The organism is Bacillus sp. HMA207 (genome assembly GCF_003402455.1).
GTDB classification, from domain to species: domain Bacteria; phylum Bacillota; class Bacilli; order Bacillales; family Bacillaceae_G; genus Bacillus_A; species Bacillus_A cereus.
Map to the genome: position 1 here is coordinate 1515667 of NZ_BEZT01000001.1, position 461373 is coordinate 1977039.

A 461373-nucleotide genomic window follows, 5' to 3' on the forward strand; every position below is an offset into this window, starting at 1 on the left:
TTTCTTTACTGCTTTCGCTCGGGCTACTTGCCGGATGTGAAGAGGCAGCTGTAAAGCCTGAGAAGAAGGTAGAACCGAAGCAAGAAGAGGTAGCGAAACAAGAAGAACAAAAAGATGAAGTGAAGCCGGAAGAAAAAACAGAAGAAAAGCAAGCTGAATCAGAGCAAAAGCAGCAAGAAGAACAGAAAGAGAAACAAGAACAAAAAGTAGAAGAGAAGCCGAAAGAGGAAAAGCCGCAGGCACAACCAGAGGTAAAGAAAGAAGAGAAACAACAGGAACAACCGAAAGAACAGCCGGCTGTAAATAAGCAACCAGAGCAGCAACAAGCACAAGAAGAGAAACAACAACCGAAAGCACCAGAAGTAAAAGAAGAAGCAAAGGTTGTGAATCAGCCGAAAGAAACACCGAAGCAGGAGCAAAAAGAAGATCCGAATAAAGCGGAGAAAACGATACCGACTCCGACCGTTCCAAATTCTGAACAACGAAAACCAGATCCGGTTCCACCGCCTAAACCACAAGCAAAACAAGTAACAATCTCGGTAAAAGGAAATAACGGATATATAATGGGTGCGAAAAAGATGGATGTACAAGAAGGCGATACAGTGTATAAAGTATTGCAACGTACAGGATTAGATGTTGATGCAAGCGGATCTAGAGATAGTATTTATGTAAAAGGTATTAATGATTTATATGAAAAAGATATTTCGGATACTAGTGGTTGGAAATATCGTGTGAACGGTGCTTTTCCAAACCATAGTGCTGGTGTAGTTACGGTAAAACCAGGAGATACAATTGAGTGGGTATACGTATTACAATAAGAAAGGCATTCGGTAAAGGGCTATGAAAATAAGTTTTTCTTCTTTACATCCTTTTGTGAATTTTTTCTATTATATCGGGGTGATGATACTATGTACGATGTGTCTTCATCCTCTTTTTTTAATTGGAGCAATAGTATTAATTATTATGTTAAATGTGATGCAAGGAAATAGCGAAAAGATAAGAAAGATGCTACCGAGCACAATTGTTTTCTTTTTTATGGTAATTTTATTTAATTCGTTATTAACGCATAGAGGTCGAACTACGTTATTTTGGTTAGGTGATAGCCGTATTAAGCTTGAGGCGATTATGTTTGGAATAGTAATGGGGTTATTACTAGTTGCAGTTATGTTTACGTTTGCGTCATACAATGATATTATTTCCAGTCATAAATTTTTATATTTGTTTTCAAGAATTTCACCGAAAGTTGCATTGTTAACGATGATTACAGTGAGATTTGTTCCTTTGTTTATAAGACGATTAAAGAAAATCACACTCGTCCAAAAAACGAAAGGTGTGCAGGTAGATTCAGGTTCGATAATTGAACGCGTCAAAAATGGTATGCAATTGCTGCAAGTATTATTAATTTGTTCATTAGAAGATGCACTGCAAACGGCAGATTCTATGCAAGCTCGTGGATTTGGTGTAACGAAGCGTACGACGTATATTCGCTATAGAATGGAGAGGCGTGATTGGTATACGCTCAGTTATTTAATCATTTTATTTATAGCTGCTATTGTATGTAGTAATTATGGCGGAGGGAAATTGATTATTTATCCGAAAGTCGAATCTATTTTATTCCAGCAATACGATGGAATGATGTTTGTATTATTTACACTGTTTATTAGTTTACCAATTATGATGGAAGGGAGAGAATGGATATGGTGGCGCATGCAGAAATAAACAATTTATCATTTGTATATGCTGATGAAAACGAATACGCGTTACAGCATATTTCTCTTTCTGTTCAAAAAGGTGAGTTTATTGCACTTGCTGGAGGATCGGGATCTGGGAAGACGACGTTATTAAAACATTTTAAAAAGGAGTTACTTCCAATTGGTACGCGTTCTGGAGAGATATTTTATGAGGGTGTTTTAATAGAGGAAGTAGCTGATTTGTTATCTGCCCAAGAAATTGGGATGGTATTTCAAAACCCAGAAAACCAGATCGTTATGGATACAGTGATTCAAGAATTAGCATTTTCTTTAGAAAATATCGGATTACCATCACATATTATTCAAAAAAGAATAGCAGAGCTTATTAGCTTTTTAGGATTTCAAGATTTATTGCATCAATCTGTTCATACGTTATCTGGTGGGCAGAAGCAGCTTGTCAATTTAGCTGCGGTATTAGTTATGCAGCCGAAATTGCTATTATTAGATGAACCGACAGCGCAGTTAGATCCAATCGCTGCAAAAGAGTTTTTAGGATTATTAAAACGGATTAATGAAGAACTTGGAATTACGATTATTTTAAGTGAACATCGTTTAGATGAAGTTATCCCGCTTGCAACACGCGTTGTTTGTATGGATAATGGCCGTATTATGTATGATGGTAGTCCTAAAATTGTTATTACGGATATGTGGGGAGTAGAAACATTCCGTCCATTTATTCCGCAAATTCCAAGGCTATTTTTAGAGTGGAATGTGAGAGATATTCCGTTTACAGTGCGAGAGGCGCAAATGAAAATGAATGATTTTGCAGCGATATCATATGTAAATGACCCAATAGCACAAAGTGAAAAGCAAGAGGTAATTTTAAGCGCAGAGCATATTTCGTTCCAATATGAAAAAAATAGTCCGCTTATTTTACGTGATTTATCAGTTTCGATTGAAAAAGGAAAATGGGTAGCGCTCGTTGGGAAGAACGGTACAGGTAAGTCTACACTGTTAACGATTTTAGCAGGATTACAAAAAGCGAGAAGAGGAAAAGTAAAGTGGAACGGAAAAGTGATACATAAAATCGATTCGAAAGAACGGTTTAAAAGTATTGGGTATGTATCGCAGCATCCGTATTACCATTTTACATTTGATACAGTATGGGACGAGGTTTATGAACGTGCGCGTGAATTATATGGAGAACAAGGAAAAGAAATAGCAGAAGATACGCTAAAACAGTTTTGGTTGTATTCGCTTAAAGAACGCCATCCGCACGATTGTAGCGGAGGAGAGCAACAATTACTTGCGTTATGTACGACGTTGTTATCAAAGCCGACTTTATTATTACTGGATGAACCGACAAAGGGATTAGATCCATGGAAGAAAGAAAGAGTAGGAGAGCTATTTAGGAAGCTACAAAAAGAAGGTACAACAATTGTAATGGCAACGCATGATATTGAGTTTGCAGCGAAATACGTGGATCAATGTATGATGTTATTTGATGGAACAGTCATTATGAATGATGCACCGAAAGAATTTTTTAGCGGCAACTTCTTTTATACAACATCTATTAATCGATTCATTCGAAAAGAATTGCCATATGCATTAACGTGGGAGGATGTGTACGAAGCTTGTCCAAACGATATGTTGCATTCATAATATGTATCTTTGCAGTAATAATCGGCACATTACTCTTTACGACACTTGTCATGGACGGTTATTACATGTTAAGTAGTTTGTTTATATTAGCGGTTATTATGTTACCTTTCTATATCCGTTTTGAAAGAAAGGCGTTTGTTTCACGTGAAATTGTTCTCGTTGCTGTATTAGCGGCAATTGCAGCAGTAAGCCGGGTACCATTTTCTATTTTACCAAGTGTACAACCAACTTCTTTTGTCATTATCGTTTCTGCAATTGTATTTGGAAGTGAAACTGGTTTTATGATTGGTGCTACAGCAGCAATCGTATCTAATATTTTTTTGGGACAAGGTCCATGGACACCGTGGCAAATGTTTTCGTGGGGCATGATTGGTTTTATAGCAGGTTTACTTCGTAATACATTTTTTATGAAAAAGCTATGGGGGAGACTTCTTTACGGAGTAATTGTTGGCTTTTTATTTGGCTGGATTATGAATTTCTGGGGCCTTCTCGGTTTTATACGAGAAGCAACATGGGAAACTGTCATTTCGTATTATATCGCAAGTTTTTACTTTGATTTGAGCCATGCGATTTCGAATGTTATTTTCTTATTACTATTTAGTACTTCATGGATTACGATTCTTACAAGATTTAAAAAGAAATACGGTATATTAGATGAGCATAACGTGACATAGAAAAGCATACTCATATAAGGTAGGGTCGCGACTTACATATTCGTTTGCCTCTTTCATGCTTCTTACATAATGTAAGGAGCATTTTTTTGTCAAAAAATCGATTCAATATGCATCCGCTATTATATAAAATTATTTGTATAATTGTAGGTGAGAACTTTTTTCAAAAGGGAGGTGTATAGTTAATGAAGTTAGTTATTCCGAAGCAACATGGTGCATGGGCTATGCTTGTTATTCCTTTTTTATTAAGTGTCATACTTGGGAAACCTACTATTTATCATATTCCATTGTTTTTAGCGTGGTTCTTTATCTATTTAGCCACGTATCCATTTCTTACGTACATAAAGCAAAGACGAAAAAAAGAGTTTTTACAAGCTGCCATTGTTTATTTTATTATTGCGTTCCTATTTGGGACGATTTCTTTATTATATGAGTGGCGAATTCTTTTATTCGTAATAGTAATGATTCCATTATTTATAGTGAATATGTATTACGCTCGTCAAAAAAATGAAAGAGCACTATTAAATGATATTTGTGCGATTATTGTGTTTTGTATCGGTGGGTTAATTAGTTATTACTTTTCAATGAAGCAAATCGATCATACAGCTATATTTATTGCACTTATTTCATTTTTATACTTTTTAGGTAGTACGTTCTATGTGAAAACGATGATTCGTGAAAAAAATAATCCGAAGTATCGTCTTATATCTTGGGGATATCATATCGTATTAACGATAATTGTATTTGCGATTAATCCGTGGTGTTCTCTTATTTTTATACCAAGTGTCATTCGAGCAATTGTGTTGTATGGCAAAAAAATTTCTATTATAAAAGTAGGAATTTTAGAAATTGCTAATTCTGTATATTTTTTAATCATAACGGCAATAATTATGAAGTATGCCATTTGAAAAAACTTCCCATCAATTGATGGGAAGTTTTTAATCTTTTTCTAAAATGTGAACGGTGTACTCGCAACGTTGAATAGCTTGTTCAACAGCATAAAGTGATTGTTCAATACGAGCGCGATTAAAATCTTTTTCAACTGTTTCGAGCGCTTCTTCTAAACAATTTTTAGCTTCTTGTAATGATTGAAAAGAATCTTGTACATATCCGCGAGCATTTTGATGCATTTCATAATCCTCCTTGCATGTTCGTATATGGGTAGTATGAACAGTAAGGAAGAAAATATAATTTGTTATATTTATTATATTTGTTTGACAATTAAAGTGGAATTACGTATAGTAAGAATTAAGTGAATATTTTCTTATCCAGAGAGGTGGAGGGACTGGCCCGATGAAACCCAGCAACCGCGATGCAGGTGCTAATTCCAGCAGAACATATTTGTTCTGGGAGATAAGACGAAGATATATACGTAACTTCTTCTTATCGGAGAGGTTTTTTTATTGCAAAAAAACCGATTACGAAAATTTATATTAAGAAGAAAGGGGTTGCGCATTACTGTGACACTCGAAAAATACGTAAAACTGCGTAGTACAGTTTATGAATATATGATAGAGCAAGATAAGCCGATATCATTGTTAGATATTCAAGAACATATCGTTTCGCATCATGAAGGAAAATTCACGAAAAAGATGTTGCATCAATTTTATTTATCAAGATTATTAGACGAACTAAAACTGGATGGGAAAATTACATTAGCTGATGAATATCTCTATGCTGAAAAAGGGGTATTGTATAAGGCGAGAAAAGGGAGCTAAGCTCTCTTTTTTCTTAAAATAACGGAGTATGTAGAGTAAAAGACTGCTAAAGCAGCCTGATACAGGGAATGGTGTTGAGTGTGTAGTGTCAAAAATTGAATGTGCCTGAAAGAGGCAATTCATATCGGCTGCAAATGAAAAGAGACACCTTCGCCGAATAGGTGTCAGTCGTTTTGTCACGTAGACTTGCTACTTAACAGTAATTAGAATAACATGCAGGATTTTTGAAGTCAAAAGGGAATTAAAGGAAGGGGTACAATTATGTACGCTTACTTATTAAAAGATATAACGAAATGGATCCCAAAGTACATTGTAGATAAGGGATATGAATATTATGAAGATGGGCATGTAGAAGATGTTGAAATACAAGATAAAAAAGTGTTTGCTTTCGTTACTGGAAATGCAGGGAATTATGAAGTAGTTATCGATCTCGAAGATTTTTCAGAAAGTAACTGTGAGTGTCCCTATGAAAATTATTGTAAACATATGGCGGCAGTTGTTTATGATATGCAAGGTGCTGGTGAGAGTGCAGTTAAAGAGAAACTGAAAGATTTAGAAAAAGAAGAGTTACTTATATTATTAAATCGATTGTTGCAAAGTTCGAAAAACGTACAAATTGTAGAGAAGTTATTAAAGAAGGGGAAACTTTAACGTATAGAGGGAGTTGTTTTGTAGTGAACGTACTAATTATATATGCCCATCCTAACCCTTCAAGTTTTAACGCGGCAATTTTCAATCATGTGCAAAAAGGACTACAGGAAACAAATCATTCAGTTACCGTACTTGATTTATACAAAGAACAATTTGATCCAGTCCTCGTATTTAATGAAGAGAAGAAAAGACGCGATTTAGTAAATGAAGAGGAAACAGCTCGGTATAGAACGTTAGTAGAAGAAGCAGATACACTTTTATTCATCTATCCAATATGGTGGTGGGGGATGCCAGCAATTTTAAAAGGTTTTATTGATCGTATTTTCGTAGCTGGATTTGCTTATAAATATGAAGGGGCTCTGCCGAAAGGATTATTGCAAGGGAAAAAAGCGTGGGTTATTAATACGTTAGACTCGCCTCTATGGTACGTCGCATTGTTATATCGATCAGTAGATTGGATTATAATGAAGAGAGGTGTTTTACGTTTTTGTGGCATTCGCGATATAAAACGGTCAGTGTTTCAATCTGTGAAAACGAGTAAAGTATCAAAGCGTGAGAAATGGTTATTACAAATAGAAGAAAAGGCTCGTGCATTATGAATGAAGTCGATCGTATTATAAACTGTGTTCAGTATGATGGCGAACTTTTTCGGAAGTATGTTACATGTTTACTTCAATTGAAAAAATGTAGCGAAACATTTCAGCAAATTCAAATAGAGTTAAGAAATGATTATTTAATAAGAGGAATTTGTGAAAGAGAAGTTGATGAGGTAGTACGGGGAAGTAAAGAATATGAAATGCATTTTCTTCCTAAAGTATTACAGTGGAATTTTTTGAGGGGAAATCCACATCTAATTAAAAAAGTGTGCGAAGATTTTTTTGCATTTGAGTCATTACATCTTACGGAGTCAGGTGGGAGAAGATTATAAATTGCGTGGGAAATAAGTGATTTATTATGTAAAAAAGCTAGTATAAAACTAGCTTTTCGTTTAAATAAATAAGAAACATAGACTAATAATAAAACCCGCATATAGTAAGTTCACAACACAAAATCCCATAATGTCACGAGCACCTAAACCAGCTATCGCTAATGCTGGTAATGCCCAGAAAGGTTGAATTAAATTCGTCCAAGCATCGCCCCATGCAATTGCCATTGCTGTTTTTGCAGCAGGTACACCAAGTTCAGCGCCAGCTGGAATCATAATTGGTGCTTGCACAGCCCATTGACCGCCGCCAGATGGAACGAAAATGTTAACAATGCCAGCACTTAAAAATGTAAAGAGCGGAAAAGTCGTTTCATTTGAAATGCTAATAAAGAAATTAGAAATAGCTCCTCCAAGTGAAAGTCCTTCACTATTTACTCCAATCATCATGCCCATAATTCCTGCGTAAAACGGAAATTGAAGTAAAATGCCAGAAGCACTTTTCGTAGAGTCTGAAAAAGCACGAATATACTGAATCGGAGTACGGTGGAAAATAAGACCTGCAATTAATAACATAAAAATCACGATATCGAGAGTAAGGTTAAAACCTTTCGTATAAAAGTAATTGAAAATATAAATGAGACCTAACAATCCAACGCAAAGTGTAATAATAATGCTATTTTCCATCTTTTCAGCGAACGTATTTTTTTCTACTTCTTGAGCAGCAGCTTCTTCATGGAACACGCTAGGATCTACTGTAATCGTATGTTTTTCATCTGGATGCATCGCTTTATTAATGAGAGGCATCGTAATGAGAAAAATAATAACTGGAACGAGAGCGTATGGTGAGAATAACGTTTCTGTTATTGGAATCGCCTCTTTAATACTTCCAGCAGTCGTTTTAATTAACGTTTCACCGCCTGTTGCTAACGTAAGAGGGATAGAGGCAGAAAGACCGGCATGCCAAATGAGAAATCCAGAGTAAGAAGAGGCGATTGCTAGTCTATAATCTAATCCGTCCAGCTGCCTTGCCACTTCTTTTGCGTATAAAACAGATACAACAATTCCAAAGCCCCAGTTTATGTATGCACCGAGTAAACTTACAATTGAAATGGCAATAATGCCTTGTCCAGTTGTTTTTGGTAGTCTGGCAGCTTTCGTTAATCCTTTTTTAATAAGAGGAGCATTTGCTAAAGCAGATCCAGTCACGAGTACAAGTGCCATTTGCATAGAAAAGGCGAGGAGTCCCCAAATTCCATTACCTCAGTGATTAATCATTTCTACAGGTGTTTGGTGAGTCGCAAACATACCAAAGAAGATAACGAAAACAGTTAGTAAACATGATAAAATAAACGGTTCTGGCAAGAAGCGTTGCACTAAGGCGACGCAACCATTTGTAAAGGAACGAAACAAAATAGATCAACCTCCTTATGTATATGTATTACAATTATTCGAGGTTGTTTAGGAGATAACCTTCAATATAAAGAAAATTCAGATATTTACAGAGTGGTAATTTATTGATAGGTTGATATAGAGCCTTGTATCAAATTCTGCTTTTAATATACTAGAAGAAAACGGTTGGAAATGGGGTAGCACTTATAGGGATAGTATAGAGAAAGGTTACTAGTTGGCTTCAAAGCAACTGTTGCAAAGGGAGAGGAGATTCAATACAATAGTGTTGCATTACATGAGAAATATGTTTTAGCACAAATCTAGCTAAAAATGTTTATACAAATACATTTAAAATTGATGGGGGAATTATGATCAAAAGTTTTTATCTTTTAAAGCCTAAAATGTTTACGGCAGATATATATTATAAAGTTTTTATTACAGGTGACTGTATATATTTTATAAAGATTGGCGGACAGTTTCATAGCCGACATGCTTATAAAAAACAATTACCTGGTATTTCAGAGCTATTGTTTTTGTTTTGGTTCAAAAAAATTGAGAAAAAACAATTAAACTTAGAAACTGAAATAGATGTAAAAATACATACTGGCGATGTACATGAACTCTTGCAATTAAAGAATAACTTTTCAATTGAAATAAATATAATTGAAGAGGTACTATTAAATAAACGAGGAACGTTTCATACAGGTTTTAATGATAATGGAACGATTTCCTTCATGTTAAAAAATGGTCAAAAAATAAAGTTCATCATCCCGGAAGAAACTTTATTTTCATCTATAGAAGAAATTTTCGACCAATATGAACAGACAATCTTTGTAAGGGAAGTGTTTTAATACATTCTCCAAAAGATGTGGATGTATAAGTTAAACGCTCAATTAAAATTGTAAACTGCTTATAAAATTTTCGATAGGTGTATTTTAGGTAATTGTTTTTTCAATCTTTTCTAATAACGAAAAGATAATTGGTATAGTAGTGTAAATAATGTACTGTAATGAAAAAGCTTCCACTACTGTGGAAGCTTTTCTAAATGATGTGCAATATCAATATACATATTTGAGTAAACCGAATGTATTTCATTACTTGGCGTTGCGTTAGAAGAGAAATGAACGATCACCATATTTGTTTTTGGATCGATATAAAGTGTTTGTCCGTAACTACCTAACACTTCGAAAGCACCTTGTTCATTGTGCGGAATCCACCATTGATTATGATAAGAAATGGAAGCTCCAGGGCCAATTGCAAGTTCACCTTCTTGGACATTTTTTACACTTTCTGTAATAGAAGAAGGGAGAATGTGTTTTCCGTTATATTCCCCGTTGTTTAATAGTAATTGCCCGAATCTCGCCATATCTCTAGCAGTTGCATTTAATCCAGCACTAGCTTGTTCTACTTTTGTTTCATCTGTAACGTAATACGCGTTTTCTTCCATACCAATTTGAGACCAAATTCGTTCGCTTACATTTTCAGCCAGTGATTTACCAGTAATAGTTCTAATAATCCAAGCGAGCGTTTCTGTTGATCCGTTATTGTAAGAAAAGGCAGAACCAGGCGGTGCAGTTTCTTCGGCTTCCCGTAACATATCATAAATTTTCATCGGACCGTCGTAATTTTTGCCGCGGGGTAAAATATTGCTAGCTAAATATAATTGTGCATCTTGATTTTCTAGCCCAGGTTGCTCATATCCATGAGTAGGATATTCAGCTGAAACTTGCATGTCCATTAATTGCTGAAGTGTGGCATTACCGAACGGTGTGTTTTTTAATTCTTTTATGTAAGTGTCAGCTGTTTTCTCTAAATCGATATGATTCTCTTCAGCGAGAGATTGTATAATTGCCCCGGTAAAGACTTTTGCTAATGATGCCATACCATGAGGTTCATTCTGTTTATACCCATTGAAATATCGTTCGTAAACAAGTTGTCCATTATGTACAACGACAAAAGCATCTGTTTTGTTATCATCTAAAAGTTTTTTTAGAGGAGTTGTATTTCCGAATCTACGCTCCACAGCAAAATCGTCTAAGTTTTGCAATGCGGAAGGGAAGTGAGCAATTTGGTCAGGATTGTTTTTTACGTCATTAACTAAAGTGAATTCTTTCATGTGTGTGTACGACCAACGTAAGTAAGGGTCATTTAACCAGTTTTCTTTTGTCACATTATGTTTTGATGGGGGCGTTTTATTTTGTTTGAAGTAAGTAAACCCAAGCCCTGTAATTACAAATATGAATGTTAGTATAAGTAAGAGTAGGGGAGATTTTTTTAGTTTCATATATGGCCCTCCTTTTTATTTCTACTATAAGTATACGCTCGTCTTGAAAGAAATACAAAATAAGGAAAGTAAACGGGGAAGTTTACTTTCCTTATTAACGTTAAGCGGAAATTTTTCCGTCTGTAGGTTGTTTCTTGAATTTTTGTTTTCGTCCGTGTAATCCATAATATAAAAGTAAAGTGAACGCAACGATAATAGCTGCGATAAAATACATATTATGATAACTGGATTTCGCTGCGACAATACCTAAAATGAAAGAACCAAAACCAATACCACTATCAAAGAATGAGAAATACGTAGCTGTCGCAGAACCACGTCTATGGTTTGGAGCGGCAGAAATCGCAATCGTTTGGAAACTCGGAATTAATGTCCCGTAACCTAAACCGATTAGCATACCTGCGCCAAGGAACCAAAATGAAGTTTGTGCTTGGCTTAATATGAACATTCCGATTGTGAAAATAATGATAGCAGGGTAAACGAGTACATTTTCACCGAAGCGATCAAAAATCTTTCCTGTAAATGGACGAGAAATGACAACAACAAGTGCGTATAAAATAAAGAAGTAACTTGCAATTTCACTTAAACCGAGTTCTTTCGCATAAATAGGAATAAAGGATAAAATACCACTATAAGAAAAGGCTAAAACAAATCCTGTAAGTGCAATCGGAATAGAAGATGGTTCGATTAAGTCTTTCCATTTCATTTTTTCACGTTTTTGTTTGCTAACAGGTGCTTCGTGCGGAATATCTACAAGTAGTCCTAATAAAAATGCAAGTAATGAAAATACGGAACAAACGATAAATAATACAGTAAACGAAAAATGAGAAATAATTGTTAAACCTAAAAAAGGACCAATTACCATCGGCAGACTCATAAATACGCCGAAATATGCAAGCGCTTCGCCTCGTCGATGAGCTGGCGCAACATCAGTTACAATCGTACCAGTAGCTGTCGTTGCCATCCCGAACCCAATACCGTGCAAGAAGCGAAGGGCAAGTAATAAGAATAAACTTTGCGCACCGAAATACATAACAGTAGCGGCTAAAAATAATGAAAGTGAAATAAATAATATTTTCTTTCTTCCTAAATCATCGAGCCATTTTCCTGTGAATGGTCTACATAAAACAGAAGAAATAAGAAACACAGTTGCAACTAAACCAATTTCCTCAGGTTTTCCTTTTAGGCCGTCTATGACATAGACAGGCAGAGTAGTCATAAGCATGTAAAATGTTAAGAAAAGAAATAGACTACTAAAACAAGTTCCGAGGAAATCCTTCGTCCAAAGTTTCTCACTTTGCATCGTCATCCCTCCAATTTAATCTAAATTTTTAATAATTTGTTGTAACACTTGAAATGCTTGATGTAAATCATCTTCATTAATACCTTCTAGCGTTTTTTCTTCGAAAGTATCAACTTCTTCTTGCCATACTGGAATCATCTTTATCGCCGTTTCGGATAAAGAAATGAGCTTCTCGCGGCGATCTTTACCTTCTGTACGAATAATCCATCCCATCGTTTCCATACGTGTTAACGTACGAGTCATCGTTGGTGATTCAACATTTAAATACTGGCACAATTCTGTTTGCGTACAAGAACCAGTTTGATTAATGCGGAAAATAACAGCCCATTGCGCACTAAATAACCCTGTTGGAGATACACGTTCATTAAATTTCTTCGTAAACTTTCGAGAAGTCTGGCTGACGATGTGAAAAAAATGTTGTTTTTCGTCCATGTATTTTGATCCTTTCAAATTAGTTACCTAGCTAACTATATACTTTTTTATAATAATTGTCTAGTAATAGACATGTTGATTTATGTAAAAAATTCTTATAGGTTTTATGTTGCGAACGTATATTCTACGTGCTATTCTTTAATTAAGTAAAGAATTTTCTTTCTATTAAATAGAATGGGGGAACTTGTGATGATTAAGCCTGCAACAATGGAGTTTGTTTCACTATCGAACGGAGAAACGATTGCATATCAGGAAGTTGGAAGGCGAAATACAGATATTCTTGTACTCATTCACGGGAACATGACATCGTCACAACATTGGGATTTAGTTATTGAAAAGTTGCAAGATCAATACCATATTTACGCTCTTGATTTAAGAGGGTTTGGACAATCAACGTATAATCAGTCGATAGATTCATTACAAGACTTTGCAGACGATGTAAAATTATTTATTGACGAGTTAAAGCTAGAGAAATTTTCATTAATGGGCTGGTCAATGGGGGGTGGCGTTGCGATGCAATTTACAGCGAATCACCCAACTTTTGTAGAAAAGTTAATTTTAGTAGAATCAGTAGGAATGAAAGGATACCCAATCTTTAAAAAAGATACGAATGGGCAGCCGATTGTATCAAGTTTAGTAAAGACGAAAGAAGAAATTGCGCAAGATCCAGTACAAATCGCTCCAGTATTAGATGCGATAAAAAATATGAACAAACTATATTACCGTACAGTATGGAATCTATTAATATATACACATAATCAACCTGAACCGGATCGTTATGAAAAGTATTTAGATGATATGTTAACGCAACGTAATTTCGTAGATGTGAATTATGCGCTCATTACATTTAATATTTCAGATGAACATAATGGGGTTGTAGAGGGAAGTAAACAAATTCATCGTATTAAAGCGCCAACACTCGTCATACAAGGTGATAGAGATTATGTCGTACCGCAAGTAGTCGGTGAGGAATTAGCGAAACATTTGCCAAATGCAGAGTTGAAGGTATTAGAAGATTGCGGACACTCGCCGTTTATTGATTGTTTAGATGTATTTATAAAACATGTAGAGGATTGGTTAGAACAGAAATAATCCCCGAAATGAGAAGTGTTGCATATACTATAACATTTGTATGTATAAGGGGAGATTATCAATGCATAAACCATCCTTAATCGCTTATTCGCCATATAATCATCATATCTATACAAAAATAATGATAGATCCGATGTATATGCAAGTTTCACCAGCTGTAGTTCCTTTACAAATGCAGCAGCCACTAACAGCTCATATGCAACATTACTTATATGGACCTTCATTTTATGAAAATCCATATTTTAAACACTTTCATTACAATGTGAAAGCGCAAGTTTGGGAAGGATAAGATAACAAGCTAAAAGGTTCATTCTTTTAGCTTGTTTTTTATTGCGAATATTCGTACACGCATTTGAAGAAACAGTTTATAATGAAAAGTGGAAGCGTGAGAAGGAGAGGGACAGAGGATGTCAATGCGTTTTACTTTTTGGATTATGGTTGGGATTGTAGCAATCTCGGGTTTGTCACAAGGAATGCTCTTACCGGCCATTGCAATGATTTTTGAACAAGAAGGGGTTAGTTCAAGTATTAATGGTATTCATGCGACGGCATTGTACATTGGGATATTAGTTATTTCGCCGTTTCTTGAAAAACCGATGCAAAGGTTTGGAATGAAGCCGATTATTGTTATAGGTGGGTTTCTCGTTATTATTTCATTATTCTTTTTTACACAAACATTTTCATTTTGGGTATGGTTTATCCTTAGATTTCTAGTTGGAGTTGGAGATCATATGCTTCATGTCGGAACACAAACATGGATTACGACGACATCAGACCCAAGTAAAATAGGGAGACAAGTATCGATATACGGTGTATTCTTCGGAATTGGTTTTGCCGTTGGTCCGTATTTAGCAAGCACTGTGCAGTACGGTCTTGCAACACCATTTATTATATCTACTATACTTTGTTTAATAGGTTGGCTTTTACTACTTCCAACAAAAAATGCATTCCCAGCGCAAGATGAAAGAGAAGCGAAGAGTGAATCATCATTTTCTCGTTATAAACAAGTTGTTGGATTAGGATGGATTGCACTGCTGGGACCACTTGCATATGGCGTACTTGAAGCAATGCTAAACAGTAACTTACCAGTATACGCACTTCGTAAAGGGTGGTCTGTTTCAGATGTATCCTTCTTATTACCAGCATTTGCAGTTGGGGGTATTATTACACAAATTCCGCTCGGTATATTAAGTGATAAATACGGAAGGGACCGTATATTAACTTGGACGTTTAGCATAAGTACGGGCATTTTTCTACTTGCCGCCGTATTTGATCAATATTACTGGATTGTCTTTGCCTGCATGCTTTTAGCGGGTATGGTTATTGGATCGTGCTTCTCTTTAGGGCTTGGATTTATGACTGACTTATTACCGAGACACTTACTACCGGCAGGTAATATATTATCCGGAATCGCTTTTAGTTTAGGAAGTATTATGGGACCTGTATTAGGCGGCGTATTTATAGAAAAAATACAGTATACAAGCTTTTTTATTGCGGTTATGATTATAATGGGAATTCTCGCAATGTTATATATGGTCTACATGAAAAATCAATTCGCATCAAGAAAAATAGAAAGTAGGTTAGGGCATGACAAAACAACCTAATAAAAAGAAATTTGAAGTACTTGAAAATGAAACAATTACAGACTGCTTAGCACGTATGGAACAAGAAGGCTACGCTCCGTCTCGTCGTATGGAAGAGCCAATCTTTCATGAAGTAAAGAAAGACGGCAAAACAGTAGTTGAGCCGTGCGGTAGGAAGATTGTTTTTGAAGGGAAATTGAAGTAATCCAATAACAAATTCTCTTTATAGTATAGAGCCATCCAATAGTTGGGTGGCTTGTTTTTTTATTAATCAATGAAGGAATTGAATAGAATGAATCTCTCGTTCATTTCTCCTAATTGTCTTCTTTATATGGGGCAAAAGATTGCTACTTTTTTCGTATATTGGTAAAATAAGTTCTTGGGTCTTACTTATTGTTATCGGTATAATGTTTGTCGCTTGAATGAAAGAAATTAGTTGCAAAAATTTCGTACTATGTAAAGGGGTATAGCAACGATCCCTTTTTTTGGAGGCACCTTAAACATAAAGCGAGAGAAGAGGCTATATGAACGATTCTCCTATCTTGTTTAAATATTAAACGAGTTACTGCAATTGGAACAGGTATATCAAACTAGTCGACATCCTGATGGATCATCTTTTTCTAGTAATCTATCACTTCTGATGGAATCGATAGATTGCTAGAAAGCGGAAAACAATTATTCGTATATTCCGAAGCAGGTGTAACAGAGTGTCCTTCCATAATTAAGGGTAAAACCAAAATACGTTGTTGTAAAGAATGATTTGTTAGAACTAGTTATAAGGAATAAAACAGAAAAGAGGATCACATGTTAGATACTTTACAGAGAAGTAAAAAGTTTTTTTTAGTATGTCTTATTTTTTTAGTGCTTTTAACCGCTTGTGGTAATACTGATGTTAAGACATCTAAAGCTTCATTACCATCGGCTGAATCCAATATAGATACATCATTAAAAGCACCAAATTGGGTAGATAAAAGTCCTATCCAACAGTCTCCTAATTTTACAGAAGATAAAAAAGTACAATCGGTTGTGAATTTAATAGCAACGGGTGATAATTTATATCATGACGCAGTAATTAAAGATGGCAAACAAAAAGACGGTTCATATGATTATAATTATATTTATGAAAATATCAAAAAAGCTGTTAAATCAAGCGATCTTGCTATCGTGAACCAGGAGACTCCGATTGCCGGAAATAATTTAAAAGTACAGGGATATCCGACTTTCAATACACCTGAAGAAGTAGGCCAATCTTTAGTGGACACTGGATTCAATATAGTGACGCAAGCGACAAATCACGCTATGGATATGGGTATTAAAGGTGTTGCGAATACAAGAGAATACTGGAAGAAATATCCGGATGTTATCCCGGTAGGTATTAATGAGAGTCAAAACGAGCGTAATGAAATAAAAACGATTACAAAAAATGGTATTCGTTTTGCGTTACTCAATTATACATATGGTACGAATGGAATTAAAATTCCAGCTGATAAGTCTTGGGCTTTAAATTTAATTGATAAAAAAGCGATACAAAATGATGTGGAAAAGGCAAAGAGTAGCTCTGATATGGTGATTGTTATGGTGCATTGGGGAGTAGAATATACCTCAACACCTTCAAAGCAACAAAAAGAAGTTGCTCAATATTTAACAGATTTAGGTGTAGATGTAGTAATTGGAAATCATCCACATGTAATTCAACCAATTGAGTGGAAACAAAATAAAGATGGACATGAAACGCTAATCTATTATTCTCTTGGAAATCTTATTTCTGCGCAAGAAAAATTAGAAACATTAGTTGGAGGATTATCTTATGTACAATTTGTTAAGTATGAAGATAAAACTTTTGGTATACGACAAGCGGCAATCGTACCGACAGTAACCGACTATGCTGATGGTAAGAAACAATTTAAAATTCAATTTTTAAAAGATTATTCGGATGAAAATTCTAAAAAACATGGAATTAAAAAATTTGCCGGCCCCGTTTCTTTGAAGGATTTCAAGGAGATTCCTAGAGACGTGTTGGGAAATTGGTATAAAGACTAATAAACAAAAAGGGAATGAGATACAATTAAAAAATTTATAATTTTAGCATTGGTATTAGCAATGGGATGGAGTCTTGCTGCTTGTAGTGGAAAGCAAACATCTCAGGCAACTACTAATAATAACGATAAAAATAAAAATGAAATACATGCGAAGAAAAAAGATGTTTTACCTATCTCTGATGTTAATGATTGGAGAATTATCCTTGTAAATAGAGAGCATATGTTATCAAAGGAACTAGGAATTGAATTAACAAGTATCACTCAAAATGCGAAGCCAAATATGAAAATAGATAGTAGAATTGCAACTTCCTATCAGGATATGGTAGCAGCTGCAAAAAAAGAGGGAATCAATCTTTATTTAAGATCAGGTTATCGAGCTATAAAATTACAACAAACTTATTATGATGCTTCAGTTAAAAGCTATAAATCTCAAGGCTTGTCGGATAAAGAGGCTAGTGCTAAGGCATTGGAATATCTTCAGTATCCTGGTGCAAGTGAACATCATACTGGATTAGCGTTAGACATTATTTCAGTTGAATGGCAAAATACTGTAGAAGATTTAAATGCAAAATTTGAAACTACCGATGCATTCAAATGGTTAGATAAGAATGCTGCAGAATATGGGTTTACTCTCCGCTATCCAAAAGATAAAGAGAATATTACTGGCATTAAGTATGAGCCATGGCACTATCGTTATGTAGGAAAAGAAGTTGCCGTTTATCTAAAAGAAAAAGGGTTAACTTTAGAAGAATATAACGAAAAAATTAAGTCTGGTAAGTAAAAATATGCTTTAATTTTATTAAATATTATGCACTGCTACAGGAAAAGGTGAATCTGAGGATGTGTTAACCTTCTGCCTAGTATTGTAAAAACTGAGTATGATAATTTGAGCACGTATGAACCAGTTATCGTGTAAAAAGATGTATGTATTAAGAAATTAAAGTTAAGGATCTGATATTCATATCAGATCCTTTTTCTATCGTTCTTTTAAGAGCGACTGAGCCAAAATATTGGAATGAATATAGAAACAAAACAGCCCAAGAAATAGTATAACGAATCAGGGAGCCTACTCGTACGCTTCATTGGGATTATCCAGAAATAGTTGTTGATGAAATAAGAAAGAACTGGTGTTACTCTCAAGCAAGGATTTAATACGAATGAATTGGATAAAAGGTAGTAATAAATACATAGTCATATTGATTAAAGTTTCACTTTATTGAAGAAAAATGCGAAAGCCATTCATAAAATATGGAAATGTTAAAATCCCTTTGATAAAATAGCAATATGTAAAAATAATTATTTGTTAATTCTTAATGTAATGAATATTCATGTTTAAATATACGAATTTAACTACATAGTTATTGTGCTAAAGGGGGAGAAAGATGTTAGATGAATTGTACAATGCTTTTTTAAATGCGTCTGGTTTTACAGAAAGTGCGAGGAAACGAGATCGGTATGATGATTTACATGATTATTTAAAAGATAAAGAAAGAGAGTTAAAGCAATTCATTCAAGAGGCTGAATCAGCAAAGAGAGAGTATGAGAGTAAAAGTAATGGCTTAGAAGCTAATAAAATTCCGGCAGTTGAATTTGAACAAAAACGTCATGAAAAGGATGAAGACTTAAATACAGTATTATCCTATTTTAAAAGTGCATTAAGCGATATTGGATCTGCAAAAAGTACAGCTTATGCAAAGTATTTGGAATATAAAGCGAAAGCAGAATCGGAGAAAGCGTCAGCATACGCCGCAGCGACCAAGGCTTTTGAAGAAAAGAAAAAGGAATTTGAAAACTTTATCCATTAAGCATACAAAGAATGGAGGGAACCAACATGAGTGGTAAAGAGGTTGAAATTATAGGAGGTAACACTGCAAGTGCCATTTCTTACGCACAAAACATTGAAAATGGTATGCAGGATTCTTTAAACCAAGCGAAAGACTTAAAAGCATATGTCACAGGTGCGAAATGGAATGGAAAAACGAGAGATGCATTTTTAAGTTATCTTGATTTGATCATTCAATATAATTCAGAAATGGTAGAGGCATTTGAAGGACATACGAAAGCTTTGAAAGAGTTAGATAAAAGCATTCAAACGTACGGAGATAAATCGGAAGTAAGGGCGATAAAACAACTGTGATGGAGAAACGAGGGATAAAAGAATGGGGAAAGAAATGAGTTTTGCACCTGCTGAATTATATGTTCTCGCAGGTGCAGCTGGGGTTACCGATATATTTGGATTGCCAAACCGTGACGCAATTATTTTACTTGATGCAGAATGTGTCACGAAAGCAACTACGAGTTTAAAAGAAAAAGGCCTACTTACAAGTGAAAATGGAATTACCCCTGCAGCTTTTCAAATAATTGAACTATTAAAGGAATATGAAAATTGTCATGAATACACGAGAATGAATAATGTATTAATTGGCTTTTTAAAAGAGGATAAAGACCGAGTGGCTGTATTAACAGAAATAGAGCCAAATAAAAAATACGAAATTGACTACATACCAAAGCCAGACGTATATTTTTCCTTATTAACACGCATACCCTTCTTATTTAGAGAACCGAGGGAAATAGAAGATACATTTTTCTCAAAGAGAATGACAGAAGAAGAACAACAAACATTTGAGGAAAAAGATTTATCAAATAAAGACGTTATAGCGATAGAAACGTATACGAGGCCTCGAAGTAATAGAGGAGGAAAATGGGAATGTTTCTTATATTTCACTGAAGGAGAAGATTTCGTTCAAATCGATGTAGATCGTAATCGATATGACTGGGTGAGCCTCTATGCGGTTAATAAGAAATTGTATGACGTGTTAAAAATGCCATATAAAAAGTTAATTGACCCGAGACAATTCTCGTTAGGAGGTATTCAATAATGCAAGTATCAATGGGAGATAGTGGTTCTGGTGGTGGAGAAGAAGTATTAGTTAATTTTCAAGAACTACTTGATATAGTAATGAAGTTAGAAAATATATATAAAATCCATGTAGACGTCATTGGAACGAATATTGAGAGTTTATTAAGCTGTGATTTTTATCAAAAAGGTGAAGCGATGAGAGTAATTGAAAAATATCCTGATATATTACACAAAACACTAGAATTGGCTGAACACTATTCTAGGTCAGCGACAGTTGTAGGGAATGTATGTGTAGAAATGCTTGAAAAGGACGAACAATTACGTGAAATATTAAGTAAGTTGTAGAAATCACCATACGGCTGGGGGGATGAAAACGAGATGGATGTGAAATATAGACCTGAACCATGGCAAAACATGGGGGATGGTATGAATCGAATTACAAAAGATGCACTCATGAAATTACGGGAAGCAAATGAATCATTAAAAAGAATTGATGGAAGAATACGAGATTTAGACTCGGATGGTAGTATACATTTTAATCCTAAAGATCAATCGCAAAAAATCGGGGAATTACTTGATAGTTATACGACATTACAAAAATATTGCGGAGAAGCAGGGCAATTAGTCTCTGAACATATAGATAAACCTTTTTTAGTAGAAATGGATAAATTCGCTCAAAAAATGAGAGATACATCTATTCTCAGTTTTGAAACAAATAACCGAATTGGCTCTACAACAACGACAGTATTACCAGGTGCGCATGCAGGCTACGGAAGTGTACCACAAACAATACAGAAGAAGAAAGATAAAATAACAGTAGAAGATATTTTTAGAGATTCTCCTGCATTTGATAACGTACTTAGGGCAGAATACAAAGAACTAAAAAAACAAAATCCAGATGCAAAATTAAATTATGAAGAATACAAGAAAGTAGTCCCATCCACACGAGGATTTGAATACAAATCGATAGAAGATGAACAGAAAAAACTAGAAATGGTGCGAGACATAGGAATAGGCGTAGGAATCATCATCACAACAATCCTTTGTCCACCACTTGGGGCCGCTGCCGCAGTAGTATACGGAGGTGTACAAATAAAAAGCGGTATCGACGGAGAAGACTGGGGAACACATAGGAAATTGAGCCAAGAAGAGCGGGTAGGAAACATCATTTTTGGCGGATTAGATGCAATCCCAGTTGTTGGAGCAGTAGGAAAAGGAGTAAAAGCATTCAAAGGGACGAGTGAATTAGCTGATTTAGCCAAATTATTAAAATTCAAAGAAGGAATGCCTGGTTTTAATCCAAATTTGGGTAAAAATGTGGTACAATCGCTTAAGGAAAATAAGAATTTAAAAAATGCACTAGATGCTATGAAAAATACTCCTATTCCAGTAGCAGTTAGGACGGTGGATACTGGAATAGGAATGAAGCTTCCTTATATAGAATCTTCAACTGTTGGAGAAGTAGCTGGAAAGTTTTCAAAGGCAAGTACGGCAGCTAAGGATGACGCTTATCAACTTGCTAAGGGTACGGGTAATTCCAGTAAGATAGTCAATGAGGCTAATTTAAATAATATAGATGAATTTATAAATGGAACTAAGAAATTTGATGATGTTATTAATGATTATGTAAAGTTGTACAGTGAAAAAATTATATCAAATAAAACGTGGTCATGGAATAAGTCACTTCACGGTGGAGCTAATTTAACGGCTCGTCAAAAAAGAATGATTAAGGAAAAAGCAGTTGCAGATGGTTTGGTTCCTGATGTGAAGGTTATTAAAGCTGATGGAATGAGATACGGATTTGCCGATTTTAAGAGTGCTGGGCTTGTTGTAGAGACAAAGCAACTTCCAGAGAGGCTATGGTTAATGTCAGACGAAGAGCAATTTAAATGGCTCGATAATGCAATAGGTGGACGACCGGAAGGTATGACATGGCATCATACTGAAGTACCGGGTAAAATGGAGTTGGTTCCTTTTGGAATACACAATATTACGATTCACAATGGTGGAAGGTCGGCCGGAATGTGGGCCGATGCTCCTAGATAGTAAACTAAAGAAAGAGGTAAAAACATGAAAATAAAACAGGATACTATTGTAAAACCATTACCTTCAGAAGAGTTAATAAAAAAACATGAAAATTTTTGGAGATTAAAACTACCAGGTTCATTTTTGGATTTTATTAAAGTGTATAATGGTGCAGAAGTTGAAGAAGCTACATTTGTATGTGATAATCGTAGTTATGCGATAGAAAGGTTTTTATGTATGCTGGATGACATTGAAAATAACCCTAAAGGGATCTATGATATTGATGTTGTATTTTCACAGATAGAGGAAAGATTAACTGATAATGAAGATTTATTAGGTGCAGAGGTATTACCAATAGCTAGTATATTTGCAGGGGATTTTGTATGCTTGGATTTTAGAGAAAATAAAGAGAATCCATCGGTGTGTGTATGGTCTCATGAAGAGTCAGGAGAGTTTGAACCAGTGTTTTATAAAATAGTAGATAACTTTACTGAGTTTTTAGAGATACTACAATAAAACTTGGTACAATGAGTTTGTAAGTAATATAACAAGACTTAATATTTGGTATTAAAGTTAAAGACATATAAGAAAAGTGAAGAAAAAGAATGAATAAGCTGTTAAAAAGTAAGTACTCCATGATGGTTGTACCATCATGGAGTACTGTGTGCAATGATAGAATAGAAAACGAAGTACGAGCTTAGGCGAGATGACATTTTACATGGCGATGAATATAAACACATGGAATGCATATTAAACTAACGAACTCGTACAAACTCGTAAATTTTAACGTAACACTTGTCGCGATATGTAAAAGGTGTCATACTTGTGCTACAAAACTTACAAATTTACGCTACTTAAAAACATATGAACTTAAAGCACTTGATTGTCAAATAAAGGCAACAAGTGCTTTTTTACGTTTTAGCGTAGAAATTTAAAAGAGCGCTATAATTTTATAAGTGCATTAAGTGTTAAATTTTTATTGTTGTTTTATAGCCTGTAGTGGCTGTGGACAGTGTACGACGATAGTAGAGGAAAAAATAAAGGGTTGTGTTACTTTTTGAAGTCATCGTAAAGTACGTTTTAACGGATGGACGTTATGCACATGTTATCCGCAAAAAACGGGTAAACGTTACAGGGACTTTAATTGCTGTAACGGGAAGGGGCTCAATATGGGAGAGAAAGTAGTTGGTTATGTACGAGTTTCAACGGAAGGACAAGTGCGTGAAGGGTATAGCCTAACGTATCAAGTAGAAGAAATTGAGCGGTACTGCATCGAAAATAAACTACAACTGCTTCACATATACGAAGATAAAGGAATCAGCGGAGCGAAAGTAGATGAAGATGGATTAACAGTTGAACGTGAGGGATTAGAAGAGCTATTGTCGGATATGGCGTATCAACAAGTGAGTCAAGTTGTTGTACTAAATACATCTCGTTTATGGCGCTCAGACATGGCAAAAGTGTTAATACAACGAGAGTTAAAGAAATATGAGGTAGATGTGAAAGCAATTGAACAACCAAATTATAGTATATACACGCATGACCCAAATGACTTTTTAGTAAATGGTATGTTAGAGCTATTAGATCAATATCAACGTCTTGAGATTGCATTAAAGCTAAGTCGAGGTAGAAAGAAGAAAGCAGAACAAGGTGGATATGCGGGGGGCGGTGTGATGTTTGGTTATAGAGTAAAGAAAGGACAAAAAGTGTTAGAAGTAGATACGGAGAAAGCAGTGGTTGTACGTAGACTATTTGAGTTAAGACACTTTTTTAAACATTGGTCGCTGACTCAATTGGCAGAACGACTAAATAGGGAAGGGTATTGTACTGAGAAAGGAAAGTTGTTTACGAAAGTGCAAGTGAAACGTATGTTAGACCGAGAGAACTTTTATCGAGGGGTATATACATACGGGCAAATACAAACAATTGGGAAACATCCAGCAATTATTTTATAAACTCACTTAAAAAATTAGCTCATTTTACTATACATACTACTAGAGTGATGAAAATGGATAGGCTTGCGTACCTATGCGCATCGGAAGATGAACGCTCGAACTAAGGTTGCCGACATTTTTATATATGACTAAATCATTGAATAGAGGGATGAGTTATGCATCATAGGCAGAACTATTTGTATGTAGGAGTAGATTTACATAAAGAGCAGCATACGGCTGTTATTATTAATTGTTGGCAAGAGAAATTAGGAGAAATACAATTTGAGAATAAACCATCTGCATTTTCGAAGTTTTTATTAGAAGTAGAGACATATGTGAGTGATGGTTTATCAGTTGTATTTGGTTTAGAAGATGTTGGTGGTTACGGAAGAGCATTAGCGAAATATTTAGTAGATCACGAACAGGTAGTAAAAGAAGTAAATCCAGCTTTATCATTTTTAGAACGAAAAAGCCAAGTGATGATACACAAAAATGATAGTTGGGATGCGGAATGTGTGGCACGCATATTGATAAACAAATTTAATCAATTACCAGATGCAAAGCCAAACGATTTATTATGGTCAATACAACAACTGGTTTCAAGAAGGAATGCATTAGTAAAAGCACAAAGTGCATTAAAGAACCAATTACATATTCAATTAAACCATCATTATCCAAGTTATAAAAAGTTTTTCTCAGAATTAGATGGGAAAACAGCATTAGCGTTTTGGCAGCAGTATCCGTCACCGTCCTGTTTAGAAGGTGTTAGTATAAAGAAATTAACAGCTTTTTTATTAGATGTTAGCAACAATACATGTTCGGTAAAGAAAGCAAGCGACATATTAAAACTTGTAAAAGAAGATGGACAAACAATGAAAGAGTATCAAGAAATGCGAAACTTTTTAGTAAGAAGTATTGTACGGGAGATTGAGTTTAAAAAGAAGGAAATGAAATACATCGAAAGAGAATTAAAACAGCTAGTAAATCTACTAGATTATCAATTAGAGACGATGCCGGGAATAGAACTTGTGACTGCATCAGCATTAATTGCAGAAATTGGAGATGTAAGACGATTTCCAAATGCCAACAAATTAGCACGATTTGCGGGGATTGCGCCTGTTTACTTTGGTTCTGGTGGGAAAGGTAAGACACATAAAAGTAAACAAGGAAACAGGGCGCTACACGCTTTATTTTATAATTTAGCAGTACAGCAAGTGCAAGTAGCAAAAGGCAGTAAGAAGCCACGGAATCCAGTGTTTCATGCGTACTACCAAAAGAAATTAAAAGAAGGAAAAACAAAAGGACAAGCATTGGTATGTATTATGAGAAGGCTTGTAAACATTGTATATGGCATGATGAAATATAAAACAGCTTATGAATTGCCGGTAGTGGAAGAAAAAGAAGTAGTTTAATAAGGTTTTTCATGGTTTGCTTTTTTATTGTGAGAGTTTAAGATTACAACATAGGGTACGGGTGAAGGACCTGTAAAAGTAAACTATGGAGAACAATATGCTAGGGAAAAACGTAAAAAGATATTAAAGCCAAATGTTGAGTATACAAGTAAAGAAGGATATACATATACAACAGATAGTCAAGGGCGTGTTGCAAGTTGCGAGGGTAGCCTTCAATTAGGTGATGGTAAGCGGAATAACTACGCTCAGAGAGTGGTAGGTGGGAATGACCGTTTGGATGATGATGACGGCGGACATTTAATTGCAACTATATTTAAAGGCTCTGGTAATATGGATAATTTAGTTCCAATGAATAGTAACTTAAACAGAGGAGAATGGAAAAAACTAGAGAATGAATGGGCTAATGCTCTTAATGATGGTGATAAAGTTAGGGTGAAAATAACGCCGAATTATAGCGGGAATTCAAAACGTCCAGACAGTTTTGTTATTAGATATAAAATTGGTGATGAAGATAGATGGAGATTAAAGAATTTTGATAATGTACCAGGAGGAAAATTAGATGAATGATGAAAAATTAAGCAAGTTATACAATGAAATAGCAGAGGTTGTAATTGATACAATTCCAGAGAAGTGGTTTAAGGTTTACCTGTATGGTGAGGTTGGGGAAGGTGCTCAAGAATCATATTTTTATTACTACCCTGAAGAGAATAGTACTCCTATTTACAGTCATAGTATTTTTGAACTCTTTAATGTCCCAGAAGAAGAATATTTTAAGAAGTGGCATCGTTTGTTAGATTGTATTAAGAGAATGAAGAAAGAGTTTATTGATAATGATCAAGAAGCTTGGACAAATTTCACTATGATTTTTGATAATACAGGAAAGTTTAATATTGACTTTAATTATGATGACCTTTCAGATGAAAATTCCCACGAGAGAATGATTATTTGGGAATATGAACATCTTGGTCTTATGCCTAAAAGTAATTCAGGGAAAAAATACTTAGAAAAGCATCTTAAAAATCTTGAAGATACAAAAAATTGAGTGCAATACCATATATGATAAAAGTTTATAGTGGTTTAACGTAAACATGCATAAGCATATATGAGAAGTGGGTAGAAAAAGAAATGGCTATTTTGAAGAGTAAACTCCATGATGGTTGTACCATCATGGAGTACTATGTACAATGATAGAAAAGAAAAAGAAGTACGAGCTTTGGCGAGATGACATTTTACTGGGTGCTGAATATAAACACATGGAATATATATTAAACTAACGAACTCGTACAAACTCGTAAGTTTTAACGTAGTAGTTGTTACCACATATAAAAGGTGTCATACTGTTACTACAAAACTTACAAATTTATGCTACTTAAAAACATATGAACTTAAAGCACTTGATTGTCAATTAAAGGCAACAAGTGCTTTTTTGCGTTTAAGCGTAAAAATTTAAAAGAGCATTATAATTTTATAAGTGTATTAAGTGTTAAATTTTTATTGTTGTTTTATAGATTGTAATGGCTATGTACAGCGTACGACGATAGTAGAGGAAAAAATAAAGGGTTGTATTATTTTTGGAAATCATCGTAAAGTACGTTTTAACGGATGGACGTTATGCACACGTTATCCGCAAAAAACGGGTAAACGTTACAGGGATTGTAATTGCTGTAACGGGAAGGGGCTCAATATGGGAGAGAAAGTAGTTGGTTATGTACGAGTTTCAACGGAAGGACAAGTGCGTGAAGGGTATAGCCTAACGTATCAAGTAGAAGAAATTGAACGGTACTGCATCGAAAATAAACTACAACTGCTTCACATATACGAAGATAAAGGAATCAGCGGAGCGAAAGTAGATGAAGATGGATTAACAGTTGAACGTGAAGGTCTACAAGAGCTATTGTCGGATATGGCATATCATCAAGTGAGCAAAGTTATTGTACTAAATACATCTCGGTTATGGCGCTCTGATATGGCAAAAGTGTTAATACAACGAGAGCTAAAGAAACACAAGGTAGATGTGAAAGCAATTGAACAACCAAATTATAGTATATACACGCATGACCCAAATGACTTTTTAGTAAATGGTATGTTAGAGCTATTAGATCAATATCAACGTCTTGAGATTGCATTAAAGCTAAGTCGAGGCAGAAAGAAGAAAGCAGAACAAGGTGGATATGCGGGGGGCGGTGTGATGTTTGGTTATAGAGTAAAGAAAGAACAAAAGGTGTTAGAAGTAGATACGGAGAAAGCAGTGGTTGTACGTAGACTATTTGAGTTAAGACACTTTTTTAAACATTGGTCGCTGACTCAATTGGCAGAACGACTGAATAGGGAAGGTTATCGTACAGAGAAAGGAAAACAATTTACGAAAGTACAAGTGAAACGCATGTTAGACCGAGAGAGTTTTTATCGAGGGATATATACATACGGGCAAATACAAACAAACGGTAAACATCCAGCAATTATATAATAGTCGTACTTAAAAAAATCACTCATTTTACTATATGTACTTATGAAATTATGAAAATGGATAGGCTTGCGTACCTATGCGCATCGGAAGATGAACGCTCGAACTAAGGTTGCCGACGTTTTTATATATGACTAAATCATTGAATAGAGGGATGAGTTATGCATAATAGACAGAACTATTTGTATGTAGGAGTAGATTTACATAAGGAGCATCATACGGCTGTTATTATTAATTGTTGGCAAGAAAAATTAGGAGAAATACAATTTGATAATAAACCATCTGCATTTTCGAAGTTTTTATTAGAAGTAGAGACATATGTGAGTGCTGGGATAACTGTTGTATTTGGTTTAGAGGATGTTGGTGGTTATGGAAGAGCGTTAGCGAAATATTTAGTAGATCATGAACAAGTAGTGAAAGAAGTAAATCCAGCTTTATCATTTTTAGAGCGAAAAAGCCATGTGACGACACAAAAAAGTGATAGTTGGGATGCGGAATGCGTAGCCCGTATACTAATAAATAAGTTAAATCAATTACCAGATGCAAAGCCAAACGATTTATTTTGGTCGATACAACAACTAGTTTCAAGAAGGAATGCATTAGTAAAAGCACAAAGTGCGTTAAAGAACCAATTACATATTCAATTAAACCACCATTATCCAAGTTATAAAAAGTTTTTCTCAGAGTTAGATGGAAAAACAGCATTAGCATTTTGGCAGCAGTATCCGTCACCCTTTTGTTTAGAGGGTGCGAATATAAAGCAATTAACAGCTTTTTTATTAGATGTTAGCAACAATACATGTTCAGTAAAGAAAGCAAGCGACATATTAAAACTTGTAAAAGAAGATGGACAAACAATGAAAGAGTATCAAGAAACACGAGACTTTTTAGTAAGAAGTATTGTACGGGATATTGAGTTTAAAAAGAAGGAAATGAAATACATCGAAAGAGAATTAAAACGGTTAGTAAATCTACTAGATTATCAATTAGAGACGATGCCGGGAATAGAACTTGTAACGGCATCAGCATTAATTGCAGAAATTGGGGATGTAAGGCGATTTCCAAATGCCAATAAATTAGCACGATTTGCGGGGATTGCGCCGGTTTACTTTGGTTCTGGCGGAAAAGGTAAGACACATAAAAGCAAACAAGGAAACAGGGCGTTACACGCTTTATTTTATAATTTAGCAGTACAGCAAGTGCAAGTAGCAAAAGGAAGTAAGATGCCACGAAACCCAGTGTTTCATGCGTACTATCAAAAGAAGCTTAAAGAAGGTAAAACAAAAGGACAAGCACTTGTGTGTATTATGAGAAGGCTTGTAAACATTATATATGGAATGATGAAATATAAAATAGCATATGAATTGCCGATAGTGGAAGAAAAAGAAGTAGTTTAATAAGGTTTTACAGGGTTTGCTTTTTTATTGTGAGAGTTTAAGATTACAACATAGGGTACGGGTAAGAATAGTGAGATAACTGAAATAACAGGAGAAAATTTTGGGGAACACATCATTAAAGGGAAGAATGGAAGGAAAGAACTTGCACCAAACGTACGTTATATTACTGAGGAGAATTATAAATATACAACAGATGAACTTGGTAGAATAGTAGATGTAAATGCGGAAGAGCTAATACTTCAAAAAGGAACGCGAAACCCGGGAATGCAAGTGGCAGCAGGTCAAGAAGATAGGTTGTTTGATGATGATGGTGGACACTTGATAGGAACTCAGTTTCGTGGTTCGGGAGATATTGATAATTTACTTGCTCAGAATAGGCAAATTAATCGGTCTGGTGGAGAGTGGTACAAGATGGAGACTGAGTGGGCAAACGCCCTGAAAGAGATTCCACCAAAAAAAGTATCTGTAAAAATTAAGCCAGTTTTCGTTGGGACTTCATTAAGACCAGATTCATATAAAGTAGTTTATGAAATTGAAGGTAAAGGAATATTTAAGAAAACCATTGAAAATAGAGCAGGAGGTTGAGTATGGAAAAGGAAATGAATAGATTATATAGAGAGATAGCTGAAACAGTTAATGAAATGATTCCAGAAGATTGGAATAAATTTTATTTTTATGCTCAAATATCAGAAAATGGGGGAGGAACTTACTTTTTTTATAATACACTTGAAAATAAGCAATATAAATATAGTGTAGAAATCCCTTTCAAATATCAAATTGATGAAGATGAATTTGAGAGAAAAGAAGATGTTTTATATAAATTGAGTAAGGAACTTAGAAAGGTTTTTAAAGATAATGAGCAGGAACTTTGGTATTCTTTTACAATGTCCCTAGAGAGTAGTGGGAAATTTAAGTTACATTATGATTATACAAATTGGTTTGATACAGAATATAGTTTTAGTGACCAAATGATTATTTGGAAAAATAAATATTTAGGTGAAGTACCAAATGATGAAAATTATAAAGCATTAATTGATAAGTATTATAGTGAATTTCCGAATAATCCTATTTAACTAAATAAAAGACAGAAAAAAATAGGCTGTTAAAAAGTACATACTTCATGATGGTTGTACCATCATGGAGTACTGTGTGTAATGATAGAATAGAAAACGAAGTACGAGCTTAGGTGAGATGACATTTTACTGTGCGACGAATATAAAGACATGGAATGGACATAAAACTAACGAACTCGTACAAACTCGTAAGTTTTAACGTAGTAGTTGTCATGACATACAATAGGTGTCATACTGTTATTACAAAACTTACAAATTTAATGCTACTTAAAAACATATGAACTTAAAGCACTTGATTGTCAATTAAAGGCAACAAGTGCTTTTTTGCGTTTTAGCGTAGAAATTTAAAAGATCACGATAATTTTATTATGTAAACATTTTCTGTTTTTTTACATAATGTATACAACTAATAACGAGATAGATGTTCATCATTACTTTCATTCTAATTATAACGAATTCTACAATAGAAAACAGAACGTATATTTGGTATAATCAAAATATACTATATGAAACGATGTACATGAGTTTGAGATTTTTGAAAAAAGGTAAGTAATACATAATAATACATACGCTATAGGATTCAGTTCATGTTATACAAATCAATCGTTAGAAAGGAAAAGAAGTATGAATCAAATTTCATTCGAAGATTTATTTGAAGAAGAAAACAAACCAGAAAAGGTGGAGGTAGCTGAGATTCCCGTACCTTTATCGCCCCTACAAAAAGACATTTTAGAATTAATTGATTCTGAAGAAATAAGTGCGCTTGAGCTATGTGAACGATTAATACGATCTGGTAAAATATCAGATGAGAGATTCACAACGAATAAGCCTAAAGCATATGGGCAAGTATGCTTACTATTAGAAGGTTTTGTTAAAGAAGAAAAGCTTATTTTTGTCAAAAGTGATGAGAAAAGAGATAGAGTATATAAATTGAATGAAGAAGTTTTTAACGGATAAGGTGTACAAAGGGGAGTTCATTCATTTTTCTCATGAAAAAGGTGTCAATCTTACTTAGATTGGCACCTTTTTTGATAATTTAACATCTAACATATTTACGCTTAAAACCAAGTCTTCCTCTATCAAGTTCTTTCTGAATACTTTCAGAAGCATTTAACAAACTGCTTTTTTTCTTATCACGTTTGATTTCAACTATACCAACTTCTTTTGCAGTCTCAACTGCCTTTTCGTGTAGTGGTACATATGAAATTGCCACGGTGTTTAGGAAATTATTCATAGCGGATTTTGTTCGTTCTGGAGAATGATGAATTGTATCTTTCACCATTTCAAGCATATCGGAAATTTTACTTTCGGAAAATTCATTGTCTTTGCGATTTCCTAATAGCCAACAGTAGCAACTCCAGCCGGCAGACATTTTAAGCTCGTCCCCACTTGCAATCCATTTATCAGCAACATCTTGCGCAATATTTGACTCCGATAAAGTTACTGCCACTACATAATCAGATAGCATATAAAAATATGCCCCGTCTATCCAGCGATCAAAATCAGACTCACTCATAGCTTTTGGATCGGCAATAATACCTGCAAAGTACATAGCATCGTAGTTACCTGTGGCATAAAGTTCTTCAGCTAACTCTTGATTTAATTTTATTTTTTTAGCGATTGGTTTCATAGCACCTGTAGCTACTCCGAAAACCGGTTCGTGCGCACCGTTAGATATGTATATTTTTTTCGTTCGTTCCTTACCTAGAGCTTCAAGTTCTTGCATAACTGTTTTAAGATCCATAGTTGTGCAACTTCCTTTCTTCATGTGAAAGCCTTTTTAAGTCTTTCATATTTCTTATTTTAATACTAATTGTATTTAAGAGGTATGTCTACTTTCTAAAGGTATCGAAACTTGGTTTGAATTTTAGATGAAATAAAGAGCTAATTAAAAGGGTGGTATAATATAGAAAAAGTGAATGATGAACATCAAATAGGGGGTATTCAATTGGAAATAAAATTGAATCGATTATATAGAGAGATAGCGGAAACGGTTCATGCCATGATTCCAGAAGAATGGGAGAAATTTTATTTTTATGCACAAATATCAGAAGCTGGAGGGGGAACTTACTTTTTCTATAACAACTTCAGAAATAAACAAAATTATAAGTATAGTGTAGAAATTCCTTTTAAATACGAAGTTAATGAAGAGGAGTTTGAAAGGAAAGAAAATTCTTTATATAAATTGAGTAAGGAATTAAGAGATGTTTTTAAAGATAATCAGCAAGAGCTTTGGTACTCTTTTACAATGTCTCTGGAACATAGTGGGGAATTTAACATGCATTTCGATTATACCAATTGGCTCGAAACAGAATATAGTTTTAGTGATCAAATGATTATTTGGAAACGTAAATACTTAGGTGAAGTACCAATTAATGAAAATGATAAAGCGCTAATTAATAAGTATGATAATGAATTTCCGAATAATCCTATTTGACTGAAAGGAAAGAAGAAATGGTTTTTATAAAAATCATGAATTTTAAAGCGTAAGTTGAATGAGAATATATATTCATAATGGAGGACGCTATTAATGGAAGTACACGGAATGGTTTCAATATGGTTCGGTAATATGCAAACGCAAGATCAGTTGGATACATATATAGATGTTACGTATGATGAAGAAGGAGACTCTATACCAGCAAGATTTTTTGTTGATTTTAATATTGATATGATTGATGTAGATGAAGATTTTATTGAAAAGGAAGTGTTAGAAGAAGCGAGTGATGACATTTCTATGTTATTAACGGGATGTTCATATGATGATAAAATACTTTCTCGAATTAAGGAAGTAGTTAAATTAAATAAATCCTATAATTCTATCGTTTTAATTTATAATTTTCAATATGACAATTCAGTAAGTAATTGTGAAGGTTTTAATTTTGTAACTGCTACAAGTTATCTATAGTTAGAAGTAAAGTACAGTAGAATAAAAATGATTTGTATAGTTTTTCCAATAAATATTTGGTATGATGGTGAATGGGAAAAATATACAAGTTGTTAGTTTTTCAAAAAAGGGGGATTGAATTGAAAAGAACACCTGAATTTGTATTAGGTTTAATTGGTGGCATTTTGGGAATTATTATTTCCATAATATTAATAGTTGTAGCGTTTAATATTATGGAAGGTGTTGATTACGAACTTTTAGCTTATTACTCTATTATTTTAACGGTTCAAATAGGATTGTTCATTTTATCGTGTTTAGTAAACAAGGTTAATAATAAAGTTTATGGAGTTTGTATGATTGTGATTCCTATAGTTATGTTGTTTATGTCATTATTCTTTTTACTTATTCCGACAATTTTACAAATTATATCTGGTTCATTTGCATTTAGGACATTAAAGTTAGAATCTAATGTAAGCTAAATATGATTATCAACGTCTGAATATTCGGTTTTTTAAACATTTTCGTTTGCAGTTCAAATTAACATAAAGTACAAAGTTGTACGCTTTAGGAGGAGAAATAGATGATTATTTGGTCTGGTTGGGGTTTTTTAGTCGCAATTATTGTAATTATTAATACTCTTTTGGGTAAGGCTATCTTTGGATCTATAACGGGGGACGCTACATATTTTCAAGACCATAGTTGGCCAATGGCGGTAATGTTTATTATATCAGGGGTTATGTCTTGGTATTTAGGTAAATATATTAATAAGCCAGATGGGAAAGTTTATATAGATGCCGAAACTGGTGAAAAAGTTATGTTTAACAAAAAGCACTCATTATTTTTTATAAAAATGGAATATTGGGGACCGATTCTAGGAGTTATTGCGATTGTAACTTTAATTACAAGATAAAAAAAGAGGATGGGTATAGCAAGAGTAATCTATTCAAGTAGAAGGAGAAATCAGTCATGAATGCAAAGAAACTACTAGGGGTAGCAGTTCCGGTCATGTTGTTATTTGGTTGTGGAGTTTCTGAGAAAACGAACACTTCTAAACAGGAGAAAACGGAAGAGTCTAAAGTAAAAGAATCGAAGTCTAATAGTAAGAAAGAAAAAGTTTCAAAGGAAGACTATCCTAATAAAGTGTATAAATTAGGAGTAGAGTTTGATAAGTTGTTTGCGGAGCATAACAATATTACAAGAGAGGTTTTTGACGGTAAGAAAAAGAAATCAGATATAGTAGATAGTGTGAAAGAATTAAATAAAGTGTTAGATAAATTTGAGTCAATAGATCCCCCTACAGAGTATGTAAATCAACAAAAGGATTTTGAAAAAGCAATTGGTTATTTTAGAGAGTCTTTTTCTTTAATAAATGAAGTATTCACCCGAAAAGAAAAAAGAGAAAAAGGCGATAAGACTGATAAAGAGTTAATGGAGAAATCCGAAAAGTTAGTGAAAGAAGGAGATATTTACTGGCTTAAGGCATTCAAAGATCTTGAAGGGGATATTAAAATCGGTGACGGTACAGTATCTGTGAAAGATTTGAAAGAGTTAGATAAGAAAGCTGGAATTAATACGGATAACGTTATGAAGAATGTGAAAGATAGTACGGAATTAATCGGTAATTGGGGATTCAAAGGAACAGACGGTTTCATTATGTCACTTATTCTAAAAGGTGATAAGACATTTGAAACGTATGGTAAAGGTGAGTATCCAAATAAAAAGAATTATATTGAAGGCACTTGGGAATATGATAAGGAAGCTTTTACAATCTATTTACATCTCAATAAACGTTTAGTAGACGGTGTAGAAGATACAATTCAAAAAAAGAAAATAGCATATAAAGTTCAAGATTATGATGGGGAAAACTTGCAATTATTTAATGAGACGTCATTTCATACAATTAAGTATGTGAAGCAAAGTTAAAGTTATGTAGGACTAGGTTTAAATGGCCTAGTCCTTCATTAAAGTGCGAGTATGTAAAGAATATGTTATCTTTCGTTCTGTTTACTTAATATCATGTTATTCTTTAATAGAGTAATAAATGGAGTTTTGCATTAAATATATGAGGTTGGTTACAAATGATAAAGAAATTTACTAGATTCGTATTAATAGTGGTTATCCCAATCAGTCTTATTACAGGTTGTGGGACTGCTGAAAAAACTGAAGCACAAAAGCCGAAAGCGGTACAAACGGAGAAAAAGGACTATATGGATTACTCATATGGTAGCAAAGGTATATTAGTAAGTGGCAAAGCGAAAGAACGGCAACAATACGAGATTGGATATATGGATGATAATAAATTAATTGGGATTGATGAAAATATTGAAGACTGCATTATTTTAGATAATAAAGATGAAGCAGGTCTCATTTGGAAACAAATAGAGCGAGGATCTATTATTGAAGTGCAATACGGTAAGGATCGCAATGATATCGTAGGCGTGCAATTCGTAGGAGATCGTGAGTCATATGAAATTAGTGATAAGTTTGATCGGAATACGATAAATGAGATTGTTGAAAACGTTAAAGGGAATTTGTAATAGATGTATTTCGATAGTATAGGATCTCTTATTATGAAATTGTATGTCAGTTATTTGTCTAAGTTTAAATTGATTATTTTGACGGTATTTGTAATTAGTTGTAAAATAATGTTTGTTGATGGATTTTATAAAAAGTATGTTAGATGAAATTCATCTGTAGGGATGACATATAAATATTTTCTTAATGGATATAAAATATGTTAATTTAAATATATAAATAAAAAGAAAATATATTAGGAGTACATAGTAGATTCATATTTTTAAAAATTAATGTGACAATAAAGGGAGGTTGAGATACATACACGGTGGGAGTGTGTATGTATTTATTATAATAATGAATAAGACAATCAAACAACAAGTAATCGCACTATCAACAAGTCTAGTGATTTTAGGGAGCGCACCTTTATCAGCATCAGCAGAAGAGATCAACAAATCTCAAACTGATCAACTTAATATTGCCCAAGGAGAACACGGAACGAGCGGATTAAATTATTCTAATTTCAAGTTGGAAGTTCCTGATCATGTACAAATTAACGAAGCAGAAGTATCTGAAAATGAAAAAATGCTTTTAGAAGAATATAAGCATAAACATGATGAAACAGAAGAATTAAACAAAATGCAAGATGCTAAGAAGGGACAAGTAGCAGAAAAGGAAGCTATTTCAAACATTGAAAAGGCATTTGAATCTGTAGATGGTCGAAATGATGGATCTGATCGTCAAATGAAACCTGTTGCAAAGCCAAGAGGTATTCAATATAGTGCACAGAGTACGAAGAAATATGGAACACTTGCAGGAGTTCCATTTGTGGAGTGGATTGTTCCAGCAGGAAATCCTGATATTCGTCCTGCAAATCCGATGAAAGCACGTTACATTACAATTCATGAGACCGCAAATACAGCCGCTGGTGCTAATGCTGAAAATCATGCGAAATATTTATACAAGCAAGCAACTGAAGGCACTTTCCGAACAGCTTCATGGCATTTTACTGTAGATGATAGACAAATTTATCAACACTTACCAACAAACGAAAATGGTTGGCATGCAGGAGATGGAGATGGTTCAGGAAACAGGGAGTCTATCGGTATCGAGATTGCGGTTAACCAAGACGGTGATTACAATAAAGCGTTAGAAAATGCAAAACGACTTGCAGGTTATTTAATGAACAAAGAAGGAATTGGTGCAGATCATATTTACAAGCATCAACAATGGAGCGGGAAAAAATGTCCTGACATTTTAATTTCACGTGGTAATTGGGCTGGTTTCGTACAAGGAATTCAGTGGTATGCAAATATAAATGCGCAGATTGATACGCCTTTACAAGATAAAAATGACTCATTTAATCCAAATGAAAATAATCCAGCTGAACCTAGCATGGAACTAGTGGTAAATGGTAGTGGCATTAATGTACGTAGTGATGCGGGTATTGAACATCGTGTTGTACGTAAAGCTTCAAACGGAGATCGTTACAAAGTATTAGCCGTTAAAAATGGTTGGTATAAAGTAGGTAATGGAGAATGGATTTTCTATGACCCAAGTTGGATTAAAATTAACTACAATGTACCAAAGGAAGAAGTACAAAAACCAAAAGATGATATTACAGGTGGCTGGTTTGAAGGGCATATTCGTAAATTAAACAGTCTAGGTATTATGCAAGGCGAAGGTAATGGTGTATTTGCGCCATATCGAAATGTAACGAGAGCGGAGTTTGCGAAATTAATCTCGAATGCTCTTAAACTACCAGAGGGAAATAAGTCATTTGTAGATATTAATGAGGCACATCCATCACTTCATGACGGTATTAAACGTTGTGCAAGTGCAGGAATTATTAATGGTCGTGGTGAAGGGATTTTTGATCCTAACTCACCAATTACTCGTGAAGAAGTATCTATTATGATTGACAAAGCATTGCGATATAAAGGAATTACAGGTGAGTTAGTAGCATTACCATTTACAGATAAGCATTTAATAACATACAAAGAATCGGTTCAACGATTATACAGTCTAAAGGTAGTTAATGGTATTGGAAATAATGAGTTTGATCCTCGAGGTACAGCAACTCGTGGTCAGGCAGCTGCCTTTATTGTGAAGATGTTAGATTCAATGCAAAAATAAAATGAAACTTTAATCAGTGAGGGCCACTCGCATTGCAATCGAGCAGTTTATTCACCGAATTTTGAAATGAGAGTTTTACTGTCCGCAAATAGCAGAATAAATTGTATGTAGAAGCTGACATTGGTAGAAGTAAAAAATAAGAAGAATTTGAAAGGAGCTATCCAAAATAATAATTTGGAATAGCTCCTATTTAGTAGGAAGAACAAATTGTATTTCATAGATTGTAATGTAGAATGCCCTTCCAAGCCCCTTATAAGCCCCTACCAAGTAATAAATCACTAAGAAAAAACAAAAACAAAAACAAGAACAAAACAAGCGCGAAAAAATGAAACCGGCGTTGTAGTAGTAAAAAAATTGTAATACGAATGCCAAAACCATTCCCGTATGCCTATCTTTATAATGAAGGATTAAAATTTTCCTATTTACTAGCAAAGAGTGGAGGGAAACATATGGCGGTATACCGTAATGTGCAGGTGAACTTTTGGCAAGATGAATTCATATTAGATTTAACGCCAGAGGAGCGTTATTTTTACATATATTTGTTAACTGGTACGAAAACAAAGCAATGTGGTATTTACATATTACCGAAGCGTGTGGCAGAGCTTGAAACAGGTTATAGTATGGAGACTGTTGAGAAGTTGCTAAACAGGTTTGTTGAGTATGGAAAGATTTTATATGATACGGAAACGAAAGAGGTATTCATAATAAATTGGTTACACTATAACCCTATTTCAAATACGAATGTGGAGAAGTGCGTATTACGTGAGTTAAAGACTATAAAAAGTAATGAGTTCATACATATATTTTTACGTAAATGCCTTGAAGAAGAATACAAGATTCCATTATTATTGCAGCATTTTGGTATGCCAAAAGAAGAGGATAATAGTAGTTCACAAGTAGTTATTGAAGAGAAAGAAGAAGCGGAAGAGATAGAGGTGGAAACCATAGAAGAGGACGTTCCAAATAGTGAAGTTTATAAGTTTTATGAACAAAATATTAGTAGTTTATCCCCATATATTGTGAAGGAATTGAAGAATTGGATACAAAGACTTTCTGGAGAGAAAGTGTTAGAGGCACTTAAAATTGCGTTTGAAAATAATAAGAAAACGTTAGCTTATGTGAAGGGGATTTTGAGGAATTGGTGTAAGAAAGGACGAGTAGATTTTAGTGAAGGAATGCATAGGAGAGAAGTATTTGGTTCGTATGATCCATAGTTTGGATAAGGATTTTTTCTAGTCTAAAAGGTTCTTTTACTATAGAAGCGAATAGTGTGAGAAAGGGGTGGTTATATGGAAGTCGTTATAAAGAAGAAACGAAAAAGGGGAAAAAGAATTTTTATTTGGGCTAGTAGTATCGTTCTTTTGTTAGTTATTTCCGCTGCGATTTTTTTGAACATATATACGCTGAAATCTATGCCAAAGATAGATGGAACGATAAAGCTAGAGGATTTACAACAAGCTGTTACGGTGAAGCGTGATAGTAAAGGTGTACCGCATATTAAATCGGAAAATGCACATGATTTATATTTTTCACAAGGATATGTGCAAGCGCAAGATCGTTTGTTTCAAATGGATTTAAGTAGAAGACAAGCGTCTGGTATGTTAAGTGAAGTTGTTGGGGAAGCAGCTGTTGATCGAGATAAATTGTTTCGAACACTCGGTTTACGGCGAGCTGCCGAAGCTTCAGTTAGTCAATATGATGGAGAAGCGAAATATGCCCTGCAGTCATTTGCTGATGGGGTGAACGCTTTTATACGTGAGGCGAAAGAGGAAAAAAAATTACCAGTTGAGTTTACTATATTAGGTTATGAACCTGCTGAGTGGTCAATTGTTGATACTTTAACGATCGGGAAGTATATGGCGTTTGACTTAGGAGGACATTGGCACGGACAGGCATTTCGATATTGGGCGCTGAAAAATCTTCCGAAAGAGCAAGCGAATGAGCTATTTCCTGCATATCCGAAAGATGCTCCTAGATTGCTAGCTGAACTGAAAAATACAAATGTGGACGTAGCACAAAGTTTTTCAAAAACGATAATTCCGCCGGAGTTTAACGGTAGTAATAACTGGGTTGTGAGCGGTGAGAAGAGTGCGTCAGGTAAGCCAATTTTAGCAGATGATCCTCATTTATCTCTTGCGACCCCTTCTATTTGGTATCAAACGAGACTTGAAATGAAAGGTTTAAATGTGAGTGGCGTTATTTTCGCTGGAGTACCAGGTGTTATATTAGGACACAATGACAAAATAGCGTGGGGTGTTACGAATACAGGGCCTGATGTGCAAGATTTATATATTGAGAAGAGAAATCCTAATAATGAAAATGAATTTCTGTATAACGATAAATGGGAAAAAGCTACCGTTGTAGACGAGTCTATTAAAGTAAAAGGCGGGAAGACAATTCCTTATAACGTTACGATTACGAGGCATGGACCAGTAATTTCAGAGTTTGCGGATAAGGGGAAGGAGAAAACGAAAACAGTATTCTCTTTAAAGTGGACAGCTTTAGAACCGTCAGCTGAGTTAAAAGCTGTATTAAATATGAACAAAGCAAAAGACTGGAATGAGTTTGAAACCGCTCTTCAAGATTTTCATACACCAACCCAAAACTTTGTGTTTGCATCAAACGACGGCACAATTGCTTATAAAGCGAATGGAAATATACCAGTGCGTAAAAAAGGTGATGGTAGCTTACCTGTTCCAGGATGGACAGATGAATATGAATGGGAAGGGTATATCCCGTTTGATCAACTTCCAAAAGTAATTAATCCAAAACAAGGGTTTATTTCAACTGCGAATAATAAAATTGTTGATGATGATTATCCGTATCATATTAGCAATACGTGGGCGCAGCCATATAGGCAAATGCGTATTCAAGAATTTTTGCAAGAGAAGGAAAAGTATACGGTGAAAGATTTAGAAGAGTTACAGATGGATCAAAAGAATTTATATGGGAAAGAGTTTACTCCTATATTTTTAAAAGAGTTAAATAAAGCATCTTTAAATGAGGTAGAGAAAGAAGGCGTAGACCAATTAACAAAGTGGAATTTTTACGATAGTAAAGATGAAGCGGCACCATTAATATTCCATTTGTTAATGAAAGAGATTTCAAATACGTTATTTTCAAAAGAAATACCGAAAGATGTACTGGAGTTATTTGAAGGGAAGTCACAAGTTGTTGATGAATTGATTCGAAAAGAAGTAGCGGGAGAAAATAGCGTTTGGTTTACGAAGTACGGAGGTTTCACAAAAGTTGTGCATACATCGTACGAGAATGTAATGAAGAAATTGCAGAAGGAATATGGACCCGATGTTGGAGAGTGGAAGTGGGGCGATTACCATCAACTCGCTTTTACACATCCCATTTCGAAATCATCGAGTATGTTAGCATTACTCGCTTTTAATCGTGAGAAGCCAGTTCCAATTGGTGGGAGCCAAGTTACCGTGCAAGCAGCGAGTTACGGCGAAAACGGCATTGTAAATCACGGGGCGTCTTGGAGATTCATTATTGATACGAAAGATATGTCAAACGGTTATCATATCGTAGGGCCAGGACAGTCGGGCCATTTTAGAAGCGATTGGTATCATGATCAAATAGATGATTGGGTAAATGGCACGTATCATACGACTACATTGAATACGGAGGGGATAGAGGGGAAGGTATTAACTTTGCAGCCGAAGTGATAGTAAGTTCTTATTTGCAGATGGCCCAGCTTTATGAGGTAATACTCCTTCGGCTAATGAAAGTTTTGCTTTATACAAGAGACTCTTACGATTGTAAGAGTCTCTTTATTATGATAATGGATAAAATATCCTTTTTGTAAAGAAGCGACAAGTTTTGACAAAATATTATACAGAGACTTGTTATAATACCTTTTGGAATATTATGTTTATTAAACGGAGGATGAAGTAGTGTACAACAAGGAAAATTTCTTAATAGTTGCAGTGAAATCGAATAGGGGGATTTAATATGAGCGTTAAAGTAATAAGGGCAACAGGGATGATGGGCGGAGCAGCAAGAGTTGCTGTAAAGGTAGATAACGAAGTAGTAATGAAACTTGAGAATAACGAAGAATATACGCTTCCTTTTGAATTAGATGAAGCGAATATTAAAGTAAAACAATTCTTTTTTGGAAGTAAAGAAAAGAAAGTAAAGGATGGCGATGTAGTAGAAATTAAGATAAATAGTATTGCCATGCTATTACTAATAGTGTCAATGATAGCTGTTTTATTCGGTTCGTCAATTGGTATAAATATTGTTGTTTTTGGTGTGATAGGAGCTTTAGTTACGTTAGTATACGGATTGAATAACTGGTTTCGTTTAGAGGTTAAATAATTATTGTATATATATTTATTTCAGTTGATTTACTATACATGGGATGAAAATATTTTTAAGTGGGAAATGGAGAGAATCAGTATGAAGAAAATGGTTGTAATATCTAGTTTGGCGCTAATAGTAGGTTTAACAACTGGTTGTAGCAGTGAAAAAACAAGTGGACCTAAAACAGTATCTGTAAAAAAAGAAAAAGAGTTAGTAGCGAAAGATATTTTTAAAAAAGCAGCTGACGGATTAAAACAAGAGGAATATCTTACATTGACATCTCTTATGTCAATGAAGGGGAGCGGCCAATCAGAAGAAATTAAAATGAAAATACAGATGGAGCCGAAACTGAAGAATTCTAGAGCTGAAATGAAAATAAGTGGTACAGATATTGTAACGTATGAAGTAGATGGAAAGGTCGCTGCTCAAGTGAAAAACCCTGATACAGGAGAGTTAGTTACGATACCTAATGATCAATTTAATGTAAATGATGTAATGGTCAGTAAAAATTTACTTAATGAGTTAGATTTACCAGAAGCTTTGGCTAAGAAAATGAAGGCAAAGAAAGATGGAGACACATATAAACTTACACTTGAATTAAAGGGAAAAGAAGCGGTAGATACGTTACAAAAAATCAATGGAGATATGAAAAAATTAACGGAAGGATTTAATATGGATGCGTTTAACATTGAATATATAATAACAAAAGATTATAAATTTGAAGAGATGCGAACAACTATAAAAGTGAGTGAAAGTAACTCAGATAAAAAAGCTAGTACAGATAAGGAAAAATTGGATGCAGTTGTGAGTATAAAGATTGATTCATATGAAAAGTTTGATTCAATTAAGTTACCAGAAGGGATTCAATAATTTCAATCGTAAAAGGATAAAAAGGGGCGGAAATCTGCTCCTTTTTTATTTTTCCTACTATTTTTAGAAGATTTATATGAATATAGTTGAACGGCACTTCATTTTTTTCTGGAATAAATGTGAAACGTTGTATAAAATAATCAAGAAAGCCAAAAATTATAGGGGGAAAGTTGTGAAGAAAAATAAGAGTTTAATAAGTTTTTTAGGAGTGTTTATTATGTTGTTTTCTTTTTGTTTTCAAGGAAATGTACAGGCAGATGTAAATACTGTTCAATCTGGAAAAATCAAATCAGGAAACGTAACAGTATGGGAAGTTGGAAATGTAGCGAAAGTATTAGCGGATGTGGAGCGCTTAAATTTAAATACAGTAAATGTACCGATTCAAGTAGATATCCCAAATGTGACTTCTACTAACATGGTAATTAATCAAGCGCAAAAGCAACAAGCTATTATTTTAATTCAAGAATTATTAAAGCGTAATATTCAAGTTATAGTGGAACCGTTCCCGTATATTCAGCAGGGGAATGTTGGAGAGACAGAATGGAACCCAAGTAACATTAATGATTTCTTCTGGAATTGGAAGACGGTTATTCTGCAAGATATTTTTAATTCCATTACAAGTAAATACAATGTGTATGGACTAAAGATTGCTTCTAATTTCGTGAATATGGAGTATGCAGAAGGATACTGGAGCGATACAATTGATTTTGTTCGTAATCAGTATAAAGGAAATGTTTTGTATCAAATGAACTGGTGGTTAACAGCAAGCTGGGACCCTTCTTATGAAGCGAAGTTTGAAGAGAAAATCAATCGCCCGTATTTAAAAAAGGTGGATATTGTTAGCATAGACAGTTGGTTTGAAGTTTCAGGAAAAAGAAATCCAACATATGAAGAAGTGAAGCAAAGTTTATTTGCGACAACAGTATATAATCGTGGGCAAAATGTTGTTCAGCAATTGGAACAATTACATAATGCAACAGGAAAGCCAGTTTACTTCGGTGGATTTAACGTTCCAGCACGTGAACTTGGATTACAAAATCCATGGAATCCAGATGTTTCAAATGTGTTTTCGAAGGATGTACAATTAAATGGATGGCGTGCTTACCGAGATGTATTAGAACCGAAACCATATTTTAAAGGTTTTTCAATTTGGTTTATTGGCTCTAATGATAGTACACATGCGTATCAAATACATAGTAAAGAAGCAGAGGCAGTTATTAGCGGATGGTACCGAAAATAATTTTTATAAAATAGGTAAGTTTTAAAGTTTACTACATATATTTCTAGTGAAAGGCCTTTCACCATCTTATCACCTAGGGGGCAATCATAATGAAATTTTTGTCTTACCTTACAGTAATATTGGTGATTCTTGGCGGTTTGAATTGGTTATTGGTAGCGTTAGATTACAATGTAGTTGAGAAATGGTTTGGTTCTATGCCGGCGCTTGTGGACACTATTTATTGGCTCATTGGTCTTTCTGCTATTTATCAAATTTTTGATCGGTTCTTTACGAACGACTAGCTATTATTCTTTCATTATTAGAGTGTTAAGTACGATTATGTACTTAACACTTTTTTATATGTCCATAAAAAAGTCTGCACTTGCAAGCGATTCCATCGCGTCTTGCGCCCTAATAATAGAAAACAAATTGACCGTATATTATATTTTAGGTTATAATTCAGAAAGTTTAAAAATATCCAAATAAAAAATAGGGAGGTTATGAAGGTAATGGAGAGAGTCTATAATTTTTCAGCAGGACCATCAATACTCCCTTTGCCAGTTTTAGAGAAAGTGCAAAAGGAGCTATTAAATTATAACGGGACAGGCATGTCTATTATGGAAATGAGTCATCGATCTTCTTATTTTCAAAGTATTATAGAGGAAGCGAGTAACTTACTTCGTGAATTAATGAGCATCCCTGATGAGTATGAAGTTTTATTTTTACAAGGCGGTGCGTCATTACAATTCTCTATGATACCACTGAACTTAATGAATACGTATAAAAAAGCTGGATACGTACTAACTGGCTCATGGTCTAAAAAGGCACTGCAAGAAGCCGAAAAAGTTGGGGAAGTACAAGTGATTGCTTCTTCCGAGCAAGAGAAGTTTACTACGATTCCTAAACTGGACGGTTTACTAAGCGATGAAAAACTAGATTATGTACATATTACAACGAATAATACAATTGAAGGGACAAAATATGTGGGAATTCCACATGTAGAAAGAGTGCCGCTCGTTGCGGATATGTCTTCAAATATTTTGTCAGAACAATATGATGTTTCGAAGTTTGGTCTTATATATGCGGGGGCGCAAAAGAATTTAGGACCTGCGGGCTTAACGATTGCGATTATAAAAAGAGATTTAATCGGGGGAGCAGATCGCTCTTGTCCGACAATGTTAAATTATGAAACTTACAGTAAAAATAACTCCTTATATAATACACCGCCATCCTTTAGTATTTACGTAACAAAACTTGTACTAGAGTGGTTGAAAGAGCAAGGCGGAGTATCTGCGATTGAAGAACAAAATAGAATGAAATCTTCACTTATTTATCATTTTTTAGATGAATCTAAATTGTTTACTTCACCAGTTGATCCTGCGTATCGATCACTTATGAACATTCCGTTTACAACACCGTCAGAAGAACTTAACAATGAGTTTTTACAAAAAGCGAAGGAACGCGGCCTTGTTACGTTAAAAGGACATCGATCAGTCGGTGGTATGCGCGCTAGTATTTACAATGCGATGCCAGTACAAGGCGTACAGCAATTAGTAAATTATATGAAGGAATTTGAGCTTGAGAATAGATAGGGAGATGGGGATATGTTTCGTGTTCAAACGTTAAATCAAATTGCAGAAAAAGGTTTGCAAGTTTTTACTGAAGAACGTTATGAAGTAGGAGATAGAATCAATCATCCAGATGGAATTTTGCTTCGTAGCTACTCTTTACATCAAGAAGAGTTTTCAAAAGACTTAAAGGCGATTGCAAGAGCTGGCGCTGGTGTAAATAATATTCCTGTCGAGCGATGTACAGAAAAAGGAATTGTAGTATTTAACACGCCGGGGGCAAATGCAAACGCTGTAAAGGAACTCATTATTGCCAGTCTTATTATGTCTTCACGTAACATTATTAATGGTGTAAGTTGGACGAAAAACTTAGAGGGTGAAGAAGTACCACAGCTTGTTGAATCAGGAAAAAAACAATTTGTTGGATCAGAAATTGCAGGGAAACGTCTAGGTGTTATCGGACTTGGCGCAATCGGTGCTTTAGTTGCGAACGATGCGTTAGCGTTAGGGATGGATGTTATCGGATATGATCCTTATATTTCAGTTGAAACAGCTTGGCGTCTTTCTACACATGTGCAAAGAGCATTTAGCCTTGATGAAATTTTTGCAACGTGTGATTATATTACACTGCATATTCCTCTTACGAATCAAACGAAGGGGATTATTGGGGAACACGCTGTAGAGAAGATGAAAAGAGGGATGCGTCTATTTAATTTCTCTAGAGGAGAACTTGTAGATGAAAAGGTTCTTCAAAAGGCATTAGAAGAAGATATTATTACACATTACGTAACGGACTTCCCAAATGAAAATGTAATAAAGATGAAAAATGTAACAGCGACGCCTCACCTTGGCGCATCTACGTCTGAATCAGAAGAAAATTGTGCAGTAATGGCAGCACGTCAATTACGTGAATATTTAGAGACAGGAAATATTCGTAATTCAGTAAACTATCCAAACGTAGAATTGCCGTATATCGGAAAGAAACGAATTACAATTATGCATCAAAACGTCCCGAATATGGTAGGGCAAATTACAGGATGCTTAGCGGAACATCATATTAATATTGCCGATATGATTAATCGTAGTAAACATTCTTGGGCATACACAATGATTGATATCGATAACGGAATTGATGATATAATAAAAGAGAATATTGTAGAAAATATAAGTAAAATTACAGGTGTTGTAGCCGTTCGAATGATTGTGTAAAGGAGAGAGGAATGTGGCAAAAATACGACCGTTTCGGGCCATTCGTCCAGTAGAGGAAAAAGCGGCACAAGTGGCAGCTTTACCGTATGACGTATTAAATAGTGAAGAGGCAAGGGAAGTTGTAAAAGGGAATCCATATTCTTTCTTGCATGTTGATAAAGCAGAAATTGATTTAGATCCTGAACTGTCACCGTATGATGATCGCGTGTATGAAAAAGCGGGTGACAATTTAAAGCAATTTATACGAGAAGAAGTGTTCATACAAGATGAAGAGCCAGCGCTATATATTTATGAACTGACGATGCAAGGAAGAACGCAGTCAGGTCTTGTTGTTTGTACATCTATTGATGAGTATGAAGATGATACAATTAAAAAACATGAAAGAACACGTCATGAAAAAGAGCTAGATCGTATTCGCCACGTAGATGTGTGTGACGCCAATACAGGCCCAATCTTTTTAACGTACTGTACAAAAGATGAAGTAAAGCATTTAATTAGAAGCTGGAAAGAAGAACATGCGCCAATTTATACATTTACAGCAGAAGACGGTGTTAAGCATGTTGCGTGGAAGATTGCAGATGAAGATGTAATTACGACTTTAGTAAACGCATTTGAAGATATTCCTAATCTTTATATTGCAGATGGGCATCACCGTTCTGCATCAGCTGCAAAAGTAGGACTTATGCGAAGAGAACAATATCCAAATTACACAGGAGAAGAGGAATTTAATTTCTTCTTATCGGTTCTATTCCCTCATGATGAATTATCGATTTGGGACTATAACCGAGTTGTGAAAGATTTAAATGGCTTATCAGAGGAACAGTTTTTAAATCAAATTACGCAGTACTTTTATGTAGAAGAAGCACCTGTTTCTCCGTATAAACCAAATGAGCCAAAAACATTTGGTATGTATGTAAATGAGAAGTGGTATAAGCTTACTGTGAAAGAAGAAACATTTGATGCGAATGATCTTGTTAGAGGTTTAGATGTATCTATCCTGCAAGATCATTTATTAAGCCAAGTACTTGAAATACATGATCCGCGTTCTGATTCACGTATCGATTTTGTCGGAGGAATCCGCGGATTAGAAGAACTAGAACGCCTTGTGAACAGCGGCGAATACAAAGCAGCATTCGCATTATATCCGACATCTATGGAAGATTTATTAGCAATCGCAGATGCCGGAGAAGTCATGCCACCGAAATCAACGTGGTTTGAACCGAAACTGCGTAGTGGGTTGTTTGTCCATTCTTTAAAATAAATAGACTTCTTTAGTTAGAAAAACCGAAATGATTTTAGTTTCGGTTTTTCTTATTTTGGCTCAGTAAACGTTTAATGTTGATTTTAATGTTAAGATTGAAATATGTAACAACAGGTCGCTACAAAAAATGGAGGAAATACGATGAAAATGCAGCTGCAAAAAAGTTTTTATGTTGAATTGAAAAATGCAATTCGTTGTCATTATAACGAACTTTTAACAAGATGCGGTGTTGACACAATATACGGGTACTCCATATTAACAGACGATTGTGTCAATAGCATTGGACCAGTGGCAAATAAAGAAAGACTAATCAAAGTTAATAAATCGGACCCTTTATACAATTATTATAGATACGGAGCTGTTGAGTGGAGCGAATGGGACGATTTTGGAATGTTTGATGAAGTGAACAAAATTATTAAGAAATATCATAATATCGTCGAAGATGACTTTAACATACGAGTACATACACTGTTGAAAGAAACGTTAAATGTGTTAATGGAACTTGAATCAGAAGGGTTGTTTGGAGATAGAGATGATAATCGATTTATTGTCATTTGTGTAACTGATTCATCGAACGAAATCATGATTGAATCAGCTCGATTGCTTAATACATTAAAGACATACGAAGAATATGCTTCAGAATTTGCATAAGAATGAACATAAGTAAAACTGCGCTCTATAAGAGGCGATTTTCATTTAATAGAAAGTCACCAATTAATAGTAACCATTCGTTGTGACGTAACCATTGAACAATTAGAACCTGATGAAAAAACGTCCAAAGATAATTAAAATGTTTATATGTATGAATCAACTTGGAAAAGAAGTAATGCAGGGGAGCTTTTCAGGCATTATTCTTTGATTGGTAGGAAAAGTAATGAATAAGTGGGCCCCCGCTGCCTCTCAGGCTTAGAGTTTTAATTTCCCTCATAACGAAAATTTGATGTATCGTTGAATACTGATAATAAGACGTTATGTAATATACTCTGTTCTTTTCTTAACTATTAGAAAATAGGTGATGGATAAACTCGTCAACAAAAAGGACATTCCTAGTATTACAAGAAATGTCCTTTCCACTAAATTATAAGGTATTTTGCTGAAATTCAAACTCTAAAATTAGTTTACTAGTTTGACCTGTAAACTGATAATTATAGGATCCTCTCAGGTTTTCTAAGTTACCGGTAGCTTTAATAATTGTTCCTGGGGAATCTAAATTTCCTTTATCAAATATTCCTTGCTCTATAGCTGTAAATGTCCCTTGTTGCCCCTTATAAATTCCTTCAAAGTGTAAAAAACCAGAAATTTTAGCAGTAGCCAAGTGACCATCATTTATATTTGAGTCCAAATAATATAATAAGTATTCAACAAAAGCTTTTCCTTGTAATTCCCCATCGATATCATATTCAACATGAGCAATATTAATAGGGAAATCTTTTTTATTATCATCGATTGGTTTTTCATCCCACTTACTTACTGTAAATGTTACCTCCATACACGTAAATCCCCCTTTATCATTAGATAAGTAATCTCCATATCATTTAAAAAGTACTAATTCACAGTCATATCTTATAGGAGTGTTTTTATTTATTTAAGCTCTGTCATATCGTTATCTTATCTCAGAATCACCTGCGCTTCCCCATGAAGGACTTACTGTCGCCACGATATCTTCTGCTTGTAACCTCTTTGGTTTTATTAACATGTTAACTCCGCTGCTACAGAATGTAATGGACTACGATTATACAAACTGTATTATTGAAAAACATGATGTATGACATTAGTTTCTTCATCATCAATTCGTTTACCTGCTGGGATTCAAGAATTCAGTCTTAGTGTTGAATATAGGAATAACCAATTTATATTTGAAAATTACAGTATGCAACATTGTATGAGAAAGACGGTTGATATTTTCTGCAATCTGTAACTGTAATGATTATAAGTTGGTCGTATTCAATCCGAAAAATAAAATCATCATGAATGGAGAGGTTATAGCTTTTCCTGAACAAGAAAGCTATCGCCTTTAGGCATGGGAGGAAAGGGAGGTTTGATACGGATTGTCCCTAAAAATCGCAACGTTCGTGGTACTTTAAGTGTCCGAAGTATAGATAGATTCTTCGTTTTTTTTGATTTTTAGGGAATTATTCTTTAATTAGTAGATAGAGAGGTAAAATAAAAATACACCTAATTAATAGGTGTATTTTTTAGACTTGAAAACCACATATGTATTGGAGATTTCTCTTAGTTAGAATGTATCACAATAGAAATCATGTATATACATAATATTTGTTACATCGAATGGTTTCCTTGTAAGTATATGAAAATGGTAATCTAAATAGATTTTAATTTTGTTAACTTACCAACCTGTACTATGTTCAGAATTAGCAGGGGCGCCGCCAGTATTGCCATGAGATTCAACTTTCGGAGCAGGGAAATGTGTATGCCCTTCTTGTTTAGGAGCTCCACCAGTGTCGCCGATGTTTAAAGCAGGAGCGCCGCCAGTATCGTCACGGGAATCTAATTTTGGAGCAGGAGTATCACCAACATTTAAAGCAGGAGCGCCAGTATTACCATGCGCTTCTAACGTAGGAGCAAAGAAGTCAGCGTGACTCTCTTTTTTAGGAGCCATTCCTTCCCCATGAGTATTTGTATAAGAAGGAGCCCAAGTGTCGCCATGTGAATCTAATTTAGAGCTTAGATCAGCATGTGTCTCTAGTTTTGGAGCAGGAACATCGCCATGCTCTGCTTTTACAACGCCCCCATCCCCAATATTTACACCAAAAAGACCAAAGCTAAACACTGATAACCCTACAACAGCTGTACTAATTTTTCTTTTCAATCTATCTCTCTCCTTTTTATTGTTTTATTTCATTTTGTCTAAACGTGGTAGATAAAATGAAATGAATCGTAAAAAAATACAATTATATTACGATATACGAATAATTCTGTGTAATATTTTGTAAAACCTCCTTGAAATTTGAATTTTATGAAAATAAAATTCGACATGGTTCATTTTTCAACTAGTTGAATAGATTTTGATTGAGTTTTTATAAAGCTATTCATTAACCTTAGGACCGAAAGTAGATCTTAATTTCTTTATACCGTGGTCATAAGGTTATTTTAGCTTTGAATTAAATTAAAGCCCTCTTGCTTTATATTTAAAAAGTACAGTATGCATCATTGCATGAGAAAGAGGGTTGCTATTTTTTATATGCTGTAACTATAATAGTTACAGATTGGTCGTATCCAATCAAAAAAAATCATCATGAATGGAGATGTTTCATAATGGGTATGAAAAAAATAATTTTAGCAGGTGCTTTAGGGATCGCAGCATTATCAGGAACAAATGTACCAGGATTAGAACTAACAAAAGCGAGTGCAGCTTCTATTGAATCGAACTTCTCGACGTTAGAAGGACGAGTAGTAGAAGTAGATAACGGTGTAATTGTTGTAAAATCTCAGCAATATGAGGAACCTGTTAGTGTGTATATTGATTCACTTTCAAACGTTAAAGTAGGAGATGAAGTAAAAGCTACTGGATCTATGATGCGTAATTTTACAGAATATATGGTTGCAACTGCAGTTGAAAATACAACAAACAAGTTAGGTATGCATATGAAAGAAGATGGCTCACCTGATTATGTAATTGGAGAAGTAGCAAAAGAGTAGGAACGATGGAAGATGAGGGAGACGGTGCTACTAAATATGTCGTAGTTGAGTATCCATCGCTAAATGGGAAGAAAGATATTATTGATGTTTTCTTAACAAAGGGACAAGTATTTAATGTGGGTGAGAAAGTGAAAATTGATATGAAGTATGTAGGGTGGGGCGGAAGTTCTATTAACTGGAACACAGTTGATCATATCGAAAGAGTTCATGAAGCAAAGACGAACACTGAAAATAATGATGATGTATGGATTTGGTCTTAATAAGGCGAGTATAGGTCGTTATTTGCAATTTTCTCCAAACAATACATGTAAAAACTAAATGTATCATGCAGTACCCATCTAATTCTCATTGCGTATGACAATTAGATGGGTACTTTTTTATTTGAAATTTGTGCAAGTCAATGTTCAGCATTTCTTTTTAAGAGTAAATTACGGGTGAAATCAAAACTTTATTTGCAGTACATAATAAATAATGTTGATTTTTTATCCTATATTAAAATAAAAACAAACCACTGTTCGATTTGAATATTCCACGATATAATAGTGAGAGTTTATGGCAGAATAAATATTTACATAAGAAGTGAGGTACTGTATGAAAAAAAGAACGACAGACATTATTTTTATTATTATCGGTGCATTTCTTTTTGCGTTAGGTGTCAATTTATTTGTTATTCCGAACGAGTTTGGTGAGGGCGGGGTAACAGGTATCACGATTATTACGTACTATTTATTTGAGTGGTCACCAGGTTTAGTTAACTTAATTTTAAATGCGATTTTGTTAATAGTCGGTTATAAATTTTTAAATAAGATTACAACGATTTATACGATTATTGCTGTAGTGACCAACTCGCTATTTCTTCATTTAACAGAAGGCTGGACGATTGCTTCTGATGAAATGCTCGTAAATGCCATTTTCGGTGGAATATTTATTGGGTGTGGTATTGGTCTAATCATTCGTGTTGGCGGAACAACTGCAGGTACTACGATTTTAGCAAGAATGACGCATAAGTATTTAGGCTGGAGTATTAGCTATGGTCTACTGTTCTTCGATTTAATCGTTGCGTTTTCATCTTATTTCATCATTGGTGCAGAAAAACTGATGCTGACAATTATTATGTTATATGTAGGAACGAAAGTAATGGAATTTGTAATTGAAGGTTTAAATCCGAAAAAGGCCATCACGATTATTTCTGATAAACCAGATGAAATTGCTGGGAAGGTGACGACTTTAATGGGTAGAGGGGTTACTGTGTATTCAGGTCATGGCTATTACACGAAAACTCCGAAGGAAATTCTTTATGTTGTTATTAATAAGCAAGAAGTAGTGAAGCTAAAGCGGATTGTTCAAACTACAGATCCAGCTGCGTTCATCGCTATACACGATGTTCGTGATGTGTTCGGAGAAGGATTTGTTGATATTTCGAAGGCTTAGAAATTGTTTTTGATTAAAATAATCTTAATACTAAAACGTAAGAATCTATTTTGAATCATCTGTTTTCAAAATAGATTCTTTTTTAATTAAACGCCAGTCACTTTCAGTTCAATCTTTTACGTTCTAAAGAAAACCGCCGATAAAGCGCTCCAGTCTGTTCTTTAATTTTGAAATGTGAGAGTTGAATAACGATGGATTATATGTGATTTTTTAATCTACTCCCCATGAGTTTCGCCATTTGTTTTGCATCTGGATTTTCTTCATCGTACAATTTCTCAATAATGTTAATATAATCCGTCTCATTTCGATTTTGACTTAATTTATATGCAGCCTGGATGTCTCCCACCTTAACCTTAAATCCAACTATACCTTTCAGTTCATTTTCTAAGAGAGTAGGGGAAAGTTTATCCCATAATACTGGATTTTCACGATGCTCTTCATATTTTTTCAGCATTGTTGTTAATTCATCTATTAATTCCTCTTTATCTAAAATACTTGCTTTACCATATATATGGACAGCTTGATAATTCCATGTTGGAACTTCTTCATTTTCATACCAAGAAGAAGAGATATAAGAGTGCGGTCCCTGAAACATTATAAGAACATCCTCACAGGTTTCAAATGTTCTCCACTGGGGGTTCCCATAAGCCATATGTCCAGTAATAAAATAATCATCACCTTGTTTAGTTAACCCAAAAGGCAAATGAGTTGCGATTGGTTTCTCTTTTTTTGTTGTGACGATTGTTCCAAAAGAGTTTTTTTGAACAAAATCCCAAATTTCATCAACATTTGTGACTTTAAAATACTTTGGAATATACATAATAGCCCACCTCTCAAAAAAGTTATATGAGTGTTTTGATCATGATAAGGTCAACTTGTTCGTCATCGCCCATATAAAAGGAGTGAGAGCCAGCTTGTACAAAACCTAAGTTCTTATAAAAAGCAATAGCATTTTCATTTTTTTCCCATACGCCTAGCCAAATATTCTTTTTATTATTTGCTATTGCAATTTCAATAGCATTATTTAGTAGGTGTTTACCAAGACCATGTTTTTGAAAGGAGCTCTTTATATAAATTCTCTCGACTTCAAGTGATTCATCGCCCATTTCTTCAGACTGAGCATCATCAGTATTGATCTTCAGATACCCAGCAATTTCATCGTTGAAGTAGACAAAAAAGAATTGAGAAGAGTTATTGGATAATTCTTTTTCTAATTGCTTTAAGTTAAATGCCTTTTCCAAATAATGATGCATATTTTCGGGTGAATTTTGATGTTTAAAAGTTTCATTAAATGTTTCATAACTAATTTCTTGAAGTTTGTGTATATCTTTAAGGGTGCACTTTTCTATATGTGTAGTCATATTAATAGTTCGCTCCTTTATATAATCAATAATCTCTCTTATTTCCCTTTTTTACAAATTCCCAATCTTTTTCTATATTTTTTCTTACTCTTTGAAGAAGGTTAGAAATAGTTTCCGCTTCTGTTTCCGAAAATCCCTCTAATGCAACAGTATTTGAATAATCGTTTTCTCTTTTAATAAAAGGATAGACGTTTTTCCCTTTTTCTGTTGGGAAAAGTTTTTTGATTTTCTTGTTAGATTCATCTTCTTTCTTTTCGATAAATCCATTGAGTTCAAGCTTTTTGATAGCACGGGCTGCGGTTGTACGATCTACTTTTATCATCTCAGATAGCTTTTCTTGAATGATTCCTGGGTTTTCACATATTCGCACAAGGTACAAATACTGACCTTTTGTAAGCTCATATTCTTTAAATTCTATATTACTAATAGAATCTAATGCCCTTGCAATCATGCCAATTTCACGAAGAATTTCTTTCATAATGAACTCCTTATCTTTTATTTTTATTGCAAATGCAACAATTTGAAGTTACATTTAATATAAAATATTTTTATTGTAAATGCAACAAAAATAACGATGAAGAGGTTGATTAAAATGAAGTATGTTTTTTATGTATTAGGAATTTTAATATTAACCCTTGGTATTTCTTTCACAATACAATCAGATCTTGGAACGTCACCTTTTGATGCGCTTTTAGTAGGACTTTCTTTAAATGTGGGACTTACTGTGGGAAGCTGGGAAATAATAATAGCTTTATTATTAATATGTTGTAACTCAATTTTAAAAAGACATAGACCAGAGATACTAGGGTTGTTAACAGCATTCATAACGGGTATTGGTATTGATGTGTGGCTATTTTTATTACGCAATTTAATTACACCTGAAATATGGTACAGTAAAATGATTTATTTTGGAATCGGATTAGTTATTACAGGATTAGGAACTGCAATATATTTACAAACAAATTTTGCTCCCATTCCAATTGATCGATTAACTTTAATCATACAAGAATTAACTAGAACGAATATCTTTATATCACGAACATGTATTTACCTTATATTCTTAATAATGGCAACGATTTTACATGGACCAATTGGTGTTGGGACTATATTAACTGTTTGTTTAGGTGGGCTATTACTGAATTTCTTTATGCCACTTACTAAAAAAGTAATAGATCACTTATTCGTACACCAGAGTACAACATCACCAAGTTATAAGAGTAATAAAGCAGCTGACCACAATGATAACAAGAGTATCTTCTAAGGAATCCTTTTCTTTTTCTTGCAAAAAATCCAATTGTTTCTTAATGTAGTGATGTAGAAGGATGAACGAGAGAGGGTTTAATGAAGATGATACATATTTTATTAGCTGATGACGATAAACATATTAGAGAGTTATTGCATTATCATTTACAAAAAGAGGGGTTTAAAGTTTTTGAGGCGGAAGATGGAAAGGTAGCGCAAGACGTATTAGAGAAGGAAAACATTCATCTTGCGATTGTAGACATTATGATGCCGTTTGTTGATGGTTATACGTTATGTGAAGAAATTCGGAAGTATCATGATATTCCTGTTATTTTATTAACTGCGAAAGACCAGTTAGTGGATAAAGAAAAAGGATTCATTTCTGGTACAGACGATTATATCGTAAAACCATTTGAGCCAGCTGAAGTCATTTTCCGTATGAAAGCTTTATTACGTCGTTATCAAATGCTGAGTGCAGATATTATTACGTTGCACGGAACGACAATTGATCGAAAAGGTGTGGAAGTAAAGTGTAACGGTCAAACAATTTTGCTTCCTTTAAAGGAATTTGAGCTATTATCACAACTTGCTAGTTATCCTGGAAGAACATTTTCAAGAGAAGAGTTAATTGAACTAGTATGGGGAATGGATTTTGAAGGGGATGAACGAACAGTTGATGTTCATGTGAAAAGGCTCCGAGATCGTTTCTCAAAACGAACGGATGATTTTCAAATTACGACAGTACGCGGACTCGGATATAAGTTGGAGCTGAAATAAAATGAAATCACTATATTCTAGATTTGTATTTATGACGGTCGGTATTATGCTACTTAGTAGTATTATCGGCTTTTTATTAACGAACGTATATTATCAAGTGAAGTTAAAACCGTATAATAGTGAAAAGATTTTAAAGTATGCGGAAGAAGTTAAATCGTTATATGAAAAGCAAAGTGAAGAAAATCAAGAGACGTATTTGCATTCTATTGCAAAGTTAGGGTATGAAATTTATATTGTCGATGATCAAAAGAATGGGAAGCGTATCGGTAATGCGTTTCGTAAGACGTCTATTAGCGATGCTACTGTTCATAAAGTATTGCAAGGAGAAACGTTTAATGGTGTTTCTACGTATCCAACGCGTCTCTTTATTACCGGTTTTTTCGATAATGAATTAATAAATAGTGTCGGTGTACCAGTGCAACACGGTGATAAACAGTACGCTTTATTTATTCGTCCCGACATTCAGAACCAATTTGGCGAGATGCGAATTTTCTTAGCGGTATTACTTGGGTTTATCGTACTATTAAGCATTATCTTTATAGTGATTGCAGCAGGTTACATCGTTCGCCCAATTCGTAAATTTACGAAGGCTACGCAAAAAATTGCGAGTGGGGAATATGAAATTGAATTAGATGTAAAACGAAAAGATGAAATAGGAACGTTATCTACAAGCTTCCAAAAGATGACGAAGAGTATTAAAGAACTAGATGAAATGAGACAAGAATTTGTTTCGAACGTTTCACATGAATTCCAGTCGCCGCTTTCTTCCATACAAGGTTTTTCAAAAACGTTGCAAACAGAAAAGATGAGTGAGGAAGAAAGAAATCATTACTTACAAATTATTGAAGGCGAAAGTAAGCGAATGTCTAGTTTATGTAAACAGTTACTTACGCTCGCTTCATTAGATAAAGAAGAGAAAGTTTTACAAATAAAAGAATTCAATTTGCAGAAGCAAATTAAAGACGTCATTTTTATGCTCGAATGGAAATGGCGTGAGAAAGATATCGCTGTTGAGTTTGATGTGCCGGACATTACAATTAAAGGTGATGAAAACTTGCTTCATCAAGTGTGGAGTAATATTTTTACGAATAGTATTAAGTTTTCAAACGATGCTGGGACGATTGAGTTTTTCGTGGAAGAGTTAGAGTATAGTGTCATTATCTCTATATCCGATAACGGAATCGGAATGGAAAAAGAAGAGATGGAACGTATTTTTGATCGTTTTTACAAAGTAGATACAGCAAGGGCAAGAAACGTAGAAGGTAGCGGTTTAGGATTGTCGATTGTGCAGAAGATTGTTGAACTGCATAACGGAACTGTTTCAGTTTATAGCACGAAAGGGGAAGGGACGACTGTACGGGTGGAACTTCCTAAATAGATGGAAGAGGCTGTTTGAAAATAGCCTCTTCTTTTTTGTTGCTAGTATACGTGTGAAATGAAAAAATATGAGTCATTTTAATTGCATAATCGGATGAGTTTATGGAGTGGGATTAGGAGGAAGTTTATTTAAAAATGTAGAATCTCTACAGAGTTAGAGGGAGTGTATTAAAACTTGAACTGTGTAGGGAGGAAATTATTTTGAAACGAATTGACTTGTTATTAAATAAACTAGATTCAACATTCGATAAAGAGAGTTGGTATGCACCGTTTAAACATGCTATAGAAGGACTTACGGCCGAACAGGCTATGTGGAAACCATCTAGTGAGGAAACGAATACCATTTGGGAGAACGTTAATCATCTCATTTATTACAAAGAGAGGCTTGCTGCCAACTTGGAAGGCCGTGAATGGACACATAACCTTGATGGAAATGAGACATTTTATCTTACTAAGCAATCTAATGATGATATGGAATGGAAGAAAGTCGTTGAACGCTCTGAAAATGCTCAGCGTAATTTAAGACAGGTATTAAGTGCAATTTCTGAAAGAGAGCTTGAACAAAATTCACTTGAAGGTAAATTACTGGACATCATGCTTCATGATGCTTATCATACAGGCCAAATTATTCAATTAAGGAAAATGCAGGGGGCATGGCCATCAAAGCGTTAACGGAACCTTTTAGTTGGTGCTATTGTTGAATAAATTTTAGATATTCAAACGACTTCATTGTTATATTTTTAGTGAAGTATTTTACATCCAAAATGAAATAATTATATTTTTAACCCCGTCCCCAATTTAGAACGGGGTTATGTTTGTTCTGTTATAAAGCCGCACCTTTCCCGCACTCTTCTTTAAACCGAAGCTCAAAAGTATCCGCTGTAATTTCATCAGCTTTTGGAAAAGCCCGTAATTTCGGATGAAGTAGCCATACGAGGGAAATGAATAAAATCCCGATGCTAGCAAGCGCGAAAATGAGTTGGCTACTATATACATTCGCAGTGTATCCGCCAATTAAAGAGCCGAGTGGCATAGCAATTGTGCCCATGCTTCGTGTGACTGAATTGATACGCCCAAGATATTGGTTTGGAATTACAATTTGACCAATAGTCGCAAATAATATGTTGTTCGCACCAATTGGTATCCAAGCTAAGCCGAATAAAAAAATGGATAACCATTGAAACGGTACAACTGTAGAGAGAAACCAAAAGAAAGCGCCAGTCGCAAAGCTAATAATGGAGACACGGCCAACATTATGTTTACCAACCCATGAACTGAATAGCGCTCCAATTAAACAACCGGCGGATATAGCGGCTAAAAAGAAACCATATAATTTTACACCGCCTAAAGAATCAGCGAAAGAAGGGAGTATTGCCATCGTCATACCGATTGAAAAATTAGCGACTACTGAACCGATTAAGAATACGCCCATTAATGAACGAAAGACGATCGAAAAACCTTCTTTTAAATCAGTGAAATATTGTTTAGTTGATAGCGATGTATTGGTTTCTGTTTGCTTTGGCATTTTTAGTGAAAAGAACAAAAGGGCAGTAATCGCGAATGTAAAAGAGTCGATTACATATAAAGTAATTGCGCCAAATAGTGCTACTAATATTCCAGAAAGAGTCGTACAAATTAAATCAATGCCTTGATATGCAAATGAAAAGAGTGAGTTTCCTTTTAATAATTGTGTTTTATGCAGTAGAAGTGGTAAAGCTTTCGATTGTGCGGGATAGGCGAATTGTTCGATAAAAGCTACGATGGGCATGATGATGAGTAGTAGGTGGACTGTTAGTAGGTCGAAGTAGTGTGTAATTGGAATGATTAAAATAAGAATGCATTGCAAAACTTGTGTGATGACGAGGGTGTTTTTTATTGACCATCTATCGACGAATGGACCAGTAAGAAATTGTAATGCAGAAGGTAATAACGTAAGGAAACCAGCCAATCCAGAATAAAAAGGATTACCACTTAATTTGTATACGAGCCACATTGCTGCTACATAATACAAGCTATCTCCTATGTTTGTAAAAATTCTCCCTAAAAATAATAAGAGGAAATTCCGGTTTTTTAATATGTCCACTTTATCTACTCCTTTATAATAATTTTATTCGGTAAAATAAAATTGACCGTCTCGGTAAAAAAAATCGTATTACGATTTTTCTTCTTTTTTAATAAATTGCTGCATTGTTCTCTCAGCGATTTGAAGTGCAGTAGTAGAAATATAATAAGGTTTGCTATTCGGATCTTTATCTGCACCTTTTGTGATTTCGTTTAATTCAGCCATTAATTCATAAAACTTTTTCACCCACACTTGAAATTGTTCTGGCGTAGCATCAAATTCCCAGCAGGATGAAACGTAATTCCACTTAGCTGGATCTTCACTTGCATTTTGTAATGTAAAAGCTTCTTCTGGTGCAGCGAGAATTTGGCTTTTCGTTCTTTCTATCATTTGTAAAAAGATTTGGCGACCTGATTCGCTTACTATCTCTAAATGAGGTAATAGATCTGTAGCAGGGGTGAAGCCTTTCGCGACAGATTGATAAAACTTTTGAATAATCCCATTCTTTTCCTCTGTATAAACGATCTCTATAAGACCATTCTTTTCTAATTCTTTTAAATGATAATGAATTTTCGCCCTTGAAATGCCGAATTTCTCAGATAGTAATTGTCCAGTATAAGGACGTTCGCATAGACGTATCATCATTTCGGCACGTAGTGGATCGCTTAATGCTTTTAGTTGGCTATAAGTAGTTAGTGTTAATACGGGCTTCAAAATGATCAACTCCTTAAATGAAATTACTCGGTCAATATTATTTGACTGAATTGTATCAAGGATTTCAATTATTTTCAATACTTTCTGAAAATTAAATCTTACCCTCTGTAATCTTCTGTTCATATTCCGTTCATATTTCTTTTTTATGATAAGTGCATAGAAAGAAAGAGGAAGGAGCGAGCGAAATGTTTTTAGCTCTGCGTGAATTAAAACAATCAAAATTACGATACGGATTAATCGGATTGATTATGGTGTTATTATCATTTTTAGTCCTTGTTATTTCAGGATTAGCAAATGGATTATCATATGATAATGCTTCATCGATTCAAAATATGGAGGCAAATAAGTTCGTTTTAGCAGATGATGCGGAAAATAAATTACTTCGTTCACAAATTAAGAAAGACGATGTAGATAACGTAGTAAATCAAGTAGGTGACAAAGAGGCAGTTCCGTTTCGTGTGAAAGTTTCAACATATGAAAAGAAAGATAGTTCGAAAAAGGTTGATATCGCTATTTTCTCAAGCGAACGAGATTCATTTTTAGAACCGAACATTGTAAAAGGTGAGAAATTAGGTACAGCAAACAACGAGATGGTTGCTGACGAATCAATTACAGAAAAAGGAATTGATATTGGAGATACAATTATCGATCCTGTTTCAAAGAAAGAATTTACAATCGTTGGATTTACGAAAGATCAAATGTTTAGCCATACACCAGTCGTTTATGTAAATGAAGACGTATGGGGATCTATTTCACAACCAAACCAAAAAGATTATAGTGCAATTGCACTTAACACAGATAAAGAGATTAAAAATGCACACGTAATTGACAAAAAAGAAGTGCTACAAAGTATTCCAGGATTTAAAGAAGAACAAGGAACATTAACGATGATCATTGCGTTCTTACTTGTTATCGCTGCATTACTAATCGGTGTATTCTTCTACGTTATTACACTGCAAAAAACACAGCAATTAGGTGTATTAAAAGCAATCGGTACAAAGAACTCGTATTTAGCAAATAGCTTAGTCGTACAGGCGTTATTCTTATCAGTCGTTGCGATGGTAATTAGTATCGTTCTTGTACAAGGGTTAGAACAAATTTTACCAGCGGGTATGCCGTTCTTATTAACAACACCGATGATTGCACAATACGCAGCAATCTTTATCGTAATTAGTATTTTAGGAACACTTATTTCGTTATACCAAGTATTAAAAGTTGATGCATTAGAAGCAATTGGAGGCGGGATGTAATGACTTCATTATTAAAATTAGACAAAGTAAGTAAAGTGTACGGAGAAGGGAATACGGAAGTAACAGCCCTTCATCCGATATCGCTTGATGTGAAAGCCGGAGAATTTATCGGAATCGTCGGTCCTTCTGGATCAGGGAAAAGTACGTTATTATCAATCGCGGGTGCATTATTATCACCATCAAAAGGGGATATTTACATTCGTGAGCAAAATATTACACAGTTATCAGAAAAGGAAATGACAGACATTCGTTTGAAAAAAATCGGCTTCATTTTCCAGTTTGCAAACCTTGTTCCATATTTAAATGTGAAAGAACAGTTACTTTACATTGCAAAGCTAAAAAAAGAAAGTAAACAAGAATCCGAAAAGCGTGCAGATCATTTATTAGCGGCATTTGGATTAGGAGAAAGAAAGAATCATTATCCAAATCAACTATCTGGCGGGGAAAAACAAAGGGTAGCAATCGCTCGTGCGTTCATGAACAACCCAGATTTAATATTAGCGGATGAGCCAACGGCAAGCTTAGACTCAAAACGCGCACGTGAAGTTGTTGAAATGATGAAACGCGAAGTGAAAGAGAGCCAAAAAGCAGCAATTATGATTACACATGATGAAAGAATGCTTGATGTATGTGATCGTATATTGACGCTTCGAGATGGACAGTTAATATAAAGAAAAAGGCCAACCGTATATGCGGTTGGCCTTTGTATCATTGTTTTTAATAAGTATAATGGCTTTATTTTGAGAATAACGTTTTAATTTTATTGCGTGTTATTAATAAAATCCCGCCTAATACAGATAGCATTCCTAGAGCCATATTGTTTGATTGCTCGCTACCAGCGTTAGGAAGTTCTTTAGCGTTATTGTTTTTAGTACTATTATCTGCTTGCGTTTGTTTAGACTGTGACACTTCATTAATCTTGTTATCAACATTTTGCTTCGTTGTATGTAACTCAGCTAATTTGTCGTCAATTTTTTTCTCAGTATGCTTAAAGTCGTTGATTTTAATATCTAAGTCTTGTTTTTTCTTTGTTAAATCGTCTGAAACAGTTTGTTTCGATTGTTTAATTTCGTTAATTTTATTTAGTAAATCTTCTCTAGCCTTTTGTAATTCAGCTAGTTTGTTTTTTACATCTTGTTTAGCTAGTTCTAAGTTAGCGGAAAGACTGTCTAAATTGCCTTTAATTTTCTTAAGTTCCTCTAACGTGTTACCAGTATTCGGCTTGTTTTCTTTTAGTTCAGCGAGTTTGTCTTCAGCAGTTTGTTTCGCTTTTTTTAACTCAGCTAATTTTTCATCTACTTGTTTTTTAACTTCCTTAAGTTCATTAACCTTTTGATCAATGTTCTCTTTATGTTGCTTCATTTCATTCACTTTTTCATCGACAGTTTGTTTATGTTCTTTAATCTCATTCACTTTGTTATCGATATTTTGCTTATGCTCTTTTACTTCAGCAACTTTATCTTCCACTTGTTTTTTATGCTCTTTAATTTCAGCGATTTTATCTTCGGCGATTTGTTTGTCTTGCTGAAGTTTTGCATCTAACTCTTGTTTATGTTGTTTAATCTCGTTAATTTTTTCATCAGCAACTTGTTTACGTTCATGTAGTTCATTCACCTTCGTATCAACATTTTCCTTAACCTTGTTAAGTTCATTCAATGTTTGATCCACGTTTTCTTTGTGTTGCTGCAATTTCGCATCTAACTCTTGTTTATGTTGCTTAATTTCAGCTAATCGATCTCCCGTACTTTGCTGAGGAGTAGCATCATTTACTTCCGCATGAGCAGGGTTCGCGCCAGCAATCATTGCTAAAGCTAGTGTAGACGCAGCGATTGTTTGTTTTGTTTTCATATTTTTGTACCTCTTTTCTTTCATATGCATGAACTGTTTTGTGTAAAAATGAGCATATAGAAGTAGATTATCTTATTATTATATACTATGTTAGGCGCTTAGAGGAAGGATTTGCATAATAATCTATGATTATGTAATTTTTATAATCTCTTATTTGGGGTAGGGGATAAACCTTTAGCTAGATGAACAATTTCTTCTATAGTAAAGCTTACATCTTTATTATTGCGAATAACAAACAAATAATCAGCCTCGTTTTCTACAGGATCTACCACATTATCGTGAAGTGATTCAGTTTGTTGTCGATCAAGTACTTCTTTGAAACTAGAATATCCACCTCTAAAAATATTCGTACTTCGCGTGCTTCGAGCCACTCTTTCGTAAAGTACATCATCTGGAATGTCAAAATGAACAAATATGCGTACATATTCATTCTGTGGAAATAATTCGTTTAGTAAATAGAATCTTCCGTTTTTACTGCGATTGGAATTACAAATAATAAGGTGTAAATTTGTATGTTCTTTCGCATAATCAACAATGAATTTTGAAAGACTGTGCTTTAGTGTATTTGATCCTTCTGTCGGCTGTAATTTTTCATAATGCGTGTTAATAAATTCAGCTTGATTATCTTGATCCATAACGAAAGAGTGGGGTAACTCTTTTTCTAATGCTCTTGCAAATGTAGTTTTTCCACTGTGTGTTTTTCCAACTGTAATGATGACTAATCTTTTCATGACGCCCTCCATTTGTATTGTTATGAACTGGAATATTCGGTGTAGATCGAAATCTTCCTGCTAGAGATTACACAAATTGTTGGAGCGTTAGTAGGCTGGGAACTTGACAAAAAAACTTATTTATGCTATAATTTACCAATATAAAAATAAGGTGTATAATAGGGTTCTCCTGGCCAGGGGAACCCTATTTTTGTTGTGAAAATGAAGGAGAGTGTATGTGCGTGAAACAAGGTGAAGCAAGTGTAACGTCGTTAGTATCAGCTTTCAGCAGGGCATATCATAGTGAATTTGATAATCCGAAAATCTTTGATGATTATGTAGCTAAAGAGTTCATTTCGCCAAAAGAACGAATTAATATTGAAACGAATATGGTTCAAGGAATACATTTCTTCAATACAGACATTGCACAGCAGTTTCAAGATAATCCAAAAGAAATATTAAAATGGATTACGCAAGTTCAGTTATCACCAACACCTTTAGCACGTGCGGCATATTGTGAAAGAGTATTACTACATGAAATTACATTAGGAGCGAAACAATACGTCATACTCGGTGCAGGCTTAGATACGTTCAGTTTTAGACACCGAGAATTGGAAAATAAAATAGAAATATTTGAAGTGGATCATCCTTCTACGCAGGTGTTTAAGAAGGAAAGAATAAAAGAAACAGAACTTGAAGTTCCAAAAAACCTTCATTTTGTTTCAATGGATTTTACGAAAGGATTTTCCTATGAACAGTTAAGCAATGAAGGATTTGAACATAAAAAGACTTTCTTTAGCCTTTTAGGTGTTACGTACTATTTAACGAAAGAGGAACTTGCTAGTTTATTAGAATGTTTATTCGAGATGGTTCCGGCAGGTAGTTCTATCGTTTTTGATTATCCCGATGAAAACTTGTTTACAGAAAAGGGACTGTCCAATCGAGTTGAAAATATGGTGAAAATGGCTGCGGTAGGCGGAGAACCGATGAAATCATGTTATTCTTATGCTGAAATGGAAGCACTGTTAGAGAAGGCGGGCTTACTCATTTATGAGCATTTATCACCAGAGGATATTGATGTATTATATTTTGAAGGACGAAACGATTATTTGAAAGCCTTTGAGACGGTGCATTATGTGCATGCGGTGAAGAGGTAGAGGTTAGTAGGCATGGAGAGGAATCTCTGTGCTTTTTTGTGGAAAACAAGAGGATAGGGTTTATTGGGAAAGATAATGAAAAATATATTGCTATATAAGTTATTATATCTAAATGAACATCAGGAAGAGTTTTGGGTGTATTTGTCGGAAAACATAGAATATTCAACAGAAATCCATGATTATGTTATATAATGATTTTAATAAACCATATTTTAGAAATTACCCCCGATTGTGTAGAAGGTATATTTTGTTTTGATAAGCTAAAATGTTTAGCTAAAAGAACTTGTAGTGGGGCTTGCTACAAGTTTTTTATTTGTAAAATTTTTATTGGCTAAAATATGGAAAAAAGGAGGATGCAAGTTTGATAAGAAATTTAAAGAAAGCAGCACTTAATTCGTTAGATGGGAAATGGGGAGTAAGTATAGGGATATCGGCGTTATACTATTTTGTACCAACTTTAAGTGCATCAGCAATCGCTAGTTTTATATATTTAATATTTGGTTTGTTTATTGGGATAATTGGTTTGGATGTTTTCTTTATTTATTCAATGGGTGGGCAACTACAAGTAGATCTAACAGCACTAGTTTTACTTATTCTAAGTTATTTTTTTATAGGACTGATTTGTTTCTTAATTTACAGTGTCATACAAGGTATCTTTAATTATGGGTATTCTGTTTTCACCTTACGCTTAGGTAAAAATGAAGATGCTAAGGTGGACGATGTATTTGTGGGGTTTAGGAAAAATAATTTGTGTAAATCAATGAAATTAGGAGTGTTGCAGGCTGTTTTTCTATTTTTATGGAGTCTGTTATTAATTGTTCCAGGTATTATTAAATATTTTTCTTATTCAATGGCATATTATATTTTAATAGAGAATCCGGATTATACAGCAAGTGAAGCATTAAGGGAGAGTAAAAGAATAATGAAAGGACATAAGTTCAAGTTATTTGTTCTTTGGTTATCTTTTATTGGTTGGTTTTTATTAACTGCATTTATAGGCATGTTTACATTTAATCTGTCATTCATATTCATTTCCCCTTATTACAACACAACTGTCTCGCATTTTTACTTAGACTTAATTAAGAAACAAGATGCTAGAGAAGCGAAGGTAAGTATATAAAGAATATAATTAGTAAGAAAATATTATGTATAATGTATATTTTCTCGATTGTGGACATGCAATTAAGCATATCCCTTTTTAATGTGATATTGAAAGAAATAAAGAAGCTGCAATTGGATATGTTTTACTTATAATAATTTGGACAAGGATGTTATAACATTGGAGGAATTTAAAATGAGGAAGAGTAAAATGTTTCAGGATTTTAATTTTAAGTTAGTAGTAATTGAAGCTTTATTAGATAAAGAGCCACTATTTCTAAAAGAATTGAAAGACTTAATAGAAAAGCATACGAATTATTTTGAATGGTATTCAGGAGCTGGGCCAATTGTTGAAATCAAAGCTTTTTTAGAAGCGTTAACTTTGGAAATAAGTGATTTGGAAAAGATTGAGTCCCTTTGCTTTGATGGTGGGAATGAAATTTATCATATTTTAAAGCCTGATTGGGACGGTGAAGACAGTTTATTTGATGTTATATCTGTTGAAGGATTTCAAAATCTAAAAAATTTAAAAACAGTGGAATATATTTCAATGTGTTACCCGAAAGTATTAGAACCATTAAAACAGGCTGGAATAGAAGTTGAGGATTAATGAAGAGAATTTAAAATGGTAAAGTACTTTATTGAAATTGTGTAAAGGAAATTAAAACACAACATATTAAACGAAGTGATTTATTGTATAAATTTACATTCAGTTAATATTAGTAGGTTAATAGAAAAATTAGTGTTAATTGTTAAATGGGGCGTGTAAAAAAGACAAAATCTCTTAAAAAACACTTAATTTTTTACTCCATCTATCTTTACAATCCCTCTTTATAATGTGAATTGGACAAGCACCTAAGAGAAAGCAGAATATGTCAGTTTGTACTTTCTATTATTAGGGGGGAGAATTTGTATGAAAAAGACAGTTGCTTCGTTAGCAGTTATGGCGGCATTATTACCGACGTTTTCAGTGCATGCGGAAGGGAAAGAGCAAGCCCGAAAATCAGCTACAACTTTTAATGTTATTAGTGATATTCAAGGGGATTTAGGGGATTTTGATCATGTGCTAAAAGATATGAACAAAGTGACGCCACTTTCTAGAGCGCTTATTATGAATGGGGATATAACGCCGACTGGACAACAGTCACAATATGATGATGTAAAGCGTGTGTTAAATAAAAATAAGCATCCAGAAAATGTATGGTCTACTGTTGGGAATCATGAGTTTTATGCTGGTAAATGGACAGCGGATGGGAAACTCTCTCAAAGTACATGGCCAAATGGTGTAACTGAGGAAACTTTATTTAACCGCTATCTGAAATTTAGTGGACAAGAAAAGGTATATCATAAAAAAGAATTAGATGGTTATCCGCTTCTATTTTTAGGAACTGAAAAATATATGAAATACCATGATTCAAAAATGTGGGATGAAGTATATATGAGTGATGAGCAACTAGGTTGGTTAAAACAAAATTTAGAAGAGTACAGCCAAAAAGATAAAAATAAACCAATTTTCATTTTCTCTCATCACGTTTTACCCGATACTGTGTCTGGATCAAGACAATCACCATATTTACAAGACTATTTAAACGTTGATAAATTGTACGATATATTAAAAGACTATCCGCAGGTCGTTTTCTTTACGAGTCATACGCATTGGGATTTAAACTTACCGGACTGGGCTGGTAAAAAGAAAATTGCAGGCGGAGATAAAAAAGGATTTACTGTTGTAAATACGGGCGGGATTGAAACGGGCTGGATGTCAGCAGGACCAAATGGAGGAGAGAAGACTGCTCCTGATGGCTATTCATTTAAACAAGGGTTGCAAGTGAAAGCATATGGTAACGATGTAATTGTGACAGCTTACGATTACAAACGTGATAAGGATATAAAGAAGTTATTAATTAGTGATTCAAAAATTGCGCAGATGGCACCAAATGTAACAGCAGATGATAGTAAAAATATAATTGTCGGTGCAACTGAATATATGGAGTACACTATAGAAGGAACGAATGAGTGGCATACGTATAGTAAAGCAAATCCTCCGAAGTTTGATGGGGATAAAGTCGTATACGTACGCCATAAAGGTGAAATGAATTTAGAGCCGGGATTAACACAGTTACTTCGTTTTTCGGTAAATAAGTGATTGGAGGGAGTCTGCATTTGAATGTGTAGGCTCTTTTTTTGTTGATGAGAAAGGGGTTGCCTGTCTGTCGTTTTTTGTCGATAGATCGATATATTAAGAAAATCGTTGATATACTGCAAGTTACGATCGATATATTTGAAAAATCGTTGATATATTGTAAGTAATGAACGATATATTTAAAAAATCGTTGATATAAATTTCATGTACCGTAATTAAGTTAAAATCATTAATACGGTTTTACTTATCAAAATGAAATTCTAATACATTTTTAACCGAGAAAGATGACTTCACCATTTTTACGTGTAATAATAGTAACGTTACATATATTGTGAAAGAAGTACAAAAGGAGCGTTACAATGAATTTAGCTAAATTCCCGAGAAAAAAATATACAGAATCATATACACCAATTGAAAAGTTAAACAACTTTTCTGAAGCACTTGGTGGCCCGACTATTTATTTTAAACGAGATGATTTACTTGGTTTAACAGCTGGTGGCAATAAGACGAGAAAATTAGAATTTTTAGTTGCAGATGCACAGGAAAAGGGTGCAGATACGTTAATTACAGCTGGTGGTATTCAGTCAAATCATTGCCGCCTGACACTGGCAGCTGCGGTAAAAGAAAAAATGAAATGTATCCTTGTATTAGAGGAAGGGCTTGAGCCAGAAGAGAAGAGAGACTTTAACGGAAATTATTTCTTATATCACTTATTAGGTGCTGAAAATGTCATTGTTGTACCGAACGGAGCAGACCTGATGGAAGAAATGCATAAAGTAGCAAAAGAAGTAAGTGAAAAAGGGAATACACCATATGTAATTCCAGTTGGTGGATCAAACCCTACGGGCGCTATGGGATACGTTGCTTGTGCGCAAGAAATTATGGCGCAATCATTTGAGCAAGGAATTGATTTTAGTTCAGTTGTTTGTGTAAGTGGTAGCGGCGGTATGCATGCTGGGTTAATTACTGGTTTTTCTGGAACACAAAGCCATATTCCTGTAATCGGGATTAACGTAAGTAGAGGAAAAGCTGAGCAAGAAGAGAAAGTAGCAAAACTTGTAGATGAAACTTCAGCACATGTTGGTATTCCAAACTTTATCTCGCGCGACGCTGTTACGTGCTTTGATGAATATGTAGGACCAGGCTATGCGTTACCAACGCCGGAAATGGTAGAGGCAGTTCAGTTACTTGCGAAAACAGAAGGTATTTTACTCGATCCAGTGTATACAGGTAAGGCAGTAGCGGGATTAATCGACTTAATTAGAAAAGATAAATTTAATAAGGAAGACAATATTTTATTCGTACATTCAGGTGGTTCACCAGCTTTATATGCGAATACTTCTTTATTTGCGTAAGTGTAAAAAGCATTGGGTATCCAATGCTTTTTTGTTATATAATGGAATTGTTGGGAGGCGGGAGGATGATATGAATTCAAATTTAAAATGGATTATATATACGGTACTCGGCATTTCTATTCTATTAATCTTATTTGTGGCTTATGGGGTGTATTCTTATTTTATATTTTAAAAGCGTAATGGAAGTGAACCATAATGTAATGTATGTTATAGTTTGATATGTTAATTACTTACAATACTTTCTACAAGGAGAATACATAATGAGAGCAAAGAAACTAGTAACGTTAGCAGTTCCATTTATGCTGTTAGTCGGATGCGAGGTAGGAGATAAAGATTCTACTCATAAGACTGAGCAAACTAGTAAAGCAATAACGAAAACAGTAATTTCTGAACAACAGTATCCGTACTACATATGTGAGCAAGTGGTAGAGTTCCAATTTAAGAAGGATGAACTGTTACTAAACTTAGGAGAATCCTTAAAGGACAAAGAAAAAGCAAAAGCTGTTTTAAAAACATCAAACGAGATAGATAAAATTTTAGACAATATGGAACACATAAAAGTACCTGATACATACAAAGACATTCACAAATCCATACAAGAAGGGGTAACAGAGGTAAGAAAAGCAACGAAGTTAATTAAGGATGCTGGTAAAGAAGATAAACAGAAGATTCAAGAAGCTACAATGAAAGGTACTGAATTTTTATCAGGTGTAGACGGAGAGCATTGGAAAAAAGCAATTTATGAGTTATCACAGGAAAACAAAGATGCTTATAGTAAGGCACTTGATAAGAAAGTAAAGGAGCACTCAAAGTAAAACAGTAACTTTTAACAATACATATCCACCTAAAATTTCCGCGAATGCTATGCTAGGAAGTTAGGTGGGAGATTACTGTCCTTAAATGTGGCTGATTAAAGCTACAGCCACATTCTCCTGTTCTAATTAACTAAAAGAAGAACTTCCCCATCCCGATTAGACTACTGATCATTCCTATTCCACTCATGGTGCCTTTTCCTGCTGTAAGTAAGTTTCCAAGCATTCCTAGCTGACTGTTACCTCCGTTATTTCCCCATCCCATTGGGGCCCACGGACCACCCCATCCTGGAGAGTTTCCGAAAATACCCCCGTTATTGGTATTGAATTTAAAAGCCTTAGCTGGCGGCGATAGTAAAGCTGCGAGATGACCTTTTGCGAACATCCCTGTATGATTGAATGGTTGCGCCCAGGGGAAGGGAGGTTTTTGAAAATTAAAACCTGCATGACCTGGTAATGGAGTCCAATTAGCAGGGTGACCTTGTGGTAGTATCTCTGCATAATTAATTGGCTGCTGCCCCCAAGAGAAGGGAGGAGGTTGGGGATTGAACCCCGTATAATTGGCTGATGAATCCCAACTAACTGGATAGACTCGGTAACTCCAATTCTCAGGAAGCTTCAAATCATTCATTACCTCAGATGTAGTTATTTCGGGCTGTGAATATAATGAAATTTGGTTAGTATATTGTTGCCCATTTCCCTTTGAATTCAAATACCAATATTGGTCCATACGCTTATTCTCCTCACTTTAAAAATGTAATGTTAGACTTAGCCTATGTAATATTCCTTTTTATGGATGGTTACATAACTAGATCTACAAGCCTGTATTTAAAGGAATGGGTGCGTAGTCTTTTTGATTTTTCTCGCTGCCTGTAAAATTCTCATTGATTTAAAGCTTCACTTTATTTTAGAAGGGGATTTTCAGTTGCTTCTTTTTTGTATTTCAGCCTAATTTAAATTCCGTTAACAAACATTTTTATAAAGGTTTAATCAACAAAAAGATTTTAAAATGGTATGTTGAGCAAGTGGAATTGCTAAAAAGAGAATATCCATTCGAAGAGTTTGGCAAAATACTGCAAGGGTAATATTTTCTTGTGCAAATATGTAAACGATTTAAACGAATCAATGAAATTTATAATGAAGGGGCAATTAAATATATGAGTGAAACATTACATAAAAGAAAACCACCATATGTAATGCTTGTAATCCTTTTTATTGGGGCATTTGTTTCATTTCTAAATAACTCCCTTTTAAATGTAGCCTTGCCATCAATAATGAAAGATTTAAACATTCAAGATTATTCAACGATCCAGTGGCTTTCTACAGGGTATATGCTTGTAAGTGGTATATTAATTCCGGCCTCAGCATTTTTAATAACGCGTTTCTCCAATAGGAGCCTATTTATTACATCTATGGTGATTTTTATTCTTGGTACTGCCTTAGCGGCTGTAGCACCTAACTTTGGTTTATTACTTACTGGTCGGATGGTTCAAGCGGCAGGTTCTTCAGTTATGGGACCTTTGTTAATGAATATTATGCTAGTAAGCTTTCCAAGAGAAAAAAGGGGAACAGCAATGGGGATTTTTGGACTAGTTATGATTACAGCTCCAGCAATTGGGCCGACACTATCAGGTTATATTGTAGAGTATTATGACTGGCGTTTGCTTTTTGAAATGATTTTACCGTTAGCAATCATTAGCTTACTGTTAGGGATTTGGAAATCTGAGAATGTCATGAAACAAAACAAAAATGCAAAACTTGATTATCTCTCATTACTATTATCTTCTGTCGGTTTTGGCGGTTTGTTATATGGATTCAGTTCTGCAAGCTCCGATGGTTGGACAAATAAAGTTGTCTTAACAACCTTAATCATAGGCGCAATTGCCCTAATTGCTTTCATTATTCGTCAATTAAAAATGGATGAGCCGTTATTGGATTTACGTGTTTACAAGTACCCAATGTTTGCACTTGCGTCTGTAATTGCAATTGTCAACGCGGTGGCCATGTTTTCGGGTATGATTTTAACACCAGCTTATGTACAAAACGTCCGTGGCATTTCTCCGCTGAGCTCTGGACTGATGATGCTTCCAGGTGCGGTTATAATGGGGATTATGTCACCAATTACAGGTAAACTATTTGATAAATATGGTCCTCGGATTCTTGGCATAGTGGGGCTTTCCATTACAGCTGTTTCAACTTATATGTTGGCAAGTCTGCAAATTGACTCTAGTCACACACATATTATTCTTATCTACACACTGCGGATGTTTGGGATGGCGATGGTTATGATGCCACTTATGACAAATGGTCTTAATCAATTGCCAACTCGCTTAAACCCGCACGGTACAGCTGTTAATAATACGGCTCAACAAGTGTCCGGTTCGATTGGTACTGCTATTCTTGTTACGATTATGAACTCTGTAACAAAAACAAAAGCTGAAAGTTTAATGTCTCATATAGATCCAACAACCTTTACAGAAACTACGAAGGCAATAGTAACTCAGAAGGCTTTATTATCTGGAATTCAATATTCGTTTTATGTAGCGCTTGGCATGAATGTTGTTGCACTACTATTAGTTTTTTTCGTTAAACGTGTAGATACAAGTGCGGAAGCTGTCGAGAAGCTAAATCGGTAGAGAAAAATAAAACGCTTGATAATGATTCCTACAAGTTTTTTGCTGCTAAGGCGCCGGTATTTAAAGCTGGAAAAGAACTAAAAGAAGCAGGGAAATAATTATATAGTAAAAGAGGACCTGATGTTCATATCAGGTCCTCTTTCATTAGTAACACGGTATACTTGCTTATCGTATTGGTTTAACTAAACTACTGATTTTTCGAATACTACAATCTTAAGCTCGTCAACTTCTCTATTTTTGGGGTGTTTTAGAAGAAAATGAATCAAAATAATCGTTTTTATAAACAAATACAAGAGATGAGATCCGTTTGCAATTTCTCATAAACATTACAAGTTTAGATTATCTTTTAACACCAACATTAAAAGGCTCCAACTATATTTATTCGCTTCATTTTAATTTAGTATTTTTCTACAAGTTATAAATTTAATTGCCAAGCTTATACGTAATATCATAATCATGAATAGTTAGGGAAAAGATAAAATAAGGTAATCAATTACATATCTTTATCCCAGGCGATTAGTTGCTATTTCCTCTTTATTAAATGGGATATGTTATTTCATGCTTTTTTGAAAGGGTGTTTTAAATGGAAAAAAAAGTATCTGCCATTCCTCAGCCGAAAACATATGGACCGCTGGGTAATCTCCCATTAATCGATAAAGATAAACCGACCCTATCCTTTATCAAGATAGCGGAAGAGTATGGTCCCATTTTTCAAATTCAAACTTTAAGTGATACCATTATTGTCGTTTCCGGACATGAACTGGTAGCAGAAGTCTGTGACGAAACACGGTTCGATAAAAGTATAGAGGGTGCTTTAGCAAAAGTTCGCGCCTTTGCTGGAGACGGATTATTTACAAGCGAGACTCACGAGCCTAACTGGAAAAAAGCTCATAATATTTTGATGCCTACATTTAGCCAACGGGCAATGAAAGATTACCATGCTATGATGGTTGATATTGCTGTACAACTCGTTCAAAAATGGGCACGGCTTAATCCGAATGAAAACGTGGATGTTCCGGAGGATATGACTCGTCTTACGTTAGATACAATTGGTCTATGTGGTTTTAATTACCGATTTAATAGCTTTTATCGTGAGACCCCTCATCCTTTTATTACTAGCATGACCCGTGCTCTAGATGAGGCGATGCACCAATTGCAGCGGCTGGATATAGAAGACAAACTTATGTGGAGAACGAAACGTCAATTTCAGCATGATATCCAATCTATGTTTTCTTTAGTAGATAATATTATTGCTGAACGTAAAAGTAGTGGAGATCAGGAAGAAAATGATTTACTTTCCCGTATGTTAAATGTGTCAGATCCGGAAACTGGTGAAAAATTAGATGATGAAAACATTCGTTTCCAAATTATCACTTTTTTAATAGCTGGGCATGAGACAACAAGTGGATTGTTATCTTTTGCAATTTACTTTTTATTAAAGAATCCGGATAAATTGAAAAAAGCCTATGAAGAAGTAGACCGTGTTTTGACAGATCCTACTCCAACATACCAACAAGTTATGAAACTGAAGTATATACGGATGATTTTAAATGAATCACTGCGTCTATGGCCTACCGCTCCAGCATTCAGTCTCTATGCAAAAGAAGATACAGTGATTGGCGGGAAATACCCAATTAAGAAAGGAGAAGATCGTATTTCTGTTCTTATTCCACAGCTACATAGGGATAAAGATGCATGGGGAGACAATGTGGAAGAATTCCAACCTGAACGATTTGAAGAGCTGGATAAGGTTCCTCATCATGCTTATAAGCCATTTGGAAATGGCCAGAGAGCATGTATCGGTATGCAATTTGCACTTCATGAAGCCACTCTTGTAATGGGAATGCTTCTTCAACATTTTGAATTAATTGATTATCAAAACTATCAGCTGGACGTAAAACAAACATTAACGCTAAAGCCCGGTGATTTTAAGATTAGGATTCTACCCCGAAAACAAACTATTAGCCATCCTACTGCTCTTGCACCTACAGAGGACAAGCTGAAAAACGATGAAATTAAGCAGCACGTTCAGAAGACACCTTCTATTATTGGGGCCGATAATCTTTCACTTCTTGTTCTGTATGGCTCGGATACAGGGGTAGCAGAAGGTATTGCAAGAGAATTAGCGGATACAGCTAGTTTAGAAGGGGTTCAAACGGAAGTGGTAGCTCTTAACGATCGAATTGGAAGTTTGCCAAAAGAAGGAGCGGTACTTATTGTGACTTCTTCTTATAATGGAAAACCACCAAGTAATGCAGGGCGGTTTGTGCAATGGTTGGAGGAACTAAAACCGGATGAGCTAAAAGGTGTTCAATACGCAGTTTTTGGTTGTGGAGATCATAATTGGGCTAGTACCTATCAACGGATTCCAAGATACATTGATGAGCAGATGGCTCAAAAAGGAGCAACAAGATTTTCTAAACGCGGAGAAGCAGATGCAAGTGGTGATTTCGAGGAACAGCTTGAGCAATGGAAACAAAGTATGTGGTCTGATGCAATGAAGGCATTTGGATTGGAGCTCAACAAAAATATGGAAAAAGAGCGCAGTACTTTGAGTCTGCAATTTGTCAGTCGTCTTGGAGGATCTCCTCTTGCACGAACATATGAAGCAGTTTATGCATCTATACTAGAAAACCGTGAACTCCAATCATCCAGTAGTGATAGAAGTACACGACATATCGAGGTATCCTTGCCAGAAGGCGCTACATATAAAGAAGGAGACCACCTTGGAGTGTTGCCAGTTAATAGCGAGAAAAATATCAACCGAATTTTAAAACGTTTTGGATTAAATGGGAAGGATCAAGTTATACTGAGTGCAAGTGGACGAAGTATAAATCACATACCTTTAGACAGTCCTGTTAGTTTATTGGACCTTCTTAGTTATAGTGTTGAAGTTCAAGAAGCTGCCACTCGAGCACAAATACGAGAAATGGTAACATTCACAGCATGTCCTCCTCATAAAAAAGAATTGGAAGCATTATTAGAAGAAGGAGTTTACCATGAACAAATACTAAAGAAACGGATTTCAATGTTGGACCTTCTTGAAAAGTATGAGGCTTGTGAAATCCGATTTGAACGCTTTTTAGAACTTCTTCCTGCGCTCAAACCGCGTTACTATTCTATTTCAAGCTCTCCACTCGTTGCACACAATCGTCTGAGCATTACGGTCGGTGTTGTTAATGCGCCTGCATGGATTGGAGAAGGGACATATGAAGGCGTCGCTTCTAATTACTTAGCTCAGCGTCATAGTAAAGATGAGATTATCTGTTTCATTCGAACGCCACAATCAAACTTTGAATTGCCTAAAGATCCAGAAACACCAATTATTATGGTTGGGCCAGGTACTGGAATTGCACCATTCCGTGGATTCTTGCAAGCGCGTCGTGTTCAAAAGCAAAAAGGTACTAACTTAGGACAAGCGCATCTATATTTTGGTTGTCGTCATCCTGAAAAAGATTATCTCTATCGTACAGAACTAGAAAATGATGAAAGAGATGGATTAATCTCTTTACACACAGCTTTTTCTCGTCTAGAGGGACATCCAAAAACATATGTACAGCATTTAATAAAACAAGATAGAATCAATTTAATTTCGTTATTAGATAATGGAGCTCATCTTTATATATGTGGTGATGGAAGTAAAATGGCTCCGGATGTAGAAGATACCCTTTGTCAAGCGTATCAAGAAATTCATGAAGTCAGTGAACAAGAAGCAAGAAATTGGTTGGATCGTGTGCAAGATGAAGGGCGATATGGAAAAGATGTTTGGGCTGGTATATGAATGTTTCTTAATTAGTTACGTATTAACTAATGAATTTCTTTCGAATAAATTTCACTTTATTAGTATAGTGTATTTAGATGAATAGTGATTAACCGGACTATTTAGTATCTACTAAATAAAAAACAGGACCTGATATGCATCTATCGGGTCCTGTTTCACATAGATATTATACATCGATATTTTCTACACATTATCAATGTTTGTAATGTAGTTAGCCTTTTGGGTCAGCAATAAAATCAGATATTATTTTTTCGATATCGAAAGGAGTAATCCCTTTATCCAAAGAAAAAATGCTTTCTGCTTCTTCGATTTCTTGAACGAGTTCACCTCTAGCTTCAATATGTAATCGGAACAAGTCATATAAATTCGGTTTAACTAAATTAGTTAAAGCCTTTCCAACTAGTATCATACCTTTTTGATTAGCCTCGATGGTATTATCATAAGTTAGATCTCTTGTAAGAGACAAATCTGTCCAAATCAATTTTCGTTCCTTTAAGTCTAAAATAACTGGAATAGAGATTTGGGTGTCGGCAGTAATATCCACTTTATCTTGAACAGTAGAAGGTTCAAATACTTCACCTGAACCAGGATATTGACGAACCATCCAACCAGTAAAGCATTCTGGTAAATCTTTATATGGTTGGTCTGTGTAAGAAAGCAAAGTCATAACTACATAGCGTCCACCATATTTCAGCACAGACGGAATATCGAAATCAATGAATTCAGATGCTCCCTTTGGTGCAGAAGTAATATCTCCGCTATGGTAAGCTTTGAAATTTTTTGAACGTAAGTTCGTGAAGGATACATGTTCTTTGTATTGCCAATCTTCGTCGTACATTGCAGCAGACAAATCAATGTCAACACGTCCTGTATGTTGTCCATTCACATAGCCTTCTTTCCACCATAGGAAAAAACGAATCGTATCTCCTTCTGGCAAATCTACTTTACTTCCTCGAGATAATGTGCGAAGCGCTTTGCTGGCTGAACGTTGAGAGAAGGGAACTAAGTGATTTTTTAACTGTTCATCCAAAAATACTTTTCCAAGACTTGGAAGTTCTGCGAAGCGATTTTTTAAAGTATCTTCACACATTTTTACAATCATTAAACAAATATCCTCTGAGATAAATGGAAGTGTATTTTCAATACCTATAGCTTTTGCTACATTTCCCTTTGGAAAAAAGGTACGAAATTCATTTTTATCATTTCGATGCTTAAAATGAGCCGTGAGTTGAAGTAATACAGGAGTAGAAACGTTTCCTATTATACTTAGAAAATCTTCGAGAATATTGAAAACATCTGTTGACTTATTACTACATAAACGGATTAAATGATCCAAGCGTCTGGCAAATTCCCCCGGGCGAGTTTTTAAAAGATTTTTCGCTGTCATGATATCACGATTCAACAAAGCTGCTTCTATTTTTCCATTAAATGTTTCAACTTTAATGTTGTTGCGAAGCATTTCAAATGCTCGGTGGGTTTTTGGGAAACGAGTATGATATTCTGCTGGATGAAGAATTTCACCTAAACGAATCCAACGTTTTTTGTATCGAAGCATATCTTCTGTAATGTTTCCGCATTGCTCTAACAATCCTAAAAGGAAGCGTCTTTCTACTCGGTTAAACTTCTTGAATCGACCGGAAGATGCTAAACTCACATCGCCTTCAGATAAAGCAACTGCAAGGCGAAGAACATCAGTTGCTGTTTTAAAATACTTTGCAGCAGCATCGGCTGATATTTTTCTGTTTATTAATAAAACTCCAATTATAAAAGACATATTTTCCTTATGAGGAATTACATTAGGTAGAAAACAGGAAACATCTTCAGTGTGTGTAATAGCCCATTCTACATCTGTCTTATCAGTTGAGGAAATAGAGCTGTTTGCACTAATCAATTGAGAAATCATTTGATTGAAATCTTCTTCACTTCCTAAGTCAATAACTTTCAAATCAACGCCATCTAAAAGAGGAAGTCGTTCTTCTACTTTTGATACAGGTAGGCGCAACGTCACATAATGAATAACGGCATTGATGTATAAATCAGCGTCACTTAAATCCATCATTTGTTGCGGAAAGTTTGGATACATAGGAGTAAACTGAATATGTGCACCAACCATTTCTTTTAAATGTTTTACCAACTCTTTGTAAAACGATGTGAATGCATCAACCGAAAGTGTTTGCAACTCTTCTATTAAAGGCTCGGAAAAAGTAAATCCTAAACTTTCCAAGTTTTTTAAAACAGTGGCTAAATACATGTTCGGTAGTTTATTTTCTTCTCTTTTTATAATTACTTTCAAACTTCTTCTTATGTAAATAGAATTTTTCATGAGAACGCCGATTATTCACTCCTTATAAAAGAGGGGAATAGTCTGACTGTCCTCCTTTCAGTGGTAGATTTTTATTTTTACATGTATAAACACACTAATTGTAGAAAAATGCACAGAGGTTACATAGCTATTTTTTAGTGAAAAATTAGGGGTATAACATTTAGTTGTTAAGTGGTAATTTATTAATTAAGAAAAGAAAACCTCTACATCAATGGTTGATAAACTAAAGTTTATTCAATCCCAAAGAAGAAAGAGGTTTTATAGTCTAATTATTTTTCATAGGGAATTGACAACTCTAAAACAATTTGAAAATTCTAAAAAGAAGGAAGAATTGTCATAGCCTATGTGTTTAGCAGGAAAGTAACATCCCTATTTGGCCAAAGAAGTTAGAAGGAAGGAACGTCATAGCCTGCTCTATTAGTATATTCTCATGCGAAGAGCAATTCAAGTATACTGTCTGATTTTTTATATTTTTCTTAAAGGGGAATTGTCATGTTTATCCCGCATTAACGGGTAGCCCGATTGGTGAGGGTGATTAAAGTTTCATTTTATAAATAGGGGGAACATCACATGCTCTTTTTATAATACTATTAAGGGAGGATTTTTATTTTTGATATATTATACCATTTATTTAATGGTATAATATGGTATGTGTTCTATGGAATGGAGTTGAATGAGTATTATAAATACAAAAGGTGAAATTAAAAAAACAAAAAGAAAAGTATTACTAACTATACTTACTATGTTAGTAATTATAATTGGATTTGGATATTGGAAACTTTTTAGTTTGCAAGGCGTTCCAAAAGGGGAATTAATTCGAACAGTGAAATCTCCAGATGGCAAATATCTCATCAAGACTTATTTTCATAATGCAGGATCATTAAGTGCGGATGCTGTTAGGGGTGAATTAGTTAACCTTGATACAGATTCAGAGAAAAATATATATTGGAATTATCCAGATACCGATCCATATATTGAATGGGTAAATAAGAATATTGTTAGAATTGGAGATCAAACTTTAGATATTTCACAGAAAGAAACCTATGATTGGCGTGATGATGATAAGCACGTTAAAGAAATGCCTAAACAGTTTAGTAGATAAAACAAGAAAATTTAAATTTATTTAATCTTATTCGTTTAACTATAGATAGGATTATATGAGTGAAAAAGTCCATTTAGATCTTCTAAATGGACTTTTTTAGGTTTCTAGATACGACTACTAATAAAAATGGAACAAACTTGTTATTTAGGTTGTCTATTAAGTATACGTATAAAACAGGGGTTCATGATAGTTCACTCATTTTATGAAAAGTGAGATGCAAGAGAGTGATATCCGATACACTCTTTAATTGTATCGATATGTATAACACCTAAAAAAACTATATATTCTTGAAAGAGGTTGAAAATGTATGATAGTCTTAAACAAGTTTTTTAACATTTTACATTACAAAAAGATGGTACCTGTAGTATTTCTTTCATGTGCAACGCTTATAGGCTGTTCCGATGGTAATACTCAATCTGAATCACTTAAACAAACGAAACAAACAAATCAAATCAAACAAGAAACTAATGGTAATGATTCTTTTGCTAAACTTGAAAAAGAATTTGATGCTAAACTTGGTATTTATGCATTGGACACTGATACGAATCAAACCGTTACGTATCAATCAGATAAACGGTTTGCATACGCATCTACCCACAAAGCTTTAGCTGTGGGAGTACTTTTACAAAAGAAATCAATAGAAGATCTAAATCAAAGAGTTTTGTATACTCGTGAAGATCTTGTTAATTACAATCCAATTACAGAAAAGTATGTTGATAGGGGGATGACTCTGAAAGAGCTTGCAGATGCTTCCCTTCGATATAGTGATAATACTGCACAAAATCTTATTCTTAAACAATTAGGTGGACCTAGCGAATTCAAAAAATCACTGAGAGAAATAGGAGATACCGTTACAAATCCTGAACGTTTTGAACCAGAGTTAAACGAAGTGCATCCAGGAGACGTACATGATACTAGTACCCCAAAGGCATTAGCTACTAGTCTTCAGGCTTTTGCGTTAGGAGATGTACTTTCAACTGAGAAACGGGATTTATTAATAGATTGGATGAAAAGGAATACTACCGGAGACAACTTAATTCGTGCTGGAGTTCCAGGAGGATGGGAAGTAGCTGATAAGACGGGCTCGGGATCTTATGGAACCAGAAATGATATCGCAATTATTTGGCCACCAAATAAAAAGCCAATTGTTCTTGCGATACTTTCTAATCATGATAAAGAGGATGCTAAATACGATGATAAGCTTATTGCAGAAGCAACCAAAATAGCGCTGGGTGTCTTAAAAGCTAAAAATAAATAATAATAGTATTAGTTATTGAAATTTTCCTGTTTTTCCGTCACAATACTGTGACGGTCTTTTTGTGTATTTTACAAAGAATCGTCTTAATTAAAGAAAAAAAGATAGAAACTATCTCTAGTAAGTTTATTAAGTAAGTAACAACAAATATATGCTTTATTGTATACTTATTGCATTTAATGTGGAGGAATAATATGGAGTCAAAAATTCTTATTGTTGATGATGATAAAGAGATTAGAAATCTTATCTCTGTATATCTAGAAAATGAAGGCCTAAAAACTCAAAAGGCAGAAGATGCTATACAAGCTTTACAACTGTTAGAAGAAAAGGAATTTGATTTGGTTATTTTAGATATTATGATGCCGAATATGGATGGCATTGAAGCATGTATGAAAATTAGGGAAGATCGCAATATGCCTATCATTATGCTATCTGCAAAATCTGAGGATATAGACAAAATTCAGGGCCTAGCCTCTGGTGCAGACGATTATTTATCAAAACCGTTTAACCCATTAGAATTAATCGCTAGAGTGAAATCCCAATTAAGAAGATTTAAAAAATACAATACGTCCGTAGAACATAATAAAAGCATTCTAGAAATTGGTGACTTAACCGTAAATACAGATACACGTCAAGTATGGGTAAGAGGAAAAGAAACAAGGTTAACTCCAAAAGAGTTTGCTATTCTCGAACTACTTGCCCGCAATAAAGGGAGTGTTATGAGTGTAGCAAAAATATATGAAGCAGTTTGGAAAGAGGTTTTTTATAAATCAGACAATACCGTCATGGTGCATATTACAAAAATAAGAGACAAAATTGAAGAGGATTCTAAACATCCCATTTACATTAAAACTGTTTGGGGAATTGGGTATAAAATATGAAGAATGTTAGTTTCAGAAATAAGATCATTATAAAACTTCTTGGTGCTGTTGCAATTAGTTTTTTTATTTCATTTGGTTTAACAATCCTCATTTTGGCATACGTCATAGATCCATTATTTATAAAATACGAAGAATTTGGTATGTTTGAATTCAATGTCGCAATGTTGTTCTTATTCGCGTTCGCAATCTTTACCTTTATTATACTTTTTTTGATATTGGTTCGAAAGAAAATAGTATATTTGAAGCTTATTTCTGATAACGTGAATGATATTGCCAATGGAAAACTAGGTCTAACAATTGGGATTAAGGGGAAGGACGAATTGACCCAACTTGCTCAAAATATCAACTATATGTCTAAGGAATTGGAAAATACATTTGAACAAGAAAGACGATTAGAACGTACAAAAAATGAACTCATAACTAACGTATCTCATGACTTACGCACACCGTTGACATCTATTATTGGTTATTTAGATTTATTAAAAAGAGGGCAATACAACAATAACACACAACTACAGGAATACCTTGAAACCACTTATTCAAAGTCACAGAGATTGAAATATTTAATTGATGAGCTGTTTGAATATACTCGTTTATCAGGCATAGATGCTAAGTTAAATCTTAATGAAGTTGATTTATCAGGTCTGTTGGAGCAAATAGTTGGAGAATACATTCCTATATTTGAAAAGGAAAGTTTAATCGTTCAAAAATCAATTACACAAGAAATAATACCTATCTTCATAGATGCAGAAAAAATGGTACGTGTATATGAAAATCTGTTTATGAATGCGATAAATTACAGCATGAAACCATCCCAATTATTCATATGTCTTGAATTAATGGATAACAAAGTAATTTTAAAAGTATCAAATATAGTCGAGAGACCGCCTGTTAGCGATCCAAATAAATTGTTTGAAAGATTTTTCAGGGGTGATAAGGCAAGAAAAAATGATCAAGGAAATGGACTGGGACTTGCTATATCAAAAAGAATTGTTGAACTTCATGATGGTAATATACATGCAGAATATAAAGATGGCTGGATGTCCTTTATTGTTGAACATCCAATCAAATAGACCGGCTTATGGAATTACAGGTTCCATAAGCTTTTTTTTAAAACTTAAGAATTCTTAAGGATTTTAAGGGGTGTTTCCTAATTTTCATAGTTTATCATGGGTGTATTCAAAGTGATGAGGTGAGCAAAGAAGAAAAAAGGAAAGACTTCATTGTAGCTTTAGGGTGAATGCAACATGACGATTTTATTAGTAGTAAACAAACGTAGTTAGCTTATTGTAATGAAATAAAAAAATGTAGGAGGATATAAATGATAAAGCCAGTTGTAGATGTAAAAAACATTCAAAAATTGTACGGTAAAAAAGGTGAGAATCAATCACATGCATTAAAAGGTGTATCATTCTCAATTCAAGAGGGGGAGTTTGTCGGTATTATGGGGCCTTCTGGTTCTGGTAAAACAACATTATTAAATGTAATTTCAACGTTAGATAAAGCGACAGGCGGCATTGTTGAAATTGCAGGAACGGATATTACGAGAATGAAGCAAGGTGAACTTTCTGATTTTCGTTCACAAAAGTTAGGGTTCATTTTCCAAGACTTTAACTTATTAGAAAATTTATCTATCTATGAAAATATCGCACTCCCACTTTCACTTCAAGGTGTTTCATCTCGTAACATTGGAAAGAAAGTAGAAAAAGTAGCTGATATGTTAGGCATTACAGCGATACTTCAAAAATATCCTTCTGAAGTATCTGGTGGACAAAAGCAACGTTCTGCAGCAGCACGTGCGTTAGTTCATGAACCAGCAATTATTTTGGGAGACGAGCCGACTGGAGCTCTAGATTCTAAAAATGCAACGAGTTTACTTAATGCCATGACAAGCTTAAATAAAGAGCAAGGTGTATCCATTATGATGGTTACGCATGATCCTTATAGCGCAAGTTACTGTCAGCGTATTTTATTCATTCAAGATGGTGAGTTATATAAAGAAATTCATCGCGGTGGTACCCGTGAAGAATTCTATAAAGAAATTTTAGACGTGCTTGCAAACTTAGGCACACAAAAAGCGTAAGGAAGGAAGTTCAATCATGTTATTTAAGCTTTCTATGTCAGGCCTAAAAAGTAAGTTGCAAGATTACATTGTTTTACTTGTTGGTCTTATTGTCTCTATTTCAACTTTTTATATGTTTCAAACGCTAGCATCCAATAAAACGTTCCTTGAATCTAACTCTTCTATTAGGGATATTGTGGCTGTCTTTAAAATTGGTTCCTTTTTGTTAGCGGTTATCACATTTTTTTTTATTTTATATGCAAACTCTTTCTTATCAGCTCTTCGTCAAAAAGAATTTGGTATGTATATGATGTTAGGAGCAAAAAAGCATAAAGTTACATTACTTATGTTTATCGAAACAATCGTATTAGGCGCTGCGTCTCTTGCGATTGGTATTACAGTTGGTGTAGGACTTGCAGAAGGGATCGGTCAGTTATTAATGAAACAACTCGAGTTTGCTGGTGAAGGTTATAAAGCATTTTATCTGCCATCAATAGCTATTACTTGCGTCTTCTTCTTTGCACTATTTGTATTATCTGCAATTATGAATAGTATTAAATTATCGCGTATTTCTGTACTGCAACTTGTACATGCAGATGCACAAACAGAACGTGTTGCCATAAAAGGAAAAATGACAGTTGTAATTGCATTCCTTGGTATTCTTTTATTAGGTATTGGTTATGCATCACTGATCTATATGTCATATGCAAATTCGCTAATTGCTTTGGGATTAATGGCCGTTGGATTAATCTCAGCAACCGCTGGTACTTACCTTATATTTGGATCCCTTCTCCCAGTTATGATTAACAAGCTAAAGAGTAATAAAAAACGTAGTGAAAAAGGCCTCAATGCTTTTACTTTTGCACAATTAAATTTCCGCATTAATAGTCTAACAAATGTGCTTGCAACAGTAGCAATTTTAGTGGCTCTTGGTGCTGGTGGAATTGCTTGTGGTATGGCATTTAAAAACAACATTATAAACATGACAGATCAAATGCGAATTTACGATTCAGTCATTCATAATCCAACTGCGGAAGAAAAGACAATTTTGGGTGGTATCTTATTTCAAGAAAAATTTGAATACCATTACAAAGTTGATGATAGGTATGTTTATTATCTTAAAGAAGATGTAGAAAAAAATCGCCCTTTCTTGCAAGGTATGAAAATAGAGAAAGTTTCAGAGGAAATACCAATTGGTGCATTTTCAATAAAATTGGTTAAAGGAGAAATCGACACAAAACAATGGATTCAGGCTTTCAGAACGATCCAGCCAAATTATATGTATCCTCATTATGAAATCAAAATTGTAGAACAAAACATATACGATGGGTTGAAGGGTAAAGAAAGTACTGTGTTTATAGGGAAAACAGATGATTTTGGATCATACATAAAAGAATGGAAAAAACTTGATGAATTACAGATAGCAAAATATAAAAATGTGAAAGCGGAAGAATTGGATAGTAAGTATCAAAAATATATTATGAGTCATGATTTTGCCAGCGGACTAATGTTTATGGGTTTCTTCGTTGGAATTGCATTTTTAGCAATGATGGCAAGCTGCTTAATGTTTAAAGTTCTGTCGGGAGCATCAAAAGATGTAGCACGTTATCAAATGCTTCGTAAAATTGGTGTTCGCCGAGAATTATTAACAAAATCAATCTATAAAGAGTTATTCTTCATATTCTTATTCCCAGCAATTGTGGGGATTACTCACATATTAGTTGGTATGAACATGTTTGGATCGCTTTTAATCGATCCGTACTTTCGTATTTGGTTACCACTTGTTATTTTTGTAGTAATTTACTCGATTTATTACTTGATTACAGTTCAATTATATAAAGGGATTGTACTCCCGAAAAAAGATTAATGTAATGATGTTATTTATACGAAGTATAGACATAATCGGACCTCGTTTTATTGATTATCTTGAATCGGTACAAGAAATTTAGAAATAATAGGTGGACTAGCACTACGGTCCATAAACTATTTATTTTAGATTTTAAATTAAAAATTTATCTTTTATCTAAGAAGGGGCGCGGCAACGATTACTACTTTTAGGGGCCATTGGCAAGTTTTATTTAACAGGATTAATTTGTATGAGTTTTTTTAAAAGCTTGTAATGCTATAATCTCATAAGTTAAAGTTTTACCCTGAAAATCTATTATTTATAATGAGTAGCCCGAAAGAGAAAGGATTGTTGCCGTGTCCTATCACCATCGAGCAAGGTTGATAGGTATGCGTCACTACGCCATATAGTAAAAATAAAGGCTCAAAAACGGCTTTTATTGATTTAAAAGCTGCACGGATTTGTTTAATTTTATGAAAAAAAGTAAGAATCACCAATATAATTGGCAGTTCTTACTTTTTTTTACATACATATTATTAGCATGATAACATTAAAAATTTTTGTACGGAGAGAGAGGTTTCTATATGCTCTATGATGAAAATATAAGTTTAACAGGACGTATTGTATCGCCTGGTGAAGCGCAATATGATTCAGCACGTCAAGCGTTCAACACATTTTTTAATAGATTCCCTTTTGTTATTGTCTTTGCACAAAATACTCAAGACGTTGTGAATGCAGTACGATGGTCGTTACATAATAACGTACCTATCCGAGTACGTTCAGGAGGGCACAATTATGAAGGCTTGTCAGTTTTAGATGGTGGTATTGTAATTGATGTCAGTGAGATAAATCAAATAAAAATAGATCCAACATCAAAAACTGTTACAGTAGGAGCTGGTTGTAAAAATCTCCATCTAGCTGAGCTTCTTGGGAAAGAGGGATTAGCTATTCCTAATGGGGTCTGTCCTAAACCAGCTATCGCAGGAATAGCGCTAGGTGGTGGGCAAGGTATTCTTTCTCGACCATTAGGACTATTACTTGATCATGTCGTAGAAATAGAAATGGTTGATGCTAACGGCTGTGTATTGCAGGTTAATGATCAGGAGCATCCTGATCTATTTTGGGCTTTACGTGGTGGAGGCGGAAGTTTCGGTATTTGTACATCTTTTCGCTTTCGTACTCAGGAAATTAAGACTGTTGGTTTTGTTGAAGTTAGTTGGAGGCATCAAGATTTAAAAGCCGTTATACAGGAATGGTAAAAGTATACTCTACCTACTTCTGATAAACGCTTTACTCCTACATTATTATTGTCTTCAGAAAAGACAGCTCCTGTGTTGATGCATGGGATTTTTCATGGATCAGTTACAGACTTACAGAAATTGATACAACCACTTCTCAAAATTGGATCACCTATAAAGGTAGACATAAAAGAACTCTCTTATTTAGAAGCTATAACGTTAATATCCAATCATCAGCCTACAACTCCTTTTCCATTTAAAAGCGTAGCACCTTTTATGGATTCTTTATTACCTGAAGAAGGTATTGCTACGATTCAACATTTTATGAGTCAATCTCCACCTAATTCTACTGTTTCTATATTTTTTCAGGGCTTAGGGGGGACTGTTTCTGCAGTACCCAAGGAAGCAACTGCTTATTTTTATCGAAAAGCTCTAATGAATATGGTGTTATTTTCCACTTGGGACAAACCTGAGGGAGCTGCACAAGGGATTCGTTGGGTAGAAGCTTTTCGTCACGCGTTGATTCCTTTTACGAAAGGTGTCTATGTTAACACACCTGACCTCTCAATGAAAGATTGGTCGGATTTATATTATGGTGAAAACTTTAAACGATTGACTCAAGTGAAAGCTAAATACGATCCAGAAGATATTTTCAATTTTCCACAAAGTATTCCACCTGTTTATAAAAAATAGAAATCCTTTGCCGACCTTAAATTTTGCAATTTATAAAGAATGATAGATAATCCTTTTTGGAAAGAACAATTAATAGAGAGATAACATTAATTATCGACTGTATCAAAAGTTAAATCACTTCTTTACAGAAGGAGATGGAGAATTAAGTCAATCGAATGAATATTATAGCCTGCTAATATCCCAGAGTATGTTATAAATGATATTGCAACTTGGGTGCAAGGAAGAGTGAAATGAAATTAGCAACTATATTTTTAAATGACTATTTTCAGAGACAACAAGTGAATTAGGGGGGACTGGTTTAGAGGAATCCCCACATGAAAAGACCTAAAACTGTCTTCCGTATAGCGATAATAAAGATGTTTAATTTCTAATATAGAAAACAATAGCGTTGCTACATTCAATACGTAGTAACGCTATTTAAATTTTTTAAAACAGGGTTAAATTTTTCAAAAAAATTACCTATCAAAAATGATATTCAATTAAATTCATAAGTTTATCCCGCATTAACGGACAGTAAGACCCCCACCTCAAAATTCACCGGAAGCAAAGAAGTTAGGTAGGGGCGGCCTGCCCGTAAAAACCCGATTGGTGAGGGCTGATTAAAGTTTCACTTTATCCTTTACTGTATCTTGTAACTACATTTTGCCTTGCTGTAGAGAAACAAAAAAACATTTTTCTTATTCAATAATTCCAATTTCTAGAGCCTTTTGAACAGCTTCTTCTTTGTTACGGACTCCCAGCTTTGTATAAGCTGTAGAAGCATAATTTCTGACCGTACCATTCGATAAATATAACCTTGATGCTATGGTAGTGTATCGAAGTCCCTTGGCTACTAGTTGCAATATTTCTATTTCCCTAGCTGTTAGCTCATAAGCGGCTGCTTTTGATTGTGGTGTCTCTTTTTGCTCATCAAATTTCTCAAATATTTTGTGAGACATTCCCTGATCAATTAGTGTCCCACCTTTGTGAATAAGTCGGATCGTATTGGCTAGCTCCAACGTTTCAATAGATTTAAGTAAAAAACCATCCGCACCGTTGCGAAGTGATTCCACTGCCTGTTCGGTATCTTGAAACGTTGTAAAAATCAATACGCGGATATGTGGCCATTGTTGCTTAATCTTTTTGGTTGCTTCGACTCCATCCATGTGCTGCATATCTAAATCCATAAGTATAACATGGGGTTGAAGGCGCCCACACAAATCGATGGCTTCATTGCCATCTTCAGCTAAACCGACTACATTTAAATCTTCATATCTATCGAGTAGTGTCCTCAAACTTTCCCGGACAAATGGCTGATCGTCTACAATTAACAAACGAATAAGTCCATCTTTTATTTCAGTTTGTCGCGGTATGGTACAAGTAACAAGCATTCCTTCCTCAGGCTTTGTATATACAGACAATTGACCTTGCAAGTTCATTGCCCGTTCTTTCATCGCATTCATACCAAAGCCTTCCTGCCATTCTACATTTCCTTTTCCATTATCTTGAACTTCTAACCTCGTATATTGTTCGTCAAACTGCAATGAAACTATAATTTCAGTTCCCTGACCATGACGTACTGCATTCGTAAGGGACTCTTGTAAGCAACGAATGAATGCGATCTTCGCTTGCCGAGACAGCTGATATTCCTCTCCGAATGTCCTAAAACTTACATTTACCTGAGCGTGCTCCTGAAATTCGGCTCCAAGATTTTGTAGAGATTGAATTAAGGAAGGCGATTGACATGGAGAATCCATTTGATGTAGGTAACCTCTCACGTCCTCGATACTTTTCCGTCCCATTTCAAGCAGAGAGTCTAGCCTCTGTATACCCATTTCAGTAGAAAGTTCGGTACGCAACGTTTCCATCCCCATAATAATAGAAGTATAAGCATGACCAACTGTATCATGAAGCTCACTCGACAGTCTGTTCCGTTCTTCCGCCAGTGTGATGCGTTCAATCTGAGACATATATTGCTCAAGTACCGCGTTTTGTTTACGAATTGATTCATTTTGTTTATGATTGACGATTAATAAATGAAAAGCGAAGCCCATTACATATGCGAATCCATAATAGGTGACCATAACCCAATAGCTATTACTTGCCGCAACCGCATAGAAAATTCCAGTCGTTATAAAAACCGTTATTGGAGCTGTCCAATAATAGGACAAATGCTTACTATTCGCAGCAATTAGAAACACTGATATAAGAAATGTGTTGTAAGCTCCTGGAAATAATGAGGTTAAATATATACATAGTCCACCATACAGCAGTATTTCTGTGAACAAATAATATTTATAATTGAATAGTAAGGCTACCCATGGAATAGAGAAGGCAATAATTTCCCAAAGAATAATACTCCAAAGTGGTAATGTTAAACCATCCTGAAAATTTAATGTAGCTAGAATGATAGACACACTAGCAAGTAGGCGTACCCCCAACATAATCCAATCATACCAAAACCAATACTTAACCATATCTAACAAGTTCTTTACCCCCTAAATGGCCTACCATTTTCTTCCTATACTATAATTTAATTCTTCCTGTCTTATTATACTTTTTAATTTAAAACTACGATACTACTCACAGACTGCAAACTTTTATTGATTTAGTTGCCGAATCATGCTACGTGTATAGCCCCCAATTTTCTTTGTCCAACCATCTACTATTCTAATACTTATGGCGGTAAATACTATACCCATAAACATTACAAAAAGTGACTTGGAAAACGTATCTATCTGTATGAAAATAATATTCATTTCAATGTAGCGATACAGTAGTGGTGCCAACAGGAGCATAAGTGGCATTACATAAAAAATGATTGCACTAATGAGACTGAAAATGCCAATCACTAATTTCTGCATTAACCAAAAGACAGCAGACCAAGTACGACGATCTGTAAGCACTAATTTCACCTGAGCCCAGTTCGATGTATCCATTGTTATACTTTTATCATAAGAGTCTGTTGAAATATCTGTATAAATTTTCGTCTGTATGCGCTCGAATTGGATAAAAGGTGTCGTAGTCTGTAGTACGCGCATAATTAATGGAATCCCAACAACAGTAAATGAAAGGGTTAAACTAAATAGCAGAGCTATAAGATAAAAACAAAAATAAAACAATCCTGTAACGAAAGTTAGCAATAAAAAATAACCATTCTGGATGAATTTTGATTTCATAAAGTTCATCGCTCCTATCTATGTAATAACCGAATCATACTGCTTTTTTTGTCATTCTCACTAGTGTAAAAGTGTCATATGACAGTTCTAAATGATATTAAAAAGGGGGAGAGCAGTTTACTTCTAGTTAACAAAGATGCTTTTATCCCGCTATTTGCCAGGCAGTAAGACCCCCGCCTCAAAATTAAGCGTTAGGTGGGGGGGCAGGCTGACGGTAAACGCACGATTGGTGAAGGCTAATAATAAGTGGGGGATGAACAAAAACTTGCTGATTAAAGTTTCACTTTATTAATCCCCACAAAACAATCCCGTTCTTACATCTGCAAGAACGGGATTGTTTTGTACTTTTATTTAATATGAGATGGACTTGTTTTTCGAATATGAAAAATAATATCAAATTGCTCAAGCAATGAAGTATCAAAGTATACCGAACTGTTGGGGATGATTTGTCCTCCTATACTTAGTAATGGTCTTTTTGCTTTAACCCATTTCTCTGCTTGTCCTTTAAGGTGACGGTTATCCAATAAAAACGTTTTATAGGGCACTTTTCCGAGAGTGTAATTGAAACTTTTTACATCTTGTGGAATAGCGTCTGTTGTAATCTTACCTCCGGTGGAAGGATTATATTCGCTATATAAGGTGAAATTCCCCTCCGTAGTTGTACTACCAATTGTGACATAATTATCGTCTAAACGTTCCTTTAAAAACTGCCCCGCAACATCAGGATATAATTGCTCATCGATAATTCCTTTAGCTATATGAATATTGTGTCCCCATACCATCGTTTTACCACCAAATGTCTCTTGTGCCCACATTGCATGATCGGCCAAGTATTGCTCATGTAGCTTTAACATACTTGGATAGTCGTTAGGAATTAGCATTGTGGTAAATTTCTCTATTGCACTTGCCGTTGCTTGCGCCCAGATGTACTCGGGTGAAGCTATTTCTGTGTTGGCTTGCCCATTCTCATCTTTTAGTAATTGGGCTACTCTCTCAGCGTTTGCTTTGAACTTTTCTTTTATTTCAGGAGCAAGGTCCATATATTCCTTTGTACTTCCATTAAAAGCCGACAATTCTTTATAATTTTCTTCTACTTCTGCCAGCAAATCTGGTCGATGTAGTCTTACATAATCAATCACTTTATTAAAGCAACCTTGGTCCAACTCCTTTAAGTCGAGGCCAATAAATTGGATCTTTTTTTTATTGGATGGATCAGCATTATAATCTTTCATCCACTCAATCATGGCTATAATTTCATCAGTAGGATATAACAAGTTTAAAAATTCCCTAGGGTTTCCTTTTCCTGTTTGGATATATTCATTTAGTTTTAAGCCGTTTCCCCAATCTTCTTCCATTGTGAAATTTGTAAAACCCATCTCAGTAACCAAATATTTCACAAGGCGAAACTTCATAGTGAAAATTTCAGAGCTTCCATGAGTATTCTCTCCTAATCCTACATATTGTGCGCTCCCAATCATTTTCTTAAGTGGTTTTAAATCCTCAAATGATTTTGACGGCTCTATCGTTTTTAATGGGTAAGCCTGTGATTGTATGGATTTAACTATATTTTTTTGTATTGATTGACTTGAATTTTCGACTGCTACTGTTTGAGCCTTTCCTACTTCCGCGCATCCTGTGACTAATAAAGCTGTACTAACCATTGCAATTATTTTTTTCTTATTCATTTTTTTCACCTCAATTGAATTATTTGTAAAAGCAAGAATGATTCATTGTACTTGCACGAATCAATTGCCTTAATTCAATTGTTATTTATTCCATATCATATTTTCTAGTTACATAGTGTCATAAGGTTAATTGACACAGGTCATAGACTAATCATTACACTTTTGTACTATCGGTTATGACAACTTATAAATAATAATTACATGGATGAGTTGCAAGTAAAACTAGATTATAAATTTGGGAGTGATGTTAAAGATGAATGAATCTGTATGCCAAAACATTTTTATTCTAAGGTGTGTCTGTAGAAATGACAAGAAGTAAATTCGATAAACAAGTGAATGAAAGGGGAAGGGCGGATTACAATGATATTACACGCAAAATCGTTCCACAATAAAGATAAAATCCAACGTGCTAAAATAGGACTTCAACTCTTTCTGAGTATCTTAATCATTACTTCTATTATCCTAAATGTAGTAATAATAATTACGAAAAGTATGCCGCTTATTGTGGTATATATGTTTACCCCAGCATTATCTTCTATTTTGACTCGCATAATACTGAAAGAAGGGTTTAAAGATGTATCTTTTAGTCTCGGTAACTTAAAGATATGGAAGGGGATCGGTTTTGCTCTGCTAATCCCTATGATTATTTGTGGAATTACTTATTCTATCGCCTGGCTGAGCGGAATTGCAGGGTTTCAGCATCCTGAAGGTGGTATGTTAGAACCGATCTACAATATGCTTGGACTTCAGTATGTAGCGGCACCATTCAGTTTCATTTATCTAGTTGTATTGAGCGGCGTCTTCGGAAGTTTGCTTAACTTAATCCCAGTTTTGGGAGAAGAAATGGGTTGGCGAGGTTATATGCTCACAAGGCTAGTCGATGCAGAGTTTTCACGGCCGATCCTTATTAGTGGATTGATTTGGGCAACGTGGCATGTTCCAATTGTTATTGCTGGTCTATATGTAGAGGGACCATCTGTCCTACTTTCAGTGCTTGGCATCTATTTTTGTATTGTGCCATTCAGTTATATTACAGCTTATTTACGACTAATCACAGGTAGCGTTTGGCCTTCGGTTATCATCCATACTACTTGGAATGCCATTATTCAAGGACCTTTCGCACGTGCAAGTACAGGATATCAAACTGAGATTTGGGTTGGAGAATCTGGCTTGATAACCGCTATTATTATTTTAATTACTGCAATAATTACGTCTCGAATCGTAAATTTTACTAAATAGCATACGGATGTGTTTTAAATTCAATTAGTGAAATATGACGAGGCGAAATAAGATGCTCCTAAAAATATTAGAAAAAATCTAGTTGAACAGACTCTTACTTAATCTTAGGCTGCTGGATATGTGGGTACATCAAGCTAAGAAAATAAACTTGGTTTGCCATAAAAAACATAATGTTTTCATTTAAAGGCTATGAAATGAAATTTCATCATCTTCATCACGTTTGACCTTCAGGAAATAAAAAGTTAAACGATTATCAAATACTCTAACTGAAAAAACGATAGTCCTTCTACATTTTAGATAGAAGGACTATCGTTTATTTTTTTGACAAAATTAGGAGGTGATGTTTATAAAATGGATAATATAATTCGTATTTTACGTAAAGAGAAGAAGTTTTCCGAAGAAGATGTAGTTAATTCCTTTGGTATAACGGTTGATTGAAATTTCATTTTATGACTTGTAAAGGACTGTTCAATGCATCGTACTATTAAAAAATCTAAATTTAATCATTAAATTGCGATAAAATGTGTTCGGAAATAATGAAATTTTAGGAAAAATAAGGTACACTAGTTTATGATTTTAGTTGAAAATCGTTTGACGTTAATGCATACGGGGGAAAGATTGATGAACAACAATACAACAAATGAATCAGTTGAAGAAATTGATCAAAAACGAGTAAGATCAAAAAAACGTTATACAAATTGGAAGTTTATCGCAGTGGGTATTGGTGTAATTGCACTTCTTATTGGGGGAATGAGTTATTATCAGGCAACTCACTTCAATTCGAATGTTACAATTAATGACACAAAAGTTGGTGGTCTGAGCGCTGATCAGGCAATACAGAAACTAAAGACATCTGGACTAGCAAACAAAGTCTATGTTGATCAACAACAAATTTTAGATGAAAAAGATACAAAAACGGAACTTACAGAAAAAGATTTGCCTCAGGTTAAGAAACTATTAAAAAGTCAGTGGACATTTTTTCCTTCCTCAAAGGGAGAAAATTATTCATTGCTACCAGAGAAGGCAGATCAGTATCGTAGTGAAACGATGAAAAAACTTGTAGAAGAAAAGCTCATCTCTATGAATGAGAAATTAAAAGCGCCTCAAGATGCTATGGCGAAGCTAGAACAAGGGAAAATTGTTATTTCGAAAAGTGTTGAAGGAAAACAGTATGATGTTACTAGTCTACTGAAAGATTATGATAAGCAAAAATATAAAAGCGAAATTCATCTGAAGTCTGCATACATAAAACCTATTAAAGAAGACGATCCGATTGTCAAAAAAGAGGAGAAAGCACTACAGAATCTTCTTGGGCAGTCTGTTGAGTATAAAGTGCAGGATGAGGTTTATCCTTTAAAAGCGAAAGATTTAATTCAAAATGCCTCTATGTCAAAGGATATGAAAGTTACAATTGATGCGAGTGACATTAAGAAGAAAATTACTGAAATTAATAATGCCAAATCAACATTAAATAAAGATTTCTCATTTAAAACGCATTCCGGTTCAGTCATATCAGTAAAAGGACAAGGATACGGCTGGGCACTAGATGTTGAAAAAGAAACTAAACAAGTTCAACAAGCCTTTGAGAAAGGCGAAAAATCGCTTTCTGCTTCTAATATTCACGGAAATGGTTGGGAGAAGGAAGGTATCGGTTATAAAACAACAGCGAATAATGGCATCGGAGACACGTATGCAGAAGTTTCAATTGCAGAGCAACAAATTTGGATTTACAAAGATGGAAAATTAGTTGTTACAACAAATGTAGTAACTGGTAAACATAGTACTGGTGAAGATACATCACCAGGTGTGTGGTACGTCCTATATAAACGAACACCATATACGCTAAGAGGTAACGCAGTAGGAAAAGCTGATTATGCGGTTAAAGTAGATTACTGGGTTCCATTCACAAATAGTGGTCAAGGATTTCACGATGCCGGCTGGCGAAAAGACTGGGGAAATAATGCTTATTTAACAGGAGGATCAGGTGGGTGTGTGAACCTTCTTCCTAATGTTGCAAAAACTGTATATGATAGTTTGAACACGTATGATCCAGTTATTGTGTATTAAAAAATAGCTACGTATCAAGAAATAAACAAAGCAGGAAATCTTACCTGATGGTATATGAAAAAACACCTCTTGCATTCGCATACTAAGTGTGCAAATGCAATGGAGGTGTTTTTGTTTGAATACAAGAGCGTATTGCTTATAAGAAACAAAGTAGAAAGAAATAATAAGTATTCAAATAGTCAATAAAATTGACAATGAATATCATTTTCACTTAATATAGAATCGTTGCATTTAATTAGACATGAATTTTTTGTTAATATAATAGATTTCTATTAAGTTGTCACATTTAAGAACTATCATTAAATATTTTAAGAATTTAAACGTAGGAAAGGGTAATATAAAATGAACTGGAAAAAAGGCGGATTATGGGTTATTATTTTTTTCGTTGTAAAAGGCACGATTTCTACACTTTTAATCGTTACAGGTGCTAAATATTTTGATCTATCATTTATGCAACTTATCTTATTAATTCTGACCTTATTAGTGATTTCTCTAATAAGCCGAAAATTACTGTATAGACATAAACAAAATAAAAAGCAAAAAGAGCTAAATATATAATGGAGCCCCAGAGACCTTTGGATTTCTGGGGTTTTATTTCGATAGTTTTTTCGCATGTATATCAATTTAACAGAATAGGTTGTCCAAAATGATAAAATCGATGATGTTTAAAATGCGTCAGTTATTTTTACATAAGGATTGTAGAGAGCTTTTAAATATTAATCTTTATTTTGAAGCGACAGACGCGCATACATTATGCTCTTTTTTCAATTGGTAGTTTAAATGTAAAAGTACTGCCTTCTCCTAATTTACTTTCAACCGTAATTTCTCCTCCGTGTAGTTCGATAATCCATTTTACCATCGACAATCCTAAACCTGTGTTTCCGATGTTTGAAGATGTGCGTGCTATGTCAACTCGATAGAAGCGGTCCCATATTTTCGTAATATGTTGCTCGCTGATGCCAATGCCATTATCGGAGACTTTACCTATTATGTTGGTTCCATCACGGAACAGTTGCATATGCACAGTACCGTTCGCTTTACTATAAGCAATCGCATTCGTTAGTAAATTCATTAATAAACGCATCATCAATGTTTGATCTGCTTTTATAAACAGGTTTTCCTCTATATGAGTTGTGATATCAACCGATGTTTCTTGATCCATTAATGAAAGCTCTTCTACAACGATTTCCGTTAATTCACTCATATTAATACATTCAAATTGGAAAGTATTATGGTTTCCTTGATCAGCTCTTGCTAACAATAAGAGTTGTGAGATTAGAGCGGACATTTTACGTGATTGCTTTAAAATTACTTCTAACGATTCTTCCATTTCTTTCGGGTTATTTCTCTGCGATAAAGCGTATTCGCATTGTGAAATAATAACAGATGTTGGCGTTCTTAATTCATGAGATGCGTCAGATGTAAATTGTTTTTCACTTTCAAATGATGTCTCCAATCGCTCAAACATTTTGTCAAAGGTTTGTGCTAAATGATACATTTCGTCTTTCGGTGAACCTTGTAAATGAATTCTCTTCGAAAGGTCTTTACCATCACCAATTTTACTAGCTGAATCACTCATTTGTTGCACAGGTCGAAACGCTCTTTGCGTAATAAAATATCCCCCGACTGCCGCAATGAGAATAAGTAATGGGAATGAGATGATTGTTACCACGATAAGCGTATTCATCGTTGAGGATAATTGGTTCATAGTCATTATTCCACGAACCCAGACTTGCTGATCGCCGCCTGTATTATGGAGAAAATCATATACTATCCATTCTTTATTACCGTCTTTAATAGTTTGTATTTCATCAGATTTAAGCGATATCTGTTTATTAAAGCTTGTTGGACTATTTCCTGCTAGCAGCTCACCTTGTTTACTATAAATACTAATATTTACTCCATCTTCTAAGGCTTCAAAATCATCGTCCATCTTTAATTGTCCATGCTTATATTCGATATCTTCCATGCTTTCTTTTACTGTGTTCTTCAATTGATCTTTCATATTAAAAAGCAAAACTTTATCTGAAGAAGTTAAAATAAAAGCTAACACGAGTGCCATAATAATTACAATTAGCCCCGTATACCACAGAGTTACTCTCATTTTTATTGATAGTCTTTTCATGATTCTACTCGCAATACGTAACCAGTTCCTCGTACTGTATGAATTAACTTCGTTTCAAACTGGCTATCAATTTTTTTGCGAAGATAGCGGACGTAAACATCAATAATATTCGAGCCACCTTCATAATCGTAATTCCACACATGTTGCTCAATTTTATCTCGTGTCAACACAACTTCTTTATTACGAATCATATATTCTAAAATAGCAAATTCTTTACTGGAAAGAGTGATAACTTGGTCTCCTCTTGTTACTTTATGCATATTGCAATCTACCACTAGGTCAGCGATTTCAAACACATTAGATGTATTTCCTGTTTTTCTTCGCATTAACACTCGAATTCTTGCTAACAGTTCATCAAAAGCAAACGGCTTTACTAAATAATCATCTGCACCTAAGTCGAGTCCTGTTACACGATCATCAATTGTATCTTTAGCTGTAAGAAGCAAGACCGGAGTTGTATTATTGTCCGCGCGTAATCTTTGTAATACTTGTAAACCATCTATTCCTGGAATCATAATGTCAAGTACAATCAAATCGTAGGTAGCCATGTTTATATAATCCAGGGCATCTTCTCCATTCCCACATGCATCGACACTATAATGTTCTGCATTTAATCGTTTTACCAATATATTTTGTAAGTCTTGTTCATCTTCGACAATAAGAACTCGCATTAACATTCTCCTTTTTTCCTTATTTATATGTATCACTATAATTCCAAAACATTAAAGAAAGATTAGAAACTAGTTAATTATATCATTTTATCCAGCATTAACGGGCAGTAAGACTCCTCCTTCAAAATTCGGCGAATGGCGAGGGAGTTAGGGGAAGTCGGGCTACCCGTAAAAGTCTTAACTTTATTTTTTTGTACATTAATCTTCCTTTAATGTTTGTTCAGTAATATAAAGGCAAGGATAAGGTACACATGTAAAGGGAGGAAAACAGAATGAGAAAGTGGATGTTGATTGGAGCAATGTCTTGTGTATTGTTAACAGCTTGTTCTACTCAAGCTGATAACAATACAGAAGTACAACAACTGAAGGTGGAGAATGATACATTGCAAAAAGAAAGTTCTCAATTACAACAAGAACCAATCAAAACACAAGCTGCTGCGAATGATAGGAAGCAAATACAAGATTTCAAAAACGAAGTCACATCTATCGTTGAAAAGACAAATAACACGAAACCAGTTGGATCAAAAGAAGAAAACTTAAATACGTACTTAGCAGCAAAAAAAGAAATTGATCAATTAGATGACAAGATAGATCTGTCTGATAATCAGCTAGAAGCAGATTATCACGCTGGAACGATAACTGTTGAACGATATCAAACGCAAGAAAGAGAACACGATATACTGGAAGATCAATTAGAACAAGCAGAAAATGCACTCGAAGCAAGATTTGGAATAGATGATTAATTATGAAGGAGTGGATGAAAATGTTAAAACATAAAAAGAAAATAATGATAATTGTAATTGCTATTTTAGTAAGTGGTATTGCTATTGTTGGTGGATATTATGGTATGGGTTACAATTATGCAAAAAAGAATGAAAACTACACAGAGAAACAAGTTCGTGAAATTTCTTTAGCTCATACAAATGGAGAAATTATTAATGTGAAAAAAGAATTTGAATTAGAAGATGACAACTTAGCACAATCAAAATTTGAATATGAAGTGGAAATCAAGACACCTGATAATCTGTTAAATATTTTAAAAGTTAGTGCTAGAACAGGTACAATAGAACTCAATAATGAAGATTAAATAAATATCGCTTATTTGAAAAAACTCCTAACAAAATTTGTTAGGAGTTTTTTCATGTTTATACTTTACTATTTTAAAATGTGGAAAATCTCCATACTTCTACAATCTATATAAATGACTCAAGCTTCGCATCTTTTGAATGCCCTGAAGTGCTAAACCTAAGTAAAATAATGAACTATCCTATGGAAGAAAGTTGAGGGAGCTAATCGCATATATTTTATTGAAAGGATGTGATTGAATTATGGAACGGCCGAATTGGGGAATTGGAGGATTAGTATTCGTTGGCTGTATGTTTCTTGGTGGAGGAATGGGATCTATGTTAGGTAATGCCCAAACTGGATGGCTAATAGGAATGGGTGCTGGATTTCTTGGTATGGCTTTAACGAGACTGTTCAGAAAATAATGTAACTGAGATTCTTTGTGCATGGCATTGATTATATGACGATCAGAATTGAGGTCAAGTATTACCTCTTCATCTTTAATTCTATCAGTCTGCTTTTCCTTAACTCCTGATTATATTCTTAATGAAAAGCTTTAATAACATATAATCATTCTTAAGAATGTCATTGAAATGTACGAATAGATGTTAGTGCAGCAAAATAAATTGTGTTATGATATGAGGAAATATAAAGCTATGTAACGGAGGGAATAACATGCCGCATGTTGTGTTTCGTGGAATTACTACTGAACAATTAAAAAGCATAAGCAAGCCATTAGTAGAAGAACTCGCAGATATCTGTGAGTGTGGTACGGATAATTTCACCTTGGAACTACCAAGTTCTACGTTTGTATTCAATGGAGAAGAAATAGAAGCGTTTCCTCTTATTGAAGTGAAATGGTTCGAGCGTGGACAGGAAATTCGTGATCGATTTGCCAAGGCCATTACTACATATGTAATGGATTTTGGACTTCCAGAAGTAGAGGTTGTATTTACAGTTTTCACAGAATCAGCCTATTATATTAACGGGAAGCATTGTGCAAGTTAGAGTTATTAGAAAGATTTTTATAACATTAAGAAAAGAAATAGGAGAGAATATCCTATTTCTTTTTATTCCTATAATAAAATATGTTTCGTTAAAAACAAGGACCGTAATTCCGGTTCTTTTTCTATTCCGCAAAATAAAGGTTTGCTTTATCTCTCGGTTTCAAAAAACTCAATCCATTCTCCATCAGGACCAGCGAAGAATATGTAACGTGTTCCATCTGGTAATGTTTCAATTTCTTCTCCTAATAAAAAGGTTACGCCGTGTTGCTGTATTCTTTCGATTTCATCTTCTAATGAATCCACTTTAAAGCAAATGTGATGTACTTTTCCTTCTGCCGGAAGAGAAGAGTTGTAGCCTTCAATGAGTTCTAGTATCGTTTCCTTCGATTCTTCTACACCTAAAAAAGCGAGTTTTAAGTCTGGATTGGGGTGCCCCATACGTTTAATGAGCTGTAAGCCAACTACTTCTTCATAAAATGAAATAGATGTTTCTAAGTTTGCGACCATAAGTCCGACGTGTTCTATTCTTCTAACAGGCATGTAGATTCCTTCTTTCTGAAAATTATATACAATATAATATTGAAAATTAAGAAAATAAGCAAGATAAAAACCTTACAAATTTTAGCGTGTTATATGGTATAGTGAGAAAGTATGTTTGGGGAGAAGGAAGGAGATTATACGATGAATACACCTACTCAAACTCCTTCATTATCGGAAACGATGAAAGAGTGGCATTATGCATTAGCATATGAAATTAAACATTGGAAAACGATAGGTGGTAGTAAAATTTCTATCATGAATGGTCGTTTTTTATATACAGATTATGAAAGTACAGTATATGTATTTCAGCTTATTTCGGAAGTAAGCTTACCTGAAGGTTCACCGATTCGAATTGAGTTTGATGGTGAGGAAGCGACAGGAGAAGTATTGTCTGTACATGGATTAGAAATAGAACTGAAATTAAATGATTATATACAAGGTGAAATACGAGAAGCTGTTTTATATAGTGAACCGTGGCAACTTTTAGAGCAACTACAAGAGAGGTTGAAGGAAGCACGTAAAGATAAGCTGAAACGTAATCGTATAAAGCGTCTTGTTGATGGGACGAGCAGTCCGAAACATATTGAGAAGATGAAAAATCCGAAAAATGAACTGGCATATCGTGCGTTTTATAATCCAACAACGTACGTATGGGGACCGCCAGGAACAGGAAAGTCTTACAATTTATCACGTATTATTTCGGCTCATTATCAAAAAGGAAAATCGGTACTTGTGTTGGCTCATAGTAATGCGGCAGTAGACGTATTAATGAGTGAAGTAACGAAGCAAATTGAGAAGAAAAAGAAATGGACGCCTGGTGAAATTGTTCGTTACGGCTATAGTCAACATGAACATATACGAAATCATGATACGTTACTTGCATCGAAGTTAGTTGAAACGACGAACGGATCTTGGGGTGAGGAAAGACTCTATTTAGAAGAGACACGACAAGATCTTCGTGAAAAAATCTTATCGTATAAAGCAACATCTGCTGATAAGAAGCGTATACAAGAGATTGAAAGTGATCTTCGAAAGCAAAAGGCTAAAATTAAAGAAGTAGAAAAAGAATATATTGAAAATGCGAAAGTAATTGGTGCAACTTTATCAAAATGTGCCATTGATTCACTTATTTATGAGCGCACATTTGATTTAGTTGTTGTAGATGAAGTAAGTATGGCATATGTTCCGCAAATTGCATTAGCTGCTTCACTTGGAAAACGTATCGTCGTTTGCGGTGACTTTTTACAGTTACCTCCAATTGCGATGGCAAATCATGAACTCGTTCGCAAATGGCTTGGGGAAGATATGTTTTACCATGCTGGGATTGTTGAGTCTGTTAATAAATCAGAAGCACACCCAAACCTATTTATGTTGCAGGAACAAAGACGTATGCATGCGGATATATCGAAGTTTACGAATTCGTTTATTTATAAAAATAGAGTATACGATCATCCGTCTGTTTCAGAGCGTAAAGAACTTGCGCAATTGCAGCCGTTCGCAAATGAAGCGAGTGTTTTATTTGATACGAGCCAAATGGGAGCTTTTTCGTTAAAAGATGCTGCTTCTGGTTCACGTTTTAACATTATGTCTGGTTTAGTAGCAATGCAAATGATGTTAATCGGATTGTTAGACGGTGTGCAATCAATTGGTATTGTGACACCTTACAGGGCGCAGTCACGCTTTTTATCAACGTGTATTAGAGAAATGTTGCAGAGAACAAAATATCAAAACATACCAGTTTTAGCGGCGACAGTTCATAAGTTCCAAGGTTCTGAAAGAGATATGATGATCTTTGATACGGTTGACAGTTATCCGCAAGAACGACCTGGTGTATTATTCTTTGATCACAAAAACCATCGCCTCGTCAATGTAGCAGTGACAAGGGCGAGAGGGAAGTTCATTCAATTATCAGATTGCCATTATATGCGTAAAAACCTTTCTAGAAAACAAGCGTTATCACAATTAACAGCTCATATAGAACGTCACGGAGATGTGTATGATCGCACGACATCAAGACAATTGTGGGAACGGAAAATTTCGAAACGTTTACGCTGGTTTATGGAAATGAATCTTGAAGAGCCGAAAGGGTTATTAAAAGATATTTTAGCCGCAAAACGAAAAGTTATTATTTCACTTCCAAGTACAAAACAAGTGGATAAACGAGTATGGCAAGCGTTAATGCGTACAAATGCGCAAATAACAGTGTATAGTGATGGACCAGTTCCACTGAAAAATGTAAAGTTACAAAGACAAAATAAAGCATTCCCATTCTTAGTAATTGATGATGAAATCTTCTGGGCAGGCGCACCGCTTACATCTCAAATGATGTTTGAAGGTAGTACGGAATTTCCGTACGTATGTGCAAGACTGCAAGCACCTGAGACAATTGGTGTATTAAAAGGATTTTTAGATATTCGGTAAATTCGGATAGGAATTCCTTGACTTTTACTTGGAATGAACTTAGAATAAAAAATAATTTAATATAATTTTATGAAAATTCTTATCACGAGAGGTGGAGGGACTGGCCCTATGATACCTCGGCAGCGGATTCGTTATGAATACTGTGCCAATTCCAGCAAGGTAACTTGAAAGATAAGAAAGAAGCTCATTTTGACTGTATATACAGATGCCTCTTTCTATCTTTTAGAAAGAGGCTTTTTTATGTGAAAATAAAAGGAGGAAGAAAAATGGGAGCGACAGGAGTAGCGTCACAAAGAAAAACAATTGAAGAGAGTATCGAAAGAAATAAGGAAAAGTACATAGAAACAAGTCATGATATTCATGCGAATCCGGAAATTGGTAACCAAGAGTTTTATGCATCTAGAACGTTAAGTTTATTGCTAGGCAGTGCAGGATTTCAGTTGCAGCACAATATAGCTGGACATGAAACGGGATTTATCGCGCGAAAAAGCTCTGGAAAACAAGGACCTGCAATCGCATTTTTAGGGGAGTACGACGCTTTACCAGGACTAGGTCATGCGTGTGGTCACAATTTAATTGGCACAATTAGCGTTGCAGCAGCAATCGCATTATCAGAAACGCTTGAAGAAATTGGCGGGGAAGTTGTCGTGTTTGGTACGCCAGCAGAAGAAGGCGGGCCAAATGGTAGCGCGAAATCAAGTTATGTAAAGGCAGGTTTATTTAAAGACATTGATGCGGCGCTTATGATTCATCCGAGCGGAAAGACAGCAACAACGAGTCCTTCACTAGCAGTCGATCCACTTGATTTTCATTTTTACGGAAAAACAGCTCACGCTGCAGCCTCTCCAGAAGAAGGGATTAACGCATTAGATGCGGTTATTCAGCTCTATAACGGTATTAACGCACTTCGCCAACAACTTCCGTCAGATGTGAAAATTCATGGCATTATTACTGAGGGCGGAAAAGCACCTAATATTATTCCTGACTATGCCGCAGCAAGATTCTTCATCCGTGCAGCAACGAGAAAAAGATGCGCGGAAGTAACAGAAAAAGTAAGAAACATTGCACAGGGAGCAGCATTAGCAACAGGTGCAAAAGTAAAAATCCATCAATTTCAAAATGAAATCGATGAATTACTCGTAACAAAAACATATAACGATATCGTAGCGGAAGAACTAGAACTATTAGGTGAAGATGTAAATCGTAAAGAAAGAGTAGGGATTGGTTCAACCGACGCAGGAAACGTAAGTCAAGTCGTACCGACAATTCATCCGTACATTAAAATCGGACCAGATGATTTAATTGCACATACGAATGAATTTAGAGAAGCAGCACGTTCAGAACTTGGAGATAAAGCATTAATTACATCGGCAAAAGCACTAGCGAATACGGCATATCGATTAATTACGGAAGAAGGGTTGTTAGAGAAGGTGAAGGAGGAGTTTAGAGAAGCGCAGAAGAATCAGGGGTAGATGGTTAAAGGGAGTGGGGGATCCACTCCCTTTCTTTTTTGCGTAACACTGATGCTAAGATTTTTTTGCAGTAAAATCAATGTTAGTGGAACATTTTTAATTAAACTTTTTTCTAAATGAACATAAATACTTGCAATATTTAAATTAGTACTATATAGTTCTAATTATGACAAAGGTAAAATTAATGAATCAAAAACGTGTGATTGAAGTAGCTGCAACATTATTTTTAGAAAAAGGGTTTGCTTATACAAGTATGGATGAATTAGTACGTGTAAGCAAAGTTTCAAAGTCTAATGTGTATTATCACTTTTCTAATAAGGAAGTATTATTAGAAGCGGTCGTTGATTATTGGATTGAAATGTATCAATCTGCAATTGATGACGTAATTTCTCAGAGCCAATTTTTAGTTGAAGATCGTATCCAACTGTTTTTAAAGCAATTATCACAAGGAGTTCAGTCGAGAGAGTATAAGGGGAGCTGTCCGTTTATTACTCTTTATATTCAAAGTCCTAAACAGGCCACGCAAATAAAAGAAAAAATAGGTCTTTTTTTTACAGGATTACAAAAGAAAGTTTCTCTATTACTTAAACAAGGGGTAGAGAATGGAGAATTCAGAAATACGATTCATATTGATGAGGTTGCATCACTTTTTATTACAAATCTTGAAGGAGCGTTATTTATTTCAGAAACATTGAAGGATGCAACTGTAATCACGAAAACAGCAGAGCATTTTTTAAAATTGCTTCGATAAAAGAAGCATTTTTTTTACATCAAATTAGTACTGATTAGTACTAAAAAGGGGATCTTATATGAGAACAGTATTTTTAACTGGTGGAACAGGCTTTATTGGAAAGCAATTAGTGAAAGAATTAGCCAAAGAGGATGCTAAAATTCTTCTTTTAGTGAGGTCGAAAAGTAAAGCAATACGTCTTTTTCAAGAAAGAGGCATCTTAAAAAAGGATGTTATGCACTTTATTGAAGGTGATTTGACGAAAATAGATTTAGGTCTAAGTGCTGAAGATAAGGAGAGGGTATTGAAAACGGATGTGATTATTCATGCAGGAGGCCCCATGGATATTCAAGCGACAAGTAAAGAGGCAGCTTCCGTATTTTTACATGGCGCCAAACATATTAGTGAATTAGCTAAAAGTATTCATCAATTGAAGGGCTTGCAACAATTTATTCATGTTGTAGGTTATATGAGTCCCTTTGATGATAAAAATAGCAAGATTGCAATTGATGTGTTTAAAGAGGGAAACGATTATTTGAAAATAAAAAATCCATATGAGAGAACAAAATTTTTAGCAGATCTTTATATCCGTCAGCAGGCATCAGCAGTAGGTTATCCGCTTTCTGTAATTAATCCACCAACTGTAGTCGGTAGTAGCAAAACAGGGAGTACAGAGCAGATAGCGGGATTAGGTTTGCTTGTGATGAGTATGCGAAGAGGACTCATGCCGGTGATTCCTGGAGGTAAGGGATATAGGTTACCACTTATTTCAAACGATGAGTTTGCGAAGTTTATTGTGCAGGTTTTCAGGTTGGAGCAACCGACTATTCAAACATATACACTTGTTGAAGACAAACAGCACGATCAGAACATTGCTGAATTATTAAGTGTTATGTCGGAAAGTATGAATATGAGGGCACCAAAAATCTCGGTTCCAATGCCGCTTATGAAAACAATTATGAATAGTGGAGTAAGTAAAATAACAAAAATTCCTTCTGATGGACTGAATTTTATTACAAAACGAAAATTTTCAAATGTTTCAGCGAAAAAAATTATGGGAGGGGATTGGTTTAAGAAGACGAGTGTAATGAAATTTCTCCCTGCCGTAGTAGCTGATCTGGATTATCGAATGATATATCAAAATGGCCAGCATAATCATGTATTTAAACGAACATTATGCGATAACACTACCCTTTACCAATTACAAGGAGAGGGTAAACCGTTTATTTTATTACATGGTTTATTGAGTGATGGAGAGGATTTATTTCCTTTAGCACAAGAGCTTCATGAAAAAACTGGTCAACCTGTATGGATCTTGGATCTTCCAGGTTTGGGACGTTCTCCTTTTAAACGAGAGAAAAATCTTCTAGATATCTATTTGAATGTAGTGAAAAAGTTATTGGAGAAAGCTACGAATGGTGCACATCTAATTGGTCATTCATTCGGTGCATTTATTCTTCTGGAAGCATTGGTACAAGAGTACGTAGATAAGAAGTATTCAATCACTTTACTTCAGCCACCTGTTGTTAAAAAAAATGCTAAATCGCTAAATGTTCCTCAATTTATGAACAAATGGACATTAAAACTGGCAACTACTAATTTCATAGAGCGATATTTATTAAGTAATGGTTTGTTTGAAAGTATAGAGAGCATCCCTGAACATTATATTGAAAAAATAAGGAACAGTTTTACTTCTCCTAGAATTTTAAATACTACGGTTCAGCTTAACAGTTTACTACTGAAAAACGATCAAGGTGATTTCAATGAATTAACAAAGTATAATCTTCACGTTATTTGGGGGGAGTATGACAGAGGCTATTCTGCTCCATCGCATCTTGGTAAGGTTGATTTTGTTCCATATGGCCATCATTTTCCTCTTAGCCATCCGAGTGAAACGGCAACATTAGTAATAAAAAATAGTAATACTAGCAGATGAGAGTGTGGGATAAATAAAAAATGTGTAGTAAGAACGTTGTGTCTTTGAAATAAAATCGTACTGTTTGGGATCTCGCCAACAAGACGCGAATTTTGCACGCTAAGCAAAAATACAATAAGCTGTCCATATGGGCAGCTTATATACATAATTCTCGTTATCGGTAGCAAGTTTTTCATAGAATCCTTGTTTTTACTAAATTTTTTGTCTCTATGTCTATCTATCTCTTATAAAAGATTTTATACATCATTGATATAGCGGGGATTCTAGGGATCGTTGCTATTCTTTTTTGCATAAAATCTTGTATGAAAAAGTGGTTAGACTAGTGTGCTTTACTCCGGTTCATTTCAAAATATAATTGAAAATTCATCTTTAAATTAAAAAAGAAAGTGTTACCTATATATATTAATAACTTCGAAATATTGTATAACAGATAATTTTTATTGTGCTAACGAATCAGGATAGTGTGGCGACTGACCAACTAAATAGTTGCTTATTCTCGATTATTAGAAGGGAAGTTCTATCATTTCACGAATTTATTAGACATAGACGAATGCTGTAATTTTCTATATCTACATATAAGAGGTGACTACGCATGAATCAAAGACCGTCAGAAGAAGAATACGCCGGGAACTCCGGCGAATATATCCGTTTGGTGCCGGACGGTAACATCATCGACATTTTGCTCGCCCAGGAAAAGCAAATGACCGAGCTCCTGACATCGTTGACTGAAAGCCAGGCCGCATATCGGTATGCAGAAGGAAAATGGACGCTGAAAGAAGTCGTGGGCCACATTGCAGACGCGGAACGCGTCATGACCTACCGCCTGCTCCGGTTCGCAAGAGGGGACCAGACGCCTCTGACCGGTTTCGATCAGGAATTGTTCATACCTCCTTTCGGAAGCTGGACAACCGAGCAATTGGCCGAAGACTACCGGGCCGTACGGCAATCAACGATCACATTGCTGCGCGGGCTACCGGCGGAGGCGTGGATCCGCAAGGGCACAGCCAACGACCTAGGCATTACGGTGCGCGCCCTCGCGCACGGCATCGCAGGACACGAACTTCATCACATGGGGGTCATCCGAAATCGATACTTGAGTTAATCGTCGGCTGAGGCCTTTGGAATGGAACTAACACCTCTTATACAACCTTAGATACCGTTCTTATTGGGGTCCCGCCCCACAACCATCAACTTAAGGATTTAGACTGTTTTTGAAATGAAAAGCACATTACTATTCTCTTATGTTAATGAGAAAGGGTGACGTGCTTTTTATGAATATGCACCAAAAAAAGAGTTATATCGGTTTTTTTCATTTGGGGGTATTTGTTTTTCTTAGCTTGATGGTGATGGGGCACTACTTTATAATGGTCAAATTAAAATTAAAACAGCTAAAGAGACTCCATTCCTCGGGAACATTGTAACCATTAAGTTGTAAAGAGAACCATAGTTTTTTATTTTTGAAAAGGCTATGGTCCTTTTTAGTTGTAGTAAAGATATGACGTGAGGAAGTTTTTCTAAATCAAAAAAATTGATTAATAAGTTGCATAATAAACTCACTAGCGTATATACTATAAACATCAAAAAAAGTTGATGAAGGGAAGTGAACTACAGTGGCACAAAATTTTCAGTTATATGAGAAAAAGTTTAAAGCGTTGGCTGATCAAAAACGTTTAGAAATCATGTATGAACTTTGCCAGCGAGGCCAGACTTGTGTATGTGATTTAACAGAGATTTTTGAAATGACGCAATCTAAATTGTCCTATCATTTAAAGATTTTATTAGATGCAGGTTTAATTGTAAAAGAAACAAAAGGTACGTGGAGTTATTATGATTTAAATGATGCGGAAGTGAATAATTTGTTATCAGAAGAATTGTGCTGTATCTTTAGAAAAACAGGCAAAGGTAGTTGTTGTTAAAATTTTGCGTTATTAATCAAAAAAATTTGATTAATAACATATAAAGAGGAGGAATAAGCTATGAGATATGTTCACGTCGGTATAAATGTTACGGATTTAGAGAAGTCTATTGAATTCTACGAAAAGGTATTTGGTGTGTCACCAGTTAAGGTGAAAGTAGATTATGCAAAATTTTTATTAGAGACGCCAGGACTTAATTTCACGCTAAACGTACGAGATGAAGTGAAGGGAAATCAGGTAAATCATTTCGGTTTCCAAGTGGATACAGCTGAAGAAATTACGTTACATAAAGAAAGATTAGAAAAAGAAGGTTTCTTTGCGCGTGATGAGATGGATACGACTTGTTGCTATGCGGTTCAAGATAAGTTTTGGGTAACGGATCCTGATGGGAACGAGTGGGAATTCTTTTATACAAAAGCACAGAGTGATGTTCATAAAATAGAAGAGGCACCTTGTTGCAAGACTTCTAACGTAGTAGAACAAAATTCTTGTTGTTAATAGGAGATGGAAAATAAAATGAAACGTTTATCTTTTCTAGATCGATATTTAACACTATGGATTTTTCTAGCTATGGCTGTTGGGATTGGTTTAGGGTTTGTATTTCCTAGTGTAGTAGACGGATTGAATACATTACAAGTTGGAACAACGTCTATCCCGCTAGCTGTTGGTTTAATTGTCATGATGTATCCACCGTTAGCGAAAGTTCGTTACGAGGAAATGGGCCGCGTATTTAAAGATGTAAAAGTATTGGTTTTATCTTTAGTACAAAACTGGATTATTGGACCTGTACTTATGTTTGTTTTAGCAATTATTTTTCTTCCTGATAAGCCAGAATACATGGTCGGACTCATTATGATTGGTTTAGCACGTTGTATTGCAATGGTAATTGTTTGGAACGATCTTGCAGATGGGGATAAAGAGTATGCAGCAGGTTTAGTGGCTTTTAACTCAGTATTTCAAATGTTATTCTTCTCCGTTTATGCATACGTGTTTGTAACAGTCATTCCAGAATGGTTAGGGATTAAAGGGGCTATTGTCGATATTACAATGGGAGAAGTAGCGAAATCAGTATTTATCTATTTGGGAATTCCTTTTATAGCAGGTATGTTGACACGCTTTGTATTCGTTAAGTTAAAAGGAAGACAATGGTATGAAAAAGTGTTTATACCGAAGATTAGTCCACTTACATTACTTGCATTACTATTTACAATCATCGTTATGTTCTCTTTAAAAGGGGAAATGATTGTTAGCGTACCATTAGATGTAGTAAGAATAGCAATTCCGTTATTAATCTATTTTATTGTCATGTTTTTTGTTTCTTTCTTTATGGGAAGAAAAATTGGTGCAAACTATCCAGTGACTACAACGTTAGCATTTACAGCAGGTAGTAATAACTTTGAGTTAGCGATTGCAGTAGCAGTTGGTGTGTTTGGTATTCATTCAGGTGCAGCATTTGCAGCTGTTATGGGGCCGTTAGTGGAAGTACCTGTAATGATTGCGCTTGTAAACGTCGCTTTTTGGTTTAAGCGAAAATATTTTAGTGATCAGCCAGTCTAAATTTAAAAACAAAGGCGGAAAACAACATGGAAAACAAAAAGACAATCTATTTCTTATGCACAGGAAATTCGTGCCGAAGCCAAATGGCAGAAGCGTGGGGCAAACAATATGTAGGTGATAAATGGAATGTATATTCTGCAGGAATCGAAGCACACGGAGTAAATCCAAATGCGATTAAAGCGATGAATGAAGTAAATATTGATATAACGAATCAAACATCAGATATAATTGATGCAAATATTTTAAATAACGCTGATTTAGTCGTTACCCTTTGTAGTCATGCGGATTCTGTTTGTCCTTCGACACCTCCGCACGTAAATCGTGTTCACTGGGGATTCGATGATCCAGCAGGAAAAGAGTGGTCTGAATTTCAACGTGTTCGTGATGAAATTGGGGAACGTATAAAGCGATTTTCTGAAACAGGGGAGTAAATAAAGGAAAGAGTCAATCTTCTATTGTGCTGGAGATTGACTCTTTTTTATTATGTATTTCATTTACTTATCATTTCGCTTTAAAACCACTCTTAAAAATAATACAGAATATTATGTGAAGATGGTAAAGTTTCATTTTATAATTTTTACTTTATTAAAAGTTGATTTGTTAGAAAGGATAATCATTTATTGATATAATGAATGGGTGCGTGGCAGGAAATAGATAGAAAGATACTGCTAGTAATTTATACTTAAAATGTAGGGAGATTGAACAGAGTTATGGGGACAGAAAAAGAAATTAGTTCCGCTAAATTAATATGGAAGATGACGCGCCCACATACATTAACGGCGACGTTTTCTCCTGTAATTTTAGGAACAGTGGCATCACTTTATGTTGCCAAAATTGATTGGCTGTTATTTATTGCGATGATGGTTGCATGTTTAGCATTGCAAATAGCAACGAACTTATTTAATGAGTACTATGATTTTAAACGTGGATTAGATACCGCTGAATCCGTTGGCATCGGTGGCGGAATTGTCCGTCATGGATTGAAGCCAAAAAATGTGTTAACAGTTGCGCTTTTATTATATGTCGTAGCAGCTTTTATTGGCATTTATATTTGTATGAATAGCAGCTGGTGGTTAGTTGTCATTGGTTTAATTGGGATGGCAGTTGGCTATTTATATACAGGCGGTCCATTACCAATTGCGTACACCCCGTTTGGAGAATTAGTTTCCGGATTGTTAATGGGGACATGTTTTGTACTCATTGCTTTCTTTATTCAAACGAATACGATAACGATTGAAAGTGTATTGATTTCCATTCCAATTGGAATTTTAGTCGGTGCAATCAATATGTCGAATAACATCAGAGATATCGAAGAAGATATTAAAGGTGGAAGAAAGACATTAGTAATCCTCCTTGGAAGAGAGAAAGCTGTGGTAACACTAGCGGTAGCCTTTTTCATTGCGTATTTCTGGATTGCCGTAATTGTATTAATGGGTTATATAAGCCCTTGGGCATTAGTTATGTTCCTAGGTTTGAGAAAGCCAATTTCTGCGATTCAAAGTTTCCAAAAAGGGGCAAAGGATCCTGGGTATATGCGCATCGCAATGAAATCAACAGCGATGACAAATACGATTTTTGGCTTCTTATTATCAGCAGGATTATTAATTAGTTATTTGTTTTAAATGAAAAATATTGTTAAGTAACTTAACCCCAGTTTCTCAATTTAAATATAGAGAGATTGGGGTTTTTATTTTGACTTTGTTTAATGTTAAAAACAGTTTCACTTGAAATGCAAATACCAATAAATTGCAACTTCATCATTTTCAATATCCAAACCTTTATAAACAAGAAAATCAAACCCACCAATTACAAATCCGCATTTTTCATAGAACTTACATGCTGTGACATTATTATTTTGCGTTTCAAGCATGATACCTGGCATATTGCCTTTTTTTGCCCACTGCTTTGCTTGATCAACTAATCTTTTACCAACTCCGAGTGTACGATATTTTTTATCTACCGTTATATCTTCTATGTAAGTATAGTGGTTCCAATTCTTTTTCAATACCATTAATCCAATGATTTGGTTATGTAACAGTGCTATGTAAATGACTTGATTAGGTTTATTTATATATTCATTGTAAGCCAGTTCTTCATTATCATCTTGATTTTGTAAATAACTTTTTTCATAACTCGGAACGTCTTCTACTGTATATTCTATACGTTTATTTCCTTTGGAAAGAGAAAGAATTAACCGAGCATTCACTATAAAACTGTCATCAATCTCCGGGAGATTATCTAAATCATTTGTTTCTAACTCTCTAATTACAAGGTTCATCGGGGCACCTCCACATGATAATATTTCTTCTAGTTCTTCATTTGGTTCAAATGAATTCCAATTACAAAATTATAATAGAATTTCAATAGTACGGCTATCTTTGTATTTTATCTTTATACCAGCATGTTGTTATCTTGATATGAAAATATTGTTTAGAAAGGGTAGTATCTTTTATTTTGGATGTATATCCAGTTTTTAAATTTAACTGTAGTAGAGAAACAAATATTTTTTTAAAGAGTGGATGCCATACGTTATTCTTTAACTAAATTCGACATGATCTGCATTTTATCTTCACCTTCCTCTATTAATCTATTTATTGTAAACATCAGCTGGAGTTAATGCTCAGCTGTATAAATAATGAATATAAAAATTAATAGGAAAGGATCGAAAAATAATGAAAGAATCACAAAGTAAGAAAAAAACAAGTCGACTAACTAAGGTAATAATATCTCTAGGAGTTGTTTTAGCAACGACCTTTTTCACCTTCTTTTTAATTGGAAAATGGAACTCTATCCCAGCGAAGGGAATAGCTAACGAAAGTAGTAATCAAGTTAATACGCAACAACAAGAAAAGAAAAAAGAAACACCACCAGCAAAACAGAAAAGACCTGATGGAAAACCGGTGGGAAAGGTTGTTTATTTAACATTCGATGATGGTCCTAGCGAACTAACTGGGAAATTTTTAGATGTACTAAAAGAGCAAAATGTCGCCTCGACATTTTTTATGCAAGGTAGCAATTTACAAAATACAGGTTTTCAGGAAAACGTAAAGCGAGCAGTAAAAGAAGGGCATTATATTGGTGCTCATAGTATGACACATAATAGTGATAAGTTATACAAAAAAGGACAATTTGTACCGGAGATGAAAGAAACGTTAGCTCTTATCCATAATATTACGGGTACAACTCCTAAATTAGTTCGTCCGCCATATGGATCTGCACCAGGATTAAAGGGTGAGGAAATTCGTAACCAAATTGTAGAAGCAGCAATAAAAGTTTGGGATTGGACAATAGACTCAAATGATTGGAAATTAAAAGATAATCCAACTCAGATTATCGATAATGTAAAGAAACAGACAACAGAAGAAGTAGAAGTTGTTTTAATGCATGAAAAGGCGCAAACATTACAAGCCCTTCCTGAAATTATTAAATTTTATAAAGAGCAAGGGTATGGATTTGGGGTATATAATGACGAGGATCATTTTCGTCTAAACTTCCAAAAAGATCAACGTCTATAGTATAAACATAGTTATTTTAAAAAGGTGTTTTTATTACTAAATCAATAATTAAGCCAAAAGTCGATTTCCTATTTTATAAAGAAATCGACTCTTTCGTTTATGTATTATGTCACAAGAGTTTCCTTATTTTCTCCGGAATGTCCTTTTTAGAAATCTATGCAAAAGAGCCTTTATTGTAAGAGTATCTTGTTGGTAATGATCAAAAAAATCTATATTGTAATATAAAAAATCACTATGATATGAAAGGATATCTTGTAACAATCCCAATAAATTCTTCTCAATAATTGAAAATAAAATCAATCCGGATTATTATATTGTTATTGTAAATTTATTTTATTGAAGGAGGATACATAGATGAAAAGCTCAAAAGGCTCTATTGAATCAGAGATAAGCAAAGCAATTACTCACTGGGAAAAGGACTACCTAGGACGCGGGTCTATATCCGTTAAGACAGATATATTACGGGATATGATTATCGTAAATTTACAAGGTGTTTTAACGCCGGCTGAATATAGTGTTTGCGAAACAAAAGACGGTATGTTAACGATAAAGAAAAATCGTTCGGAGCTAGTTGAATCTGGAATTGATGATCTGAAAGAGATTATACTAGAATTAACTGGAGAGAAAGTGAAGAGCTTTCATACGGATATAAGCTCCCGTACAGGCGAACGAGTAATGATTTTTAAATTGCTTCATAATCTTGAGGAGAAATTTTAAAAATACCTTAAGGTTAGTGGAAGGATTAAGAAACCTACAAGTTTTGCACTTTATTAACAGGCTAATAATTAAAAACTTGAAGTTATTTAGGTATAATAAATCTTAATTCTAATAACTCTTAAAAAACGGATAAATAAATTGACAAACTGCTTAATATGGTTTATCTTATAATTGTTTTAAAAAATTGATAGATGCTCATTTTAACAGCTTGCTATAATTAAGGCTTTAGCATTTTTTTAATATGTAATATTGACTAAATGAAAAAGTTTCTTAATTAAAAGATAGCGTATAACATAAATTGATATATTGATTGCATAATCTAGGAGATCAGAAATATACATTTCTTTTTAACAGGAGTAATACATACATTATTATCCTCTATAAAATGGGAGCTCTTCAAAAAACTTTATTGAAGTTAGTTGAAGGGAAACCGACAATCTCCATAATTCAATGATGATATAAAATCATTGAATTATGGAAGTTGTCGGTTTTTTTTATGGGAAAAAACGATGCACTAAAAAGAGTGAATGAAAATTGAAATTTAAAAAATTATCTTAATTAAAAGGAATTTTTATAGGTTATTTTCGCTTAGAAGGGAGTATTTAACATGTTAATTTCGCTGAGTTCATCAACACTGTTAACATTATTTTTTATGGCGCTTAGTGCTTCTTGGCTAAGTGGATTATTGTTTTTACATGCAAGGATGCCTTTACGTTTTGTTCATATCCATATTGGTATCGCTGCTTTGCCTTCATTGATTTCTTTACTCGCACTTGTTAATAACAATGGAGATAGAGTTGTGGGGCCTTGGCATCTAGATACTTTAGCTTGGTTAATGGCTTTCTTTGTTCTTACAATTGGTTTAATCATTCAGCGTTTTTCTGTACGTTACTTAATGGGAGACCGCTCATATCGAAAATACTTTGCACTTTTTACATTTACTACAGGTGTATCTTCGGTTGCATGGTTAAGTGACGATCTTCGTTTCATGATCATTTGTTGGGGAGCAACGCTTATAGGATTGGTTCTACTCATAGGGCTAAATAAAGGGTGGAAAGTAGTTAGTGAAGCAACTAAAATCTCTGGCTATTTATTTACAATAAGTTGGATTGCGTTGCTATCAGCTATCATTTGGCTTTTTCAAGTAACTGGACAGTGGCAATTAACATCAGTTTTAACGAATGAAAATGTAGCGCTACATGGAACATTGGAGAGAACAGGAATTAACTTATTAATTATATTAGCGGTGATGATTCCAGCAGCACAATGGCCTTTTCAAAGATGGTTAATTGAGTCCGCTGTTGCTCCAACTCCTGTTTCTGCTATTATGCATGCGGGTTTAGTAAATGCTGGCGGTATCATGTTAACTAGATTTTCACCTCTTTTTCATGATGATATTGCACAAATCATTTTACTTATTTTCTCTAGTATTTCTGTCTTGATAGGTACAGGAATTAGTTTAGTCCAAGTTGATTATAAACGTCAGCTAGTAGGTTCAACTATTGCACAAATGGGATTTATGCTTATTCAATGTGCATTAGGCGCCTATTTAGCGGCTGTTATTCATTTAATTTTACATGGTTTGTTTAAAGCTACACTGTTTTTACAAGCTGGTTCTTCAGTGCAACGTTTTGGGGTAGTGAATCAGTCTAATGAAAAGATGTCCAATTTATGGATTATAGTCGGGCGTGTTTTAGGATTATTTATAGCAATTACTTTCTGGTTTATGACTTCTGGAGAGGGGTATCAACTAGTTAGTGCGTTAATCTTAGGCTGGTCACTATACTTTTCATGGAAACAGCTTGTTGTTTTTGGAGAGGGAAAAATGGGACGAATTGCTGGCGTAATTGTTTTGATTGGATTTTCTCTCATTTACTTTACTGTTCATAATTCTCTTTATAAATGGTTGCATACTGACATTTATCAAAGTGTTCAACCTTCAGCTCCAGCCGTTATCTTTGTTATATGTATTTTACTATTTAGTAGTGCTATTAGTACTTTCGTTACTCGTAATCAATCTTCTACTTTATTCGCTGTACTTTATCTTTGGTTAGTTCGAGTAGGTGAGGCGAGAAGAAAGTCAGTAGAAAGTCATCCAAGCTATCTGAAGCATTATGTATCAAAGGGAGGTAATTCGTGATGAGCATACCGTCAATATTAAAGAAAGATACAAACATTGATATACAAAAAAATAATATAAATGATTTAGTTGCATCTGCTAGCCGAGTTATTGCACCACTTTGGCCTATCTCTACGTTTGCAGCTCACCATCCTTGGATGGGACTTGAAAAGCAATCATTTGATCAAGTTGCAAATTGGTTAAAAGAAACTCGTAATGTGGATATGTATCCTAGTGCCTCCATGATTCATTCGGCAAAAGCGAAAGGTGAGATTGAGGAATCATTTTTACAAAGTAGTTTGTCTCGTTGGCTTGATTCACAATCTTTTCATATTCCGCGAGAGAAAGCAGAGCGATTTTGTCAAGCAGCTTTAAAATTAGAAAGAGTACCTTCTAGTCTATTATCATCGCCAGAATTAAATAAACTGGCAGACGAAATCAGTTATATAAATACAGGGAGTATGAAAGCCTCTGTTATGCAGCCAATAAGTTCGCTTATAGAGAATCAAAATAGTGAAAACCTATCTGATATTCTTAATTATCATATCATTAAATGGTGTAAATTATATCTTGATGACTCCGGATCAAGTTGGACGATGCCAAATCGAGAGAAAGGTTTTTATCGTGCATGGCAACACCTTATTACATTTGATCCAGCGCTCAGTAAAAATGAGCGTAAAGTTTTAAAAGATTGGCCACAAGATGCCGAAGTAGCTTTAGCGAGAGCGTTATTTGAACTAGGAATTTCTGAATCTAACATACAAGCTTATCTTGAAGGGCACTTACTTTCTTTACCTGGGTGGGCAGGAATGATACGATGGCGCTCACAACAATCGATTCAGGAACAGGGGCTTTTAATAGAATATTTAGCAGTTCGAATTTCTATGGAGCTGGCTATTGCAAAACCTTATTTACCTTTAAAAAATCAAAAGGTTGAGAAAAAAGTTTCGATCGTCCCACTTATAGCTTCTTGGATCTATTGGGGGAATATTTCAACACGGGAATGGTCACAAATGTCTGCAGCTGAACAAAGCGAATTGTTAGCATTTGCATATCGTTTTGATGAAAATATTCGCAGGAAACTTTGGCTGGAAGCTTGGGAACAAACGCATGCAGAGCAATTAAGAGAGAAGATTGCTTCTAAACAACGTGCAACCAATGATAAAAAGCGTGTATTAGCTCAATTAGCATTTTGTATTGATGTACGTTCAGAACCGTTTCGTCGCCACTTAGAAAAACTAGGTCCGTTTGAAACGTTTGGAATAGCTGGTTTCTTTGGGTTACCAATTGCGACTAGTGAACTAGGTAGTAATGACAGCCATCCTTCCTTGCCAGTTATACTGAAACCGAAGCATCAAATAAAAGAGCTTACAGATGAAAATGAATTTAAATCTTATGAGCAACGTAAGAGGGTAGGCAGTTCGGTGCGTTATACATTTAAAACGATGAAACAGAACGTACTGACAAGTATGGCGCTACCTGAGTTAAGTGGTCCTTTACTTGGTCTACAGATGGTGACAAGAAGCTTTGTCCCAAGAGGAGTTGGTGGTTTCATTCGTAAACTTCGTAAAACTATGTTACAAAAACCTGATACAACATTCTCGCTTAATCATGTTCATGACACAAAAGGTGAGATACCTATCGGTTTTACGAAAGAAGAAAAAGTGAACTATGTGCGTCAAGCTTTAAAAATGGTGGGACTGACAGAAAAATTTGCTCCTTTAGTTGTAATGTGCGGACATAGTAGTCAAAGTACGAACAATCCTTATGCGGCAGCACTTGAGTGTGGTGCTTGTGGAGGCGCAGCAGGGGGATTCAATGCAAGAGTTTTCGCTACTTTATGTAATCTTCCAGAAGTAAGAGAGGCGTTGTCTGCTGAAGGCATTAACATTCCTGAGGATACCATTTTTGCAGCAGCTGAACATAAAACAACAGTGGACGAATTGGAATGGATTTACGTCCCAGAACTTTCGAAAACTGCGCAAGAAGCGTTTGATTGTATCGAGACGATTATGCCAAATGTGAGCCAACATGCAAATAGAGAACGTTTAACGCAATTACCTAATTTTAAAACGAAAATAAAAAATCCGAGTAAAGAGGCGCATCGATTTGCAGAAGATTGGAGTGAAATACGTCCAGAATGGGGATTAGCGCGTAATGCATCTTTTATTATCGGAAAGCGTGAATTAACTCAAGATTGTGACTTAGAAGGTAGGGCTTTCCTTCATAATTATGATTGGAAACAGGATGAAAGTGGCGATATATTAGCTAACATTATTGCAGGACCAGGAACAGTTGCACAGTGGATAAATCTACAATATTACGCATCAACTGTAGCTCCTCACTATTATGGTAGTGGAAATAAAACAACCCAAACCGTAACGGCGGGTCTCGGTGTTATGCAAGGGAATGCTAGTGACCTGTTGCCAGGCTTACCTTGGCAATCGGTTATGCAGTCAGATAGTGAGACGTATCATTCACCACTTCGTTTACTAATTGTCATTCAAGCACCTATTGAATATATAGAACGTTTGTTAAATAATGATTTCACATTTCGAGAAAAAGTCCAAAATGGATGGGTTAGACTTGCAAGTGTTGATCCAGAGGGACGCTGGAAAAACTGGTAACAATTATTATTGTTACTAGCTTAAAAGTTTCATAAATACAATAATGAAGAAGGAGTGCTCCATATGAATTCAAAGAATAAAAAAGTTTTATTATTAACAGACATTGAACACGGAATAGAGCCTAGTATCCAACAAGTAACTAACATTCAACAAGAAAACATGTTGACTATACACAGCTATGATTCTGTAATTGTACATCCTTATGGAGATATAATGAGATCTATTATTATTGCTATTTATCAAGAAAATGTTAAAGAAATTTTTGTTGTCGGAATAGAGGATAAAGAAATTTCTTCAGTTAATCTACAAACTCAACGTGATTTCATAAAAGATAATATAGAATTAGACTATCTCTTTAAAAATTGCATGCCTGAATTTTCAAGTGGTAGCCTTAATCAATGGCTGAGTGCACAAAAAAATGTTAGTGAAAATATTGAAAAGAGTATAGATATGATCCGCCATCATCCATTAGTACCTTCTGATATTGAAGTTCATGGTTTCATAATTGATAGAACGGGTGAAAAAGAAACGGTTGTTAAAGTTTTTGCTAATAAAGTACTGAAACAAATGCATTCTTATGTGTAAGTTATCGATAGATAAGCAACTTTTATTTGGACTTATATCTTTTACAAAGAGCAAAAGAAATCTTCTATAAATGGGGATCTTTTGCTCTTTTTGTTTGAATTTTTCATGTGTTTTATAGGAGATATCTAATATGTACATAATAAAAATATATAACCTTTTGTATGAGATTTTAAGGACGGATTAGCAGGCGGAAAATAAAAAATTATGTTGTGATTTATTTCAAGATTATTATTAAAAAGAATGGAGATTCTTTAATTATGAGAATAAAAAAGTTAAAACCTAAAGTGATATGGAAAAAAAGAATGTTGCTAACTCTTTTTATTGTTTTCGGATTGATTATTGCGGGGGTTGTTTTTTGGAATGTTTCACCTATTCCGAAAGCGTTTCTCATAAAAAAAGCATTTGAAGGTGGAATGTTTGTTCAATCTAATAATTATAAAAACGCTCTAAAAGAGACACGAATTGTTAAAGATATCAATTATAATTCTAAATTTCCTGATGGTACATTAGACATTATTTATCCCAAAAATTTTATAGGGAAAACACCTGTTATTTTTTGGGTGCACGGGGGTGGATTTGTAGGTGGAGATAAATCAGACATTACTGGTTATGCAGTAGAATTAGCTGCTCGTGGTTATACAGTGATAAATATAAATTATGCTCTTGCTCCTAAAAGAAAGTATCCTACACCAGTACTACAACTTGGTGAGGCTTATGAATATATAAAAGCAAATGCAAAGAAATATAATGTAAAACTAGATGACCTATATTTTGCAGGAGATTCTGCGGGAGCGCAAATATCTGGACAATTTGTTACTATTCAAACATCTCCAGATTATGCGAAATTAACCGGGATTGACGCTGTTGTTGCTCCTTCTACAATTAAAGGTATATTGCTATTTTGCGGCCCGTATAATATGCCTGCATTAGCTAAAATGGAAACATCCAAAGAAGTGCAAGACTTTATGCGTACTACTGGCTGGGCTTACTTTGGGAAAAAGAAATTTGAAACATTACCTGAAATGGAAATCGCCTCTATTTATAAACACGTTACAAAAGATTACCCACCAACGTTCATCACAGATGGAAATACTGCATCATTTGAAGAGCAAGGTAAAGCATTAGCTTCTACTTTACAAAATAAAGGAGTACCTGTAGATACACTTTTCTTTGATAAAAATATCTCTGGCGAGTTAGCACATGAATTTCAATTTAAAATGAACACTCCAGCAGGTGAAGAAGCTTTTAACCAAGTTCTTAAATTTCTAAACGAAAATAAATAATATATATACTATTAACTTTTTATAAGCCTAGTTTAATACCATATATGGGTGAACAAAATATTGCATTAATAATCTAATGGTAGCAAAAATAAATTTGATAAGAAGTATATAGTAAGAATGATTTGGAGATACAGATGGGGATATAACTATTTTATTTAGGACGGTGCACTTTAAATGGATTTACAGAAAGGGAAATTATATTGGAACACAACTTTTTCTAATACATCTTCTTATCCTCGCTTGGAAGAAGATATAAAATGTGACGTACTAATAATAGGAGCAGGAAGTTCAGGTGCTCAATCAGCATACTATTTGAGTGAATCAGATTTAAATATTGTTGTCGTTGATAAAAGAAAGGTAGGACACGGGAGTAACCTTACAAATACAGCACTTATTCAATATTTAGGTGACAAGATGTTTTTTGAACTTGTAAATACATTTGGAGAAGAGTATGCAGTTAAGCATATGAAATTATGTGAACAAGCTATTAATGATATTGAATATGCTGATCAAAACTTGCCTTATTGCTCTGATTTTAAACGACGTGACAGTTTATATTATGCAAGTTATGAAGAGGATATAAAGAAATTAGAAAAAGAACTGTATTATTTACATAAGCATGATTTTAAAGCGACTTGGCTATCAGAGGAACAAATTGGACAGAGATATCCATTTAAAAAACGTGCAGCTATTTATACGTATAATGATGGTGAAATAAATCCTTATAAATTTACACATAGTTTATTAGAACAAGCTGCTAATAAAGGAGTTCAAATTTATGAAGATACAGAGATTGTTGGCAAAAAATTAGAGAAAGAATGTGCTATCTTTTATACAAAGGGGGGCAATTCTATTACTGCCAATAAAGTAATTGTGGCTGCAGGATATGAAGGGTTGGAATTTAAAAAGGAAAAGAACGCTACACTGATTAGCTCATATGCAGTTGTTACTAATCCTGTAGAAGATTTATCTTCTTGGTATAAACGTACTCTCATTTGGGAAACTGCGAGACCATATATTTATATGAGAACTACTGCAGATAACAGGATTATTATAGGTGGGTTAGATGAAGATACAAACATTGCTCAAGAAAGAGATTCAAAATTAATCCATAAAAAAGAGAAATTAGTAAATGAATTTAATAAGCTCTTTCCCAATATAACAGTTGAACCTGAATTTTATTTAAGTGCTTTTTATGGTGGTACTCATGATGGTTTACCTATAATTGGAATGTATGAAGAGTTTCCAAATTGTCACTTTATCTATGCGTATGGAGATAATGGATTAGTATATAGTATGGTGCTTTCTAAAATTGTTCGAGATATAATTATTAGCGGTTCAAGTCCGGATTTGAATTTATATTTACAAACTAGACCAAAACTAAATGAGTAAGCTACATGTATGCAAAATCAAGGTAGTATAAAAAAGTAATAGTTTTTACGGTTTTAATTACTTTATATAGGAAGCAATTCTACAATTATAATCTCTCCAATATATTTGGGGGGATTTATTTTTTTCTTATGATTTATTGAAAAATAGTCTAATTAGACTATAATGAGTATATAGTTTAATTAGACTATATATTTTATTGAGTGTGAAAAAAGGAGGAAAGAGGTATGGTTGCAAAAGAGAGCAACTTACGCTTAGTGATAGCTGGGTTAATGCTAGGCATTTTAATGGCTGCAATGGATAATACAATTGTTGCCACTTCAATTGGTACAATTGTCTCAGATTTGGGTGGATTGGATAAATTCATCTGGGTTACTTCTGCTTATATGGTTGCAGTTATGGCGGGTATGCCTATTTTCGGGAAATTATCTGATATGTATGGTAGAAAGAGGTTTTATATTTTTGGTTTATTAATCTTCTTAATTGGTTCTGCATTATGTGGTACTGCGCAAAGTATTGTTCAGCTAAGTATTTATCGTGCAATTCAAGGTATAGGTGGGGGGGCACTGATGCCAATCGCCTTTACCATTGTATTTGATATTTTTCCTATTGAAAAAAGAGGGAAAATGACTGGATTATTAGGGGCCGTATTTGGTTCTTCAAGTGTATTAGGACCTTTATTAGGTGCGTATATAACAGAAAATATAAGTTGGCATTGGATTTTTTACGTCAATATTCCAATTGGTCTAATGTCATTAATTTTTATTTTAAAAGCTTATAAAGAAAATAATCCACCTACTAAGCAAAATATTGATTGGTGGGGGGCGATAACACTCGTCATAGCAGTAATTAGCTTAATGTTCGCTTTAGAGTTGGGAGGAAAGGAATTTAAGTGGGATTCGATACAAATTATTGGGTTATTTGCATCGTTTATTGTATTTTTCGTTGGCTTCCTATTGGTAGAAAGAAAAGTGAAAGATCCGATAATATCATTTTGGATGTTTAAGCGTAAGGAGTTTGCAATATCACAAATTATTACGTTTTTCTATGGAGCAACATTTGTTATTTTAACAGTATTTATTCCTATTTTTGTTCAGGCTGTATATGGTGGAACAGCAACTAATGCTGGATTAATTTTAACCCCAATGATGTTAGGTTCTGTAGTAGGTAGTGCAATTGGTGGAATATTTCAAACGAAAATTAGTTACCGCAACTTGATGTTATTATCTATAATATCCTTTGGGATAGGTATGTATTTGTTAGGAACGATGGATCCACAAACAAGCCGTGTACTTTTAACGATATACATGATTATAACGGGGTTTGGAGTTGGATTTTCGTTCTCTTTGCTTCCCACAGTTTCTATTCATAATATGGAACCGAGATTCCGTGGTTCAGCTACTTCAACAAATTCATTCTTTCGTTCACTAGGTATGACAATTGGAGTAACGATTTTTGGCTCCATTCAAAATAGTACCTTTACAGCTAACTTAAAGGATGCTTTTAAGGGAATAGAACATGGTTCCAGCATGTTAAATAATCTAGGTGATCCGAGTGCAATATTTCGCTCAGATGTAAGGTCCAGTATACCTACTTTTATTCTTGAAAAGGTTATAGCTGCTATGTCATCTTCCATTACTACTGTTTTTCTATTAGCTTTAATTCCAATTATCGTTTCGTTTATGGCAATATTATTTATGGGGAATGTCAAAGCTGGTACAAAGGATAATAAAGTGAATTTGAAGTTATAAATTTTATAAAACAAAAAGATTCTTTACTTATTTTTAGCTTATACTATTGGTATAGGTTATTAAGGAGTGGAGAGTTATGAATACAAAGCTTTTTATGCTGGGTCTTCTTATGGAGAAAAATAGGCATCCGTATGAAGTCCAGCAACTTTTAAAAAATAGTGAAATGAAATATTATATAAAAATTACTAAAGGCTCTTTATATTATACATTTGAGCAACTTGAAAAGAAGGGTTTTATAGAGGTTGTTGATATTATTCGTAATGAACAACGTCCTGAACGGACTATTTACGGTATTACTAAAAGTGGTAAACAAGAATTTGAACATTTATTATTAGAGCAAATGATAAAGAAAGAGGATATGCATCGTCCTATATATGAAGCGCTACTTTTTGCACAATATGGGGAAGAAGAATTAATTCTAGAACAGCTAAAAACTAAAATTTCTCAACTGACGATATATCTTACTACCCTTCAAAAAGTATATGAAGAGAAGTGTGGAAAAGAGAGTGTAGCTAAGTTATATATATTATCTAGTGTCATTTTACATTTAAGAACAGAGTTAAAAGTTTTACAGAGTTTATATAACACCATAAAAAATGAAAAGATAGATAATATTGGAAATGATGTACTTAGAGAGATAGAAAATCAATGTTTATAGTGACAGATATTATAAAATAAAGAAAAGTATAATATTTTAATTTGTAAATTAAAAACGTTAATTTGGACAGGTCTAATAGTATAGGGAACTGTCCATTTTTAATATGTAAATTCTCCATTCAATGTTAAGAAATCTTAATATTTTTGTAGGGTGAAAATTAAGATTTTTTCAGTAGATTGATTGTATGTTCTAAATTAACATTGGAGAGGAATTTATGAATGTTATTTGTTTTATGTAAGAGTATGTGAAGCGGCCTCGGATCGTAGGGGGCTATTTTACCCAGTTCAAATCAACTTGCAAAACAGATGGTTTCTTCAATATGTTTAAAAAAGCAAAGTGTATTATCACGCATTAACGGGTAGTAAGACCCACATCTCAAAATTAAGTGGAAGCAAAGAAGTTAGGTGGGGGGCGGGATTCCCGTAAAAGACCGATTGGTGAAGGCTGATTAAAGTTTCACTTTATACGTGTAAGGTAAAACTAAATGTATAATACTACAGCATAGAACGAGATGTCAGAGAGGAAGAAAATATGATGCAGAAAGAAAAAATTTTGATTGTAGATGATGATATAGAGATAAGAAAAATCGTATCCATTTATTTAAAAAATGAAGGGTATGAAATTATAGATGCATCGGATGCTATAGAAGCTTTAGAAACTTTAAGAAATACAACAATTGATTTAATCATTTTAGATATTATGTTACCGAAAATGGATGGCATAGAGGCTTGTTTAAAAATAAGAGAACAGTATCAAATGCCTATAATTTTTTTGTCAGCTAAAGATGAGGATATAGATAAGATCCAGGGATTAATGAGTGGGGCAGAAGACTACATTACCAAACCGTTTAATCCACTTGAATTAATGGCAAGAATTAAATCTCAATTACGAAGATATCGTGTTTATCAAACAGAAGAAGTAAAACAATTTATTCATGAAATAGGCCATCTTAAGGTAGACGAGGAGACAAGACAAGTTTTCATTAGAAATGAAGAAGTAAGGTTAACTCCAAAGGAATTTGACATACTTTCTTTATTAGTGAGAAATAAAGGAAAGGTTTTTAGTGTAGAAAAAATATACGAGATGGTCTGGGAAGATTCATTTTATAAATCAGATAATACAGTCATGGTTCATATTACTAAAATACGGGAAAAAATTGAAGAAAACCCTCGTCAGCCTGTTTATTTAAAAACAGTATGGGGAGTTGGCTATAGAGTATGATCGATCGTACGAAATTAAGGGATAATATATTCTTTTCTACACGCTTAAATATAAAGCTTATTTTAATTTTTTTGCTCTGTTTCATCGTTGCGGTTGTTACTTTTTTTCTCATAGCAATGAAAAGTGCAAATCTACTTTCTTATAATCAACAGATTGAAAAAGAAGCCGAAATAAGGGAAATAGCGATAGGGATAACTAATGATATACAAAAGCGTAATTTGGAATCTGGGCATATAGAACAAGTTATACCGATGATTCAATCTATCCAAAAGAAGAATGAAAATTTAAGGTTTTTAGTATTAGATTATAAAGGCCATATTATCTATCGTTCACATAATTTTCAATTGCAGGATAATCTCCCACAGGAATTATTACAGGAGAAATTAAATGTTACACCAAACGTCAGAAATCCTTTGTTTGAGAAGTTCATATTGTTTGTTTCACCAGTTTCATTTCAAGATGGAATTGGATATGTAATGGTACAATCTCCAAATTCGAATAAAACAATCTCACCAACTCAATATAATCAAAATTTATTACTTGCTTTGGTGAGCAGTATATTAATTTTCATCCTTTTATTTTTGCTGTTTATGATCCCTATTACAAGATACATTAAAGAAATTGAACGAGGTATTCAAAAGATTGTAAAAAAAGATTGGAAACATTCCATACGTGTTAAAGGAAAAGATGAATTATCTTCTTTAGCTTATAATATTAATTGGATGGCTAGTCAATTAAGGGAGCGTTTTGAGAAAGAGAGAGCAATTGAGAAAGGTAAAAGTGAATTTATTACCAATATTTCTCATGATTTGCGTACCCCTTTAACGTCTATTATTGGATATTTAGCATTAGTAAATGAAAAACAATATCGAAATAAAGAAGAATTAGAAATGTATATTCAAAATACGTATAATTTAACATTAAAATTAAAAACTCTCATTAATGAATTGTTTGAATACACAAAATTATCTTTACCTGATGTTAAGTTGAGAAAAGAAAAAGTAGAATTGGGCAATTTGTTAGGTCAGCTAGTAGGAGAGTATATCCCGATTTTTGAAAAACAGCAATTAATTGTTAAACTAAATATCATTAATAAGGATATTTGGGTATGGGCAGATATAGAAAAACTGGTGCGTGTATTTGATAATTTACTATCTAATACTGAAAAATATAGTTTTTCAAATTCAACAGTAATAGTGGAACTAAAAAAAGAAGAAGATAAGGCATTTATTTGTATTACAAATAAAACAGATCATCTTGAAGCACAAGAATTAAGCAAGATGTTTGAGAAGTTTTATCGAGTTGATAAATCACGGTCGAGTCAAATACACGGATCCGGAATTGGTTTAGCAATTGTAAAGCGCACAATTGAATTGCATGAGGGCAAAGTATGGGCTGAAAGTCATGGAAATAGTCTTACGATACATGTAGAATTACAACTTTTAAAAAATGTTTAAAAACTATTTAAGAATTTTCATTATGTAACTAATATAAATGCTTAAATAAAGCATTTATAAACAATAGTAGGCTTCTTTTTGTAACCATTGCATGAATGCCATGCCCAAATGGGGAAATCTATAGTAAAGTCAATACCTTTCTGTTTCATGTGTCTTACAATGTATTTATATGCTGTGCAATCTTCTTTACTAACAAAAATAGGATTGGCTATAAGCTTACCTTCATTCAAAAGTGTATTTATAGCATTTTTGTTTTGAAAAGTCCATAGGATTGTTGAATCAATAAATGTATTTAAGTTTGACTGTTTATCAAATTGTTTTCCTATATTTTTCTCCAGTTTCTTTTTATTTTGCAGAATTAAGAATAAATATGACTAATCGGAAAATAAGAAATACCTATGCTAGATACAATTGTAAATGCTTATTTAAAGTAACAGCAAGGAATAACCTTTGTATATAGAGTGTACAATACATGCAAAACAGGATTAAAGAAGATTTTAAATATAATATGAAATAGTACAAAATAAGAATTTGATATATCTTTTATATATAAACTATTAATTGAAGTTTGTAATTACACATTATAGTTAGTATACTAACTATATAATTAGTGTGCTAACTATATTGGGGGTTATATGAATAATTTAGGCTATTTATTACACAAGGTAAGTATAATGACGAAAACAGAATTATCAAATCAATTAAAAGAATATAAAATAACAGCTCAGCAATGGTCTGTGTTAAAGGATATATCTCTTTATCCAAATGGAACCACCCCAGCTATGATTGCTGAAAGGCTCTTAGCAGACCGTCCAACAGTAACCGGGATTATACAAAGATTATTGCAAAAAGAATGGATTCTTATAAAACATAATCCTAAAGATAAACGGTCACATTTAATATTTTTAACAGATGAAACTAAGACATTAATACAGGAGATAGAAAATGTAAGCGATGAAGTTATAAAAAATGCTACAGCTAGTATTCCTAAAGAGGAAGTAGAAAATACAGTTCGAGTTTTGCAAAGTATGATTCAAAATTTACAAAAAAATAAAGGGTGATTAAAATGATTTTAGTAACAGGTGCTACAGGGAATGTAGGAAAAGAGGTTGTAAAATGCCTAATAAAAAGAAATGCTACTTTTAAAGTCACAACGCGCAGTAGAGAAACTGAAGGAGTGTATTTTGATTTTGAAAATCCTTCATCTGTAAAGGCGGCTTTAACAGGTGTTACTAAAATCTTTCTAATAAGACCACCACATCTAGCTGATGCAAAAAAGTATTTCCAGCCTGTTGTAGATGTCGCAAAAGAAATAGGTATAAAACACATTGTATTTTTATCTTTATTAGGTGTAGAAAAAAATCCGATAGTACCTCATGCTAAAATTGAAGCTATGATAAAGGCTTCTGGGATCCCTTACACATTCCTAAGACCGAGTTTTTTTATGCAAAATTTATTATCACAACATGGTGATGAATTAAGAAATGAAAAAATAATTGAAGTACCTGCTGGTAAAGGGGAAACAAGTTTTATAGATGTACGGGATATTGGAGAAGTTGCAGCTAAAATATTAACCGAAGAGGGACATGAATTTAAAGCTTATTCTTTAACGGGAAATGAGGCATTAACATATTATGAAGTTGCTGCTATTATTTCAAAAATAATAAATAAAGATATTACTTATACAAATCCAAGTATATTTAAATTTAGAAAAAGAATGATTCAAAAGGGACTTAACAGTGACTTTATTTGGGTTATGATTGGAATATATACAACTGCAAAATTAGGGTTAGCTAAAAAAGTCACATCAGATTTATCGAATTTACTAGATAGAAGTCCAATAACTATGGAAACGTTTGTTTACGATTACAAAGAATTATTAATATAATAATGCAAAAGTAAAAAAAGAGGATTATTCACATAAAGAATCTATTATGTTTTAAGAGTAAGAGGGGATAGCCATGCAAAACAAAATTATCGTTATGTTTCAAAAAGATTTTCGTTTATATGATAACCCAGCTCTATTTGAGGCTGTTCAGTCCGGGGAGGTTCTTCCGGTATATGTACAAGATGAAACTTTTTCAATAGGAAGTGCGGCAAAGTGGTGGTTACACCATGCTATAATAGATGTCCAAAAGCAACTTAAGGCATTGGGCTCTACTTTAATAATCCGCAAAGGAAATACACAGGAAGAAATACTTTCTCTCATAAAACAATTAGATATAACGGCTGTATATTGGAATAGTTGTTATGATCCAGACAGGTTAAAATCTAATCAAAAAATGAAAATGATATTAGAAGATAAAGGTATTATTTGTAAGGAATTTAATTCGCATTTATTATTAGAACCGTGGATTATAAAAAAGAAGGATAACACTGAATATAAGGTGTTTACGCCTTTTTACAATGCATTTCAAAAGCAGGTAATACCTAAACCTATTAGCAGAGTACAGAGTATAAAGTGGGGAAGCTCTTTACCAGCAAGCTTATCTGTCTCAGAATTACACTTGTTGCCGACTATACCGTGGACATCTCATATGGAAGCAATATGGGAGCCTACAGAGGAAGGGGCATACAAAACATTTAAGAAATTTTTCTCTAGTAAATTAGCCTCTTATAGTGAAGGAAGAGATTTTCCAAATCAAAATGCTCATTCAATGTTGGCGCCATATCTTTCATTTGGCCAAATATCAGTGAAGTTAATGTATCACTACTTAATAAATAAAAGTACCGAAAGACAATGTAGTTTTTTTGAAAAACAAGTGATTAGTTTTATACGTCAATTAATTTGGAGAGAGTTTTCTTATTATTTGCTATATCACTATCCGTTTACAGCATATAAACCTCTTAATAAAAACTTTGAACATTTTCCGTGGAATAAGGAAGAGGAGTTATTAAGAGTATGGCAGAAGGGTGAAACTGGTTATCCGTTTATTGATGCGGGAATGCGAGAACTATGGCAAACCGGTTTTATGCATAATCGGGCAAGAATGGCTGTAGCCTCTTTTCTTGTAAAGCATTTGTTAATTCCGTGGCAAGAAGGTGCAAAATGGTTTATGGATACACTACTAGATGCTGATATTGCAAATAATACAATGGGATGGCAATGGGTTGCTGGAAGTGGAGCAGATGCATCACCGTACTTTCGTATTTTTAATCCTATCACACAAGGAGAAAAGTTTGATAAAAATGGAGAGTATATAAGAAGATGGATACCAGAATTAAGAGATATCCCAAACAAATATATACATAAACCTTGGGAAGCACCTGAGCATATTTTACAAAAATCCAATATAAAACTTGGGAATACATATCCTTATCCGATTGTTGATCATAAGGCAGCACGAGAGAGAGCCCTTTGTGCATATAAAAATATGAAAGAATTTGTATGAAATAGGTTAAACAATATGTATTTAGAATATTATCCATTATAAGGACATACTAATCATATAAAGTTTCTATAATCTTCTAGTAAAAAGGAGAATGTTTATGAAAAAATCTAGTATTATAGTATTTTTACTAACATATGGTTTGTTTTATGTTTCTAGTGTTTTATTCCCTATTGATCGTACTTGGTATGATGCGTTAGAAAAGCCGTCTTGGACACCTCCTGGTATGACAATCGGAATGATATGGGCTGTATTATTTGGACTTATTGCATTATCAGTAGCAATTATTTACAACAACTATGGATTTAAGCCAAAAACATTTTGGTTTTTATTCCTTTTAAATTATATATTCAATCAAGCGTTCAGCTATTTTCAATTTAGCCAAAAGAATTTGTTTTTAGCAACAATAGATTGTTTACTAGTCGCTATTACTACGTTGCTTCTCATAGCGGTTTCTTCCAATTTATCTAAAGTATCGACATGGTTGCTAATTCCATATTTTTTATGGACTGCATTTGCTACATATTTATCTTGGACCATTTATAGTATAAATTAAAGGCGTAAATAAAAACTTGAGCATAATAAAAATGCTCGAGTTTTTATGTGTGTTAATGATAATCCGAAATATGGAATATATACATCTTAGGGAGGTCATCTTTGTGAAGAAATGGATAAAAATTACGCTGTACTCTTTACTAGCTATTTTAATTATAGGAAGTATTACTTTTTTAACTTGGTCTCAGTTTACTTATAAACCGACGCAAGAGGCTTTGTCGTTAGTAGATGATAAAAAAGATGAAGATAATATCGTTTTTGGAGCGAAAGATGCGAAAGTAGGGGTTATTTTTTATCAAGGAGCTAAAGTAGAAGCTGAGGCTTATAGTTACTTAGGAGAAGCTCTTGCAAAAGATGGGCACTTTGTAGTAATGCCTAAGTTACCATTAAACTTAGCGATATTTGGAATAAATGAGGTAGATAGTGTAATTGAAAAGTATCCTGAAGTTCAAAAATGGTATGTTGCGGGGCATTCAATGGGCGGAGCTATGATTTCTAAGTATGCCTCTCAGCATGAAGACAAGGTACACGGAATCATTTTCTTAGGTTCGTATCCTGCAGATGACTTTTCTACAAAATCGATTCCGATGTTATCAATTTATGGAGAAGTAGATGCTTTAGCAACTCTAGAAAAAATAGAGAACAATAAAAAGTTAATGTCGAAAAATACAACTATGCACATGATAAAAGGGGGAAACCATGCTCATTTTGGCATGTATGGTGAGCAAAAAGGTGATAATGCGAGTTTAATTACGGCAAAAGCACAACGAGATGAAACAGTAAAAGTAATTGAACAATGGTTATTGGAACAATGATAACGAATTTAATAAATCTACCGAAAGAATTATCCAAACGGTAGATGGGAGAGAGAATAAAGAGCCAAATCGTATGAATTGGCTCTTTTATTTATTTGCTATCTCCAATTGTCCCCTTATTTTCTCAGGAATATCCTCTTTAGAAATAATATCGTAAGAATACACATATTTTCCTTTCACATGAATTTTTAAGTAAGTCTTTCTTATAAAATCATTAGGCGTGTTCGTTCCAACTGTATATTCTTTTTCATTACTTAATTCGTCAACAGCTTTTAGTGAGTACATAGCTTTGCCTTTATGATGATAATCTGGAACACCATATCCTTTCGCAACGGCATATACATTTTTTTCTTCAGCAATCGGATTAAATCTGTCTAAATCTCCGCGTAATATAAAAGGTAGTAAGTATATAGGGAGGCCTATTCCTAGTATGCAAATTACAAATTTCTTCATGATCGTTTCTCCTTTTGTCTATTTACATTTTTGAGTATAGAAAAAAGTTCTTATGAATATAGAGGGAAATTCTTTAAGTTTTTCTTAATAAAGTTTAACTTTGTGAAAAAAACTAATTTGAGCATTAAGTTTACGAAATGAATAGCCAAATAACCTATTTTCTTTATTTTTTGATGGTAGGTTATTAGGTTTTATATTGGTATGAGTGAATTAAGAAATAAGTGAGGTTTAGGAAATAGAATGAATTTATCTTATAGTAATAAGAGAATTACCTGAATAAATGATAGTGAGAACAATTAAAGAAAGCATCTAGTGGGGTGCTTTTTTCTTTTGAAACAGAGAATCTCATGGGTCGGTTACATGTAATTTCGTGCTGTGCTTCTAGGTCATTGGAAAATCCAACAATAAAAAAAGAGGGGGAAGGCGTTTTTTATTGAAGTTTGTTAATGATAGATTTTTAACTTGAGAGGGGGATCGTAAAATAGATTATTAATCTCTTTGGTAATTTTTATTTTCCTTATAGTTGGCATATTGTATTAGAAATTTTAAATTTTGAAGGGAGAATCAATAGGTATGGGTAAGAAAAGAAGAATAAGTAATAAGTTATTACTTATCAGTGCAATTTTTACAATAGCAATTCCCTCAGTCTCATATGCGGAGGAAGTAATTTCACCTGAAAATTTTAAGAGTTCTTCAAATTTGTATAAGGCACGGAATACGGAAATTTTGAAAACAAATTTATATCCTAATACATATAATAATCCATTTAACCACCAATTTATTTCAAAATTAAAGGAAGTAAACACAAATATAAAAAAAATAGACAATAGTGATGATGAAAATCCTGTTATATCTACTACTCTTTCATTTATTCGCCATATGAATAGTGAAGATTATAAATCTGCATTTGATTTAACCTCAAGGTCATTACAGAAAATAATATCCGAAGAATGGTTGAAGAGCTATTGGGAGGGACTGCCAGTTCAATTACAAGCAGGTTCTTTTATAGAAATTGGAGAGGTTACACAAAAAGAGACAAATCCTGTTCATACAAATGTGGAGATTCAATTAGTTTTTGAAAAAATGACTGTACCTTTACTAATTAAACTAGATCCATCTGGAAAAATAGACGATTTTCAACTAAGCATGTCGTTTAGTCCTGTTGCTGAGAGTCCATCATATAGTAAGCCTGAATCATTTGTTGATAAAGAAGTAGTAGTTGGAAGTGGTGCATTTCCATTACCAGGAACATTGTCGGTTCCAAAAGGAAATGGTCCTTTTCCAGCGGTTATTCTTGTTCAAGGATCAGGAGCAACTGATCAGGATGAAACAGCGTTTGCTTTAAAACCATTTCGCGATTTAGCTGAAGGTCTTGCATCGAAGGGAATTGCTGTCCTTCGCTATAATAAACGAACGTATGAACATGGGCTGAAAACACAATTCAGTCCCTTCTATACAGTTGATAAAGAGACAACAGATGATGCTCTTCTTGTAACTCAATTTCTTAAAAATGAGCCTCTAATAAATAAGAATCAAATATATATTCTTGGTCATAGTCAAGGTGGAATGATGCTTCCGAAAATGATTGAAAAAGACCAAAATCAAAATATTGCTGGGGCAATTGTAATGGGTGGACCAGCTCGTACGATTCAAGACGTTGTTTTAGATCAATTTGAGTATCTTTTTTCTATTGGAGCAATGAACCAGGAGCAATATAAATTCTACAAATCGCAATTTGAATTATTAAATGATCCAAATTTCTCTGGTCAGAATCCTCCAAAAGATTTTTACTTAGGATCAGCAGTATTTTGGGATTCTATTCGGAAAATTAAAGCAGCAGAAATATCAAAAGAACAAAAGACACCACTTCTTATTATTCAAGGAGAAAGAGACTATCAAGTTCAATCAAAAATCGAAATTCCTCTTTGGAAAGAACAATTAAAAGAACGAAATAACGTTGATTATCGACTATATCCAAAGTTAAATCATTTCTTTACAGAGGGCGATGGGGAAATAAGTAAACCGGATGAATATTATAGTCCTGCTAATATTCCTGAGTATGTTATAAATGATATTGCTGCTTGGGTGCAAGGCAGATCGCAATTAAATTAGCAACCATATGTTTTAATAAAGACTTTCTTTCTGTAATCAAAATAGAAATATTTTTATTAGGTTATATGTTTTTTTTAGCACTCTTTGAAAAGGAGTGCTTTTTTATTTTTCTATGATTTCTATAAAATAATGGACTTGTCTTCCAAATAAAGCGTTATTTGTAACACTGTTATCAAAGCAAAGTGCTCGTGACATTTCCTTGATATTCAAAAACATTAATAACCTATTGTGTAAAATTTTTTGAAAATTTAGGTTTAACATCTTTAAAATAGGTGTATTACATATTACATAACAACTAAATAAAAAAATAAAAAATCTAAAGGAGGAAAGATACGATGCATACGAATGAAAGAAAAACGGTAGTTTATGAATATCAAAATGAACAGGAAGTAGTTATGAAAGTAAAAGAGCTAGAATTGCAAGGGGTTCGCCACGATGACATTTATGTTTTAGCACATGAAAAACATATAACAAAAAGGATTGCGGATGATACAAACACAAATACGATTGGAGTAAAAGAACAAGGATTGGGAACAAGTATTATCAACTTTTTCTCCAAAAAAGGGGACGAACTTCGAAATCAAATGGAAGAAATGGGGTTGTCGAAGGAGGAAGCTAACTTATATGAAGAAAAACTAGATCAAGGGAAGATTTTACTCCTAGTAACAGCTGAAGTACCAATGGCGAATGCTAGGCAGCCGCAAAACTATCATTCTCTGTAATAGATTGCAACATCTGATAAATAGGTAAGGTAATTATTTTAGGTTGTAGCATGGAAAAAAATAAAAATAGAAAAGGATGAGAAAAATGAAACATACAATATTTAAATATGCTGTGATTGGAATTACGACCGGAGTCATCGTCTCCCTATTAAAAAAAGAAAATCGGAAAGCTATACAAACAAAAGGAAAAAGCGTAAAAGAAAAACTACAAGAAGGAAACATAAAGGAAACATTGGAGAAGGTAACTGAGACAAGTAAACAATTTTCTGTAACTGCAGCTAATGTTGCAAAACAAACATTACCACAACTGCTTACAGCTACACCAGTTGTGATTTCTACCATTAAAGACTTAACGGAAAACGAAAATAACAAAAAGAAAACAGATGAAAAGGATTACGAAATAAATGAAAATAGTAAGAACTTAGACGGGGAAAAAACGAAAAATGAAAAGAAATATGTGAAAGAAGGGAAAGAAGAGAGTGCCTAGATGTAACTCTAAAAATAGAAAGTGAGGAAAAAAGTATGAAATCTCTGTATGCAATTGATGTAGGAATTGGCTTTACCAAAAGGGCATATCGCCAGGATGTAGATTCTGAGATGACGGTTAAGAGTGAAGCTTCCACACTAGCCCCTGTACCTAATCATGCTGAAAGTGAAGATTTAACAAAGGTAAGTTTTATAGACTTAGACTTTGCATACTACATGGGAAATGAAGCACATCAATCTGACGCTTCATTTCTTCCTCCATTTGACGAAGAAATAGAAAATTATTATGAAAGCGAACGATTTAAACAACAAATATTTGGTTGCATTGCAAAGGATTATAAAGAAAATGTCGTGTTACCTTTAGTTGTTACCGGGCTTCCCATCAGTTGTTTTGGTAGTCAGCATGAGCAATTACAACGTGCACTAAAAAAAGAAACTTCCGTGCAAATTGATGGGAAATTTATTCATATTATGGTGGAAAATGCTTTGATTCTTCAGCAACCGGTCGCTTTACATGCCTATTTCTTAAAAGAGGGAATCATTCAGGAACGAGATCGCATCTTAATTATTGATGGTGGATTTCGCACATTAGAAATGACAGATATGAAACAGAATCTCATTTTAAATCATTATGAGACGGAACTAGGATGTAGCAAGCCTTTGAAAAATATTAAGAATATCGTGCAGAATCATGAGGGTGAAAGTAATCAATTGCATATTAACGACATGCCAAACATATTAGAAAAAGGATATGAATGTCGAGAAGAAAATCATGAGACAAGTCAGGTTCATACTTTGATTCAAAAAGAGTTGGATGCACACTTCCAAGACGTCATGCGTGTATTACAAGAACAATTTAAGTTAGAACAGTATAACACTATTATTTGGACAGGAGGAATAGTAGATCTCCACAAAAAACGAATTGAAAAAATGCAAAGTGAAATTTCTTCTTTCCGTATGGTAGACGCTTCGAAAGAGGCTGCACTCCATGGATACTATATTATTGGGAGTCAAGTATTTGACGACATCACCAATCAATCTGCATATGAATCCAAATTATAATAACGAATGAAATGGAGTTTGTTGAATAGACGTGCCAAATTATGTAGCTTCTTTTCCATATATAATAAATTCTTTATAAGAAAAGATAAAAAGTGCTTGTATAGAGGAAATGTTTAAAATTGAGAATGAAAATAACTAATATATAGGGGGTCTTTCTTTTAAAAGAATAAGGCCTCCTATGTCATTTATTTTGTAATTTAGATGATCTAAAAACTTTTCCTCCAAGACATGAATACCTACATACAAATGTCATATTACGGTTATGATTCGATTAAACATAAAACAATTTAGAAAGGAAGAATAATATGGAATGCATAAAAATGACGAAATGGAGTTGGTATCATGTGAAAACTAGTGAGCTTGAAAAACTTTCTTCTATAATCCCTCGTGATGTAACATCTTATTTCTCTCAATTTGTAAAGAAAATAAGTTCTCCTTGTGAAAATGGATTATATGTTTATACGTTATCACCAATTCAAACTTGTGTATATGGTTCGTTTTTATATGATCAAGATAAAAAGGACGCCAAAATTCAAAAATTTCTTCATTATTTCGTAGCTCATGGAATACTGATAACAGTTCAGGAAAAAGAGGAAGAGGATTTCAAAAAATTAATACATAATTTCCCTATGGGTACAAAAAATTGTAATAGTTCCGCTGAAGGATTATGTGCTATCTTATCAATGTTTATATCTCATTATTTGCGAAAGGTTGACTACTTTGAAAACAATTTCAGAAATGTATTATGGGATTTTTATCATCATAATAACATAGCAGTTTTAGAAAGGATTTATCATATTCGTCATGAATTATTTATGAACACACACGTGTTTCGCTTAATACAAGAAGTGTTACAAGGCCTAAAAGAAGCTTGGTTAGAAAAACTAACAAACACCCTTTGTTATAAACAAACAAGCGTAAAATTAGAGCGTGGATTACAACTCGTTAAAGAGTACCAAGAAGAATTAGACACGATGATTCATTTGCAAGAAGTTGTTTCTTCTCATCGTGGGAATGAAATTATGAAAGCTCTTACTGTATTAACTGCTGTGAGTACGCCTTTGACAGCCTTAGGAGCATTATGGGGTATGAATTTTAAATACATGCCTGAACTAGAATGGAAATATAGCTATTTAATCGCTCTCTTATTTATTATTTTCACAACAGGGGGGATGTATATGTATATGCGATTCAAAGGATGGACAGGTGACTTATTACGAGTAAAGAAAAAGAAATCTTTTTTTAAATCTAATTAATCCTGTTTATAAAAAATATGATAGATATATGATTTGTAATATTTATTAATCGAGATAGCACCATATCCCCATCAAGTTAAAGTTTTGATGTCTCCGCAATAATAAAAAAGGTGAAAATTCATATGAAAGATTAGAGCTCTCCTTCTTGTAGGAGGGCTCTAATCTTTGTTTAAAAACTATATCATATACATGGGCAGACTCAATATGTGAACTTTGTCCGGATTCAATTTAGAATATAAAAAAAGAGAACTTGCGTTAGAATACAAGCTCTCTTTAAAAGAAATAACGTAATTGAGATACTTATATATTAACAATTTTTTTCTTCTAATTCCATATGTCTTATGTTGAGAAATAAATGATAAGGGGCTTAATAAAACTAAAAATGAATTATTGACATAATATTTCGACGATAATATAATAAATCTCGAATTCAAGATAACTTGTAAAGGATTGGTAATTATGAGTGTGATTAATGATGAGAGCTTATCTTTAAAGTTATTTGTTACATTATCAAGGGCAGCACAGGCAATTACTAAGCGTATTGAAGAGGATATAAAAAGTTATGGACTTAATCCAACTGAATTTGCAGTGCTTGAGCTACTATATAGTAAAGGCGATCAGCCTATACAAAAAATTGGAGTGAAAATATTACTTGCAAGTAGTAGTATCACGTATGTAGTGGATAAGTTGGAAAAGAAGAGGTTCTTAATACGAAAACCATGTCCAAAAGACCGCCGTGTCACGTATGCGTCAATTACTTCAGATGGTATTCAGTTAATGGATAGTATTTTTCCTCAGCATAAAGAGGCGATTCGGCATATATTTGGTGGTTTGAACTATATTGAGAAAAAAATGATAATCGAAAAGTTGAAAAAATTAGGGTATTATGCACTAGAATTATAAAATTTTAGAAATATATCTCGAATTAGTAATATCCTAATTAAATATAAATTAAATAAATAGGAGGAAAAATTAATAAGTGGTAGTAAATGTATTATAATACAAAATGAATAAATCGTATAATTTCAATTAGTACAGTAGGGAATAAAGTTGTTATATTAACGTATACATATCGTCCTTTTCATTATAAATCTTTCATAAAGCGGAGAGTGGGTATCAAGAATGGAATTACGTCATTTAGAGTATTTTATTCAAGTTTGTAATAATAATAGTTTTACTAAAGCTGCGGAAGTTCTAGGTGTTTCACAGCCGACTTTAAGTCAACAAATCCGTGTGTTAGAAGGTGAACTTGATACACCTTTGTTTCATCGAGTTGGAAGAGGTATCAAAATGACAGAAGCGGGTAAGCTGCTATTTGATAAAGGAAAATTTATCATGCAACAATTTGATGACGTTTATAATGAAATTTTTGAATTAAAGGGTGTAAAAAGAGGTGTAATTACTATAGGAGGTTTATTAGAGGATCTCACTTATTTAACACCTTATATTATGAAGTTTCAACAACATTATCCCAACATCGTAGTAAAGATTATAGAATCTGAAGTTGCTGTAAATCAAATCGTTGACAAAAATATTGATTTCGGGATTACACGTAGTGCTCAAATTCCAGACACATTAACAAACACCCTTTTGTATAGTGAAGAGCTCGTCCTTGTCATTCCAAAAAATCATCCTTTGAATGAAAAATCATTTGTTTCTTTTCGAGAATTAGTAGGGCTGAGTAGAATAATGGTTTCATGTAGTTGTCGTGAATCTATTAAAATATATTGTGAGAGTTTAGGGTTATCTTTATCTGAAGCAAATATAGAAACAAAATCTTCTATTTCTCTATTGAGCCTTGTATACAATGGACATGGGGTTGCCATAATACCTCGTTCACTGGTTAACTTTGTTAATAATGATACTTTGAGCATAGTTCGTATTACTGATCCAACACCAAGTCAAGGTATTAATCTTATTCACTTTGATGATAAATTTTTAAGTTTTGCAGCACGTATCTTTATGCAGAAGTTAAATGATTCTCAAAAAGTATCAGTGTAATAGAAATAATAATGATTTTAGTGTAACAATTGAAAAATTAAGATCTATATTAAAGTCAAAGGGCAGTGGATTTATATGTGTGGTGTAGTCGATCAAAAGGGGATACCATTGACTTTTAATTAAGGAAAAAAGGAAAGACTTTGCAAGGAGAGAAGGTTATCAAAAACAAGTTAAGTTAATCAATCAATTCTTTGGTCTTATCGTATAGTAACAGATTCCATAAGGGATATACACTGCTATTTTGAATTTATATATCCTTATTGTAGAAAGAAAACCACCGGCATTATACCGGTGGTTTTGATTTAGAAAGCAAAGCAAGTACAACCAATACCCCATTTAGTTCCATCTTTTCCTATTACGGTATGAGTGTGTTGATGGAGAGGGTTACTGCAACTATGTAACTTGTTATCATGGGCATCGTGAGAAAGTATAGTGTTGGCTAGGTTAGCACCGCCATAACCATAAACTCCCGTCGGTGACCAGTCAGGTGATGCTGGCGGCAATTCAGGTGATAAATTTTTAAATTCATCATTTCCATACACAACCTGTCCGCCCATAATTGTGAGTAATGATTCAAGGTTTTTGATTTCTTCTTCTGGCACAGTAAAGTAGTCAGCAGACAATACAGCAAGATCAGCAAACTGACCTACTGCAAGGGTTCCTTTTTTACCTTCATCACCAGAGAACCACGCACTTCCTTTTGAATATAATTCCAGGGCTACTTTTCTATCCAGTTTATTTTTTTCATCGTATATCGAAAGTCCACCAATGGTTTTTCCGGCAACCATCCAATAAAGAGCGACCCAAGGGTTATAGCTGGAAACTCTAGTTGCATCACTACCGGCGCCAACAGGTATACCAAGGTCTAACATACGATAAATCGGAGGAGTACGCTTTGCAGCTTCCTTTCCGTATAAATCAACAAAGTATTCACCTTGAAAAGCCATGCGGTCTTGGATGGCAATACCGCCATTTAAAGCCTTAACACGTTCCATGCTACGATCTGAGATTGTTTCTGCATGATCAAACCACCATCGTAGACCATTAAAAGGAATTTCACTGTTAACTTCCTCGAATACATTTAAGAAACGTGTGATTGACTCATCATAAGTTGCATGTAAACGGAAGGGCCAACGGTTTTCCACCAATAGAGAAATTACTTTCTTTAAGTCAGCTTCCATCATCGTAGCTAGTTCAGGCCGTGGCATTTGAAATTTTTCAAAATCGGCTGCTGAGAATACTAACATCTCTCCGGCACCATTCATTTTATACTTATCAGTTCCTTGACCTGGAGAAACAATTTTTGCCCATGAAGCAAAGTCTTCATATTCATGATTTGGATTCTGCGTAAATAGATTATAAGCAATACGCAAAGTTAATTGTTCCTTCTCGGCTAAATGTTCAACAACTTTGTAATCATCAGGATAATTTTGGAATCCACCACCTGCGTCAATAGCACTTGTAATACCTAATCTATTTAATTCGCGCATAAAATGGCGAGTTGAATTAATCTGGTCGTCAAAATTAAGTGCTGGTGCTTTACCCAAACTTGAATAAAGAATAGAAGCGTTAGGATTCGCAATTAAAAGGCCTGTTGGATTACCTCGTTTATCCCGCTCAATTAAGCAGCCTGGAGGGTCTGGTGTATCTTTTGTATATCCCAGTGCATGCAGCCCAGCACGATTTACAAGTGCTCTATCGTAAAGATGTAGCACAAATACAGGAGTGTCTTCAGAAACGGCATTAATTTCTTCCAAAGTTGGCAACCGTCTCTCTTTAAATTGAAATTCAGACCAACCTCCAACTACCCTTACCCACTGAGGAGCAGGTGTACGCCTTGCCTGTTCTTTGAGCATTTCTAGAGCAATAAAAAGTGATGGCACGCCTTCCCAACGTAATTCCATATTATAATGCAGACCACCACGAATAACGTGTATATGAGAGTCATTCAGGCCTGGAATAGCTCTCTTTCTTTTAAGGTCTATTTTCTTTGTTTTTTCCGTGGCACTATTAAGAAGCTCATCTCCACCTACTGCAGTGACTAAACCATCAGTTATGGCGATAGCAGATACCTCAGGCTGAGAAGGGTCAAGGGTAGTAATTTTTCCGTTATATAAGATCATATCCGGTAAATTCATGTTCACACCTCGTCTACTTTCTATTATTTTGTAACCATGGATGAAATAATTTACCGAAAATCGGCATGACTACCCATGATAGCAAGGACACTATACATACTGAAACAAAAAAGGCCGATATAATAGGATTCATATGTTTTATAATAGGTCCTATCACTTTAGGAACTAACATGCTAAGAGGCCATACACCCAAAAGGGTAACGATAGACATTTTCCATTTTGGCGGTGGAACTGGCGTTTTCGGAGTAACAAACCAATAAGCCAAACTACTTTCAGTTTTGTAACTCGGATTAGTAACTTGAAATTGTTCTGCCGTTTTTAACAAATCCCGGCGAATGTCTGATTCTTGCCAAGCACGTAGATGCTCATACGTATCAAAGCGAAAAATAACAGTATACTCTCTCGATTCGTTATTTGGGACTATTAGATTTACACCTAAATGCCCTGGGAATTTAGTAGCGGCAGCTTCGATTTCATGTCTCCATGTTTCAAACTGTTTTTCTTTACCTTGTTGAATTTCCCATGTAACAATCGTTGTTACTGGATCAGCAGCATCCATCGTGTTCCCTGTATAAGTCTCTTCGACAGCTACTCCTTCTTGTTTCATATTTTCCTGCTTGGAAGCGCGCCGTGCACCATAGTATATGCGTATTCTACTCCTTGACCATAAGCGCCAGTGTGCTCCTTTACAATTTCCATTACAGCATCATAAGTGTCTTTGTGTGCCCAGTCACGTTGGTATTCAAGTAAAACTTGAATTGCTGTCACTGGAATTGCACCAGCTTGTTCTACACGACGCATAGCAGCGTTATGTGCTGTCAGACTAGTACCACCTGAAGCATCATCAACTGCATACACTTCATAGCCAGCTTTCATTGCTTCAAGCACAGGGAATGCAAGGCAAACTTCAGTCCAAAGTGCTGCAAATATTAATTTCTTTCTACCTGTTGCTTTAACTGCTTCAACAAATTTTGGATCTTCCCAAGAGTTCATTGAACTGCGTTCTATAATTTCATGGTTTGGGAATATATCAAGAATTTGTGGCCAAAAATAACCAGAAAAGCTGCGTGTCTCAACTGTAGTAAGAATAGTAGGTACGTTAAAAGTTTTTGCTGATTTAGCAAGTAGCATAACGTTATTAATCAATGTTTGTCTATCAATACTTGCAACTCCAAAAGTCATTTGAGGTTGAAAATCAATTAAAATTAAGGCACTGTTCTCCGGATTTAACAATTCTAAATTACTCATAATAAAACGCTCCTTTTTCAATTGTTTATTGAAAGTAATGTATCTTCTGTCAATTGAAGCTCTACTATACTTTTTAATTTAAATTTAGTGCTGATTTAATCAGCACTAAATTTATACTATCTACTTTAAAAAAGGTGATTTAAAGCTATTTACTTGAGATACATTTATGCATTTTGTTTACTAAGATCTCGCTGAGCTCCTCTATAGCTTCCAATTATATTTTGATAGCCTGGAAGATTGCTAGCAAGCAAATTGCCAAAACCTTCGACATCGTTGCGCCAATCGCGTTGTAATTCGCAAGCTACGCTAAACCAGTTCATAAGTTGCACGCCACTATGTGCCATACGTGTATTGGCAGCATCTGCAACTTGTTTACTGAAAGTTCCTGAAGCATCAGTAACAGCAAATACTTCATATCCAGCTTTTATAGCGGAAAGTGCAGGGAAAGCAACACAAACGTCCGTAACTACGCCCGCGATGATAAGTTGCTTTTTTCCAGTTTCTTCGATTGCTTTTACAAAATCATCATTATCCCATGCGTTAATTTGTCCAGGTCGAGCTATTTTTGGTGCATGAGGAAAGAGATCAACCAATTCTTGCATTAAAGGTCCGTTAGGCCCGTTTTCAAAACTTGTTGTTAAAATAACTGGTAAATCAAAAAACTTAGCAGTATGAGCAAGAGCTAAAACATTGTTCTTGAATTCATCAACACCATAGTCACGTACTAGTCCGGACATAAGACCAGTTTGATGATCTACTAAAAGCACGACAGCATCGTCTTTGTTAATACGAGAATAGAGATCAGTCATTATGTATTCCTCCTAAAAATTAAGTAATCGAAGAAAGTTTAAATAGTCGAATACTATCATAAGTTTCTTCGTTTATAACTAAGCTGACCAATAATATTGGTTATAGCAGCATTCATAGAACATGAAGTGCTATACAAATTTATAGTATTTGAAAACTGATTCGTTAATCAATTCTAAATTATCTATAATTCGTATAGGTCGTAACTATAGTTGTTTTCACTACAAAATAGATTGGTTTTACCTATACATCCTATAGATAGAACAATATTGATAGTCACCTATTTTTGTTATTATAATTGAATATGAGGAATGTTCAGAAATTATCTTATGGTGAAAAAGGTATTAGAGGAGGAATTGTCCAAAAGGAGAAAATGAATTCTTTGGAATAATAGAGTTTCATACTTAGAGTTCACAACATAAACGTGTATGAATAGGTTATGAGATTCATCTGGATTATTGAAAAAAAGGATACATATTAGAATATTTTTTGGAGGTAGAAGCATGGCTAAAATTACTGTAGGAACTGAAAATCAAGAACCAATTGAGATATATTATGAGGATCATGGCACAGGAAACCCAGTTGTACTAATTCATGGTTGGCCGTTAAGTGGTCGATCTTGGGAATACCAAGTTCCAGCTCTTGTTGAGGCTGGATACAGAGTTATAACATATGATCGTCGAGGATTTGGAAAATCATCTCAGCCATGGGAAGGGTATGAATATGATACCTTTACTTCTGATTTACATCAACTATTAGAACATTTAGAGCTTCAAAATGTCACACTTGTTGGTTTTTCTATGGGTGGAGGCGAAGTAGCCCGGTATATTAGTACGTATGGAACAGATCGTATTGAAAAGGCTGTTTTTGCTGGAGCAGTTCCTCCATATTTATACAAATCAGAGGATCATCCTGAAGGGGCATTAGATGATGCAACAATTGAAGCATTCAAAAGTGGTGTGATTAATGACCGACTTGCATTTCTTGATGAATTTACTAAGGGATTTTTCGCGGCTGGTAATCGAACAGATTTAGTTAGTGAGCCATTCCGTTTATATAATTGGGATATTGCAGCCAGTGCATCACCTAAAGGAACACTTGATTGTATTACCGCCTTTAGTAAGACAGATTTTAGAAAAGACTTGGAGAAGTTTAATATACCTACTCTTATTATTCACGGTGATTCTGATGCAACTGTACCATATGAATATAGTGGGAAATTAACACATGAAGCAATTCCTAATTCTAAAGTAGCCTTAATAAAGGGTGGTCCACATGGGCTAAATGCAACGCATGCTAAAGAATTTAATGAAGCACTCCTACTATTTTTAAATGACTGATTACAACTATATAATTGTTAATTAATAAATTATAAACAAGTAAAAAATAAAGTTTTATAAAAGATGCTCTTGGATAAATCCAGGAGCATTTTTTAAATGGTGATATTGAGATGTTAGGTTGATAAATCTCCATTAATTTTGGATTGAATACTCTTCTTAACAGCTAAAATATATTGATTAGAGTTTTTTAGATTTCTTAGAAGTATTGTTATATTACTATCAAGATAATATTTTGAATAATCCTCAAAACAAAGAAATATACATTTTTCTGAGGAAGAAATATCTTGTCAGAAAACAATAAAATCTTATTAATTTTTATAATTGGTAGAATTTTTGTGGAAATAATTCTCTTAATATATTAAAATAACATCGTATTATGTCAGATTTTAATTAGGGGAGAGAAATTTTATGTTGAAAAAAATCATTCCAGTTGCTTTAGCATTAAGTACAGTTACTTTTACTAGTGTATTTGCTGTGCCTTCAATCCAAGCAAGTACAGAACAAAACCGCTACATAGATGTACAAATGCTCGGTATTAACGATTTTCATGGGCAACTAGACACTGTAAAAAAAATTAACAATAAAGATGCAGGGGGAATTGAGTACTTAGGGGCTTATTTACGTGATCGTGAAAAACAAAATCCGAATACATTAAAGGTACATGCTGGCGATGTTGTTGGAGCAAGTACTCCTGTTTCAGCATTATTACAAGACGAACCTACGATTGAATTTCTAAATGATTTGAAATTCGATGTTGGAACGATAGGAAATCATGAATTTGATGAAGGTGTTGAAGAAATGAATCGCCTTATTTATGGTGGATACCATGAGAAAACAGGTAATTTTAAAGGAGCAAAATTCCCATATGTTGCTGCAAATTTCTATAATAAATCCACCGGTCGTTTATTTTTACCACCATTCACTATAAAAAAGGTACAAGGAGTTCCTGTTGGATTTATCGGAGTCGTAACAACGGATCTTCCTAACCTTGTTATGCCTACTATGCTAAAGAATGTAGAAATTACAGATGAAGTTGAAGCTATTAACAAATCCGTAAAGCAATTAAAAAAACTAGGCGTTAAATCTATCGTTGTTCTTGCACATAACGGAGGTATAACAGATGGGAACGGCGTAACAAATGGTGATATTGTCCGATTAGCAAATGAGACTGATCCAGAAGTCGATGTTATTTTTGGTGGCCATAGCCACACTTATGTAAATGGAACTGTTAATAATAAACTAGTCGTACAAGCAAATTCATATGGTATGGCTTTTGCTGATGTTGATGTAAAGATTGATCGTAAAACACAAGATATTGTTGAGAAAAAAGCAGAAATTGTTACAACTTACCATGAAGGCATGGAGCCTGATAAAAGAATCAAGAAGAAGATGGAGAAATATCAAGCAAAAATCGCACCTCTTGTTAATGAAATTGTAGGTAAGTCTATTGCTCCACTAGATCGTAAACTCAATACGGCTGGTGAATCTACTCTCGGAAATTTAGTTGCTGATGCTCAGCGTGCAACAATGCAATCCCAAATTGCACTTATGAATCCTGGTGGTATTCGTAATGACTTAGATGCTGGTGATATTACATGGGGAGAGATATATGGTATTCAACCATTCGGAAATCAATTAATAAAAGTAAATTTAACAGGTCAAGACATTCGTGATATTTTAAATCAACAATGGCAAAAAGACATAACAAGAATGCTTCAAATTTCAGGAATCCAATACACTTGGGATGCGAACAAGCCTAACGGAGAAAAAGTAACAAGTATTCGCTTAACAAATGGAGAAGAAATTATTCCTTCTAAAACTTATAGCGTCGTTGCTAACGCATTTCTAGCTTCAGGTGGAGATGGATTTGTATCCTTTAAAAACGGTAAAGATGCTGAAACAGGACCAACTGATTTTGAAGCATTAGTAGATTATATAAAAAAATCAAAAGAACCAATTCAGTCTATTATTGATGGAAGAATTCAAAAGATAAATTAGTTTTTTATTAATCTCAAAAACAACTAGATTATCTGTGCGCTATACTCTTTAGTGTGCAGGTAATCTATTTTTTTGATTTGAAATAGTCTAACTGTGGCCAATGGGTATACCGTCTAGATGCAGAGTGCCGAAAAAATGAAGTGAACAAAAAATAACCCCTAAATTAACTCTATGATAAAGAGACTACAAACAATCAAAATTTGGAACTTCATATTAACCATATATTAACTACGTTAATAATACATACTGAAATTGAATACTTTAGATAACATCATCTATAACGAATATCTGCACATTATAATGTTATGCAATGAGGAATTTACAATACAATGAATTGAAGCTTATTTAGTTTTATATTCGTATAAGTGAATTAAGAATTTCTTAAGAACCTATTAAGAAATAAGTGAGTTTTAGGAACTAGAATAAATGTATCTTAACAGTAATAAGAAAATGAATGTTTTAAACGGAAATTGGCAGAGTATGTAAAAAAGCTATAAGTAAATATTTCAGGAGGTTTTTTATGAAAAAGAAAATAATTATTGCAATTGTTGCTTCTGCTATAACAATGACTCATTTTGTAGGAAATACTTATGCAGATTCGAAAACAGAGGTTTCTGTTACAGCTCCCTACAATACAAATCAAATAGCGAAATGGTTAGAAGCACATGCAAAGCCTTTAAAAACAACTAATCCAACTGCATCTCTTAATGATTTGAAACCACTTAAGAATATGGTAGGTTCAGCTTCAATTGTAGGTTTAGGTGAAGCTACGCATGGGGCTCATGAAGTTTTTACAATGAAACACCGCATTGTTAAGTATTTAGTATCTGAAAAGGGCTTTACCAATCTAGTTTTAGAAGAGGGATGGGACAGGGCCTTGGAACTTGATCGATATGTTCTTACTGGTAAGGGAAACCCAAGCCAACATCTAACACCTGTATTTAAGACGAAAGAAATGCTAGATTTACTTGATTGGATTCGGCAATATAATGCTAATCCAAAACATAAATCGAAAGTACGTGTCATCGGGATGGACATTCAATCAGTAAACAAAAATGTTTATAATAATATAATAGAATATATTAAAGCAAACAACTCAAAACTGTTGCCTAGAGTAGAAGAGAAGATAAAAGGGCTTATTCCTGTAACAAAGGATATGAATACTTTTGAAAGCCTTACGAAAGAAGAAAAAGAAAAGTATGTTTTAGATGCTAAACAAATTAGTGCTTTATTAGAGGAAAATAAAAGCTATTTAAATGGGAAATCTAAAGAGTTTGCATGGATAAAGCAAAATGCTCGTATTATTGAACAGTTTACTACAATGTTAGCGACACCTCCTGATAAACCAGCGGATTTTTATTTGAAACATGATATTGCAATGTATGAAAATGCGAAGTGGACTGAAGAACATTTAGGAAAAACCATTGTATGGGGACATAATGGACACGTTTCGAAAACAAATATGCTTTCTTTTATATACCCTAAAGTAGCAGGGCAGCATTTAGCAGAATATTACGGAAAACGGTACGTATCTATTGGAACGTCAGTTTATGAAGGACAATATAATGTCAAGAATAGCGATGGTGAATTTGGCCCCTATGGAACATTAAAATCGGATGATCCAAACAGTTATAACTACATTTTTGGACAGGTCAAAAAAGATCAATTTTTTATTGATTTACGTAAGGCGAATGGCGTGACAAAAACTTGGTTAAACGAACAACATCCAATTTTCGCTGGAATAACTACCGAAGGGCCTGATATACCAAAAACTGTTGATATATCATTAGGTAAAGCATTTGATATACTTGTTCAAATTCAAAAAGTGAGTCCATCTCAAGTACATCAATAAATTTAGAATCATGTGCCTTAATGACAAATTTCATAGTGTTTCATATAACACAATGAAATTTGTTCTATATAGCAAGAAGAATAATCGCATTAGAAAAAATTAGCAGTTTAACCTGTTAAGAGTAAAACGAATCTTCAATATGTAAAGCGCAAAAACACTGAAGCGAAAAGCATCGGTGTTTTTTGCGCTTTCGGGCACAGATGCTACTTCAATCCTATTGTAGAAGTGATTTTGTATGTAAGGAATTTGTAAGGAATAGGTAAGAAAAAAGAGATTTTCATTGTGTAGGATAAAAATATAAGGAGGCATGAAGGGGGGAACAAGTACGGCCTACATATAAAACAAATAATCAGTAACAAGAGTGTTTTAAGGAAAAGAAGTAATTTCTATGGTTAATATGTATGTGGAAAAAGAGTGATTTAGAGATTGTTAGAACACAATGATGTTTGTGAAAATAATGATTAGTACATTGATTGCAAATTCAGTGTTGACTTTTATCATTGGGAGAGTTGATAGCTGTGTGGTTCGTATATGAGAAAGCTATCAGCCATCAATACAATTTAAATAGAAGAGAGGAATTCTTTATGAAAACACGCAGTAAAATTACATGTGCAAGTCTAGCACTTTTAATAGCTGGAAGTTCCCTGTTATACATAACACCAACATTAATTGTAAAAGCAGAACCTACGCAAAATGTATCTAGTTCGTTACAAACAAGTACGCAAAACGATCGTACTTCTGTTAAGAAAGCAATGCGAGATGAACTGCAACTTGGATACCCGGGAATACTCGCTAAAATTTCTAAGGGGGGTAAAACTTGGAGTTATACAGCTGGGGTAGCGGATCTGAAAACTAAGAAACCAATGAAAGCAGATTTTCGCTTTCGCATTGGCAGTGTGACGAAAACGTTCATTGCAACAGTTCTACTTCAATTATCTGGAGAGAACCGTTTGAATCTAGACGACTCCATTGAAAAATGGTTACCTGGTGTTATTCAAGGAAACGGATATGATGGTAACCAGATTACGATCCGGCAAATATTGAATCATACAAGTGGTATTGCTGACTATATAAATTCAAAAGACTTTGATATTACGGATATAAAAAAATCGTATACGGCTGAAGAATTTGTAAAGATGGGGATTTCACTTCCCCCAGACTTTGCCCCAGGAAAGGGTTGGTCTTATTCAAATACAGGATATGTAATACTAGGAATCCTTATTGAAAAAGTAACAGGAAACAGCTATGCGGAAGAGGTTGAAAATCGGATTATTGAACCGCTTGATTTGTCAAATACATTTCTACCTGGTAATTCAAGCGTGATTCCAGGCACCAAGCATGCCCGTGGCTATTTGCAACTAGACGGAGCGAGTGAGCTAAAAGATGTTACTTATATTAACCCAGGTAGCTCGGATGGAGATATGATTTCTACTGCTGACGACTTAAACAAATTCTTTTCTTGCTTACTAGGTGGCAAATTACTGAAGGAACAGCAGTTAAAACAAATGCTTACTACAGTTCCTACAAATAGAGAGGGAACCGGATATGGTCTTGGAATACTTGAAATTAAGCTTCCGAACGGTGTCTCGGTATGGGGACACAGGGGGGCCGTTCCAGGGTTTTCCACTTTTGCTGGTGGAACACTTGGAGGTAAACATACACTCGCTATCAATTCGAACAGTTTAAACCTTAATAACCCGGAAGTTTTTAAAAACATTTTACTTGCTGAATTTAGAAAGTAGGAAAAACGGATAAATTTTGTCATTTGTAATTTCCATCGGAATGGATTACCGCTTGAAAGAGTATAGAGGGATTAAGTATCTATAATTGTGTAGGAGCAGCATTTGCAAAATTAGAAATTGAAATAGATTCAACCATTAAAGATAATATTAGCAGGAAAAAATTGAGGGACATTAAGGATTTTGTGAAGAAGACTTCAAAAATGAACTGAAATCTAATAAACAACGTAAAAGCTAAAAGATTTTCGCTGTGAGAACATCTCAAAATATTAAATTGATGGTAACTTTGTTGTAGCTCTTTAAACATACCTATATTAAAACCCAAATATCTCAGCATTAAATTGAGAAATTTGGGTTTTTCTAAAGGAATCAATTTTTTAAAAAATTTTTAGAAATTTAAACATAAAGTATTGTATACATGTAAGTATGATTAAAAATGAAAAGTTGTAAATGCTAAATTTAATTAAATACGCCTTACTCTCTTTAACATTGGCCTGAATGAATAGTTTATAGGAGATTACACTGGCTAAAGATGCGATAATTGTTCCAAGCCCTCCAATATTTACTCCTAGTAATAAAGCTTTCCAATCAGAAGTAAAGTTTGATAGAAGAATTGAAGTAGGAAAATTGCTAATCAATTGACTCAAAAATATGGAACTAAAGAAGACTGAAGTATCTCCTTTTAAATTAGCGCGAGCAAATGTCTCCAGTGCATCCGAATGTGAAATGTTTCCGATGAAAATAAAAAAACAGACAAAGGTTATTAGAAGAAAGTAATCGATCTTAAATAGTAAGTTTCTATCTAACGTAAATGCTGCCACCAATGTAACTATTAGCGCAATGTAATAATTAATGACACCAAAAATAGATGCAATGATAGTGATAAGTATTAAAATCCAGACGGTAGCTTTTTTTCGATTTTTCACGGTAATAACAGGTAGTTCTATTTTCAAATCTGTTTTTTGAAGTTTTTGAGTACATATAAATAACAAACTAATTCCAAGTACAGCTAAAAGCAGGATTGAACCTAAAAATGGGATGAGCTTAATTCCATAGTAAGAATATAGGTATAAATTTTGTGGGTTTCCCATAGGCATCAAGCTACTACCGATGTTTGCCGCAATTGTTTGCAGGATGATTGTATCCATCATGTTCATTTGTGTTTTTTTACTAATGACAAGTGTTATTGGTACAAAAGTGAGGAGAGCGACATCATTTGTTACAAACATGGAGCAAATAAAGCATAACAAAATTAGAATAATAGATATTGACCTGCTGTTATTGCATTTATTTAAAATCGCAACAGCAAGTTTGTCTAATATCTTTAGCTGTTCCAAGGCCTTAATGGCCACCATTAGATTAAATAAGCTAATTAACACTTCAAAGTTAATATATTCGATCTTTGGCGAATGTATTAAGCAGCTTACAATTGCTAGTATCAGTGAAATGGTAAGCACTAAATCCTTTTTTAAAAATTCGAATTTCATAAGGAGTCTTTTTTTATTTTGAACGAATACTATTTCTTTCACAATACACCACCTGTAATCTATGTTAGTAAATATACGTTTTTTGGGATAACTCGATATTGCTAGAAAAGACGATGTCATAAGGTCCTAAATAAGAGTTTTGTAATGTTTCATCCTTTCAACAAAATCCTTTTTTCTTAGTGTCTTTCATGTTGTAAATATGTGCAATATAGACGAATCCAACTAGGGGGATTAATTGAGAAAACAAATGTTTTTTGTATGATACCATAAATAAATTAAATGCTTTATTTTTTTAATATTCTTATAATATCCTTATAATATTCTATTGATTCTTGATTTCAAATACTTTATATGAACTTCTAAAAGAGAAAAAGTATGCATGTTTTTATGAAGAAAATAGAGGCTTGTCAAAGGATAGGTAGAACAAAATCTGCGACGTTTGGATACTGTATAAAATTCACAAAATCTCACTGTTTTTTTAGATGAAAAATCTTAAAATATTTTTTGTTTTTATAAAAATCTGTACTTTTTCGTAACATTCTGTACTTTTAATTATAAATTAAAGACAAGCTTCTCTTAGTTAAAGATTGAAAGCGCTTTATAGGTTTTTCGTGAAATTTTTACCTAGCCTATTTTTGAGATTAGTAGTAAGAAAGGAGATATTTCCATGTTCTTAAGAAAATTAACAAAAAACCAGTTAATCACTATTGATTATTATGATTTAAATATAAATCACCGGTAAACGAAACAAACATAATAGTACAACAACATTAGTGGATAAGAATATTAGTTTTGCAGAAGGGGATAGAGCATCGTGTGTATAAATGGAAAGTTTTTAGAAAATTCAGTTTTGAAGTTGCATGTTACGATGTTTGTTTAAACAGGCCAATTCTATTCATATAGAAAATTTTTATCCTTGTTGTATTTGAATATGAATGAGGTATTTATGCCAAGGAATATAGGTGATTTTATATAGATTATGATAGATAAATTTTTGGTATGGAGTGATAATATGGAAAGATTTTTTGTAGAGTTAGTCGGATCAACAAATGATTTTTTATGGTCTAAATTGTTAATTATTATGCTTGTTATTTGCGGAATTTATTTTACATTTAAATTGAATTTTGTACAGTTTCGAATGTTAAAAGAGATGGTCCGTGTATTAATGGAGGGGAAAAGTGGTTCTAAAGATCAAATCTCTCCTTTTCAAGCGTTTTGTATTGGTATGGCAGCCCGCGTTGGAACAGGGAATATCACAGGAATTGCGATTGCAATTGCATTAGGTGGTCCTGGAGCTGTATTTTGGATGTGGATTATTTCTATTATTAGCTCGGCCTCCAGTTTTGTAGAAAGCACATTAGCACAGATATATAAAGTAAAAGATAAAACTGGTTTCCGCGGTGGTCCATCCTATTATATGGAAAAAGGGTTGAATAAACGTTGGATGGGAGTATTATTCTCTATTTTAATCACAATTACTTTTGGTCTTGTATTCAATTCAGTACAATCAAATACAGTTACAATTGCTTTTCAAAACTCATTTGGTACAGATCGTCTAACAGTTGGGATAATCATGGCCATTGCTTTCGCTGCGATTATTTTTGGTGGTGTACAACGTATTGCAAAAATGGCTGAATACAAGGTGGTATTTTTAGCGGTATTATACATTGGAGTTGCATTATTTGTTGTAGTTACCAACATATCAAAAATGCCGGAAGTTCTTTCTCTTATTGTTCAAAACGCATTTGGTTTTAAACAAATAGCAGGCGGTTCAATTGGTGCAGCACTTATGAATGGAGTTAAACGTGGTTTATTTTCAAATGAAGCTGGTATGGGAAGTGCACCAAACGTTGCCGCAACAGCAACAACAAGTCATCCGGTGAAACAAGGACTGATTCAAGCATTTGGTGTATTAACGGATACACTGATCATATGTACTAGCACTGCCTTTATTATTTTGCTGTCTGATGCATATAAACAACCGGGGTTAAATGGTATTGCACTTACACAAGCAGCATTAAGTGAACACATAGGTCCTTGGGCATCGGGTTGTCTTGCTATCTTTGTTTTTTTATTTGGATTTGGTGCGTTAATTGGCAACTATTATTATGGTGAAACAAATATTCGCTTCTTACATACAAGTAAAGTGTGGTTAATGATATACAGAATAAGTGTGTTGGCTATGATTGTATTTGGTTCTGTTGCAAAGATTCAAATTGTATGGGATTTAGCGGACTTATTTATGGGCTTTATGGTTATTATTAATTTAATTGCTATTACCTTACTTTCAAAAGTAGCATTTGCGGCGTTACAAGATTATATAAACCAGAAAAAAGCTGGTAAAGATCCTATTTTTTATAAAGAAAACATTAAAGGGCTTGAAAATATTGAATGTTGGGATAGTTATGAGAAAACTTCAAAAAAGAAAAGTGTGTAATAAGAAGGATATTCAGACTGCAATATGTCTGAATATTTTTCTTGGTTCTAGTGCAAATATTATTGATTATAGTAAAGAAAAAATCATTCTATATAAAGTTAATAGTACGGGGGAATATGATTAAATGATAAAGGATTCTAGCGTTCAAGTTGAGGGTCAAGAAAAAGTTTGCTTAGATCAATGGGTAGCTCATTATCGAACGTATGCAGCTAAGGGACGAAGCGCCAGTTATATTCCTGCTCTGGGGGAAATAAATGTATCGCAGTTAGGTATTTGTATAGTAAAGCCAGATGGAACAATGATAAAATCAGGAGATTGGGAGATACCTTTCACATTACAAAGTATATCAAAAGTAATCGGTTTTATAGCCGCTTGTTTAAGTCGCGGTATTTCTTATGTATTAGAACGAGTTGACGTAGAGCCAACTGGAGATGCCTTTAATTCAATTATTCGTTTAGAGATACATAAACCAGGAAAACCTTTTAATCCTATGATTAATGCTGGAGCAATTACGATAGCTTCACTTTTGCCAGGGACATCGGTGCAAGAAAAATTAGAATCTCTATACGTATTAATTGAAAAAATGATAGAGAAGCGTCCCGCTATTAATGAAATAGTATTTCAATCAGAATGGGAAACGGCTCATCGTAATAGAGCATTAGCATACTATTTAAAGGAGAATGGTTTTCTAGAATCAGATGTGGAGGAGACACTAGAGGTTTACCTAAAACAATGTTCGATTGAAATAAATACAGAAGATATTGCCTTAATAGGGCTTATACTAGCACATGATGGATATCATCCTATTCGCAAAGAACAAGTGCTCCCTAAAGAAGTAGCTAGGTTAACAAAAGCTTTAATGCTAACTTGTGGAATGTACAATGCTTCTGGAAAATTTGCTGCTTTCATTGGATTACCAGCTAAGAGTGGGGTATCGGGCGGAATTATGACACTTGTTCCCTCAAAATCTAGGAAGGATTTATCGTTCCAAGATGGATGTGGTATTGGTATTTACGGACCAGCCATTGATGAATATGGGAATAGTTTACCAGGAATTATGTTGTTAGAACATATTGCAAAAGAATGGGATTTAAGTATATTTTAAAAAGGAGCACAGATATTTTGGTGTTAGAGCGAGTCCAAAAGTGTTCAGACCTTATATTGTGTCTGAACATTTTTGAGTTATAAAGTATCTTTCTAAAGTAGAAGGGTGTAATGAATACTCACAATCTAGAATGCTTTCGTTTATATCTTATTTATCAGTTTTTGAAAAAAATAGAGTAAGTATTGTATTAATGCAAATAGGTTTGTATACTGACTGTTAGGCGAAAGTGAGAAGTGATTATTTTGAATCTTAGTAATTTAGTAAAAAAAGACATCTATATTCTCGTTTTAATGATACTTACAGTACCCTTAGTAGGTGAAATAAAGTCATTTCCTTTAAATGAAACATTTAGAATGAGCTTTGGCGCACCAACATTTTTCTTTTTTTTGTTATTGTTTCGACGAATTCCAGCATTTTTACCGGGTTTTTTAACAGCGATAGTCGTGGTAGTATTTCGTATCTCAATGGATGTCATTATAAAGGGAAATATGGATTGGCTAGCCGCTTTTCATACTCACTATCCTAGTTTTTTCTTTTATTTTACTTATTCGTATCTCTTTCATTTAGCAAAAATCAAACGTTTTTATCATCAACCACTAATGATTGGTTTTATTGGTTGCATGATTGAAATACTGTCAGACTGTGTGGAATTAATGATTCAATATTTCGTATTAAAAACATCGATCACATCCCAGGCAATAAATGAGATCATTGTTATCGCATGTTCCCATAGTTTTATAGTTCTAAGCTTTTTCAATATGATGAAATTGTATGAAGCGCAATCAAGGGAGAGACATATAAAGAAACAAAATGAACATATGCTCATGCTCATCTCTAATTTATATGAAGATGCTGTTCATTTAAAGAAAACATTACAAGATGCTGAGAATATAACAAAAAAATCCTATGATTTATATAAAACCTTAGACTCCTTTGAGCACAAACAGATGGATTTTCAGTTTGAGGATTTAAGGCAACAGGCATTACAAATTGCTGGTGAGGTCCATGACGTTAAAAAGGATAACCAACGTATTTTTGCGGGACTTTCAAAATTAATTTCTGATGAAAGTTTTACAGATTATATGTCTGTACATGAACTAGTAAATATCATTATACGGGCAAATACGAAATATGCACGGTTGCTAGAGAAAGACATCCAATTTGTGTATAAAATTGATGGTGTGCATCCTCATTATCATATTTACACAATCTTATCTATTATAAATAATATCGTTACAAACGCTGTAGAAGCTATCCAAGGTATGGGAACCATCACAATTGACATTAATAAAGACCACCATTTTGTTGAATTTCAAATAGGCGATAATGGTCCTGGTATTTCTTCAAAATATAAAGATTCAATTTTTGAGCCTGGGTTTACTTCTAAATATGATGATTTAGGCAACCCATCGACAGGTATCGGATTATCGTATGTTAAAGAAATGGTCGCACAACTTGAAGGTGATGTTACGTTTGAGGACAGAACCGAAGGAAAAGGATCAATTTTTATAATTAGATTAGGGATTGATCATATAATTTCGAAAGGGTGATTCTATGTATTTTTATATAGTAGATGATGAAAAAGCGGTTCGCTCAATGTTGGCTCAAATTATCGAGGATGAAGATCTTGGGGAGGTTATAGGAGAAGCTGAGGATGGTTTATCTTTAGAGCAACAAATGGTAATCCTTAAAAATATAGACATTTTATTTATCGATTTGTTAATGCCGAATCAAGATGGAATAAAAACAATTCGTCAAATAAAGCCTTCGTTTAAAGGGAAAATCATAATGGTCTCTCAAGTAGAATCAAAAGAATTAATTGCTGAAGCTTATTCGCTTGGTGTTGAATACTATATTATTAAGCCAATTAACCGGATTGAAGTATTAACAGTTGTTCGGAAAGTCATTGAACGAATTCGTTTGGAAAAATCAATAAAAAACATTCAAGAATCGCTTAATATGGTACTAAAATTGGATAGTAATTCAATTGTGCAAGAAAAATACCGTAATGAAAAACATTTAAATACTTTCAATCATTTTCAAAATTCCATTCATTTTCTTTTGTCTGAATTAGGAATAGCCAGTGAAAGTGGAAGTAAAGATTTAATGGATATGCTAGATTATTTATATAAATATGAACAAGATAACACGTTGGAACAAGGCTTTCCCTCACTAAAAGAGATTTTTATGAATTTAGCTCAAAAAAAACTTGGGGATTCAGCTGAAGATGCCGAATTAAAAAGGTTCATAGAAGCTTCCAAACAACGGATTCGGAGAGCAATTTATCAATCATTAAACCATTTAGCATCCCTTGGACTTACTGATTTTTTAAACCCGAAGTTCGAAAATTATGCTTCTAGATTTTTTGATTTTACTACCGTAAGGAGAAAGATGACAGAATTGAATAATGAACCAACATTACCTGCTCGTATTGATACGAAAAAATTTATTCAAGTTCTTTATTTTGAAGCAAAACGAATACACTTGGAGTTAAGATGATAAACTCTTGCTAAGTATTATTTTCAATTGATAGATTGATAATAGTTTTTCTTTTTATTCTCCTTTATTTCATATTAGTTTTAAAATCAGAAAATTCCGTATCGATTTGGTAGAAGTGTATGAACTTAGAACAAAAGAATATGTATTTTTTATTTCTTTAAACATTAATATTCATTAAAAAAACGAATATTTTCACAATAAAATATAAATACATAGTAAGTTGAATTTAAAAAAAGATGCTATCTTCTAGCATCTTTTTTTCTTTAAGAGGAAATATAATTGATCCTTATATTATTTGAAATTCAAATGCGGGCATATAAATAACGGAAAAGGAGATAATATTTAACAAATTATAATTGGAAATGGTATTTTAGGTCAGAAATGTTTTTATACTAATTAGGTTATTGGTACTAAACAAGCATAATGTCTCGCTTTTCTGCTCTTTAATCTTATCGTTATTTTTTATTAAGTACATATCGTTTTTTAGAAATCTCAATCCTAGCAGAGTATATAAATTGGGTGATAAAAATGTGGAACATAATTACTTCTTATCTTCCAGATTGGAAAGTCTTTGTACAAGCTTTTATCTTGTTTTTAATTCCGTATACTATCTCAAGAGTTTTTCATTGGGTTCGTATGTCAGAGAAAGAGTGGGAAGAATGAGTTGGTGGAAGTCAAGAGACAAACAAGTGAAAAAAATAATATTCAAAGTAAAACGAAACAAGAGCATAAACCATCTCAAAATACAAACGTTCATTTCACAAATGATTTTGCCTCTAACTTAGAACTTATAAAGCAACAAATCGGACATAATTCTGATGTTCGATTTCGGAAGTTTAATATTGGACGCACAGATATTCAGGCTGGGATCGTTTTTGTTGATGGTCTATCAGATAAAGAGATAATTGACAAACATATTATGAAATTACTAATGGATGATTTTTCTGATGAATATAAAAATGAATCTTCTTATGTGGAGGGGACTGTTTCAAAAGAATATATTAAAAATAAAGTTCTTACAATTAGTGAAGTAGCAGAAGTCCATTACATAAAAGATTTAATACCCAAAGTATTGATAGGTTCAACAGCTCTTTTAATTGATGGTTTAGCAGATGTGTTTATTCTTGGTACAACAAAAGCAAATAAACGAAATATTGAAGAACCAGTATCGGAGGCATTAGTCAGAGGGCCACGGGTCGGTTTTACTGAAGTATTAAGTGATAATACCTCACTTTTGCGACGACACTGTGCGGATGAGAACTTATCATTAGTAAAGCTACCAGTAGGAGAACGTGCAAAGAAAGAGTTAGTTGTCGCATTTATTAAAGATCTTGCTAGTACAGAATTGGTGGATGAAATAAAAAATAGAATTCAGAAAATTGACATAGACAGTGTACTCGAATCTGGTTATATAGAGCAACTTATTGAAGATAATTATCTCAGTCCTTTTCCGCAGATTCAAAATACAGAACGACCTGATCGTGTTATTAGTGCTTTAATGGAAGGTCGAGTAGCTATTTTGTTAGATGGAACACCATTTGTTTTAATTGCTCCAGTTACATTTAGTATGCTGCTGCAATCACCAGAAGATTATTATGAAAGGTGGCTTCCTGGTACGCTTCTCCGCTTATTACGCTTCATGACAGCTTTTGTTTCATTATTTGCTCCAGCACTGTATATTTCTTTTATTTCATTTCATCCAGGATTAATTCCCACTAAGCTCGCTATTTCTATTATCGGATCGCGAGAAGGAGTTCCTTTTCCCGCTTTAATAGAAGCGTTAATTATGGAAGTAGCTATCGAAGTTTTACGAGAAGCAGGTTTACGTCTGCCTAAACCGATTGGACCGGCAATGGGAATTGTGGGCGGTTTAATAATTGGTCAGGCTGCCGTAGAAGCAGGAATTGTTAGCCCAATAATGGTTATCGTTGTTGCGGTAACAGCTATTTCTTCTTTTACTATTCCGCAATATAGTGTGGGAATTACGTTACGCATTCTTCGTTTTGTAGCTATGTTTTGTGCTGCGATATTTGGATTGTATGGAGTTATTCTCTTCTTTCTTTTACTTTGCAGTCATTTAGTGAAACTGAAAAGTTTTGGCGTTCCTTATACCAGCCCTGCTGTTCCATATCGATTCAGTGATTGGAAAGATTTTATGGTTCGCATGCCATTAAAAATAATGAGACGTCGACCGAAAATAATGCATACCAAAAAAACTATCCGCAAAAGGTAGCTGATGACGAAAGGAAGTGGCCTTCAGTGATTACTATACCTAAAGACCGAATAACAACTTCACAAGCAGTTGTTATTATTGTAAATTACATACTTGGGACAGGAATTCTTACTTTGCCCAGAGCATCTGTGGAAAAAGTGAAAACACCAGATGTATGGTTAAGTGTGATATTAGGTGGGATACTGGCAATGGTTTCAGGAGTAATTATGGTCAAATTAAGTCAGCAGTTTCCAGAAAAAACATTTTACCAATACAGTCAAGATATTGTAGGGAAATGGATAGGGAGATTGCTTAGTTTTCTTATTATAGGGTATTTTCTTACAACTTCAGCATTTCAAATTCGTTCAATGGCAGAAGTAATAAGCTTTTTTTTACTAGAAGGAACCCCCACATGGGCTATTGTTATGCCTTTTATGTGGATAGGTCTCTATTTGATTATGGGTGGTATTAATTCAATTGCACGGATGTTTGAAATAATATTTCCTATTACTGTTTTTATTTTTTTAATCATTTCCTTTATGAGTATCGGAATATTCGAGATAGATAATCTCCGTCCCGTATTAGGTTTGGGAATTAAACCAGTGTTAGATGGGATAAAAACAACGTCTCTCGCATATACAGGTCCTGAAATTATGTTAATTCTTTTGGTATTTATGGAACAACGAAAGAAAGCAGTAAAAGCTATTTTAGTTGGAATTTCTATTCCGTTAATCTTTTATGTAATAACTGTTGTAATGGTCATTGGTGCATTATCAATTGATGGGGTTGTAACAAGAACATGGCCGACAATTGACCTTATGCGCAGTTTTGAAATTTCTGGTTTGATATTTGAACGTTTTGAATCTTTACTGCTTGTAATATGGATTATGCAAATATTTGCTACCTATACGATTAGTTATTATGCAGCTGCATTAGGATTAGCACAACTCTTTAAAAAGAGTATTCATCCATTTATTTTTGCTTTGATTCCAATCATTTACATCATTGCTATGACTTCGAAAAATATAAATGACTTGCTTAAATTGGGGGATATGCTCGGTAATGCTGCTTTATTTTTATTTGGTTTACTGCCACTGCTTCTTCTTATTATTACGCGATTAAAAGGAGGAGTAGTGTGAAACATAAATTTAATTATATGCGGTTCTATTTGGCTTTGTTATGGACGCTTTTGCTTCTATTTTTAACAGGGTGTTGGAGCAGTAAAGAAGTAGAAGAATTGAGTTTAACTGCAGGTATAGCACTAGATAAAGGGAAGGATTCAACAATTGAGAAAGAGGATGAGGAAGGAGGTTATCCTAAAAGAAACCTTATAACAGCTACTTATCAAATTGTTAGTTCGCAAGCACAAAGTAAAGGAAATGGACAACAAAAACGTTATATAAATGTTTCTGAGACCGGTGATTCCATTCATCAAATTGTTCGTGAGTTTTCATTGAAAAGAGAGAGCACAATGTTCAGCCCACATTTAAAAAATATTGTTATTAGCGATAGTCTTGTACGTACATACAGTTTAGAACAATTACTTGAACAGTATCTCCGTGACAATGAAGTTCGGCTTAGCTGTATGCTCTTAATTAGCAAGGGTCTAGCGAAGGAGGTACTGGAATCAAACAAAAAAGGAGAAATCCCAGCATTTCGTTTGTCTGGAATTGCAGATAATAGAAATAGAACAACAAGGATTTTACCTCCTGTATCGCTCGCTAAATTGGAAGGAAAGATGCGGTCAGGGGCCAGTTTTCTTTTGCAAAATGTAATCTCGATAAATGGGGAAACAAAATTTGCAGGAGCTGCTGTAATTAAAGGGAAGACAAAAAAGTTGATGGGCTTTTTAAATGAGCAGGAATTGGAAGGAGTAGTATGGATAAACGGAAAAAGGAATGGTGGTGTGGTAAAAACTTTTGATAAAGAATCAAAGAAACTCATTATATACGAAATAAAGTCAATAAAAAGCAAAATCATACCACATGTTAACGGAAATAATATTTCCTTTGATGTAAACATTGAATCAGAAGGGCGTTTGTCTGAAAATTGGATGCAATCAGGAAAAGATTTTAAAAATGAATTTTTGAAAAGGGAAGAAAAAGCTATTGAAAAAGAAGTAAAGCACTTAGTACATCATGTTACAAAAAAAATACAAAAAGAATACCAAGTCGATATTGCGGGTTTTGGCAACCAATTAAGAATTAAGCACCCGAGAACATGGGAGAAAGTCAAAAAAGATTGGGATCGAACATTTAGTAAGGTACCGATTAAATATCATATAAATGTAACTATACAAGATTATGGAGCGTCAAGTTTAAAACGGTGAGATACCTTAATTGAAATTATATTTGCATCAAAACAAAAAGTTACAAAAATTTTAATTTAAAAATTTTTGTAACTTTTTGTTTTTTTATGTCCTTCTTATTATAGATTAAAGAAATGATTTTACCCTATACATTTCTTTTGCGTTATAAAAGTAAATCACAATAGTTACTATTGGTGTGTTATTTAACGTTAGGAAAGAGGAATCGCTATATGTCTTGAATAGGAGGGAGTTTGAAGTGCAAGCGAAAGCAGTGCAAATAGAAGAAATCTATCAAGAAATATTAGACGGTAAAAGAAGTAGGTTTCCACCGAATACATGGAAAGAAGATAGCAATAGAGAGCTATCTAAAAGGGTCACAAAATATTTAATTGAAACAATTTTAAAATGGAATGAAGAGGATATTAAACAAAAATGGAATACGCCTTTAATTATAAAATATCGATTACTCGGCGCGCTCAAACATAGTTATGATAATAGTCCCTATAAGATGATTGAAGACTTATATCCCAATAGATTTAAAGAGTGGGAGTTTGGTATGGCACCATTAAATTTTTGGACTAAAGAAAAAGCTCTTGAAGCATTAAAATGGACTGTTGAAGAAAAAGAAAAGCTAAGTAAAGTAGAACTATTCAAATTCTATAGTAAAAAATGGTTAGAGAAAAATAAACTCAGTGCACCATTAGTTATGTATTGGAATGGTAGTCCTTATGCAATGATAAATTCTTTATATCCTAATAAATTTAAAGAGTGGGAATTTAGTATGACTCCTAACAATTTTTGGACTAAAGAAAAAGCATTGGTAGCATTAAGGTGGACTATTGAAGAAAAAGAAAAATTAACTTTTTTTCAATTATTACAAGTTTACAGTGTAAAATGGCTTACTATTCATAATTTAATTTCTCCTTGTCAAATATTCTGGAATAACAGTCCGTACGCCATGATCAATGACTTATATCCTGGTCAAAATAAAGAATGGGAATATAAATTCACACCTACCGGATTTTGGACTGAAAAAAAAGCATTAGAGGCGCTGAAGTGGACTATTGAAGAAAAGGAAAAACTAACAGAGGGGCAATTACTATCTATTTACACACAAAGATGGTTAATTAAACATAAGTTATGGACACCATTAAGAAGATATTGGAAGGGAAGTCCATACAATATGTTAAATACTTTATACCCTAATCGTTATGCAAAAGATATGTTAAAAGGTTATAAAAATAAATAATGATTATATTAGAAGTCTTACTTATATCATACAATATCAAGTTTAAGATAGAGTTAATGAACTCTTAACTTAATTATAGGAGCGAAATTATATGTCACCTTTACGAGATGAAGCATTAAAAATGCATAAAGAAAAACAGGGGAAGATTGGTGTTTATTCTAAAGTTAAAGTACAAAATTCAACAGATTTAAGTCTCGCTTACTCACCAGGTGTTGCTGAGCCATGCTTAGAGATTTATAAAGATGAAAGTAAAGTATATGATTATACAATGAAAGGGAACCTAGTTGGAGTTATATCTGATGGAACTGCAGTATTAGGTCTTGGGAATATTGGACCTAAAGCAGCTATGCCAGTGATGGAGGGAAAAGCTTTACTTTTCAAATCATTTGCTGAGATCGATGCTTTTCCTATTTGTTTAAACACTAATAATCCGGATAAGATTGTTGAGGTTGTTAAATTATTAGAACTAAATTTTGGTGGGATAAACTTAGAAGATATTGCAGCACCTCAATGCTTTGAAATTGAGGAGCGCCTAAGAAAATCTTGTGATATTCCTGTTTTCCATGATGATCAACACGGTACAGCTATTGTAACGATTGCTGGCCTAATTAATGCACTTAAGTTAACAAATAAAAAAATTGAAGATGTTCAAATCGTTGTAAATGGCGCTGGTGCTGCTGGGATAGCCATTGTTAAGTTGTTACTCCATATGCATGTGAAAAATGTTATTTTGTGTGACACAAAAGGGATAGTATATGAACAGCGACCTATTGGAATGAATGCGCTTAAAGAAGAAATAGCTCGTATTACAAATATAGAACAGAAGCGGGGAAGATTAGCAGAGGCCCTGATTGATGCTGATGTATTTATTGGCGTATCAGCTGCAGGTGTAGTTGATGAGGATATGGTTCGTTCTATGAATCATAATCCTATTATTTTTGCCTTGGCTAACCCTACACCTGAAATTATGCCTAATAAAGCAAAAATAGCAGGAGCACTAGTAGTTGGTACAGGACGTTCTGACTTTCCTAATCAAGTAAATAATGTATTAGCTTTCCCTGGAGTTTTTCGTGGAGCCTTAGATGTACAAGCAAAAGAAATTAATGAAGAAATGAAGCTAGCAGCTGTTTATGCAATAGCTGATTTAATTTCAGAAGAAGAGCTTCATGTCAACTATGTCATTCCAAATCCGTTTGATCCTAGGGTGGTGCCACATGTAGCATATGCTGTCGCACGTGCTGCAGTAGAAACCGGTGTTTCAAGAAAAAATATCAGCATGTCTGAAATTAAAAACAATCTATTCAGGTTAACAAAAGAGACAAATATATTAAAATAAATATTTTTCTTAAGAAAATATTATGTAGTAAAGGTTATCTACTTAGTTCTTAGCGTATAAAAAATTAAATTATGTATACCTCCCTTTCTGATATTGGTAAAACGCATATATTTATTCCTTGTGAAGTATGAAAATTAACAAAGTCTTAAAAGGAGCGAGTTTAAAAGATGATTGTTCTTCAGGTAGTTTTAGCAATTTTTATTGTAGTAGGGGGATTCATAAAAATTTTCCATATATCTTTTCAGGTAGAACATTGGCAACAATATCAATATTCATTATGGTTTATGTCTATAATTGGTTTGGTTGAAATTGTTGGAGCAATAGGTATAATCGGTGGTATTTGGAATCAATACTTAGCGCTAGGAGCAAATACATTAATAGCAGTTCTCATGGTCGGAGCTATTCATGCTCATATGTTTCGAGCAAAACAATCTATTTTAATGGCAATTCCTGCATTACTTTGTTTCATACTATCTATGGGGATAATTATTTGGAATTTAAATACATTTTCTTAAGCTTAACTATAAATTGTTAAAATAAGTAATTATTAGAGGGATGTGTAAGCTCTATTTAAAATGTTGAATAGTTAAAGATTATTAATTCATAAAAATTATCACCATTTTACTCTCGTTTTTAATAGTTCTATGAATAGAAAGTCTCTTCATTTTTTTTATGCATGCTTGTAAACGAAATACGAAAACATAACTCATTATAGGAAGGAGAATTTTGAAATTCTATTGATAAACCAAGTAATTGTAATAGCCCTTATTTAGAATAATAATTTCAAAATCAATAAAATTTAGAGTAGAAGGAGCAAGAGCAAATTATTATGAATAAACAAATAGGATTCATCGGATGTGGAAACATGGGTATTGCTATGATAGGTGGGATGATAAAAAAAAATATAGTTTCTCCAGATCAAATAATTTGTTCAGATTTAAACGTCATTAATTTAAAAAATGCTAGTAATGAATATGGCATAACTATAACTACTAACAACAATGAAGTCGCTAACAGTGCTGACATTTTAATTTTATCAATCAAACCAGATTTATACTCATCGGTAATTAACCAAATAAAAGATCAAATAAAAAATGATGTAATCGTTGTAACTATTGCTGCAGGAAAAAGTATTAAGAGCACTGAGAATGAATTTGGTAGAAAGTTAAAGGTTGTTAGAGTAATGCCTAATACACCGGCACTTGTTGGAGAAGGAATGTCTGCGTTATGTTTTAATGAAATGGTTACAGAAAAAGATATAAAAGAGGTACTGAACATATTTAATATTTTCGGCCAGACGGAGGTCATAAATGAAAAACTAATGGATGTTGTTACATCTATTAGTGGTTCTTCTCCAGCATATGTGTATATGTTTATAGAAGCCATGGCAGATGCTGCTGTACTTGGTGGTATGCCGAGAAAACAAGCTTATAAATTTGCGGCTCAGGCTGTATTAGGTTCTGCAAAAATGGTATTGGAAACAGGAATACATCCAGGTGAATTGAAGGATATGGTTTGTTCTCCAGGTGGAACGACGATAGAAGCTGTAGTAACGCTAGAAGAAAAAGGTTTAAGAACAGCTATCATTTCAGCTATGAAACGTTGTACGCAAAAATCTATGGAAATGTCTAGTTTAACTAGTAAGTGAGAAGCGAATTTATATAATATTTCAAATCTATTTAATGTAAAAGAAATATTATGAGGCTAGTTAATGACTAAGTAAATTTATATACAACACTAACGAGAAGAACCAACCTTATTTTAAAGGGGATACAGAAAATATGAGTAATTTACTAAAAAAGAAATCCGTTACACAATTGTTAGAGCATAATCAAAGCAAGACTTTAACGAAAACATTAGGAGCATTTGATTTAATTATGTTAGGGATAGGCTCGATAGTTGGAACGGGGGTTCTTGTGTTAACTGGATTAGTAGCAGCAAGAGATGCTGGTCCAGCAGTTATTTTTTCATTTATACTTGCAGCAATTATATGTGGATTTATAGCATTATGTTACGCGGAAATTGCTTCTACACTCCCGGCGTCTGGTAGTGTATATACGTACTCATATGCAACAATTGGTGAGTTTGTTGCTCATCTAGTAGGTTGGTCATTGCTGTTAATATATATCGTGGCAACAGCAGCTGTCGCTGCTGGATGGACAGGCTATTTCCACAATTTAATAAAGGGATTTGGATTAGAGATACCTAAAGCTCTAGTAACAATTCCTTCGCATGGTGGTATTGTGAATCTACCAGCAGTAATCATTACATTGATATTAGCATGGATGTTATCCCGTGGTACGAGGGAAAGCAAACGAATCAATAATACAATGGTATTGATTAAAATTGGAATGATTTTGTTGTTTATTACGGTTGGTATATTCTATGTAAAACCAATGAACTGGATACCAATTGCACCATACGGTTTAAGTGGAGTTTTTACGGGTGGAGCAGCTATTTTATTCGCTTTTACGGGTTTTGATATATTAGCAACTTCAGCAGAAGAAGTAAAAGATCCGAAACGTAATCTTCCAATCGGTATTATTGCATCATTAATCATATGTACAATTATTTATGTTATGGTATGCCTTGTTATGACAGGAATGGTTTCCTATAAAGAATTAAATGTTCCTGAGGCAATGGCGTATGTAATGGAAGTTGTAGGACAAGGAAAAGTCGCTGGTGCAATTGCTGCAGGTGCTGTAATTGGCCTTATGGCTGTTATTTTTTCCAATATGTATGCGGCAACACGAGTATTCTTTGCAATGAGTCGTGATGGATTGTTACCGAAATCATTTGCGAAAGTTAATAAGAAAACTGGAGCACCCACTTTTATAACTGGATTAGCAGGAATAGGGAGCTCTATAATAGCTGGGTTTATTGATTTGAAAGAATTAGTTAATTTAGTTAATATCGGTAGTTTGGTGACATTTGCGTTAGTTTGTCTATCAGTTATTATCCTTCGTAAATCACACCCAAATTTAAAACGTGGATTTATGGTACCTTTTGTACCTGTATTACCATGCGTTGCAATTGTATGCTGTGTGTTTTTAGTGCTAAATTTACCGTTAAGGACATGGGTGTACTTTAGTATTTGGATTACTATTGGGGTAGTAGTATATTTCCTTTATTCGATAAAACACAGTAATTTAAATGAGGAAACGATCTCGAAATTACATGATAAAATTGCGAGATAATAACGATCGAAAATTTTATTAATAATCATATTGATAGTTGAGTAACATAGAAGCAGTTTTTTGACATTTAGCAAGAGATAAAATAAGAGATGCTAGGGCAGCTAAGTACTTTTTTAGAAACCTTGCTTGTTTTTTACGATTTAAAACTGCTAAGGAGAGAGAAGTATGAGTGAATTGCATTTTATGAGTATAGAAGAATTGGATAATAAATTGAAAAAATCTGACAGTGGTATTTATTTCATTAAAGACTATAATGACAATATTATTTATGTAGGCAAGGCTTTTAGTATAAAAAGTAGAGTATTAGCTCATTTTAATAGTTATTCCAATATTGAGGAATATGTACATTTATTTAATAAAGTAGCGTATCTCATTGAAGATAGTTTGTTAAAACGCTCATTGTTACAAGTTACTTACATGATTAAATATAAACCAGTATTAAACAAAGAAGTACAAAAAGAATTCCCAGAGTTGTATACTCAATACATTAAGCAGACAAATAAAAAATCTATGTTGTTAGAAATTGATGAAGCTAAAGAAAAAAGGGATGAGTTAAAGAATAAATTAGTAAAATTAGTGGGTGGAAAAACTATGTTTTATGACATGATTTCTCTGTTAAATAATGGATATAACTATCATGTCCTCGCAAAAGTATTGAGCATAGAACTTCAAACTTTAATTATAATAAAAGAACACCGAAATAAATTCCCGATACCACATAATTATAAGAGGACAATAAAACATCAAGATATAATGTATGCTTTATCTGGAAAAAAGAATTTAAGTACTTAAAGGTTAAACACTTAACTTTAAAATAGTAAATTCGTTGCTTTTGTAGCTTTTATTGTTATATTGAAATGCAATGTACATTTGTGTTTCAAATTTAATTGGTGAAATAAGGGGAGGGAAAGGGTTCCTATAAAAATACTGGAATAAATTAGGTTATTCATGCGTAAATAGCATAATTAGGTACATGTTATTTATAAATATTCAAAGATACGAAAGTAATACAAATGAAATTCTTATTTCTGCTACTACAAGTACTATTGAGCAAATGAAGTATGAAAGTGCTTTTGAACTAGGGGTCACACTGGGACCTGATACATCACATCATCTGCAAATGGTTCGGATCGGTGGAGAGATTACAAAACGCTTAGTTTGAATGGCTGAAAAACAGTTAACAGGTCAATACAGACTACACTAAGAAAATAATCCGTATATATATATATGGATTATTTTTCCTTTAATTTACAAAAAATAAATTTCGAAATTGAAAAAACCCCTCAGATTACTTTGTAATAAACTTTTTTAATTGTGTTAATGACATAGGTATCAAAAGATAATCAACCCGATACGAACGATGTATGAGCCTTTAAAAGAGTTTTGGTGTTATTTGTAATTTTAATTTCATAATACTTAAGCCGATATAATAAAATGTTTTATGTCTAAATCGATATAAAGGAATAGTTTTTTAGTGATATTTCTTTTTTTATAGAATAAGCAAAACCTGATATTGTAGTAAGAATTGTTTTGAGGTCAATTTACTGTGCATCTTGGTTATTGAAGTTTTTTGTTGATTAACAACTATTGTATTTGGAAATTAATAATAAGTTTATCTCGCTATTTGCCAGGCAGTAAGACCCCCACCTCAAAATTCAGCGGAAGCAAAGAAGTTAGGTGGGGGGCGGGCTGCCCGTAAAAGCCCGATTGGTGTGGGCTAATAATCAGTGTGGATGAACAAAACCCCCACTGATTAAAGTTTCACTTTATGTGATGCGGTAATAAAACTATCTAGTTTGCTATTTTTAGTATTTGTAAAGTCTATATATTTTCCTCTTTTGTGGAAAGTAAAACTAATGTTGCGACCAGTAATATAGTGTCATTTTTTTGAATATTCCATCGTTTCTTCGTGTTTAGTTGAGTACTTGAATTTCCTCCATCTTGTACTTTTCAAAGCATAGTGCTTCAAAAATAGCCGTATCGCTTTCATCTGTTTCCAAATTCACAACTTCTTTATTATCTTTTTCTAAAATTTGGAGGAAAATAGTTTTTCAGTTTCACATGTAAATTAGCAGTATTTATTTTTTGAATTCAATTTGTAGAAAGGATTGAATTGGAACTTTGACTGTTATTTCTTGCGGTGGTACAGTATCTCCTGTTACTTTGCTTTATTTTAAATCTTTTTCCAGCTTGGTCCTCGCATTGACTACCACTGTATTTTGTAGTACTTCACTATTTTCTCAAGTTCAATAATTATATTTTGTAGAATTAAGAAAAGAACTTAGTGTATTTCCTTTACTTATCTACTCTGATATTTAGATGCTAACTACAATTAAATAATATATGATTTTTATAAAAAAGATATAGTAATATTTTGTTGTGAATTGTACTAATTTGATATTTTATAGTATTATTTGTCGTGAATTATATATAACAGAATATATTTTATGGATCTATAAAGGAGAATGTAATGAATACTTCTATCGATATACAACACTTGTGTGATCTTGCACATAAAGCATTTAATGCCCCTGTACATATTTTATCTGCAGACAAAAAAATTTTATATCATTCTACATCTGATAATGTTTGTAGTCCTTTTTATTCTTCAAAAGAAGAACATCTTACTGATATTTATCAAGAAAACGATCCCTTTAACTTGCCACTTTTCCGAAGTAACAACTATCTTGAAAATTTTGTTCTAATTCATATAGAAAATCATGATGATATTAAAGGGACTATCATAATCGGTCCTACTATACATCCAAAAGATTCAGATGATATGATCATAAAATTTCAGAAAGAATTTAAATCAAATGATAACATTCAAGAAAGACTTGCCTATTATCAGTGTTTATCTGAGATTAAAAAAACTACATTAATTGATATGGGAATTTTATTACATTACATGATTTTCAATGAAAAGTTAGATGTAGATATTGTCTTGGAAAAAAATAAAGTACTAGAGGAAATTCCTAATAAAAATGTGAAACCTGATTTATATATTTTAAAACGCCGACAAAACAAACCTAAAACGCACAATATGGCATTAGTAAATGATTTCTTTTCGACTATTAAAGAAGGGAATAAAAAAAAGTTAATACAGTATATGTATGCGGTTTCGCAAGAAGATGTTGAACTTATGCTAATAGAGGATCCGCTCAGGAATCAAAAAAACCTTGGAATTATTGCGATTACCTTAGCCACTCGATATGCAATAGAAGGAAACCTGCCACCAGATATTGCTTTTGCCCATAGTATTTTATATATACAAACCCTAGAACAATTAGATAATGTAGAATCTGTAAAGCGATTGTCAGGGGACGCTTTACGTACCTTTGCAGATCGTGTGAAAGAATACAATGCAAAAAAGTATTCTTACGCGGTTACTACATGTATAAAACATATTAATAAAAATGTTTACGATGGAATATCTCTGAATGAACTTGCTAATCATTTAGAAATTACGCCTACTTATCTGTCTAAACTATTTAAAAAAGAAATGGGAATTACTTTAAGCGAATATATTCAAAGGGAAAGAGTGGAAGAAGCAAAAAAATTATTAACACTCACTACTTATTCGTTATCAGATATCTGTGCGTGGCTTAACTTTAATGACCAAAGTTATTTTATAAGAGTTTTCAAAAAAATCACTAGTATGACTCCTAGGCAGTACCGTGAAAAATATACAGTAATATAAGCTTGTTATCTGCTGTCTTCAATGTAAAGACTTAAACATGGGTATAAGTATCCCAAAAAATGAAAATACACTAACCATTATTTTGCTAAAGAAAACAAAAAGACAGAAGGCTGCAAAGTGTTCCAAGGAAGCTTTGCAGCTTTTTTGTAATTTAAAACCTATGTTTATAACGATAATAGGTTTATAGACTAATATCTTCATACTAAATATTTGTTAATAATGATATTAGGATGTTTTGTGAAAAAATCAACAATATAACATATATTACTAAATATATCTACATTTTATGCAATTATACATAACTAAATAAAGGTAAAAAAGTATAAAAAGACCTATTATATTATTCTATAAGTATTTTTTCTAAAATAAAATTTCTTGGTTGAGCTAAAATAGTTATTTTTAACCGTATACACATTAATTTGTAATCATTACAATTACAGAAATGAAATTTACGGATAACTATATTTATATAATTTTTTTCGGTTCATATTTTTATTTAACAGTAAATTATCGATCGTAATCGACAAAATTTTTCTATTTACGCATTAAAAATTTAATGTTTTAATGAACAACATAACTGGTATGACCAGACAGAAAGGATAGGGTTACGCTAATAGGAATTATAGTGAAGTTGTAAGTAACATTATGTCGTTAATAATTTTATAAATAGTCAATTTATTTACAAGAGGTCAAGAATCAAATTTGTAATAAACCTGTTCTAAGTTTCTGCATAACAAAAGTGAAGTTATTCCGCAATAAAAGTATAAGCGATGTACAGTATAATTTCACCTTTTGTAGTCTAGTAAGGAGCTTGCTGATAAAACTAAGAATAATATTATTAAATTTAAATTAAACAATGTTATGACAAGATTAACTGTAAGCATTGGTTTATTGATTCTCGCAGTTCTGTAAGTTAAACCGCAATTCTAGGGAAGAATTACTCATTTACTATTCATAGGGTGCTTGATTCAAATATAGTTAATAAATTTTTGTTATTTATATTTGAAAAAATAAAGTATCGAAGTGAGAAGTAAGTAAAATCCTTACATCCTATTAGAAGTAAAAAATAACGATATTATCCTATCTGAAAGATTTCTCCTTCTTAATCAGTTTACAAAGAGAGAGGTCGTACAAGTTATATGAATTAAGTTATAAAAACAATGGTAAAGGAGTGTACGGAATGAAAACTAAAATAATTACAGGATTATTAGTCACATCCATTGTAACTGGAGGAAATATTCCTATCAATACTCTCGCAACACCAACCGTTCAAGCGGAAACTCAACAGGAAGGCATGGATATTTCCTCTTCATTACGAAAATTAGGTGCGCAATCTAAATTAATCCAAACGTATATTGATCAATCTTTAATGAGTCCTAATGTACAGTTAGAGGAAGTCACAGCTTTAAATACAAATCAATTCCTAATCAAACAAGATATGAAGGAATGGTCATCGGAACTCTATCCACAGTTAATTCTATTAAATTCAAAAAGTAAAGGATTTGTAACAAAATTTAATAGCTATTACCCGACATTAAAATCGTTTGTAGACAATAAAGAAGATAGAGAAGGGTTTTCGGATAGACTTGAAGTACTTCAAGAAATGGCTATGACGAATCAAGAAAATACGCAACGGCAAATCAATGAATTAACAGATCTTAAATTACAGCTTGATAAAAAATTAAAAGATTTTGATACTGATGTGGCAACTGCTCAAGGCATACTAAGTACAGATGGAACAGGAAAAATAGACCAGTTAAAAAATGAAATATTAAATACCAAAAAAGCAATTCAAAATGATTTACAGCAAATTGCATTAATACCAGGGGCTTTAAATGAACAGGGATTTGCTATATTCAAAGAAGTTTATAGTCTTTCAAAAGAAATTATTGAACCAGCTGCTCAAGCAGGGGTGGCAGCGTATAACAAAGGAAAAGAAATTAACAACTCTATTTTAGAAGCGGAGAAAAAAGCGGCGCAAGAAGCAACAGAGCAAGGTAAAACGGCTCTAGAGATTGAATCAGCAAAAAAAGCAGCTCGTGAAGCAATTGAGAAAAGCAAACAAGGTGAAATAGCAGCCGCAGCCGCAGCAAAAACACAAGAGTATGACCTGATGAAGGTCATTGATACCGAAAAGATTAAGAAAACATTTGGCGTTTTTGCTGAAGTAAATAAATTAACAGCAGAACAGCGAGCATATTTAGATGATTTAGAGAAACAAAATCAAAAAATATATGATTTAACAACGAAATTATCAATAGCTGATTTACAAAAATCAATGCTTCTTCTTACACAAAATGATTTGCATACGTTTGCAAATCAAGTAGATGTAGAACTTGATCTACTAAAGCGCTATAAAGAAGATTTAAATCTAATAAAAAATAGCATTACAAAATTATCTACTAATGTTGATACAACTAACGAGCAGTCTCAAAAAGATACATTAAGACAATTAAAAAATGTAATAAGTTACCTTGAAGAACAAGTATATAAATTTTAATATTGCGTTTTTTGGGAATTCATAAAGATTATAAGCATTTAGCGAAAGAAGGAGAATAGTCATGAAAAAATTTCCATTCAAAGTACTAACTTTAGCTACATTAGCAACTGTTATAACTGCTACTACCGGTAACACTATTCATGCATTTGCACAAGAAACGACCGCTCAAGAACAAAAAGTAGGCAATTATGCATTAGGCCCCGAAGGACTGAAGAAAGCATTAGCTGAAACAGGGTCTCATATTCTAGTAATGGATTTATACGCAAAAACAATGATTAAGCAACCAAATGTAAATTTATCTAATATCGATTTAGGCTCAGAGGGGGGAGAGTTGCTCAAAAATATTCACCTTAATCAAGAGCTGTCACGAATCAATGCGAATTACTGGTTAGATACAGCGAAGCCACAGATTCAAAAAACTGCTCGTAATATTGTAAATTACGATGAACAATTTCAAAATTATTACGACACATTAGTAGAAACTGTACAAAAGAAAGATAAGGCAGGTCTAAAAGAGGGTATAAATGATTTAATTACTACAATCAATACAAATTCAAAAGAAGTTACAGATGTGATTAAGATGCTGCAAGACTTCAAAGGGAAACTATATCAAAATTCTACAGATTTTAAAAATAATGTTGGTGGTCCGGATGGGAAAGGTGGATTAACTGCAATATTAGCAGGTCAACAGGCAACGATTCCACAACTTCAAGCTGAAATTGAGCAACTTCGTTCTACTCAGAAAAAACATTTTGATGATGTATTAGCATGGTCAATTGGTGGTGGATTGGGAGCAGCTATTTTAGTTATTGCAGCTATTGGAGGAGCGGTAGTTATTGTTGTAACTGGCGGTACAGCAACACCGGCTGTTGTTGGTGGACTCTCGGCTCTTGGCGCAGCTGGTATCGGTCTAGGAACTGCGGCTGGTGTCACAGCATCTAAGCATATGGACTCCTATAATGAAATTTCTAACAAAATCGGAGAATTAAGTATGAAAGCAGATCGTGCTAATCAAGCAGTTCTTTCGCTTACTAACGCGAAAGAAACATTGGCATATTTATATCAGACTGTAGATCAAGCGATATTGTCTCTAACAAATATTCAAAAGCAATGGAATACAATGGGCGCAAATTATACAGATTTACTGGATAATATCGATTCTATGCAAGACCACAAATTCTCTTTAATACCAGATGATTTAAAAGCCGCTAAAGAAAGTTGGAATGATATTCATAAAGATGCAGAATTCATTTCAAAAGATATTGCTTTTAAACAGGAGTAGAACTGAAATTTAAAACCTAAATTGGAGGAAAATGAAATGATAAAAAAAATCCCTTATAAATTACTCGCTGTATCGACGTTATTAACTATTACAACTGCTAATGTAGTTTCACCAGTAACAACTTTTGCAAGTGAAATTGAACAAACGAATAATGGAGATACGGCTCTTTCTGCAAATGAAGCGAGAATGAAAGAGACCTTGCAAAAGGCTGGATTATTTGCAAAATCTATGAATGCCTATTCTTATATGTTAATTAAGAATCCTGATGTGAATTTTGAGGGAATTACTATTAATGGGTATGTAGATTTACCTGGTAGAATCGTACAAGATCAAAAGAATGCAAGGGCACATGCTGTTACTTGGGATACGAAAGTAAAAAAACAGCTTTTAGATACATTGAATGGTATTGTTGAATACGATACAACATTTGACAATTATTATGAAACAATGGTAGAAGCGATTAATACAGGGGATGGAGAAACTTTAAAAGAAGGGATTACAGATTTGCGAGGTGAAATTCAACAAAATCAAAAGTATGCACAACAACTAATAGAAGAATTAACTAAATTAAGAGACTCTATTGGACATGATGTTAGAGCTTTTGGAAGTAATAAAGAGCTCTTGCAGTCAATTTTAAAAAATCAAGGTGCAGATGTTGATGCCGATCAAAAGCGTCTAGAAGAAGTATTAGGATCAGTAAACTATTATAAACAATTAGAATCTGATGGGTTTAATGTAATGAAGGGTGCTATTTTGGGTCTACCAATAATTGGCGGTATTATAGTGGGAGTAGCAAGGGATAATTTAGGTAAGTTAGAGCCTTTATTAGCAGAATTACGTCAGACCGTGGATTATAAAGTAACCTTAAATCGTGTAGTTGGAGTTGCTTACAGTAATATTAATGAAATGCACAAGGCGCTTGATGATGCTATTAACGCTCTTACTTATATGTCCACGCAGTGGCATGATTTAGATTCTCAATATTCGGGCGTTCTAGGGCATATTGAGAATGCAGCTCAAAAAGCCGATCAAAATAAATTTAAATTCTTAAAGCCTAATTTAAATGCAGCGAAAGACAGTTGGAAAACATTACGAACAGATGCTGTTACATTAAAAGAAGGAATAAAGGAATTAAAAGTGGAAACTGTTACTCCACAAAAATAGGGAAATATTAATTCTGCGTAAAGTGAACTAAAACATAGAAAGTCTATGATTACACTGTTAAACAGAAAAGTAATAATTAATAAATCCTTATATAACAGAAAGGCGGAGTCTCATTAAAGACTTCGCCTTTCAATTATATATAAGTATGATTCGAATAAAAAATAACCTTGTAGTTTAATTGCTTTTTTAAAATTTGCAATAGAATCGGTTAATTTGAAGCAGATTATATACATTTTCTTTAATACTTAATGATTTGAAGGCTGCTAAAGAAAGTTCAAACGATACTGATAAAAGATGTAGAACTCATTTTGAAAGACATCGTTTTTTAATAAGATTAGAACTTGAAACCATACCTTATATAGGAGGAATACGAAATGATGAAAAAAATCCCTAATAAACTACTCGCTGTATCAGCGTTTTTAACTATAACAACTACTTATGCAGTCATACCACTAGAAACTTTTGCAATTGAAATTGAACAAACGAACACTGAAAATATGTCTCTTTCAGCAAATGAAGAACAGATGAAAAAAGCTTTGCAAGATGCTGGTTTATTTGCAAAAGCTATGAATGAATATTCTTATTTGCTAATTAATAATCCAGATGTGAGTTTTGAAGGAATAACTATTAATGGAAATGCAGATTTACCTAGTAAAATTGTACAAGATCAAAAGAATGCAAGAGCACATGCTGTTACATGGAATACACAAGTAAAAAAACAGCTTTTTGATACATTGACAGGCATTATAGAATACGATACAAAATTTGAAAATTATTATGAAACATTAGTAGAGGCGATTAATACCGGAAATGGAGATACTTTAAAAAAAGGGATTACAGATTTACAGGGAGGAATTCAACAAAATCAAAAATCTGCAAAAGCATTAATAGAAGAATTAATTCAATTGAAAAATGCTATTGGAGAAGATGTTAGAACATTTGGAAGTCATAAAGAGACATTGCAATCGATTTTAAAAAACCAAGGTGCTGATGTGGAGGCGGACCAAAAGCGTCTAGAGGACCTTTTAGGACAAGTAAAATATCAGAAAGACATAGAATCTAAGGGGTTAGACATGGTGAAAATCCCCTTTATTCCAACCTTGATTGCTGGTGGCATCATGATAGGTGATGCAAGAGGTAAGTTAGGTTGGCTAGAACCTGAATTAGCAAAATTGCGTCAGACTGTAGATTATAAAATAACATTGAATCGTGTAGTTGGAGTTGCATTTCATAATATTAGTGATATGCATAGTATGCTTGATAGTGCTATCACTGCTCTTACTTATATGTCTACGCAATGGGAGGATTTAGATTCTCAATATTCGGGTGTACTGGGACATATTGATAAAGCTGATCAAAAAGCTGATCAAAATAAATATAAATTCTTAACCCCTAGCTTGAATGCAGCGAAAAACAGTTGGAAAACATTAAAAACAGATGTTGTCACTTTACAAGAAGGGATAAAAATCGCAGAGAAAAAAGAACAGGATTTTTTGAATCAGCTTCGTCCATCAAACGTTTTCTACTTTTATAAAAAAATTCATAACGCATACACTTTTGAAATAAAGACTGGAACAAATGCGCCAAATGCGTCTTATAAAGTTATGAATTTAACGAAAAACACTGTTCATAATATGTGGAGTGGAGGGGCTAATACTAACATGTGGGCTGATTGGCTTTCATTCAATCCAAATGATGAATTTGCGGTAGTAGCAGTAGTGGATGGTAAAGAATATGTTGTGTATAAAGACAAAGTACAAAATATAATGAACTGAATCTGAAAGTAACGAAGTAATTGGAGCTGGAGAATAAACTAGACACCAAGTTAATCGAAAAATCTCCTTATATCCTAGAATATTTTGCTCAAGAAAAAGAATTTGTTCAGCGAAAAAAGTAAATATTGAATCAAGGAGTTAGTTGTATTATGTGTATGGTTTTACCGAAAGGTTTCAAGTACATTACCCATACAATTATGTAGTTATCCTGAAGCATCTACAGGTGTTCTTATCGACCTTGAAGAACTACTTAGCTTCCTAAGTGGAGTGATTTTATGCAAAATTAAGTGAACGTTTTTGTACATAGATTAGTTGACATTCATATAGATTTTTTCCATTTTCAAAGATAGTTTTGTTTTTTATGTTATTTTTCAAAAATTACTGCTGAAATTTCTATATTCATGACTCAGTATATAATCATTGTTTGATGAAATGACATACCACGTCCCTTAGAGTTTCATACGTATTACGATAACTTAAAGAAAAAAGATAATAGTAGTCAACGGTTACTATTATCTTTTTTGAACTATTTTTCATTAAAATATCTCATCTGCTGTGTTCCTTATTTACTTTTCCAGATTTTATCCTAGTTTAAAATTTATGCATTTGAACTGTTTATACAATTTGTAGGATTTTTAGCTTTTTTGTCGAATACACTTAATGCAAGGAGGGACATTACATGATTATTAAAGATTATTTCATCAACCTTTCTATTTTTTCTTTATTAGTTAGCGCAGCAATATTTATTCAAGTGTTTACAATTAATTCTAGTCGATATTTCGAAAAGCTCTATGGAGGGATTATTGCAGTTACGTTAATGTTCTTTTCTTTTCCATACATGGGATTTTCCTACGATCTTCGAGTTGTTCCTCTTATTCTATCTTTTATTTACTTTGGTCGTATTGCTGGTTGGATTACGCTAATTAGCATAATATTAATGCGTATCTTTTACACTGGAGGGTATTGGGAACCTCCTGTGATTGCTTATTTAGGTATGGGGATTCTATTTTCTACTTTTAAAACTTATTTTAAAAAACTACATCCTTTTAAAAGTGCATCGTTATATTTTTCTGTTTTTATTGGAATAAAGTGGTTAGTTGGCGTATTATTTAATACTACATTACTTTACACAGGAGGCCTATTATATATAGCGTTAGGACTTTTAATTGGGCTATTTCTTATGGAAGCCTACCAGAGATTGTATTATTTAACACAGGACTTATCTAAAATGAATCGAGAATTAAAAAAATCGAAGCAAGAACTTGCAGATACCGTACATGAGCTTCAAGGAGGAATTTTTAAATTTAAAAAAGTGGGTAAGCACTTTATACACACTTTATGTGATGGACAGTTTTATTATCAAAACGGATTTTATTCTGAACAGGTGGTAGGAAAAAGCTTACGTACTATTGATGCTTCTATTGTTCCTCCACATTTAGTTCCACAATTGATGAAGTACTATCTTCAGGCATGGGAAGGAAAAGAAATTATATTTGAATTACCTTGGCCAAATGATAAAACTATTATTCTTATTGCGCTTAGGCCGATTAAACGAAATGGACAAGTTATTGAAGTTGTTGGTTCTACAGTTGATATAACCGAAAGGAAAAAGGTAGAATCAGAATTAAGCGCTACCAAAGAATTATTGGAATCATTTATAAAGCACAATCTAGATGCTATTACCATTTCTGATCGAGAAGGGCATATTTTACAAGCCAATAAAGCTTATGAAAAGATATTTGGGTGGTCATCACAAGAAATCATAGGTAAGAGATTACCTTGTGTACCAGATTTTTTAATGGAAGAATCACTTGAAAATATTCAGAAAATTCTAACAGGAGAATCGGTGGTTACTAGATTAGAAACTGTTAGACAACGGAGCGATGGGAGTCTTCTTGATATCAGTCTGACAGTTTCTCCTATACTAGATGTAAGAGGAAATGTGATAGCTTTATCAGCAATATGTAGAGACATCTCTGAAAGAAAACAAGCAGAAAGAGAACGGCATCGATTACACCAGCAATTAAGAGATAGTGAAATGAAGTACCGTGCACTAATCGAACAAGCAACTGATGCGGTATATGTAGTAGAGCTGAATGAAGATAATGCTCCAAGTCGATTTATTGAGGTAAACCCTGTTGGGTGTAGAAGATTTGGATATAGTAGAGAAGAGTTGCTCTCATTATCATTTTCAAATATAGTACCACAAGATTCTCAAATAATCGTAAGGTTATTAGAAAAAATTAAAAAAGGACAAACTTCCTTCACTTTGCAAGATGAATATGTTTTTCCAACAGGAAAAGTAATAACAACTGAGTTTAGTGTTCGTGTTTTTAACTTAAATGGTAAAAAAGTTTTTCTAAGTATTTCTCGTGATATCACTGAACGGCTAAAAACAGAAGAATTATTACGAAAATCTGAAAAACTTGCTGTTGTAGGACAATTAGCGACTGTAATGGCTCATGAGATTAATAATCCATTAACTGCAATGAAAGGGTTCATGCAATTACTAAAATCAACGGAAAATGAGAATAATCAGGGTTATATTAATATAGTATCATCAGAGATTGAGCGTATAGAGAGCATAACAACTGAATTTATGGCGGTAGCCAAACCACAAGTAGTAAAAATGCAACCTAATAACATTAGTGTGCTAATGGATCAAGTTTTAATGCTACTACAACCTCAAGCAATGATGCATAATATAAAATTTAGAATCGATCTTAACCCTGGTATTCCATTGATTTCATGTGAAGGAAATCAATTAAAACAAGTATTTGTTAATATATTAAAAAATGCAATTGAATCTATGCCGATGGGAGGGGAAATTCTGATTCAAATAAATATACTTGATAATAATCAAGTAAGCATTCGTTTTATCGATCAAGGGTGTGGGATTCCAAAAGAACGTATACCATACCTCGGAGAACCTTTTTATAGTATTAAAGAAGAGGGGATTGGCTTAGGATTAATGATCTGTTATAAAATCATTGAAACACATCAGGGAAAGATATTTATTAAGAGTGAAATGAATAAGGGGACTACAGTTGAAGTCACTCTCCCTATTTGTACACTTCAAAATTAAGATATTCTCTTACTGAAATTTTTTAAGAAACCATACAGAATGTAATGCCAATGTTACTTAATGAAATAATAAAGAGAAGAACACTGGTAAATGTACCCTATAGAATAGACACTTGAAAAAGCCTGTTATAAAAACATCCTTTCTTTAGAACCAAAAGAAAGGATGTTTTTAATATTGTAATTTTTCTTGGAGACATTTCAAATTTTTACTTGTAATACATTTTTTAACTAATTTTGGTTAAGTTAGTTAAAAAGGTATTATTTTTAATGAGCATATTGACATATAAATATCCCTCATTTTTAAAATAGAAATTTCTAAAAACTATATATAGGTTCTTTTTGAAAGGAAGGGTATTATCAATTGAAACCACATGAAAAAGTACCTGTTCACTCTATAAAATCTTTGCAGGAATTAATGCAATTACTAAAAAAATCTAAAGATTTTATAACGTTGGAGATCGCTTCAAACAAATCCTCTATAGTCATTTCATATTTTAGAACCTTAATCGATGTAAATATATTTCATGAAGAGGTTTTAACTTATATAAAAGAGAAGAGCTTCGATTCATTACAAGATATTCGGTCTGTCTTACCCTTTGAAAATTCAAAAATAACAAATCAAATGGAAGATATTCAGGATAGTATTTTAAACGGCTATATACTTATTCAGTTCGATACAGATAAATTAAATGGCTTGTTAATCAATGTGGCAAAGAAAGAAAAAAGAGATATTACAAAAGCTGAAATTGAATACAATATCGTGGGTCCACAAATCGCGTTTGTTGAAGATTTAGATGTAAACTTAAATTTAGTACGTAGAAAGCTTCCAACACCTTATTTACAAGTGAAGGAATTGAAAGTAGGCTCTCTATCTAACACAACCGTTGCGATTGTATATATTGAGGGAATTGTAAATGATCAAAATCTACAAGAAATTATAAAAAGGGTGAGTCTAATAAAAACAGACCACGTTTTGGATAGCACGTATTTGATGCAGTTAATTGCAGACAACCCGAATTCTATATTTCCTCAATTTTTGAATACAGAACGACCAGACCGTGTAGCAGCTGTATTGGCAGAAGGGAAAATTGCACTTTTTGTAGATGGCTCACCTTATGCAATCACTCTTCCAACAACATTAATTGACTTTTTTTCTACGACAGAAGATTACACCATGCCTTGGATTATTGCCTCTTTTTTTCGTCTATTAAGGCTTTTTGCTTTTATGTTTTCTGTCTTAACGACTCCATTATATGTTGCAATCTTAACATATCATTACGAGCTTATTCCAAAAGAACTTCTTGAAACGTTAATCATATCGAGAAGTAAAGTACCTTTTCCTCCATTAATTGAAGCGCTTTTTTTAGAAATAACGATTGAATTACTGAGAGAAGCGGGGGCACGTTTACCAACTAAAGTGGGTCTAACTGTCGGTATAGTAGGTGGTATTGTAATTGGACAGGCATCTGTAGAGGCAAGCCTTACAAGTAATGTACTTATTATTATTGTTGCACTTTCAGCGCTTAGCTCATTTACAGCACCAATATATCGAATTGGTAATACAATTCGAGTAATTCGTTTTCCTTTTATAATATCTGCACACCTGTTGGGTTTATTAGGAATTGTTTTAACAAGCTCTTTGCTTTTAGCACGTTTATTACGTACAGAATCATTAAGACGTCCTTATTTGTTTCCTTTTTATCCTACACGCCCTACAGATTGGAAAGACAGCATTATCCGTTTGCCGATCTCAGCGATGTTTCGACGTCCTATTTTTTCAAGATCTAAACAGCGTTTTCGTTTTAATCCAGAAGAGGTAGAGAAAAATAAAATTAAATCACGAAATGATTTTGATGATTGAAATTAACAGGGAGGAGCATTATGAAACAGATCCCAATTGAGTATCAAGTCTCTCCATATATGGTGTTTTTTTTAATTATTACTATACAGATGGGGGTTGGTATGCTTGGTTTTGAAAGGATTAGTGCAAAATTAGTTGGAAATGATGCGTGGATTAGCACGCTGCTTTTTGGAATATCTGTTAATCTTATGATTTGGATTATATATCAGATTTTAAATCAGGGTAATGGAGATATCATTGCAATCAATCAAGACGTACTTGGAAAATGGATTGGTGGATTGTTCAACTTCATTTTTTTATCCTACATTGTATTGTTAGGTGCAACAACACTACATACTTATATCGAAGTAGTACATGTTTGGATGTTTCCTTCCATTTCATCTTGGATTATAGCAGGGGCTTTTTTGGGTCTATGTTATTACATTGTGACTGGAGGATTTCGTGTAGTTGCCGGAATTGGCTTCTTTGGAATCGTTATCCCAAGCATTCTAATCTTCACATTTTTTTATCCTTTGCAGTATGCAGATTTTCAGAATTTATTTCCAATTGCACAGCATTCATTCCTAGAAATCATGAAAGGAATGAAAGGAAATATGTTTAGTTTTTTTGGATTTGAAATGTTATTGTTGTACTACCCATTTATTAAAAAGGCAAGAACCTCTCAAAAATATGCGCACTATGCAAATTTAGTAACGACTATTGTCTACACATACCTTATGATTTTAACTCTTGCGTTTTTTAGTGAAAAACAACTAGCGAGCGCGATATGGGCATATTTAAGCATGATTAAAATTATACAATTTCCCTTTATAGAGCGGTTTGAATACATTATTGTTTCTGTTTGGGCTTTTTTTATATTACCTAACGTTTCCTTTACATTATGGGGAGTAAGTCGTGGTATAAAAGAGGCACTGGGAATAAAGCAAAAATATGTTTTGCCAGTTATCATCCTGTTCATCTTTGTTTTATCATTTTTCTTGAATAACCGTAATAAAATTAACTTATTAAATACTTGGACAGGTCAAATTGGCTTTGTATATATATATGTATACCTACCTATATTATGGCTAATTCAAACCGCCAAAATAAAGTTAAGGAGATAAACATGAAGCGATGGATACTTTTCCTTATAGTAAGTGTCTTCTTAATAGGTTGTGCTAAAACGAAAATTGTGGATGACATTGACTTAGTTCAAGTTGCGGCATATGATACCGAAGCAAAAGGTAAGCTAAAAGGAACCTTTGCGATTTCAGCTTATAAAGGAGGCGGGGAAGGTGAAACGAAAATCTATTCAGCATCAGGCCAGACTGGTAGAGAAGTTCTTGCAAGAGCATCCGAAAAGTCTTCTGGACCTCTAGAGTTGGGGCAATTGCGTGTTATTATATTTAATGAAAAAATAATTGAAAAGGGAATGCAGGAAATTTTAGAGACTTTGAATCGAAATCCTAGTGTAGGAAATGCAATTTATTTAGCAATTACAAATGTAAAAGGGGAATCACTATTAAAGGGGAACTATTCTAAAGAAAAAGAAATTGCTTCCTATCTATCCTCTTTACTGGAGCAAAATATGGACAATGGAACGCAACCAAAAACAAATTTTTTTATGTTTTTAAACCAACTTAATGATGATGCGAGAGATTCATATTTACCGATGATATCTAAAAAAGGTAACGTGTTGGAGTTAGATGGAATAGCACTTTTTAAAAGATGTAAAATGGTTGATAAAGTGAATCCTAAAGATTTATTTGTATTTAAATTGTTGACAGATAATTTTAAACAAGGTACATACCAATTCAAGCTACCTGGTTCTTCAAATACGTACGCCACGATAGAGAATATAAAGGCTAGAACAAAATATAAGATGGAAGGGAATAGTAAGCATCCATTCGTAAATGCTCATATTCAAGTTAAAGCTGAAATTCAAGAATTTACAAAAACAAAAAATCTAGATAATCCTAAAGAAATAAAAAAATTAGAAAAAATTATGGAAAAAGAAATAGAAAAAAAAGCAACTACATTGATAAAGAGATTTATTAAAAAAGACACAGATCCTATAGGACTTAGAAAGCTTGGTAGAACTCACGTAAGAAAATGGAACAGTCAAGAATGGGAAGAATCCTATAAACATTTACGTTTTCGTGTAACAGCTGATGTAAAAGTAACCCAATCTGGTGTTACAGAATAAATCAAATAAGATATGGTAAATTTCAACAAAAAAATATAGTCTCGCAGGAGATTAGGGAGAAGAGAAACGATTAACAAAGAATTTCATAAACATTAAGATGCTTTGTTAATCGTTTTTATACCTGTAGCTTTATCACTTATAGTAATCATAATTATAATAAAAGAACACCGAAACAAATTTCCGATACCACATAATTATAAGAGGACAATAAAGCATCAAGATATAATGTATGCTTTGTCTGGAAAAAAGAATTTAAGTACTTCAAGGTTAAACACTTAACTTTAAAATAGTAAATTCGTTGCTTGTAGCACTTCAACTAGACTGTGCCCCGAAAGTTAGAAAGGTCGGTTTATTAAGTAGCCTCTAGGGAATGAGCCTAGTACAATACTGGATTCATTTCCTTTTATTTTTCCTTGATTCTTTCATGATTATAGTACTTTATATACTTTGCTAATTCTTGTTTGAATTCTGTTATACTTTCAAATTCTTTCGATACAGAAATAGACATACAAAAACGCCATTCTTTCTTATAAATTTACAGAAAGAATGGCGTATTCTTCAAAAGTGAGTTCCTTTATTGAAAAGCTTTAGTTCTATATGACAGATAAAAGGGCAAGCAACGCTAAAATAGCGAGAAATCCTTGTTTCATGATAATTGATTTATTGGATGTGAAACCTCCGAAAATAGCTGCTATCACTACACAAATGATGAAAAATAATTGAATCATATAACCAATGGGATTGTTTCCAAGTATAAGTCCCAGAATGAGGCCAGTTGCTAAGAATTCATTATATAAACCGTTTGCAAATTAATTGTCTAAGTATTTCTAAGTTTAAAGAGTACAGTGTCTTCGTTTTTTATTGAATCAACTTTTACATGTTGGTTCAATATTTTCTATTCTCTTGGAACTTAGTTCTCGTTTACTTCTCACAAAAGCAATAAAATCTATTATCTCTTCTGTTGACAGTGCTTCTCCATCTATTAAAAGTGTTGGATCTGGATCGTTTAGGAGTCTTGTAATATCAATTACATCTTTGTTTTGATGTGAATGTTCAATTCGACCTAATATATAATCTACAGATGTATCAAATAAATCGGCTATTTTTGATAAAGATTGTAATGAAGGTAATCTATAACCATTTTCATACCCGGCATAGGTGCTTTTCGCAATCCCAAGTCGATCTGCTGTCTCTTGTAAGGACCATTTTTGATTTTTTCTTAATTTAGATAAACGTTCCAGCATTCGTCTCATACCCCATCTAATTTTATTAAATTAATTATAACATAGAAAAAGAATCAAGAATAGAAAAAAAGTACGCGTATTGAATACAAAATCTTGATTAATTCAAATTAAGTTCTATAATGATAAATATAAATACGCATTACGCGAACGATATATCGTTGTTTATTTTATGGAGGGGTTGTGTATGAAGAAAATTTTATTACTTGCAACTGGTGGGACAATTGCATCTGTGGAGGGGAATGAGGGGCTTGTTCCAGGATTGTCCGCTGAGGAATTATTGAATTATTTTTCGAAGTCTTCTCGAAACTTAGAAATAGATTGCAAAATCTTAATGAATATTGATAGTACCAATATGCAACCTGAGCACTGGAAAGAAATAGCTAATGCTGTTTTTAATCACTATGATGACTATGACGGGTTTGTGATTACACATGGAACGGATACGTTAGCTTATACATCTTCTGCGTTATCTTATATGCTGCAAGGTTTAAGAAAACCAGTTGTTTTAACAGGTTCACAAGTACCTATTAGTTTTAAAAAGACAGACGCAAAGAAAAATGTAGCTGATGCTCTTAGGTTTGCCTGTGAGGATGTTGGCGGTGTGTTTATTGTTTTTGATAGTAGGGTGATTATTGGGACGAGAGCAGTTAAAATGCGAACAAAAAGTTATGATGCATTTGAAAGTGTGAATTATCCATATGTTGCTGAGGTAAATGAAGATGAAGTGAAATATCATTGGAAGCCAACTTCCTCACATAGTGAACTTTCAATAAATACTAATTTATGTACGGATGTTTTTCTTATGAAATTGTATCCAGGTACAAAGCCTGAGGTATTTGATTGTTTAAAAGATTTGTATAAAGGGATTATTATTGAAAGTTTTGGAAACGGTGGATTACCTTTTGAAGGAAGGAACTTGCTTTCGAAAATTCAAGAGTTGACTGAAATGGGGATTGCTGTAGTGATTACTACTCAATGCCTGGAAGAAGGAGAAGACATACTTCTCTATGAAGTAGGACGGAAAGTGGCGCAACATCAAGTAATATTGTCTGGAGATATGAATACGGAAGCCATCATAGCAAAATTGATGTGGGCGCTTGGGAAAACTAATAAATTAGAAGAGATTAAAAAAATTATTGAAGAGCCTTTAGCCTACGATTTAACAATAAAATCTGATAAGGATTGGTAATGACTTCATATGATTTATTTAGGTTTTACATTTAATATGGGGGAGAAATTAAAATGGCAATGACAAACAAGAACGTGCGAGTGGAGAATGATTTTTTGGGAGGAAAGGAATTACCTATTGAGGCATATTACGGAATTCAGACTTTACGCGCTGTTGAAAATTTCCCGATTACAGGGTATAAAATTCATGAAAGTTTAATTAGAGCGTTCGCAATTGTAAAAAAAGCAGCAGCGCTTGCGAATACAGATGTAGGAAGATTGGAATTGAACAAGGGCGGCGCGATCGCAGAAGCTGCTCAAGAAATTCTTGATGGAAAATGGCATGATCATTTCATCGTAGATCCAATCCAAGGCGGAGCGGGTACTTCAATGAACATGAATGCAAATGAAGTCATTGCCAATCGTGCTCTTGAATTATTAGGGATGGAAAAAGGAGACTATCATTATATTAGTCCAAATAGTCATGTAAACATGGCGCAATCAACAAACGATGCATTCCCAACGGCGATTCATATCGCAACGTTAAATGCATTAGAAGGCTTATTACAAACGATGGGTTATATGCATGATGTATTTGAATTAAAAGCAGAACAGTTTGATCATGTTATTAAAATGGGTCGTACACATTTACAAGATGCTGTGCCAATCCGTCTTGGACAAGAATTTAAAGCATACTCTCGCGTACTTGAACGTGATATGAAACGAATTCAACAATCGCGTCAACATTTATATGAAGTAAATATGGGGGCAACTGCAGTTGGTACAGGCTTAAATGCAGATCCAGAATACATTGAAGCAGTTGTAAAACATTTAGCTGCAATCAGTGAATTACCGCTTGTTGGTGCAGAAGATTTAGTAGATGCGACGCAAAATACGGATGCGTATACTGAAGTATCTGCAGCACTGAAAGTATGTATGATGAATATGTCTAAAATTGCAAATGACCTTCGCTTAATGGCATCAGGTCCACGTGTTGGTTTAGCAGAAATTATGTTACCAGCTCGTCAACCAGGTTCATCTATTATGCCAGGGAAAGTAAATCCTGTTATGCCAGAAGTTATTAATCAAATTGCGTTCCAAGTAATAGGTAATGATCATACAATTTGCCTTGCTTCAGAAGCAGGACAATTAGAATTAAACGTGATGGAACCAGTACTTGTTTTCAACTTACTGCAATCGATTAGCATTATGAATAACGGTTTCCGTGCCTTTACAGATAATTGCTTAAAAGGAATTGAAGCGAATGAAGATCGCTTAAAAGAGTATGTTGAGAAAAGTGTAGGAATTATTACAGCCGTGAACCCTCATATCGGTTATGAAGCAGCAGCTCGCGTTGCGAAAGAAGCAATCGCGACAGGGCAATCTGTTCGAGAACTTTGTGTGAAAAATGGTGTATTGTCACAAGAGGACTTAGAGTTAATTCTAGATCCATTCGAAATGACACACCCAGGGATTGCAGGAGCAACTCTTTTAAAGAAAAATTAAAAGAAGAGGGGGGACAAGTCCCTCCTCTTTGTTTACAATATAGGGATTTTATATGTGAATAGAGGTAGGGAGATTATAAGTAAGTAACAGTGGCGTTTAATAGTTCATAGAAACAAAATTAAGAGGAGCAGCAATATAATCAACATCACTTTTAAGTTAGTTAACATTGTTATCGTGTCCGCTATTTGGTTACTTAATACTTTAATTCATGTTTTTACCAATTATTTATTGCCTCAAAATGCAAAGTTTTTGAAAATAACTATTTTAGATGTGAGATGAAAATAGGGGATAGATACTTAGCATTTAATAAAAAAAGATAAGATTACGAAATGTAATCTTATCTTTTCATTAAGAATAATGAATTGTAGCTTCAAGGCTTCAGAATGACTTTTATACAATCATCTTCACGATTATTAAAAATTTGATAACCGTAGCTCGCTTCTTCAAGGGGGATTTTGTGTGTAATAATCTCTTTTGGATCAAATTCTTTATTTGTTATTTTTTCAAATAGTTCCGGCATAAAATGAATGACAGGTGCTTGTCCCATTTTAAGATTAATATTTCTAACCCAAAATGCCCCGAGTGGAAATGCATTATAATTGCCACCATAAACGCCAGTCATTTGAACCGTTCCATATTTCCTTACGGCTTTCGTAGCGATTTGAATAGGGCCGAGAGTTCCGCCTTGTAGTTTCAATTTTTGTTCCAGAAATTCTAGAGGCGATTTTTTTCCATCCATTCCCACGCAATCAATGACTACATCGGCACCGCCATGTGTAATTTCCTTTAAATGTTCTCCCATATCTGGAAATTTTGTAAACTCAAATACCTCAACATTGTTAATCTTTTTTGCATAATTCATCCGATAATCTAAGTAATCCACTGCAATTACACGTTTAGCACCTTGCATCCAAACGAATTTTTGTGTCATTAATCCAACAGGTCCACAACCAAGGACGATAACAGTATCACCTGGCTTAACGCCTGCGTTTATTACACTCCAATAGGCTGTTGGTAAAACATCTGATAGAAATAGTAGGGATTCATCTTCAAGTTCGCATGATTCCGGTATAACAAATGGAGTAAAATTACCAAATGGAACTTTTAAATATTCTGCTTGTCCTCCTGGATGATTACCAAATTTCTCTGTGTAACCAAAGTATCCACCAGAATCGTAATGAGGGTTTGAGTTATCACATTGACTTTCCATTTCATGTTGGCAATAGAAACAATGTCCACAAGAAACGTTGAAGGGGATGACAACACGATCGCCTTTTTTCACTTTAGTGACATCTGGCCCGACTTCTTCAACGATTCCCATTGGTTCATGGCCGATAATGTATCCTTGAGGTAAGGGCATGTTGCCTTGATATAGATGTAAATCAGAACCGCAAATAGCGGTTGAAGTAATTTTTACAATAATATCATCTTTTTTCTCTAATTTTGCATCATCCACTTGTTTCACCTGTACTTGGTTTGGTCCTTGATAGGTTACAGCTTTCATCTCATATCTCCTTTTGAATTATGTCTCAAAACATAATTTTATTTAATCTCTTGGTGAAATAGAAATCTTTCTTTTATTTACTGAAGGGAATTAGAAAGTATACATAGTGTTGTTATGAAAGTATGTTATATCAGTTATTCTTTCTTATATGTTTTGCCCTACTTTAAGAAAAAAATCAATTTTTATTCATAATCTAATTTCCATAAAAAGGATAATTATTATTTCATAATTTGTAGCATATTAAAAACATCGGAGGTGAAACAATATGGGAAAAAATAATAGTGGAAGTCGTAATGAAGTATTAGTTCGAGGCGCTGAACAAGCTCTTGATCAAATGAAATATGAAATTGCACAAGAGTTTGGTGTACAACTTGGTGCAGATACAACAGCTCGTTCAAACGGATCTGTTGGTGGTGAAATTACAAAACGTTTAGTAGCAATGGCAGAACAACAACTTGGTGGTAGAGCTAACCGCTAAGTAAATTAGCTTAAAATATAGCAAATATGTAAATCAATTTCTTTTGTGTATTCATAAAAATAAAAAACCTTATATTAAACAGATTCTCACTCAAAGATTATTGATAATCTTCTTTCATAATCTTTGAGTATTTAATTTGTAAACTACTTTCCTAAACAATAAACACGCAGTGTTGGAAAGGTGTTTTCCATGCATAGTAGAAAATCTTTTGCAGGAAAAAGCATACTTAAAAATTTGATTTCAATATTGAAATCAATATTTATTATGATATTTTCGAAAGGTAGGAATTTAAAAATGGGTATATTAAGTGGAAATCCTCAAAATGAACCTTTACATTACGGAGAAGTATTTGACATTTGGAGTTATCTTCTTGCTGCACAGGGTGCAATTGCAAGCCATCAAGTATTTATGAATCACACAGGTGACGAAGATTTGAAGAAGTTTTTAGAAGGCTTAATTGAAAATGATATGAATTCGGAGATAGAAGAATTAAAGGCACTTTTAAAAGTTAATGGGGTCGCTTTACCGCCAGCGCCTCCAGAACGTCCAGTTGCATCTATTGAAGACATTCCTCCGGGAGCGCGTATTAATGATGTTGAAATTGCTGCAGCTGTTTCTACAGGATTAGCAGCTGGACTTGTGACATGTAGTCAAGTGATGGGAAAATGTCTTCGAGAAGATGTAGGGATGCTATTTGGCCAATTTCATATGAAAAAAGCGCAGGCCGGTGTAACTCTGCTACGTTTAAGTAAGAAAAAAGGGTGGGTAGTTCCACCTCCGTTACATGTAAGAAATTCTGATCAAGCTTAATAAACAAAAATAAAAAAGTGGCATTGGCCACTTTTTTATTTTTTAGATGTATCCTCAAGCTTGGATTTATTTATTGTGGAAGAATCTATATATTCATCTGATATTTCCATAGCATATTTATCATGATGAATATGATTGCGATTTTTTAATTCATCGTCGTTACGTAGCACTAGCCTCTTCATATAAATATGGAAGAAAACTTCTGTTCCACCAATAATTAAAGCGGCTATAAATGAAGAAAGTCCAATGTTACGAGTAGCATCTAAATTAGTAAACAAGGATGTTAGTAACCAAGTTCCGAAAAAGCTTAAGCCGAAATCTGCCATTGTAGCAATCGCATTTCCGTATTTAGGTAAAATGAAGAGGTCTCCGATTAAATAGGCAGCTCCCGTAAGAAAAAGAGAAATTAGTAATACTCTAGGAATTGAAATGCCTTGAAAGATACTGAGCATGATTAGCAATACTGCAGTTATCGCTGTGTATTTAATTAATAAGGCAACAATATGTTTCATCATTTTCCTCCATTGTTTAAACGTATATGGAATACAATATTTCATTAAAAACGGATTATGCTTTTATATAGCGTAACCCGTTTTAATCACCCCTTAATGGTAAGAAGTACAACCTGGGTAAGAAGCAGGCTTATACTATGGATAGTATTTGCGGAATATCGAGCTTTATTCATAAAGGGTAGTTCCATTCTTATAATAGAGATGTTGCCTAAGTACAGTGTTTTTTCATATTAAACTTAATATTCGTTGGTGTTTTGATTCATTAATATAAAAATAAACAAAGTATTTCCGCATTTAATGCATCTTTTTATCTATATATTTTCCGTAATCAGGTACAGCAATTTTATCAAATTCTTGAACGAGTGTTTTGAGGCTCGTTGATAGCAATTCACCTGACATTGGTATCCCATGTCCAGTAATAGCGACTAGAGGCTTTAATTCTTCTAATTTAATGACTGATTCTTTAGCTGCTTTCCAGTCTGTTGTTAAATAACGAGGAGGACCGCTTATTTCCTGTTCTTGAGTTATTACTTTATACAGATACTCCTGTTTCACTGTAACAAAAGCGTCCCCAGCAATTAAAGTTCGGTCTTTCTCTCGGAATAATGAAATATGCCCAGGAGTATGCCCTGGTGTATGAATCCATCTAAACTCTGGCATATGGGGAACAGTTCCATCGATAGGTAGTGCTTTTACGCTATTTCCTAAATCAATCGGTTCATTAGGGAACAGGGGAGACATTTTCGCTACCATACCACCTTCAACTGTTGGATCTGGTTCAGGATAGCTTTGTTGTCCAGTCAAAAACGGTATCTCCATTTGATGGGCATAGACTGGAACATCCCAATATTTAATGAGTTCAATTATTCCTCCAACATGATCAAAATGCCCATGAGTTAAAATAATTGCTTTTGGACGGCTATTTGTACCAAATCGCTCCTCAGTAACAGAGATAATTTCATTTGCACATTTAGGCATTCCAGCGTCAACTAAAACAAAATCATTGGTCTTAGGATTTCCAACAAAGCATATATTGACGATTTGAATCGTGTAACAAAATAAATCAGGTAATACTTCGAGGCCATGACCACTTTCAATTGAAGTTGCTGGAATAAACTTGTAATCACTTCCATAATTCATTTCCTTGTTCACCTTTTGTCCCCCTTAATATGTTTTAATACGACATTATAGTTCCCTAATCTTGAAAATTCATTTTGGCGAATTTGAGAAAAGAATTAATGTGGGATTAAAAACAATAATTTAGTCCTAGAATTAAGAGGGATTCATATCAATTTATATAAAGTGCAAACAAAAAATATTGCTTTTAAAGTCACAGATTCTACTATTTTTGAGGCGGATTTATGGCTTAATAAAAGATTTATAAAGATATTACAATATGGATTTATATAAAAAAGACATAACAAAGGTCGATAGAAATCCATTATGTCTAATGATTGCTTTTCATAATCAAAGAATGTTTAAGTTTGGTGATGTAATTGAAGTGAATTAGAGGGGAAATAGAAGTGATAATCTCTTCCTAACTTAATTATATCATGTAATTTACGTTCGAAATAGACTGTTTCTTCTCATTTACTACTGTTACAATCAAGAACACATGAATAGTAAGGAGAGGTGCCAAATGAGTTCTTTCGTTCTCGATTTTCAGGAAATAGAAAAAACGCAGCTTTTTCTCGTTGGTGGAAAAGGATTGAATTTAGGGGAGTTATCCAATATTCAAGGGATACGAGTGCCAGAAGGATTTTGTGTTACAACGGTAGGGTATGAACAGGCCATCGGAAAAAATGGAGCATTTCAAACTTTGTTGAATCAATTAACAATGCTAAAAATTGAGGAACGAGATCGAATTGGTGAAATTAGTAAGCAGATTAGAGAAGTCATTATGGCGGTGGAAATTCCAGTTGATGTAGTGGAATCAGTAGCTCATTATCTCTCGCACTTTGGCGATGAACATGCGTATGCAGTGCGGTCTAGTGCTACTGCTGAAGATTTACCGTATGCCTCGTTTGCTGGTCAACAAGATACGTATTTAAATATTATTGGAAAAGAAAACATTTTGCAGCATATAAAAAAATGCTGGGCTTCTTTATATACAGATCGAGCAGTTATATACCGAATGCAAAACGATTTTGATCATGATCAAGTTTCTATATGTATTGTCGTTCAAAAAATGGTTTTCCCTGAGGCTTCAGGGATTTTATTTACTGCGGATCCAATTACTTCGAATAGGAAGGTGTTATCAATCGATGCCAGCTTTGGACTTGGCGAGGCGCTAGTATCTGGATTGGTTTCTGCCGATAATTATAAGGTAAAAGAAGACGAAATCGTCGAAAAGGTCATCGCAACGAAAAAATTAGCCATCTATGGACGAAAAGAAGGCGGAACAGAGAGGAAGAAAATTGCTCCTAATCAGCAAAAAATTCAAACACTTACTGAACAACAGATTTTACAACTAGCACGCATCGGAAGACAAATCGAAGCTTATTTTGGTTGTCCGCAAGATATTGAATGGTGCTTAGTTGATGATACAATTTATATAGTCCAAAGCAGACCGATTACGACTTTATATCCAATTCCAGAAGTAAATGATGGGAAAAATCACGTGTATATATCAGTTGGTCACCAACAAATGATGACCGATGCGATGAAACCATTAGGTTTATCTTTTTTCCTGTTAACGACTAGTGCACCTATGTGTAAAGCTGGAGGCAGGCTATTTGTTGATGCTACGCAAAGACTAGCTTCACCTGCTAGCAGAGATTACTTAATAAACACTTTAGGTAAATCGGATCCGCTCATACGAGATGCATTAACGACTGTAATTGAGCGAGAGAATTTTATTGAATTGTTATCGGATGATGAAAAAGAAAAGGATCTTAGTAAAAAAGTGCCACCTGCAAGTTCGCAACCACAACCTGAAAACGATCCGGAAATCGTTACGAATTTAATAAAGAATAGTGAATCATCAATAGAAGAGTTAAAACGAAACATGCAAACGAAATCAGGGATAGATGTACTTGATTTTATTTTAGAAGACATTCAGCAATTAAAGAAAGTATTATTTAACTCGCAAAGTATAGCTATCATTATGGCAGGTATGAATGCTTCATCATGGATTAATGAAAAGATGGAACAATGGTTAGGGGAAAAGAATGCAGCAGATGTACTTTCACAATCTGTACAACATAATATTACGTCAGAAATGGGGCTAGCGTTATTGGATGTGGCAGATGTGATTCGGCCGTATCCAGAAGTCATTACGTATTTACAGCATGTAGAAGATGCTAGCTTTTTAGATGAATTAATTCAGTTTAAAGGCGGGGAAAAAGTTCGGGATGCAATCGGGGCGTTTCTAAGCAAATATGGAATGAGATGCAGCGGAGAAATCGACATTACGAAAACGCGCTGGAGTGAACAGCCAGCTACAATTATACCGATGATTTTGAATCATATAAGGGACTTTGAATATGGTGCTAGTAAACGGAAGTTTGAAGAAGGGCTGCAGGAAGCTTTGAAAAAAGAAGAAGAGCTGTTAGAGCGATTGCAGCACTTGCCGGATGGGGAACTAAAAGTAGAAGAGACGAAGAGAATGATTTGTAACATCCGCAATTTCATCGGTTATCGTGAATATCCGAAATACGGCATGATTCATCGTTATTTCATATATAAGCAGGCATTACTGAAAGAAGCAGAGAAACTTGTGCAAAATAATGTTCTGGATGAAATAGAAGATATATACTATCTAACTTTTGAAGAACTTTACGAAGTCGTCCGCACAAATAAACTAAATTACAAGATTATTCATAAACAAAAAAATGCGTACAAATTATATGAAAAACTAACACCCCCGCGTGTTATCACGTCTGATGGAGAAATCATTACAGGTAAGTACAAACGCGAAAATCTCCCGGCTGAAGCCATTGTAGGTTTGCCTGTTTCTTCTGGAGTGGTTGAGGGGAGAGCACGCGTTATTTTAAACATGGAAGACGCGAATTTGGAAGATGGAGATATATTAGTTACGGCATTTACCGATCCTGGGTGGACACCTTTGTTTGTTTCTATAAAAGGGTTAGTCACTGAAGTCGGCGGGCTTATGACGCACGGAGCAGTGATTGCACGTGAATATGGCCTGCCAGCAGTTGTTGGAGTAGAGAACGCTACGAAACTAATAAAAGACGGGCAACGAATTCGGGTACATGGAACAGAAGGATATATTGAAGTGTTGTAGTTGTATTTTAGATAAATAAAGAAATCGTCCACTAAATATAGTGGACGATTTCTTTATGATTTTAATAGTTTTATCAACTTTCATCAATATTTTCTGAAATATTGATGAATCAGAATGTATGTTCATCTAAAACAAAGGATTTTTTCAAAAATATTACAAATTCAGACAATATATTGATTATTATCTGAATTTTCTGTAATATATAAACGTTGTATCGTATTTAATATTGGGGAGGAATGGGGATGAAGAAAAAGCCTTTTAAAGTGCTGTCTACGCTTGCGGCGGCAGCTGTGCTTAGTTGCACGTTTGGGTATGGGGGTCAATCTGTTTATGCGGCAACATCGTCTAATGGGGAAACTTTAAGTCCGATTGATGAAAATTTAATTCAAGAGGAGCGTTTAGCAGATGCGCTCAAGAAACGCGGTGTAATTAGTGAATCTACGTCGAAAGAAGACACATTAAAAGCTGTTGAAAAATACGTAGAGAAGAAAAAAGGAGAAAATGCGGGAAAAGAACCAGCAGCGGGGGATAGTGTTACGAGAGAAGCTGCTGACTTTTTGAAAAAAGTTAAAGATGCAAAAGCAGGTGAGAAAGAAAAAGCAGATCAACCTGCTAGTGGTCCAGTAGCGGGACAAGAGCCGGTTAAAGGGGGATTAAACGGCCAAGTACCAACTACTTCAGCGAAGCAAAAACAATATAACGGTGATGTTCGTAAAGATAAAGTTCTCGTATTGCTAGTAGAGTTTGCGGACTTTAAGCATAACAATATTGATCAAGTACCAGGTTATATGTATTCAAATGATTTTAATCCAGAACATTATCAAAAAATGTTATTTGGTAATGAGCCATTTACACTCTTTGATGGTTCAAAAGTACCAACATTTAAACAATATTATGAAGAGCAATCTGGTGGTAGTTATACAGTAGATGGCACAGTAACAAAGTGGTTGACAGTTCCTGGTAATGCGGCAGATTATGGCGCAGATGCAGGAGATGGCGGTCATGATAATATGGGACCAAAAGGACCTCGTGATTTTGTAAAAGAGGCATTAAATGCGGCTGTAGAAAGTGGTATTGATTTATCTGAATTTGACGAATACGATCAATATGACAATAATGGTGATGGCAATAAAAATGAACCAGATGGTCTGATTGATCACTTAATGGTCATTCACGCTGGAGTTGGGCAAGATGGGGGCGGTGGTAGACTAGGTGATGATGCAATTTGGTCACATCGTTGGCACCTTGGAACACCATATCCAATTGAAGGAACAAAAGCAAAAGTTGATAACTGGGGCGGTAAGATGGCAGCATACGACTACACAATTGAGCCAGAAGACGGAGCGGTTGGTGTATTCGCACATGAATTTGGTCATGATTTAGGTCTTCCAGATGAGTATGATACGAAGTACACAGGAGCAGGTGAGCCAATTAACTCCTGGTCTGTTATGAGTGGCGGTAGCTGGGCTGGTAAAATTGCAGGAACAACGCCACCGAGTTTCTCTCCGCAAAACAAAGAGTTCTTTCAAAAGAACATGGGTGGAAACTGGGCCAATATTGTAGAGGTTGACTATAATAAATTAAATAGTGGTATTGGCTATGCGACGTATTTAGATCAAAGTGTAACGAAATCAAATCGTCCTGGTCTGATTCGTGTTAACTTACCAGATAAAGAGGTAAAAGGTATTCAGCCTGCATTCGGTAAGAAGTACTACTATAGTACAAAAGGTGATAACCTTCATACAACATTAGAAACGCCAGTGTTTGATTTAACAAATGCAACAAATGCGAGGTTTGATTATAAATCAATGTATGAAATTGAAACGGATTATGACTTCCTTGAAGTACATGCAGTGAAAGAAGATGGTACGAAAACGTTAGTGGATCGAATTGGTGAAAAAAATGTGAAAAATGGTCTAGACACAACAGATGGTAAATGGGTAGATAAGTCTTATGACTTAAGCAAATTCAAAGGTCAAAAAGTAAAATTAGTATTCGAATACATTACAGATGGTGGTTTAGCGCCGACCGGTTTTACTTTTGATAATGCTACATTAACTGTAGATGGAAATGTTGTGTTCTCTGATGATGCAGAAGGCGAAACGAAATTTAAATTAAATGGTTTTGTTGTAGCAGACGGTTTTGATAAGAAGAAGCATAACTACTATTTAGAGTGGAGAAACTATGCTGGTGCTGATCAAGCGTTAAAATATAGCAGTGGTGTACCGTATAATACAGGTCTGCTAGTATGGTATGCAGACTCTAGTTTTACAGATAATTGGGTTGGTTTACATCCAGGTGAAGGTTTCTTAGGAGTTGTTGACTCTCACCCAGAGGCAATTGTTGGAACACTAAACGGCAAACCAACTGTTAAAAATAGTACACGATTCCAAATCGCAGATGCTGCGTTCTCCCTTAACCAAACGCCAGCATGGAAAGTGGTATCTCCAACACGCGGAACATATGATTACAAAGGATTACCAGGTGTAACGAAGTTTGATGACTCTAAATTGTATATAAATGATTTAATCCCAGATGCAGGACGTAAATTACCGAAATTTGGATTGAAATTTGAAGTAGTTGGACAAGCAGATGATAATTCTGCAGGTGCAGTTCGTTTATATCGTTAATAATGTAGAAGCTGTTGAAGGGGAGTCCTTTCAACAGCTTTTTTTACAGAAACATAAATTTCAAGTTATTAATAAAATAATAGAAATTACTAAGCAAGCGGGCTTATTTCTTTAAGCCAGCAGCATAAAAAGGTCCATGAACTGCGATTGTTGATAAAAAGCGAGCAATCTCCTCAGGTGTTTCTTTTTGTCCATTATTTAACCATTGTTGGATGACACCTATATGTGCAGATGCCATATAAGAAGTTAAATATTCGCTTGGAACAAGTAAATTCTCCTTATTAATGAGAGGACCATTCGTATCTTCAAATAATGTTTTCCACATAAAGTCTTTCAGTTTTGTTTGGAAAGATAAATCTCCTTTCGGACTTAGTACAGCTCTCATAAAATCACTATTTTCATTTAGAAATTCAAGAATAGAAGTGATAAGTATAAATGGCATTGTTGGAGAAGGATTTGATCCAAGGTCAGCAATAACTTCCGGGAATTTCTGTTTAGCAATGCTAGAAAACTCGTACATAATGTCTTCTTGGCATTTTGTCATTAAATCAAATTTATCTTGATAGTGCGCATAGAAAGTACCGCGATTAATGTTTGCTTTCGTTGTAATATCTTTCACTGTAATGGCGTCAAAACCTTTTTCTTCAATTAGCTCCACCAATGCATTTCGTATGGCAGTTTTCGTACGAACAACACGCAAATCTAAATTATTATCGCGCAAAGCATATCCCTCCTTAATTTTACTCAACACATTTGGAAAATGTGTCTTATAACCAACACATTCACGATTTTTGATTATTGTATAAGGTTCAACTCGAACATATAATTCAAAATATAAATAAACAACACGTTGTTGGTTATTATAGATCAAATTAAGGGAGGAGAAAAGAAAATGTTTAAAAATAAACTTTTATTTTTATCACCAGTTATTGCACTACTTGTTGTTTTTATTTTTTCATTAACGCTATTTCCAACTGTTCAACCGCAGCCGAAAAACTTGCCAATTGCAATTGTAAATGAGGATCAAGGTGTAGAAATTCCAAATCAACCGAAAATGAATATGGGGCAAACGATCGTTGATAACATGAAAAAAACAGCGAAATCAGAGGAAGAACCCGCAGTGAAGTGGGTAGAATTAAAAAATAAAGAAGCCGTTCAAAAGGGATTAAACAATAAAGAGTATTACGCGGCATTAGTCATCCCGAAAGAATTTAGCGCAAAACAAGCGTCGTTACGAACACCACAGCCATCTTCACCTGAGATAGAAATATATATTAATCAAGGAATGAATACGGCTGCATCAACTATGGCAGGGCAAATATTACAGGCGATTGTTGATAATATGAACAATACTGTTCGTACACAAATATTAGAAGGGTTGAAAGCAAAAGGAGCTACTGTAACAACAGATCAAGCTGAGAAATTAGTAACACCTATTGTAAAGAACGTGAAAAATGTGAATGAGGTCGGCAAAAATAGTGCGAACGGTAACTCACCAATATCATTATTCCAGCCGTTATGGATTGCAAGTTTAGCTAGTGCAGCGATTATTTTTATTGCGATTAGTAAAATGCCAGTAAGCTCAAGAAAAGAAAACTTTCTGTTAAAAGTAAAACAAATCGTAACAGGAGCTATTGCGACACTTGTAATTGGGTTTGGTCTTACATGGATTGCAGATGGGATGGTAGGGTTAAATATTTCGAACTTCACGGATACAGCTCTATTCTTATCCATTACTTCTTTTAGTTTCTTCTTAATGATATCTGCAGTACTATCATTAGTTGGGCTAAAAGGAATCGGTTTATTCGCTTTATTACTATTCTTCGGGGCACCGTTATTATCATTAGCACCTGAGATGTTGTCTCCGTTTTATCAAGACTGGGTTTACTCATGGTTACCAATGAAATTTATGATTGAAGGCCTAAGAGAAATCTTCTTCTTCGGAAAAGGGTTAAGCTGGAATACACCTGTTACTGTACTCGTTTGGATTGGTATAGTAAGTATGGTTACTATATTAGCAACTGCACTCAAACGTAGTGTAGTAAAAGGGCATAAAACAGAATTGAACGCTTAAAAACAAGCCGTTTCACTAATTAGTGAAACGGCTTGTTTGTGATTTTTTCTCAATGTAAATGCCTGATTGTTGAAAAGTGTAGTGTTTAGAATTAAGGCGAAATCTTTAAAAATCGCGTACGTTCCAAACAATCTCACCACGTTCATCATCCCACGTACTGTGATGACGCTTAAATCCTATCTTTTCTAGTACCCGGAGGGAAGCGATATTCCAAGCACCTACAGTCGACCAAAGTCTTTGGCGCCCAGTAGCAATCGCCGCGTCCAGTACAACAGATGCGGCCTCAGTCGCATAACCTTTACCATGAGCGCTGCGGAACAACTCGTATGCAATCTCCGGCTCTTCAAGTGTGGAACGACCGATAATTAAGCCACAGTATCCAATGAAATCGCCTTCGTCTCTCCTTCGAATAGTGAGAAGGGAAATACCATTTTCGTCTGCCTTCTTGCGCATCTCAATAAGCCGGTTACGAACGGAATCAACGGCTGGAATGTCCACGCCACGTTCGCCAATTAATTTGCTCAGCCAAACGGAATCGGATTCCTCCCACATACTAAGCTCAAGTCTTTCGGTTTTCAGCTGGAAGGCCATAGTTTTAAATAAAGATGGCATAGTGGTACCTCCTAGTTATATGACTGGATTCATAATAGCTTCGCATCTCAACACCACATCTGGTTGGAAACCTGATTCATTCGCGAATTTATAGCAACAGCGTACAAAAAAATAGTGATATTTTATCCGCTATTTGCCGTGTAGTAAAATCCCCACTGATTATAGTTTCACTTTATGAATAAGCAATTCCTTTACAAAATAGACCCTTTTCTCAAACTTTTCTTTCAATCTAAAGCCGTCCCGTTATATACACAGGCTCCTACTATTTCTAAATGCATAAAATGTTAAGCGAAAGTATGGGGGGATATGATGTATAATTCGAATTATTATGATTGGTATAGGCAGAATGATAAGTTAATTAGTGATATTGAAAAAGCTATAAATGGAGAGTATAGCGCTATAAGCTGCTATGCAAAATTAGCGAATATGGCTCCAAATCAAGTAGAACAAAAACAAATTCTTGAAATTCGTAATGATGAAATAAAGCATTTCCACAACTTTGTACAAATTTATACGAACTTAACTGGTAGGCAGCCAAAACCACAAATTACTGAAGACTGCCCAAATACGTATTTACAAGGATTAGAGTTCGCTATACAAGATGAACAAAAAACAGTAGATTTTTATTTGGAAATTTCAGATGAGACATCGGATGTACATTTGAAAGAGTTGTTACGGAGAATAGCTGCGGATGAACAAAATCATGCAGTATGGTTTTTATATTACTTCGTGAAGTCGAAGTGAACATTAAGAATGAACGACTGATGTGGTGCATATATTAAAAAATATTTTAAAACGTAGTGCAACAATTGAATGGAATATTTAAATGTAAGCAGAAGGAAACCGTTTCGCTAGTAGTGGAGCGGTTTTTTTATGATGTACTTATGTATCGACAAAATATAGTAATTACATTTCATATATAATGTATGAAACGAAAATGAATAAGTTAGGAGCAAGCATATGAAAAGAGGGATTTTTGTAGATATTCCAAATGAATACAGCAATGTACTTTGGAAAGTATTAAAGCCAATTGATATTACTGTATTTGATTGGCAAGTCATGGGAAGGGAGGAAGCTTATATAATAATAGGGAATGAATTAGGTCCAGAATTATTTTCAGAAGATAACGAGATCATGGAAGGATCAGAATTAAAAAAGCTAATAAAAGATAACATATATTATCTTTTATTTTTAGATCTAAAAGCATGTCCAAAAGGAGAGGTAATAGGAGAAATTGCAACATTTGAAGAATTTAAGGAGAGTAAGTGTGAAGTAGTCGTATTAGTAGCGGATGGCGAGTATATACAAATTTATGCGAAAAACCAAGAAGAGATTGAAATGATGTATGAAAACGCAGTGAATCAAGGATTTTATGTAGAATATATTACAGATGAAAATGATGGAAGGACTCGTTTGTCAGTATGGTAGCAATTTGAAAGGGGAAAGGCAATATGGAGAGAAATATAAGTAAAGAACATGCAATTCGAATTGCTACTGAAAATGAAAGTGATAGTATTATCCTTTTATTAAAAGAGGTAGCACAATGGCTACAATATAAAGAAGTGGATCAGTGGCAGTATCTTTTAGGAGAGGAAGCTACGGCTGAAATACTAGAATGTATAAGAGAGAAATATACATATGTTGTTCTGAAAGAAGATGAAATAGTTGGTACGGTTACAGTTTCTCCTAAACAAAATGAATGGGATGAACATATTTTTGGTAAAGAGGAAGTTTCTAATTCATTATATATTCATAGATTTGCGGTGAAACGGAAGTATAAGGGAAATGGAATAGGAGAATGGATTTTACGGTGGGTAGAAGAGAATGTGCAATGTGATAAAGAATATTTGAAGTTAGATTGCGTGGGGCATAATCGTACGTTGAATGATTTTTATAAGAAAAATAGTTTTGAATATGTTGGAAGTACGGATGGGCTTAGTAAGTTTCAAAAGAAAAGGAGAATGTGAATGCATCCAATTAACGTAAGTTTAGTTGAAAAGTTAATACAGGAACAGTTTCCTGAATGGGCCCATTTAGAAGTGAGACCTGTAAAGTTTAGTGGGCATGATAATAGGACGTTTCACTTAGGGGATGAGATGAGCGTAAGATTGCCAAGTGATGTGGCATATGCACCGCAAGTAGAGAAAGAAAATAGTTGGCTTCCTATATTAAGTAAGGGGCTTTCTTTACTGATTTCTACCCCACTTGCGAAAGGAAATCCGTCTGAAGCGTATCCATTGCCTTGGTCTATTAATAAGTGGATAGAGGGAGAAACAGTTACGAAACAAAACGTTCGGGATTTAAATGAATTTGCGGCGGACTTAGGATCTTTTTTAGTAGAATTGCAATCTATTAATGCGAGTAACGGACCTTTAGCTGGAACACATAATTTTTACCGAGGCGGACTTATATCTGTATATGATGAAGAGGCGAGAGTTGCTATTGAAAATAATAAGGATGTTTTTGACGAGGCATTATTAAAGCACCTTTGGAATGTAGCACTTAGTTCGACATGGGATCGTAAGCCAGTTTGGGTTCATGGAGATGTAGCGCCAGGGAATTTACTCGTTAAAGATGGAAAGCTTTGTGCTGTAATTGATTTTGGTATTTTAGGTGTAGGAGATCCTGCTTGTGATGCAGCGATGGCGTGGACGTTTTTTGATGAAAATAGTAGAAATGTATTTAAAGAAGTATTACGCATGGATGAAGAAACGTGGAATAGAGCGAGAGGATGGGCACTTTGGAAGGCGTTAATTACATATGATGCGAATAGGGATAGTAATGAAAAAGTAGCAGAAGAATCGTATCGTATCACGCAAGTGATTGTGGATGATTATAAAGGGTAATAGAAAAGCCTATTTTAAAATAGGCTTTTTCATATGATTAAATAGTAGAAACGGAAAGAAGGAATACGACATAACTATACAGAATATTTAGATAATAGGAGGTGTCGAATTTTGAGGGAAATTGAATTAAAGAGTAATGTAATTAAGACAGGGCGAGAGAAGGGGATTATTCTTCGATTTATACTTGCTAGTCTCGTTGGAGTGTTTATGTTTTTCGTTCCTGTTACGATAAACGGTGCATCGTCTATTATGATTGATCATATCGTATCGTGGATTAGGGCTTTGGTTCCTGGCATAGTACCTTATTATGCATTATTTGTTATGGCAATTGGTGCGATTTATCCATTTTATACGAAGAAATGGAATGCATCTATCGTAGACATTTGTTTTTCTATTTTAAAAGTAGTTGGCGTTGTTTTTGGCATATTATATTGTTTAAAAGTAGGACCAGATTGGTTCTTTGCGCCAGATGTTGGACCGTTTTTATATGAGAAGCTAGTCATATCAGTAAGTTTGCTCGTTCCAATTGGCTCGGCGTTTTTAGCGTTATTAGTCGGATATGGATTGCTTGAATTTATCGGTACATTTTGTCGTCCGATTATGAGGCCATTATGGAATACGCCGGGGAGATCGGCAATCGATGCAGTTGCGTCTTTCGTTGGAAGTTATTCGCTTGCTCTCCTTATTACGAATCGCGTGTATAAAGAAGGAAAGTATACGACAAAAGAAGCGGCGATTATCGCTACAGGATTTTCTACAGTATCCGCTACATTTATGATCATCATCGCAAAAACATTAGATATTATGCATTTATGGAATGTTTATTTTTGGACTACACTTGTTGTAACATTCATCGTGACTGCTATCACCGTAAGAATCCCACCCCTTAGTAGAAAACCAGATACATATGTAACAGAAGAAGGGTTCCCAGAGCCTGTTTATAAAGAGAAAATGTTAGAACGTGCTTGGGAAGATGCGTTAGAAGTATCAAAGTCTGCACCGAGCATTATGAAAAATATTGCAATGAATTTAAAAGACGGATTTATTATGACAATGGGAATTTTACCATCCATTATGTCAGTAGGATTAATTGGTATCGTCTTAGCGAAGTTCACGCCAATATTTGATTGGATCAGTTATATTTTCTATCCGTTTACATGGCTATTACAATTACCAGAAGCAGACTTAGCTGCTAAAGCCGCATCAGTTGGCATTGCAGAAATGTTTTTACCGTCATTATTAGTAGTAAGTGCACCACTCGTGACAAAGTTTGTTATTGCAGTTGTTTCCGTATCATCTATTTTGTTTTTCTCCGCTTCCATTCCTTGTATATTATCAACAGATATTCCGTTAAAAGTATCTGAACTCATTATTTTATATGTGCAGAGAACGATTTTAACGTTGCTTATTATTACGCCGATTGCTTATTTGTTGCTTTGAAGTTTTAATAAGATAAAGTTAAACAAAAGAAGCCGTCTGTAAAAAGGGGGCTTCTTTTGTTTAAAAGCGGGATATTCTTATTTATTTTTCGTATATGACGTAACGCTTCTTAAGAAGATTCCTAGTCCCGCAAAAAAGAATCCTAAGCATAATAAGCTGCCTGGCGTTCCCCAAGTAATTTGATCTAGCATTTTTTATCCCCTCCCGTTTATCATTATATAGAATTTATTGGAAATTATCAAAAAATTCTTTTTTTAATGGTTACTGATGAGTCTTCCTACCTTATACGAGAAGAATATATTTGAAAAGAATTCTTTTCTTTATATTTTTTTATTCTTATAATACGTTTTTGATTCTTATGATATAGTAACAACAAAGGGGGCTTAAAAATGGAAATTATTCACGAAAGAGCAAAGTTGCGGTTAATGGATAATACTGATGTCGAAACTTTGTTTTCGATTGTAGAAGGAAATCGGGATATTTGGGCGTATTTAATCTCTAAAATGGATAGTGTGCAAGATATGCAACAATACGTTCAAAAAGCGATAAAGGGTTACGGAAGAGGTACTCAAATACCTTTCATAGTCGTAGATCAACAGTCGAATAAGATTGTAGGAAGTACACGTTTATATAATATTTCAGTAGAAGATAAGACAGTTGAGTTAGGGCAAACGTGGTATCATCCGAGTGTGCAACGTACGAGTATAAATACAGAGTGTAAGTATATGCTTCTTCAGTATGCTTTTGAAAAGTTGCATATGCTGAGAGTGCAAATTAAGACGGATGCAAGAAATGAAAAAGCACAACGAGCAATTGAACGGTTAGGCGCAGTAAAAGAGGGTGTGCTTCGAAATGAAAGAAAATTACCGAATGGTTATGTGAGAGATGCGGTGGTGTACAGTATTATCTCGAGTGAATGGCCAGGCGTAAAAGAACAATTGTTAGAAAAATTAGAGTTGTATAAAGAAAAGTTATAATTCGTGTTTTGAAAGGTATATTGTTCGTGAGATATGAAAAATATACCTTTTTTCTTACAAAATGCTACTTTATTTTAATTCCTTTTGTTTCATCGTTCCCTTCTGAGAAAAAATTCGTTACAATGTAGTTGTATGGTAATAAACTTATGAATTTAAAAAATGTAATGAAAACCGCAAATGAAAATGAATTGATAATCCTCAATTTTAAATGAAAACCCTTTTATACATAAATAACAAGTAAAGTTCCTTCTTTTAAATAAACTCAAACAAAACGATTTGATATAAATGTTTTTTATAGAAGTATGGATGATGTACGGAGGCAATTACAAATGAAAGAAAATAAGAAGAGTAAGAAAAGACGAATCTTTCAAGTATTTTTACTAATGATTTGTTCTGCTATTTTATATGTAAGTTATGCAGCTTACGATATTTGGAGTTATCGTTTTAAAGCAAATGATGACGTGAAAACGGATGCTGGTATCGTACTAGGAGCAGCTTCATGGAACGGAAAACCATCTCCTGTATTTAAAGAAAGAATTAATCATGCGATTTCTTTATATAAGAACGGAAATATTAAAAAGATTATTTTTACAGGTGGTACAAAGTTCGAGGCAGAACTTGAGGAAGCACGTACTGCAAGAGTATATGCAATGAAACAAGGTGTAAAAGAGGAAGATATTTTAATTGAAACTAAATCCCTTTTCACTGAAGAAAATTTAAAAAATGCGAAGCAAGTTGGAATAGAGAACGGCATACAAACATACACGATTGTAAGTGATCCACTTCATATGAAACGCGCAATGAGAATCGCAAAACATATTAATATTGAAGCGTATGCTTCACCAACGCCGACATCAGCATATAAAACGTTAGATACAGAAATACCATTCTTCTTTAAAGAATTATTCTCGTATATTGGATATGTAACCTCTTTGCCGTTAAAAGCATTGAAGGGGGACTAATAAGAAAAGAACCTATCTTTAAATAGGAACTTTTCTTATTAGTCAAAACCATTGTATTTTTATCGGAATAGTGAAACAATAGAGAGGTAGCTTCATATAATCATAATGACAAAATGAACGGTTTATGAATCGAGCATAAAGGAGATTATAGTATGGCACTCTCATTTGTTGAAACAGAAGAACAGTCTTTAATTATTGAGAAAATAAATAAATTGATTCCGAAGTTCATGGAAAGGGAGCATCAGTTAAGTGAATTAGGATCATTTCCGTATGAAAATATAAATGATTTGAAAGATATCGGATATACGAAATTAACGTTACCGAAGGAATTTGGTGGTAGTGCCATTTCTTTATATGACTTCGTTTTATTTCAAGAGAAAATCGCGGAAGGCTGTGGAGCTACTGCATTATCGATTGGCTGGCATCTTGGCATTGTGAAGGAGCTAGCGGAAAATCGCTCTTGGAATGATGAGATGTTCAAATGGTTTTGCGAAGAAGTACGTAATGGTGCGCTCTTTAACAGGGCAGCAACAGAACCGAAAACAGGGAGTCCGACGCGTGGCGGCAAACCAGAAACAATAGCGGTTCAACAAGGCGAGAAGTGGGTTATAAATGGAAGAAAAACTTTTACAACGATGGCGCCAGTACTTGATTATTTTATTATTTCAGCAAGTATGGAAGGCCGTGAAGAAGTTGGTGAGTTTGTTATTCCGAGAAATACACTCGGTGTATCTATTGAAGAAACGTGGGATAGCGTTGCAATGCGAGGGACTGCTAGCCACGACCTTGTCTTACAAAATGTAGAGATAGACAACCGCTTTTTTACGGATGTAAAAGGCGGGAAAGTGAAACAAAAGGGTATTGGCTGGTTGCTACATATACCAGCATGTTATTTAGGAATTGCACAATCAGCAAGAAATTATGCAGTTCAGTTTGCGGGATCATACAAACCAAATAGTTTAAATCATTCTATTAGTTTATTACCGAATGTTAGAAGATTAGTTGGAGAATTAGAACTCGAGCTTATGCAAGCTCGCGTCTTTTTATATCAAATTGCGAAAAAGTACGATGAGGCAGAAGATAAACTGTCACTGCAAGCAGAATTAGCGGCAGTGAAATACGCCGTAACAAATGCGGCGATATCTATAGTGGATAAATCGATGCGCATCGTAGGAGCAAAAAGTTTATCAGAAAAAAATCCGCTCCATCGTTACTATTTAAACGTCAGAGCAGGATTACACAATCCACCGATGGATGATGCAACATTATCTATGCTTGCGGATGCGGCGTTTCGGTCGTGATTTTTGAAGTTTACATTTTATTGTTTATGGATATTATAGTTGTTTTGAAAGCACGGGTTTGATTAGTAATCAAACCCGTGCTTTTTATGTGTATGAAGTACTTAATGGAGATGTAGGTTTTTAATATAAATGATTATCATGGTGTTGTGATTGTTTCTTGTTGAAAAATTCTTATTGTAATGCCAGTTTGGAGGCTGTATAAACATTTTTCGTATTTAATCCCAAATTAAAGGTCTTTCCAAGTTAACCATTCGCAAATATTGTAAAAATTGACCCGCATGGACCGCATCATGATAGGCAATTCGTAATAGCATATCACCTAAATATCGTTGATAGCCAACATCGCTTCGATCAATAAGTCTTGAATCTAGCTCGGCTATGCTTATTGATTGAACATATTCTATGAAGTCAGTAAAGTGTGATTGTGCCAATTCAATTTCTTTTTTTACACAAGTAATTGGCTCGTCATCATACGGGGTACGTATGTCGTTTATTGAGCCGTTGTTTTTTATAATCATATGATAGTAAAAAGTTGAGCTCCATACGTGACGAATCATTTCACCAAAGGACATAGCCTCAGGATCAGGCTTCCAATTAAGAAAATTATCGGGAAGAGAATTCCATAATTTTTCTGAGCGCCTTCTCGTTTCTTTTAAATTTAATATACTAAGATCAATTGCATTCATAATACATTCTCCTTTACTATTAAACTTAAAATAATTGTATCAATTTAATAGTTAGGGTATCATCGAAATATGAATGTATATCCGAATATCTCATATATAGCTAAACTAATTGCTGAACCTACAAGAGCAATCATCTTAGATTGTCTAATGAATAATCAGGCACTACCTGCTAGTGAATTGGCTTATATGGCAAAAGTGTCACATCCAACAATTAGTTCGCATCTTTCTAAATTAGTAGAAGGGAATTTACTTACAGTTGAACAACATGGTAGACATCGTTACTATCGACTTGCTAATCAAGAAGTTGCAGAAGTGCTTGAAAAGTTAGGGACAATTGCACCAACAGTTCAAGTTCGCTCTTTAAAACAATCAAGCCAACTAAAACAAATTCGTTATGCTCGAACTTGTTATGATCATCTTGCAGGCAAACTCGGTGTAGAGATAACTGAAAAATTACTAGATAGGCAATTTATAATTTTAGAGGATGGAGAATACATTGTAACGGAACAAGGTAAGAAATGGTTTCTGAATTTTGGAATAAATGTTGATGAGGCAGATACAAAAAGGAGGGTATTTGCAAAACCTTGCCTTGATTGGAGTGAACGGCGTTACCATATTTCTGGTTGGTTAGGGTCTGCAATTGCAAAACTGCTTTTTGAACAGGGATGGATTACGAAAACGGATAAGAACCGAGCTGTCCATCTTACAAAGAAAGGTGTAAAGTTATTGGAAGATCAATTAGGCATTGATATGAAAACTGAGGAAAGAAAAGCTTGAAATTAGAAAAATCCGTCAAAATGAAGGGCTTTTTTCATTATGGTAGGAGTGTACATGAATAATAGGATGTTACCAATAATCGTTGCCAATAAAAAATCTTTCTTTTCATTCTTCTTTTTTAAGTTTTAAAGGAGAAAGCTAGGCTTCTTATTTTTACTAATGTTATAATAAGAAAAAAGCACGAAAAGAGGTCATCTCATGCTAGAGGTTATTGCAACATGTTTAGAAGATGTAAAACGAATTGAAAGTGCTGGCGGGAAGCGGATTGAATTAATTTCATCTTATACAGAAGGTGGTTTAACACCGAGTTATGCTTTTATAAAAAAAGCGGTAGAAGTGGTAAGTATACCAATTCATGTTATGATTCGTCCGCATGCGAAGTCTTTTACATATACGGAAGAAGAAATTGAAATGATGAAAGAAGATATTATAGTTGCACAGAAGTTAGGAGCAGCTGGGGTAGTATTAGGCGTATTAAACGAACGAAATGAAGTGGATGAAGAGAAATTAGCGGATTTACTATCTGTTGTAGATGGAATAAATGTAACGTACCACCGTGCGATAGATGATATAAAAAATCCAGTAGAAGCGATGAGCACTTTAAAGAAGTTTCATAAAGTGACTCACGTTTTAACTTCAGGTGGACAAGGAAATATAGTAGAGAATATTCCGGTGCTTACAGAAATGCAAAAGGTAAGTGATGGTCAAATTCAGCTTGTAGCTGGAGCTGGCGTGACGAAAGAAAATATAAAGCGATTGCTAGATGAAACTGGAATCACGCAGGCGCATGTCGGTACAGCGGTAAGAGAAGGAAAATCATGTTTTTCTGAAATAGATCCTAATTTAGTACAAGAATTAGTTGAAATAATAAAATAAGTGCTTAAGAAAGAGGAGAAACGATGAAGGAAAATACGAAGAAAGAATTATTCTCTTGGGCTAAAACGATAGGTTTTACCCTTGTATTAATTGCTATTATTCGCGGTGTTTTATTTACACCTTCTTTAGTACAAGGTGAATCAATGATGCCCACTTTAAAAAATAACGAAAGAGTTCTCGTGAATAAGATTGGTTATAGTATAAGTGGATTAGATCGCTTTGATATTATCGTCTTCCACGGGAAAGAAGGATACGATTTAGTAAAACGAGTAATTGGTTTGCCAGGCGATACAGTTGAGTATAAAAATGATGTTTTATATGTAAACGGAAAAGCGATGGAAGAACCATATTTAAAACAGTTTAAAGAAAAAGCAGTAGGCCGTGTATTAACTCCAGACTTTACGTTAGAACAAATCACTGGGAAAACGAAAGTGCCAGAAGGCCAAGTATTTGTTTTAGGGGATAATCGTGAAGTTTCTAAGGATGGTCGCATGTTTGGCTTTATTTCAGAAGATGAAATTGTCGGAAAAGGACAAGCTGTTTTCTGGCCGTTGGAACAAGTAAGAGCGTTATAAAGTGTGGTGAAGTATGGGAGAGATATTCTTCCATACTTTTTTATTTGCTTAAAATCTATTGATTGAATTGAAAGAATATTTTATAATTTTAAATTATATGTTTGTTTCGAAAAACGGAATTTAAGTTCCGTAATTCAGAACGAAAGGGAGATAGAATGAGTATAAATAAAACGGCAGTTAAGACAATGGATATTTTAGAGTTGTTTTATGAGCATGAAGAGCTAAGTTTAACTGAGATGGTTCAGCTTACAAATATGCCGAAAACATCTGTTTATCGTTTAATTGGTTCGTTGGAAGAGATGGAGTTTTTACAAAAAAACGAAAAGGGGAAATATCGTTTAGGGGTCGTATTTTTACGGTTCGGTCAACTTGTTTCACACCGATTATCAGTAAGAAATATAGCAATTCCTTATATGAAAGAACTTAGAGATAGTTTAGGACAGGCAGTTAATTTAATAATTCAGGATGGAAATGACGCAATTTATGTTGAAAAAATGGAAGGTGTTCAGCCGGTACGCGTGTATACGGCGGTTGGAAGAAGAGCACCGCTTTATGCTGGCGCATGTCCAAGAATTTTACTATCGTATTTCTCTGAGGAAGAGAAACGGAGATACATAGAGGAAGTGGATTTAAAACAGTTTGCAGATGGAACAATCGTGGATAAGAAACAATTGTTAGAAGTGTTGCAAATGGCAAAAAAGGAAGGCCACACCATTAGTTATTCTGAGTTAGAAAATCATACAGCCGCGATAGCAGCACCCATTTTCGCGAGCGATGGAACGGTTGTAGCAGGCATTAGTATTTCGGGATTAGCAATTGAGTACAACGAAAGTAACATTTCATATTTTATTGCGAAGGTGAAAGAAACAGCGCATCGCATTTCGAAAGAACTCGGCTTTTTGGCATAGAAAGAGGGAGTAGGATGAAATTTTCTGCGATAGGGGATCAAGCAATTATTGTTACATTTGGTGAAGAAATTAAGAGGGATATATATGAGAAAGTACAGCGGTTATTTCAAGCACTGCAGCAACATCCGTTTGCAGGAATGATAGAGTGCGTTCCGTCGTTTACTTCATTAGCTGTTTACTACAATGTATACGAAGTATGGAAGGGAAATGAGAGAAGTGAAAGGTCACATGATTACGTTCGCCAGTATATAAAGGAGCTGTGTGATTCTTATAAAGAAGAAGTAAAACAGGATGTGAAACATATTTCTATACCAGTGTGCTACGGGGGAGAATATGGACCTGATTTAGAAGAAGTCGCGCATTATCACGGTTTACAAGTAGAAGATGTGATTCGAATACATAGTGAAACTACATATTTTGTATATATGCTAGGTTTTACACCAGGGTTCCCGTATTTAGGAGGACTTTCAAAAGAATTAGAAACACCTAGAAAAGAAACACCACGGTTACAAATCTCTCCTGGTTCAGTAGGTATTGGCGGAAATCAAACAGGTATATATCCGCTTGAAACACCAGGAGGATGGAATATTATCGGCCGAACTCCTATTTCATTATTTAATCCGCAAGAAGAAATACCAACATATATTCAAAGTGGTATGTATTTACGATTTATTCCAATAACGAAGGAAGAGTACGTATCGCTTGAGGGGGCTAAAAAATGGATGTAGAGGTTTTGCATGCGGGAATGTTTACAACAGTCCAAGATTTAGGGCGATCTCATTATCAACAATACGGTGTGCCAGTTGGCGGGGTGATGGATCAAAGTGCACTTCGGATGATCAATATGTTAGTTGGTAATGAAGAGAATGAAGCGGGACTCGAAATGACGATTATGGGACCTAAATTGTTAATAAAGAAAACGACTTTACTTGCGATTGGCGGAGCAGATATGGAACCGTTATTGAATGGAGAACGTATCCCGTTATGGCGTCCCATTTTAGCGGAAGAAGGTAGTATGCTTTGTTTTGGAAAAGTGAAAAGTGGTTGCAGAGCGTATGTAACTTTTGCGGGTGGTATACATATTGAGCGTACAATGGGAAGCAAAAGTACGTACATACGTGCTGCGATTGGTGGTATAGAAGGAAGAATGCTGAAAAAGGGTGACTACTTCCAAATTGGTGCACAACCAGAAATGGCGAGTCGTTTCATTCTAGACTTACAAAAAGATGCGAGAATAAAAACGAAATGGGCAATTAGCAACAGCGTACTACCAAAGTATAAGAAACATCCAAAGCTTCGTGTCATAACTGACTTTGAATACGATCAATTTACAGAAGAAAGTAGAAAGGCATTTTTTACGAAAGAGTATAAGGTATCTAATTATGCTGACCGTATGGGCTATAGGGTTGAGGGAGAGGTTTTAAATAGGAATGAAGAAAAAGAGATTTTATCGAGTCCTGTTACATTTGGAACCATTCAAGTTCCTAATGGTGGACAGCCGATTATATTAATGGCAGATAGGCAAACGACAGGTGGCTATCCGAGAATGGGAAATATCATTTCAGTAGATTTACCTCTTCTTGCCCAGCTAAAGCCGGGGGACTATGTTTCTTTTGAGAAAATTACGCTTGAAGAAGCGGAACAATTGTACATAGAACAAGAAGTAAATATGAATTTATTAAAGAAATTCATCGCTTTACGAAGCTGAAATTAGGAGGAATACATTATGACTACAATCGATTTAAACTGTGATTTAGGAGAAAGTTTTGGCGCTTATAAAATGGGGAATGATGATGAGATTCTTCCGTTCGTTTCCTCTATAAACGTTGCTTGCGGTTTTCATGCGGGTGATCCGTCTATTATGCGTCAAACTGTTGAAAAAGCTTTGGAGCATAACGTAGCAATAGGGGCGCATCCTGGATTTCCTGATTTAATTGGATTTGGTAGAAGAAACATGAATGTTTCAGCAAGTGAAGTATACGATTATGTTCTATATCAAACAGGCGCATTAGACGCATTTGTGAAAGCGGCAGGCGGGAAAATGCAGCATGTAAAGCCGCACGGTGCCTTATATAATATGGCGGCGTCTAATCCGGAAATTGCAGATGCAATTGCAAAGGCAATTTATCATATAAATCCAAGTCTATTACTTTATGGATTAGCAAATAGCGAGGCGTTTATACAGGCTGCAGAAAAATACAAAGTAACTCTTGTACAAGAGGCTTTTGCGGATCGTACATATAAGCAAGATGGTACATTAACGAGCCGTACAGAAGAAAATGCGCTTATAAAAGATGAAGACGAAGCGATAAAGCAAGTACTTCAAATGGTGAAAGAAGGCCATGTAAATGCGGTCAATGGAGAGAAAGTAGCAGTTCAGGCGCAAACAATTTGTTTACACGGTGATGGGGAAAAAGCAGTGCAATTTGCAAAAAGAATATACAGAACATTCAAACTTAATGATATTACTATTTGTGCACCGAAATAAAAAATAGGGGGAAGTGCTGGGATGATTAAATTAATCGGAATACTACTTGTTGCAGTGGGCTTTTTATTTAGATTAAATACACTTTTAGTAGTTATGGTTGCAGGTATTGTTACTGGTATGGTTTCAGGATTAAGTTTTTATGATGTGATCAGCATGTTCGGTAAATTTTTCATAGAAAATAGATATATGTCTATGCCAATTATATTAACTTTACCGGTAATCGGAATTTTAGAGCGTTACGGTTTAAAAGAAAGAGCAGAAGCACTTATAACGAAATCAAAAGGAGCAACAACTGGAAGAGTATTAATGTCATATTTTACGATAAGAGAATCATCAGCAGCACTAGGGCTTAATATTGGTGGGCATGCGCAAACAGTAAGGCCGCTCGTTGCACCGATGGCAGAAGGGGCCGCGCAAGGTAAATACGGTAAACTTCCTGAAAAATTAAGAGAAAAGATTAAAGCAAACGCAGCAGCTGCTGAAAATACAGCTTGGTTTTTCGGAGAAGATATTTTCATCGCAACTGGAGCTATTTTATTAATGAAAGGATTCTTCGATTCAGTAGGTATGCATGTCGGAGTATGGGATATGGCACTTTGGGGCATTCCGACAGCAATATCTGCACTTATTGTAAGCTGGATTAGATTTAGAAGGTTTGATAAATATATAGAGAAAACAATGAAGGCAGAAGGAAAAGAAGAGAAGGAGGCAATTTAATATGAACATCATCACAATGGATACAATCTATTATGTATTAGGGATAATCGTTGCTTTTATCGCTGTTCGTATCGCATTCGATCGTGAACATCCAAACAGATTCGGTTCTAGTTTATTTTGGGCATTGTTTGCAGTTACATTTTTATTTGGAAATGTAATTCCTTCGTTTTACGTTGGCTGTATCGTGCTCGCTATGGTCGTTTTAGCCTCGCTAAATAAAGTAACAAAATCAGAGGAAAAAGAAGTTCCAGTACAAGAACGTGTGAAACATGCTGAGAAATTAAAAAATAAAATTTTTATGCCTGCACTATTAATTCCTATTTTTACAATTATCGGTACGTTGACCTTAGGGAAAATTAAATGGGGAAATGTCTCTCTTGTTGATCCAGATAAAGTAACATTAGTTGCACTAGCGCTTGGTGCATTACTCGCATTTGTTGCGGCGATGCGTATTACAAAATCAAAAATAACAACACCTGTACAAGAAGGAAGCAGACTATTACAAGCTGTTGGCTGGGCTGTAATTTTACCACAAATGTTAGCAGCACTTGGCGGTATATTCGCGAAGTCTGGCGTTGGACAAGTTGTTTCAGACTTAGTCGGACAAGTGCTACCGACAGAGTATCCGTTCGTTGCCGTTATGGCGTACTGTTTAGGCATGATGCTATTTACAGTCGTAATGGGAAATGCATTCGCAGCGTTTGCTGTTATTACTGGCGGAATTGGCTTACCTTTAATAGTTCAAATGCACGGCGGAAACCCAGCAATTATGGCAGCGCTCGGTATGTTTGCTGGATATTGCGGGACGCTGCTTACACCAATGGCAGCAAACTTTAATATCGTACCTGCGATGCTTTTAGAGCTAAAGGATAAAAATGCGGTTATTAAAGCGCAAGTACCAATTGCTCTTTCAATTTTTATCATAAATATGTTTATTATGTACGGCCTAGTATATCGTTTCTAATTAGGAGGATAAAACTATGAAAACAGTATTATTAACAGGGTTTGATCCGTTCGGCGGAGAAAATATCAATCCAGCTTGGGAAGTAGCAAAAGGTTTGCATGAAAAAACAATTGGAGAATACAAGATAATAAGCAAACAAGTACCAACTGTATTTCATAAATCAATAAGCGTATTAAAAGAGTATATAGAAGAACTAGCGCCGGAAATTATTATATGCATTGGACAAGCTGGGGGCAGACCAGATATTACGATAGAACGTATCGCAATTAATATTGATGATGCAAGAATCGCTGACAATGAAGGGAATCAGCCGGTAGATGTACCGGTTGTAGAAGAAGGAGCGATTGCGTATTGGTCTACACTTCCGATGAAAGCAATCGTAAAAAAACTTCGCGAAGAGGGTATACCGTCATCTGTTTCACAGACGGCAGGCACATTCGTTTGTAATCACTTATTCTATGGACTTATGCATGAACTAGAGAAACATGATAAGAAAATAAAAGGCGGATTCATTCATATTCCGTTTTTACCAGAACAAGCGAGTAATTATCCAGGGCAACCGAGTATGTCACTTTCTACTATTCGTAAGGGGATAGAATTGGCAATCGAAGTAACGACGACAGTTAAGGTAGATATTGTAGAGGTTGGGGGCGCAACGCATTAAGTAAAATGAATTGTACAACACCTCCTGTAAACAACTGGTATAATAAGAATAGGAAAATACATAGAGGTGATTTTTGTGCAACAATTTGAAGAAGTACGTTCAATTTTAGAAAAAGCGAAGAAAATTACAGTATTAACAGGCGCTGGTGCAAGTACGGAAAGTGGTATTCCAGATTTTCGTTCAGCAAATGGGTTGTATGCTGATGCGAATGTGGAGATGTATTTATCAAGAGGGTATTATAATCGAAGTCCGAAAGAGTTTTGGAAGCATTATAAAGAAATCTTTCAAATTAATACGTTCCATCAATATAAACCAAATCGTGGACATCGCTTTTTAGCTGCGCTAGAAGAACAAGGGAAAGATATTACGATTTTAACGCAAAATATTGACGGTTTACATCAATTAGGTGGCAGTAAGCATGTCATCGATTTACATGGAACACTTCAAACAGCACATTGTCCAAAATGTAAATCAGGCTATGATTTACAGTATATGATTGATCATGAAGTACCGCGTTGTGAGAAGTGTAATTTCATTTTAAATCCAGACGTTGTTTTATACGGAGATACATTGCCGCAATATCAAAATGCTATCAAACGTTTATATGAAACAGATGTGCTTATCGTTATGGGAACATCACTAAAAGTACAGCCTGTCGCTTCATTCCCGCAAATTGCAAAGAGGGAAGTAGGAGCAACAACTATTTTAGTAAATGAAGAGTTAACAGGACAGGAATATAACTTTGATTTTGTTTTTCAAAATAAGATTGGTGAGTTTGTTGAAGGGTTATCTTCAATGAAATAAGTTATCGAAAAAACTGAGGTATCTGCCTCAGTTTTTTATTTGAGTAATCACTGTTTTAAGCCATATGAAAACATTTTGATAACGTAGTAACAACATCTCTATAATTTATAAAAATCAATTTGCCCCATTTTTCTTTTAGAATAATATTCATGTTATTGTGCATTAAGGGAATGGTAATAAATAGGGTATAAAAAACAAAAAACTGAAAATTAAATCTTTTATTTCTTTTATAATTAATATAAAATTCTATATATATCATATAAATAAATTTGATACATAATGATTTTGCGTAGAAATGTTAATAGAATGAAGCGAGGGAGCGAAATGAGACAGAAAAAGGAGCAGAAAAAACAATCGAAAAAGAAAAAGACTCATATTCCATTTCGGTTAAATGTACTATTTTTTATTGTCTTTCTTTTATTTTCAGCTATTATAATTCAATTAGGTAAAGTACAAATCATTGATGGAGAAACGTATAGAAATGAAGTAAATAAAAAGGAAGATGTAACGGTAAGCACTCCCGTTCCTAGAGGGAAAATGTTTGATCGGCAAGGTCACGTTATTGTAAATAATAAACCATTACGAACCGTTACATATACGAAAATGAGAGGAGTAGACTCGAAAGAAGTTTTACAAGTAGCAAGAGATTTAGCTAAGCTAATTGAAATGTCGCAAGAGGACATGGATAAGTTAACAGAGACAGATAAGAAAGATTTTTGGATGCAGTTAAATGAAAAGCGGGCAGCGGCGAAAGTAACAAAAGAAGATGAGAGTAAATTTAGAAAGCAAGAAATAGAAGGAAAAGAGTTAGATAAAAAAGTAGAAGAACTGCGCCGGGAAAGAATTACGCAAGAAGAATTAAATGAGCTTTCAAAGGAAGATATAGAAGTATTAGTAATTAAAAGCAAAATGAATGCGGGATATAAAATGACGCCGCAAATCGTTAAAAAAGATGTAAGTCAAAATGAATATGCTGTCGTTAGTGAAAGGTTGGCAAGCTTACCAGGGGTAGATACGACAGTAGATTGGGAACGTGAATACCCAAATGATAAAATACTGCGCTCTATACTAGGTAGCGTTTCTAATGAAAATGAAGGGTTGCCAAGAGAACACTTAGATTATTATTTAGTTCGTGATTATAATCGAAACGACCGTATTGGTAAAAGTTACATCGAAAAACAATACGAAGATGCACTACATGGAACGAAAGAACAGTCTAAAAATATTATGGATAAAGCAGGGAAGATTGTTCGAACAGAAAAAGTGACTGAAGGAAAAAGTGGAAATAACTTGATGTTAACAGTCGATATGGATTTACAGAAAAGAGTAGAGGGAAGCCTTGAAAAGAATTTACGAGCCTTTCATGCTGCAGAGCCGATGATGGATCGTGCGTTCGTAGTAATGATGAATCCGAAAAACGGTCAAATTTTATCAATGGCAGGAAAGAAAATTGTAAATAAAGATGGCGGTATGCAAATAGAAGATTATGCATTAGGAACGATGACAAGTTCTTATGAGTTAGGGTCAACTGTAAAAGGGGCTACTTTATTAACTGGATATCAAACAGAAGCGATTAAGCCGTATACACATTTCTTTGATGCGCCAATGTATTTTAAAGGAAGTTCTAAGCCGAAGAAATCGTGGAAAGAATTTGGGGATATTGATGATTTAAGAGCTTTGCAAGTGTCATCGAACGTTTATATGTTTAATACGGCTTTAAAAATGGCAGGCATTAATTATGTCCCAAACAATCCATTAGACATTAAACAAGAAACATTTAATAAAATGCGCTACTATTTTAGACAATTTGGCCTAGGTGTGTCGACTGGTATTGACCTGCCAAATGAATCAATTGGTCAAGTAGGTAGAACTGATAACATACCCGGATTTTTACTTGATTACGCGATTGGACAGTATGATACATATACGCCGCTTCAGCTTGCACAATATATTTCCACAATTGCAAATGGCGGTTACCGAATGAAACCACAAATTGTACAGGAAGTGAGAGAGCAACCGAATAGACCAGAGGATGTAGGAAAAGTCGTTCGGTCGATTGAACCAGTTGTATTAAATCGAGTGGATATGGACACTTCGTACATTAATCATGTAAAAGAAGGATTTAGAAGAGTTTTTCAAGAAGCTGACGGAACAGGTACCGGAACGTTTAAAGGTCTACCATATAAACCAGCGGGAAAAACAGGAACAGCTGAGACAGTATATGGTGGAGAAAGTGATATTGGAAGAGATGAGAACAACAACCGAAAAAAATGTTATAATTTAACTCTTGCCGGTTATGCACCATATGATGCTGATCCGGAAGTAGCTTTTTCAGTTGTTGTACCATGGGTGAATGATGATAAATCAGGAATTAATTCTGCGATTGGTAAAGAGATTTTGGATGCGTATTTTGAATTAAAAACAAATAGATCAAATACAAATTCAATTCCAGTAGAACAACCGAACAAGGCACAGTAAAAATAGTATCACTGCATGGAAACATATTGTGCAGTGATATATTTTTTGAGTTAAAAAGCGCTTTATAAGGTGGGAATGGATATGAAAAAGGAGATTAAGAGAGGCTGGGGAAAGTACATACTATTTATATTGGTGATAGTCATAGGCTACCATTCTTTTACTTTATGTAAGGTGGAAGGGGAATCGATGCAGCCGACTTTATATGAAGAAGACTACGTATTTGTAAATAAAGCGGTAGTACGTCTTTCTAATTTACAACATGGAGAAATTGTCATTATAAAAGAAGAGGATGAATCGAAATATTATGTGAAACGTGTAATAGGGCTTCCTGGTGATGTAATTAACATAACGAACGGAAAGGTATATGTAAACGATAAAAAGCAAGAAGAACCATATACAAACAAAGATTTATTTAACAACACACAAGTGTTTTATAATTTTCAAAAGACAAAAATTCCGCCAAATAAGTTATTTGTAATGGGAGATAACCGCGAAGTAAGTAGAGATAGTCGAAATGGCTTAGGATATATTGAAGAAGATAACATAATAGGCAAGGTGGAATTTGTATATTATCCTTTTTCAAAAATGAAAATGATAGAATAAGTGGGGGATGAGCAAAACCCCACTTATTAAAGTTTCACTTTATTTTCTTTAAAAAACCTTTTGGATTAAATGATATGAAAAATTTATGTTTAGACTCGTCGATTATGAAGTTATTGTTTTTAGTTAAAAACTCTTTCACAGCTTCCATCGGGCCAGGACCCCAATCGGGAAGAAGCGGATTTCCATTAATGGAGGTATCTTCTACAATTATATAACTGCCAGTAGTGACGATAGATTTATATAGTAAGAGTTCTTTGGATACATGTTCTTTACTATGATCAGAATCTAAAATAACTAAAATCACATCATCAGGTTTGCGCATGCTTACTATTGTTTGGATGGCCTGCACAGAAACAGAAGATGCTGTTAAATACGTAATCCGATTATGTGATGGCCGATTTGGCTGCGGAGTTATATCGATAGTAAGTACGTGACCTTTTCCAATTAAATCTAACATAGAAGCTAAATACAGTGCACTACCACCGTGAAAAGTCCCGCATTCAATAATTAAATCGGGCTTTAATTCATAAATGATTTCTTGATACAAAAAGAGATCAGAGGGAAGTTTACAGATTGGAACTCCAAACCAGTGTGTATCGTTTAACCACACGAGGCTGTTGTAATATTGGTTTAGAAATTCATTGCTTATATTATCGATTTTAAATTCTCCTTTCTAAAAAGGATTCTCTCGTTTGACGTAAAGTGTTTACGCATGAAAGTTGTACTATATATTATGTAGTAAGGAATTGTAAGGCGAGTGTTTTTACTTGAAAATAAGCCAAATAACTCATGTGGAAAATGAAAGGAAATGATCGTATGTACAAATACACAATTTGTTTTATTAGAAAAAGCGATAAAATACTGCTATTAAATAGAAATAAAAAGCCGAATATGGGGATGTGGAATGGTGTTGGAGGAAAAATAGAAGAGAATGAAACGCCATACGAAGGAATAATTAGAGAAACGTTTGAGGAAACGGGTATAGAACTTTCAAGTGTAACGTATAAAGGGACTGTTGTTTTTAAAGGTAAAGATGAGCCCCAGGCTAGTGAAGGAATGTATGTGTTCGTTGCTGATTTGCCAGATGGAATGCAAATGAATACACCATTACGTACGGCTGAAGGATTATTAGAATGGAAAGAAATTGATTGGATATTAGATGGTAATAATAGAGGAGTAGTTAGCAACTTACCAAAATACTTACCGACAGTATTAACAGAAGAAAATAAGTTAAAACATATATTCACGTACGATAACCGGAATATTATTCATTACACAACTGCATGTTTGACAGAAGATGATGCGAACAAGCGATATGAAAAACAACTCATTTCTCAATAGAAAGAATGCGAAAACAATCAATCTTATAATCTAGTAGAGAATATTTTAATAGAGCAATCGACATTTATTTGTCGATTGCTTTCACTATATATGTGAGGTGATTACATGCTAAAGAAATATATTTCCTTAGTCAAAGTTATAATATGTACAATGTTTCTTTTTGTAGGTTGTTCTAAAAATGTTAATAGTGGTAAAGAACTTAAAAACATTCAACAAGCGGACTATCTAGTATCCTATTCAAATGCAATGAAAGATGGTGGTTACATATATGCATATGATAAGAAAGGAAATACGATTAGTAAGATGGAAGTAGATGGTCAAAGTATGATGAGCAATGCAAAAGATGAAAAGGGATACTACTTTTCATCAAATAGAAATAACAATCATTATGCAATAAATAAGACAGGCAAGGTACAAGGGATCAATAGACCTAAAGAATTACAAGATGTAAACGCAGGGGCATATTTCATCCATGCAGAACAAGGATATGTATATTATGATGTGAATATTGGATTGGTAGACGAAAAGAAGGGATATACAAGTGAACTTGTATATTGGAAAGATAGTGACAAAAGGCAAGAGAGTGTAGAACTAAAGGGAACGATTCAAGGTGCACATATTATTGAGAATCATATATACGCATTTTCACAAACGCTAGACAAAGTATATATTTCAGAAATAGATTTGGTCACAAATAAAAAAACAAACGAATTTGAAATTCCTAATGAAAATGTGTATTTTGCACCAACTGCTCAAAAAATAATTTTTCAAAAGTATAAAGATAAATTATTGTTCGTACTAAGTGATAATGTAAATCAAAAGTTACCACCTAAATTAATTATGGTAAATACAAAGACTAGAGTAGTAGAAAAAGAAACAATATTAGACGAAAAGCAATTCATACCTGTTCTAGTGCAGGTGATTGAAGATAAGGTGTATATTTTAAATAATGATGAAAAAGTGAAAGAGCTAGATGAGAACTTGAACATCATACGTACATATTCATTACAAAGTGACAAAAATATAAAAATTACTAGAGAGGACAAAGGGATTTCTGATATACAAGTACATGGTAATAAGTTATACATCTTATACAAAGATATGAATCCAAAGAGTAAAACGAAACAATTGGTAGCTGAGATTGAAGGATATGATCTGTTAACAGGGGCTAGGATTGAAAAGACTACTTTACAATTAGATAAGAAGTGGGATGATATAACTTTTCTTATTATGAAAGAGTAGAGAATATATGTAAACGGAACAAAAAAGGAGGTGGCTTTGCCACCTCTTTTCCGTTAGTCACGAATCGCCTTAATGATAAATCGATGTTGCTTCACATCAAAATATCCTTTTTGCAAGATGATTTCATGTATACGATATAGTTCCTTATAATACCTTTCGACAGTAAAATCAGGAATTTGCCACGGAATCACTTTTAAATAATAGACAATAGCGCCAATATCATAAAAGCGTTGGAAAGGGAATTCTTCTTTTGCATCTAAGATAGTAAATCCATTTTCCTCTAACTCACTACATGCCGCTTCAAGCGACCAACTTGCAAATTCGCTATTTAGTGGTGAGCCGAACTGCTCATTCAGTACCGCGCAATCAAGACCACCAACTTGTTGTGTAAGAAAAACGCCATGTGGAGAAAGAATTCGTTTTACCTCAGAGGCAGCATAGGATTCATGTTGATTTATAATGAAATCAAACTGCCCATCTTGAAATGGTAATACAGTATCATTAATCACTTCGACGACTGTAACTCCTAAAGGCTCTAATTTCTTCCGAGCAATTGGCACATTTGGAGCATAACCCTCAGTCGCATAAATAGTTGACGGGAAAGGTTGTAACATAGATAAAAACTCTCCGCCGCCAGTACCCATATCGAGCATTGACTTTGCACGTTGCATAAGCAGGAAAGCAATGCTGCCGTATGACCACGATAATGGCTCGCTCTTCATTCGAACCGTTTCTGAAATGAAAGAAAAATCCCAGCCACTAAAATTTGTATTGGCGCTTTCTAATAAAGTTAAAAATAATGGATCACGTTTCATAATTATGTCCTCCTATTTTTTAATGAATGATATGATGAGAAAGGAGAACGGGAGGACCTCTTATGAAAGAGAAGCGGTTTTACGTTTCATGTTCGAATAGATTCATATACATTCGCTCCTTATGAGAATAGTAATTTATATATTCGGGATAATCGAGTGGGAATCCTTTGAGGGTATAAAAGAAGGCAGTTGTTTAATGAAAAAATAAATTGAGTTATCTAATTTTATAGTGTAATTGTTCATCCATACGCATAAAAAAATTATTCTCTCCATAAAATAGTAAAATTATATTGGAGGTTGAATTATGAAAAAATTTAGTGTATTTTCAATAATATTGATGACTTTTGGAATGTTATTATTTGGATTAAATAGGATAATAGATAGCTATTCTGAGCCTATTATCCTATTAGGGTATATTTCTTTTTTAATTGGAGTGGTTCTGAGTATTATAGCGATTGCTAGACGTGAAGATGGAAGATTAAAATTTATATCACTTATCTCTTTCTTTGTTCTCCTGTTTTTCATTACTTGGTTTGAGTCGTTTCAGGTACTACGAATTATTACTTGGCTAAAAAATATCTATTAAAATTTAAATTGTTGGTAAAAATGGGAAACCTTAAATTTAGGTTTCTTTTTATTATATTCGATTATCAATATTAAAACTTATTAGAGCCATTAATAAAAGAAATAGATATATAAACCGAGTGTAAAAATATTTTAATTCTTTGAAAACATTCAGCGATTTAGTATTCTTTATATATGGAATATTTTGTTTATGCGAAAAGAGGGCAAGGTGCTATATGAAAAGAATGAAAAATGTAATGTTAGTATTGTTATGTTTCTTATATTTCTTATGTTTAAGTGGGTGTAATTATAAAGATGACGATCAGGTGAAAAAATATGTGAAAAAAAAGCACGGAATTGATGTGATTGTAACACATTGGGGTGCTATAAACGAAGGGAATATGGGGCATACATATCATACTGTTCAAGCAAAAAATAACAAAAATATTCAATTTAGAGTAGAGGTAGATGGCTTCTTATATTCAAGAATAAAAGGTGATGAATATCAATACGGAAAAAAAACATATGAGGAATATAAGAAATTTAAACCAATGCTAGAAGAAATTAAAAAATTAGGTTACGTGGAACCTGAAAATAAAAATGTTTTTCAATATATAATGGATGATGATATAGAGGAGAAACCAACGGATAAGTTATTATTAACTTTAAAAACGAGTGACAAGATTGATTACAGTCAATTCCAATCAAAAGAATTAGATCGTTTATATGCTCTAATCCAATTCATTCAGAAGAGTAATAGAAAGATAACAACACTTGAAATTGAGGATTATAATGGTGAATCTATAGGCTTGCCTTTTCAAAATGTGCAAAAAGCTATAACGAAAGAAGAACTGCTTTTAACAATGAAAAACACAGTAAGCGGTTATTGGACATATTTGGTTCAAACTGAAACAAAAGTAGGCGTAAGGTTAAATGAAATTCAAAATGATCGTTTTGAAATTGAGGATATTACTTGTCCACACCCGAAAGACGGCAATTGTCTAGAGTATGAATTGACATTAGTTTTCAATGACAGTGAGATAAAATATAGAAATGATCCATATGTAATAGATGATTTGAGAAAGGTAGTCACTATTCTTAAAGAAGAACTATATAATAAGGAATTTAACATATATTTAAGGAACAAGGATGGAACAAGTTATTCACTCTGGCTATCATCCGAAAAAATTAAGGAAAGTAATAACATAGAAGAGTTAGTAAAATAATGATATAAAGAAGAAATTTAAAGTACTTTTTATGTTTGTTATTTCTGTATTCAAAAGGAAAACCGCTTATGCTTCATTTTTGAAGCATAAGCGGTTTTGTTTAAAATACTTAAAAAGAAAAATTTTTTGGTAAAGTACCACTTTTTATTACTGTTCTTAGTCCATGTTTTATAATCCAAGGATTAATAGGATGCTGTTTATCACGTAATTGCTGTAACCATTGAAAAACGAGTTCTTTATCTTCTTTCGTAATATCGTTAATATGATTGGCTACAGATTTTTGAACATATTTAGAAGGGTCATTCATTAATGGTTCAAGAAGTTGTAAATTGTACTTAAAATCACCTTTTAGAGCTCCTATTTTTTTAGCCCAAGGAAGCCTTGGTCTTGTACCTTCAGAAACTAATCTTCTAATGTGGCTGTTTTCGTCATGAATCCACTGTTGCAATATGTCTAGTGTATCTTCATGATATGTTTCAAGAAAAGGCCGAATGGCATATTCAGCAGTATTCCTTTTCGTTATTTCATACATTGCATTGAACGAGATTTTAAAATCGTTAAGCCCATATTTTTCAACGTATTTTGCAAGAGGCATATACATATATCCATTTGTAAATGTGCCTACTTCTGTTGTATTTTCTGGTCCTAATGTCTTCAGTAATATATGTATTGCGGCATTAAAATCTTTTTGTAAAGCATTGTGTAATTCATCTGCAATTACTTCAATACGCTGTTTTAACTCTAAATTTTCAACTTTACAAGCTACAGAATCTACAAAGATGTTTTTAGAGAAATAAGGATCGTGTTTACAAATAGAATCAGCTATTTTTTCTGTTAATTCTTCATTAAATAAAAATTTTAACGGAACATATTTACCCATTTTTTTCACCTCGGTGGTCAAATGAAAACAATTTTTATTTTTTAATCGACAATCCATAAACCAAAGTCTCACTCGGAGTCGTAATACTAAAACCTGTCGTCTTATAATCAAGTTTCACCGTATCACCAGTGTAGTCTTTCGTGAATGAATCCATTTGTACGATAAGCTCTGCATCTTCATATACAACATCATCTGCGTTATATGTATCCCAAATTAAATCGACATCAACGAAAATACTACAAGAGTTCGTCATTGTTCCTCTAATGCGAACGATCTTTTTATCTTCAAGTTCTAATCTATGTATAGCTGCTTTTGCTTCATCAGTAATGCGAATGTTCATTGTATCCCAACCTTTATTTATATTTCCTTTATTATTGCAAAAACAGGAGCAATAGGGAAGTAAAGAGGTTTGCAACAAAAAACGAGCAAACAAATTTGTTTGCTCGTTTCACTTTATTTTAGTTCACATTTATCAAGAGGAATCACTTTTGTTTTCTTTGTAAATTTATATCCTAACCATAGTACTAAGAAGAGTGGTAAACCGATGTAAGAAACGAGTACACCGTTCCAGTCGATTGACTCACCCATAAATGCGCCATAGTTTTGTCCTAAAATTACGATGATACAAAGTGTAAATGCAAAGATTGGACCGAATGGGAACCATTTTGCTCTATATGGTAAGTCATTTAAATCTTTTCCTTGTGCGATATACGCTTTACGGAAACGGTAATGACTAATTGCAATGCCGACCCAAGCGATAAAGCCAGACATTCCTGATGCATTTAATAACCAAATGTATACAACACCGTCACCGAATAAAGAAGCAATGAAAGCAATACTACCAACAATTGACGTTACGATTAACGCGTTAACAGGTACACCGCGGCTATCTAATTTACCAAGAAACTTTGGTGCTTTCCCTTGGCGAGCTAAATCCCAAAGCATACGAGTTGATGCATACATACCAGAGTTACCAGCAGATAGTACAGCCGTTAAAATAACAGCGTTCATAACAGAAGCAGCAAAGGCAACGCCCGCTTTTTCGAAAATAAGTGTAAATGGACTTACTGTTACATCACTTGCAGCAAGACTTTCAGTTGTATAAGGAATTAATAAACCGATAACGAGAATCGCAAGGATATAGAATAAAAGAATACGCCAAAAGATTGAACGAATTGCTTTTGGGATATTACGTTCTGGATCAGATGTTTCACCAGCAGCTACTCCTAATAGTTCAGTACCTTGGAATGAGAAACCAGCTGCCATAAACACACCGATAATTGCCATGATACCGCCGTTAAATGGTGCATCTGCAACAGTGAAGTTTTTGAAGCCAACCGTTTCGCCGCCCATAATTCCAAAAATCATCATGAAACCAACAATTAAAAAGATAATAATCGTAACTACTTTAATAAGTGCGAACCAATATTCAGATTCACCAAACCCTTTAACAGATAAGTAGTTTAAAAGGAAAATAATAGCTAAACATAATCCGCTCCAAATAAGAGAAGGGGTATCTGGGAACCAAAATTTCATAATTAATGTTACAGCAGCTAGTTCAGCAGCAATCGTAATTGCCCAGTTATACCAATAGTTCCATCCAAGTGCAAAGCCAAGTGATGGATCAACAAATTTTGTTGCGTACGTACTAAAAGATCCAGTAACAGGCATGTAAGCTGCGAGTTCAGCTAAGCTTGTCATTAAAAAGTAAACCATAATTCCAATTGCGGCGTATGCAATTAATGCACCACCAGGTCCAGCTGAATGGATGACACCACCGCTGGCAAGAAATAGTCCGGTACCAATTGTACCGCCGAGAGAAATCATCGTAAGGTGACGAGATTTTAATCCGCGTTTTAATTCACCTTGTCCTTGTGTAGTTTGCGTTTTAGAGGTAGATTGATTTGTTGCGCTATTCATGTTCAACACTCCTTTTCTTGTAGGTTAGGAAGGAGCGGGGGAGAAAAATACAAAAAACCGCCAAAGGAATTTGGCGGAACGTTTCACAAATAACCACCCCATCATACCCTTCCGTTAAGATAGCACCCCACGTTTACACGGTAATTTTGTAAACGTGACAGTTCTGTTCCTTTCGGAGACAGCCCCAGCTCATATTTCCAGAGAAGAAATATAAACTTCGGCAACTTTTCCTTTCAAACGGAGTCGGTGACATTCTCTGTGTCTCGTCCGTCGTACTCTTAAAAGTCGCAACCTCTACCTCATCGGATTGATGAGGATTTATATATTGCTAAGATTTTTAATATATGGCAATTGTAATGACTTTCTGAATATATTGCAAGATATTTTGTTAGGAAAAGTCAAAAAATATCGGTTATTGTATAGGAAACGCTTGCAAAACTCCACCCGAACCTACTATTATGTAGCAATAAGCAAAGAAAAAATTGTTATACAAATGTTTCGCAAAAAATATTGAAAAACCCTCTAAATTAAAAGAAAATTCAGAAAAATATAATTCGACATTCATAATAAAGTCATATTATTTGTTATAATTAGAGTAACGTTTAAGCAAAAAGGGGAAATCAAAATGAAATTAGAAACAGAAAGGCTCTATATAGTGCCGTGTACAGAAGAGAGGATTCAAGTCGCTAACGAGCAAGGATACAATAGCGGCCCGCATATTGTAGGGCATGTAAAGAATGTAAAACAAGATGCAACTTTATTACCATGGGGGGCGTGGTATGTTCTTCGAAAAGAAGATGATAGCGTTTTAGGTGATATTGGGTTTAAAGGGAAACCAAACGAGGATCAAACAGTAGAAATTGGCTATGGATTCATTGAGAAATATTGGAATCAGGGCTATGCAACAGAAGCTGTAAAAGAACTAATCGATTGGGCTTTCAAAACAGGTGAGGTAGAAACAATAATTGCAGAGACACTTCTAGATAATTATAGTTCGATGCGTGTTTTAGAAAAGTTACATATGAAGAGAGTAAATGCTACAGAAATGATGATTAATTGGAAAATAGAAAAATAAAAAATACCGCTCTAAATTGAGCGGTATTTTTTATAGTTATGGTAGCATTTGCTTCTGATCATTCGGATACTCAGCCGTTGACGTATTAGGACGATTGGAATGATTACGAACAGCAATGAAAATAGAAATAATAACGACAAGACCAACTGCAACGTAAGAAAGTGAAATAATAGTTGGATCCACTTTAAATGTAGTAAGCAGTGTACGAATGTTTGTAAAGATAATAAGACCACCAACTAATACGCCAAGTAAATGAGAAGGAACGATGCGAACTAGCCATGCCGCGATTGGTGCCGCTACGATACCACCGAGCATGAGAGAAAATACCCAAACCCAGCTTACTTGTTCCCAGCCAAGTGAGATGAAGAAGCCGATTGTTGCAGCGAGTGAAACAGGAAATTCACTCGTATCTACAGATCCAATAACTTTTCTAGCTTCATTTCCTCTTGCTAGAAGAACAGGTGTCGTAATCGGCCCCCAACCACCGCCACCAGTTGAATCAACGAATCCAGCGAATAAACCAAGCGGCACAAGTTGTTTTGCAGACATACGCTTATTTGAAGTGACAATTTGTTTTTGAATGATGAATCGTAATAAAATATAAACCCCTAAAGTAAATAAAAATACGGAAATGTACGGTTTGATTACATCTCCAGGCAAATTACTTAAAAAACATGCCCCAACAAATGCGCCGATTGCCCCAGGTAATGTAAGCCTGGAAACTGTATATTTATCAACGTTTCCAAATTTGATATGAGATGCGCCAGAAGCTGCAGTTGTAACGACTTCAGCTAAATGAACCGATGCGGAAGCTACAGCCGGTGCAATACCAAACATTAATAATAGTGAAGTAGACGTTACCCCATACGCCATTCCGAGTGCTCCATCGATCAGTTGAGCGAAAAATCCAATAATAGCAAAGACAATTAATTTCTGCATAAATAATCCCCCTGTAATAATAAATGAAAAAGACACTTTTCCCGTATGAGAAAAGTGCCTTTGGTTTTTCCAATCAGCAATAATTAAATTTGTTTCATTATAATACATATTAATCGTATAAATCAACTGGGTTTTAAAGTTTTTGAATTGAATGAAATAAAAATAAAATATACAATAAAAGGATGGAGAGAAAGGGGAGAAAGACATGTTACGATTTGATCATCTTGTTCACGCAGTTCATGGTACACCGGAGGAAGCGGCAAAACAAATGCAGGAACTTGGATTTCATACGAATTGGGGTACTTGGAATAGTTTAAGTTATTTTGATTTATCATATATAGAATTTTTAGCAGTTCAACATGAAGAAAAAGCGAAAGAAGCAGAAAATCCATTAGTACAAGAAACAGTGGTGAAACTACAAAATGGAGAAGGAATGCTACAAATCGCGATCCGAACAGATGCAATTGAGGAGCTAGCAGTTAACTTTAATAAGTACGGCTTACATACGATAGGGCCATTTGAAGGGAAACGCATGAGAAAAGATGGCCGGCTTTTAGAATGGAAAATGTTATTTGTTAGGCAAGAAGAGAACGGACCGAAATTACCTTTCTTTATACAGTGGAATGAAACGGACGAAGAAAGAAGAAACGATTTACGTAACAGTGGGACGATTACTGAACATAAAAACAAAGTGCAACAAATTGAAACGATTCATTACGCAGTAAAAAATGTTCGAGAAACAGTACGGAAATGGAAAGAAGTAATGGAGCTATCTACAGGCTTAGTTGTGAAAAATGAAAAATGGAATGCTGAGAGTCAAAGTGTAGTGTTTGGAAATATTCATGTGCAGTTTTGTGAACCGATTGGAGAAGGGCTAGTACTAGAACATTTGAATAAGAATGGCGAATATCCATTTGCAGTAGAGTTTAAAGGTGGAAATAAACGAGAGCATGAAGTGCTAGGTAGTTTGTACATATATTAATAGAGGTGAACGTTGTGGAAGAAATGCTTAGGGAGATAGAGAGAATACTAGAATGGCCTCGTATTGCAACGTGTACAGCTATTTCAAAAGGTTTCTCACATGAAGAGAAGTATAAAATTGAATTAAAGAATCAAGAAACCTATTTTGTAAAAGTATGTGATGCTGTTCATTTTGAACGTAAACAAGAAGAATATACGTATATGAAACGATTAGAGTCATTACATATTCCAACGCCTAAGTTAATTCATTTCATAAAACTTGAGAAATTAAATAAATGTGTTCAAGTATTTGAATGGACCCGACGTATAAATGGTGAAGAAGGTTTAACGAAGTTATCGGTGGAAGAACAGTATAAGGCAGGAAGAAAAGCAGGGGAAGTATTAAAGAGGATTCACTCAATTGAAAGAGGAAGTGCAAGTAATAAATGGGAAACATCTAGATGGAATAAATACGAAAGATACATAGAGGCACTAACAGATTACGAGGTGAATTTTCTGGATTTGAATCCAATATTAACTTTTGTAGAAAATCATAAAGATTTATTGAAAAATCGTCCAATAAGATTTTACATGATGACTTCCATCCAGCAAATAGTATGATTCATAATAAGGAGTTTATCGTTATTGATTTTGGTGGATATGATTTTGGCGATCCAATACACGATTTTTATAATGTAGCGATTTTTACTACAAGAATAAGTAAACCATTTGCGGTTGGACAAGTTCACGGTTATTGCGGAGGCGAACCATCGCTTCATTTTTGGAAACTCTATACATTGTACGCCGCGATGACATTCCCAGCGGATATCGTTTGGACGAATCGAAGTACGCCGCATTTAGTAGATGATATGAAGGAAAGATTAAATGGAATATTAGAAGAGCATAATCATTTTTCATCTTATATTCCAAAATGGTATCAATCAAGCGAATGTAATAAATAAAGGAGTAATTTATATGGATAAAATAGCAGTAATTTCAGATATTCACGGTAATATTCAAGCATTAGAATCCGTGTTGAATGATATTAAATTAAGAGGAATCGAGCGCATTATTTGTCTTGGAGATTTAGTAGGAAAAGGACCTCATTCCAGTGAAGCAATTGAAATCATTCGTAAAGAATGTGAAGTAGTCGTAATGGGAAACTGGGATGATTTTATTACAAAGCCGACTGAATTTGAAGCATTAAAATGGCATCAAAAACAATTATCGGAAGAACAAAACGACTATTTAAGAAGCTTACCATTTTCAATCGAGTTTTATATGAGTGGAAAACTCATTCGTATGTTCCACGCCTCACCGAGAAGTTTATATGAAAGAATTCAACCACACGCTTCAAGAGAAGAGCGTATTAGTATGTTCGAAAATAGTGATCTGACAGAAAATATAGAAGGAGAAAGAAAACCAGATGTCGTTTGTTACGGTGACGTTCACCAAGCGTTCGTTCAAAATTTCAGAGGGAAAACGTTATGTAATGCCGGCAGCGTAGGAAACCCACTTGAAATAACGCAAGCTTCCTATTTAATATTTGAAGGAACTTACAATGAAAAAGAAGCAGCGAGCTTTTCTATTCAACTTGTACGAGTACCGTATGATATTGAATTAGCTATCAGACTAGCAGAAGAACTCGAAATGCCAGAAATTGAAGAATACAAACAAGAATTACGGACTGCTTTATATCGAGGGTTTAAGGGGAAGTAAGCTAATAATATATCAACGATTTTTCAAATATATCTATCATAACTTAAAATATATCAACGATTTTTTCGATATATCAACGATTCGACAAAGGATATCGATTTACCGACAAATAGTGACATGGATTGTTACTTATAATTACATTATGTAAACTAATTATAAAGGGAGATATCATGAACCGAAAACAACGAATCAAAGAAATTGCAGATCATATTGTAAAGCTAAACTTAACCTATCCAACAAGAGTTGGAGTAAGTGGTATTACAGCATCAGGAAAAACAACATTTGCAAACGAACTAGCGGAAGAAATAAAAAAACGAGGATTACCAGTAACACGCGCCAGCATTGATGATTTTCATAATCCAAGAGTGATTCGCTATGCAAAAGGAAAAGAATCTGCAAGAGGGTATTATGAAGATGCACACGATTATACAGCTTTCAAAGAAAGATTATTAATGCCTTTAGGACCTAACGGGAATTTACAATATGAAATGATTTCTCATAACTTAATAACGGATATGTCTGTACATAATGAGCCGCTATTGGCCACGCAAAATATGATATTAATAGTAGATGGAACGTTTCTATTGAAAAAAGACGTTGCGTATTTATTTGATTACAAAATCTTTGTAGATACAAATTTTGAGATTGCGAGAAAACGTGGTGCTAAGCGGGAAACTGAAGCTTTTGGAAGTTATGAAGAAGCAGAGAAGATGTTTTTGAACAGATATCATGCGGCCTGTAAGTTGTATATAGATGAGCATAATCCAAAAAGTTATGCGGATGTTGTATTTCGGAATAGTGATTTAGCAAATCCAGAAGTTATATTTCAAGAGCGAAAGTAATACATAATCAAAATTATATGTATAGCCTTTTATTTATAGTTATAATTCTCGTATAATTAAATTAACTTTAGAAAGTAAAAAACGGGGGATAAGGCAATAAAAAAACGTAAAAAGGGGACAGGGAATAGAATGAATGAAGTACTAGAACTAAAAGAAGAACTACTACAAATTAAAAATAACAATTATGCTGTACCAGAAGACGTAGATGCATATCCATATGCGCAGTGGATGCTAGATTATATCGGATCACCTGATGCTGAATTACGTGATGATTTAATTTATAGTACGCTTCACACATGGATTACAAATGATGTATTTAGACAAAAAGAGTTAAGAGGATTAATGTTACAAGCAATTAGTCCTGATTATTTATTTTATAAAATTGGTGAAAAGGGAACAGACTCTGTATTTAAACGTGCATTCTCCGTATTAATTCCACCACTTATTTTATCTGTTCATGAAAGAGAACCGTTGTTATCGGAAGAACAATTGTACAGTGTGGCAGAACAAGTGTTGGAATATGTCTATTTAGAAGAAGATGTAAGAGGTTACGTAGAAGGAAAAGGCTGGGCACACTCTACTGCACATGCAGCAGATGCGCTTGATGCGTTAGCACGTACAATTCAAAATCGTGAGTTTTCATATGCGATTCTTGCGGCTGTTCGTCAGAAGGTTCGATTGAGTGATTACGTATATGTACACTTTGAGGATGAGAGATTAGTAAAGCCAATTATGTCGTTACATAACCAAAAGCTTTTAACTGAAGAAGAGTGGAGCAATTGGCTACATAGTATAGCAACTGTTGAGGACATCCGACATCCGCAGCATGCTATTTTAGTACAAAATATTAGAGCTTTCTTAAGAAGTTTATATTTTAGAGTTTTAGAGACAGAGGGTAATACAGCCTTTACAGATGATGTATTGGAGACTTTGAAAGGGTTGCGTAGGTATTAAAAATCCGTTTTTCTAAGAGAAAAGTACATAAAAACACTACATCCCAACCATACTAATAAAATGTGTTGGAGGTGAGTTTAATGGACAAAAAAGACTTTGAAAAAGTATATAATGATTATTTACATCAAGGGGAAGAGCAAGCTCAATTTGAAATAGCTCAGGAAGTTACTTCAGGAGCAGAACAAATTGTTGCTGTTCGTAAAAATGATGAAGGTGATTTAATTGCTTTTAAAACAAGTAGCGGGAGAGAGTTAGATTATATGACTGCTCTTAATGAAGCGAAATCAGGGAAGTTAGCTCATGTGGACGTATTTCATAAGTATGGCAGAGATATTATACGTAGTGAACCGGATGGAATAAAAGAAAATAACTTAGATAATTTACCTTCATTTTAAACGGGTAAACCTCAAGAAGAGAATGTTCATTACGATATTCTCTTCTTTGTTTTGCGAAGTTTTCCTAGCAAATAGACGATTCATTTTTAAAGTGCGATCATACTTTTAAAGAGCGCTCTAAATTTCTCTTTATCTTCTGCTGTAAATGGTTTCGGTCCTTTTGTACGCTTACCACTTTTTCGAACCATTGCACTTAAATATCGTGTTTGTAACAATTGTTCAATGTTATCATTCGTATACTTATAGCCTTTATGGTGTAGTACGATACAGCCTTTTGCTAAAGCGAGCGAAGCAAGACCGTAATCTTGTGTTACGATTAAATCTTCTTTTTTTGCTAACTGCATAATTCGGTAATCAGCAGCATCTGCTCCGGAATCAACATATATTGTTTCCACACCTTTCGGCTGCTCTGCATTAGAATAATGAGAAAAACTAGTAACGAGTGTAACAGGAATTTCCGCATTCGTAGCTTCAAAAATAATTACATCTTTTACAGGACAAGCATCTGCATCAACGTAAATTTTCATTTTTATCACTCCTATAACTAGGTTCGTGTTGATAATAATGGTAGATTTAGGTTTTGTCAAATGAGTAATATCTTCCTCAATTTAATACGTATGTATTTTTATAAAATAAACGGATATTTCGAACTAAATAACGAATGTACTATAGATTTTAATAAGTGGTTATATGTAGTGATGTGAAAATTTCTTAATACGAAAGTATTAGGAAGTTTTATTTGAATTTCATTCTGCGGATTGATTTTTAATAGTGTTTATTTGGATAAAATAGCAATAGAATATATATAAATAAAATGTATTTTAAATTAGAGGATCATTTCATGTTACTGCTCTATGCAATGGTTTCAAAAGATAAGTAAGTCTGAAATTAATCAGGAGGGCCGAATGAGGAGTTTCGATTTATCACAAACAACTATTAATATATCAAAAAATGATCTTATTTATAAAACAAATGATAATAAGTATTGGGTGTATGAAGTGATTTTTCAATCGCATGAAAGCATACCACCTCATAGCCATCCATTTGGAGAAGATTGTGCGGTTGTGTTGTCAGGTCATTTGGATTATTATATTTCAAATAAAATAATGATTCGTGCATCAAAAGGAGAGATTGTGTTTGGGTGGAAGAACCATATACATGGCTATAAAAATAATGAAACAGAACCCTTGCATCTATTAATTTTCGTTGCGCCGAATAAAATTGGGCTAGAATATTTACCTGATGATGATCCAAAAATTGTGCACGTACCGGAAGAAAAGCGAATAATGAAGCTTTCCGAATATCAAGTAGTACATTCCCCTTTTTCTTCTTTTGAAAGAATAAAAATAGATGGTGAATATTCAGAAGCATATAATGAGAATGGACTTATGGTGTTTATTGATATCGAAAATAAACAAATGTATATATTTGAGGGTGAGAATGTGGAGATAAAAACTTCAAATCCCATAGTATTTATTAAGTATACAGCTAGATTGTGAGAATGGAGAGTTGCTTTTCTGTATTTATAATAGATATGTAGTTAAGAATATTAAAGAGGAATATTTTACAGAAAATAGGGAATGAGTTTTATTATTTAACTTGTAGACAACGAAATAGAAATGACCATTTATTGAGGAGAGCGATATTTATATGCAGTTATATTTTTATAATGAAAACTTCAGAAATATAATAAATCAATATACATTGTCAGAAGAGCAGCTTTGTTATACAGGTTTACCTAAAAAGCTTGTAAAACTATCGAGTGAGGATTCAGATCGGCATTCAATTTTAGCTATGAAAGATAATGAGCTTGTAACGTTTTTTGTTTTACATAAAAATGACGGGGTTAAACCATATACAAATAATGAAAAATCTATTTTAATAAGAGCATTTTCAACAGGTTTTCACCATCAAGGGAAAGGATATGCAAAACAAGCTTTAAAGATATTACCTGACTTTGTCCGAAATAACTTCTTAGGTATAAATGAAATTATTTTAGCAGTAAACGTTAAAAATGTAGCTGCACAATCTTTATATGAAAAATGTGGTTTTTGTGATAATGGGGTTAGAAGGATGGGGCGGAAAGGTGAATTAATCATAATGAGTTACAATTTATAGGAATCATTCTTAGAAGTAGGGAAGAAAGATAAAGAAAAACGAAAAATTTCGAAAAGAAAGCCCCTGTATCAATCATCAGGAGCTTTCTTATAATTTAATTTTGGAATGAAGCTTCTTTTCATTATTTTTTGCTTACTTATTATCTGGAGTTAATGAATAAAGAAGTTTTAAATGTATTAAAAAGTTATTTTATTTCCCACAAACCAAAATAGCCTCCCGCAAACGAGAAATACCTTCCTCAATTTGATTAATATTCACTTTTCCATAAGATAAGCGTATATAACCATCTTTTGCGCCGAAAATACTACCTGGCATAAAAGCAATTTCTTGTTTTAAACTTTGCATAATAAGTTGTTTTTCGTTTATCGGTTCTTTTAATTTTCCCCATATGTATATTCCACCGGTCGGATTTGAAAAAGAGATTTTATCATGAAGTTGCTCGTTTAAGGCGCGAACGATAACGTCTCTTTTTTCTGCTAGTTGTTTTCGTAACGGTACGATATGCGACTGAAATGGTACAGTTTCAAAAAATTGTTGCATAAGCCACTGTGGGAAAATGCTCATACCTAATTCCATTTGGTGCCTTGCGTCGGATAATCTTTCTACTACAGACTGCGGGGCAACGAGCCAACCAACTCGTAAGCCTGGTGCAATCATTTTTGATAAAGAATGTACATAAATGACAGTTCCGTTTTCATCTATTGATTTCAAAGTAGGACAAGGTTGTTTCTTTTCTAGCGTCAGCAAACTAGATGGATCATCTTCAACGATTGCAATTCGTAAATCTGCGCAAAGTGATAATAGTTTTTTTCTACGGTTTGGATGAAGCATCGTCCCCGTAGGGTTTTGGAAATTTGGATTTAAAAAGATCATTTTAATGCGGTGCTTTCTGTATAGCTCTTGTACATCGTCTGGATTAATGCCGTGTTCATCGACAGGTAATGGGAAAATACGAATACCTGCTGATTGGAATAACGGCAAGGAATAACAGTGTGAAGGACTTTCGAAAGCAACAGCATCACCTGGATTTAATAAACATTGCACGATAAGGTGAAGTGCTTGCTGTGCGCCAGATGTAATCATAATGGATTGTTCAGTCGCCTCAACTTTTAAATATTCCTTCATATATTTTACGACCGCTTGTCTTAGCGGGAGATAGCCTTGCGGATGATCGTAACTTAATGAATGCGTTAACGGTTGTTCACGTAAAATCGCTTGTAGTTGATCATGAGGATAAAGATTACAACCGAGTTCTCCATTAGCGAAATCTATAATATTTTCATTTTGTTGTACTTCTGCCCGAATATGGCGAAGTAGTGGTAAGTTTGGTAAAAAAGTACCACCTTCTACGAAATTTCTCCAGTTCGGCGTTAATGTTGGAGAAACGCCCCACATATGTGTACTCACACGTGTACCTTTACCAGTCGTACTTTCTACAATTCCCATAGCACGTAGTTCATTATAAGCAGTCGTTACTGTACTTCTGTTTACATTTAACTGCGTAGCTAATTTCCGTTCTGAAGGGAGGAAGCTTCCTGGAGGAAGTTCTCCATATGTAATACGTTTTTCAATAAAGTCAACAACTTGCTGATAAATAGGGATTTTACTGTCACTATCTAGTTTCCATTCCATAAAAAACGCCTCCGTATCTCTTATATACATCAAGTATAGCAAATTGGCTGGGTAAAAAAACAGCCAATTGGACGGTGTTATATCCAGCCAATTTTACTATGCTAAATAGGGAAGGGGAGATTCGGATGAAACGATGGCAAATGGAATGGCTCCTAGTATCAGTTGCATTAGTATGGGGAGCAAATTATACAATAGGAAAGTATGGAGTGGCATATATGTCATCCATTCAATTTAATAGTTTACGCTTTTTAGTAGCATCACCGGTATTATTACTTATTACTTTTATGATGGAACGCTCATTACGTATTGAAAGAAAAGATTGGTTACGATTAGTAGCAGTCGGTATCGTTGGTACGACAATGTATCAAACGATGTTTATGTTATCTGTGAAATATACTTCAGCAACGAACGCCTCATTATTAATTGCAATGTCACCTATTTTTACAGGGATATTAGCAGTATTGCACAAACAAGAACGTTTTTCGATGAAAGTACAAATTGGTTCAATAGTGGCCTTTGTTGGTGCAGCATTCGTTTTATTAACAGGACATACAGGAGGAGCTACTTACGAGTATGCGTGGCTCGGAAATATAATTGGATTAGTCGCAGCAATTGCGTGGGGATGGTATCCAATATTAGCGCAACCTCTTATTACAAAATACTCCGCAATGAGAGTTACATCATGGTCTACTTTAATTGGAATTGTACCTCTCGTTATATACTGTTTACTCAATGTAAACACACTAACGTGGCCAGTAGATATGCCAAGCTGGGGATCACTAGCATATTCAATCGTCTTTGCGACCATATTCGGACTTGCAATGTGGTATGTCGGTATTAGTAAAATAGGCTCAACGAAAGTAATGGTTTATATGTATCTTGTGCCATTGTTTGCAGTGATCTTTGCGGCAGTAACCATTGGAGAGCAAATTAATTTGATGCAACTAGTTGGCGGGCTTATTATCTTCATCGGTTTATATGTTGTAAAAAAAGGTGGAATGAAAAAGCCTGCTCTCAATTTGAAAAAAGTAAGTTAACAGTAAAAAGGATCTCTTTCATATAGAAGGAGATCCTTTTTGTTTTTGTAATAAAAGCGCTTGTTCAACGGCCCATTTTTGATGATCGTGTATGAGAAGCTCTATAGCATGCAATGGAGACATCCACCTTAGAACATGATCCTCCTCACAGTTTTCAGTTTGTTTCTGCACCATATTCGCAATATAAAAAAATCCATCGTTTAAATAATATATATCTTCCTTTTCTGCATAAAAATATCGAGCCGCATTACCGATATACTGATCAATTTTAATTGCCCATCCTAATTCCTCTAGTAGTTCACGGTGCAAACATTCTTCTTTTGTTTCATTACCTTCCATACCGCCACCAGGTAAAAAGTAACGGTCTCCTTTTTGGATAACAGCAATCTTTGAAGAAGATGATTGAAAAATAATCGCATAACAACTAGGCCTTAATGTATAATGAACGTTAATTTTTTTAGAGCCAAATGTGAGTTTTGAAATCATAAAACACGACCTTTCTCTATAAAATACATAAAAGGAATATTAAGGTAAACGCAGAATTGTATAAGTATAATCTTAACAGATTGGAGTGATAACAACATGATAAATCGAAAATGTTCAAGATGTAAAGAAATAACAGGTACGATGCACGGTGGTAAAAAAATTAAGAAAGAATTTCTATGTGAAGACTGTTTGCAAAAAGGAATTGAGAGCGGGGAAATCGAATTATCACAAGTGGAACAAGAAAAAACCTCGTATCTTTCTATAAAGATATTAAAAATAACGAGTGTTATTTATTTAATAGTATCAATTATAACTGCTTTTTCTGCTGGAGCATTTATACAAGATCCAGGGCTTGGTGGAATATCTTTTTCAATAACAGGTACAGTTGGTGTTATGATAATTGGATCCATATTCCAGTCTATTCTTGTATTTTGCGGGATATGGGTATTCATCCTTTTAGTAGAAACAGTCATTAAAATTTATGAAAAAATGAAGTGAGTGAGAGGGAGAAACATATGCGAGTAAGAAACATCCAAGGGGAAGATTATGTAAAGATTCATTCTGTTTTAAATGATTGGTGGGGCGGGAGAGACATGGCTGCCATGTTGCCAAAATTGTTCTTCATTCACTTTCAAGAAACGAGTTTTATTATTGAAGAAGAGGGAGAAACGTTAGGTTTCTTATGCGGATTCTTCTCACAAACGCATAAAGAGGAAGCGTACGTTCATTTTATCGGTGTCAATCCAAAGTATAGAAGAAGAGGAATTGCATCGACATTGTATTCGTATTTCTTTGATGTCGCACGTGCAAATAATCGTAAAGTTGTAAAAGCAATTACGTCACCAGTTAATAAAAAATCGATACAGTTTCATCAAGAAATCGGTTTTCGAATTGAGGCTGGGGATGATGAGATAGAGGGTGTATCGGTACATACAAATTATGATGGGAACGGCGGTAGTAGAGTTTTATTTTTGAAACATGTGTAAAAGTAGGCTAGCGAAAAGTTAGCCTTTTTGTTGTGAGGAGCTAGAAATATGGAGAGTAAACAAAGTAGAAATGAATACTTACAACGCATTTATAAAGTGCAAGATTATATAGAATCAAACATAAATGATTCACTTTCAATTGAAGAGTTAGCGGATGTAGCAGGATTTTCAAAGTTTCATTTTCATCGGATTTTTAAGGGGATAGTAAACGAGTCATTATCACGGTATGTAAACCGATTGAAGTTAGAAAGGGCAACACATCTACTTACATATCGGACAGATATGACGATTACAGATATTGCGTATCACTTCGGATTCACAGATTCAGCAGTTTTCTCCCGAACATTTAAAAATTATTACGGCGTAAGTCCATCTCAATATCGAAACGACAATAGCAAGAATTGCAAAGACGTAAGAAGAACTTCTCAATACAATGAATGTAAGAAGGTTCGAGGAAATGTTGAAATTGTAACAGCGGACGATATAAACGTCGCATACATAAGACATATCGGTACATATGGAGAGTTAACTATAGCTTTTCCAAAAATGATAGAAAAACTATTTCATTACGCAGCTAAGCAAAACTATCATGTATTTGATGATATTAAAGTATTAACCATTTACCACGATCATCATGAATTTACTGAGGACTATCATTTAAGAACAAGTTTATGTATAACAATTCCGGAGGCGTCCGCAATAGAAACGAACGACATAGGAATAATGGTAATACCTTCAGGCAAGTATGTAGTAGGACATTTTGAAATATTTCAAAATGAATATAAAGGAGCATGGGATTTCTTATACGGTGAATGGCTGCCAAATAGCGGATATAAACCGAGAGACTCGTATCCTTTTGAAGTATATAGAAATGATCCAAAGCAGCACCCGAAAAATAAACATATAGTTGATATATATGTACCTATCGAACCTTTTTAATTATAGGTTAAAGGGGAAGGAATAATGAAAACTGCTGAAAAGTTAGATCAAATTATACAAGAAGAATATAAAAATATGAATGGCATGTTAGTAGTGCAGAAAGGTAATGTTGTTTTTGAAAATTATTATAATGGTTACAGTCCAGATAATGCGTTTCATGTAGCGTCAGTTACAAAAACGATAATCTCTGCGTTAATTGGGATATGTATAGATAAGGGTTATATAAAAAGTGTTGATCAAAAAGTAATAGAATTTTTCCCGGAATATAAATGTAAGGAATCTGAAGTAACCGTACGCCATCTTCTAACAATGACAGCGCCATATCCTTTTGTAGACTGGCAGGAACCGTTAGAAGAACTATGTACACAAGAGGATTGGGTACAGCATACACTTAATAGAATGGGGAACGGTGGAGAAATTGGATCTTTTAAATACTCATCTGCAGGAGCGCATGTACTATCAGCAATTATTACGAATGCAACAGGGAAAAGTGCACGTGAATTTGCGAATGAGTACTTATTTCAACCACTCGGCATGAGCGAAATTCCAAACTACAATATGAAAGCATTTGGATTCGATGACTTATTCGGAAAAGATGTGAAAGGATGGGTTCACGATCCAAATGGTATTTCGACGGGCGGCTGGGGAGTAACGTTAACGGTTAGGGATATGGCTAAGTTTGGACAGATGTATTTGAATGAAGGTATTCATAATGGAAAACAAGTTCTATCAAAATCATGGATAAAAGAATCAATAGCGATGAATTCAAATCAATATGGTTACTTATGGTGGTTACGAGAAGAAGAGGGTGTCTATTCGTATTGTGCAATGGGTGATGGTGGGAATATGATTTGTTGTATTCCGAAGCAGGATTTGGTTGTAGTAATTGCTTCTGAAGCTAAGCCGAATGCACGGGATAGATGGGAATTAATTAAAGGGTGCATACTTCCTTATTTAAAAGATTAATATGGTTATTTTTATAAAAATAAGAATGAAAGGTTTAGTTAAACTTGTTTTGTTCTCCATGATAGAAAAAAGTGTTGTGTTAACAAAGTTATGTAACTAAGATTATAAAACTTCAACACCTATACCATTATTAAATAATTGCAAGGTGTTGAAGTACTTTTTAATCTATTAAAGCTGCTTTCAACTAAAAGAAGAAACATCTTTTTTCTTAGCTGTTTAACTATTTTTTAACTTTGTGAAGTATGAGATACATCGTGCCCAGCACAATTGCTAGTAAGGTAAATTTAATTAATTCTATTAGGCTGGCATCCCACTTGTTTTGTACTATATCTGTTAAATAAAATACATTAAACATACCATGTGAAAATGCGGGTGATATTACAGAACCGCCATATTCTCTCGTGTACGTTAAAATTATAGATAATATAAATAATAAAGAGAGATAACTTAATATTCCTACAAACTGAAACTCATAATTTTTATAAAAGATTGCTATTGGTAAATGCCATGAAGACCAAATTGAAGCTATAATAATAGCTGTTTGTATGAATGTATATTTTTTTCGTAAATAGTAATGAAAATTCCCTCGCCATATAATCTCTTCTAATAATGCAGATAAAGATCCAACTGTAAGACCAACGAGCAAGAGAAATCCTACTTCATTCCAATGATGATATAAGAACTTTATATCATAAATATAAAAATAAAAATGGAGACATAGCCCTAGAAGTAGTGGAAATAATATGGAGAAAATTAGTGTTTTTATTTTTGGACGTGAAATTCCTAGTGTATGAACTATTTTTTGTTTCTTATATAATGTTTGATATGAAGTAACTGCTAAAAGCGGAACAACCATTGTAAACCCTAAATAATTACGACCATTTTCTATGTTCAGCAAGATGATATATACAAGTGATGTAAGAAAATAAATACATAATGTTGAATGATAAACTATGTGTTTATTAATATTTTTCACCTGCCTAAGTATGTATAAGTGGTTAATCGAATATCCGATATTTTAATTATATATGAAATGGAAATCGACAGAATGAATATTTCCATATTATTGTTTTTTAGATAGAAAAAGTGTCGAAATTGCATATATTGAACTTGTAGAAAAAATTTAATTATCCCCGTAACTTTTCACAACAAAAAATCGTTAAACAAAAGAATAGATTTTTTATCACGAATGGGGGAGAACCATGAAAATGTTAATACTAGGTGGTACACGATTTTTGGGAAGAGCTGTGGTAGAAGAGGCTTTGAAAAGAGGGCATGAAGTTACATTATTTAACCGCGGAACAAACAAAGAAGTTTTTCCTGAAGTGGAGCAGCTGATCGGTGACAGAAATGGCGATGTATCAAGTTTAGAAAATCGAAAATGGGATGTTGTTGTGGATACATGTGGGTTTTCTCCGCATCACATTAGAAATGTTGGAGAAGTACTTAAAGATAATATTGAACACTATATATTCATCTCAAGCCTTTCCGTATATAAAGATTGGATTCCGCATGACATAAAAGAAGACTATATATTACAACCTGAACCGACGGATGATCAAATAAAGGCTGTAGAGAATGGTGAAGTTTCACCTTATGAGTATTATGGTGCACTGAAAGTATTATGTGAAAAAGAAGCAGAGAAGTATTGGCCGGGGCGTGTATTACACGTAAGAGCAGGACTTCTTTCAGGAATGTTTGATTATACAGATCGACTTCCATACTGGATCGGGCGTGTAGCAAAGGGTGGGAAAGTATTAGTACCAGGAAGAAAAATTCGTCCGGTGCAATTAGTTGATATAAAAGATGTCGCGAGATGGGGGCTAAATATGGCAGAACATAATAAAGCAGGAACATTTAATATAACAGGTCCGAATGATGAATTGACGATGGAAGAGCTATTAAATACGTGTAAAAAGGTTACGAATAGCGATGCTGAATTTGTTTGGGTAGACGAATCATTTATGAGTGAACATAATGTGCAGCCTTGGACAGAAATGCCTTTGTGGATTCCAGAAACTTTTCCATTAGATGGTGAGACGAAGCCGTGGAGAGGCGGATTTTCTATTTGTATCGAAAGTGCGGTTAATGAAGGGCTTACTTTTAGAAGAATAGAAGAGACAGTTACAGATGTGTATGAGTGGATGGAGAGTACGGAAGAATGGGAATTAAAAGCAGGTATTTCAGGGGGAAGAGAAAAGGTGTTATTGGATAAGTGGTATGAAATAAAGAGAGTTTAAATAAGAATCTTGTGAAAAAAGGACTCTGTTTATTGGTTAAACAGAGTCCTAATATGAATCTACCACTCAATCGGTTCTTCCCCGTACATCTCCCATAGCTTAGGAAACATCTTTTTTAAACCTTCTTCATCGTCTTCATCCCAATCTAACTCGATATCAACTTCCTCAAACTCTTCATTTGTTAAGACATGGTATAGTGTAAAGTATGTATCATCTTCATCCCCAGTCTTCTCCATGTAAACTTCTTGCCCGAAATATAGAGTAAGTTCTTCAATCTCTGGGACGTCATACTCACTCAAATTTTCTAATACAGGAATTAATCGTTCTGGATCTTCAATACAAGCTTCGTATGTCTCTTTTCCTTGATATAATAACCATCCGCGGAAGTAATCGAAAGTATCATCTGAACAGCCACCCATAATAATATAGGCTGCTGCCCATAAACGGGAGGTATAGGAGTCTTTCAAAAGGCGATGCATATGCGTATCAAAAGCTACAATTTCATGTACTGTACGTTTAGCAAGGTGAGAAGTAAGCCATTCTATTTGTTCTTCTTGGTCCTCACCTTTCGTTTTTGCACGATGAAGTAGCTCCCAAAATTCTTCTTCGGTTATCGTTTTTTCTTTTATGTAATCTTCCCCAGGCAACGGGTCTGTATATCCTTTTTTACGTTTGGAAGCAACTAGTTTATTAGCTTCTTTCATACATTCTTCTTCTGTTTCAAACTCTTTCGCTTTCACACTGCCAGCTGTGCCAATTTTTCCGTAAAACACAACGTAGTCTTTTTCTTTCACAACGATTTTCCAAAACTTATTTGATTTCTCAGTTTGCTGGATTAATAACGTTTCCATCCGTACCCCCATAATGTTTTCTAGTGTGCAATATGATTGTAACATATGTATATGCACTTGTAATGATGAAAAATAATAGTTTAGAAAATTCAAAAACCATTGAATGGAGTGGATAAATTTAGTAACCTTATTTGTACAGTAATTACATAATTGTTTTGTAATAATTCGATATTTATATAAGGGGGCGTTACGGATGGATCTTACGTTTAAAGTTGAGGAAACATGTTTTAATTACCGCGTTGGAGCAATTTGTAAACATGATAATAAAATACTCATTCTGCAAGGTGACGGTGAAGATTTTTGGTATGTACCCGGCGGTAGAGTAAAAATGCTAGAGAATAGTGAAGATGCATTAAAACGAGAGCTTGCGGAAGAGATAGGTGTTCCTATTAAAAGGAAAAGGTTAATATGGTCAGTAGAAAATTTCTTTACACTTTCTGAGCGAAAGTTTCATGAAATTAGTTTTTATTATGAAGTAGAGCTACATGAGTTACCTGCGAGTGGAGCGGATCAATATATTTTGGAAGAAGAGGGTAGAACGTATTTGTTTAGATGGGTGCCAGTAGAAGAACTGCATACATATAACTTACAGCCTGCATTTATAAAAGAGAAAGTAAAGGATGTATCAGTTCACACAGAACATATCGTATTACAAAAGTAAATGTATTCGGAGGGGAAAATGGTGAAGGGAACTAAAAAAGAGGTACATATAAATGACAAAGTAATTTATTACACACATATCGAAAAAGGTTCTAGTACCGTTTGCTTTATGTTTTCAGGTTCAGGATACAATTATGATAAGCCGTTATTTTATTACGCGACGATGTTAATGCTTGAACATAAAATAGATGTTGTACATATTCATTATTCTTATGATGGACAATTAATGAATAAACCAATGGAAGAAGTAACGAAAGTAATGATGGATGATATTAATCCGGTAATAAATGAAGTATTAAAAGATGAGCAATACAACGAGACTATGTTTTTAGGGAAGTCACTCGGAACAATTCCAATTGCAAATGATTTAATGAAGAGAGAAGAGTTTTTACAGTCGAAAATGATATTACTGACACCGTTACTGACGTTTGATACGATTTTTGATTCTATCTTGCATAGTAATCACGAAGGGTTTTTAGTTATGGGGGATAAAGATCATCAATACAATGCAGATCAAGTTGATCAGTTACATAAAACGAATTTACAGATTGAAGTTGTCAAAAATGCAAATCATTCTGTAAATGTTGGGGGATATGAAACGGAAAATTCAATTGAGGCTATAGCGAAAATATTAGGAAAACTTAAAGAAGTTGTTAGGACAAACTAACCTATTAATACATGCAAAAGAGGTGCGAATTGCACCTCTTTTACTTTAATAAGCCTTCAAAACATGAAGTAAATAATCCTTACGATTCAGCGGATTATAATCAACACGTTTTCGAGTAGGGAAGGGAGCCATAAGCTTTGTGAAACCAGCTGGCTTCGTTGTAAATATGCCTTCTCCTTCTGTAAATGAATGAAGCATGCGTTTAAAATTCTCTGTTTTCGCAACAGGTAATGATCCTGTTAACTGGTAAGAGTTATTACTTAATATAGGCTCTCTAAAAGTTGCTGGAACGGCAGCGAGCTTATACATTGCGGTACTAATTGCCTGCTCCGGTACAGTTAATTCAAACTCATTTACTGGTTCATATACATATGTTTCAGCTTGCTTTAAAGCATCCATTAATACGATCGGTGTCAAATTTCTAAAGTCACTCGCTGTTGTAACAGGACTAGCATAACCAGTATGTGTTAACGTGACCATAACATCTGTAACTTCCCAACCATATAAACCTTGTTTTAACGTTTGAAATACTGTATCTTTAATTGCTTTATGAAATGCTAAAGGCAATGAACCAAGCTCAACACCTAATTTATACGTTATGCCAGAGTTAAGTTCACCACGTTCAATTTTAAAACCAATTGTTGCGTAAAATGGATTCGCTTTTTCACCCATGACTTCAACGGAATTCCCAATGCCAATTGGCTTTTCAATACATACAACTCGCGTATTTGAGAAAGTAACCTGTAAGTTATATTTCTCATAAAGTGTTGTTTCGATAACCTCTTTTTGTACTTCACCGAAAAGGCGAATATAAAGTTCATTATGAACATCATCTTTCCACACTTTAATAAGTGGATCTTCTTCACAGAGTTCCATAAGTGCAGCGTATAAATCATGAATTCGCTCTTTAGGTACCGCATCAATCGTTGCTTCCATTTGTGGTTCGGCAAAGTGAATATCTTTTATATAATCCGTACGTTCACCGATAATATCACCAATTTTTATATCATTCAGTCCCCACACTTTGCAAAATTCTCCGCTAGGAACGATAGTAGATTGAACAGCATTTCCGCTATGAAACATACACATTTTTTTAATCTTTTCTTTATGTGGTAGAGACTCATCGCGCTGTATATCAACATATTTTCTAACATGTAAGCTACCTGAAAAAACTCTTATATACGCAACCTTTTCTCCAGAAGGTTCACGTTCAATTTTAAAAACAACACCAGATAATGGTTCCTCTTGTGCCGATGTAAGAGCTGGCATTAGGGCCGGAAGTTTTTCAAGTATTTCAGTTACTCCTATACCTGTCATTGCTGAACCGAAAAAGATTGGATACACATTTGCTTGCTGTATTTGCTGTTCTAGTTTTTCTCTTAATAGTGCGTCCGGTATTATTTCGTTATTTACATATGATTCAAGTAACGATTCATTAAATGGTGCTAACAGTTCCATACAATCGTCATATGATTTGTATTCAATGATCCGGGCTTCTTTCGTTCCTTCGTTTAGAACAGAATAGAAGGGGAATGCTTCATTTGAAAGAACCTCTTTTATTTGTTTCATAACTTTTTCAGTGTTTGCGCCACTACGATCAATTTTATTAACGAATAAAATAGTCGGTATGTTTAGTTTCTGTAATGTTCGCATTAAAATTTTTGTTTGTGCTTGCACACCTTCAACGGCAGAGATAACTAAAATCGCACCGTCTAGAACGCGGAATGATCGCTCCACTTCAGCGATAAAATCAGCGTGTCCAGGTGTATCAATGACATTTACTTTTACATCATCAATAAAGAAAGAAACGACAGATGCTTTGATCGTAATGCCGCGTTGTCTTTCTAATTCCATTGAGTCAGTTTGTGTATTACCACTATCTACTCGGCCAATTTCTTTAATCACATTCGTTTCATAAAGAATACGCTCAGTCAAACTCGTCTTGCCAGCGTCTACGTGCGCGACAATCCCTATATTTATTGTTGTCATTTATGAATATCCTCATTTCATTTTCCATTTTCATTTCCTCATTTCTATTTGTGTATTGCCGCATTATCAATCACTCTCCAGTCATTTAAATTATTACTATTATAGTGCAATTAACATTATTTGTAACGCTACAAAGCGCCTTAATTTGGAAAAAATAAAATGAAAACAAAATGCTTGCATTCTAAATCGATATAGATTATATTAATTGACATATCAACTATTGATACATCAAATGTTTTTATTTTGATTGTAAAGGAGGGGTAATTTGACAAGTTCATGCTCAAAAGAAGCGATTATTTTATATAAATTACACTTTCTAAATAAAGAAGTAAGTTCGAAATTTGAAGGGTGTACGGGTATGAGCCAGTCTCGATTAGAGCTTATACTTCAATTATTTGAAGTAGGTGAAATTAGTCAAAAAGCACTTCAGCAAGAAGTGAATATTGATAATGCTGCGATAACAAGGCATTTAAAGCAGCTTGAGGCCAATGAAATGATTGTAAGACGTAAAAATCCAGATGATAACAGAATTACGTTAGTTTCTCTTACTGAAGAGGGGCGAAATAAAATTCAGGCGTTTCAAGAAGAAAAAGAACGTTTTGCAGCATCTGCATTTAAAGGATTAAGTGAGGAAGAACGCGATAATCTTTTAAATATGTTAAATCACATTCAAGAAAATATAAAAGAATTATAAAAAAGGGAGAATACAACTATGACTAACTCAGTAAAAACAAATGATTTTAACGAAATTTTAACAGGACGTCGTTCAATTCGTAAGTACGACCCTTCAGTGAAAATTAGCAAAGAAGAAATGACAGAAATTCTTACAGAAGCAACACTTGCACCATCTTCAGTAAACATGCAACCATGGAGATTCGTAGTGATTGAAAGTGACGAAGCGAAAGCAACACTTGCGCCACTTGCGAAATTCAATCAATCTCAAGTAGAAACATCTTCAGCAATGATCGCTTTATTTGGTGACTTAAACAACTTTGATAACGCAGAAGAAATTTATGGTACAGCAGTAGAGCGTGGACTTATGCCAGCAGAAGTAAAAGAAGATCAAATGAAAAAACTTTCAGCTTACTTCTCTATGGTTACACCAGAAGTAATGAAAGATACAGTATTAATTGACGGTGGTCTTGTAGCGATGCAATTTATGCTAGCAGCTCGTGCGCACGGTTATGACACTTGTCCAATTGGTGGATTTGAAAAAGACCAAATCGCAGAAGCGTTTGGACTAGATAAAGAACGCTACGTACCAGTAATGCTAATTTCAATCGGGAAAGCTGCTGACAGTGGTTACCAATCAGTACGTCTTCCAATTGACAAAGTTGCTGAGTGGAAGTAATCTAATTAGGTCATAGAAATATATGGAATATGAAAGGGGAAACACCATGATTATTATTCACGCAATATTTCAAGTAGACCCAGCAAAACAACAATCATTTTTAGAAGAAATTCAGCCACTCATTCATGGTTCAAGAGAAGAAAGTGGAAATGTATCTTATGACTTATATAAAGATACAGAAAAAGAAAGTGTTTATACGATGGTAGAAGTATGGAAAGATGAAGCAGCAGTTGCGAGCCATAATACGAGTGAACACTTCACATCTTTCGTTAGTAAAGCAGCACAATTTTTAACTGCTCCGCTTAATATAAAAGCTTATAATGGAGAATTAGTAAAATAATAAGGTAGAAAAAGATGACTTTAGCATATGGCTGAAGTCATCTTTTTTGTATAAGTAGAATCCATTTTGGACTCAGTTATGTTGATTGATAAGTGTTGCTCGTATCCTCAGTAACTGTGGTGAATTGTATGTTAAATTCGAACATTTGGTTTATTGGGATATTTTTCCGTGTTATAATTTTCTTGTAAATAAAAGGTAGAGGGGAGTAAGTAATGGGAGAATTTCAAAGTAATTTGCATACGGCAACGCAACTTGCAACGAAAATGAGAACTGCTTCAGATCGAATGCAAAGTGCTACTAGTCGCTCTATAAATAAGGCAACGCGTACGACACTATCTGTGAACTCTAAAGCACAAGAAGCAAATCAACAAAATTTACAGATCACGACACAATTTTGCGCTGCTTTTCAACAAACGATTGATAATATCCATTCCGTAGCAAATGAATTTGAGAAAATGGATACCGGACTTCAAAAGACTTTTCAATAATGTAACAGCCTACGTAAAGGAGAAAAGGTAGGGAGAAAAGATGAGTCAAGAAATTGAAACGAAAATCAGTCAATGTAATCAAAAATTACGAATTATATTTGAAGAACAAAATGAAAACCGAATCGCGCTGCAAAATCAAGAACGAGCTGAGGCTAGTTTTCATGAATGGAAAAATAAAAATAATCGTTTATTTAACCGAATACTAGAAACTTGGTATGGTGACAAAGAAGTATTTCACTTTTTTACGAATATGCGGCAAGAGATCGGGCAGTATGAAAGAAAACTTACATTCGAATTAGAAAACGAAAAAGAGACGTTGCTTAAAGAAAAACGGCATCTCAGTGAGAAAGAAAACAACCTTTCCTATGAACAGCAGCAACTACAAAGGGAGGCAAATACATGAGTTTAAACATGTATTTGGGAGAAGTACAAAGTCAAACTCAAAGTATGAACGCTATATGTAATGCTACGATTCAAAGTATGGAACAAGCCATTCAATCTATTGATGCCTTTGCGATAGACACAGTATTACAAGGACAAACATACAGTAGTGCAAAAGCCTACCTTGTCCAAACATTTCGGCCATTAGCACAAGGAATCATATGCTTATGTGAAGAATTAATTCGCCAAAACGAAGCATTTCCAAACGATTTTCAAGCAAAAGTTGCTTCAACAGATGTTATCGAACATGAAATAAGACAACAAATACAAGAAATCAATCAATCCATTGCAAGTATAGAAGCAATAGAAGTACTTACACCAATGCCTGGAGTAGACGCAATTATTGCAGTCTTAATTGCAATGAGAAAAAAACTAGAAGAAAAACTAGAGCGTCTATATGAATTCAATCATTCATCCAGCAACAACTACAGCACCGCCCTCCAATTAGCCGCTAGCATCACAGCCGGACTCGCTGAAGTGCAAAGCGGGAAAGGGTTTAGTCCTGTAAGTGGGACGTTTAGTACACAAGGGTTGAATATGGATTGGGTGAGTTCGATTCAGGGGATTATAGAAGAAACAGCTCGAAAAAACAATCAGTCAATTAAAGATATAGAAACAAATAACATAATTGAGGAGAAATCTCCGGTTAGAAATGCTTGGGACGATGCGACAGACAGTATAGTCGGCACGTTTGAAACAGCGAAAAAGATGTGGGAAGCTATTCAAAGAGGATCGGGGAAAGCTGTTGGTGATGAAATCGAGTCTGCAATAGCTTTAAGTAATATGGACATAGGAACTTTTATTAATGTAACCTATGCACTATTCCATTTGGATGAAACTGCAAAAAATATGTGGCATGCATTTTCAAATAAAATAAAACGAGATATGATAGAGGGAGATACAGAGAGTCGTACAGAATTGACGACCTATGGATTAACACAAATAGCTACCACAATATTAGGCGATAGGGGACTAAATAAAGTAGGCCATATCACAAAAGGAGCAAAAGCATCAAGTGGATTAAGTACATTTGCTAATGCAGTAAAACTAGCAAAAGAATTGAAGCCTACGCTTGAAATGTTACAATCATTTAAGAAAGAGGCTTCCTATGCATTCTCTAATGTTGGTGGAACTATTATAACCAAAATACCACACGGTGAATTGATAGAAGCTTATTATAAGTTTGCGAAGTCTAAAGATGGTGGTAAGGGTACGGGTAAAACTGTAAGCAATTATCTTGATGATATAGTCGAGGCTGGTGGTACCAGAAGAGAAATAAATTCTAAACTTCGAAATCCATTAGATAATCCTAAGATAGCAAAGGAGATTGAGGGAAATACTGAAGCTGTATATGGATATTCACCTAAGAAGGAATCTGCCTTAAATAAGTTTGGGGTAGACTGGACAAATGGTGATGAAGTTGCTTATGCAAGAAGCGAAAGAATAAAGTATCATGAAAAAATACAACAAAAAAGAATACAACTAGAACAAGATATTAAAAATCTTCAAAATGATGGGCTATCTATGGAGGGAATTGCTAGATTGAAAGTCGAAGAGCGAAATCAAGGAAGAATGGAAACGTATATAAAATCTAATAATTTAGATGGATTGAATGCAATGAAAGAAAGAAATATTCTTGAATATGGCAGGGCAGAAGGACCTACACCTGAACAACTTTATAAAAAGTATGGTTCATGGGAAGATGTGATATATGGCAGTTTAAAAACAAATCCAGCAATGGATGTCTTGACAGGATTATTTCATAGTATGGGAGGAAAATAATTATGAAAGAAGAAAAAATACAAGGTAATATAAAGTGGATTGCATACAATAATTTAAGATTTAGAATAGAGAAGGTTAATGATGATTCATCCGTAATTTGGGTTTCTGATAATTTTGTAAATTTATGTTTTACCTTAGTAATGAATGACTTTTTAAGTAAATGTGAGGATGAGTTGAATATAAATATCGAAATTGATTTGACTTGGAATAATCATAGAGGTTTGATTATAAAAAATCATGATATAAATCTAATTTTAGGAGAAATAATTAATTTTATTAGCGAATGGGAGTTAGAAGGAAATTCAAATGCTGATAATTTTTCTACGGAAGAGTGGTATTCAGCATAAGCTTGCAGGGTATGCTAGCTTTCCATCATTTTTAGGAATTTAAAAATATGGAGGGAAATTTAAATTTAATGTATGTTTAGGGGACATTGAATGTGAATTGAAACTAAAGAGTTAGATAAATATTTTAAGCAACTAGTGAGGAATGAATTCTGTATAGTAAAGAATTCATTCCTTTTAAGTTTGTTTTAATTTACTTGTAATTATAGTAGTTAATATTTGAAGAGGCAATCACCCTAAGTCGTAAAGACACGAAAGCCTATACTCAAAGTAAGATTTCAAAGCTTTAGGAAGAAATTGGTTGAGTTAAAGGGGCTAAGGATGATACTTAGGATACGGCTAACGGTAAACCTAGCAGTAGCAAAAACACAAATGTAGATAATTTTGATGCAAAAACAGCTACAAATAAGCAAAAAGGGAATTATGGTGAAATAAAATCTAGTGACAATTTATTGAATAATCAAAGTTTAAAAGAAGCTGGATTTGAGTTAAAGCCAGTCGGAAAAAGTGCACCATCTGGCATAAATGATAAAATAATAAAAGGAATTGATGGATTATACGAAAATGCAAATGCAGAATCAAAGATCAAATACGTTATAGATGAAGCTAAGTTTGGTAGTTCACAATTGGGGAAAACTAAAGATGGACGACAAATGTCAAATGATTGGTTGAATGGTGCGAAGACGCGAAAAAGTAGGATATTGAAGGCTGTTGATGGAGATATGAAATTATCAATAAAAATTACGAATGCATTGAAAAAAGGTGAAGTGGAAAGAGTACTATCAAAAGTTGATAGTACTGGGAACGTTAAAACTTATAGAATAGATGCAAAGGGAGACATTATTGGAGAATGGCCATAAGTTTAGAAGCCAGGAGGAATTGAAAGGTATGAGAGATCATTTATGTATAGAAAAAAAATGTAGAGAAGTAATAGAATATAATAAAGAGTTTATTGAGGAAAATAGAGTTGAAATTAAAAGTTTAGAAGAAGATGAAAAAAAAGGTATTCAAAGGTATCCTAATCATAATATAAGTATCATAGAAGAATTCTATCAGTCAAATTTTATATACGATTTGGATAATGTTAATGCAAAATATTCCCTAGGAGAAGCTATCCATACAATAGAAGGAGATTTTGACAACGCTCTTATTAATTTGAAGCATATAGGAAAAAAAGAAGTTGGATATTTAAATCTAATTTGGATGATATCTCTAGGGATTTTATTAGAGACGGAGAAAAAGAATCTTGTAAGTTTAGCCAAGCTAGTTGAGAAGGAAAATATGAACGACGCAGTAATCGATTTCCTCTTATGCGCTAGTGATATCGGATACACAAAAATGACGAATGTTTATTTTAAAGAAAATCCATATGCAAAAACGAGAGAGATTATAGAACTTGCACAAACAGATAAAAAAGAAGCGTCTAAAAGATTACAAACGTATATGGAGAAAGAATGGTTTAAAGGCCATTATGATTATGAATGGAAAAATGCCCACAAAGAACCTGGATATGTGGGGTATTGGAGCTTTGAGACAGCTGCAATAGTAAAGATACTCGGACTTGATGATACAAGTTTAAAAGATAATAATCATTATCCATATGATTTGGCACATTATAAAAATGAAATGAAATTTAAGCATATAGACCTAAGTGAATATCACTATGAAGATGAGACAGAAGAAATAGAGGATATAGTAGAAGCAATTGAACATAATCCTGCATTGGAAAATATTATTCCTCCAAGATGGCATTCATTGGTCAATGAATTAATACATGATTATGAGAATATGAATGATAGTAGTTTTTATGAAAAATACAAAAAAACGATAGGAATAGGTCAAGTGTGGTTCTTACCACAAGAGTATGAAGAAGAAAATGAGCAAAAAAATCTATTAGGAAGTTTAATTGTGTTTGCCCTGACGGTAAGAGATTATATTTTGCAATTGGACTATAAAGAGGATTTAGAGGACTACATCGATAATCTTAAAAATTTCTGGAATGAATCAGAAACAAAGTTAGTTCAATTTATGTTAGAGAATGATCAAAATTATTATGCATGGGTACCAAAAGAAGCAAGTATCCCAAATATGTATGAAGTGAAGATAGAGAGTGTCGATGTAGAGGAAGTTCTATAACGAACAAATCGAAATGGTTTTTATTATATGTAATATTAGAATGCATTTTACTAGTTAATTCAAAACAATGCATGCGTGGCAGAAAAAAGGATGTATTGTTACTAAAAATTAGAGGGAAAGAAGGCTGTTGGATTGAGTTAAGCACCTCATTGTCAATATACGACAATAGGTGCTTTTTTGCGTGCAATGAAGAAAAAATAAAAGATTTATTTTCACTCTATTTCATCTTCGAATTACATGTTATAATTTGGAAAAAAATATTCTTAATTTTTAGATAATTAAAAGGTGGTAGATTACTATATGAGTACATTAAAGAAAATTACTAATAATATTTCGAAGGTTATTATAGGAAAAGACGAATCGATAGAACTAGCAGCCATTGCTCTAATAGCAGGGGGACATATTTTATTAGAAGATGTACCTGGGACAGGAAAAACAACATTAGCGAAAAGTTTGGCTAAAAGTGTGGACGCTAAATTTCAAAGAATACAATTTACAGCGGATACTTTGCCTGGAGATGTTATTGGTCTTGAATATTTTCATGTAAAGGAATCGGATTTTAAAACAAGGTTAGGACCGATTTTTGCAAATATCGTATTAGTGGATGAAATTAATCGAGCTGTACCGAGAACACAATCTTCGTTACTTGAGGTTATGGAAGAGCGTACTGTTACAATTGCGAAACAGACACATTCATTACCAGAACCTTTTTTAGTTATAGCAACGCAAAATCCACTCGAATCAGCGGGCACATTTCCGTTACCAGATGCTCAGTTAGACCGGTTTTTACTCACAATACGCCAAGGTTATCCTACGAGAGAAGCTGAAAAGGAAATGATGAATCGGTTTCAAATGAATGATCCATTAGAAACGTTACATTCTATTATTTCAAGTGAAGAAATTATTACGATGCAAAAGCGTGCAAGAGAAGTGTTAGTAGGGAATGATGTGCAAGATTATCTCCTTGAAATTATTGAAGCAACTCGTAACCATGAGTTAATTGAAATTGGTGTAAGCCCTCGGGGAACGTTGGCATTTATGAGAGCAATTCAAGCACGGGCAATATTAAATGAAAGAGATTACTGTACGCCAGATGATATTAAGACGCTCGCTGCATCCGTTTGTGCTCATCGTTTAACGTTAACGATTGAGGGAGAGATGAAAACGACGAAAGAACAAATTATGAAAGAAATTCTTCATACGATTAGTGTGCCAGTGGAGAATGTACGATGAATCAACAGCTTGTGTATACACCTTTAGCGGAGCCTTTCGTAATGGGGGTTATGTCAGTTGTAGCCGTTATTTTAAGTGTATTTTCAAGTAATCTACTGTTTTTATCTCTCGTATTTTTATATGTAATTTTAATAGGTGCTATGTATGTATATATACGTAAAGTATCTCGTGTTGAATGGGAATACAGTCAAGGGAATTCGAATGTTTTTATAGGTGAAACGAATATGTGCAAAATGAAAATTTCAAACAAGTCGATATTTCCTATTCTTAATATCGTATTTCGATTTAAATGTGAAAATAAGCTAACTTGGAATCATGATGAAATAAACAAAAATCATAGTACAGGTTCAAATTATTATATGAATTTTAATTTAAAAGGAAGGGAGTCAGTTTCATTTGATTTGCAAGCTGTAGCGTTAAAAAGAGGCATCGCGAAATGGGAAGAAGTTGAAATTGTTATTACTGATCTCTTTGGATTTATAACGAACCATATAACATATAAACAAGTTGATACGCCCTCTTATTTAGTCTTACCAGCTGTTCCGAAAATACAAGTTCCTGAATTACAAGAATGGTCACGAGGATTTCGAAAAGCGATGTCTTCACCCTTATATGATGAAACGAAAGTAATGGGAGTAAAGTCTTATGAAAATGAAGATTTTCGTTCCATCCACTGGAGTGCAACAGCGAAAGCAGGGATGATAATTGCGAAAAAGTATGAGCGAACACAATGTGATAAATACGCGATTTATCTCAACTTGCAAAATAAAAGTGGTGTTTCTTTGCGAAATGATATAGAGGAACTAATTGAATTAACAGCAGGTATATGCAAACAACTTCTTATGCAAAACTGTTCATTTGAAGTATGGATCAATAGTGTAAAAGATAACGGTTTGCTACATATAAAAAATGGTGATAATCGGAAACATTTGCAAAATGTATTAAGGGTACTTGCCTCGATATCAGACCAAGATACGCCTATATCTTCTTCTTACTTTTACACAGCAGGCTTTCGTCGAAAGGAACTGGATGCGGTTCCTTTAATTATTGGTACTTCACCAAAGAAATACAGTAGAACGAATAAATGGATTGTAATGAAAGAATAAGAAGGGGCTTATGTCATGGTGAATAAAAAGCGAAATATGAAAGTGAAGTTATGGAGTGTGAGAACTTTAATCATACTTTTCTTTGCGATTAGTGCGATAACGTTATCACAAGGTATTGTGTATGTACAAGACATAGTAAAAGAGCGTTTTTTCAGTAAGACTAAGACAATATCGGAAAAAAATTATGACTTTACTAGTATAGGTGAAAATTTTGATGATTCCAAAATAGATGAAGATGAATATGAAGAAGTAGAAGATACAGGTATAAGAACGAAAACGGGTAAAAAATTTCAACCTTTCGAAAGAGAAGGTCTATGGAATGACGTGCTTTCTGTTCTTTCAAATGTATGGATTACTATAGTTTTTTATGTGATAATCGCAATATCAATTATATATGCCATCTACAAGTATATTAGGAAAAAATTGACGAAAACAGAAATAGTACAGGAGAAAGAATCGATCACAAAGCAAACTGCGGTAAGAAGCATAAAGAATGAAAAAGTCATTCATCAGTTAGAACAGCCGTTACCGCCAGATACGATAAGAAAAATGTTAGTTGAATGGGAAAGAACATTACCATTTCATGAACAAAGAAGGTCCTATGAAACGATGCAACAATGGTTAAAAAGAATTTGTAGAACAAGGGATATTATCTCGTTATATGAGTCTGTTCGTTATGGGGAAAAGACGTATACGGATTTAGATGTGGAAGAAATAATGAAGTGGGTAGAGGGAGATGGGAAGGTGGATACATAAATATCCACCTTTTCTTTTTTTATACGGAAATTTGATTAACATGAATTATTTTCTTATATGAAACCGTATTTAAATAGGTAAACAAAATTAACTTTATTTACTTATACTTCATTACATGTTAACCTATACTTAATTTTTATAAACTATAATTAATTTTTAAGTTTTTTAAGGGTGTGAAAATGTAATGAAATCGGTATTAAAAAGCATACTTATTTCCTTTGTTTTTTCTGCAGTAGGTATGTGTTGGTTACTGTACGTATTATTCAAAGGGGACGGAGACTGGTTATTGTCCTGGATAGGTGTATTAATGGCATATTTATCTTTATATACTTTAATAGATTTATATTGTAAAAATACATACGATAAAAAAATAAATAAATGGCTTATAAAAACAGCGGTGACTAGTTTTAGTTTTTCTGTATTAGGAATCTCATTTTGTATCATACATGAGCTATTAACACCATGGAGTCTTAGTTTAATGGTGTGGTATTGGTTGCTAATGTTAGTATTATTTTTAACAACTATAATATCATTAATCAGTTTAGTATTTGTTAATCGTAAAAATCACAATTTCACCGTTGGATATAGAATGCTCATACTTCTAAATATATTTCTTACACTAGGACCACTATTATGGCCGCTATTACTTTCTATTATTGGAAATGGTATGAATGCTAGTGCGGGCTGGTAAAAAGGAATATAAATTAGTTGTGTAAAGAATAGGATGAAAAGTTGATATAGAATTTTAAATGTTTAAGAGAACATGTTTACATAAAAAATGAAAACATGTTCTCTTTTTATTTGCATGCATAACTCTTCCTCAGTTTACCCTATTTAAATTTAAAAGTAAGTATTTCGTAAGGAATGGATAAGAAAAAAGAGAGATTTATCATATAGGATGAAAGTATAGCCTGAATCAATCCGATATTAATGGAGGAGAGAAAGCCTTATGAAAAAATGTAATTCAATTAAGTTAGCAAGTTTTGCAGTTTTATTAGCGGGTACTGCTCTATTCACACCTGGTTTTACTGTGACTGCAGAGTCAACCCAAAATATTTCTAGTTCGTCACAAGTACATGATCAAAAGAATCGTAATGGCTGGAAACAAGTAATGCAGGAAACAGTACAGCTTGGTGCTGTAGGAATATTAGCTAAGGCGTCTAATAACGGAAAAACTAATAGTTTTACTGCAGGCGTGGCGGACTTAAGTACAAAGAAACCGGTGAATTCGGATTATCGCTTTCGGATTGGTAGTGTGACGAAGACGTTTACTGCCACGACTATTCTTCAATTAGTAGGAGAAAATCGCTTACAACTTGACGATCCAATTGAAAAGTGGCTACCGGGTCTCGTGCAAGGAAATGGGTATGATGGTAATCAAATTACGATACGACAACTTTTGAATCATACGAGTGGTATCGCTGAATACTTAAAGTCAAAAGACGCGGACATAATGAATTCGAAAAAAACGTATACAGCAGAAGAAATAGTGAAAATAGGTCTTTCGCTGCCTCCAGATTTTTCGCCGGGAAAAGACTGGTTGTATTCAAACACAGGATACGTAATACTAGGAATGCTTATTGAAAAAATAACTGGAAATAGTTATGCGGAAGAAATCGAAAAGCGAATTATTGAACCTTTGGACCTATCAAATACGTTTTTACCAGGAAATTCACCCGTCATCCCAGGAAAGAATCATGCTCGTGGATATGTGAAAATGGAAGGAACAGGCGAGTTGAAAGATATTACGTATTATAATCCAAGTTTAGCTAATGCAGCTGGAGATATGATTTCTAATGCGGATGATTTAAATAAGTTCTTTTCATCTTTACTCGGTGGTAAGTTACTGAAGGAACGCGAGCTAAAAGAAATGCTTACTACAGTTCCTATAGAAGGAAAAGGGGTTGGTGACGCATACGGTCTTGGAATCTATGAGACTAAACTTCCAAACGGTGTTTCAGTTTGGGGGCATGGAGGAGGAATTCCTGGATTTACAACTTTTGCTGGGGGAGTAATTGGAGGCAAACATACATTGGCTATCAGTCTCAACTCTATAGGTGGGGTCGATATTGTTCCGCAGTTTAATAAAATGATGCAAATTGAATTTAATAAATAGATGAAAAGAAAGTGAATGGAATTTTGTTATAGTTATATTTAAAAGAGGTGCTTTTTTAAGTTCGCAACTATGGACAGTAGTTGCATTTATGATATGGCATCAAGTATATTTCAAAGTGAAAATCAATCTTAATGCTTACGATAAAAATAAAAAGGATGTCAGTTACATGACATTCTTTTTATTTTGGATAAAAAAGGTATGTAGTTCTGAAAATTGTTATTTTTAAAATTATTAAATATAATGAAGGATATAGGGGCGCCAATTGGGGAGTTATGAATGGAAAATACTTTAGTTAGTTAAGTATTTCTCGTTTTAATCAAAATAATTATGAGTTGATTTGGAGTTGAATACAATGGGGGAAAATCATTATAAATGGAGTAATAAACAATTACGAGAGCATGTTGAAGTACTAGATGGTAAGAGAAGCACACACATATTATTAAAGAATGCAACATATTTAAATTCTTATATGCGCGAGTGGATGACAGCGAACATTTGGATATATAATGATCGAATTGTATACGTAGGGGAGCAGCTGCCAGAGCAATTAACGGAGTGTGAAGTTGTTGATTGCAAAGGAAAGTATGTCGTACCCGGTTACATAGAACCACATGCACATCCGTATCAGTTGTATAACCCAGAGACGCTAGCGAATCATGCGATGCAGTTTGGGACAACAACTTTTATTAATGATAATTTAACTTTATTTTTCACATTAAAGCGTGAAGAAACATTTCGTTTATTAGATGAATTCAATAAGATTCCAGCAAGTATGTATTGGTGGTGCCGTTTTGACGGACAGACTGAATTGCAAAACGGGGAATCTTTGTTTAATAGTGAAGAAATAATAGAGTGGCTGCAGCATGAAGCGGTTCTTCAAGGCGGCGAGCTAACAGCATGGCCAAAACTATTACATGGCGATGATGAAATGTTAACTTGGGTGCAGGAAACGAAGCGATTGCAAAAGAAAGTAGAAGGACATTTTCCGGGTGCATCTGAAACGACTTTAGCGAAGTTAAAACTGTTAGGTACAGATTGTGATCATGAAGCGATGACAGGGCAGGAAGCTTTCACTCGTCTTATGCAAGGTTACACTGTTTCCTTAAGAAATTCTTCAATCCGCCCAGATTTAGAAGTTTTACTGAAAGAATTGTTGGAACTAGGCGTAAAGCAGTTTGATAGATTCTTTTTTACAACAGACGGCTCACATCCTTCGTTTTATGAGAATGGAATGACAAACGTTATGATTTCTACCGCGATAAAAAAAGGAGTACCAGTAATAGATGCATACGATATGGCAAGTTATAATATTGCTCGCTATTATAATATGGAACATGTACATGGTTCGATTGCGACAGGTAGAATTGCTAATATCAATATTTTAGAAAGTAAAGAAAACCCAGTACCAATCAGTGTCCTTGCAAAGGGGAAATGGGTGAAGCGTGACGGTGTAAATACACATGAAGCATTACATATAGACTGGAGTAAACATAAAGTAACTCCATTATCATTAGATTGGTCCATAGAAAAAGAGGATATGATTTTCTCTAATAAAACGGGGATACACTTATTAAATAACGTTATTACAAAACCATACACTAGTGAAATCAATATAGACTGTGATGAATTGTCCACAGATCATGATGAATGTTTCTTTATGATGATTGCTCGTGATGGCAGTTGGCAAGTGAATATAGCTGTGAAAGGTTTTGCGAAAGAACTAGGTGGGCTTGCTAGCTCTTATTCTGGTACAGGTGACATCATTCTTATCGGAAAAAGAAAAGAAGATATGCTTACAGCTTTTCGTAGAGTAAAAGAGCTTGGCGGGGGAATGGTAATAGCTGAAAAGAATGAAGTATTACACGAAATAGCATTACCATTGCTCGGGATTATGTCTAATTTAAAAATGAGAGAATTAATACAGGAAGAGAAACAGATGGTGAAATTACTACAAGAGCGTGGCTACGCGCATGATGATCCAGCATTTACAATTTTATTCTTTTCTGCGACGCACTTGCCTTTTATACGAGTAACACCTATAGGATTATATGATGTGAAAAGCAGTAAGGTAGTTGCCCCGCCCGTGAATTTGATAAAGCAATATTAAAAGGAAAGATCCTATAAAAATTTTATTTTATAGGATCTTTCTTATTATTAGCATAAGAATATTGTAAGCCTCAAATGATATAGTATCTAAATCATTTGAGGTGATATGTAAATATGAAAAAAATATTTTACATTTTAAGCGTATTTATTCTGTGTGTATCGATACAACACGTTGTACATTCCCAATCAGATGCACCAGAATTATCTTCGGATTGTCTCGAAGAAAGAAAAGTTAGAGATGAAAAGCATGTGAAGAATATAATACAGGACATTAAATCCACATTTAATTTAAATATTGATGAACATAGTTTTTGGGAAGTAAGTAAAAGAGATCTGGAGGCTGCTCATTTGATGTATGGTGGAAAGGAAAATGATTCTTATTATAATTCGCTAACTAAAATTTATGATAGTGGTGGATTTAGCGAACAGCCCAGCTTATTTGTGAGGGCACAAGAAGCATTTTTACTTTATAAAGAAAAAGATAATATCAATGTAATGAAACGCCTAAAACTAGACGTTGAAAAAGGGGAATGGCTCGTTATAAAAACGAAAAAGAAGAAAGGGAAAAAAGTGAAATTTAAGCCGTTGCAATGTGAAAAAGATTATATGAAAAAGAGAAATGAATAACAAAATACTTATTCATGCTGTTTTTATTCAACGATATTTTGCTGTTGATTTGAAATAGAAAAAGGTAAACGAACATATTAGCTTTATGGAATATGTTTGTTTACCTTTTTTTGAGAGATTTAATAATTGGGGATTATTTACTGCCTAATGAATTTATAACATTCAATGAATTTGTTCTTCATAAACATTAGATTTTGTGTCAAATGATTTATACATTGCCGAAACACCTATGTATATTTTATTCTACAGTATTTATAAAAGAATGTTGGCTATTCATAAGAAATATGATTGGCACGGTTTTTGCTTGTATTACATGTAAGGAAGGGAGATTGTATGTAAGGAATCTGTACTCGTAATAGTATAAAACAAGCTACTATTGCATTATTAATCATAGTTGTATTTATAGGGGAACTGTAAATACATACAAATAAGTGGTTTTTTTGATTTTAAAATTCTGAATTTTCATTTAAATAACCAGGGGGCAATGGTATGGTTAAATATTCGAAAATTTCTAAGTGGATTCTTGGTGTTGGACTAGTGACAATAACATGTAATGGTTTGCAAATTCAAGCAGAGACAAAAGAGAAAAATGTGAAGAACGTATTACAAATGGAGCCGGTAGGAATACAGAAATCTGTTGATGAATTGGCGCACCCTTCAAAAGTACAAGAAAATGAATCTTTTACAAAACGGTTAAAATTATCGGATTTATCGCAGCGTCCACTAGCACCAACCGATAATATTAAGCCGTTAGCTGAAGAGAAAAAGTATTCGATGGCTGAGTTAAATCAATTAAATAATAAACAATTAACTGATCTTCTTGTGACAATTAAATGGTATCAAATTCCGGAATTATTTCAGTTTAATAGTGATAGTCTTAAATTCTATCAAGATGATAGCCGAATGCAAGCGATTATTAATAAACTAGCAGAACAAGGACAAGCTTATACGCAAGATGATTCAAAAGGGATTGAAACATTAGTAGAAGCTCTACGTGCAGCGTTTTATTTAGGTTTTTACCATGATGAATTAAGCAAACTAAATGAGCGTAGCTACCATGATAAATGTTTACCAGCTTTAAAAACAATTGCAAAAAATCCAAATTTCAAACTTGGTACATCAGAACAAAATAAAGTAATTGCATCATATGGAAAATTAATTGGAAATGCATCAGCAGATGTTGAAACGGTTTTATATGCAGGTGAAATTTTTAAACAATATAACGATAATCTTGCAACTTTCATTGAAGACCGAACAAAAGGAGACGCTATATATGAGTTGATGAAGGGAATTGACTTTGATATTCAGACGGATATGTACACGACTGGAAAAGAGCCAAAAGATACGATGTGGTTTCGAAATATTGATAACTTTATTAATGAAATAAATCGTTTTGCACTACTTGGTACAGTAACAAATAAAAACGGATGGTTAATTAATAATGGAATTTACTATGCTGGCCGATTGGGCAAGCTTCATAGCACGCCCACAAAAGGACAACAAGTTGTTACAGATGCAATGCGAATTTATCCATATTTAGGAGAGCAATACTTTGTTGCGGCAGAACAAATTACTACAAATTATGGAGGAATAGATGCGAATGGAAAAACTGTAAATTTAGATCAAATTCGGGAAGAAGGTAAAAAGAAATATTTACCGAAAACGTATACGTTTGATGATGGAGCAATTGTCTTTAAAGCTGGGGATAAAGTTAGCGAAGAGAAAATTAAACGTCTATACTGGGCGGCAAAAGAGGTGCGTTCTCAATTTTATCGTACAGTTGGTAGCGATAAACCACTTGAAAGTGGACATGCTGATGATGTGTTAACGATGGTTATTTATAATAGCCCAGATGAGTATCAATTTAATCGTCAACTGTACGGATATGAAACGAATAATGGTGGGATTTATATTGAAGGGACAGGGACTTTCTTTACATATGAACGTACACCAGAGCAAAGTATTTATAGTCTGGAAGAATTGTTCCGCCATGAATTTACGCACTACTTACAGGGAAGGTACGAAGTTCAGGGATTATGGGGCCAAGGGGAAATGTATCAAAATGAACGTTTAACATGGTTTGAAGAAGGGAATGCAGAGTTCTTTGCAGGTGCAACGCGATTAGATAGTGTAGTACCGCGAAAAAGTATAATTGGTGGGTTATCTAATGATCCTGCAAAACGTTATACAGCATCACAAACATTAAATGCGAAATATGGAACGTGGGATTTTTATAATTATTCGTTTGCACTGCAATCATATATGTATAATAAGCGCCCAGAAATGTTCGATAAAGTACATGATTTAATTCGCGCAAATGATGTTTCAAGTTACGATGCATACCGTGCTACATTAAGCAAAGATAATAAGTTAAATGAAGAATATCAATCTTATATGCAAATGCTTATTGATAATCGTGATAAGTATACAATTCCACAAGTATCAGATGAGTATTTAACTCAGCATGATCCAAAATCGCTTTCGGACGTTACTTCAGATATTACGAATGAAGCGAAATTAAAAGATGTGAAAGTAACAAAGAATACATCACAATTCTTTAATACATTTACACTACAGGGGACATATACAGGAAGTGCGGCTAAAGGAGAAGTTGAGGACTGGAAAGTGATGAATGAAGCAACGAATGATATGTTGAAACGTCTTTCAGGAAAAGAGTGGACTGGATATAAAACATTGACTGCTTATTTTGTAAATTACCGTGTAAATAATGCTGGGCAATTTGAATATGATGTTGTGTTTAGCGGAGTGAATACGGAAGAAGGTACGGCTGTAGAAAAAGAACCAAATAATTCATTTGAAACAGCAAACCCACTATCTTTGAATATTTTGTTAAGAGGAACCTTGAGCGATCAAGATCAGGGGGATAAATTTGTTATTGATGTAAAGGATCAAAAAGATTTACAAATTTCTGTTACGAACGAACAAAATCTTGGACTGAACTGGGTATTATATTCTGAATCAGATTTAAATAATTATGTAGCTTATGCAACAAAACGTGATGGAAACAAATTGCTTGGAAATTATAATGCAAAGCCAGGGAAATATTACTTAAGTGTATATAAGTATGGTGGTGGAACAGGGAATTATACGGTACAAGTAAAATAGTTTACTATAGTTTGTTTTGAAAGGCTACTTATCGCATTTTTTAGCGAAATAAAGTATTTAATGTTAAACATTAAACTAAGCCAACATATCCCTGTTCTAATTATAGAACAGGGATATGTTGGCTTTATATTTTCAAATTAAATAACCTCATTGGATTTTGATAAGAAAATAATTAATATAGATTTGAATTCTTATTCGTAAAGCATGTTTTAATCTTCTTAATGCTCTTTCATTTTTGTCTCAATGCTTGTTTTCAAATCAGTTGATACTTGATTGAAATACCCCAAAACGATCTCCCTAATATCATCGGATATAACTTTCAAATCACTAGCTAAGTTTTCAGCGAGATGTTCTTTTTCTATTGGCTGTAACTTCGTATAAAATTCACCAGCCTGCGTAAAGTCATCCTGTTTCATTATAGAAGTTCTTTCAAGTTTACCTTCAACGTACCTTCCTTCACCGGTTGTAATTTGATTAGCAGGTGTCCAATCTTGCTGCTGGTTAATCGTTAATTTGCGAAATTCTGGACCAATTCTTCTTCTTTGTGAATCACTGTAAATGTTAGCGCGCCCTTGCAGCATTTTATCATCTGATAGTTCTGCACCATCCAGTAAATTAGAAGGAGAGAATGCGACCTTTTCTACTTGTTCCATAAAATTTTCAGGATTTTTATTTAATACCATTTTCCCGACTGGTATGAGAGGATACGTCTGTTCATCCCATACTTTTGTGTCATCTAAAGGATCATAAGAAAGGTGCGCTTCATCTTTCGGATCCATGAGCTGGACGTATAAACCATACTCCACTGGTTTACCATTTTCAATAGCATCATATAAATCTTTCCCGCTATAATCAGGATTTTCAGCAGCTAATTTAATTGCTTCTTTACTAGTAATGTACTGTACACCTTCAAATGGGTACCAATGATACTTTACATACTTTCGATTACCTTCCGCATTTCTCCATACATATGTATTAACACTATGTCCTGGAATGTGGCGAAGACTTTTGGCCGTACCATTATTAGAGTATAAACGGACAACAAAATGAATAGATTCAGGTGCTTTAGCGACAAAACTCCAAAATCTATTAGGGTCTATTAAGTTATTTTTAGGTGAAGGCAATAATGCTTGAATCGTTTCAGGGAAACGCATCGGATCACGAACAGAAAAAACAGGAATGTGATTACATAAAAGGTCAAAAATGCCTTCTTTTGAATAAAATTTTGTGGAAAAACCGCGTACATTTCTAGCAGTATCCGGTGTTCCTTTCGTACTAACAGCTAACGAAAATCGAACCATAACAGGAACTTTCTCATTAGAATTTTGTAAAAAACTTAATTTAGTATGTTCAGACATCGAATATATCGTTTGAAAATAACCGAACGCACCAAATCCTTTTACATGAACAGGTCTTTCTAAAATTTTTTCATGAATAAATTGTTGTAATGACTCATGCAGTACACTATCTTGCTCTAGTACGGGTCCACGTGAACCAACTGTTTGAGAGTGAAATTTAGCTGGTTCAGTAAGTTCTCGATGTTTATTAAAGTCTTCTTCTAATAATTCTTTCCTATGTTTATCATATTTTTCATTCATCGATATAGCCTCCAAATTTTTTCGTCGATTGTTACTAAATATGATTTTATAGTCTCGATTATGTATGACATACAAAGTTCAAAGCAGTAACATACCGCTAGATGAAAAAAACACATATGTAGTGGACCTGTTGAAATAGAAGAAATTATGGAAAAATGAATATCGGGAAGAGAAAGCACACGTTTTAATAAAAAATGTGGAAGAAAACCACTATTAAAGTTTCAATCTTAAAACTTAATTTATAAACGATTATATAGAGAATGAACGTTAAAAAAGGAAAAATAACTAGGAGGAATTTAACATGTCGGATTGGTTTCAATTAGATAAAGAATATATGATGTCTACATATTGTCGGACAGAGGTTGCAATGGAAAGAGGAGAAGGATGTAAACTATATGATGTAGATGGTAAAGAGTATTTAGATTTATTTTCTGGCGTAGGAGTAAATGTACTAGGATACAATCATCCTAAAATTGTACAAACGACAATGGAGCAAGTTGTGAAATCGTTGCATTTACCGTTTCATTTCTTAAACCCAGTTGCAATTGAGTATGCAAAGAAATTAGTAGAGTGTACTTTAAAAAGCGGAAAAGTCTTTTTTACAAACTCTGGTACGGAAGCGACAGAAACAACTTTGAAATTAATTGATAAATATAGAGCTAATACGAATGAAGAACGTGAAGGAATTGTAGTGCTGAAGAATAGTTTCCATGGGCGTACGTTAGGGGCACTTCATTTTACGAGACAAGAAAGTGTATATCAAAATTTCCCTAAAACATTGATTCCTGTATATGAAGTAGAGCGCGAAAATATAGACCAATTAGAGGAGACTATTATTAAAGAAAAACCAATTGCGATTATGCTAGAGCCTGTTTTAGGAAGTGGAGGAATTTATCCTTTATCAAGTGAATATTTACATGGTGTTCAATATTTATGTGAAAAATATAATGTACTTCTTGTCGTTGATGAAGTTCAAAGTGGTATGGGTAGAACGGGAAAACTATTTGCTTATCAAAATTTTAATATTACACCAGATATTATTCAAATTGGTAAAGGAGCAGGAGGCGGGATACCGCTAGGAGGAATTATTGTAGGCAAAAAGTTATGTGATGTATTTTCACCAGGAGATCACGGGACAACGTTTGCTCATTCATCAATGGGAACAGCTTTAGGGTTAACGGTATTAAACACATTGATTGAAGATGGTTTAATGCACGAAGCGTATGAAACGTCACTATATTTAAATGATAAATTACAAGAAATTCAGAAAGAAAACTCTTATTATATTCAGGAAGTACGTCATGCTGGTATGATGTTTGGAATTAGTCTGAATGATACGAATGAAAATGTGAAGAAATTACAGGTTGAGCTAATGAATAAAGGAATGTTAGTCGATGTAACACAAGGGAATATTATTCGATTACTTCCGCCGTATATTATTACGAAAGAGGAAATTGACGCATTTATGAATCAGTTTATTATTTGTTTAGATAAAGTTGCTGCTGTAGTAAGTGCTTAAAAATTAAAGCTATATTTTATAAAAAGTGCACTCTAATTGTTAGAAGTAGTTTTACAATTGGGGTGCACTTTTTATAGTAGAATTTTATTTATTGATATTTGGTTGGTGAGGAAAAGAGAAAGTAAATGTGTAAAGATAGTAGATAAAACGAGTGGTACTAACAACTAATGATAGAACGTTTTGAAAATAATAGCATACGAATATATAAATAATAAGAATGAGGTGATATATTGGAAAATAATGATATTCAATTTACTTCTTTACAAATGAGAACGGATAAATATGGTTGGGCTAGTATTCAATATACAAATAAAAAGCAGGCTATCTTATATACTCGAAACGGAGGAGTAGAATGGGATGTTGTCAATCCTCTTAATTCAATTGTATTATTTGGGTATCCAATAAACGCTCGAAGCTCTTGGGCATATGGTTTAACAAAAAAGAATGACGATTTATTGCCAGCTATATTTTATACAGTTAATAGAGGAGAAAGGTGGAGTGAGTTTATTTTACCGGTTGAAGAAGATTGGGAGAAATCGACTGATGTTCAAGTACAATTGCATGCCGCGAATATGGATAGTATATGGATTGTATTGTCTAGAAAGCTTGCATCAAATAAATTTGAACATAATTTATACTATATGAAAATGAAAGGGAGAGTATGGAAAGTAATTAAAAATATAAGTATTAGTGATAGTATTTCAGGAATAACATTTATAAACGAGTTAGTTGGATTTATTTCATTACACAAACAATATGAAACATCAGCGGTATTTAAAACAATAGATGGTGGGGCAAGTTGGCAGCCTATAAAAGATATTCCAAGTCTTGAAGGAAGTAATAATGAGACTTCTATGGCTTATAAAGCAATCTATAAAAATAACTTGTTAGTAATACCAACTAAAATGAATAATGATGTATTTTTAATGAATTACTCATTTGATAAGGGGAATTCGTGGCATATTTCAAATAAAACAATAAATACTAGTAAAGCGGCTGTTTCTTTTTTTAGTTCCTATTATGGCTGGGTTATAAATAGTGAACATGGAAGTGTATATCAAATAATAAAAAAAGGAGCAAAATGGATAAAGGTATCAAGTAATCCATTGCTGAAAAATGTATTTTGTTTACATTTTTTTAATCGGCGTAAAGGTTGGGCGTGTAATAAAAAAGAAATATTTACTACAAAAGATCGCGGTATAACATGGAAAAAGGTAGTATATAAAATTAATAATATTGATAAATTTATTTAAAAAGTCCTAAAGAAATTAGGACTTTTTTTGTTTTTTATGGTGAGAGTTGTAACAAACAATGATAAGAGAAAGGAGGTAAGTGCATAACTTATATTTTCAAAAATAGACGTTTGTTTTCACACAGTATAATTCACTTTTGAATATGTTAATAAAGTAGCAAATTCATAGGAAATGGTAATACTTAATATTTTATGTCACATGATGTGTAAAGGGGGCGTGTAATGAAATCGTTAACGGTTATTATTTTGTACAGTGAAAGAGAGCAAATATTAGAAGAGTCAATTCAATCTATATGGAAGCTAAATCCTCTTGAAATTATAATTTTAGTTCCTAACGATAGAAGTAATTTGTATGAAATAGCAAAGAAACATAAATGTCATATTGTTTTTATGGACAAATATAATAAGCATTATGATGGATATGGAGCTTGTATAAAGGCAGCAAAAGGAGAAGTTTTATTATTTTTAGATGGCAATTTTTCGTTATCCACAAATGAAATGCAGAGATTTATTGAGCCAATTGTTACAAATCAAGCCGATGTAGTTTTAAATAAAATAGATAAATTGATAGAAATAGGTAAATGTCCAAATATGGATATTGTATGGAGAAAAATGTTAAATGAAATTTTAAGTCGACCAGATTTAAAAAGCAATTCAATACTTTCGTTACCATATGCGCTTACGAAGGAAGTAGTGGAAAATATCGGCTTTAATTATATGGAAGATATCGTTCTATCTCATATGAAGATTGTGAATCAAGGGTGGCGGATTAACGATCAATATGCAATCAATACGTTATCTAAAGATGAGACTATAGAGGAAGGAGGATATTTAATAAAAAAAGAGTTATCCAAAAATGAAAAAGAGAAAGTAGAAAGATATTTACGCGGTATAGCTAAATGGATAGAGAAAAAAGGAAGAAGAGTAGGGTTTACTGATGCAGGAAAAAGAAGAGATATTGTTCAAAAACTAGGTGAATGTAAGCGATACCCTTCCTATCATCAGGGCTGGGGAATGCATTCTTCAATTTATAACGGGAAACAACTTTCTGTCATTATACCGGTACAAAATGAAGAAGAGACTATAGAACAAGTAATACTTGAGGCGAGAAAAATAGAACCACTAGAAATCATCGTCGTTGTAAATGGTTCGACAGATCAAACGGCTAATATCGCTAAAAGACTTGGTGTTACTATTATTGAATATAACGAACGACTTGGTCATAATGTTGGACGTGCTATTGGAGCGCTTGAAGCTACAGGAGATATTCTTTTATTTATTGATGGTGATTTTAGTGTTTCAGGAAGTAATTTGCATCATTTTACAAATGCAGTTTCAGCTGGTGTAGACATAGCATTAAATGATTTGAATCCGATGTTACACCCTCCGTTTTATGTTGTAGACGTCGTAAAATATATGCTTAATTTAGCATATAATCGTCCAGAATTAAGCAATGGCTCATTAGTAGCAATTCCACATGCTATGAGTAGATCATGTTTAGATGCAATAGGCTGGGAAAGCTTACTATGCCCTAGTCTTGCACAAGTAAAAGCAATATTACAAGGGTATAGAGTAGAATGTGTACATTACGTTGATGTTGTAAAACCGAATAGAATTCGTTTAATGGAAAATGTAAGTCACAATGGGCATCCTCCAGCAGTATTAAGAATAATTGGTGATCACGTTGAAGCTCTCTCTTACTTGATAGAACAACTCGAAATGGATGGAAAGGGTGATTAAACTGTTAGACCAGTATAAAATAATTAACATTTCATATGAACAATTATGGCAAATGGATTTTCAAATTACAGAACCATTTATACTCAAGGTTGATTGGGATAAAGTAACGTATGAATTTTTAATTCGTATTAAGCCCGATGCTTCTAACACTATTGTTTTTGGATCGGGAGCAGGTGGGTTTCAAGAACAGCCAATTGGTCCACCTATTTTTCATCGACATTCTTGGATGGATGAATTTGAAGATACTGTTATATATTATAATGACCCTACGTTATATCTTGGAAAATTATCTTTAGGTTGGGGACAGGGAGAGTTAAATAGATTTTATTTACAAGATATAGCAAATATTTTAGAAATAGTATTTGTAAAGTTAAAAGTTGATTCGAAAAATGTGTTGTTTTATGGCAGTTCTGGGGGAGGATTTATGTCTTTAATTTTAGCTGGATTCGTTAAGGGCTCCACAGCTTTCATTAATAATCCTCAAACAAATTTATTAAAATGGATACCTGTACCAATAAATCTAGTTTTCGATTTGTCTTATCCAAATTTATCAAGAGAAGAAGTTGAAGAGAAATTTGGCGAAAGAATTAATGTTGTGAAATTTTTTAATCACATTAAATATGTACCGAATATTTATTTTTTGCAAAATTTCGCGTGTGAATTTGATGTGCAAAATCATTTGCTACCATTTATTTCCGAATTAGAGCAACTTGATAAAGACACGGAAGTAAATCAAATTATAATTGACTTATATTTTGATAAAAAAGCAGGGCATGCAGCTGTAGGAAAGAGTGAAACAATTGAATATATAAAAAAAGTAAAACCTAATCAGACTGTAAAAGAAGAACAAAAAGAAGTGGACCTATCAGTTGTTATAGTTTTAGGAGAAGAAAAATCAAAATTGAATCAAATTTTAAATAAAGTGCAGCATATAAAACCACTAGAAATTATTATTGTAGCTGATGATAGAATGAGTGCGATACAATCTATACCAACATTTGTTGAAAGTAACGTTGTTGTGATTGAGGAGAAAAGTAAATGGAAAGCACCAGTTCATGGGGCAAAAGTCGCCAATGGTGATGTAGTCTTATTTTTAAATGGAGAAGATGTTATTTTTTCGGTAGAATTAGAACGATTTATAGAACCGCTACTAAAAAAGGAACAGGATGTAATTTTAAATAATATAGACTGGGTTTGTTTTGAAAAGATGAGAGTAGAATGGCCAAGCGTTGCTATGGTGTATAGAAAAATAGTAAACGATGTATTGGGGCGTATGGATTTAAAATATGATTCGATGTTATCTATGCCATATGCTATTACTAAAAAAGCAATTGAAGACATTGGATATGATATCTTGCAGAACCCTATTCTGTCCCAAGTAACTCTTATTGAGAAAGGGTGGCGACTACAATCCTCGTCAGCCATCACTAACACCTCCTTGAATAATATGCCTGCAAACAAAACCTCTTTCTATAAAAATGGATTAACTAAATTAGAAGTATATGAGATTAAAGAAAATATAAAAGCTTTGGAGAGTTGGTTACAACGAAAAGATGATAGAGGTAATTATACAGATGGAGGAAGAAAAAGAGACATTATAGAGCAGTTAAAAAAACAAAAGAATTATTCACGTTTCCATAAAGGATGGGGAATGAATTCCTCTATTTATAATGGAAAACAGTTATCAATTATTATACCAGCACAAAATGAAGAATCAACGATTAAAGAAGTTATTCTTGAGGCAAGAAAAATTGAACCAAAAGAAATAATTGTTGTCATTAATGGGTCAACAGATCAAACAGAAGCAATTGCTAAGCAATCAGGGGCAACAGTAATTGTTTATGAAGAAAGATTAGGGCATGATGTAGGACGGGCAATTGGTGCACAAGAAGCGACAGGAGATATACTTCTCTTTATTGATGCTGATTTTGCTATTCCAGCAAAAGATCTTCATCCGTTAACGCAAGCTGTTGCGGATGGTGTTGATATGGTTTTAAATGATTTAAATTTAAATCTTAGATTTCCTCTATATATTGTAAGTTTATATAAATATATGTTGAATATTGCTTGTAACCGTAAAGATTTAGGGGTAGGATCTACAATTGCTGTTCCCCATGCTATTAGTAGAAAATGTTTAGAGGGAATTGGCTGGGACACTCTTCACACAGCGTGTGTTGCACAAGTAAAGGCAATATTAGAAGGGTATAAAGTCGAATGTCTCCATTTTGTAGATGTAATGAAACCAAATCGTATTCGGCCACAAGAGCATTTTGCGACGATAGGACATCCACCAGCTGTATTGAGAATTACTGGGGATCATTTAGAAGGACTTTCATATTTATTGAAGAATAAGGATTTTAAAGATTTATTTTAAAAGGTAAATTTGTCTATTGAATGAGTAACTTAAACATTTCATTTATGCAACTTGACGATATTTAGTATTGCAATGAAACTAAAATCAAAAATTTTTATTATTTTTAGCTCAGGTACAAGTGAAGAGCATGTTTCACTGACTGATAGTAAATGAACAAGTAACTAAAAGGTAAAGGCTTCTTTATATATATGAAGAAGCTTTTATCTTTTTTATTTTAAGTATGGAAGGTAAAGGGTAAATAAAGTTGTAACGGTATTTTTATTTTTGGATAAATTGATATTAGATATAAGAAAGGAGGGAATATCTTGTCTTGCATCAATAAAAGTTGTTTTCATATTTCTTTAGAAACTAAAGTCAATCCAAATGGTGGGGCAGAAATATTCGTAAGGTGCAATGATGAATGTTTATCTAATTTTAATGTAATACCGTTTATTGCATGTGTTTCTATTTCAGTAAAGGATGATTTGAGTTTTTTAGTTGATTTAGATAGTTTAATAAAACGTTAATTTTCTATGCAGTTAATAATAAAATAACATCTAATTTATAAGACTTAGTAAGAGAGTCGTGTCCGAATTTAATTAACTGCATATATTGTTAAAAGAAAGGAGGGAGAGTTATGGCATGTACTACGAATAATGTTTGTTTAGATGTGTGTCTTAAAATTACAATTACCCCTGGTAGTGGAATTGATGCAGTAGTCGATTGTGGAGGCACATGTGGGACAAGTCCTACTATTGTAATTAGTCCTAGTGGATCAATTGTTATTACTTTACCATTAGTTGCATGTTTCTCAATTGCACTAAAAGATGATTTAAGTGTTGACGCTTCATTAACAAGCCTCTATTTTCAAACTTCTTAAGAAAGATATAGAAATGAAAAGCCTGCCTGCTACTTTTCTTTTGATCTAATGTAAAAATAAAAAAGATGGTTACAAACATCTTTTTTATTTTGCTATATATTTAAAATGAATTCATATATTATTTGGTGGTAAGAATATACAATTAAAAGCATTCAGTGTTTCTTTTTTGTTCGATGAGGTAAGAAATTGCTTCTATATGATCACCAATGATTTGTTGCGTTGCTAATGAAAGGTAGCCTTCCTGCGAGAAGTGTTTTTCTGGTCGAACTCGATTTATCTTGTCAACGTCGATAGAATGAACATTTTGTACATGCAATCCTGCTAAAATTGTTTTAACTTGACTTAAGGTTGGTGAAAGAAGAGAATCAAACCCAATTGTATCAATGCATTTTCGACTAAAAGCATGAGGGACAGCAGTTGTGGAGCCCATACCTAAATCTTTTCGATTACATGCTAAATTAACAACATGCTTACATGCAGTTACGATAGTATAAGGAACACGATACATGTAGTAGTGCTCTAATTTATTTAAAGCTAAATCGGTGCCATTTTGAACAGATTGTACAAATGGTAATAAATCAGAACTAGGAATTAAGAAATCACCATCAATAAATAATAATATATCACCTTTTGCAAAATATGCACCAACGGCACGTCCGGTATCAATGCCGAGTGCTTCTTTGTAAGTAATAACTGTTGCACCGCAATTCTTTGCCAATTCCTCTGTTTTATCTGTTGATCCATTAACAATAATGATGATTTCTAAAGGTTTTAATTTCTGTACCTCAAAAATGATAGATTCTATCGTTTTTTCTTCATTTTGAACAGGGATAATGATGGATAATTGTTTATTTCCATAAGTATTTGAATAAAACTCTTTACCTGTAATTATTTTGGATATAGCTCTTTGTTCGCCGTTTTGAAGTTCTAAAATAATATCCCGCCTTCGATTATTATCAGTATAGTTTCCTCTCGAATCTTGTAATATATTTACCCAATTTTCAATTGCTTCTAGGTGATAACGAATGAGTTGTTTTGAGGGGAAGGAGGGAATTTGCGGTATAGAAATTTTGAAATGATTGCTAATGCGAAATTTATTTTTAATAATTTTCATTTGTGCTAATATCGGATTTAATAAACTTTCTGGAGTAATTGCATCAAGAATCTCTTTTGTTATTGCATAGGGAGGAAATAATAGTGAGTTAACATGTAAATCTGGACGATGAAAAAAATGATTCGTAACTTGCTGCCAAATCATTTCTATAGTTGGCTTTTGCTTTTGATAAAAAAAGTCATCTAAATTGTTTAATACTATGTCAGCTGATTCGTCTAGTAATGGTTGAAGAAATTGTGTAAGTAAGGAAGATTGGATAATGTAATTTGCATCTAAAAATAAGAGGTACTTACCCTTTGCTTTTTTGGCACCAATTACATAACAATTATTTGATTCTGTCGGTTCTTCTAGTGTGATAATTTTACAATTGTAAGATTGTGCAATATCAATGGAATCATCGATACATCCGTTAATAGTAAGGATAATTTCTAAAGGCTGTAGTTGTTCACAGGCTTTCAAAATTTCAGGTAAAACTTTTATGTTATGCTGTATACGAATAATAATAGAAATCGGATTTTTACACATAAGTAGTCTCCTTTTTAATCAGAGGTAGTTATTAATAAGGTTAGATAAAATAGGAGATATATATTTTATTATATACGTAACCACTATTTAGTTTTATCAGACTTAGAATTTTCATTACTTGAATTGGAACCTTTATTTATTCCAGACGCGAGTAAATTATTGAGAACGCTAAGGTCTAATTGCATAGGGATTGAGTTTTCGGATGTAGTTTTCTCATTTTCTTTTTTTGTAGTTAATATAGTCTTTATATTTTTTATTTCTTTATATTGTTTTAAGGTAATGAAAAATCCAGAAATAATGAAGAGAAAAGAAACAGTAGCAAGTAAAAGTATTATTTCCAACATAAAATAGCCTCCTTTAAATCTATAATAATACTATAGTTGAATGTAATAAGACAAAATTCGAGCTAATGAGTTCACTTTTTAAATATATGCAAATCTTTAGTAAAAGTTACTAATTTCTAGGTTAAAGGAAGCAATTATAGAAACGTTATAAATATAAATAAATGAAAGTTTCATTTGTAGTGTAAAGGTATGTGTTATATAAGCTGAACGTCATTCTATAACAAGTTAAACAGGGTTTAATTTTATATAAAAAGAGCATTTAATTGGACAAATAATTAATTATGTGAAATAATAATAACAGATAAGGAGACGTTGCTTTTCCTTAAGTGCTTCGAATTAATTTTATTCAATAAGAGAAGGTGTGCTTAAAGAAGTTAAATTAAATAAGGAGCTGTTTTATTATATGCAACAAAATAATGATTTAAATTTTGAACCTCAAGACGTTAATATTGTTAATCCTAAACAAGCCAGGAAAGCAGTAATTGCTACTGGTATAGGGAACGCAATGGAGTGGTTTGACTTCGGATTATACGCGTATTTAGCGGTAATTTTAAGTCAATTATTCTTCTCTGGTGTTGATAATAGTGGATTGCAACTTGTACTTACATTCGGTACATTTGCAGCAGCCTTTCTCGTTCGACCAATCGGAGGTGTATTCTTTGGTAGAATAGGAGATAAGTACGGCCGAAAAATCGTGTTAAGTACTACTATTATTTTAATGGCACTTTCTACATTATTCATCGCATTACTACCAACCTATGAACAAATTGGTGTATGGGCACCAATACTACTTTTAGTTGCCCGAATGATTCAAGGCTTCTCTACAGGCGGCGAATATTCAGGAGCAATGGTTTATATCGCAGAATCTTCTCCAGATAAAAAGCGTGGTATACTCGGTAGTGGTCTTGAAATTGGAACACTCTCAGGTTACATTGCTGCATCGGTAATTGTTACCATTTTGACGTTATTGTTAACAGATGAGCAAATGCTCAGCTGGGGATGGCGTATTCCGTTCTTAATAGCTGCACCAATTGGTTTGGTCGGTTTATACTTACGCCGTCATCTAGATGAATCTCCAATCTTTGAAGAGATGGAAAAAGCACAAGAGGAATCTGAAGACAATGAACAATTTTCATTCATGGATATTATTAAATATCACAAAAAAGACTTCTTATTAAGCACAGTAATTGTCGCCTTCTTTAATATTACAAATTATATGATTCTTTCGTATATTCCTTCTTATCTAACTCAAGTACTTAAAGTCGAAGAAACAACAGGCTTATTAATTATTTCTATTACGATGGCACTTATGATTCCACTAGCACTATATTTCGGTAAATTAAGTGATAAAATTGGTAATAAACGCGTTGTGCAAATTGGTTTACTTGGTTTAACTGTATTTGCAATTCCAGCATTTTTACTAATAGGTAACGGACATATTGCAGCTATATTTGCAGGTATTTTCGTACTAGGTTTCTTCTTAAGTGTATATGAAGGAACATTACCTTCATTATTACCATCACTCTTTTTCACTGATGTACGTTATCGAGCACTTTCGATCTCATTTAATATTTCTGTATCGATATTCGGTGGAACAACACCGCTTGTATGTTCATACTTAGTTCATGCAACTGGTAACCCGCTCGCACCGGCATTTTATTTAGCAGGTGTAAGTATTATTGGATTAGTTGTATTTAGTGTACTATTCGTTACAACTTCAGGGCGTGCGCTAAAAGGTTCATATCCTACAGTAGAAACGAAAAAAGAAGCACACCAAATCGCTAAAGAAGACCCTGAAGAAACACTTTGGTGGCATGAAGAGTCATTAGAAATTGAAGCAGGGAAGAATGCTTCCATTTAAAAAGCAACGTAGAAGTACAAAAAGACTCCTATGAATATAGGAGTCTTTTTGTTACGTTATTTCTTTCGTTTCTTCAAACTTTTTTGATATGCATAAAGCTTATGAATCTCTTCCTTAAATTCATGTAGAAGTACAGTGTTTGTACTATTTGAATAACGCACCGTATTATAAGCATCTATAATAATATCACTTTGAATATTTACATCTTCTTCATCGTTTATTCTTTCTAGCCAAGCCTCAACAGTTTCTCCCCGTTTTCTATTTAAAGGAGGGGTTAACTTACTCTCTAGCTTGAAAATTTCCTTCCGAATTTCGTTATGTGGCGGTTTATTTCGTTTAAAATGATTTTGGCTCATTCCTTCTTTATCAGTAATGATAGTAGATTCGAAGGCGGGCATATTTGGTAAACTTAAATGTTTTCGTTTTTTTACTATTTTCCAAACGACGTAAATAGCGATAGCTGTACAGACTATTATTGTAGTGCTATTTATGAGTATTGGATCAAAATCAGGAATTTTTTTTCCGTCTTCAATTTTTGGTTTTAAGAGATGTCCTTTATTTGCCCAAACATCTTCAGTATCTTTTAATTCCGCTGCTTTAATTAATGGCATTAAAGCATAGCCGACGCCTAATGCGACTACTTCCGTTATAAAACCAAAAATAAGTCGAATGAAAGGAAATACTTGAACAATTAATATACTCATTGAGCCAATCGTAATGATAGAAGAAAAACGTAATAGTTGTTGTTTGCGATTTGCCCCGGTTAACCAAAATGTAATCATAAGATGCAAGGCTAACATTAATAGTTTCCACAACGGTGGAAAGGGTGCATAAAATATAGCTGAAACGACAAACCATACAATACCACCTAAAGATTTTTGAACTGGATATCCAGGTCCGACCACATGTATGATAAAGAAAAATAGTGGTAATATGATTGTGCCAAATAGAGAAAAAGGTAAAAATAAAGAGAAAAGAACGATTTGAAGAACTAAAAGTATTACAAATCCTGTTGTTTTTTTCTGCATAAATTTATGAATAAGAAATACTCCAATATAGCCTGTTGTTAAAAATATTGCAATACTAATTAGTTCATCTCTTTCTGTTAATAATGAAAGCAGAAGGAGCAGAATGAAATCATGAATGTGATATAGCCAAGTTTTCAACTGGTTCCACCATCCCTTCACTAGTAATGAGAAACGTTGGCTGCGAGAGAAGAGGGAGTTCATTTCTTTGTAAACCAATGTATATCATTGTAGACGATCGTTCTCTTTTTCTCTTTACATAATGAAGGAATCCTTGTTTCGGAAGTAACGTACTATCATCTGAAATACGGGCTAATTCTTCTAAAGCTTTTGCATATTGTGTTTGTCCTTCATTTAACGGTACATGTAATGCACCGCCTTCTGCTAATACACTAATAAACAATTCAAACGGAATGTGGTGCTTCGTTGCATACTGGAAAATGTATGTTGCATATGAAATAAGTTCTTCTACATTATCTTTCCAACCAAATCCACGATCGGCAGCTAAAGAAAGACAAATCGTCCAACTATAATTTTTTACAGGTTCATATTGCTTCGCCTGTAATTGTTGCATTTTAGCAGATGCCTTCCAATGAATAGAGCGGAAAGACTCACGCTCATATCGCTTTACACCGATAATAGATGTTTCATCATTGTAAAAAGAAAAATTCGTTCGATAAGATCCATTCAAAAGTTGCTGAAGTTCTTGCAAACCTGCTACTTCTTTAGGAGAAGGATACACAATAATTTCAGTCCTTAATTTATCAAAAACAGGAAAATGTACAGTTAATAGATGAAATGGATCTTTTAATACACATTCAAATTGTTCAATTTGAAACACACCACGCTTCGTGGCGGTTAATGTTAACCCCCATTTTTGTGCCGAATGTGCAGGTTGTGAAAATGGGAAAGAGAATAACGTTTTTGATATTTGTTCAATGCCTTGCTCTTTATGCGGTATAAGGGACGAATTTAAATGAAAGTAACAAACACCATTAACGATTGGTATGCTGGCTCCATTTTTTAAATGAATAAAAAACTGTCCAGATTCCTCAGGAAAAATCCGTGTAGTTTGTTTCTCATTTATGATTTGAAACTTCTTCTCTATGAAAGCGACATATTTATAAATAAAAATCGCAAATAAATAATAGAAGAAAAAGAGAAACATAAGCATTCGTTGCGGGAAAAAGAATGTGAAAAGTAATGCGATTGGAACGGTTAGTTGAATAATATGGAGTTGAAAAAATAAAGGCACAGTTACAACACGCTGTCCATTCATGCTTGTTCAATCTCCACAGGTACGTCAACTTCTTTTAAAATACTTTGCATAATATCATTCTTTGTCGTACGCAGGGCACCTTCCATTGATAAGACGATACGGTGATTCCAAACAGAAGGAACTAACAATTGTATATCTTCTGGTGTGCAATATTCTCTCCCGCGTAAAAAGGCTAAAGCTTGAACAGCACGTACTAAAGCTAATGTGGCACGTGGGCTTACACCGTTAGCGATATAATCATGATTTCTTGTAGCATGAGCAAGTTTAATAATGTAATGTTCTAACGGTTCCGAAACAAATATTTCTTTTACTCGTTTTTGAGCTTCTAAAATATCTTCTAATGAGATGACAGATGTGACACTTTCTAATGGTAAATCGTTCCGAAAACGTCGCATCATTTGTAACTCATCTTTAGGAGTTGGATAACCGATTGAAATCGTCATTAAAAAGCGATCAAGCTGTGCATCTGGAAGAGGGAAAGTTCCTTGTGATTCAATTGGGTTTTGCGTCGCAATAACAAAGAACGGTTTCGGAAGAGGAGTTGACTGCTTCTCCAGCGTCACTTGTCGTTCTTCCATCGCTTCTAACAAACTCGACTGCGTTCTCGGCATTGCACGGTTAATTTCATCTGCTAGCAAAATGTTTGTCATAACTGGTCCAATTCTTAATTCGAATTCGCTTGTTTTTGGGTTGAAGTATTCAATACCTGTTACATCACTTGGAAGTACATCAGGGGTAAATTGAACGCGAGAAAAACTACCACCAATACTTTTTGAAATGGTTTTCGCCAGTAACGTTTTCCCAGTACCAGGCACGTCTTCGAGTAGTACATGTCCATCAGCAAGAAGTGAAACGAGCAGTAGATCAATAACATTTTCTTTACCAACAAACACAGATCCGATGTTTTCTTTCAATTTATTTATCATATGTACCATTCCTTTCGTTATAAAAGAGCTAATATTTCTATATTTTAACAAATTATTCAGAAAATTGGTATGATTTTTTAATTCGAAGAAATGGATATTTAATTATTAAATTACTCTTGCATATTTTGGAATATAATTATACAATATCGATATACGATGTATCGTTAGTCGATATATCATAAAGCGATGTATCGGAGGTAGTTATAATGAATGCGAAGGCGCAAAAATATATTCCGTTAACTGAGGCGACATATTACATATTATTGTCACTCGTGAAGCCGTTGCATGGCTACGGAATTATGCAAATGGTAGAAGAGATGACAAATGGGGAAGTAAAGCTCGGCCCTGGTACTTTATATGGAAATACGACGAAATTACTAAAAGAGAAGTTAATTGTTGAAGTTGCCTCTACAGACAGAAAGAAGTGCTATGAGTTAACGCCGTTTGGGAGAGAAGTGTTAGAGCTCGAGTATAACAGATTGCAGAGATCTGTAAGGAATGGAAATAGTATATTAGGGGAGTGAATGAGAGATGGAGACAAAGAAGGTATTTAAATTTTTCATGGCATGGAGTTTAGAAAAAGAAGAAGCTTTTTTACGGAAAATGCATCAAAAAGGTTGGGCGTTACAAAGATATAATTTGTTGTATACGTTTAAGAAAACAGAACCGAAAGATGTAATATATAAAGCGGATTTTAGATTGGTTTATAGGGATTCAAAAGAAAAACAACAGGAGTACTTTGAAATATATGAAATGTCTGGTTGGAAACGTGTCACAAGTTTTACAAGATGGAATTATTTTTGTAAGGAAGTAGAGAAGGGAATTGAGTTACCTGACATATATTCAGAGAAGGACACGAAGGTACAAAAAATGAAGGAATTATTGCAATTTTTCGCATTGATTTCAATAACTATATTACCCTCAATGTATAGCGTATTTTTAAGTTCAACAGAATCAAGAGTGCCAATTTGGGCGAAAGTTATGACAGGGCTTGTAGGTTGTATGTATGCTTATTTCTTCATGAGGATTTTTTGGAAAATCAAGAAATTGAAAAGTGAAATATTATAATAAAGATTAGACCCTAGAAGAAGATAATGATGACAATGAACAAACATCATTATCTTCTTTAATTTTTATGTAATTCTATTTTGTTGACTATTTTTTATATAATAAAACATTATATATTTAAGGCATAGAACTAACAGTTACAAAGATAATACCAGTAACAATACCTAAAAAAATCATAAATGAAGAAGTAATTAATAATAACGAACTAGCAATGAATATCACTTTATTAGATTTTTGTTTTTTATAAAGGAAATAAAGTAAAAGACCACAAATAGTAGAAAGTATCCATATAGCTAAACCGTAAGAAGTCGAGATTTTCTTCCAATCGGAAATCCAAAAGTAAAAGATGATTATGTGACAAGTTAATAGTAGAAATGTTGATGGAAGCATTATCTTTTTATTTAAAATCATTTGTTTCACCTCCCTTATGTAAATATTACTAAAATGGTGTGGATTTTAACATATAATAAGGAAGAAATACATTTTTAATTAACGTATTAAACGAAAAAATCCCTTATAGAAAAATCTATTTCTACAAGGGATAATCATGTTTTTATTAGAAAGACTGATTTTGCGCAGGTTTAATAAATTGTTCAGGGTTTTCAACAAGTCCGCATACAGCACATTGGACACGGTATGTAGGTCCTTGATAGGCCATATGAAAAGCATTCATCGTTTCATTTGTGTATTCTTCTTCCACTTGACCAGTTTGTGGATTTATTTTGACTGGTTTTACTTGTTGCTCAAGAATATTAAAGCGGGTACGGTTCGTTTTACAACTTGGACATAGCATTGGTTCCATATGTATACACCTCCATTTGTATCATTTCTTAAAATCTTTAATTTTATGCAAGCAAAAAACTTTCTCAATATAAATAGGTGTTTAATGTATTTAAAATTCAGAAAAAATAAAATATAATAAAAGTACGAACTGGTTATGTCCAAACCAAATCTCCTGTTTTATGCCAATAAGCTGGGGGGCCGAGAAATCGGCCTCATTTTTTTTGCTCATTACTACAAGGAACAAGGTTTTTGTGAGACTTTTGTCGAAATTTTAGGGATAGATACAAAGGGGGATGTAAAATGAATTTGAAAATGAAGTACATCATTTTATATGTAGAAAAGTTTGAGGAATGTTTAAAGTTCTATAAAGATATTTTACAGTTACCTATAAAAGCAGAGCACGGCACATATATTGAATTTAATACTGGAACTACCATTTTAGCGATGAATACGCGGCAAGATGTGAAAGAATTAACAGGACTACCGCTTACAGAAGGTGAATTACAGTCTTCTCATTTCGAGTTAGGATTCGTTGTTGAGAATGTACAAGAAACGATTGAGCAATTTAGAGAACAAGGAATCAAGATTTTAGTTGAACCGATTGTAAAACCGTGGGGACAAACAATTGCCTACATTGCTGATCCAGATGGAAATTATATTGAAATTTGCAGTTCATTAGAATAGAGGGAGAAAGAGAGATGGGATTTCCGAAACTAGAAACAGAACGTTTATTCTTAAGAGAACTTACACTATTAGATGCAGAAACGATGTTCCAATATTTTTCGAAAGAATCAGTTATACGTTATTTCGGAATGGATTCTTTCCAAAATATTGAGCAAGCGAAAACCACGATTCAAACGTTTAAAAATCGTTATGAAGAGGGCAGTGTATTTCGCTGGGGAATCGAGAAAAAAGGGACGGGCCAATTAATCGGAACGTGCGGATTTCATTTAATTAATAATCATCATAAACGAGCTGAAATTGGTTATGAATTAGATGATACATATTGGGGACAAGGATATGCATCGGAAGCATTACAAGCGATTTTAGCTTACGGATTTGAAATGCTGCAACTAATAAGAATCGCAGCGGTTGTATATGTAGAAAATAAAGCTTCTCAAAAATTGTTAATAAAAGCAGGATTTCAAGAAGAAGGATTACTTCGAAAACATATGATTCAAAATGGTGTCGCTCATGATACCATTCTATACTCGTTATTAAAAGAAGAGTGGAAGAAGTAATGAGTACAAATGAGCTTATAAATGTTATGAAGAAGCATAAAGAAAACCGCTTTATTTTAGGGATAGATGGTTTAAGTCGATCTGGAAAAACAACATTCGTAGCCAATTTAAAAGAAAATATGAAACAAGAAGGCATTCCGTTTCATATTTTCCATATTGACGATCACATAGTGGAGCGTAATAAACGCTATCATACTGGATATGAAGAATGGTACGAGTATTATTATTTACAATGGGACATTGAATGGCTAAGGCAGAAATTTTTTCAAAAGCTACAACATGAAACAAAATTGAAATTACCTTTCTTTCATGAAGAAACAGATATATGTGAAATGGAAAAAGTACAGATTCCTATTGTAGGGGTAATTGTTATTGAAGGAGTTTTTCTGCAGCGAAAAGAATGGAGAGATTTCTTTCATTATATGGTCTATTTGGACTGTCCAAGAGAGACAAGGTTTCTACGTGAGAGTGAGGAGACACAGAAAAACCTTTCAAAATTTGAAAATAGGTATTGGAAAGCAGAGGATTATTACTTAGAAACGGAATTGCCGAGGGATAGGGCGGATTTAGTCATTGAATGATTTGAAAATAGAAGGTGAATAGAATGAATATTTTATGGGATTTTGATGGGACGTTATTTGATACGTATCCTGCATATACAATGATGCTTTCTGAAATATTAGGTGAATCAGTAGAAAAACAAGAAATATACAAAAACTTAAAAATATCATACTCTCATGCAATTCAGTATTATAATATTTCATGCGAGCAGGAAGAAAAGATTAAAGTTTTGAAGGAGAAATTCACGCCAAAAGATATGAAACCTTTTGCAGGTGTCGAAGAGGTTTTGAAATTTGCAAATAAAAATGTGATTATGACCCATAAACATAGGGCAGGGGTTATGGACATTTTAAAATATTACGGCTGGGAAAAATACTTTGTAGATATGGTTACAATTGACGATGGCTTTCCCCGAAAGCCCAACTCTTTAGCTTATAATCATTTACATAAAAAGCATAATATTGATTTAGCTATTGGAGATAGAGAATTAGATTTATTACCTGCAAAAGAATTAGGTATTTCAACATGTATGTTTCAAGGTAATTGTGATGTAGCGGATTATTCTTTATCACATTACTCGGAGTTTTTTAAGGTAGTGAGTGATAGAGAGTTTTCTTTATAAAAAAAGTTATTAATAAAGACTGTATCTTTCATTTTAAAGGTACAGTCTTTATTTTTTAGAACTCTTTCATTTTATTCCGCAATAACGGGCAGCCTGATCGCTTCAACTAATAATCAGTGGAGGGTGAACAAAACCTCCACTGATTAAAGTTTCACTTTATTTTCTAGTATATAATAATTACTAGAGGTTAAAGAATGATCGTCCATCTTTATTAAAGAAGTAGCCAGGTTAATTGTTAGATAGAAATAAACTGAAAGATAAAGTGATAGTGTTTATCTTTTTCGCTTTAACCAAATTATGGTTATTTGTGCTATTATGAACTCATAGCTATATAGAAGGGGTGGGGTTAGTATGAAAACTGAAATAGTTCCTAAAAAGAAATACAGTATAATAAGCTATGTATCTTTACTCATCGGCATTTTGTGTTTTCTATTCGTTTTTATAACGCCAACAAGGATAGCCAATGCAGGTAATATAGTTGGAGATTATATTACAATTGCCCTGACAGGTGTAGGTATCACACTTTCAATAATCACAATGACGAAAAGAACAGAGAAGAAGGGAATTGCTATTCTTTCATTAATACTGTCCTCATCATTTTTTATATTTTGGATCATAGCGATTATCCTATTGTTTACTGGTCAAATTAGTTTTGCACCGTAATGTGTAATAAAAAGAGTCCTTCTCGTATGAAGGACTCTTTTTACTCGGTATCTTCAGGTTGATATTCTAAAATATCCCCCGGTTGGCATTCTAATGCTTTACATATTGCTTCTAAAGTTGAAAAACGGACTGCTTTTGCTTTTCCATTTTTCAAGATAGAAAGGTTAGCCATTGTAATTCCAACCTTCTCCGAAAGTTCTGTTACACTCATTTTTCTTTTTGCTAACATTACATCAATATTAATAATAATTGCCATATTATTCACCTCAGACCGTTAAATCATTTTCTGATTTTATATCTATAGCATCTTTTAATAGTCTTTGGAGAACGGCAGCAAAGACCGCGATTACCATTGAAGCAAAAATCATAATCATTCCGATAATAATAATGCCAGGGGCATCATCTCTCTCTGCCACGAGATAGAAAAGTGGCATACCTAATACATATAATACACTAATTGCCAATGCGCTGTACTTAATATTTTTTAAAGCTTGAACAGATAACTCTGAGAATGCGTTGTTTTTATCAATATAGTTTAAAAGCTTAAATGTTTGGTACAGTGCGAAGTAATAAGGTATTGCTGTTGCGTATAAATTGATAAATACAAGATATTTAATATATGAAATATCTGGATATAATTCTGCGGCGAAAGCTCCTATTTTAGGGACTAAAAAAATGCACATAGCAAGAACGGGGATTCCGATCAGAATCACAACGGTCTTTAAAAAGAGTGTGGATCCTTGTTTCATAAAAAGCACCTCATTTATTTATTATCTTATTAATTTAACATGAAATTTATTGTTTAACAATAAATTTTTATTTCTTTTGATCGAGGATTTATTGTTAAACAAGTAATTAATGAAAAGGATGTTAAATCTTTTTTATAAGATAGATGATACATACCGATATTTAATAAAGGAAAGAAAGGGAAAGTAACTATTGTTAGCTTTATGAGAATTGGGAACTAATAAAACATATGTAGGTTTTGGTATGGAAAAGGAAATAGTGTGTATTTAAATGAATGCAAAGTTTATGGAGGAACAATCATGTTGAATTATGGTGTGAAGATGAAAAAGTTGCTATTAGTGGCAGCTATAATAGTAAGCGTATTAAGTACGGAAAGTATGATGAATTATCATGCAGCCAAAGCTAAGGTGAAAAAAGTAGAACATCAGCCTAAAAATATAATTATGATGGTTATGGACGGAACGAGTTCAACGGCGACAACATTGGCTCGCTGGTATAAAGGGGCACCGCTTACGTTAGATCAAATTGTAACAGGAGGAGTTCGTACGTTTTCGGCGGAATCAGCTATTACAGACTCAGCGCCAGCAGCAACAGCATTAGCAACTGGAAATAAATCAAATTCAGGATATGTAGGTGTATTACCTTCTATTGTAAGTTCGCCTAGCTTAGAGCCAATAAAAGAAGAGGACAAGTTACGGCCGGTCGCAAACGTATTAGAAGGTGCAAAACGTACTGGTCGTGCAACTGGAATTGTTGCTACATCTGAAATTCAGCATGCTACTCCGGCGGGATTCTCGGCTCACCATGTCAATCGCAAGCAATTTGACGTAATTGCGAAGCAGCAAGTATATCAAAATATAGATGTCGTATTAGGCGGGGGAAAAGCGGCGCTGTTACCTATGCAAAGTAATGGAATCCGAAAAGATGGTGAAAATTTAGTAAAGGTGATTCAAAACAAAGGATACGATTTTGTTGAAACGAAAGATGCGTTATTGAACTCCAAATCTAATAAAATTTGGGGCTCTTTCTCACATCATGCTCTTGCGTTTGATACGGATCGTATAGCAACAAACCCAGAACAACCAACACTTTCTCAAATGACAGAAAAAGCAATTCAAACATTATCAAAAGATAAAGATGGCTTCTTTTTATTCATAGAAGGTAGTAAGCCTGATTGGGCAGCCCATGCGAATGATCCAATTGGGATGATTAGTGATATATTGGCATTTGATGAAGCGGTAGCAAAGGCGTTACAATTTGCGAAGAAAGATGGGGATACGATGCTCATCGCTTTAACTGATCATGGTAACAGCGGCATCTCTATAGGGAATAGGAATACGACAAAAGGATACAATACTACACCGGTTTCTGCATACATTGATCCATTGAAAAAGGCGAAAATGACACTTGAAGGAACTATAAATAAACTGAAATCTGATTTATCAAATGTAGAAGATGTAGCTAAACTATACGGTTTGGATAATCTAACTCATGATGAAAAAGAAAAATTAAAAGCGGCAAAAAAGAAAATGGATGTAGGACGAATTCTTACTACATTATTGGCTAATCGTGCAAATATCGGCTTTACGACAGGAGGACATACAGGTGAGGATGTATTCTTACATTCTTATGGACCTCAAAAACCAGAAGGCTTAATCCAAAATACAGACATTGCGAAGACGATGGCGAAAGCGATGGGCTTTAACTTAGAAGAAGTAACGAATAAAATATTTTTAGAGAGTGAACAAGCCTTTAAGAAGATCGGTGCAACTGTAACAGCCAACAAAACCGAAGGAGCAAACCCGTTACTGGTAGTAAAACATAATAAAGTAGAAGCACAATTATTTGGTAACAAAAATATAATTCGTATCAATGGTAAAGGGTATGAATTAAGAAGTATTATTGTAGAGAGTAATGGAAAGTGCTATGTACCAGAAGAAGCAATTCAACTATTTGTAAAGCATTCTCGTTAAAAAATTGCCAACCAGTTAAGCTAACTGGTGGCAATTTTTTGTGTTTATTCTAAATGTAAGTGTTCGAATTGTTTTGTAAAGTTTTCCATATGAGACTGGTATCAATGTTAAAGGGAAAGTATAGTTTTTTCTTACATTAAAAAATTTCGTTTTGTAGAATAAGAAGTTATACATATAGTAAAGTCTAATGGGTTATCAATTAATATTTACGAAAAATATATTAATACTTTAGAATTTCTTTAATGTTCATTATTTTTTATTTAAGGTTATCCGTTATATTTATAATGTGTTTATTTCAATTTATTGTATTGAAGCTCAGTTTTATATAATTATAAAGCAATCATCAAAATAAAATCTCCACTAGAGTAAATTTATTATTTTTTTGCGAAAATTATTATGCAGTTAAGAAAACTGTAATTTATTGAATTAGAAATATATTAGAATTTAGTTGAAGAAAGAGAGAGGGAATAAAATGAATATAGTGCACTTACGTCCTAAACAGCGGTCTAAGTATCGCATTATGCTAGGTAAGTGGTATTACTCTACAAAGAGGCACATTCAGTGGTTAGCAGACGGGAAAACATATGCAAAAAGGTTCCAACAAGAAAAGCTACCTTGTACAGCAATTCAGCACCAAACAATATTACTTCGTAAGCTCAAAGATGTAGATATGTGGTATCAACAGAATAAGGTTGTTAATTTGAAAATTGCTGTTAAAAAACTAAATGGTATCGTCATTAGACCGGGAGAAACATTTTCTTACTGGCGTTTAATAGGTAAGCCAACGAGGAAAAAAGGGTATGTAGAAGGTATGGTATTACACTACGGATCTTTTCAATCAGGTATTGGAGGAGGTCTTTGTCAGCTTTCAAATTTAATATATTGGATGACTCTACATACAACACTGACAGTAACCGAACGATATCGTCATAGCTTTGATGTCTTTCCTGATTCTAGGCGAACTCAACCGTTTGGGAGTGGGGCAACTTGTTCCTATAACTATTTGGATTTACAAATTAAAAATGAAACGGATCAACCGTATCAACTTCACCTTTATATGACAGATGAACATTTAGTTGGTGAATGGAGAACAGTCTATCCGCAACTTTATCAATATGAAGTGTATGAGAAAGAACACTCAATTCAACCTGCATACTGGGGCGGTTATATACGACATAATGTGATTCAACGTAAAGTATATAATCTACAGAAACAGTTAATAGAAGATCAATATGTAACAGAGAATCACGCTATAATGATGTACGAACCACTATTAGCTTGTAATAATGAGATTAGTGAGTAATATGGTAACCCATAGATTAAGTAGTATAGAAAATATTTAATTCTTATTTTTACTAAAAAAGTTCACTGTTATTTATAGGTGAGTTTGTTTTTCTATCTTATGTATTTCACCCTGCATAAAAATATTTCTCAACATTTTATTTGTTGAAAAAGATTGAATATTCGTATTATAACGAATATTATGTTGTTATCGGCAAAAAACGATAATTTGCAGACACTGGGGAGGAAATACATTGAAAAAGAAAAAGAAATTAAAACCATTAGCGGTATTAACAACAGCAGCAGTACTAAGTAGTACGTTTGCTTTTGGAGGTCACGCAGCGTATGCTGAGACACCAACATCATCTCTACCAATAGATGAGCACTTAATACCGGAGGAGCGTTTGGCTGAAGCGCTAAAACAACGGGGGGTAATTGATCAATCTGCATCGCAAGCTGAGACGTCAAAGGCTGTCGAAAAATATGTTGAGAAAAAGAAAGGGGAAAACCCTGGGAAAGAAATCTTAACAGGAGATAGTCTTACGCAAGAAGCTTCTGATTTTATGAAAAAAGTAAAAGATGCAAAAATGAAGGAAAATGAACAGGCGCAGCAGCCTGAAGTAGGCCCGGTAGCTGGACAAGGTGCAGCATTGAACCCTGGGAAATTAAATGGAAAAGTACCTACTACATCAGCGAAGCAAGAAGAATACAATGGAGCTGTTCGAAAAGATAAAGTACTTGTTTTACTTGTAGAATTTAGCGATTTTAAGCATAACAATATTGATCAAGAGCCAGGATACATGTATTCTAAAGACTTTAATCGTGAACATTATCAAAAAATGTTATTTGGTGATGAACCATTTACTTTATTTGATGGATCGAAGATTAACACATTTAAGCAATATTATGAAGAACAATCTGGTGGTAGCTACACAGTTGATGGGACTGTAACAGAATGGCTTACTGTTCCAGGAAAAGCATCAGATTATGGTGCTGATGCAGGTACTGGGCATGATAACAAGGGGCCTTTAGGACCAAAAGATTTTGTGAAAGAAGCATTAAAAGCAGCGGTAGCAAAAGGAATCAATTTAGCAGACTATGACCAATTTGATCAATACGATCAAGATGGTGATGGAAATAAAAATGAGCCAGATGGCATTATTGATCATTTAATGGTTGTACATGCTGGCGTTGGTCAAGAAGCTGGCGGCGGTAAATTGAAAGATGATGCGATTTGGTCACATCGTTCAAAACTAGGTTCAAAACCATATGCAATTGATGGCACGAAATCTTCTGTTTCGAACTGGGGCGGAAAGATGGCTGCATATGATTATACAATCGAGCCTGAAGACGGGGCAGTTGGTGTGTTTGCACATGAGTATGGCCATGATTTAGGCTTACCAGATGAATATGATACAAAGTACTCAGGACAAGGTGAACCTGTTGAGTCATGGTCTATTATGAGTGGTGGTAGCTGGGCTGGAAAAATTGCAGGAACAGAGCCAACGAGTTTCTCACCACAAAATAAAGAGTTTTTCCAAAAGAATATGAAGGGGAACTGGGCGAATATCCTTGAAGTAGATTATGACAAACTTAGCAAAGGAATCGGTGTTGCGACATATGTAGATCAAAGTACTACAAAATCTAAACGACCTGGAATCGTTCGTGTTAACTTGCCAGACAAAGATATAAAAAATATCGAATCAGCGTTTGGTAAGAAGTTCTATTACAGTACAAAAGGAAATGACATTCATACAACACTTGAGACACCAGTATTTGACTTAACAAATGCAAAGGATGCTAAGTTCGATTATAAGGCATTTTACGAACTTGAAGCGAAGTATGATTTCCTTGACGTATATGCGATTGCAGAAGATGGAACGAAGACACGCATTGATAGAATGGGCGAAAAAGATGTAAAAGGCGGCGCGGATACAACTGATGGTAAGTGGGTTGATAAATCATACGATTTAAGCCAATTCAAAGGAAAAAAAGTAAAACTGCAATTTGAGTACTTAACAGATATTGCAGTAGCTTATAAAGGGTTTGCGTTAGATAATGCAGCATTAACTGTAGATGGAAAAGTTGTTTTCTCTGATGATGCAGAAGGTCAGCCAGCAATGACGTTAAAAGGCTTTACTGTGTCTAACGGATTTGAACAGAAAAAACATAATTACTATGTAGAGTGGAGAAATTACGCTGGTTCTGACACTGCGTTACAACATGCACGTGGCCCAGTATTTAATACAGGAATGGTTGTATGGTATGCGGATCAAAGCTTTACAGATAACTGGGTAGGCGTTCATCCAGGTGAAGGGTTCTTAGGAGTAGTAGATTCTCATCCAGAGGCAATTGTAGGGACATTAAACGGACAACCTACTGTGAAGAGCAGTACGCGTTACCAAATTGCCGATGCGGCATTCTCATTTGATCAAACACCAGCATGGAAAGTAAATTCACCAACTCGCGGTATCTTCGATTATAAAGGATTACCAGGAGTGGCAAAATTTGATGATTCTAAGCAATACATCAACAGTATTATTCCTGATGCAGGACGTAAGTTACCGAAACTAGGACTGAAGTTTGAAGTGGTAGGCCAAGCTGAAGACAAGTCTGCAGGTGCAGTGTGGCTTCATCGATAAAATAAGGTAAAACGAAGAGGAGCTGCGATAAGTCGGTGAAACTGACTTATCGCAGCTTTTTTCTTCTTGTGAAAAAACTTGCTGTTTTTTTTATGTACTTATTGGGAAAATTCAAAGTTTCTTTTATAAATAAAATACTCCGCCTGTCCAATTATAGAAGCTATTTTGGGCGTAAGTAATTTGTAAGTAATGAGTAAGAAAAAAGAGATTTTCATAGTATATAATATTTATTATAGCTACTTTTAACACCTGATACTAATAGTGTGCTATAATATGAATTAGCAACAAAAAGGAAAGGAATTAGAACAATGACCTTAGAAAATACTAAAAATTTAAAAAAACAAGTTGCTCCTTTTGAAAAATCAACGATTAAAAAAAGTGTTTGGCAACTGATCAACACAATCGTGCCATTTATTATTTTATGGTACCTTGCTTATAAAAGTTTGTCAGTTTCTTATTGGTTAACATTAGTTCCAGCACTGTTAGCCGCTGGATTTATGACAAGAATTTTCATTATTTTTCATGATTGCACCCATTATTCGTTCTTTAAAAGTCGACGTGCAAATAGAATAGTTGGAACGTGTATGGGTGTTTTAACATTATTCCCATTTGATCAGTGGGGGCATGAACATTCTATTCACCACGCTACAAGTGGTAATTTGGATAAGAGGGGTACAGGGGATATTTGGACGCTTACAGTTGATGAATATGTAGCTGCACCATTTAGACTTCGTTTAGCATATCGCTTATATCGCAATCCATTCGTTATGTTTGGATTAGGTCCGATTTATGTTTTCTTGCTTAAAAATAGATTTAACCGAAAAGGTGCAAGGCAGAAAGAACGTATGAATACTTATTTGACGAATATTATAATTGTTGCTGTAGTAGCTATACTTTGCTGGGCAATTGGGTGGCAATCGTTTCTGTTAGTACATGGTACTATATTCTTAATAGCAGGTTCAGTAGGGATTTGGCTGTTTTACGTACAGCACACATTTGAGGATTCTTATTTTGAAGAGGATAAAGATTGGGAATATGTGAAAGCGGCAGTGGAAGGAAGTTCTTTTTATAAGCTTCCTAAAATTTTGCAATTCTTAACTGGTAATATTGGATTCCATCATGTTCACCATTTAAGCCCAAGGGTACCTAACTATAAACTAGAAGAGGCACACAATAATACGCTTCCGTTAAAAAATGTACCAACGATTACGCTTGCTACAAGCTTACAATCACTACGTTTCCGTCTTTGGGATGAGAAAAGTAACAATTTTGTTAGCTTTAAAGATGTCAAAAATATAATTAAAAATAATGTTTCTGTTCGAGTGAAATCTGAACTATAATTGCATCGTATATAAAACTCCCCTTAATCATTTTCGATTTAAGGGGAGTTTGTGTTTAAAGAGTAGATGCCAGATAAGAGGAAAATTTACATAATTCAAATTGTAATTGAAGCAGATTAGGAATTGCTCGTACGTAAGTACAAATATAAGATGACAGTAAATGCATTATGTTAACAAATTCATAGTAAAAGGGGGGATCGTACAACATTATATCCAAAAATAAGAAAAGACTTGAACGAAAATTCCATTCATTTTTCTTGGTGTTCCGCATTCCATACACTTAAATAGGACGCATATTCTAATTCATCTGGATTCTCATGTAACATAGAAATGAATTCTAATTTGTTTCCATCACAATCTAGAAAGTATACACTTGCAGCAGGCATCCACCTTTGGACAATTGGCTCTTGATTTCCTTTTCCTTGACTTCCTATCACTGCTATTCCACGTTCCTCTAACCACGCTTTAGAAGTCATTAAAAACTCTAAATTTACACCAAAAGCAAAATGTCTCGGCTCAAAGTCTTCAATGTTATGTACTTCCCATAGTCCAAGCATTTGTTGTTTATTTTCTCCGACCCAAAAGAAAGCCACTCTTCTTTTGGAGAGTTTTCTTGCTAACGTTAATCCTAGCTTGTTTTGATAGAAATTTATTGCCTTCTCTAAATTTCTTACATATAAATGAGTTTCGTATATGTTCTGTATTATTATGATCATTCCTTTCTTTATTGGTAACTACCAATTGAATAGTGAATATAATTCTAAAGTTGAAATATGTATAAGCCTAGTAATGTACATCTATATCCGATATACCTATTTACTATTATATTGAAATTGGAATGTGATAAATCCCACTGAGGTAGTAAGTGTTTAAATGAACACTCTACTACTTTTGTAGGAAAGGGGATATATTCATTAAATTCAGATGAAATCATATTAAAATAATGAAAAAAGACCACACATGAAGTGAAACGCCATGTGTGGTCTTTTATGTATAGTCAAATATTACGAAGTCTCGCTAATTTTAGTTTCACTATGAGTGTTAGTAGAATTTCTTTTCTTAACTTTAAAGTGATAGTAAGTGTAGCAAAAGATGATAAATGGGACAGTGCAATAGATTCCAAGTCGTTGTTCTGGGATAAAAATAAGACTGATTAATATAATGCCATACAATCCAAAACCAAGAATTGGTACGAGTGGATAAAGTGGCGTTTTAAATTTTAAGTCTTCTAATTTTCCGCCGTCTGCTAAATAATGTTTGCGGAAAAAGAATTGAGAAACACAAATTGACATCCAAACAATAATGGTAATGACTCCGGAAATTGAAATGAGCCACAAGTAAACAGTTTCAGCAGCTACTACACTTGTCAAAAGAGAAAAAGCAGAAATAGCTATTGTCATGATTAAAGCGTTGAGAGGAATCCCACGTGATGATAATTTCTTTAAAAATGCTGGAGCCATTTCGTTTTTTGATAAAGACCAAAGCATTCGAGTAGCAGCGTATAGTCCTGAGTTTGCGACAGAAAGAACAGCAGTAAGAATAACAAAGTTCATAATATCAGCTGCATATGGAATACCGATATTATCAAAAACAGCAACGAATGGACTCTTTGTTAATCCAGCTTCTTCCCAAGGAATTAAAGCAACAAGAACAAAGATTGCTAAGACGAAGAAAAACATTGTGCGCCATATAATATTTCTAATAGAGCGAGGTAAAGTTTTTGCTGGATCTTCACTTTCACCTGCTGCGATTCCGACAAGCTCTGTACCTTGGAAGGAATAATTGACTGTAACCATTGTTAATAGAATAGCTGCAAGTCCATTCGGAAATAAACCACCATGATTTACGAAATTTGAAAGAAGTGGAGCTGGTTCATCGCCTTTTAAATCAATAAAACCGAACATAGCGGCGCCACCAAGAATTATAAAAGCTATAATGGCAGATACTTTTATACTTGAAAACCAAAATTCTGTTTCTGCATAACTACGAGCAGATAATGCGTTAATAGTGAAGATGGTAACGCCAAATATTAAACACCAAACCCAAACAGGAATATCAGGAAACCAGCGCTGCATTGTAATACCGGCAGTTGTAAATTCAAGACCGGTCGTATTCGCCCAGCTTAACCAATACAACCATCCGATTGTAAAGCCAGTTGCAGGATTGATGAATTTAGTAGCATATTCCTGAAAAGAACCTGAAACAGGCATGGCTACAGCAAGTTCACCAAGACATAGCATAACGAAATACATTAATAATCCACCAGCAATAAAGGCAAGTACGGATCCACCAGGTCCAGCCTGACTTATAATAAAGCCAGATCCGTTAAATAACCCGGTTCCAATCACACCACCGAGTGCAATCATGAATAAGTGTCTACTTTTCATCGTACGTTTTAATTCATTGTTTGTATTGCTTACTTGCGCCATTGTTTTCCTCACTTTCGTAGTTGATAGAAGAATGTTTGATGTTTTTCCGTATTATGGAATGTATTCCGTGATGTGAAATCTTGTTATAATTTTCAGATAATTAAAAAGAAAAGTCAATATTTTTTTGTTTGCGTTTTCAATTCGTTGTTAGTGATATGTTTTTATTGTTAGAAAATTAAATAAATAGATTGATTTCATTTCGAATGTTTGCTAAATTGATAGTTAATTAAGCGTACTAACATATTACGAGTAAAGTTGAGGCGAGTTATGGTACAGTCCATTGATCGAGCGATAAGTATTATTAAATTATTGAATTCTACAAATGAAAAAGAGTATTGGGCTATTTCTGATATAGCTGATGGAACACATCTCCCGGTTAGTACAGTACATAGATTACTTAACTCTCTAATGGAGCATGGGTTAGTTACACAAATTACAGAGACAAAACAGTACAAAATTGGACCAATGTGGATGGAAATAGGGTTGCGTCAATTGGAGAAGGTAGACTATAGATCTGTTGCAAGAGAAGTGATGAAACGTTTGGCTTCTGAAGTGGAAGAAAGTGTCTATTTGAATATTCCAAACGGAACACATTCTATTATCATTGAAAGAATTGATAGTCCTTTAAAAATTCGAGTTATCGATAATCTAGGAGAACAAATTCCACTTTCAATTGGTGCTGCAAATAAAACGATGCTTGCCAATATGAAAACGAATGAAATGGAACATATTGTAGAGTATTTACTTCCTTCATTACCAGAACAAAAGCAAATTCTTCTTAATCAAATAAAGCAAATAAAAAATGAAGGATATGCTGTCAGTTATGGTGAAAAAACAGAAGGGACAGCTTCAGTAGCTGCACCTATTATCGGATTTAATCATAAAGTAGTAGGAGCATTAAGTGTTGGGTTAATTAGTCATCGTATTAATGATGATCGACTATCTTTTCTTATTAGCAAGGTAAAACAAGCGGCTCATGAAATATCAATAAAAATCGGCAGTACATCAGAACTATAATTTTGATAGCTGTCGTCATTTTTTATTCATATAATGGAATTAGTTTTCATAATGCGGAAAATAGGGGGATTTATATGTCAAAGTGGCAATCAAAAGAACAATTGGTTCAATTATTAAGCAGTCTTGTTGAAATTCCTAGTATTACCGGTTCAGAAGCTGAAGTAATATTGCCAGACTTTGTTGTGGAACAATTATCTGACTTACAGTATTTCAAACAAAAACCGCACCATTTGCAAAAAAATCCGACAGGGGACGGACGATATTTTGTTACAGCACTAGTAAAGAAAAGCGATAGTACAAAAAATACTGTAATTCTAGTAAGTCACTTTGATGTTGTAGATGTACAAGATTACGGAATGTGGAAAGAAGATGCATTTAATCCTAAAAAGTTAACATCTATGTTTTATTCTCATAAAGATGAACTTCCAGACCATGTACGTGAAGATATAGAACATGGAGAATGGCTGTTTGGTAGAGGAACAATGGATATGAAATGCGGCCTCGCATTACAAATGGCAATGATTGAGCAAGCTTGCGAAGAAAGATTTGATGGGAATGTTCTTTTATTGGCTGTACCAGATGAAGAAGTAAATTCTGTAGGGATGAGGGCCGCTGTTCCGAGACTGTTAGATTTAGCAAGAGAGCATAACTTAGATTATAAAACGGTCTTAAACTCAGAGCCTATGTTTTCCAGACATCCTGGTGACCAAAATAAGTATATTTACACTGGCTCTATTGGTAAAGTGTTACCTGGTTTTCTTTGCTACGGAAAAGAGACACATGTAGGTGAACCTTTTGCAGGGTTAAATGGGAGTTATATGGCTTCATTAATAACAGCAGAATTAGAGTTAAACACAGACCTTTGTGATATTGTAGAAGGGGAAGCGAGTCCTCCGCCAACTAACTTACTTCAAAGGGACTTAAAAGAGGATTATTCTGTACAAATTCCGCATCGTGCAGTTACATTATTTAATTTGTTTTTATTAGAAAAATCAATGACAGATGTAGTTTCATTGTTACGTCAAAAAGTAACGAAAGTAGCAGAGAAAATAGAAGAGTCGTATGAAAAACATGCATATCGTTTTTCTAAATATAATCCATTTATACCACCTAATCTCAAAGTAAATGTATTAACTTATGAAGAGCTTATCACATATGCAATTGAGCAACATGGACGAGAAAAAATAAATCATATTCAATCTAATATTATAAAAAATAGAGGAGATAAAGATGATCGTGCGGTAACCATTGATTTAGTAGATAAATTAGCGATCTTATGTAAAGAAAAGGCACCGATGATTGTACTTTTCTTCGCTCCGCCGTACTATCCAGCTGTGAGTTCACGCAACAATCCTTTAATAAAAGAGGTAGTTGTAGAAATGGAAAAGTATGCACACTACAATCATAAAATTACATTTGAAAACCAAAATTATTTTGGGGGGATTTCAGATTTAAGTTATGTAGGCTTGCAGTATCCACTGGATTCAATGAGTTCGCTTGTAGACAATATGCCATTATGGGATAAAGGTTATTCAATTCCGCTTCAGGAATTAGAAGAGTTTGATGTTCCAGTATTAAATATGGGGCCGGTAGGAAAAGATGCACATCAATGGACAGAACGTCTAGATGTAAACTACGCATTTGAAACGCTATTAGATATGTTACCGAAATGCATTGAAAAATTATTAGTTTCTAATAAAATTACACAATCATAGTAGGGAATAGGTAAGGGATAAAACAGAACCTGTAAAGAAGATTTGAATGAAATTATTTTAATATAATTAAAACTGAAACGGCCAAACTCAAGTATATATGAGTTTGGCCGTTTATCATGTAGTGAATTTCTAATTAAATTCATATGAATTCATAGCTAACGCGATCTCTTTTACAGTTTTACTTTTTAGTTTGACCAGATAGTTCAACAGACTTTTGCGTACAACGCTGCATAGCTGAAATAATCGCTGTTCTCAGTCCTTTTTCCTCTAATGTTGCTACAGCTTCTATTGTCGTTCCGCCAGGAGAACAAACCATATCTTTCAATTCACCTGGATGTATTCCTGTTTCTAGTACCATTTTTGCAGAGCCTAACACAGCTTGAGCAGCGAATTTATATGCTTGATTTCTTGGCATACCATCTAGTACAGCAGCATCTGCCATCGCTTCTATAATCATATATACATAAGCTGGTGAAGAACCACTTACGGATGTGACAACATCCATTAATTTTTCACTTACGATCTCTGTTTGACCAAAACTATTGAAAATGTTTAGTACATCTTCTAAATCTTTTTCTGTCACCATTTCATTAGGGCATAATGCAGACATTCCTTCTCCAACAAGAGCAGGAGTATTAGGCATTACCCTTACAACCTTTACTTTTTTATTAAAGGTATTTTCAGTACTTTCAATACTTTTCCCAGCAGCGATCGTAACGATGATAGCATCGTTTTTGATTACTTCTTTTATTTCATTAATTATTGACGCGTATAGGTCTGGTTTGATTGATAAAATTAAAATATCAGCATTTTTAGCTACTTCATTGTTGTCGGTAGTTGTAGTTAGCCCATATTTTTCACTAGCATTTTTTAAATTAGCAGTGTTTAAATCTGAACAAATAATTTGATTTGAAGACACTATATTTTTGTTTATCATTCCGCCAATCATAGCCATTCCCATATTTCCGCAACCGATGAATCCAATTTGTTTATCCATAATAACTCAATTTTGCTCCTTTTATAATCAATTATATCGGTTTGATATTATTTTCTTAGAATAAGAATAACATCCCTGTGCAATATAAAGAAACATTCTAAGAGAATATATTCCTTTTTGCAACACTAAAAGATAAAAATTAATTATATTCGACATTATGTAAATATATACACTATAATGTAAGGTTTTATGTTTATGAATATGAGTTAAACTTATATCATTTTGTATTTTCATTCAGTAGGGCGATAATTTCATACAAATAACTTGCGGCTCTATTTATTTTTAAAAATACCTCTTGACACCGAATCGAACTATATCGCATAATATAAAAAAATTAGATTGAAAATCGTTGAAGGGAACTAGTACATATGTCTTCTTGCGAAAGAGAGTGGAATTCACCGGCTGAAAGATTCCTCGTATAGAATATATCGAACCTATCCCTGAGTCTTAAATGAAAGTTTAGGCGTTCGCCTGCGTTATAGGCACCAAGTGGATATCTATGTATATCAATTAAGGTGGTACCGCGGAACAATGACCGTTTCGTCCTTTTTATTTTATTAAGGGCGAAGCGGTCATTTTTATTTTGCTCTTAAATACTTCATTGCAGCATTGATGAGAATAGATATAGTTACAAAGTGAATGAAGTGTAATTTATAAAAAACTTTGATTTTAGATTTGGGGGATAAAAAAGTGAAAAAACAACGAGTTGTTGTAAAGATTGGGAGTAGTTCCTTGGCAGATAGTCACGGAGGCATCTCTACAGAACAGCTTTCAGATCACGTTGCCGCATTGGCTCGGTTGAAAGAAGATGGGCACGAGGTTGTGTTAATTACATCTGGAGCCGTCGCTGCAGGTTTTTCAGCGCTAGGATATCCTAGCAGACCTGTAACGATTAAAGGGAAACAGGCTGCAGCAGCTGTCGGACAAAGTTTGTTAATGCAGGCGTACACCGAGGAATTCCGTAAATATGGCATCGTTACTGCGCAACTTTTGCTGACGAGAAGTGATTTTTCTAGAAAAGAACAATATAGTAATGCTTACGCTACGTTAGGAGAATTATTAAACCGCTCCGCTCTTCCAATTATTAATGAAAATGATTCCATCTCCTTAGAGGAGCTGACGTTCGGTGATAATGATATGCTGTCAGCTTTAGTAAGCGGGCTTGTTTCGGCGGATATGCTTATGATCTTTACGGATGTGAACGGGTTATATGACAAAAATCCTCAGAAAAATGCGGATGCAAAAAAATATTATTTTCTTCCTGAAGTTACGGAAGAAATTTCTTCTCTTGCAGGAGATGCTGGCTCAAAACTTGGGACTGGCGGTATGAAATCAAAAATCGATGCTGCAAAGACAGCGCTCTCTCTTGGTGTGAGTGTATTTATCGGAACAGGACGTGGACAGGAAAAGTTTGTAGATGTTTTGAAGGGTAAGGGTGATGGAACGTATGTTGGTAATGCTCCTCAAAAAGAAATGAAGATGAACAAGCAATGGATTGCCTTACATTCGCTTGTTAGCGGACAAATTGAAGTAGATGCTGGGGCAGCTACTGCCATCATTCAGCATGGTAAGAGTTTACTTCCAGCTGGTGTTACGAATGTATTAGGATTTTTCCAAGTGGGTGAAGTTGTAGAGGTTGTAACGCAACAAGGGCGCGTAATAGGAAAAGGACAATGCACATATAGTGCAGAGGAACTAAGAGATGTAAAAGGTATGCAAAGCCAAGATATTCAAGTAAGAGGCGAGAGACATAGTTATGAAGTCATCCATAGGGATCATTGGGTTTCACTTTAAAAAGGAGGAAATAAAAATGAATGAAGTGTTGGCAAAGGGGATAAAAGCAAAAGAGGTTGCTAGAGAGCTTGTGCTTAAATCTACAGAGCAAAAAAATGAAGCACTTTCCGCAATAGCTGATCAGTTAATATTAGAAACAGCTTATATTTTAGAAGAAAACAAGAGGGATATTGAAGAAGGTAAGGCAAAAGGATTTTCTGATTCACTCCTTGATCGTCTTCTGCTAACTGAAAATCGTATTATTGATATGACAGAGGGGATTAAGCAGCTAATTGAATTACGTGATCCTGTAGGAGAATGTGTAAGTGCATGGGAAAGGCCAAATGGACTATCTATTCAGGAGATGCGCGTACCACTTGGTGTTATAGGCATGATTTATGAGGCAAGACCGAATGTAACAGTGGATGCAGCTACAATTTGTTTGAAGACAGGAAACGCAGTCATATTACGTGGTAGTTCTTCTGCTATTCATTCTAATAAGGCCATCGTTGCCGTTATTCACAGAGCGCTCAAACTAACAAGCTTACCTCAAGAAAGCGTACAGCTTATAGAAGATACAACGCGAAATAGCGCGAAGCAGTTGTTTACAATGAAGGATTATCTAGACGTTCTTATTCCAAGAGGTGGCAAACAATTAATCGATACTGTTGTGAGAGAAGCGTCTGTTCCAGTACTTGAAACAGGTGCGGGAAATTGTCATATATTCATTGATGAAACAGCAGATAAACAAATGGCGTTTAATATTATTATAAATGCAAAAACACAGCGTCCATCTGTATGTAATGCAATTGAGACGATTGTACTTCATGAGAATTGGGCAGAGCAATATGGTAGCGAGTTGTTTTCTTCCTTGAAGGAAAGAGGAGTGGAGCTACGTGGTGATAATAAAGCAGTGGCGATTGATTCTTCTATCTTACTTGCGACAGAAGAAGACTGGGAAACTGAGTTTTTATCTCTCACACTAGCAGTGAAAGTGGTTTCCACTGTTGAAGAAGCGATTCATCATATAAATACGTATGGATCTATGCATTCTGAAGCAATTATTACTGAAAACGAGGAAAACGTCAGCAAGTTTTTTACTTCTGTAGATGCCGCGGCACTTTATCATAATGCATCGACTCGTTTTACAGATGGATCCGAATTTGGATTCGGAGCGGAAATTGGTATCAGTACACAAAAGTTACACGTAAGAGGACCAATGGGGCTTCCAGCATTAACTTCTACAAAATATGTGATTCGTGGAAATGGGCAAATTCGAAAATAATAAAAGACACTCAATTGGCTTGGGTGTCTTTTATTATAAAAATTAATTACCATACAAATAGCCCAACGAGCATAGCACTTAATAAAGAAACAGCCATCCCGCTAACAAGAAGCTTCCAAACATTTTTACCGATGACTGATGATTTTTCTCCGCCAAATAATGAATTGTAAGTTCCGTAAATCATACCTACTGTACTAAAGTTAGCAAAAGAAGCTAGAAATGTCGTTGCAACCGCAACCGTATGCGGTTGTAGCGACTTTAAGTTTGATTTTAAATCCATCATTGCAACAAATTCATTCGTCGTTATTTTGATCCCCATTAATTCAGCTACATACATAGCATCACTGCCTGATAAACCGAGTAAAAATGCAAAAGGACTAAAGATAATGGAGAAGATTTTTTGGATTGTTAACCCCGTTACAAAAAATCCTAAAATCCCATTTAAACATGCTGTTAAAGCTACATAACCAATTACCATAGCTAAAATAACGATAACCATATTCATCCCAACTAACATACTGTTTGAAATAGTAGAAAAGAAATCCTTTTTTTCATGTTTTGAAGGTGTGTAAACAACGTCTTCTTCTTTCGAAACTTCCACAGGATTTAATACATTGGCTAAAATTAATGCGTTAATACAGTTTAATGGGATTGCGCTGAAAATATATGTTGCTGGAACCATTGATAAATAAGCACCAAGAATGGATCCGCTAACGCTACTCATACTCATAATTCCAAAAGTTAATAATCGATTTTCTTTTAAAACAGATAATTGATCCCGAACAACCGCAAGTGCTTCGGTGTTTCCTAAAAACATCATTTGAATCGAAAAGAAACTTTCTAACTTTGGTAAACGAGAAATCTTTGAAATAACTGCACCTACTTTATCAATAATCCAAGTTAAGATTCCGAAATAAGAAAGAATATCGAAAAAAGTAATAACAAAAATGATAGGAAGTAACGCACTAAAGAAGAAATCAATGTGCTGACTTTCCATAGCTGAAGGAAATGCAAATCGAATACCTTCATTCGCACATGCTAGTAGCCAACTGAAAAATGACGCAATTTTATTAATGATAATACTGCCGAGCTTTGTGCCTAACATAAACCACGTAATAAAAAGCTCCAATAGGATGAGAATTACAATTGGTCTCCATTTTATATGTTTTTTATTAGGCGAACATAAGAAAATGATTAATATGACAACGAAAATCCCTAACATATTCAATATGAAATACATGTCAACAACTCCTTGAGAGTTATTATTTGTATATAAAAAAGCATCTATTCTTCCAAATTTGGATTATGATTAGAAGTTATGAAGCATGTAAGTTATGTTAGGAATCAATGTATTTTAATTTGCTTTATTTTGAGCAATCGTAGTAATTATCGAACAATTAGCTGTTTTCAATTGTTTTGTTGGATATTAAACGTATGCGATTTTAAACATCGTTTATTCCGGATTAACGAGCAGTAAGATTTTTACCTCAAAATTCAAGGAAAGCAAAGAAGTGAGGTGGGGATGGGCTGCCCGCAAAATCCCGATTGGTAAGAGCTGATTAAAATTTCACTTTATAAATAAGAACGGTGAGTTGGCCATGAACCTTGAAGTTTCCGAAGCTGTATAATTTGTCCTGTATGATAAGCATCATGCAAAAGGATATTCATATATTGTTGCCAAACTGGTAGAGAAGGACTTAGTTGATCTAGTTCTGCTTCTTGAAGGGCGGTTAATGAAGATTGTAAGGCATCATGTACTTGAAGCGTTCGCTTTACGGTTTGCTGCCAAGCGGCATCATCATTAGGTCCACCTTGGATAAACGTCTCATCATTATTTTGTGGAGCAACAAATGTGTCGTCTTCATGTAAGCGGGAAAGTAGGCGTTCTTTAAAGATTAATAAATGGTTCACATTTTCCCAAATCGTATTACTGGCAGCACCTTCTGGTTGCCAACATGCTTGTTCAACCGTAAGATTCTTTAACGCTTCTGATATTGGTGGGTACCATTCTTCTTCGTAAAAAACTTGTTGGACTCCATTTTGCAACATTTCTTTTCTTCCCATTCGTATAGCCTCCTGTTCATTTTTCTTCATAAAACCAATTCTCTTTTCTCTTCAATAAACCTTTTCTATAGTTGCACAAGAGGGTGAAAGACAACTTATAACAGAGCCATTAAAAAAATTCTTTTTAATATGATACTTAATAATCAAGGCTTTTAATTAAGTCAGAATGAAAAAGAGTATAAACCTTTCTCTATTTGCTCATTGATTAGAGTTTTTTTGAAGTCGCAAAATAATTCTAAAAATATAGAAGGTTAAATTCGATAAAAATAGAATTTAATATATAGCAAACAAGGAGGGGATAAAAATGGAGGTCTATCACATAACGAGCAGAAAAAGGGAAACATACAACGTTCAGGTGAAATATTCGATACTTTTCGAATGTGCACTTGGCATTGCTGCGATTACTCATAAAAGGTTAATTGATACTCTTGAAAAGAGTCAAAATGAATGGGAAGAAATTAAGGAAGCATTAACAGAAGAAATGAGAGAACACTTACAGTTTGTAGAAGAACATAATACGTGGAAAGCATTACTCCAGTTATTGTATGAAGACGATTTTCAAGATTTATCGCAGTTTAATTTTAAAATTGATTCATTTTCAGAAGAAGATTTGAAATTTATATGTTTACCGTTTTTAGGAGAGAAGTATGAAGAGAAAAGACGTTTAGCTGCAACGGGAGTTGTATGTGCAATACACGAACTAAAGGAACTAACAGATAATCATCAGTTTTTTTCTACTTATATTAGCTTTATATGTAATGTAGATGTACAAGTGCTGAAATCGCATTTAATCGCTGTTATGACAGGTTGGTATGAGAGTGTTATTAAAAGAGAGGAAGAACAAATACTTTCTATATTAAAACGAGATTATGAAGCGAAAAATGAAATGAATAAAAAGATGAAGCCGGAAGAGTTTGTCGAGTGGGCGACTGGCGGAGTGAACTATATGCCAGAGCCAAGTGTTCATCACGTACTTCTTATTCCGCAAATGACGTACAGACCGTGGAATATTGAAGCGGATATTGATGATACGAAAGTATTTCATTATCCAGTTGCGAATGAAAGCATTCATCCTGAAGATCCGTATGAACCGAATTATTTTTTAGTTCAAAAACATAAGGCTCTTGGGGATGAGGCGAGATTGCGAATTGTAAAAATGTTATTTGAAAAAGAACGTACATTACAGGAAATAACGGAAAGATTACAGCTTGGTAAATCGACTGTACACCATCATTTGAAATTGTTACGTGCAGCGAAGTTAGTTGATATACATGACGGAAAATATGTATTAAGAAAGAAAGCAGTACAGTCTTTAGCGAAAGAATTAGATATGTTTTTGAATAGATAATTAACAACGAGAATGTACATAAAGGGAGGAATATAAAAGAAAAGTTGGTGTGTGAAATTGAAAAATATATTGAAAAATCGTTCGTTCTTTTTTATGTGGATTGGTAGTGCAATCTCTGAATTAGGAGGGGCTTTCGGAACGTTATGTAATTCAATTCTAGTATATGAGTTAACAGGATCGGAAATGGCTTTAAGTAGTATGTGGCTATTATATTTCATCCCATCACTCATACTGCAATTAATAAGTGGCCCATTTATTGATAAATGGAGCCGGAAGTGGATTATGATTTTTTCACAATGGATACGGGCGTCCGTATTTTTATTACCTTTGGTGATGCTAGTTTCGGGTAGTATAGAAGTTTGGCACATTTATGTTGTTCAAATTGTAGTGGGACTTATTACACCTCTTTATACACCTGCAAGTCAAGCCATTACACCGAGCATTGTAAGTCAAGGACAACTTCAAGACGCAAATGCGTATATTGATGGAATGACTCGTCTCATGATGTTTCTTGCGCCAGTATTAGGCGGAGTAGTCATTCATTTCATTGGAACAGAACTTACATTATCTTTCGTATGTATTTGTCTATTTGTTAGTGGTGCTTTCTTACTTTATATAAAAGAAAAGAGAACTACAACAGATATACGAAAAACGTGGCTAGAACAATTTCTTCAAGGTTTTACATATTTTTTTACAAAACCAATCATCGTTTGGCTCGGTATATTTCTTACTTTCGTGCAGTTTGGAGTAGGGGTAACGATGGTCACAAATCTTCCTTATATAAAAGACGAGCTGTTAGCGGGATATGCAGAGTACGGCTATTTTATGGCAGGTTTTCCACTTGGCTACGTAATTGGATCAGTAGTAGTCGGAAAAGTAACATATAAAAGCCGGCGTATACTTATGCTTGGAGGATTGTTTATAGGGGGGCTCACATACATTTCATTAGGGTTCAATCATAGTATTATCATTGCAATAATAATTGAAGTAATAGCAGGGATTTGTATTGCATTTTTCAATGTTCATAACACGACAATATGCCAACAAACCATGCCGAATAATATGATAGGACAAGTATTTTCAGTGCGTTTATTTTTTATACGATCCGCTATGCCATTAGGTGTGTTAGTAGGGGGAATATTGAGTGAAATGTGGGGAGTAAGAGCGCTATATGTAATCATCGGTGCAATTATATGTGTTACATCTTTAATAGGGATGTTACTTCCATATTTCAAATTTTTAGATGAGGCGATAGAAAAGAAATCAGCATAATTCAAAAAATTAAAACTTTACAATTGAAAATAATTATCATAATCAATTATAATAGAAGAATACTAGTATTCGTATAACAAAGAGGGAGTGGGATATATGTTTATCGAAACGAAAACATTTACAGTAAAAGAAGGTACATCAAATATAGTTGTAGAACGTTTCACTGGAGAAGGTATTATTGAAAAATTTGAAGGCTTCATCGACTTAAGTGTTCTCGTGAAAAAAGTAAGACGCGGCGACGAAGAAGTAGTCGTAATGATTCGCTGGGAATCTGAAGAAGCATGGAAAAACTGGGAAACAAGTGAAGAACACTTAGCTGGACATAGAGCGGGCCGTGGTAAACCAAAACCAGATCATATCATTAATGTGGATCACGCAGTTTATTATGTGAAATCATCAAAAGCGGCTTATCAGCAGTCGTAATATACAAGCAGAGGATACATGTTGTAGAAGCAATCATGTATCCTCTTTTTTATTACTGGGGGGATGGGAATGATAGAAAAACTTGCATTCATTACATATGAACAACATAAAAAATTAGTGCAAACAATAGTAGCGGAAGTCTTATCTATGGAAAAGGTAAATGGATTCATGCTAATTGGATCTGTTGCAAGAGGCGATGCATATCCTGAATCTGATTTAGACTTCTATATTCTTTTAGAAGACGGACAAAAGAAGAAATTTCATTCTGAAATGAGAGAAGATATTTTAGTTGAATATAAGGGTGCAGATTTTAATCAAATTCAAGTAAACTTTAAAAACAATCCGATGGAACTATACTCATTTCTAGAAGGGAAAATTTTGTTTGATAAAAGCGGTGAGTTAAAAAAGTTAAAGGAAATAGCTACATATGAATTTGAAAACTATCGTGTTTCAAGTGACAAAATGAAGGGCATTTCTCATTGGTTGCATAGTTCGCTTATTAAAATTCAATCTGCTTTAAAAGCAAATGATGAGTTAAAAGCTTCATACTTAGTTCATACGTCAACTTGGACATTGTTAGAAGGGATATGGGCTATTAATAATAAGCCAGTACCGCCAGCGGGATCTGCTTTAAGGTATATTCAAACGTTGCCGAATAAGCCAATTCATTTAGATGAGTTACTTAATAAGCTATTTTTAGGTGATACAACAGAGCGCATCCCTTCAGCAATTTTCCTGGTTGAGTGGGTTCTACACAATCTGGAAAATAAATAATGAGACTATTTTATATAGGTACATTAATATTTCACGTCGAACGGTTTATATAATTGCAGTCATAAAAAACGTTCTAGGCTATGGAGAAAAGTATTAGACTTATAAAGCATAGTCTTAGACGGAACGCTTGAATATCTTACCTTGCATATTTAAGTGTTATGAAAATGAGTCTACATACCCTCTTCTTAAAAGGAGATGAGTGAATGAAGTTAAATCATTTGAATTTATGTGTTGATGATTTATCAGAAGCGAGACATTTCTTTGAAACATTTTTTGATTTTCAATTTTTGGAGCAAAAGGGAAAGGCACTAGTAGTGATGAGTGATGAAAGTGGATTTATACTTGTGCTGAGCGATCCAAAAGCATTTAAGGGAAATAAGGAAGTTATGTATCCTGAAGCTTTTCATATTGGTTTTTTAGTGGATACTTCAAATGAAGTTGATCAAGCGTATAATCGTTTAGTAGCAGGCGGCATTGAAATAGATAAGGAACCTTATTCGATGCGAGGTAGTAGTTATGGTTTTTATTTTACAGTATTTAATGGCTTATTAATTGAAGTGTCTTGTCTTGATTATAGAGAAGGTAAGAAAGTTTCAAAGCTTAATAGTAATCATCAAGAGTAATCATTTGAAGGTGTATAGAATTTAAGTATGTATCATATTAGAAGACGGATTAAGAAAGTTTCACTGTAAAGTAAAAAAGACAGACTAATAAATAGTCTGTCTTTTCACATTAATTCTTCACATCATCATAAAGTTCAAGCGCCTCTTTCACATTCAATCCATTCTTCACAATGCCATGTATCGCTTGAATCATCGCAGCTGGGTGCTCGGATTGCCATATGTTTCGGCCCATGTCTACTCCAATTGCGCCTTCTTGCAGCGCATTGTACGTAATGTTTAATGCGTCTTCAATTGAATCTAGTTTTGGGCCACCTGCGATGACGACTGGGGCAGGGCATGTGCTCGTTATTTTTTCGAATCCTTCGCAGTAATACGTTTTAATAATATCAGCACCCATTTCAACACATACGCGGGAAGCAAGTGCTAGAAAGCGAGCTTCACGTTTTTGTAATTCTTTTGCGACTGCGGTAATGCCGAGTACGGGTAGGCCGTAATCGTGAGCTTCAGAGACTACATTTGCGAGATTCGAAACAGTTTGTGTTTCATAGTCTGATCCGACAAAAACAGAAACGCCAACGCCAATTGCGTTTTGCTTCACTGCTTCTTTTACAGGTGTAACAATTGTTTCATTCGCTAAATCTTTACCGACGACAGTAGCGCCGCCAGATACACGCATAACCATCGGTGTGCTGCAGTTTTCAGGAATACAGGAGCTAAGTACACCACGCGTTAAAAAGAGGGAGTCTGTATAAGGAAGTAAGTTTTTTACTGTTTCAAGTGGTTGTTCTAGTCCGTGAATTGGTCCTAAGAAATAACCGTGATCTATTGCTAACATAACCGCTCTACCATCAGGTAAAATTGTATTTAATCGATTTTTAAATCCCCAAGTCATTCCAAATCACTCCTTCGTTAATGTTGGATTTTCCGTTTGTACAGTATCTTTATTTGGTAAATGTGGTGACTTAATAAAAACAGCTTTAAAAGGTTTGTCAGAATGGTTAATAAGATAGTGAGATTCATGAGGACGAACTTGCAGGACATCACCTTGTTTAATTGGAACTCTTTCATTATTCACATAGAAATCTATTTCACCTTCTAATGCATAAAAGACCTCTTCGCACGTCGTATGATAATGGTTTTGAAACTCCTGGCCCGGTTGAATGACAACAAGGCCAAGATCAATATTTGGACCTTGTATTAAATATTTCGGCCCGTTATCACCGAAGCGATAGGAGAAGTCATTTTCATTCGCTTTTAACATACAGTTCACTCCTTTATGTAATGTGTTACAGTGCACCAGGCGCAATCCACATATGTGAGGTGAGCCCTTTATCAGCTAAAGCGAGCTGACTGTCATATACAGTTTTCCATGTTTCATAGAACTCTTTATATAGTTCGTGATTTTCAGTAACTGGTTCGAATGTTTGCTCCCACTGTACAAACTCTTCGGCAGTTTCTTCCATAGATGAATATATGCCAGCACCAACTCCAGCAGCAATCGCAGTTCCTAAAGCAGCTGCTTCTTTCACAACAGGTACTTTTACAGGAATACCGAGTACGTCTGATAGAATTTGTGGCCATAGTTTTCCTTTAGCGGCACCGCCAGCAAAAATAACTTCAGAAGGGAATGTGCCAGTTAGATTTTTTATTAATTTTAAGTTTCCAAGTGTAATGAAGGCTGCATTTTCTTCAATAGCACGAAACAGTTCTTTTTTTCCGCATTTGTCAGCGTCTAAACTTAAATTTAAAAAAGAAGGTGCGGCATGACGCCAAGAAATGTAGTTCATAACGTTTGAAAAAGTAGGGATAATGCCATGTGAACCGACAGGTACGTCTTTCGCTTGTTCTTCTAGTAATTCATAAGCATCTACACCGAGTTTATCAGCAAGTTTCTTTTCTTCTTGGCAAAAAGCGTCTCGAAACCAGCGCATAACGAGACCTGGGAAAAAGGCGATTGTTTCATATTGCCATAGGTTCGGAACAACGTGACAATTTACTCGAATCGCAGCATGTGGATCTGTTATTGGCTCAGTAACATTCACTTCTTGTTGCCAAAAGCTACCCCCGCATATTAACGTTTGATTCGGTTTCACGATTCCTGTTCCGAGCGATGCCATTTGAGCATCTCCACCCCCGGCGACGACAGGAATCCCTTCACGTAATCCAGTTAATGCTGCACACTCTTTTGTAACGTTGCCAATTACTGTACCAGCTTCATTTACTGTTGGTGAAAATGGCAAAGATAGACCGCACTCCTTAGCGACATCGTTATCCCACACTCTATTTTGTAAGTCAAAAATACCTGACGTGCATCCGTTTGAGGGATCAATTTGTAGTACGCTGCTTAGTTTATATAAAATCCAATCGTTTAACATTGTAAAAGAGTGAATATTATTATAGACGTCGGGTTCATGTTTTTTTATCCAGAGTAGGCGTGGTAAAGCACCTAATGAAAAAGTTTGACCAGACTTTGTATATAAATCTTTTTCAAGATGTGACCGAATTTCTTTTAATTCACTAACTTCGACGGATGCGCGCCCATCAACATTTGCACACGCCCATATTTCTTGCCCATCTTGATCATATAAAACAAATCCTTCTCGCATACTTGTAGCGCTAATAGCAAGAATAGAAGAGGCAGGAGTGTTGCTTTTTTGAAGCACCTCTTTCGTACATTCTTGTACTAGCTTCCAATTTTCTACTACATCAAAGTTCATAGAGCCTGGATAACGAAGGTCAGATTTGTGAATCCATTCTTTTTGACTTACTGCAATTTGATTACCATGTAAATCAAAAAGAACTGCTCGAATGCTCCCTGTACCAGCATCGAAAGCTAATAAATGGGACATTAACAATCACCATCCTTTCGTAATAAGGAGAGGGCAGTTTCCTCATCGGTAATTAATGAATGAATAAACTTTCCTTTTAAGGCACCATAAATTGCATCTATCTTTTCAGTACCTCCAGCAACACCGACGACATGCTTCATATTGCGCAAAATAGAGAGGGGCGTGCCAATTAGACGATTGTGATGCGAGAGCTCTAATAAATCGCCATTTGTATTATAAAACTGTCCTAAAATATCGCCAGCACCGTTTTGACTACGAATATATGTCATCTCACGTAGTGTTAATTTTTCTTCTTTTACAATCGTAGCGTCTTGAGATAATCCCCCAATACCGACAACAGCCGTATGAGCAAGTGAAGCGACTTGAAGCATATCTTTTACGCTCGGTTCTGATAGAATACTTTGTGCCATTTCGGTTGTAGACGCTAGAAACGGCGTAGGGATAATGTGAAGTTCGCCTTGCATGTAGTGTAAATAGTTTTGTTTTCTCGGGAGATAGTGATTTACCCCGCCTGTGAGCGTTACGATTGAAAGGTTGATAGAACTTTCAAAATGAATGTTTTCTAGCATTTTGCTAATTGTTTCTCCCCAGCCAATACCGAGTAAATCGCCTTGCTGGAGATGAGTTTCTAAATATTGTGCAGCAGCTTTTCCGAGAGAAGCGTGATAATTGTTTACTGGGGTAGGGATAATAAAAGCATCTTTTAAGTGGAATTTTTTCATTAGGTCACGCTCAATACTTAAACAGTGCAAACCAGTCCCTTTTACGTGAAATGTAACGATACCTTCACTCCGCGCTTTATCTAATAACCGGACGACTTTATTTCTTGAAATATGAAGAAGTGACGCGATCTCCTGTTGTGTTAATTGGTCTTTATAATAGTACCAAGCTACTTTAGTTAATAAATTTTCTTCAAAGTTCAGCTGAGTCATACTCTTCATCCCTTTCAACAATTGACCACAGCTTAAACATATGTACCATATATTTTGTTTATTCCAGTTGAAACGATTAATAGTACGTAGAAAAAAGTGTTCTAGATATAAAAAAAGGAATATACAATGCTACAAAACAAGTAGAACAAATAATCATTTTCTCAAAAAATGTTCTGGATAAAGGCAGGTGACATCATGTGGAGAACGTACCTTTATTACAAGTAAAGAAAATGAGTAAGGCGTTTTTAAATCAACTTGTATTAAAAGAAGTGAACTTACAAGTAGAGCGCGGAGATATATACGCTTTAGTGGGGGGAAATGGCGCCGGGAAATCAACATTAATGAAAATATTAACGGGGTTATATTCGTATGATGATGGAGAGATGTATGTAAAAGGAATGAAGCAACAGTTTTCAAATCCATCAGAAGCACACCGAAAAGGTATTTATTTAATACCGCAAGAACCACTCATTTTTCCGCATATGACTATTGAAGAAAATATGTGTATCGGGTTAAAAGAAAAGAAAAAGAAACTAAAAGTACAGATTCAGCAATTGATTAGCAGCTTAGGATGGGATATTGACCTTAATAAACTAGGAGGAACATTATCGATTGCGCAACAACAGTTAGTAGAAATCGTTAGAGGATTAATAAGAGAAGCTGAGATTCTTATTCTAGATGAGCCAACATCGACATTAACAACACACGAAATTAAGAGTCTTTTTGTGTTGATGAAAAGTTTACAAGAAAAAGGAATCGGGATGATTTATATTACACATCGTTTTCCAGAAATCTTTGAAATTGCCAACAAAGTAGCAATACTACGTGATGGAATGGTTGTAAGCCAAGGTGATGTATGTGACTATACATATGACATGCTGATGGAGGGACTATTGCCAAAAGGATATAAACAGAAAGAGAAAATAGAAGTAGTTCAAGAGACAGTAAAGACGAAAAAAATATTAGAAGTGGTTGATATAAATGGTCACGCATTCGAGAATATATCATTCACTGTACATGCGGGTGAGGTTGTAGGTGTTGCTGGCATTATAGGATCTGGCAGAACGGAATTAGCAGAAGCGATATTTGGATTGAAAACTATAAAATCAGGGTCTATCTTATTGGGTGGAAAATCAATTGATACGTGTTCTTTGCATAAAAGGCTAGACGAAGGACTAGTTTATGTGCCAGAGGATAGAGCGAGGAATGGAATTTTCTCAATTGCTTCTGTTAAAGAAAATATTGCAGCAGCAAGTTTATATCAAAATAATCGCTTTTTTATAAATCAAGAAAAAGAAAGCGCTTTAGTTAATTCGTTTATAGAACAGTTCCGAATTGTTGTACAGAATATGAATAAAGAACTGGCATCTTTATCAGGAGGTAATCAGCAGAAGGTCGTGCTTGCGAAGTATCTTGCATGTAATCCTAAAATTATTATTCTTGATGAGCCGACTCGCGGAATTGATGCGAAAGCAAGGCTTGAAGTGTATGAGACGATAAAAAAAATGAAAAGGAAAGGACTCGCAATTTTATTAATCTCTTCAGATGTTGAAGAAATTGTCCAATTAGTAAACCGTGTATATGTAATGAGAAATGGGCGATTTGTTTCTCATATGGAAAAAGAACAACTGAGTGTGAATGAAGTTACACGCCTTGCATACGGAGGTGTAGCGGAATGAAACATATGTTAAAAATGCATGAAACGTCTATCATACTGTTACTACTAATTTATATAGCTATTGTAGGAATGATAAACCCTAGTTTTATTCAATTTAACTCGTTATCTTTACTGATGAAATCAAGCGTTATTTTAGTCGTGCTAGCAATCGGTCAATCGTTCGTCTTATTTACGAAAAATATAGATGTATCAGTTGGTTCAAGCATGGGGTTAAGTGCAGCAGTTTGCGGAATGATGTTAACGAATGGGTATAGTGCATTCTTGTCGATATTTGTAGCTATTATACTTGGGGCTATTATTGGTTTCGTAAATGGTATTGGAGTTGCGAAGTTTCGGGTACCAGCCATTATTATGACATTAGGCATGTTAGGAATTATTAGAGGTACAATGTTAATTTTCACAGGCGGGAAGTGGATTGAAGATATTCCAAACGATTTTAAGCAGCTGCCATCTATCATCATTCTTGGTTTACCTATAACTGTATGGTTCGTTCTTATTATTTTACTACTACTATACTTCTTTTTAAGAAAAGTGCCATTGGGAAGATACTTTTATGCGGTAGGTGATAATGAAGATGGCGCGAGGCTTATTGGTATACCTGTTAATAAAGTGAAGATATATGCGTTTATGATTTCAGGCATAAGCGCTGCGATCGCTGGTTGCATATTTGTTATGAATATCGGTTTCGTGCCAAATCAAACAGGTACAGGATTAGAATTACAAGTAATCGCAGCCGCTGTACTAGGAGGAATTCACTTAAAAGGAGGAACAGGATCTTTATTTGGAGCTGCATTAGGAGCGTTATTTTTAGAAACAATAAGTAGCTCACTCGTCTTTTTAAAAATACCAGCATTTTGGAATAATGCTATTTCAGGTTTTTTATTATTACTTATCATCATATTAGATAGTGTTATGAAAAAGTGGAAGGCAGAAAGGAGGATGAATCTATGAAGTATGTATATAGATGGGAAGGGGTTCTAATTGTATTACTTCTTGTAGAATTCATCCTTTTTAGTTTAATAAATAGTGATTTCTTAAATATTAGTAATCTCCTTTTTAGTACAAATGATTTCTTATTTATCGCAATTGCGGCGATACCAATGACTTTTGTTATAGTAACAGGAGGAATTGATGTATCGATCGGCTCAATAATGGGGCTCACTTCGATCTTAATCGGTGTACTTTGGATGAACGGAATACCTATTTTGTTTGCTGTTATAATCGCCCTAATAATTAGTTGTTTAGCAGGCGCTTTAAACGGACTCATTATAAAAATGACGGATGTAGAACCACTCGTCGTTACACTCGGAACGATGTTTTTATACGGGGGAATTGCCCTCGTCATTTCAGGAGGGGCAGGTGCTTCTGGGTATGAAGGAATAAGCGGTTTACCAGACGTATTTGTACAACTGGCAAATGGTAGTTTTATAGGAATACCGAATTTATTATGGCTACTGATCGTATTAACAGTTTTATGTACTGTGTTATTTCATCGAACTATATACGGGCGCCATGTAAAATTAACAGGTGCGAACGAAAATGCAGCAAAATACACTGGGATTAAAACGAAAAAAGTAGTCATTATTGCTTACATACTTTCAGGGTTAGGAGGTGGATTAGGAGGCGCTTTCTTAACTGCCTACTTCGGTTCCGCACGTGCTGATATGGGAAGTGAAACAATTTTACCAATCATTACAGCAGTCGTCTTAGGCGGTACACTTATTACAGGCGGAAAAGGAAGCATTATTGGTACTGTACTGGCGAGTATTTTCATTGGGCTCATGCAGTATGGCTTGCAAATGACGGGTTTAACAAATGAACAATCCAATGTAGTAATAGGTATTATCCTTATTCTTTCAGTTATTATGAGACATTTCAAATTACATCAATTCTTAGCGGAGAAAAGAAAGAATTTGCATAAGGGGGAAATGTCATGAAGAGAAAACTGGGGATTGTATTGATTGTATGTATTTGTTTAATCGGTTTAATTGCGTGTTCTAGCCAAACGGCAGATAAGAAAAAGGTTGATGATGTGAAATTTGCATTTATTCCGAAATTAACAGGGGTTGGTTTCTTCACATCGGGTGGTGAAGGGGCAAAAGAGATGGGAGATAAGTTAGGCGTGCAAGTGAAGTATGATGGACCGTCTGAAGCGAGTGTTTCAGGGCAAGTTAAATATATAAACAATTTCATTAATCAAAACTATGATGCACTTATGGTTTCATCTACGTCAGTGGATGGGTTATCGCAATCACTGCAACGTGCTAAGAAAAAAGGGATGACGGTATTAACATGGGATTCTGATGTGAATCCGAAAGATCGTTCTTTTTATATAAGCCAAGGAACACCAGACCAACTTGCTAATTTATTAATAGAAATGACTTCAAAGCAAATTGGAGATAAAGGAAAAGTAGCCTTCTTTTATTCTAGCCCGACAGTAACGGATCAAAACCAGTGGGTAACGAAAGCGAAAGAAATTATTAAAAAGAAATATCCGAACTGGGAAATTGTAACGACGCAGTACGGTGAAAATAATGCGCAAAAGTCTTTGTCAGTAGGAGAGAATATTTTAAAAACGTATCCTGATATTAACGCAGTCATTTGTCCAGATGCAACGGCACTTCCGGCAATGGCACAAGCGGCTGAAAATTTAAAAATGGATAAAAAGGTTGTCGTAACTGGCTTCTCTACACCAAACGTTATGCGTGATTACGTAAAACGAGGAACAGTAGCACAATTTGGTTTATGGGATGTAAAACAACAAGGTGCTCTCGCAACGTATGTAGCAAATGAAATTGTTGTAAAAGAGAAGAAGTTAAAAGTAGGGGATAGCTTCGAAGTAAAAGGAATTGGAAAAGTGAAGGTAGAGCCAAACTCCATTCAAGGATATGATTATGAGGCAGAAGGGAATGGAATTATCGTATTACCAGAACGAGTTGTATTTACGAAAGATAATATTGATAAGTATAATTTTTAGTAGACAAAAAAACGTCCGAATATATCGGACGTTTTTTTATTTCTTCATTAATTATGAACAGTTTCTTTTTCGTTTAATCCAAGTGTACGACCAGTAGAAGTGTGAAGATCTTGGAACAATCTTGGATTTTCAGTTAGTGAAATGCCATATGAAGGAATCATTTCTTTTATTTTTTCTTCCCATTCTACCATGCGGCTTGGGAAACATTTTTCTAATACTTCAAGCATGACGTGAACAGCAGTAGAAGCACCTGGTGATGCGCCTAGTAATGCGGCGATTGAGCCGTCAGCTGCACTTACTACTTCTGTACCAAATTGAAGTGTTCCTTTACCGCCAGCATCAGTATCTTTAATTACTTGTACACGTTGTCCAGCAACTACAATATCCCAATCTTCACTTTTCGCGTTCGGAATGAATTCGCGTAATTCTTCCATACGTTTTTCATGTGATAACATAACTTGCTGAATTAAGTATTTTGTAAGTCCCATTTCTTTTACACCAGCGGCTAACATCGTTAAGACGTTATTCGGTTTTACAGAACCGATTAAGTCAAGATTTGAGCCAGTTTTTAAGAATTTAGGTGAGAAGCCTGCGAATGGTCCAAACAGTAAAGCTTTTTTATTGTCTATATATCTCGTATCTAGATGAGGTACAGACATTGGCGGAGCGCCAACTTTAGCTTTACCGTACACTTTCGCATGATGCTGCTCTACAACTTTTTGGTTTTTACATACCATAAATAGTCCACTTACTGGGAAGCCACCGATATGCTTTGATTCAGGGATACCAGTCTTTTGAAGTAGAGGTAGGCTACCGCCACCGCCGCCAATAAAGACGAATTTAGCAGTATGATGCTCAATTTTACCACTATTCATATCGTGTACTTTTACTTCCCACAAACCATTTTTCGTGCGCTTAATATTTTCGACACTATGCTTGTAGTTTAGCTCGACATTTTTTGTTTTTAAGTAATCAAACAACATACGTGTTAATGCACCGAAGTTAACATCTGTTCCAGAGTCAATCTTCGTTGCCGCCATCGGTTCATTAGATGTGCGACCTTCCATAATGAGTGGAAGCCATCTTTTTAATGTTTCAGGAGCATCAGAAAATTCCATTCCTTGAAACAGTGGATTTTTTGAAAGCGCTTCAAAACGGTTTTTTAGAAACTCAACATTTTTTTCCCCTTGTACTAAACTCATATGAGGTAGTGGCATAATAAAATCTTGTGGATTACGAATTAATTTGCTCTTTACAAGATATGCCCAAAATTGTCTTGAAAGCTGGAATTGCTCATTCACTTTTACAGCCTTACTAATATCTATAGATCCGTCAGCTTTTTCGGAAGTATAGTTCAGTTCGCATAGCGCAGAATGCCCTGTACCTGCATTATTCCATTCGTTAGAGCTTTCTTCCCCGGCACTTGCGAGTTTTTCAAAAACTTTAATTTCCCATTCTGGTGCTAATTCTTTTAGTAATGAGCCTAACGTTGCACTCATAATTCCTGCACCAATTAAGATAACGTCTGTTTTTTGCTGCATGTTGCTCATGATAATCTCTCCATCCCCTATATTGGCAAAAAAGTGTAGGTGTTTTCTATGTCTAAGCCGTAAAAGAGAAACACCGCCTAGGCCCCACCTAGGTGTATACCTTTTTTGTCTCAATTATATAACCATCTCATACTCTATTATAATAATTAATAGACTAAAATATCTAGTGTTATCTGATAATTTTAAACTATTTAACGTTTTATTCGCTAAAAATCTTATTTAACAAGCTCTTTTAAGGTGATAAATAGAAAAAAATTACAGTTTGAAATTATCTCGAAAAAGCTTACGTATCCTTAAGTGACTAAATCGAGTACCTTTTTATAGGATTATTCTTTCTGTAATGGTAAGATTATTCTGAAAAATAAAAAGGAGGGACTCTAATGTGTACAAAAGAACAAATTTCAAACTTATTTCGAAACTTTTCAATAAAGGAATGTAAAGGGTCAAGTGATTTATATGAATATTTATCAATGAAAATTGCTGAAGATGAGGAAGTACTTACACTATCGTCCTATGCTCAGGTAGGTCAACCAGTCCCAAACTTACTATTAGGTGCAGTACATTATTTATTGCTAGCAGGGAAAGAACATCATTTAAAAACGTATTATAGTAGTTTAGTTGAAAATACTGATACAAATTTAGATAAAGCTTTTAATCATTTTAAAGATTTCTGTAAAGAGTACCGAGAAGAAATCATTACTTTGTTACAAACGAAACTCGTTCAAACAAATGAAGTAAGACGGTGCGCATACTTATACCCAAGTTTCTGCTACATATTTAACAAAGTGAAGAAGCCGTTAGCGTTAATTGAAATTGGGACAAGTTCTGGGTTGCAACTGTTCTGGGACCAATATAGTTATTCGTACGGGACGGATGAAATGTACGGAAATATAAATTCAAATGTGCATGTAACTTCTGAAATAAGAGGGACGAATGTGCCGCATTTTCTAAAAGAAAGCCCATCTGTCGTAGAAAGAATCGGACTGGACTTACATGTGAATGATTTACATAATGAGGAAGATTATTTATGGTTACGTGCTTTAATTTGGCCAGAACATAAAGAAAGGCTTGAGATGTTTGATCAAGCTGCATCTTTAGTGAAAAATGAATCTGTCCAATTAATAGAAGGAGACGGTGTAGAGCTATTATCATCTATTATTGAACAAATAAGTGAAGAAGCTGTTATTTGTATTTTCCATACACATGTTGCAAATCAAATACCAGAACAAGTAAAACATAAGTTAGAAAAACAAATACAAGAAATTGGCGCAAAACGTGATGTATTCCACCTGTATAACAACATGTGGGATCGTGACCTTCATATTGATTATTATATTAACGGAAACGAATATCGTGAAACGGTTGGAGAAACAGAAGGGCATGGGAGATGGTTTAGCTGGAAGATTGGAAATGAGACGCTTATTTAGATTAATAGGGGCGCCCTCACTTGTAAAAGATGGGGCCATAGGCTCAAGCATTGACTAAATGGTTAAGGAATAAATGTATTAGTAACATACAAAAAATGCTTCGGAGAAATCCTAAGCATTTTTTGAATTACATTTAAACCCCATAATGGATCATGTACTTCTGTTCTGCTGCAGCTTGTACAATTTTTGAAGCTAACTCATTCAGCTCATCAGATTTTCTGAAGAACTTTGAGGATGTAACTGTTTCATAGAAAATTGCTAATGATTCAGGCGGGATAATTGTAATACCACAATAAGCTAAACCGTATTTCTGATTTTTGACTGTATGGAAGTAGGTTTTCATAATTGATAAATTTTGATTTAAACTACTGATAATATCATCATCAACAGATATACAATGATATTTCTCTGGTGTATAATCTTCGTAATTTTTTTGAGAAGTAAAATCGTCAATTATTCCAAAATCATGGACACATGCCATCATTATCATCCTTTCAACTTTAATAAAGTGAGTTCTATTAAAGTAAAATCGTCATTTTGTTTACGTGTAATAGAAATGAGTATGTAGTTCATTAGTATAGTACTTCATAAAATATCTTCGTTTCTTCTTCGTGAAGACAGTTTACTTATCGGTAAACTCATCGGGAGCCCAAGTGGCGATTTCATTCCCAGGTGCAGCGACTACAAGCCATTGCTTACATAGGACACCAGCTTGCCAACATTCATAATAATCATGAAAACCATTTAAAAAAATAATTTGTCCACTCTCTAATGTAATAATTAAATGAGGGCTTTCTAAGCCAAGTTGTATATCGGTAACTTTTTGTCTTCTTATCTTACATATTCTTTCATATTCTTCTTTCTCAGAATAAACTTCAAATTCATCTTCATTTAATGGGTAGCTTTTTTGAGGTTTATTAAATAAACACCATTTGGATTCGATATTGATATATAATTGTCCGTCATAATCAACTGAGTCGTGAAAGTTTGTGAAATGAATCTTTATAGCGCCTGGAGAAATACCAAATTGTAATCCATCAACTTGTGATCCGATGAATAGATTTTTTAACACTTTTTCAGCGTGAATTTTATCCTCTGTATTCATTATTGAATTCCTCCTTTTCATAAAAATATACCTTATATTTTTATTGTAATAAATAAATTTTCATGTAAAATGAACCTTTTGTGAAAAACGAGCGAATATAGTGTGAAGGATTATGAGAGGGGAACGGAGCTTTGGATGAAGTACAATTAAAAGAATGGCTATATAAACGAAAGTATGTTATCTAAAAAAGACCTTGAGAAAGTGTTACTTTCGATTGTTGAATAGATATTTAGTAAAAGAAGCAACTAATAATTATATTATGTAAACTCTTTTTGTAAAACACCCATAAAAAAATGGATGTTTTATATTTTGATATATTAGGTGGAATATATAGTTTAAAAAAGCGGAATACTTTGCGGAAAGTTAAAAACATTTTTCGGATCGTATTTCGCTTTTACTTTCATTAATCGGTCAAAGCTGCAACTGAAGTATGCATCTGGCCAATTTTTAATGGAAAGGTCAGGTGTATTAACGTAGACACCCTTTGTAAAGGGGAGCATTGCCAAGCGGAAATCTTCAACCCATCGAATACTTCCACCAGCACCTTCTGATTGCCCCCAAGTAGCAAATATTGACATGTTTGATAGTGCTTTTCGGTAAAAATAAGCAGTCGCCTCATTTGGCACCTCGGCAACAGCACCGCCTAATCGGTGGAAAAATACGGAGGTGGTGGAAAAGGGTAAGTTAAATCGTAATTTCTATTTGATTACCTTCCGGATCGCCTATTACACTTTCATAATAGCCATCTCCAGTAAAACGTGGTCCATTCAATAAAGGATAACCAGCATCTTTTATCACCTTTGTCAGTTCATTCACACGTTCTTCACTACCGACAGAAAAAGCCATATGAGCATAGCCAGTTATGTTTAAATTAGGCTTATTTTCAATCCCTTTTTTACGCATAAGTTCAAGTCTTGCTCCAGATTCGAACGTAATAAAATAAGATTCAAATTGTTTCGTTTTATTATGATATAAAGAGTTTGCTTTACCATTAAAGTATTTCATATAAAAATCACGCATACATTCTAAGTCATTTACCCAAATTGCAATATGTTCAATTTTCATATGTTTCACAAGTCCTATCTGTATCAATTAGGCTTCCACTGTATTAAATTTGCATTTGCATTGCAACAATTTTGCTTCGCTATTAAAGCTAGTTGTTAATTTTTGATTATGTACGTACATACAATATGTAATTAAGTGAATGACCATCATAGTAATTACAGAAAAGGGTGAATGAAGCATATGAATCAATTTGAGCAAATGATGTACGTTGGTGTCATCATGTCTATTGTACTATCCGTAATGATTTTAGGGTCCTTATATTATAATCCTCGACTTTCGTTAACTGATTATCCGAAAGATATTCAAAAAGTAGTTTTTCCAAAATCGATTCATGAAAAAAAGCAAACCATTTATTTTAATATTGTATATAATACTATTCTTTTCGGTACTCCTTTCCTTTCTACATATATACTACATAAGCATGAAAAGTTAATGTATATGGATGCCTATTTACACACTTTTGGTATTTTAATGATTTTCAATTTAGTAGATTTACTTATAATTGATTGGCTAATTTTTTGCTGGATTACTCCAAGGTTTGTTGTGATTCCTAGTACGGAAGGTATGAAAGGATATAAAGATTATAAGTTTCATTTAAGAGGGGCTATTGTCGCTACTCAAATTTTAGCAATCGTAAGTTTATTTTTGGCGGGAATTGCCACAACTATTTAGTGTGAAGAAGGGCATGGAGCTTTTATAAAAGATAAGGAGATTTATAATATATAGAATTAGAAATGAGAATTTGATAGTATTGGAGTAAGGAGTTTTAATAACAGTATATTAAACAATATTAATATACTGTTGCAAATGTTTTGATATTATGTAAAATTATACAATTTTACGGAGGCATTTGATAAAATTCAAAAAAATTTAATGGAGGCTAATATGAAAAAAGTAATTGGCGCAGCAACAGCAACTGTTTTTGGATTGGGAGCGTTTACCACAACTGCTACCGCAGAAACAATCGTAACAGCAGATGTACTTAACGTACGTGAAAAACCGACTACAGAATCAAAAGTGGTCGAAAAAGTAAAGAATGGTCAAGAATTAAAAGTCATAAATACCGAAGATGGCTGGTCAAAAATTGAGTTGAATGGTAAAGAAGTGTTTGTAAGTTCGGAGTTTACAAAAGATGTATATCATGTAACGGCGAATTTGTTAAATGTACGTACTGAAGCAAACACAGATTCAGAAATTCTTGGCAGACTAAAAAAAGATGATGTAATTGAATCAACGCATCAAGTAAAAGACGGATGGTTGCAATTTGAGTATAAAGGAAAAACTGCTTATGCAAACGTTTCTTTCCTATCAAGTACAGCACCAACTGAAAAGAAAACTGAAGAGAAAACGAAGCAAGTAGCGAAAGTACAAAAATCAGTTAAAGAAAAGAAAGAAGTAAAGACGCAGAAAGTAGCAAAAGCGAAAGAAACAACGAAAGCACAAGAAATAGTAAAGCCTAAAGAAGAGGCAAAAGTAGTAAAAGTTAAAGAAGAAGGGAAAGCGCAAGAAATAGTAAAACCTAAAGAAGAAGGGAAAGCGCAAGAAATAGTAAAACCTAAAGAAGAGGCAAAAGTCAAAGAAGAAGTAAAAGTTAAAGAAGAAGAAAAAGCGCAAGAAATAGTAAAGCCTAAAGAAGAGGCAAAAATCAAAGAAGAAGTAAAAGTTAAAGAAGAAGAGAAAGTGCAAGAAATAGCAAAGGCTAAAGAAGAAGAAAAAGCAAAAGCTAAAGAAGAAGAGAAAGCAAGAGAAATAGTAAAAGCTAAAGAAGAAGAGAAAGCAAGAGAAATAGCAAAAGCTAAAGAAGAAGAGAAAGCAAGAGAAATAGCAAAAGCTAAAGAAGAAGAGAAAGCAAGAGAAATAGCAAAAGCTAAAGAAGAAGAGAAAGCAAGAGAAATAGCAAAAGCTAAAGAAGAAGAGAAAGCAAGAGAAATAGCAAAAGCTAAAGAAGAAGAGAAAGCAAGAGAAATAGCAAAAGCTAAAGAAGAAGAGAGAGCAAGAGAAATAGCAAAGGCTAAAGAAGAAGAGAGAGCGAAAGAAGCATCTAAAAACAACATACAGTCTGCTAAACGTGAATTAACGGTAGTAGCGACAGCGTATACTGCTGATCCAAGTGAAAATGGTACATATGGTGGACGCGTTTTAACTGCGATGGGGCATGATTTAACGGCAAATCCGAATATGAGAATTATCGCAGTTGACCCGAAAGTAATCCCATTAGGATCTAAAGTATGGGTAGAAGGCTATGGAGAAGCGATCGCTGGTGATACTGGAAGTGCAATTAAAGGTAATCGTATTGATGTTTTAATGGGTTCAAAAAGTAAAGCTATGAATTGGGGAAGACAAACTGTTAAAGTGAAAATTTTATAATAACAATAATTATCCAAATAGAAGTCAGTTCTCTTTATTGAGGCTGGCTTTTATTTTGTTAGTAGAAGGATAATAGGATTTTTAAAGGGCTTATTACTAAATCTGTAATTAAGTTACCAGCTTCATTACCAAAAACAACGGTAAAGCTTATAAATATGAAAAATGAAGATATACCTACAGATGAAGATAGTTACTGGGAAGCTTTTGACTTGTTCGGTTCTGAATATGTATGTAGATTATTAGGCGTACCATTATATGATGATCTTCCAAAGGATTTGGCGTGTCCAACTTGTGCGAAAGAGATGAAATATGTTGCTACAATTACTCAAGATATTGAGGAACGTGGACTTATTTCAGTAGTTGATTTCCAGTTTGGGGAAATGAATATATACTATTATTTATGTATAGATTGTTTAATTATAAAAACTGAAATACAAAATATATAACAAGTCTAACATATTATGTTAGGCTTGTTTTTCGATCGCAACATCATTAAGAATTGCATCAAATATATCTTTTTGCGTAAAGTTATCTGTAAAAATAGTTTCTGTGGCAACCTTAATAGTATCGTGCGGATTATACCATTTTTGTAGGGAATCCTCACCAAATTCATGTCGTTTGTCTCTTGTGTTATGTCGTCTAATAGTTTCCTCTAATGATAAATCAAAGTAATATGCAAATGCATTTTCATCAAAATAACGAATTAATTCTTTTAACATCTCACCATACCTATGACTGTTCAATATACCTTCTAAAATAACAAATTCACATTTTCCTTTTCCGTACTTCGTAATTTCAAATAGTAAATCATGTGATAAATTACCCATTGTGTCGTGTACTCTAAGCATATCTCTACGTACAACATCCTGTGATACTAAAAGTGTTCCTTGTCCGAAATGTTCTTGTAGTTGTTTTGCAATCGTTGTTTTACCGCTTGAGGAGTTTCCTCTAAGAATGATTAAAGTGGATGTAAGTATAGGATTAGACATAATGTATTTCCCCCCAACAGTATTAATTATATAGAAAATTTTAACAAATAAAGTGAGGAAAGTGTATAATTAATATGATGGATATTTAAGGAGGGGGTAAGATGGGAGATATATTAAAAAATGCACAACCTATATGGAAACGGACTTGGTTTCGTTATCTAGGGGCATTTTTTATTGTTCAGTTACTGTTTATTTTGTGTGAAATCACTGCGTGGGCGCCAAACTTTAGGCCAGGCGGAGAGTTTTTTAATAGAATATTAAATTCTCAATTTTTCACTGAATGGTTCACACTCTATACAATCCCGCAACTTAACGTATTTACAGCATTTTTTGCGATTACATTACTACCATATGCATTAGTAGGTGCAATGAAAGATGTAACAGCAAGAAAAAATATAAAGAAATAATAGAGGTATAATATGCTTTTTCAAAAAGAAGGTTTATTGATTAGATACGTAATGGAAGATGATGCATCTATCATTTCTAAATGGTTAACGGACCCAGCAGTCCTGCGGTATTACGAAGGACGAGATAATCCGCAATCTGTAGAAAAGGTGCTTGATCATTTTATACATAGTCCAAACAGTAATGAAAAAAGATGTTTAATAGAATTTGATACCATTCCGATTGGTTACATACAAATGTACCCAGTGGATTCAGAGTGGAAAGCGTTATATGGCTATAAAGAATCACAAAATGTATGGGGTATGGACCAATTTATCGGTGAACCAGCCTATTGGGGAAAGGGAATTGGAACAAAACTCGTTCAGGCAGCAATTACATATATTATGGGTGAAATGGGAGCAGAAGCAATTGCAATGGATCCGAAAGTAAATAATGAACGAGCAATAAAGTGTTATGAAAAAAGTGGATTTAAAAAAGTAAAGATTTTAAAGGAACATGAGTTGCATGAGGGGAAATTAGAAGATTGTTGGATGATGGAATATAAACAATAATAATGGCTTATACAAATAAAGGGGGATGTGTGAAATGAAAAAAGCATTAATCGTAATTGATGTGCAAGCGGGTATGTATACAGCTGGAATGCCAGTACATAATGGGGGAAAGTTTTTACAAACATTGCAAGAGCTTATTAGGGAATGTCGTTCAAATGATATTCCAGTTATTTATATCCAACATAACGGTCCTAAAGACCATCCGTTAGAAAAAGGTACGGATGGATGGCGAATCCATGCGGCCATCGCTCCGCAAGAAGGAGATAATATAGTTGAAAAGACGACTCCAGATTCATTCCATAATACAAACTTAAGCGAAGTGTTACAAGAGAAAGGAATTGAACACGTTATTCTTTCGGGAATGCAAACAGAGTATTGTGTAGATACGACAACGCGCAGAGCATGTAGTGAAGGGTATAAAGTAACGTTAGTGAGTGATGCGCATAGTACATTTAATACAGAAGTGTTACGTGCTGAAGATATTGTGAAACATCATAACGCAGTATTGGGAGCGTTTGCGGATGTTGTTGCAGTAAAAGACTTAAAAGTGGCTGCCTCTAAATAAGAGGCAGTTTTTTATTAGAAAAAATAGCGTCAAATATTGTTAGTAATTCGGTATTTTGAAATAATCACTTATATAATTTCACGTACCATAATGAAAAAATACAAAAAAGGAGCACCACATAATTAAAAAGGGCGCTCCTGCATTAAAACGTTACTTTTTCTTATCTTTATCCAATATATTTTGTTCTTCAGCAAACTCTGTACCATATGCAAAGCGGCGATTAATACGAATGTTATCATTGTTGTGCCTTGTATGAGAGTTAGAGAAGCGATGAACGATTACTTCAGATAAAGTGAAGACGATGGCAGAAAGGATACTGCCCCATGCAATTTGCATATAGTTGTCTAATAAAATATTACCGAAAATCCATACGCTTAAATATGTTAATAAGAAATCCGACATAATGGCACCAGTATTGCCAATTCGATTTAAAATAATTTTATCAACGAACATGTAGGATACGATTGTAACAAAGAGACTGAATGAAATAATTTGAACAAACGTTGCAGGGAAAAATAAAGCAAGCCCAATGCTAAATGCGATAATGCACGATATAAACTTGATAAGCACTACTGTGAAATCATTCAAAATTTACACCTCCGATTTATACATAGTTTTTCAATAAATTCTGGAGTTCATACATTGTAACGGATTTATTTACATAAAACTTTTTCATGTTCGGAATTTAGTCTAAATATTATAAAAACAATGAAAAAATGTTATAGTAAAATGAGAGTGTATGACATTTTTAGGTAAGGGGGAATCCAAGATGTGGATTACTTCAGAAGTAGAAATTCCAGATGAGTTAATTGATCACCTTGAGCAAGGAAAGTTAGTGTTATTTGTTGGAGCGGGAGTTTCTATGAAAGGGAAATCAAACTTACCGAATTTTGATGATTTAGTTGATGAAATTGCAAAAACGTTATATGTCGAAAAACGTGAAATAACAGAGCCACATGATTATTATCTTGGCAAAATTGCGAAAACAAAAGATGTACATCAAGTCGCAAGAGATCTCGTTCATATAGAGAAATCAAAACCGAATCCATTGCATTATGCAATTCCAAGGTTATTTCCTTTAGATACAGATATCCGCATTGTAACAACAAATTTTGATCAACATTTTACAACTGCAATTAAAGAAATAAATAGAGATATCAATGTTTATTACGCTCCAGCTTTACCGACTGGGAGAGCTTTTAAAGGTCTTGCTTACATACATGGTAATGTAGAACAGGAGAAAGAGGCTTTAATTTTAACAGATGGTGATTTTGGAAGGGCTTACTTAACGGAAGGGTGGGCGAGAAGGTTTTTAGTTGATCTATTCTCAAATTACACCGTTTTATTCGTTGGATATAGTCATAATGACCCAGTAATGAAATATTTAGCAACTGGTTTACCACCAAGTACAAGACGATTTGCTTTTGTCGCACAAGGAGAAAATACATACCACTGGGAACATTTAGGGATAAGACCAATTGTGTATCCGAATAAGGTGAATAATCATCAATCCCTTGTAAAAGCGGTAAAACGCTGGGCTGAATTAATGGGTGATAATTATATTACGAAAAGAATGCGTATTCGGGATATTGTAACGGTTCCCCCGTCAGTAGAACAGGAACAATTATCATACATAAAGCAATCGATTAAAAAAATTGAAACAGTACGTTACTTTGTGGAATTTGCTCATGATTATGAATGGGTCGAATGGTTAGAAGCAGAAGGTAAATTACAAAATTTGTTTATGCTTACGCCAAACTATAATGAAGTAGATGAATTACTTGCAGAATGGTTAGTGGAACAATTTCTTTTTAGTCATCAGAAAGAATTATTTCAATTAATTTATAAAAACTATTCTAAAATATCACCGTTATTATGGAAAACAATTTGTAACTACTTAAACGAAACGAAGAGTAAGATGGACCCGTTGTTGTTTGCAAGGTGGACACTCCTTTTATTAGAAACAGCTGAAAAAGATAGTAGCTCTATAGAAAAGATTTCTAAGTTACTGCAAAAATGTTCTTTTCCTGAGCATAAAGAAATTGCCTTATTGTTACTAACTTTTATTTTAGACGGAAAACTGAAGTTGAAACGTGTAAGAAAATGGGGAAATGATACGCAAGAATCAATAGAACTCGAGGAATCGAGTCGCTTACCAGTATCTACATTTTCTCATGTGGAGCAAATTTGGAACGAAAAGATGAGGCCATATATCGCTTATTATGCTGTTCCAATTATGATGATTGGATTAGAAAAATTGAGAATGTTGTCGTTAAGACAAACGGCACTGAAAAAAAGAAATAAGGAAAATATAGAGAAAGAGTTTCATCAAAATGACCTTGCATTTTTAATACGAATTGTAAAAGAGTGTCTAACTTATTTATGCGAAAACAATGAGAAAAAAGCGGATTATTATATTACAGAAATGATAGAAGCAAATAGTGTACTTCAAAAGCGAATTGCAATTGATGCGATGAATAAAAATATTTTTGTTCGTGTAGATGACAAAATGAAATGGTTGTTACATGAAGGACTTCTTTTAGATTTCACTTATAAACACGAAGTTTTTCAACTTTTAAAAAGGCATTATGCACATTGTTTAGAAAAAACAAAAGAAGAAGTCACTCGAACTGTAATAAAGCATCTTACAGAAGAGAGGGTATTTGATGCATGTCTCGTATTAGACTTATTATTCAAGTGTGATTCGAATAGCCCATCTACGGCAAATGGGTATGAGTTAATGAAGCAAAAGCATCCTCATTTTCATTCTGAACGATACAGTGTACAAAAGAAAGAGGATACAGCAGAAAGCATTACTTGTAATGTAACTGCTGACGGATTATTGCAGCTGAAAGATGTTGAAATTATGAAGCAAGTTCAGCAATTTTCGCAAGATGGTGTTTTTGAACAACGCCATTTTTTAGAGATGTTATCAAAAGCATGTAAATTAAACACAGAGTGGAGTATTTCATTTGCATACCAATTAGTAGGAGTGCAAGAAATAAGTAATGAAGTATGGTTTGTTTGTATTAGAGAATGGCGAAATAATCGAGGATTGACGAATGAGCAAATCCAAAAAATTATTCCGCTATTGCAGAAATTTGTTAGAAATACTGCTTTTCATTGGTTAATTAGTAGTTTTCTATATGAAATTAGTAATCGACTAGAAGAGTTAGAAGAGAATAGTATACGTGTTGTAAAACGATTTGCTTTTTCAGTGTTTCCTCAAGTTATGAAGAGTGATACAGACTTTAAGCTTGGGAAACAAGATTTTTATAATGAATCAATTCAGCATCCAGTTGGAAAAATGACGGCTGTATTATTAAAGTTGTTATCATATGATCATTTATACGATCGTAATGTATATGAATATTTATTTTTATTTGAAGAACAAGTAAGAGTTAATTCGGAACGAACAAACTTTATGTTTGCTCGTTTAATAGCAGATATTACATTCCTATATCATATTGAAAAACAATGGTGCCGAAAATATTTGTTACCATATTTAGATTTAAAAAAACAAAATGAGATTACGGAATATGCATGGGCCGGCTTATGTTACACGCAAATAAATCTACCTTTATTTACAGAAATGAAGCGATTTATTAAGTATGCGATAGAACATTTGGAAGTATTACATCCGCATACGAGAGAAGCTTTCTTGAAATGGCTTAGCTTTGTATTTATTAAATGTGTACTATATTGGGAGCAAAAAACAGATTGGTTATACCCGTTACTCATACTAGAAAATGAAGAAAATAAAATTAAGTTTATGCAGTTTTTATGCTATTACGTCAAAACATTAAGTGTAAAAGAACAACAAAAATTTTGGACAGCTTGGCTCAGTGTATTTTTGCGAGAACGACCAAAAATGGGTGAGATAACTGCAAGAGAATATGTAATGCTTTTACGTATTATTTTATACATGGATGAAATATTAGAAAAAGGATTATGTATTATGTCTCGTGCATTTTCAAGTGTACATGGTAAATGTGCAGGTGAGGAAATGAAGCCGTTATTGATTGAAATGCTTCATAAAAAAGAAAGTATGAAAGCGCATAAAGAAATATTTGCAAATGTGTTTTTTATTTTACTACAAACATGTCACGAAGCCGTTTTATTTGAAAAAGAAATCATAAAAATAAAAGAATTATTAGTTCAGTATGAAGTAGAGGAATATGTTTTACATTTACTAGAAAATGAAATAATTCGCATAGGAATTGTAATGGGTGATTTACAAAAAGAATTATAGGACGAAAGTGGAATTTAAAAAAATATATAAAAAGTTGTTGACAGTGTTTTGAAAAGCGTTCTATAATACGAATCATACTTATTCAATTTCAAAAACATTTGAATAAACAAAGTGCAATGAAGAGATCACAGTAGTGGTTAGTCTTACTGTAACAGAGAGCTGGTGGTTGGTGTGAACCAGTACAGGGATAATCATGAATTACAGTCTTGGAGCATCTTTTTCGTAATAAAGATAGTTTGTCTTTATGAGGAAAAAGCGGTCAATTGATCGTTAACAGTGAAGAGAGGTAGACGGAAAGTTAGTCTACAACTAGGGTGGTACCGCGATAAATATCGTCCCTACTGATTTATTCAGTAGGGACTTTTTGTATTTTAGTGGTTCAACTTGAAAATTAAATAGTCATGCATTGAAAGGAAAAGCAGTAGTTGTTGTTTCCCTGTAACAGAGAGCTGGTGGTTGGTGCAAACCAGTACATAAACAAGAGCGAATTACAGTCCTGGAGCATCTTTTTCGTAGTAAAGATAGTATTGTCTTTATGAAGGGAAAGACGGTCAGATGATCGTTAACAATGAAGAGAGGTAGACGAAAGAAGTCTACAACTAGGGTGGTACCGCGATAAATATCGTCCCTACTGATTGGATCAGTAGGGCTTTTTTGTACAAAAAAGTGGGTTTTTAACTAGTAGTTCATGTCTTTGTAAGAATTATCAGTTTAAAATAAGAAGAGGTATCGATTCCACTATGAATTTGTATAATTAGTCAGTTCAGAAAATAGAGAATTTTTTATTCTCTTACTATACTTTTAAAACATTAGAGGAGGATTTCCAAATGGCAAATCATGAATTAGATCAATTACGTAAACAGGTAGATGAAATTAACTTACAACTATTACACCTTTTAAACAAACGTGGTGAAATTGTTCAAAAAATTGGAGAGCAAAAGCAAGTACAAGGTACGAAACGCTTTGATCCAGTACGTGAGCGTGAAGTACTTGATATGATTGCAGAGCATAACGAAGGACCATTCGAAACATCAACAGTTCAACATATTTTCAAAACGATTTTCAAAGCAAGCTTAGAGTTACAAGAAGATGATAACCGTAAAGCGTTACTAGTATCACGTAAAAAGAAACAAGAAAATACAATCGTTGATGTAAAAGGTGAATTGATTGGAAACGGAACACAAACGTTCATCATGGGACCTTGTGCAGTAGAAAGTTTAGAACAAGTTCGTCAAGTAGGGCAAGCGATGAAAGACCAAGGCTTAAAATTAATGCGCGGTGGTGCATTCAAACCGAGAACTTCTCCATATGATTTCCAAGGTTTGGGAGTAGAAGGACTTCAAATTTTACGTCAAGTAGCAGACGAGTTTGACTTAGCAATTATTAGTGAAATTTTAAATCCGAACGATGTTGAAATGGCATTAGACTACGTTGATGTAATTCAAGTTGGTGCACGTAACATGCAAAACTTCGATTTATTACGAGCTGTAGGTAAAGTTAACAAACCAGTATTATTAAAACGTGGATTAGCAGCAACAATTGATGAGTTCATTAACGCAGCGGAATACATCATTGCGCAAGGTAACGATCAAATTATTCTTTGTGAGCGCGGTATCCGCACATACGAAAGAGCAACACGTAACACATTAGACATTTCTGCAGTACCAATTTTAAAGAAAGAAACACATTTACCAGTTATCGTTGATGTAACACATTCAACTGGACGCAGAGATTTATTATTACCAACAGCGAAAGCGGCACTTGCAATTGGCGCAGATGCAGTAATGGCTGAAGTTCATCCAGATCCAGCAGTTGCATTATCAGATTCTGCACAACAAATGGACATTCCAGAATTCCATAGATTCATGGATGAGTTAAAAGGTTTCAAAAATAAATTATCTTAATTCCATATCATATATGCGTTGAAGAGGAAACAGTAGTGCTTATCTCACTGTTAAAGAGAGCTGATGGTCGGTGTGAATCAGTACAAAGGTAAGCATGAATTACAGCCTTGGAGCATCTTTCCCGACAACTTTTGGAGGGTAAGACGGTCAAACGATCGTTAAAGAAGAAGAGAGGTAGACGAAAGAAGTCTACAACTAGGGTGGTACCGCGATAAACATCGTCCCTACTGAGCGCTCAGTAGGGACTTTTTTGTACAAAAAAATAGTAAAGGGGCAAGAGAAATGAGATACATTACAGCTGGAGAATCACATGGACCGCAGTTAACAGTTATTTTAGAAGGTGTACCAGCAGGTTTGACACTTACGGCGGAACATATTAATAAAGAATTATTAAGAAGACAAAAAGGTCATGGACGCGGAAGACGTATGCAAATTGAAACAGATACAGTTGAAATTGTAAGTGGTGTTCGTCACGGGATGACACTTGGATCACCGATTACGTTAATTGTAAAAAATGATGATTTCAAACATTGGACGAAAGTAATGGGTGCAGAGCCAATTTCGGAAAAAGAAAGTAAAGACATGAAACGTACAATTACAAAACCACGTCCCGGACATGCAGATTTAAATGGAGCAATTAAATATGGTCATCGTGATATAAGAAACGTATTAGAGCGGTCATCTGCAAGAGAAACGACAGTTCGTGTAGCTGCTGGTGCAGTTGCAAAACAAATTTTAAGCGAATTAGGCGTGGAAATTGCAGGACATGTTCTTGAAATTGGTGGAGTAAAAGCAAAACATATTTCAAACTTATCAATTGAAGAAATTCAAACAATTACTGAAAACTCACCAGTTCGATGTTTAGATAAAGAAGTAGAGCAAGAAATGATGAATGCGATTGACAACGCAAAAAGTAGTGGAGATTCAATCGGTGGTATTGTGGAAGTCATTGCAGAAGGTATGCCGATTGGCGTCGGTAGTTACGTCCATTACGATCGTAAATTAGATGCAAAACTTGCTGGTGCAATTATGAGTATAAATGCATTTAAAGGTGCTGAAATCGGCGTAGGTTTTGAAGCGGCACGACAACCAGGAAGCAAAGTGCATGATGAAATTCTGTGGGATGAAGAAAAAGGATACACGAGAAGAACGAATAATGCCGGCGGTTTAGAAGGCGGTATGACAACAGGTATGCCAATTATCGTAAGAGGCGTGATGAAGCCAATTCCTACTTTATACAAACCGTTAGCAAGCGTTGATATTGATACGAAAGAAGCATTCCAAGCGAGTATTGAAAGATCTGATAGTTGCGCAGTACCAGCGGCGGGTGTAGTAGCTGAATCTGTTGTGGCATGGGAACTTGCAGATGCACTAGTCGAACAATTCGGAAAAGATCGTATGGAATTATTAAAACAAAACATTATGCAACACAATAACTACGCAAAAGAATTTTAATAAAAAGGTGGGTTTAACGTGCAAGTAAAAGATCAACTATCATCATTACAACCATATAAACCAGGTAAATCACCAGAACAAATGAAAGAAGTGTACGGAGATCATTCGTTTGTGAAATTAGCATCGAATGAAAATCCATTCGGCTGTTCGCCACGTGTTTTAGATGAGTTGCAAAAATCGTGGTTGGAACATGCTTTATATCCTGACGGAGGTGCTACAACGCTCCGTCAAACAATCGCAGATAAGTTACATGTGAAAATGGAACAAGTACTTTGTGGTAGTGGTTTAGATGAAATCATTCAAATAATAAGCCGCGCCGTATTACGAGCGGGAGATAACATTGTAACAGCAGGTGCAACATTCCCACAGTATCGTCATCATGCCATTATAGAAGGTTGCGAAGTGAAGGAAGTTGCGTTAAATAACGGTGTATACGACTTAGAAGAAATTTCTTCAGTAGTAGATAACGATACAAAAATTGTATGGATTTGTAACCCGAACAATCCAACAGGCACATATGTGAATGACCGAAAATTGACTCAATTCATTGAAGGTATTAGTGAAAATACGTTAATTGTCATTGATGAAGCGTACTATGAATACGTAACAGCAAAAGATTTCCCAGAGACATTACCGCTTTTAGAAAAACATAAAAATATTCTTGTACTTAGAACATTTTCTAAAGCGTACGGATTAGCTTCTTTCCGCGTTGGATATGCGGTTGGACAGGAAGAGTTAATCGAAAAATTAAATGTCGTTCGTTTGCCATTTAACGTATCTTCATTAGCGCAAAAAGCAGCGACGATTGCTTTTGGTGATGACGAGTTTATTGAAGAAATAGTTCGCGTGAATACAGAAGGATTACAACAATACGAGAGCTTTTGTAGGGAAAATGATATTCCATTTTATCCATCGCAAACAAATTTCATCTTCTTGCCAGTTGAGAATGCTGGAGAGATTTATGAAGCTTGTGCACATGCAGGATTTATTATTCGTCCGTTCCCGAATGGTATCCGTATTACAGTCGGAACAAGGGAGCAAAATGAAGGGGTGATTTCAGTGTTACAACAACACTTTGAAAATAAAAAAAGAAAGTCTCGAGATGAGGAAAATGCGTAAAAAGGTAGTATTAATTGGAACTGGTTTAATCGGAGGCTCTCTCGCATTAGCAATTAAGAAAGAGCACGATATAACGATAACAGGTTATGATATATTTCAAGAACAAGTAGAGCGTGCAAAAGAATTACACGTAGTAGATGAAATAGCAGTTGATTTACAGCATGCATGTGAAGAGGCACATTTAATTGTTTTTGCTTCTCCAGTTGAAGAAACAAAGAAGCTATTACACAAACTTGCGTCATTCCGTTTACGAGAAGATGTTATAGTGACTGATGTTGGTAGTACAAAAGGCACGATTATGAATGAAGCAGAAACTTTATTTTCAAAGGAAGTATCTTTCATTGGTGGACATCCAATGGCAGGTTCTCATAAAACGGGAGTTGAAAGTGCAAAAGCGCATTTATTTGAAAATGCATTTTACATTTTAACACCGATGCATCATGTGCCAAATGAACATGTGGAAGAGTTAAAAGATTGGTTAAAAGGAACGGGATCACATTTCCTTGTTTTAAATACAGAAGAACATGATTATGTAACAGGAATCGTTAGTCATTTCCCGCACCTTATCGCAGCAGGTTTAGTGAAGCAAGTAGAGAAACATGCAGGAGATAATCCGCTCATTCATCAGCTAGCTGCTGGAGGGTTTAAAGACATTACACGTATCGCATCTAGTAGTCCGAAAATGTGGAGTGATATTGTAAAGCAAAATCGTGAGCATTTAATGGTATTATTAAAAGAGTGGATCTCTGAAATGGAAGATTTATATAAAACAGTTTCTACCGGAGATGCATGCGAGATTCAAAACTATTTTGCAGATGCGAAAGAATACCGTGATTCTTTACCAGTAAGAAAGAGAGGGGCAATTCCTGCCTATCACGACTTATACGTCGATGTATTAGATAAGGTGGGGGCATTGGCTCATATTACGAGTATTTTGGCGCGCGAGGAAATTAGTATTACGAACTTGCAAATATTAGAAGCGCGTGAAGGACTGCTTGGGGTATTACGTATTAGCTTCCAAAGGGAAGAAGATCGTATGAAAGCAAAACTAGCGCTTGGAGAAGAAGAATACCAAACTTATGAAACAATTTAAATGAGAAGGTGAAAAACGTGAAAGAAAGAACAATACAACCTGTTAATAACGGATTGAATGGCAATATTACAATCCCAGGTGATAAATCCATTTCACACCGTGCTGTTATGTTCGGTTCTATTGCAGAAGGGAAAACAACAATTAAAGGTTTCTTGCCCGGTGCAGACTGTTTAAGTACGATTTCATGTTTTAAAGAAATGGGAGTAGAAATTACGCAAAACGGTGATGAGGTTACTGTAGTTGGTAAAGGATTAGAAGGTTTACAAGAACCAAAAGCTGTATTAGATGTTGGTAATTCTGGTACAACAATCCGATTAATGTCAGGTATATTAGCTAACACACCATTTTTCTCTTGCGTACAAGGTGATGAATCTATCGCAAAAAGACCGATGAAGCGTGTAACAAACCCATTAAAACAAATGGGCGCAAACATAGACGGCCGAGAAGAAGGAACATTTACACCGTTAACAATACGTGGCGGAGATTTAAAAGCAATTGAATATATTTCTCCTGTTGCAAGTGCACAAGTAAAGTCAGCTATTTTACTTGCAGGTCTTCGTGCAGAAGGTGTAACAGCTGTTACAGAACCACATATTTCACGCGACCATACGGAAAGAATGCTCGAAGCATTTGGTGTTAAAGTAACTCGCGAAGGGAAAACAGTGAAGCTGTCAGGTGGACAAAAATTAACAGCAACAGACATTCAAGTGCCCGGTGACGTATCATCAGCAGCATTTTTCTTAGTAGCAGGTGCAATCATCCCAAATAGTAAACTAGTATTACAAAATGTAGGAATGAATCCAACCCGTACAGGTATTATTGATGTTTTAGAAAAAATGGGTGCTACGTTCACTGTAGACCTAATTAACGAAGGGGCATCAGAACCAGCTGCAAATATTACAATCGAAACATCTTCATTAAAAGGAATTGAAATTGGCGGAGATATTATCCCTAGATTAATCGATGAGATTCCTGTAATCGCATTAGCGGCAACGCAAGCAGAAGGAATTACAGTAATTAAAGATGCACACGAATTAAAAGTAAAAGAAACAAACCGTATTGATACAGTAGTTGCTGAGTTAACGAAACTAGGAGCTCGAATAGAAGCAACTGATGACGGTATGATCATTTCCGGAAAATCAGCTCTAAAAGGCAATACAGTAAATAGTTATGGTGATCACCGTATCGGAATGATGCTTGCAATTGCTGGCTGCCTAGCAGAAGGAAAAACAATTATTGAAGATGCAGAAGCAGTAGGTGTATCATATCCTACATTCTTTGACGAACTTCAAAAGTTAGCTAAATAAAAAGGGTGGAAAGCAGATACGTGATGTATCTGCTTTTTTGTTAAAACGTCCTTGTAATTTCACTTACCGAACTATAATAGTGAGAATTATGATACAATTCAAAAAGGGAATGGAGGAGAATTATATGAATGTCATACAATTAAAAGAAGATAAATTCAGAGAAGCATTACGTTTATCAGAATACGCTTTTCAATATAAAGTAGATGAGGAACGATTACAGCAGCAACTTACAAAAATGAAGGAAAGTCATGAAATATACGGCATTATGGAAGGGAAAGACTTAGCTGCAAAACTACACCTCATCCCGTTTCATATTTACATAGGTAAAGAAAAATTTAAAATGGGTGGCGTTGCAGGAGTAGCGACGTATCCAGAGTACAGAAGAAGTGGGTATGTAAAAGAGCTACTTCAACATTCACTTCAAAGAATGAAAAAAGATGGCTATACAGTCTCTATGTTACACCCATTTGCTGTTTCATTTTACCGTAAATACGGCTGGGAACTTTGTGCGAATCTACTCAAATGTCATATAAGTAAGAGCGATTTAGTGATGAAAAAACAAGTAAATGGTACTGTGAAATGTTTTAATAAAGAAAATCATCCAAAAGAAGTCGAGAAGCTCTATGAAGCATTTGCAGAACGTTTTTCATGTATGTTAGTTCGAGAGAAGAACTGGTGGTTACAAGCGGTTTATGATGATTTAACATTAGCGATTTACTATGATGAAAATAAAAAGGCAGCAGGTTACATGTTATACAAAATAGAAAACTATAAAATGACAGTAGAAGAATTTGTAACACTGCATAATGAAGCACGAAATGGTCTATGGAATTTTATTTGCCAGCATGATTCTATGATTAAAGAGCTTGAAATGAAAGTAAGTGAAAACGAACAGTTGTTATATACATTGCAAGAACCACGTGTGAAAACAGAAATAAAACCATATTTTATGGGAAGAATTGTAGATGTAGAGCAGTTCTTAAAACAGTATGAGTTAAACTGGAACAATGTACAACAAGAAGTCATTTTACATATTACAGATTCATTTGCACCGTGGAATAATGTATCGGTGAGACTTGCAAATTATGAAATAGCAATTATAGAAGAACCAATGGATAAAGGGATCAAGCTAGATATAAATGCACTATCCACAATACTGCTTGGATACAAACGCCCATTAGAACTAAATGAATTAGAATTAATTAGCGGAAGCGAAGAGGAAATACGGGCATTTGAGAATGTAGTACCAGTGCGCAAGCCGTTTATTTATGATTTCTTTTAATTTGCATATAAGATGGAGTTGTTTCGAACAAAATTTTGGGATAGCTCCATCTCATCGTATTAATTTTTGTCGGTAAGTTGATATATCCTGAAAATCGCTGATATAATTTTATTCACATACAAGAGAATAGAATCGCAACTATACGTTGTCACGCACTTGACTTTTATTCCCTGTAATTTATAATTAAAAACGGAATGAATTTTCATTCCTGAAAATAGAGGTGGAAAAAATGGCTAAAAACAAACAAGAGGATATTTTTGATGCTGCGATGCAACTTTTTGCAGAGCGTGGTTACGATGGTACGACAATTCCAATGATCGCTGAAAAGGCAAAAGTCGGTGCGGGTACTATTTATCGCTATTTTGAAAATAAAGAGGCACTTGTTAACTCATTATTTTCAAAAAGTATGTTAGAGCTTTCTGAAATAATAAAAACGGATTTTCCTGTTGAAGCAAATATTCGTGAACAGTTTAGTCATACGTACAACCGTTTATTTGAATTTGCGAGAAACAATGTAGATGCTTTTTTATTTACAAATTCTCACTGTGATAGTTATTTTCTTGATGAACAGAGTAAGAAAATATTTGATGATTTTATAGGCTTCTTTATGAATATTATTGAAGATGGAATCGCAAAAGGTTTTCTTCGTCCATTGCCTCCAGTTGCTTTAATTATTATTGTATATCAACCGCTAGAAAAATTAACGAAAGTAATTGCAACAGGGCAATTAGAATACTCGAAAGAGTTAGTAAAAGAATTAGAAGAAAGCTCTTGGAACGCTATTAGAATCATTTGATTCTATAGCTTTATAAGGACAGGAATGAATATTCATTCCTAAATAGATTTAAAAAAATGAGAGTAGGAAAGGATATTTGTGTAACTAAGGGAATGAACATTCATTCCGGAAAGGCTAGTTTAATAGAATTTATAAAATAACGTAATAGAATAATAGGAATGAACGTTCATTCCGTTACTAACGTGAAACTTTCAAAACGGGAGATGATTCAAATGAGCAAGTTAAAAAGTTGGAGAAGTTTATCTTTTCTATTATGGATAGTTATTACTATTACAATGGTCGTAACGATGCCTAATATGGATAAATTAGTGAAGGAAAAAGGGAAAATTACAATCCCTAATACAAAGCAAAGCAGTATTGCTGACAAGATGATGAAAGAGATGGATAAAGAAGGAGTTGAAAAGTATGAAATTATAGCCGTTTTTAATAGTGGCAATAAGGCAGCTTTAACAGATGAACAAAAGAAGGAAATAACAAAAACAATCAACGCTCTGCAAAATGAAAAAGAGCAATTAGGAATTAAGGAAGTTGTTTCACATTTAGACAATAAAGACTTGGAGAAACAATTAGTTTCTAAAGATAATACGACTATTTTAACGCAAATATCGATAGATAAAAAACACGGTGAAATATCAAAGGTTTCAAATAATCTTCATGAAAAAGTGCAAACGAAAGAGGTAAAAACGTATTTAACAGGAAGTGACTTAATAGCGGGTGATTTTCTTAAATCTTCTCAAGAGGGAGTGAAAAAGACAGAAGTTATTTCAATCATTTTCATTCTTGTAGTATTAATCCTCGTATTCCGTTCACCAGTTGTTCCAATTGTTTCTCTTCTTACAGTTGGTATATCGTATTTAGTTTCAATGGGGATTATTGCTCAGCTTGTAGATCAATTTAATTTTCCATTTTCAAACTTTACACAAGTGTTCGTAGTCGTCGTCCTGTTTGGGGTAGGAACAGATTATAATATTTTATTATATACGAGGTTTAAAGAAGAATTAAGTAAACAAGAAAATGCATTTTTAGCTACAAAAGAAACATTTAAATCAGCAGGTAAAACTGTATTATATAGCGGAATTGCGGTGCTAATTGGTTTTGCATCACTTGCGTTGGCAAGTTTTAAATTATATCAATCTACTTCAGCGGTAGCAATTGGTGTCGCAGTTTTATTACTAGTATTAACTACGTTAAATCCGTTTTTTATGGTGCTTTTAGGAAAAGGGATGTTTTATCCCGTTAAAACATTTAAAGGTCATGAAGACAGTCGTCTATGGGGATTCTTTGCGAAAAACTCAGTAGTGAGACCATTTGTAGCTTTAATTATTGTATTCGTGATATCAATTCCTTTCATATTAAAGTATTCTAATACACTTAATTACAACGATTTATTTGAAGTAGACAATAAATATGAGTCGAAAATGGGTATTAACGTAATAGAGGATCATTTTCCGCCTGGTTTCTCTTCACCGAGTACATTAGTCATTCAATCTGATAAAAAGCTGGATGAAGGAACTTCTCTACAAATTGTAGACGAATTAACTGATAAAATTTCGAAAGTTAAAGGTGTGTCAGAAGTATATGCACCAACACGTCCAACTGGTGAGAAGATAAAAGAATTATATTTAAATAAGCAAGCGGGAGAATTGAATACAGGATTAGGAGATGCCGATGGTGGCATAAAGGAAATTAATGATGGATTAACAGATGCGAAAAATAAAATGGGAAGTAATGATTCAAATAGTCTTGCGAATGTTCAAAAATTAATTGATGGAACGAACGAGGCGAAAAACGGGGTATCAGCATTAGGAACAGCTTTACATCAATTATCAAATGGCATAAACGACGGTGCACAAGGAGCACAGCAAATTGAGAGTGGTTTAGCTTCAGTAAACGAAAATATAAATGTTCTATCTAATGCAACGTCGCAGCTGCATGCTGGTTATGCACAGTTAGAAAAAGGTTTAAACTCTTACGATCAATACTTCGGAAGTATTTCTCAAGCGATTGATGGTGCGAAAAAGGGATATGAACAAATTGAAATGTTAATGACCAATTTCGTTCAAACGAAACCAGAATTAGCGAATGATCCAAACATACAACAAACGATAGGAATTGCTAAAGAGGCTCAAAAGAAATTAAGCGTACTTTCAAATGAATTAAATCAATTAGCAACACAGCACAAAACGGCGATGAGTTCATTTAAAGAAGCGAATCAATCGTTACTGAAAGTGGATAACGGCTTAAAAGAAATGAGCAATGGAGTTAATAAGTTACAAAAGGGAGCAGCCGATCTTAAAAATGGATTAAATGAAGGTTCTTCAGGTTCAAAACAAATTGCAAATAAATCAGTTGAGTTACAATCTGGATTAACGAAAATAAACGATGGGCAAGGACAACTTTTAACGGGCCTTAAAGACCTGCAAGAAAAGATGGGGCAATTACAATCCGGTTTATCTAAAAGTACAGAAGGGCTTGGAAAAGTAAGTAATGGCCTGCATGACGCACAAAAATATTTAGGGGAGCTCAATGAATCGAAGAGCTCTGAGAAGTTTTATATTCCAAAAGAAGTGCTAGAGGGAGAGGATTTCCAAAAAGCATTGAACACGTACATGTCACAGGATAGAAAAATTGCTAAAATGACTATCATTTTAGATGTAAATCCGTATTCAAAAGAAGCGATGCCAATTATTCAAGAAATCAATAAAACAATCGATGGCACTGTAAAGGGAACGGAATTACATGATGCGAAAACAGCAATTGGCGGAACAACAGCTAGAAACGTTGATTTAAAAGAAGTAACAGGGCAAGATTTCTTACGTACAGCTACAATTATGTTAATTGGAATTGCGATTGTATTAATCGTAATTACACGCTCATTACTAAACACAATATTTATTATTGGCTCATTACTATTAGCGTACTTCGCATCACTCGGTATAAGCGAACAAATTAGTGCACATGTATTACATGTAGATTCATTAAGCTGGAATGTTCCATTCCTTAGCTTCATTATGATTGTCGCTTTAGGAGTGGATTATAGTATTTTCGTAATGATGCGCTATAACGAGATAGAAGGGGATTCGGTAACGAAAATTGTAACTGCATCTCGTCATATAGGAGGAGTTGTATTATCAGCGGCGCTAATTTTAGGCGGGACATTTGCAGCATTAATTCCATCAGGTGTATTAACACTTATACAAGTTGCATCAGTAGTTGGCGTTGCACTTCTTCTATTAGCTTTAATTGTGATGCCGATATTATTACCGGCGTTAATAGGGTTAACGAGTAAAATGAAGAGTTACAAAGAGAAAATAATAAATACGAAATAAGAAGAGACTGTAGGGAATGATTTCTCTACAGTTTTTTCGGTATATAATATTTCAGATGAAAATGAATCCGATATATTACAGAATGAGCAGTGAAAGGTTATATGAGAAAGAGGTCGATGATATACATACAATAGCTAGGGGAATGGACAAAAACTATCCGATTTCATTGTAGAAAGGTAATCAACCGTTGCTATTCATCCAGCTTCTACTATATAATAGCTATAGTCTACAATAATTGAGTCGTAATATGCGATTTTTTAAGACAATCGGTGAGAAAACGCTGAAATAAGCGGTATTAGTAGGAGGACACAAATGATTACAGTAAGTAACGTTAGTTTGCGTTTCGCGGATCGCAAATTATTTGAAGATGTTAACATAAAATTCACGCCAGGTAACTGCTACGGTTTAATCGGAGCAAACGGTGCTGGTAAATCTACATTCCTAAAGATTTTATCTGGAGAAATTGAACCATCAACAGGTGACATACATATTACGCCAGGTGAGCGTCTAGCAGTATTAAAACAGAACCACTTCGAATATGAAGAGTTCCCAGTATTAGAAACAGTAATTATGGGTCACACGCAACTTTACAAAGTAATGCAAGAGAAAAATGCTATTTACATGAAAGAAGACTTTAGTGATGAAGATGGAATGCGCGCTGCTGAACTTGAAGGTGAGTTCGCTGAGCTTAACGGTTGGGAAGCTGAGTCAGAAGCTGCAATTCTTCTTAAAGGTTTAGGTATTGGTGAAGACCTTCATGATAAGAAATTGTCAGAATTAACTGGGGCAGAGAAAGTAAAAGTATTACTTGCTCAAGCTTTATTCGGTCAACCTGACATTCTATTATTAGATGAGCCTACCAACCACTTGGACTTAAAAGCGATTCAATGGTTAGAAAACTTCTTAATGAACTTTGAAAACACAGTTATCGTAGTATCCCATGACCGTCACTTCTTAAATAAAGTATGTACGCACATGGCTGACCTTGATTTCGGTAAAATTCAACTTTATGTTGGTAACTATGACTTCTGGTATGAGTCAAGCCAATTAGCTTTAAAATTAACACAAGATGCTAATAAGAAAAAAGAAGAGAAAGTAAAAGAGTTACAAAACTTCATTGCACGCTTTAGTTCAAACGCTTCTAAAGCGAAACAAGCAACTTCTCGTAAAAAATTATTAGACAAAATTACATTAGATGATATTAGACCGTCATCACGTCGTTACCCATTCGTTGGCTTCACACCTGAGCGTGAAGTAGGAAATGACTTATTAACTGTTGAAGGTCTGTCTAAAACAATTGATGGTGAAAAAGTGTTAGATAATGTGTACTTCACTTTAAATAAAGGTGATAAAGTTGCATTTATCGGCCGTAACGATATTGCGATGACAACATTATTTAAAATTCTTATGGGTGAAATGGAGCCGGATAGCGGTTCATTCAAATGGGGTGTTACAACCTCTCAATCTTACTTCCCAAGAGATAACTCTAAGTACTTTGAGAACAGTGATTACAACTTAGTTGAATGGTTACGTCAATTCTCTCCACAAGATGAGTCTGAAAGCTTCTTACGTGGTTTCTTAGGCCGTATGTTATTCTCAGGTGAAGAAGTTAAGAAGAACGTTTCTGTATTATCTGGAGGCGAAAAAGTTCGTTGTATGTTATCTAAAATGATGTTAAGTGGTGCGAACGTAATCACACTTGACGATCCAACGAACCACTTAGACCTTGAGTCAATCACAGCATTAAACAACGGTTTAATTGCATTCAAAGGTACAATCTTATTCACATCTCATGACCATCAGTTCGTGCAAACAATTGCAAACCGCATTATCGAAGTAACACCAAACGGTGTAATCGATAAAGAGGCTACTTATGATGAGTTCTTAGAAAATGAGGAACTTCAAAAACAAGTAGATGCAATGTACAAAGGTCAATAATATATAATGAAAAAACTCGCTCTTTTTAGAGCGAGTTTTTTGTCGAGAAAACGTAACATCGCTGGTCGGTCAAATGAATAATTATTCAAATATAATATTAATGAACAGGAGAATTTTTTCATGTATGAAGGGATGTAATGACTTTAAGATTTAAAGAGTTAGTTGAAGAAGGGAAATGTAAGTGGAGTAATATAATCAAATCGTATTATTTTGTCATGTGAAATATGTACCAAATTTGGAGATAGAATAGTTTGCGAATGAGTTTATAAAGGTATATAGTATGGGGTGTCATAATTAGTGGATGAATCTTGGGAGAAAACAGGAAATGTTACAAATTTATTTTGTTAAATAGAAACCAAGGTCAAAATGTCTAGAAAGAAATAGTTGAATAAATACTAGCTTCAAATTATAATTACTAATATTCTTCATATAGTTAAATAAAGATAATCTATTTGAAGAAGAAAATTTGAATAGAGAGACAGACTTATAAAAAAATAAGCCTTGGATGATCAAAAGAGGTGGAGAAATGAAACAGTTCTTATTAAAGAGCAAAAGTGTGTTAAGCAATCATTTTGGATTCTTTCTGTTTGCCGTTATTTTATTGTGGCTCAAAACATATGCAGCTTATGTAACGGAATTCAATTTAGGAATTTCAAACACAATTCAAAAATTCTTGCTGTTTTTTAACCCGCTTAGTTCAGCAGTTCTATTTTTAGGACTTGCATTATTTGCAAAAGGGAAACGATCTTATATTTGGTTAATTATCATTAATTTGTTATTGTCGATTCTTTTATACGCAAACGTAGTATACTATCGCTTTTTCAGTGACTTTATTACGTTCCCGACATTAACACAAACGAATAACTTTGGAGATTTAGGTGGTAGTATTCTTGCGTTGCTACATCTTTATGATCCATTATACTTCTTAGACACGATTATATTAATTGTGTTAGTCGCAACAAAATTTGCAAATCCAAAACCAATTCGTGTTGCGAAGCATAAATTATCTCTAGTATTTGTAGCAGGTATTTTATTATTCAGTGTTAACTTAGGTCTTGCAGAGTCTGACCGTCCTGAATTATTAACAAGAACGTTTGACCGTAATTATATTGTGAAATATTTAGGTGCATACAACTACACAATTTATGATGGAATTCAAAGTGCGAAAGCATCGACAGAACGAGCATTAGCTGATGGCGATAATATGACAGAAGTACGAAATTATTTAACATCAACTTATGCAAGTCCAAACCCTGAGTATTTCGGTAAAGGAAAGGGAATGAACGTAATTTACATTCATTTAGAGTCATTCCAAAACTTCTTAATTGATTACAAATTAAATGGTCAAGAAGTTACACCGTTCTTAAACTCATTTACAAAAGATGCGAATACACTTTATTTTGATAACTTCTTCCATCAAACAGGACAAGGGAAAACATCTGATGCGGAGTTTATGTTAGAGAATTCAATGTTTGGTTTACCGCAAGGTTCTGTCTTTACAACGAAATCTCATAATACGTATCAATCAGCACCAGCTATTTTAGGACAACAAGGATACACATCAGCAGTATTCCACGGTAACTACAAAACATTCTGGAACCGTGACGATATTTATAAATCATTTGGTTTTAATAAATTCTTTGATGCGTCATACTACGATATGAATGAAAAAGATGTAGTAAACTACGGATTAAAAGATAAACCGTTCTTTAATGAATCTATTCCGTTATTACAAACGTTGAAACAACCGTTCTATACGAAGTTTATTACGTTATCGAACCATTTCCCTTATCCAATCGATAAGGCAGAAGCAACGATTGAACCAGCAACAACAGGTGATTCATCAGTAGATACGTACTTCCAAACAGCACGCTATTTAGATGAATCTGTAAAAGGCTTCATCGATTACTTGAAACAATCTGGTTTATATGATAACTCAATTATTGTTATGTACGGAGACCATTACGGTATTTCAGATAATCATAACGCAGCAATGTCAAAAGTAATGGGTAAAGAAATGAACTCATTTGAAAATGCACAGTTACAACGTGTACCATTAATCGTTCGTGTACCAGGAGTGAAAGGTGGCGTACAACATCAATACGGTGGTGAAATTGACGTTCTCCCAACGCTATTACACTTACTAGGTACAGATACAAAAAACTATGTTCAATTCGGTTCTGATTTATTATCACCAGATCATAAACAAGTCGTTGCGTTCCGTAACGGTAACTACGTAAGCCCAACAGTTACTGCACTAAACGGCAAATACTATGATACAACTACTGGAAAACCTGTAGAATTTACAGATGAAATAAAGAAAAATGAACAAATGGTTCAAAACTCACTAAAATACTCTGACCAAGTCGTAAATGGTGACTTATTACGATTCTACACACCGGAAGGATTCACTCCAGTAGATCGTTCGAAGTATAACTATAACAACCGCGATAAAAACAAAACGAAGGTAAAAACGACTCCGGAAGGGGAAGCTAAATAAATAATAAAAGGCGCTATTCATATGAATAGCGCCTTTTATTTGTAAATATACCATCATTATGAGACAGAACCAGCTGTTGCTTTTTGTTTTGCCTTTCCGAAGAAAACTACACCGACGATGATAATAATGATAAATGCCCATTTAACGAAAGGGTTACTTTCGAAAAATCCAGCGAACCATTTCTCATCTACAATCATTTTCGCGGCAGTATAAGCTAAAACGGCTGCTCCGATCGTAATAATGACAGGAAAACGATCCACCCATTTTAAAATCAATGTACTGCCCCATACGACTACTGGAATAGACACTAATAATCCGATGATTACTAAAGAAAAGTTACCATGGGCAGCTCCTGCAACAGCTAGTACATTATCAATGCCCATTAACGCATCAGCAATAATAATGGTTTTAATAGCAGACCAAAATCCTTCTTCGGCTTTAATATCATGATTTTTGCCCTCAGCGATCAGCTTGTAAGCGATCCAAATAAGAAGTACACCACCAATTAGGAGTAATCCAGGTATTTTTAATAACCAAACGACAACTAAGGTAGCGAGAGCTCTAATAGCGATTGCTCCAATGGTTCCCCAAATGATAACTTTCTTTTGTTGGTCTTTCGGTAATCTTCTTGCTGCTAATCCAATTACAATGGCGTTATCTCCGGCTAACACTAAATCGATTACAATAATGGCAAGCAAGGCAGACAAATATTCAGATGAAAGAAAATCCATATACATATCACTCCTTAAGAGTAATATGTGCTAAAGTGTTGATAATATAAAAAATAGGATTGAATTTGTATATTCAATCCATAATTTCTTACTGTATTTTGATATATGTTTTAATTTCGTATAAGTCGCTTTTGTATTCTTTTTTGTTTATCGTTTCGCTTTCTTAATTTTCGATTCATCTTTTTAATGCGGTTTTCTTTTCTATTATCCCAGTTATCACTTCGGATTTTACTAATAGACTTATCTGTCTTAGCACGAAAACGTCTTACTTTTTTCACGAAGGAAAGGGGTATTTTGCCGATAACACCTTGTTTTTCTAACGAATCCTCTTTACCTAGACACCAATCAGGATGAGATAATAAATAGTCGAAATCAAATATTATCCCGTATTCCTTATCCATATATGTATACCATTCATCTAAAGTACACTTATTTTTTGTATGTAAATATGTTGATCCATCAGTCATAGCACAGCACCAATAGTCAAAATAGCTCCATAGTACCCATTCTTTCGGTACATCTAGTGTTAAAATTACCATTTTTGAATTTGTTCTACCCCAAGCCTTATGATTTCGATTTGGGTAATTATTTGCTTCCCAGACCCAAATAGGGTAGTTACCTTCGTAATGAGGCAATCTTGTTTTAGCGACGCGCACCATCCAGTCATATGAATATACATCGTCCGGATCGATGAATTCTTTATTACCTTCTAAATAACCAAGTTTCTTAAATTGTTTCCATGCTTCTTCAGTTTGTACTGTATATACGATCATATGGCACCTACTTATTTAAACTAAATTATAGTATAACATGTGATTTTGAATTTTTATTGATATTAGAGAAGGGGGAGTTTGAGTCGAATATACGAGGAGTAATTCCCAAAATGATAAAAAGACTTGATTCCCAGCTAAAGGAAATCAAGTCTTTTCATTACATACGATTATCATGCCAGAAGTTTAATGGGAAGTGTTCGTTCTCATTATATGCTTCTAATTCATATCCTTTTTCTTTCAGTCCTTTAATAATTCCAGGTACTGCTTTTACTGATTGTGGATGAATATCATGCATAAGGATAACTTCTGTTGGATTTGTAGAATGAGCTAGAACGTTTTCTACAATTTTAGCAGATGCAGCATCAACTTGCATTTTGTTATATTTCCAGTCTAAAGAATCAATTGTCCAATCCCAAACTTTTAAGCCATTTTCTACAACTTTGTTGCGAAGAGCTTCGTTTAATCCTGGCATAGAGCCGTAAGATGGACGAGTTAATACTGGTGATTTACCTAAAACACCAGCGATTAAGCCTTGGTCTTCCTTCATTTCATCTACGTAATGACCTTCAGTGTAAAGTTTCTTGTAGTTATGAGTCATACTGTGCATCCCAACGTAGTGGCCCTCAGCATCTTCGCGTTTTACAAGATCAGGGAAAGCTTTTACGTTTGAACCAATTAGGAAGAATGTTGCTTTTGCATTTTCTTTCTTTAACATATCTAAAAGCTCAGCTGTGTATTTTCCAGGACCGTCATCAAATGTTAAATAAGCGACTTTTCTAACTTGCCCGTTATAATGTTTTGGAGCTTCTTTCGGAGCAAGAGATGTTTGAATCTCACTTACAAGTTGAACAGATTTTGCTTCATCCTCTGTACTAGCTAGAGCAGTATGTACTGATCCAAAAGCTACTTCGTATGTGAATAATACCCCCGCACAAACTAACATAGCCCTTTTTACTAAAGTTGTCATTCGAATTCCATTGTGCATAATTTTCCTTCTCTCTATAAAAGTTCTACTCTACTATATTAGCAATTATAGGTAGGGAAATGCAAAAAAACTTTTTTACAAGTGTAAAAAAGTTTACTCAAAAGTATGCAAGATTTTATATCAATTGCAGTTTTGAAAAATAGGATGAATTTAAACTTTATTATTTAAACTTTCAATCACCAAATCATACTTTCGTATCACTTCGTTTTCGTTCCAATTATTGATTCGAATATTTTTGATTTTTATTAAAATATTGGTAAAGAAACAATTACATGAAAAAAGGAGTGGGAATATGAATAATTATATTTGCACTACATGTGGAGTATAGTATCCCGAAAATGAAGAAGCACCTTCTCGCTGTAAAATTTGTAATGAGGAAAGACAGTATGTTAATCCAATTGGGCAGTCATGGATAACATTAGAAACAATGCAAAATAGCAATTTATACTAAAGTCCTATTGTTTATTAACTAATAGTTCTTTCAACTTAGGAAGCTTACCCTAATGAGGGATGTTAAAGGGAATATAGTAATAAAGCTTTGGAAAATAAAAAGGAGGAGATTTGCATGAAGAATTGGGTTCAATTTAGAATTGCAAGACCAACAGATAGATTTGAAAAAGTGATAAGTTTTTATGAAACAGGATTAGGATTAAAACGTATAGGGGAATTTCACAATCATGAAGGATATGACGGGGTTATGTTTGGGTTACCAGATGAAGAGTATCATTTGGAGTTTACTACACATGTTAATGGAAGTCCATGTCCGGCACCGACAAAAGATAATTTACTAGTTTTTTATATGCCTAATAAAGATGAAATTGAAAAGATAGTAAATCGATTACGTAATATGGGTTATCATGAGGTGGAACCAGAAAACCCATATTGGATAGAGAAAGGAACCACAATAGAGGATCCAGATGGTTGGAGAATTGTGCTTATGAATGCATCTGAATGAAACTATTTTCATATGAAATAGAGTGTAACAAAATGATTTACACATAAATCCCTACAGTGTTTGTAGGGATTTTTATATAAGAAAATCTTATTGAGAGAGTTATTAAAATGTAGAAAGATTTTGGCTAAGAATAAATGTAATAAACATAATTTATGAAGGAGGTATAAAAGTATGATAGTAAACCATTTTAAAGAGTTTTCTAAACATGTTGGAAATACACATCTCATTAAAAGTTCTTTCGTAGTTTATATCTTATTCTACGGAAAATTGATACCATCAAAAAACTGTATGTTTAACATGTATAGTTTTTTGATGGTATAGCTGTGCAATGTTTAAAAATTTCACATACCGTATTTTAAAAATAAATATAGGAAAACCAAAAAGTAATGTAGAATATATCGTACATACATATATACAGTCAACATAAAAGATAAAGAGGTGGGTATATGTTACTTGAGGAAGTAATGCGGCAACTAGAGGAATATGGAACAGAACAAAATCGAAAAACGTATAAAAACCACGGAGCGAAAGAGCCGTTATTTGGAGTTAGTTTTGCGAATTTAAAATTGTTAAAAAAGAAGATAAAAAAAGATCACGATTTAGCAGTTGAATTGTGGGAAACGAAAAATATGGACGCAATGACATTAGCAACTTATATTTTAGACCCGAAAAAAATAACGACAGAACAGCTTAATAGTTGGATTCAGGATGTTGATTATTACTGTTTAATGGATGTTCTTATGACATCTATATGTACTTCGCCAATTGCAATAGAAAGAATGGAAGAGTGGACAAAGTCTAATGATGAATGGATTGGAAGAGCTGGCTGGTCTTTATTAGCAAATATAGCGATTAAAAATAAAACGTTACATGATGATTTCTTCTCTCCGTACTTAGAAGAGATTAAAGAAAATATACATAATGAAAAAAATAGAAAAAAAGAAGCGATGAATAGTGCTTTAATCGCAATAGGAATTCGTAATGAAGACTTAGAGCGACAAGCGATTGAAATTGCAAGTGAAATTGGAAAAATAGAGGTTGATCATGGTGCAACATCATGTAAAACACCAGATGCAGAAAGCTATATAAAAAAAGCGAGAGAAAGAGCTGAAAAAAAGAAAGTGAAATAAGAAAAGAGGATCGGTTATGAAACCAATTGAAGCAGCACAAAACATAATTACATTACAATTTCCGAATTGTGATGTAGCTTTACTCGGCGGAAGCGTTGCACGAGGAGAAGCGACGAAAACATCTGACCTTGACATTGTAATAGTCGATCAAAGTTTAACTTCTTGCTATAGAGAATCTTTCTATAGTAATGGATGGCCTGTTGAGGTGTTTGTTCATAATTTCGAAACATATAAAACCTTTTTCAAAATGGATTGTGATCGAGGGAGACCGTCGTTACCACAATTAGTTTCAGAAGGGATTGCCTTAAAAGGGGAACAGGAAATTGTTGAGAAATTAAAAAAAGAAGCGAATGATTTACTACATAAAGGACCGGCTAAATGGACCGAAGAAACGATTAAGCAGAAGCGATATTTTATTACGGATACTTTAGATGACTTTATTGGTGCAACAAAAAGAGAAGAAGAATTGTTTATCGCTAATTTATTAGCCGATTTAGTACATGAATATGTATTAAGAGTAAATGGTAAGTGGCTTGGGAGTTCAAAATGGTTTATTAGAGTGCTAAAAAGATATGATGAGCAATATGCAAACAAATTTGTAGCCGCTTTTGATCATTTTTATAAAACGGGAGGGAAAAATGAATTAATTCATTTTATAGAAAAGACGTTAGAACAGTATGGTGGAAGAGTGTTCGAAGGATTTTCTATTGGTAAATAAAGAGAGGAGAAAAAAATGAATGTACCATATGTTCAATTAAGAGAATTGACACTAGATGATGTAGAAGATCGCTATCAATGGTCATTAGATAGAGATGTAACAAAGCATTTAGTTGTACCAGATCAATATCCTCCGTTCACTCGTGGAGATACGAGAAACTGGATTGAAGCTTGTATAAGCCGAAAAAATGGTTATGAACAAAGGGCAATCGTTACTGAGACAGGTATACATATTGGATGGGTAGACCTTAAAAATTTTGATAAAACAAATAAAAATGCTGAACTAGGAATTGCGATTGGAAATAAAGACTATTGGGGTAAAGGATTTGGAATGGCAGCTCTAAACAGCATGTTACAAATAGGTTTTTCTCAGTTTGAATTGGAGAAAATTTGGTTACGTGTAGATGAAGATAATACAAAAGCTAAAAAGAGTTATGAAAGTGCCGGATTTGTATGCGAAGGGTTAATGAGAAATGATCGATTGAGACAGGGAAAGTTCATTCATCGCTATCGTTACAGTATATTAAAAGAAGAGTATGAATCAAAAAATAATAACCTATAAAAATATTATGTAAATTAAAAAGGGGAAAATAAAATGATTCGATTACTTACAAAAGCGGATGCAAAAAAATATTGGGAGTTGCGTTTACAAGCACTACAAGTAAATCCAGAAGCATTTATAACGACTTATGAAGAAGCAGTACGTCAAGAAAACCCTCTTGAACGAGTTGCTAGTAATCTTTCATCCAACAGTAGTTTTACATTTGGTGCTTTTAATAATGAAAATCGTTTAGTTGGGGTTGTTACTTTATTAACAGAAGAAAAAGACGCATATAAGCATAAAGGACATATCGTTGCAATGTATGTAGATACTGAAAATCGAAGAAGTGGTCTTGCACGTGATTTAATACGTAAAGCAATTGAAAGGGCAAAAGAGATGAAGCTAGAGCAATTGAATTTAGGGGTTGTGTCAACGAACGAACCAGCCAAACGATTATATGAATCAATGGGATTTAAAACATACGGAATTGAAAAAAGGGCTATAAAAATGAATGGTGTGTATAGTGATGATGAGCATATGGTGTTGTTCTTTTAAGAGAGGAAGTTTTGTATGAAAGATCTCCATTTAGAAAGAAAAATGGACCCTCAAGTAGCGATTTTGTATGCGATGGTTGCTGATACGTTTAATAGATTGCAAAGGTTAGTCGAAGGTACTGAAGAGAACGAACTATCCTATAAAGGGTCTGAAAATAATGAAAATAGTATTGGGCAGTTACTTCAGCATTTAGCAGTTGTTGATTTACATTGGGTGTATCGTTTCAAGGGAGAAGATGTTCCGCCAGCATTTGAAAATAAATATGGTCCTATGTTAAATGAAGTAGGAGAATTACCAAGTTTAAGAAAAAACACATTGCAAGAGTTAATGCAAGATTATGAAGCAGTGCAAAAATTGTTTTATGAAGAATGTATGAAACTAACAGAAACTGATTTAACGCGGGAAGTTTTGTATGAAAAAGGGGAAACCGCGACAATAAGATGGGGAATATGGCATATAGCAGATCATAATCGGTATCATCAAGCCCATATAAGTCGATTGAAGAAATTATACAGAGAATATAAACTACATATTCTTTAATTTTTTAATGAACGAACGCCCCTAAATAATAATTAAAGGAGGCGTTTGTTTTTATTCGTTCGCTTTTCTTCCCAAGCTATCATTAAATTTTTATGATAATCTTTTGGTTTCTCAATAGAAAACCAGTAAATTGAATGTGCAATAGTTGGTAACCATCTTTTATAGCGGATGCGTATATTTTCATGGTGAGTATAGTGGGGCGAGATTAAAGTAGATTTTGACCCTTGAAAATTTTGACATGTAATGGCCTCGATTTCATACCAATGCACTTTATTCCCATGTAAATCTACTACAATTCCTTCATCATCACTAAAGTGAAATGTAAGTTTGAATGTAGATTTTTCATCGCGTATACTAAAATATATGTCATAGAGATAAAAAATTAAATACAAGGGGTTTTACAATGAAAGCAATTGTTATAGGGATACTGGCATCATTTTTCTTTGCCTTTACTTTTGTTTTAAACAGGGCAATGGACTTAGAAGGTGGAAGCTGGATTTGGAGTGCATCATTACGGTATTATTTTATGGTTCCAATGCTATTACTTATTGTTATGTATAGAGGGAACTTAAAGCAACTCTTTCAATATATGAAAAACAATCCGAAAGAATGGTTAGTGTGGAGTATCGTTGGATTTGGTCTCTTTTATGCACCGCTTAGTTTTGCTGGAGCGTTCGGACCAGGTTGGCTCGTTGCATCAACATGGCAAATTACAATCGTTGCAGGGATTTTGTTAACACCATTTTTTGCGGTGGATCCACTACATAAAAAACTTCCGATGAAGGAATTAGTAATGTCGGCCATTATTTTATTCGGTGTCGTTCTCATGCAAGTAGAACATGCTTCTTCATTAGGTATTCGTGAAACCGTTTTATGTGTAGTTCCTGTACTTATTGCAGCATTTGCGTATCCTCTTGGAAATAGAAAAATGATGCAAGTTTGTAAAGGGGAATTAGATGTATTTCAGCGAGTACTCGGTATGACATTAGCAAGTTTACCATTTTGGTTTTTATTATCTGGTTACGAAGTATCAACAGGCGGATTACCGTCAAGTAGCCAAGTTTTTCAATGTTTTATTGTAGCAGTTAGCTCTGGGTTAATCGCGACAGTATTATTTTTCTTTGCAACAGATCTTGTGAAAGATGATCCGCAAAAATTAGCAACAGTGGAAGCGACGCAGTCTGGTGAAGTTTTATTTGCGCTAGTAGGAGAGTTGATCTGGTTATCTGCACCAATTCCATCATCATTATCTTGGATTGGTATGAGTCTCGTTATTATTGGAATGATACTTCATAGTTATGTGGCTGTCGTTGTAAAAAAAGAAGAAAAAATAACGGCGTAATGAGATTAGCTCTTTTTATTAAGAGCTAGTCTTTTTTCATAGAAAGGGATGAAAGTATGAATTTACAGTGTGTTAAACAAATTGAGAAAGATTCAATATTAAATGTGCTACAATATGCCGTCGGTCCAAATGAAATAAGCTTAAAGAAGGCAGTAATATTTTATCAAAGTAATAAAGGGACTTTGTACAAATATGAAGAAAAAGCTTGTCTAGGTATTGAAATAATCGGAGAAACTAAAGCACGCATATGTCATATAGCAGTGGCTCCAGATTATCGTCAAAAAGGAATTGCACTGCAAATGATTAAAGAAGTGGTAAGGATATATCAATTGACTTATATAGAAGCGGAGACAGACGATGGGGCGGTAGAATTTTATAAAAGAATTGGTTTTCAAGTTAAAAGTTTAGGAGAAAAATATCCAGGGATAGAAAGATTTCATTGTTACATGGAAAAATAGTATAAAAATATGCATATGGAGTATAGTTTGAAAAAATAGGATTTACATTTTTCTTCATTTCAAAAAACTCTCGCTCATCATTATCTACGATTTTAATAGAGTTTTGAGGCTTCAGTATAATAATATACATATTTTTGTAGTAATGAATATGATTAAGTTAAAAATTAAGAAAAATATGATAATATATTTATATAAAAGTTTAAATTTACGTGGCTAGTGGGGGAACCAATATGAAAATGAATGAAATAGTAGCAAGTACACAATTTCCAAATACAATCGAAACAATAACAAAAGATTTAAAAGCATTAGGAGTCGAAAAAGGAATGACAATTATCGTTCATTCATCACTAAGTTCTATCGGGTGGATATCTGGTGGTGCCGTTGCTGTAGTAGAAGCATTAATGAAAGTTGTTACGGAAGAAGGAACGATAATAATGCCAACGCAATCTTCGGATTTGTCCGATCCGAAACATTGGTCAAGACCACCTGTACCGGAAGACTGGTGGCAAATTATCCGAGATAACGTCCCAGCATTTGATTCACGTATAACCCCAACAAGGGGAATGGGTGAAATAGTTGAATGTTTTCGTACATATCCGAATGTAGTACGTAGTAATCATCCGTTAGGAAGTTTTGCTGCATGGGGAAAACATGCAGTAGAAATAACAATGAACCATTCGTTATCAATGAGCTTTGGAGAAGAATCTCCATTAAGAAAAATATATGATTTAGACGGGTACGTATTATTAATTGGTGTTGGATATGATTCCAATACGTCTGTTCATTTATCCGAGGTGCGTTCTGGTGCATGTGAGTTAATACAAGTAGGAGCACCTATTATAGAAAACGGTGAAAGAGTGTGGAAAGAGTTTGTTGAAATGGATTACGAATCTGAGAAGTTTGTAGAAATTGGTGTGGAGTTTGAGCGAAAAGGAACTGTAAAAAATGGGAAGATAGGGAATGCAACGTGTCGTCTAATGAAACAGCGTGATATAGTTGACTTTGGAACAGAATGGTTTCGTAAGAAAAATTAGTAAGGGATGGTTACAATGAAGGGGAAAAAGGTATTAATTACGAGCGGTGGTTGTCTAGAAAAATGGGATCAAGTACGCGGGCATACGAATATGGCCAAAGGTACAATCGGAAGGATAATCGCAGAAGAACTTCTAGCTAAAGGGGCACATGTTATATATTTACACGGTTATTTTGCGGAGAAACCGAGTGATATACATAGAGGGTTAGAATTACATCCATTTGAAGGAATCGTTGATTTACAAGATAAAATGAAAAGTATCATATCACATGAAAAGGTTGATGCAGTCATTATGGCAGCAGCTGGATCAGATTGGATTGTAGAGAAAATTTGTGATCAAGATGGTAATGTTCTTAATATGAACGGAAAAATTTCAAGTGATATAGCACCGATTATTCACTTTCAAAAGGCTCCAAAGGTATTAAAACAAATAAAAGAATGGGACCCAGAAACAGTACTTGTTGGTTTTAAACTTGAAAGTGATTTAAATGAAGAAGAACTGTTTGAAAGAGCAAAAAATAGAATGAAAGAAGCAAGGGCGAATGTAATGATTGCGAATTCACCACATTCTTTATATTCGCGCGGGGCTGTGCATTATGTAATTGGACAGGATGGTAAAGGGAAGTTGTGTAATGGGAAAGATGAAACAGCGAAAGAAATTGTCAAAAGCTTAGAGGTATTATGTAATCGTGTCACTGCTTTTTAAAATTAAGTTTTTAGATGAGAATGAATCCGCATAGTATAAGTAAGCGAAACTTTAATTGGTGGGAATTTTACTTTTACACGAATGTGAAGCGTATACCAATCAAGAGCTATACACAGAATAATTGGTGAGGAGTGGATTCTATGGAACATTTATTAAAGCAAGCTATTAAACTTAGAAATGAAAAGAAATATGCGCAGTCTAAAGAGATGCTTATAGGATTAACAAACTTTACAAAGGATGCAGAAGTACTGTATCAGTGTGCGTGGATACATGATGTAATGGGGCTAGAAACAGAAGCAGTTCCGTATTATGAGCAGGCAATCGCAAATGGACTTGATGGCGAATCGCTTTGCGGTGCTTATATTGGTTTAGGAAGTACATATCGTTGTATAGGGGAATATGAAAAGGCAATTACAGTATTAGAAGCTGGGGTGAAAAAATTTCCAGAGAACGCTCCAATGAAAGTATTTTTATCATTAGCAAAATATAACGTAAACGATCACGAATCAGCGATGAAATTATTACTTGAAACTGTCGTGAAAGTAGAGGAAGTAAAAGAATTTGAACGTGCCATTTCATTTTATAAAGACCATTTAAATGAGGTTTTTAAATAAAGGAGTGAACGTATGAAGGTTACACTATCACGAAGGCGAAAAGGTACTTGGATTGGACTCGTCTCTTTAATTATGCTATCAAACTATTTATTGTATGCCCTTCCAATTGTACCAGTTGCGCCGAAAGAAGTTGTGCTTGGGTCATTATTAGATTGCATGTTTGTCATTCCAATCATCACGTATTTCTTCATTATTCGAAAAAGATACTCGTTAACATATATAGTTCCTGTTGTAATAGCTGGTTATATTTTTGCAAGATTTATTATTCCAAGTGACTATTTACAAGCTTTTTCATTCATCTCTTATATTATTGTTGCGGCTGAAATTGCATTTGTAGGTTTAGAATTATTCCTTCTCTATAAAATTGTTAGAGTGCTTCCTAAAATAATAAAAAAATATAAAGAATATAGAAGAGAAAATTATTCCTTTTCTTATGCAATTGATGCAGCGTTTGACGCTACTATGAAAAGAGGTAAGTTAGTAGATGTCATTCTAACAGAGTGTAAGTTAATCTATTATGCGTTTTTATCGTGGCGTGAAAAAGTACCAACAGGTGCATCTGTATACTCATATCATAAAAAGAGTGGTGCTATAGGTGTGTATATCATGATTATTCACGCAACAGTAATTGAAAGCATTGGTTTTCATTATTTGCTACATCAGTGGAATCCAGTAATAGCATGGATTTTACTTATTTTAAATGTATACGCGATGATTTATTTTATAGCTGAAATACAAGCGATGCGTAAAAATCCACTTGTCGTAACAAAAGAACAAGTAATCATTCAAATTGGATTAGGAAAGAAAATCGTTATGCCATTTACACAAATTGAAAGTATTGTGTTCTACAAGGGTGAATTGCTAACGGCAAAAGAAGGGGAACAGGTATTGGATGCAACTGTTATGGAGTTCATAAAAGAACCTGCTACTTTTGAAATAATATTAAAAGAGCCAGTGAAAGCGCAGTTGTTATACGGCTTTTCTAAAACAGTAAGTCGTGTTTACTTAAATGTTGATGAAGAACGAAAATTTTATGATGCGGTTAAGGAAAAGTTAAAGCATGAGTAATAGTACTGTTAGTTGCATAAAAACAAATGAGCTTCCGTTAGAAGTGAAAAAATATGAAACATGGATAGTGAAAAACTCTTTCTAAATAAGAAGGAGTTTTTATTATGTACTTGTATAAATCATTATATAAAAAACTATACACTTCTTTATTACTATATAAATGGATATAATTGAGGATAGAACTAGCATAAGGGGAAACAAAATAATGAATAAGTTACTTACATCGAAAATTGAAATTATAGAAAGAAAAATCCGGTATAACTCAACAATAGTAGATCACAATTGCTTATTACTTGAAAAGCAATCACAAAGTATCGTTTTATTTCACGAGGTGCAGTATTCATTTACAATGACTGCAAATGATACTAAGTTAACAATCCCAAAAGGGAGTTATACAATCGCATATTACTGGAAAGATCGTCCGTACAATTTATACGTATGGAGAGATATAAAAGGAAAGTATTTAGGTTCCTATTTTAATATCGTAAAAAACACACAAATAAAAGATGAAGTGGTTTCCTTTGAAGATTTAATCATCGATATTATGGTACTTCCAAATGGAGAATACTTCATATTGGATGAGGATGAATTACCAGAACCATTAGGGAATTTCGAAGGTGGTTATGTGAAGAAAGCTCTTTATGGATTAAAAGAAATCATTCAAAAAGAGCTACCACCAATAGTTTTGGAGACAGCCAGGGTGCAGAGGAAATAAAATTTAATTACATAAATATTTTGAATGGGAATGAGTAGTCTCAAGTTATATGATCTAACTTTTTTGATAAATCTAAGGTTAGTAGCATATCTCTTGAGATTACTCTTTTTTGTAGAAATTTCGTCGCTTAGTTATTAAATCGATTTTAAATTTATGAAATAATATTGACTGAATCAAGTTCAGTCGTTTATGATTGAATCAGATTCAGTCGTGGTGAAAACATTGTAGGAGATGACGTATGAAAAGAATATCAAAAGAACCAGATGTAAGACGCCAAGAGTTAATGGATATTGGTTTTGAACTATATATGAAAAATGGTATGAAAGGATTTGGCATAAAAGATGTTGTGAATCATGCAGGTGTAGCAACGGGCTTATTTTATTATTACTTCAAGTCTAAAGAGAATTTTGTTGATGAAGTTTTAAATGACTTTATTGTGAAAAATATGGAGTTAATTGAAGAAATACTTATTTCAAATGAACGGTCTGTCATGCAAAAGATGAAAGATTCACTAGATATATTTTGGACATTTATTGAAAAGTTAGCACCCTATAAAAATGTGAGTTCGTTTCAGACGGAACAACATTTTCAACTGGAACAGAAATTATTCGCACGTATGCAACCGTTAATTAGACAAGTAATTGAAGAGGGAGTGAAAACAGGGATTTTTTATACTGATAACTCATTATTAGCTTCTGGGTTTATTTTATACGGTCTTAGCAGTATTGCTCATTCAGAAGTAAAGTTGAACCTAGATACAAAACAAGAAATGGTTAATTTAGTATTAACTACACTACGATACAATCAAAAGGAAGGAGAGAGTATATGAAGATTATTATCGATGGAAATAATATCTCACAAGAGCAACTTATAAAATGGAAAAGAGAACGGATAAAAAAAGTATTATATATATTAGGACATAAAGAGTCTGAAATAAATGATACAGACGTCATGATAAAACAGCTAACGGAAATAAAGTTGCGATATACATACAATGAAATGTACGAAAAGTTGAAATCAAAACTTAGATTAAGTGCAATAGGTATGCGTATCTGTACTCTTTTATCTGGCGATAGACGAAAATTTTCAAAAACTAGTATTTATTTAGACGGGATTACAGCAGAAGAAGCCATACATGGAATTGATAGTTTGATGCTTGAACAATCACGTGAAAATAACAAAGTGAATTTATCTGCTTGTCCTGATCACTATGTACTAAGGCCCTTTGGGGAAAATGAATTAGAGGTTATCGAAACTACTGGTAATTCTCCGTTTCCAGTTCAATTTTTCATTGTTTTTGGTGACGAAACTGGATTGAAAACACCAAGAGATAAATCTTATCAATATCAATCGACAGGTGTTGCACGTATGAAAGATGGTACTACTATTGGTGGAGTTCGACATCAATTTAAAGATACTGATACAGGGATAGAAGTAAGTCTAGTTGTTGAGTTCCCAGCCCTTTGTCCTAATAGTCTAATTAAATCCCATCAAATGCATTTAGCGTGTGAGTTTTCTTATTGGTTACAGTGGATTAAAGATCAGAAAAAATAGTAAGTAAACGATATCGTTAAAATAAACAAAAGTAAAATGTTCAAACAAATCATATGTATGTTTTAATAAAACCTAGTTGACTTATCGGAAATATTTGTATAATATGTACTTAATTCCATAACGTATTGCTGATTGGAGAAACCGAAGGCATTTTATCTATTGATAAAATGCCTTTGGTTTTTTTATTGCATAAATACTGAATCTGTTCATTTATATGAATCATTTCAAGGAGGCGAAGAAGTGACTGTTTCAATTGATGGAGTATCAAAATATTTTTCGAAACAAACTGCTACGGTTCAAGTATTAGAGAATATTAATTTTCAATTAGAAAAAGGGGATTTCGTTACAGTAATTGGTCCGAGTGGTTGCGGAAAAAGTACATTACTAAAAATCATTGCAGGTTTAGACAGCGATTTTGAAGGTGAGATCACTATTGATAGGGAGCGTATAACAAAACCGAGTAAGAAGCAAGGATTTATATTTCAAGAGCATCGATTGTTTCCATGGCTTACAGTGGAAGAAAATATTGCAGCTGATTTGTCGTTAAAAGATAAGTATGTGAAAGATAAGGTGAGAGAATGGGTTGAAATCGTTCGGTTAGATGGCTTTGAAAAATCGTATCCGAAAGAAATTTCAGGCGGGATGTCACAACGTGTTGCGATAGCGAGAGCGTTATTAAGAGATCCAAATGTATTATTACTTGATGAACCTTTTGGAGCGCTGGATGCTTTTACTCGAAGTCATTTACAAGAAGTATTGCTAAATATTTGGGAGCAGAAGAAAACAACAATGATATTCGTTACACATGATATAGACGAAGCGATATATCTTTCAAACCGAATCATCATTATGAGTGCAAAACCAGGGAAAATACATAAAGTGATTGAAAATAATTTGCCTTATCCGCGAAATAAAACTTCTCAATCGTTCCAACAACTTCGAACGAAAGTATTACAGCAGTTTGAATATGGAGGGTTGATTCAAACAAGTATATAGGAAAAGGGTGATTTTATATGTATAAAAAATTTAAAATTCTTTCTTTTGCTTTAGCTATATCAGTATGTTTATTAGGATGTGAAAAAAGTACAGCAAGTAGTAAGAAAGAAGATGTAACAATACAAATTGGTATACAGCAAGGGTTAAGCCCGCTATTACTAGCAAAGAAAAAGGGGTGGTTTGAAGAGGAGTTTAAAAAAGAAGGAGTTAAAGTGAAATGGACAGAGTTCCAAAGTGGACCTCCTTATTTTGAAGCAATCGCATCAAACCGATTAGACTTTGGTGAAGTAGGGAATTCTCCAGTCATTTCAGCGCAAGCAGCAGGTATTGGATTTACCGAAATCGCCAATACAAGTTATGCAAGAAAAGGAACTGGAATTCTCGTTCAAAAAGATAGCAAAATTGCGAGTGTAAAAGAGTTAAAAGGTAAAAAAATTGCAGTAGCAAAAGGAAGTAGTGCCTTTAATTTATTGTATCGAGCACTTGATAAAGAAGGGATTGATGCAAAAGAGGTAAATGTCATTCAATTACAACCAGATGAAGCGCAGCCTGCATTCGAATCAGGATCAGTAGATGCATGGGCGATTTGGGACCCTTTCATATCATTACATACGTTAAATAAAGGTGCGAAGGTGATTGCAGACGGTGAAACATTAAATGTCTCTTCGCCAGAATTTTTAATTACGAGAACAAAATTTGCGAAAGAACATCCAGAATTAGTTGAGAAATTCCTCGAAGTTTATGAGAAAGCACGTGTATGGCAAGATGCTAACTTAGATGAAGCAATAAAAGTATATACTTCTGTAAAAAAGATAGATGCGGAGATCGTAAAAGAAGTGTTTAATCACGACAAACCAATTTTAGTTCCGGTAACGAAGGAAATAATAGCAGAACAACAAAAGACAGCGGATTTTCAATATAAGCTCGGTTCTATAAAGAAAGAAATTAAGGCGGAAAAAGTTGTAGATAATTCTTTCGTAGAAAAAGCATTGAAAGCGAAGTGAAAAGAGGTTTTGTAAAGTGGAAAATACGAAAGCTGTTATGAAACCAGCGAGTATAACGATTGAGAAAAACAGCGTTAAGAATGTGCGAAAGTTAAATGTAAAAGTTTTAGTAAGGGCGATTACTATACCGGTTATTATATTAATAATTTGGCAGTTAGCTGGCGTATTCGGTCTTGTTTCTAAAACAGTTTTACCAACACCATTAGATATTTTTCTAGCTTTCCAAGAGCTTATTAAAACAGGAGAGTTATTCGGCCATTTAAGTATTAGTGTATTCAGGGCTGCGGCTGGTTTCTTTATTGGTGGGGGCTTAGGAATCATTTTAGGAACGATTGTTGGATTTTCAACGAGAAGTGAGCAATATTTAGATCCATCTGTGCAAATGTTAAGAACTGTACCTCATCTAGCTGTTGCGCCACTTTTCGTATTATGGTTCGGTTTTGGTGAAACATCGAAAGTGTTATTAATTGCAGATGGTGCATTTTTTCCTTTATACGTAAACGCATTTTTAGGTATTAGAGGTGTGGATTCAAAGTTATTTGATGTTGCGAGAGTGTTAGAGTTTAGCAAAAGAAAACTAATTACGAAACTCATTTTACCATCTGCATTGCCTAACCTTTTACTAGGAGCAAGGTTATCGTTAGGTGTTGCATGGGTGAGTTTAGTAGTAGCAGAACTTATGGGATCTACAGAAGGTATTGGTTATATGATTATGGATGCAAGGCAATTTTCAAATACAGATATCGTATTTGTCGGCATAATTATCTTTGCATTTGTTGGGAAGTTTTCTGACTCTCTAGTACGTTTACTAGAAGTGAAGTTTTTAAGATGGCGAGATAATTTTAAAGGTGAGACTGGGAATTAACATATAAATTATTAGGGGTAATTTATATAGAATGTGTTAGTATACGTTTCAAAATAAATAAGGGGTGTGCAAAGGTATGGAATTATTATGGTTTATTCCGGCTTATGGAGATGGTCGATATTTAGGAACGACAAAACGAGGAAGAGCAGCTGAATATGGTTATTATAAGCAAGTTGCTGCGGCAGCTGATTATTTAGGATATACGGGTGTTTTACTTCCAACTGGTCAAGGATGTGAAGACCCTTGGGTGTTAGCTTCAGCTCTTGCTGCTGAAACAGAAAAACTAAAATTTTTAGTAGCAGTGAGGCCAGGACTAATGTCACCTACAGTTGCAGCGAGGATGGCATCTACATTTGATAGAATTTCAGATGGGAGATTGCTTATTAATGTAGTAGCTGGAGGAGATCCAGTTGAACTACAAGGAGATGGATTATATCTTGATCATGATGAAAGATATGAAGCAGCGGATGAATTTTTAAAAGTTTGGAAATCGACATTGCAAGGTAAAACGATCTCTTTAGAAGGAAAACATATTAAAGTTACAGATAGTAAAGTTGTATTCCCACCAGTTCAAACGCCATATCCTCCTATATATTTCGGAGGATCATCAGCTGCTGGAAAAGAAGTAGCAGCTGAACATAGTGATGTATATTTAACGTGGGGAGAGCCGCCAGAGCAAGTGAAAGAGAAAATAGAAGAAGTAAGAAAACTTGCAGAAGAGAAGGGGCGTACAGTACGATTTGGCATTAGATTACACGTAATTGTAAGAGAGACAGAAGAAGAAGCATGGGAAGAGGCCGAACGTTTAATTCAATATGTGGATAATGAAACAATTGAGCTTGCTCAAAAGACATTTGCAAGATATGATTCGGTTGGTCAAAAACGGATGACACATTTAAATAAAGGTACGAGAGAGTCGTTAGAGATAAGCCCTAATTTATGGGCTGGAATCGGACTTGTAAGAGGTGGGGCAGGTACTGCACTTGTAGGCGATCCGCATACAGTAGCAGAAAGGATAAAAGAATATGAATCGTTAGGAATTGATACGTTTGTTTTATCAGGATATCCGCATTTAGAAGAAGCGTATGAAGTGGCAGAATTGTTATTCCCATTATTGAAAGACAAGAAGAAAGAAGAAAATAAAATTGTTGGTGAAATGATTGCTGATGCATATGCATTAAAAAGATAGTGAGAAATAAAGTTTCACTTATTTATTGCTTCATTTTGTTTACTGCCTGTTAATACGGGATAAAAAATCCGCAAGTTATTCGCTTGCGGGTTTTCATCGTAAATTATTAGAAAATATGGTAAAATTAAAGGGTAACTTAAGGTGCGGTTGGTTGTTCAATTATCACTTCTCCGAGTAGGAGGGGGGTGATAATACGTGAGTGAAATAGCGTTGCTACTGCAAGGTGGACTGTTTCTCGTTGCATTGTTAACGTTCGTCGTCGTTTTAATAGACAAGCTCAAAAAATAACAACCCACCTATGCCTATAGAATGTGGGTTGTTTTGTTTGTAAGAAACAAATAGGATAAATGAACAATCCAATCTGCTAAGTTACGTGGACTAGTGTGTAGCCGCACACTAGTCTTTTTTATTTATATACAATTTATAATTGGTTTATGTGATTGTATTGTTCTTTTCATACTCATTATAACACAGTGTCTTTTCATCAAGAAAGGAGACCGTATGTTCTGGTCACTATTATATAGTAGGTGCTTTTTCTTTAAACAGCCCATCCATATACTGTTTTAAACTTTGGACATAAAATTTCTGTGTATTCACATTATTTACACCGACAATGGGTGATGGAAGGTCAAATCTTTTTTCTGATAAATGAACGACAACATCAAAGATGTCAAACAAGCGAATGAAGCAAAACAGACCGTCTTTATCGCTAAGTAAAATAAAGTAATGATTTTCACTACTTGTATTTAGCGTATTCCATAAAGAACTTTTGCTTAAATCACGTACAATGCTTTTTTCTTTTAGTTCCACGAAATCTGCATTTGAGAGAATGGTAGAAATATCAATTGCATCTTGATCTTCAAAGTAGCCATCAACTGCTTGTACAGCGAATGTATAAGCCATTTTTAATATACTCATTTTATATTTACGGTTATCTAATAGTAATTCACGTTGAATAGAACTCGCTACTTTCGTTACACGTTCCTCTTTCCAAATTTCATTATGTAAGGAAATATCGTGCTTTTTACATAGTTTCATAATTAATGCATTAGAATAAAGAATTTCGTCGCTTACTTCGACAACATCAGTCTCAGCAGCCGCAAGTTCCTCACCGTGCTCATTCGTATAGAGTGGGGAATCAATTTGTCTTTTCATTTGTTCAATCTTAAATTGACTCAATTTATGCCTAATTAAAGGACGATCAATATTTGTTGTCATTTGTTCATGACAAGTATCACAAATTGAGTTTGTGAAATAATATCCACATAATATTTCTGGAATGACATATTGTTCACTAAGTTCTTTCGTATCTTTTCTGCAAATGATGCATTGTGTCATTTTTATCACCTTTACCTGCAAATTTGTATGTAATCTCATTGTAGTGTATTTATCGGTATTTTGGAATATTGTAAAGGAAAATATTATGTGAAATTCATACTTATTTTGGTACAATGAAGAGAAGTGCTAGTTTAAAGGAGGCCATTTTTTTGAAATCAAAAGTGCACTTTTGGACATTAGAAGTGCTAATGGTTGTAGGAATCATATTTATTTGCACAAAAATATCATTTTTATTTCAACCGATTGGTATCTTCATATCAACATTATTTTTCCCAATCTTAATCGCGCTTTTTTTATACTTCATATTTAATCCTGTATTAATCTTTTTGGAGAATAAAAAAGTACCTAGAAATTTAGCGATATTGCTGTTATATCTTTTTATCATAACATTAACTGCGGTTGGCGTTGGAGTAGTTGTTCCTACGATTTCACAACAGCTAATGGACTTAGTAAAAAATATGCCAGGCTACATAAAAGAGGGAAAAGTATACATACAAGAATTATCACATCATAGGTTGTTTGAATGGTTATCTACACAAAACTACGTTTCCATTGAAACAATTGAAAAAAATGCGATTGAATACTTAAAAGATATACCAAATACAATTACGTCGAGTGCAACGGCTTTATTTGGTATTATCACGAACGTTGCATTAGTTGTATTTACTGTACCGTTCATTTTATTTTACATGTTTAAAGATGGACATGCCTTTCCAGGAAAAGCGGTAAGTTTATTACCAGAGTCTTACCGTGAAGAGGGGCTTCGTATCATTAAGGAAACGAACGAAACATTATCTGCATATATTCAAGGGCAAGCGCTCGTTTGTATATTTGTAGGTGCGTTTACTTTTATCGGTTATTTAATTATCGATTTACCGTACGCTTTCGTTTTAGGAATTATCGCAGCATTTACAAACATCATTCCTAACTTAGGTCCATTTATCGGGGCAGCACCAGCTGTTATTGTAGGACTGTTCGTATCTCCGATGCAAGCCTTATACGTAATTATTATCGTAACAATTGTACAACAGTTTGAAAGTAATATTATTTCACCACGTATTATGAGCTCGAAATTAAACATCCACCCATTAACAATTATTATCCTAATTTTAGGGGTAGGAAACTTTGCTGGAATCATCGGAATGATTTTAGCAGTACCAGTTTATGCAGTAACAAAAACAGTTGTTTCGAACTTAGTGAGATTGTTTAAGACGAAGAGAAGTAACCGAAAATAGTAAAAACTGAGGAAGATACACCGCTTTTTAAGTGGTGTATCTTTTGTTTATAAATAAATAATTAAAAGTGGGTTGATTTGATTTTATTATATATTTTTTATACATCAAATTCAGTGATAAACTTGTGTGATATAAGCTCTATAAAACTATGTGGAATCCCTCTGAACTATCCAAATCATTTCCTTACAGCGTGCTATCAACATCATAATCGACTCCTTTTAATTCTATATAGTTAAACGATTAAAGGTGAGTGTAGTACTTGCTTCTACGATCTCGAATTTCATCAATAACTTGTTTATATTGTCTTTCTTGTTTTAATTCATTTTGAGATATTGTTTCTTTTTGAATCGTAATCGTTAAAAAGAAAAGGTGAAACTTCATATGTGAATTCCTCCTTTCGAATTGGAATTACAGATGACTACAGTAATGACTTTGTCTTTCTTTTACAGAATTCATAGCCTGATTAATTTGTCGTTCATGAAGCATTTCAGACTCAGAAAGTTTATTTCTTTGAATGGTAATGGTTAAAAAGAATACTTTAAATTTCATAAAATAATTGCCCCTTTATAAATGATTTAGAAAAAACGAGTGTAATAAGAAATTATAGGTGACTACAGTAATGACTTTGTCTTTCTTTTACAGAATCCATAGCCTGATTAATTTGTCGCTCATGAAGCATTTCAGACTCGGAAAATTTATTTTTTTGAATGGTAATGGTTAAAAAGAATACTTTAAATTTCATAAAATAATTACCCCTTTATAAGTGATTTAGAAAAGACGAGTGTAATAAGAAGATTGACGCTCTTTTACTTCGTCCATAATGTTTTGAATGTGTTGTTCACGTAAAATCTCTTTCTGTGAGAGCTTACGTTTTTGAATAGTGATTGTTAAAAAGAATGCTTTAAATTTCATGAATATATTACCCCTTTAAAATATATTTTTAATACATTTGAGTGTAGTATGAACTTTTAATGTCAGTTATTTTATCAGTCAGTTGTTTTAACTGTTGTTTACGATTGATTTCAGTTTCAGATAAAGTATTTTTTTGAAGTGCAGTCGTAAAAAAGAAAATATGAAAAGTCATAAATGAATTCCTCCTTTCGAAAAGGAATTACAGGTGATCACAGTAAAGTGCTTGGCGCTCCTTAACATCATTCATAGCTTTTTCAATTTGCTCATTATGAAGAATTTCATCTTTGGAAATTGTATTTCTTTGAATCGTAATACTTAAAAACAATACGCTAATAGTCATTGAATGTTGCTCCTTTCTTAGAAAAATAATGTAAGAGACTAAAAAATCGCGCAAAAAAACCACAGGAAGATACAGTTCTCCTATGGCTGGGCGTGAAAAAGCCACAGGAAAGTATACGACCTCCTGTGGCGAATTTATGAATTAAATGAAATAAAGTACGATTTTCAATTCTCCATTAGGGTGGTCGAATTCATATTTAATTGTCCAGAAAACACAGGTGCAGTTAACGCTAAAGTTAATGCATGTAATTGTAATTTCATCATTTCCTTCGACCTCCTTTTAGAATTTTTTTCTTACGTTAGTAAGTATATACAATTAATGGATAATTGTAAACATAAAAAATGAAAATTTTTAATTTTGATTAAAATGCGTATATTTAAAAAGGGATTTGAAAGTAAATATTGTAATTAACGAAATATTGATAAAAATGGGGGATGCTAAATGAAATATATGCATCATAACATGATCGTTATGCTAACAATTTTTTTATTCATTGCGGCTTGTTCTAACGGAGAAAGAATAAAAGATATATATGATGTTAGGTCAGATGATTTTAAGAAATATACTGGGACATACGTTGGTAATAATTCAGATGTGGTTGCAATTGTTAATCATTTACCCGGTGGTGGAACAGTTCAAAGTATAAGTTTAGAAAATGAAAATATAAAAGTGAACTATGGTGCAAAAGAAAGTGGGGCTCTTACAGAAGAAATGATTGAGACGTATTGGTTTGATGAGAAGGATACGATGAAGAAGAATTTTTTCTTTAATGCTATATATTTAGTGATTTTAGTGCCAAATGCAAAAAGTTATGAGTTTCAGGTAGATAATAAAAACTTTAAGATAACGAGGGAAGAAATGTTATCAATTTTGCATAGTATATTCGATGATTTTCCAAAAGAAAAAGATATATGGGATAAAAATAAAGTTATAAAGTTCTTTAACGGCAATGAAGAAAAAATTAAAATGCTTGTGGAAGATAAAGATTTTCGGAAATCTTTATTTGCTAAATATCCAGTGAGCCAGTTGAAATAATGGAGGGGAGAAGATGGAGTTAGTATACAAAATTTCTTATCATAGAATGCAGGATTATTATTTACCTAAGTTAGTACAGGCGATTAGGCTCGTTAGTGAAGAAGATTTGTGGAAACAAGAGACCTCTGTTAATTCAATTGGTGGAATCGTACTACATATTTGTGAACATTTACAGAGAAATACAAGGCGTTATAAGGATCCCAATATAGTTTTTGAAAATGGAATTGAAGAATATTTTCCAATAAAACATTTAAGCTTCGAAACTTTGTTAAAAATTGTTGAAGAAACATTTGATGAGTGGGGAAAAGTATATATACAAGTATGGAAAGAAAAAAGGCATATTGATCTTCATAGTTTATTACATTTAGTGGAGCATACAAGTTATCATTTAGGGCAAATAGTAGATCGTACAAAGTCAATAAAGGGACAACAATTTAACTTTTGTCAAAATGGTATAAATGAAAAGAATTTGAGAACAAGAGTTGAAACCTCGAAATTTTAGAAAGAGAGTCATTCGTTTAAGAATGACTCTCTTTTTTGTAAAAGAAATTTATGGAAATAAATATATTTATGTGATATGGTTAATTACATAAGTAATGAACCTAAGAACCTAAGGTGGTGAAATTGTGAAACCTACTCTGGAGCAAAATAAATTAATATACTTACAAATTGCAGAAACGATTGAATCTGATATTTTAAAAGACATATTGCTTGAAGAAGAACAAGTTCCATCGACAAATCAATTTGCGAAGATGTTACAAATAAATCCGGCTACTGCAGCTAAAGGGGTGAATGTATTAGTGGATGAGGGGATTTTATATAAAAAGAGAGGGATCGGAATGTTTGTTGCAAAGGGAGCGAAAGAAGTCGTACTAAAAAAAAGACAAAATGCTTTTATGACTGAATATTTACCTAAAGTGTGGGAAGAAGCGAAAGTACTAGAAATATCAAAAAATGAATTGATGGATATGATTCAAAAGATTACGAAGGAGGGGAAAGAGGGATGATTGCACTTGAAACGAAAGAGATAACGAAAAAATATAAAAAGAAAATAGCTGTAAATGAAGTAACGATTTCATTAGAAGAGCAGAAAATATATGGTTTGCTTGGAAGGAACGGAGCAGGGAAAACGACACTATTAAATTTACTTGCAGGTCAAATTACTTCAAGTAGTGGAAGTGTATCAATATTTGGTGAAAATGTATTTGAAAATAGTAAAGCAATGCAAAATATTTGTTTCGTTAGAGTAAAAGAAGAGTCTCATTTAAGTTATAGAGTAAAAGAAATTTTTAAGATATGTAACATGTTTTATAAAAATTGGGATCAGAAGTTTGCTGAAGAACTGGCGGGTAAATTTCAGCTTAATATAACAGAGAAATACCATAAACTATCTCATGGCATGCAAACAGTTGTAGGAATTATTAAAGGGTTAGCAAGCAGAGCGACAATTACTATTTTTGATGAACCAACTACAGGATTAGACGCAGCACATCGTGAGTTATTTTATAGTTTACTACTAGAAGATTACGGGGAGTATCCCAGAACAATTATATTATCAACACATCTGGTAGAAGAAGTAACCCATGTTATTGAAGAAGTAATTATCATAAAAGAAGGTGCACTTGTTGTTCAATCAACAGTGGAAGATTTATTGCAACAAGGTCATATTATTTCAGGGCAAAAAGGTAAAGTGGAGGAGTTCTTGATTAATAAAAAAGTTATAAATAAAGAAATTTATGGGAATAAAGGTATTGCTGTTATATGGGAAGAGCTTTCTAATGAAGATTGTTACTCTCTTGAAAAAGAAGGTTTAGTAATTGATAGAATTACATTACAAAAACTATTTATTCACATGACTGGTGGTGAAGTGGAATGACGATGTTAATGAAACAATTGAGGTTACATATAAATTTTCATTATAAAGCAATTTTAATATTTTGGATTGTAGCTTTATTAATAAAAGGAGCTTTATATGCTGCTCATTTAAATGAAGCGAAAGTTGGTTATTTACCCGAAATTATCAATAATCCTTCAATTGCAATTATGATTTTTATAGTAGGGAGTGTTTTCATTGTTCAAGATGATGTATTTCGTTTAGCAGTTTCATTTGGTATAACGAGAATACAATATTTTATCGGAGCGATTTGTTATATTGTGTTGCAATCCGCATTGTTTTCATTCCTTCAAATACTGTTTTTACAAGATATAAAATATAACTTAGTAAATGTTAACTTTGGAGAGCAATTAATACAACAGTTTATTTTACAATTTTTATTTTATGTTACGATAGCATGTTTCTTTCAAGTAGTAGTAATTTTTAAGCAAAGATTTCAATGGATTGGTCTCATGATTGGTGGGTCGCTTTTCCTTTCAACAAATAGTGTGCTGTATGGAGAAGTAGGGATAAAAGGATTGTTATTTACAAATGATGTATCTTTAATAGATATCCCTTATTTTATTGTTATTTCAATTGGATTAACAATTCTTTATATCATAACTAGTAGTATATTTATTCGTAAAGTATCATTTGAACGAACAGTTTAAAATAGTGATAGATTATTTTTTTAGGGAGAAGGAAAATATATGGGAGACACGTCCTCACTAATAACCGTCTTTTTATGCATTGCACTACTAATATTTTGGCGTCGTTATCGCTCCATGCATAAGCCAATAAAGGGATCGGGAAAACGTATTTTATGGCCATTACTATTTTTAACACCAGGTATTGTATGGTTTTTAGGTCCCGTACATCCAGCTATATTGCAAGTGATTATAGCGGTATTCATTGGTGTACTTTTTGCTGTGCCGCTTATAGTATTAACAAATTATGAACGAAGAGATGATGGGAATATTTATACGAAAAAAAGTGCAGCTTTTTTAATTACTTTTATTGCACTTGTCGTTTTGAGATACGGTTCAAGAAAATATATTGTTGACTTAGATCAGCAAGCAATAGGTTTATTATTTTATGTTGTTGCAATATCGTATATTTTTCCTTGGAGAATTGCCTGTTATATAAAGTTTAGAAAAGTTTGGCGGGAAAATAATAATCATGCTATATGAAAACTTCTCATTTGAGAAGTTTTTTTATTTTTATAGGTAAGCAAAACAAGTTGTTGAAGGGCAGGCTATCATAGAATATGATACATATTATAATGAGGAAAAGTTGAGGGGATAAAAATGCGTACAATTTTACTTTTTCTAAACAACATGTCCATCGATAAAATAGAGAACATTAGACATAAACATGATCCTTTAGTTGGATTAATTCCACCGCATATAACAATCGTATTCCCATTTGAAAGTTCGATTTCAAATGATGAGCTGAAATTACATATTATAAATGTATCAAAACCGATACAGAATATAGAAATTGAATTTACGAATCAAATTACAAGTGAAAGAGAATATTTGTTTTTACGAGTTGAAAAGGGGAAAGAACAAATAGAGGAACTACATAATATTCTATATACAGGACCTTTATTACAATTTTTGAAAGAAGACATTCCGTACATCCCGCATGTAACAGTCGGAAGAAAAGAAAGTGCCGAATTAGCTGCTGAAGTAGTGAAGGAGATTCCTAGTTTTCATGGGAAGTTAAATTGTTTGATTGATAGAATAAGCGTGGAGCGAATTGGAGAGAACGGGGAATCAATTATTGAATTTGAAGTGCCATTTCTAAAAAGCTGACAAAAGTCAGCTTTTTATTTCGTAGCATGAAGTAATGCACCAATTGCACCGCTATTACCACCATCTTGTAAAAAGATTGGTGTTTTATTTTGATATTCGGTGTAGCTACTAATAATATGTTGAAGTTGTACGTTATTACATAAAGTCGAACCAATATAAATAATATGTTCAATGTTTTTTGTTTCAGCGAATTGAAGGCTTAATGCAGTAACGACTTCACCGACAAGTCCTTGTACAGTAGCTAGTATATCGGAGCTACTATTATTTGATTCTGTAATGGCTGCTTTTCCGAAGTTACTAGCAGTTAAGTTATTATCGATAGGGGAAAGAATACCACCATAAATATCTCCAACCGTAATATCTAGTTCTTTTCTAGATCCTACTTTTGTTAGAGGTATTATATCTTCAAAATGATCTATATTTGTTAACAATTTTGAGAGTCCCATAATAGTCCCACCGCCAACTCCGGTTCCACCAGCGCGAATATATTGTTCATTATAAACATAATGGATAGAAGTACCTGTACCGATATTGGTTAAAATAAAATTGTTTATAGTATGTTGTTCTTCTTTTAATATGAATTGGACACCTGCAAGAGTAGCTTCAAATTCGCTTAGCTCTATTATTTTATATGAACCTGTAAGCAGTTGCTGTAATAGTTTCGATTTACCACCCGTAATACATATTTGTTTTATGCCATTGTTGTTTTTAATCCAATCTATTATTTTATGTTGTTCATGCGAATAAAATTTTTCAAAAGTTAATAGCTTTTTTTTGTTAAAATAAGCTATTTTCGTTAATGTGCCTCCAGCATCGATACCGATAGTACGTTCCATTTTCCTGCTCCTAACTACGTAATATATTTTCCTATTTACTTAATTGGTTGAGAATAGATATTTCCAACTGATATAAGGAACATTTTAATCTGCTTGATATATTAATAGTTTTTCTATAGTTACAATAGGCTGGTCGTTTACAGTTGCAATACCTTTACCAAGAACAAAACCTCGGCGATTGCGCGTTAGCTCATAATGTAAATCAAGTTTATCACCGGAATATGCTTTTCCGTGGAATTCAATTCCATCTAAAGAGGAGAGGAATCCTAGTCCTTCAGAATCACTTGTATGTACAAATGCACTAAGCTGAGCAAGTGCTTCTACAATTAACATATGAGGCATATGTTTGTGACTATCATTTATAAACCATTCGTTATTTGTAATGAGTTTATATCCTGTAACGAATTCATCTTGTTTTACATTTGTTACTTTATCAATCATTAAAAATGGATAACGATGGGGAAGTGTGTCTTTAATATGCATATGAAAGTACCTCCAATTAATAATACCCCTGCTAAAGTTAAGCAGGGGAGTCGGAATTAATTTTTAACTAATTCATTTACTTTTTCAAGAACGAAAATGCCGCTATTTCTAATGTTTTCAACAACTTGTTGCAATACTTCTTTATCTTGAACGAGTGCAATACGTACGAAGCCTTCTCCGTGAGGTCCAAATGCATGACCAGGTGTAACAACGACATTCGCACGATCCATTAATGCATAAGCGAAGTCTAGAGAAGTCCACCCTTGTGGAATTTCTGCCCAGACAAACATACTACCAGCTGGCTTATCGACATTCCAGCCAAATGTTCGGAATCCATCGACTAAAGTATCTCTCCGTTCTTGATAAATATTGCGGTTTTTCTCACAAAATGCAGCGCCATTTCTTAGTGCTGCAGATGCCGCTTTTTGAATTGGTAAAAATACACCGTAATCGGTATTAGATTTAAATTGAGTAAGTGCACGAACAATTTCTTCGTTTCCAATCATATATCCAATACGGCTACCCGCTAAACTATAACTTTTTGACAAAGAATTGATTTCTACACCAACTTCTTTAGCACCAGGTACAGAGAGGAAGCTAATTGGCTTATTACCATCGAAATAAAATTCAGCATAAGCAAAATCATGGACAACGATAATATTATGTTTTTTCGCGAATGCGATTACTTCTTTAAAGAAATCTTCATGAGCCATTGCTGGAACGGGATTCCCTGGGAAGTTTAAAATCATCATCTTTGCTTGATCGGCAATTTCTTTAGGGATGACTTCTAAGTCTGGTAAGAAATCATTCTCTTTCTTTAAAGGCATGTAGTAAGATGTTGCACCAGCCATTTGAATACCTGTTTCATAAGCTGTATATCCTGGATCAGGAACTAATATAATATCACCTGGATTTGCATAAACCATAGGTAAATGAACGAGCCCGTCTTGTGAACCCATTAATAATAAAACTTCTTTATCCGCATTTAATAAAACGTTATGAGTGTTGTTGTAATATTCAGTTACAGCTTCGTGAAATTCTTGAATACCTGATAATGTATACCCGTAGCTCTCTTTCTCACTCGCTGTATGTACCATTGTTTCTCTTACAAAATCAGCGGGCGGCATATCAGGATTTCCGATGCTCAAATCAATCATGTTATGACCTGCTGCAATTTTTTCTTTTTTATAGGCTCCTAATTCACTAAATATAGAAGATTGGAATGCTTTCATTCTAGTTGCTAACGTGTAAGTCATCAAAACCCCTCCTAAAACAGTGCTTTCATTCTGCGTTTTTAATTATTCTGAAAACACATGTTTATATTTTATCATTTTTTTATGAAAATTAAAACGATTGACAAATTTAGAGGAAGGATTAGCCTATTTTGAAAAGTATCGATGTAAATAGCGTAGATGTGTTAATTGAAATGTCTATTATAGGATTCATTTTATATAACTTAAGGTATTTTCTAGTTTTTATTAAGTATATTTCTCATGTTTTGAATGAAAAAGAATACGAAAACAAGGGCTGTTTTTGTGGCCGATTTCTAAAGTGAAATAACGCAGAAAATATTTTCTGCGTCTCCTCTGAAATGTAATCATTTCTTTTTATATGTGCATAATTTTTCGGCTGTCAAAAAGTATACATTTAATGTACCGTCGGCAACTTTTAAAGTTTGGTCCGATGTAAATGAATTACCATAATCAATGTGATATACATTAGAATTTTTGACAAATGAGCCTTTATATAAATCGTCTTTATTCTTTGTTGTCTGCATTTCTACTAAATTTTGCACAATTTCCTCTTTATTTTCTTTTTTGACAACTGTTTCAAATTTATAATATACAGGGCATTCACCTTTTTTATTGTCAACGACTTCCCAAGAACCGTATATATCGTTATTGCTGCATCCACTAAGTAGGATGATTAGTATAGGAATTGTAAGTAGAACCTTTTTCATTTTGTGCTCCTTTCTTTTAAATTTGAATAAACGTGCGAATACGATAGGGATATTATAATAAATAAAGTTTAAATTTTTTTAAAGAATTATTTAATTTCATATAAAAATTTAAGAGAAATTAAATAAGCATGAATCTAGTGTAAAGTCAGATTCATGCTAGTACTATAGCCTATGTTATGTCTTTTTTGAGGATAAATAAAGAGGAAAGCAGAATCACTATTCCATTTAATATATATACGCTTGCGATCATAAAGGCTAACGTACCTGCGCCAAATCCTGCTTTATCGAATATAGAAGCAAATGTTGCGATAGTCAAAAAAATAATGGGAGTCAGTAGTAAAAATATGAAACCTGCCACGATTCTTTTTTTAAAACTATGTCCAGATAAGGAAATGGCTAAAAAGTTTAGGATGCTAAAAAGAGCAATTGCAAAGAGCAGGACAATAAATACTTCGATGCCATCAGACATTTTACCACTCCTTTTATAAAGAGTACTTTTTATAATCTATTCGAAATAAAAGGGGGATACTCCTTTAGGTAATTTCAATAAACGTAATAAATAGGCGTATTATAAAACAAAGAAGTATGGATTCAATATTAGACCCATACTTCTTTGTTTATTTTATAAATTTGCAGATTGCGAATGCTGTTTTTCATAATGTTTCTGCTTAGAAAGGGAAATAGAAATAATCAATAATGAAACGACTCCAAAGATGAGAACCATATATTGTAACCCAATTGTATCTAAGAAGAAGCCTGTGCCAAGTAAGACGATTTGGAACATAACCCTCTCAAACATATTACGGAATGAGAAGAGGCGACCGTGATAACTTTTTTCCACTTTCGTTTGGAAAATCGTCGACATAATAGGGAAGAAGCAGCCAACACTAAACCCAAACAAACCAAATGATGTAAGAGCCATCCATTTTATATCGCTAAAGAACAATGACAGATGTGCAAAAGCAGTACAAACTGCGAAGAAATATAGTAATTTTTCAGGTTTGAAATGATCAGATAGACGTTTAATTACGAAGGCACCTAACATAAATGCGACACCTTCAATTGTATATATGAACCCTTTAATCGTAGGATCATGTTGCATTTCGCTAATGTTAATAACCATTAAATTAAACCCAGCTATAAATAATAGAGGGATGATACTTAATATAAGTGCTGTAAAAGCAATAGGAATTCCTTTTAAAATACGAAATACTTCCATAAAGCTATTATCTTTTGCAGCTTGTTTACTTGGTGTTGTTGATTTCTTGTCTTCGAATTGTAGGAAGAAAGTCGAGAGGAATAATAAGGCGTATGCTGCCATTGAGAAGGCATACATGTACTGTAAACTCATCACAACTAAAAGAATTCCACCTAGTGAAGTGCCTGCAATACGAGCAATTGTACCAACATTCATATGTACACCGTTCATTTGTAATAACTCATGCTCACGTACGATGAGTGGAATTACAGATTGTAATGCAGGGAAATAAAATGCTGCTGAAATTTGAAGAGCAACCATAAATGCGATCATAAATGCGATACTTTCAAATTGAATAGCAAAAAACATGAAAATAACACTTAAAACTCGACCAAACCCAGCGTAAAGAAGAACTTTTTTCTTTTCATACTGATCGATGACACGGCCAGCCATAGGTCCAACTAGAACACCGGCTAATAGTCCGATAAATAATATAACTGATTTCATGAAATCAGAAGGGACATATTTTTGCATAAATTCAAGGTTGCCAAGAATACCAAGCCATAATCCTAGACCTGCAATAAACTCCCCAATTAAAACAATCCAAACGTTTTTATTACGCCACATAACATTAAAACCTCTCCGTCTTTTAAAATGAAAAACTCGTATATAAAACCTCCTTATTTATGTATTCTTTTCATACGAACTTTTTTAGAGTCAGAGTCTATATTACGTGTTTCATAATTGGATTTCAATCTTTTTGATTGGTCAAAAATTTGATGTGTTAATTGATGAAATAAGTGAATCAAAACGTAAAAAAATTATGATTAAAGCTAATAGAAAGTAAGGATACATATAAAAAAGCAAGAACGTATAACTACGCCTCGCTTTTCTCAAGTACAAAATTAAATATTAGATTCACTTAGCAACATTTACGCTCTTGTCCAATAGCTAAAGCGCTAAAAGATAGTGGGCCAACAACTTCTGCGCTTGCACCACTAGTAAGGTTTTCTACAGTTAATGAATATTCGTGTGTTCCACTGCTAACGTTTTGATCTATAGCTTGAAATGTTTGTACGTAGAATTGTTCAGAATCTGTAGATTCAATACCTACTTGCGCATTAAAAATTTCAATGTTATCACGGAAAATTCGGAATAAAACTTGTGAAGTCTCAGTTATACCTTCTACACCAATTGTAGCGATTAATTCTACTCGATTATTACGTGAATCTCTACTTGAAATTCTCAATTTCAAATTTGCTAAAATTGCTTTATTTGGAGAAGCTGGGATTGCAAAAGTTGTTTCACCAGTTTTACTAATAGGTTGAGTAGCTTGGTAATCAATGATATGAGTCATATTCTTCACCTCCTCATATACTAGAATATGAAAATAGTGAAGAATTAGCTTGGACAAATACTAGATTATTTAATAGAGTCAACAACAATTATTGAAAAGAAGAAATTCACATAAAAGCATTAAGAATATATCACAATAAGATGATATGCTTCTTAATGCTTTTTGTAATTAAGCAGAGTATTCTTCTTTACGTACTTCAAAAAATTCATTACGTCGTAAGTAATTATAAATTTTCTCTGAAACCTCTTCTTCTTCAGACACCAAGAAACGATGATCAAAAGCGTAGAAAGATTGACCTTTAATTAATTTTACGTAATACATATTAAACGCCTCCTGACACTAGATTATTACTTGCTTCATATTTATGATGGCCTATATGTCTGCTAAAAATACTTGAAGTTTCAAAGGGGATAAGCAGAGGGATGAAAGAGCTTACAATTCTGTAAGGTTTATGTCACCTTTTTCGATAGTTTACATTCGCTAATTTCTTCTATACTACAAATAAGTTACATAAAATAAGGGGGTAAAAAGATGGATGAAGTAATTGGAGAAGTTGTAGCAGGTATTTGTGAGTTTGTAGTGGAAGTAACAGCGGATGCTATAGGAAATTTAGTTTCCGGAAATGATGAGGAAAAAGAAACATTATAATAATTTGTAAAAGAATAAAGTTGATCGAATTATAAAGGCTGATTTCTAAAGGGGATTCAGCTTTTTTATTTTTTACATTATATTAACTTAATTTGAATATTCATTTGTTATCATATTTAAGAAGCCTATATAAGGAGGTGAATAAACAAATATGTCGAATTCAGGGCCTGATTTATCTGTTTCTCGTTTGATTGTGGTAAATATAGAGGAAAAAGAATATCATTTTATTGTTCGTGAACATCCGATTGTAGGGAAATTTATATCGCTATTTGAAAATGGAAAAGAATATGGTTTAATAGATAAACAAATCGCTAATAAAGATAAATTTATTACATCGGAGCTTACTAAGTTAGATTATTTTAATATAGATGTTTTATATCTTACACCTGGGTGGATATGGATTGGTATGGATCAATTTGGTTTACATGCTCGTGAGGCTACTTATAACGAAGTAGATGTTATTATGAAGTTGAAAGAGGATTTATATTATATAGATATATATGAAGAAATAAAAATGTAGTAAATATTTAGTCAGGTTAGGGGGCAAGTTCCCGTAGCCTTTTTTTGTTTAATGAAATAACGTATAATCATATTATTTTGATTATACGGGAACGTGATGAGAAGTGAGATGAAAAGAGGATTTGAAAATACATGAAGAGAATTGTAATAATTATATGAGTCGTATATGTAAATAACAATAGAAAGAAGATGATAATATGAGTAAAGAAGAGCTTGTGAAAAAACAGTTTGGCAGTAATGCAGATAAATATGTAAATAGTAAAATACATGCTAAAGGACTGGATTTACAATATGTAGTTCAACAAGTTGAGTCTCGTCATAATAATCGTCTTCTTGATGTTGCTACTGGTGGCGGACATGTGGCAAATATGTTAGCACCCATGTTTGAAGAAGTAGTTGCACTTGATTTAACAGAACAGATGTTAGAAAAAGCAAAAGTTTTTATAAAGCAGAATGGGCATGAAAATGTATCTTTTGTAGCAGGAAACGCAGAGGATTTACCATTTGTAGACCATTTTTTTGATACAATCACATGCCGGATTGCAGCCCATCATTTTACGAATCCGGCTCAATTTATTTATGAAGTAAATCGTACATTGAAGGATAATGGATTATTCATCTTAACAGATAATGTTTCGCCAGAAAATAATGAATATGATACATTTTATAATTTTATAGAAAAAAAGCGAGACCCAAGTCATGAACGAGCTCTAAAAAAGACAGAATGGCTTACTTTATTAGAAAAAAACGGTTTGCAAATGCAGTCATGTCTTACTTTTGATAAGAAGTTTGATTTTGACTGGTGGTGTAATATGATGGATGTCCCTTTACAAAAGCGTGAAAAATTAACAGAATGTATGATGAAAGCACCAAACGAAATGAAGGGATATTTTAATATTCAATTTAAAAATAATAAAGTAGAATCGTTCTATACTGAAATGGCTATGTTTATATGTAAAAAAAGTACAACGTTAAAAAGATAAATGTGTTGCAGTCTTTCTGAAGTACGATATACTTAGTACAGAGAAACTGAGAATTGAGGAATAGTTATAATGATTCGTGTACGCATTGAAGGTTCTGAGGAAGAAATGCTTGAATTTATGGGGAAAATGCCAGACATTCCTGGATTTGAAAAGACACATATGAGAGAGCCGAGAAAAGGAAATAACCCGAAATATGATTCAAGTAAAAATGTACTTGCATATTTGTCTTATAAAAAGATTGAAGTCGCCAATAAATAGGCGACTTTTTTAGTTTGCGCTGTTTCACCGCCTTGTCTTTTTCACATAATAATAATAGTAGATTGTGCTTAAGAGGGGTGAGAATAGTTAATAAGAAAATTATCTTTTTTGGAGATTTTGGTATTGATGACGCCGTAGCGTTAATTTATGCAAATAAAACATGTAAATTAGATATTCTAGGTATTGTTGCTGAGTACGGGAATGTATCACGAGATATCGTTACGGAAAATGTTTATTTTTTAGAAAGGTACTATGCTACACAAGTGAAAATTATTGAAGGTGCGAGTAGACCGATGACAGCTGAAGAGCCTTTGTTTTTCCCTGAAATCCACGGGGATCACGGTTTAGGTCCTATTATTCCACCTGAGATGAGAATTTATAAACGAGAAAATTTTTGTGAATTAATCAAATTAATCGAACCTTGTCCAGAAGATATTATAATTGTGGCGACAGGGAGACTAACGACGCTTGCTACGTTATTTTTATTGTATCCAAATATAATGGATCGTATTTGTTCGTATTATATAATGGGCGGCGCTTTCCTATTTCCAGGTAATGTTACACCAGTATCTGAAGCGAATTTTTATGGTGATCCAATTGCAGCAAATATTGTTATGAAATATGCGAAAAACGCTAGCATATACCCGTTAAATGTAACACAGGGCGCGCTTATTACGCCTGAAATGGCCAATATAATAGATAAACAAGGAACTGGACAGGCGAAACTCATTAAACCAATGATTGATTTTTATTATGAGAATTTCTATAAAAAAGAATATCCGGGTATTGGTGGAAGTCCTATACACGATTTACTACCGTTTATCTCGTTTATAAATGACAGTATTTTCGAATATAAAAAATCGGCAGTGTGGATTAGTACGACAAATGATGTGACTAGGGGCCAAAGTGTAGCAGACTTTAGAAAAATAGCTGAGCCAACAAGGTTTGATGATCGGCCGATTCAAAGAATTGCTGTTGGTTTTAACTATGCAGCTTTTAAAGAAGAGTTTATGCGAACAATATTGAAGCCAGATTGTTCTTAATGTGTGTAATAACAAGTCGGATAAATCGTTAGTTCAAAAAAAGGTTTAATCTGTGTGTATTATTCTCAAAAATCTTAAAGTTGAACAACATGAATAACTTATGAAAAATGTCACATAACTAATGGTAAGCAATTGTTTCTAATTATATTTTGATTGGTGAAATGTAAAGGAGGTTATTATATGATTTGGTCTTTAATCGTCGGTGGTATATTAGGATGGCTTGCGAGCTTAATTACTGGAAAGGACGTACCTGGTGGTGTAATTGGTAATATTATTGCTGGTATTATCGGTTCTTGGGTTGGTTCGAAATTACTTGGTAGTTTTGGTCCAGTCATTGGCGGATATGCAATTATTCCAGCTTTAATCGGTGCGATTATTTTAATTTTCATCGTAAGCTTCTTATTACGAGCAATGCGAAAATGAATGTAAGGACTGTTTACATTTGTAAGCAGTCCTTTTTATATGTTATGCTAGTATTATACAATCAGGAGGTGTCAGCATTGAAATCATTTACAGTAAATTTCCATCAAGAAGATAATGCAAAAGCGACAACAGTACATAAATTAAGTGAAGAGGACTTCAATAAAGCAACTGAAAAAGGTACTCGTCATTTATTTGATTTAGATACAAACGTTGGCTTCTTCGTATTCTTTGATGCAGAAGATGCAGAAGGAAATGATCAATACTTAATGTTACAATATGAAGGGGATCATGAAGAACCAACTGCATGCTACGGATTTGATTTAAAACTATACTATCAATTTTTAGCACTATACTTAAACGATCTTGAATTCCAAGGCGAAACAGATGAGGAAGAGGAAGAATACGGTCCAATTCATCATTTAGCGCATTTACTTTATCATATTGTTGAAGATGGTAAATCAATCGAAGTGTAATATACATATTTGAAGCTGCTCTTTTTGGGCAGCTTTTTTATATGACATTGAAATGGTGTACTGTAAGCTAAATAAGGTGAAATTTTAATCAGTGGGGGTTTTGTTCATTCTCACTGATTATCAGCCCTCACCAATTTAGCTTTTACGGGTAGCAGGGCCCCCACCTAACTTCTTTGTTTCCGCTGAATTTTGAGGTGGGGATCTTACTGCCCGGCAAATAGCGAGATAAATTAATAATAGAAATTTATTTATTACTTTCATGTTAGCGTCGTAAAACACCTGTTATAATGATTGTAATTAAATTCTTGGAGGCTAATTCTATGCTTGTAGATGTAAAAGCTTTTATTAAAGCTGCAGGTTTAACATGTATTTCATCATTAAGTGGAGATAACACGTTTGCTTATAATTTTGAAACAGTAAAAAACACTATCGCTACATTTTTTAAGAAGCTAAGATTTACCGTTTAATTTCATTTCAACCAGTAGGAAAAGAGTAATCACTTCCTACTGGTTTTTTTGTTTCAAGGAGCTGTTGTGACAGCATGTTTTAAGTTATAGATAGAGGATATTATCATTGAGAAGAGAAGGTTTAAAGAAGGAGATGAATACGATGATTAACAATATAATTCCAAGTTTTTTAAAATTATGGGAAAGTGACGATTTAGAATTAGAAGTCCTTAATTAATACTATACTTCGCATCCGGTTGATTATCGAAATGAATAAAATACAATAGGGGGTAAAAATGATGAAGGTATATTTGAAAATAGTTATGTTATTTCTTGCTTTTACATGCACATTTGCATTAGCAGCATGTAAAGGGACAGACGAAAAAAAGGAAGCAAATCCAGCCTCGGAAAATCATAAAAATGAACAAAGCAATTCTTCAGAAGAAAAGAAAAATCTTGAAGCAAAACCAAGTAATGAAAAAACAACAAAACCATCAGCTGAGCAAGATTCGAAAGATAGAACACTTAATCAAAAATCAATTAACCACGTTAAAGATTTGTTTGAACTAGCAAAAGAAGGAAAGGTACCTAATGTGCCATTTGGAGCCCATACAGGGGATATTGAAGAAATTGAAAAAGCGTGGGGGAAAGCAAATAAAACCGAATATGCAGGGAATGGAATGTACGCAACTTTTACAAATAAAAATGTTGTTTTCGGATTTAATAAAGGGTCACAAGTTTTTGATGTACGCTCATATCATGCAGAACTAAAATTGATTACATTACAAGAAATTGAAAAAGCATTAGGAAAACCATCTTCAGTTAAAGAGAATGGTGAAGATAAAATATATGTATACAAAGTAAATAACCAGTATGAATTGAAATTTGTCATTCCAAAATGGACTGGTAAGGTCGATCATATTTCCGTATTTTCGCCAGAGGATAGTATTAATAAAATGGCAGGATAAGAAATTAAGTGATTTCAAAAACACCTCACTTTCTTGAAGTGAGGTGTTTTTAGTTGTAAACAAGGAACGTCTCCTGTCATATAAAACATACTTTCATATGCGAAATACTTCACTTTTGTTTTTTAATATTCATCCAATAAGAAATATTGATCTACTGAAAAAGTAGTAACCTATAAATTATGTGTAGGATGGTTCACGATTTTTTTACGTTCCAAACTTTGAACAAATAGCGCTTGAACAATACCTCCAACTAATAAGAAGCTAGCACAAATATAAAACAGTATACTTCCATTTAACTTACTTAATATAACTGCACCAATAATTGGTCCACACGTTCGAGATATATCCCAGTGTATACCGTAAATTGAAAAATATAAACCACGTTTATTATGAGGTGCAATTTCTGAAACGAATCGTAATAAATGGTTTAGAGCAATACTTTCTCCAATGACTAAAAAGAGTAAGGTGAAGAATAACGACAATATCGTCGTTGAATAACTAAAGCCAACTGCAGCTATTGTATAGCAGGCGTAAGAAATAAGGATGATTTTCGCCATAGAAAATCGTTCAGACCATTTTACGAGGAAGATTTGTAGAATGATTTCCAAAATGGCTTTGCATGTTGAAATAAATGCGAGTATGAATACGAGATTAGGAAATACATGTTCTGCAAAAATACGATAATTCGTCTCAGTTTGTGCATAAAAAAAGCTAATAGGAAGTGTAGAAACCATAAGACCGAATATGGCGTAATGTTTAAAAGCAAATTGCTTTGGTGAACTTGCCTCAACTGTTTGTTTCGACTTACTTATAGGTGGAACAGTTTCTGGGAGCTGGGTCCAAACAACAACGGCATATATCGTAAGAGTTACACTTTGCACGATAAATAAATATTCTGGGTGAGTATTATAAAAACTTGCACCGATTAAAGGGCCGACTACGGATCCGATTGCTCCCATCGTTTGTAGGAGAGCAAAAATTTCTGCTTGCTGCTCTTGTTTTGTTAAATCAGCAATTTGTGCACGTTGAGCTGGAATATATAAGGAACGGCCAATACCATTAATGACATATAACAGTGCAAATATAAAAACGGATTGAGCGAAAACGAAACTACCGATTGCAACACCTTGTAGTAATAATCCGAGTAACATAATCTTTTTTTGGCCATATTTATCAGTAATTCCTCCAGCAATAAGTGTAAATAAAATGTCTGAAAGTGGCTGTAATCCGAAAATTAGCATAGTTATTATTACATTGCCGTTTAACATTTTATTGACGTAAATAATCATAATGAGAGCTAACATAGATTCAGTCGTTCGGGTTAATAATTCACCACACAATCTAATAAAAATAGGTTTATTGTAACGAAGTAAGAGATAATTCAATATTAATTCCTCCTTTCTATATTGAAATGATAAGATGAAAGGAGAGTTGGAAAAAGGGTAGAAACTATAGGGAGAATTTTTCACCTTTTAGGGGGAGTATGATGTTTATTTTAGATCAATACATTGAACTATGGATTGCTTATGGAAAAGGAAAAAAAGAGGGAGAACGATTGGAAGTAACAGTGCAAAATATATCTGGTACATTATTTTGTACAGAGCGCAATAGTAAATTAATTATAAAAAAATTAGATGAGTTAAATTGGATTAAGTGGTTTCCAGGTCGCGGCAGAGGAAATCGGTCTAAGTTAATATTTCAAAAGCACCCGATATCTTTAATTTTAGATAGAGGAAAAGAAATAACGAAAAAAGGGGATGTGAAAAGCGGAAGTATATTTGTGGAACGCTATAGCTCACATTTTCCATCGGTAAAGGGAGAATATCATTCCTGGGTGGATTCAATATTTGGTCATAAGGTTGAAATGACATCTGAAGGGAGAAGAGATGTACTCCGGTTGCAAGTACAAATGAATTTAGATATCACATTAGATCCTGTATACGCTACAATGCGCTCAGAATGCCATATGGTAAAACATATATTCGACACACTCGTGTATGTAGAAGGTAATACAAACATTATAGAGCCAAGACTTGCATTTCACTGGGAATATAATGACGCTGAAAAAATATGGACGTTTTACTTACGAAAAGGAGTTCACTTTCATAATGGAAAACAACTTACTGCACATGATGTTATATACTCGTTGAATCGATTTATGAAGCTGGAAAATAATGCACACGCATGGATGTTACAACACGTTGAAAGTATCCGTTCAGTGGATGACTACGTTTTCGAAATTCAATTACATACAGAAAATCGAATGTTTTTACATATGCTAAGTGCAGAACAGTGTTCTATCGTGAATGAAGATGAAGCAGGAGGGCTAATTGGAACCGGGCCTTTTCAATTATATAAAAGTAATGAAAATCTGTTCATTTTAGAAGGACATCCTTTATATTTTCGTGAAAGACCTTTTTTAGATCGTGTTGAGTTGTGGAATGTAGAACAAGGTGTAAGTACATACGATGTTTTAGTAAAGGCGCAGTATAAAGATAAAGAAAAACATAATAAAGAATTGTCCCGGCTTGAGTCGAACGTGACATATATAACATGTAATCTTACGAAAGAAGGACCAATGCAAGATGCGTTATTTCGGAAAGCGTTATATAACATCATTCATGGTTATACAATCGTTCAAGAACTCGGCGGAGAACGTGGAGAAGTGGCAAAAAAACTAATATTAGCAGGTGCAAGCATTGTAGAGATTGAGGAAGATGTAGAAAGTTTAATTAAAAGGAGTACTTATCATAATGAAGTGCTACAACTCTACACATTTACAGGACGAGATCATGTTGAAGATGCACAGTGGATACAAAAAGAGTGTGCGAAATACGGGATTCGTGTAGAAAATAATTTTCTTGATATAGAAGAGGTATTGGAAATAAGTACGATAAAAAAGGCCGATATGATGCATGATAGTGCCACAATTAGTGAACGAATAGAAGATAGTCTATTATATATGTTTCTTACAAAAAATAGTTTTATTCATGGACAAAGCAGCATGGACTTTCATGAAAAGTTGTCTCCTTATTTTAGACAAGAAGAATTAGAGAAAAGAGTTACACTGTTACGCGATATCGAGGATACTTTGTTACGTCAAATTCATGTTATTCCTTTATATCGTAATAAACAAGAGGTAAGTACACATGAAAAAGTTCAAAATATAATGATTAATTCACAAGGTTGGATTGATTTTTATAATATTTGGTTTAAGTCTTGATATATAAGGGCTTTTGCACATTTTCATAAGGTGTGTAAGAGCCTTTTTTGTATGTAGGAATAGGTTTGTTTTACACATTGTTACGCTACTTGTGATAAAAGTCTATTTACAGCGTAACAGTGTTATGTTACATTGTTATCAGGAAGGAGTGTTATACAGTTGAGTACAGATTTAATTTCAAAAAAAGATTTATTAGAACTAACTGGTATTTCATACGGACAGTTATATAGGTGGAAAAGAAAAAATTTAATCCCGGAAGATTGGTTTGTACGAAAATCAACGTTTACAGGTCAAGAGACATTTTTTCCGAAAGAAAAGATATTAGAGCGTATCGATAAAATCCAAACGATGAAAGAGGATTTATCACTTGATGAACTAGCTAACATGTTTTCACCGAGTGTGAGAGAAATTCTTTTAACAAAGGAAGACATTTTATGCAAGGGGATTGCATCAGAACCAGTTTTACAATTTTTCATAGAACAAACGAATAAAACAGCAGAGTTTCAATTTGTAGACATTCTTTATGTGTACATGTTAGAAGAATTACTACAATCAGGAGAGATTAGTTTAGAAGAAGGAAAAATGGTCTTGCAAGTTTTACGTGAAAATTATGAAGCAATGAAACATAAAACTTGTGACTTAATCATTGTCCGAAAGTTAGGGATTTCTACATGTTTATTAGTTTCAAACGTGGACGATTTAATTTTTGAAAAAGGCACCAAAATCGTTTTACGCGAAGCGATTATGAAATATACCGAAGCATTAAAAACTAAATTGTTCTAGTGGAGGAGAAAGTATGCGTACAGATAATTTGATTATAAATGGTTACGGTTCATCGAATGGCGGCGAGTTTCATAAAGTGCAATTAAACGGAAAAGGAACTGTGAATGGAAATGTTGAATGTGAGCAATTTGAATGTAACGGTTACGGTGCAGTTACTGGTGATTTGAAAAGTAGCAGTGCACGAATTAGCGGATCTGGTAAAGTTGATGGTACAGTTCATGCTGAAACGATGCGAATTGATGGAAAAGCAACAATTACGCAAAATGTAAAAGCAAACAGTTTGAAAATTGCAGGAAAAGGTACGATAGGTGGAAATGTCACTGGTGAAGAATTTAAAGTCAATGGTCAAGCTACAATTGACGGTAATTGTGAAGTGGATACTTTTTCTTCAGAAGGACAATTTACAATCGGTGGTTTATTAAGCGCAGATGAAATTAATATAAATATTCACGGTACATGTCGAGCGAAAGAAATTGGTGGTCAAACGATTAAAGTAAGACATAGATCAGGTACATTTAGTAGGTTATTTAAAACAGTGTTTGGCTTGCAGTTAGAAGCTGAACTATTAGAAGGTGACAATATCGATATTGATTATGCTCACATAAGAACGGTAAGAGGAAACAATGTTACAGTAGGAGCAAACTGTGAGATTGAACTGATTGAATATACCGGTGTTCTTACTGTTGATAAAAATGCAAATGTAAAAGAAATTAAGCAGGTTTAACGGAAGGGAGAAATCAGTATGGAACATCCACATAGTCTCACAGTAAATGGTTCTGGTAATTCAGCAGGCGGAGATTATAATAAAGTGAAGATTCGCGGTGAAGGAACAATTACCAATGATATGAGTTGCAATGAGTTTAAAACGTACGGAACGAGTGATGTACACGGTAATGTGAAAGTGAAAAACTATGTCGTGTATGGAGATAACGAAGTACAAGGAAATGTAGATGCGGAATATGTAAAAGTATATGGTAATACACAAATTCATGGTGATGCTCATATTGAAAAAACAAAAGTTAGAGGTATGATAGATATTGAAGGAAAGTTTTCAGGTGATTTCGTAGATGTAAAAGGTGCTTTAAATGTGAAGGGAGATATTGAAGTAGAAGATTTATCATTAACTGGTGGTCTTGAAAGTGATGGATTACTTAATGCTGAAAATATTCAAATCTCACTTCGTTATGAAGGCAGTAAGGTAAGAGAAATTGGTGGTAAAAAGATTACTGTGCGTAAAAAAGCGAGATTTATTCCTTTTACTAATCATGCTGGAAACCTCCAAACTTCGATTGTTGAAGGAGATGATATCTATTTAGAACATACGATTGCTGAAGTTGTAAGAGGCAACAACGTCACAATTGGTCCTGGATGTGAAATTAGTGTTGTAGAATATCATACTAGTTTTAATCAAAAAGGTAATGCAGTCGTAAAAGAACATAAACAAATATAAGTAGTATGAGGGAGAGCAAGAGATATGGTTGAGAAGAATAATAAGCTCGGCTTTGTTGTGGCGGGCTTATTGCTAGGTATTTTAATGGCATCGATGGATAATACCATTGTCGTAACGGCGATGGGAACAATCGTTGGTGACTTAGGAGGCCTCGAAAACTTTGTATGGGTCGTTTCTGCCTATATGGTCGCAGAAATGGCAGGCATGCCGATTTTCGGTAAGCTATCAGATATGTATGGTAGAAAGAGATTCTTTATTTTCGGTTTAATTGTCTTTATGATTGGTTCGGCACTTTGTGGTACTGCTGAAAATATTACACAGTTAGGTATTTATCGTGCCATTCAAGGTATTGGCGGCGGGGCATTAGTGCCAATCGCGTTTACTATCGTTTTTGATATTTTCCCACCTGAAAAACGCGGGAAAATGGGTGGTTTATTCGGAGCGGTATTTGGATTATCTAGTATTTTCGGGCCATTACTTGGCGCATATATTACCGACTACATTAGCTGGCACTGGGTATTTTATATTAACTTACCACTTGGCATTTTAGCACTTATTTTTATTACATTCTTTTATAAAGAATCACGCGTTCATAGGAAGCAAAAGATTGATTGGTTTGGTGCAATTACTTTAGTTGGTGCAGTAGTTTCTTTAATGTTTGCGCTTGAACTAGGCGGACAAAAATATGATTGGGATTCTAGCTTTATTTTAAGCTTATTTGGTGGATTCGCTATTTTAATCATCGCATTCATTTTTATTGAACGAAAAGTAGAAGAACCAATTATTTCATTTGAGATGTTTAAGCAGCGCTTATTCGGAATGAGTACAATTATTGCTTTATGTTACGGTGCTGCATTTATGTCAGCAACTGTGTACATTCCGTTATTTATTCAAGGTGTATACGGTGGTACCGCAACAAACTCAGGATTATTACTTTTACCGATGATGTTAGGATCAGTCGTAACAGCGCAGTTAGGCGGATTTTTAACAACTAAACTTAGCTACCGAAACATTATGATTATTTCTGCGGTTATTATGCTAATTGGACTATTCTTATTAAGCACGTTAACACCAGAAACAAGTCGTGCATTATTAACAGTTTATATGATTATTATCGGATTTGGAGTCGGTTTCTCATTCTCTGTACTAAGTATGGCAGCTATTCACAACTTCGGTATGGAACAGCGCGGGTCTGCGACTTCAACGAGTAACTTCATTCGTTCGTTAGGAATGACACTAGGCATTACAATCTTCGGAATGATCCAAAGAACAGGTTTCCAAGATCAATTAGAAGAAGCATTTAAAGGGATGAGCGGGGGAATGAATACAAACGCTTTAGGGGATTCAAGAGCTATTCTATCAGAATCGGCAAGATCTCAAATCCCTCCGCAAATATTAGATAAGATTATTGACGCTCTTTCTAGTTCAATTGTTCAAACATTCATGTGGGCATTGGTACCAGCTGGATTAGCATTCATATTCATTTTCTTTATGGGAAATGAGCGCATGGTAATTAAGAAACAACAAACGAATAAAAAGAGTGAAACATCAAAAGCATAATGAAAAAGCTCCTTTCTAATTGGAAAGGAGCTTTTTCGTATGTACGGATTTAGATTAGCCTTCGATAATTTCGTATTCTTCGTCTGCTAATAGTAAAATTTGTGTTTTCTTACCTTTGTTTTGAACTTCGATTACATCGTAAGCACCTAAGTCTCTTACTTTGCTTTGAGAAGCGTTAACCATAACTTCAATAGAATCAATTAAGATATCTTCTTCAATGTATGATTCAGGCAATGCCATATCTTCAGTATCTAATACACATGCGTATAGATTTTGTAAGTTTTCAGCAGTTGGGTTTTGTTCCTCAACATCAATGATGTTTTTTACTGCTTCCATATTTTCCTCTTTTGCTTGGTATACTTTAATTTTAGCCATTGTTTTAATCTCCTTTATAACGTAATCGTAGAGGCTACACCTTATTATAACGTTTTTTTCATGAAAGATGAAATTGTTATATGTATTTATAGTAAAAATTATGTGTCCTTACTCAAAAATGGTGTGATTTCCATATAAATGTACGATTAGGTAACGATATTGCTACGTTAACGTTATATTGTCCAAGCTTTTCTTATTTTCTTCTCATATATATGTAGTAGCAATTCTATATAGAGAAGGGATGGAGTGTAAGTGGGGTGTGAACCGAAACGTAATTGTGGGTGTTGCCAAAATAGTATATGTGAGTTTTTACAAAGTCTAGAACCGTATACTAAAGTTGAAAGTATCATAATAGCAGGAAACGAAATTGCTGTATCTTATTTTCTTTCATTTAATAAGAAAACAGGTATCGTATCATTCGTACAAGAAGACAATGAGGTTATATTTGTCGATTGTTCAAAGATTGATGCAATTCGAATAGGGAAAGTATGTAGCTGCAAAACAAAAGTTAAATATATTGAAGAGGAATTTAGCTTGCTAGGAAATGTTTGCCCGCATTGTTTAACAGAGGGGAGTACAATCTTTTTCGATTTTAACAATCCTGAATTAAATGTGTCTTTCCAAGCAACAACAATTAATCCACCTAGATGTACTGAATTTACAGATGATCTCGGGAATGTAGTAAAGCAAATTACTATAGTAGGTGAGGCGAGAGTTTCTAGAGATTTTGTTCAAGTACCTGAACTGGTAGGTTTTCGATTACTTTTATCACATCCAGCTGGAGACCCTTTAAACTACGGATTATTATTTATTAATTTTCCTGATACGATTTTTATTTTTATATTGGCATCAAGCGGATACCTTTCCATTTCGAACTGTTTAAAAATAGAGGGCGGAACTGGTGATGCCGAAATAGAAGAGATGAAAAAAATGATAGAGGATGACGTTAACACGTACAAATCATTTGTTAAATTGACTAAAGTATATAAGAACGGTGAGACGGAATCTTTTATTTATAAAAATGAGTTATAACACATGTATTTAAATGCACCCTCAAACTATTGTTGAGGGTTGTTACATAATTAATTATGTTGGTCCTTCAAACCGTTTGTTAACGGGTAAGAAATATATTTATTGTTGACTTATTTTATATGTTGATCATTTCATAGTTAGTAGATGTTATAATCATTTTATGTTTACTGATATTTTATAAATATTCGAAGTTTTAATTTAATAGTCAATTGCTTTTATGATGAACAGGTGGGTATGTATATGAATACGAATTATGGAGCGCTCATGAAAATGTTAAGAGTAGTTGATTCTAAAGAAGGCGGGAATGTAAATGATATATGAAGCGAATATACATACAAGAAAAAAACTAGTTTCTATGTTTGAGGATTTCAATAACGTTGTTTTACTTTCTTATTTACAAGGGCATATGGGTACTGCTTGGGTAAATGATCTTGAAAATCCAAAAGTAGCACAAGTTACGGTAGGGATTTTTACATTTTACGCTGGAGACCCAAATACGAAAGAAACAGAAGAGTTATTACGTAATATTCCAGAAAGAATTTTAGTTATCGTAAATAGTGAAGAGTGGAAACAACGCTTAGAAACATTCCATGAAAGAAAAATAGATAAGTTTTTACGTTATAAATTCAAACGAAATCCAGAAGTTTTTAATCGTTCAAAATTAAAATCTTTTATATCAGCACTTCCAAAAGAATATGAGTTAAGAAGAATAGACGAGCATATCGCAAATAGCCCTACATTACATAAGATATCTGAAGATTTCACAAGTCAATTTCATTCGGTAGAAGATTATATAAACCGTGGTATAGGTTATAGCATTTTATATAACGGAGAAGTTGTATGCGGTGCATCCTCGTATAGTATTTATAATGATGGGATTGAAATTGAAGTTGCGACTGATCACAATCATAGAAGAGAGGGCTTGGCAACTGTAGTAAGTGCAGCTCTTATATTGGATTGCTTAGAAAATGGAAAGTATCCAAACTGGGACGCAGCGAATACTACATCTGCTAAACTAGCAGAAAAGTTAGGATATGAATTTGATAAGGCATATGATACTTATTTTGTGGATAATAGATGAGTGAAGGAGTTACATACTAAAAAATAAATGCGCCCTAGTACGTAAGTCTAGGGCGCATTTATTAGTTGGTAAATATCTTCATAACAATCATATCATATTTTATCTTTTGAATGTTTGGAATTAAAGATATTTATGTGACTTTTTGAAAAAATAAAAGAGCAGCTAGCAAAAGCCAACTGCTCCTCTCTCAGGAGGAATGGAGAAATACAATCATATTATCTATAGTATTGACGGAACATAGAGTTTTAATCAAAGCCCGATTGGTGAGGGGTTTGATTAAAACTCCCACTGATTAAAGTTTCACTTTATTACATTTACAATTTAAATAGTAGAACGTGTTTATCGTAGTTCTCCAAACACCAATTATATTTTTTTAGAATAATTGGATGGACTGCTTCTGTCGTAGTATCGACTTCAGTATATCCATATTTCTTATAAAAGTTTTCTAATTCCTCAAAAGGAAGACAATATACATTTTGTATTTGTGATTTTTTCGCAGTTTCTACTAAAAATGAAACAAGCTCACCAGCTAATTGAAGCCCTCTAAATTGAGGCAGAATAAAAATCCCGCCCATTTCTAAAGTATCTTCATCTATTTGGACTAATCGGCCAACACCTGCATACTCGTTGTTATATGTAATAATTGCAACTTTATCTCTTTTTAAATCACTTCGTACAAATCCTATTGAGTCATATTGATTATTAACCCATTCTAAATCGTTAGATGTGGCCAATTGAATACTCATATACATCCTCCTTGGAAATACTAGCGCTTTCTTCATTATATAGAACATAACATACTATATCAAAGGAACCTTGAGGTAGCCCATTTGTTTAAGTTATTAGTTAAAAGTGTGGGGTTGCTGGCATTGAAATGATGGCTTCACCAAACATAGGATAATAATCTTGTGAATTTAGTGTTACATAGTCAAAATAAAAATTAGTTCATGCGTTCGGTAATGCACGATGGTTTAAGTGTAGAGAAGATCATAGGGGTATTTTAATTAGTAGCTACTGTATTCATTGAAGTTATTAAGGAAATGTCGTAATCCCTAGCCTTAGTGATACAAATCATATTATGGTTTAGTAAAAAAACTCTTCCTGAAAAAGAGGGGGATTAAAGATAAGAGCACTTCGAAAAGTGCCCTTCAGTAAACGACTACTTATTCTAAAAAGAAAGGATGCAATATATTATATGAAGTTTAGTGTATTTAAGTACGGGTCTTTTATATAAAAGTTTTATTTTGTTCCGAATAAAAAGGCGGTTGTTTCCGCAACCACCTTTCAGTAAAACAAAGCACTTTTTATGAAATAAATTATGGATGGTCCCTAAAAAAGGTTATAGGATATACCCACATTTTTATAACTAAAGTGACGAACTCAGGTTATAAGGAAGGAACAATTATATTGTATGAAATCTATTCTAGAGTAGTCACAAAGAAAGTTGTCTTCTTATTAGAAGGCAGCTTTTTTTATTAGAAAAAGAAGTAGAAGATTAAGTTACTTGTCCAAACAAATTTTAAAAAAATACATAAAATGCTATTAGTTAGTCAATATTTTAATATTGCTAATTTTTAAGACTAAAAGGGGTGATTTTATGTGTGAATGTGAAGTTTGTAGACGAAAGAAAAATCGGGATCCATTAAACCGGGAGTTTGAGCCGAAAAAACGAGTTCATGAGCCAAAAAAAGAGGATTGTGAGCCAAAAAAAGAGGATTGTGAGCCAAAAAAAGAGGATTGTGAGCCAAAAAAAGAAGATTGCGAATCATTAAATGATTATTCGTTTAGTAAAAATGCAAATTTTTTAGAGGCAGCTATACAAACAGATGAAATCGATCAAATTTCTGAGGAATATATTGAAATAGTTGATTCAGCAGATGTACAAGTTACTACTACAGATACAAAAGCTGCGCTATCTATCCAAGCGGCATTACAAGCAGCTATCGTAGTTGTAGTAAGTATTTCTATAGCAGATAGTGAAAAGGCAGATAAAATAACACAAGAATTATTTCAAAAATCAGCTATTAAACAAATTAATAGACAAAAAACATTTATTAAAAATTCTAGAAACGTAACCGTAACAACTACTGATACAGATATTGCAGTGAATATTCAAATTCTCCTTCAAATTTTATTAGCTTTATTAGTTAAACTAAACATTTTATAAAGTGTCTATCCTATTGATATTTAGCTATAAGTTTTCACTCTAAGTAAATGTTTTTTGTTGTAATACGTGGTACAAGCTTGGACTTTTTATTATGACTGAATTAATATTCAAGATTAATGGTAAAGCAAGTGTGGAAAACTACAAATAAAGATAAAATACATGATTTAACAGTAATGAAACTTATATTTATGTGAAGTGAAGGAAAGCTGTCTTCTTATTAGAAGTCAGCTTTTGATTTTATTAGCAAAAAGAAGTGAAAATAGAAGATTAAGTTACTTGTCCAAGCAATTTTTATTTCATTACATATAATGCTCGTAGATATTTAAAATTTTTATAGAAAATTGATTGGAGTGAATATTGTAAATGGATGATTTAAACAAATTTTCTTCCTTTAAGTTTGATAAGGATCAAAAGAATATAATTATAGACCTTTTACTCTCAGATATTTTTAATAGGCATGGGATAAATGAAGAAAAATTAAAAAATTTATCACCAGAAAAAAAGCAGCAAATTAAAAGTATTGTTTCTGAAATACAATCACAAGTTAATAATTATTTAGATTGAAAGGGGGTGAACGCATGGACAAAACATGTCATTCAGATGAAAATAAAAAGTGGAGTGCATTAGATTCCTCAAATCCTCATCCATCTTTTAAAAATGCTAGCGTTTCAGAAGCAGCTGCGCAAGAAAGTAAAACGTATCAAATTTCTGAAGAATCTATTACAATTGTAGATTCAGCGGATGTAGAAGTTACTACTACAGATACAAAAGCTGCTTTATCTATTCAAGCAGCATTACAAGCAGCTATCGTGGTTATAATAAGTATTTCTATAGCAGATAGTGAAAAAGCTGACCGTGTAGCACAAGAATTGTTTCAAAAATCATCTATTAAACAAATTAATAAACAAGAAACTGTTATTAGAAATTCTAGAAATGTTACAGTTACGACTACGGATACAGACATAGCAGTAAATGTTCAAATTCTTCTCCAAATTTTATTAGCTTTACTAGTAAAATTAAATATTTTATAAAATGTTTAACTTGTTTTTATCTAGTGATTCTTACAGGTGAATATTCACTGTTTTAATTATAGTACAGGCTATAAATATTTATCATAACTGGACTAATATTCAACATCACCAAAGTATGAATGTAAACAAACAATTTGATGGAAAATAAAGTTTGGTTATCTTATGAAAATGTAAAAGCCATTTCCTTTATTGGATTTGGCTTTTACATTTTAAACAGTATGAATTTTAAAAGATTATATTAAGATAAAGAATTAAAATATAATGATACAAAATACTTATAAAATTATTCGTGTTTTAGAAAAATAATAAGAAAAAGGTGTTTAAAATAGAATCATTTTCATTAACAGTTCAAGTTTTGAAGAATAGTGCATACAATATAAAGTGTTTTCCTTTCTTCATTTAAGTTTTACGTATATAATTTAAAAGTACTATTTTTATTTTATTATTTTATATTTATAACAGAATAGAGGTTTAAAAATGGGTGTTAAAATCATTACGGATAGTGCGGCGGATTTACCAGTAGAATTGCTGCAAGCATATGATATTGATTTAATTCCACTCCGTGTATATGATGAAGCAGAAACAGAGTATTTAGATGGAGTAACATTAGAGTCAGTTACATTATTGCAAAAAATGAGAGAAGGCGCTGTTTATAGAACGTCATTGCCTTCACTTGAAACGTTCCAAGAAAAATTTGTTTCTTATGCAAAAGAAGGTAATCCTTGTATATATTTAGCTTTTTCATCTGAACTGTCTGGTACATATCAATCATCAGTTGTCATTAAAGAGGAAGTAAAAGAAACATATGCTAACTTAGATTTAGAAATTATTGATACGAAATGTGCTTCGCTTGGTCAAGGTCTTGTCGTTTTAGAAGCTGCTAAAATGGCAAAAGACGGCGCATCAAAAGAAGATATTTTAAAGCGTGTTGATTTTCTAATGAGCCATATGGAACATATCTTCACTGTAGCTGACTTACAGTACTTAGTGAGAGGTGGACGTTTAAGTAAAGTCGCAGGATTTATCGGTGGTTTACTAAACATTAAACCGATCTTAAACGTGGAAGAAGGAAAACTTGTACCACTTGAAAAGGTACGAGGGAAAAAGAAAGTATTAAGCCGTATTGTTGATATTATGGAAGAACGTGGTAAAGACCTTAAAGGTCAAACAATCGGTATGACTCACGGTGACGATTTAGAAACAGCGGAAGCATTAAAATCATTAATTACGGAAAGATTTGGCTGTGAAGTATTTATCGTAAATACAATTGGTGCAGCAATCGGTGCACATACAGGACCTGGCGTTATAACGTTATTTTTCTTAAATGAAGTAGAGTAAAGGATTGATCTTTTGATCAATCCTTTTTTATTTTTTAATCTGTGATAATCGGTCGATATGGTATTGATGAAGATAAAATCTTTGAAGTTTTCCTATATCAAATGCAATCTTGTAGAGGGATTATTTTTTATATGTGTAATGATACTTAATGGTAGAAGAAAAGAGTATAAATAAGAATATATTTATAGGAATTTAAATATTTGAAGATATCAAAATTTTTCCATTTCATATATAATTGTGTGTGGAGAAATATCTGTAACTATTTGTAAAAATAGGAGGCGGCTATAAAAATGCAAGAAAGTGCTAGATGGGATTTAAATCGCTTGTATTTGAATGAGGATATTCTATTTCCGATTTTGGAGTTGAAAGAGCAATATTTTGTAACAAAAGATGTAGAGATTCTTTCAAAGCTTATACAAGCTATTGAAAAAGCAGAATACTATTTGTACTGTCGATCGGTTGAAGAAAGTGTTCCATCTGACCTTACTAAATTGACCGTGAAAGTGAAGGAACTAAAAAGTGAATTACAGCAAGTAATAAAACATAATGAAGTGGAAACTTCAGATAATACTAAGTTAATAAAAGATGAACTTAATGCGTGGGAAAATATGTACATACAATTACGGGATAGGATAGAAATAGAGCACAATAATAAACTATTATCCTTTGGACAAGCAAATACTATTGCAATGAATAGTGATAATGAAAAGGAAAGATTAGAAGTATTCGATTCATTAACATGTGCTTTACATAAGGAAAAAGAAATCTTTGCTACTGTATTAAATCAAGTAGGGAGATTGCGTAATGCAAAGAGTAATGAAATAGAAGATAGAGAGATTTTAACACAATCTTTTCATGCGAATGGCATTTCAGAAACTGTATTATTCCAAATGTGGAATGTGACAGAAGAAAACCTTGATAAATTAGTAAGTGCTTTAAACGTGTATAAGAAAGGGAAAGCTTCGATTACATGGCATGAACTTATGACAGTAAAGGAAAGTAATGAGGTCATAATTCCTTTTTCAGTAGCAGTACAAAACGTTTATGATGCATGTAAGAATATTGATCAAGAATTAGCAGAATTTGCACGTAATGCGATAGAAAGTGGATGGATAGATGCTGAACCGAGAGAGAATAAACCACCAGGTGGGTTTTGTGCTCCATTTTTCAGTGAGAAAGAATCGAGAATCTCCATGCGTTATAATGGGAGTATAGATAGTGTAAGAGTGCTCGCTCATGAATTAGGACATGCTTGGCATTTTTATAATATGAGTTTTGAACAATCTACATCTTTTTTAGATGATTATTTGCCGATGAGTACGGCTGAATCAGCATCTATTTTCTTTGAAACGGTACTCTTAAATTATCTAATTGAAACAACGGATAGTAAAGATATGAAAAAGTCATTACTTAGCTGGAAAATAAGAAATAGTTTTAATTATGTAATGGCAATACGAGCATCGTATCAGTTTGAAAAAACATTTTATGAAAAATGTAAAGAGGGTCCATTAAGTGCTGATGAAATTGAGAAATTATCTATAATGGCACAAAAAGAAGCTTATGGAAAAGCTTTAAGTGAATACCAGCCGTTTGTATGGATGAAATATATTCAATTTTATATAGCAGATGTTCCTTTTTACAATTATCCATACACGTTTGGATATTTAGTAAGTTTTAGTTTATTAGAAATAGCTCAAGAAGGTAAAAGTACTTTTCATTCGAAATATAAAGAGTTCTTACGAGAAACAGGAAAGGCTCCAGTAGAGGAGCTTATGAAAAAACATTTTGAAATAGATATAAGAAATTATGAATTTTGGAATAAAGCTTTTATTCAAATTTCTAAAGACATTGATGAATATTTGCAGCTTATATAAGGGGAGAGTATAGTGGATCAACAGTTTATAAAAGGTATACCTTTTTCAACTTTAGAATATGCAAAAGCTATAAGTTTATTAAAAGGTTGGGTACATGAACAACAAGAGAAACCAAGGTTTGTAGTAACTGCAAATCCTGAAATTGTTATGTCTGCAAAGGAAAATACGGAAAAATCAAAGGAGTTTAAAAAGATGTTACTATCTGCGGATTTAATAACAGCGGATGGGATTGGTGTCATAATTGGCTCGAAAATATTAAAAGGAACTTTGAAAGAACGTGTTACTGGGGCGGATTTAACTCACGATTTAATAAAATATTGTAACGACAATGAATATCGTGTCTTTCTTTTTGGAGCTGCGCCAGAAAGTAATAAAAAGGCATTAGAAAAATTAAATGAGCAGTTCCCAGGAGCACAATTTAAAGGACAGCATGGATTTGTAAATGGTGAAGAAATAGAAGAAATAAAAATGAAAATTAAGCAATTCAAGCCGCATTTATTACTTGTAGGACTAGGTTCACCAAAACAAGAAGAGTTCATTTATGAAAACATACAAACATTAAACGTTCCGCTATCTATTGGTATCGGGGGAATGATTGATATAATATCTGGTACTGTAAAAAGAGCACCGAAAATAATGAGGGATACTGGAACTGAATGGCTGTATAGGTTACTCTCACAGCCGAAAAGATTAAAGAGACAACTTGTACTTCCGAAATTTTTATTGTCGGTTATGTCAGAGAGGATTAAAGGGATTAATTAATAAAGGGGACTACATACATGAACAGAATCGGCATTATCGGAGCAATGCAAATTGAAATAGATTTACTTTTAGAAAAGCTAGTAATACAAGAAGAACAGACAATAGCGGGAATGCCATTTTATATTGGAGAATTCATGGGAACAGAAGTAATTATTGCACGTTCTGGTGTAGGGAAAGTAAATGCAGCTGCATGTGCGGAAACATTAATTCATAAATTTAATGTAGACTCTATCATCAATACGGGCGTTGCTGGTGGATTACATCCAGATGTAAAAGTTGGTGATGTAGTTATTTCAACGAATGTTACCCATCATGATGTAAGTAAAAATCAAATGAAAAAATTATTCCCGTTTCAAGAGGAGTTTATTGCAAGTAAGGAATTGATAGAGTTAGCACGTAAAGCATGTAACAGTAATAGTTCAAATATTCAAGCTCACGAAGGAAGAATTGTAAGTGGTGAATGTTTTGTTGAAGATTCAAAGTTAAAGGCAAAATTAATAGATGAATACGCACCTCATTGTACAGAAATGGAAGGTGCAGCAATTGGACATGTTGCCTACATAAATGATATACCGTTTCTTGTTATACGATGTATTTCTGACAGTGCAGATGATGAAGCTCAAGTTTCTTATGATGATTTCGCGAAAACTGCTGCGAATTATTGCTCAGAAATTATTATTGAGATGCTTAAAAATATATCTGGTAAAACTATAGTCCAAAAGGAGAGATAGGAATGTTACAAGCATTAATTTTTGATATGGATGGAACATTATTTCAAACAGATAAAATTTTAGAATTATCGTTAGATGATACTTTTGATCACTTAAGATCACTTCAATTATGGGATACGGTAACACCGATTGAAAAATACCGTGAAATTATGGGTGTGCCGCTACCGAAAGTTTGGGAAGCTTTATTACCGGACCATTCTATTGAAATAAGAGAACAAACAGATGCATATTTTTTAGATAGACTAATTGAAAACATAAAAAGCGGAAAAGGCGCTTTATATCCAAATGTAAAAGAAATATTTACATATATAAAAGAAAATAATTGTTCAATTTACATTGCTAGTAATGGTTTGAAAGAATATTTACGAGCAATCGTAACGTATTATGCTTTAGACAAGTGGGTGACTGAAACGTTTAGTATTGAACAAATACAATCGCTAAATAAAGGTGACTTAGTTAAAAGTATTATGAACAAATATGATATAAAAGAGGCAGCGGTAGTTGGTGACCGGCTATCTGATATAAATGCAGCGAAAGACAACGGTTTACTTGCAGTTGGGTGCAATTTTGATTTTGCGCAAGAAGAGGAACTTGCTCAGGCTGATATAGTAATAGATGATTTAATAGAGTTAAAGCGGATACTGCCTGCTGTACAGAGATAAATAAAGTGTGTGCATTTTTTCCAAGTCCTATATGTCTTATTTTATGGAGGGAGTATGCTTAAAAATAATTTTAAAATTAGTAATATTCCTGCGGTTTTATGGGGAGAGAAGAGTGAAAAAGTTTTTATTGCAGTACATGGAAATATGTCAAATAAGGAAGATATAGTTATTCAAATATTAGCTGAAGAAGCCAATCAAAAAGGCTATCAAGTATTAAGCTTTGATTTACCTGAGCATGGAGAAAGAAAAAATGATAACACTCCTTGCAAAGTACAGTTTTGTGTTAGTGAATTATCTATAATTATGAACTACGCAAAAGTACATTGGAAAGAAATAAATGTGTTTGCATGTAGTATGGGAGCGTATTTTAGTCTTTTAGCTTATCAAAATGATGTGCTAGAAAAGGCATTATTTTTATCACCAGTAGTTAATATGGAACGAATTATCGAAAATATGATGAAATGGTTTAATGTAACACCGGAGCTTTTACAAAAAGAAATGACTATAGAGACACCTATTGGTCAAAAGTTATATTGGGATTATTTATGCTATGTAAAAGAGCATCCTATTAGTACATGGAATACAGATACATATATTATGTACGGAGCTAGGGATGAGCTGTGCGAATTTGAAACTATTAACTATTTTACAAAAAAACATCGTTGTGAATTAGAAGTTATGGAGACGGGTGAACATTACTTTCATACTGAAGAACAGTTGAAAATATTTGAACAGTGGTTACACAAGCATATCAATTAACAAATTATAATTTAACTTATACCTGCTAGAGAAGAATGGTGAATTTATAAACTGATATTATATTTGAGAGACATTATAAATGTATATGTATTCATTTAAGTAAAAAGGTGCTTTAGTTCAATAAGAATTACACAACTTTAAAGAGCCTTACCACACACTAGATTGTAGCAAGGCTCTTATATTTTCATAATAAAATTAATTAACTGTATTATCGATTTACATATGAAGTGAAGTATATGCATACTATGAATTAAATAAAGTAACAACCATAAAAATGCTCAAAATAAATGATTCTCGAGCATTTTTATGTATTTTCGTACTTAGGGGGAATGGACTTGAAAGATATACATATTCAACAAATAGAAAATTTAATGGAATATGAATTCAGTCATCTCGTTCAAGACAGTGAAGAAGAAGGGTTTAATTTCCTTATAAGACTAATAAATGAATATAAACACAAAGTAAATGTATTCAATAAAACTGGAGAATGTTTATATGGTATTTTCCAAGGGGATATGTTAATCGGAGTTGGAGGTTTAAATAAAGATCCGTACACAAAAGACAATAAGATTGGGCGGTTGAGGAGATTTTATATTTCCAAGGATTATCGGCGTATAGGGTTAGGGAATTTATTATTAAATCAACTATTATGTCATGCGGAAAAGTATTTTGAAGTGATTGTTTTACATGCTGACACGAAGCAAGGGGATGTGTTTTATACTTCAAATGGATTTGTAAAAGGGGGATTATATAAGGGATCGAGTCACTACAAACTATTATAGAGATTGCTATCCAAAGAATAGCTACGGAAAGATATTTTCGTTGATAAATCGATATATTTTAAAAATCCCTGATATATATGAAGGTGCGACCCTTATATTAAAAACAACTTTTATAATTTCATTTACCAAATTGTTATTATAAAAAAGAGCACCTTAGCTTTTAAAATTTAGCTTATAAGGTGACTCCTTTTCATTCAATTACATTTTAACCTTCATTTGTTTCAATAATAATCCTGGTTTACCTTTTACATAATAAAAATGCGGATTATTTTCATCATCATAAAGCATAATATAAGGCTTTTCTTTTAGTGGGAGTAGTATAAGTATTTCGTCTATTGTAGTGTGTAACCATTGATTAGTAATAGAAACCGGCTTAGATAAAGGGATTTTTATCATATAGCCATCTTTTGGAACGACATTTAAGTTTTTAAATGGACCAGTAATTGATTTAGCGTATTGAACTGCTTCTTTTTGGATTACTGGATCTAAAGATTGTTTTTGAATGACCATTTCTTTTTGACAATCAAATACTTCAATTTGTTGATTTGTATTTGCGAACGCATTTGTTGATAATAGAAATAGAAGAAGAGAAATGACCCCGATTTTTTTTATCATAGTACAACACCTCACCATTACTATCCCCTCAAAAGCTTTAAATATTTTTCTGTCACATTCATGTAACAAAGATGTTGTATGATACAATTGGTTTTTGTTTAAAAGCAATGGAGGAAAAAATATGAAAGTTTTAATTGCAGATGACGAACAAGATATGTTAAGGATTTTAAAAGCTTATTTTGAAAAAGAAGGATTTGAAGTTTTTTTAGCAAAAGACGGGGAGGAAGCACTTCAAATATTTTATGATGAAAAAATTGATTTAGCTATTTTGGATTGGATGATGCCAAAACATAGTGGTATTACTGTCTGTCAGGAAATAAAAAAGAATTCAAGCGTAAAAGTATTAATGCTTACGGCGAAAAGTGAAAGTGAAGATGAATTAGCAGCGCTTCAAAGTGGGGCAGATGAGTACGTGAAAAAACCATTTCATCCAGGAGTACTAATTACGCGAGCGAAAAAACTTATTCAGCATGATGATATTATTCAAGTACAAGATGTAAAGATAAATTTCGCCAAAAATAAAGTATATAAAAATGATATAGAGTTAGAAATTACAAAAACAGAGCTCGAATTAATAAAATGCTTTTTAAATCATAAAGGAACAATTTTAACTCGTAAAAAATTGCTAGATATTGTCTGGGGATTTGACTATTTTGGAGAAGAGAGAACGGTTGATACACATGTAAGAAGGCTACGTAAAAAAATTGGAGAAAATATTATTAAGACGCATCGTGGGCTGGGTTATAGTTTGGAGGAACAAAGTGAATAAACTTGGGAAAAAGTTATTTTTAAGTATTTCTGCAACTGTTATTCTCATCTTTATGATTTCATTATTATTCATTAACAATCTCTTACCGAACTATAATATTTATAAAACACGTGAAAACTTAAATAAATTTACAACACAAATACAAAATACAACAGTGGAAAATATAGAGGATGTTATTCATACAATTGAAAGTGAAAATAACGTTACAATTGCGTATACGCCAATTAATCAGTCGGAAGATGCTATGAACGACGCGTTACGCATGCAACTTACGAAAAAGAAAGTAACGTTAAATAAGCTTTGGATTACGAAAGACGAAGTTATGAAAGTGAAGACGGAAGGGCAATCGAATAAACTGTACGATCAAGGAAAGGTAAAAGCGAGTTTTTTTGCTAAATATATTGCGAAAGATGATACGATAATTTTAATTGGGACTTCCATTGCGAATTCAAATGAAATTATAAATACGTTAAATACATTTTACTTATATATCCTATGTTTCTCGCTCCTTCTTATTATTTTACTTGTGTGGATACTTTCAAAAATAATAACGACACCACTGAAAGAGTTAAGTGATGTGGCTCAGGATATTTCACATTTGCAGTTTAAAAGAACGAAAGTGAAAACGAATGATGAAATAGGAGAGTTGGCCAATAGTATTAATATCATGAGTGAAAAACTACATGAAGCACATCAAGACTTAACTGATCGTAATGAACATTTAAAACGATTTATGGGTGATGTAACGCATGAATTAAAGACACCGATCGCATTAGTAAAAGCATACTCTATGGGGATTAAAGATGGATTAGATGATGGGACTTATGTAGATACAATTATTAAACAAACAGATCAAATATCAAACTTAATTGAAGAACTATTACGATTTTCTAAACTAGAAAGAGATATTTTACAAAAAGAAGAATTCCCCATTGAACCACTGGTTCAGAGTATATTAGATAAGCATCAGATTGAACTGGATTCGAAAGAAATTAACTTGCAAGTAAATTGTAATGCGGGCGATACAATCGTTTATGCAGATTTAAATAAAATGAGAATGGTGTTTCAAAATTTAATTTCTAATGCGATAAAATATACAGCAAATCAAAACATAATAATTACATTAGAAGATAGAAATAAAAGTATATATTTCCAAATAAAAAATGGCATTCCTACGGATAAAATTAAGGATATCGAGAAAATTTGGGAGCCTTTTTATGTACTAGAATCTTCTCGTAGTAAAGAAAAATCAGGTACAGGATTAGGTTTAGCGATAGTGAAAAGTATTTTAGAAAGGCATGGTTTTGAATATGGAGTTTCCTCTATAGATGGAGAAATTCAATTTTATATAAATGTGAAAAAGGACTAATGAAAATATTAGTCCTTTTTGCAGCTTTAGAGATTAGCGATACAGGATGAATCACCATAATTTTCAAAATTGATGTATTAAATGGAGAATTAGCAAATGTTCTACTTTCATTAAATTCACGTGAAGTTCACAGGAAAACGTTATATTTACATAGTTATATTTGAATTTAATGAAGTGAGGTATTCAGATTTGAAAAGAAAGAAATTAGTAATTGGTAGCATTTTAATGGGTATGACGTTATCTTTATCTGCATGTGGTTCATCAGATAATATTGTAACGACAAAATCAGGAAGCATTTCAGAAAGTGATTTTAACAAAAAATTAAAAGAAAACTACGGTAAACAGAATTTATCTGAAATGGTAGTAGAGAAAGTATTACATGATAAATATAAAGTTACGGATGAAGAGGTAACGAAACAACTAAAAGAATTAAAAGACAAGATGGGCGATAATTTTAATACATATATGGAATCCAATGGTGTGAAAAATGAAGATCAGTTGAAAGAGAAATTAAAGCTTACTTTTGCTTTTGAAAAAGCTATTAAAGCAACCGTAACGGAAAAAGATATTAAAGATCATTATAAGCCAAAGCTTCAAGTTAGCCATATTTTAGTAAAAGATGAAAAGACAGCAAAAGAAATTAAAGAAAAATTAAATAGTGGCGAAGATTTCGCGGCATTGGCTAAACAATATTCAGAGGATCCAGGTTCTAAAGAAAAAGGTGGGGAACTATCTGAATTTGGACCTGGTATGATGGTGAAAGAATTTGAGGATGCTGCGTATAAGTTAGAAGTTGGTCAATTGAGTGAACCTGTTAAATCTTCTTTCGGATATCATATTATTAAGCTAACGGATAAAAAAGAGCTTAAACCGTATGAGGAAGAGAAAGAGAATATTCGTAAAGAATTAGAACAGCAACGTATACAAGATCCTCAATTCCATCAACAAGTTACTAGAGATCTGCTTAAAAATGCAGATATAAAGGTATCTGATAAAGACTTGAAAGATACCTTTAAAGAGTTAGAAAAATAATAAATGGAATGTAAGGCAATCGATAGAAATATTGGTTGTCTTTTTCTCTATTTATCCCGTTATTTGCCGGGCAGTAAGACCCCACCTCAAAATTCAGCGAAAGCAAAGAAGTGGCCCTGCTGATCGTAAACGCCCAATTGGTGAGGGTTGATTAAAGTTTCACTTTATAAAGAAGGTGGGAGTGGGAAAATAATTTCACACCTCCATTAAATTTTACTTAATAAGAAATCTTTGAGTTTCTCAACTTTTATATAAAAATAAAACTGAATTTTCAGTTATTTTGTTATATAGTAAAAGAGAACGAATAAGGGGAGGGAATATTTTGAGTAAAAAGAAAATGGCAATTACACTGTCAGCAATGCTATCTGCAACAATTATACCTAGCTTTACTATGAATGTGCATGCAGAGAAGAAGGAAGAGACTAAAAATACGAAAATTGAATTAGAAAATGGGATGACAAAACCGATTTATTCTCTCGATGAAGCTATTATCGAAAATTTATATGTAGAGACAGAAGTTGATAGTGATCGAGACGGTAAGAAAGACAGAGTATCGATAAAAGTTATGCGTCCAAAGACAGATCCGAATGTGAAAGTTCCTGTTATTTATGAAATGAGTCCATATCGATCTGGATTAAAAGATGTTCCTGTATATAATGTAGATGAAGAATTGTATGCGTATGAAGGAAAACCGTATGGAGCGATTAATCTTGGTTCGTATGGGAACTATTACGTGCCAAGAGGTTATGCAGTTATTTTAGGCGAAAGTATCGGTACTGGAAAATCAGATGGATGCCCTACAACTGGAGATGAACAAGAGATACTCGGGACAAAATCTGTTATTGATTGGGTAAACGGTCGCGCGAAAGCATTTACAGAACAGGGTGAGGAAGTTCAGGCAAATTGGTCTACAGGCAATGTAGGTATGACTGGAGTTTCTTATAATGGTACATTACCAAATGCTGTTGCGACTACTGGAGTTGAAGGTTTAAAAACAATTATTCCAATCGCAGCAATTAGTAGTTGGTATGATTATTATCGTGCAAATGGTGCAGTCATTGCTCCAGGCGGGTATCAAGGAGAAGATACAGATAATATGGCAGAAGCAGTACTGACAAGGGAAACCCCTGAAGTTTGCGGACAAGTTATAAAAGAGTTAACGGCTGGACAAGACCGAAAAACAGGTAATTATAATGATTTTTGGGATAAACGTAACTATGTAAAAGATGCTAAAAATGTAAAAGCGAGTGTATTTGTTGTTCATGGTTTAAACGATTGGAATGTTAAAACGAAACAGTTCGCGCAATGGTGGGAAGCACTTGGAGAAAATAATGTTCCGCGTAAAATGTGGCTACACCAAGGTGGTCATGGTGGGACATCAAGTAATAACTGGCAGCAAACACAAAATAAATGGTTAGATTATTGGTTGTACGGAATTGAAAATGGAATTATGGATGAACCAATGGTTGATGTGCAAAGAGAAAATAAAACGTGGCAAAAGATAAAAAATTGGCCAGATCCAGCGGCTGTACCTTCAAAAATCCGTATGTATTTAAGCAATAAATCAGTTAATTTGCCACTAAGTATGGGATCGGCTAATAAAGTTTTCTCATTCTTAGATGATGCACAAATAAAATCAAACCAATTAGTAGCAAACCCAGAATTAGAAGTAGCAAATCGATTAGTATATACAATGCCTGTACTGCAAAAAGATACGCGTATAAGTGGTACACCAAAGATTTCAATTACAGGAAATATTGATCGATCTGTATCAAATTTAACAGCGTTACTTGTTGACTATGGAGGAGCGAAGCCGGAAATCGTAACGAGAGGCTGGATGGACCCACAAAATGTAAAGAGTATAGAAAATTCAACAGCGATTCAACCGGGCAAAGATTATACATTCACATGGGACATGCAGCCAGATGATTATGTATTTAAAGCGGGGCATCAAATCGGAGTTGTTTTAATTGCAAGTGATTATGATTATACAATTAGACCGAAAGCTGGTACAAAACTTACTGTGAAATTAAGTGAAGTGACATTGCCGATTGTGAAATAAATATTTTTTCTAAAGAGCTTACTAAAGTAAGCTCTTTAATTTGTAGTCTGAATTTTTAATTTTTATATTTCAAATTGGAAGGTTATGTAATACAATATCATTATATTCTATGGAAAGTGAGTGATATATTATGACAGTCAGCTCTTTCGAAATCTCATTAAAATTAGAGGTACAGGAAGATTAGTTGAATTGAAATCTTCCGTACGTAAAAACGGAGGAGAAAATAAATGTTTAGTTTTTATAGTACACTTTGTACGGAACTGTATGATTACACAAAACCAGTCGGTTATTCTTTAAATGGTGATATTGAGTATTACAAAGAACGTTTAAAAGATTGTAGAGGAAGAATCCTCGAAGCTGCAGTAGGTTCAGGGCGTGTCATCATTCCGCTTCTAGAGGCTGGTTTTAAAGTGGATGGGATAGATTATTCACCTGAAATGCTAGATTCTTGCCGTAAGCGCTGTAAAGAGAGAGGCTTACATCCTAATTTGTATGAAGGAAGCTTGCAACAATTTTCACTTCCGCATAAATATGACGCAATTATCATTCCTACTGGATCTTTTTGTTTAATTGAAAATCGTGTGGATTCTATAAATGCATTGAAATGTTTTTATGAACATCTTAATCCAGGTGGACGATTAATCGTAGATATTATGCTCCCGCATAAATGGAAGACTGGGGAAATTCATACATCGACTTTCTCTTTGCCAAGCGGAGATGGAATCACATTAGAAAATAAATCAATTGAAATAGGTTGGCTGAACCAAGTTACTGTATCATATTTGAAATATGAAAAGTGGAGTAAAGGACAGTTAGTACAAACAGAATTGCAACGCTTTGCGCTGCGCTGGTATGGAATAGAAGAGTTTATACTTCTTTTAGAAAGTATAGGTTTCTCAAACATTACTCGCTCTACTGAATATGTTTATGAAAAAGAACCGTCAAATGCAAATCAAACGATTACTTTTGAAGCTGTGCGAAAAGAATAGAACTAAAACTATGAATAAAAAATAAGGCAATCGTTTTAAAATCGGCTGTCTTATTTTTTATTTTATGTAATGGTTTATAGAGAAAGATTGGGGGAAATAAATGAAACTTATATTAATATTTGGCCCACAAGCAGTTGGAAAAATGACAGTGGGGCAAGAATTAGCAACATTAACCGGTTTAAAACTTTTTCATAACCACATGACAATTGATTTAGTAAGTCCAATTTTTGATTACAGTACGAAAGAAGCAAAAAGACTAGTAAGTTTATTTCGTAATGAAATATTTGAAGAAGTATCTAAAAGTGATTTATCTGGAATGATTTTTACGTATATATGGGCATTTGACCTCCAAGAGGATTGGGATTATATACATCATGTAGAAAATATTTTTGAATCAAAAGGTGGGACAGTGTATTTTGTAGAGCTGGAAGCGGAATTAGATGAAAGATTAGAACGAAATAAAAGCCCGAATAGATTAGAACATAAACCGAAAAAAAGAGATATTGAGTGGTCTGAAAATAATTTGAAAGAAACGATGAAAATGCATAGATTAAACTCTCTTCATGGTGAAATTGAAAAAGAAGAGTATATAAAAATTAATAACACGTATTTGAGTGCAAAAGAAGTAGCGGAAATGATTAAAGAGAAGTTTCAATTGTAAAATTCCCGAAGTCTATTTCGTTTCTATTGTCCAAGCATTCTCCTACTAATTACATATACTATTTATGTTAAAATCGGTCACTATTTTAGATGGTGCTATTTTAATATATATAACTATGCAGGGAAGAGGGGAGAATAAATTTGGAAAACGTAGAACAAGATAGAATTGAAAATCAAGTGTATTCAAATCGTGTAGTAAGATCAGAATTTGATGCGAATTGGGAAACTTGTATATCAAAGAGTGGTTATGTAATTTATATAGCAACAAGTAATAATGCTGAAGTAATAGTGCTTCTTGCAGATGGTTCAAGTAAATTATTAATTTTCGAAAAAGGCGGTAAAGTAGTAGTAGGTGGCGGTGGAACAAGTCATTACAGTAAGCCACATATTGCAAGAAATATTTAAGATAGAACATGTTGTTAATTAAGAAGAAGCTGGAAAACGGTTGTCATTCATGTTTAGGGCATGATAGACGAACCGTTTTTTTATTTGTTTATAAATTTAGAAGAACTTCATTGATTACAAATACATCGGGATGACCAGCGAAATTAGAAGAAAACTTGGCGGCTAATGGTACAAAATATTATGTAGGTTTGCAAGAATCTTATAAGCGATATAAAAAGTATTTCCTATTTGGGGAAACACTACTTCTATGTTATAGTATAATAGTGTTTTTAGAGGGCGCTATTTTAATATATCTATAATTTTGTTATGTATTATTTTCATATTAAATAAGTGTCTAAAGTATTTTTTTATATAAGGAGTAATAATTAGAGAAATGAAAAATATAGACTTTATACTAGAAAGTGACGAGGCATTAAAACCGTCTGAACGATTAGTACTATTATTATTAGAGAAGCATAGAATGTTATATACGAACGATCTATTGGCATTATCAAATTTATCATATAAAACATTAACAGATTCATTAACGGCGCTAGTTTTAAAATCGTATGTGTTAAAGGAAACAGGTAAGGGAAGAAGACAGAATTGCTATAGATTAGTATGATAAGGCAGCTGTTTTAGAGACTTTTACATATGTTTTTTCAATCGTAAGGTGAAAGTGTATTTTTGTTTTCAAACGAAAAACTCACTATAAGAGGGGCTAAGATAGTAGTGTTTCATTTTTGTAAATGTAATTATTTCATCATCGAAAATACAAAAATAAAATAAACGGTATAAAAAAGAAATAAAAAAACAATCCATTCTAAAAAGGGATTGTTTTTTTATTGGAATAATATTATTTGATGCGTCGAAAGCATGAATAGCAGTAATAGACATTACCTGTTTTATTTCATGCAACTGAACAAATATGATGAAAACTATGTGTATAGTTTTTTGCTTGCTTTTTCAGTAACTCTAATGAAATCATGGTCTTCATTGTTTAAAGGCAGTATTTTTAACATTATTGCTATTCAGCATTAAGCACAAAAAAGTGGTATATAATATTGTTATGTAAACTTAAGATTTTAAAAGGAAAATGTAATAATGAATAGAACATGTAGAAGGAGATGCTTAAATATTTTGAAGGATGGGAGATTATTATGGAGTATTTACAATCAATAGCACAAGCTGTGATAAGTGGTAATAAGGAAAAAGTAGTAAAGTTTATAAAGGCGAGTCCAAGTATTGTTAACGAATGTAGTGAAGATGGCTGGACACCACTTCATTTAGCAGCTTATTTTGGACAGAAAGAAATAGCGAGTTTTCTTTTAGAAAGCGGTGCAGATATACATAGTAGAGCGAAAAACGAAAATGAAAATACGCCTTTGCAAGCGGCAATTGCGAACAAGCAAAGTGAACTTGTCGCTTTCTTAATTGAAAAAGGATCAGATGTAAATATTATGCAAAGTGGTGGCTGGACAGGACTCCACGAAGCAGCATTATTGGGAAATGAGGAAATAATTATGTTGCTCCTTAAAAATGGAGCTAATAAGATGATTAAGAAAAGTGATGGGAAAACAGCGTATGATATTGCATTAGAAAAAGGATATGATCACCTTTTACATCATTTGAAACAGGAAGTGAACTTATGATGAATAAATGGAGTGTTGGTATATTTTTATTTAATGAAGTAGAAGTGTTAGACTTTGCAGGGCCATTTGAAGTTTTTTCTGTAACTGAGGTGAATGGAGAAAAACCCTTTACTGTTTATACAGTTAGCGAGAATGGGGAAATGATTACAGCAAGGAATGGATTGAAGGTACAGTCAGATTATAGTATTGAAAATTTACCACCAGTGGATATTTTAATAATTCCGGGCGGGCTAGGTGCTAGAAAATATGAAATAAAAAATGAAATAGTAATAAAATGGATTCGCCAACAAATGAAAGAAGTAAAGCTGATGACTTCAGTTTGTACAGGAGCGCTATTACTGGCGAAAGCAGGTTTACTAGAAGGTTTAAAAGCAACAACACATTGGGCTAGTATTGAAAAGTTTAAAAATGAGTTTCAAAATGTTGAAGTTATAGAAAATGTAAAGTTTGTAGATGAAGGACATATTATAACATCTGCTGGAATTTCAGCTGGAATTAATATGGCATTTCATATTGTGAAAAACTTGTTAGGTGTGCATGTTGCGGAGGACACAGCGAAGCGAATGGAGTATGATATTAGTTTCCCAAATTAAAAAGCCCGGATTGGGCTTTTTATATTGAATGGATATAGTTAAGCTCTTCATCACTCAACATAGGGCGAACAGATGCATTTGCATTTTCTTGTGCTTGTATTCCTGTTTTGGCACCAGGAATTACAACACTTACTGCCGGATGAGAGAGTACATAGCGAAGTGCAAGTTGCCCTAAGGTCTGATTTTTATTTGAGAGCAACCGAAGTTTCTCTACAGTTTGTAAGTCTTCTTGAAACCAAGTTTCATTTGGCCAATCTTTGCGTAAATCTCCATCCGGAAAAATTGTTTTATTTGTGAATTTTCCAGTTAAAATGCCCATTTTTAATGGACCACGAATAACAGCTCCTAAATTTTTCTCTTGTAAAAATGGTAATATATCTTTTTCTGGTTTTCGATTTAATATATTGTAATCAAGCTGTACGATATCAATTTCGTTGTTGTTATTGAAATGATGAATGTATTGTAAATCATGAGTCGAAACACCGACTGCTCTTACTTTGCCATCACGTTTTAATATGTCAAATGCACGTAGAAATGCTTCTGTTTCCCTACGATTATGCCACCAAATATGACAAAAATAAAGATCAATATAATCTGTTTGAAGACGTTGTAAACTTGTTTCGAATACGGCGATGATTTTTTCGGGAGTATCATATACAGGAACTCCATTAGGGTCGTAGTGATGTCCGATTAAACCACCTTTCGTTGATAGGATAATATCATTACGATGTCCTTTAATCGCGGTAGCCACCAACTTTTCACTATGTCCTAAACCATACACATCCGCAGTATCAATAAAATTCACACCACACTCAATTGCTTTTTTTATAGCGGTTATAGATTGTTTATCGTTAACAGGTCCCCATTCATCCCCACCGATTGCCCATGCGCCAAAACCTATTTCAGAAACAGTTATTCCAGTTTTACCTAATGTACGGTAATGCATATTCCCCCTCCTTGTAAGCATGTTATAACATGGATATGTGGGGAAGGAATTTTGTGTGTGAAAAAACTCTTCTACAATAGTAGAAAAAGAATTACAGAAACTACTATTTTATAGCAGCATGTATAAAAAAAAACGGTGTAAATATGGAAATGTCGTCGAATGCTATCTTTAATTGGTTAATTTATGGGATATTTTTGTGAAGGAGTTTATTTTATAAGAATAGAATTAATTTAGTAAGAAAACGTGCCGATGGTAGTGAAAAATATGGGTTAGGGGGATTTGAATGAGGAAACTCAAACGAGTAAATGTTCCTAATATACCAGAGCAATTATCACAACCTAGTGACAAGCGTAGGGTAAATAAAAAGAAGTTAAGGCGACTTATTTTAATGGTCCTTTTTATTGCGACAACTACTCTGTACGTTCAATATATTTTAACGAAACAACAAGAAGTAATTGATAAAAAGAAAGATACGATTACGGATCAAAAGAAGCAATTAGTATCTTTAAAGAAAGATAAAGATTCTTTAAAGACTAACATAGAAAATTTAACAGACGATGAGGAAGAAATTTTGAAGTTAGCGAGAAAAGAGTATCAATTTTCTAAGTCAAATGAAACTATATTTGTGATGCCAAAGTAATAAAAAACAGTTAGCCATTGAACTGCACCTCCAATTGTTAGGCAGCGTCTAACAATTGGAGGTGCAGTTTTTTATGTATGAATGTCATGGTACAAGGAACAATCACATATTGTAAAAATGAAGAGTTTAAGCTGTTTTCATAAATATGGAATATGCACTAAAATAAATGTTGTTAAAATTCTGTCAATTATATTATAATACAAGGTAAGCGGATACATTTTTTAATCCACGTTGAGTTCCTCGCTCATACGACTATTAAGAAACCCGTTATCCTCGTATAAGAAAGGAAGATAGCTGTGTACGCTTCAAATACAATTTATATCGTAGGGGATGCGAAAGCACCTCAAAATAATCCCATTACTGAAAAGTTTAAAAGCTATTTCGTAGCATTTATACTTGTTAAGGATACAGGGGAAATTGTAGATGCAGACTGCTCAGCGACAATTGCATTAACATCTCAATTTGTTAAATATTTATTTCTACATAAAAATATAAATGACCCGGCGTTAGTAATGGAAGTAAAGAACCGATATTTCGGTTCTTCTCAAAAAGCGTTACTTGTAGCGCTAAAAGATGCACAGAAAAAATATAATCAGATTGCTGCTTTGTCTACTCAATCATAGACAAAATCCAGCCGTAAGAATCATTCTTATGGCTGGATTTTTTTATTTCACATTATCGTCCTACATCAAAAGCAAACGAAAATAAAGTAGAGAGATAGGAGAGTAAATGCCCAATGGGTTTACCTAATAATCCGTGGGTATAAATCTCCGGTGGATTAAAATTTCACTTCATTGGAGAACGAAAGGATGAACAAAATGAAAATTACAGATGTAAAAGTAAATCGTAGACGTGTAAAACTGCATACACCGTTTAAAACCGCGCTTCGTACTGTAACCGAAATTGAAAGTATAGATGTTTATATTCATACAGACGAAGGAGTGATTGGTAAGGGGGCTGCAGCCGCAACGCCAGTTATTACGGGGGATTTCACCAGCGGAATGGAAGAAGCGATTTTAGGGCCGATGCGTTCATGTTTAATTGGTCAAAATATCATTCAATTTCAGCAGTTACTACAGCGCATTCAAATGAGTTGTATTGGAAATTCAAGTGCAAAAGCAGCGGTAGATATCGCTTTATATGATGTATATTGCCAATATCAAAATGTGCCGTTATATGCATTGTTAGGCGGGAAGAAAGAAATTCATACCGATATTACAGTGAGTGTGGATGAGCCTGTATTAATGGCAAAAGAAGCGAAGAAACATATAGAAAAAGGATTTCAAACATTAAAGATTAAAGTGGGTAAAGAGGCGCATTTAGATTTGGAACGTATTGAGGCAATTCGAAATGTGGTACCAAGAAATACGACATTACGTTTAGATGCGAATCAAGGTTGGAGTCCAAAAGAAGCGGTCTCTATCATTCAAGAGATGGAAAATCGTAATTTAAATATAGAATTTATTGAACAACCAGTACACGCGAAAGATTGGGATGGGTTAAAGTACGTCAAAGATCGTGTGCAAACGCCAATTATGGCCGATGAAAGTATATTTTCAGCAAGTGACGCATTAAAGCTCGTTCAAGGAAGATATGCAGACTTCATTAATATTAAATTAATGAAATGTGGTGGCATACGTGAAGCATGGCGTATTGCTGATATCGCAGAAACAGCTGGTGTGAAGTGTATGGTGGGCAGCATGATGGAGTCTTCACTTTCCGTTAGTGCTGTTGCGCATTTAGCGGCAGCGCATCCTAATATTCATTATTTTGATCTTGATGCACCGCTTTGGTTAATGGAAGAGCCAGAAGGAATGACTTATTCTGGATCAAAGGTAAACCTTCAATCGACAGTGAATAGTAAATCTTAGGAGAAGAGACAAGTAAACTATCTTTTAAGGGGGATATATATGAAAAAAGTAGGAACTGCATTTTTAACAACTTTATTTATATTTTCATCGTTTACATCGGCAAATGCTGAAGAAAAGAAGGATAATAAAGCATTTATAGATGTATCTGCTGCAACGTTATGGACAGCACCTGATTCATTAAGACCAATCGATACACCGAGTGCAACAAATCCAGTGGATCTATGGAAATGGACGAAATCAATGACACTTGACGAGAAACTATGGTTAACAAATGCAAATAAATTAGAAACACAAGCTTTACTCGGTCAAGAAGTAACTGTTATTGATAAGAAAGGCGAATGGGTGAAGGTATTAGTGCATGGACAGCCAACACCACGAAATGAAGAAGGTTATCCGGGCTGGATGCCTGAAAAACAATTAACATATAATCAAGAATTTGCAGATAAAACAAATGAACCTTTTGTCTTAATAACCAAACCAACAGCGATTTTATATATAAATCCTTCTGAAAAACATAAATCACTTGAAGTCAGTTATAATACAAGACTGCCGCTATTAAGTGAAGACACAATTTCATACCGTGTATTGTTGCCAAATGGTCAGAAAGCATGGCTACGAAAAAATGATGGAACAGTTTACCGATCTCAAACTGATATTCCAACTCCGGCGGCCGATGATTTAATTAACACAGGGAAAATGTTTTTAGGCTTACCGTATATATGGGCTGGTACAAGTGGTTTTGGATTTGATTGCTCTGGCTTCACACATACGATCTATAAATCGCACGGCATTACAATTCCGCGAGATTCTGGACCGCAATCAAGAGCAGGGGTTGCAGTTGATAAAGAAAATCTACAAAAAGGAGATTTAATTTTCTTTGCACATGATCAAGGGAAAGGTAGTGTCCATCACGTTGCAATGTATATTGGTGATGGCAATATGATTCACTCACCAAGAGCTGAAAGGTCGGTAGAGATTATACCGCTAAATACACCAGGATATATAGAAGAATACGCTGGTGCTCGTCGTTACTTACCTTAAAAATAGAAGGGGGTTTTTAAATGAAAAAAGTTGTTCGTTACTCATTAGTTAGTACTCTATTAGTTTCTTCATTTTTAGTTGGTTGCGCAAAAGAAAAAACTGCAACAAAGCCGAAAGATGAGAAGAAAGTATTACAGTTACTAGAAACAGGTGAAATTCCGTCGTTAAATTCAGGGAAAGTAACAGATGCAGTCTCGTTTAACGTTTTGAATAACGTAATGGAAGGACTATTTCGTCTATCGAAAAATGATGAAGTAATTGAAGCCGGCGCACAAAAATATGAAGTGAGTAAAGATGGAAAAACATATACATTCCAATTACGTGATGCGAAATGGTCTAACGGAGAGCCAGTAACCGCTCATGATTACGTATACGCTTGGAAGCAATTGGTAAATCCAGATACTGCTTCTCAATATGCATACATTGCGTACGATGTAAAAAATGCTGAGAAAATAAATAAAAAACAACTAGGTCTAGATGAATTAGGAGTAAAAGCGAAGGATGATAAAACATTCGTCGTAGAGCTAGAACATCCTGTACCGTATTTTACGAAATTATTAATTTTACCATCCTTCTATCCAATTAACGAAAAATATGCGAAAGAGCAAGGTGATAAATATGGATTAGAAGCAAATAAAGCGGTATATAATGGACCGTTTACATTATCAGAGTGGAAGCATGAAGCTAGCTTTACAATGAAGAAAAACGATAAGTATTGGGATAAAAAAGAAGTGAAGTTAGATGAAGTAAACTATCAAATTGTAAAAGAAATTTCAACTGCGGTAAATTTATATGAAACAGATAAAGTTGATAGAGCTGTTATTTCTACAGAATTCGTAGATAAATATAAAAATAATAAAGAGTTAAAACAATATACAGATCCAGTTATGTACTTCTTCCGATTTAATGAAAATGTACCGATTCTTAAAAATAAAAATGCACGTCTTGCGCTAAGTACAGTTTTTGATAAGAAGGGACTCGCAGATTCATTTTTAAATGATGGATCGGTTGCAGCAAACTATTACGTACCAAAAGGATTTTTAAAGGGCCCAGATAAGAAAGATTTTAGAAGTACGGCTGGTGAGTTTAATAAGACAAATGTAAAACAGGCGAAGGAATATTGGGAGAAAGCAAAACAAGAGACAGGTACAAATGAAGTGACGTTAGAACTATTAAATTATGACTTGGAAAACTTTAAAAAAGTTGGAGAGTACATTAAAGAGCAGCTTGAGAAAAACTTACCAGGATTAAAAGTGAATGTGAAATTACAACCACATACGCAAAAATTAGCACTTGAGAAGAAGAAAGAATATGAAATGTCGTTATCACGCTGGTTACCAGATTATCCAGATCCAATGACTTACTTAGAAGTATTCCTTTCTGGAAGTAGCGTCAATAATACAGAATATGCAAACCCAGAATATGATGCGTTAATTAAGAAGATTAAAACAGAATTAGGTAATGATGAAAAGGCTCGCTGGAAAGCAATGCAAGATGCTGAAAAAATGCTACTGGATGATGCGGTAATTGCTCCAGTATTCCAGCGCGGATTATCTTACTTACAAAAACCCTATGTGAAAGATTTATATGTACATCAATTTGGTCCAGCTACAAGTTTAAAATGGGCAGATGTACAAAAATAAAGTGATGGAGAAACAGACTTCATGTATGTGATAGTCTGTTTTTCTCATTTAAAGTTAGAAAAATAGTTCATGGTATAATTTATTAGTCTGTAAACAGTATTTGGAGGGGAAATGATGTCTATGTTTGAAGAAGAGAAAGTAATTTATACAAAAAGATTATTTATGAGGAAACCAATTGTAGAAGATATTAATCAGTTTTATAACATATTAAAAAAAGATACTGTTGGCAAATGGTTGGCTAAATCAAGAGGAATGTCGAAGGAAGAAACAAATGATTATATTGGGCAACTTATCTTACATTGGGAACAGTATGACTTCGAGGTATGGTTGTTATTTAATAGTAAAACAGGAAAGCTTTTAGGACATTGTGGTTTAAGAACGGTAGAGGAAACAGGTGAAATAGAAATTATGTATCTCCTTGACCCAGAACATTGGAGGAATGGGTATGCATTAGAAGCAGCAGAGGCTTCCATTAAATATGCAATAGAGACTTTGAATGTAACAAGAATAATTGCTAGAGTTAAAGTAGCAAATGAGAGCTCGAAAAAACTTTTACGAAAGCTCGGGTTTATATATACTCATGAAGTTAATCATAGCGGGCGTTTATTATCATATTTTGAACTTCATACATCATCCGAAGAATTCTAGACATTTCATATGTTTTTTTATTGTTAAAAAATAAAATTATTAATGAAATTCCAGTGTGAAATTTATGTAGAATCTTGTATAATTAACGTGTTTCTATGGAAACATTTTCTTGTGATATTTATATAGGACTTAATAGAACAAGGAAGGAAATACATACATGTATATAATAGATAAATAGAATGGAACATGTATAGAGAAAAAGGAGAGAAAAGATGACGTGTCAAAAACAAGGGTTACAATTTAATAACGATAGAAAGAGGGACAGAAGATGAAAATGAAGCATGCTTTTGGTCCTATAATTTTAGCGTGTGTGCTTTTTTTCATTATCATTCTAATCCCATCGAAAAGTTTAGTATCGCTTATTAGTGATAAGAAGGTAGAAGATGCGGCAACTTCTTTACAAAAAGAGAAATTACAAAGTGTTTTCTTACAGCAAAAAATGTTAGAGAATTCACAGTATTTACCGATGTACGGTTCATCAGAATTTTTACGAATGGATGCATATCATCCGTCTAATTATTTCAAAGTAAACCCAGCTGGTTTTACACCGTTTTTAATTGGAACTGGTGGTACACAAAGTTTAGCTCATATTTTAAATATGACATCTACTATGGATGAATTAGAAGGTAAAAAAGTAGTCTTTGTTCTTTCACCACAATGGTTTACAAAGACTGGTGTATCACAAGGGGATTTCACTAATAATTTCTCCAAACAACAAGCATATCATTTTATTTTTAATGATGAGATAAATCCAGAAATGAAGAAGCAAATCGCGAAACGGCTATTAGATTATAAAGTTGTTCAAGAAGATGATATATTAAAAAATTCATTAGAAGGTATTGTATATAATGATTCGAAACATAACATAAAAGCAGGGTTAGTTAAACCACTTGCTTATATGCATCGAAATATTTTAGATCATAGAGATTTATTTAACTCTTTATTTAAAATCGAACCGATGAAAGAGAAAACAAATATCGGACTTCGTTCAATTTCTTGGGAAGACGCACGTAAACACGCAGAACAAGAAGGGAAAGCTGAATCTACTACAAATACATTCGGAATTGAAAATCCGTATTATCATAAGAATAATCTGAAGAAAAAACTAAAAGGTTTAAAAAACTTTAGAGCAAATGAAACATATGATGAATCACCAGAATACGGTGATTTACAAATTATTTTAGAGTTATTTAAAGAGAAAAATGTCAAACCACTCTTTATTTCTGTACCTGTAAATGGGCCTTGGTATGATTATACTGGCTTCCCGAAAGAACGCCGTGAAGTGTATTATAAAAAAGTTCGAGAACAGGTTGAGAAAGCAGGATATCCAGTAATTGATTTCTCTGGTCATGAATATGATAAGTATTTCTTAAAAGATACGATTCATTTGGGCTGGAAAGGTTGGATTTATTTTGATGAAGCAGTGCAGAAATTTTATTCTGAGAAATAAAGTATAGAAATCGGAATGGCTATGAGCCGTTCCGATTTTTTTAGTATAGAGGATTTTGGTGAGGACAATTTGGGAATGCATGTATATCTTGAATCTGTCTATAATCATAATGTTTCATTGCAAACTGAGCTTGATAAAGGTATTCATACACATATAATTGACCATCATGCGCTGAACATAATACACCAGAAGTTCCTTGTCCAGTTATGAAGGAAATGCCGATAGGGCGTCCGATTAAGTACGGTATTTTTTGCTGCCAATGCATAGGGGAACCACTCCTTTTTGAGATAATATACGAAAGAAATGATTAAATGGTTGCTTATCCATGTAAATGTAGATGGAAAGGTGTTATATAATTCCTGAAGATTAATTCATATATAAATAAAAAACCGCTATAATTCCGAATGAATTTATAGCGGTTTTTATTATATTCTTAAGCGAGATTTTTACGCTTTTTTGTCCATTTTTTTATAACGAAGTATAAAAGTATAAGTACGACGCCACCAATTGCGAATGATTTCACATACGGACCAGCAATATCATTTATATTCTCCCAATTTTCACCTAGTTTTTCACCTAAATAAATGAAAATAATAGACCAAGGGATAATCGCAAGTGCTGTTAATGTAGTGAAACGTAGTAATGGCATTTTTGTAATACCAGCAGGAATTGAAATTGCATGACGCACTACTGGAATGAAGCGTGCTGTAAAAATGACGCCAGTTCCGTAACGATTAAACCAATCTTCTGCAGCATCTATTTGTTTTTTATGTATGAAAATATATTTTCCGTAACGTTCTAATATAGGGCGTCCGCCGTATCGTCCAAGCCAATAAATAAAGATTTGGGCAATAACACCGCCAATTGTACCGAATACAACAGCGCCTATAAATGAGATACTTCCATTGAATACTAAGTATCCTGCATAAGCAAGGACAATTTCACTTGGGATAATTTCAATCATAAGTCCAAGCATAATGCCCCAATAACCTAATCCTTCAAAAAACGTTAATACTGAATGAATAAAACTACTTAACATTGTTGCACCTTCTAGTTTATGAATTTTTGAGTATAAGAACCTTTTATTTAATGACGTAAAAGGTTCACTATATGTAGATTATACCTTATTTACATAGGGGATTGCTATTTCAATTCTTTTATGTCTCTCATAATTATTATAGTAAAAGATATAAGCCGCGTTTTCATGAAGGGTTAATGAAAAGATTATTAAAAATTTCTCATATATCAATGATAATAGACTGAAAATTAAGTATAATGGTATAGGTCTTTCATTTACAAAAATAGGAGGAGAACGTATGTATATTACAGATCCGATTTATGGACCAATCTCTATTCGTGATAGAGATATCCTTCGATTGATAGATACAAAAGCATTTCAAAGGTTGGCGAATATTAAACAACAAGGACATACTTATTTTTTACATGAGAACGCAATACATACGAGGGAAGAACATTCGATAGGTGTATATGTGCTAGTAAATAAAGTGATAGAACATCTTACTGAGATTGGTGACATACATTTATCGAAATATGAACGAAAGCTAGTATCTACTGTAGCCCTTCTACACGATGTTGGACATGGGCCATATTCACATTGTTTTCAGCAAATATCGGGTGAAGATCATGGTGAGTGGACGGTACGAATCATTCAAGAGGACGAAGAAATACGTACGATTTTAAATCAAACACCTAGATTATTAGATGATGTAACGAAAGCTTTAACAGAAGATGGAGTTTTTCCAATTATAGATGAGCTCTTATTTAATTCATTAGGAATGGATCAATTAGATTTTTGGAATAGAGATTTATATTACTCATCGCTTGAATTAGAAGGTTTACAGATAGAAGAATTGATTGCTAACATGCGTTTAATTGACGATAAACTTGTTATTGAAGAATCAGGAATCCCCTTCATCGAACAATTAATGAAAATGAAAGAAGGGCTTTACAATAATGGATTTGGCCACCCGTTTGTGATAGGAAAAGACATATTGCTGCAAACAATTTTAAAAATGATAGAGGAGAAAAATCTTTCGTTCTATACTCCTGAACTTCAAAACTTCTTTCATAAAGGAGAGAAGTTAGAAGTAGAAGACTTTCTTCCTTTACAAGATGAAATGATTTTAAATGAAATAAAGTACTTTGCAAAATCAGAGGACGTACAATTAGCGACGTTAATTCACCTTTATTTTTCAGAAGCCAAAAGTTTATCTTTTGAAAAAGGACTAGAGGGTGATTTTAAAAAGGAAAATAGCACCTTAGCAGTAATAACTGAGAAAAAGGCGTACAGTTCATATGTAGGTGGTATTTACGTCTATAGTGAGGGGCAGTTAGAGGACATTTTAGAGAAATCAAATTTCATTCAAGAGATAGTAAAATTGCCTAAAAAAGAATATGCCTATTCAATTTGATTTGGTTCGAAAATAAAAAATGAATGAGATGGAAACGTAAATTTAGAGGAGGGAATAAAATACATGAAACATAAAATTGCTGTACTGGCAGATGTACATGGAAATGCAACTGCTTTAAAAGCAGTTATCGAAGATTCTATGAAAGAAGGTGTGACTGATTATTGGTTTTTAGGAGATTTAATTATGCCTGGTCCTGGATCGAATGATTTATTTGAAATATTAGAAAGTATTAACGTTGATACTTATGTACAAGGAAACTGGGAAGATAGTTTTCTTGACGTTCTTAATAAAAATATTGATATTGATAACGCAACTGATATTTATGTTTCTAGATTAGTTCAGTATCAATGTGAAAACTTGGATGAAAACTATATTAAGCATGTTAAAAATTTACCATTACATATAACAAAACAGGTTAATGATTTATCAATCAGTATTAGTCATAATCTACAAAATAAAAATTACGGGGGAGATTTGTGGCCCACTAATAATCAGGAACAGTTTGATCGGTTATTTGATCGTGATTATGATATTGCGATTTACGCTCATACCCACCATCAATTATTGCGCTATAGTAGCAATGATCAATTAATTATTAACCCAGGAACAGTTGGACAACCTTTTTACAAGTGGAATAAGCTAAACTCTGACTTACGTGCTCAGTATGCAATTCTTGAAATTGATGAGGCAGGGATTACTGATGTGAGGTTTAAAAAGGTTTTTTACGATGTAGAAAAGGAATATAAAAATGCCATAAATAAAAATCTTCCTTATATTGATTTATATCGTGAGCTGTTAGAGACAGGAAAAACTCATACGCATGATATTGAATTATTACAAGAAATTAATGACAAATATAATTATAAAGATGAAGTAATTAAGTTTATCGAGAAAATCTGATGGGAATTTAATAAAAAGAAATGAACATTGTTGAATGTTAGGTTAGTCATGATTTTTACATAATCAAGAGCTATTGTAGAATGAAACTTAGATATAAAATGATTTTTGTATTTTATATTGATTGAAAACAAGCATCCCCCTGTACTACGTATATGACGGGGGGATGCTTGTTTTTTACGGCTTCACATCTAAGTTCTGTAAAAATAAAGTTGCTGTTACGTAACGTTTTGCTAACATTTGTACATAAGCGGTATGTACAGAAAGGGTCGCAATAATAATAGCGTTACGAATTGCTTCGCGTTGTTCGTTATTAATTTGATCGAACTTGCTTGCGATTTTATCAGCTTTTTCTTTTACGATGTTTTCAATTGTATGAACGGTATCTGTTGCATTTAATTGTAAGCAATTCCCTTGATTGAGTTCTTCAAATAGAGAAGAGTATGCTACATATAAATGAACAGGATTGATTAAATCATCACTTCGATCGGCTGGGTCATTTACAATAAGGCGTAATAGCTTACGAATGGATTCAAAATCAAGTGCTGTTTTTAAATCTTCGACAATAAATAGTAAGGCTGCTTGTTCAATTGAATATTTTTTCCCTTTTTGAGGAGAGCCAATCATTTCTTTTATATCTCGTTTCACCCAGTTTTGCATAGCAGTTACAGAGAAACTTGTGTTTTCAATCTGATTGCCAAGCGCAACTATTTCATTTAAAGAAAAACCGACATCAGTATCGTCAATTTTAATCAGCTTTTCAAAAATAGGTGAAAGTGCGGTAGTAATAAAAGCTGTAACGCTTTGTCCGCTTTCAATATCTTTTTTATGTGACTTTGCCCAAGCTTCTTGTAAAATACCGAGAGGCTTTTTCGTATTCCATCCTCTTAGTGATAGAAGAAGGGTAGCCATTTCGTTTCGTGTGAGATGAAATGTTTCCATCTTTTCACCTCCAAAATAATAAAAAGTTCTTATGAACTTATAATATGTTTTGTTTCATTTAAAGTCAATTCTGTTTTGCTTAATTTTTCCTTTGTGACCAAACTGTTGAAAGTAAATAATACTTGCATATTTCGACAAAAGTTCATATAATAAGTTCATAAGAACCTTTAAAATGTTCTTAAAAACAAATCTATCATTCTGAATTTACTAGAAAGATAGATTTCACATATATCTATATAAAAGGAGAATGGATATAATATGTTGAAAAAACTTGTAGCAGTAATGACAGCATTCATGGTTATCTTTGGGGCTAGCAGCTTTATGTTCGTAGATCATGCAGCAGCGAAAAGTTACAAATCTGGTAAAAAATCATTTACACCAAGTTCAGGTCAAAAGTCAAAAGTTGATTTAAACAAAAAAGACTCAAATGTAAATTCTCAAAAAACGACTCCAGATTCAAAAACGAAAGCAACAAACACGGCACCAAAAAGTAATAAAGGAAGCTTTATGAAAGGTTTATTACTAGGTGGTCTTGGTGGTTTACTAATGGGTAGCTTATTTGCAAATATGGGAGCTCTTGGTTCTGTATTAGCGTTTATGGTAAATATGTTAGTAATGGCTGGTATCGTAATGTTAGCAGTTCGTGCATTTAAATACTTCAAAGACCAACGTAAGAAGAAAGCAGATGAAGTAGCATGGAAACAATAAAAATTTCTGAACAAGAGCTTATAAATGCGCTTTGCGTATATATAGCTGAAAAAAGACAAGTGGGTCCAGAAGAAGTGTTAGTTGAACTCATGTATGATGACGACTACGGTTTTTCTGCGGAAGTAGAGGTAAATGGTCGCCAGCAAATTTTAATTCAAGCAAACTTAATCGAAGCTTTACGCTTATTGCTTGACAGAGAATATAATGTCAATCCATTCGCAGCGAGATTACAACTTGAATTAGATGATGAAGAAGGCATTTACGCATTAGCGAAATTTAATAACTCAGATGACTAGAAAAAAGAGCTGTTGAGAATAATCTCAACAGCTCTTTTTAGTATGTGCATATGTAGAAGAATAATCACGCCAAATTTCATTCATTTTTCGTCTACCGATATCTACCATAGGATTAAACTGAATTGCAGCTTTTTGACGAACAGAGTGAACGTTTTGAATGGCGTGAGATAATTGTTGGTCGACTATATCAGGTTTTTTACTTGCATATTTAGCAATAGATAGACCTGCAACTGTTCCTTGCGTCATCGCAATTTTTCCGCTTTCAATGCCTGTAATATTGCCGGCTACAAATAAACCGGGAAGAGGGGTTTCCATTGCTTCAGAATGGAGAGGAACGTGTCCACCTAATTCTGAAATGTAATGGAAGGGACAACCAGCTACAGCTGCAAGTTCGGCAAGTGGGTATAATCCCCCGGCAATACATACAAAATCTGCTTCGTATATTTTCTCTGTTCCATTAATAACATTTCCTTTAGAGTCAATATTAGCAATACGTACACCTTCAACTTGATCTGTTCCGATAATTTCAAGAGCTGCTTTCCGAAGGTGAAGTGGCGTTCCGTTTATTTTCATTCCGTTGTTTGGATAGAATGTTAATCCAGCTTTTCGAATCCAATCAAATTTCATAAAGTGGCTACCTATTCGCAAGAAAGCAGAAGGAGCGAGGTGAGCTGCATTTAAAAGAGAGTTTAAAACTTCTTCAGGTTCACCAGCTTTTTGACTTAACTCGCTTTTCTCAGGGAGTACAATATGATCCACTGTAATTCCCGCTAATTGCAATTCACTTAAAATGGCGAAAGACAAAATGTTAGCACCAATAATAATTCCTTTTTTTCCAACTTGCACGCGATGAACATTTGTCATAACTTGAGCTGCTCCAATTGACATCACTCCTGGAAGTGTCCAGCCAGGAAGGGGAATAGAATATTCCGCAGCTCCAGTAGCAAGTAGTACGAAAGGTGCTTCTAACGTACCGATATTAGTATGTACAAACCAATTGTTTTCATCTCTATCTAAATTATAGACCGAAACACCGCACCTGATATGTACTGAAAGTGATTCTGCTTCTTCATGAAGTCGCTTCGATTCTTCTATTCCGTTCCACCATTCTCCAGTAGGCTCTTGATGCAACTGTCCTAACAATCTCCCGCCCGGCTTCATAAATTCATCAATAACGAGCACTTTTAGTCCGAAACGAGCACAAGAGATAGAAGCAGATAATCCCGCTGGCCCTGCACCTATAATAATTACATCACTCATCGCTTTTTCACCATCTCTCTCACGATATTCGGATGCTGTTTCCCGCTTTCAACAACCATGTTTTCTTCTACAACAGTTAAGCATGCGCGTACATTTGTTTGATTATTTACTGTCACGCGGCATTCGGAACAGTGCCCGATATTACAATAAATACCTCGCGGTGTTCCGCTATCTTCATGAACTCTTAATGTCCTTATTTCATTTGCTAACAGGGCAGCAGCTATCGTTTCATGTTCATATGCTTCGTATTGATGACCGTTAAATTGAAAGGTAATACGCTCACTACTTTGTAAAGTACCTAAAATAGGGTGATGTGTAATTCTACTCATTTACTTTCACCTACTGATCCAAAAGTAACTGCACGTATTGGTGGTTGATATTTTAACGGTAGTTCATTAAGAGTTACGTCAGGATTCACATTTTCAATCATTCGATCTATCATTATTCTGCATGTGCGACCACCGCAAAATCCCATGCCAGCACGTGTTCTTAATTTTAATTCTCTTGCCGAGCAGTTATATTCAGCAATTGTCGATTGAAGTTGCCCATATGTAACCTCTTCACAACGACAAACGATTAAGTTGTTTTTATTTGTCATGTGTATTCCTCCTCTAGTTCGATTTTCACAAATTATACATGCAAAAATCATGCCAATATAGAGGAGGGAGAGAGGGCTACCTGTAAACGCCTGATCGGTGCATACTGATTCTTTATTGAAGTCCAAGTTTCTTTAAACGGTTATATAAAGTAGCCCTTGTTACACCAAGTTGTTTTGCGCATTCTAATTTATTCCCATTTAAAATTCGTAAAGCCCTTTCAATAACTTTTTTCTCATGCTCATCCATCTCTTCTTGTAAAGAAAGGATTGTATTATTGTTGCTGAGTAATAGGGAATGAGCTGTATGGTTGTCTAAAGTTTCAGTCGTATGAAATGGTAAATATTCTTGTTTTATAATTCCGTCTGTTGCGAATACCACAAGCCGTTCAACAACGTTTCGAAGTTCGCGAATATTACCTGGCCAATTGTAATGAAGCAGTTCATGCATAATGCTTGAAGGTAGGTCACGAATTGGTCTGTTGTAGTTGATTGAAAAATCGTTTAAGAAAGAATAGGTTAATTCAATAATATCCTCGCGTCTTTCGCGCAGCGGTGGAATCTGCAAACTAACTACATTTAAGCGGTAATATAAATCTTCTCGGAAAGTTCCTTTTCTCATTTCTTCTTGTAAATCACGATTTGTAGCAGCGATAATACGGAAATCAATATTAATTTCTTTTTCACCACCAACTCGGTAATACTTTCGCTCTTGCAGTACACGTAACAGTTTTACTTGCATATCAAGTGGCATTTCACCTATTTCATCAAGAAATAAAGTACCGCCTTGCGCGAGTTCAATTTTACCTTTTTTTCCTTTACTATTTGCTCCAGAAAACGCCCCACGCTCGTAACCGAATAATTCACTTTCAAATAACGCTTCTGGAATTGCCCCGCAGTTAATCGAAATGAAAGGCGCCTTCGCTGCCTCACTTGCTTCATGAATTGCTTTCGCAAATACTTCTTTTCCAACTCCGCTTTCCCCAAGTATTAAAACAGTTGATTTTACCGAACAAACTTTTCTAGCTAATTGTATCGTTCTTTGTATAACAGGACTTTTCCCATTCATCGCAAGGAATGGATCGGATTCATCTTTATACTTTGCCACTTCTTGTTCTAAACGGTGCATTTCATGTGACATATTAAATAGTTTTTCATTTAAAGCGACTTGATTTGTAACATCTGTTTCTGAAACGACTGCTCCTATAATTTCATCATTACAATAAACTGGATTTGAATTAATTAATACGAATAAATCGGGACGAGGCTGATGGAACTGAGCGACTATGCTTTTTCCATCATGTAAAGATTGTAAAATTTCCAAGTCTTTATAATCAAAAAAATGAGTAATCGGTTGCCCAATAATTTCATTATGGTTGACTGAAAATATTTTTTCAGCACCATCTGTCCAAGTTCGAACGCATTCTTTACTATCAATGACTGTAACAGAAGAGTCAGTTGTTTGTATTACGGTGTCATAAAATGACTGTAGTTCATTGTAGGACTTATAAAGAAATGGAATCATTTGCTGAGAAGTTATACAGCATATCGGCTCATCGTTTTCGTTAAGGATGATAACAGCTAATTCATAAGAAAAAGCGTCAATTAGTGCAGTGAATGAGTCATCTACATAAATAATGGCGCAATTATATTCATCTGTAGTAGAAGGGAGATAATAAAACCTTTCGTTTACTTGCTTAATGTGATTAAGGCTACATGTATGATCGATTAAAACACGTTCCAAAAACTCTTGTATAGTCGGAAATGAAAATGCCATAATGCCCTCCTGTTATGTATAAAAATTTTGACAGTGATAAAAAAATAATACACCTATTTACTGTAAATTTAAATTATTTTTACAAATAAAAATATTGTTTATGGAAATTGTATATATGAAAAATTGGCACGTCAATTGCATAAAAGAAAGTGAGAGGTTTAGGGAAAGGAGGAGTATATTGTGAGGCACTGCGACGTTTTAATTATAGGTGGTGGAATAATAGGGTGTTCTATCGCTTATTACACTTCAAAATACGGAAGAGACGTAACAATCATTGAAAAAGGGGAATTTGTCAGCGGGACGTCTTCACGGTGTGATGGGAATATTTTGGCCATTGATAAAGACCCAGGATTTGATAGTCAAATGTCTTTAGTAAGTCAAAAATTAGTAACTGATTTAAGTGAAGAATTAGAGCATTCATTTGAATATAGGGCACCAGGAAGTATTCTCGTATGTGAGTCAGACGAAGAGATGGAAGCTGCGCAGCAATGGGTAAATCGGCAAAAAGAAGCTGGATTACCGTTTCGAATGCTTGATAGGCAAGATATAAGGGAAGAGTCGCCTTTTTTTGCTGAGGATTTATTAGGCGGTTTAGAATGTGCGACGGATTCAACTGTGAATCCATATCTCCTTGCTTTCTCGCTTCTGTCAGAGGCACAAAAGTTTGGCGCAAAAGCTTTTAAGCAGACGGAAGTAAAGAGTATGGAAATAGAGACGGATGGTTCATTTGTTGTAGAAACTACGAATGGAACTTTTACAGCACAACAAGTTGTAAATGCAGCCGGTGTGTGGGCTCCTAAGATTGGTCAGATGTTAAATATAAATATACCAATTGAACCGAGAAAAGGGCATATTATTGTAGCTTCAAGGCAACAACACGTAGGATGCCGTAAAGTAATGGAATTCGGTTATTTAATTTCTAAATTTGGCGGAAAACGAAAAGTAGATGCTTTAACTGAAAAATACGGGGTTGCGCTCGTATTTGAGCCTACTGAAAGTCAAAATTTCTTAATTGGTAGTAGTCGTGAATTTGTAGGATTTCATACGAGGATAAATAATGAAGTCATTAAATGTATCGCAAATAGAGCAATTCGCTTTTATCCGAAAATGGCAGATATGATGGTAATTCGTTCTTACGCTGGTTTACGTCCGTGGACAGAAGATCATTTACCGATTATTTCACGAGTGGAACATATTCCGAATTATTTCATTGCCGCTGGACATGAAGGTGATGGGATTAGTCTTGCAGCAGTTACTGGAAAAGTAATTGAAGAGTTATTAAATGAAAAAGAGACAATTATTCCTATTGAACCACTTCGTTTGAGTCGTTTTACAGAAAGGGTGTTAAACAGATGAGGTCACAAAGAGTCTTTACGACGATTGATACACACACAGGTGGGAATCCAACGAGGACATTAATTAGTGGACTTCCAAAGTTGATTGGAGAGACGATGGCAGAGAAGATGTTACATATGAAAAAGGAGTATGATTGGATTCGAAAATTGTTAATGAATGAACCGCGTGGTCATGATGTAATGTCAGGAGCATTATTAACAGACCCGTGTCATCCTGAGGCTGATATAGGTGTTATATACATAGAGACAGGTGGATATTTACCGATGTGTGGTCACGATACAATCGGTGTATGTACAGCGTTAGTTGAATCAGGTTTAATTCCGGTAGTTGAACCGATTACTTCTTTAAAACTAGATACACCGGCTGGCTTAGTGGAAGTAGGTATTGCTGTTCAAGATGGAAAAGCAAAAGAAGTATCTTTCTGTAACATACCAGCTTTTTTATTGAAAAATATTACTGTACAAGTGAAAGACATTGGGACTATAGAGGCTGATATTGCGTATGGAGGGAATTTTTATGCCATTATTGATGCGAAGTCAGTAGGCCTAGAATTAATACCAGAAAATGCATCTACAATCATCGATAAGGCGATTCATATAAGAAACACAATTAATGAGAAGTTTGAAATCATTCATCCAGAGTATTCGTTTATTAGAGGATTAACACATGTTGAATTTTATACAGATGCTACTCATGAATGTGCGCATGTGAAAAATACAGTTGTTGTACCACCAGGCGGAATAGATCGATCCCCATGCGGTACAGGAACATCTGCGAAGCTAGCTGTATTATACGCTCAGAAAGAAATCAAAATTGGTGAAGAGTTCATTCATGAGAGTATCGTTGGTTCTTTATTTAAAGGATATGTCGTGAATACGACACATGTTGAAAATATTGAAGCTGTCATAACGAAAATTACGGGATCAGCTTGGCTTATGGGTATGCATAAATTTTTTTACAATGAAATGGATCCACTCAAAGAAGGATTTTTGCTAATTCCGCCGATGGAACATGAAACGGAGGATATAAAATGAACATTCAAAAAATGTATACAGCAGTAGACGTACATGTAAATGGTGAGGCATTTCGTGTAATGAAAGACGTACCGTGCAAATACTACTACAGTTTGGAGCAATTAAATGAACAATTTTCAGGTGAATTAGCAGAAGAGATGAAGCTTTTATTAAATGAACCACGTGGTTTTATCGGTTTGAATGGGTGTATTGTCGTTCCATCTATCCATAATGAAGTGGATGCAGCTGTATTATTTTTTAATCATGAAGGTTCGATTCCGCTTCATTATGGGGGCATTGTTGCGGTAATAACGATGTTACTCGAAAGTGGGTATTTAAAAAAGAGAGAGTCCAATCAATACAAAATTGAAACGTTATCTGGAATATTTTTAGTTCATGCGTATGTAGAGAATGATGAAGTTATATCTGTTTCGTTTGAAAGCAAACTTTGCTATTTGATTGAGGAAAATTTACAGGTTGGTAATGTAAGTTATTCTCTCATACAAGCAGATAAAGTATATGCAGTTGTAGAAAAAGGTGCGTATTCGCCAGAAATTCGTGTTGAAAACATTTCTGAATTGAAAAGATGGGGAGAAGCTACACTGCAGGCTATACAAAAACAGTCGCTAATAAAAAGGCTTATTTTAGTAGATCCTTCGCAAAAAGAAAAGAACCATATAAAGTCGATTACATTTCATGAAGATAACTTTATCGTACGTTCGCCAGGTTTTGTTTCTACTATCGTTTCCTATGTTCATGCATTATTTAAAAATGATTATATGGCGGATAAACCTTTTAAAAATGAAAGTATATTTAATAGTTTTATAACTGTGGAAAAAGTGAAGAAGGAGGAACTAGGATACATTTTCCGTTTTGAAAGTAGAGGATTTATTACAGGGATGCAGACGTTTCTATTAGACCCTACGGATCCGTTTCCGGCAGGATTCTTATTAAAATAAAATGTGATAGGGAGAGATAAATATGCAAAAAATTAAAGGGGCATTTCCAGTATTAATAACACCGATGGATGAATTTCAGGAAATTAATTGGGATGGGGTAAAACAAAATGTAAATTACTTTATCGAACAAAAGGTTGCAGGTATTATCATTAATGGAAGTACAGGAGAGTTTGTAAGTTTATCAAAAGAAGAGCGATTTAAAATGGTAGAAATTGTGTTGAAAGAAATTGATGGCCGTATTCCAGTCATTGTTGGAACTGCAGCAGAGACCACAAAAGAAACAATTGAATATACGAAACATGCAGAAGCGCACGGAGCGGATTGTGCATTAATTATAAACTCTTACTATTGTAAACCGAAGGAAGAGGAGATTTATTTTCATTTTAAAGAAATCTCAAACTCTGTAAATATACCAATTATGCTATACAATAACCCATTTACTTCTGGTGTCGATATGAGTACAGAGCTAATGCTCCGTATTGGAAAAGAGTGTGAAAATGTTACACATATTAAAGAATCTAGCGGAGATATTCGAAAAGCAAGAGATTTAGTAAGACAAAGTGAAGGGGCTTTCCAAGTCTTCTGTGGTTCTGAAGATTTAGTTATGGAATCATATTTAGTTGGTGCCTCGGGATGGGTTTCAGTAGCAGGAAATATCGTTCCCGGTCTCGTTACAAAAATGTATGAGCATTTTCAAAATGGTGAATTAGAAAAGGCGTGGGAAATAAACGATGCTATTTTACCACTTTGCGAGTTTCTTGAAGGATCAGGGAAATATGTTCAAATCGTTAAACGTTCTATGGAATTACATGGGCAAGCCGGAGGACCTTCTCGCTATCCAAGACTAGGGTTAACTGCTGACGAAGATCAAAAGCTTCAAATGATTTTATCAAATATTGCAGCTCATGCAGCTGTTTAAATAAGGAGGAGAACATAATGTTAAAGACAAATATTGAGCTGAAACCAAAAGTGGAAGCGTTCTTAAATGAAGAAATTAAAATGTTTATTAATGGCGAATTTGTTTCTGCTATTGGCGGAAAGACGTTTGAAACGTATAATCCGGCTACAGAAGATGTTCTAGCTGTCGTATGTGAAGCGCAAGAAGAGGATATTGATGCTGCAGTAAAAGCGGCAAGATCTGCATTTGAATCTGGTCCGTGGGCAGAAATGACTACTGCTGAAAGAGCGCATCTTATTTATAAATTAGCAGATTTAATTGAAGAACATAGAGAAGAATTAGCGCAACTAGAAGCTTTAGATAATGGAAAGCCATATCAAGTAGCACTTGATGATGATATTTCAGCGACTGTAGAAAATTATCGTTATTACGCAGGATGGGCTACAAAAATTATTGGGCAAACCATACCAATTTCAAAAGATTACTTAAATTACACGAGACATGAACCTGTGGGTGTTGTAGGTCAGATTATTCCGTGGAATTTTCCGCTCGTTATGTCTTCTTGGAAAATGGGAGCTGCACTGGCGACAGGTTGTACGATCGTATTAAAGCCAGCAGAGCAAACGCCTTTATCTTTACTGTATACAGCGAAACTCTTTAAAGAGGCTGGATTTCCAAACGGTGTTGTAAACTTTGTACCAGGATTTGGTCCTGAAGCAGGGACGGCAATTGTAAATCACCATGACATTGATAAAGTTGCTTTTACAGGATCTACTGTTACTGGAAAGTATATTATGCGTCAGTCTGCAGAAATGATTAAGCATGTAACGTTAGAGCTTGGCGGAAAATCACCAAATATCATTTTAGAAGATGCGGACTTGGAAGAAGCAATTAATGGTGCATTCCAAGGTATTATGTATAATCACGGTCAAAATTGTAGCGCAGGATCACGTGTGTTTGCTCATCGTAAACATTATGAAACTGTAGTAGATGCACTTGTGAAAATGGCGAACAACGTAAAACTTGGAGCAGGTATGGATAAAGAAACGGAAATGGGTCCACTCGTATCTAAGAAACAACAAGAGCGTGTGTTACATTACATTGAGCAAGGGAAGAAAGAAGGTGCTACAGTTGCGGCTGGTGGCGAACGTGCGCTTGAAAAAGGTTATTTCGTTAAACCAACTGTATTCACAGATGTTACAGACGATATGACAATCGTTAAGGAAGAAATATTTGGACCAGTTGTTGTTGTACTTCCATTTGATTCGACAGAAGAAGTAATTGAACGAGCGAACAACTCATCCTATGGCCTTGCTGCGGGTGTATGGACGCAAAATATCAAAACGGGTCATCAAGTGGCAAATAAATTAAAAGCAGGAACAGTATGGATTAATGATTATAACTTAGAAAATGCAGCTGCACCATTTGGTGGATACAAACAATCTGGTATTGGCCGCGAATTAGGTTCATATGCGCTTGACAATTATACAGAAGTGAAAAGTGTTTGGGTAAATATAAAGTAATAGGGCGTTTTACTGACAAAAATTGAGGGATGAAATAATGAAAGATGCGGACAACTAGAAAGTTTGATAATAGTTGTCCGTTTTCTTATATACAAAATTGCTTTTTAAAAAAATGATAAGGGGGATTTGGATGGAGAATTTAGTAGAATGGTTAGTAGGGCAAGTGTGGAGTATCGGTTTAGTTGTTTTTGCATTAGGGGCAGGCGTATATTTCACGATTGCAACACGCTTTTTGCAAATTCGTTATTTTAAAGAGATGATTAAACTATTATTTGAAGGAAAGAGTTCAGAGACGGGGATATCATCTTTTCAGGCATTTTGTTTAGCCTTATCAGGAAGAGTTGGAATTGGTAATATTGCAGGGGTAGCGACAGCAATTGCTTTCGGCGGGCCTGGAGCTGTATTTTGGATGTGGGTAATGGCTTTGTTAGGGGCAGCGAGTGCGTTTGTTGAATCAACATTATCTCAAGTATACAAAAGTAAAGTAGGGAATGAATATCGCGGCGGTACTCCATATTTCATTGAGAAAGGTTTAAAAATGAAATGGTTTGCAGTCATTGTAGCGGTAGTTGTAACACTTTCATATGGCATGTTATTACCAGGTATTCAATCTAGTAGTATCGCAGTTGGATTCGAAAACTCTAATGGTATTAACAAATATATAACTGGTATATTTTTAGTCGTGTTACTAGCAGCAATTATTTTTGGTGGTGTAAAGAGAATTGCTGGCGTTTCTCAAATGCTTGTTCCATTTATGGCAATTGGTTATGTAATTGTTACATGTATCATATTAATTGCGAATGTAACGGAGATTCCAAGTATGTTTGCTTTAATTTTCTCTAGCGCATTTGGTGTAAATGAAATGTTTGGTGGAATTGTGGGTGCAGCTATTGCATGGGGTGTAAAACGCGCTGTATTTTCAAACGTTGCTGGTGTCGGAGAAGCAACGTATAGTTCGGCTGCTGCTGAAGTATCGCATCCTGCAAAACAAGGATTAGTTCAAGCGTTTTCCGTATATATTGATACAATTGTCGTATGTACAGCGACAGCTCTTATGATATTAATTACAGGTATGTATAATGTTATACCTGAAGGGAAAAGCGCTATTGTAAAAAACATAGGAAATGTGGAAGCAGGTCCAATTTATACGCAACAAGCAGTTGAAACTGTGATAACAGGGTTTGGTCCAATATTTATTTCAATTGCGATTTTCTTTTTCGCATTTACAACGCTACTCGCTTATTACTATATTGCTGAAACGACACTTACTTATTTAGATCGTCAATTGAAGTATGGCTGGTTAAAACCAGTTTTAAAATTTGGATTTTTAATTATGGTTTACATCGGTAGTGTTGAATCAGCGTCGCTTTTATGGAATCTCGGAGATTTAGGAATCGGTAGTATGGCATGGTTAAACTTAATCGCGATTCTATTATTAAGTAAAATCGCATTAAAAGTGTTAAAAGACTATGAAACGCAGAAAAAAGAAGGGAAAGACCCAGTATTTAATCCTAAAAATGTGGGGATTGAAGGATTAACATTTTGGGAAGAAAGAAGTAAAGAGGTTGAAAGAAAAAGTTCTAGAGAAAAAGTTATTGTAGATGATAATTTAAAATTATAATGTAAATTAACTGAAAATTCTTAATTTAAAAGAAGGTATATTGCCTCCATTTCATCGCATACTACAATAGGTATGGATAATATGACTGGAGGGAATAAGATGGAACATGAGCAACATAGTTCGATAAATGATATTCTACATCATTATAAAGAAGGTATAGGTAGTTTTACAAATCAAATTCCTGAAATCGCTGAGACATATAATGCGTTCACGCAAGCTTGTTTTCAAGAGGGTGCTTTAACAAAAAGAGAAAAACAACTTATTGCATTAGGAATTAGTTTAGCAACGCAAGACGAGTATTGTACAATTTATCATACAAAAGGTTGTCTTGATCAAGGATGTTCGGATAAAGAGATTCTGGAAGCATGTGGTGTTTCAGCAGCATTTGCTGGCGGAGCTGCGATGAGTCAAGCGGTAACTTTAGTGCAAGAGTGTTTAACAGAACTGAAAAATCAAAAGCATTGAATAAAAAAACGTTTTAAACTTTATGTTTAAAACGTTTTTTATGTGAAATTAAATTTGAGTATAAAAATTATCTAGGATGGGTTCAATTTATGGTTATATAATAATGGAAGAATTTTAAATTTAGTAGGAATGAGAAATAACAACTATTTAATCTTAAGGTTTTGTAAAAAGCTTCAATTGCTTCATATAGTCAATGGCTTTTGTTTTATTTTTCTGTTTAGAAACATAATGTGCCTCATTAAAATCTCTATAGTAACTGTTAACTACTTCTTCAGAAAGAGCACCGTCAGAGATAGCTCTTTTAACCGCGCAGTTTGGTTCATTTGTATGTGAACAGTTAGAAAATTTACATCTCATAGAAATCTCTTTTATATCTTCATATCCAAAATCAAAATTCCTCTCAAGGTTTATCAAGTCAAATCCTATTTTACTAATAAGAAATCCCTCCACTTTTGAAAGAGTTTTTTAGAAACATACATACAAATTTTATCGTTTTCAATTTGTATTCAATTTAATATTCTATATCTTCATAAATAGATTTTTCTACATCAGGAAGAACTGTGTATATACTCTTACCGATTAAAGCTTCTAATTCTTTCTTAATCGCATAAAACCCTTTCCAATGTAAAGATGTATGAGATGTTGTACCATGACGCAAACCAACAGAAATTAATCTTCTTTCCAGCGTAGTAAAGCCATCCGCATCAGCAAGAGCGTCACAAAGAGTAATTACTTTATTGTATAAATCGTAGTTACAATGTTCATTTAATATTTCAACTAACCGGCTTCTCATATGGTCAGGAACGAGACTCCACTCCGCTGCGATATTTATATGTTCATTTTTGCATGGGAATGAGTGTGTCACACAAATAACAGCGTTTCCTGTATACCCTAAATCATTCATATACATATAACCATCATAGGAATGAATAACCGATTTGGTAAAACCTTTGTATCTTCCGATATCATGCAAAAGGGCAGCATTATATGCTATGTCAGCATCTAGCTTGTACCCTTTTTTTATAAGTTCTATAATTATGTTTTCAGTTGCATGAGCAACATGTAGTGAATGTTCAAACCAAGGGCCCGGGTTTTGTTCATATGCCCATTCGAGTAATTCTTTTGCGTACGTTCTATCTAATATATATTTCATATCGTTATCCTTTCACAAAAAATCATATCTTTCTATAAATTCATCTTATTATTTCATTATTCCTTCTTTAAAAATTGTTACAATGAAACAAAAGGGGGAAAAGTAATGCGAAATTTAGTAATTGAAGAAATAAAGCAACTAGAAAATGATATGGAAGAACTTTCGAAACTTTTAAAAATGGTTGTAAATGATGGGGCATCAATTGGTTTTTTGCCTCCACTGGAACAAAAAGACGCAACAAAGTATTGGCGAACAGTATTAGCGCCAGAAGTGATATTGTATGTGGCTAAAATAAACAACGAAGTAGCAGGGAGTATTCAATTACAATTAGTTACTAAGCCTAACGGAATTCATAGAGCCGAGATTTGCAAATTAATGACTCATCCAAACTTTAGACGTAACGGTATTGGACGATCGCTTATGCAAAAAGCAGAGGAACGAGCAAAGCAAGAAAACAGGTCTCTTTTAGTATTAGATACTAGAGAAGGAGATCCTTCCAATAAATTGTATAAATCACTAGACTACCAAGAAGTTGGAACAATACCAGGGTATGCAATTTCTCCGAATGGAAAGTTAGATGCTACGGTTATTTATTATAAAAACATTTAAGGTATAATCAAACGGGGAGAGTGCTTAATTATTAATAAGTGAATAATAAACGACTATTTTTAACACAGTCTATATTTTTCTGGTGGTGTTAAAATAGTTAATTATAATCTAATTAACGCACTAAATGAATTTGAGAAAGTTTTTAGAGGGTTCTTTTAGTAATGATTCTCGTCTTATAATAAATGTAGAGAAGATGACTAGCCAACTATAGTTATTTTCGCTTTATTATCGGAAGGGGATGAAAGTATGAAAAAGAATAGTTTACAAAAGATGAAGAAAGTTATTTTAAGTGGTGGAGTATTACTTACGGGATTATTAACATTTGGATTTTCAGAAAAGGCTTCAGCTCATGGATATGTAGAATCACCAGCGAGCCGATCTTATTTATGTAAGCAAGGGGTAAATGTAAATTGTGGACCGATTCAATATGAACCACAAAGCGTAGAAGGGATAGGTGGATTTCCGCAACTAGGACCTTCTGATGGACAAATTGCAGGGGCTGGTCATTTTCCCGCTTTAGATGTTCAAACTGTAGATAGGTGGAAGAAAGTTACGTTAAATGGCGGGACGAATACATTCAAGTGGAAACTAACGGCTCCTCATAGTACAAAAGAGTGGAAATATTATATTACGAAAAAAGGTTGGAATCCAAATAAACCTTTAACGCGATCAGATTTAGATTTAGTGCCATTCTATGTGAAAAATGACGGTGGAGCTAGACCAGGGACAACAGTAACGCACGAAGCAAATGTACCAACTGACCGTAGTGGATACCATCTTATTTTAGCTGTTTGGGAAATTGCAGACACTGGAAATGCGTTTTATCAAGTTATAGATGTAAACCTTTTGAATAATGGCTTATCCTCAAATTTCGCTTTTAACAATGTAGTGCAAGCTCCTACACTATTTTAATTGAAACATACATTTCGATCATCTAATTCATTTTAGATGATTTTTTTTATGAAAATGATGAAAAATATAGAAGAAAGTGCAATTATTTATAAAAAAATATGCTTTAAATATTGTCATATTTGCTTCTTTAAGATATCCTTTTCATGAAGAGGTGGAAAACATGGAAAAAGTACTAGTTTTCGGGCATAAAAACCCAGATACAGATGCAATTTGTTCTGCAATTGCTTATGCAGAATTGAAAAAAGAATTAGGAATGAATGCTGAGCCTGTACGTTTAGGCGAAATCAGCGGTGAAACTCAATTTGCGTTAGACTATTTTAAAGTAGAAGGACCGCGTTTTGTTGAGACAGTAGCAAGCGAAGTGGACAACGTTATTTTAGTTGACCATAACGAGCGTCAACAAAGTGCTAACGATATCGAATTAGTTCGTGTGTTAGAAGTTATTGACCATCACCGTATTGCTAACTTTGAAACAAGCGATCCTATATACTATCGTTGTGAGCCAGTTGGCTGTACAGCTACAATCTTAAACAAAATGTACAAAGAAAATGGCGTAACAATTCGTAAAGAAGTTGCAGGTTTAATGTTATCTGCAATCATTTCAGATTCTTTACTATTCAAATCTCCAACTTGCACAGAACAAGACGTAGCAGCTGCTCGTGAATTAGCGCAAATCGCTGGTGTAGATGCAGATAACTACGGCTTAGAAATGTTAAAAGCTGGTGCTGACTTAAGCGGAAAAACAATGGAGCAATTAATCTCTCTTGACGCTAAAGAATTCCAAATGGGTAATGCGAAAGTTGAAATCGCACAAGTAAACGCTGTTGATACAAACGACGTTCTTGTACACCAAGCGGAACTTGAAAAAGTAATCTCTGCAGTAGTAGAAGAAAAAGGTTTAGACCTATTCTTATTCGTTGTAACTGATATCTTAACTAATGATTCTGTCGGTCTTGCGATCGGTAAAGCAGCAAACGTTGTTGAGAAAGCATACAACGTATCACTAGAAAACAACACAGCTACTTTAAAAGGTGTTGTATCTCGTAAAAAACAAATCGTACCAGTATTAACAGAAGCATTCCAAGCTTAATCGTATTGCGTACAGATGAACAGTAAGGACAAGTAGTCAGATTGGCTACTTGTCCTTTTTTATCTCTAAAAAACAGAAAATTAAAAACGGGAGGATTGTGTATGTTTAATGATTTGGAGAGTAAATTACAGTCACTTTTAGAACGAAATATTACGTCGGTTTCAGAATTAGAGAGCTGGCTCTCGGAGGAGCTACGTTTAAACGCTGAAATACAGAAGTTGCGTTTGACTTTTTAGAAGAAAGGATATAAAGTACTGCAAGGGTCATTCTAAATTTGATTAACGAATTAAAATAAGGATAGCGTTAGCTATCCTTATAATCGTTTATTCGTAAGATTTTTTCTTGTTTATATAAAATGTAATTATAGCAGTAATGAAGAAAATAGGTATCGCATACACTTGCCCAACAAATAACTTCCAGCCGACATAATTATAGCCTTCAGATGCTGGGATGATAACGGAAATAACGCAAACAATAAAATAGACTAATAGTGCAGGGATAATATTTTTCATTTTTATGGACCTCCTTCCTAATTTAATTAATAAATCATAATATTAAAATTTAATTATAATAATTTGAAGAAAAAAATGCAAAAATTTTTATGGTATTATAATATTTGCAATGAGAGTGATCCATAGTACATATATGGTAAAATGTGTAATTTAAACTTTTCAAAATTATTATATAGTATTTCGAGAGAAAAATGTACAAAATAACGAATTTTATTTACCAAAGTAAAGGGAGTAGAAATATATATGAAAAGGATATGTATAATTCCATGTGGAAAAAAGAAAATTTGGGATAAACATTCAGACTACGGACCGATGGAAGCAAAAGATGTGTATATTAGTCCGTTCGGAAAAGCATGTCAGGCGTACGCAACTATGTTTTTCGAAAACTGGGTTATATTATCGGCGAAACATGGATTTTTAAGACCAAATGATATTGTATTAGAAAACTATGATCTTGCATTTGATTCAAAAAGCGATGGAGTAATAAATATAGAGCAATTACAAAAACAGATGGTAGATAAAAGTTTATTACAGTTTGACGAAATCGTCTTACTAGCAGGGAAGAAGCATAAAAAAGTAGTGACAAAGTTATATCCAGAAGAAATGATTACATATCCGCTAGAGGGGTGTAAAGGGATTGGATATATGTTGCAGAGGTTGAAAGAAGCTGTGAAGGAAGGGGAGGAAATATAGGTGTAGTTTCAGTGATTTTAAACTCTATTTATTTAGGGAGCCGAAAAATAAAATAGAGTTTTTAGGCATCGCCGAAAGGGTGATGCTTTTTTTGTTCGTGTCGTCATTCATGTAAAAGTAATTTAGAGAATAAATCATTCGATTTATGAAGCGATAGCTTTTTTATATCGAGAACAAATTGCTTCACTTCTAGAAAATGTAGGACATATGGGTACAGTTAAGATTGTAAGTGGGAATAGCAATAAGACAAGTTTTGAATAGGATATTAAGAAAGGAGATGTTGATAAATAATGGCCAGATATAGTTTGCACGGAGGACACAATAGTATTGTTCAAGGTGCTAATTTTGGGAATCGGAAAGAACACGTTTTAGATAGGCAAGTTAAAGATGCTGTGGCGACTAAGTTAAGATCCCTAGGACACACGGTTTATGACGATACGGACGAGGTAGGGGCAACTCAATCACAAAATTTAAATAATATCATTCGGAATAGCAATTCCCATGCTGTGGATTTAGTTATTTCTTTTCATCTTAATGCAAGTGATGGAAATGGACAGGGTGTTGAGGTTTTGTATTATGATCAGAAAGATTTGGCGGCTAAAATCTCAGCTCAACTAGCAAAAGATATTGGATGGCGTGATCGAGGTGCGAAACAGCGTACGGATTTAGCGGTATTAAATGGGACGAAAGCACCTGCTATTCTTATAGAATTAGGATTTATTGACAATGAATCTGATATGGCAAAATGGAATGTTGATAAAATCGCTAATTCTGTTGTATTTGCTCTTACAGGACAAACTGGAGGAGGTGCAGCGGATTTGCTCAAAGTAAAAACTGGTGGTGTAGCATTTAGTAATTTACAAGCTTTGGCTCAAGCTATGGTAGATGCGGGTATTGATGGACAAATTGTCGTTCAGAAAGATGGCATTGGTTATGCTATAACGAATGGCTATCCGTCTGGAAATATCGATAAATTTACAGCTTGGTTAGATGCACGAAAATGGTACTATGAGTACGTGAGATAAAATGAAAATTAGTTTGATTAAAAACTAACAATTGTCTTATATTTAGTTAACAAGTATATTAAGTAACTAATAATTATGTAACTATAAAAATATGGACAATGTATATGTAAATTAGTAAACAAAACCACCTGTCAGAAAGGTGGTTTTGTTTATCTAGCTATTTGTGGGCAGTAAAATTCTTATCTCAAAATTCGGATGAAGCTAAGAAATTAAGTGGGAATTTCACTGCTCGTAGCCTCCTACTAATTATAGTTTCACTTTATATAGTTTAGAGCTTTGTAAATCTTTACTTGTTAAACCTGTAATAATATTTTGTTTTCTCAATACATAAGCCGAATTTTAAATTATTACCCAATAATATACTACCTCTCATACTATTTATTAGTTGATAATAGCAAAAAAACAAGCTTTGAATATAATAATGAAAAAGGAGATGTTAAATAATGGGTTATATTGTGGATATTTCGAAATGGAATGGCGACATTAACTGGGATATCGCAGCACCACAATTGGATTTCGTAATTGCACGTGTGCAAGATGGTTCAAACTATGTAGATCCTTTATATAAAAATTATGTACAAGCAATGAAAGCACGGAATATTCCGTTTGGTAATTATGCGTTCTGTCGTTTCGTTTCAGTAGAGGATGCACGGATAGAAGCAAGAGACTTTTGGAACCGTGGTGATAAAAATGCAACAGTTTGGGTAGCTGACGTAGAAGTAAGAACAATGAACGATATGAGAGCGGGTGCACAAGCTTTTATTGATGAATTACGCAGATTAGGAGCTAAGAAGGCTGGTTTATATATTGCTCATCATATGTATGCTCCATTTGGAATGGCAAATTTCAATTCTGATTTTGTATGGATTCCTCGTTACGGTGGTAACAAACCGGCGTATTCATGTGATATTTGGCAATACACAGAAACAGGGAATGTGGCTGGTATCGGCAAGTGTGATTTAAATAAGCTGATTGGAAATAAGCCGTTAGCTTGGTTTACAAATCCAATTGTTGAGCCGATAAAAAAACAAGAAGGGGTTGGAATTATAGTGAATAAATATAACAAAGTAGTTACTTATGAATTTGGTGTAAATTTAGTTCCTGACATGATTCAAATGATGGATAAGCTTGGATATACTTCTAAAATAATATCTCGTGGAGATAACCAAGGGCTTGTGTATTTCGAAACAGATTATCGTCAAGGGAATGAACTGGACAAAGCAACTGCTTGGTTAGATACGAAAGGAATTAAATATTTTTATACAAAAGAGTAGTTTGCTAAATAAAAAGCCGTCATGTGACGGTTTTTTATTTTTATTTAATCTTTTAACTCTACTTATAATATGGAGAAAATAGACTAATAAACAAGCCTTTGTATACTTTCAAACATAGAATATGATGAATTCTATCAAGGAGGAAGCATATTTATGAGAAATACTTGTCATTGTGGACATTTTCAAGATTGTAATAAATTTTGGGATGATTTAATGTTTGGGAGATGTAGATGTAAGCGCAATGATTTTCACGAGTGTTGTTGCAAAGAGAAACCGAAGTGTGAGTGTGAAAAATGTCATTGTAAAACAAAAGCGAAATGCCATTGTAGGCATGAAGAGGAAGGGTATTAATAATAAAAAAGAGTACGATACGTACTCTTTTTTGGGTGATTATATTCCATCTTGAACAGATTTCTTTACAATTACCCATGTGTCTTTCTTTTTAACCGTTATAGCTACATTAGTTCCATTAGATTCCTTATAAAAGATATATCCATTGTTTGAGTTTACATATGTAACTGGTTCACCTATGCAATCTCGCGAGCAGGATTTGTTGACTAGTTCAATTAAGGATAGTTCACTTGGATCGGTTTTACTGGCTTCTATAACAGCATCAAGGCTTGTTTTTCGATAACCTTGCAAGTTTATATGAAAAAGCTGCTCTATTTCTCCTGTAATGCTAGTGTTCATTACTTCTACTGAATTCTTTTTTTCTTGAAGAAAGCCGTTTTCATAAAGTAATTTTGTATAGCCAATCCATGCTATTAACACTAGCATGAAAAACATACCCGTCATTTTAAGTATTCGAAGTCGTTTGCTTATAATTGTTTCTGAGTATTTCATTCACTCTAATCCTCCAATGTTTTTAATTTAAAATATGCTTGGATACATACTTTTAGAAGAGGATGAAAGTTAATGAGTTTTTAATAAAAAAGAAAACATCCAGGGTTAGATGCTTTCTTTTTTTTGTATTTTTGGCTATCTGTTAGTTACTTGTTTCATAAGTGGTCTTATTTCTTTAACTGGTGGTTTCTTATCATAGGCATCAACGTAAGAAAAGTAATAGTTTAAGTTTCTTAGAAGACCTTTTCCTATTTTTGCACTTAAGAAAGGAAAGACTTGTCCGGTATAATCATCGAGAGATTTACAGTAATATTTTTCATCTAAATATATACTGTATTTACATGTTAGTTCTACTAAAGGATTCCCTTCATCATCAAATACTTCTTTAGAATCAATAATATCTATTAGTGCAAATTTTTCATTTAAGTAAACTTTCTTTTTTTTCTCGTGTTTATTTGTAAGTATAAAAACGAGACCAATCGCGTTAATCAAACTATTTCCTCCTATAAAAAACGGATATTAATAAAATATATCGATATAAGCTAAATGTAAAGAGGAGAGGTGAAATATCATGGAGAGAAAACTAAATAAGCCGATTTATGTTTGGAAACCGACTTATTTTTATCAAGTATTACTTAGTAGTAATACCTACTCTGATTAAAGTTTCACTTTATTGAAATACTTGCGGGAATTGTTTTACGATTGCGTTTGTTATCATGTCAGCCATTTCTAATGCTTCTTTTTCAATTTTATCGTAAAGTTTTACTCCTGCTTCATAATCTTTATTTAGGAAGGCAAGTGCTTCTGCTTTCGTTAGTGCTAAATGTTCATAAAACATTTTTCTAAATTCTTCTTTATCTATATATGGGTTGATACTGTTAAGAAATTCAATAATTTCATCACCATTAGCGTACCATTTTTTCTCTATAGCGGCCGCTGCATTTTGATTACCAGCTTTTGCGGCTTTAACAAGATCCGCTGCAATTACTAAGTGATCTTTAATTAATGCACTATATTTTTTCACTGCATCCTCACCGTAAAATGGTTCAAGTGATAGTCCCATATGTGTTGCGTTTTGTAGAAGTCGTCCAACAGTAACGTTAACATCTGGTAAATTAAAGACTATACTTATAATAGCCAATCTCGTCCAAGCGACGTGTTGTTCCCATAAAGAACGCATATACCCTTTTAAAAAATTCTCATTTTTACTAATTCGGTAGTTCCGTACGGATAAATCATAGTTTACATAAGGGTTATGGTAGGGGGAGTAATACGATTGCCAATAAGAATACATAAATAGTAACACTCCTTTGAACATGTATAACTCAAAGTATGATGAAGATTTATTTTTAGTTACGTGTCCTAGATTATTTTTAGGGAATTTGAAATGGAGAAATTAGGTGAATGATGTTGTGGTATATATGAATAAATTGAATATAAAGTAAAAGAGGGTCTGCAAGGGAAGTTGCAGACCCTCAAAAGGGTATTGCCGAGATGTCGGACTCGACTACGTAATGTTATCATAAAATTCTTTT

The 461373-nt window shown here is 34.0% G+C and carries 444 protein-coding genes, 16 pseudogenes, 3 riboswitches and 4 other annotated features (1 of these 467 only partly in view); of the genes and pseudogenes, 344 read left to right on the plus strand and 116 right to left on the minus strand.

Features of this window, described 5'->3' with window-relative positions:
• From HMAS_RS07990 to HMAS_RS08010, 5 genes are all read left to right on the plus strand, one after another.
• Positions 1-818: the 3' portion of a DUF4430 domain-containing protein gene (locus tag HMAS_RS07990; RefSeq protein WP_000048898.1), read on the plus strand. It extends 22 nt beyond the left edge of the window; only the last 818 of its 840 coding nucleotides appear in the window; the start codon falls outside the window, past its left edge; the stop codon is at positions 816-818.
• 22 nt (positions 819-840) lie between these two features.
• Positions 841-1719 carry an energy-coupling factor transporter transmembrane component T gene (locus tag HMAS_RS07995; protein WP_002178524.1) on the plus strand — a complete coding sequence of 293 codons (879 nt, stop codon included), beginning with the start codon at positions 841-843 and terminating at the stop codon, positions 1717-1719.
• On the plus strand, positions 1692-3353 hold the full coding sequence (locus HMAS_RS08000; RefSeq protein ID WP_025708760.1) for an ABC transporter ATP-binding protein: 1662 nt from the start codon (positions 1692-1694) through the stop codon (positions 3351-3353). Before HMAS_RS07995 ends, HMAS_RS08000 begins: the two co-directional genes overlap by 28 nt.
• Entirely contained in the window at positions 3326-4027 is a 702-nt protein-coding gene (locus HMAS_RS08005; RefSeq protein WP_000044901.1) for an ECF transporter S component, read from the plus strand. The genes HMAS_RS08000 and HMAS_RS08005 overlap by 28 nt, the downstream gene beginning before the upstream one ends.
• Before the next feature lie 182 nt (positions 4028-4209).
• A complete protein-coding gene (locus HMAS_RS08010) occupies positions 4210-4932 on the plus strand; it encodes a YwiC-like family protein (RefSeq protein ID WP_000779976.1) in 723 nt (240 codons plus the stop codon).
• Positions 4933-4962: 30 nt separating this feature from the next.
• On the opposite strand, the gene HMAS_RS08015 is transcribed toward HMAS_RS08010, so the two are convergent.
• The gene (locus HMAS_RS08015; RefSeq protein ID WP_000554032.1) at positions 4963-5154 is read right to left on the minus strand and encodes a hypothetical protein; all 192 of its coding nucleotides are present in this window, start codon (positions 5152-5154) and stop codon (positions 4963-4965) included.
• A 131-nt stretch (positions 5155-5285) separates the two neighbouring features.
• Positions 5286-5384: riboswitch (SAM riboswitch) on the plus strand.
• Positions 5385-5484: 100 nt separating this feature from the next.
• Here HMAS_RS08015 and HMAS_RS08020 point away from each other — a divergent pair.
• The 4 genes and pseudogenes from HMAS_RS08020 (at position 5485) to HMAS_RS08035 (ending at position 7341) form a co-directional block, all read left to right on the plus strand.
• Entirely contained in the window at positions 5485-5742 is a 258-nt protein-coding gene (locus tag HMAS_RS08020; RefSeq protein WP_000171476.1) for a hypothetical protein, read from the plus strand.
• 261 nt (positions 5743-6003) lie between these two features.
• Complete coding sequence (locus HMAS_RS08025) at positions 6004-6393, plus strand: SWIM zinc finger family protein (RefSeq protein WP_000271527.1); 390 nt, start codon at positions 6004-6006, stop codon at positions 6391-6393.
• Positions 6394-6416: 23 nt separating this feature from the next.
• Complete coding sequence (locus HMAS_RS08030; RefSeq protein WP_001101573.1) at positions 6417-6992, plus strand: NAD(P)H-dependent oxidoreductase; 576 nt, start codon at positions 6417-6419, stop codon at positions 6990-6992.
• Positions 6989-7341, plus strand: a pseudogene (locus HMAS_RS08035) (group-specific protein). The gene HMAS_RS08030 and the pseudogene HMAS_RS08035 overlap by 4 nt, the downstream one beginning before the upstream one ends.
• A 40-nt stretch (positions 7342-7381) precedes the next feature.
• Here the strand turns inward: HMAS_RS08035 and HMAS_RS08040 are convergent.
• Positions 7382-8728, minus strand: a pseudogene (locus tag HMAS_RS08040) (short-chain fatty acid transporter).
• Positions 8729-9075: 347 nt separating this feature from the next.
• Between HMAS_RS08040 and HMAS_RS08045 the strand changes: the two are divergent.
• A complete protein-coding gene (locus HMAS_RS08045; RefSeq protein WP_000597308.1) occupies positions 9076-9558 on the plus strand; it encodes a hypothetical protein in 483 nt (160 codons plus the stop codon).
• A 173-nt stretch (positions 9559-9731) separates the two neighbouring features.
• On the opposite strand, the gene HMAS_RS08050 is transcribed toward HMAS_RS08045, so the two are convergent.
• The 3 genes from HMAS_RS08050 to HMAS_RS08060 all read right to left on the minus strand — a co-directional run bounded on the left by HMAS_RS08050 (position 9732) and on the right by HMAS_RS08060 (position 12723).
• The gene (locus HMAS_RS08050) at positions 9732-10991 is read right to left on the minus strand and encodes a serine hydrolase domain-containing protein (protein ID WP_116344750.1); all 1260 of its coding nucleotides are present in this window, start codon (positions 10989-10991) and stop codon (positions 9732-9734) included.
• A gap of 100 nt (positions 10992-11091) precedes the next feature.
• Positions 11092-12291 (minus strand): MFS transporter, encoded by a 1200-nt coding sequence (locus HMAS_RS08055; RefSeq protein ID WP_001190318.1) that lies wholly within the window; start codon positions 12289-12291, stop codon positions 11092-11094.
• A gap of 15 nt (positions 12292-12306) precedes the next feature.
• Positions 12307-12723: a MarR family winged helix-turn-helix transcriptional regulator gene (locus tag HMAS_RS08060; RefSeq protein WP_000343680.1), complete on the minus strand. Its 417-nt coding sequence runs from the start codon at positions 12721-12723 to the stop codon at positions 12307-12309.
• A gap of 189 nt (positions 12724-12912) precedes the next feature.
• Here HMAS_RS08060 and HMAS_RS08065 point away from each other — a divergent pair, with 189 nt between their 5' ends.
• The 21 genes and pseudogenes from HMAS_RS08065 to HMAS_RS08180 all read left to right on the plus strand — a co-directional run bounded on the left by HMAS_RS08065 (position 12913) and on the right by HMAS_RS08180 (position 31559).
• Entirely contained in the window at positions 12913-13815 is a 903-nt protein-coding gene (locus tag HMAS_RS08065; protein ID WP_000594877.1) for an alpha/beta fold hydrolase, read from the plus strand.
• Between the two features lie 61 nt (positions 13816-13876).
• Positions 13877-14104, plus strand: a complete 228-nt coding sequence (locus HMAS_RS08070; RefSeq protein ID WP_000549500.1) for a hypothetical protein — start codon at positions 13877-13879, stop codon at positions 14102-14104.
• Positions 14105-14222: 118 nt separating this feature from the next.
• Complete coding sequence (locus tag HMAS_RS08075; RefSeq protein WP_000062796.1) at positions 14223-15419, plus strand: MFS transporter; 1197 nt, start codon at positions 14223-14225, stop codon at positions 15417-15419.
• Complete coding sequence (locus HMAS_RS08080; RefSeq protein ID WP_000166303.1) at positions 15403-15603, plus strand: NETI motif-containing protein; 201 nt, start codon at positions 15403-15405, stop codon at positions 15601-15603. The genes HMAS_RS08075 and HMAS_RS08080 overlap by 17 nt, the downstream gene beginning before the upstream one ends.
• A 599-nt stretch (positions 15604-16202) precedes the next feature.
• Positions 16203-17438 (plus strand): CapA family protein, encoded by a 1236-nt coding sequence (locus tag HMAS_RS08085; RefSeq protein WP_116344751.1) that lies wholly within the window; start codon positions 16203-16205, stop codon positions 17436-17438.
• 48 nt (positions 17439-17486) lie between these two features.
• Complete coding sequence (locus HMAS_RS08090) at positions 17487-18218, plus strand: M15 family metallopeptidase (RefSeq protein WP_000241986.1); 732 nt, start codon at positions 17487-17489, stop codon at positions 18216-18218.
• A gap of 601 nt (positions 18219-18819) precedes the next feature.
• Positions 18820-19242 (plus strand): hypothetical protein, encoded by a 423-nt coding sequence (locus tag HMAS_RS08095; RefSeq protein WP_000883462.1) that lies wholly within the window; start codon positions 18820-18822, stop codon positions 19240-19242.
• 26 nt (positions 19243-19268) lie between these two features.
• Positions 19269-19574, plus strand: a complete 306-nt coding sequence (locus tag HMAS_RS08100; RefSeq protein WP_000014532.1) for a WXG100 family type VII secretion target — start codon at positions 19269-19271, stop codon at positions 19572-19574.
• A 22-nt stretch (positions 19575-19596) separates the two neighbouring features.
• A complete protein-coding gene (locus tag HMAS_RS08105) occupies positions 19597-20316 on the plus strand; it encodes a DUF5081 family protein (protein ID WP_000514117.1) in 720 nt (239 codons plus the stop codon).
• Complete coding sequence (locus tag HMAS_RS08110) at positions 20316-20642, plus strand: hypothetical protein (protein ID WP_001198201.1); 327 nt, start codon at positions 20316-20318, stop codon at positions 20640-20642. Before HMAS_RS08105 ends, HMAS_RS08110 begins: the two co-directional genes overlap by 1 nt.
• A 33-nt stretch (positions 20643-20675) precedes the next feature.
• Positions 20676-22343, plus strand: a complete 1668-nt coding sequence (locus HMAS_RS08115; protein ID WP_044307296.1) for an HNH endonuclease — start codon at positions 20676-20678, stop codon at positions 22341-22343.
• Between the two features lie 24 nt (positions 22344-22367).
• A complete protein-coding gene (locus tag HMAS_RS08120) occupies positions 22368-22838 on the plus strand; it encodes an SMI1/KNR4 family protein (protein WP_000695049.1) in 471 nt (156 codons plus the stop codon).
• Positions 22839-23491: 653 nt separating this feature from the next.
• Complete coding sequence (locus HMAS_RS08130; protein ID WP_000504227.1) at positions 23492-24277, plus strand: recombinase family protein; 786 nt, start codon at positions 23492-23494, stop codon at positions 24275-24277.
• A gap of 155 nt (positions 24278-24432) precedes the next feature.
• Positions 24433-25668, plus strand: coding sequence for an IS110 family transposase (locus HMAS_RS08135; protein ID WP_046392897.1), 1236 nt, complete (start codon positions 24433-24435; stop codon positions 25666-25668).
• A gap of 54 nt (positions 25669-25722) precedes the next feature.
• Positions 25723-26235 (plus strand): annotated as a pseudogene (locus HMAS_RS08140) (DNA/RNA non-specific endonuclease); the annotation flags it as partial.
• Complete coding sequence (locus HMAS_RS08145) at positions 26228-26710, plus strand: antitoxin YezG family protein (RefSeq protein WP_000997350.1); 483 nt, start codon at positions 26228-26230, stop codon at positions 26708-26710. The pseudogene HMAS_RS08140 and the gene HMAS_RS08145, both read left to right, overlap by 8 nt.
• A gap of 642 nt (positions 26711-27352) precedes the next feature.
• Positions 27353-28135, plus strand: coding sequence for a recombinase family protein (locus HMAS_RS08155; protein ID WP_046392896.1), 783 nt, complete (start codon positions 27353-27355; stop codon positions 28133-28135).
• Positions 28136-28293: 158 nt separating this feature from the next.
• Complete coding sequence (locus tag HMAS_RS08160; protein ID WP_046392895.1) at positions 28294-29529, plus strand: IS110 family transposase; 1236 nt, start codon at positions 28294-28296, stop codon at positions 29527-29529.
• 75 nt (positions 29530-29604) lie between these two features.
• Positions 29605-30114 carry a DNA/RNA non-specific endonuclease gene (locus HMAS_RS08165; protein WP_116344752.1) on the plus strand — a complete coding sequence of 170 codons (510 nt, stop codon included), beginning with the start codon at positions 29605-29607 and terminating at the stop codon, positions 30112-30114.
• Positions 30115-30116: 2 nt separating this feature from the next.
• On the plus strand, positions 30117-30602 hold the full coding sequence (locus tag HMAS_RS08170) for an antitoxin YezG family protein (protein WP_000410099.1): 486 nt from the start codon (positions 30117-30119) through the stop codon (positions 30600-30602).
• Positions 30603-31226: 624 nt separating this feature from the next.
• Positions 31227-31559, plus strand: coding sequence for a DUF3895 domain-containing protein (locus tag HMAS_RS08180; protein ID WP_044307388.1), 333 nt, complete (start codon positions 31227-31229; stop codon positions 31557-31559).
• 79 nt (positions 31560-31638) lie between these two features.
• On the opposite strand, the gene HMAS_RS08185 is transcribed toward HMAS_RS08180, so the two are convergent.
• A complete protein-coding gene (locus tag HMAS_RS08185) occupies positions 31639-32346 on the minus strand; it encodes a DNA alkylation repair protein (protein ID WP_044307389.1) in 708 nt (235 codons plus the stop codon).
• A gap of 204 nt (positions 32347-32550) precedes the next feature.
• On the opposite strand from HMAS_RS08185, the gene HMAS_RS08190 reads away from it, so the two are divergent.
• From HMAS_RS08190 to HMAS_RS08275, 17 genes are all read left to right on the plus strand, one after another.
• Entirely contained in the window at positions 32551-33039 is a 489-nt protein-coding gene (locus HMAS_RS08190; RefSeq protein WP_061113265.1) for an antitoxin YezG family protein, read from the plus strand.
• Positions 33040-33132: 93 nt separating this feature from the next.
• Positions 33133-33507 (plus strand): immunity 22 family protein, encoded by a 375-nt coding sequence (locus tag HMAS_RS08195; RefSeq protein WP_000451794.1) that lies wholly within the window; start codon positions 33133-33135, stop codon positions 33505-33507.
• Between the two features lie 119 nt (positions 33508-33626).
• Positions 33627-33965 carry a DUF4064 domain-containing protein gene (locus tag HMAS_RS08200; protein ID WP_000831724.1) on the plus strand — a complete coding sequence of 113 codons (339 nt, stop codon included), beginning with the start codon at positions 33627-33629 and terminating at the stop codon, positions 33963-33965.
• A gap of 101 nt (positions 33966-34066) precedes the next feature.
• Positions 34067-34396 (plus strand): hypothetical protein, encoded by a 330-nt coding sequence (locus HMAS_RS08205; protein WP_000587853.1) that lies wholly within the window; start codon positions 34067-34069, stop codon positions 34394-34396.
• 56 nt (positions 34397-34452) lie between these two features.
• Positions 34453-35409 carry a DUF3994 domain-containing protein gene (locus tag HMAS_RS08210; RefSeq protein WP_063264119.1) on the plus strand — a complete coding sequence of 319 codons (957 nt, stop codon included), beginning with the start codon at positions 34453-34455 and terminating at the stop codon, positions 35407-35409.
• A 155-nt stretch (positions 35410-35564) separates the two neighbouring features.
• A complete protein-coding gene (locus HMAS_RS08215) occupies positions 35565-36023 on the plus strand; it encodes a hypothetical protein (RefSeq protein ID WP_061113010.1) in 459 nt (152 codons plus the stop codon).
• Between the two features lie 334 nt (positions 36024-36357).
• Positions 36358-38136, plus strand: a complete 1779-nt coding sequence (locus tag HMAS_RS08220) for an S-layer homology domain-containing protein (RefSeq protein WP_061113271.1) — start codon at positions 36358-36360, stop codon at positions 38134-38136.
• A 365-nt stretch (positions 38137-38501) separates the two neighbouring features.
• Positions 38502-39350: a DnaD domain-containing protein gene (locus HMAS_RS08230; protein WP_116344753.1), complete on the plus strand. Its 849-nt coding sequence runs from the start codon at positions 38502-38504 to the stop codon at positions 39348-39350.
• A gap of 75 nt (positions 39351-39425) precedes the next feature.
• On the plus strand, positions 39426-41816 hold the full coding sequence (locus tag HMAS_RS08235) for a penicillin acylase family protein (RefSeq protein ID WP_025708714.1): 2391 nt from the start codon (positions 39426-39428) through the stop codon (positions 41814-41816).
• A 286-nt stretch (positions 41817-42102) separates the two neighbouring features.
• Complete coding sequence (locus HMAS_RS08240) at positions 42103-42468, plus strand: hypothetical protein (protein ID WP_006922825.1); 366 nt, start codon at positions 42103-42105, stop codon at positions 42466-42468.
• A gap of 81 nt (positions 42469-42549) precedes the next feature.
• Positions 42550-43323 (plus strand): DUF6612 family protein, encoded by a 774-nt coding sequence (locus tag HMAS_RS08245; RefSeq protein WP_000738991.1) that lies wholly within the window; start codon positions 42550-42552, stop codon positions 43321-43323.
• Positions 43324-43495: 172 nt separating this feature from the next.
• Positions 43496-44563: a glycoside hydrolase family 113 gene (locus HMAS_RS08250; RefSeq protein WP_000739762.1), complete on the plus strand. Its 1068-nt coding sequence runs from the start codon at positions 43496-43498 to the stop codon at positions 44561-44563.
• A gap of 89 nt (positions 44564-44652) precedes the next feature.
• On the plus strand, positions 44653-44844 hold the full coding sequence (locus tag HMAS_RS08255) for a DUF378 domain-containing protein (protein ID WP_000670805.1): 192 nt from the start codon (positions 44653-44655) through the stop codon (positions 44842-44844).
• A 207-nt stretch (positions 44845-45051) separates the two neighbouring features.
• Positions 45052-46134 carry a 3-phosphoserine/phosphohydroxythreonine transaminase gene (serC, locus tag HMAS_RS08260; RefSeq protein WP_044307393.1) on the plus strand — a complete coding sequence of 361 codons (1083 nt, stop codon included), beginning with the start codon at positions 45052-45054 and terminating at the stop codon, positions 46132-46134.
• A 12-nt stretch (positions 46135-46146) separates the two neighbouring features.
• Positions 46147-47319 (plus strand): 3-phosphoglycerate dehydrogenase family protein, encoded by a 1173-nt coding sequence (locus HMAS_RS08265; protein WP_000490228.1) that lies wholly within the window; start codon positions 46147-46149, stop codon positions 47317-47319.
• A gap of 13 nt (positions 47320-47332) precedes the next feature.
• Positions 47333-48580, plus strand: coding sequence for a DUF1015 domain-containing protein (locus HMAS_RS08270; RefSeq protein WP_025708707.1), 1248 nt, complete (start codon positions 47333-47335; stop codon positions 48578-48580).
• Between the two features lie 141 nt (positions 48581-48721).
• A complete protein-coding gene (locus HMAS_RS08275; protein WP_000783832.1) occupies positions 48722-49231 on the plus strand; it encodes a DUF4303 domain-containing protein in 510 nt (169 codons plus the stop codon).
• Positions 49232-49658: 427 nt separating this feature from the next.
• Here HMAS_RS08275 and HMAS_RS08285 read toward each other — a convergent pair whose 3' ends face one another.
• Positions 49659-50069, minus strand: coding sequence for a DUF3224 domain-containing protein (locus HMAS_RS08285; RefSeq protein WP_000454094.1), 411 nt, complete (start codon positions 50067-50069; stop codon positions 49659-49661).
• A gap of 858 nt (positions 50070-50927) precedes the next feature.
• A complete protein-coding gene (locus HMAS_RS08290) occupies positions 50928-51410 on the minus strand; it encodes a hypothetical protein (RefSeq protein ID WP_000823365.1) in 483 nt (160 codons plus the stop codon).
• A 446-nt stretch (positions 51411-51856) separates the two neighbouring features.
• On the opposite strand from HMAS_RS08290, the pseudogene HMAS_RS08295 reads away from it, so the two are divergent.
• Positions 51857-52500, plus strand: a pseudogene (locus tag HMAS_RS08295) (hypothetical protein).
• Between the two features lie 331 nt (positions 52501-52831).
• The gene (locus tag HMAS_RS08300; RefSeq protein WP_000747497.1) at positions 52832-53671 is read left to right on the plus strand and encodes a YitT family protein; all 840 of its coding nucleotides are present in this window, start codon (positions 52832-52834) and stop codon (positions 53669-53671) included.
• Between the two features lie 196 nt (positions 53672-53867).
• Here the strand turns inward: HMAS_RS08300 and paiB are convergent, their stop codons facing one another.
• From paiB to HMAS_RS08315, 3 genes are read right to left on the minus strand one after another with little or no spacing between them, the layout of a single operon-like run.
• Positions 53868-54491: a protease synthase/sporulation negative transcriptional regulator PaiB gene (paiB, locus tag HMAS_RS08305; protein ID WP_000275824.1), complete on the minus strand. Its 624-nt coding sequence runs from the start codon at positions 54489-54491 to the stop codon at positions 53868-53870.
• 22 nt (positions 54492-54513) lie between these two features.
• A complete protein-coding gene (locus HMAS_RS08310) occupies positions 54514-55032 on the minus strand; it encodes a GNAT family N-acetyltransferase (RefSeq protein WP_000207064.1) in 519 nt (172 codons plus the stop codon).
• 25 nt (positions 55033-55057) lie between these two features.
• A complete protein-coding gene (locus HMAS_RS08315; protein WP_000658990.1) occupies positions 55058-55510 on the minus strand; it encodes a MarR family winged helix-turn-helix transcriptional regulator in 453 nt (150 codons plus the stop codon).
• 114 nt (positions 55511-55624) lie between these two features.
• Between HMAS_RS08315 and HMAS_RS08320 the strand changes: the two genes are divergently transcribed.
• The 4 genes from HMAS_RS08320 (at position 55625) to HMAS_RS08335 (ending at position 59100) form a co-directional block, all read left to right on the plus strand.
• Positions 55625-56293: a YczE/YyaS/YitT family protein gene (locus tag HMAS_RS08320; RefSeq protein WP_000878277.1), complete on the plus strand. Its 669-nt coding sequence runs from the start codon at positions 55625-55627 to the stop codon at positions 56291-56293.
• A gap of 80 nt (positions 56294-56373) precedes the next feature.
• The gene (locus HMAS_RS08325) at positions 56374-57051 is read left to right on the plus strand and encodes a response regulator transcription factor (RefSeq protein WP_000781961.1); all 678 of its coding nucleotides are present in this window, start codon (positions 56374-56376) and stop codon (positions 57049-57051) included.
• A gap of 1 nt (position 57052) precedes the next feature.
• A complete protein-coding gene (locus tag HMAS_RS08330) occupies positions 57053-58429 on the plus strand; it encodes a sensor histidine kinase (protein ID WP_048558184.1) in 1377 nt (458 codons plus the stop codon).
• Positions 58430-58629: 200 nt separating this feature from the next.
• Positions 58630-59100, plus strand: coding sequence for a DinB family protein (locus HMAS_RS08335; RefSeq protein ID WP_116344754.1), 471 nt, complete (start codon positions 58630-58632; stop codon positions 59098-59100).
• A gap of 151 nt (positions 59101-59251) precedes the next feature.
• Here the strand turns inward: HMAS_RS08335 and HMAS_RS08340 are convergent, their stop codons facing one another.
• A complete protein-coding gene (locus HMAS_RS08340; protein ID WP_000353363.1) occupies positions 59252-60511 on the minus strand; it encodes an MFS transporter in 1260 nt (419 codons plus the stop codon).
• Positions 60512-60580: 69 nt separating this feature from the next.
• The gene (locus HMAS_RS08345; RefSeq protein ID WP_000805789.1) at positions 60581-61204 is read right to left on the minus strand and encodes an ArsR/SmtB family transcription factor; all 624 of its coding nucleotides are present in this window, start codon (positions 61202-61204) and stop codon (positions 60581-60583) included.
• 185 nt (positions 61205-61389) lie between these two features.
• On the opposite strand from HMAS_RS08345, the gene HMAS_RS08350 reads away from it, so the two are divergent.
• Positions 61390-62454, plus strand: coding sequence for an ABC transporter permease (locus tag HMAS_RS08350; RefSeq protein ID WP_000477745.1), 1065 nt, complete (start codon positions 61390-61392; stop codon positions 62452-62454).
• Positions 62454-63125, plus strand: coding sequence for an ABC transporter ATP-binding protein (locus tag HMAS_RS08355; protein ID WP_000202597.1), 672 nt, complete (start codon positions 62454-62456; stop codon positions 63123-63125). Before HMAS_RS08350 ends, HMAS_RS08355 begins: the two co-directional genes overlap by 1 nt.
• Positions 63126-63189: 64 nt before the next feature.
• Here the strand turns inward: HMAS_RS08355 and HMAS_RS08360 are convergent, their stop codons facing one another.
• Positions 63190-64302 (minus strand): LPXTG cell wall anchor domain-containing protein, encoded by a 1113-nt coding sequence (locus tag HMAS_RS08360; protein ID WP_000851000.1) that lies wholly within the window; start codon positions 64300-64302, stop codon positions 63190-63192.
• Between the two features lie 140 nt (positions 64303-64442).
• On the minus strand, positions 64443-65033 hold the full coding sequence (locus tag HMAS_RS08365; protein WP_116344755.1) for an AAA family ATPase: 591 nt from the start codon (positions 65031-65033) through the stop codon (positions 64443-64445).
• 215 nt (positions 65034-65248) lie between these two features.
• Here HMAS_RS08365 and HMAS_RS08370 point away from each other — a divergent pair, with 215 nt between their 5' ends.
• The 6 genes from HMAS_RS08370 (at position 65249) to HMAS_RS08400 (ending at position 71580) form a co-directional block, all read left to right on the plus strand.
• A complete protein-coding gene (locus HMAS_RS08370) occupies positions 65249-66169 on the plus strand; it encodes a class I SAM-dependent methyltransferase (protein ID WP_001986566.1) in 921 nt (306 codons plus the stop codon).
• A gap of 361 nt (positions 66170-66530) precedes the next feature.
• Complete coding sequence (locus tag HMAS_RS08375; protein ID WP_000620770.1) at positions 66531-67289, plus strand: DUF975 family protein; 759 nt, start codon at positions 66531-66533, stop codon at positions 67287-67289.
• Positions 67290-67463: 174 nt separating this feature from the next.
• Positions 67464-67877, plus strand: coding sequence for a DUF6892 domain-containing protein (locus HMAS_RS08380; protein ID WP_001232168.1), 414 nt, complete (start codon positions 67464-67466; stop codon positions 67875-67877).
• A gap of 303 nt (positions 67878-68180) precedes the next feature.
• Entirely contained in the window at positions 68181-69413 is a 1233-nt protein-coding gene (locus HMAS_RS08385; RefSeq protein WP_046392887.1) for a DUF4073 domain-containing protein, read from the plus strand.
• 356 nt (positions 69414-69769) lie between these two features.
• A complete protein-coding gene (locus tag HMAS_RS08390) occupies positions 69770-70765 on the plus strand; it encodes a D-cysteine desulfhydrase (RefSeq protein ID WP_116344756.1) in 996 nt (331 codons plus the stop codon).
• A gap of 260 nt (positions 70766-71025) precedes the next feature.
• Positions 71026-71580: a hypothetical protein gene (locus HMAS_RS08400; protein ID WP_044795140.1), complete on the plus strand. Its 555-nt coding sequence runs from the start codon at positions 71026-71028 to the stop codon at positions 71578-71580.
• 130 nt (positions 71581-71710) lie between these two features.
• On the opposite strand, the gene HMAS_RS08405 is transcribed toward HMAS_RS08400, so the two are convergent.
• Positions 71711-72307, minus strand: a complete 597-nt coding sequence (locus tag HMAS_RS08405; protein ID WP_116344758.1) for a hypothetical protein — start codon at positions 72305-72307, stop codon at positions 71711-71713.
• Between the two features lie 427 nt (positions 72308-72734).
• Between HMAS_RS08405 and HMAS_RS08410 the strand changes: the two genes are divergently transcribed.
• Together HMAS_RS08410 and cypD are read left to right on the plus strand one after the other, a co-directional pair.
• On the plus strand, positions 72735-74213 hold the full coding sequence (locus HMAS_RS08410) for a DHA2 family efflux MFS transporter permease subunit (RefSeq protein ID WP_000005138.1): 1479 nt from the start codon (positions 72735-72737) through the stop codon (positions 74211-74213).
• 583 nt (positions 74214-74796) lie between these two features.
• Positions 74797-77994: a bifunctional P-450/NADPH--P450 reductase gene (gene cypD / locus HMAS_RS08415; RefSeq protein WP_116344759.1), complete on the plus strand. Its 3198-nt coding sequence runs from the start codon at positions 74797-74799 to the stop codon at positions 77992-77994.
• Between the two features lie 211 nt (positions 77995-78205).
• On the opposite strand, the gene HMAS_RS08420 is transcribed toward cypD, so the two are convergent.
• Positions 78206-80317, minus strand: coding sequence for a TerD family protein (locus HMAS_RS08420; RefSeq protein WP_025708670.1), 2112 nt, complete (start codon positions 80315-80317; stop codon positions 78206-78208).
• A gap of 673 nt (positions 80318-80990) precedes the next feature.
• Here HMAS_RS08420 and HMAS_RS08425 point away from each other — a divergent pair.
• The 8 genes and pseudogenes from HMAS_RS08425 to HMAS_RS28395 all read left to right on the plus strand — a co-directional run.
• Positions 80991-81419, plus strand: a complete 429-nt coding sequence (locus HMAS_RS08425; RefSeq protein WP_000022540.1) for a DUF5412 domain-containing protein — start codon at positions 80991-80993, stop codon at positions 81417-81419.
• Between the two features lie 307 nt (positions 81420-81726).
• Entirely contained in the window at positions 81727-82677 is a 951-nt protein-coding gene (gene bla / locus HMAS_RS08430) for a class A beta-lactamase (protein WP_025708667.1), read from the plus strand.
• 191 nt (positions 82678-82868) lie between these two features.
• Complete coding sequence (locus HMAS_RS08435; RefSeq protein WP_003313232.1) at positions 82869-83555, plus strand: response regulator transcription factor; 687 nt, start codon at positions 82869-82871, stop codon at positions 83553-83555.
• Complete coding sequence (locus HMAS_RS08440; RefSeq protein ID WP_025708663.1) at positions 83552-84628, plus strand: sensor histidine kinase; 1077 nt, start codon at positions 83552-83554, stop codon at positions 84626-84628. The genes HMAS_RS08435 and HMAS_RS08440 overlap by 4 nt, the downstream gene beginning before the upstream one ends.
• Before the next feature lie 248 nt (positions 84629-84876).
• The gene (locus HMAS_RS08445; RefSeq protein ID WP_000595165.1) at positions 84877-85638 is read left to right on the plus strand and encodes an ABC transporter ATP-binding protein; all 762 of its coding nucleotides are present in this window, start codon (positions 84877-84879) and stop codon (positions 85636-85638) included.
• A gap of 16 nt (positions 85639-85654) precedes the next feature.
• Entirely contained in the window at positions 85655-87484 is a 1830-nt protein-coding gene (locus HMAS_RS08450) for an FtsX-like permease family protein (RefSeq protein ID WP_025708660.1), read from the plus strand.
• 563 nt (positions 87485-88047) lie between these two features.
• A pseudogene (locus tag HMAS_RS28315) lies at positions 88048-89394 on the plus strand (FAD-binding oxidoreductase).
• Between the two features lie 42 nt (positions 89395-89436).
• Positions 89437-89628: pseudogene (locus HMAS_RS28395) on the plus strand (hydrolase); the annotation flags it as partial.
• A 443-nt stretch (positions 89629-90071) separates the two neighbouring features.
• Here HMAS_RS28395 and HMAS_RS08470 read toward each other — a convergent pair.
• The 3 genes from HMAS_RS08470 to HMAS_RS08480 form a co-directional block, all read right to left on the minus strand.
• On the minus strand, positions 90072-91859 hold the full coding sequence (locus tag HMAS_RS08470) for a hybrid sensor histidine kinase/response regulator transcription factor (protein WP_025708656.1): 1788 nt from the start codon (positions 91857-91859) through the stop codon (positions 90072-90074).
• 114 nt (positions 91860-91973) lie between these two features.
• Positions 91974-92552: a sensor domain-containing protein gene (locus HMAS_RS08475; RefSeq protein ID WP_025708654.1), complete on the minus strand. Its 579-nt coding sequence runs from the start codon at positions 92550-92552 to the stop codon at positions 91974-91976.
• Positions 92553-92899: 347 nt separating this feature from the next.
• A complete protein-coding gene (locus tag HMAS_RS08480; RefSeq protein WP_025708652.1) occupies positions 92900-94237 on the minus strand; it encodes an erythromycin esterase family protein in 1338 nt (445 codons plus the stop codon).
• Between the two features lie 360 nt (positions 94238-94597).
• Here HMAS_RS08480 and HMAS_RS08485 point away from each other — a divergent pair, with 360 nt between their 5' ends.
• From HMAS_RS08485 to HMAS_RS08495, 3 genes are all read left to right on the plus strand, one after another.
• A complete protein-coding gene (locus tag HMAS_RS08485) occupies positions 94598-95476 on the plus strand; it encodes a CPBP family intramembrane glutamic endopeptidase (protein ID WP_025708650.1) in 879 nt (292 codons plus the stop codon).
• Positions 95477-96097: 621 nt separating this feature from the next.
• Positions 96098-97543, plus strand: a complete 1446-nt coding sequence (locus HMAS_RS08490) for a L,D-transpeptidase family protein (protein ID WP_025708648.1) — start codon at positions 96098-96100, stop codon at positions 97541-97543.
• A gap of 342 nt (positions 97544-97885) precedes the next feature.
• On the plus strand, positions 97886-98101 hold the full coding sequence (locus HMAS_RS08495) for a hypothetical protein (RefSeq protein WP_001104104.1): 216 nt from the start codon (positions 97886-97888) through the stop codon (positions 98099-98101).
• 193 nt (positions 98102-98294) lie between these two features.
• On the opposite strand, the gene HMAS_RS08500 is transcribed toward HMAS_RS08495, so the two are convergent.
• A complete protein-coding gene (locus HMAS_RS08500; protein ID WP_025708646.1) occupies positions 98295-99668 on the minus strand; it encodes a sensor histidine kinase in 1374 nt (457 codons plus the stop codon).
• The gene (locus tag HMAS_RS08505; protein ID WP_001264526.1) at positions 99665-100339 is read right to left on the minus strand and encodes a response regulator transcription factor; all 675 of its coding nucleotides are present in this window, start codon (positions 100337-100339) and stop codon (positions 99665-99667) included. The genes HMAS_RS08500 and HMAS_RS08505 overlap by 4 nt, the downstream gene beginning before the upstream one ends.
• A 272-nt stretch (positions 100340-100611) precedes the next feature.
• Between HMAS_RS08505 and HMAS_RS08510 the strand changes: the two genes are divergently transcribed.
• The 4 genes from HMAS_RS08510 (at position 100612) to HMAS_RS08520 (ending at position 102412) form a co-directional block, all read left to right on the plus strand.
• Positions 100612-101082: a hypothetical protein gene (locus HMAS_RS08510; RefSeq protein WP_025708644.1), complete on the plus strand. Its 471-nt coding sequence runs from the start codon at positions 100612-100614 to the stop codon at positions 101080-101082.
• 20 nt (positions 101083-101102) lie between these two features.
• Positions 101103-101426, plus strand: coding sequence for a PepSY domain-containing protein (locus tag HMAS_RS08515; RefSeq protein ID WP_025708642.1), 324 nt, complete (start codon positions 101103-101105; stop codon positions 101424-101426).
• 241 nt (positions 101427-101667) lie between these two features.
• Positions 101668-101829 carry a hypothetical protein gene (locus HMAS_RS27630; RefSeq protein ID WP_025708640.1) on the plus strand — a complete coding sequence of 54 codons (162 nt, stop codon included), beginning with the start codon at positions 101668-101670 and terminating at the stop codon, positions 101827-101829.
• Between the two features lie 250 nt (positions 101830-102079).
• On the plus strand, positions 102080-102412 hold the full coding sequence (locus HMAS_RS08520) for a DUF1904 family protein (protein ID WP_001120970.1): 333 nt from the start codon (positions 102080-102082) through the stop codon (positions 102410-102412).
• A gap of 146 nt (positions 102413-102558) precedes the next feature.
• Here HMAS_RS08520 and HMAS_RS08525 read toward each other — a convergent pair whose 3' ends face one another.
• Positions 102559-102951: a VOC family protein gene (locus tag HMAS_RS08525; protein WP_025708637.1), complete on the minus strand. Its 393-nt coding sequence runs from the start codon at positions 102949-102951 to the stop codon at positions 102559-102561.
• A gap of 111 nt (positions 102952-103062) precedes the next feature.
• Here HMAS_RS08525 and HMAS_RS08530 point away from each other — a divergent pair, with 111 nt between their 5' ends.
• The 10 genes from HMAS_RS08530 (at position 103063) to menA (ending at position 114605) form a co-directional block, all read left to right on the plus strand.
• Positions 103063-105372 (plus strand): AAA domain-containing protein, encoded by a 2310-nt coding sequence (locus HMAS_RS08530; protein WP_025708635.1) that lies wholly within the window; start codon positions 103063-103065, stop codon positions 105370-105372.
• Between the two features lie 76 nt (positions 105373-105448).
• A riboswitch (SAM riboswitch) is annotated at positions 105449-105550 on the plus strand.
• Positions 105551-105638: 88 nt separating this feature from the next.
• Positions 105639-106844, plus strand: a complete 1206-nt coding sequence (locus HMAS_RS08535) for a M20 family metallopeptidase (RefSeq protein ID WP_025708633.1) — start codon at positions 105639-105641, stop codon at positions 106842-106844.
• 184 nt (positions 106845-107028) lie between these two features.
• Positions 107029-107595, plus strand: coding sequence for a TetR/AcrR family transcriptional regulator (locus HMAS_RS08540; RefSeq protein ID WP_025708632.1), 567 nt, complete (start codon positions 107029-107031; stop codon positions 107593-107595).
• 58 nt (positions 107596-107653) lie between these two features.
• Positions 107654-109510 (plus strand): alpha/beta fold hydrolase, encoded by a 1857-nt coding sequence (locus tag HMAS_RS08545; protein ID WP_025708630.1) that lies wholly within the window; start codon positions 107654-107656, stop codon positions 109508-109510.
• Positions 109511-110102: 592 nt separating this feature from the next.
• Entirely contained in the window at positions 110103-110612 is a 510-nt protein-coding gene (locus HMAS_RS08550) for a DinB family protein (protein WP_025708628.1), read from the plus strand.
• A 508-nt stretch (positions 110613-111120) separates the two neighbouring features.
• The gene (gene arsR, locus HMAS_RS08555; RefSeq protein WP_000068188.1) at positions 111121-111426 is read left to right on the plus strand and encodes an arsenical resistance operon transcriptional regulator ArsR; all 306 of its coding nucleotides are present in this window, start codon (positions 111121-111123) and stop codon (positions 111424-111426) included.
• A gap of 60 nt (positions 111427-111486) precedes the next feature.
• A complete protein-coding gene (locus HMAS_RS08560) occupies positions 111487-111924 on the plus strand; it encodes an ArsI/CadI family heavy metal resistance metalloenzyme (protein ID WP_001270994.1) in 438 nt (145 codons plus the stop codon).
• Between the two features lie 18 nt (positions 111925-111942).
• Positions 111943-112983: an ACR3 family arsenite efflux transporter gene (gene arsB, locus HMAS_RS08565; protein WP_162871149.1), complete on the plus strand. Its 1041-nt coding sequence runs from the start codon at positions 111943-111945 to the stop codon at positions 112981-112983.
• Positions 112984-113009: 26 nt separating this feature from the next.
• On the plus strand, positions 113010-113414 hold the full coding sequence (arsC, locus tag HMAS_RS08570; RefSeq protein WP_025708621.1) for an arsenate reductase (thioredoxin): 405 nt from the start codon (positions 113010-113012) through the stop codon (positions 113412-113414).
• 279 nt (positions 113415-113693) lie between these two features.
• A complete protein-coding gene (menA, locus tag HMAS_RS08575) occupies positions 113694-114605 on the plus strand; it encodes a 1,4-dihydroxy-2-naphthoate polyprenyltransferase (RefSeq protein WP_116344761.1) in 912 nt (303 codons plus the stop codon).
• 98 nt (positions 114606-114703) lie between these two features.
• Here the strand turns inward: menA and satA are convergent, their stop codons facing one another.
• On the minus strand, positions 114704-115261 hold the full coding sequence (satA, locus tag HMAS_RS08580; RefSeq protein ID WP_048558369.1) for a streptothricin N-acetyltransferase SatA: 558 nt from the start codon (positions 115259-115261) through the stop codon (positions 114704-114706).
• A gap of 394 nt (positions 115262-115655) precedes the next feature.
• Here satA and HMAS_RS08590 point away from each other — a divergent pair, with 394 nt between their 5' ends.
• From HMAS_RS08590 to HMAS_RS08645, 11 genes are all read left to right on the plus strand, one after another.
• A complete protein-coding gene (locus HMAS_RS08590) occupies positions 115656-116498 on the plus strand; it encodes a polysaccharide deacetylase family protein (RefSeq protein WP_048535649.1) in 843 nt (280 codons plus the stop codon).
• A 354-nt stretch (positions 116499-116852) separates the two neighbouring features.
• A complete protein-coding gene (locus tag HMAS_RS08595; RefSeq protein WP_000842548.1) occupies positions 116853-117215 on the plus strand; it encodes a DUF2294 domain-containing protein in 363 nt (120 codons plus the stop codon).
• Positions 117216-117822: 607 nt separating this feature from the next.
• On the plus strand, positions 117823-119355 hold the full coding sequence (locus HMAS_RS08600; protein WP_046392874.1) for an NADH dehydrogenase subunit 5: 1533 nt from the start codon (positions 117823-117825) through the stop codon (positions 119353-119355).
• Entirely contained in the window at positions 119355-121961 is a 2607-nt protein-coding gene (locus tag HMAS_RS08605) for a DUF2309 domain-containing protein (protein ID WP_116344763.1), read from the plus strand. Before HMAS_RS08600 ends, HMAS_RS08605 begins: the two co-directional genes overlap by 1 nt.
• Positions 121962-122024: 63 nt before the next feature.
• Complete coding sequence (locus HMAS_RS08610) at positions 122025-122546, plus strand: carbonic anhydrase (protein WP_069604628.1); 522 nt, start codon at positions 122025-122027, stop codon at positions 122544-122546.
• Between the two features lie 257 nt (positions 122547-122803).
• On the plus strand, positions 122804-123829 hold the full coding sequence (locus HMAS_RS08615) for an alpha/beta hydrolase (protein WP_048568434.1): 1026 nt from the start codon (positions 122804-122806) through the stop codon (positions 123827-123829).
• Between the two features lie 174 nt (positions 123830-124003).
• Complete coding sequence (locus HMAS_RS08620) at positions 124004-125221, plus strand: NAD(P)/FAD-dependent oxidoreductase (RefSeq protein ID WP_000365648.1); 1218 nt, start codon at positions 124004-124006, stop codon at positions 125219-125221.
• Between the two features lie 224 nt (positions 125222-125445).
• Complete coding sequence (locus tag HMAS_RS08625; RefSeq protein WP_000225814.1) at positions 125446-126969, plus strand: MDR family MFS transporter; 1524 nt, start codon at positions 125446-125448, stop codon at positions 126967-126969.
• A gap of 76 nt (positions 126970-127045) precedes the next feature.
• Positions 127046-127627 carry a PadR family transcriptional regulator gene (locus HMAS_RS08630; protein WP_001093174.1) on the plus strand — a complete coding sequence of 194 codons (582 nt, stop codon included), beginning with the start codon at positions 127046-127048 and terminating at the stop codon, positions 127625-127627.
• A 534-nt stretch (positions 127628-128161) separates the two neighbouring features.
• A complete protein-coding gene (locus HMAS_RS08640) occupies positions 128162-128848 on the plus strand; it encodes a response regulator transcription factor (RefSeq protein WP_001168370.1) in 687 nt (228 codons plus the stop codon).
• A gap of 116 nt (positions 128849-128964) precedes the next feature.
• On the plus strand, positions 128965-130305 hold the full coding sequence (locus HMAS_RS08645) for a sensor histidine kinase (protein WP_134995522.1): 1341 nt from the start codon (positions 128965-128967) through the stop codon (positions 130303-130305).
• A 65-nt stretch (positions 130306-130370) separates the two neighbouring features.
• Here HMAS_RS08645 and HMAS_RS08650 read toward each other — a convergent pair.
• Positions 130371-130631 (minus strand): annotated as a pseudogene (locus tag HMAS_RS08650) (DUF3841 domain-containing protein); the annotation flags it as partial.
• Positions 130632-130940: 309 nt separating this feature from the next.
• On the opposite strand from HMAS_RS08650, the gene HMAS_RS08655 reads away from it, so the two are divergent.
• The 5 genes from HMAS_RS08655 (at position 130941) to HMAS_RS08675 (ending at position 135064) form a co-directional block, all read left to right on the plus strand.
• Positions 130941-131366, plus strand: a complete 426-nt coding sequence (locus HMAS_RS08655; protein ID WP_001061041.1) for a MarR family winged helix-turn-helix transcriptional regulator — start codon at positions 130941-130943, stop codon at positions 131364-131366.
• Positions 131367-131371: 5 nt separating this feature from the next.
• Positions 131372-132193 carry an SDR family oxidoreductase gene (locus HMAS_RS08660; RefSeq protein ID WP_000604772.1) on the plus strand — a complete coding sequence of 274 codons (822 nt, stop codon included), beginning with the start codon at positions 131372-131374 and terminating at the stop codon, positions 132191-132193.
• A gap of 73 nt (positions 132194-132266) precedes the next feature.
• A complete protein-coding gene (locus HMAS_RS08665; RefSeq protein ID WP_001179981.1) occupies positions 132267-133697 on the plus strand; it encodes a cryptochrome/photolyase family protein in 1431 nt (476 codons plus the stop codon).
• A gap of 97 nt (positions 133698-133794) precedes the next feature.
• The gene (locus HMAS_RS08670; protein ID WP_000749742.1) at positions 133795-134250 is read left to right on the plus strand and encodes a TspO/MBR family protein; all 456 of its coding nucleotides are present in this window, start codon (positions 133795-133797) and stop codon (positions 134248-134250) included.
• Between the two features lie 103 nt (positions 134251-134353).
• Positions 134354-135064, plus strand: a complete 711-nt coding sequence (locus HMAS_RS08675) for an alpha/beta hydrolase (protein WP_000758824.1) — start codon at positions 134354-134356, stop codon at positions 135062-135064.
• A gap of 87 nt (positions 135065-135151) precedes the next feature.
• On the opposite strand, the gene HMAS_RS08680 is transcribed toward HMAS_RS08675, so the two are convergent.
• Complete coding sequence (locus tag HMAS_RS08680; RefSeq protein WP_000714887.1) at positions 135152-135517, minus strand: YxeA family protein; 366 nt, start codon at positions 135515-135517, stop codon at positions 135152-135154.
• Positions 135518-136090: 573 nt separating this feature from the next.
• Here HMAS_RS08680 and HMAS_RS08685 point away from each other — a divergent pair.
• From HMAS_RS08685 to HMAS_RS08715, 7 genes are all read left to right on the plus strand, one after another.
• On the plus strand, positions 136091-137629 hold the full coding sequence (locus HMAS_RS08685) for an alpha/beta hydrolase (RefSeq protein ID WP_000516853.1): 1539 nt from the start codon (positions 136091-136093) through the stop codon (positions 137627-137629).
• A 335-nt stretch (positions 137630-137964) separates the two neighbouring features.
• The gene (locus HMAS_RS08690) at positions 137965-138351 is read left to right on the plus strand and encodes a general stress protein (RefSeq protein WP_000557320.1); all 387 of its coding nucleotides are present in this window, start codon (positions 137965-137967) and stop codon (positions 138349-138351) included.
• 85 nt (positions 138352-138436) lie between these two features.
• Entirely contained in the window at positions 138437-138838 is a 402-nt protein-coding gene (locus tag HMAS_RS08695; protein ID WP_000683215.1) for a hypothetical protein, read from the plus strand.
• Between the two features lie 35 nt (positions 138839-138873).
• Complete coding sequence (locus tag HMAS_RS08700) at positions 138874-139899, plus strand: ParM/StbA family protein (RefSeq protein WP_000839449.1); 1026 nt, start codon at positions 138874-138876, stop codon at positions 139897-139899.
• Positions 139900-140204: 305 nt separating this feature from the next.
• Complete coding sequence (locus HMAS_RS08705; RefSeq protein WP_000388929.1) at positions 140205-141155, plus strand: magnesium transporter CorA family protein; 951 nt, start codon at positions 140205-140207, stop codon at positions 141153-141155.
• Between the two features lie 459 nt (positions 141156-141614).
• Positions 141615-142058 carry a MarR family winged helix-turn-helix transcriptional regulator gene (locus HMAS_RS08710; protein ID WP_000111432.1) on the plus strand — a complete coding sequence of 148 codons (444 nt, stop codon included), beginning with the start codon at positions 141615-141617 and terminating at the stop codon, positions 142056-142058.
• 219 nt (positions 142059-142277) lie between these two features.
• Positions 142278-143156 carry a LysR family transcriptional regulator gene (locus HMAS_RS08715; protein WP_000423214.1) on the plus strand — a complete coding sequence of 293 codons (879 nt, stop codon included), beginning with the start codon at positions 142278-142280 and terminating at the stop codon, positions 143154-143156.
• 302 nt (positions 143157-143458) lie between these two features.
• On the opposite strand, the gene HMAS_RS08720 is transcribed toward HMAS_RS08715, so the two are convergent.
• From HMAS_RS08720 to ycaC, 4 genes are all read right to left on the minus strand, one after another.
• The gene (locus HMAS_RS08720) at positions 143459-145294 is read right to left on the minus strand and encodes an amidohydrolase (RefSeq protein ID WP_001052852.1); all 1836 of its coding nucleotides are present in this window, start codon (positions 145292-145294) and stop codon (positions 143459-143461) included.
• A 13-nt stretch (positions 145295-145307) separates the two neighbouring features.
• Positions 145308-145901, minus strand: coding sequence for an antibiotic biosynthesis monooxygenase (locus tag HMAS_RS08725; protein ID WP_000806850.1), 594 nt, complete (start codon positions 145899-145901; stop codon positions 145308-145310).
• A complete protein-coding gene (locus HMAS_RS08730; protein ID WP_000067163.1) occupies positions 145898-146542 on the minus strand; it encodes a hydrolase in 645 nt (214 codons plus the stop codon). The genes HMAS_RS08725 and HMAS_RS08730 overlap by 4 nt, the downstream gene beginning before the upstream one ends.
• 164 nt (positions 146543-146706) lie before the next feature.
• Positions 146707-147351: an isochorismate family cysteine hydrolase YcaC gene (gene ycaC / locus HMAS_RS08735; protein WP_000131214.1), complete on the minus strand. Its 645-nt coding sequence runs from the start codon at positions 147349-147351 to the stop codon at positions 146707-146709.
• 501 nt (positions 147352-147852) lie between these two features.
• Between ycaC and HMAS_RS08740 the strand changes: the two genes are divergently transcribed.
• The 5 genes and pseudogenes from HMAS_RS08740 to HMAS_RS08765 form a co-directional block, all read left to right on the plus strand.
• Positions 147853-148689: a bromoperoxidase gene (locus HMAS_RS08740; protein WP_046392865.1), complete on the plus strand. Its 837-nt coding sequence runs from the start codon at positions 147853-147855 to the stop codon at positions 148687-148689.
• Between the two features lie 408 nt (positions 148690-149097).
• Positions 149098-150687, plus strand: a complete 1590-nt coding sequence (locus HMAS_RS08745) for a bifunctional metallophosphatase/5'-nucleotidase (protein ID WP_061112985.1) — start codon at positions 149098-149100, stop codon at positions 150685-150687.
• 520 nt (positions 150688-151207) lie between these two features.
• Entirely contained in the window at positions 151208-152539 is a 1332-nt protein-coding gene (locus tag HMAS_RS08750; RefSeq protein WP_069604024.1) for an erythromycin esterase family protein, read from the plus strand.
• A 584-nt stretch (positions 152540-153123) separates the two neighbouring features.
• Complete coding sequence (locus tag HMAS_RS08760) at positions 153124-154281, plus strand: serine hydrolase domain-containing protein (RefSeq protein WP_025708579.1); 1158 nt, start codon at positions 153124-153126, stop codon at positions 154279-154281.
• A gap of 110 nt (positions 154282-154391) precedes the next feature.
• Positions 154392-154490, plus strand: a pseudogene (locus HMAS_RS08765) (cytochrome); the annotation flags it as partial.
• Between the two features lie 165 nt (positions 154491-154655).
• Here HMAS_RS08765 and HMAS_RS08770 read toward each other — a convergent pair.
• Positions 154656-155807, minus strand: coding sequence for an anion transporter (locus HMAS_RS08770; RefSeq protein ID WP_016122788.1), 1152 nt, complete (start codon positions 155805-155807; stop codon positions 154656-154658).
• Between the two features lie 970 nt (positions 155808-156777).
• Between HMAS_RS08770 and HMAS_RS08775 the strand changes: the two genes are divergently transcribed.
• From HMAS_RS08775 to HMAS_RS08840, 14 genes and pseudogenes are all read left to right on the plus strand, one after another.
• The gene (locus HMAS_RS08775; protein WP_000439283.1) at positions 156778-158202 is read left to right on the plus strand and encodes an alanine/glycine:cation symporter family protein; all 1425 of its coding nucleotides are present in this window, start codon (positions 156778-156780) and stop codon (positions 158200-158202) included.
• Positions 158203-158326: 124 nt separating this feature from the next.
• Entirely contained in the window at positions 158327-159307 is a 981-nt protein-coding gene (gene glsA / locus HMAS_RS08780) for a glutaminase GlsA (RefSeq protein WP_000588656.1), read from the plus strand.
• Positions 159308-159540: 233 nt separating this feature from the next.
• On the plus strand, positions 159541-160857 hold the full coding sequence (locus HMAS_RS08785) for a sensor histidine kinase (protein ID WP_025686878.1): 1317 nt from the start codon (positions 159541-159543) through the stop codon (positions 160855-160857).
• Positions 160858-160861: 4 nt separating this feature from the next.
• Complete coding sequence (locus HMAS_RS08790; RefSeq protein ID WP_000274087.1) at positions 160862-161806, plus strand: response regulator; 945 nt, start codon at positions 160862-160864, stop codon at positions 161804-161806.
• Between the two features lie 659 nt (positions 161807-162465).
• Positions 162466-164039 (plus strand): annotated as a pseudogene (locus HMAS_RS08795) (spore germination protein).
• Positions 164040-164065: 26 nt separating this feature from the next.
• Positions 164066-165157, plus strand: a complete 1092-nt coding sequence (locus tag HMAS_RS08800; RefSeq protein ID WP_000628606.1) for a spore germination protein — start codon at positions 164066-164068, stop codon at positions 165155-165157.
• On the plus strand, positions 165154-166347 hold the full coding sequence (locus HMAS_RS08805; protein WP_025708570.1) for a Ger(x)C family spore germination protein: 1194 nt from the start codon (positions 165154-165156) through the stop codon (positions 166345-166347). Before HMAS_RS08800 ends, HMAS_RS08805 begins: the two co-directional genes overlap by 4 nt.
• Positions 166348-166582: 235 nt before the next feature.
• On the plus strand, positions 166583-167575 hold the full coding sequence (locus HMAS_RS08810; protein WP_001148032.1) for a DUF4046 domain-containing protein: 993 nt from the start codon (positions 166583-166585) through the stop codon (positions 167573-167575).
• A gap of 91 nt (positions 167576-167666) precedes the next feature.
• A complete protein-coding gene (locus HMAS_RS08815) occupies positions 167667-168911 on the plus strand; it encodes an NAD(P)-dependent malic enzyme (RefSeq protein ID WP_000074777.1) in 1245 nt (414 codons plus the stop codon).
• A gap of 167 nt (positions 168912-169078) precedes the next feature.
• Complete coding sequence (locus HMAS_RS08820) at positions 169079-169426, plus strand: DoxX family protein (protein WP_000636506.1); 348 nt, start codon at positions 169079-169081, stop codon at positions 169424-169426.
• Between the two features lie 314 nt (positions 169427-169740).
• Complete coding sequence (gene proC / locus HMAS_RS08825; RefSeq protein ID WP_001041290.1) at positions 169741-170559, plus strand: pyrroline-5-carboxylate reductase; 819 nt, start codon at positions 169741-169743, stop codon at positions 170557-170559.
• Positions 170560-170692: 133 nt separating this feature from the next.
• Entirely contained in the window at positions 170693-172108 is a 1416-nt protein-coding gene (locus HMAS_RS08830; protein WP_116344764.1) for an amino acid permease, read from the plus strand.
• A gap of 165 nt (positions 172109-172273) precedes the next feature.
• The gene (locus tag HMAS_RS08835; protein WP_025708565.1) at positions 172274-172900 is read left to right on the plus strand and encodes an excinuclease ABC subunit C; all 627 of its coding nucleotides are present in this window, start codon (positions 172274-172276) and stop codon (positions 172898-172900) included.
• Between the two features lie 181 nt (positions 172901-173081).
• Positions 173082-173270 (plus strand): small, acid-soluble spore protein, alpha/beta type, encoded by a 189-nt coding sequence (locus HMAS_RS08840; RefSeq protein ID WP_000897406.1) that lies wholly within the window; start codon positions 173082-173084, stop codon positions 173268-173270.
• Positions 173271-174021: 751 nt separating this feature from the next.
• On the opposite strand, the gene HMAS_RS08845 is transcribed toward HMAS_RS08840, so the two are convergent.
• Complete coding sequence (locus HMAS_RS08845) at positions 174022-174153, minus strand: peptidase (protein ID WP_076876078.1); 132 nt, start codon at positions 174151-174153, stop codon at positions 174022-174024.
• A 425-nt stretch (positions 174154-174578) separates the two neighbouring features.
• On the opposite strand from HMAS_RS08845, the gene HMAS_RS08855 reads away from it, so the two are divergent.
• The 10 genes and pseudogenes from HMAS_RS08855 (at position 174579) to HMAS_RS08895 (ending at position 189659) form a co-directional block, all read left to right on the plus strand.
• Complete coding sequence (locus HMAS_RS08855; protein ID WP_001097903.1) at positions 174579-175808, plus strand: helix-turn-helix domain-containing protein; 1230 nt, start codon at positions 174579-174581, stop codon at positions 175806-175808.
• Positions 175809-176988: 1180 nt separating this feature from the next.
• A complete protein-coding gene (hblC, locus tag HMAS_RS08860; RefSeq protein ID WP_025708563.1) occupies positions 176989-178308 on the plus strand; it encodes a hemolytic enterotoxin HBL lytic component L2 in 1320 nt (439 codons plus the stop codon).
• Between the two features lie 61 nt (positions 178309-178369).
• Positions 178370-179590: a hemolytic enterotoxin HBL lytic component L1 gene (hblD, locus tag HMAS_RS08865; protein ID WP_000714435.1), complete on the plus strand. Its 1221-nt coding sequence runs from the start codon at positions 178370-178372 to the stop codon at positions 179588-179590.
• Between the two features lie 36 nt (positions 179591-179626).
• Positions 179627-180754 carry a hemolytic enterotoxin HBL binding subunit HblB gene (gene hblB, locus HMAS_RS08870; RefSeq protein WP_000591972.1) on the plus strand — a complete coding sequence of 376 codons (1128 nt, stop codon included), beginning with the start codon at positions 179627-179629 and terminating at the stop codon, positions 180752-180754.
• 374 nt (positions 180755-181128) lie between these two features.
• Positions 181129-182529 (plus strand): hemolytic enterotoxin HBL binding subunit HblA, encoded by a 1401-nt coding sequence (gene hblA, locus HMAS_RS08875; RefSeq protein WP_000976163.1) that lies wholly within the window; start codon positions 181129-181131, stop codon positions 182527-182529.
• Between the two features lie 20 nt (positions 182530-182549).
• A pseudogene (locus HMAS_RS28490) lies at positions 182550-182778 on the plus strand (hypothetical protein); the annotation flags it as partial.
• 430 nt (positions 182779-183208) lie between these two features.
• Entirely contained in the window at positions 183209-185614 is a 2406-nt protein-coding gene (locus tag HMAS_RS08880; protein WP_025708559.1) for a PAS domain S-box protein, read from the plus strand.
• Positions 185615-185974: 360 nt separating this feature from the next.
• Positions 185975-187474, plus strand: a complete 1500-nt coding sequence (locus HMAS_RS08885) for a spore germination protein (RefSeq protein ID WP_025708557.1) — start codon at positions 185975-185977, stop codon at positions 187472-187474.
• A gap of 20 nt (positions 187475-187494) precedes the next feature.
• Positions 187495-188577: a GerAB/ArcD/ProY family transporter gene (locus HMAS_RS08890; protein WP_000809697.1), complete on the plus strand. Its 1083-nt coding sequence runs from the start codon at positions 187495-187497 to the stop codon at positions 188575-188577.
• 2 nt (positions 188578-188579) lie between these two features.
• A complete protein-coding gene (locus HMAS_RS08895) occupies positions 188580-189659 on the plus strand; it encodes a Ger(x)C family spore germination protein (protein ID WP_000832878.1) in 1080 nt (359 codons plus the stop codon).
• Between the two features lie 403 nt (positions 189660-190062).
• Here the strand turns inward: HMAS_RS08895 and HMAS_RS08905 are convergent.
• From HMAS_RS08905 to ansR, 3 genes and pseudogenes are all read right to left on the minus strand, one after another.
• Positions 190063-190149: pseudogene (locus tag HMAS_RS08905) on the minus strand (IS3 family transposase); the annotation flags it as partial.
• A gap of 103 nt (positions 190150-190252) precedes the next feature.
• A pseudogene (locus HMAS_RS08910) lies at positions 190253-190468 on the minus strand (DUF1304 domain-containing protein); the annotation flags it as partial.
• Positions 190469-190525: 57 nt separating this feature from the next.
• Positions 190526-190903, minus strand: coding sequence for an HTH-type transcriptional regulator AnsR (gene ansR, locus HMAS_RS08915; protein WP_000893569.1), 378 nt, complete (start codon positions 190901-190903; stop codon positions 190526-190528).
• A 184-nt stretch (positions 190904-191087) separates the two neighbouring features.
• On the opposite strand from ansR, the gene ansA reads away from it, so the two are divergent.
• Together ansA and aspA are read left to right on the plus strand one after the other, a co-directional pair.
• The gene (ansA, locus tag HMAS_RS08920; RefSeq protein ID WP_000722302.1) at positions 191088-192092 is read left to right on the plus strand and encodes an asparaginase; all 1005 of its coding nucleotides are present in this window, start codon (positions 191088-191090) and stop codon (positions 192090-192092) included.
• Positions 192093-192145: 53 nt separating this feature from the next.
• A complete protein-coding gene (aspA, locus tag HMAS_RS08925) occupies positions 192146-193576 on the plus strand; it encodes an aspartate ammonia-lyase (protein ID WP_001251924.1) in 1431 nt (476 codons plus the stop codon).
• 370 nt (positions 193577-193946) lie between these two features.
• On the opposite strand, the gene HMAS_RS08930 is transcribed toward aspA, so the two are convergent.
• Positions 193947-195080 carry a zinc-dependent alcohol dehydrogenase gene (locus HMAS_RS08930; protein WP_116344765.1) on the minus strand — a complete coding sequence of 378 codons (1134 nt, stop codon included), beginning with the start codon at positions 195078-195080 and terminating at the stop codon, positions 193947-193949.
• 265 nt (positions 195081-195345) lie between these two features.
• Between HMAS_RS08930 and sasP the strand changes: the two genes are divergently transcribed.
• Positions 195346-195558 (plus strand): small acid-soluble spore protein, SasP family, encoded by a 213-nt coding sequence (gene sasP / locus HMAS_RS08935; protein WP_000517671.1) that lies wholly within the window; start codon positions 195346-195348, stop codon positions 195556-195558.
• 294 nt (positions 195559-195852) lie between these two features.
• The gene (locus HMAS_RS08940; protein ID WP_000512122.1) at positions 195853-196368 is read left to right on the plus strand and encodes a DUF3231 family protein; all 516 of its coding nucleotides are present in this window, start codon (positions 195853-195855) and stop codon (positions 196366-196368) included.
• Positions 196369-196403: 35 nt separating this feature from the next.
• On the opposite strand, the gene HMAS_RS08945 is transcribed toward HMAS_RS08940, so the two are convergent.
• Positions 196404-196880, minus strand: coding sequence for a YndM family protein (locus HMAS_RS08945; RefSeq protein ID WP_000680667.1), 477 nt, complete (start codon positions 196878-196880; stop codon positions 196404-196406).
• A 294-nt stretch (positions 196881-197174) separates the two neighbouring features.
• Positions 197175-198032 (minus strand): MBL fold metallo-hydrolase, encoded by an 858-nt coding sequence (locus tag HMAS_RS08950; protein ID WP_001031195.1) that lies wholly within the window; start codon positions 198030-198032, stop codon positions 197175-197177.
• 487 nt (positions 198033-198519) lie between these two features.
• On the opposite strand from HMAS_RS08950, the gene ppsA reads away from it, so the two are divergent.
• Complete coding sequence (gene ppsA, locus HMAS_RS08955) at positions 198520-201126, plus strand: phosphoenolpyruvate synthase (RefSeq protein WP_000094187.1); 2607 nt, start codon at positions 198520-198522, stop codon at positions 201124-201126.
• 242 nt (positions 201127-201368) lie between these two features.
• Entirely contained in the window at positions 201369-203756 is a 2388-nt protein-coding gene (locus HMAS_RS08960) for an immune inhibitor A domain-containing protein (protein WP_000728995.1), read from the plus strand.
• A gap of 103 nt (positions 203757-203859) precedes the next feature.
• Here HMAS_RS08960 and HMAS_RS08965 read toward each other — a convergent pair whose 3' ends face one another.
• Positions 203860-204477 carry a TetR/AcrR family transcriptional regulator gene (locus tag HMAS_RS08965; protein WP_001205505.1) on the minus strand — a complete coding sequence of 206 codons (618 nt, stop codon included), beginning with the start codon at positions 204475-204477 and terminating at the stop codon, positions 203860-203862.
• Between the two features lie 171 nt (positions 204478-204648).
• On the opposite strand from HMAS_RS08965, the gene HMAS_RS08970 reads away from it, so the two are divergent.
• Positions 204649-205830 (plus strand): YhgE/Pip domain-containing protein, encoded by a 1182-nt coding sequence (locus HMAS_RS08970; protein ID WP_000475841.1) that lies wholly within the window; start codon positions 204649-204651, stop codon positions 205828-205830.
• A gap of 105 nt (positions 205831-205935) precedes the next feature.
• Here HMAS_RS08970 and HMAS_RS08975 read toward each other — a convergent pair whose 3' ends face one another.
• Positions 205936-206442 (minus strand): GNAT family N-acetyltransferase, encoded by a 507-nt coding sequence (locus HMAS_RS08975; protein ID WP_025710069.1) that lies wholly within the window; start codon positions 206440-206442, stop codon positions 205936-205938.
• A gap of 309 nt (positions 206443-206751) precedes the next feature.
• Here HMAS_RS08975 and HMAS_RS08980 point away from each other — a divergent pair, with 309 nt between their 5' ends.
• The 8 genes from HMAS_RS08980 to HMAS_RS09015 all read left to right on the plus strand — a co-directional run bounded on the left by HMAS_RS08980 (position 206752) and on the right by HMAS_RS09015 (position 213968).
• Positions 206752-207186: a ferritin-like domain-containing protein gene (locus HMAS_RS08980; RefSeq protein WP_000282831.1), complete on the plus strand. Its 435-nt coding sequence runs from the start codon at positions 206752-206754 to the stop codon at positions 207184-207186.
• A 216-nt stretch (positions 207187-207402) separates the two neighbouring features.
• Positions 207403-207870 carry a DUF2691 family protein gene (locus HMAS_RS08985; protein ID WP_000820156.1) on the plus strand — a complete coding sequence of 156 codons (468 nt, stop codon included), beginning with the start codon at positions 207403-207405 and terminating at the stop codon, positions 207868-207870.
• 23 nt (positions 207871-207893) lie between these two features.
• Entirely contained in the window at positions 207894-208409 is a 516-nt protein-coding gene (locus HMAS_RS08990) for a GNAT family N-acetyltransferase (RefSeq protein ID WP_000440744.1), read from the plus strand.
• Positions 208410-209288: an aminoglycoside phosphotransferase family protein gene (locus HMAS_RS08995; protein WP_000553380.1), complete on the plus strand. Its 879-nt coding sequence runs from the start codon at positions 208410-208412 to the stop codon at positions 209286-209288. It begins immediately after the preceding gene.
• Between the two features lie 111 nt (positions 209289-209399).
• Positions 209400-210728, plus strand: coding sequence for a YjiH family protein (locus tag HMAS_RS09000; RefSeq protein ID WP_001206771.1), 1329 nt, complete (start codon positions 209400-209402; stop codon positions 210726-210728).
• A 389-nt stretch (positions 210729-211117) separates the two neighbouring features.
• On the plus strand, positions 211118-211705 hold the full coding sequence (locus tag HMAS_RS09005) for a GNAT family N-acetyltransferase (protein WP_000402585.1): 588 nt from the start codon (positions 211118-211120) through the stop codon (positions 211703-211705).
• Positions 211706-212034: 329 nt separating this feature from the next.
• A complete protein-coding gene (locus tag HMAS_RS09010) occupies positions 212035-212667 on the plus strand; it encodes a YdcF family protein (RefSeq protein WP_000662215.1) in 633 nt (210 codons plus the stop codon).
• Between the two features lie 152 nt (positions 212668-212819).
• Positions 212820-213968 (plus strand): acyl-CoA dehydrogenase family protein, encoded by a 1149-nt coding sequence (locus HMAS_RS09015; RefSeq protein WP_001218366.1) that lies wholly within the window; start codon positions 212820-212822, stop codon positions 213966-213968.
• A 215-nt stretch (positions 213969-214183) separates the two neighbouring features.
• On the opposite strand, the gene HMAS_RS09020 is transcribed toward HMAS_RS09015, so the two are convergent.
• Positions 214184-214654 carry a DinB family protein gene (locus HMAS_RS09020; protein ID WP_000991272.1) on the minus strand — a complete coding sequence of 157 codons (471 nt, stop codon included), beginning with the start codon at positions 214652-214654 and terminating at the stop codon, positions 214184-214186.
• Positions 214655-214723: 69 nt separating this feature from the next.
• On the opposite strand from HMAS_RS09020, the gene HMAS_RS09025 reads away from it, so the two are divergent.
• From HMAS_RS09025 to lepB (HMAS_RS09090), 13 genes are all read left to right on the plus strand, one after another.
• Positions 214724-215431 carry an ArsR/SmtB family transcription factor gene (locus tag HMAS_RS09025; RefSeq protein ID WP_001103807.1) on the plus strand — a complete coding sequence of 236 codons (708 nt, stop codon included), beginning with the start codon at positions 214724-214726 and terminating at the stop codon, positions 215429-215431.
• Between the two features lie 198 nt (positions 215432-215629).
• A complete protein-coding gene (locus tag HMAS_RS09030; RefSeq protein ID WP_000895119.1) occupies positions 215630-216307 on the plus strand; it encodes a copper homeostasis protein CutC in 678 nt (225 codons plus the stop codon).
• 23 nt (positions 216308-216330) lie between these two features.
• On the plus strand, positions 216331-216882 hold the full coding sequence (gene lepB, locus HMAS_RS09035) for a signal peptidase I (protein WP_000662501.1): 552 nt from the start codon (positions 216331-216333) through the stop codon (positions 216880-216882).
• A 155-nt stretch (positions 216883-217037) separates the two neighbouring features.
• A complete protein-coding gene (locus tag HMAS_RS09040) occupies positions 217038-217790 on the plus strand; it encodes an IclR family transcriptional regulator (protein ID WP_000026360.1) in 753 nt (250 codons plus the stop codon).
• A gap of 14 nt (positions 217791-217804) precedes the next feature.
• Positions 217805-218518, plus strand: coding sequence for a 5-oxoprolinase subunit PxpB (gene pxpB, locus HMAS_RS09045; RefSeq protein ID WP_088859572.1), 714 nt, complete (start codon positions 217805-217807; stop codon positions 218516-218518).
• Entirely contained in the window at positions 218509-219498 is a 990-nt protein-coding gene (locus tag HMAS_RS09050) for a biotin-dependent carboxyltransferase family protein (RefSeq protein ID WP_000382245.1), read from the plus strand. The genes pxpB and HMAS_RS09050 overlap by 10 nt, the downstream gene beginning before the upstream one ends.
• An 18-nt stretch (positions 219499-219516) precedes the next feature.
• On the plus strand, positions 219517-220278 hold the full coding sequence (gene pxpA / locus HMAS_RS09055; protein WP_116344766.1) for a 5-oxoprolinase subunit PxpA: 762 nt from the start codon (positions 219517-219519) through the stop codon (positions 220276-220278).
• Between the two features lie 21 nt (positions 220279-220299).
• Positions 220300-220995, plus strand: coding sequence for a DUF969 domain-containing protein (locus HMAS_RS09060; protein WP_000593392.1), 696 nt, complete (start codon positions 220300-220302; stop codon positions 220993-220995).
• A gap of 1 nt (position 220996) precedes the next feature.
• The gene (locus tag HMAS_RS09065) at positions 220997-221959 is read left to right on the plus strand and encodes a DUF979 domain-containing protein (protein WP_001021658.1); all 963 of its coding nucleotides are present in this window, start codon (positions 220997-220999) and stop codon (positions 221957-221959) included.
• Between the two features lie 16 nt (positions 221960-221975).
• Positions 221976-222623 (plus strand): pyroglutamyl-peptidase I, encoded by a 648-nt coding sequence (gene pcp, locus HMAS_RS09070; RefSeq protein ID WP_000859708.1) that lies wholly within the window; start codon positions 221976-221978, stop codon positions 222621-222623.
• 75 nt (positions 222624-222698) lie between these two features.
• Positions 222699-223427 carry an NAD-dependent protein deacylase gene (locus HMAS_RS09075; RefSeq protein ID WP_001183793.1) on the plus strand — a complete coding sequence of 243 codons (729 nt, stop codon included), beginning with the start codon at positions 222699-222701 and terminating at the stop codon, positions 223425-223427.
• 324 nt (positions 223428-223751) lie between these two features.
• Entirely contained in the window at positions 223752-225905 is a 2154-nt protein-coding gene (locus tag HMAS_RS09085; protein WP_001249188.1) for a peptidoglycan D,D-transpeptidase FtsI family protein, read from the plus strand.
• A gap of 81 nt (positions 225906-225986) precedes the next feature.
• Positions 225987-226508: a signal peptidase I gene (gene lepB / locus HMAS_RS09090; protein WP_002094069.1), complete on the plus strand. Its 522-nt coding sequence runs from the start codon at positions 225987-225989 to the stop codon at positions 226506-226508.
• 34 nt (positions 226509-226542) lie between these two features.
• Here the strand turns inward: lepB (HMAS_RS09090) and HMAS_RS09095 are convergent, their stop codons facing one another.
• Positions 226543-227166: a cephalosporin hydroxylase family protein gene (locus tag HMAS_RS09095; protein ID WP_269719670.1), complete on the minus strand. Its 624-nt coding sequence runs from the start codon at positions 227164-227166 to the stop codon at positions 226543-226545.
• 140 nt (positions 227167-227306) lie between these two features.
• Here HMAS_RS09095 and HMAS_RS09105 point away from each other — a divergent pair, with 140 nt between their 5' ends.
• On the plus strand, positions 227307-227849 hold the full coding sequence (locus tag HMAS_RS09105) for an NUDIX hydrolase (protein ID WP_012593262.1): 543 nt from the start codon (positions 227307-227309) through the stop codon (positions 227847-227849).
• 105 nt (positions 227850-227954) lie between these two features.
• Positions 227955-229091: a hypothetical protein gene (locus HMAS_RS09110; protein ID WP_000915308.1), complete on the plus strand. Its 1137-nt coding sequence runs from the start codon at positions 227955-227957 to the stop codon at positions 229089-229091.
• Between the two features lie 53 nt (positions 229092-229144).
• On the opposite strand, the gene HMAS_RS09115 is transcribed toward HMAS_RS09110, so the two are convergent.
• Positions 229145-229906, minus strand: coding sequence for a class I SAM-dependent methyltransferase (locus HMAS_RS09115; RefSeq protein WP_000817603.1), 762 nt, complete (start codon positions 229904-229906; stop codon positions 229145-229147).
• A 304-nt stretch (positions 229907-230210) separates the two neighbouring features.
• Here HMAS_RS09115 and HMAS_RS09120 point away from each other — a divergent pair, with 304 nt between their 5' ends.
• Together HMAS_RS09120 and HMAS_RS09125 are read left to right on the plus strand one after the other, a co-directional pair.
• Positions 230211-230492: a hypothetical protein gene (locus HMAS_RS09120; protein ID WP_000714725.1), complete on the plus strand. Its 282-nt coding sequence runs from the start codon at positions 230211-230213 to the stop codon at positions 230490-230492.
• A 214-nt stretch (positions 230493-230706) separates the two neighbouring features.
• Positions 230707-231696: a hypothetical protein gene (locus tag HMAS_RS09125; RefSeq protein ID WP_000827155.1), complete on the plus strand. Its 990-nt coding sequence runs from the start codon at positions 230707-230709 to the stop codon at positions 231694-231696.
• A gap of 109 nt (positions 231697-231805) precedes the next feature.
• Here HMAS_RS09125 and HMAS_RS09130 read toward each other — a convergent pair whose 3' ends face one another.
• The 3 genes from HMAS_RS09130 to HMAS_RS09140 all read right to left on the minus strand — a co-directional run bounded on the left by HMAS_RS09130 (position 231806) and on the right by HMAS_RS09140 (position 234496).
• Entirely contained in the window at positions 231806-232576 is a 771-nt protein-coding gene (locus HMAS_RS09130) for a DNA alkylation repair protein (RefSeq protein ID WP_000521732.1), read from the minus strand.
• A 34-nt stretch (positions 232577-232610) separates the two neighbouring features.
• Positions 232611-232916 carry an iron-sulfur cluster biosynthesis family protein gene (locus HMAS_RS09135; RefSeq protein ID WP_001026167.1) on the minus strand — a complete coding sequence of 102 codons (306 nt, stop codon included), beginning with the start codon at positions 232914-232916 and terminating at the stop codon, positions 232611-232613.
• A 113-nt stretch (positions 232917-233029) separates the two neighbouring features.
• The gene (locus tag HMAS_RS09140; protein WP_001083386.1) at positions 233030-234496 is read right to left on the minus strand and encodes an amino acid permease; all 1467 of its coding nucleotides are present in this window, start codon (positions 234494-234496) and stop codon (positions 233030-233032) included.
• 112 nt (positions 234497-234608) lie between these two features.
• Positions 234609-234801: riboswitch (Lysine riboswitch) on the minus strand.
• A 320-nt stretch (positions 234802-235121) separates the two neighbouring features.
• Here HMAS_RS09140 and HMAS_RS09145 point away from each other — a divergent pair.
• Entirely contained in the window at positions 235122-235571 is a 450-nt protein-coding gene (locus tag HMAS_RS09145; RefSeq protein WP_000764607.1) for a GNAT family N-acetyltransferase, read from the plus strand.
• Positions 235572-235607: 36 nt separating this feature from the next.
• Here the strand turns inward: HMAS_RS09145 and HMAS_RS09150 are convergent, their stop codons facing one another.
• Positions 235608-236618 (minus strand): sulfite exporter TauE/SafE family protein, encoded by a 1011-nt coding sequence (locus HMAS_RS09150; RefSeq protein ID WP_002024365.1) that lies wholly within the window; start codon positions 236616-236618, stop codon positions 235608-235610.
• 97 nt (positions 236619-236715) lie between these two features.
• Between HMAS_RS09150 and HMAS_RS09155 the strand changes: the two genes are divergently transcribed.
• The 6 genes and pseudogenes from HMAS_RS09155 (at position 236716) to HMAS_RS09180 (ending at position 241380) form a co-directional block, all read left to right on the plus strand.
• Positions 236716-237492 carry a VOC family protein gene (locus HMAS_RS09155; RefSeq protein ID WP_116344768.1) on the plus strand — a complete coding sequence of 259 codons (777 nt, stop codon included), beginning with the start codon at positions 236716-236718 and terminating at the stop codon, positions 237490-237492.
• A gap of 14 nt (positions 237493-237506) precedes the next feature.
• A pseudogene (locus HMAS_RS09160) lies at positions 237507-238432 on the plus strand (aminoglycoside phosphotransferase family protein).
• 13 nt (positions 238433-238445) lie between these two features.
• Entirely contained in the window at positions 238446-239189 is a 744-nt protein-coding gene (locus HMAS_RS09165; RefSeq protein ID WP_000357659.1) for a metallophosphoesterase family protein, read from the plus strand.
• 170 nt (positions 239190-239359) lie between these two features.
• Positions 239360-240031, plus strand: coding sequence for a uridine kinase (locus HMAS_RS09170; protein WP_001080558.1), 672 nt, complete (start codon positions 239360-239362; stop codon positions 240029-240031).
• Between the two features lie 129 nt (positions 240032-240160).
• The gene (locus HMAS_RS09175) at positions 240161-240985 is read left to right on the plus strand and encodes a DUF2785 domain-containing protein (RefSeq protein WP_001006685.1); all 825 of its coding nucleotides are present in this window, start codon (positions 240161-240163) and stop codon (positions 240983-240985) included.
• An 80-nt stretch (positions 240986-241065) separates the two neighbouring features.
• A complete protein-coding gene (locus HMAS_RS09180; protein WP_000358161.1) occupies positions 241066-241380 on the plus strand; it encodes a DUF3892 domain-containing protein in 315 nt (104 codons plus the stop codon).
• 86 nt (positions 241381-241466) lie between these two features.
• Here HMAS_RS09180 and HMAS_RS09185 read toward each other — a convergent pair whose 3' ends face one another.
• The gene (locus HMAS_RS09185; RefSeq protein ID WP_000708761.1) at positions 241467-241907 is read right to left on the minus strand and encodes a YaiI/YqxD family protein; all 441 of its coding nucleotides are present in this window, start codon (positions 241905-241907) and stop codon (positions 241467-241469) included.
• A 378-nt stretch (positions 241908-242285) separates the two neighbouring features.
• Between HMAS_RS09185 and HMAS_RS09190 the strand changes: the two genes are divergently transcribed.
• Together HMAS_RS09190 and HMAS_RS09195 are read left to right on the plus strand one after the other, a co-directional pair.
• Positions 242286-242879 carry a cupin domain-containing protein gene (locus HMAS_RS09190; protein ID WP_044307264.1) on the plus strand — a complete coding sequence of 198 codons (594 nt, stop codon included), beginning with the start codon at positions 242286-242288 and terminating at the stop codon, positions 242877-242879.
• 151 nt (positions 242880-243030) lie between these two features.
• Complete coding sequence (locus HMAS_RS09195) at positions 243031-243498, plus strand: GNAT family N-acetyltransferase (protein WP_001177779.1); 468 nt, start codon at positions 243031-243033, stop codon at positions 243496-243498.
• A 189-nt stretch (positions 243499-243687) separates the two neighbouring features.
• Here the strand turns inward: HMAS_RS09195 and HMAS_RS09200 are convergent, their stop codons facing one another.
• The gene (locus HMAS_RS09200; RefSeq protein ID WP_000454919.1) at positions 243688-245130 is read right to left on the minus strand and encodes a PLP-dependent aminotransferase family protein; all 1443 of its coding nucleotides are present in this window, start codon (positions 245128-245130) and stop codon (positions 243688-243690) included.
• 125 nt (positions 245131-245255) lie between these two features.
• Here HMAS_RS09200 and HMAS_RS09205 point away from each other — a divergent pair, with 125 nt between their 5' ends.
• Positions 245256-246167: a DMT family transporter gene (locus HMAS_RS09205; protein ID WP_025710063.1), complete on the plus strand. Its 912-nt coding sequence runs from the start codon at positions 245256-245258 to the stop codon at positions 246165-246167.
• 18 nt (positions 246168-246185) lie between these two features.
• Here HMAS_RS09205 and HMAS_RS09210 read toward each other — a convergent pair whose 3' ends face one another.
• Positions 246186-246653 carry an NUDIX hydrolase gene (locus HMAS_RS09210; protein ID WP_000623999.1) on the minus strand — a complete coding sequence of 156 codons (468 nt, stop codon included), beginning with the start codon at positions 246651-246653 and terminating at the stop codon, positions 246186-246188.
• A 96-nt stretch (positions 246654-246749) separates the two neighbouring features.
• On the opposite strand from HMAS_RS09210, the gene HMAS_RS09215 reads away from it, so the two are divergent.
• The 4 genes from HMAS_RS09215 to HMAS_RS09230 are packed head-to-tail and all read left to right on the plus strand — an operon-like array spanning position 246750 to position 249544.
• Complete coding sequence (locus tag HMAS_RS09215; protein ID WP_025710062.1) at positions 246750-247151, plus strand: DUF3980 domain-containing protein; 402 nt, start codon at positions 246750-246752, stop codon at positions 247149-247151.
• Positions 247152-247168: 17 nt separating this feature from the next.
• Complete coding sequence (locus HMAS_RS09220) at positions 247169-247639, plus strand: GNAT family N-acetyltransferase (RefSeq protein WP_025710061.1); 471 nt, start codon at positions 247169-247171, stop codon at positions 247637-247639.
• Positions 247640-247687: 48 nt separating this feature from the next.
• On the plus strand, positions 247688-248578 hold the full coding sequence (locus HMAS_RS09225) for an AraC family transcriptional regulator (protein WP_025710060.1): 891 nt from the start codon (positions 247688-247690) through the stop codon (positions 248576-248578).
• Between the two features lie 24 nt (positions 248579-248602).
• Positions 248603-249544 carry a serine hydrolase domain-containing protein gene (locus tag HMAS_RS09230; protein ID WP_000844677.1) on the plus strand — a complete coding sequence of 314 codons (942 nt, stop codon included), beginning with the start codon at positions 248603-248605 and terminating at the stop codon, positions 249542-249544.
• 220 nt (positions 249545-249764) lie between these two features.
• Here HMAS_RS09230 and HMAS_RS09235 read toward each other — a convergent pair whose 3' ends face one another.
• Positions 249765-250520 carry a CPBP family intramembrane glutamic endopeptidase gene (locus tag HMAS_RS09235; protein WP_071732461.1) on the minus strand — a complete coding sequence of 252 codons (756 nt, stop codon included), beginning with the start codon at positions 250518-250520 and terminating at the stop codon, positions 249765-249767.
• Positions 250521-250746: 226 nt separating this feature from the next.
• On the opposite strand from HMAS_RS09235, the gene HMAS_RS09240 reads away from it, so the two are divergent.
• The gene (locus tag HMAS_RS09240; protein WP_000783059.1) at positions 250747-251784 is read left to right on the plus strand and encodes an SDR family oxidoreductase; all 1038 of its coding nucleotides are present in this window, start codon (positions 250747-250749) and stop codon (positions 251782-251784) included.
• 59 nt (positions 251785-251843) lie between these two features.
• On the opposite strand, the gene HMAS_RS09245 is transcribed toward HMAS_RS09240, so the two are convergent.
• On the minus strand, positions 251844-252635 hold the full coding sequence (locus HMAS_RS09245) for a DUF4240 domain-containing protein (RefSeq protein ID WP_000449119.1): 792 nt from the start codon (positions 252633-252635) through the stop codon (positions 251844-251846).
• Positions 252636-252828: 193 nt separating this feature from the next.
• On the opposite strand from HMAS_RS09245, the gene HMAS_RS09250 reads away from it, so the two are divergent.
• Both HMAS_RS09250 and HMAS_RS09255 read left to right on the plus strand, forming a co-directional pair.
• Positions 252829-253296 carry an NUDIX hydrolase gene (locus tag HMAS_RS09250; RefSeq protein WP_000366230.1) on the plus strand — a complete coding sequence of 156 codons (468 nt, stop codon included), beginning with the start codon at positions 252829-252831 and terminating at the stop codon, positions 253294-253296.
• Positions 253297-253962, plus strand: coding sequence for a hypothetical protein (locus HMAS_RS09255; protein ID WP_002024375.1), 666 nt, complete (start codon positions 253297-253299; stop codon positions 253960-253962).
• Between the two features lie 45 nt (positions 253963-254007).
• Here the strand turns inward: HMAS_RS09255 and HMAS_RS09260 are convergent, their stop codons facing one another.
• A complete protein-coding gene (locus tag HMAS_RS09260) occupies positions 254008-255951 on the minus strand; it encodes an elongation factor G (protein ID WP_000207813.1) in 1944 nt (647 codons plus the stop codon).
• 265 nt (positions 255952-256216) lie between these two features.
• Here HMAS_RS09260 and HMAS_RS09270 point away from each other — a divergent pair, with 265 nt between their 5' ends.
• The 17 genes and pseudogenes from HMAS_RS09270 to colA all read left to right on the plus strand — a co-directional run bounded on the left by HMAS_RS09270 (position 256217) and on the right by colA (position 273903).
• Positions 256217-256645 carry a MarR family winged helix-turn-helix transcriptional regulator gene (locus HMAS_RS09270; protein WP_000204162.1) on the plus strand — a complete coding sequence of 143 codons (429 nt, stop codon included), beginning with the start codon at positions 256217-256219 and terminating at the stop codon, positions 256643-256645.
• Between the two features lie 18 nt (positions 256646-256663).
• Positions 256664-257302, plus strand: coding sequence for a nitroreductase family protein (locus HMAS_RS09275; RefSeq protein ID WP_000185390.1), 639 nt, complete (start codon positions 256664-256666; stop codon positions 257300-257302).
• Positions 257303-257348: 46 nt separating this feature from the next.
• A complete protein-coding gene (locus HMAS_RS09280) occupies positions 257349-257642 on the plus strand; it encodes a putative quinol monooxygenase (protein ID WP_000583816.1) in 294 nt (97 codons plus the stop codon).
• Between the two features lie 212 nt (positions 257643-257854).
• Entirely contained in the window at positions 257855-258130 is a 276-nt protein-coding gene (locus HMAS_RS09285) for a TIGR04197 family type VII secretion effector (RefSeq protein ID WP_000503643.1), read from the plus strand.
• Between the two features lie 40 nt (positions 258131-258170).
• Positions 258171-258533: a DUF3958 family protein gene (locus tag HMAS_RS09290; RefSeq protein ID WP_000076585.1), complete on the plus strand. Its 363-nt coding sequence runs from the start codon at positions 258171-258173 to the stop codon at positions 258531-258533.
• Positions 258530-260353, plus strand: coding sequence for a T7SS effector LXG polymorphic toxin (locus tag HMAS_RS09295; protein WP_000056103.1), 1824 nt, complete (start codon positions 258530-258532; stop codon positions 260351-260353). The genes HMAS_RS09290 and HMAS_RS09295 overlap by 4 nt, the downstream gene beginning before the upstream one ends.
• A 2-nt stretch (positions 260354-260355) precedes the next feature.
• Entirely contained in the window at positions 260356-260700 is a 345-nt protein-coding gene (locus tag HMAS_RS09300) for a hypothetical protein (protein ID WP_000656836.1), read from the plus strand.
• A gap of 329 nt (positions 260701-261029) precedes the next feature.
• Positions 261030-261557 (plus strand): annotated as a pseudogene (locus tag HMAS_RS09305) (hypothetical protein); the annotation flags it as partial.
• 28 nt (positions 261558-261585) lie between these two features.
• Entirely contained in the window at positions 261586-262833 is a 1248-nt protein-coding gene (locus HMAS_RS09310) for a PoNi-like cognate immunity protein (RefSeq protein ID WP_116344769.1), read from the plus strand.
• 300 nt (positions 262834-263133) lie between these two features.
• Positions 263134-264066: an AAA family ATPase gene (locus HMAS_RS09315; RefSeq protein ID WP_000105650.1), complete on the plus strand. Its 933-nt coding sequence runs from the start codon at positions 263134-263136 to the stop codon at positions 264064-264066.
• Positions 264063-265172: a DUF58 domain-containing protein gene (locus HMAS_RS09320; RefSeq protein WP_001075954.1), complete on the plus strand. Its 1110-nt coding sequence runs from the start codon at positions 264063-264065 to the stop codon at positions 265170-265172. Before HMAS_RS09315 ends, HMAS_RS09320 begins: the two co-directional genes overlap by 4 nt.
• A 15-nt stretch (positions 265173-265187) precedes the next feature.
• Positions 265188-265928 carry a hypothetical protein gene (locus HMAS_RS09325; RefSeq protein ID WP_061113277.1) on the plus strand — a complete coding sequence of 247 codons (741 nt, stop codon included), beginning with the start codon at positions 265188-265190 and terminating at the stop codon, positions 265926-265928.
• A 184-nt stretch (positions 265929-266112) separates the two neighbouring features.
• Entirely contained in the window at positions 266113-266619 is a 507-nt protein-coding gene (locus HMAS_RS09330; protein ID WP_063264132.1) for a DUF3902 family protein, read from the plus strand.
• Positions 266620-266877: 258 nt separating this feature from the next.
• The gene (locus HMAS_RS09335) at positions 266878-268044 is read left to right on the plus strand and encodes a serine hydrolase domain-containing protein (RefSeq protein WP_000710628.1); all 1167 of its coding nucleotides are present in this window, start codon (positions 266878-266880) and stop codon (positions 268042-268044) included.
• Between the two features lie 352 nt (positions 268045-268396).
• Positions 268397-270151 (plus strand): adenine deaminase, encoded by a 1755-nt coding sequence (locus HMAS_RS09340; protein WP_000504397.1) that lies wholly within the window; start codon positions 268397-268399, stop codon positions 270149-270151.
• Positions 270152-270264: 113 nt separating this feature from the next.
• The gene (locus HMAS_RS09345; RefSeq protein ID WP_000719373.1) at positions 270265-270777 is read left to right on the plus strand and encodes a hypothetical protein; all 513 of its coding nucleotides are present in this window, start codon (positions 270265-270267) and stop codon (positions 270775-270777) included.
• 489 nt (positions 270778-271266) lie between these two features.
• Entirely contained in the window at positions 271267-273903 is a 2637-nt protein-coding gene (gene colA, locus HMAS_RS09350) for a collagenase ColA (RefSeq protein ID WP_000241883.1), read from the plus strand.
• A gap of 218 nt (positions 273904-274121) precedes the next feature.
• Here the strand turns inward: colA and HMAS_RS09355 are convergent, their stop codons facing one another.
• Positions 274122-275501: a catalase gene (locus tag HMAS_RS09355; protein WP_001003610.1), complete on the minus strand. Its 1380-nt coding sequence runs from the start codon at positions 275499-275501 to the stop codon at positions 274122-274124.
• Positions 275502-275802: 301 nt separating this feature from the next.
• Here HMAS_RS09355 and HMAS_RS09360 point away from each other — a divergent pair, with 301 nt between their 5' ends.
• The 6 genes from HMAS_RS09360 to HMAS_RS09385 all read left to right on the plus strand — a co-directional run bounded on the left by HMAS_RS09360 (position 275803) and on the right by HMAS_RS09385 (position 283245).
• Positions 275803-277020 (plus strand): aspartate aminotransferase family protein, encoded by a 1218-nt coding sequence (locus tag HMAS_RS09360; RefSeq protein ID WP_001286471.1) that lies wholly within the window; start codon positions 275803-275805, stop codon positions 277018-277020.
• Positions 277021-277250: 230 nt separating this feature from the next.
• On the plus strand, positions 277251-278273 hold the full coding sequence (locus HMAS_RS09365) for a hypothetical protein (RefSeq protein WP_000429619.1): 1023 nt from the start codon (positions 277251-277253) through the stop codon (positions 278271-278273).
• A gap of 221 nt (positions 278274-278494) precedes the next feature.
• On the plus strand, positions 278495-280012 hold the full coding sequence (locus tag HMAS_RS09370) for a glycosyltransferase family 2 protein (RefSeq protein ID WP_000839309.1): 1518 nt from the start codon (positions 278495-278497) through the stop codon (positions 280010-280012).
• 52 nt (positions 280013-280064) lie between these two features.
• Positions 280065-282386, plus strand: coding sequence for a glycosyltransferase (locus tag HMAS_RS09375; protein ID WP_002024382.1), 2322 nt, complete (start codon positions 280065-280067; stop codon positions 282384-282386).
• 305 nt (positions 282387-282691) lie between these two features.
• The gene (locus HMAS_RS09380; RefSeq protein WP_001277646.1) at positions 282692-282892 is read left to right on the plus strand and encodes a hypothetical protein; all 201 of its coding nucleotides are present in this window, start codon (positions 282692-282694) and stop codon (positions 282890-282892) included.
• A gap of 110 nt (positions 282893-283002) precedes the next feature.
• Positions 283003-283245: a hypothetical protein gene (locus HMAS_RS09385; protein ID WP_116344770.1), complete on the plus strand. Its 243-nt coding sequence runs from the start codon at positions 283003-283005 to the stop codon at positions 283243-283245.
• Between the two features lie 142 nt (positions 283246-283387).
• Here HMAS_RS09385 and HMAS_RS09390 read toward each other — a convergent pair whose 3' ends face one another.
• Entirely contained in the window at positions 283388-284884 is a 1497-nt protein-coding gene (locus HMAS_RS09390; protein WP_000335243.1) for a glycosyltransferase family 2 protein, read from the minus strand.
• Positions 284885-284967: 83 nt separating this feature from the next.
• Complete coding sequence (locus HMAS_RS09395) at positions 284968-285228, minus strand: hypothetical protein (RefSeq protein ID WP_000889741.1); 261 nt, start codon at positions 285226-285228, stop codon at positions 284968-284970.
• 403 nt (positions 285229-285631) lie between these two features.
• On the opposite strand from HMAS_RS09395, the gene HMAS_RS09400 reads away from it, so the two are divergent.
• The gene (locus HMAS_RS09400; RefSeq protein ID WP_001186926.1) at positions 285632-287089 is read left to right on the plus strand and encodes an MFS transporter; all 1458 of its coding nucleotides are present in this window, start codon (positions 285632-285634) and stop codon (positions 287087-287089) included.
• Between the two features lie 56 nt (positions 287090-287145).
• Here HMAS_RS09400 and HMAS_RS09405 read toward each other — a convergent pair whose 3' ends face one another.
• From HMAS_RS09405 to HMAS_RS09415, 3 genes are read right to left on the minus strand one after another with little or no spacing between them, the layout of a single operon-like run.
• A complete protein-coding gene (locus tag HMAS_RS09405; protein WP_116344771.1) occupies positions 287146-288255 on the minus strand; it encodes a DUF4018 domain-containing protein in 1110 nt (369 codons plus the stop codon).
• Complete coding sequence (locus tag HMAS_RS09410) at positions 288227-289393, minus strand: DUF58 domain-containing protein (RefSeq protein WP_025710055.1); 1167 nt, start codon at positions 289391-289393, stop codon at positions 288227-288229. The genes HMAS_RS09405 and HMAS_RS09410 overlap by 29 nt, the downstream gene beginning before the upstream one ends.
• The gene (locus HMAS_RS09415; protein ID WP_000608787.1) at positions 289390-290319 is read right to left on the minus strand and encodes an AAA family ATPase; all 930 of its coding nucleotides are present in this window, start codon (positions 290317-290319) and stop codon (positions 289390-289392) included. The genes HMAS_RS09410 and HMAS_RS09415 overlap by 4 nt, the downstream gene beginning before the upstream one ends.
• Positions 290320-290525: 206 nt before the next feature.
• On the opposite strand from HMAS_RS09415, the gene HMAS_RS09420 reads away from it, so the two are divergent.
• Together HMAS_RS09420 and HMAS_RS09425 are read left to right on the plus strand one after the other, a co-directional pair.
• On the plus strand, positions 290526-290843 hold the full coding sequence (locus tag HMAS_RS09420; RefSeq protein WP_000991882.1) for a PadR family transcriptional regulator: 318 nt from the start codon (positions 290526-290528) through the stop codon (positions 290841-290843).
• 7 nt (positions 290844-290850) lie between these two features.
• Entirely contained in the window at positions 290851-291387 is a 537-nt protein-coding gene (locus HMAS_RS09425; protein ID WP_000448417.1) for a DUF2812 domain-containing protein, read from the plus strand.
• Positions 291388-291504: 117 nt separating this feature from the next.
• Here HMAS_RS09425 and HMAS_RS09430 read toward each other — a convergent pair whose 3' ends face one another.
• Both HMAS_RS09430 and HMAS_RS09435 read right to left on the minus strand, forming a co-directional pair.
• Complete coding sequence (locus HMAS_RS09430) at positions 291505-291798, minus strand: hypothetical protein (protein ID WP_000602674.1); 294 nt, start codon at positions 291796-291798, stop codon at positions 291505-291507.
• Positions 291799-291943: 145 nt separating this feature from the next.
• Complete coding sequence (locus tag HMAS_RS09435) at positions 291944-292189, minus strand: hypothetical protein (protein ID WP_000433602.1); 246 nt, start codon at positions 292187-292189, stop codon at positions 291944-291946.
• 281 nt (positions 292190-292470) lie between these two features.
• Between HMAS_RS09435 and HMAS_RS09440 the strand changes: the two genes are divergently transcribed.
• The 5 genes from HMAS_RS09440 to HMAS_RS09460 all read left to right on the plus strand — a co-directional run bounded on the left by HMAS_RS09440 (position 292471) and on the right by HMAS_RS09460 (position 295257).
• Positions 292471-292854, plus strand: coding sequence for a glyoxalase/bleomycin resistance/dioxygenase family protein (locus HMAS_RS09440; RefSeq protein ID WP_001049849.1), 384 nt, complete (start codon positions 292471-292473; stop codon positions 292852-292854).
• Between the two features lie 14 nt (positions 292855-292868).
• Positions 292869-293411, plus strand: a complete 543-nt coding sequence (locus HMAS_RS09445; RefSeq protein ID WP_000506639.1) for a GNAT family N-acetyltransferase — start codon at positions 292869-292871, stop codon at positions 293409-293411.
• Positions 293411-293992, plus strand: a complete 582-nt coding sequence (locus HMAS_RS09450; protein WP_000106107.1) for a kinase — start codon at positions 293411-293413, stop codon at positions 293990-293992. Before HMAS_RS09445 ends, HMAS_RS09450 begins: the two co-directional genes overlap by 1 nt.
• Positions 293993-294015: 23 nt before the next feature.
• On the plus strand, positions 294016-294594 hold the full coding sequence (locus tag HMAS_RS09455; RefSeq protein WP_044307021.1) for an HAD-IA family hydrolase: 579 nt from the start codon (positions 294016-294018) through the stop codon (positions 294592-294594).
• Positions 294595-294945: 351 nt separating this feature from the next.
• The gene (locus tag HMAS_RS09460; protein ID WP_000845561.1) at positions 294946-295257 is read left to right on the plus strand and encodes a hypothetical protein; all 312 of its coding nucleotides are present in this window, start codon (positions 294946-294948) and stop codon (positions 295255-295257) included.
• 40 nt (positions 295258-295297) lie between these two features.
• Here the strand turns inward: HMAS_RS09460 and HMAS_RS09465 are convergent, their stop codons facing one another.
• Entirely contained in the window at positions 295298-295513 is a 216-nt protein-coding gene (locus HMAS_RS09465; protein ID WP_000974619.1) for a helix-turn-helix domain-containing protein, read from the minus strand.
• Between the two features lie 10 nt (positions 295514-295523).
• A complete protein-coding gene (locus HMAS_RS09470) occupies positions 295524-296006 on the minus strand; it encodes a DUF2975 domain-containing protein (protein ID WP_000809114.1) in 483 nt (160 codons plus the stop codon).
• Positions 296007-296303: 297 nt separating this feature from the next.
• On the opposite strand from HMAS_RS09470, the gene HMAS_RS09475 reads away from it, so the two are divergent.
• The 4 genes from HMAS_RS09475 (at position 296304) to HMAS_RS09490 (ending at position 303240) form a co-directional block, all read left to right on the plus strand.
• Entirely contained in the window at positions 296304-297977 is a 1674-nt protein-coding gene (locus tag HMAS_RS09475; RefSeq protein ID WP_000935918.1) for an alkaline phosphatase, read from the plus strand.
• Between the two features lie 472 nt (positions 297978-298449).
• Complete coding sequence (locus HMAS_RS09480; protein WP_001028238.1) at positions 298450-299280, plus strand: VanW family protein; 831 nt, start codon at positions 298450-298452, stop codon at positions 299278-299280.
• A gap of 232 nt (positions 299281-299512) precedes the next feature.
• Positions 299513-301900, plus strand: a complete 2388-nt coding sequence (locus HMAS_RS09485) for an immune inhibitor A domain-containing protein (RefSeq protein ID WP_000727446.1) — start codon at positions 299513-299515, stop codon at positions 301898-301900.
• Between the two features lie 308 nt (positions 301901-302208).
• Positions 302209-303240 (plus strand): fatty acid desaturase, encoded by a 1032-nt coding sequence (locus HMAS_RS09490; protein ID WP_000171504.1) that lies wholly within the window; start codon positions 302209-302211, stop codon positions 303238-303240.
• Positions 303241-303488: 248 nt separating this feature from the next.
• Here the strand turns inward: HMAS_RS09490 and HMAS_RS09495 are convergent, their stop codons facing one another.
• Positions 303489-303947 carry a VOC family protein gene (locus HMAS_RS09495; protein WP_025710053.1) on the minus strand — a complete coding sequence of 153 codons (459 nt, stop codon included), beginning with the start codon at positions 303945-303947 and terminating at the stop codon, positions 303489-303491.
• 297 nt (positions 303948-304244) lie between these two features.
• Positions 304245-305669 (minus strand): amino acid permease, encoded by a 1425-nt coding sequence (locus HMAS_RS09500; protein WP_000079991.1) that lies wholly within the window; start codon positions 305667-305669, stop codon positions 304245-304247.
• Between the two features lie 267 nt (positions 305670-305936).
• Between HMAS_RS09500 and HMAS_RS09510 the strand changes: the two genes are divergently transcribed.
• Positions 305937-306686, plus strand: coding sequence for an IclR family transcriptional regulator (locus HMAS_RS09510; RefSeq protein ID WP_000250758.1), 750 nt, complete (start codon positions 305937-305939; stop codon positions 306684-306686).
• A 74-nt stretch (positions 306687-306760) separates the two neighbouring features.
• A complete protein-coding gene (locus tag HMAS_RS09515) occupies positions 306761-308401 on the plus strand; it encodes a M20/M25/M40 family metallo-hydrolase (protein WP_000049569.1) in 1641 nt (546 codons plus the stop codon).
• Between the two features lie 178 nt (positions 308402-308579).
• Here the strand turns inward: HMAS_RS09515 and proC (HMAS_RS09520) are convergent, their stop codons facing one another.
• Complete coding sequence (gene proC / locus HMAS_RS09520) at positions 308580-309398, minus strand: pyrroline-5-carboxylate reductase (RefSeq protein ID WP_000360726.1); 819 nt, start codon at positions 309396-309398, stop codon at positions 308580-308582.
• A gap of 340 nt (positions 309399-309738) precedes the next feature.
• Positions 309739-309949, plus strand: a binding site (T-box leader).
• 139 nt (positions 309950-310088) lie between these two features.
• Between proC (HMAS_RS09520) and proB the strand changes: the two genes are divergently transcribed.
• The gene (proB, locus tag HMAS_RS09525; protein ID WP_000744802.1) at positions 310089-311192 is read left to right on the plus strand and encodes a glutamate 5-kinase; all 1104 of its coding nucleotides are present in this window, start codon (positions 310089-310091) and stop codon (positions 311190-311192) included.
• Positions 311193-311208: 16 nt separating this feature from the next.
• Positions 311209-312456 (plus strand): glutamate-5-semialdehyde dehydrogenase, encoded by a 1248-nt coding sequence (locus tag HMAS_RS09530; RefSeq protein WP_001006609.1) that lies wholly within the window; start codon positions 311209-311211, stop codon positions 312454-312456.
• A gap of 46 nt (positions 312457-312502) precedes the next feature.
• On the opposite strand, the gene HMAS_RS09535 is transcribed toward HMAS_RS09530, so the two are convergent.
• Entirely contained in the window at positions 312503-313696 is a 1194-nt protein-coding gene (locus HMAS_RS09535) for a NupC/NupG family nucleoside CNT transporter (protein WP_000273596.1), read from the minus strand.
• Positions 313697-314028: 332 nt separating this feature from the next.
• Positions 314029-314520, minus strand: a complete 492-nt coding sequence (locus HMAS_RS09540; RefSeq protein ID WP_000532733.1) for a DinB family protein — start codon at positions 314518-314520, stop codon at positions 314029-314031.
• A 304-nt stretch (positions 314521-314824) separates the two neighbouring features.
• Between HMAS_RS09540 and HMAS_RS09545 the strand changes: the two genes are divergently transcribed.
• The 5 genes from HMAS_RS09545 (at position 314825) to HMAS_RS09565 (ending at position 318960) form a co-directional block, all read left to right on the plus strand.
• Complete coding sequence (locus HMAS_RS09545; protein ID WP_000454542.1) at positions 314825-315868, plus strand: ArsR/SmtB family transcription factor; 1044 nt, start codon at positions 314825-314827, stop codon at positions 315866-315868.
• A gap of 51 nt (positions 315869-315919) precedes the next feature.
• Positions 315920-317140 (plus strand): MFS transporter, encoded by a 1221-nt coding sequence (locus tag HMAS_RS09550; protein ID WP_025710052.1) that lies wholly within the window; start codon positions 315920-315922, stop codon positions 317138-317140.
• Between the two features lie 96 nt (positions 317141-317236).
• Positions 317237-317563 carry a heme-degrading monooxygenase HmoA gene (hmoA, locus tag HMAS_RS09555; protein WP_000469496.1) on the plus strand — a complete coding sequence of 109 codons (327 nt, stop codon included), beginning with the start codon at positions 317237-317239 and terminating at the stop codon, positions 317561-317563.
• Between the two features lie 69 nt (positions 317564-317632).
• Positions 317633-318337 carry a nucleotidyltransferase family protein gene (locus HMAS_RS09560; protein WP_000570640.1) on the plus strand — a complete coding sequence of 235 codons (705 nt, stop codon included), beginning with the start codon at positions 317633-317635 and terminating at the stop codon, positions 318335-318337.
• Positions 318338-318540: 203 nt separating this feature from the next.
• Entirely contained in the window at positions 318541-318960 is a 420-nt protein-coding gene (locus HMAS_RS09565) for a VOC family protein (protein ID WP_000773081.1), read from the plus strand.
• 109 nt (positions 318961-319069) lie between these two features.
• Here the strand turns inward: HMAS_RS09565 and lsrF are convergent, their stop codons facing one another.
• From lsrF to HMAS_RS09585, 4 genes are read right to left on the minus strand one after another with little or no spacing between them, the layout of a single operon-like run.
• Positions 319070-319852, minus strand: coding sequence for a 3-hydroxy-5-phosphonooxypentane-2,4-dione thiolase (gene lsrF / locus HMAS_RS09570; RefSeq protein WP_000219772.1), 783 nt, complete (start codon positions 319850-319852; stop codon positions 319070-319072).
• Between the two features lie 6 nt (positions 319853-319858).
• Positions 319859-320221, minus strand: a complete 363-nt coding sequence (locus HMAS_RS09575; protein ID WP_000909986.1) for a cupin domain-containing protein — start codon at positions 320219-320221, stop codon at positions 319859-319861.
• A gap of 25 nt (positions 320222-320246) precedes the next feature.
• Positions 320247-321809 carry an autoinducer-2 kinase gene (lsrK, locus tag HMAS_RS09580; RefSeq protein ID WP_000018812.1) on the minus strand — a complete coding sequence of 521 codons (1563 nt, stop codon included), beginning with the start codon at positions 321807-321809 and terminating at the stop codon, positions 320247-320249.
• Positions 321809-322741, minus strand: a complete 933-nt coding sequence (locus tag HMAS_RS09585) for a sugar-binding transcriptional regulator (RefSeq protein ID WP_000192709.1) — start codon at positions 322739-322741, stop codon at positions 321809-321811. Before HMAS_RS09585 ends, lsrK begins: the two co-directional genes overlap by 1 nt.
• Positions 322742-322938: 197 nt before the next feature.
• Between HMAS_RS09585 and HMAS_RS09590 the strand changes: the two genes are divergently transcribed.
• Genes HMAS_RS09590 through lsrB form a run of 4 tightly spaced genes read left to right on the plus strand, consistent with a single transcriptional unit; the run spans position 322939 to position 327396 of the window.
• Positions 322939-324420 carry a sugar ABC transporter ATP-binding protein gene (locus tag HMAS_RS09590; protein ID WP_000432611.1) on the plus strand — a complete coding sequence of 494 codons (1482 nt, stop codon included), beginning with the start codon at positions 322939-322941 and terminating at the stop codon, positions 324418-324420.
• Positions 324417-325370 (plus strand): ABC transporter permease subunit, encoded by a 954-nt coding sequence (locus tag HMAS_RS09595; protein ID WP_025710051.1) that lies wholly within the window; start codon positions 324417-324419, stop codon positions 325368-325370. The genes HMAS_RS09590 and HMAS_RS09595 overlap by 4 nt, the downstream gene beginning before the upstream one ends.
• Entirely contained in the window at positions 325367-326356 is a 990-nt protein-coding gene (locus HMAS_RS09600) for an ABC transporter permease (RefSeq protein ID WP_000878526.1), read from the plus strand. Before HMAS_RS09595 ends, HMAS_RS09600 begins: the two co-directional genes overlap by 4 nt.
• Positions 326353-327396 (plus strand): autoinducer 2 ABC transporter substrate-binding protein LsrB, encoded by a 1044-nt coding sequence (gene lsrB / locus HMAS_RS09605; protein ID WP_000823664.1) that lies wholly within the window; start codon positions 326353-326355, stop codon positions 327394-327396. Before HMAS_RS09600 ends, lsrB begins: the two co-directional genes overlap by 4 nt.
• 47 nt (positions 327397-327443) lie before the next feature.
• Here the strand turns inward: lsrB and HMAS_RS09610 are convergent, their stop codons facing one another.
• Positions 327444-328946, minus strand: a complete 1503-nt coding sequence (locus HMAS_RS09610) for a malate:quinone oxidoreductase (protein ID WP_000069139.1) — start codon at positions 328944-328946, stop codon at positions 327444-327446.
• A gap of 380 nt (positions 328947-329326) precedes the next feature.
• Here HMAS_RS09610 and HMAS_RS09615 point away from each other — a divergent pair, with 380 nt between their 5' ends.
• Positions 329327-330373 (plus strand): DUF2332 domain-containing protein, encoded by a 1047-nt coding sequence (locus HMAS_RS09615; protein ID WP_000337442.1) that lies wholly within the window; start codon positions 329327-329329, stop codon positions 330371-330373.
• Between the two features lie 133 nt (positions 330374-330506).
• Here the strand turns inward: HMAS_RS09615 and HMAS_RS09620 are convergent, their stop codons facing one another.
• From HMAS_RS09620 to HMAS_RS09635, 4 genes are all read right to left on the minus strand, one after another.
• Positions 330507-330857, minus strand: a complete 351-nt coding sequence (locus tag HMAS_RS09620) for a hypothetical protein (protein ID WP_001999997.1) — start codon at positions 330855-330857, stop codon at positions 330507-330509.
• Between the two features lie 138 nt (positions 330858-330995).
• Positions 330996-331478 carry a hypothetical protein gene (locus HMAS_RS09625; protein ID WP_001090914.1) on the minus strand — a complete coding sequence of 161 codons (483 nt, stop codon included), beginning with the start codon at positions 331476-331478 and terminating at the stop codon, positions 330996-330998.
• Positions 331479-331813: 335 nt separating this feature from the next.
• Positions 331814-332104 (minus strand): BBE domain-containing protein, encoded by a 291-nt coding sequence (locus HMAS_RS09630; RefSeq protein ID WP_001132392.1) that lies wholly within the window; start codon positions 332102-332104, stop codon positions 331814-331816.
• A 58-nt stretch (positions 332105-332162) separates the two neighbouring features.
• Positions 332163-332543: a VOC family protein gene (locus HMAS_RS09635; protein WP_000687534.1), complete on the minus strand. Its 381-nt coding sequence runs from the start codon at positions 332541-332543 to the stop codon at positions 332163-332165.
• Between the two features lie 180 nt (positions 332544-332723).
• On the opposite strand from HMAS_RS09635, the gene HMAS_RS09640 reads away from it, so the two are divergent.
• From HMAS_RS09640 to HMAS_RS09650, 3 genes and pseudogenes are all read left to right on the plus strand, one after another.
• Complete coding sequence (locus tag HMAS_RS09640; protein ID WP_001071243.1) at positions 332724-333215, plus strand: hypothetical protein; 492 nt, start codon at positions 332724-332726, stop codon at positions 333213-333215.
• Positions 333216-333428: 213 nt separating this feature from the next.
• Positions 333429-334910: a cell wall-binding protein EntB gene (gene entB, locus HMAS_RS09645; protein ID WP_236782116.1), complete on the plus strand. Its 1482-nt coding sequence runs from the start codon at positions 333429-333431 to the stop codon at positions 334908-334910.
• A 110-nt stretch (positions 334911-335020) separates the two neighbouring features.
• A pseudogene (locus HMAS_RS09650) lies at positions 335021-335356 on the plus strand (hypothetical protein); the annotation flags it as partial.
• Between the two features lie 18 nt (positions 335357-335374).
• Here HMAS_RS09650 and HMAS_RS09655 read toward each other — a convergent pair.
• Positions 335375-335899 (minus strand): kinase, encoded by a 525-nt coding sequence (locus HMAS_RS09655; RefSeq protein ID WP_000070150.1) that lies wholly within the window; start codon positions 335897-335899, stop codon positions 335375-335377.
• Between the two features lie 101 nt (positions 335900-336000).
• Between HMAS_RS09655 and HMAS_RS09660 the strand changes: the two genes are divergently transcribed.
• Genes HMAS_RS09660 through HMAS_RS09670 form a run of 3 tightly spaced genes read left to right on the plus strand, consistent with a single transcriptional unit; the run spans position 336001 to position 337420 of the window.
• Positions 336001-336306 carry a YfzA family protein gene (locus HMAS_RS09660; protein ID WP_000502340.1) on the plus strand — a complete coding sequence of 102 codons (306 nt, stop codon included), beginning with the start codon at positions 336001-336003 and terminating at the stop codon, positions 336304-336306.
• A 12-nt stretch (positions 336307-336318) separates the two neighbouring features.
• The gene (locus HMAS_RS09665) at positions 336319-336855 is read left to right on the plus strand and encodes a GNAT family N-acetyltransferase (protein WP_000898772.1); all 537 of its coding nucleotides are present in this window, start codon (positions 336319-336321) and stop codon (positions 336853-336855) included.
• 34 nt (positions 336856-336889) lie between these two features.
• Positions 336890-337420 (plus strand): cysteine hydrolase family protein, encoded by a 531-nt coding sequence (locus tag HMAS_RS09670; RefSeq protein ID WP_000709539.1) that lies wholly within the window; start codon positions 336890-336892, stop codon positions 337418-337420.
• Positions 337421-337570: 150 nt separating this feature from the next.
• On the opposite strand, the gene HMAS_RS09680 is transcribed toward HMAS_RS09670, so the two are convergent.
• The gene (locus HMAS_RS09680) at positions 337571-338008 is read right to left on the minus strand and encodes a YndM family protein (protein WP_000997702.1); all 438 of its coding nucleotides are present in this window, start codon (positions 338006-338008) and stop codon (positions 337571-337573) included.
• 181 nt (positions 338009-338189) lie between these two features.
• Here HMAS_RS09680 and HMAS_RS09685 point away from each other — a divergent pair, with 181 nt between their 5' ends.
• The 11 genes from HMAS_RS09685 (at position 338190) to HMAS_RS09735 (ending at position 358395) form a co-directional block, all read left to right on the plus strand.
• Positions 338190-341672, plus strand: a complete 3483-nt coding sequence (locus HMAS_RS09685) for a DUF4020 domain-containing protein (RefSeq protein ID WP_063264130.1) — start codon at positions 338190-338192, stop codon at positions 341670-341672.
• 107 nt (positions 341673-341779) lie between these two features.
• Positions 341780-342015: a binding site (T-box leader), on the plus strand.
• Between the two features lie 54 nt (positions 342016-342069).
• Positions 342070-342305, plus strand: a binding site (T-box leader).
• 194 nt (positions 342306-342499) lie between these two features.
• Complete coding sequence (locus HMAS_RS09690) at positions 342500-343576, plus strand: bifunctional 3-deoxy-7-phosphoheptulonate synthase/chorismate mutase (protein ID WP_001273575.1); 1077 nt, start codon at positions 342500-342502, stop codon at positions 343574-343576.
• Between the two features lie 9 nt (positions 343577-343585).
• Positions 343586-343805: a binding site (T-box leader), on the plus strand.
• A 53-nt stretch (positions 343806-343858) separates the two neighbouring features.
• Positions 343859-345031 carry a chorismate synthase gene (aroC, locus tag HMAS_RS09695; RefSeq protein ID WP_001269425.1) on the plus strand — a complete coding sequence of 391 codons (1173 nt, stop codon included), beginning with the start codon at positions 343859-343861 and terminating at the stop codon, positions 345029-345031.
• Positions 345032-345049: 18 nt separating this feature from the next.
• Positions 345050-346150, plus strand: a complete 1101-nt coding sequence (hisC, locus tag HMAS_RS09700) for a histidinol-phosphate transaminase (protein ID WP_016122708.1) — start codon at positions 345050-345052, stop codon at positions 346148-346150.
• Complete coding sequence (tyrA, locus tag HMAS_RS09705) at positions 346143-347243, plus strand: prephenate dehydrogenase (RefSeq protein WP_001228124.1); 1101 nt, start codon at positions 346143-346145, stop codon at positions 347241-347243. Before hisC ends, tyrA begins: the two co-directional genes overlap by 8 nt.
• A gap of 17 nt (positions 347244-347260) precedes the next feature.
• On the plus strand, positions 347261-348550 hold the full coding sequence (aroA, locus tag HMAS_RS09710) for a 3-phosphoshikimate 1-carboxyvinyltransferase (protein ID WP_000664629.1): 1290 nt from the start codon (positions 347261-347263) through the stop codon (positions 348548-348550).
• A 124-nt stretch (positions 348551-348674) separates the two neighbouring features.
• The gene (locus HMAS_RS09715; RefSeq protein WP_116344772.1) at positions 348675-349832 is read left to right on the plus strand and encodes a GNAT family N-acetyltransferase; all 1158 of its coding nucleotides are present in this window, start codon (positions 348675-348677) and stop codon (positions 349830-349832) included.
• A gap of 229 nt (positions 349833-350061) precedes the next feature.
• The gene (locus HMAS_RS09720) at positions 350062-350628 is read left to right on the plus strand and encodes a TetR/AcrR family transcriptional regulator (RefSeq protein WP_001107299.1); all 567 of its coding nucleotides are present in this window, start codon (positions 350062-350064) and stop codon (positions 350626-350628) included.
• Positions 350629-350840: 212 nt separating this feature from the next.
• A complete protein-coding gene (locus HMAS_RS09725) occupies positions 350841-353957 on the plus strand; it encodes an MMPL family transporter (protein ID WP_116344773.1) in 3117 nt (1038 codons plus the stop codon).
• Between the two features lie 312 nt (positions 353958-354269).
• A complete protein-coding gene (locus tag HMAS_RS09730) occupies positions 354270-355895 on the plus strand; it encodes an ABC-F family ATP-binding cassette domain-containing protein (protein WP_000633864.1) in 1626 nt (541 codons plus the stop codon).
• A 526-nt stretch (positions 355896-356421) separates the two neighbouring features.
• On the plus strand, positions 356422-358395 hold the full coding sequence (locus HMAS_RS09735) for an LTA synthase family protein (protein WP_000808770.1): 1974 nt from the start codon (positions 356422-356424) through the stop codon (positions 358393-358395).
• 56 nt (positions 358396-358451) lie between these two features.
• On the opposite strand, the gene HMAS_RS09740 is transcribed toward HMAS_RS09735, so the two are convergent.
• The 3 genes from HMAS_RS09740 to HMAS_RS09750 all read right to left on the minus strand — a co-directional run bounded on the left by HMAS_RS09740 (position 358452) and on the right by HMAS_RS09750 (position 360884).
• Positions 358452-359126 (minus strand): TerC family protein, encoded by a 675-nt coding sequence (locus tag HMAS_RS09740; RefSeq protein WP_000346955.1) that lies wholly within the window; start codon positions 359124-359126, stop codon positions 358452-358454.
• 110 nt (positions 359127-359236) lie between these two features.
• Positions 359237-359899, minus strand: coding sequence for a DUF3841 domain-containing protein (locus tag HMAS_RS09745; protein ID WP_000637704.1), 663 nt, complete (start codon positions 359897-359899; stop codon positions 359237-359239).
• 157 nt (positions 359900-360056) lie between these two features.
• Positions 360057-360884 carry a peptidoglycan-N-acetylglucosamine deacetylase gene (locus HMAS_RS09750; RefSeq protein WP_000551451.1) on the minus strand — a complete coding sequence of 276 codons (828 nt, stop codon included), beginning with the start codon at positions 360882-360884 and terminating at the stop codon, positions 360057-360059.
• A 565-nt stretch (positions 360885-361449) separates the two neighbouring features.
• On the opposite strand from HMAS_RS09750, the gene HMAS_RS09760 reads away from it, so the two are divergent.
• From HMAS_RS09760 to HMAS_RS09785, 6 genes and pseudogenes are all read left to right on the plus strand, one after another.
• Positions 361450-361839 (plus strand): VOC family protein, encoded by a 390-nt coding sequence (locus HMAS_RS09760; protein ID WP_000800679.1) that lies wholly within the window; start codon positions 361450-361452, stop codon positions 361837-361839.
• Between the two features lie 446 nt (positions 361840-362285).
• Positions 362286-362969: a DNA alkylation repair protein gene (locus HMAS_RS09765; RefSeq protein WP_000923471.1), complete on the plus strand. Its 684-nt coding sequence runs from the start codon at positions 362286-362288 to the stop codon at positions 362967-362969.
• A 16-nt stretch (positions 362970-362985) separates the two neighbouring features.
• Positions 362986-363746 (plus strand): annotated as a pseudogene (locus tag HMAS_RS09770) (nucleotidyltransferase domain-containing protein).
• Complete coding sequence (locus HMAS_RS09775; protein ID WP_001102498.1) at positions 363703-364248, plus strand: GNAT family N-acetyltransferase; 546 nt, start codon at positions 363703-363705, stop codon at positions 364246-364248. The pseudogene HMAS_RS09770 and the gene HMAS_RS09775 overlap by 44 nt, the downstream one beginning before the upstream one ends.
• Before the next feature lie 33 nt (positions 364249-364281).
• Positions 364282-364782, plus strand: a complete 501-nt coding sequence (locus HMAS_RS09780; RefSeq protein WP_000620314.1) for a GNAT family N-acetyltransferase — start codon at positions 364282-364284, stop codon at positions 364780-364782.
• Between the two features lie 15 nt (positions 364783-364797).
• A complete protein-coding gene (locus HMAS_RS09785) occupies positions 364798-365322 on the plus strand; it encodes a DinB family protein (protein ID WP_000653843.1) in 525 nt (174 codons plus the stop codon).
• A 32-nt stretch (positions 365323-365354) separates the two neighbouring features.
• Here the strand turns inward: HMAS_RS09785 and HMAS_RS27910 are convergent, their stop codons facing one another.
• Positions 365355-365714 (minus strand): hypothetical protein, encoded by a 360-nt coding sequence (locus HMAS_RS27910; protein ID WP_226800165.1) that lies wholly within the window; start codon positions 365712-365714, stop codon positions 365355-365357.
• 11 nt (positions 365715-365725) lie between these two features.
• On the opposite strand from HMAS_RS27910, the gene HMAS_RS09795 reads away from it, so the two are divergent.
• The 14 genes from HMAS_RS09795 (at position 365726) to HMAS_RS28045 (ending at position 377154) form a co-directional block, all read left to right on the plus strand.
• Positions 365726-366664 carry a multidrug resistance efflux transporter family protein gene (locus HMAS_RS09795; protein WP_000644585.1) on the plus strand — a complete coding sequence of 313 codons (939 nt, stop codon included), beginning with the start codon at positions 365726-365728 and terminating at the stop codon, positions 366662-366664.
• A 56-nt stretch (positions 366665-366720) separates the two neighbouring features.
• Positions 366721-367122 carry a GNAT family N-acetyltransferase gene (locus HMAS_RS09800; protein WP_001053115.1) on the plus strand — a complete coding sequence of 134 codons (402 nt, stop codon included), beginning with the start codon at positions 366721-366723 and terminating at the stop codon, positions 367120-367122.
• A gap of 230 nt (positions 367123-367352) precedes the next feature.
• The gene (locus HMAS_RS09805) at positions 367353-368156 is read left to right on the plus strand and encodes an aminoglycoside N(3)-acetyltransferase (RefSeq protein ID WP_000783346.1); all 804 of its coding nucleotides are present in this window, start codon (positions 367353-367355) and stop codon (positions 368154-368156) included.
• A 15-nt stretch (positions 368157-368171) separates the two neighbouring features.
• The gene (locus HMAS_RS09810; RefSeq protein WP_000676721.1) at positions 368172-368861 is read left to right on the plus strand and encodes a phosphopantothenoylcysteine decarboxylase; all 690 of its coding nucleotides are present in this window, start codon (positions 368172-368174) and stop codon (positions 368859-368861) included.
• 140 nt (positions 368862-369001) lie between these two features.
• Entirely contained in the window at positions 369002-369475 is a 474-nt protein-coding gene (locus HMAS_RS09815) for a tetratricopeptide repeat protein (RefSeq protein ID WP_000400636.1), read from the plus strand.
• Between the two features lie 12 nt (positions 369476-369487).
• The gene (locus HMAS_RS09820) at positions 369488-370543 is read left to right on the plus strand and encodes a hypothetical protein (protein ID WP_000869236.1); all 1056 of its coding nucleotides are present in this window, start codon (positions 369488-369490) and stop codon (positions 370541-370543) included.
• A gap of 205 nt (positions 370544-370748) precedes the next feature.
• Positions 370749-371258, plus strand: a complete 510-nt coding sequence (locus HMAS_RS09825) for a DUF402 domain-containing protein (RefSeq protein ID WP_001037877.1) — start codon at positions 370749-370751, stop codon at positions 371256-371258.
• 238 nt (positions 371259-371496) lie between these two features.
• The gene (locus HMAS_RS09830; RefSeq protein ID WP_000822633.1) at positions 371497-372087 is read left to right on the plus strand and encodes a TetR/AcrR family transcriptional regulator; all 591 of its coding nucleotides are present in this window, start codon (positions 371497-371499) and stop codon (positions 372085-372087) included.
• Positions 372084-372812, plus strand: a complete 729-nt coding sequence (locus HMAS_RS09835; protein ID WP_000691333.1) for a hypothetical protein — start codon at positions 372084-372086, stop codon at positions 372810-372812. Before HMAS_RS09830 ends, HMAS_RS09835 begins: the two co-directional genes overlap by 4 nt.
• A 312-nt stretch (positions 372813-373124) precedes the next feature.
• Positions 373125-373808 carry an ABC transporter ATP-binding protein gene (locus HMAS_RS09840; RefSeq protein ID WP_406909033.1) on the plus strand — a complete coding sequence of 228 codons (684 nt, stop codon included), beginning with the start codon at positions 373125-373127 and terminating at the stop codon, positions 373806-373808.
• Positions 373809-373825: 17 nt separating this feature from the next.
• Positions 373826-374812, plus strand: a complete 987-nt coding sequence (locus HMAS_RS09845) for an aliphatic sulfonate ABC transporter substrate-binding protein (RefSeq protein WP_000276907.1) — start codon at positions 373826-373828, stop codon at positions 374810-374812.
• Between the two features lie 16 nt (positions 374813-374828).
• Positions 374829-375677, plus strand: coding sequence for an ABC transporter permease (locus HMAS_RS09850; RefSeq protein ID WP_000432131.1), 849 nt, complete (start codon positions 374829-374831; stop codon positions 375675-375677).
• A gap of 76 nt (positions 375678-375753) precedes the next feature.
• On the plus strand, positions 375754-376866 hold the full coding sequence (gene ssuD, locus HMAS_RS09855) for an FMNH2-dependent alkanesulfonate monooxygenase (RefSeq protein ID WP_000422248.1): 1113 nt from the start codon (positions 375754-375756) through the stop codon (positions 376864-376866).
• Between the two features lie 195 nt (positions 376867-377061).
• On the plus strand, positions 377062-377154 hold the full coding sequence (locus tag HMAS_RS28045; RefSeq protein WP_001289320.1) for a putative holin-like toxin: 93 nt from the start codon (positions 377062-377064) through the stop codon (positions 377152-377154).
• A gap of 228 nt (positions 377155-377382) precedes the next feature.
• Here the strand turns inward: HMAS_RS28045 and HMAS_RS09860 are convergent, their stop codons facing one another.
• On the minus strand, positions 377383-378204 hold the full coding sequence (locus HMAS_RS09860; RefSeq protein WP_000189709.1) for an HNH endonuclease: 822 nt from the start codon (positions 378202-378204) through the stop codon (positions 377383-377385).
• Between the two features lie 149 nt (positions 378205-378353).
• Here HMAS_RS09860 and HMAS_RS09865 point away from each other — a divergent pair, with 149 nt between their 5' ends.
• Entirely contained in the window at positions 378354-379439 is a 1086-nt protein-coding gene (locus tag HMAS_RS09865) for an AI-2E family transporter (RefSeq protein WP_000837892.1), read from the plus strand.
• A 240-nt stretch (positions 379440-379679) separates the two neighbouring features.
• Here HMAS_RS09865 and HMAS_RS09870 read toward each other — a convergent pair whose 3' ends face one another.
• Genes HMAS_RS09870 through HMAS_RS09895 form a run of 6 tightly spaced genes read right to left on the minus strand, consistent with a single transcriptional unit; the run spans position 379680 to position 380691 of the window.
• Complete coding sequence (locus HMAS_RS09870) at positions 379680-379820, minus strand: YrzI family small protein (protein ID WP_000668497.1); 141 nt, start codon at positions 379818-379820, stop codon at positions 379680-379682.
• A 27-nt stretch (positions 379821-379847) separates the two neighbouring features.
• Positions 379848-379988, minus strand: a complete 141-nt coding sequence (locus tag HMAS_RS09875) for a YrzI family small protein (RefSeq protein ID WP_000669817.1) — start codon at positions 379986-379988, stop codon at positions 379848-379850.
• Between the two features lie 52 nt (positions 379989-380040).
• The gene (locus tag HMAS_RS09880) at positions 380041-380181 is read right to left on the minus strand and encodes a YrzI family small protein (RefSeq protein ID WP_000669805.1); all 141 of its coding nucleotides are present in this window, start codon (positions 380179-380181) and stop codon (positions 380041-380043) included.
• A 26-nt stretch (positions 380182-380207) separates the two neighbouring features.
• Positions 380208-380351, minus strand: coding sequence for a YrzI family small protein (locus tag HMAS_RS09885; protein ID WP_000668963.1), 144 nt, complete (start codon positions 380349-380351; stop codon positions 380208-380210).
• Positions 380352-380379: 28 nt separating this feature from the next.
• Positions 380380-380523 carry a YrzI family small protein gene (locus HMAS_RS09890; RefSeq protein WP_000142708.1) on the minus strand — a complete coding sequence of 48 codons (144 nt, stop codon included), beginning with the start codon at positions 380521-380523 and terminating at the stop codon, positions 380380-380382.
• Between the two features lie 27 nt (positions 380524-380550).
• Positions 380551-380691 carry a YrzI family small protein gene (locus HMAS_RS09895; RefSeq protein WP_000156193.1) on the minus strand — a complete coding sequence of 47 codons (141 nt, stop codon included), beginning with the start codon at positions 380689-380691 and terminating at the stop codon, positions 380551-380553.
• 441 nt (positions 380692-381132) lie between these two features.
• Here HMAS_RS09895 and HMAS_RS09900 point away from each other — a divergent pair, with 441 nt between their 5' ends.
• From HMAS_RS09900 to HMAS_RS09930, 7 genes are all read left to right on the plus strand, one after another.
• On the plus strand, positions 381133-381726 hold the full coding sequence (locus HMAS_RS09900) for a DUF4825 domain-containing protein (RefSeq protein ID WP_000876539.1): 594 nt from the start codon (positions 381133-381135) through the stop codon (positions 381724-381726).
• 13 nt (positions 381727-381739) lie between these two features.
• Positions 381740-382228: a DinB family protein gene (locus tag HMAS_RS09905; RefSeq protein ID WP_000424646.1), complete on the plus strand. Its 489-nt coding sequence runs from the start codon at positions 381740-381742 to the stop codon at positions 382226-382228.
• A 124-nt stretch (positions 382229-382352) separates the two neighbouring features.
• Complete coding sequence (locus HMAS_RS09910; RefSeq protein WP_000805190.1) at positions 382353-382733, plus strand: GntR family transcriptional regulator; 381 nt, start codon at positions 382353-382355, stop codon at positions 382731-382733.
• Positions 382730-383602, plus strand: coding sequence for an ABC transporter ATP-binding protein (locus tag HMAS_RS09915; protein ID WP_000560928.1), 873 nt, complete (start codon positions 382730-382732; stop codon positions 383600-383602). The genes HMAS_RS09910 and HMAS_RS09915 overlap by 4 nt, the downstream gene beginning before the upstream one ends.
• A complete protein-coding gene (locus HMAS_RS09920) occupies positions 383599-384270 on the plus strand; it encodes a DUF4052 domain-containing protein (RefSeq protein WP_044306581.1) in 672 nt (223 codons plus the stop codon). The genes HMAS_RS09915 and HMAS_RS09920 overlap by 4 nt, the downstream gene beginning before the upstream one ends.
• Before the next feature lie 39 nt (positions 384271-384309).
• On the plus strand, positions 384310-384789 hold the full coding sequence (locus HMAS_RS09925) for a CcdC family protein (protein ID WP_000502964.1): 480 nt from the start codon (positions 384310-384312) through the stop codon (positions 384787-384789).
• A 117-nt stretch (positions 384790-384906) separates the two neighbouring features.
• Positions 384907-385416: a 2'-5' RNA ligase family protein gene (locus HMAS_RS09930; RefSeq protein WP_001259210.1), complete on the plus strand. Its 510-nt coding sequence runs from the start codon at positions 384907-384909 to the stop codon at positions 385414-385416.
• A 14-nt stretch (positions 385417-385430) separates the two neighbouring features.
• On the opposite strand, the gene coaW is transcribed toward HMAS_RS09930, so the two are convergent.
• The 8 genes from coaW to HMAS_RS09970 form a co-directional block, all read right to left on the minus strand.
• Complete coding sequence (coaW, locus tag HMAS_RS09935; RefSeq protein ID WP_000442501.1) at positions 385431-386252, minus strand: type II pantothenate kinase; 822 nt, start codon at positions 386250-386252, stop codon at positions 385431-385433.
• 84 nt (positions 386253-386336) lie between these two features.
• Positions 386337-386735, minus strand: a complete 399-nt coding sequence (locus HMAS_RS09940; protein ID WP_000547648.1) for a 3-hydroxyacyl-ACP dehydratase FabZ family protein — start codon at positions 386733-386735, stop codon at positions 386337-386339.
• A 56-nt stretch (positions 386736-386791) separates the two neighbouring features.
• A complete protein-coding gene (locus HMAS_RS09945) occupies positions 386792-387991 on the minus strand; it encodes an LL-diaminopimelate aminotransferase (RefSeq protein WP_000222701.1) in 1200 nt (399 codons plus the stop codon).
• A gap of 341 nt (positions 387992-388332) precedes the next feature.
• Entirely contained in the window at positions 388333-388695 is a 363-nt protein-coding gene (locus HMAS_RS09950) for a hypothetical protein (protein WP_000757017.1), read from the minus strand.
• Between the two features lie 169 nt (positions 388696-388864).
• The gene (locus HMAS_RS09955; protein ID WP_001279462.1) at positions 388865-389164 is read right to left on the minus strand and encodes a hypothetical protein; all 300 of its coding nucleotides are present in this window, start codon (positions 389162-389164) and stop codon (positions 388865-388867) included.
• 153 nt (positions 389165-389317) lie between these two features.
• The gene (locus tag HMAS_RS09960; protein ID WP_000269261.1) at positions 389318-390520 is read right to left on the minus strand and encodes an MFS transporter; all 1203 of its coding nucleotides are present in this window, start codon (positions 390518-390520) and stop codon (positions 389318-389320) included.
• Between the two features lie 295 nt (positions 390521-390815).
• Positions 390816-391250: an exosporium protein ExsC gene (gene exsC / locus HMAS_RS09965; protein WP_000148797.1), complete on the minus strand. Its 435-nt coding sequence runs from the start codon at positions 391248-391250 to the stop codon at positions 390816-390818.
• A gap of 168 nt (positions 391251-391418) precedes the next feature.
• Entirely contained in the window at positions 391419-391571 is a 153-nt protein-coding gene (locus tag HMAS_RS09970; protein ID WP_000291905.1) for a YqbF domain-containing protein, read from the minus strand.
• A 478-nt stretch (positions 391572-392049) separates the two neighbouring features.
• Here HMAS_RS09970 and HMAS_RS09975 point away from each other — a divergent pair, with 478 nt between their 5' ends.
• The 8 genes from HMAS_RS09975 to HMAS_RS10010 all read left to right on the plus strand — a co-directional run bounded on the left by HMAS_RS09975 (position 392050) and on the right by HMAS_RS10010 (position 397011).
• Complete coding sequence (locus tag HMAS_RS09975) at positions 392050-392418, plus strand: hypothetical protein (RefSeq protein WP_000071478.1); 369 nt, start codon at positions 392050-392052, stop codon at positions 392416-392418.
• A 196-nt stretch (positions 392419-392614) separates the two neighbouring features.
• Entirely contained in the window at positions 392615-393400 is a 786-nt protein-coding gene (locus tag HMAS_RS09980; RefSeq protein WP_116344774.1) for a class I SAM-dependent methyltransferase, read from the plus strand.
• Positions 393401-393469: 69 nt separating this feature from the next.
• Positions 393470-393658, plus strand: coding sequence for a DUF3970 family protein (locus tag HMAS_RS09985; protein ID WP_000621873.1), 189 nt, complete (start codon positions 393470-393472; stop codon positions 393656-393658).
• A gap of 77 nt (positions 393659-393735) precedes the next feature.
• Positions 393736-394701 carry a nucleoside hydrolase gene (locus HMAS_RS09990; protein ID WP_025709532.1) on the plus strand — a complete coding sequence of 322 codons (966 nt, stop codon included), beginning with the start codon at positions 393736-393738 and terminating at the stop codon, positions 394699-394701.
• Positions 394702-394881: 180 nt separating this feature from the next.
• Positions 394882-395124 carry a GlsB/YeaQ/YmgE family stress response membrane protein gene (locus HMAS_RS09995; protein ID WP_000638306.1) on the plus strand — a complete coding sequence of 81 codons (243 nt, stop codon included), beginning with the start codon at positions 394882-394884 and terminating at the stop codon, positions 395122-395124.
• A gap of 77 nt (positions 395125-395201) precedes the next feature.
• The gene (locus HMAS_RS10000) at positions 395202-395597 is read left to right on the plus strand and encodes a hypothetical protein (RefSeq protein ID WP_000834883.1); all 396 of its coding nucleotides are present in this window, start codon (positions 395202-395204) and stop codon (positions 395595-395597) included.
• A 320-nt stretch (positions 395598-395917) separates the two neighbouring features.
• A complete protein-coding gene (locus HMAS_RS10005) occupies positions 395918-396064 on the plus strand; it encodes a hypothetical protein (protein ID WP_000959548.1) in 147 nt (48 codons plus the stop codon).
• Positions 396065-396339: 275 nt separating this feature from the next.
• Entirely contained in the window at positions 396340-397011 is a 672-nt protein-coding gene (locus HMAS_RS10010) for a YjgB family protein (protein WP_025709530.1), read from the plus strand.
• A 170-nt stretch (positions 397012-397181) separates the two neighbouring features.
• On the opposite strand, the gene HMAS_RS10015 is transcribed toward HMAS_RS10010, so the two are convergent.
• On the minus strand, positions 397182-398396 hold the full coding sequence (locus tag HMAS_RS10015) for an MDR family MFS transporter (protein ID WP_116344775.1): 1215 nt from the start codon (positions 398394-398396) through the stop codon (positions 397182-397184).
• Positions 398397-398497: 101 nt separating this feature from the next.
• Between HMAS_RS10015 and HMAS_RS10020 the strand changes: the two genes are divergently transcribed.
• The 5 genes from HMAS_RS10020 to HMAS_RS10040 all read left to right on the plus strand — a co-directional run bounded on the left by HMAS_RS10020 (position 398498) and on the right by HMAS_RS10040 (position 404027).
• A complete protein-coding gene (locus HMAS_RS10020; protein ID WP_116344776.1) occupies positions 398498-400234 on the plus strand; it encodes an ABC transporter substrate-binding protein in 1737 nt (578 codons plus the stop codon).
• A gap of 159 nt (positions 400235-400393) precedes the next feature.
• Complete coding sequence (locus tag HMAS_RS10025; RefSeq protein WP_000102240.1) at positions 400394-401017, plus strand: YhbD family protein; 624 nt, start codon at positions 400394-400396, stop codon at positions 401015-401017.
• A 13-nt stretch (positions 401018-401030) separates the two neighbouring features.
• On the plus strand, positions 401031-401741 hold the full coding sequence (locus tag HMAS_RS10030; RefSeq protein WP_001258384.1) for a bactofilin family protein: 711 nt from the start codon (positions 401031-401033) through the stop codon (positions 401739-401741).
• 18 nt (positions 401742-401759) lie between these two features.
• Entirely contained in the window at positions 401760-402467 is a 708-nt protein-coding gene (locus tag HMAS_RS10035) for a polymer-forming cytoskeletal protein (RefSeq protein WP_000400902.1), read from the plus strand.
• A gap of 24 nt (positions 402468-402491) precedes the next feature.
• Entirely contained in the window at positions 402492-404027 is a 1536-nt protein-coding gene (locus tag HMAS_RS10040; protein WP_000229616.1) for an MDR family MFS transporter, read from the plus strand.
• A gap of 54 nt (positions 404028-404081) precedes the next feature.
• Here the strand turns inward: HMAS_RS10040 and HMAS_RS10045 are convergent, their stop codons facing one another.
• Positions 404082-404402, minus strand: coding sequence for a hypothetical protein (locus HMAS_RS10045; protein ID WP_001062733.1), 321 nt, complete (start codon positions 404400-404402; stop codon positions 404082-404084).
• Positions 404403-404654: 252 nt separating this feature from the next.
• Between HMAS_RS10045 and HMAS_RS10050 the strand changes: the two genes are divergently transcribed.
• The gene (locus HMAS_RS10050) at positions 404655-405434 is read left to right on the plus strand and encodes a BC_2878 family exosporium-associated protein (RefSeq protein WP_061113159.1); all 780 of its coding nucleotides are present in this window, start codon (positions 404655-404657) and stop codon (positions 405432-405434) included.
• Positions 405435-405744: 310 nt separating this feature from the next.
• Positions 405745-406515 carry a GNAT family N-acetyltransferase gene (locus HMAS_RS10055; RefSeq protein ID WP_000638727.1) on the plus strand — a complete coding sequence of 257 codons (771 nt, stop codon included), beginning with the start codon at positions 405745-405747 and terminating at the stop codon, positions 406513-406515.
• A gap of 314 nt (positions 406516-406829) precedes the next feature.
• On the opposite strand, the gene HMAS_RS10060 is transcribed toward HMAS_RS10055, so the two are convergent.
• Complete coding sequence (locus tag HMAS_RS10060; RefSeq protein ID WP_000027163.1) at positions 406830-407261, minus strand: GNAT family N-acetyltransferase; 432 nt, start codon at positions 407259-407261, stop codon at positions 406830-406832.
• An 851-nt stretch (positions 407262-408112) separates the two neighbouring features.
• Here HMAS_RS10060 and HMAS_RS10065 point away from each other — a divergent pair.
• From HMAS_RS10065 to HMAS_RS10110, 10 genes are all read left to right on the plus strand, one after another.
• Positions 408113-408682, plus strand: coding sequence for a spore coat protein (locus tag HMAS_RS10065; RefSeq protein WP_000333025.1), 570 nt, complete (start codon positions 408113-408115; stop codon positions 408680-408682).
• A gap of 363 nt (positions 408683-409045) precedes the next feature.
• A complete protein-coding gene (locus HMAS_RS10070; RefSeq protein ID WP_000342253.1) occupies positions 409046-409246 on the plus strand; it encodes a spore coat protein W in 201 nt (66 codons plus the stop codon).
• 14 nt (positions 409247-409260) lie between these two features.
• Positions 409261-409713: a spore coat protein gene (locus tag HMAS_RS10075; protein WP_000361676.1), complete on the plus strand. Its 453-nt coding sequence runs from the start codon at positions 409261-409263 to the stop codon at positions 409711-409713.
• 477 nt (positions 409714-410190) lie between these two features.
• Positions 410191-411051 (plus strand): DegV family protein, encoded by an 861-nt coding sequence (locus HMAS_RS10080; RefSeq protein ID WP_000538278.1) that lies wholly within the window; start codon positions 410191-410193, stop codon positions 411049-411051.
• Positions 411052-411341: 290 nt separating this feature from the next.
• Positions 411342-412925: a M3 family metallopeptidase gene (locus tag HMAS_RS10085; protein WP_063264128.1), complete on the plus strand. Its 1584-nt coding sequence runs from the start codon at positions 411342-411344 to the stop codon at positions 412923-412925.
• A gap of 12 nt (positions 412926-412937) precedes the next feature.
• A complete protein-coding gene (locus tag HMAS_RS10090; protein ID WP_006922103.1) occupies positions 412938-413687 on the plus strand; it encodes a WecB/TagA/CpsF family glycosyltransferase in 750 nt (249 codons plus the stop codon).
• 17 nt (positions 413688-413704) lie between these two features.
• Positions 413705-414418 (plus strand): 5'-methylthioadenosine/adenosylhomocysteine nucleosidase, encoded by a 714-nt coding sequence (locus tag HMAS_RS10095; RefSeq protein WP_116344777.1) that lies wholly within the window; start codon positions 413705-413707, stop codon positions 414416-414418.
• A gap of 2 nt (positions 414419-414420) precedes the next feature.
• Positions 414421-415080, plus strand: a complete 660-nt coding sequence (locus HMAS_RS10100; RefSeq protein WP_006922102.1) for an HAD hydrolase-like protein — start codon at positions 414421-414423, stop codon at positions 415078-415080.
• A gap of 54 nt (positions 415081-415134) precedes the next feature.
• Positions 415135-415839: an alpha/beta hydrolase gene (locus HMAS_RS10105; RefSeq protein WP_116344778.1), complete on the plus strand. Its 705-nt coding sequence runs from the start codon at positions 415135-415137 to the stop codon at positions 415837-415839.
• 287 nt (positions 415840-416126) lie between these two features.
• Complete coding sequence (locus HMAS_RS10110) at positions 416127-416621, plus strand: GNAT family N-acetyltransferase (RefSeq protein WP_116344779.1); 495 nt, start codon at positions 416127-416129, stop codon at positions 416619-416621.
• Between the two features lie 198 nt (positions 416622-416819).
• Here HMAS_RS10110 and HMAS_RS10115 read toward each other — a convergent pair whose 3' ends face one another.
• Positions 416820-417236, minus strand: a complete 417-nt coding sequence (locus tag HMAS_RS10115) for a hypothetical protein (RefSeq protein WP_006922097.1) — start codon at positions 417234-417236, stop codon at positions 416820-416822.
• A gap of 121 nt (positions 417237-417357) precedes the next feature.
• Between HMAS_RS10115 and HMAS_RS10120 the strand changes: the two genes are divergently transcribed.
• From HMAS_RS10120 to HMAS_RS10170, 10 genes are all read left to right on the plus strand, one after another.
• Positions 417358-418005, plus strand: a complete 648-nt coding sequence (locus HMAS_RS10120; RefSeq protein ID WP_000865970.1) for a response regulator transcription factor — start codon at positions 417358-417360, stop codon at positions 418003-418005.
• Complete coding sequence (locus HMAS_RS10125) at positions 417998-419374, plus strand: sensor histidine kinase (protein ID WP_006922096.1); 1377 nt, start codon at positions 417998-418000, stop codon at positions 419372-419374. The genes HMAS_RS10120 and HMAS_RS10125 overlap by 8 nt, the downstream gene beginning before the upstream one ends.
• A gap of 189 nt (positions 419375-419563) precedes the next feature.
• Entirely contained in the window at positions 419564-420406 is an 843-nt protein-coding gene (locus HMAS_RS10130; protein ID WP_000823433.1) for a peptidylprolyl isomerase PrsA, read from the plus strand.
• Positions 420407-420728: 322 nt separating this feature from the next.
• Positions 420729-422468 (plus strand): Xaa-Pro dipeptidyl-peptidase, encoded by a 1740-nt coding sequence (locus tag HMAS_RS10135; protein WP_074618796.1) that lies wholly within the window; start codon positions 420729-420731, stop codon positions 422466-422468.
• A gap of 227 nt (positions 422469-422695) precedes the next feature.
• Entirely contained in the window at positions 422696-423457 is a 762-nt protein-coding gene (locus tag HMAS_RS10140) for a class I SAM-dependent methyltransferase (protein ID WP_116344780.1), read from the plus strand.
• Positions 423458-423557: 100 nt separating this feature from the next.
• Entirely contained in the window at positions 423558-424118 is a 561-nt protein-coding gene (locus HMAS_RS10145) for an AAA family ATPase (protein ID WP_000767065.1), read from the plus strand.
• Positions 424119-424258: 140 nt separating this feature from the next.
• Positions 424259-424522 (plus strand): hypothetical protein, encoded by a 264-nt coding sequence (locus tag HMAS_RS10150; protein ID WP_000432421.1) that lies wholly within the window; start codon positions 424259-424261, stop codon positions 424520-424522.
• 373 nt (positions 424523-424895) lie between these two features.
• Positions 424896-425126, plus strand: coding sequence for a hypothetical protein (locus HMAS_RS10155; RefSeq protein ID WP_000789031.1), 231 nt, complete (start codon positions 424896-424898; stop codon positions 425124-425126).
• Between the two features lie 535 nt (positions 425127-425661).
• A complete protein-coding gene (locus HMAS_RS10165) occupies positions 425662-426153 on the plus strand; it encodes an ankyrin repeat domain-containing protein (protein WP_000456154.1) in 492 nt (163 codons plus the stop codon).
• Positions 426150-426746, plus strand: a complete 597-nt coding sequence (locus tag HMAS_RS10170) for a DJ-1/PfpI family protein (RefSeq protein ID WP_000981438.1) — start codon at positions 426150-426152, stop codon at positions 426744-426746. Before HMAS_RS10165 ends, HMAS_RS10170 begins: the two co-directional genes overlap by 4 nt.
• Positions 426747-426765: 19 nt before the next feature.
• Here HMAS_RS10170 and HMAS_RS10175 read toward each other — a convergent pair whose 3' ends face one another.
• Positions 426766-427692, minus strand: a complete 927-nt coding sequence (locus HMAS_RS10175) for an aldo/keto reductase (RefSeq protein WP_000559357.1) — start codon at positions 427690-427692, stop codon at positions 426766-426768.
• A gap of 283 nt (positions 427693-427975) precedes the next feature.
• Here HMAS_RS10175 and HMAS_RS10180 point away from each other — a divergent pair, with 283 nt between their 5' ends.
• The 7 genes from HMAS_RS10180 to dltD all read left to right on the plus strand — a co-directional run bounded on the left by HMAS_RS10180 (position 427976) and on the right by dltD (position 434985).
• Positions 427976-428332 carry an FtsB family cell division protein gene (locus tag HMAS_RS10180; RefSeq protein WP_001228729.1) on the plus strand — a complete coding sequence of 119 codons (357 nt, stop codon included), beginning with the start codon at positions 427976-427978 and terminating at the stop codon, positions 428330-428332.
• Positions 428333-428628: 296 nt separating this feature from the next.
• The gene (locus HMAS_RS10185; protein ID WP_000271312.1) at positions 428629-428955 is read left to right on the plus strand and encodes a DUF3870 domain-containing protein; all 327 of its coding nucleotides are present in this window, start codon (positions 428629-428631) and stop codon (positions 428953-428955) included.
• A 186-nt stretch (positions 428956-429141) separates the two neighbouring features.
• Complete coding sequence (locus HMAS_RS10190) at positions 429142-430203, plus strand: dipeptide epimerase (RefSeq protein ID WP_001038463.1); 1062 nt, start codon at positions 429142-429144, stop codon at positions 430201-430203.
• A 39-nt stretch (positions 430204-430242) separates the two neighbouring features.
• Positions 430243-431244 carry a C40 family peptidase gene (locus HMAS_RS10195; protein WP_006921880.1) on the plus strand — a complete coding sequence of 334 codons (1002 nt, stop codon included), beginning with the start codon at positions 430243-430245 and terminating at the stop codon, positions 431242-431244.
• Positions 431245-431264: 20 nt separating this feature from the next.
• A complete protein-coding gene (locus HMAS_RS10200; RefSeq protein WP_000758260.1) occupies positions 431265-432887 on the plus strand; it encodes a peptide ABC transporter substrate-binding protein in 1623 nt (540 codons plus the stop codon).
• A 114-nt stretch (positions 432888-433001) separates the two neighbouring features.
• Positions 433002-433535, plus strand: coding sequence for a GNAT family N-acetyltransferase (locus HMAS_RS10205; protein ID WP_116344782.1), 534 nt, complete (start codon positions 433002-433004; stop codon positions 433533-433535).
• A gap of 268 nt (positions 433536-433803) precedes the next feature.
• On the plus strand, positions 433804-434985 hold the full coding sequence (gene dltD, locus HMAS_RS10210; protein WP_000782297.1) for a D-alanyl-lipoteichoic acid biosynthesis protein DltD: 1182 nt from the start codon (positions 433804-433806) through the stop codon (positions 434983-434985).
• 40 nt (positions 434986-435025) lie between these two features.
• Here the strand turns inward: dltD and HMAS_RS10215 are convergent, their stop codons facing one another.
• On the minus strand, positions 435026-435250 hold the full coding sequence (locus tag HMAS_RS10215) for a hypothetical protein (RefSeq protein ID WP_000558695.1): 225 nt from the start codon (positions 435248-435250) through the stop codon (positions 435026-435028).
• Between the two features lie 168 nt (positions 435251-435418).
• Entirely contained in the window at positions 435419-436024 is a 606-nt protein-coding gene (locus tag HMAS_RS10220) for a DedA family protein (RefSeq protein ID WP_000952913.1), read from the minus strand.
• 277 nt (positions 436025-436301) lie between these two features.
• On the opposite strand from HMAS_RS10220, the gene HMAS_RS10225 reads away from it, so the two are divergent.
• On the plus strand, positions 436302-437417 hold the full coding sequence (locus HMAS_RS10225; RefSeq protein ID WP_000275988.1) for an HD domain-containing protein: 1116 nt from the start codon (positions 436302-436304) through the stop codon (positions 437415-437417).
• 63 nt (positions 437418-437480) lie between these two features.
• Positions 437481-438317: a metallophosphoesterase family protein gene (locus HMAS_RS10230; protein ID WP_000680866.1), complete on the plus strand. Its 837-nt coding sequence runs from the start codon at positions 437481-437483 to the stop codon at positions 438315-438317.
• A 174-nt stretch (positions 438318-438491) separates the two neighbouring features.
• On the opposite strand, the gene HMAS_RS10235 is transcribed toward HMAS_RS10230, so the two are convergent.
• On the minus strand, positions 438492-439256 hold the full coding sequence (locus HMAS_RS10235; RefSeq protein WP_000447231.1) for a DUF1836 domain-containing protein: 765 nt from the start codon (positions 439254-439256) through the stop codon (positions 438492-438494).
• Positions 439257-439514: 258 nt separating this feature from the next.
• Here HMAS_RS10235 and HMAS_RS10240 point away from each other — a divergent pair, with 258 nt between their 5' ends.
• Both HMAS_RS10240 and HMAS_RS10245 read left to right on the plus strand, forming a co-directional pair.
• Entirely contained in the window at positions 439515-439964 is a 450-nt protein-coding gene (locus HMAS_RS10240; RefSeq protein ID WP_000914478.1) for a hypothetical protein, read from the plus strand.
• On the plus strand, positions 439952-440260 hold the full coding sequence (locus HMAS_RS10245; RefSeq protein ID WP_000447758.1) for a YxcD family protein: 309 nt from the start codon (positions 439952-439954) through the stop codon (positions 440258-440260). Before HMAS_RS10240 ends, HMAS_RS10245 begins: the two co-directional genes overlap by 13 nt.
• 24 nt (positions 440261-440284) lie before the next feature.
• Here the strand turns inward: HMAS_RS10245 and HMAS_RS10250 are convergent, their stop codons facing one another.
• From HMAS_RS10250 to HMAS_RS10265, 4 genes are all read right to left on the minus strand, one after another.
• On the minus strand, positions 440285-441520 hold the full coding sequence (locus tag HMAS_RS10250; RefSeq protein ID WP_001286091.1) for an NAD(P)/FAD-dependent oxidoreductase: 1236 nt from the start codon (positions 441518-441520) through the stop codon (positions 440285-440287).
• Positions 441517-441849 carry a (2Fe-2S)-binding protein gene (locus tag HMAS_RS10255; protein ID WP_000087063.1) on the minus strand — a complete coding sequence of 111 codons (333 nt, stop codon included), beginning with the start codon at positions 441847-441849 and terminating at the stop codon, positions 441517-441519. The genes HMAS_RS10250 and HMAS_RS10255 overlap by 4 nt, the downstream gene beginning before the upstream one ends.
• Positions 441846-442118 (minus strand): (2Fe-2S)-binding protein, encoded by a 273-nt coding sequence (locus HMAS_RS10260; protein WP_000182620.1) that lies wholly within the window; start codon positions 442116-442118, stop codon positions 441846-441848. The genes HMAS_RS10255 and HMAS_RS10260 overlap by 4 nt, the downstream gene beginning before the upstream one ends.
• Positions 442119-442230: 112 nt before the next feature.
• Positions 442231-443892, minus strand: coding sequence for a sigma-54 interaction domain-containing protein (locus HMAS_RS10265; RefSeq protein ID WP_000885731.1), 1662 nt, complete (start codon positions 443890-443892; stop codon positions 442231-442233).
• 180 nt (positions 443893-444072) lie between these two features.
• Between HMAS_RS10265 and HMAS_RS10270 the strand changes: the two genes are divergently transcribed.
• From HMAS_RS10270 to HMAS_RS10300, 7 genes are all read left to right on the plus strand, one after another.
• A complete protein-coding gene (locus HMAS_RS10270; protein ID WP_001215265.1) occupies positions 444073-445248 on the plus strand; it encodes an NAD(P)/FAD-dependent oxidoreductase in 1176 nt (391 codons plus the stop codon).
• A complete protein-coding gene (locus tag HMAS_RS10275) occupies positions 445245-446282 on the plus strand; it encodes a proline racemase family protein (RefSeq protein WP_116344783.1) in 1038 nt (345 codons plus the stop codon). Before HMAS_RS10270 ends, HMAS_RS10275 begins: the two co-directional genes overlap by 4 nt.
• Positions 446279-447220, plus strand: coding sequence for a proline racemase family protein (locus tag HMAS_RS10280; protein ID WP_001025560.1), 942 nt, complete (start codon positions 446279-446281; stop codon positions 447218-447220). The genes HMAS_RS10275 and HMAS_RS10280 overlap by 4 nt, the downstream gene beginning before the upstream one ends.
• Positions 447221-447242: 22 nt before the next feature.
• Complete coding sequence (dapA, locus tag HMAS_RS10285; protein WP_116344784.1) at positions 447243-448139, plus strand: 4-hydroxy-tetrahydrodipicolinate synthase; 897 nt, start codon at positions 447243-447245, stop codon at positions 448137-448139.
• 17 nt (positions 448140-448156) lie between these two features.
• Positions 448157-449641, plus strand: a complete 1485-nt coding sequence (locus tag HMAS_RS10290; RefSeq protein WP_025709487.1) for an aldehyde dehydrogenase family protein — start codon at positions 448157-448159, stop codon at positions 449639-449641.
• A gap of 130 nt (positions 449642-449771) precedes the next feature.
• Positions 449772-451262: an alanine/glycine:cation symporter family protein gene (locus HMAS_RS10295; RefSeq protein ID WP_025709486.1), complete on the plus strand. Its 1491-nt coding sequence runs from the start codon at positions 449772-449774 to the stop codon at positions 451260-451262.
• Between the two features lie 72 nt (positions 451263-451334).
• Positions 451335-451727, plus strand: coding sequence for a carboxymuconolactone decarboxylase family protein (locus HMAS_RS10300; protein WP_001999958.1), 393 nt, complete (start codon positions 451335-451337; stop codon positions 451725-451727).
• Positions 451728-451880: 153 nt separating this feature from the next.
• Here HMAS_RS10300 and HMAS_RS10305 read toward each other — a convergent pair whose 3' ends face one another.
• Both HMAS_RS10305 and HMAS_RS10310 read right to left on the minus strand, forming a co-directional pair.
• The gene (locus tag HMAS_RS10305; protein WP_000398282.1) at positions 451881-452177 is read right to left on the minus strand and encodes a hypothetical protein; all 297 of its coding nucleotides are present in this window, start codon (positions 452175-452177) and stop codon (positions 451881-451883) included.
• A gap of 61 nt (positions 452178-452238) precedes the next feature.
• A complete protein-coding gene (locus tag HMAS_RS10310) occupies positions 452239-452880 on the minus strand; it encodes an HD domain-containing protein (protein WP_000874111.1) in 642 nt (213 codons plus the stop codon).
• A 105-nt stretch (positions 452881-452985) separates the two neighbouring features.
• Between HMAS_RS10310 and HMAS_RS10315 the strand changes: the two genes are divergently transcribed.
• The 3 genes from HMAS_RS10315 (at position 452986) to ppaC (ending at position 455491) form a co-directional block, all read left to right on the plus strand.
• Complete coding sequence (locus tag HMAS_RS10315; protein ID WP_016122672.1) at positions 452986-453489, plus strand: GNAT family N-acetyltransferase; 504 nt, start codon at positions 452986-452988, stop codon at positions 453487-453489.
• Between the two features lie 246 nt (positions 453490-453735).
• Positions 453736-454401, plus strand: a complete 666-nt coding sequence (locus HMAS_RS10320) for a lytic polysaccharide monooxygenase (protein ID WP_000742279.1) — start codon at positions 453736-453738, stop codon at positions 454399-454401.
• Positions 454402-454561: 160 nt separating this feature from the next.
• Positions 454562-455491, plus strand: a complete 930-nt coding sequence (gene ppaC / locus HMAS_RS10325; protein WP_116344785.1) for a manganese-dependent inorganic pyrophosphatase — start codon at positions 454562-454564, stop codon at positions 455489-455491.
• A gap of 323 nt (positions 455492-455814) precedes the next feature.
• Here the strand turns inward: ppaC and HMAS_RS10335 are convergent, their stop codons facing one another.
• Positions 455815-456003 carry a DUF4017 family protein gene (locus HMAS_RS10335; RefSeq protein WP_000789485.1) on the minus strand — a complete coding sequence of 63 codons (189 nt, stop codon included), beginning with the start codon at positions 456001-456003 and terminating at the stop codon, positions 455815-455817.
• A 243-nt stretch (positions 456004-456246) separates the two neighbouring features.
• Here HMAS_RS10335 and HMAS_RS10340 point away from each other — a divergent pair, with 243 nt between their 5' ends.
• From HMAS_RS10340 to HMAS_RS10355, 4 genes are all read left to right on the plus strand, one after another.
• Positions 456247-456696 (plus strand): DUF6884 domain-containing protein, encoded by a 450-nt coding sequence (locus HMAS_RS10340; RefSeq protein WP_000820904.1) that lies wholly within the window; start codon positions 456247-456249, stop codon positions 456694-456696.
• A 290-nt stretch (positions 456697-456986) separates the two neighbouring features.
• Positions 456987-457721, plus strand: coding sequence for an N-acetylmuramoyl-L-alanine amidase (locus HMAS_RS10345; protein WP_006920619.1), 735 nt, complete (start codon positions 456987-456989; stop codon positions 457719-457721).
• A 443-nt stretch (positions 457722-458164) separates the two neighbouring features.
• A complete protein-coding gene (locus tag HMAS_RS10350; protein WP_086412049.1) occupies positions 458165-458995 on the plus strand; it encodes a GH25 family lysozyme in 831 nt (276 codons plus the stop codon).
• Between the two features lie 217 nt (positions 458996-459212).
• Positions 459213-459401: a hypothetical protein gene (locus HMAS_RS10355; RefSeq protein ID WP_116344786.1), complete on the plus strand. Its 189-nt coding sequence runs from the start codon at positions 459213-459215 to the stop codon at positions 459399-459401.
• Here the strand turns inward: HMAS_RS10355 and HMAS_RS10360 are convergent.
• The 3 genes from HMAS_RS10360 to HMAS_RS10370 all read right to left on the minus strand — a co-directional run bounded on the left by HMAS_RS10360 (position 459386) and on the right by HMAS_RS10370 (position 461132).
• Positions 459386-459838 carry a hypothetical protein gene (locus HMAS_RS10360; protein ID WP_000877572.1) on the minus strand — a complete coding sequence of 151 codons (453 nt, stop codon included), beginning with the start codon at positions 459836-459838 and terminating at the stop codon, positions 459386-459388. The two genes, HMAS_RS10355 and HMAS_RS10360, sit on opposite strands and share 16 nt — an antisense overlap.
• 135 nt (positions 459839-459973) lie before the next feature.
• Positions 459974-460330 (minus strand): hypothetical protein, encoded by a 357-nt coding sequence (locus HMAS_RS10365; protein WP_000606231.1) that lies wholly within the window; start codon positions 460328-460330, stop codon positions 459974-459976.
• 178 nt (positions 460331-460508) lie between these two features.
• Positions 460509-461132 carry a hypothetical protein gene (locus tag HMAS_RS10370; RefSeq protein ID WP_000287728.1) on the minus strand — a complete coding sequence of 208 codons (624 nt, stop codon included), beginning with the start codon at positions 461130-461132 and terminating at the stop codon, positions 460509-460511.
• Positions 461133-461373: the final 241 nt, after the last annotated feature.

Coding starts and splice junctions, on each gene's coding strand:
- HMAS_RS07995 (WP_002178524.1), top strand. CDS start 841: ATGAAAATAAGTTTTTCTTCTTTACATCCTTTTGTGAATTTTTTCTAT.
- HMAS_RS08000 (WP_025708760.1), top strand. CDS start 1,692: ATGGATATGGTGGCGCATGCAGAAATAAACAATTTATCATTTGTATAT.
- HMAS_RS08010 (WP_000779976.1), top strand. CDS start 4,210: ATGAAGTTAGTTATTCCGAAGCAACATGGTGCATGGGCTATGCTTGTT.
- HMAS_RS08015 (WP_000554032.1), bottom strand. CDS start 5,154: ATGCATCAAAATGCTCGCGGATATGTACAAGATTCTTTTCAATCATTA.
- HMAS_RS08025 (WP_000271527.1), top strand. CDS start 6,004: ATGTACGCTTACTTATTAAAAGATATAACGAAATGGATCCCAAAGTAC.
- HMAS_RS08045 (WP_000597308.1), top strand. CDS start 9,076: ATGATCAAAAGTTTTTATCTTTTAAAGCCTAAAATGTTTACGGCAGAT.
- HMAS_RS08050 (WP_116344750.1), bottom strand. CDS start 10,991: ATGAAACTAAAAAAATCTCCCCTACTCTTACTTATACTAACATTCATA.
- HMAS_RS08055 (WP_001190318.1), bottom strand. CDS start 12,291: ATGCAAAGTGAGAAACTTTGGACGAAGGATTTCCTCGGAACTTGTTTT.
- HMAS_RS08060 (WP_000343680.1), bottom strand. CDS start 12,723: ATGGACGAAAAACAACATTTTTTTCACATCGTCAGCCAGACTTCTCGA.
- HMAS_RS08065 (WP_000594877.1), top strand. CDS start 12,913: ATGATTAAGCCTGCAACAATGGAGTTTGTTTCACTATCGAACGGAGAA.
- HMAS_RS08070 (WP_000549500.1), top strand. CDS start 13,877: ATGCATAAACCATCCTTAATCGCTTATTCGCCATATAATCATCATATC.
- HMAS_RS08075 (WP_000062796.1), top strand. CDS start 14,223: ATGTCAATGCGTTTTACTTTTTGGATTATGGTTGGGATTGTAGCAATC.
- HMAS_RS08080 (WP_000166303.1), top strand. CDS start 15,403: ATGACAAAACAACCTAATAAAAAGAAATTTGAAGTACTTGAAAATGAA.
- HMAS_RS08085 (WP_116344751.1), top strand. CDS start 16,203: ATGTTAGATACTTTACAGAGAAGTAAAAAGTTTTTTTTAGTATGTCTT.
- HMAS_RS08095 (WP_000883462.1), top strand. CDS start 18,820: ATGTTAGATGAATTGTACAATGCTTTTTTAAATGCGTCTGGTTTTACA.
- HMAS_RS08100 (WP_000014532.1), top strand. CDS start 19,269: ATGAGTGGTAAAGAGGTTGAAATTATAGGAGGTAACACTGCAAGTGCC.
- HMAS_RS08105 (WP_000514117.1), top strand. CDS start 19,597: ATGGGGAAAGAAATGAGTTTTGCACCTGCTGAATTATATGTTCTCGCA.
- HMAS_RS08110 (WP_001198201.1), top strand. CDS start 20,316: ATGCAAGTATCAATGGGAGATAGTGGTTCTGGTGGTGGAGAAGAAGTA.
- HMAS_RS08115 (WP_044307296.1), top strand. CDS start 20,676: ATGGATGTGAAATATAGACCTGAACCATGGCAAAACATGGGGGATGGT.
- HMAS_RS08120 (WP_000695049.1), top strand. CDS start 22,368: ATGAAAATAAAACAGGATACTATTGTAAAACCATTACCTTCAGAAGAG.
- HMAS_RS08130 (WP_000504227.1), top strand. CDS start 23,492: ATGGGAGAGAAAGTAGTTGGTTATGTACGAGTTTCAACGGAAGGACAA.
- HMAS_RS08135 (WP_046392897.1), top strand. CDS start 24,433: ATGCATCATAGGCAGAACTATTTGTATGTAGGAGTAGATTTACATAAA.
- HMAS_RS08145 (WP_000997350.1), top strand. CDS start 26,228: ATGAATGATGAAAAATTAAGCAAGTTATACAATGAAATAGCAGAGGTT.
- HMAS_RS08155 (WP_046392896.1), top strand. CDS start 27,353: ATGGGAGAGAAAGTAGTTGGTTATGTACGAGTTTCAACGGAAGGACAA.
- HMAS_RS08160 (WP_046392895.1), top strand. CDS start 28,294: ATGCATAATAGACAGAACTATTTGTATGTAGGAGTAGATTTACATAAG.
- HMAS_RS08170 (WP_000410099.1), top strand. CDS start 30,117: ATGGAAAAGGAAATGAATAGATTATATAGAGAGATAGCTGAAACAGTT.
- HMAS_RS08180 (WP_044307388.1), top strand. CDS start 31,227: ATGAATCAAATTTCATTCGAAGATTTATTTGAAGAAGAAAACAAACCA.
- HMAS_RS08185 (WP_044307389.1), bottom strand. CDS start 32,346: ATGGATCTTAAAACAGTTATGCAAGAACTTGAAGCTCTAGGTAAGGAA.
- HMAS_RS08195 (WP_000451794.1), top strand. CDS start 33,133: ATGGAAGTACACGGAATGGTTTCAATATGGTTCGGTAATATGCAAACG.
- HMAS_RS08205 (WP_000587853.1), top strand. CDS start 34,067: ATGATTATTTGGTCTGGTTGGGGTTTTTTAGTCGCAATTATTGTAATT.
- HMAS_RS08210 (WP_063264119.1), top strand. CDS start 34,453: ATGAATGCAAAGAAACTACTAGGGGTAGCAGTTCCGGTCATGTTGTTA.
- HMAS_RS08215 (WP_061113010.1), top strand. CDS start 35,565: ATGATAAAGAAATTTACTAGATTCGTATTAATAGTGGTTATCCCAATC.
- HMAS_RS08220 (WP_061113271.1), top strand. CDS start 36,358: ATGAATAAGACAATCAAACAACAAGTAATCGCACTATCAACAAGTCTA.
- HMAS_RS08230 (WP_116344753.1), top strand. CDS start 38,502: ATGCCAAAACCATTCCCGTATGCCTATCTTTATAATGAAGGATTAAAA.
- HMAS_RS08235 (WP_025708714.1), top strand. CDS start 39,426: ATGGAAGTCGTTATAAAGAAGAAACGAAAAAGGGGAAAAAGAATTTTT.
- HMAS_RS08240 (WP_006922825.1), top strand. CDS start 42,103: ATGAGCGTTAAAGTAATAAGGGCAACAGGGATGATGGGCGGAGCAGCA.
- HMAS_RS08245 (WP_000738991.1), top strand. CDS start 42,550: ATGAAGAAAATGGTTGTAATATCTAGTTTGGCGCTAATAGTAGGTTTA.
- HMAS_RS08255 (WP_000670805.1), top strand. CDS start 44,653: ATGAAATTTTTGTCTTACCTTACAGTAATATTGGTGATTCTTGGCGGT.
- serC (WP_044307393.1), top strand. CDS start 45,052: ATGGAGAGAGTCTATAATTTTTCAGCAGGACCATCAATACTCCCTTTG.
- HMAS_RS08265 (WP_000490228.1), top strand. CDS start 46,147: ATGTTTCGTGTTCAAACGTTAAATCAAATTGCAGAAAAAGGTTTGCAA.
- HMAS_RS08275 (WP_000783832.1), top strand. CDS start 48,722: ATGAAAATGCAGCTGCAAAAAAGTTTTTATGTTGAATTGAAAAATGCA.
- HMAS_RS08285 (WP_000454094.1), bottom strand. CDS start 50,069: ATGGAGGTAACATTTACAGTAAGTAAGTGGGATGAAAAACCAATCGAT.
- HMAS_RS08300 (WP_000747497.1), top strand. CDS start 52,832: ATGAAAAAAAGAACGACAGACATTATTTTTATTATTATCGGTGCATTT.
- paiB (WP_000275824.1), bottom strand. CDS start 54,491: ATGTATATTCCAAAGTATTTTAAAGTCACAAATGTTGATGAAATTTGG.
- HMAS_RS08310 (WP_000207064.1), bottom strand. CDS start 55,032: ATGACTACACATATAGAAAAGTGCACCCTTAAAGATATACACAAACTT.
- HMAS_RS08315 (WP_000658990.1), bottom strand. CDS start 55,510: ATGAAAGAAATTCTTCGTGAAATTGGCATGATTGCAAGGGCATTAGAT.
- HMAS_RS08320 (WP_000878277.1), top strand. CDS start 55,625: ATGAAGTATGTTTTTTATGTATTAGGAATTTTAATATTAACCCTTGGT.
- HMAS_RS08325 (WP_000781961.1), top strand. CDS start 56,374: ATGAAGATGATACATATTTTATTAGCTGATGACGATAAACATATTAGA.
- HMAS_RS08330 (WP_048558184.1), top strand. CDS start 57,053: ATGAAATCACTATATTCTAGATTTGTATTTATGACGGTCGGTATTATG.
- HMAS_RS08350 (WP_000477745.1), top strand. CDS start 61,390: ATGTTTTTAGCTCTGCGTGAATTAAAACAATCAAAATTACGATACGGA.
- HMAS_RS08355 (WP_000202597.1), top strand. CDS start 62,454: ATGACTTCATTATTAAAATTAGACAAAGTAAGTAAAGTGTACGGAGAA.
- HMAS_RS08360 (WP_000851000.1), bottom strand. CDS start 64,302: ATGAAAACAAAACAAACAATCGCTGCGTCTACACTAGCTTTAGCAATG.
- HMAS_RS08365 (WP_116344755.1), bottom strand. CDS start 65,033: ATGAAAAGATTAGTCATCATTACAGTTGGAAAAACACACAGTGGAAAA.
- HMAS_RS08370 (WP_001986566.1), top strand. CDS start 65,249: ATGTGCGTGAAACAAGGTGAAGCAAGTGTAACGTCGTTAGTATCAGCT.
- HMAS_RS08380 (WP_001232168.1), top strand. CDS start 67,464: ATGAGGAAGAGTAAAATGTTTCAGGATTTTAATTTTAAGTTAGTAGTA.
- HMAS_RS08385 (WP_046392887.1), top strand. CDS start 68,181: ATGAAAAAGACAGTTGCTTCGTTAGCAGTTATGGCGGCATTATTACCG.
- HMAS_RS08390 (WP_116344756.1), top strand. CDS start 69,770: ATGAATTTAGCTAAATTCCCGAGAAAAAAATATACAGAATCATATACA.
- HMAS_RS08400 (WP_044795140.1), top strand. CDS start 71,026: ATGAGAGCAAAGAAACTAGTAACGTTAGCAGTTCCATTTATGCTGTTA.
- HMAS_RS08405 (WP_116344758.1), bottom strand. CDS start 72,307: ATGGACCAATATTGGTATTTGAATTCAAAGGGAAATGGGCAACAATAT.
- HMAS_RS08410 (WP_000005138.1), top strand. CDS start 72,735: ATGAGTGAAACATTACATAAAAGAAAACCACCATATGTAATGCTTGTA.
- cypD (WP_116344759.1), top strand. CDS start 74,797: ATGGAAAAAAAAGTATCTGCCATTCCTCAGCCGAAAACATATGGACCG.
- HMAS_RS08420 (WP_025708670.1), bottom strand. CDS start 80,317: ATGAAAAATTCTATTTACATAAGAAGAAGTTTGAAAGTAATTATAAAA.
- HMAS_RS08425 (WP_000022540.1), top strand. CDS start 80,991: ATGAGTATTATAAATACAAAAGGTGAAATTAAAAAAACAAAAAGAAAA.
- bla (WP_025708667.1), top strand. CDS start 81,727: ATGATAGTCTTAAACAAGTTTTTTAACATTTTACATTACAAAAAGATG.
- HMAS_RS08435 (WP_003313232.1), top strand. CDS start 82,869: ATGGAGTCAAAAATTCTTATTGTTGATGATGATAAAGAGATTAGAAAT.
- HMAS_RS08440 (WP_025708663.1), top strand. CDS start 83,552: ATGAAGAATGTTAGTTTCAGAAATAAGATCATTATAAAACTTCTTGGT.
- HMAS_RS08445 (WP_000595165.1), top strand. CDS start 84,877: ATGATAAAGCCAGTTGTAGATGTAAAAAACATTCAAAAATTGTACGGT.
- HMAS_RS08450 (WP_025708660.1), top strand. CDS start 85,655: ATGTTATTTAAGCTTTCTATGTCAGGCCTAAAAAGTAAGTTGCAAGAT.
- HMAS_RS08475 (WP_025708654.1), bottom strand. CDS start 92,552: ATGAAATCAAAATTCATCCAGAATGGTTATTTTTTATTGCTAACTTTC.
- HMAS_RS08480 (WP_025708652.1), bottom strand. CDS start 94,237: ATGAATAAGAAAAAAATAATTGCAATGGTTAGTACAGCTTTATTAGTC.
- HMAS_RS08485 (WP_025708650.1), top strand. CDS start 94,598: ATGATATTACACGCAAAATCGTTCCACAATAAAGATAAAATCCAACGT.
- HMAS_RS08490 (WP_025708648.1), top strand. CDS start 96,098: ATGAACAACAATACAACAAATGAATCAGTTGAAGAAATTGATCAAAAA.
- HMAS_RS08495 (WP_001104104.1), top strand. CDS start 97,886: ATGAACTGGAAAAAAGGCGGATTATGGGTTATTATTTTTTTCGTTGTA.
- HMAS_RS08500 (WP_025708646.1), bottom strand. CDS start 99,668: ATGAAAAGACTATCAATAAAAATGAGAGTAACTCTGTGGTATACGGGG.
- HMAS_RS08505 (WP_001264526.1), bottom strand. CDS start 100,339: ATGCGAGTTCTTATTGTCGAAGATGAACAAGACTTACAAAATATATTG.
- HMAS_RS08510 (WP_025708644.1), top strand. CDS start 100,612: ATGAGAAAGTGGATGTTGATTGGAGCAATGTCTTGTGTATTGTTAACA.
- HMAS_RS08515 (WP_025708642.1), top strand. CDS start 101,103: ATGTTAAAACATAAAAAGAAAATAATGATAATTGTAATTGCTATTTTA.
- HMAS_RS27630 (WP_025708640.1), top strand. CDS start 101,668: ATGGAACGGCCGAATTGGGGAATTGGAGGATTAGTATTCGTTGGCTGT.
- HMAS_RS08520 (WP_001120970.1), top strand. CDS start 102,080: ATGCCGCATGTTGTGTTTCGTGGAATTACTACTGAACAATTAAAAAGC.
- HMAS_RS08525 (WP_025708637.1), bottom strand. CDS start 102,951: ATGCCTGTTAGAAGAATAGAACACGTCGGACTTATGGTCGCAAACTTA.
- HMAS_RS08530 (WP_025708635.1), top strand. CDS start 103,063: ATGTTTGGGGAGAAGGAAGGAGATTATACGATGAATACACCTACTCAA.
- HMAS_RS08535 (WP_025708633.1), top strand. CDS start 105,639: ATGGGAGCGACAGGAGTAGCGTCACAAAGAAAAACAATTGAAGAGAGT.
- HMAS_RS08540 (WP_025708632.1), top strand. CDS start 107,029: ATGAATCAAAAACGTGTGATTGAAGTAGCTGCAACATTATTTTTAGAA.
- HMAS_RS08545 (WP_025708630.1), top strand. CDS start 107,654: ATGAGAACAGTATTTTTAACTGGTGGAACAGGCTTTATTGGAAAGCAA.
- HMAS_RS08550 (WP_025708628.1), top strand. CDS start 110,103: ATGAATCAAAGACCGTCAGAAGAAGAATACGCCGGGAACTCCGGCGAA.
- HMAS_RS08560 (WP_001270994.1), top strand. CDS start 111,487: ATGAGATATGTTCACGTCGGTATAAATGTTACGGATTTAGAGAAGTCT.
- arsB (WP_162871149.1), top strand. CDS start 111,943: ATGAAACGTTTATCTTTTCTAGATCGATATTTAACACTATGGATTTTT.
- arsC (WP_025708621.1), top strand. CDS start 113,010: ATGGAAAACAAAAAGACAATCTATTTCTTATGCACAGGAAATTCGTGC.
- menA (WP_116344761.1), top strand. CDS start 113,694: ATGGGGACAGAAAAAGAAATTAGTTCCGCTAAATTAATATGGAAGATG.
- satA (WP_048558369.1), bottom strand. CDS start 115,261: ATGAACCTTGTAATTAGAGAGTTAGAAACAAATGATTTAGATAATCTC.
- HMAS_RS08590 (WP_048535649.1), top strand. CDS start 115,656: ATGAAAGAATCACAAAGTAAGAAAAAAACAAGTCGACTAACTAAGGTA.
- HMAS_RS08595 (WP_000842548.1), top strand. CDS start 116,853: ATGAAAAGCTCAAAAGGCTCTATTGAATCAGAGATAAGCAAAGCAATT.
- HMAS_RS08600 (WP_046392874.1), top strand. CDS start 117,823: ATGTTAATTTCGCTGAGTTCATCAACACTGTTAACATTATTTTTTATG.
- HMAS_RS08605 (WP_116344763.1), top strand. CDS start 119,355: ATGAGCATACCGTCAATATTAAAGAAAGATACAAACATTGATATACAA.
- HMAS_RS08610 (WP_069604628.1), top strand. CDS start 122,025: ATGAATTCAAAGAATAAAAAAGTTTTATTATTAACAGACATTGAACAC.
- HMAS_RS08615 (WP_048568434.1), top strand. CDS start 122,804: ATGAGAATAAAAAAGTTAAAACCTAAAGTGATATGGAAAAAAAGAATG.
- HMAS_RS08620 (WP_000365648.1), top strand. CDS start 124,004: ATGGATTTACAGAAAGGGAAATTATATTGGAACACAACTTTTTCTAAT.
- HMAS_RS08625 (WP_000225814.1), top strand. CDS start 125,446: ATGGTTGCAAAAGAGAGCAACTTACGCTTAGTGATAGCTGGGTTAATG.
- HMAS_RS08630 (WP_001093174.1), top strand. CDS start 127,046: ATGAATACAAAGCTTTTTATGCTGGGTCTTCTTATGGAGAAAAATAGG.
- HMAS_RS08640 (WP_001168370.1), top strand. CDS start 128,162: ATGCAGAAAGAAAAAATTTTGATTGTAGATGATGATATAGAGATAAGA.
- HMAS_RS08645 (WP_134995522.1), top strand. CDS start 128,965: ATGAAAAGTGCAAATCTACTTTCTTATAATCAACAGATTGAAAAAGAA.
- HMAS_RS08655 (WP_001061041.1), top strand. CDS start 130,941: ATGAATAATTTAGGCTATTTATTACACAAGGTAAGTATAATGACGAAA.
- HMAS_RS08660 (WP_000604772.1), top strand. CDS start 131,372: ATGATTTTAGTAACAGGTGCTACAGGGAATGTAGGAAAAGAGGTTGTA.
- HMAS_RS08665 (WP_001179981.1), top strand. CDS start 132,267: ATGCAAAACAAAATTATCGTTATGTTTCAAAAAGATTTTCGTTTATAT.
- HMAS_RS08670 (WP_000749742.1), top strand. CDS start 133,795: ATGAAAAAATCTAGTATTATAGTATTTTTACTAACATATGGTTTGTTT.
- HMAS_RS08680 (WP_000714887.1), bottom strand. CDS start 135,517: ATGAAGAAATTTGTAATTTGCATACTAGGAATAGGCCTCCCTATATAC.
- HMAS_RS08685 (WP_000516853.1), top strand. CDS start 136,091: ATGGGTAAGAAAAGAAGAATAAGTAATAAGTTATTACTTATCAGTGCA.
- HMAS_RS08690 (WP_000557320.1), top strand. CDS start 137,965: ATGCATACGAATGAAAGAAAAACGGTAGTTTATGAATATCAAAATGAA.
- HMAS_RS08695 (WP_000683215.1), top strand. CDS start 138,437: ATGAAACATACAATATTTAAATATGCTGTGATTGGAATTACGACCGGA.
- HMAS_RS08700 (WP_000839449.1), top strand. CDS start 138,874: ATGAAATCTCTGTATGCAATTGATGTAGGAATTGGCTTTACCAAAAGG.
- HMAS_RS08705 (WP_000388929.1), top strand. CDS start 140,205: ATGGAATGCATAAAAATGACGAAATGGAGTTGGTATCATGTGAAAACT.
- HMAS_RS08710 (WP_000111432.1), top strand. CDS start 141,615: ATGAGTGTGATTAATGATGAGAGCTTATCTTTAAAGTTATTTGTTACA.
- HMAS_RS08715 (WP_000423214.1), top strand. CDS start 142,278: ATGGAATTACGTCATTTAGAGTATTTTATTCAAGTTTGTAATAATAAT.
- HMAS_RS08720 (WP_001052852.1), bottom strand. CDS start 145,294: ATGAATTTACCGGATATGATCTTATATAACGGAAAAATTACTACCCTT.
- HMAS_RS08725 (WP_000806850.1), bottom strand. CDS start 145,901: ATGAAACAAGAAGGAGTAGCTGTCGAAGAGACTTATACAGGGAACACG.
- HMAS_RS08730 (WP_000067163.1), bottom strand. CDS start 146,542: ATGAGTAATTTAGAATTGTTAAATCCGGAGAACAGTGCCTTAATTTTA.
- ycaC (WP_000131214.1), bottom strand. CDS start 147,351: ATGACTGATCTCTATTCTCGTATTAACAAAGACGATGCTGTCGTGCTT.
- HMAS_RS08740 (WP_046392865.1), top strand. CDS start 147,853: ATGGCTAAAATTACTGTAGGAACTGAAAATCAAGAACCAATTGAGATA.
- HMAS_RS08745 (WP_061112985.1), top strand. CDS start 149,098: ATGTTGAAAAAAATCATTCCAGTTGCTTTAGCATTAAGTACAGTTACT.
- HMAS_RS08750 (WP_069604024.1), top strand. CDS start 151,208: ATGAAAAAGAAAATAATTATTGCAATTGTTGCTTCTGCTATAACAATG.
- HMAS_RS08760 (WP_025708579.1), top strand. CDS start 153,124: ATGAAAACACGCAGTAAAATTACATGTGCAAGTCTAGCACTTTTAATA.
- HMAS_RS08775 (WP_000439283.1), top strand. CDS start 156,778: ATGGAAAGATTTTTTGTAGAGTTAGTCGGATCAACAAATGATTTTTTA.
- glsA (WP_000588656.1), top strand. CDS start 158,327: ATGATAAAGGATTCTAGCGTTCAAGTTGAGGGTCAAGAAAAAGTTTGC.
- HMAS_RS08790 (WP_000274087.1), top strand. CDS start 160,862: ATGTATTTTTATATAGTAGATGATGAAAAAGCGGTTCGCTCAATGTTG.
- HMAS_RS08815 (WP_000074777.1), top strand. CDS start 167,667: ATGTCACCTTTACGAGATGAAGCATTAAAAATGCATAAAGAAAAACAG.
- HMAS_RS08820 (WP_000636506.1), top strand. CDS start 169,079: ATGATTGTTCTTCAGGTAGTTTTAGCAATTTTTATTGTAGTAGGGGGA.
- proC (WP_001041290.1), top strand. CDS start 169,741: ATGAATAAACAAATAGGATTCATCGGATGTGGAAACATGGGTATTGCT.
- HMAS_RS08830 (WP_116344764.1), top strand. CDS start 170,693: ATGAGTAATTTACTAAAAAAGAAATCCGTTACACAATTGTTAGAGCAT.
- HMAS_RS08835 (WP_025708565.1), top strand. CDS start 172,274: ATGAGTGAATTGCATTTTATGAGTATAGAAGAATTGGATAATAAATTG.
- HMAS_RS08840 (WP_000897406.1), top strand. CDS start 173,082: ATGTTATTTATAAATATTCAAAGATACGAAAGTAATACAAATGAAATT.
- HMAS_RS08855 (WP_001097903.1), top strand. CDS start 174,579: ATGAATACTTCTATCGATATACAACACTTGTGTGATCTTGCACATAAA.
- hblC (WP_025708563.1), top strand. CDS start 176,989: ATGAAAACTAAAATAATTACAGGATTATTAGTCACATCCATTGTAACT.
- hblD (WP_000714435.1), top strand. CDS start 178,370: ATGAAAAAATTTCCATTCAAAGTACTAACTTTAGCTACATTAGCAACT.
- hblB (WP_000591972.1), top strand. CDS start 179,627: ATGATAAAAAAAATCCCTTATAAATTACTCGCTGTATCGACGTTATTA.
- hblA (WP_000976163.1), top strand. CDS start 181,129: ATGATGAAAAAAATCCCTAATAAACTACTCGCTGTATCAGCGTTTTTA.
- HMAS_RS08880 (WP_025708559.1), top strand. CDS start 183,209: ATGATTATTAAAGATTATTTCATCAACCTTTCTATTTTTTCTTTATTA.
- HMAS_RS08890 (WP_000809697.1), top strand. CDS start 187,495: ATGAAACAGATCCCAATTGAGTATCAAGTCTCTCCATATATGGTGTTT.
- HMAS_RS08895 (WP_000832878.1), top strand. CDS start 188,580: ATGAAGCGATGGATACTTTTCCTTATAGTAAGTGTCTTCTTAATAGGT.
- ansR (WP_000893569.1), bottom strand. CDS start 190,903: ATGCTGGAACGTTTATCTAAATTAAGAAAAAATCAAAAATGGTCCTTA.
- ansA (WP_000722302.1), top strand. CDS start 191,088: ATGAAGAAAATTTTATTACTTGCAACTGGTGGGACAATTGCATCTGTG.
- aspA (WP_001251924.1), top strand. CDS start 192,146: ATGGCAATGACAAACAAGAACGTGCGAGTGGAGAATGATTTTTTGGGA.
- HMAS_RS08930 (WP_116344765.1), bottom strand. CDS start 195,080: ATGAAAGCTGTAACCTATCAAGGACCAAACCAAGTACAGGTGAAACAA.
- sasP (WP_000517671.1), top strand. CDS start 195,346: ATGGGAAAAAATAATAGTGGAAGTCGTAATGAAGTATTAGTTCGAGGC.
- HMAS_RS08940 (WP_000512122.1), top strand. CDS start 195,853: ATGGGTATATTAAGTGGAAATCCTCAAAATGAACCTTTACATTACGGA.
- HMAS_RS08945 (WP_000680667.1), bottom strand. CDS start 196,880: ATGAAACATATTGTTGCCTTATTAATTAAATACACAGCGATAACTGCA.
- ppsA (WP_000094187.1), top strand. CDS start 198,520: ATGAGTTCTTTCGTTCTCGATTTTCAGGAAATAGAAAAAACGCAGCTT.
- HMAS_RS08960 (WP_000728995.1), top strand. CDS start 201,369: ATGAAGAAAAAGCCTTTTAAAGTGCTGTCTACGCTTGCGGCGGCAGCT.
- HMAS_RS08970 (WP_000475841.1), top strand. CDS start 204,649: ATGTTTAAAAATAAACTTTTATTTTTATCACCAGTTATTGCACTACTT.
- HMAS_RS08975 (WP_025710069.1), bottom strand. CDS start 206,442: ATGCCATCTTTATTTAAAACTATGGCCTTCCAGCTGAAAACCGAAAGA.
- HMAS_RS08980 (WP_000282831.1), top strand. CDS start 206,752: ATGTATAATTCGAATTATTATGATTGGTATAGGCAGAATGATAAGTTA.
- HMAS_RS08985 (WP_000820156.1), top strand. CDS start 207,403: ATGAAAAGAGGGATTTTTGTAGATATTCCAAATGAATACAGCAATGTA.
- HMAS_RS08990 (WP_000440744.1), top strand. CDS start 207,894: ATGGAGAGAAATATAAGTAAAGAACATGCAATTCGAATTGCTACTGAA.
- HMAS_RS08995 (WP_000553380.1), top strand. CDS start 208,410: ATGCATCCAATTAACGTAAGTTTAGTTGAAAAGTTAATACAGGAACAG.
- HMAS_RS09005 (WP_000402585.1), top strand. CDS start 211,118: ATGGAAATTATTCACGAAAGAGCAAAGTTGCGGTTAATGGATAATACT.
- HMAS_RS09010 (WP_000662215.1), top strand. CDS start 212,035: ATGAAAGAAAATAAGAAGAGTAAGAAAAGACGAATCTTTCAAGTATTT.
- HMAS_RS09015 (WP_001218366.1), top strand. CDS start 212,820: ATGGCACTCTCATTTGTTGAAACAGAAGAACAGTCTTTAATTATTGAG.
- HMAS_RS09020 (WP_000991272.1), bottom strand. CDS start 214,654: ATGAATGCAATTGATCTTAGTATATTAAATTTAAAAGAAACGAGAAGG.
- HMAS_RS09025 (WP_001103807.1), top strand. CDS start 214,724: ATGAATGTATATCCGAATATCTCATATATAGCTAAACTAATTGCTGAA.
- HMAS_RS09030 (WP_000895119.1), top strand. CDS start 215,630: ATGCTAGAGGTTATTGCAACATGTTTAGAAGATGTAAAACGAATTGAA.
- lepB (WP_000662501.1), top strand. CDS start 216,331: ATGAAGGAAAATACGAAGAAAGAATTATTCTCTTGGGCTAAAACGATA.
- HMAS_RS09040 (WP_000026360.1), top strand. CDS start 217,038: ATGAGTATAAATAAAACGGCAGTTAAGACAATGGATATTTTAGAGTTG.
- pxpB (WP_088859572.1), top strand. CDS start 217,805: ATGAAATTTTCTGCGATAGGGGATCAAGCAATTATTGTTACATTTGGT.
- HMAS_RS09050 (WP_000382245.1), top strand. CDS start 218,509: ATGGATGTAGAGGTTTTGCATGCGGGAATGTTTACAACAGTCCAAGAT.
- pxpA (WP_116344766.1), top strand. CDS start 219,517: ATGACTACAATCGATTTAAACTGTGATTTAGGAGAAAGTTTTGGCGCT.
- HMAS_RS09060 (WP_000593392.1), top strand. CDS start 220,300: ATGATTAAATTAATCGGAATACTACTTGTTGCAGTGGGCTTTTTATTT.
- HMAS_RS09065 (WP_001021658.1), top strand. CDS start 220,997: ATGAACATCATCACAATGGATACAATCTATTATGTATTAGGGATAATC.
- pcp (WP_000859708.1), top strand. CDS start 221,976: ATGAAAACAGTATTATTAACAGGGTTTGATCCGTTCGGCGGAGAAAAT.
- HMAS_RS09085 (WP_001249188.1), top strand. CDS start 223,752: ATGAGACAGAAAAAGGAGCAGAAAAAACAATCGAAAAAGAAAAAGACT.
- lepB (WP_002094069.1), top strand. CDS start 225,987: ATGAAAAAGGAGATTAAGAGAGGCTGGGGAAAGTACATACTATTTATA.
- HMAS_RS09105 (WP_012593262.1), top strand. CDS start 227,307: ATGAAAGGAAATGATCGTATGTACAAATACACAATTTGTTTTATTAGA.
- HMAS_RS09110 (WP_000915308.1), top strand. CDS start 227,955: ATGCTAAAGAAATATATTTCCTTAGTCAAAGTTATAATATGTACAATG.
- HMAS_RS09115 (WP_000817603.1), bottom strand. CDS start 229,906: ATGAAACGTGATCCATTATTTTTAACTTTATTAGAAAGCGCCAATACA.
- HMAS_RS09120 (WP_000714725.1), top strand. CDS start 230,211: ATGAAAAAATTTAGTGTATTTTCAATAATATTGATGACTTTTGGAATG.
- HMAS_RS09125 (WP_000827155.1), top strand. CDS start 230,707: ATGAAAAGAATGAAAAATGTAATGTTAGTATTGTTATGTTTCTTATAT.
- HMAS_RS09130 (WP_000521732.1), bottom strand. CDS start 232,576: ATGGGTAAATATGTTCCGTTAAAATTTTTATTTAATGAAGAATTAACA.
- HMAS_RS09135 (WP_001026167.1), bottom strand. CDS start 232,916: ATGAACATTCGCATTACTGATGAAGCAAAAGCAGCTATACATAGATTA.
- HMAS_RS09140 (WP_001083386.1), bottom strand. CDS start 234,496: ATGAATAGCGCAACAAATCAATCTACCTCTAAAACGCAAACTACACAA.
- HMAS_RS09145 (WP_000764607.1), top strand. CDS start 235,122: ATGAAATTAGAAACAGAAAGGCTCTATATAGTGCCGTGTACAGAAGAG.
- HMAS_RS09150 (WP_002024365.1), bottom strand. CDS start 236,618: ATGTATTATAATGAAACAAATTTAATTATTGCTGATTGGAAAAACCAA.
- HMAS_RS09155 (WP_116344768.1), top strand. CDS start 236,716: ATGTTACGATTTGATCATCTTGTTCACGCAGTTCATGGTACACCGGAG.
- HMAS_RS09165 (WP_000357659.1), top strand. CDS start 238,446: ATGGATAAAATAGCAGTAATTTCAGATATTCACGGTAATATTCAAGCA.
- HMAS_RS09170 (WP_001080558.1), top strand. CDS start 239,360: ATGAACCGAAAACAACGAATCAAAGAAATTGCAGATCATATTGTAAAG.
- HMAS_RS09175 (WP_001006685.1), top strand. CDS start 240,161: ATGAATGAAGTACTAGAACTAAAAGAAGAACTACTACAAATTAAAAAT.
- HMAS_RS09180 (WP_000358161.1), top strand. CDS start 241,066: ATGGACAAAAAAGACTTTGAAAAAGTATATAATGATTATTTACATCAA.
- HMAS_RS09185 (WP_000708761.1), bottom strand. CDS start 241,907: ATGAAAATTTACGTTGATGCAGATGCTTGTCCTGTAAAAGATGTAATT.
- HMAS_RS09190 (WP_044307264.1), top strand. CDS start 242,286: ATGAGGAGTTTCGATTTATCACAAACAACTATTAATATATCAAAAAAT.
- HMAS_RS09195 (WP_001177779.1), top strand. CDS start 243,031: ATGCAGTTATATTTTTATAATGAAAACTTCAGAAATATAATAAATCAA.
- HMAS_RS09200 (WP_000454919.1), bottom strand. CDS start 245,130: ATGGAATGGAAACTAGATAGTGACAGTAAAATCCCTATTTATCAGCAA.
- HMAS_RS09205 (WP_025710063.1), top strand. CDS start 245,256: ATGAAACGATGGCAAATGGAATGGCTCCTAGTATCAGTTGCATTAGTA.
- HMAS_RS09210 (WP_000623999.1), bottom strand. CDS start 246,653: ATGATTTCAAAACTCACATTTGGCTCTAAAAAAATTAACGTTCATTAT.
- HMAS_RS09215 (WP_025710062.1), top strand. CDS start 246,750: ATGATAAATCGAAAATGTTCAAGATGTAAAGAAATAACAGGTACGATG.
- HMAS_RS09220 (WP_025710061.1), top strand. CDS start 247,169: ATGCGAGTAAGAAACATCCAAGGGGAAGATTATGTAAAGATTCATTCT.
- HMAS_RS09225 (WP_025710060.1), top strand. CDS start 247,688: ATGGAGAGTAAACAAAGTAGAAATGAATACTTACAACGCATTTATAAA.
- HMAS_RS09230 (WP_000844677.1), top strand. CDS start 248,603: ATGAAAACTGCTGAAAAGTTAGATCAAATTATACAAGAAGAATATAAA.
- HMAS_RS09240 (WP_000783059.1), top strand. CDS start 250,747: ATGAAAATGTTAATACTAGGTGGTACACGATTTTTGGGAAGAGCTGTG.
- HMAS_RS09245 (WP_000449119.1), bottom strand. CDS start 252,635: ATGGAAACGTTATTAATCCAGCAAACTGAGAAATCAAATAAGTTTTGG.
- HMAS_RS09250 (WP_000366230.1), top strand. CDS start 252,829: ATGGATCTTACGTTTAAAGTTGAGGAAACATGTTTTAATTACCGCGTT.
- HMAS_RS09255 (WP_002024375.1), top strand. CDS start 253,297: ATGTATTCGGAGGGGAAAATGGTGAAGGGAACTAAAAAAGAGGTACAT.
- HMAS_RS09260 (WP_000207813.1), bottom strand. CDS start 255,951: ATGACAACAATAAATATAGGGATTGTCGCGCACGTAGACGCTGGCAAG.
- HMAS_RS09275 (WP_000185390.1), top strand. CDS start 256,664: ATGACTAACTCAGTAAAAACAAATGATTTTAACGAAATTTTAACAGGA.
- HMAS_RS09280 (WP_000583816.1), top strand. CDS start 257,349: ATGATTATTATTCACGCAATATTTCAAGTAGACCCAGCAAAACAACAA.
- HMAS_RS09285 (WP_000503643.1), top strand. CDS start 257,855: ATGGGAGAATTTCAAAGTAATTTGCATACGGCAACGCAACTTGCAACG.
- HMAS_RS09290 (WP_000076585.1), top strand. CDS start 258,171: ATGAGTCAAGAAATTGAAACGAAAATCAGTCAATGTAATCAAAAATTA.
- HMAS_RS09295 (WP_000056103.1), top strand. CDS start 258,530: ATGAGTTTAAACATGTATTTGGGAGAAGTACAAAGTCAAACTCAAAGT.
- HMAS_RS09300 (WP_000656836.1), top strand. CDS start 260,356: ATGAAAGAAGAAAAAATACAAGGTAATATAAAGTGGATTGCATACAAT.
- HMAS_RS09310 (WP_116344769.1), top strand. CDS start 261,586: ATGAGAGATCATTTATGTATAGAAAAAAAATGTAGAGAAGTAATAGAA.
- HMAS_RS09315 (WP_000105650.1), top strand. CDS start 263,134: ATGAGTACATTAAAGAAAATTACTAATAATATTTCGAAGGTTATTATA.
- HMAS_RS09320 (WP_001075954.1), top strand. CDS start 264,063: ATGAATCAACAGCTTGTGTATACACCTTTAGCGGAGCCTTTCGTAATG.
- HMAS_RS09325 (WP_061113277.1), top strand. CDS start 265,188: ATGGTGAATAAAAAGCGAAATATGAAAGTGAAGTTATGGAGTGTGAGA.
- HMAS_RS09330 (WP_063264132.1), top strand. CDS start 266,113: ATGAAATCGGTATTAAAAAGCATACTTATTTCCTTTGTTTTTTCTGCA.
- HMAS_RS09335 (WP_000710628.1), top strand. CDS start 266,878: ATGAAAAAATGTAATTCAATTAAGTTAGCAAGTTTTGCAGTTTTATTA.
- HMAS_RS09340 (WP_000504397.1), top strand. CDS start 268,397: ATGGGGGAAAATCATTATAAATGGAGTAATAAACAATTACGAGAGCAT.
- HMAS_RS09345 (WP_000719373.1), top strand. CDS start 270,265: ATGAAAAAAATATTTTACATTTTAAGCGTATTTATTCTGTGTGTATCG.
- colA (WP_000241883.1), top strand. CDS start 271,267: ATGGTTAAATATTCGAAAATTTCTAAGTGGATTCTTGGTGTTGGACTA.
- HMAS_RS09355 (WP_001003610.1), bottom strand. CDS start 275,501: ATGAATGAAAAATATGATAAACATAGGAAAGAATTATTAGAAGAAGAC.
- HMAS_RS09360 (WP_001286471.1), top strand. CDS start 275,803: ATGTCGGATTGGTTTCAATTAGATAAAGAATATATGATGTCTACATAT.
- HMAS_RS09370 (WP_000839309.1), top strand. CDS start 278,495: ATGAAATCGTTAACGGTTATTATTTTGTACAGTGAAAGAGAGCAAATA.
- HMAS_RS09375 (WP_002024382.1), top strand. CDS start 280,065: ATGGATTTTCAAATTACAGAACCATTTATACTCAAGGTTGATTGGGAT.
- HMAS_RS09385 (WP_116344770.1), top strand. CDS start 283,003: ATGGCATGTACTACGAATAATGTTTGTTTAGATGTGTGTCTTAAAATT.
- HMAS_RS09390 (WP_000335243.1), bottom strand. CDS start 284,884: ATGTGTAAAAATCCGATTTCTATTATTATTCGTATACAGCATAACATA.
- HMAS_RS09395 (WP_000889741.1), bottom strand. CDS start 285,228: ATGTTGGAAATAATACTTTTACTTGCTACTGTTTCTTTTCTCTTCATT.
- HMAS_RS09400 (WP_001186926.1), top strand. CDS start 285,632: ATGCAACAAAATAATGATTTAAATTTTGAACCTCAAGACGTTAATATT.
- HMAS_RS09410 (WP_025710055.1), bottom strand. CDS start 289,393: ATGAATGGACAGCGTGTTGTAACTGTGCCTTTATTTTTTCAACTCCAT.
- HMAS_RS09415 (WP_000608787.1), bottom strand. CDS start 290,319: ATGATAAATAAATTGAAAGAAAACATCGGATCTGTGTTTGTTGGTAAA.
- HMAS_RS09420 (WP_000991882.1), top strand. CDS start 290,526: ATGAATGCGAAGGCGCAAAAATATATTCCGTTAACTGAGGCGACATAT.
- HMAS_RS09425 (WP_000448417.1), top strand. CDS start 290,851: ATGGAGACAAAGAAGGTATTTAAATTTTTCATGGCATGGAGTTTAGAA.
- HMAS_RS09430 (WP_000602674.1), bottom strand. CDS start 291,798: ATGATTTTAAATAAAAAGATAATGCTTCCATCAACATTTCTACTATTA.
- HMAS_RS09435 (WP_000433602.1), bottom strand. CDS start 292,189: ATGGAACCAATGCTATGTCCAAGTTGTAAAACGAACCGTACCCGCTTT.
- HMAS_RS09440 (WP_001049849.1), top strand. CDS start 292,471: ATGAATTTGAAAATGAAGTACATCATTTTATATGTAGAAAAGTTTGAG.
- HMAS_RS09445 (WP_000506639.1), top strand. CDS start 292,869: ATGGGATTTCCGAAACTAGAAACAGAACGTTTATTCTTAAGAGAACTT.
- HMAS_RS09450 (WP_000106107.1), top strand. CDS start 293,411: ATGAGTACAAATGAGCTTATAAATGTTATGAAGAAGCATAAAGAAAAC.
- HMAS_RS09455 (WP_044307021.1), top strand. CDS start 294,016: ATGAATATTTTATGGGATTTTGATGGGACGTTATTTGATACGTATCCT.
- HMAS_RS09460 (WP_000845561.1), top strand. CDS start 294,946: ATGAAAACTGAAATAGTTCCTAAAAAGAAATACAGTATAATAAGCTAT.
- HMAS_RS09465 (WP_000974619.1), bottom strand. CDS start 295,513: ATGGCAATTATTATTAATATTGATGTAATGTTAGCAAAAAGAAAAATG.
- HMAS_RS09470 (WP_000809114.1), bottom strand. CDS start 296,006: ATGAAACAAGGATCCACACTCTTTTTAAAGACCGTTGTGATTCTGATC.
- HMAS_RS09475 (WP_000935918.1), top strand. CDS start 296,304: ATGTTGAATTATGGTGTGAAGATGAAAAAGTTGCTATTAGTGGCAGCT.
- HMAS_RS09480 (WP_001028238.1), top strand. CDS start 298,450: ATGAATATAGTGCACTTACGTCCTAAACAGCGGTCTAAGTATCGCATT.
- HMAS_RS09490 (WP_000171504.1), top strand. CDS start 302,209: ATGACCTTAGAAAATACTAAAAATTTAAAAAAACAAGTTGCTCCTTTT.
- HMAS_RS09500 (WP_000079991.1), bottom strand. CDS start 305,669: ATGGCGCAAGTAAGCAATACAAACAATGAATTAAAACGTACGATGAAA.
- HMAS_RS09510 (WP_000250758.1), top strand. CDS start 305,937: ATGGTACAGTCCATTGATCGAGCGATAAGTATTATTAAATTATTGAAT.
- HMAS_RS09515 (WP_000049569.1), top strand. CDS start 306,761: ATGTCAAAGTGGCAATCAAAAGAACAATTGGTTCAATTATTAAGCAGT.
- proC (WP_000360726.1), bottom strand. CDS start 309,398: ATGGATAAACAAATTGGATTCATCGGTTGCGGAAATATGGGAATGGCT.
- HMAS_RS09530 (WP_001006609.1), top strand. CDS start 311,209: ATGAATGAAGTGTTGGCAAAGGGGATAAAAGCAAAAGAGGTTGCTAGA.
- HMAS_RS09535 (WP_000273596.1), bottom strand. CDS start 313,696: ATGTATTTCATATTGAATATGTTAGGGATTTTCGTTGTCATATTAATC.
- HMAS_RS09540 (WP_000532733.1), bottom strand. CDS start 314,520: ATGGGAAGAAAAGAAATGTTGCAAAATGGAGTCCAACAAGTTTTTTAC.
- HMAS_RS09545 (WP_000454542.1), top strand. CDS start 314,825: ATGGAGGTCTATCACATAACGAGCAGAAAAAGGGAAACATACAACGTT.
- hmoA (WP_000469496.1), top strand. CDS start 317,237: ATGTTTATCGAAACGAAAACATTTACAGTAAAAGAAGGTACATCAAAT.
- HMAS_RS09560 (WP_000570640.1), top strand. CDS start 317,633: ATGATAGAAAAACTTGCATTCATTACATATGAACAACATAAAAAATTA.
- HMAS_RS09565 (WP_000773081.1), top strand. CDS start 318,541: ATGAAGTTAAATCATTTGAATTTATGTGTTGATGATTTATCAGAAGCG.
- lsrF (WP_000219772.1), bottom strand. CDS start 319,852: ATGACTTGGGGATTTAAAAATCGATTAAATACAATTTTACCTGATGGT.
- HMAS_RS09575 (WP_000909986.1), bottom strand. CDS start 320,221: ATGTTAAAAGCGAATGAAAATGACTTCTCCTATCGCTTCGGTGATAAC.
- lsrK (WP_000018812.1), bottom strand. CDS start 321,809: ATGTCCCATTTATTAGCTTTCGATGCTGGTACAGGGAGCATTCGAGCA.
- HMAS_RS09585 (WP_000192709.1), bottom strand. CDS start 322,741: ATGACTCAGCTGAACTTTGAAGAAAATTTATTAACTAAAGTAGCTTGG.
- HMAS_RS09595 (WP_025710051.1), top strand. CDS start 324,417: ATGAAACATATGTTAAAAATGCATGAAACGTCTATCATACTGTTACTA.
- HMAS_RS09600 (WP_000878526.1), top strand. CDS start 325,367: ATGAAGTATGTATATAGATGGGAAGGGGTTCTAATTGTATTACTTCTT.
- lsrB (WP_000823664.1), top strand. CDS start 326,353: ATGAAGAGAAAACTGGGGATTGTATTGATTGTATGTATTTGTTTAATC.
- HMAS_RS09610 (WP_000069139.1), bottom strand. CDS start 328,946: ATGAGCAACATGCAGCAAAAAACAGACGTTATCTTAATTGGTGCAGGA.
- HMAS_RS09615 (WP_000337442.1), top strand. CDS start 329,327: ATGTGTACAAAAGAACAAATTTCAAACTTATTTCGAAACTTTTCAATA.
- HMAS_RS09620 (WP_001999997.1), bottom strand. CDS start 330,857: ATGATGGCATGTGTCCATGATTTTGGAATAATTGACGATTTTACTTCT.
- HMAS_RS09625 (WP_001090914.1), bottom strand. CDS start 331,478: ATGAATACAGAGGATAAAATTCACGCTGAAAAAGTGTTAAAAAATCTA.
- HMAS_RS09635 (WP_000687534.1), bottom strand. CDS start 332,543: ATGAAAATTGAACATATTGCAATTTGGGTAAATGACTTAGAATGTATG.
- HMAS_RS09640 (WP_001071243.1), top strand. CDS start 332,724: ATGAATCAATTTGAGCAAATGATGTACGTTGGTGTCATCATGTCTATT.
- entB (WP_236782116.1), top strand. CDS start 333,429: ATGAAAAAAGTAATTGGCGCAGCAACAGCAACTGTTTTTGGATTGGGA.
- HMAS_RS09655 (WP_000070150.1), bottom strand. CDS start 335,899: ATGTCTAATCCTATACTTACATCCACTTTAATCATTCTTAGAGGAAAC.
- HMAS_RS09660 (WP_000502340.1), top strand. CDS start 336,001: ATGGGAGATATATTAAAAAATGCACAACCTATATGGAAACGGACTTGG.
- HMAS_RS09665 (WP_000898772.1), top strand. CDS start 336,319: ATGCTTTTTCAAAAAGAAGGTTTATTGATTAGATACGTAATGGAAGAT.
- HMAS_RS09670 (WP_000709539.1), top strand. CDS start 336,890: ATGAAAAAAGCATTAATCGTAATTGATGTGCAAGCGGGTATGTATACA.
- HMAS_RS09685 (WP_063264130.1), top strand. CDS start 338,190: ATGTGGATTACTTCAGAAGTAGAAATTCCAGATGAGTTAATTGATCAC.
- HMAS_RS09690 (WP_001273575.1), top strand. CDS start 342,500: ATGGCAAATCATGAATTAGATCAATTACGTAAACAGGTAGATGAAATT.
- aroC (WP_001269425.1), top strand. CDS start 343,859: ATGAGATACATTACAGCTGGAGAATCACATGGACCGCAGTTAACAGTT.
- tyrA (WP_001228124.1), top strand. CDS start 346,143: ATGCGTAAAAAGGTAGTATTAATTGGAACTGGTTTAATCGGAGGCTCT.
- HMAS_RS09715 (WP_116344772.1), top strand. CDS start 348,675: ATGAATGTCATACAATTAAAAGAAGATAAATTCAGAGAAGCATTACGT.
- HMAS_RS09720 (WP_001107299.1), top strand. CDS start 350,062: ATGGCTAAAAACAAACAAGAGGATATTTTTGATGCTGCGATGCAACTT.
- HMAS_RS09725 (WP_116344773.1), top strand. CDS start 350,841: ATGAGCAAGTTAAAAAGTTGGAGAAGTTTATCTTTTCTATTATGGATA.
- HMAS_RS09730 (WP_000633864.1), top strand. CDS start 354,270: ATGATTACAGTAAGTAACGTTAGTTTGCGTTTCGCGGATCGCAAATTA.
- HMAS_RS09735 (WP_000808770.1), top strand. CDS start 356,422: ATGAAACAGTTCTTATTAAAGAGCAAAAGTGTGTTAAGCAATCATTTT.
- HMAS_RS09740 (WP_000346955.1), bottom strand. CDS start 359,126: ATGGATTTTCTTTCATCTGAATATTTGTCTGCCTTGCTTGCCATTATT.
- HMAS_RS09745 (WP_000637704.1), bottom strand. CDS start 359,899: ATGATCGTATATACAGTACAAACTGAAGAAGCATGGAAACAATTTAAG.
- HMAS_RS09750 (WP_000551451.1), bottom strand. CDS start 360,884: ATGCACAATGGAATTCGAATGACAACTTTAGTAAAAAGGGCTATGTTA.
- HMAS_RS09760 (WP_000800679.1), top strand. CDS start 361,450: ATGAAGAATTGGGTTCAATTTAGAATTGCAAGACCAACAGATAGATTT.
- HMAS_RS09765 (WP_000923471.1), top strand. CDS start 362,286: ATGTTACTTGAGGAAGTAATGCGGCAACTAGAGGAATATGGAACAGAA.
- HMAS_RS09775 (WP_001102498.1), top strand. CDS start 363,703: ATGAATGTACCATATGTTCAATTAAGAGAATTGACACTAGATGATGTA.
- HMAS_RS09780 (WP_000620314.1), top strand. CDS start 364,282: ATGATTCGATTACTTACAAAAGCGGATGCAAAAAAATATTGGGAGTTG.
- HMAS_RS09785 (WP_000653843.1), top strand. CDS start 364,798: ATGAAAGATCTCCATTTAGAAAGAAAAATGGACCCTCAAGTAGCGATT.
- HMAS_RS09795 (WP_000644585.1), top strand. CDS start 365,726: ATGAAAGCAATTGTTATAGGGATACTGGCATCATTTTTCTTTGCCTTT.
- HMAS_RS09800 (WP_001053115.1), top strand. CDS start 366,721: ATGAATTTACAGTGTGTTAAACAAATTGAGAAAGATTCAATATTAAAT.
- HMAS_RS09805 (WP_000783346.1), top strand. CDS start 367,353: ATGAAAATGAATGAAATAGTAGCAAGTACACAATTTCCAAATACAATC.
- HMAS_RS09810 (WP_000676721.1), top strand. CDS start 368,172: ATGAAGGGGAAAAAGGTATTAATTACGAGCGGTGGTTGTCTAGAAAAA.
- HMAS_RS09815 (WP_000400636.1), top strand. CDS start 369,002: ATGGAACATTTATTAAAGCAAGCTATTAAACTTAGAAATGAAAAGAAA.
- HMAS_RS09820 (WP_000869236.1), top strand. CDS start 369,488: ATGAAGGTTACACTATCACGAAGGCGAAAAGGTACTTGGATTGGACTC.
- HMAS_RS09825 (WP_001037877.1), top strand. CDS start 370,749: ATGAATAAGTTACTTACATCGAAAATTGAAATTATAGAAAGAAAAATC.
- HMAS_RS09830 (WP_000822633.1), top strand. CDS start 371,497: ATGAAAAGAATATCAAAAGAACCAGATGTAAGACGCCAAGAGTTAATG.
- HMAS_RS09835 (WP_000691333.1), top strand. CDS start 372,084: ATGAAGATTATTATCGATGGAAATAATATCTCACAAGAGCAACTTATA.
- HMAS_RS09845 (WP_000276907.1), top strand. CDS start 373,826: ATGTATAAAAAATTTAAAATTCTTTCTTTTGCTTTAGCTATATCAGTA.
- ssuD (WP_000422248.1), top strand. CDS start 375,754: ATGGAATTATTATGGTTTATTCCGGCTTATGGAGATGGTCGATATTTA.
- HMAS_RS09860 (WP_000189709.1), bottom strand. CDS start 378,204: ATGACACAATGCATCATTTGCAGAAAAGATACGAAAGAACTTAGTGAA.
- HMAS_RS09870 (WP_000668497.1), bottom strand. CDS start 379,820: ATGAAGTTTCACCTTTTCTTTTTAACGATTACGATTCAAAAAGAAACA.
- HMAS_RS09875 (WP_000669817.1), bottom strand. CDS start 379,988: ATGAAATTTAAAGTATTCTTTTTAACCATTACCATTCAAAGAAATAAA.
- HMAS_RS09880 (WP_000669805.1), bottom strand. CDS start 380,181: ATGAAATTTAAAGTATTCTTTTTAACCATTACCATTCAAAAAAATAAA.
- HMAS_RS09885 (WP_000668963.1), bottom strand. CDS start 380,351: ATGAAATTTAAAGCATTCTTTTTAACAATCACTATTCAAAAACGTAAG.
- HMAS_RS09890 (WP_000142708.1), bottom strand. CDS start 380,523: ATGACTTTTCATATTTTCTTTTTTACGACTGCACTTCAAAAAAATACT.
- HMAS_RS09895 (WP_000156193.1), bottom strand. CDS start 380,691: ATGACTATTAGCGTATTGTTTTTAAGTATTACGATTCAAAGAAATACA.
- HMAS_RS09900 (WP_000876539.1), top strand. CDS start 381,133: ATGAAATATATGCATCATAACATGATCGTTATGCTAACAATTTTTTTA.
- HMAS_RS09905 (WP_000424646.1), top strand. CDS start 381,740: ATGGAGTTAGTATACAAAATTTCTTATCATAGAATGCAGGATTATTAT.
- HMAS_RS09915 (WP_000560928.1), top strand. CDS start 382,730: ATGATTGCACTTGAAACGAAAGAGATAACGAAAAAATATAAAAAGAAA.
- HMAS_RS09920 (WP_044306581.1), top strand. CDS start 383,599: ATGACGATGTTAATGAAACAATTGAGGTTACATATAAATTTTCATTAT.
- HMAS_RS09925 (WP_000502964.1), top strand. CDS start 384,310: ATGGGAGACACGTCCTCACTAATAACCGTCTTTTTATGCATTGCACTA.
- HMAS_RS09930 (WP_001259210.1), top strand. CDS start 384,907: ATGCGTACAATTTTACTTTTTCTAAACAACATGTCCATCGATAAAATA.
- coaW (WP_000442501.1), bottom strand. CDS start 386,252: ATGGAACGTACTATCGGTATCGATGCTGGAGGCACATTAACGAAAATA.
- HMAS_RS09940 (WP_000547648.1), bottom strand. CDS start 386,735: ATGCATATTAAAGACACACTTCCCCATCGTTATCCATTTTTAATGATT.
- HMAS_RS09945 (WP_000222701.1), bottom strand. CDS start 387,991: ATGACTTACACGTTAGCAACTAGAATGAAAGCATTCCAATCTTCTATA.
- HMAS_RS09950 (WP_000757017.1), bottom strand. CDS start 388,695: ATGAAAAAGGTTCTACTTACAATTCCTATACTAATCATCCTACTTAGT.
- HMAS_RS09955 (WP_001279462.1), bottom strand. CDS start 389,164: ATGTCTGATGGCATCGAAGTATTTATTGTCCTGCTCTTTGCAATTGCT.
- HMAS_RS09960 (WP_000269261.1), bottom strand. CDS start 390,520: ATGTGGCGTAATAAAAACGTTTGGATTGTTTTAATTGGGGAGTTTATT.
- exsC (WP_000148797.1), bottom strand. CDS start 391,250: ATGACTCATATCATTGATTACCAAGCTACTCAACCTATTAGTAAAACT.
- HMAS_RS09970 (WP_000291905.1), bottom strand. CDS start 391,571: ATGTATTACGTAAAATTAATTAAAGGTCAATCTTTCTACGCTTTTGAT.
- HMAS_RS09975 (WP_000071478.1), top strand. CDS start 392,050: ATGTCGAATTCAGGGCCTGATTTATCTGTTTCTCGTTTGATTGTGGTA.
- HMAS_RS09980 (WP_116344774.1), top strand. CDS start 392,615: ATGAGTAAAGAAGAGCTTGTGAAAAAACAGTTTGGCAGTAATGCAGAT.
- HMAS_RS09985 (WP_000621873.1), top strand. CDS start 393,470: ATGATTCGTGTACGCATTGAAGGTTCTGAGGAAGAAATGCTTGAATTT.
- HMAS_RS09995 (WP_000638306.1), top strand. CDS start 394,882: ATGATTTGGTCTTTAATCGTCGGTGGTATATTAGGATGGCTTGCGAGC.
- HMAS_RS10005 (WP_000959548.1), top strand. CDS start 395,918: ATGCTTGTAGATGTAAAAGCTTTTATTAAAGCTGCAGGTTTAACATGT.
- HMAS_RS10010 (WP_025709530.1), top strand. CDS start 396,340: ATGATGAAGGTATATTTGAAAATAGTTATGTTATTTCTTGCTTTTACA.
- HMAS_RS10020 (WP_116344776.1), top strand. CDS start 398,498: ATGTTTATTTTAGATCAATACATTGAACTATGGATTGCTTATGGAAAA.
- HMAS_RS10030 (WP_001258384.1), top strand. CDS start 401,031: ATGCGTACAGATAATTTGATTATAAATGGTTACGGTTCATCGAATGGC.
- HMAS_RS10035 (WP_000400902.1), top strand. CDS start 401,760: ATGGAACATCCACATAGTCTCACAGTAAATGGTTCTGGTAATTCAGCA.
- HMAS_RS10040 (WP_000229616.1), top strand. CDS start 402,492: ATGGTTGAGAAGAATAATAAGCTCGGCTTTGTTGTGGCGGGCTTATTG.
- HMAS_RS10045 (WP_001062733.1), bottom strand. CDS start 404,402: ATGGCTAAAATTAAAGTATACCAAGCAAAAGAGGAAAATATGGAAGCA.
- HMAS_RS10055 (WP_000638727.1), top strand. CDS start 405,745: ATGATATATGAAGCGAATATACATACAAGAAAAAAACTAGTTTCTATG.
- HMAS_RS10060 (WP_000027163.1), bottom strand. CDS start 407,261: ATGAGTATTCAATTGGCCACATCTAACGATTTAGAATGGGTTAATAAT.
- HMAS_RS10065 (WP_000333025.1), top strand. CDS start 408,113: ATGTGTGAATGTGAAGTTTGTAGACGAAAGAAAAATCGGGATCCATTA.
- HMAS_RS10070 (WP_000342253.1), top strand. CDS start 409,046: ATGGATGATTTAAACAAATTTTCTTCCTTTAAGTTTGATAAGGATCAA.
- HMAS_RS10075 (WP_000361676.1), top strand. CDS start 409,261: ATGGACAAAACATGTCATTCAGATGAAAATAAAAAGTGGAGTGCATTA.
- HMAS_RS10080 (WP_000538278.1), top strand. CDS start 410,191: ATGGGTGTTAAAATCATTACGGATAGTGCGGCGGATTTACCAGTAGAA.
- HMAS_RS10085 (WP_063264128.1), top strand. CDS start 411,342: ATGCAAGAAAGTGCTAGATGGGATTTAAATCGCTTGTATTTGAATGAG.
- HMAS_RS10095 (WP_116344777.1), top strand. CDS start 413,705: ATGAACAGAATCGGCATTATCGGAGCAATGCAAATTGAAATAGATTTA.
- HMAS_RS10100 (WP_006922102.1), top strand. CDS start 414,421: ATGTTACAAGCATTAATTTTTGATATGGATGGAACATTATTTCAAACA.
- HMAS_RS10105 (WP_116344778.1), top strand. CDS start 415,135: ATGCTTAAAAATAATTTTAAAATTAGTAATATTCCTGCGGTTTTATGG.
- HMAS_RS10110 (WP_116344779.1), top strand. CDS start 416,127: ATGATTCTCGAGCATTTTTATGTATTTTCGTACTTAGGGGGAATGGAC.
- HMAS_RS10115 (WP_006922097.1), bottom strand. CDS start 417,236: ATGATAAAAAAAATCGGGGTCATTTCTCTTCTTCTATTTCTATTATCA.
- HMAS_RS10120 (WP_000865970.1), top strand. CDS start 417,358: ATGAAAGTTTTAATTGCAGATGACGAACAAGATATGTTAAGGATTTTA.
- HMAS_RS10140 (WP_116344780.1), top strand. CDS start 422,696: ATGTTTAGTTTTTATAGTACACTTTGTACGGAACTGTATGATTACACA.
- HMAS_RS10145 (WP_000767065.1), top strand. CDS start 423,558: ATGAAACTTATATTAATATTTGGCCCACAAGCAGTTGGAAAAATGACA.
- HMAS_RS10155 (WP_000789031.1), top strand. CDS start 424,896: ATGAAAAATATAGACTTTATACTAGAAAGTGACGAGGCATTAAAACCG.
- HMAS_RS10165 (WP_000456154.1), top strand. CDS start 425,662: ATGGAGTATTTACAATCAATAGCACAAGCTGTGATAAGTGGTAATAAG.
- HMAS_RS10170 (WP_000981438.1), top strand. CDS start 426,150: ATGATGAATAAATGGAGTGTTGGTATATTTTTATTTAATGAAGTAGAA.
- HMAS_RS10175 (WP_000559357.1), bottom strand. CDS start 427,692: ATGCATTACCGTACATTAGGTAAAACTGGAATAACTGTTTCTGAAATA.
- HMAS_RS10180 (WP_001228729.1), top strand. CDS start 427,976: ATGAGGAAACTCAAACGAGTAAATGTTCCTAATATACCAGAGCAATTA.
- HMAS_RS10190 (WP_001038463.1), top strand. CDS start 429,142: ATGAACAAAATGAAAATTACAGATGTAAAAGTAAATCGTAGACGTGTA.
- HMAS_RS10195 (WP_006921880.1), top strand. CDS start 430,243: ATGAAAAAAGTAGGAACTGCATTTTTAACAACTTTATTTATATTTTCA.
- HMAS_RS10200 (WP_000758260.1), top strand. CDS start 431,265: ATGAAAAAAGTTGTTCGTTACTCATTAGTTAGTACTCTATTAGTTTCT.
- HMAS_RS10205 (WP_116344782.1), top strand. CDS start 433,002: ATGTCTATGTTTGAAGAAGAGAAAGTAATTTATACAAAAAGATTATTT.
- dltD (WP_000782297.1), top strand. CDS start 433,804: ATGAAAATGAAGCATGCTTTTGGTCCTATAATTTTAGCGTGTGTGCTT.
- HMAS_RS10215 (WP_000558695.1), bottom strand. CDS start 435,250: ATGCATTGGCAGCAAAAAATACCGTACTTAATCGGACGCCCTATCGGC.
- HMAS_RS10220 (WP_000952913.1), bottom strand. CDS start 436,024: ATGTTAAGTAGTTTTATTCATTCAGTATTAACGTTTTTTGAAGGATTA.
- HMAS_RS10225 (WP_000275988.1), top strand. CDS start 436,302: ATGTATATTACAGATCCGATTTATGGACCAATCTCTATTCGTGATAGA.
- HMAS_RS10230 (WP_000680866.1), top strand. CDS start 437,481: ATGAAACATAAAATTGCTGTACTGGCAGATGTACATGGAAATGCAACT.
- HMAS_RS10235 (WP_000447231.1), bottom strand. CDS start 439,256: ATGGAAACATTTCATCTCACACGAAACGAAATGGCTACCCTTCTTCTA.
- HMAS_RS10240 (WP_000914478.1), top strand. CDS start 439,515: ATGTTGAAAAAACTTGTAGCAGTAATGACAGCATTCATGGTTATCTTT.
- HMAS_RS10245 (WP_000447758.1), top strand. CDS start 439,952: ATGGAAACAATAAAAATTTCTGAACAAGAGCTTATAAATGCGCTTTGC.
- HMAS_RS10250 (WP_001286091.1), bottom strand. CDS start 441,520: ATGAGTGATGTAATTATTATAGGTGCAGGGCCAGCGGGATTATCTGCT.
- HMAS_RS10255 (WP_000087063.1), bottom strand. CDS start 441,849: ATGAGTAGAATTACACATCACCCTATTTTAGGTACTTTACAAAGTAGT.
- HMAS_RS10260 (WP_000182620.1), bottom strand. CDS start 442,118: ATGACAAATAAAAACAACTTAATCGTTTGTCGTTGTGAAGAGGTTACA.
- HMAS_RS10265 (WP_000885731.1), bottom strand. CDS start 443,892: ATGGCATTTTCATTTCCGACTATACAAGAGTTTTTGGAACGTGTTTTA.
- HMAS_RS10275 (WP_116344783.1), top strand. CDS start 445,245: ATGAGGTCACAAAGAGTCTTTACGACGATTGATACACACACAGGTGGG.
- HMAS_RS10280 (WP_001025560.1), top strand. CDS start 446,279: ATGAACATTCAAAAAATGTATACAGCAGTAGACGTACATGTAAATGGT.
- dapA (WP_116344784.1), top strand. CDS start 447,243: ATGCAAAAAATTAAAGGGGCATTTCCAGTATTAATAACACCGATGGAT.
- HMAS_RS10290 (WP_025709487.1), top strand. CDS start 448,157: ATGTTAAAGACAAATATTGAGCTGAAACCAAAAGTGGAAGCGTTCTTA.
- HMAS_RS10295 (WP_025709486.1), top strand. CDS start 449,772: ATGGAGAATTTAGTAGAATGGTTAGTAGGGCAAGTGTGGAGTATCGGT.
- HMAS_RS10300 (WP_001999958.1), top strand. CDS start 451,335: ATGGATAATATGACTGGAGGGAATAAGATGGAACATGAGCAACATAGT.
- HMAS_RS10310 (WP_000874111.1), bottom strand. CDS start 452,880: ATGAAATATATATTAGATAGAACGTACGCAAAAGAATTACTCGAATGG.
- HMAS_RS10315 (WP_016122672.1), top strand. CDS start 452,986: ATGCGAAATTTAGTAATTGAAGAAATAAAGCAACTAGAAAATGATATG.
- HMAS_RS10320 (WP_000742279.1), top strand. CDS start 453,736: ATGAAAAAGAATAGTTTACAAAAGATGAAGAAAGTTATTTTAAGTGGT.
- ppaC (WP_116344785.1), top strand. CDS start 454,562: ATGGAAAAAGTACTAGTTTTCGGGCATAAAAACCCAGATACAGATGCA.
- HMAS_RS10335 (WP_000789485.1), bottom strand. CDS start 456,003: ATGAAAAATATTATCCCTGCACTATTAGTCTATTTTATTGTTTGCGTT.
- HMAS_RS10340 (WP_000820904.1), top strand. CDS start 456,247: ATGAAAAGGATATGTATAATTCCATGTGGAAAAAAGAAAATTTGGGAT.
- HMAS_RS10345 (WP_006920619.1), top strand. CDS start 456,987: ATGGCCAGATATAGTTTGCACGGAGGACACAATAGTATTGTTCAAGGT.
- HMAS_RS10350 (WP_086412049.1), top strand. CDS start 458,165: ATGGGTTATATTGTGGATATTTCGAAATGGAATGGCGACATTAACTGG.
- HMAS_RS10360 (WP_000877572.1), bottom strand. CDS start 459,838: ATGAAATACTCAGAAACAATTATAAGCAAACGACTTCGAATACTTAAA.
- HMAS_RS10370 (WP_000287728.1), bottom strand. CDS start 461,132: ATGTATTCTTATTGGCAATCGTATTACTCCCCCTACCATAACCCTTAT.